This is a genomic window from Brevibacterium sp. UCMA 11752 (genome assembly GCF_021532235.1).
GTDB classification, from domain to species: domain Bacteria; phylum Actinomycetota; class Actinomycetes; order Actinomycetales; family Brevibacteriaceae; genus Brevibacterium; species Brevibacterium antiquum.
Window position 1 is genome coordinate 3278723 of sequence record NZ_JACBOS010000003.1, and the last position, 461373, is coordinate 3740095.

415 protein-coding genes, 3 tRNA genes, 3 rRNA genes and 5 pseudogenes (2 of these 426 only partly in view) are annotated in these 461373 nt (G+C 62.2%); 166 read left to right on the plus strand and 260 right to left on the minus strand.

The window, feature by feature from the left end; all coding sequences use genetic code 11:
• Window positions 1–287, minus strand: the beginning of a protein-coding gene (locus tag HU144_RS14730; RefSeq protein WP_235351951.1) for a 4-hydroxy-3-methylbut-2-enyl diphosphate reductase. Its footprint begins 772 nt before the window's first position; only the first 287 of its 1059 coding nucleotides appear in the window; its start codon is at window positions 285–287; the stop codon falls past the left edge of the window.
• Between the two features lie 189 nt (window positions 288–476).
• Between HU144_RS14730 and xseA the strand changes: the two genes are divergently transcribed.
• Both xseA and HU144_RS14740 read left to right on the plus strand, forming a co-directional pair.
• Entirely contained in the window at window positions 477–1784 is a 1308-nt protein-coding gene (xseA, locus tag HU144_RS14735; RefSeq protein ID WP_235351952.1) for an exodeoxyribonuclease VII large subunit, read from the plus strand.
• A 67-nt stretch (window positions 1785–1851) separates the two neighbouring features.
• On the plus strand, window positions 1852–2091 hold the full coding sequence (locus tag HU144_RS14740; RefSeq protein WP_198395354.1) for an exodeoxyribonuclease VII small subunit: 240 nt from the start codon (window positions 1852–1854) through the stop codon (window positions 2089–2091).
• Between the two features lie 3 nt (window positions 2092–2094).
• Here HU144_RS14740 and HU144_RS14745 read toward each other — a convergent pair whose 3' ends face one another.
• Window positions 2095–2664, minus strand: a complete 570-nt coding sequence (locus HU144_RS14745) for a DUF4245 domain-containing protein (protein ID WP_235351953.1) — start codon at window positions 2662–2664, stop codon at window positions 2095–2097.
• A 209-nt stretch (window positions 2665–2873) separates the two neighbouring features.
• On the opposite strand from HU144_RS14745, the gene glpX reads away from it, so the two are divergent.
• The 3 genes from glpX (at window position 2874) to HU144_RS14760 (ending at window position 6188) form a co-directional block, all read left to right on the plus strand.
• The gene (gene glpX, locus HU144_RS14750; protein WP_235351954.1) at window positions 2874–3998 is read left to right on the plus strand and encodes a class II fructose-bisphosphatase; all 1125 of its coding nucleotides are present in this window, start codon (window positions 2874–2876) and stop codon (window positions 3996–3998) included.
• Window positions 3999–4090: 92 nt separating this feature from the next.
• Window positions 4091–4717, plus strand: a complete 627-nt coding sequence (locus HU144_RS14755) for a carbonic anhydrase (RefSeq protein WP_198395353.1) — start codon at window positions 4091–4093, stop codon at window positions 4715–4717.
• A gap of 67 nt (window positions 4718–4784) precedes the next feature.
• Window positions 4785–6188, plus strand: a complete 1404-nt coding sequence (locus HU144_RS14760) for a class II fumarate hydratase (RefSeq protein ID WP_198395352.1) — start codon at window positions 4785–4787, stop codon at window positions 6186–6188.
• A gap of 261 nt (window positions 6189–6449) precedes the next feature.
• Here the strand turns inward: HU144_RS14760 and HU144_RS14765 are convergent, their stop codons facing one another.
• Together HU144_RS14765 and HU144_RS14770 are read right to left on the minus strand one after the other, a co-directional pair.
• Entirely contained in the window at window positions 6450–7757 is a 1308-nt protein-coding gene (locus HU144_RS14765; RefSeq protein WP_198395351.1) for a PhoH family protein, read from the minus strand.
• A gap of 178 nt (window positions 7758–7935) precedes the next feature.
• On the minus strand, window positions 7936–8697 hold the full coding sequence (locus HU144_RS14770; protein WP_198395350.1) for an isoprenyl transferase: 762 nt from the start codon (window positions 8695–8697) through the stop codon (window positions 7936–7938).
• 137 nt (window positions 8698–8834) lie between these two features.
• On the opposite strand from HU144_RS14770, the gene trhA reads away from it, so the two are divergent.
• Window positions 8835–9620 carry a PAQR family membrane homeostasis protein TrhA gene (gene trhA, locus HU144_RS14775; protein ID WP_235351955.1) on the plus strand — a complete coding sequence of 262 codons (786 nt, stop codon included), beginning with the start codon at window positions 8835–8837 and terminating at the stop codon, window positions 9618–9620.
• Window positions 9621–9635: 15 nt separating this feature from the next.
• Here the strand turns inward: trhA and HU144_RS14780 are convergent, their stop codons facing one another.
• Both HU144_RS14780 and mca read right to left on the minus strand, forming a co-directional pair.
• Window positions 9636–9983 carry a hypothetical protein gene (locus HU144_RS14780; RefSeq protein WP_235351956.1) on the minus strand — a complete coding sequence of 116 codons (348 nt, stop codon included), beginning with the start codon at window positions 9981–9983 and terminating at the stop codon, window positions 9636–9638.
• Entirely contained in the window at window positions 9980–10972 is a 993-nt protein-coding gene (gene mca / locus HU144_RS14785; protein ID WP_198395347.1) for a mycothiol conjugate amidase Mca, read from the minus strand. The genes HU144_RS14780 and mca overlap by 4 nt, the downstream gene beginning before the upstream one ends.
• 124 nt (window positions 10973–11096) lie before the next feature.
• On the opposite strand from mca, the gene HU144_RS14790 reads away from it, so the two are divergent.
• Both HU144_RS14790 and greA read left to right on the plus strand, forming a co-directional pair.
• Window positions 11097–11522 carry a DUF4307 domain-containing protein gene (locus tag HU144_RS14790; RefSeq protein WP_235351957.1) on the plus strand — a complete coding sequence of 142 codons (426 nt, stop codon included), beginning with the start codon at window positions 11097–11099 and terminating at the stop codon, window positions 11520–11522.
• A gap of 213 nt (window positions 11523–11735) precedes the next feature.
• Window positions 11736–12230 (plus strand): transcription elongation factor GreA, encoded by a 495-nt coding sequence (gene greA / locus HU144_RS14795; protein ID WP_198395346.1) that lies wholly within the window; start codon window positions 11736–11738, stop codon window positions 12228–12230.
• A 130-nt stretch (window positions 12231–12360) separates the two neighbouring features.
• Here the strand turns inward: greA and HU144_RS14800 are convergent, their stop codons facing one another.
• On the minus strand, window positions 12361–13719 hold the full coding sequence (locus HU144_RS14800; RefSeq protein WP_235351958.1) for an AI-2E family transporter: 1359 nt from the start codon (window positions 13717–13719) through the stop codon (window positions 12361–12363).
• Window positions 13720–13784: 65 nt separating this feature from the next.
• Between HU144_RS14800 and HU144_RS14805 the strand changes: the two genes are divergently transcribed.
• The 3 genes from HU144_RS14805 (at window position 13785) to HU144_RS14815 (ending at window position 17347) form a co-directional block, all read left to right on the plus strand.
• Window positions 13785–14735, plus strand: a complete 951-nt coding sequence (locus tag HU144_RS14805; RefSeq protein WP_235351959.1) for an SGNH/GDSL hydrolase family protein — start codon at window positions 13785–13787, stop codon at window positions 14733–14735.
• Entirely contained in the window at window positions 14732–15415 is a 684-nt protein-coding gene (locus HU144_RS14810; RefSeq protein ID WP_235351960.1) for a Maf family protein, read from the plus strand. Before HU144_RS14805 ends, HU144_RS14810 begins: the two co-directional genes overlap by 4 nt.
• Window positions 15416–15538: 123 nt before the next feature.
• On the plus strand, window positions 15539–17347 hold the full coding sequence (locus HU144_RS14815) for an acetyl/propionyl/methylcrotonyl-CoA carboxylase subunit alpha (RefSeq protein WP_235351961.1): 1809 nt from the start codon (window positions 15539–15541) through the stop codon (window positions 17345–17347).
• Window positions 17348–17394: 47 nt separating this feature from the next.
• Here HU144_RS14815 and HU144_RS14820 read toward each other — a convergent pair whose 3' ends face one another.
• The 4 genes from HU144_RS14820 to HU144_RS14835 form a co-directional block, all read right to left on the minus strand.
• Window positions 17395–18684, minus strand: a complete 1290-nt coding sequence (locus HU144_RS14820) for an RNA polymerase sigma factor (protein ID WP_235351962.1) — start codon at window positions 18682–18684, stop codon at window positions 17395–17397.
• Entirely contained in the window at window positions 18684–19025 is a 342-nt protein-coding gene (locus tag HU144_RS14825) for a YciI family protein (RefSeq protein WP_235351963.1), read from the minus strand. The genes HU144_RS14820 and HU144_RS14825 overlap by 1 nt, the downstream gene beginning before the upstream one ends.
• 118 nt (window positions 19026–19143) lie before the next feature.
• Window positions 19144–20562: an NAD(P)H-quinone dehydrogenase gene (locus tag HU144_RS14830; protein ID WP_235351964.1), complete on the minus strand. Its 1419-nt coding sequence runs from the start codon at window positions 20560–20562 to the stop codon at window positions 19144–19146.
• A 129-nt stretch (window positions 20563–20691) separates the two neighbouring features.
• Complete coding sequence (locus HU144_RS14835) at window positions 20692–21246, minus strand: gamma carbonic anhydrase family protein (protein WP_235351965.1); 555 nt, start codon at window positions 21244–21246, stop codon at window positions 20692–20694.
• A gap of 359 nt (window positions 21247–21605) precedes the next feature.
• Here HU144_RS14835 and HU144_RS14840 point away from each other — a divergent pair, with 359 nt between their 5' ends.
• Window positions 21606–21854 carry a WhiB family transcriptional regulator gene (locus HU144_RS14840; RefSeq protein WP_009884680.1) on the plus strand — a complete coding sequence of 83 codons (249 nt, stop codon included), beginning with the start codon at window positions 21606–21608 and terminating at the stop codon, window positions 21852–21854.
• A 243-nt stretch (window positions 21855–22097) separates the two neighbouring features.
• Here HU144_RS14840 and HU144_RS14845 read toward each other — a convergent pair whose 3' ends face one another.
• Both HU144_RS14845 and HU144_RS14850 read right to left on the minus strand, forming a co-directional pair.
• Window positions 22098–23612 carry a sensor histidine kinase gene (locus HU144_RS14845; RefSeq protein WP_235352715.1) on the minus strand — a complete coding sequence of 505 codons (1515 nt, stop codon included), beginning with the start codon at window positions 23610–23612 and terminating at the stop codon, window positions 22098–22100.
• Window positions 23613–23752: 140 nt separating this feature from the next.
• Window positions 23753–28642 carry an NAD-glutamate dehydrogenase gene (locus HU144_RS14850; RefSeq protein ID WP_235351966.1) on the minus strand — a complete coding sequence of 1630 codons (4890 nt, stop codon included), beginning with the start codon at window positions 28640–28642 and terminating at the stop codon, window positions 23753–23755.
• 139 nt (window positions 28643–28781) lie between these two features.
• On the opposite strand from HU144_RS14850, the gene HU144_RS14855 reads away from it, so the two are divergent.
• The gene (locus HU144_RS14855) at window positions 28782–29246 is read left to right on the plus strand and encodes a DUF2505 domain-containing protein (RefSeq protein WP_235351967.1); all 465 of its coding nucleotides are present in this window, start codon (window positions 28782–28784) and stop codon (window positions 29244–29246) included.
• Window positions 29247–29280: 34 nt separating this feature from the next.
• Here the strand turns inward: HU144_RS14855 and HU144_RS14860 are convergent, their stop codons facing one another.
• The 3 genes from HU144_RS14860 to HU144_RS14870 are packed head-to-tail and all read right to left on the minus strand — an operon-like array spanning window position 29281 to window position 31667.
• A complete protein-coding gene (locus tag HU144_RS14860) occupies window positions 29281–29787 on the minus strand; it encodes a DUF6912 family protein (RefSeq protein WP_235351968.1) in 507 nt (168 codons plus the stop codon).
• A 9-nt stretch (window positions 29788–29796) separates the two neighbouring features.
• The gene (locus HU144_RS14865; RefSeq protein WP_235351969.1) at window positions 29797–31017 is read right to left on the minus strand and encodes an AAA family ATPase; all 1221 of its coding nucleotides are present in this window, start codon (window positions 31015–31017) and stop codon (window positions 29797–29799) included.
• Window positions 31014–31667, minus strand: coding sequence for a hypothetical protein (locus HU144_RS14870; protein ID WP_235351970.1), 654 nt, complete (start codon window positions 31665–31667; stop codon window positions 31014–31016). The genes HU144_RS14865 and HU144_RS14870 overlap by 4 nt, the downstream gene beginning before the upstream one ends.
• Window positions 31668–31807: 140 nt before the next feature.
• Between HU144_RS14870 and HU144_RS14875 the strand changes: the two genes are divergently transcribed.
• Window positions 31808–32029: a helix-turn-helix domain-containing protein gene (locus tag HU144_RS14875; RefSeq protein ID WP_143921250.1), complete on the plus strand. Its 222-nt coding sequence runs from the start codon at window positions 31808–31810 to the stop codon at window positions 32027–32029.
• A 74-nt stretch (window positions 32030–32103) separates the two neighbouring features.
• Here the strand turns inward: HU144_RS14875 and HU144_RS14880 are convergent, their stop codons facing one another.
• The gene (locus HU144_RS14880) at window positions 32104–32619 is read right to left on the minus strand and encodes a hypothetical protein (RefSeq protein WP_235351971.1); all 516 of its coding nucleotides are present in this window, start codon (window positions 32617–32619) and stop codon (window positions 32104–32106) included.
• A 148-nt stretch (window positions 32620–32767) separates the two neighbouring features.
• Here HU144_RS14880 and HU144_RS14885 point away from each other — a divergent pair, with 148 nt between their 5' ends.
• Both HU144_RS14885 and HU144_RS14890 read left to right on the plus strand, forming a co-directional pair.
• On the plus strand, window positions 32768–33604 hold the full coding sequence (locus tag HU144_RS14885; protein ID WP_235351972.1) for a LysM peptidoglycan-binding domain-containing protein: 837 nt from the start codon (window positions 32768–32770) through the stop codon (window positions 33602–33604).
• Window positions 33601–34068 carry an Rv3235 family protein gene (locus HU144_RS14890; protein WP_235351973.1) on the plus strand — a complete coding sequence of 156 codons (468 nt, stop codon included), beginning with the start codon at window positions 33601–33603 and terminating at the stop codon, window positions 34066–34068. Before HU144_RS14885 ends, HU144_RS14890 begins: the two co-directional genes overlap by 4 nt.
• Window positions 34069–34087: 19 nt before the next feature.
• On the opposite strand, the gene secA is transcribed toward HU144_RS14890, so the two are convergent.
• Window positions 34088–36790, minus strand: coding sequence for a preprotein translocase subunit SecA (secA, locus tag HU144_RS14895; RefSeq protein ID WP_235351974.1), 2703 nt, complete (start codon window positions 36788–36790; stop codon window positions 34088–34090).
• Between the two features lie 54 nt (window positions 36791–36844).
• Window positions 36845–38086 carry a winged helix-turn-helix domain-containing protein gene (locus HU144_RS14900; RefSeq protein ID WP_235351975.1) on the minus strand — a complete coding sequence of 414 codons (1242 nt, stop codon included), beginning with the start codon at window positions 38084–38086 and terminating at the stop codon, window positions 36845–36847.
• A gap of 152 nt (window positions 38087–38238) precedes the next feature.
• On the opposite strand from HU144_RS14900, the gene HU144_RS14905 reads away from it, so the two are divergent.
• The 4 genes from HU144_RS14905 (at window position 38239) to HU144_RS14920 (ending at window position 41859) form a co-directional block, all read left to right on the plus strand.
• Window positions 38239–38805: a hypothetical protein gene (locus HU144_RS14905; RefSeq protein WP_235351976.1), complete on the plus strand. Its 567-nt coding sequence runs from the start codon at window positions 38239–38241 to the stop codon at window positions 38803–38805.
• Between the two features lie 40 nt (window positions 38806–38845).
• Window positions 38846–40015: a sensor histidine kinase gene (locus HU144_RS14910; protein ID WP_235351977.1), complete on the plus strand. Its 1170-nt coding sequence runs from the start codon at window positions 38846–38848 to the stop codon at window positions 40013–40015.
• A gap of 28 nt (window positions 40016–40043) precedes the next feature.
• Complete coding sequence (locus HU144_RS14915; RefSeq protein ID WP_328284301.1) at window positions 40044–40685, plus strand: response regulator transcription factor; 642 nt, start codon at window positions 40044–40046, stop codon at window positions 40683–40685.
• A gap of 67 nt (window positions 40686–40752) precedes the next feature.
• The gene (locus tag HU144_RS14920) at window positions 40753–41859 is read left to right on the plus strand and encodes a DUF418 domain-containing protein (protein ID WP_235351978.1); all 1107 of its coding nucleotides are present in this window, start codon (window positions 40753–40755) and stop codon (window positions 41857–41859) included.
• A 77-nt stretch (window positions 41860–41936) separates the two neighbouring features.
• Here HU144_RS14920 and hpf read toward each other — a convergent pair whose 3' ends face one another.
• The 5 genes from hpf to mtrA form a co-directional block, all read right to left on the minus strand.
• Window positions 41937–42596 (minus strand): ribosome hibernation-promoting factor, HPF/YfiA family, encoded by a 660-nt coding sequence (hpf, locus tag HU144_RS14925; protein WP_198395324.1) that lies wholly within the window; start codon window positions 42594–42596, stop codon window positions 41937–41939.
• Window positions 42597–42662: 66 nt separating this feature from the next.
• The gene (locus HU144_RS14930) at window positions 42663–43385 is read right to left on the minus strand and encodes a ComF family protein (RefSeq protein ID WP_235351979.1); all 723 of its coding nucleotides are present in this window, start codon (window positions 43383–43385) and stop codon (window positions 42663–42665) included.
• Window positions 43386–43445: 60 nt separating this feature from the next.
• Window positions 43446–45167: an LpqB family beta-propeller domain-containing protein gene (locus tag HU144_RS14935; RefSeq protein ID WP_235351980.1), complete on the minus strand. Its 1722-nt coding sequence runs from the start codon at window positions 45165–45167 to the stop codon at window positions 43446–43448.
• A complete protein-coding gene (gene mtrB / locus HU144_RS14940) occupies window positions 45164–47227 on the minus strand; it encodes an MtrAB system histidine kinase MtrB (RefSeq protein WP_235351981.1) in 2064 nt (687 codons plus the stop codon). Before mtrB ends, HU144_RS14935 begins: the two co-directional genes overlap by 4 nt.
• Window positions 47224–47904, minus strand: coding sequence for an MtrAB system response regulator MtrA (gene mtrA / locus HU144_RS14945; RefSeq protein WP_143921237.1), 681 nt, complete (start codon window positions 47902–47904; stop codon window positions 47224–47226). Before mtrA ends, mtrB begins: the two co-directional genes overlap by 4 nt.
• A 136-nt stretch (window positions 47905–48040) precedes the next feature.
• Between mtrA and HU144_RS14950 the strand changes: the two genes are divergently transcribed.
• Genes HU144_RS14950 through HU144_RS14970 form a run of 5 tightly spaced genes read left to right on the plus strand, consistent with a single transcriptional unit; the run spans window position 48041 to window position 53338 of the window.
• Entirely contained in the window at window positions 48041–49093 is a 1053-nt protein-coding gene (locus tag HU144_RS14950; protein ID WP_235351982.1) for a hypothetical protein, read from the plus strand.
• Window positions 49090–49746 carry a hypothetical protein gene (locus HU144_RS14955; protein ID WP_235351983.1) on the plus strand — a complete coding sequence of 219 codons (657 nt, stop codon included), beginning with the start codon at window positions 49090–49092 and terminating at the stop codon, window positions 49744–49746. Before HU144_RS14950 ends, HU144_RS14955 begins: the two co-directional genes overlap by 4 nt.
• On the plus strand, window positions 49743–51008 hold the full coding sequence (locus tag HU144_RS14960) for a DUF4350 domain-containing protein (RefSeq protein WP_235351984.1): 1266 nt from the start codon (window positions 49743–49745) through the stop codon (window positions 51006–51008). The genes HU144_RS14955 and HU144_RS14960 overlap by 4 nt, the downstream gene beginning before the upstream one ends.
• Window positions 51005–52051, plus strand: a complete 1047-nt coding sequence (locus HU144_RS14965) for an AAA family ATPase (RefSeq protein WP_235351985.1) — start codon at window positions 51005–51007, stop codon at window positions 52049–52051. Before HU144_RS14960 ends, HU144_RS14965 begins: the two co-directional genes overlap by 4 nt.
• Window positions 52052–53338 (plus strand): DUF58 domain-containing protein, encoded by a 1287-nt coding sequence (locus HU144_RS14970; RefSeq protein ID WP_235351986.1) that lies wholly within the window; start codon window positions 52052–52054, stop codon window positions 53336–53338.
• A gap of 71 nt (window positions 53339–53409) precedes the next feature.
• Here the strand turns inward: HU144_RS14970 and HU144_RS14975 are convergent, their stop codons facing one another.
• Window positions 53410–54408 carry a stage II sporulation protein M gene (locus tag HU144_RS14975; RefSeq protein WP_198395315.1) on the minus strand — a complete coding sequence of 333 codons (999 nt, stop codon included), beginning with the start codon at window positions 54406–54408 and terminating at the stop codon, window positions 53410–53412.
• A 93-nt stretch (window positions 54409–54501) separates the two neighbouring features.
• Between HU144_RS14975 and HU144_RS14980 the strand changes: the two genes are divergently transcribed.
• Window positions 54502–55326 carry an RDD family protein gene (locus HU144_RS14980; protein WP_235351987.1) on the plus strand — a complete coding sequence of 275 codons (825 nt, stop codon included), beginning with the start codon at window positions 54502–54504 and terminating at the stop codon, window positions 55324–55326.
• Between the two features lie 57 nt (window positions 55327–55383).
• Here HU144_RS14980 and ahcY read toward each other — a convergent pair whose 3' ends face one another.
• Genes ahcY through HU144_RS14995 form a run of 3 tightly spaced genes read right to left on the minus strand, consistent with a single transcriptional unit; the run spans window position 55384 to window position 58714 of the window.
• Window positions 55384–56844: an adenosylhomocysteinase gene (gene ahcY / locus HU144_RS14985; protein ID WP_235351988.1), complete on the minus strand. Its 1461-nt coding sequence runs from the start codon at window positions 56842–56844 to the stop codon at window positions 55384–55386.
• Between the two features lie 44 nt (window positions 56845–56888).
• Window positions 56889–58367 carry a phosphomannomutase/phosphoglucomutase gene (gene manB / locus HU144_RS14990; RefSeq protein ID WP_235351989.1) on the minus strand — a complete coding sequence of 493 codons (1479 nt, stop codon included), beginning with the start codon at window positions 58365–58367 and terminating at the stop codon, window positions 56889–56891.
• Window positions 58364–58714 carry a DUF3499 family protein gene (locus HU144_RS14995; RefSeq protein WP_235351990.1) on the minus strand — a complete coding sequence of 117 codons (351 nt, stop codon included), beginning with the start codon at window positions 58712–58714 and terminating at the stop codon, window positions 58364–58366. The genes manB and HU144_RS14995 overlap by 4 nt, the downstream gene beginning before the upstream one ends.
• 130 nt (window positions 58715–58844) lie before the next feature.
• On the opposite strand from HU144_RS14995, the gene HU144_RS15000 reads away from it, so the two are divergent.
• Window positions 58845–59204, plus strand: coding sequence for a metallopeptidase family protein (locus HU144_RS15000; RefSeq protein WP_198395311.1), 360 nt, complete (start codon window positions 58845–58847; stop codon window positions 59202–59204).
• Here HU144_RS15000 and HU144_RS15005 read toward each other — a convergent pair.
• The 3 genes from HU144_RS15005 to HU144_RS19480 are packed head-to-tail and all read right to left on the minus strand — an operon-like array spanning window position 59201 to window position 64220.
• Window positions 59201–60658 carry a DUF5719 family protein gene (locus tag HU144_RS15005; RefSeq protein ID WP_235351991.1) on the minus strand — a complete coding sequence of 486 codons (1458 nt, stop codon included), beginning with the start codon at window positions 60656–60658 and terminating at the stop codon, window positions 59201–59203. The genes HU144_RS15000 and HU144_RS15005 overlap by 4 nt on opposite strands.
• Window positions 60655–63780, minus strand: coding sequence for a glycosyl transferase (locus HU144_RS15010; RefSeq protein ID WP_235351992.1), 3126 nt, complete (start codon window positions 63778–63780; stop codon window positions 60655–60657). The genes HU144_RS15005 and HU144_RS15010 overlap by 4 nt, the downstream gene beginning before the upstream one ends.
• Complete coding sequence (locus tag HU144_RS19480; RefSeq protein ID WP_269465931.1) at window positions 63777–64220, minus strand: WhiB family transcriptional regulator; 444 nt, start codon at window positions 64218–64220, stop codon at window positions 63777–63779. Before HU144_RS19480 ends, HU144_RS15010 begins: the two co-directional genes overlap by 4 nt.
• 497 nt (window positions 64221–64717) lie before the next feature.
• On the opposite strand from HU144_RS19480, the gene HU144_RS15020 reads away from it, so the two are divergent.
• The 4 genes from HU144_RS15020 to HU144_RS15035 all read left to right on the plus strand — a co-directional run bounded on the left by HU144_RS15020 (window position 64718) and on the right by HU144_RS15035 (window position 68053).
• Window positions 64718–65845: a coenzyme F420-0:L-glutamate ligase gene (locus HU144_RS15020; RefSeq protein WP_235351993.1), complete on the plus strand. Its 1128-nt coding sequence runs from the start codon at window positions 64718–64720 to the stop codon at window positions 65843–65845.
• A gap of 82 nt (window positions 65846–65927) precedes the next feature.
• Window positions 65928–66620, plus strand: a complete 693-nt coding sequence (locus tag HU144_RS15025; protein WP_235351994.1) for a hypothetical protein — start codon at window positions 65928–65930, stop codon at window positions 66618–66620.
• Window positions 66608–67378, plus strand: coding sequence for a CoA transferase subunit A (locus HU144_RS15030; protein WP_198395306.1), 771 nt, complete (start codon window positions 66608–66610; stop codon window positions 67376–67378). Before HU144_RS15025 ends, HU144_RS15030 begins: the two co-directional genes overlap by 13 nt.
• 9 nt (window positions 67379–67387) lie before the next feature.
• Window positions 67388–68053, plus strand: coding sequence for a CoA transferase subunit B (locus tag HU144_RS15035; protein ID WP_235351995.1), 666 nt, complete (start codon window positions 67388–67390; stop codon window positions 68051–68053).
• Window positions 68054–68467: 414 nt separating this feature from the next.
• Here the strand turns inward: HU144_RS15035 and manA are convergent, their stop codons facing one another.
• The 9 genes from manA to HU144_RS15080 form a co-directional block, all read right to left on the minus strand.
• On the minus strand, window positions 68468–69568 hold the full coding sequence (gene manA, locus HU144_RS15040) for a mannose-6-phosphate isomerase, class I (RefSeq protein WP_328284303.1): 1101 nt from the start codon (window positions 69566–69568) through the stop codon (window positions 68468–68470).
• 569 nt (window positions 69569–70137) lie between these two features.
• Complete coding sequence (locus tag HU144_RS15045) at window positions 70138–73059, minus strand: NlpC/P60 family protein (protein ID WP_235351997.1); 2922 nt, start codon at window positions 73057–73059, stop codon at window positions 70138–70140.
• 263 nt (window positions 73060–73322) lie between these two features.
• A complete protein-coding gene (locus HU144_RS15050; protein WP_235351998.1) occupies window positions 73323–74843 on the minus strand; it encodes an LCP family protein in 1521 nt (506 codons plus the stop codon).
• Between the two features lie 306 nt (window positions 74844–75149).
• The gene (locus tag HU144_RS15055; protein WP_328284320.1) at window positions 75150–76298 is read right to left on the minus strand and encodes an acyl-CoA dehydrogenase family protein; all 1149 of its coding nucleotides are present in this window, start codon (window positions 76296–76298) and stop codon (window positions 75150–75152) included.
• A gap of 37 nt (window positions 76299–76335) precedes the next feature.
• A complete protein-coding gene (purE, locus tag HU144_RS15060) occupies window positions 76336–76872 on the minus strand; it encodes a 5-(carboxyamino)imidazole ribonucleotide mutase (protein ID WP_235352000.1) in 537 nt (178 codons plus the stop codon).
• Between the two features lies 1 nt (window position 76873).
• Complete coding sequence (locus HU144_RS15065; protein WP_442862660.1) at window positions 76874–78118, minus strand: 5-(carboxyamino)imidazole ribonucleotide synthase; 1245 nt, start codon at window positions 78116–78118, stop codon at window positions 76874–76876.
• 66 nt (window positions 78119–78184) lie between these two features.
• The gene (locus HU144_RS19485; RefSeq protein ID WP_235352002.1) at window positions 78185–79465 is read right to left on the minus strand and encodes a methyltransferase; all 1281 of its coding nucleotides are present in this window, start codon (window positions 79463–79465) and stop codon (window positions 78185–78187) included.
• 69 nt (window positions 79466–79534) lie between these two features.
• Complete coding sequence (locus HU144_RS15075; protein ID WP_235352003.1) at window positions 79535–80698, minus strand: alkaline phosphatase family protein; 1164 nt, start codon at window positions 80696–80698, stop codon at window positions 79535–79537.
• Window positions 80698–81285 carry a DUF5998 family protein gene (locus tag HU144_RS15080; RefSeq protein ID WP_143921215.1) on the minus strand — a complete coding sequence of 196 codons (588 nt, stop codon included), beginning with the start codon at window positions 81283–81285 and terminating at the stop codon, window positions 80698–80700. Before HU144_RS15080 ends, HU144_RS15075 begins: the two co-directional genes overlap by 1 nt.
• Before the next feature lie 145 nt (window positions 81286–81430).
• Here HU144_RS15080 and HU144_RS15085 point away from each other — a divergent pair, with 145 nt between their 5' ends.
• The 3 genes from HU144_RS15085 (at window position 81431) to HU144_RS15095 (ending at window position 87954) form a co-directional block, all read left to right on the plus strand.
• Window positions 81431–84103, plus strand: a complete 2673-nt coding sequence (locus tag HU144_RS15085) for a bifunctional acetate--CoA ligase family protein/GNAT family N-acetyltransferase (RefSeq protein WP_235352004.1) — start codon at window positions 81431–81433, stop codon at window positions 84101–84103.
• Between the two features lie 239 nt (window positions 84104–84342).
• Window positions 84343–84897 carry a TetR/AcrR family transcriptional regulator gene (locus HU144_RS15090; protein ID WP_235352005.1) on the plus strand — a complete coding sequence of 185 codons (555 nt, stop codon included), beginning with the start codon at window positions 84343–84345 and terminating at the stop codon, window positions 84895–84897.
• A gap of 303 nt (window positions 84898–85200) precedes the next feature.
• Window positions 85201–87954 (plus strand): DNA gyrase/topoisomerase IV subunit A, encoded by a 2754-nt coding sequence (locus HU144_RS15095; RefSeq protein WP_235352006.1) that lies wholly within the window; start codon window positions 85201–85203, stop codon window positions 87952–87954.
• Window positions 87955–88136: 182 nt separating this feature from the next.
• Here HU144_RS15095 and HU144_RS15100 read toward each other — a convergent pair whose 3' ends face one another.
• Together HU144_RS15100 and HU144_RS15105 are read right to left on the minus strand one after the other, a co-directional pair.
• Complete coding sequence (locus HU144_RS15100; RefSeq protein WP_235352007.1) at window positions 88137–89756, minus strand: adenylate/guanylate cyclase domain-containing protein; 1620 nt, start codon at window positions 89754–89756, stop codon at window positions 88137–88139.
• Complete coding sequence (locus HU144_RS15105; protein WP_235352008.1) at window positions 89753–90700, minus strand: biotin--[acetyl-CoA-carboxylase] ligase; 948 nt, start codon at window positions 90698–90700, stop codon at window positions 89753–89755. The genes HU144_RS15100 and HU144_RS15105 overlap by 4 nt, the downstream gene beginning before the upstream one ends.
• Before the next feature lie 67 nt (window positions 90701–90767).
• On the opposite strand from HU144_RS15105, the gene HU144_RS15110 reads away from it, so the two are divergent.
• Window positions 90768–92348 (plus strand): acyl-CoA carboxylase subunit beta, encoded by a 1581-nt coding sequence (locus HU144_RS15110; RefSeq protein ID WP_198395293.1) that lies wholly within the window; start codon window positions 90768–90770, stop codon window positions 92346–92348.
• Complete coding sequence (locus HU144_RS15115) at window positions 92345–92626, plus strand: hypothetical protein (RefSeq protein ID WP_235352009.1); 282 nt, start codon at window positions 92345–92347, stop codon at window positions 92624–92626. Before HU144_RS15110 ends, HU144_RS15115 begins: the two co-directional genes overlap by 4 nt.
• A 227-nt stretch (window positions 92627–92853) precedes the next feature.
• Here the strand turns inward: HU144_RS15115 and HU144_RS15120 are convergent, their stop codons facing one another.
• The 4 genes from HU144_RS15120 to HU144_RS15135 form a co-directional block, all read right to left on the minus strand.
• Window positions 92854–94701, minus strand: a complete 1848-nt coding sequence (locus HU144_RS15120; RefSeq protein ID WP_235352010.1) for an MDR family MFS transporter — start codon at window positions 94699–94701, stop codon at window positions 92854–92856.
• Complete coding sequence (locus tag HU144_RS15125; RefSeq protein ID WP_235352011.1) at window positions 94698–95570, minus strand: TetR family transcriptional regulator; 873 nt, start codon at window positions 95568–95570, stop codon at window positions 94698–94700. The genes HU144_RS15120 and HU144_RS15125 overlap by 4 nt, the downstream gene beginning before the upstream one ends.
• Window positions 95571–95691: 121 nt before the next feature.
• Window positions 95692–96489, minus strand: coding sequence for a carbon-nitrogen hydrolase family protein (locus HU144_RS15130; RefSeq protein WP_235352012.1), 798 nt, complete (start codon window positions 96487–96489; stop codon window positions 95692–95694).
• 180 nt (window positions 96490–96669) lie between these two features.
• On the minus strand, window positions 96670–97866 hold the full coding sequence (locus tag HU144_RS15135) for an MFS transporter (protein ID WP_235352013.1): 1197 nt from the start codon (window positions 97864–97866) through the stop codon (window positions 96670–96672).
• A 261-nt stretch (window positions 97867–98127) separates the two neighbouring features.
• Here HU144_RS15135 and HU144_RS15140 point away from each other — a divergent pair, with 261 nt between their 5' ends.
• Window positions 98128–99798, plus strand: a complete 1671-nt coding sequence (locus tag HU144_RS15140) for a DUF885 domain-containing protein (protein ID WP_235352014.1) — start codon at window positions 98128–98130, stop codon at window positions 99796–99798.
• Between the two features lie 33 nt (window positions 99799–99831).
• Window positions 99832–100521, plus strand: a complete 690-nt coding sequence (locus HU144_RS15145; protein ID WP_235352015.1) for a GntR family transcriptional regulator — start codon at window positions 99832–99834, stop codon at window positions 100519–100521.
• Between the two features lie 2 nt (window positions 100522–100523).
• Here the strand turns inward: HU144_RS15145 and HU144_RS15150 are convergent, their stop codons facing one another.
• The 3 genes from HU144_RS15150 to HU144_RS15160 all read right to left on the minus strand — a co-directional run bounded on the left by HU144_RS15150 (window position 100524) and on the right by HU144_RS15160 (window position 104632).
• Window positions 100524–101249 (minus strand): aspartate/glutamate racemase family protein, encoded by a 726-nt coding sequence (locus HU144_RS15150; RefSeq protein ID WP_198395285.1) that lies wholly within the window; start codon window positions 101247–101249, stop codon window positions 100524–100526.
• Window positions 101250–101262: 13 nt separating this feature from the next.
• A complete protein-coding gene (locus tag HU144_RS15155; RefSeq protein ID WP_442862661.1) occupies window positions 101263–102780 on the minus strand; it encodes an NCS1 family nucleobase:cation symporter-1 in 1518 nt (505 codons plus the stop codon).
• 211 nt (window positions 102781–102991) lie between these two features.
• Entirely contained in the window at window positions 102992–104632 is a 1641-nt protein-coding gene (locus tag HU144_RS15160) for an MFS transporter (protein ID WP_235352016.1), read from the minus strand.
• A 360-nt stretch (window positions 104633–104992) separates the two neighbouring features.
• Here HU144_RS15160 and HU144_RS15165 point away from each other — a divergent pair, with 360 nt between their 5' ends.
• Entirely contained in the window at window positions 104993–105973 is a 981-nt protein-coding gene (locus tag HU144_RS15165; protein ID WP_235352017.1) for a hypothetical protein, read from the plus strand.
• A 160-nt stretch (window positions 105974–106133) separates the two neighbouring features.
• On the opposite strand, the gene HU144_RS15170 is transcribed toward HU144_RS15165, so the two are convergent.
• From HU144_RS15170 to HU144_RS15180, 3 genes are all read right to left on the minus strand, one after another.
• Window positions 106134–107417 carry an MFS transporter gene (locus tag HU144_RS15170; RefSeq protein WP_235352018.1) on the minus strand — a complete coding sequence of 428 codons (1284 nt, stop codon included), beginning with the start codon at window positions 107415–107417 and terminating at the stop codon, window positions 106134–106136.
• 211 nt (window positions 107418–107628) lie between these two features.
• Window positions 107629–109008, minus strand: coding sequence for an LLM class flavin-dependent oxidoreductase (locus tag HU144_RS15175; RefSeq protein WP_235352019.1), 1380 nt, complete (start codon window positions 109006–109008; stop codon window positions 107629–107631).
• An 86-nt stretch (window positions 109009–109094) separates the two neighbouring features.
• Window positions 109095–110435, minus strand: coding sequence for an MFS transporter (locus tag HU144_RS15180; protein WP_235352020.1), 1341 nt, complete (start codon window positions 110433–110435; stop codon window positions 109095–109097).
• Window positions 110436–110707: 272 nt separating this feature from the next.
• On the opposite strand from HU144_RS15180, the gene HU144_RS15185 reads away from it, so the two are divergent.
• From HU144_RS15185 to HU144_RS15200, 4 genes are all read left to right on the plus strand, one after another.
• Entirely contained in the window at window positions 110708–111226 is a 519-nt protein-coding gene (locus HU144_RS15185; protein WP_235352021.1) for a flavin reductase family protein, read from the plus strand.
• Between the two features lie 84 nt (window positions 111227–111310).
• On the plus strand, window positions 111311–112438 hold the full coding sequence (locus tag HU144_RS15190) for an Rv2578c family radical SAM protein (protein WP_235352022.1): 1128 nt from the start codon (window positions 111311–111313) through the stop codon (window positions 112436–112438).
• 89 nt (window positions 112439–112527) lie between these two features.
• On the plus strand, window positions 112528–113004 hold the full coding sequence (locus HU144_RS15195; protein WP_235352023.1) for a hypothetical protein: 477 nt from the start codon (window positions 112528–112530) through the stop codon (window positions 113002–113004).
• A 40-nt stretch (window positions 113005–113044) separates the two neighbouring features.
• A complete protein-coding gene (locus HU144_RS15200; RefSeq protein WP_235352024.1) occupies window positions 113045–113755 on the plus strand; it encodes a DsbA family oxidoreductase in 711 nt (236 codons plus the stop codon).
• Window positions 113756–113796: 41 nt separating this feature from the next.
• Here the strand turns inward: HU144_RS15200 and HU144_RS15205 are convergent, their stop codons facing one another.
• Complete coding sequence (locus HU144_RS15205) at window positions 113797–114453, minus strand: TetR/AcrR family transcriptional regulator (protein WP_235352025.1); 657 nt, start codon at window positions 114451–114453, stop codon at window positions 113797–113799.
• A gap of 202 nt (window positions 114454–114655) precedes the next feature.
• On the opposite strand from HU144_RS15205, the gene HU144_RS19490 reads away from it, so the two are divergent.
• Together HU144_RS19490 and HU144_RS15215 are read left to right on the plus strand one after the other, a co-directional pair.
• On the plus strand, window positions 114656–117142 hold the full coding sequence (locus tag HU144_RS19490) for an ABC transporter permease (RefSeq protein WP_235352026.1): 2487 nt from the start codon (window positions 114656–114658) through the stop codon (window positions 117140–117142).
• Between the two features lie 157 nt (window positions 117143–117299).
• Window positions 117300–118037, plus strand: coding sequence for an MgtC/SapB family protein (locus HU144_RS15215; RefSeq protein WP_235352027.1), 738 nt, complete (start codon window positions 117300–117302; stop codon window positions 118035–118037).
• 31 nt (window positions 118038–118068) lie between these two features.
• Here HU144_RS15215 and HU144_RS15220 read toward each other — a convergent pair whose 3' ends face one another.
• The 3 genes from HU144_RS15220 to HU144_RS15230 form a co-directional block, all read right to left on the minus strand.
• Window positions 118069–119259: a M20 metallopeptidase family protein gene (locus HU144_RS15220; protein ID WP_235352028.1), complete on the minus strand. Its 1191-nt coding sequence runs from the start codon at window positions 119257–119259 to the stop codon at window positions 118069–118071.
• Between the two features lie 120 nt (window positions 119260–119379).
• Window positions 119380–120702 carry a metal-dependent hydrolase family protein gene (locus tag HU144_RS15225; RefSeq protein WP_235352029.1) on the minus strand — a complete coding sequence of 441 codons (1323 nt, stop codon included), beginning with the start codon at window positions 120700–120702 and terminating at the stop codon, window positions 119380–119382.
• 201 nt (window positions 120703–120903) lie between these two features.
• Window positions 120904–121506 carry a TetR/AcrR family transcriptional regulator gene (locus HU144_RS15230; RefSeq protein ID WP_235352030.1) on the minus strand — a complete coding sequence of 201 codons (603 nt, stop codon included), beginning with the start codon at window positions 121504–121506 and terminating at the stop codon, window positions 120904–120906.
• An 89-nt stretch (window positions 121507–121595) separates the two neighbouring features.
• On the opposite strand from HU144_RS15230, the gene HU144_RS15235 reads away from it, so the two are divergent.
• Both HU144_RS15235 and HU144_RS15240 read left to right on the plus strand, forming a co-directional pair.
• Window positions 121596–122783 carry an ABC transporter permease gene (locus tag HU144_RS15235; protein ID WP_235352031.1) on the plus strand — a complete coding sequence of 396 codons (1188 nt, stop codon included), beginning with the start codon at window positions 121596–121598 and terminating at the stop codon, window positions 122781–122783.
• 119 nt (window positions 122784–122902) lie between these two features.
• Window positions 122903–123730, plus strand: a complete 828-nt coding sequence (locus HU144_RS15240; protein WP_235352032.1) for a hydrolase — start codon at window positions 122903–122905, stop codon at window positions 123728–123730.
• Window positions 123731–123861: 131 nt separating this feature from the next.
• On the opposite strand, the gene HU144_RS15245 is transcribed toward HU144_RS15240, so the two are convergent.
• From HU144_RS15245 to HU144_RS15260, 4 genes are all read right to left on the minus strand, one after another.
• Entirely contained in the window at window positions 123862–125013 is a 1152-nt protein-coding gene (locus tag HU144_RS15245) for a fatty acid desaturase family protein (protein ID WP_235352033.1), read from the minus strand.
• Between the two features lie 87 nt (window positions 125014–125100).
• Entirely contained in the window at window positions 125101–125871 is a 771-nt protein-coding gene (locus HU144_RS15250) for a response regulator transcription factor (protein WP_235352034.1), read from the minus strand.
• Window positions 125868–127331, minus strand: a complete 1464-nt coding sequence (locus HU144_RS15255; RefSeq protein WP_235352035.1) for a sensor histidine kinase — start codon at window positions 127329–127331, stop codon at window positions 125868–125870. Before HU144_RS15255 ends, HU144_RS15250 begins: the two co-directional genes overlap by 4 nt.
• Before the next feature lie 290 nt (window positions 127332–127621).
• Complete coding sequence (locus HU144_RS15260) at window positions 127622–128575, minus strand: DUF4352 domain-containing protein (RefSeq protein WP_235352036.1); 954 nt, start codon at window positions 128573–128575, stop codon at window positions 127622–127624.
• Between the two features lie 375 nt (window positions 128576–128950).
• Here HU144_RS15260 and HU144_RS15265 point away from each other — a divergent pair, with 375 nt between their 5' ends.
• Together HU144_RS15265 and HU144_RS15270 are read left to right on the plus strand one after the other, a co-directional pair.
• Window positions 128951–130228, plus strand: coding sequence for a sensor histidine kinase (locus tag HU144_RS15265; protein ID WP_235352037.1), 1278 nt, complete (start codon window positions 128951–128953; stop codon window positions 130226–130228).
• A 195-nt stretch (window positions 130229–130423) separates the two neighbouring features.
• Entirely contained in the window at window positions 130424–131110 is a 687-nt protein-coding gene (locus HU144_RS15270; protein ID WP_235352038.1) for a response regulator transcription factor, read from the plus strand.
• A 24-nt stretch (window positions 131111–131134) separates the two neighbouring features.
• Here HU144_RS15270 and HU144_RS15275 read toward each other — a convergent pair whose 3' ends face one another.
• The 3 genes from HU144_RS15275 to HU144_RS15285 all read right to left on the minus strand — a co-directional run bounded on the left by HU144_RS15275 (window position 131135) and on the right by HU144_RS15285 (window position 135551).
• Entirely contained in the window at window positions 131135–133486 is a 2352-nt protein-coding gene (locus tag HU144_RS15275; RefSeq protein ID WP_235352039.1) for an HNH endonuclease signature motif containing protein, read from the minus strand.
• Window positions 133487–133716: 230 nt separating this feature from the next.
• Complete coding sequence (locus tag HU144_RS15280; RefSeq protein ID WP_235352040.1) at window positions 133717–135087, minus strand: purine-cytosine permease family protein; 1371 nt, start codon at window positions 135085–135087, stop codon at window positions 133717–133719.
• A complete protein-coding gene (locus HU144_RS15285) occupies window positions 135084–135551 on the minus strand; it encodes a YybH family protein (protein WP_235352041.1) in 468 nt (155 codons plus the stop codon). Before HU144_RS15285 ends, HU144_RS15280 begins: the two co-directional genes overlap by 4 nt.
• A gap of 368 nt (window positions 135552–135919) precedes the next feature.
• Between HU144_RS15285 and HU144_RS15290 the strand changes: the two genes are divergently transcribed.
• From HU144_RS15290 to HU144_RS15300, 3 genes are all read left to right on the plus strand, one after another.
• Window positions 135920–137173: an SLC13 family permease gene (locus HU144_RS15290; RefSeq protein ID WP_235352042.1), complete on the plus strand. Its 1254-nt coding sequence runs from the start codon at window positions 135920–135922 to the stop codon at window positions 137171–137173.
• 112 nt (window positions 137174–137285) lie between these two features.
• Window positions 137286–138413 carry a helix-turn-helix domain-containing protein gene (locus HU144_RS15295; RefSeq protein ID WP_235352043.1) on the plus strand — a complete coding sequence of 376 codons (1128 nt, stop codon included), beginning with the start codon at window positions 137286–137288 and terminating at the stop codon, window positions 138411–138413.
• A 159-nt stretch (window positions 138414–138572) separates the two neighbouring features.
• Window positions 138573–139868, plus strand: coding sequence for an ArgE/DapE family deacylase (locus HU144_RS15300; RefSeq protein WP_235352044.1), 1296 nt, complete (start codon window positions 138573–138575; stop codon window positions 139866–139868).
• Window positions 139869–139949: 81 nt separating this feature from the next.
• On the opposite strand, the gene HU144_RS15305 is transcribed toward HU144_RS15300, so the two are convergent.
• From HU144_RS15305 to HU144_RS15315, 3 genes are all read right to left on the minus strand, one after another.
• Window positions 139950–141455 carry an acetyl-CoA hydrolase/transferase family protein gene (locus HU144_RS15305; RefSeq protein WP_235352045.1) on the minus strand — a complete coding sequence of 502 codons (1506 nt, stop codon included), beginning with the start codon at window positions 141453–141455 and terminating at the stop codon, window positions 139950–139952.
• A 115-nt stretch (window positions 141456–141570) separates the two neighbouring features.
• Window positions 141571–142881, minus strand: a complete 1311-nt coding sequence (locus HU144_RS15310; RefSeq protein WP_235352046.1) for an amidohydrolase — start codon at window positions 142879–142881, stop codon at window positions 141571–141573.
• 43 nt (window positions 142882–142924) lie between these two features.
• Window positions 142925–144280: an MFS transporter gene (locus tag HU144_RS15315; protein ID WP_235352047.1), complete on the minus strand. Its 1356-nt coding sequence runs from the start codon at window positions 144278–144280 to the stop codon at window positions 142925–142927.
• Between the two features lie 226 nt (window positions 144281–144506).
• Between HU144_RS15315 and HU144_RS15320 the strand changes: the two genes are divergently transcribed.
• Complete coding sequence (locus HU144_RS15320) at window positions 144507–145445, plus strand: LysR family transcriptional regulator (protein WP_268825933.1); 939 nt, start codon at window positions 144507–144509, stop codon at window positions 145443–145445.
• Between the two features lie 48 nt (window positions 145446–145493).
• Here HU144_RS15320 and HU144_RS15325 read toward each other — a convergent pair whose 3' ends face one another.
• Window positions 145494–145961, minus strand: a complete 468-nt coding sequence (locus HU144_RS15325; RefSeq protein ID WP_235352049.1) for a hypothetical protein — start codon at window positions 145959–145961, stop codon at window positions 145494–145496.
• A 205-nt stretch (window positions 145962–146166) separates the two neighbouring features.
• Between HU144_RS15325 and HU144_RS15330 the strand changes: the two genes are divergently transcribed.
• Complete coding sequence (locus HU144_RS15330; protein ID WP_235352050.1) at window positions 146167–146865, plus strand: RNA polymerase sigma factor; 699 nt, start codon at window positions 146167–146169, stop codon at window positions 146863–146865.
• Window positions 146862–147083, plus strand: coding sequence for a hypothetical protein (locus HU144_RS15335; RefSeq protein WP_235352051.1), 222 nt, complete (start codon window positions 146862–146864; stop codon window positions 147081–147083). The genes HU144_RS15330 and HU144_RS15335 overlap by 4 nt, the downstream gene beginning before the upstream one ends.
• A gap of 70 nt (window positions 147084–147153) precedes the next feature.
• On the opposite strand, the gene HU144_RS15340 is transcribed toward HU144_RS15335, so the two are convergent.
• The gene (locus tag HU144_RS15340) at window positions 147154–148296 is read right to left on the minus strand and encodes a phospholipase D-like domain-containing protein (protein ID WP_235352052.1); all 1143 of its coding nucleotides are present in this window, start codon (window positions 148294–148296) and stop codon (window positions 147154–147156) included.
• Between the two features lie 236 nt (window positions 148297–148532).
• Between HU144_RS15340 and HU144_RS15345 the strand changes: the two genes are divergently transcribed.
• Window positions 148533–149060 (plus strand): Dps family protein, encoded by a 528-nt coding sequence (locus tag HU144_RS15345; RefSeq protein WP_143921168.1) that lies wholly within the window; start codon window positions 148533–148535, stop codon window positions 149058–149060.
• A gap of 145 nt (window positions 149061–149205) precedes the next feature.
• Here HU144_RS15345 and HU144_RS15350 read toward each other — a convergent pair whose 3' ends face one another.
• Window positions 149206–149667: a nuclear transport factor 2 family protein gene (locus HU144_RS15350; RefSeq protein WP_235352053.1), complete on the minus strand. Its 462-nt coding sequence runs from the start codon at window positions 149665–149667 to the stop codon at window positions 149206–149208.
• 199 nt (window positions 149668–149866) lie between these two features.
• Between HU144_RS15350 and HU144_RS15355 the strand changes: the two genes are divergently transcribed.
• Window positions 149867–150763: an Ltp family lipoprotein gene (locus HU144_RS15355; RefSeq protein WP_235352054.1), complete on the plus strand. Its 897-nt coding sequence runs from the start codon at window positions 149867–149869 to the stop codon at window positions 150761–150763.
• Between the two features lie 91 nt (window positions 150764–150854).
• Here HU144_RS15355 and HU144_RS15360 read toward each other — a convergent pair whose 3' ends face one another.
• Both HU144_RS15360 and HU144_RS15365 read right to left on the minus strand, forming a co-directional pair.
• On the minus strand, window positions 150855–150998 hold the full coding sequence (locus HU144_RS15360) for a GPGG-motif small membrane protein (RefSeq protein WP_198395240.1): 144 nt from the start codon (window positions 150996–150998) through the stop codon (window positions 150855–150857).
• An 80-nt stretch (window positions 150999–151078) separates the two neighbouring features.
• Entirely contained in the window at window positions 151079–152335 is a 1257-nt protein-coding gene (locus tag HU144_RS15365; RefSeq protein ID WP_235352055.1) for a hypothetical protein, read from the minus strand.
• Between the two features lie 187 nt (window positions 152336–152522).
• On the opposite strand from HU144_RS15365, the gene HU144_RS15370 reads away from it, so the two are divergent.
• From HU144_RS15370 to HU144_RS15380, 3 genes are read left to right on the plus strand one after another with little or no spacing between them, the layout of a single operon-like run.
• Entirely contained in the window at window positions 152523–153254 is a 732-nt protein-coding gene (locus tag HU144_RS15370) for a DUF998 domain-containing protein (protein ID WP_235352056.1), read from the plus strand.
• A 44-nt stretch (window positions 153255–153298) separates the two neighbouring features.
• Window positions 153299–154198, plus strand: a complete 900-nt coding sequence (locus HU144_RS15375) for a macrolide 2'-phosphotransferase (protein WP_235352057.1) — start codon at window positions 153299–153301, stop codon at window positions 154196–154198.
• 18 nt (window positions 154199–154216) lie between these two features.
• Window positions 154217–155662 carry a dihydrolipoyl dehydrogenase family protein gene (locus HU144_RS15380; protein WP_235352058.1) on the plus strand — a complete coding sequence of 482 codons (1446 nt, stop codon included), beginning with the start codon at window positions 154217–154219 and terminating at the stop codon, window positions 155660–155662.
• An 83-nt stretch (window positions 155663–155745) separates the two neighbouring features.
• On the opposite strand, the gene HU144_RS15385 is transcribed toward HU144_RS15380, so the two are convergent.
• The 7 genes from HU144_RS15385 to HU144_RS15410 form a co-directional block, all read right to left on the minus strand.
• Complete coding sequence (locus HU144_RS15385; RefSeq protein ID WP_235352059.1) at window positions 155746–156447, minus strand: hypothetical protein; 702 nt, start codon at window positions 156445–156447, stop codon at window positions 155746–155748.
• Between the two features lie 8 nt (window positions 156448–156455).
• Entirely contained in the window at window positions 156456–157877 is a 1422-nt protein-coding gene (locus HU144_RS15390; RefSeq protein ID WP_235352060.1) for a TRAP transporter large permease subunit, read from the minus strand.
• A complete protein-coding gene (locus HU144_RS15395; RefSeq protein WP_235352061.1) occupies window positions 157874–159064 on the minus strand; it encodes an NAD(P)/FAD-dependent oxidoreductase in 1191 nt (396 codons plus the stop codon). The genes HU144_RS15390 and HU144_RS15395 overlap by 4 nt, the downstream gene beginning before the upstream one ends.
• Window positions 159061–160272: an NAD(P)/FAD-dependent oxidoreductase gene (locus HU144_RS15400; protein WP_235352062.1), complete on the minus strand. Its 1212-nt coding sequence runs from the start codon at window positions 160270–160272 to the stop codon at window positions 159061–159063. Before HU144_RS15400 ends, HU144_RS15395 begins: the two co-directional genes overlap by 4 nt.
• Window positions 160269–160574 carry a (2Fe-2S)-binding protein gene (locus tag HU144_RS15405; protein WP_235352063.1) on the minus strand — a complete coding sequence of 102 codons (306 nt, stop codon included), beginning with the start codon at window positions 160572–160574 and terminating at the stop codon, window positions 160269–160271. The genes HU144_RS15400 and HU144_RS15405 overlap by 4 nt, the downstream gene beginning before the upstream one ends.
• On the minus strand, window positions 160571–160834 hold the full coding sequence (locus HU144_RS19570) for a (2Fe-2S)-binding protein (protein ID WP_442862662.1): 264 nt from the start codon (window positions 160832–160834) through the stop codon (window positions 160571–160573). The genes HU144_RS15405 and HU144_RS19570 overlap by 4 nt, the downstream gene beginning before the upstream one ends.
• Window positions 160835–160952: 118 nt before the next feature.
• Window positions 160953–161954 carry a LysR family transcriptional regulator gene (locus HU144_RS15410; protein WP_235352064.1) on the minus strand — a complete coding sequence of 334 codons (1002 nt, stop codon included), beginning with the start codon at window positions 161952–161954 and terminating at the stop codon, window positions 160953–160955.
• 165 nt (window positions 161955–162119) lie between these two features.
• Between HU144_RS15410 and HU144_RS15415 the strand changes: the two genes are divergently transcribed.
• Both HU144_RS15415 and HU144_RS15420 read left to right on the plus strand, forming a co-directional pair.
• Window positions 162120–163562: a YfcC family protein gene (locus tag HU144_RS15415; RefSeq protein WP_235352065.1), complete on the plus strand. Its 1443-nt coding sequence runs from the start codon at window positions 162120–162122 to the stop codon at window positions 163560–163562.
• A 55-nt stretch (window positions 163563–163617) separates the two neighbouring features.
• The gene (locus HU144_RS15420; RefSeq protein WP_235352066.1) at window positions 163618–164412 is read left to right on the plus strand and encodes a fructosamine kinase family protein; all 795 of its coding nucleotides are present in this window, start codon (window positions 163618–163620) and stop codon (window positions 164410–164412) included.
• 31 nt (window positions 164413–164443) lie between these two features.
• Here HU144_RS15420 and HU144_RS15425 read toward each other — a convergent pair whose 3' ends face one another.
• The 5 genes from HU144_RS15425 to HU144_RS15440 form a co-directional block, all read right to left on the minus strand.
• The gene (locus HU144_RS15425) at window positions 164444–165178 is read right to left on the minus strand and encodes a DUF429 domain-containing protein (protein WP_235352067.1); all 735 of its coding nucleotides are present in this window, start codon (window positions 165176–165178) and stop codon (window positions 164444–164446) included.
• Between the two features lie 269 nt (window positions 165179–165447).
• Window positions 165448–166593 (minus strand): FAD-dependent oxidoreductase, encoded by a 1146-nt coding sequence (locus tag HU144_RS15430; RefSeq protein WP_235352068.1) that lies wholly within the window; start codon window positions 166591–166593, stop codon window positions 165448–165450.
• Window positions 166594–166598: 5 nt separating this feature from the next.
• On the minus strand, window positions 166599–168059 hold the full coding sequence (locus HU144_RS15435) for a peptide MFS transporter (protein WP_235352069.1): 1461 nt from the start codon (window positions 168057–168059) through the stop codon (window positions 166599–166601).
• Between the two features lie 58 nt (window positions 168060–168117).
• On the minus strand, window positions 168118–168687 hold the full coding sequence (locus HU144_RS19575; protein ID WP_204234021.1) for a helix-turn-helix domain-containing protein: 570 nt from the start codon (window positions 168685–168687) through the stop codon (window positions 168118–168120).
• A gap of 353 nt (window positions 168688–169040) precedes the next feature.
• Entirely contained in the window at window positions 169041–172175 is a 3135-nt protein-coding gene (locus HU144_RS15440) for a cytochrome P450 (RefSeq protein WP_235352070.1), read from the minus strand.
• A gap of 137 nt (window positions 172176–172312) precedes the next feature.
• On the opposite strand from HU144_RS15440, the gene HU144_RS15445 reads away from it, so the two are divergent.
• Window positions 172313–173227 carry a LysR substrate-binding domain-containing protein gene (locus HU144_RS15445; protein WP_204234023.1) on the plus strand — a complete coding sequence of 305 codons (915 nt, stop codon included), beginning with the start codon at window positions 172313–172315 and terminating at the stop codon, window positions 173225–173227.
• 80 nt (window positions 173228–173307) lie between these two features.
• Here HU144_RS15445 and HU144_RS15450 read toward each other — a convergent pair whose 3' ends face one another.
• Entirely contained in the window at window positions 173308–174252 is a 945-nt protein-coding gene (locus tag HU144_RS15450) for a helix-turn-helix domain-containing protein (RefSeq protein WP_204234024.1), read from the minus strand.
• A 299-nt stretch (window positions 174253–174551) separates the two neighbouring features.
• Between HU144_RS15450 and HU144_RS15455 the strand changes: the two genes are divergently transcribed.
• Genes HU144_RS15455 through HU144_RS15465 form a run of 3 tightly spaced genes read left to right on the plus strand, consistent with a single transcriptional unit; the run spans window position 174552 to window position 177216 of the window.
• Window positions 174552–174947: a carboxymuconolactone decarboxylase family protein gene (locus HU144_RS15455; protein ID WP_235352071.1), complete on the plus strand. Its 396-nt coding sequence runs from the start codon at window positions 174552–174554 to the stop codon at window positions 174945–174947.
• A complete protein-coding gene (locus HU144_RS15460; protein WP_235352072.1) occupies window positions 174940–175839 on the plus strand; it encodes an NAD(P)-dependent oxidoreductase in 900 nt (299 codons plus the stop codon). Before HU144_RS15455 ends, HU144_RS15460 begins: the two co-directional genes overlap by 8 nt.
• A 57-nt stretch (window positions 175840–175896) precedes the next feature.
• On the plus strand, window positions 175897–177216 hold the full coding sequence (locus HU144_RS15465; protein WP_204234026.1) for an MFS transporter: 1320 nt from the start codon (window positions 175897–175899) through the stop codon (window positions 177214–177216).
• Between the two features lie 112 nt (window positions 177217–177328).
• On the opposite strand, the gene HU144_RS15470 is transcribed toward HU144_RS15465, so the two are convergent.
• A complete protein-coding gene (locus tag HU144_RS15470; RefSeq protein ID WP_235352073.1) occupies window positions 177329–178123 on the minus strand; it encodes a PaaX family transcriptional regulator in 795 nt (264 codons plus the stop codon).
• A 168-nt stretch (window positions 178124–178291) separates the two neighbouring features.
• On the opposite strand from HU144_RS15470, the gene HU144_RS15475 reads away from it, so the two are divergent.
• From HU144_RS15475 to HU144_RS15505, 7 genes are read left to right on the plus strand one after another with little or no spacing between them, the layout of a single operon-like run.
• Window positions 178292–179677 (plus strand): MFS transporter, encoded by a 1386-nt coding sequence (locus tag HU144_RS15475; protein WP_235352074.1) that lies wholly within the window; start codon window positions 178292–178294, stop codon window positions 179675–179677.
• Window positions 179674–181251 carry an acyl-CoA synthetase gene (locus HU144_RS15480; protein ID WP_235352075.1) on the plus strand — a complete coding sequence of 526 codons (1578 nt, stop codon included), beginning with the start codon at window positions 179674–179676 and terminating at the stop codon, window positions 181249–181251. The genes HU144_RS15475 and HU144_RS15480 overlap by 4 nt, the downstream gene beginning before the upstream one ends.
• Complete coding sequence (locus HU144_RS15485; RefSeq protein WP_235352076.1) at window positions 181248–182072, plus strand: crotonase/enoyl-CoA hydratase family protein; 825 nt, start codon at window positions 181248–181250, stop codon at window positions 182070–182072. Before HU144_RS15480 ends, HU144_RS15485 begins: the two co-directional genes overlap by 4 nt.
• Before the next feature lie 11 nt (window positions 182073–182083).
• Entirely contained in the window at window positions 182084–184126 is a 2043-nt protein-coding gene (locus HU144_RS15490) for an acetoacetate--CoA ligase (protein ID WP_235352077.1), read from the plus strand.
• The gene (locus HU144_RS15495; RefSeq protein ID WP_235352078.1) at window positions 184123–185073 is read left to right on the plus strand and encodes a 3-hydroxyacyl-CoA dehydrogenase NAD-binding domain-containing protein; all 951 of its coding nucleotides are present in this window, start codon (window positions 184123–184125) and stop codon (window positions 185071–185073) included. The genes HU144_RS15490 and HU144_RS15495 overlap by 4 nt, the downstream gene beginning before the upstream one ends.
• 55 nt (window positions 185074–185128) lie before the next feature.
• Window positions 185129–186013: an amidohydrolase family protein gene (locus HU144_RS15500; protein WP_235352079.1), complete on the plus strand. Its 885-nt coding sequence runs from the start codon at window positions 185129–185131 to the stop codon at window positions 186011–186013.
• A 52-nt stretch (window positions 186014–186065) separates the two neighbouring features.
• The gene (locus HU144_RS15505; RefSeq protein WP_235352080.1) at window positions 186066–186272 is read left to right on the plus strand and encodes a hypothetical protein; all 207 of its coding nucleotides are present in this window, start codon (window positions 186066–186068) and stop codon (window positions 186270–186272) included.
• 24 nt (window positions 186273–186296) lie between these two features.
• Here HU144_RS15505 and HU144_RS15510 read toward each other — a convergent pair whose 3' ends face one another.
• Both HU144_RS15510 and HU144_RS15515 read right to left on the minus strand, forming a co-directional pair.
• On the minus strand, window positions 186297–187055 hold the full coding sequence (locus tag HU144_RS15510; RefSeq protein ID WP_235352081.1) for an SDR family NAD(P)-dependent oxidoreductase: 759 nt from the start codon (window positions 187053–187055) through the stop codon (window positions 186297–186299).
• Window positions 187056–187088: 33 nt separating this feature from the next.
• The gene (locus HU144_RS15515; protein WP_235352082.1) at window positions 187089–188090 is read right to left on the minus strand and encodes an acetamidase/formamidase family protein; all 1002 of its coding nucleotides are present in this window, start codon (window positions 188088–188090) and stop codon (window positions 187089–187091) included.
• A gap of 125 nt (window positions 188091–188215) precedes the next feature.
• On the opposite strand from HU144_RS15515, the gene HU144_RS15520 reads away from it, so the two are divergent.
• Window positions 188216–188986 carry a phosphatase PAP2 family protein gene (locus HU144_RS15520; protein WP_235352083.1) on the plus strand — a complete coding sequence of 257 codons (771 nt, stop codon included), beginning with the start codon at window positions 188216–188218 and terminating at the stop codon, window positions 188984–188986.
• Between the two features lie 138 nt (window positions 188987–189124).
• Here the strand turns inward: HU144_RS15520 and HU144_RS15525 are convergent, their stop codons facing one another.
• The 10 genes from HU144_RS15525 to HU144_RS15570 form a co-directional block, all read right to left on the minus strand.
• Window positions 189125–190105, minus strand: a complete 981-nt coding sequence (locus HU144_RS15525) for a D-2-hydroxyacid dehydrogenase (RefSeq protein WP_235352084.1) — start codon at window positions 190103–190105, stop codon at window positions 189125–189127.
• Between the two features lie 15 nt (window positions 190106–190120).
• Window positions 190121–191500, minus strand: a complete 1380-nt coding sequence (locus HU144_RS15530; RefSeq protein WP_235352085.1) for an NAD(P)/FAD-dependent oxidoreductase — start codon at window positions 191498–191500, stop codon at window positions 190121–190123.
• Window positions 191497–192600 carry an ABC transporter ATP-binding protein gene (locus tag HU144_RS15535; RefSeq protein WP_235352086.1) on the minus strand — a complete coding sequence of 368 codons (1104 nt, stop codon included), beginning with the start codon at window positions 192598–192600 and terminating at the stop codon, window positions 191497–191499. Before HU144_RS15535 ends, HU144_RS15530 begins: the two co-directional genes overlap by 4 nt.
• Window positions 192597–193298, minus strand: coding sequence for an ABC transporter permease (locus tag HU144_RS15540; RefSeq protein ID WP_096161640.1), 702 nt, complete (start codon window positions 193296–193298; stop codon window positions 192597–192599). The genes HU144_RS15535 and HU144_RS15540 overlap by 4 nt, the downstream gene beginning before the upstream one ends.
• A gap of 80 nt (window positions 193299–193378) precedes the next feature.
• The gene (locus HU144_RS15545; RefSeq protein WP_235352087.1) at window positions 193379–194221 is read right to left on the minus strand and encodes an ABC transporter permease; all 843 of its coding nucleotides are present in this window, start codon (window positions 194219–194221) and stop codon (window positions 193379–193381) included.
• A gap of 24 nt (window positions 194222–194245) precedes the next feature.
• Window positions 194246–195358 carry an ABC transporter substrate-binding protein gene (locus HU144_RS15550; RefSeq protein WP_235352088.1) on the minus strand — a complete coding sequence of 371 codons (1113 nt, stop codon included), beginning with the start codon at window positions 195356–195358 and terminating at the stop codon, window positions 194246–194248.
• A gap of 7 nt (window positions 195359–195365) precedes the next feature.
• Complete coding sequence (locus HU144_RS15555) at window positions 195366–195923, minus strand: helix-turn-helix domain-containing protein (RefSeq protein ID WP_235352089.1); 558 nt, start codon at window positions 195921–195923, stop codon at window positions 195366–195368.
• A 314-nt stretch (window positions 195924–196237) separates the two neighbouring features.
• A complete protein-coding gene (locus HU144_RS15560) occupies window positions 196238–196840 on the minus strand; it encodes a PadR family transcriptional regulator (protein WP_235352090.1) in 603 nt (200 codons plus the stop codon).
• Window positions 196841–196910: 70 nt separating this feature from the next.
• Window positions 196911–198314, minus strand: a complete 1404-nt coding sequence (gene ligM, locus HU144_RS15565; protein ID WP_235352091.1) for a vanillate/3-O-methylgallate O-demethylase — start codon at window positions 198312–198314, stop codon at window positions 196911–196913.
• A 44-nt stretch (window positions 198315–198358) separates the two neighbouring features.
• Complete coding sequence (locus HU144_RS15570; RefSeq protein ID WP_235352092.1) at window positions 198359–199210, minus strand: methylenetetrahydrofolate reductase; 852 nt, start codon at window positions 199208–199210, stop codon at window positions 198359–198361.
• A 296-nt stretch (window positions 199211–199506) separates the two neighbouring features.
• Between HU144_RS15570 and HU144_RS15575 the strand changes: the two genes are divergently transcribed.
• Window positions 199507–200853: an MFS transporter gene (locus tag HU144_RS15575; RefSeq protein WP_235352093.1), complete on the plus strand. Its 1347-nt coding sequence runs from the start codon at window positions 199507–199509 to the stop codon at window positions 200851–200853.
• Between the two features lie 60 nt (window positions 200854–200913).
• Here HU144_RS15575 and HU144_RS15580 read toward each other — a convergent pair whose 3' ends face one another.
• The 4 genes from HU144_RS15580 to HU144_RS19495 all read right to left on the minus strand — a co-directional run bounded on the left by HU144_RS15580 (window position 200914) and on the right by HU144_RS19495 (window position 203573).
• A complete protein-coding gene (locus tag HU144_RS15580; protein ID WP_235352094.1) occupies window positions 200914–201420 on the minus strand; it encodes a DUF3237 domain-containing protein in 507 nt (168 codons plus the stop codon).
• 68 nt (window positions 201421–201488) lie between these two features.
• Window positions 201489–201992 (minus strand): DUF805 domain-containing protein, encoded by a 504-nt coding sequence (locus HU144_RS15585; RefSeq protein WP_235352095.1) that lies wholly within the window; start codon window positions 201990–201992, stop codon window positions 201489–201491.
• 231 nt (window positions 201993–202223) lie between these two features.
• Window positions 202224–202406 carry a hypothetical protein gene (locus HU144_RS15590; protein ID WP_235352096.1) on the minus strand — a complete coding sequence of 61 codons (183 nt, stop codon included), beginning with the start codon at window positions 202404–202406 and terminating at the stop codon, window positions 202224–202226.
• 90 nt (window positions 202407–202496) lie between these two features.
• Window positions 202497–203573: a DUF418 domain-containing protein gene (locus HU144_RS19495; protein ID WP_235352097.1), complete on the minus strand. Its 1077-nt coding sequence runs from the start codon at window positions 203571–203573 to the stop codon at window positions 202497–202499.
• Window positions 203574–203725: 152 nt separating this feature from the next.
• Here HU144_RS19495 and HU144_RS15600 point away from each other — a divergent pair, with 152 nt between their 5' ends.
• Complete coding sequence (locus tag HU144_RS15600) at window positions 203726–203983, plus strand: hypothetical protein (RefSeq protein ID WP_235352098.1); 258 nt, start codon at window positions 203726–203728, stop codon at window positions 203981–203983.
• A gap of 61 nt (window positions 203984–204044) precedes the next feature.
• Here the strand turns inward: HU144_RS15600 and thpD are convergent, their stop codons facing one another.
• On the minus strand, window positions 204045–204950 hold the full coding sequence (gene thpD / locus HU144_RS15605) for an ectoine hydroxylase (protein ID WP_235352099.1): 906 nt from the start codon (window positions 204948–204950) through the stop codon (window positions 204045–204047).
• Between the two features lie 277 nt (window positions 204951–205227).
• Here thpD and HU144_RS15610 point away from each other — a divergent pair, with 277 nt between their 5' ends.
• From HU144_RS15610 to HU144_RS15635, 6 genes are all read left to right on the plus strand, one after another.
• Window positions 205228–206559 carry a dicarboxylate/amino acid:cation symporter gene (locus tag HU144_RS15610; protein WP_235352100.1) on the plus strand — a complete coding sequence of 444 codons (1332 nt, stop codon included), beginning with the start codon at window positions 205228–205230 and terminating at the stop codon, window positions 206557–206559.
• Window positions 206560–206835: 276 nt separating this feature from the next.
• Window positions 206836–207312: a hypothetical protein gene (locus HU144_RS15615; RefSeq protein WP_235352101.1), complete on the plus strand. Its 477-nt coding sequence runs from the start codon at window positions 206836–206838 to the stop codon at window positions 207310–207312.
• Window positions 207313–207349: 37 nt separating this feature from the next.
• Complete coding sequence (locus tag HU144_RS15620; protein ID WP_235352102.1) at window positions 207350–208375, plus strand: D-cysteine desulfhydrase; 1026 nt, start codon at window positions 207350–207352, stop codon at window positions 208373–208375.
• A gap of 70 nt (window positions 208376–208445) precedes the next feature.
• Window positions 208446–208913, plus strand: coding sequence for a ribonuclease E activity regulator RraA (gene rraA / locus HU144_RS15625; protein ID WP_235352103.1), 468 nt, complete (start codon window positions 208446–208448; stop codon window positions 208911–208913).
• A gap of 187 nt (window positions 208914–209100) precedes the next feature.
• Window positions 209101–210162: a 2,3-butanediol dehydrogenase gene (locus tag HU144_RS15630; protein WP_235352104.1), complete on the plus strand. Its 1062-nt coding sequence runs from the start codon at window positions 209101–209103 to the stop codon at window positions 210160–210162.
• A gap of 93 nt (window positions 210163–210255) precedes the next feature.
• The gene (locus HU144_RS15635) at window positions 210256–210627 is read left to right on the plus strand and encodes a PH domain-containing protein (protein WP_235352105.1); all 372 of its coding nucleotides are present in this window, start codon (window positions 210256–210258) and stop codon (window positions 210625–210627) included.
• Between the two features lie 65 nt (window positions 210628–210692).
• Here the strand turns inward: HU144_RS15635 and HU144_RS15640 are convergent, their stop codons facing one another.
• Window positions 210693–211190 (minus strand): hypothetical protein, encoded by a 498-nt coding sequence (locus HU144_RS15640; RefSeq protein WP_235352106.1) that lies wholly within the window; start codon window positions 211188–211190, stop codon window positions 210693–210695.
• A 157-nt stretch (window positions 211191–211347) separates the two neighbouring features.
• Between HU144_RS15640 and HU144_RS15645 the strand changes: the two genes are divergently transcribed.
• Entirely contained in the window at window positions 211348–211578 is a 231-nt protein-coding gene (locus HU144_RS15645) for a hypothetical protein (RefSeq protein WP_235352107.1), read from the plus strand.
• A 16-nt stretch (window positions 211579–211594) separates the two neighbouring features.
• Here HU144_RS15645 and HU144_RS15650 read toward each other — a convergent pair whose 3' ends face one another.
• Window positions 211595–213184, minus strand: a complete 1590-nt coding sequence (locus tag HU144_RS15650) for an acetolactate synthase large subunit (protein ID WP_235352108.1) — start codon at window positions 213182–213184, stop codon at window positions 211595–211597.
• 211 nt (window positions 213185–213395) lie between these two features.
• Between HU144_RS15650 and HU144_RS15655 the strand changes: the two genes are divergently transcribed.
• Window positions 213396–214349: a VOC family protein gene (locus HU144_RS15655; protein WP_235352109.1), complete on the plus strand. Its 954-nt coding sequence runs from the start codon at window positions 213396–213398 to the stop codon at window positions 214347–214349.
• 37 nt (window positions 214350–214386) lie between these two features.
• On the opposite strand, the gene HU144_RS15660 is transcribed toward HU144_RS15655, so the two are convergent.
• The gene (locus HU144_RS15660; RefSeq protein WP_442862663.1) at window positions 214387–216633 is read right to left on the minus strand and encodes a heavy metal translocating P-type ATPase; all 2247 of its coding nucleotides are present in this window, start codon (window positions 216631–216633) and stop codon (window positions 214387–214389) included.
• Window positions 216634–217556: 923 nt separating this feature from the next.
• Here HU144_RS15660 and HU144_RS15670 point away from each other — a divergent pair.
• The 5 genes from HU144_RS15670 to HU144_RS15690 all read left to right on the plus strand — a co-directional run bounded on the left by HU144_RS15670 (window position 217557) and on the right by HU144_RS15690 (window position 223071).
• Complete coding sequence (locus tag HU144_RS15670; protein ID WP_235352112.1) at window positions 217557–218099, plus strand: hypothetical protein; 543 nt, start codon at window positions 217557–217559, stop codon at window positions 218097–218099.
• A gap of 278 nt (window positions 218100–218377) precedes the next feature.
• A complete protein-coding gene (locus HU144_RS15675) occupies window positions 218378–219853 on the plus strand; it encodes a GntP family permease (protein ID WP_235352113.1) in 1476 nt (491 codons plus the stop codon).
• Window positions 219850–221232: a four-carbon acid sugar kinase family protein gene (locus tag HU144_RS15680; RefSeq protein WP_235352114.1), complete on the plus strand. Its 1383-nt coding sequence runs from the start codon at window positions 219850–219852 to the stop codon at window positions 221230–221232. Before HU144_RS15675 ends, HU144_RS15680 begins: the two co-directional genes overlap by 4 nt.
• Before the next feature lie 34 nt (window positions 221233–221266).
• Complete coding sequence (gene pdxA / locus HU144_RS15685; protein WP_235352115.1) at window positions 221267–222310, plus strand: 4-hydroxythreonine-4-phosphate dehydrogenase PdxA; 1044 nt, start codon at window positions 221267–221269, stop codon at window positions 222308–222310.
• A gap of 29 nt (window positions 222311–222339) precedes the next feature.
• A complete protein-coding gene (locus tag HU144_RS15690; RefSeq protein WP_235352116.1) occupies window positions 222340–223071 on the plus strand; it encodes a DeoR/GlpR family DNA-binding transcription regulator in 732 nt (243 codons plus the stop codon).
• A gap of 44 nt (window positions 223072–223115) precedes the next feature.
• Here HU144_RS15690 and HU144_RS15695 read toward each other — a convergent pair whose 3' ends face one another.
• The 3 genes and pseudogenes from HU144_RS15695 to HU144_RS15705 form a co-directional block, all read right to left on the minus strand.
• A complete protein-coding gene (locus tag HU144_RS15695; protein WP_235352117.1) occupies window positions 223116–224090 on the minus strand; it encodes an NADP-dependent oxidoreductase in 975 nt (324 codons plus the stop codon).
• Window positions 224091–224139: 49 nt separating this feature from the next.
• A pseudogene (locus HU144_RS15700) lies at window positions 224140–224412 on the minus strand (dioxygenase family protein); the annotation flags it as partial.
• Window positions 224413–224567: 155 nt separating this feature from the next.
• Window positions 224568–225374 (minus strand): annotated as a pseudogene (locus HU144_RS15705) (maleylacetate reductase); the annotation flags it as partial.
• A 481-nt stretch (window positions 225375–225855) separates the two neighbouring features.
• On the opposite strand from HU144_RS15705, the gene HU144_RS15710 reads away from it, so the two are divergent.
• The gene (locus HU144_RS15710; RefSeq protein ID WP_235352118.1) at window positions 225856–227241 is read left to right on the plus strand and encodes an MFS transporter; all 1386 of its coding nucleotides are present in this window, start codon (window positions 225856–225858) and stop codon (window positions 227239–227241) included.
• Between the two features lie 47 nt (window positions 227242–227288).
• On the opposite strand, the gene HU144_RS15715 is transcribed toward HU144_RS15710, so the two are convergent.
• Together HU144_RS15715 and HU144_RS15720 are read right to left on the minus strand one after the other, a co-directional pair.
• Window positions 227289–228197, minus strand: a complete 909-nt coding sequence (locus HU144_RS15715) for a LysR family transcriptional regulator (RefSeq protein ID WP_235352119.1) — start codon at window positions 228195–228197, stop codon at window positions 227289–227291.
• Window positions 228198–228322: 125 nt separating this feature from the next.
• Entirely contained in the window at window positions 228323–229438 is a 1116-nt protein-coding gene (locus tag HU144_RS15720; protein ID WP_235352120.1) for a TAXI family TRAP transporter solute-binding subunit, read from the minus strand.
• Window positions 229439–229709: 271 nt separating this feature from the next.
• On the opposite strand from HU144_RS15720, the gene HU144_RS15725 reads away from it, so the two are divergent.
• Window positions 229710–231659, plus strand: a complete 1950-nt coding sequence (locus HU144_RS15725; RefSeq protein WP_235352121.1) for a TRAP transporter permease — start codon at window positions 229710–229712, stop codon at window positions 231657–231659.
• A gap of 25 nt (window positions 231660–231684) precedes the next feature.
• Window positions 231685–233301: an NERD domain-containing protein gene (locus tag HU144_RS15730; RefSeq protein ID WP_235352122.1), complete on the plus strand. Its 1617-nt coding sequence runs from the start codon at window positions 231685–231687 to the stop codon at window positions 233299–233301.
• 70 nt (window positions 233302–233371) lie between these two features.
• On the opposite strand, the gene HU144_RS15735 is transcribed toward HU144_RS15730, so the two are convergent.
• From HU144_RS15735 to HU144_RS15745, 3 genes are read right to left on the minus strand one after another with little or no spacing between them, the layout of a single operon-like run.
• Complete coding sequence (locus tag HU144_RS15735; protein ID WP_235352123.1) at window positions 233372–234952, minus strand: AMP-binding protein; 1581 nt, start codon at window positions 234950–234952, stop codon at window positions 233372–233374.
• 44 nt (window positions 234953–234996) lie between these two features.
• On the minus strand, window positions 234997–235695 hold the full coding sequence (locus HU144_RS15740; protein ID WP_235352124.1) for a TetR family transcriptional regulator: 699 nt from the start codon (window positions 235693–235695) through the stop codon (window positions 234997–234999).
• The gene (locus HU144_RS15745; RefSeq protein WP_235352125.1) at window positions 235692–236453 is read right to left on the minus strand and encodes an SDR family NAD(P)-dependent oxidoreductase; all 762 of its coding nucleotides are present in this window, start codon (window positions 236451–236453) and stop codon (window positions 235692–235694) included. The genes HU144_RS15740 and HU144_RS15745 overlap by 4 nt, the downstream gene beginning before the upstream one ends.
• Before the next feature lie 222 nt (window positions 236454–236675).
• Here HU144_RS15745 and HU144_RS15750 point away from each other — a divergent pair, with 222 nt between their 5' ends.
• Together HU144_RS15750 and HU144_RS15755 are read left to right on the plus strand one after the other, a co-directional pair.
• A complete protein-coding gene (locus HU144_RS15750) occupies window positions 236676–237818 on the plus strand; it encodes a thiolase family protein (protein ID WP_235352126.1) in 1143 nt (380 codons plus the stop codon).
• A 37-nt stretch (window positions 237819–237855) separates the two neighbouring features.
• Entirely contained in the window at window positions 237856–239022 is a 1167-nt protein-coding gene (locus tag HU144_RS15755) for an acyl-CoA dehydrogenase family protein (protein ID WP_235352127.1), read from the plus strand.
• Here the strand turns inward: HU144_RS15755 and HU144_RS15760 are convergent, their stop codons facing one another.
• Window positions 239023–239994 carry an NADPH:quinone oxidoreductase family protein gene (locus tag HU144_RS15760; RefSeq protein WP_235352128.1) on the minus strand — a complete coding sequence of 324 codons (972 nt, stop codon included), beginning with the start codon at window positions 239992–239994 and terminating at the stop codon, window positions 239023–239025.
• A 153-nt stretch (window positions 239995–240147) separates the two neighbouring features.
• Between HU144_RS15760 and HU144_RS15765 the strand changes: the two genes are divergently transcribed.
• From HU144_RS15765 to HU144_RS15780, 4 genes are read left to right on the plus strand one after another with little or no spacing between them, the layout of a single operon-like run.
• Complete coding sequence (locus HU144_RS15765) at window positions 240148–241182, plus strand: phosphotransferase family protein (protein ID WP_235352129.1); 1035 nt, start codon at window positions 240148–240150, stop codon at window positions 241180–241182.
• The gene (locus HU144_RS15770; protein ID WP_235352130.1) at window positions 241179–242072 is read left to right on the plus strand and encodes an SDR family oxidoreductase; all 894 of its coding nucleotides are present in this window, start codon (window positions 241179–241181) and stop codon (window positions 242070–242072) included. The genes HU144_RS15765 and HU144_RS15770 overlap by 4 nt, the downstream gene beginning before the upstream one ends.
• Entirely contained in the window at window positions 242056–243261 is a 1206-nt protein-coding gene (locus tag HU144_RS15775) for an acyl-CoA dehydrogenase family protein (RefSeq protein ID WP_235352131.1), read from the plus strand. Before HU144_RS15770 ends, HU144_RS15775 begins: the two co-directional genes overlap by 17 nt.
• A gap of 56 nt (window positions 243262–243317) precedes the next feature.
• Window positions 243318–245054: a class I adenylate-forming enzyme family protein gene (locus HU144_RS15780; RefSeq protein WP_235352132.1), complete on the plus strand. Its 1737-nt coding sequence runs from the start codon at window positions 243318–243320 to the stop codon at window positions 245052–245054.
• 127 nt (window positions 245055–245181) lie between these two features.
• On the opposite strand, the gene HU144_RS15785 is transcribed toward HU144_RS15780, so the two are convergent.
• The gene (locus HU144_RS15785) at window positions 245182–245877 is read right to left on the minus strand and encodes a GntR family transcriptional regulator (RefSeq protein WP_328284304.1); all 696 of its coding nucleotides are present in this window, start codon (window positions 245875–245877) and stop codon (window positions 245182–245184) included.
• A 152-nt stretch (window positions 245878–246029) separates the two neighbouring features.
• Here HU144_RS15785 and HU144_RS15790 point away from each other — a divergent pair, with 152 nt between their 5' ends.
• From HU144_RS15790 to ligK, 5 genes are all read left to right on the plus strand, one after another.
• Window positions 246030–246932, plus strand: coding sequence for an amidohydrolase family protein (locus HU144_RS15790; RefSeq protein WP_235352134.1), 903 nt, complete (start codon window positions 246030–246032; stop codon window positions 246930–246932).
• 27 nt (window positions 246933–246959) lie between these two features.
• Window positions 246960–248339 (plus strand): MFS transporter, encoded by a 1380-nt coding sequence (locus HU144_RS15795; RefSeq protein WP_235352135.1) that lies wholly within the window; start codon window positions 246960–246962, stop codon window positions 248337–248339.
• Window positions 248340–248398: 59 nt separating this feature from the next.
• Window positions 248399–249529: a 4-oxalomesaconate tautomerase gene (locus tag HU144_RS15800; RefSeq protein WP_268826341.1), complete on the plus strand. Its 1131-nt coding sequence runs from the start codon at window positions 248399–248401 to the stop codon at window positions 249527–249529.
• Window positions 249526–250548, plus strand: coding sequence for an amidohydrolase family protein (locus HU144_RS15805; RefSeq protein ID WP_235352136.1), 1023 nt, complete (start codon window positions 249526–249528; stop codon window positions 250546–250548). The genes HU144_RS15800 and HU144_RS15805 overlap by 4 nt, the downstream gene beginning before the upstream one ends.
• An 82-nt stretch (window positions 250549–250630) precedes the next feature.
• Window positions 250631–251314: a 4-carboxy-4-hydroxy-2-oxoadipate aldolase/oxaloacetate decarboxylase gene (ligK, locus tag HU144_RS15810; RefSeq protein ID WP_235352137.1), complete on the plus strand. Its 684-nt coding sequence runs from the start codon at window positions 250631–250633 to the stop codon at window positions 251312–251314.
• A 25-nt stretch (window positions 251315–251339) separates the two neighbouring features.
• Here the strand turns inward: ligK and HU144_RS15815 are convergent, their stop codons facing one another.
• The gene (locus tag HU144_RS15815) at window positions 251340–253988 is read right to left on the minus strand and encodes an AAA family ATPase (protein ID WP_235352138.1); all 2649 of its coding nucleotides are present in this window, start codon (window positions 253986–253988) and stop codon (window positions 251340–251342) included.
• A complete protein-coding gene (locus tag HU144_RS15820) occupies window positions 253985–255118 on the minus strand; it encodes a metallophosphoesterase family protein (RefSeq protein ID WP_235352139.1) in 1134 nt (377 codons plus the stop codon). Before HU144_RS15820 ends, HU144_RS15815 begins: the two co-directional genes overlap by 4 nt.
• 192 nt (window positions 255119–255310) lie before the next feature.
• Between HU144_RS15820 and HU144_RS15825 the strand changes: the two genes are divergently transcribed.
• The 3 genes from HU144_RS15825 to HU144_RS15835 are packed head-to-tail and all read left to right on the plus strand — an operon-like array spanning window position 255311 to window position 259408.
• On the plus strand, window positions 255311–256153 hold the full coding sequence (locus HU144_RS15825; RefSeq protein WP_235352140.1) for an ABC transporter ATP-binding protein: 843 nt from the start codon (window positions 255311–255313) through the stop codon (window positions 256151–256153).
• 51 nt (window positions 256154–256204) lie between these two features.
• A complete protein-coding gene (locus HU144_RS15830; RefSeq protein ID WP_235352141.1) occupies window positions 256205–257260 on the plus strand; it encodes an ABC transporter substrate-binding protein in 1056 nt (351 codons plus the stop codon).
• 3 nt (window positions 257261–257263) lie between these two features.
• The gene (locus HU144_RS15835; protein ID WP_235352142.1) at window positions 257264–259408 is read left to right on the plus strand and encodes an iron ABC transporter permease; all 2145 of its coding nucleotides are present in this window, start codon (window positions 257264–257266) and stop codon (window positions 259406–259408) included.
• A 149-nt stretch (window positions 259409–259557) separates the two neighbouring features.
• Here the strand turns inward: HU144_RS15835 and HU144_RS15840 are convergent, their stop codons facing one another.
• Window positions 259558–260457 carry a LysR family transcriptional regulator gene (locus HU144_RS15840; protein ID WP_235352143.1) on the minus strand — a complete coding sequence of 300 codons (900 nt, stop codon included), beginning with the start codon at window positions 260455–260457 and terminating at the stop codon, window positions 259558–259560.
• 64 nt (window positions 260458–260521) lie between these two features.
• On the opposite strand from HU144_RS15840, the gene HU144_RS15845 reads away from it, so the two are divergent.
• The 8 genes from HU144_RS15845 to nhaC all read left to right on the plus strand — a co-directional run bounded on the left by HU144_RS15845 (window position 260522) and on the right by nhaC (window position 270400).
• Window positions 260522–262096: a malate:quinone oxidoreductase gene (locus HU144_RS15845; protein ID WP_235352144.1), complete on the plus strand. Its 1575-nt coding sequence runs from the start codon at window positions 260522–260524 to the stop codon at window positions 262094–262096.
• Window positions 262097–262567: 471 nt separating this feature from the next.
• Window positions 262568–264133, plus strand: coding sequence for an ABC transporter substrate-binding protein (locus HU144_RS15850; protein WP_235352145.1), 1566 nt, complete (start codon window positions 262568–262570; stop codon window positions 264131–264133).
• Window positions 264134–264135: 2 nt separating this feature from the next.
• A complete protein-coding gene (locus HU144_RS15855) occupies window positions 264136–265236 on the plus strand; it encodes an ABC transporter permease (protein ID WP_235352146.1) in 1101 nt (366 codons plus the stop codon).
• Complete coding sequence (locus HU144_RS15860) at window positions 265233–266174, plus strand: ABC transporter permease (RefSeq protein ID WP_235352147.1); 942 nt, start codon at window positions 265233–265235, stop codon at window positions 266172–266174. Before HU144_RS15855 ends, HU144_RS15860 begins: the two co-directional genes overlap by 4 nt.
• On the plus strand, window positions 266171–266962 hold the full coding sequence (locus HU144_RS15865; RefSeq protein WP_235352148.1) for an ABC transporter ATP-binding protein: 792 nt from the start codon (window positions 266171–266173) through the stop codon (window positions 266960–266962). The genes HU144_RS15860 and HU144_RS15865 overlap by 4 nt, the downstream gene beginning before the upstream one ends.
• Window positions 266962–267780: an ABC transporter ATP-binding protein gene (locus HU144_RS15870; RefSeq protein WP_235352149.1), complete on the plus strand. Its 819-nt coding sequence runs from the start codon at window positions 266962–266964 to the stop codon at window positions 267778–267780. Before HU144_RS15865 ends, HU144_RS15870 begins: the two co-directional genes overlap by 1 nt.
• Window positions 267781–267815: 35 nt before the next feature.
• Window positions 267816–268958 carry a beta-aspartyl-peptidase gene (iadA, locus tag HU144_RS15875; protein WP_235352150.1) on the plus strand — a complete coding sequence of 381 codons (1143 nt, stop codon included), beginning with the start codon at window positions 267816–267818 and terminating at the stop codon, window positions 268956–268958.
• On the plus strand, window positions 268955–270400 hold the full coding sequence (nhaC, locus tag HU144_RS15880) for a Na+/H+ antiporter NhaC (protein WP_235352151.1): 1446 nt from the start codon (window positions 268955–268957) through the stop codon (window positions 270398–270400). Before iadA ends, nhaC begins: the two co-directional genes overlap by 4 nt.
• A gap of 64 nt (window positions 270401–270464) precedes the next feature.
• Here nhaC and HU144_RS15885 read toward each other — a convergent pair whose 3' ends face one another.
• Window positions 270465–271400: a helix-turn-helix transcriptional regulator gene (locus HU144_RS15885; RefSeq protein WP_235352152.1), complete on the minus strand. Its 936-nt coding sequence runs from the start codon at window positions 271398–271400 to the stop codon at window positions 270465–270467.
• An 18-nt stretch (window positions 271401–271418) separates the two neighbouring features.
• Here HU144_RS15885 and HU144_RS15890 point away from each other — a divergent pair, with 18 nt between their 5' ends.
• The 3 genes from HU144_RS15890 to HU144_RS15900 all read left to right on the plus strand — a co-directional run bounded on the left by HU144_RS15890 (window position 271419) and on the right by HU144_RS15900 (window position 273155).
• Window positions 271419–271586: a VOC family protein gene (locus HU144_RS15890; RefSeq protein ID WP_235352153.1), complete on the plus strand. Its 168-nt coding sequence runs from the start codon at window positions 271419–271421 to the stop codon at window positions 271584–271586.
• 84 nt (window positions 271587–271670) lie between these two features.
• Window positions 271671–272639 (plus strand): IS1249 family transposase, encoded by a 969-nt coding sequence (locus HU144_RS15895; protein ID WP_235352154.1) that lies wholly within the window; start codon window positions 271671–271673, stop codon window positions 272637–272639.
• 267 nt (window positions 272640–272906) lie between these two features.
• A complete protein-coding gene (locus HU144_RS15900) occupies window positions 272907–273155 on the plus strand; it encodes a VOC family protein (protein ID WP_235352155.1) in 249 nt (82 codons plus the stop codon).
• Window positions 273156–273199: 44 nt separating this feature from the next.
• On the opposite strand, the gene HU144_RS15905 is transcribed toward HU144_RS15900, so the two are convergent.
• The 9 genes from HU144_RS15905 to HU144_RS15945 all read right to left on the minus strand — a co-directional run bounded on the left by HU144_RS15905 (window position 273200) and on the right by HU144_RS15945 (window position 283621).
• Window positions 273200–273808 (minus strand): hypothetical protein, encoded by a 609-nt coding sequence (locus HU144_RS15905; protein ID WP_235352156.1) that lies wholly within the window; start codon window positions 273806–273808, stop codon window positions 273200–273202.
• The gene (locus HU144_RS15910) at window positions 273801–275339 is read right to left on the minus strand and encodes a sodium/proline symporter (protein ID WP_235352157.1); all 1539 of its coding nucleotides are present in this window, start codon (window positions 275337–275339) and stop codon (window positions 273801–273803) included. The genes HU144_RS15905 and HU144_RS15910 overlap by 8 nt, the downstream gene beginning before the upstream one ends.
• On the minus strand, window positions 275336–275671 hold the full coding sequence (locus HU144_RS15915; protein ID WP_235352158.1) for a hypothetical protein: 336 nt from the start codon (window positions 275669–275671) through the stop codon (window positions 275336–275338). The genes HU144_RS15910 and HU144_RS15915 overlap by 4 nt, the downstream gene beginning before the upstream one ends.
• 83 nt (window positions 275672–275754) lie before the next feature.
• Entirely contained in the window at window positions 275755–277329 is a 1575-nt protein-coding gene (locus HU144_RS15920) for a molybdopterin-dependent oxidoreductase (RefSeq protein WP_235352159.1), read from the minus strand.
• 128 nt (window positions 277330–277457) lie between these two features.
• Complete coding sequence (locus HU144_RS15925) at window positions 277458–277805, minus strand: hypothetical protein (RefSeq protein WP_235352160.1); 348 nt, start codon at window positions 277803–277805, stop codon at window positions 277458–277460.
• 63 nt (window positions 277806–277868) lie between these two features.
• Window positions 277869–278663 (minus strand): Bax inhibitor-1/YccA family protein, encoded by a 795-nt coding sequence (locus HU144_RS15930; protein WP_235352719.1) that lies wholly within the window; start codon window positions 278661–278663, stop codon window positions 277869–277871.
• A gap of 235 nt (window positions 278664–278898) precedes the next feature.
• Window positions 278899–280482: an AbgT family transporter gene (locus HU144_RS15935; RefSeq protein ID WP_235352161.1), complete on the minus strand. Its 1584-nt coding sequence runs from the start codon at window positions 280480–280482 to the stop codon at window positions 278899–278901.
• Between the two features lie 275 nt (window positions 280483–280757).
• Window positions 280758–281843, minus strand: coding sequence for an inositol-3-phosphate synthase (locus HU144_RS15940; protein WP_235352162.1), 1086 nt, complete (start codon window positions 281841–281843; stop codon window positions 280758–280760).
• 185 nt (window positions 281844–282028) lie between these two features.
• Window positions 282029–283621 (minus strand): peptide chain release factor 3, encoded by a 1593-nt coding sequence (locus tag HU144_RS15945; protein WP_235352163.1) that lies wholly within the window; start codon window positions 283619–283621, stop codon window positions 282029–282031.
• Window positions 283622–283847: 226 nt separating this feature from the next.
• Here HU144_RS15945 and HU144_RS15950 point away from each other — a divergent pair, with 226 nt between their 5' ends.
• The gene (locus tag HU144_RS15950) at window positions 283848–284222 is read left to right on the plus strand and encodes a hypothetical protein (protein WP_235352164.1); all 375 of its coding nucleotides are present in this window, start codon (window positions 283848–283850) and stop codon (window positions 284220–284222) included.
• Window positions 284223–284224: 2 nt separating this feature from the next.
• Here the strand turns inward: HU144_RS15950 and hrpA are convergent, their stop codons facing one another.
• The 3 genes from hrpA to HU144_RS15965 form a co-directional block, all read right to left on the minus strand.
• Window positions 284225–288514 carry an ATP-dependent RNA helicase HrpA gene (gene hrpA / locus HU144_RS15955; protein WP_235352165.1) on the minus strand — a complete coding sequence of 1430 codons (4290 nt, stop codon included), beginning with the start codon at window positions 288512–288514 and terminating at the stop codon, window positions 284225–284227.
• A 106-nt stretch (window positions 288515–288620) separates the two neighbouring features.
• Window positions 288621–289208, minus strand: a complete 588-nt coding sequence (locus HU144_RS15960) for a DinB family protein (RefSeq protein WP_235352166.1) — start codon at window positions 289206–289208, stop codon at window positions 288621–288623.
• Between the two features lie 66 nt (window positions 289209–289274).
• On the minus strand, window positions 289275–290615 hold the full coding sequence (locus tag HU144_RS15965; protein WP_235352167.1) for an Nramp family divalent metal transporter: 1341 nt from the start codon (window positions 290613–290615) through the stop codon (window positions 289275–289277).
• Between the two features lie 132 nt (window positions 290616–290747).
• On the opposite strand from HU144_RS15965, the gene HU144_RS15970 reads away from it, so the two are divergent.
• The 6 genes from HU144_RS15970 (at window position 290748) to HU144_RS15995 (ending at window position 294789) form a co-directional block, all read left to right on the plus strand.
• Window positions 290748–291161, plus strand: coding sequence for a YidH family protein (locus HU144_RS15970; RefSeq protein ID WP_235352168.1), 414 nt, complete (start codon window positions 290748–290750; stop codon window positions 291159–291161).
• On the plus strand, window positions 291158–291508 hold the full coding sequence (locus HU144_RS15975) for a DUF202 domain-containing protein (protein WP_235352169.1): 351 nt from the start codon (window positions 291158–291160) through the stop codon (window positions 291506–291508). The genes HU144_RS15970 and HU144_RS15975 overlap by 4 nt, the downstream gene beginning before the upstream one ends.
• Before the next feature lie 59 nt (window positions 291509–291567).
• The gene (locus HU144_RS15980; protein ID WP_235352170.1) at window positions 291568–291885 is read left to right on the plus strand and encodes a hypothetical protein; all 318 of its coding nucleotides are present in this window, start codon (window positions 291568–291570) and stop codon (window positions 291883–291885) included.
• A gap of 85 nt (window positions 291886–291970) precedes the next feature.
• Entirely contained in the window at window positions 291971–292897 is a 927-nt protein-coding gene (locus HU144_RS15985; RefSeq protein WP_235352171.1) for an AEC family transporter, read from the plus strand.
• A 217-nt stretch (window positions 292898–293114) separates the two neighbouring features.
• Window positions 293115–294164, plus strand: a complete 1050-nt coding sequence (locus tag HU144_RS15990) for a TIGR01906 family membrane protein (protein WP_235352172.1) — start codon at window positions 293115–293117, stop codon at window positions 294162–294164.
• Between the two features lie 214 nt (window positions 294165–294378).
• A complete protein-coding gene (locus HU144_RS15995; RefSeq protein ID WP_235352173.1) occupies window positions 294379–294789 on the plus strand; it encodes a hypothetical protein in 411 nt (136 codons plus the stop codon).
• Window positions 294790–294875: 86 nt separating this feature from the next.
• Here HU144_RS15995 and ppk2 read toward each other — a convergent pair whose 3' ends face one another.
• Together ppk2 and HU144_RS16005 are read right to left on the minus strand one after the other, a co-directional pair.
• On the minus strand, window positions 294876–295778 hold the full coding sequence (gene ppk2 / locus HU144_RS16000) for a polyphosphate kinase 2 (RefSeq protein ID WP_235352174.1): 903 nt from the start codon (window positions 295776–295778) through the stop codon (window positions 294876–294878).
• 104 nt (window positions 295779–295882) lie between these two features.
• A complete protein-coding gene (locus tag HU144_RS16005) occupies window positions 295883–297139 on the minus strand; it encodes an MFS transporter (protein ID WP_235352175.1) in 1257 nt (418 codons plus the stop codon).
• 163 nt (window positions 297140–297302) lie between these two features.
• Between HU144_RS16005 and HU144_RS16010 the strand changes: the two genes are divergently transcribed.
• From HU144_RS16010 to HU144_RS16020, 3 genes are all read left to right on the plus strand, one after another.
• Window positions 297303–297376, plus strand: a tRNA-Leu gene (locus HU144_RS16010).
• A 108-nt stretch (window positions 297377–297484) separates the two neighbouring features.
• Window positions 297485–298054 carry a dienelactone hydrolase family protein gene (locus tag HU144_RS16015; RefSeq protein WP_235352176.1) on the plus strand — a complete coding sequence of 190 codons (570 nt, stop codon included), beginning with the start codon at window positions 297485–297487 and terminating at the stop codon, window positions 298052–298054.
• Window positions 298055–298112: 58 nt separating this feature from the next.
• Window positions 298113–298574, plus strand: coding sequence for a hypothetical protein (locus HU144_RS16020; protein ID WP_235352177.1), 462 nt, complete (start codon window positions 298113–298115; stop codon window positions 298572–298574).
• Between the two features lie 132 nt (window positions 298575–298706).
• Here HU144_RS16020 and HU144_RS16025 read toward each other — a convergent pair whose 3' ends face one another.
• A complete protein-coding gene (locus HU144_RS16025; protein WP_235352178.1) occupies window positions 298707–299108 on the minus strand; it encodes a winged helix-turn-helix transcriptional regulator in 402 nt (133 codons plus the stop codon).
• A gap of 79 nt (window positions 299109–299187) precedes the next feature.
• Here HU144_RS16025 and HU144_RS16030 point away from each other — a divergent pair, with 79 nt between their 5' ends.
• Window positions 299188–299793, plus strand: a complete 606-nt coding sequence (locus HU144_RS16030; protein WP_235352179.1) for an NAD(P)-dependent oxidoreductase — start codon at window positions 299188–299190, stop codon at window positions 299791–299793.
• A gap of 172 nt (window positions 299794–299965) precedes the next feature.
• Here HU144_RS16030 and HU144_RS16035 read toward each other — a convergent pair whose 3' ends face one another.
• The 5 genes from HU144_RS16035 to HU144_RS16055 form a co-directional block, all read right to left on the minus strand.
• Window positions 299966–301339: an NAD(P)/FAD-dependent oxidoreductase gene (locus tag HU144_RS16035; protein ID WP_235352180.1), complete on the minus strand. Its 1374-nt coding sequence runs from the start codon at window positions 301337–301339 to the stop codon at window positions 299966–299968.
• An 80-nt stretch (window positions 301340–301419) separates the two neighbouring features.
• A complete protein-coding gene (locus tag HU144_RS16040; RefSeq protein WP_235352181.1) occupies window positions 301420–302715 on the minus strand; it encodes a S8 family peptidase in 1296 nt (431 codons plus the stop codon).
• Complete coding sequence (locus HU144_RS16045; protein ID WP_235352182.1) at window positions 302712–303659, minus strand: Ppx/GppA phosphatase family protein; 948 nt, start codon at window positions 303657–303659, stop codon at window positions 302712–302714. Before HU144_RS16045 ends, HU144_RS16040 begins: the two co-directional genes overlap by 4 nt.
• A 9-nt stretch (window positions 303660–303668) precedes the next feature.
• A complete protein-coding gene (locus HU144_RS16050) occupies window positions 303669–304199 on the minus strand; it encodes a DUF501 domain-containing protein (RefSeq protein ID WP_235352183.1) in 531 nt (176 codons plus the stop codon).
• Window positions 304199–304690: an FtsB family cell division protein gene (locus HU144_RS16055; protein ID WP_235352184.1), complete on the minus strand. Its 492-nt coding sequence runs from the start codon at window positions 304688–304690 to the stop codon at window positions 304199–304201. The genes HU144_RS16050 and HU144_RS16055 overlap by 1 nt, the downstream gene beginning before the upstream one ends.
• Window positions 304691–305269: 579 nt before the next feature.
• On the opposite strand from HU144_RS16055, the gene HU144_RS16060 reads away from it, so the two are divergent.
• Window positions 305270–306322, plus strand: a complete 1053-nt coding sequence (locus tag HU144_RS16060; RefSeq protein WP_235352185.1) for a DUF559 domain-containing protein — start codon at window positions 305270–305272, stop codon at window positions 306320–306322.
• Between the two features lie 194 nt (window positions 306323–306516).
• Here the strand turns inward: HU144_RS16060 and eno are convergent, their stop codons facing one another.
• The 5 genes from eno to mfd all read right to left on the minus strand — a co-directional run bounded on the left by eno (window position 306517) and on the right by mfd (window position 313206).
• A complete protein-coding gene (eno, locus tag HU144_RS16065) occupies window positions 306517–307797 on the minus strand; it encodes a phosphopyruvate hydratase (RefSeq protein WP_235352186.1) in 1281 nt (426 codons plus the stop codon).
• Window positions 307798–307879: 82 nt separating this feature from the next.
• A complete protein-coding gene (locus tag HU144_RS16070) occupies window positions 307880–308695 on the minus strand; it encodes a tyrosine-protein phosphatase (protein ID WP_235352187.1) in 816 nt (271 codons plus the stop codon).
• Entirely contained in the window at window positions 308692–309150 is a 459-nt protein-coding gene (locus HU144_RS16075) for a MazG nucleotide pyrophosphohydrolase domain-containing protein (protein ID WP_235352188.1), read from the minus strand. The genes HU144_RS16070 and HU144_RS16075 overlap by 4 nt, the downstream gene beginning before the upstream one ends.
• 109 nt (window positions 309151–309259) lie before the next feature.
• Window positions 309260–309454: a CsbD family protein gene (locus HU144_RS16080; RefSeq protein WP_235352189.1), complete on the minus strand. Its 195-nt coding sequence runs from the start codon at window positions 309452–309454 to the stop codon at window positions 309260–309262.
• A gap of 158 nt (window positions 309455–309612) precedes the next feature.
• Window positions 309613–313206 carry a transcription-repair coupling factor gene (gene mfd / locus HU144_RS16085; protein ID WP_235352190.1) on the minus strand — a complete coding sequence of 1198 codons (3594 nt, stop codon included), beginning with the start codon at window positions 313204–313206 and terminating at the stop codon, window positions 309613–309615.
• 85 nt (window positions 313207–313291) lie between these two features.
• Between mfd and HU144_RS16090 the strand changes: the two genes are divergently transcribed.
• Window positions 313292–314752, plus strand: a complete 1461-nt coding sequence (locus HU144_RS16090) for an arylsulfotransferase family protein (protein WP_235352191.1) — start codon at window positions 313292–313294, stop codon at window positions 314750–314752.
• Window positions 314753–314858: 106 nt separating this feature from the next.
• On the plus strand, window positions 314859–315611 hold the full coding sequence (locus HU144_RS16095) for a rhomboid family intramembrane serine protease (RefSeq protein WP_235352192.1): 753 nt from the start codon (window positions 314859–314861) through the stop codon (window positions 315609–315611).
• A gap of 27 nt (window positions 315612–315638) precedes the next feature.
• On the opposite strand, the gene pth is transcribed toward HU144_RS16095, so the two are convergent.
• From pth to HU144_RS16125, 6 genes are all read right to left on the minus strand, one after another.
• Window positions 315639–316238, minus strand: a complete 600-nt coding sequence (gene pth, locus HU144_RS16100) for an aminoacyl-tRNA hydrolase (RefSeq protein WP_235352193.1) — start codon at window positions 316236–316238, stop codon at window positions 315639–315641.
• A 173-nt stretch (window positions 316239–316411) separates the two neighbouring features.
• Window positions 316412–317047, minus strand: a complete 636-nt coding sequence (locus HU144_RS16105; protein ID WP_235352194.1) for a 50S ribosomal protein L25/general stress protein Ctc — start codon at window positions 317045–317047, stop codon at window positions 316412–316414.
• Window positions 317048–317205: 158 nt separating this feature from the next.
• Window positions 317206–318246 carry an alpha/beta fold hydrolase gene (locus tag HU144_RS16110; RefSeq protein WP_235352195.1) on the minus strand — a complete coding sequence of 347 codons (1041 nt, stop codon included), beginning with the start codon at window positions 318244–318246 and terminating at the stop codon, window positions 317206–317208.
• 127 nt (window positions 318247–318373) lie between these two features.
• Window positions 318374–319345, minus strand: coding sequence for a ribose-phosphate diphosphokinase (locus HU144_RS16115; protein ID WP_198395108.1), 972 nt, complete (start codon window positions 319343–319345; stop codon window positions 318374–318376).
• A complete protein-coding gene (glmU, locus tag HU144_RS16120; RefSeq protein ID WP_235352196.1) occupies window positions 319338–320795 on the minus strand; it encodes a bifunctional UDP-N-acetylglucosamine diphosphorylase/glucosamine-1-phosphate N-acetyltransferase GlmU in 1458 nt (485 codons plus the stop codon). The genes HU144_RS16115 and glmU overlap by 8 nt, the downstream gene beginning before the upstream one ends.
• Before the next feature lie 33 nt (window positions 320796–320828).
• A tRNA-Gln gene (locus HU144_RS16125) sits at window positions 320829–320900 on the minus strand.
• Between the two features lie 63 nt (window positions 320901–320963).
• Between HU144_RS16125 and HU144_RS16130 the strand changes: the two genes are divergently transcribed.
• Window positions 320964–321383 (plus strand): hypothetical protein, encoded by a 420-nt coding sequence (locus tag HU144_RS16130; protein WP_235352197.1) that lies wholly within the window; start codon window positions 320964–320966, stop codon window positions 321381–321383.
• A 134-nt stretch (window positions 321384–321517) separates the two neighbouring features.
• The gene (locus HU144_RS16135; protein ID WP_235352198.1) at window positions 321518–324004 is read left to right on the plus strand and encodes a UvrD-helicase domain-containing protein; all 2487 of its coding nucleotides are present in this window, start codon (window positions 321518–321520) and stop codon (window positions 324002–324004) included.
• A 183-nt stretch (window positions 324005–324187) separates the two neighbouring features.
• Here HU144_RS16135 and HU144_RS16140 read toward each other — a convergent pair whose 3' ends face one another.
• From HU144_RS16140 to purN, 4 genes are all read right to left on the minus strand, one after another.
• On the minus strand, window positions 324188–324370 hold the full coding sequence (locus HU144_RS16140; protein ID WP_198395104.1) for an antitoxin: 183 nt from the start codon (window positions 324368–324370) through the stop codon (window positions 324188–324190).
• Between the two features lie 139 nt (window positions 324371–324509).
• Window positions 324510–324719 carry a hypothetical protein gene (locus HU144_RS16145; protein WP_235344224.1) on the minus strand — a complete coding sequence of 70 codons (210 nt, stop codon included), beginning with the start codon at window positions 324717–324719 and terminating at the stop codon, window positions 324510–324512.
• 136 nt (window positions 324720–324855) lie between these two features.
• Entirely contained in the window at window positions 324856–326439 is a 1584-nt protein-coding gene (gene purH, locus HU144_RS16150; RefSeq protein WP_235352199.1) for a bifunctional phosphoribosylaminoimidazolecarboxamide formyltransferase/IMP cyclohydrolase, read from the minus strand.
• Window positions 326440–326488: 49 nt separating this feature from the next.
• Window positions 326489–327109, minus strand: a complete 621-nt coding sequence (purN, locus tag HU144_RS16155) for a phosphoribosylglycinamide formyltransferase (RefSeq protein WP_235352200.1) — start codon at window positions 327107–327109, stop codon at window positions 326489–326491.
• A gap of 107 nt (window positions 327110–327216) precedes the next feature.
• On the opposite strand from purN, the gene HU144_RS16160 reads away from it, so the two are divergent.
• Window positions 327217–327663 carry a hypothetical protein gene (locus HU144_RS16160; protein WP_143921029.1) on the plus strand — a complete coding sequence of 149 codons (447 nt, stop codon included), beginning with the start codon at window positions 327217–327219 and terminating at the stop codon, window positions 327661–327663.
• Window positions 327664–327696: 33 nt separating this feature from the next.
• Here the strand turns inward: HU144_RS16160 and HU144_RS16165 are convergent, their stop codons facing one another.
• Complete coding sequence (locus tag HU144_RS16165; RefSeq protein WP_235352201.1) at window positions 327697–328971, minus strand: cell division protein PerM; 1275 nt, start codon at window positions 328969–328971, stop codon at window positions 327697–327699.
• A 116-nt stretch (window positions 328972–329087) separates the two neighbouring features.
• Between HU144_RS16165 and HU144_RS16170 the strand changes: the two genes are divergently transcribed.
• Complete coding sequence (locus HU144_RS16170; RefSeq protein WP_235352202.1) at window positions 329088–330752, plus strand: hypothetical protein; 1665 nt, start codon at window positions 329088–329090, stop codon at window positions 330750–330752.
• Window positions 330753–330868: 116 nt separating this feature from the next.
• Here the strand turns inward: HU144_RS16170 and HU144_RS16175 are convergent, their stop codons facing one another.
• The 10 genes from HU144_RS16175 to clpS form a co-directional block, all read right to left on the minus strand.
• Entirely contained in the window at window positions 330869–332269 is a 1401-nt protein-coding gene (locus HU144_RS16175) for an amidase (protein ID WP_235352203.1), read from the minus strand.
• 52 nt (window positions 332270–332321) lie between these two features.
• Window positions 332322–334136, minus strand: a complete 1815-nt coding sequence (locus tag HU144_RS16180) for a dipeptide ABC transporter ATP-binding protein (RefSeq protein WP_235352204.1) — start codon at window positions 334134–334136, stop codon at window positions 332322–332324.
• The gene (locus HU144_RS16185; protein ID WP_235352205.1) at window positions 334129–335031 is read right to left on the minus strand and encodes an ABC transporter permease; all 903 of its coding nucleotides are present in this window, start codon (window positions 335029–335031) and stop codon (window positions 334129–334131) included. The genes HU144_RS16180 and HU144_RS16185 overlap by 8 nt, the downstream gene beginning before the upstream one ends.
• A complete protein-coding gene (locus HU144_RS16190; protein ID WP_235352206.1) occupies window positions 335028–335975 on the minus strand; it encodes an ABC transporter permease in 948 nt (315 codons plus the stop codon). Before HU144_RS16190 ends, HU144_RS16185 begins: the two co-directional genes overlap by 4 nt.
• A gap of 13 nt (window positions 335976–335988) precedes the next feature.
• Window positions 335989–337491, minus strand: a complete 1503-nt coding sequence (locus HU144_RS16195) for an ABC transporter substrate-binding protein (RefSeq protein WP_235352207.1) — start codon at window positions 337489–337491, stop codon at window positions 335989–335991.
• Between the two features lie 181 nt (window positions 337492–337672).
• Entirely contained in the window at window positions 337673–338278 is a 606-nt protein-coding gene (rdgB, locus tag HU144_RS16200; protein WP_235352208.1) for an RdgB/HAM1 family non-canonical purine NTP pyrophosphatase, read from the minus strand.
• On the minus strand, window positions 338275–338997 hold the full coding sequence (gene rph / locus HU144_RS16205; RefSeq protein WP_198395092.1) for a ribonuclease PH: 723 nt from the start codon (window positions 338995–338997) through the stop codon (window positions 338275–338277). Before rph ends, rdgB begins: the two co-directional genes overlap by 4 nt.
• 108 nt (window positions 338998–339105) lie before the next feature.
• A complete protein-coding gene (locus HU144_RS16210; protein ID WP_235352209.1) occupies window positions 339106–339927 on the minus strand; it encodes an MBL fold metallo-hydrolase in 822 nt (273 codons plus the stop codon).
• Window positions 339924–340499 carry a DUF2017 family protein gene (locus tag HU144_RS16215; protein ID WP_235352210.1) on the minus strand — a complete coding sequence of 192 codons (576 nt, stop codon included), beginning with the start codon at window positions 340497–340499 and terminating at the stop codon, window positions 339924–339926. Before HU144_RS16215 ends, HU144_RS16210 begins: the two co-directional genes overlap by 4 nt.
• A gap of 3 nt (window positions 340500–340502) precedes the next feature.
• Window positions 340503–340808 (minus strand): ATP-dependent Clp protease adapter ClpS, encoded by a 306-nt coding sequence (clpS, locus tag HU144_RS16220; protein ID WP_143921017.1) that lies wholly within the window; start codon window positions 340806–340808, stop codon window positions 340503–340505.
• Window positions 340809–340860: 52 nt separating this feature from the next.
• Here clpS and HU144_RS16225 point away from each other — a divergent pair, with 52 nt between their 5' ends.
• Complete coding sequence (locus HU144_RS16225; protein WP_235352211.1) at window positions 340861–342180, plus strand: nicotinate phosphoribosyltransferase; 1320 nt, start codon at window positions 340861–340863, stop codon at window positions 342178–342180.
• 51 nt (window positions 342181–342231) lie between these two features.
• Here HU144_RS16225 and HU144_RS16230 read toward each other — a convergent pair whose 3' ends face one another.
• Both HU144_RS16230 and HU144_RS16235 read right to left on the minus strand, forming a co-directional pair.
• A complete protein-coding gene (locus HU144_RS16230; RefSeq protein ID WP_198395088.1) occupies window positions 342232–344013 on the minus strand; it encodes a DEAD/DEAH box helicase in 1782 nt (593 codons plus the stop codon).
• Window positions 344014–344268 (minus strand): DUF3039 domain-containing protein, encoded by a 255-nt coding sequence (locus tag HU144_RS16235; protein WP_096160529.1) that lies wholly within the window; start codon window positions 344266–344268, stop codon window positions 344014–344016.
• 31 nt (window positions 344269–344299) lie between these two features.
• Between HU144_RS16235 and HU144_RS16240 the strand changes: the two genes are divergently transcribed.
• The gene (locus HU144_RS16240) at window positions 344300–344815 is read left to right on the plus strand and encodes a flavin reductase family protein (protein ID WP_235352212.1); all 516 of its coding nucleotides are present in this window, start codon (window positions 344300–344302) and stop codon (window positions 344813–344815) included.
• Between the two features lie 127 nt (window positions 344816–344942).
• Here HU144_RS16240 and gdhA read toward each other — a convergent pair whose 3' ends face one another.
• Window positions 344943–346289 (minus strand): NADP-specific glutamate dehydrogenase, encoded by a 1347-nt coding sequence (gdhA, locus tag HU144_RS16245; RefSeq protein WP_198395086.1) that lies wholly within the window; start codon window positions 346287–346289, stop codon window positions 344943–344945.
• 194 nt (window positions 346290–346483) lie between these two features.
• Here gdhA and HU144_RS16250 point away from each other — a divergent pair, with 194 nt between their 5' ends.
• Complete coding sequence (locus HU144_RS16250) at window positions 346484–347083, plus strand: GNAT family N-acetyltransferase (protein WP_235352213.1); 600 nt, start codon at window positions 346484–346486, stop codon at window positions 347081–347083.
• A gap of 150 nt (window positions 347084–347233) precedes the next feature.
• Here the strand turns inward: HU144_RS16250 and rrf are convergent.
• The 4 genes from rrf to HU144_RS16270 all read right to left on the minus strand — a co-directional run bounded on the left by rrf (window position 347234) and on the right by HU144_RS16270 (window position 353876).
• Window positions 347234–347352 (minus strand): 5S ribosomal RNA (gene rrf / locus HU144_RS16255).
• Window positions 347353–347510: 158 nt separating this feature from the next.
• Window positions 347511–350623 (minus strand): 23S ribosomal RNA (locus HU144_RS16260).
• 436 nt (window positions 350624–351059) lie between these two features.
• Window positions 351060–352591: ribosomal RNA gene (locus tag HU144_RS16265) — 16S ribosomal RNA — on the minus strand.
• The 16S, 23S and 5S rRNA genes sit together here, the layout of an rRNA operon.
• 610 nt (window positions 352592–353201) lie before the next feature.
• On the minus strand, window positions 353202–353876 hold the full coding sequence (locus HU144_RS16270; RefSeq protein ID WP_232488775.1) for an SOS response-associated peptidase: 675 nt from the start codon (window positions 353874–353876) through the stop codon (window positions 353202–353204).
• 52 nt (window positions 353877–353928) lie between these two features.
• Between HU144_RS16270 and HU144_RS16275 the strand changes: the two genes are divergently transcribed.
• The 5 genes from HU144_RS16275 to HU144_RS16295 all read left to right on the plus strand — a co-directional run bounded on the left by HU144_RS16275 (window position 353929) and on the right by HU144_RS16295 (window position 358730).
• The gene (locus tag HU144_RS16275; protein ID WP_235352214.1) at window positions 353929–354444 is read left to right on the plus strand and encodes a MarR family winged helix-turn-helix transcriptional regulator; all 516 of its coding nucleotides are present in this window, start codon (window positions 353929–353931) and stop codon (window positions 354442–354444) included.
• Between the two features lie 146 nt (window positions 354445–354590).
• A complete protein-coding gene (locus tag HU144_RS16280) occupies window positions 354591–355757 on the plus strand; it encodes an acyl-CoA dehydrogenase family protein (protein ID WP_235352215.1) in 1167 nt (388 codons plus the stop codon).
• A 1-nt stretch (window position 355758) separates the two neighbouring features.
• Window positions 355759–356817, plus strand: coding sequence for an enoyl-CoA hydratase/isomerase family protein (locus tag HU144_RS16285; RefSeq protein WP_235352216.1), 1059 nt, complete (start codon window positions 355759–355761; stop codon window positions 356815–356817).
• The gene (locus tag HU144_RS16290) at window positions 356814–357590 is read left to right on the plus strand and encodes an enoyl-CoA hydratase (protein WP_235352217.1); all 777 of its coding nucleotides are present in this window, start codon (window positions 356814–356816) and stop codon (window positions 357588–357590) included. The genes HU144_RS16285 and HU144_RS16290 overlap by 4 nt, the downstream gene beginning before the upstream one ends.
• A 150-nt stretch (window positions 357591–357740) precedes the next feature.
• The gene (locus HU144_RS16295) at window positions 357741–358730 is read left to right on the plus strand and encodes an NAD(P)H-dependent flavin oxidoreductase (RefSeq protein WP_235352218.1); all 990 of its coding nucleotides are present in this window, start codon (window positions 357741–357743) and stop codon (window positions 358728–358730) included.
• A 14-nt stretch (window positions 358731–358744) separates the two neighbouring features.
• Here HU144_RS16295 and HU144_RS16300 read toward each other — a convergent pair whose 3' ends face one another.
• Both HU144_RS16300 and trpS read right to left on the minus strand, forming a co-directional pair.
• The gene (locus HU144_RS16300; protein WP_235352219.1) at window positions 358745–359794 is read right to left on the minus strand and encodes an App1 family protein; all 1050 of its coding nucleotides are present in this window, start codon (window positions 359792–359794) and stop codon (window positions 358745–358747) included.
• A gap of 52 nt (window positions 359795–359846) precedes the next feature.
• A complete protein-coding gene (gene trpS, locus HU144_RS16305; protein WP_235352220.1) occupies window positions 359847–360845 on the minus strand; it encodes a tryptophan--tRNA ligase in 999 nt (332 codons plus the stop codon).
• 236 nt (window positions 360846–361081) lie between these two features.
• On the opposite strand from trpS, the gene HU144_RS16310 reads away from it, so the two are divergent.
• The 4 genes from HU144_RS16310 (at window position 361082) to HU144_RS16325 (ending at window position 364448) form a co-directional block, all read left to right on the plus strand.
• Window positions 361082–363301: a carbon starvation CstA family protein gene (locus HU144_RS16310; protein ID WP_235352221.1), complete on the plus strand. Its 2220-nt coding sequence runs from the start codon at window positions 361082–361084 to the stop codon at window positions 363299–363301.
• Window positions 363302–363346: 45 nt separating this feature from the next.
• Complete coding sequence (locus HU144_RS16315; RefSeq protein ID WP_198398417.1) at window positions 363347–363589, plus strand: CstA-like transporter-associated (seleno)protein; 243 nt, start codon at window positions 363347–363349, stop codon at window positions 363587–363589.
• Between the two features lie 131 nt (window positions 363590–363720).
• Window positions 363721–364119, plus strand: coding sequence for a DMT family transporter (locus HU144_RS16320; protein WP_235352222.1), 399 nt, complete (start codon window positions 363721–363723; stop codon window positions 364117–364119).
• The gene (locus HU144_RS16325; protein WP_268825949.1) at window positions 364116–364448 is read left to right on the plus strand and encodes a DMT family transporter; all 333 of its coding nucleotides are present in this window, start codon (window positions 364116–364118) and stop codon (window positions 364446–364448) included. Before HU144_RS16320 ends, HU144_RS16325 begins: the two co-directional genes overlap by 4 nt.
• 37 nt (window positions 364449–364485) lie before the next feature.
• Here HU144_RS16325 and HU144_RS16330 read toward each other — a convergent pair whose 3' ends face one another.
• Window positions 364486–365298, minus strand: a complete 813-nt coding sequence (locus HU144_RS16330) for an exodeoxyribonuclease III (protein WP_198398419.1) — start codon at window positions 365296–365298, stop codon at window positions 364486–364488.
• A gap of 84 nt (window positions 365299–365382) precedes the next feature.
• Between HU144_RS16330 and HU144_RS16335 the strand changes: the two genes are divergently transcribed.
• Complete coding sequence (locus tag HU144_RS16335; protein WP_198398420.1) at window positions 365383–365871, plus strand: GNAT family N-acetyltransferase; 489 nt, start codon at window positions 365383–365385, stop codon at window positions 365869–365871.
• A gap of 107 nt (window positions 365872–365978) precedes the next feature.
• On the opposite strand, the gene HU144_RS16340 is transcribed toward HU144_RS16335, so the two are convergent.
• Both HU144_RS16340 and glyA read right to left on the minus strand, forming a co-directional pair.
• Window positions 365979–366866 carry a bifunctional methylenetetrahydrofolate dehydrogenase/methenyltetrahydrofolate cyclohydrolase gene (locus HU144_RS16340; RefSeq protein WP_235352223.1) on the minus strand — a complete coding sequence of 296 codons (888 nt, stop codon included), beginning with the start codon at window positions 366864–366866 and terminating at the stop codon, window positions 365979–365981.
• Complete coding sequence (glyA, locus tag HU144_RS16345) at window positions 366866–368140, minus strand: serine hydroxymethyltransferase (RefSeq protein ID WP_328284305.1); 1275 nt, start codon at window positions 368138–368140, stop codon at window positions 366866–366868. The genes HU144_RS16340 and glyA overlap by 1 nt, the downstream gene beginning before the upstream one ends.
• A gap of 168 nt (window positions 368141–368308) precedes the next feature.
• Between glyA and purU the strand changes: the two genes are divergently transcribed.
• Window positions 368309–369160 (plus strand): formyltetrahydrofolate deformylase, encoded by an 852-nt coding sequence (purU, locus tag HU144_RS16350; RefSeq protein WP_235352224.1) that lies wholly within the window; start codon window positions 368309–368311, stop codon window positions 369158–369160.
• 113 nt (window positions 369161–369273) lie between these two features.
• Entirely contained in the window at window positions 369274–370794 is a 1521-nt protein-coding gene (gene putP / locus HU144_RS16355; protein WP_235352225.1) for a sodium/proline symporter PutP, read from the plus strand.
• A gap of 267 nt (window positions 370795–371061) precedes the next feature.
• Here the strand turns inward: putP and rplQ are convergent, their stop codons facing one another.
• The 7 genes from rplQ to HU144_RS16390 form a co-directional block, all read right to left on the minus strand.
• Window positions 371062–371604 carry a 50S ribosomal protein L17 gene (gene rplQ, locus HU144_RS16360; protein WP_235352226.1) on the minus strand — a complete coding sequence of 181 codons (543 nt, stop codon included), beginning with the start codon at window positions 371602–371604 and terminating at the stop codon, window positions 371062–371064.
• A 23-nt stretch (window positions 371605–371627) separates the two neighbouring features.
• Complete coding sequence (locus tag HU144_RS16365; RefSeq protein WP_143921942.1) at window positions 371628–372626, minus strand: DNA-directed RNA polymerase subunit alpha; 999 nt, start codon at window positions 372624–372626, stop codon at window positions 371628–371630.
• Between the two features lie 151 nt (window positions 372627–372777).
• Window positions 372778–373182, minus strand: coding sequence for a 30S ribosomal protein S11 (rpsK, locus tag HU144_RS16370; protein WP_009884958.1), 405 nt, complete (start codon window positions 373180–373182; stop codon window positions 372778–372780).
• A 51-nt stretch (window positions 373183–373233) separates the two neighbouring features.
• Window positions 373234–373602, minus strand: a complete 369-nt coding sequence (rpsM, locus tag HU144_RS16375; protein ID WP_092102951.1) for a 30S ribosomal protein S13 — start codon at window positions 373600–373602, stop codon at window positions 373234–373236.
• Window positions 373603–373790: 188 nt separating this feature from the next.
• On the minus strand, window positions 373791–373904 hold the full coding sequence (gene rpmJ, locus HU144_RS16380) for a 50S ribosomal protein L36 (protein ID WP_009884960.1): 114 nt from the start codon (window positions 373902–373904) through the stop codon (window positions 373791–373793).
• Between the two features lie 61 nt (window positions 373905–373965).
• Window positions 373966–374187, minus strand: coding sequence for a translation initiation factor IF-1 (infA, locus tag HU144_RS16385; RefSeq protein WP_101574514.1), 222 nt, complete (start codon window positions 374185–374187; stop codon window positions 373966–373968).
• Window positions 374188–374461: 274 nt separating this feature from the next.
• A complete protein-coding gene (locus HU144_RS16390) occupies window positions 374462–375685 on the minus strand; it encodes an MFS transporter (protein ID WP_235352227.1) in 1224 nt (407 codons plus the stop codon).
• A 162-nt stretch (window positions 375686–375847) separates the two neighbouring features.
• Between HU144_RS16390 and HU144_RS16395 the strand changes: the two genes are divergently transcribed.
• Entirely contained in the window at window positions 375848–376993 is a 1146-nt protein-coding gene (locus HU144_RS16395; RefSeq protein WP_235352228.1) for a MalY/PatB family protein, read from the plus strand.
• A gap of 69 nt (window positions 376994–377062) precedes the next feature.
• Here the strand turns inward: HU144_RS16395 and HU144_RS16400 are convergent, their stop codons facing one another.
• Window positions 377063–377947 carry a PaaX family transcriptional regulator gene (locus HU144_RS16400; RefSeq protein ID WP_235352229.1) on the minus strand — a complete coding sequence of 295 codons (885 nt, stop codon included), beginning with the start codon at window positions 377945–377947 and terminating at the stop codon, window positions 377063–377065.
• 78 nt (window positions 377948–378025) lie between these two features.
• Between HU144_RS16400 and HU144_RS16405 the strand changes: the two genes are divergently transcribed.
• Window positions 378026–378271: a hypothetical protein gene (locus HU144_RS16405; RefSeq protein ID WP_235352230.1), complete on the plus strand. Its 246-nt coding sequence runs from the start codon at window positions 378026–378028 to the stop codon at window positions 378269–378271.
• Window positions 378272–378285: 14 nt separating this feature from the next.
• Here the strand turns inward: HU144_RS16405 and map are convergent, their stop codons facing one another.
• The 27 genes from map to rpsL all read right to left on the minus strand — a co-directional run bounded on the left by map (window position 378286) and on the right by rpsL (window position 395676).
• On the minus strand, window positions 378286–379122 hold the full coding sequence (map, locus tag HU144_RS16410) for a type I methionyl aminopeptidase (RefSeq protein WP_235352231.1): 837 nt from the start codon (window positions 379120–379122) through the stop codon (window positions 378286–378288).
• Window positions 379119–379685 carry an adenylate kinase gene (locus tag HU144_RS16415; RefSeq protein ID WP_198398430.1) on the minus strand — a complete coding sequence of 189 codons (567 nt, stop codon included), beginning with the start codon at window positions 379683–379685 and terminating at the stop codon, window positions 379119–379121. The genes map and HU144_RS16415 overlap by 4 nt, the downstream gene beginning before the upstream one ends.
• 40 nt (window positions 379686–379725) lie before the next feature.
• The gene (gene secY / locus HU144_RS16420; RefSeq protein WP_235344183.1) at window positions 379726–381027 is read right to left on the minus strand and encodes a preprotein translocase subunit SecY; all 1302 of its coding nucleotides are present in this window, start codon (window positions 381025–381027) and stop codon (window positions 379726–379728) included.
• A gap of 286 nt (window positions 381028–381313) precedes the next feature.
• Window positions 381314–381766, minus strand: a complete 453-nt coding sequence (gene rplO / locus HU144_RS16425) for a 50S ribosomal protein L15 (protein ID WP_198398432.1) — start codon at window positions 381764–381766, stop codon at window positions 381314–381316.
• A 1-nt stretch (window position 381767) separates the two neighbouring features.
• Window positions 381768–381950 (minus strand): 50S ribosomal protein L30, encoded by a 183-nt coding sequence (rpmD, locus tag HU144_RS16430; RefSeq protein ID WP_143921951.1) that lies wholly within the window; start codon window positions 381948–381950, stop codon window positions 381768–381770.
• Window positions 381950–382642, minus strand: a complete 693-nt coding sequence (gene rpsE, locus HU144_RS16435; RefSeq protein WP_069599776.1) for a 30S ribosomal protein S5 — start codon at window positions 382640–382642, stop codon at window positions 381950–381952. The genes rpmD and rpsE overlap by 1 nt, the downstream gene beginning before the upstream one ends.
• Window positions 382639–383019 (minus strand): 50S ribosomal protein L18, encoded by a 381-nt coding sequence (rplR, locus tag HU144_RS16440; RefSeq protein ID WP_198398433.1) that lies wholly within the window; start codon window positions 383017–383019, stop codon window positions 382639–382641. Before rplR ends, rpsE begins: the two co-directional genes overlap by 4 nt.
• Before the next feature lie 2 nt (window positions 383020–383021).
• Entirely contained in the window at window positions 383022–383558 is a 537-nt protein-coding gene (rplF, locus tag HU144_RS16445) for a 50S ribosomal protein L6 (protein ID WP_143921952.1), read from the minus strand.
• Between the two features lie 16 nt (window positions 383559–383574).
• Window positions 383575–383973, minus strand: a complete 399-nt coding sequence (gene rpsH, locus HU144_RS16450; protein ID WP_009883556.1) for a 30S ribosomal protein S8 — start codon at window positions 383971–383973, stop codon at window positions 383575–383577.
• Between the two features lie 69 nt (window positions 383974–384042).
• Entirely contained in the window at window positions 384043–384612 is a 570-nt protein-coding gene (rplE, locus tag HU144_RS16455; protein WP_235352232.1) for a 50S ribosomal protein L5, read from the minus strand.
• The gene (gene rplX, locus HU144_RS16460; RefSeq protein ID WP_101621025.1) at window positions 384612–384980 is read right to left on the minus strand and encodes a 50S ribosomal protein L24; all 369 of its coding nucleotides are present in this window, start codon (window positions 384978–384980) and stop codon (window positions 384612–384614) included. The genes rplE and rplX overlap by 1 nt, the downstream gene beginning before the upstream one ends.
• Before the next feature lie 2 nt (window positions 384981–384982).
• Entirely contained in the window at window positions 384983–385351 is a 369-nt protein-coding gene (gene rplN, locus HU144_RS16465) for a 50S ribosomal protein L14 (RefSeq protein ID WP_009883559.1), read from the minus strand.
• A 144-nt stretch (window positions 385352–385495) separates the two neighbouring features.
• Entirely contained in the window at window positions 385496–385783 is a 288-nt protein-coding gene (gene rpsQ / locus HU144_RS16470; RefSeq protein ID WP_101574502.1) for a 30S ribosomal protein S17, read from the minus strand.
• On the minus strand, window positions 385783–386034 hold the full coding sequence (gene rpmC / locus HU144_RS16475) for a 50S ribosomal protein L29 (protein WP_009883561.1): 252 nt from the start codon (window positions 386032–386034) through the stop codon (window positions 385783–385785). The genes rpsQ and rpmC overlap by 1 nt, the downstream gene beginning before the upstream one ends.
• A gap of 2 nt (window positions 386035–386036) precedes the next feature.
• Window positions 386037–386453, minus strand: a complete 417-nt coding sequence (gene rplP / locus HU144_RS16480; protein ID WP_009883562.1) for a 50S ribosomal protein L16 — start codon at window positions 386451–386453, stop codon at window positions 386037–386039.
• A 3-nt stretch (window positions 386454–386456) separates the two neighbouring features.
• The gene (gene rpsC, locus HU144_RS16485) at window positions 386457–387278 is read right to left on the minus strand and encodes a 30S ribosomal protein S3 (protein WP_009883563.1); all 822 of its coding nucleotides are present in this window, start codon (window positions 387276–387278) and stop codon (window positions 386457–386459) included.
• Window positions 387278–387664 carry a 50S ribosomal protein L22 gene (rplV, locus tag HU144_RS16490; RefSeq protein ID WP_009883564.1) on the minus strand — a complete coding sequence of 129 codons (387 nt, stop codon included), beginning with the start codon at window positions 387662–387664 and terminating at the stop codon, window positions 387278–387280. Before rplV ends, rpsC begins: the two co-directional genes overlap by 1 nt.
• Window positions 387665–387706: 42 nt before the next feature.
• Window positions 387707–387988 carry a 30S ribosomal protein S19 gene (gene rpsS, locus HU144_RS16495; protein WP_009883565.1) on the minus strand — a complete coding sequence of 94 codons (282 nt, stop codon included), beginning with the start codon at window positions 387986–387988 and terminating at the stop codon, window positions 387707–387709.
• 15 nt (window positions 387989–388003) lie between these two features.
• Window positions 388004–388840 carry a 50S ribosomal protein L2 gene (rplB, locus tag HU144_RS16500; RefSeq protein ID WP_198398434.1) on the minus strand — a complete coding sequence of 279 codons (837 nt, stop codon included), beginning with the start codon at window positions 388838–388840 and terminating at the stop codon, window positions 388004–388006.
• Window positions 388841–388870: 30 nt separating this feature from the next.
• Complete coding sequence (gene rplW / locus HU144_RS16505; protein ID WP_101621022.1) at window positions 388871–389170, minus strand: 50S ribosomal protein L23; 300 nt, start codon at window positions 389168–389170, stop codon at window positions 388871–388873.
• A complete protein-coding gene (gene rplD / locus HU144_RS16510; RefSeq protein ID WP_198398435.1) occupies window positions 389167–389820 on the minus strand; it encodes a 50S ribosomal protein L4 in 654 nt (217 codons plus the stop codon). Before rplD ends, rplW begins: the two co-directional genes overlap by 4 nt.
• A gap of 5 nt (window positions 389821–389825) precedes the next feature.
• Complete coding sequence (gene rplC, locus HU144_RS16515; RefSeq protein WP_198398436.1) at window positions 389826–390500, minus strand: 50S ribosomal protein L3; 675 nt, start codon at window positions 390498–390500, stop codon at window positions 389826–389828.
• 11 nt (window positions 390501–390511) lie between these two features.
• Window positions 390512–390820 (minus strand): 30S ribosomal protein S10, encoded by a 309-nt coding sequence (gene rpsJ, locus HU144_RS16520; RefSeq protein ID WP_009379191.1) that lies wholly within the window; start codon window positions 390818–390820, stop codon window positions 390512–390514.
• A gap of 498 nt (window positions 390821–391318) precedes the next feature.
• Window positions 391319–392512, minus strand: a complete 1194-nt coding sequence (tuf, locus tag HU144_RS16525) for an elongation factor Tu (protein ID WP_198398437.1) — start codon at window positions 392510–392512, stop codon at window positions 391319–391321.
• Between the two features lie 115 nt (window positions 392513–392627).
• Complete coding sequence (gene fusA, locus HU144_RS16530; protein WP_235352233.1) at window positions 392628–394733, minus strand: elongation factor G; 2106 nt, start codon at window positions 394731–394733, stop codon at window positions 392628–392630.
• A 98-nt stretch (window positions 394734–394831) separates the two neighbouring features.
• The gene (gene rpsG / locus HU144_RS16535) at window positions 394832–395302 is read right to left on the minus strand and encodes a 30S ribosomal protein S7 (RefSeq protein WP_009883572.1); all 471 of its coding nucleotides are present in this window, start codon (window positions 395300–395302) and stop codon (window positions 394832–394834) included.
• Complete coding sequence (rpsL, locus tag HU144_RS16540; RefSeq protein ID WP_101621017.1) at window positions 395302–395676, minus strand: 30S ribosomal protein S12; 375 nt, start codon at window positions 395674–395676, stop codon at window positions 395302–395304. Before rpsL ends, rpsG begins: the two co-directional genes overlap by 1 nt.
• Window positions 395677–396209: 533 nt before the next feature.
• On the opposite strand from rpsL, the gene HU144_RS16545 reads away from it, so the two are divergent.
• Both HU144_RS16545 and katG read left to right on the plus strand, forming a co-directional pair.
• Window positions 396210–396686 (plus strand): Fur family transcriptional regulator, encoded by a 477-nt coding sequence (locus HU144_RS16545; RefSeq protein WP_198398439.1) that lies wholly within the window; start codon window positions 396210–396212, stop codon window positions 396684–396686.
• 77 nt (window positions 396687–396763) lie between these two features.
• Window positions 396764–398974, plus strand: coding sequence for a catalase/peroxidase HPI (gene katG, locus HU144_RS16550; RefSeq protein WP_235352234.1), 2211 nt, complete (start codon window positions 396764–396766; stop codon window positions 398972–398974).
• Between the two features lie 96 nt (window positions 398975–399070).
• Here katG and HU144_RS16555 read toward each other — a convergent pair whose 3' ends face one another.
• The 5 genes from HU144_RS16555 to HU144_RS16575 all read right to left on the minus strand — a co-directional run bounded on the left by HU144_RS16555 (window position 399071) and on the right by HU144_RS16575 (window position 405331).
• Complete coding sequence (locus HU144_RS16555; protein WP_235352235.1) at window positions 399071–399643, minus strand: hypothetical protein; 573 nt, start codon at window positions 399641–399643, stop codon at window positions 399071–399073.
• Window positions 399644–399753: 110 nt separating this feature from the next.
• Complete coding sequence (locus tag HU144_RS16560; protein WP_235352236.1) at window positions 399754–401181, minus strand: sensor histidine kinase; 1428 nt, start codon at window positions 401179–401181, stop codon at window positions 399754–399756.
• 125 nt (window positions 401182–401306) lie between these two features.
• Complete coding sequence (locus tag HU144_RS16565) at window positions 401307–402035, minus strand: response regulator transcription factor (protein ID WP_235352237.1); 729 nt, start codon at window positions 402033–402035, stop codon at window positions 401307–401309.
• A 16-nt stretch (window positions 402036–402051) separates the two neighbouring features.
• The gene (locus HU144_RS16570) at window positions 402052–404094 is read right to left on the minus strand and encodes an ArnT family glycosyltransferase (RefSeq protein ID WP_235352238.1); all 2043 of its coding nucleotides are present in this window, start codon (window positions 404092–404094) and stop codon (window positions 402052–402054) included.
• On the minus strand, window positions 404087–405331 hold the full coding sequence (locus HU144_RS16575) for a glycosyltransferase (protein ID WP_235352239.1): 1245 nt from the start codon (window positions 405329–405331) through the stop codon (window positions 404087–404089). The genes HU144_RS16570 and HU144_RS16575 overlap by 8 nt, the downstream gene beginning before the upstream one ends.
• 119 nt (window positions 405332–405450) lie before the next feature.
• On the opposite strand from HU144_RS16575, the gene HU144_RS16580 reads away from it, so the two are divergent.
• Complete coding sequence (locus tag HU144_RS16580) at window positions 405451–406134, plus strand: DUF1707 SHOCT-like domain-containing protein (RefSeq protein ID WP_235352240.1); 684 nt, start codon at window positions 405451–405453, stop codon at window positions 406132–406134.
• Window positions 406131–407156, plus strand: coding sequence for a 6-phosphofructokinase (locus HU144_RS16585; RefSeq protein ID WP_235352241.1), 1026 nt, complete (start codon window positions 406131–406133; stop codon window positions 407154–407156). Before HU144_RS16580 ends, HU144_RS16585 begins: the two co-directional genes overlap by 4 nt.
• 354 nt (window positions 407157–407510) lie before the next feature.
• On the opposite strand, the gene HU144_RS16590 is transcribed toward HU144_RS16585, so the two are convergent.
• From HU144_RS16590 to HU144_RS16600, 3 genes are all read right to left on the minus strand, one after another.
• Window positions 407511–411383 (minus strand): DNA-directed RNA polymerase subunit beta', encoded by a 3873-nt coding sequence (locus tag HU144_RS16590; protein ID WP_328284306.1) that lies wholly within the window; start codon window positions 411381–411383, stop codon window positions 407511–407513.
• Window positions 411384–411451: 68 nt separating this feature from the next.
• Window positions 411452–414931, minus strand: a complete 3480-nt coding sequence (gene rpoB / locus HU144_RS16595; protein ID WP_198398444.1) for a DNA-directed RNA polymerase subunit beta — start codon at window positions 414929–414931, stop codon at window positions 411452–411454.
• Between the two features lie 196 nt (window positions 414932–415127).
• Window positions 415128–416186 (minus strand): GNAT family N-acetyltransferase, encoded by a 1059-nt coding sequence (locus tag HU144_RS16600; RefSeq protein ID WP_235352242.1) that lies wholly within the window; start codon window positions 416184–416186, stop codon window positions 415128–415130.
• A gap of 24 nt (window positions 416187–416210) precedes the next feature.
• On the opposite strand from HU144_RS16600, the gene HU144_RS16605 reads away from it, so the two are divergent.
• A complete protein-coding gene (locus tag HU144_RS16605; protein ID WP_235352243.1) occupies window positions 416211–417023 on the plus strand; it encodes an MBL fold metallo-hydrolase in 813 nt (270 codons plus the stop codon).
• On the opposite strand, the gene HU144_RS16610 is transcribed toward HU144_RS16605, so the two are convergent.
• The 17 genes from HU144_RS16610 to HU144_RS16690 form a co-directional block, all read right to left on the minus strand.
• A complete protein-coding gene (locus tag HU144_RS16610; protein WP_235352244.1) occupies window positions 416995–418152 on the minus strand; it encodes a hypothetical protein in 1158 nt (385 codons plus the stop codon). The genes HU144_RS16605 and HU144_RS16610 overlap by 29 nt on opposite strands.
• Window positions 418149–418937, minus strand: coding sequence for a hypothetical protein (locus HU144_RS16615; RefSeq protein ID WP_235352245.1), 789 nt, complete (start codon window positions 418935–418937; stop codon window positions 418149–418151). Before HU144_RS16615 ends, HU144_RS16610 begins: the two co-directional genes overlap by 4 nt.
• The gene (locus HU144_RS16620; RefSeq protein WP_235352246.1) at window positions 418934–420169 is read right to left on the minus strand and encodes a hypothetical protein; all 1236 of its coding nucleotides are present in this window, start codon (window positions 420167–420169) and stop codon (window positions 418934–418936) included. The genes HU144_RS16615 and HU144_RS16620 overlap by 4 nt, the downstream gene beginning before the upstream one ends.
• A gap of 152 nt (window positions 420170–420321) precedes the next feature.
• Window positions 420322–420702, minus strand: a complete 381-nt coding sequence (gene rplL, locus HU144_RS16625; RefSeq protein WP_198398449.1) for a 50S ribosomal protein L7/L12 — start codon at window positions 420700–420702, stop codon at window positions 420322–420324.
• Between the two features lie 57 nt (window positions 420703–420759).
• The gene (gene rplJ / locus HU144_RS16630) at window positions 420760–421293 is read right to left on the minus strand and encodes a 50S ribosomal protein L10 (RefSeq protein WP_143921969.1); all 534 of its coding nucleotides are present in this window, start codon (window positions 421291–421293) and stop codon (window positions 420760–420762) included.
• A 393-nt stretch (window positions 421294–421686) separates the two neighbouring features.
• Entirely contained in the window at window positions 421687–422706 is a 1020-nt protein-coding gene (gene adhP, locus HU144_RS16635) for an alcohol dehydrogenase AdhP (protein ID WP_198398450.1), read from the minus strand.
• Between the two features lie 71 nt (window positions 422707–422777).
• On the minus strand, window positions 422778–424301 hold the full coding sequence (exaC, locus tag HU144_RS16640; protein ID WP_198398451.1) for an acetaldehyde dehydrogenase ExaC: 1524 nt from the start codon (window positions 424299–424301) through the stop codon (window positions 422778–422780).
• 126 nt (window positions 424302–424427) lie between these two features.
• Window positions 424428–425696 (minus strand): GAF domain-containing protein, encoded by a 1269-nt coding sequence (locus HU144_RS16645; protein WP_235352247.1) that lies wholly within the window; start codon window positions 425694–425696, stop codon window positions 424428–424430.
• A 179-nt stretch (window positions 425697–425875) separates the two neighbouring features.
• Window positions 425876–426574 (minus strand): 50S ribosomal protein L1, encoded by a 699-nt coding sequence (rplA, locus tag HU144_RS16650; RefSeq protein WP_204234753.1) that lies wholly within the window; start codon window positions 426572–426574, stop codon window positions 425876–425878.
• 64 nt (window positions 426575–426638) lie between these two features.
• On the minus strand, window positions 426639–427076 hold the full coding sequence (gene rplK, locus HU144_RS16655) for a 50S ribosomal protein L11 (RefSeq protein WP_069599770.1): 438 nt from the start codon (window positions 427074–427076) through the stop codon (window positions 426639–426641).
• Window positions 427077–427281: 205 nt separating this feature from the next.
• The gene (nusG, locus tag HU144_RS16660) at window positions 427282–428232 is read right to left on the minus strand and encodes a transcription termination/antitermination protein NusG (RefSeq protein WP_235352248.1); all 951 of its coding nucleotides are present in this window, start codon (window positions 428230–428232) and stop codon (window positions 427282–427284) included.
• A gap of 94 nt (window positions 428233–428326) precedes the next feature.
• Window positions 428327–428602 carry a preprotein translocase subunit SecE gene (gene secE, locus HU144_RS16665; RefSeq protein WP_235352249.1) on the minus strand — a complete coding sequence of 92 codons (276 nt, stop codon included), beginning with the start codon at window positions 428600–428602 and terminating at the stop codon, window positions 428327–428329.
• Window positions 428603–428700: 98 nt separating this feature from the next.
• Window positions 428701–428773: transfer RNA gene (locus tag HU144_RS16670), tRNA-Trp, on the minus strand.
• A 126-nt stretch (window positions 428774–428899) separates the two neighbouring features.
• Window positions 428900–430582 (minus strand): metallophosphoesterase family protein, encoded by a 1683-nt coding sequence (locus HU144_RS16675; protein WP_235352250.1) that lies wholly within the window; start codon window positions 430580–430582, stop codon window positions 428900–428902.
• 23 nt (window positions 430583–430605) lie between these two features.
• Window positions 430606–431685: a UDP-N-acetylmuramate dehydrogenase gene (locus HU144_RS16680; protein WP_235352251.1), complete on the minus strand. Its 1080-nt coding sequence runs from the start codon at window positions 431683–431685 to the stop codon at window positions 430606–430608.
• Window positions 431682–432125 (minus strand): MaoC/PaaZ C-terminal domain-containing protein, encoded by a 444-nt coding sequence (locus HU144_RS16685; RefSeq protein WP_235352252.1) that lies wholly within the window; start codon window positions 432123–432125, stop codon window positions 431682–431684. The genes HU144_RS16680 and HU144_RS16685 overlap by 4 nt, the downstream gene beginning before the upstream one ends.
• Window positions 432122–432571, minus strand: coding sequence for an FAS1-like dehydratase domain-containing protein (locus HU144_RS16690; protein WP_235352253.1), 450 nt, complete (start codon window positions 432569–432571; stop codon window positions 432122–432124). The genes HU144_RS16685 and HU144_RS16690 overlap by 4 nt, the downstream gene beginning before the upstream one ends.
• A 281-nt stretch (window positions 432572–432852) precedes the next feature.
• On the opposite strand from HU144_RS16690, the gene HU144_RS16695 reads away from it, so the two are divergent.
• Window positions 432853–434643, plus strand: a complete 1791-nt coding sequence (locus tag HU144_RS16695; RefSeq protein WP_235352254.1) for a biotin carboxylase — start codon at window positions 432853–432855, stop codon at window positions 434641–434643.
• A 76-nt stretch (window positions 434644–434719) separates the two neighbouring features.
• Entirely contained in the window at window positions 434720–435931 is a 1212-nt protein-coding gene (locus HU144_RS16700; protein WP_235352255.1) for a serine hydrolase domain-containing protein, read from the plus strand.
• Window positions 435932–436011: 80 nt separating this feature from the next.
• On the opposite strand, the gene HU144_RS16705 is transcribed toward HU144_RS16700, so the two are convergent.
• The 11 genes from HU144_RS16705 to HU144_RS16755 all read right to left on the minus strand — a co-directional run bounded on the left by HU144_RS16705 (window position 436012) and on the right by HU144_RS16755 (window position 447555).
• Window positions 436012–437238, minus strand: a complete 1227-nt coding sequence (locus HU144_RS16705; protein ID WP_235352256.1) for an MFS transporter — start codon at window positions 437236–437238, stop codon at window positions 436012–436014.
• A gap of 33 nt (window positions 437239–437271) precedes the next feature.
• Window positions 437272–438393 (minus strand): NAD(P)/FAD-dependent oxidoreductase, encoded by a 1122-nt coding sequence (locus tag HU144_RS16710; RefSeq protein WP_235352257.1) that lies wholly within the window; start codon window positions 438391–438393, stop codon window positions 437272–437274.
• Between the two features lie 86 nt (window positions 438394–438479).
• The gene (locus HU144_RS16715; RefSeq protein ID WP_235352258.1) at window positions 438480–439889 is read right to left on the minus strand and encodes an FAD-dependent oxidoreductase; all 1410 of its coding nucleotides are present in this window, start codon (window positions 439887–439889) and stop codon (window positions 438480–438482) included.
• 17 nt (window positions 439890–439906) lie between these two features.
• Window positions 439907–440233 carry a ferredoxin gene (gene fdxA, locus HU144_RS16720; protein WP_235344086.1) on the minus strand — a complete coding sequence of 109 codons (327 nt, stop codon included), beginning with the start codon at window positions 440231–440233 and terminating at the stop codon, window positions 439907–439909.
• Entirely contained in the window at window positions 440230–441030 is an 801-nt protein-coding gene (cobA, locus tag HU144_RS16725; protein WP_235352259.1) for a uroporphyrinogen-III C-methyltransferase, read from the minus strand. Before cobA ends, fdxA begins: the two co-directional genes overlap by 4 nt.
• Window positions 441027–442355 (minus strand): sulfate adenylyltransferase subunit 1, encoded by a 1329-nt coding sequence (locus HU144_RS16730; protein ID WP_235352260.1) that lies wholly within the window; start codon window positions 442353–442355, stop codon window positions 441027–441029. Before HU144_RS16730 ends, cobA begins: the two co-directional genes overlap by 4 nt.
• Window positions 442355–443263: a sulfate adenylyltransferase subunit CysD gene (gene cysD, locus HU144_RS16735; RefSeq protein ID WP_235352261.1), complete on the minus strand. Its 909-nt coding sequence runs from the start codon at window positions 443261–443263 to the stop codon at window positions 442355–442357. Before cysD ends, HU144_RS16730 begins: the two co-directional genes overlap by 1 nt.
• Window positions 443260–444033 (minus strand): phosphoadenylyl-sulfate reductase, encoded by a 774-nt coding sequence (locus HU144_RS16740; protein ID WP_235352262.1) that lies wholly within the window; start codon window positions 444031–444033, stop codon window positions 443260–443262. Before HU144_RS16740 ends, cysD begins: the two co-directional genes overlap by 4 nt.
• The gene (locus HU144_RS16745) at window positions 444030–445754 is read right to left on the minus strand and encodes a nitrite/sulfite reductase (protein ID WP_442862664.1); all 1725 of its coding nucleotides are present in this window, start codon (window positions 445752–445754) and stop codon (window positions 444030–444032) included. Before HU144_RS16745 ends, HU144_RS16740 begins: the two co-directional genes overlap by 4 nt.
• Window positions 445755–445908: 154 nt before the next feature.
• Window positions 445909–446679, minus strand: a complete 771-nt coding sequence (locus tag HU144_RS16750) for a sirohydrochlorin chelatase (protein ID WP_235352263.1) — start codon at window positions 446677–446679, stop codon at window positions 445909–445911.
• Window positions 446680–447555 (minus strand): aldo/keto reductase, encoded by an 876-nt coding sequence (locus HU144_RS16755; protein WP_328284307.1) that lies wholly within the window; start codon window positions 447553–447555, stop codon window positions 446680–446682.
• Window positions 447556–447706: 151 nt separating this feature from the next.
• Between HU144_RS16755 and HU144_RS16760 the strand changes: the two genes are divergently transcribed.
• Complete coding sequence (locus HU144_RS16760; protein ID WP_235352264.1) at window positions 447707–448276, plus strand: hypothetical protein; 570 nt, start codon at window positions 447707–447709, stop codon at window positions 448274–448276.
• Here HU144_RS16760 and HU144_RS16765 read toward each other — a convergent pair.
• On the minus strand, window positions 448273–449229 hold the full coding sequence (locus tag HU144_RS16765; RefSeq protein WP_235352265.1) for a squalene cyclase: 957 nt from the start codon (window positions 449227–449229) through the stop codon (window positions 448273–448275). The genes HU144_RS16760 and HU144_RS16765 overlap by 4 nt on opposite strands.
• A gap of 96 nt (window positions 449230–449325) precedes the next feature.
• Here HU144_RS16765 and HU144_RS16770 point away from each other — a divergent pair, with 96 nt between their 5' ends.
• On the plus strand, window positions 449326–449886 hold the full coding sequence (locus HU144_RS16770) for a PadR family transcriptional regulator (protein WP_235352266.1): 561 nt from the start codon (window positions 449326–449328) through the stop codon (window positions 449884–449886).
• A 2-nt stretch (window positions 449887–449888) separates the two neighbouring features.
• On the opposite strand, the gene HU144_RS16775 is transcribed toward HU144_RS16770, so the two are convergent.
• Window positions 449889–450674 (minus strand): SGNH/GDSL hydrolase family protein, encoded by a 786-nt coding sequence (locus tag HU144_RS16775; RefSeq protein WP_235352267.1) that lies wholly within the window; start codon window positions 450672–450674, stop codon window positions 449889–449891.
• Between the two features lie 201 nt (window positions 450675–450875).
• Here HU144_RS16775 and HU144_RS16780 point away from each other — a divergent pair, with 201 nt between their 5' ends.
• Entirely contained in the window at window positions 450876–451118 is a 243-nt protein-coding gene (locus tag HU144_RS16780) for a hypothetical protein (protein ID WP_235352268.1), read from the plus strand.
• Between the two features lie 189 nt (window positions 451119–451307).
• On the opposite strand, the pseudogene HU144_RS16785 reads toward HU144_RS16780, so the two are convergent.
• From HU144_RS16785 to HU144_RS16820, 8 genes and pseudogenes are all read right to left on the minus strand, one after another.
• Window positions 451308–452174 (minus strand): annotated as a pseudogene (locus tag HU144_RS16785) (IS110 family transposase); the annotation flags it as partial.
• 5 nt (window positions 452175–452179) lie between these two features.
• Window positions 452180–453220 (minus strand): annotated as a pseudogene (locus tag HU144_RS16790) (IS1634 family transposase); the annotation flags it as partial.
• Window positions 453221–453303: 83 nt separating this feature from the next.
• Window positions 453304–454293, minus strand: coding sequence for a tyrosine-type recombinase/integrase (locus HU144_RS16795; RefSeq protein WP_235349691.1), 990 nt, complete (start codon window positions 454291–454293; stop codon window positions 453304–453306).
• On the minus strand, window positions 454290–455225 hold the full coding sequence (locus HU144_RS16800; protein ID WP_235349690.1) for a tyrosine-type recombinase/integrase: 936 nt from the start codon (window positions 455223–455225) through the stop codon (window positions 454290–454292). Before HU144_RS16800 ends, HU144_RS16795 begins: the two co-directional genes overlap by 4 nt.
• On the minus strand, window positions 455222–456469 hold the full coding sequence (locus HU144_RS16805; protein WP_235349689.1) for a tyrosine-type recombinase/integrase: 1248 nt from the start codon (window positions 456467–456469) through the stop codon (window positions 455222–455224). The genes HU144_RS16800 and HU144_RS16805 overlap by 4 nt, the downstream gene beginning before the upstream one ends.
• A gap of 152 nt (window positions 456470–456621) precedes the next feature.
• Window positions 456622–457164: pseudogene (locus HU144_RS16810) on the minus strand (IS1634 family transposase); the annotation flags it as partial.
• 316 nt (window positions 457165–457480) lie between these two features.
• Entirely contained in the window at window positions 457481–457738 is a 258-nt protein-coding gene (locus HU144_RS16815; RefSeq protein WP_235352270.1) for a hypothetical protein, read from the minus strand.
• 52 nt (window positions 457739–457790) lie between these two features.
• The gene (locus HU144_RS16820) at window positions 457791–458471 is read right to left on the minus strand and encodes a hypothetical protein (RefSeq protein ID WP_235352271.1); all 681 of its coding nucleotides are present in this window, start codon (window positions 458469–458471) and stop codon (window positions 457791–457793) included.
• Between the two features lie 103 nt (window positions 458472–458574).
• Here HU144_RS16820 and HU144_RS16825 point away from each other — a divergent pair, with 103 nt between their 5' ends.
• Entirely contained in the window at window positions 458575–458784 is a 210-nt protein-coding gene (locus tag HU144_RS16825; RefSeq protein WP_235352272.1) for a DUF3263 domain-containing protein, read from the plus strand.
• 107 nt (window positions 458785–458891) lie between these two features.
• Window positions 458892–459575 (plus strand): hypothetical protein, encoded by a 684-nt coding sequence (locus HU144_RS16830; RefSeq protein ID WP_235352273.1) that lies wholly within the window; start codon window positions 458892–458894, stop codon window positions 459573–459575.
• A 170-nt stretch (window positions 459576–459745) separates the two neighbouring features.
• Here HU144_RS16830 and HU144_RS16835 read toward each other — a convergent pair whose 3' ends face one another.
• Window positions 459746–460015 (minus strand): hypothetical protein, encoded by a 270-nt coding sequence (locus HU144_RS16835; protein ID WP_235352274.1) that lies wholly within the window; start codon window positions 460013–460015, stop codon window positions 459746–459748.
• A 42-nt stretch (window positions 460016–460057) separates the two neighbouring features.
• On the opposite strand from HU144_RS16835, the gene HU144_RS16840 reads away from it, so the two are divergent.
• Together HU144_RS16840 and HU144_RS16845 are read left to right on the plus strand one after the other, a co-directional pair.
• Window positions 460058–460477, plus strand: a complete 420-nt coding sequence (locus tag HU144_RS16840) for a hypothetical protein (protein ID WP_235352275.1) — start codon at window positions 460058–460060, stop codon at window positions 460475–460477.
• Between the two features lie 83 nt (window positions 460478–460560).
• Window positions 460561–461157, plus strand: coding sequence for an HIRAN domain-containing protein (locus HU144_RS16845; RefSeq protein ID WP_235352276.1), 597 nt, complete (start codon window positions 460561–460563; stop codon window positions 461155–461157).
• Between the two features lie 67 nt (window positions 461158–461224).
• Here HU144_RS16845 and HU144_RS16850 read toward each other — a convergent pair whose 3' ends face one another.
• Window positions 461225–461373, minus strand: the 3' end of a protein-coding gene (locus tag HU144_RS16850) for a hypothetical protein (protein ID WP_235352277.1). The gene runs 199 nt beyond the window's last position; 149 of the gene's 348 nt are visible here — the last part of the coding sequence; the start codon falls outside the window, past its right edge; it ends in the stop codon at window positions 461225–461227.

Below are 461373 nucleotides of genomic sequence, written 5' to 3' on the forward strand. Positions count from 1 at the left end.
CCGTGCGCGGAGAACACAAGTCGAGCGCCCTCGGGAACTTCATCAGTCTCGTTGACGAAGACGGCGCCGCGTTCGGAGAGGGTGTCGACCACATGACGGTTGTGCACAATCTCCTTGCGCACGTAGACGGGAGCACCATAGTGCTCGAGTGCGCGCTCGACGGCGATCACTGCGCGGTCAACACCGGCACAGTATCCGCGCGGGGCGGCCAGAAGCACCTTCTGGTCAGTGCCTTCGGGCGTCCGGATGTCCTCCGGAGCAAGACGCTTGCGCGGGATGGTAGGCATAGGTACAGATATCGCAGTCACAAGCTCAGTTTAGGCCGGGGACCTGAACAACGGCTACAAACGTGAAGCAATCCACATCACACGCGCCCACCATCCGGAATCCATCCCCGACCGCCTGAGTTCCTGCGCGGCGATGATTCGCCATGTCACCACCGTTCGTTAGGGTGGTGGATTGGAAGGGGAGACAACATGGCGCAACGAATTTCCGGCACTCCCGGGACCCTCGGCGAAACAGTCGACGCTCAGGAACTGGCTGCGACAGCGGGCGAGACGACAGCGGAGAACCCGTGGCCCCTGAGTCTGCTCTCAAGCAAGATGAAGTCGTATATCGATCGCATGTCGAGTGTGTGGATCGAGGGACAGGTTGTCGAGCTCAATCACCGCGGCAAGGCCAGCTACCTGACTCTGCGTGATACCGATGTCGAAATGTCGTTGCCGGTCCAGATCTGGAAGAACGTCCTTGAGCGCACCGGCGCACCGCTGTCGGAAGGCAGCCATGTCGTTGCCAACCTCAAGGCAGATTTCTGGACGAAGACCGGTCGTCTGACCATGCGGGCCAATGACATCCGGGCCGTCGGCCTCGGTGAGCTTCTTGCCCGGCTCGAACGGTTGAAGAAGCAACTCGGAGCAGAGGGCCTGTTCGACCCCAGCAGAAAGATGCGTCTGCCGTTCCTGCCCAATCGGATCGGCCTGATCACCGGCAGGGACTCCGATGCTCAGAAAGACGTCGTTCGCAATGTCCACCTGCGCTGGCCTGCCGCCGCGTTCGAAATCCGCAACTGCGCCGTCCAAGGCCCCGACGCCGTACCAGGAGTGATGAAGAACCTGGCCGAACTCGATGCCGACCCACAGATCGACATCATCGTCATCGCTCGCGGCGGTGGGAGCATGGAAGACCTGTTGCCGTTCTCCAACGAGGCCCTGGTCCGGGCCGTGTCTGAGGCGAACACTCCCGTCGTGTCGGCGATCGGCCACGAGGCCGACCGCCCGATCCTCGATGAAGTTGCCGATATGAGAGCATCGACTCCCACCGACGCAGCAAAACGCATCGTGCCGGATGTGGCCGAGGAGGCAATGAACCTGCTGCGCGCGCGGGCGGAACTCGATGCCGCCGTCAACCGGATCATCGACCGGGAGCAGGAGATGCTCACCGCGGTCCGATCACGTCCGGTGCTGGCCGAGCCGCAGACTATGGTGACCGCCCACGAAGAGCAGCTGCGGCTGGTCCGTCGACGCAGCTTTCAGGCGACGACGACGCGCATCATGCAGGGGCAGACCGAAATCAACCACCTGCGTTCACAAGCACGCTCGCTCTCCCCGTTACGGACGCTCGAACGCGGCTACGCCGTCGTTCAAAGCGATGACGGCCAAGCCATCAGAGACTCGGCCGAGGTCACAGCCGGCGACGGCGTCCACGTGCGTGTTGCGCACGGCCGCTTCGATGCCGAGGTGACGGCCGTACAGGAGAGCACAGATGGCAGCCAGGCAACCGAGTGATGATAGTGCCCGGCCCCACCACATTCGATCAGATATCGGCACAGACAATCCCGCAAAGGACGCAATCATGACAGAACCAACAGCCCAGCAGAACCAGGCTGACATCAGCACCCTCAGCTACGAACAGGCACGAGAAGAACTGGTCGGAATCGTCAAACGGCTGGAGGCAGGAAACCTACCGCTGGAGGACTCACTGAGTCTGTGGGAACGCGGCGAAGCCCTAGCCGACCGTTGCCAGGGATGGCTCGATGGGGCACGTGAGCGCCTCGACAAGGCGCGCGAAGAATCCTCGGACGACGAGGACTGAGCCTCACTTCAGCTGTGAGGCAACCTGCTTCGCGAAGGCGTCGATGGTGTCGGGCGTCGCGATTGCGGTGATGACGACGAAAGTGTCGCCCTTGCCTGTGACCCAATATTCCTTGGCGTCCTCAGTCCGATAGATTTGGAAGTCAGAGCCGCCGACGGTCACCGTCTCAGCAGCAATCGCATCATCGACCTGGTTCTCGGCCCAGTTCTCGGTGGCCTTGGCCTGCTCAATGCTCACCCATTGCCGCTCAGTTCCGACGAAGGACATGTACCAGGAAGTGTGGTCGGATTCGCCCACACGGTCCAAGTTCGCCTCGTTCGAGGTCCACCCGCTCGGGATTTCAGGCACGATGAGATCGAAGTCGGCGCTGTCCTGGGACTGCTCCGCAATCGTCTGGTAGTCGACCACACGCTGGGAGTCGACCTCTGGCTGAGGGGCGATCAGCAGAACCACTGCGACGACGGCCAGGCAGGCGAAGATCGCAATGATCATATTGACCCAGTTCGAGTTCTTCCGAAGGAAGCGCATCTCTTCCCTGGACCCCGGGAGCATCACTCCGGACTCGTCAGCCATTGGCACTCCCTCGGGACCGGCATCCATGCGCGTCACGGGTGCCTGCGTTCCCACAGTGTTGGTATCAGATTGGGCGTTCACATCGCCATTGTCCTCGGGGAAGGCTCCAAGGGCCAATCCTGGGCGGGCTTTCATGATGGCGGCCACAGTCACGGTGCGAAATCGTCCCGATGTCGGCGCCGAACGTGTGGGGTGGCACAATTGGACTTATGAGTGACTCCAATGAATCTGCTGACGTGAAATCTCATCATGAACGAGGCCGAGTGGATGCCGAGGCTCCTCCCGTCGCTGTGACGGATGCCTGGTCCCAGAAAGCACAGGTCGGAGCCGACGCTCCCGACCGCAACCTCGCCCTCGAACTCGTCAGAGTCACCGAGGCCGCCGCTATCGCAGCTGCCCCCTGGGTGGGCCGCGGCGACAAGATCGCTGCCGACGGTGCCGCTGTCGCCGCAATGCGCAACGTCATCTCGACCGTCCGCATGGCCGGTCGAGTCGTCATCGGCGAAGGCGAGAAGGACGAAGCGCCGATGCTCTTCAACGGTGAGCAGGTCGGCGACGGCGGAGGCCCCCACTGCGATGTGGCCGTCGATCCGATCGACGGCACCCGCCTGACCGCACTGGGGATGCCCAACGCCATTTCGGTCATGGCTGTCACCGAAGACGGTGCCATGTACGACCCGTCGGCTGTCTTCTACATGGAGAAGCTCGTCACCGGCCCTGCTGCCGCCGATGCCGTCGACCTGCGTCTGCCTGTTGCAGAGAACATCCGCCGCGTCGCCAAGGGCAAAGGCACGAATGATCCAGCTTCTGTGACCGTGATGATCCTCGATCGTCCGCGCCACCAGACAATGATCGACGAGATCCGCGCCGCTGGGGCCCGCATCCAGCTCATCACCGATGGTGATGTCGCCGGTGCCATCGCCGCCTGCCGTCCCGGTACCGGTGTCGACATGCTGATGGGAATCGGCGGCACCCCCGAGGGCATCATCACCGCCTGCGCGATCAAGGCACTGGGCGGAGTCATCCAGGGCCGTCTGTGGCCACAGGACGATTCCGAGCGTGAGGCTGCGGCTGCAGCCGGGCTCGACGTCGATAAGGTGCTCAACACCGATGACCTCGTCACCGGTGACAACAGCTACTTCGTGGCCACAGGCATCACCAACGGCGACCTGCTCGACGGTGTGAAGTTCGACGGCGGACACGTCACCACTCACTCGCTGGTCATGCGCTCGAAGTCAGGAACCGTGCGTTCGGTCTTCGCCGAGCATCAGGCAGCGAAGACCCACTCGTATGTCGAGGCCGCCGAGGAGGCAGCCCGCCGAGGACTCATCTGAGCCCACCCTCTGATATCCACCCCGGTCACTGTCGAATTCGGACACCACCGATTCGATCCCTGGCCTGACAACCGGAAGTTAGGATCTCTCTGATGCCGAACGAGGCATGGAACCGTCTGCTCGAAGGCAACCGTCGCTTCGTCGATGATGTCCCGCAGCACCCCAATCAGGACACCGCTCGGCGTGAGGCACTGTCGAACAACCAGATGCCGTTCGTCACCCTCTTCGGCTGTTCGGATTCTCGAGTCGCAGCGGAGATGATCTTCGACGTCGGCCTCGGCGACATGTTCGTCGTGCGCAATGCCGGACAGGTCGTCGATCCCGTGACCCTCGGCTCCCTCGAGTATGGGGTCGAAATTCTCGGCACTCCCCTTCTTGTCGTGCTCGGTCACGACAATTGCGGCGCGGTGACGGCGGCGTACAACTCCTACGACTCCGGAGAGACTCCCCCCGGGTTCATCTCCGACGTCGTAGCCCGGATCCTGCCTACTGTGGCCAGGGCACGCAAACACAACCGCACAACCGTCAATGAGACGGTCGCGCAGAACACCATGGACACCGTCGAGAAGATCATGCAGCTCTCTGCCATCATCTCCCGCGCAGTCGAAGAAGGTCGCCTTATCATCGTCGGCCTGACCTACCAGCTGCATGACGGTCGCACAACGGTCGTCGCGCAGCACGGCGGTGACGAAGACGCGGTCTCGACCCACTTCGCTTGACCACGGCCGCATCTGCGGCCGACAAACTAAGACGAATAGCCCAGACACCATGTCGGAAAGGACAACTATGAGCGAAGAATTTCGCATCGAACACGACACCATGGGAGAAGTGAAAGTTCCCAAAGATGCCCTGTACAGCGCACAGACACAGCGCGCCGTGCAGAACTTCCCGATCTCCGGCAAAACCCTGGAATCGGCGCACATCGCCGCTTTGGCTCAGGTGAAGAAGGCAGCCGCGAAGGCCAACCTGGAACTCGGAGTCCTCGATGCTGACCGGGCCGGAGCCATCCAGAAGGCCGCCGAGGCGGTCATCGCCGGCGAATACGACGCCCACTTCCCCATCGACGTGTTCCAGACCGGTTCGGGAACATCGTCGAATATGAACACCAACGAGGTTCTTGCCTCCCTAGCGACGAAGGCTCTGGAATCCCAGGACATCGACGTTCACCCCAATGACCACGTCAACGCTTCGCAGTCCTCGAACGACGTGTTCCCCACCTCGGTGCACGTCGCCGTGACCCAGGCACTGGTCAACTCGCTGATCCCGGCTATGGAGACCTTGGCGACCTCGCTGGAGAAGAAGGCGAAGGAATTCGCCCAGGTCGTCAAGTCAGGCCGCACCCACCTCATGGATGCCACCCCGGTGACGCTGGGGCAGGAATTCGGCGGCTATGCCGCCCAGGTCCGCTACGGAATCGAGCGCATCGAGGCATCACTGCCACGTGTGGCCGAGGTTCCTCAGGGCGGAACTGCTGTCGGCACCGGCATCAACACCCCTGCCGGATTCTCCGCACGCGTCGTCGAGATCCTCGCCGAAGAGACCGGACTTCCCATCACGGAAGCACGCAACCACTTCGAGGCCCAGGCCAACCGCGACGGACTCATCGAAGCCTCGGGCCAGCTGCGCACGATCGCCTACGGCTACATGAAGATCTGCAACGATCTGCGGTGGATGGGATCGGGACCGAACACCGGCCTCGGCGAGATCGCCATCCCCGACCTGCAGCCCGGTTCCTCGATCATGCCCGGCAAGGTCAACCCTGTCATCTGCGAAGCCACGATCCAGGTCGCAGCCCAGGTCATCGGCAACGACACCACCGTTGCGCTGTCGTCGACAAATGGCGCCTTCGAGCTCAACGTCGGCATTCCTGTCATGGCGTCAAACCTGCTCGAATCCATTCGGCTGCTCGCGAACTCCTCGACCGTGATGGCCGAGAAGATGATCGACGGGCTCCAGGCCAATGAGGAACGCGCCCGCTTCCTCGCCGAGGCGAGCCCCTCCATCGTGACTCCGCTGAATAAGGTCATCGGCTACGAATCGGCGGCGAAGATCGCCAAGCACGCCGTGGCCAACAAGATGACGGTCAAAGAAGCCACCATGGATCTCGGCTTCGTCTCCGACGGCTCCATCACCGAGGCTGACCTCGACAAGGCACTCGACGTCACCACGATGATCGGCGACTACAAGTAAGTCACACAGACTGCGAGTAGGCCACACAGATTGCGAGTGGTCCACACAGCAGACGTCGCTCAGCACAGGGGGCCGGTTGCCAGGACATCACATCCTGGCAGCCGGCCCCTTGCGTTCACCTCATCGAGCGCACACCGCAGCGTCGAGAGCGGACTCCCTGAACTCGCCCCTCAAGGCCACGGTCGCCCATCGACGCTGAAGTCGGCTATCGACTGCGCCGTCGCCTCTCGAGTCGCCGGTGCGCGCGGCGCGCTGCGCAGGCTAGGAGCGGAAGGGATCGAACTCCTCGAGCACATCGGTGACCAGGGCTGCGATCTCGGAGCGCTCCGACCTGGTCAGGGTGACGTGGGCGAAGAGGTCATGGCCCTTGAGCTTCTCGATCACAGCGGCGACGCCGTCATGTCGACCCACTCGAAGATTGTCTCGCTGAGCCACATCGTGGGTCAGCACCACCTTCGAATTCATACCGATGCGTGAGAGCACCGTCAGCAGCACATTGCGTTCCAGCGACTGTGCCTCGTCGACGATGACGAACGCATCATGCAAGGACCGGCCGCGAATGTGGGTGAGCGGCAGAACCTCGAGCAAGTCACGGTTCATCACCTCTTCAATGACGTTCTTACTGACCAGAGCCCCAAGTGTGTCGAAGACCGCTTCTGCCCACGGGTTCATCTTCTCGCCCTCGCTGCCGGGGAGGAACCCGAGGCTCTGTCCGCCTACGGCATAGATCGGGCGGAAGACCATGATCTTCGAATGCTTGCCTTCCTCGAGGACCTTCTGCAGGCCGGCCATGAGGGCGAGTGCGGACTTCCCCGTTCCGGCTCGCCCTCCCAAGGACACGATTCCCAGCGCATCGTCGAGGAGCATGTCGATGGCTACTCGCTGCTCGGCGGAGCGGCCATGGACACCGAAGATGTCACGATCGCCGCGCACCAGCGACACCCGCTTGCCCGAGCGGACACGACCGAGTGCGGAACCACGTGGTGAGGTGATGACGACGCCGGTGTTGACGACCTCATCGGAGACCGCCTGGGTGGTGGCCCACCCTTCTTCGTAGAACTGCGACATCTCGGCCTCGTCAAGTGACAGTTCGCTCATCCCCGTGAATCCGGAATCGGTGGCCAGCTCCGCCAGATACTCCTCGGCGTGCAGCCCGAGGGCCGAAGCCTTCACGCGCATCGGCACGTCCTTCGTGACCACGATGACGTCCTGGCCTTCAGCCGCCAGATTCCGGGCCACGGCGAGGATGCGAGTGTCGTTCTCCGAACGATCGAAGCCGATCGGCATCGTCGATGCATCGACGTGATTGAGTTCGACTCGCAATGTGCCGCCGGCATCACCGACAGGGATCGGCTCATCGAGCCGGTCGAATTCGGAACGGAAGTCATCGAGGATGTGCAGTGCCTTGCGGGCGGTGAAACCGAGTTCCGGATGGTTGCGTTTGGCTTCCAGCTCGGAGACGACGACAAGCGGAATGACGAGATGGTGTTCTGCGAATCTCAACAGTGCCCCCGGATCGGAGAGCAGCACCGAGGTGTCGAGAACGTAAGTGTGGGTATGTGCGGTCATGAGGACCCCTGTGGCGTGAGTACCGCCGAGATCCGAGTCTTGACATCCCCCTGATCTCGGGTTGGTGTCGACCAACTACTGCCAACCTATCCCCGAATCGATGCCGACTGAGTGACGGCACGCGTGTTCGGGAGAGTCGTGGGCGTGAACTTCGTATGAACCGAGGTGAGCCCGAGACCTATTTTCCGAAGCGGCGCTGGCGCAGTCCGTAGTCGCGGACCGCACGCAGGAAGTCGGTGCGACGGAAGTCGGGCCAGTACGCTTCGCAGAAATAGAACTCCGAGTAGGCGCTCTGCCACATGAGGAACCCGGACAGGCGCTGCTCACCGGAGGAACGAATAATGAGGTCAGGGTCCGGCTGCCCCTTGGTGTAGAGATGTTCGCTGATCTGCTGCGGGGAGAGTTCGGAGATGATCGTCTCCAGATCTGTACCCTCATCAGTGCGCAGGCGCAGCAGGGACTTCACCGCGTTGACGATCTCCTGCCGTCCTCCATAGCCGACGGCGACGTTGACGCGCATCTGGCAGTCCCCCGCCGAGGTGACCGCCTCCAAACGTGCCCGCAGGCCCGGTGGCAGGATCTCCAGGTCCCCGACCAACTGCACCCGCACGCCTTTGAGGGCTGCGATCTTCTCGACCAGATCAGAGATGATCTCGATGAGGACCTCGACCTCCTCGGCGGATCTGGCGAGGTTCTCCTTGGACAGGACGTAGAGCGTGACGATATCGACGTCGATCTCGTCGCACCAGCCGAGGAACTCGACGATCTTCTCTGCCCCAGCCCGGTGCCCGTCGGCGGTGGTGGCACCGAATTCCTTCGCCCAGCGCCTATTGCCGTCGGTGATGACACCGACGTGCCTGGGCACGGGTACAGATTTGTCCAGCTCGCGCAGGAGCCGCCGCTCATAGAGACGGTAGAGCAGGCTCACCGGTCGCGCCACACTGTCCTCTTTCACACTCGATGTCCGGTCGGTTCGACCACCTTACACAGTACTATCCCGGACGGCCTCGCGCCGTCGGCGACTCCGCCGAGGATGCCGTTGCACGATCCCTCAGCTGAGGTCGATATCCTGGAACCATGAACGCTCCAGTCACTGAACCATCGTCACCGGGCTCCGAAGGTCAGAGGTCAGTCGACTCCACACCCTCAGCGGAGTCGCAGTCCGGCTACCCTGTGCGCATCGCCCGCCGGCGGTCCGCTCTCCGGCGTGAGTTGGACAAATTGGCCGGTCAGGTCAAACCCAAGCTGCGTGGCTGGTTCCACGCAGCGGCCTTTCCTTTGGCGATGGTCGGCGGCCTGGCTCTGGTCATCATCTCCCCTACCATCGAGTCACGGATCGCCGCCGCGATCTTCGCCATCACCGGGATGCTGCTCTTCGGAACCTCCGCCGTCTACCACCGGGGACGGTGGCGCACGCGAGCTCGACTGATCCTGCGCCGACTCGACCATGCGAACATCTTCCTCATCACCGCGGGCACCTATACGCCCCTGGCGGTGCTGACCCTGCGCACAGACCAGACGATCCTGCTCCTGTCCGTCCTCTGGGGCGCAGCCATTCTGGGGGCGGCCTTCAGGACCATCTTCACAACGGCGCCGAGGTGGCTCTTCGTTCCCATCTACGTGGGCTTCGGCGTCGCCGGAGTCGGCTACATTCCCCAGATCTGGGCGAGCAATCCTGCGGTGGGAATCCTCGTCGTGGCAGGCGGAGTCTGCTATGTCGTCGGAGCCGTGATCTACGGAATCAAAAAGCCCAATCCCTCACCGAAATGGCTCGGCTTCCACGAGATCTTCCACATTCTCACGGTCGCCGGCTACGGCTGCCATCTTGCCGCACTCCTTGTCGCCGCGGTGGCCGCCTACTAGGCGTGAGCTGCGGGCTCAGCTGAAGGGCTTGTGCTGCTCTGGTTCGCCCTGCCCGGCGTCGCCGTGCTCAGTCTCCGAATTCTCGGCCTCGGCCGTCGATGACTTCTCATCCGCGACCGGCGCAGACTCGCCGGAGAGCTTTGACTGGTTGGGCACGGCGTGCTTGCGCATCGGGATCGGATACGCATCGTCGGCATGTGCGCGAGCACGTACACGACGAACTCGTTTGAGCGCGTCGCGAATGAGGAAGATCACGACGATGACGATCACCAAAGTCGACACGAAGCCGATCGTGCCGGGAGTCACCAGGTCGGGATCGGGACCTCCGCTGGGGGTCGCGTCCTGTGCTGCAGCCAGAATCATGCACTCTCACCTGTCGTTTCGTCGTAGTCATCTTCGTCTGGTGATGCCGGCAGCATGCCCTCTGCGGGCACCTTGCGACCGTCATCCATGGTCACCGAGGCGAAGAGATCAGTCTCTTGGAAATCGACGCCGGGAGTCAGAGCCGTGCGACCGGTGTTGTCGATGGCGAGCTCGAACTCCTCCGTGGGCCAGTACGTCCGCGCGGCTTTGCGCGAGGCGGAGAAGAACCCACCCTCCGGATCGATCTGTGTGGCGTGGGAGAGAAGTGCACGATCTCGTGAGGGGAAGAACTCTGCGCAGTCGATCGTCGTGCTCAGCCAGTTGACCCGCTGGGCATCGCGCTTCTTGAAGTCCTCGATGTGGTCGGCGAAGGGCGACTCGAGACCAGCCTCGGTCATCTTCTCGTGGATGGTCACCCACTTCTTCGCGGACAGGTCCTGATTGAAGTAGACCTTCTCAACCTGCCAGGGTTCGCCGAGTTCCGGGTTCTTGTCCGGGTCGGCTGCGGCCGCCACGGCCGCCATCGTCACGGCGTGGTTCTTGATGTGATCGGGGTGAGGGTACCCGCCCAGCTCGTCGTAGGTCGTCACAACCTGAGGGCGGAAGCTGCGGATGATGTGCACCAGGGGCAGCATGGCCACCTCGTCGGGGACTCGGTAGAAGCAGCCGGGAGGCGTCTGGTTGTCGAAGTCACCATCGGGCAGTCCCGAGTCGACGTGTCCGACCCACACATGCTCGGCGCCCAGAGCCGCTGCGGCCGTGGCCATCTCCTCGCGACGCAGGCCTGCGATATCGCGGCTGGCCTTCGGGCTCTGCAGCAGTGCAGGGTTGAGGATGTCGCCGGCTTCACCACCGGTCATGCTGGCGATGAGGACTCGAGCTCCGAGTGCCGCGTACTTCGCACTCGTGGCCGCACCTTTCGAGGATTCGTCGTCAGGATGAGCATGAACCGTCAGCAGACGCAGTCCATGGTACGGAAGCGAAGTCATGTTTGGTGTGTCCCTTTCGATTCAGCCTGGTGACGTTCCGTTTCCTGCGCAATGGCTGAAATGATCGCGGGAGACGGATCGACTACTCTAGATTAGTGCGCAACGTTCGTAGATGAGGAATTCAATGACTGAGGTAACAGTGGGAAAGCCACTGCATGATGATCGATACGGCCGAGTCCGCGAGCCCAAACGGCATCTCGGAAAAACAGCCAGAATCATCGCCGTCGTCATCGTCTCTGCCCTGATCATCGCGATTGCGTTTGTGGCATTTCGTCCACAGACCAATCCGACGACCCCCAAGACACTCGACTATTCAGTTGTCGACTCTTCCTTAACACAGGTCACAGTGGCAATATTTCCTGATCAGGATCGGGATGTTCACTGTATCGTGCAGGCGACGAACGAAAATGAGGCCATCGTCGGCTTCACCGAGATCACTCTCCCGGCCGATCCCGCCGCCGACCCCAACTCGCCCAGACAGATGGACGTCGATCTGGCCACGACACAGTTCGCGTCGTCCGGACACGCCGACGCCTGCTGGTTCGAATAGCAGCTTCTGCACGCTTGCCGTGGGGCACGGTACGCCTCGCATTCGTCACGCCCACAAGGCCCACAACAGATGTAAGCGCGCGTGACGGAGATCATCGTTTTCGCGTGCAGATGCGTTAGACTGTAGTTTCATTCAACATCCGGGCGTACCCAACGCCCGGTTTTTCGTTGCCTGACGCGCCTGTCAGTGCACCGAACCGAAGAAGGAGAAGTCATGACCGAGGATGTCACCCAGGAAGAAACATGGTTGACTCAGGAAGCCTTCGACCGCCTGTCGCAGGAACTTGAACACCTCTCCGGACCGGGACGTGCAGAGATTGCTGAGAAGATCGAAGCCGCCCGCGACGAGGGTGACTTGAAGGAGAACGGCGGCTACCACGCGGCGCGCGAGGAGCAGGGCAAGCAGGAGGCACGCATTCGCCAGCTCGAGCTGCTCCTGCAGTCTGCGAAGGTCGGATCCAGCGATAGCGATGGCAAAACCGTCTCCCCCGGTTCCGTCGTCACCGCGAAGGTGGCCGGAAACGACATGCGGTTCCTGCTGGGCAGCCGTGAGATCGCCGGCGATTCGGATATCGACGTGTTTTCGGAGAAGTCCCCACTGGGCGCCGCGGTGCTCGGTGTCGCCGTCGGAGGAAAGACCACCTACGAAGCTCCCAACGGCAAGGAGATCAAGGTCGAGGTCAAGGGCATCGAGCCTTTCTCCGGCTGATCGAAGGCCGCGAACGGGGTGCAGCCACCAAGCAGAATGAAGCAGTGGGCGGGTGATGATCACCCGCCCACTGCTTCATTCATTGTGCTGCAGCTTCATTCATTGTCCTGATCAACTGGCTCGGACCCACTCAGTCGGTTCGGCTGTCGCCCTTCGTCGAGTCACCGTCAGATTCCTCGACTGCAGCCTCGTGAACAGCGGTATCGAGCTTGCCCTTTGCCCGCTCGAGGACGGCTGCGGCCTCATCGCCTTCACCATCGGAGGCACTGTTCGGGTTCTTGGCACGGACGATGTAGGTCACCACCGTATTGAGGACGGCGACCAGTGGAACAGCGAACAGCGCGCCGACGATGCCGAACAGGAAACCACCGGCTGTCACGGCGAGGATGACTGCCAACGGGTGGACGGACACGGCTTTGCCCATGAGGAACGGCTGCAGGATCTGGCTTTCGATCTGCTGCACGGCGAGGACCACGGCCAGCATGATCAGGGCACTGACAGGCCCGCTTGAGACCAGAGCGACCAGGACAGCCACAACACCGGAGGCGATCGCACCGACGACGGGGACGAACGAGGCCAGGAACACGAGTACCGTCATCGGAATGACCAGCGGTATCCCGAGGAACGCCGCACCGATGCCGATGCCGATGGCGTCGACGCCGGCCACGAGGACCTGGACACGCACGTACTGGACGAGGGTGGTCCAGCCACGCTCCGAAGCTCCGGTGGCAATGGGCTGAGCTGGCAGAGGCAGCAGACGCATCGCCCAGCGGAAGATCTTCTCTCCGTCGTAGAGGAAGAAGAAGGTCGCGAACAGGCACACCGCGGCACCCGTGAGGAAGGTGCCGACCGATGACGTCGCCTGCCACGCTCCGCCGAGGAGCTGGGAACTGTTGTTCTGGAAGAAGTTCGTGGCCGCATCGAGTGAATCGTCGATATAGCCGGAGACCGTGGAAGCATCAAGACCGAAGGGCCTGCTGGCCAACCAGTCGCTGATGCCGGCGAATCCTGTGATCACCTGATCGACGAGGTCTGGCATACCCGAGTAGATCTGCTGCCCAACGAGGGTGAAGAGTCCCGAGACGACCACGATGAATCCGAGGAAGGCGGTCAAAGCGGCGGCGACCCGGGGCAGCCCCTTCTTCACCATCCAGTTGGTGAACGGTGCCAGGAGCGCTGTGAGCAGGAGGGCGATGAGCACAGGCAGAACGACGCTCGAGATCTTCGCCAGCAGCCAGAACGCGACGCCGATGGCAACGAGCACGACAAGCGAACGCCAGGACCATGCGGCCGCGAGTTTGAGACCGGGTGCCACATAGGGGACGGCTTCGGCTTCGATGCGGCTGTGCGCGATCTCCTCAGCGCTGACGTCCTGCACACGAGAGGCGGGCTCAGAAGGTTTGGATCGGCCATCATCTCGGCCTTTGCGGAACGCGTCCCAGGCCCCACGAAACCGATTCGGGGATTGCTTCTTCTCATTGTCAGACATAACTCAACAATAGTTGTTGGGAGCCTCTGGGAAGTGCAATGATGACGGTTAAAGGAGGGAAATTCGTGGGAAAACGCATGTTGTACACCTTGGCCACCATGACGGGGACCGCTGTAGGTGTCGGCGCGTCGGCCGTCGGTCTCCTCCGCCACCAGGCAGGCGCGCTTCGCAAAGCGTTCGACGATGACGCCCAGCGCGCGTATTCCACCTTCGCCGAGGCGGTCGCTCCCCCACGCAACTACGACGATGAGGATTCCGCCGCGCTGGCGATCATCGGCGACTCATGGCTGTGTGGAATCGATGTCGACGACCCGACGCTGGCTCCTCCCAACCTCATCGCCCGGGGACTCGGCCGTATCCTGGGCACCACAGTTCGCGTCCAATCAACCGCGCGCCCCTCAGCTCTGTCCGAAGATCTGCCGAGGCAAGTCGATGAGATCCTGCGCTCCGCTTGGCTCTCGCGCCAGCTCTCCGATTCGTGGACCGAACAGCGTCGATTCGCGATCATCTCCATCGGGACCGGCGACATCATCCACCCGATTCACGGCACCATCGGAATTCCCGTGCTCAACCAGGCGATCAACCGGCTTCAGAGAGAGGGCAGGTACACGGTCTTCGTGCTGGTCTGCCCCAACCTCGGCGGACTTCCGGGCCTGCGGGATCCGCTCAAGACGTCCTTGCGAAGGACCTCACGTGTGCTCGCCGGCTCACAGTGGCTGGCGGCTCTGGCTGCCCGCGCCACTCCGCTTCGGGCCACCGGTTCGCTGAGTGGGACCACACGCAGATCACTGCTCAACGAGTCCGGGCGCTTCCCCAGCACTTTGGGCTATGCCCAGTTGTCCTCGACCGTTCTCGCAGCGATCGCCGATCGCATCGAGGCCCCCATCGAGGTCGACCGCAGCCTCGACATCCCGGAGAAGGGCGAGGGCGCACGCAGGCCGGCCCCTGCACCGCTGTCGGAGACGGAACCTGAGACTGACGCCGATCCTGTCCCCGAAGCTGAGGCAGCCTCGTGATCCCTGTCGTCCTGGCCTCACAGTCCCCGTCCCGACGAGAGATCCTCACCGCTTCGGGAATCGATCCGATCATCATCGTCTCCGAAGTCGACGAGTCCGCCATCGAGTCACGTTTTGCGGGTTCCGTCGCGGATCTCACCACGGCCTTGTCCGAGGCGAAGGCGCGTGCCGTCATCGATCGTGTGCTCGCCTCCCCTCCCGCGCAGCTGGCCGCAGCGGATACCGCAGTGATCATTGCCGGGGACTCGCTGCTCGAACACGACGGCGACGCGATCGGCAAGCCCGGAACAGCCGAACGCACACGTGAGGTGTGGGCGGACATAGCGGGGGCGTGGACCGAGCTGCACTCGGGACACACGCTCGCCGTGCTCAGACGGGCAAACTCGTCGAAGGCGAACTCGTCGACGGCGAACTTCGAGCTCGTCGACATTCGCTCGAAGCGATCGACGACCTCGGTGCTCATCGGCGAGCCGACTCCTGAGGAGCTCGAGGCATACATCGCGACCGAGGAGCCCTTTCACGTTGCCGGTGCGCTGACCATCGACGGGTACGGAGGAGCGTTCGTCCAACGCCTTGCCGGCGACCATCTCACCGTCCTCGGTCTCAGCCTCCCTGTGATCCGTGATCTGGTCCGCGACTCGGGCCTGTTCTGGCCCGATCTGTGGTCACCACGCGAGTAGAATCACTGAGGTCAGACGGACACGCCCGAAGCCTTTGAAGTTTTCGGCCGAAGTTTTTATCTCTGACCTACAAACGCTTGGTGTCGATCTCTAAATTGTTCTGTGATCATACAAAGGAGCGCCATGACCACAGTTCTCCCCGAACAGTCGACTGCAGCATTGCACAACCTCGTCCCCACAGCTGCTGTGCGCCGCGTCCTCATCGCCAATCGCGGTGAGATCGCGCTGCGCATCATTCGGGCGGCCCACGACCTCGGTGTCAAAGCCATCGCCGTCTACACCCGCGCGGACTCGGACGCCGATTTCGTGCATCTGGCCGACGACGCCTGGCTCCTCGACGGAGCCGGCCCCGGGGAGACCTACCTCGACATCGACAAGATCCTCGCCCTGGCCAAACGCTCCGGTGCCGATGCGATCCACCCCGGCTACGGATATCTGGCTGAGAACGCCCTGTTCGCTCAGGCCGTGATCGATGCCGGTCTGACCTGGATCGGTCCTCCCCCGTCGGCGATCGAGCTCCTGGGTGACAAGTCCGGTGCTCGTGAGGTCGCCGAGGCTGTCTCTGCTCCTGTCGCTCCCGGCTCCGACGGAGCCGTCGCAGATCTGACAGACGCCGCCGAGGTGGCCAACAGGATCGGCTATCCGGTCGTCATCAAGGCTGTCCACGGCGGCGGCGGACGCGGATTTCGCGCCTGCGCCGCGGCCGAGGACCTCGAGACCGCCTACACCGCCGCCACCCGTGAAGCGCTCAGCGCCTTCGGACGCGGCGAATGCCTCATTGAGAAGCAGATCGTGCGCCCGCGCCACATCGAGACCCAGTGTCTGGCCGATGCCCACGGCAATGTGCAGGTCCTCTCCACCCGCGACTGCACCCTGCAGCGCCGAAATCAGAAGATCGTCGAGGAGGCCCCAGCGCCGTTCCTCACCCCCGATCAGGAGCGACTCGTCACCGAGGCCTCAATCCGCGTTCTCGCCCATGTCGGCTACGTCGGGGCGGCCACCTGCGAATACCTCCTGGGCACCGACGGCACAATCATCTTCATGGAGGCCAATGCGCGGATCCAGGTCGAGCACACGGTGACAGAAGAGGTCACGGGCGTCGACCTCGTCGCCTGGCAGCTGCGCATCGCCTCTGGGGAACACCTTCCTGACGCGTTCCCGCAGGTTCGCGGTCACTCGATCCAGTTCCGGATCAATGCCGAAGACCCCACGACGTATTTCCCCGCAACGGGTACGGTGAAGAACCACCGAGCTCCGGCCGGGCCGGGCGTGCGCCTGGACTCGGGCATCGGCGAAGGCAGCGTCGTCGGCACGGACTTCGATCCGATGCTGGCCAAGCTCATCATCACCGGAGCCGACAGGAACCAGGCTCTGGCACGAGCACGACGAGCCTTGGATGAGTACCGCATCGAGGGCGTATCGACTCTGCTTCCCCTCCATCGCGTACTCGTCGCGCAGAAGGCCTTCGCCCAGGACTTCGAGGTCTGGACCAATTGGCTCGAAACCACTTTCGTCAATCCACTTGCCGACCCGCAACCAGGAGATCAGATGAGCACATCAACCGATAGTTTCAGTGTTGTGGTCGAGGTCGATGGCCGCCGGATGACCGTCTCGGTGCCCAAGGACGTCATCTCCGACCTCGGGCACGTCCCGAGTCCGAGTGTGCCGCGCCGCAAGCGCAGCCTCAGCCGCAAGGGGGCTCAGCTGGCCGACGACTCGAACTCGCTCAACGCACCCATGCAGGGCACGATCGTGTCAGTCTCCGTAGCAGCCGGTGACACTGTCGAAGCCGGTGACACCCTGGCCGTGATCGAGGCGATGAAGATGGAGCAGCCGCTCAAGGCCGGTCATTCAGGCACTGTCTCCGAGGTGCTCGTCGATGCCGGCGTCTCGGTGAGGTCGGGCGAGCCGATCATCCGCTTCGCCGCCTGAGACCGTTCAGCGGTGCCTGAGACCGTTCAACGCCGCCTGAAACGGTCTCAGGAGAGCAGATCCCTGATCTGTGTCTCGATGTAATCGGACTCGGCATCATTGCCCGGGCAGTCAAGTGCCCTCCTGAAAGCCGCTTCTGCATGCTCGGGCATCCCCAGCTCACCAAATGTCAGGGCCCGTGCGATGTGGAAGGGGCGATACCCCTCCAATCCTGGTTCCGCGGCCAGGTCCTCGAGCGCGGTGAGCCCGTCCTCAGGACCCTTCGCCTTTCCCTTGGCCACAGCCCGATTGAGCTCCACGACGGGGCCTGGCTCGAGTCGTGCGAGAAGGCCGTAGAGGACGAGGATCTGCGCCCAGTCGGTTTCCGAATAGGTGACGGCCTCAGCGTGCAATGCCGCAATCGCGGCCTGGACTGTGTACGAGCCGGCCCCTGGTTCACCCGCGGCAGTGAGCGCCAGCCCCAGTCCTTCGGCGATGAGCTTCGGATCCCACAGCCTGCGGTCCTGCTCGGCCAAGGGCACTGGCACCCCGGCGGAGTCAGTTCGTGCCGGGGCTCGCGCACCCGTGAGCAGCAGAAGCGACAGCAGGCCTCTGGCCTCGGTCAGCTGCGGCAAAAGCGTCACGAGCAGCCGCGCCAATGCTATTGCCTCCCGCTGCAGATCGGTTCGGCTGTGGTCGACACCTGTCGTGGGTGTGAACCCCTGAGTGAAGATGAGATAGACAACCCTCAGGACCCCGGGAAGGCGCCCGTGCAGCTGCCCCGCTGTGGGTGTGCCGAAAGGAATGCCCGTTGTGGTGATCCGTTTCTTGGTTCTGACGATGCGCTGCTGCATGGTCGTCGTATCCACGAGGAACACTGCTGCAACCTCGGCGGTGCTCAGACCAGCCAGGAAGCGCAGGATGAGGGCGATCCTCTCCCGTTCCCTCAGGGTCGGGTGTGAGCAGGTGAAGAACAGGCCAAGTCGCTCATCGGGAATGCCCACTGAGCTCAGCTCTTCGCCGAGGCGGACTGCGTGGTCGACATGATCACCGTTGTCGGCCTCGGATTCGATGCGAAGTCCGGCAAGTCGCCGCGCCCTCACCGCATCGGAGCGAATGATGTCGAGTGCCCGATTCTTCGCAGCAGTCATCAGCCATGCCTGCGGATTCTGCGGCACACCACGGTGAGTCCAGGTTTCCAGGGCCCGCACCATGGCCTCTTGGAGGACATCCTCGGCAAGGTCGAGATCATGGAATTTCGCTGCCAGAGCTGCAAGCAGTCGCCCACGGTCCTCAACATCGATTGTGTGGAGAATCGCAGCGACTGCCGGCTGCTCGGCCCTGCCTGCAGAGGCCATCAGTAGTCGGCGAGGGGTCGTATCTCGATGTGGCCCAGAGCGGACCCCGGGCTCTTCTCCGCCCACGCGATCGCCTCGTCGATATTCGCGACCTCGATGACGTAGCTTCCGCCGACGAATTCACCGCTTTCTGCGAACGGTCCCGAGGTTACGACGGTTTCAGCAGCCGCAGTACTGACACGCACACCGGTCTCAGGTCCTTCGAGGGCGAATCCTCCGACGACGATGCCTGCCGCGTTGATCTCCTCATCGAAGGCCATGAACTCGCTGGGATCAGGTCCCTCGTCCGCACCGCATTCGGCATCGGCGACATTTCCCATGAGCAGAAGTGCGTACTTCATATCTCTCTCCTTACCTCAGTTGTGCGCCAGCATCTGCTGAGCACGTCAAGCGAAGGTGCCTGACACCATACTGACGGGTGGCTGGTCCCGATATCGACAGTTCGGAGAGAGAAATCTTCTACAGGTGGCGGTGCAGCTGCCGTGATGCCTCTGTCAGGGATCCGCTCACCGACGGATAGACGACGAACGAAGCGGAGAGCTGATCGACTGTCAGGCGGTTCTCCACAGCCATGGTGATCGGCAGGATGAGCTCACTGGCACGAGGACCGACGACGACTCCGCCCAGTATCGAACCCGAACCTCGGCGGGCGAAGAGCTTGACGAATCCGTCCTTGATGCCAAGCATCTTGGCGCGAGGGTTCGTGTCCAGGGGCAACATCACCGTATCGATGTCGGTCGAGTTCTCCCGGTAGTCGGATTGGGTGAAGCCGACGGTCGCGATCTCAGGGGCGGTGAACACATTGGATGCCACGTGACGAATCTTCAGCGGCTGCACGGCATCACCGAGCGCATGGAACATCGCAATCCGCCCCTGCATCGCCGCTACGGAGGCCAGGGGAAGCACACCGGTGCAGTCACCTGCCGCGTACACGCCGGAGCGGGAGGTGCGCGAAACGCCGTCAACCTTGATATGACCGGACTCGGCGACCTTGACCTTCGCGGCGCTCAGGCCGAGGCCTTCGGTGTTCGGGATGGAACCGACGGCCATCAGGCAGTGTGAGCCTTCGACACGACGGCCGTCCGACAGAATCACCTCGACACCGTTCTCGGTCCGCTTCACCGAGTCGGCGCGCGACCGAGAAAGGACGTTCATGCCCTTATTGCGGAACACGAACTCCAGCACGTCGGCAGCATCCTCGTCCTGACCAGGCAGGACCTTCTCACGGGAGGAGACCAGTGTGACCTTCGTTCCCAGCGCACGGTAGGCGGATGCGAATTCCGCACCGGTGACGCCTGAGCCGACGACGATGAGGTGTTCGGGGATCTCATCGAGGTCGTAGAGCTGCGTCCAGGAGAGGATGCGCTCTCCGTCCGGCTTCGCCGAGTCGAGTTCACGGGGATGAGAGCCCACAGACAGGAGGATCGTCGACGCCTCGAGCGTGTACTCTGTGCCGCCTTCTTCGACGACGTTGACATGATCTCGGTCAGCCAGGGTCGCGGTTCCCTGGATCACCTTGACACCTGCTCGAACCAGGGCTTCGTAGATGTCATTGGCCTGGGCGTCGGCCAGCGACAGGATGCGCTTATTGACGGCCTTGAGGTCCGCGACGACCGTATCGCCGTCATCGCCCTCGCTGTCGTAGATGCGGATGCCCAAGCTCTCAGAGCGGCCGATCTCTTCCATCATCTCGGCCGTGGCGATGAGTGATTTCGACGGAACGACATCGGTGAGGACAGCGGCCCCACCGCAGCGGTTGCGCTCGATCAGCATCACGTCCGCACCCAATTGGGCGGCAACCAGTGCGGCTTCGTATCCGCCCGGGCCACCACCGATGATGACGACTCGATCTGCAGTGGATTCAAATTCAGTGTTCACAGAGCAATCCTCTCAAATAGCGGACGACAGAGCGAATGGACGCCTCGGTTCTGACAACGCTCAATGACCAGGGCCTCAAGCACCACTCGAAGAGTCTGAGACTCAGGACCTCCCAGAGTCCGAGGTGGCTCAGACTCCGTCGATGACTTCGGCAGTATCTCGGTGCAGTGCTGACAGACGCAGGTATGACTGAGCGTTCTGGCGTACCTTCTCAATGCCGTCGTCGGTCATCTCCCTACGCACCTTGGCCGGGACTCCTGCCACCAGCGACCTGGGTGGGATCTCGGTGCCTTCCAGGACGATCGCGCCTGCGGCGACAAGTGATTCGGAGCCCACGTGGGCGTCGTTGAGGACGGTGGCGTGCATGCCGATGAGGACGTCGTCGTCGACCACTGCCCCATGGACAAGAGCCTGATGGCCGATGGAGACCCGTGAGCCGATGACGACCGGCTTGCCCTCATCTGTGTGCATGACGGTGTTGTCCTGCACATTCGAGTCCTCGCCGATGGTGATCGGGGCGGCTTCAGCTCGGAGCACGCAGCCGTAGAAGACGCTCGCGCCCTTCTTCACCCTCACGTCCCCGACCAGGGTGGCACCGGCCGCGATGAACGCACCAGGATCGACCTGAGGGGTGTGCCCGCCGACAGAGATGATGCGTGCCTGGGAAAGATTGTCCGTTGTCATGAGTCCTCCATTGGTTCACGTTGAGTTCAGATTCTCGTGTTCGACTGAGTCAGCGGTGATTGGAGCCGCCACCGAGGTGACCAGTCGTTTCATCGCCAGTCTAGCCGTGAACTTGGCACACCTCAGAGGAAGGACGCATCATGATGTCATCGTTGCCTGCTGCCTCGAAAAAGACGGATAGTGGACGAATTTGCGTCAAGGGCCCCATAGCAGGACAATGAACAAAATATTTGTCAGAAATTTCACACTGCATTACCCTTGTGTGCCCAAAACGGTTATGTGAACCTTGGGTAAGAGAGTTGCGCGCCTGGAATTTGGGTGTGGTCAACCGCGTTCACTTAATTCGTCGAAAGGTCACCATGGATTGGCGACATCGTGCAGCATGCCTCAATGAGGATCCGGAACTGTTCTTCCCGATCGGAAACACCGGTCCTGCCCTGCTTCAGATCGAAGAGGCTAAGACTGTATGCCGCCGCTGTGAAGTAGTGGAGACCTGCCTGCAGTGGGCTCTGGAGTCCGGTCAGGATGCTGGTGTCTGGGGCGGTCTCAGCGAAGATGAGCGTCGTGCGCTCAAACGTCGCGCCGCACGTGCCCGCCGCGCTGGCTGATTCCTTCAGCGGCTAGAGACAGGCGGTCGCAGATATTCGCCAATTGAGTCCCTTGCTCGGAATACGAGATCTTCGCATTCTGAGCAAGGGACTCAATCGTGTCCGCACCCGACCCACAGCACCCGACCCACAGCCTTGAACCCCGCACTGTCAGTGCCGAATCACCCCTTTGCCAAGGGGTGATTCACTGGTCGCAGGGTGTTTTGTCGTGAAGTTGCTGATTTAGGCCGGTTTCTGCCGATTTCAGTCGTAGGAGTCGGGGCGCAGAGGCACGTCGAGAATCGCCACGGTCCCGCCGCCCTCACGTTCCTGCCATTGGATCGAACCCGCCAGGTCGGCAGAGACCAGGGTCTTCACGATCTGCGTGCCCAGCCCGTTGCCGGGACTGTGGTCCTCCCCCAGTCCCACACCGTCGTCGGCGATCGTGACATGCAGGTGATCGCCCTCGCGTTCCGGAGTCACCCACACATGTCCGGTGAGCGTTTCGCCCGGAGCGAGGTTCTCCTGCTCAGCGACCGGGAACCCGTGCTCGATCGCATTGGTGATGAGCTCAGTGATCGCCAGGGCCAATGAGGTGGCGTCCGCTGAGGAGATGGTGCCGAAGCTGCCGCAGCGCTTGAGGCTGATCTGGACCAGTGGACTCGTCAGCTCGGGCGTCAGGCGCAGCCCCTTGTCGACGACCTCGTCGAAGTCCACCTCCGATTCGACTCCCTGGCTGAGCACGTCATGGACGACGGCGATGATCGAGACTCGGCGCATCGCCTCCGTCAGAGCACCCTTCGCCTCGGGGCTGTCGATCCGACGAGTCTGCAGACGCAGCAGTGCCGAAACGGTCTGCAGGTTGTTCTTGACCCGGTGGTGCATCTCTTTGATCATCGCATCCCGTGAGAGCAGTTCGCGCTTGCGTCGTCTGATCTCCGAGACATCCCGAGCCAGGACGATCGCGCCGGTGCGAGTGCCGTCATCGGTCAGCGGGATCGCCCGCAGCGACACACTCGTCCGACCGACCTCGAGCTCGGTCCGCCAGGGGGCACGACCGGTGAGCACGAGCGGAAGCGTCTCATCGACCTGACGCAGCTCCGTGCTCAGACTCGAGACCACCTCGGCGAGGTAGTCCCCTTCGATCTCACCGCGGTGGCCCAGACGGTGCATGAGAGAGACCGCGTTCGGGGAGGCGTATTGGACGTGGGAGTCACGATCAAGGATGAAGATGCCGTCTCCGACGCGCGGTTCGCCGTGCCGGGCTCCGCTGGGTGCCTCCCGGTCGGGAAAGGCACCCTGCGCGATCATGGTCAGCAACGACATCGCGGACTGTGTGTAGAACTTCTCCAGGCGCGAGGAACCGCGACGACGGAGCTCCTCGGAGTACCGGACCAAGATGGCGATCGTCACTCCCCCACGGACGAGGGGCACCGCCTCGGCGGAGACTTCCGTGTCATCGGTTCCGGCGTTGACGCCGAGGGATTTCGCGTGCGCCACCTTCGTCACCAGTTCATGTGAGCTCGCCGCCGTGTCCAGGAGCTCCCGTTCGAGTCCGGTGGCTCGGGCCCCGATGAGGTCGCGATTGAACAGGGTCGCACCCGTGGTCGGACGCGAATGCGCCACCACTGTGTAGGCCCCGCTGGCCGAGGGCACCCACAGGACGAGGTCGGCAAAGGACAGGTCGGAGATGAGCTGCCAGTCCCCCACCAACAGGTGGATGTGTTCGACATCGGTTTCGTCAGTGATGCCTTCGGCGGCCAGGAGTTCGTTGAGCACTGTGTTCTTCTTCCGGATGGGCAACGGCACAGGCCGATGATGGCGGCACAGAAGCCGACAGACCCGCAGGCTCCAAGCCCGCGAAGTCTGTCGACGTCAGCAATGATCTGACGCTATCACTGATCAGTTGGGGTCACTGCTCAGACGGCCTGCTCCGATTCCCATGCCGAGGAGCGGACAACACCGCGCATCATGCGCAGCAGCACCGACAGCGGGGCTTGGGTGACGGTCTCGAGTCCGAGGATCGTCTCGGTCGTGTCCAGCACCCGTGCAGCCACGGTCTCATTGCGTTCGAGCCATTCGGTCAGACGCTGACCGGCTCGCTCGTCTGGAGTCCCGGAGATCGGCGAGTCAGTCGCGGCGAGGACCGTGCCGGCCACCGACAGGATGGACGAGTAGAAGTCATCGCGCAGCGAGCCCCGAGCCAAGGCCGACCACCGGTCGCTGCGGTCGAGATCGCCGATGAGAGTGAGCACCTGCGAACCGGAGAACTTGTCGTTGACAGCGTAGTAGAGTTCAGCGACGTCCTCTGCGGATTCACCCGCCCGGGCAGACAGCTGGGCAATGTCGAGAAGCACGAACTCATCGAGCAGGGCTGCGGCGCGCCATGCGAGTTCGCTCGGCACGCCTTCGTCGATGTAGCCCTGTGCCGTTGCCCTCATGCTCTCGGCGTCGAAGCCGTCGACGAGGTCGGGCACGCGGTCTCGCAGAGCTGCGACGACGTTGCCGTAGCGCTCGATGCCGGAATCGACGTCGAGGGTGTCAGGTGCCTGCTGCACCAACCAGCGCGAAGACCGATCGAGCAGACGCACATAGGCGTGCTGCAGCTGGACCTGGACTGCGGTCGGCACCTTGTTGTCGAGTGCGCACACCGCTTCGAAGAAGTCATCGAGTCCGAAGATCTCGGAGACGACGACGAAGACACGGGCGATCTGCGGCACCGATGCGGGAGTCTCTTCCAGCATCCGGTAGACGTAGGTGAGTCCGCCGCGGTCGATCATCCGGTTGACGAGCTTGGCTGTCGCGATCTCCCGGTGCAGGGGGTGTTCCGGGATGAGCTCTCCGTACTTCTCGACAAGGGAGTCGGGGAAGTAGGAGGTCAGTTCCCGCTTCATCCACTCCTCATCGGGAACCACGCTGTCCAGGATCTCATCGGCGGCATGCATCTTGGCGTAGGCGAGGAGAACCGCCAGCTCCGGGGAGACATAGGCGCTGAACTCACGTTTGGTCAGTTCCTGCGCATCGGGCAGGAACTCGACCTGACGATCGAGGTCGCCGTTCTCCTCCAGGTATCTCAACATCCGGCCATAGGTGCCCGACATGGACTCTGTCTGGGCCCGAGCCTCACCGAGGACGACGTTCTGTGCGTAGTTGTTGGCCAGGACCCGGTCGGCGACGTCGTCGGTGAAGGACAGCAGCACACGTTCGCGATCTTCTGCGGCGAAGGCGCCCTTGTGGAGCAGGGTGCGCAGAAGCAGCTTGATGTTGACCTCATGGTCGGAGCTGTCCACACCTGCCGAGTTGTCGACGGCGTCGGTGTTGATCGCCACGCCGTTCAGCGCCGCTTCGACGCGGCCCAGCTGGGTCACACCGAGGTTGCCGCCTTCTCCGACGACCCGGCTGCGCACGTCACGACCATCGATGCGGATGGCGTCGTTGGCTTTGTCTCCGACGTCTGCATGGCTCTCGTCCGAGGACTTGATGTAGGTGCCGATGCCGCCGTTGTAGACGAGGTCGACGGGGGCCTTGAGGATCTGTGACATCAGCTCGGCGGGGCTGCGCTTACCGGGCTCGAGTCCCAGTACGGCCGCGGCTTCGGAGCTGAGATCGATGGACTTCGCCGATCGGGGGAAGACTCCGCCTCCGGTGGAGATGAGCTCCCGGTCGTAGTCCTGCCAGCTTGAGCGCGGCAGGTCGAAGAGACGCTTGCGTTCCACGAAGCTGCGTGCTGCGTCCGGATTCGGGTCGAGGAAGATGTCTCTGTGGTCGAAGGCTGCCACGAGGCGGATGTGTTCGCTGCGCAGCATGCCGTTGCCGAAGACGTCACCGCTCATGTCTCCGATGCCCACGACTGTGAAGTCATCGGCGGCGGTATTGACTCCGAGTTCCCGGAAGTGTCGTTCCACGGACTTCCAGGCACCACGAGAGGTGATGGCCATCTTCTTATGGTCATAGCCGACGGATCCGCCGGAGGCGAAGGCGTCGCCGAGCCAGAAGTCGCGGCGTTCGGCGATCGCGTTGGCCACATCCGAGAAGCGAGCGGTGCCCTTATCGGCAGCGACGACCAGATAGTAGTCATCTCCGTCGTGTCTCACGACGCGGTCCGGGTGGACGACCTCCTGGGCGCCGTTCGCGCCGTAGACCAGGTTGTCAGCGACTTCGAGGAGGCTTTCGATGAAGACCTCGTAGGCGGCTTGGCCGGCGGCCATCCACGCGTCCCGGTCGCTCATCGGGGGCAGCTGCTTGGGGAAGAATCCGCCCTTGGCACCGGTCGGCACGATGAGTGCGTTCTTGACCATCTGTGCCTTGACCAGGCCGAGGACCTCGGTGCGGAAGTCGTCGCGACGATCGGACCACCGCAGGCCGCCACGGGCCACTGTGCCGAAGCGCAGGTGCACGCCTTCGACCTGAGGCGAGTACACCCACATCTCCAGTGCTGGTTTGGGCTTGGGCACGAAGCTGAGTTCGTTGGCGCGGATCTTGAGCACGAGTGCCGTCGGCAGCTCGCCGGTCTCGTCGAGGAAGTAGTTCGTCCTCACTGTGGCGCGCAGCAGTTCGAGAGAAGACCGCAGGACACGGTCCGCGTCGAGGCTGGCAACATCACTGAGTGCCGATTCGATCGATTCGTTGAGTTCGGCCATCCTGTCTTCGCGTGCGGCTCCGTCAGCGGTGGGATCGAACTTCGCGAAGAAGTAGTCGACCAGGAGCCGTGAGATCTCCGGGTTGTCGCTGTAGACCTCGCCGACGTAGGCGTCGGAGTAGGTGAAGCCGGCTTGGCGCAGGTATTTGCCCAGCGCGCGGATGATCGTCACGTGTTTCCAATGCATTCCGCAGACGACGAGGCGGTCGAAGACTCCTGCCTCCTTCTTGCCCTCCCAGCCGGCCATGAACGCCTCGGAGATCCGTTCGCAGTCACCGTCGTCGAGGGTTTCGGGGAAGGTGAGTCCGAAGTCGTAGATGTAGCGGTGCGACCCGTCGGCGAGGTCCAGCTCATGGGGGCGTTCGTCGATTACGGTCGCTCCGAAGGCGGTGAGGAACGGCAGCACTTCCGACAACCCGACACGTTCGTTGCGGTAGAGGGCCAGGCGCACTGGAGCGTCCGTGGATTCTTCGGGACTGTAGAGGCGCACGGCGGGGCCGTCGCCGGACTCCAGCGCTTCGAACCGGGCGACGTCGGCGATGGCGTCGGCCGGAGAGTGGTGTTCTTCGTAGCTGGGTGGGAAGGCCTTCGACCACCGGTTTGCGCGTGCAACGGAGCTGTCGCTGTCACCTCGCTCCGTGGGAGCGAGGAAGGCGTGGACGTCTTCGGACCAGGAGCGCACGGCGCCGACGATCCGCTTCTCCACGGTCTCTGGTTCGATCTGCGGCAGTTCCACGTCACGGGCGACACGGGCCACGAAGTGAATGCGGGCCAGTGCGGATTCGGTCAGCAGCACATCGAAGTCGACGCTCTCAGCGTGATAGAACTTCCGCAGCACCTCTTGGACTCGCATGCGCGCCGCCGTGTCGTAGAGGTCGCGGGGCAGGTAGAGGATGACGGAGACGAACCGCTGGTAGGGGTCACGGCGGACGAAGACCCGTGATTGGCGACGTTCCTGCATGTCCACGATCTGCATGACGACATCGAAGATCGTCGTGGTCTCGTCGTGCAGGAGGTCATCGCGCGGGTAGGTCTCGAGGACGCCCAGGAGTTCATTCGCCGAATGTGATCCTGCAGGGAATCCACTGGCGGAGAGGATCTTGCGCACCTTGCGGTTGATGACCGGGATGTTGAGAACGCTGTCGTTGTAGAACTCAGGCTTGAAGACGCCGACGAAGCGGCGCTCACCGACGATCTCACCGGCCGAGTCGAAGGTCTTGACCCCGATGTAGTCCATGAATGATCCGCGGATCACGCGTGAACGTGAGTTCGCTTTCGTCAGCACCAGCACATGCGGTTCATTGGCCTTATCGGCCACAGCCCGACTCAGCGGCGACTTCACCAGCGGCCGCAGAGTGGAGATGCCCAGCGACGTGTGCTCAATCGGTTCGAGGCTGCTCTGGCTCTCATCGTGAGAGTAGTCGTATTCGCGGTATCCGAGGAAGGTGAAGTGGCCGTCAAGCCAGTTGAGCAGCTCGGCGGCTGCCTCGGCCTCGGAGGCGAGTTCTGAACGTGGCGGCTGCGCCTGCAGTTCCTTCGCAATGTCCTTGGCCCGGATCGCCATGGCGCTGGCGTCGGTGGCCGCGGCCGAAACGTAGTCGAGGACGCTGCGCAGCTGGTCTTCGAGCCCGGCGAGATCCTCTTCGGGGAGTCGATCGATCTCGAGGCGAATCCAAGACTGCTGCTGCGGAAGGAGGGATCCGCTAGCCTCGGCGGGTTCGGATACGAGAGGGATGCCAGCGGTATCGGCAGAGACCGCTGGGGCCTCGGCCCGAGACAGCACGGACAGGTCCGAGCCCTGTCCCTCGACGGCGATGATGGGGTGGTGGACCTGACGGATGGCACGACCGCTGGTGGCCAGATCGCTGACGATCGAGGACACGAGGTGGGGCATGTCGGTCAGGACCATGGCGATGACAGTGTGGTTATCGCGGAACTCGGGAGAGTCGACGTCGGGGTTGTAGATGGAGATCACCGGTGATCTGCCGTCGTACTCAAGTCCTAGAGCGTAGTGTGAGGCGGCCGCTGCGGCCAGCGCCTCTGTTCCTGCTTCGGAAGTGCCAGGTTCGAAACGCGGATAGTACGCTTCGATGAAGTTCTCCGGGGCACCTTGCCCCCTCTGCTTCCTCCACTCTTCTGCAATGTCCGAATATGAGACCTGAGACACCATGTCACCTCTATGATCAGCGCGCAAAATTGACAGCGGCTCGACATCGAACCGCCACCACCCACACTATGCTCAAATGCGGAGAAAGGCACGCCGACAGCCATGCCGCGCCACGACGCTGATCTCCTGGCAAACTGGAGCCATGCGAACTCTGACACTCAACCATGAATACTCGGAGGCTCTGTCGGATTTTCTCCTCCGACTTGCCGATGTCTCGACCTGGCAGTCCCTGGGATCCGAGGCCCATGCCGAGCGGATCGACCCCGACACCGAGGTGACGGTGAAGACGCCGATGCCCAAGAGTGAAATGCCCTCCGCCCTGGCTTCTCGCCTTCCGGCGGATGCCGAACTCGTCGAGGTCTATATGATTCCCGGCGATGTCATCGGCGACAGCGCAGAGATCCGAATGACCGCTCATGCGGCCGGAGTGCCCGTTGAGATCGATGCGCTCATTGCGCTGGTTCGCAATGGTTCGGGAACCTCTCTGTCGGTGCGCGCCGAGATCAGTTCCTCGATTCCCCTCTTCGGGTCGATGATCGAACAGGCAGTTGTGCCCATTCTAGAGAAGCGACTTGCCGACCGTCTGGCCAAGCTCGAACACTCCTGAGGCGCTGGCTTGAGCGGTCCGGGCTGATCGGGACTCAGCCGCGTTCGCGCAGCAGCTCGGCCAACTCGCTCGCGTCGTACCAGAGAAGATCGGAGTCGCCGAGGTGGTCCTCCGCTGCCTCGTGTCCCCTGTCAGCGGCGATAGCGGCGGCTTCTTCCCAGATCTCGACCTCGTCGAGGTGGATGCTGGCAACTGATGTCATGTCGACCGAGGGCAGGGTGAGCACGTCGAATCCTTCGGCCAGGTCTTCGCCAGCGCTCGAATCAGGTGCGTCGTAGGCGATGACGGCTCGCGGTGAGGCAGCTCCCGGCCCGTCTGCGGGCCCCGGATCCGATGCAGACTCTTGGCCGCTTGCAGCAGCATCGTCGAAGGACTGAGTGGCGGCCAGTGCGGCTGCGATGCACAGGGCATCGAATTCTCGTGCCTCGAGTTCATCCCCGCCCAATTCACGACCGTGGACATCGGGGGCGACCGCGTGCACGGAGCCGAGCCCTCGGCGAATTGCGGTCAGTGTGGTCGGGATATAGCAGCGAATGGACATGCTCCAATCCTAAAGGGACTTCGCCCGTCGCCCCGCACCCGACTTCCGTGAGCGCTTCCGGGGCGGCAGCAGCTCGGCCACCGCGGCAGCGATCTCCTGGCTGAGCACAGATTTCGGATTCTCCTCATGGAGGGTGTGCCCGGACAGCATGGCGGCATCGGCTGTTGCCCGGTCGTCGCTGAAGATGAAGTCGGGGTCTCGGCGAACGAATCTGGCGAGCACTTCCCGAATCCGCACCTCGGCAGGGTGGCCGACAGCCCCTGAGCGCACCTTCGTGATGCCGATGCGCATCTTGGACCCCATCGACTCCACTCTTTCGGTGCCCAGCAGTTTGACGAGCCTCTGCAGACCGATCGGATCGCCTGCGGCCAGGACGAGCACGGTGTCCGCGGCCTCCAGCGCGGCGCGCGTCGCGCAGTGCCGGTCGTAGAACGGATCGGCGAAGTCATCGTCGGGATCCACCCGGTCGGAGACATCGACGACAACGAGGTCGAACATCTTGGCCAGACGGGACAGCACCGCTGTCAGAACCGAAGCGCGAACTTCTGGCCACCTGTCTGGCCTGGTCAGTCCGGTGACAGCATGGAAGTCATCGCGCACGACGGCATGCGGAACGGCAGAGATGTCCACAGGCGGGGTCTTCTCCACCTCGAGTCGGCACAAGCTGGCCAGATGCGCCGACTCCTCCGTCAGCCCCAGAGTCGTGGCCACCATCGCAGCCACGGTATCGGCGTCGACGACGACGCTGCGGTGGCCTTGCCTGGCAGCATGATCGCCGAGGTTGACCGCCGTCAGCGTCCGACCGGGAGATGAGCCTGTACCCCATACCGTGACGATGCGTCCCTGCCCTTTCAGCGATCCGGGCGGAGTGAGGGGTCGGGGCGGGACGACGGTGGAATCGCGGGTATCGTCGATCGCCTGCGCCACAGACTCGGCATCTGCGGAGGACGGAACGCTGCTGACGATGCCGAGGGACTCCAGTGCCACCGTGTCGTTGCCGAATCCCAGCACTGCGGTTCCTGCTGCGAGGATCGCGGAGATGACCTGCGCATCCAATCCTGGGAAATACTGACCGACGATGACGACGTCGGCGCTGCCCGTCCTGCACAGCGCCAGAAGTTCGACGTCATCTGCTGGTCGGGCGACGATGGTGACGTCGTCGACCTCGCTGAGGAGCTCGAACAGGATCAGATCGAACTCGAAGTCCACGGCCAGGAGCACCTGTGTCATGACTGACCGCCCTCGGCCCTGACTTCAGCGGGGGCACCGACGACCGAGAGGACGCTGTTGCCGTCGAGTGCGCCGAGGACATCGCCGAGCTCCGCACTGGCGACGAAGACTTCGATCCTGGCACCATCTCCGACGCCGAAGCTGCCAACCTCACGGGTGATGTTCGAGACCGGAGCCGAGGTCACGATCTGCTGCGGGTCAACTCCTTCATCATCGAGTCCCTTCGATTCCGGTTGGGCCCAGACGTCGACCAGGCTGCCGGTGTCGACGACTGTGGGGACGGAGCCGGCGACATCGATCGCCACGACCCTGCCCTCGAGCTCGGCGATGGGGGCCAGGGCCGAGGCCGGCAGAAGCTCACCGGCAGCGATGACGGCCCGCACACTCGAATGTTCCGGGAAGCCGGCATCCGCAGAAAGGTACTTGTCTCCGATATCAGCCAGATTCACCTCAGCGACAGTCAGATCATCAGCGCTGACCACCTGACCTGGGACAAGAGGAACCGCGCTGGTCCTCCACACACGGGTGGTTGCGTTCGCCGCGCTGATGAGCAGATAGGTCGCGACGATGGCCACAACAACTAAGACTGCCCCGACCAGCAGCCTGGCATCGGTCCACTTCGGCCGACGAATTCGTTTCGAGAGCTCCATTGCATCTCCACCTTTGGAAAATTTCCCATGACAGGAACTGTTTCTGAGTGATAGTATTGAACACCAAACGAGGTCAAAGCAATGGTTTTGACAAAATTAGTCACCAAGCAATCAGTCACCTGGAATGAGAAGGGGCCCTCATGGTCGTCGAAAATCGCTTCCTGCCGCTCACCGATGTGGCCGATCTGCTCAATGTCTCGATCGCTCAAGCCCGCGCCCTGGTCCGCACCGGAGATCTTCGCGCCATCAAGGTAGGCGGGCGCGGACAGTGGCGCGTGGAGAAGACCGAGATCGAGGCGTACATCCAGCGGATGTACGAACGCGCCGAGCACGAGATCAAGACCGGTTCGCTCGAAGACTGAAGAGAAGACAGGTCACTCCACACTCCGCTCCCCGATCAACGAGCGGCTCGTCAACCGCCTCCGATCAGCCACGCCTAAGCGAAGGGGTTGACTCGGGCCCGGACCAGAGCGATTGAACGGTGCGGGATGATCCGCCCGGAGATCTCGACGTAGTCCGAGGCGACCATGTTGCTGCGCCCCCGAACAGTTCCACCCTCGCCCGCCAATTCCAGGGAGATCTCCTCATGGTCGGCGGCCAGTCGCCTCAGAGCCGACGCCATGCCCAACCGCTCCAGGGGACCGGATTCGCAGCTGTGCCGTCGGGATCGAGTGCGCATCTCTCGTATCCAGTCGATCGCCACAATGTTTGCCTCTGCGCCGGCGATCACGAAGATCCCATGGCCGAGAAAGACACCTGTCCCTGATATTTCACGAGCGGCGACACCGACCTGCACCGGCTGACCGATTGCACCCCGCAGTCGCTCGCGCAGAGTGTGCTGCGCGGCATGAGCGGCAATTTCGTCACCGAGTTCCCCTCTCCTGGCGTGGACTTCCCGGGACGTGTGCATTGCTTCGACATCCGCGAGAAGAGCGTCGATCCGATCGTCCATGATGTGAAGCCTGCCGCAGCGAAGAGCGACACGCAAGAGCTTCTGCACCGATCAGCAGAACTACAGCCTCGTAGTTATATTTATCTATTGACATCAAATGATGTCTAACGGCAGTATTGAGATACGTTTCCAATGAAGGACGTCTCTCATGTATCTGTTGATAGCTTGCAGCGTCTCGTGGCTGTGTCTGATCGGTGCGTTCATCACCACCTGGCTTCACCTGCCGACGCCTCGCAGCACCACTGATCTCGTTGTCATCATCGTCGTCGGCACTGCTGCCGTGCTCTTTTCTCGCCTCGGAGTGGTCTCGCTTCTGACGCTGCTGATCAGGCTGCTGCCCAACGGGCGCATGAGAGCGATCGTCACCCAGTCTGTACTGCGCATCGTGCCGACGATACTGCGCTCAAGCGTTCTCGCCGCAGCCTCAGCAAGCCTGGCTGTCAACGCCGCCCAGGCCTCTCCCCCGCCGACGGATACGCTCATGAACGAAGTTCACGCTGCGTCCGCTGGATCGGCGAGTGTCACGCTCGATCCCGGCTGGCCGACTGCGCTGCCCGACGTTCCCCCGCCTGACCCTGGTTGGCCGACCGCCCCACCGAAAGCTCACCCGACATCTCCTGCTGCTGAACCTGAACTCCCAGATGCCGAACCTTCACCTTCCCCACCGCAGAAGCGACCGCCCGGGGAAGCCGGTTCATCCAAGGACGCCGATTCATCCAAAAACGCCGGTTCGGCCGACGGTGACAAAGGTCGGGACGAGGACATCGACGATCCCCTCAGCGACACCCCTGACAATCATGACGAGGACCCTGATACCTATATCGTCGGCGCCGGCGAAAGCCTGTGGTCGATCGCAGCCGATCAACCCTCGTCCGCTGGCACTACGCAAGACATCGTCGACGACATCTACTCAGCCAACCGAGACGTGATCGGTGCGAACCCGAACCTCATCATGCCCGGCCAACGATTGGAGATTCAGCCATGACTGCCCCACTGGTGCTTTCACGTCCTCGGGTGGCATCGACGCCGTTGAGCAGCGGCGTACCGAGCCCCATTGCAACCGCTCAGACTGCGAAGCAGGACAAGACCGCAGAAGACAGTGATGACAGTCGCATTGCCGCCACTGCGACATCGTTGGCGGTGGCGTGCCTGGAGATCTTCGCCGGCATACGACGCAGCGATTCCATCTCACGCTGGGTCGACCGGACCCTGCTGGAGAAGATCGACCAGCGCGCCCAGCTGCGTGCAGAGGTGGCACCGACCAGACCGTTCGGAGACCTGGGCGCGACACGCACCCTGCAGGCAGGCAACGCCAGAGTCTGCAGGGTCACCAGCGCGATCGCTGAAGTCACCGTCGTGGTTCGCACCCAGAATCGATTCCGGGCGGTGGCAATTCGTTTGGAACTGCTCACCACCCGGTGGACGATGACGGCACTGCAGACGATGTGAGGCCGCCGTCACAGACTGGTCAGCTCTTCGCCTTCTTCATCGCGCGACGTTCTGCACGGTTGGCCGGCTGATCGGCTGCGTTCCCGGCATCTTCGTCCTCAGACTCGGACAACGAGGTCGAACCGGCCTCTGATGGGGCTGACAGCTGCATCTTGGGTGTGGTGTGACGCAGTTCAGCCGCGTCGACCTCGACCTCGGAATCGTCGTCAGAATCATCCTCGACACGGTTCACGGTCACTTCAAGGGTATTGGTGAGGCGGACGACGTCCTCCCTGATCCCATCCTGCATGGTTTTGAACATGTCGAAGCCTTCACGCTGATATTCCACCAGCGGGTCCTTCTGCGCCATGGCACGCAGACCGATGCCGTTCTTCAGGTAGTCCATCTCGTAGAGGTGTTCGCGCCACCGCTTGTCGATGACCGAGAGCACGACCCGTCGTTCGAGTTCACGGGTGGCTTCTTCGCCCAGAGCTTCTTCCCGCTGTTCGTAGAACACCCCGATGTCCGACTGGATCTCCCGGTTGAGCCGGTTCTTCGTCAGGTTGCCGATTCCCCCGACCTCTTCGGCTAGGTCCTCTTCGGTGATGGACGGCTCATAGATCTTGCCCAGCGCCTCGAAGAGTTCGCCCACTTTCCAGTCCTCGACCGGTCCGGTGGTTGCCTCTGCCACATAGGCGTCGATGACTTCCTCACGGAACTTCGCGACGTGTTCTTCCAGATCTGCGCCGTCGAGGACCCGACGCCGCTCGTCGTAGATCACCGTGCGCTGACGGTTGAGCACGTCATCGTATTTGAGGACGTTCTTACGCTGTTCGGCATTGCGCTGTTCGATCTGTGACTGTGCCGAGAGAATCGCTCTTGACACCATCTTGGATTCCAGCGGAACATCGTCGGGAACATTGGCGGTGGCCATGATCCGCTCAGCGGCACCGGAGCCGAAGAGCCGCATCAGGTCATCGGTCAGAGACAGGTAGAAGCGGCTCTCACCGGGGTCGCCCTGGCGTCCGGAACGTCCACGCAGCTGGTTGTCGATGCGCCTGGATTCGTGACGTTCGGTGCCGAGGACGTACAGGCCACCGGATTCGACGACCTCCTTGGCTTCGGTCTTGACTCGCTTCTCCGCTGCCTTGAGCACGTCCTGCCATTCGGCCTCGTACTGCTCTTCGTTCTCCTGGGGGTCCAGGCCCCGCTCCTCCATCTCGGTCACAGCGAGGAACTCGGCGTTGCCACCGAGCATGATGTCGGTACCGCGACCGGCCATGTTCGTTGCCACGGTCACGGCATTCTTCCGACCCGCCAAGGCGATGATGGAGGCTTCACCTGCGTGGTTCTTCGCGTTGAGGACCTCGTGGCGGATGCCGCGCTTCTTCAGATGCTTGGAGAGGTATTCGCTCTTCTCCACGCTGGTGGTGCCGACGAGGACCGGCTGTCCGGTCTCGTGGCGCTCAGCGATGTCATCGACGACGGCGTCGAACTTCGCAACCTCGTTCTTGTACACGAGATCCGACTGGTCGACGCGCTGCATCGGCTTGTTCGTCGGAATCGGGACCACGCCGAGTTTGTAGGTCGACATGAATTCCGCGGCCTCGGTCTCTGCCGTACCGGTCATGCCGGAGAGCTTTTCGTAGAGACGGAAGAAGTTCTGCAGGGTGATCGTCGCCAGGGTCTGGTTCTCGGCCTGGACCTTGACGTTCTCTTTGGCCTCGATGGCCTGGTGCAGACCCTCGTTGTATCGACGGCCCTTGAGCACACGACCGGTATGTTCGTCGACGATGAGGACTTCACCGTCGAGGATCACATAGTCTTTGTCCTTCTTGAAGAGCTCCTTTGCGCGGATCGCATTGTTGAGGAAGCTGATCAGCGGGGTGTTCTCTGCGTCGTAGAGATTGCCGATGCCCAGGTAGTCCTCGACTCGTTCGATGCCGGGTTCGAGCACACCGACGGTGCGCTTCTTCTCATCGACTTCGTAGTCACGGTCGGTCTTGAGCCGTTTGACGACCTTGGCGAACTCTTCGTACCAGCGGTTGCCATCGCCTTCGGCCGGACCGGAGATGATGAGCGGGGTGCGAGCCTCATCGATGAGGATCGAGTCGACCTCGTCGACGATCGCGAATGCGTGTCCACGCTGCACAAGTTCATCGGCAGACCAGGCCATGTTGTCGCGCAGGTAGTCGAAGCCGAATTCGTTGTTCGTACCGTAGGTGATGTCCGCGGCATACTGCTTGCGACGGTTGTCCGAGGACATGTTGGCCTGAATGCAGCCGGTCTCCATCCCCAGGAACCGGAACACGCGGCCCATCAGCTCGGACTGATAGGTGGCCAGGTAGTCGTTGACCGTGATGATGTGCACGGAACCGCCGGTGAGTGCATTGAGGTAGGCTGGCGCCGTCGCGACCAGCGTCTTGCCTTCACCTGTCTTCATCTCAGCGATGTTGCCCAGGTGCAGTGCCGCCCCGCCCATCAGCTGGACGTCGAAGTGGCGCATGCCCAGGGTTCGGCCCGATGCCTCACGGACGGCGGCGAAGGCTTCGGGAAGCAGCGAATCGAGGGTCTCCCCATCCTGATAGCGCTTCTTGAAACGATCGGTTTCCTCCCGCAGCTCAGCATCTGACATCTCGCTGAACTCCTCGGACAGCGCGTTGATCGCATCCGTGTACTGGCGGAGCTTCTTCAGCGTGCGTCCCTCACCGGTGCGCAGAAGCTTCTCGAGGAAATTAGCCACTTTTCTCCTAATCGGCATGAATGCCTGACAACAACTCGAACGACTCTATATTCCCTAGCTTAATGGCAGGTGAGTACCGCTCATATCCACAGCCCCCAATCCGAGCCACTTCGCCATTTCACGCAGCTCCAGCGCCAGTTCCTCCTCGTGTTCTTCGCCCCGTTCCCATGTCACCTTCAGCGCCCGAAGTGTGTTGGCTGCCTGGTCCCGGTGCAGGTCGACTCGACCGACGAGACGTTCGCCGAGGAGGAACGGCAGCACGAAGTACCCGTGCACCCGGTCTTTGGCCGGAGTGTAGATCTCGATCCGGTAGTGGAAGCCGAAGAGCCATTCGATTCGCGGCCGGTAGAAGACGAGTGGGTCGAATGGAGCCAGGAGGGCTCTGGCCGAGACGGAGCGAGGAGTTCTCGCCGAATGCCACTTCAGTGCCCGAGTCCCCTCAACGTCGACTTCGACGAGTTCGCCGGAGGCCACCAGCGACCTGATCGCCTCATCGGTGGTGGCGCGTGCCTGCCGGAAGTAGTCTGCCAGGCAGTCCGGGCGGGCGATGCCCAGTGCCTGGCCCGCAATCCGGGTCAGCTCGAGCACATTGTTGGCCGTGCCTGAGATTCCGCGAGCTCGTGCGGCTTCGGGATCGAGACCGACCTCAGGGCCGCCAGCGGGACCGTAGGCGAGTTCAGGCGCCGGCAGCGTCTGAATGACATCGTGTGGCAGGGCGTAAACGCGTTCGAAGTGATCGTTGCGGCCCGCGGCGCTGATGACGCCGCCGGCGAACAGTGCCTCGAGTGCCATCTTGACCTGGCTGGGGTTCCAACCCCAATGATCGCGGTTGCGTTCGGGGATCTCATGGTCGACGAGGTCTGCGACCCCGCGTGCTGTCTTCGGTCCCGACTCCAGCACGTCGAGGACCGATCGCTGCAGAGCCCGGAACTCCGGGCCGCTGTCGGGGTGCCGTTGACCGTAGTCGTTGCGCCACCACTCGGCTCTGGTGCGTTCGAAATGACGGTAGGTCTCCGGCGGGACGAAGGCCGCTGCGTGGGCCCAGTATTCGACGCCCATGCGGGGTGCTGAGTAGAAGAGTCGATCGAGGGTCTCACGCGGATACGGTCCGAGACGCGAATAGTAGGGCAGGTAGTGCGAACGCACAACGCGGGAGACCGAGTCGATCTGGGTCAGCCCCATTCTCGCGAACGTCGACTTCAAGTGCCGAGCAGTCACCTGAGCCGGGCGCTGCCTGTCGAGGCCGGTCGCAGCGATCGCCGTCCTGCGCGCTGCCGACAGTGTCATCTTCTGCATGGACCCACAGTAGAACACCGCACTGACACGGCCTCGGAATCCGTCCATCCGGCCGAGCAGGATCAGCCGTTCGGCCGAAGCCGGACCCACCCCCAGACCGGAAGGATCGTCACTGTCACCGCAACTGCTCACAGAAGGAACGAACACCCACCATGAAGAAAGCCGTCATCGCCCTTGCCTCTGCACTCTGCCTCATCGCCGCCGCCATCGGCGCTCTCTTCGTCTGGGAACACCAGTCGAAGCTCTCCCTCGAAGCACAGGTTGAGGACTTCCTCGACGCCTGCGGGACCGATGCCACAGCGGTCGATGTCCATGGCAGGCCCTACATCCTCTACGCCATGGCCGATTCCGCAGACCTCACCTATGTCGATCTCAGGCTGCAGGCCGGAACGAACAAGGACCAGCTGCTCGTCCACCGACTCAGTCAGGGTCATGCGGACCGCCTGTCACGGTTCGTCACCTTCGACCACCCGGACGGTGATGTCGATCCGATCGAACGGGCTGACGGGTCGTTCACAGAGGCCGCGATGATCAACGGTTCCACAGTCACCTTCTCCGCCGACACCGCCGGCGACCGACTGCAGCTGTTCGCCGATGGCCACCGCGCCGGTCAGATCGAGTTGGATCAGGACGTCACGGTCAAGGGTGCTGCTGTCACGGACTCCGGCGTCGTCGTCGAACTCGAGTACGCCTCCCCCGGCTGCGACGCTGCAGGATGATCCGCAGGGTGAGCAGCAGGCCCGACTAGACTGGGAAGCGATGAAGACTGTGATCACGTGGCTGTGGCTTCTTCCACTGCCCCTGACGTTCCTGCTCGAACTGCTCACCGGTTCGGGCTGGCTGCTCGTCATCGCCAACCTGTTCGCGTTGGCCACGGTCCTGCCGATCCTGGTACTCACCCAATCCCGCTCCACCGGGGGCAGGACCCCGCGCCTCGGTCTGCTGTCGCTGGCCGCCCTCCTCCTTCTCCTCGCCCTCATCCCCGTCGTCTTCGCCTCGACTCTGAGCCTGACCGTGATGTGGCTGAGTCTGGTGACGGTGGTGATGCTCGCGCGATGGTTCGCCACCCGCACGCAGCTGCTGCTTCTCATCCTGCTGTCCGTGGGCAATATCGTCGAACCCGGCCTGATGGGCTGGGCCGACGGTCTCACCTTCGCCTTCGGTGCTTCCACCGCGATCGTGGTCAGCCTGGCCCTGGGCCTGCTGTTGCGCATGATCGACCGTTCCCTCATCGAACGCCATGCCACCGCCGCCGAGGCGGAACGACGGCGGATGGCCACCGAACTCCACGATCTGGTCGCCCACGAGGTGACCGGCATCGTCGTCCTCTCCCAGGCTGCGGTGCGCAGCAAGGACCCCCGAGTCCTCAAGACCGCTCTGGGCAAGATCGAGGAGTCGGGGACCCGAGCGCTGGACGAGATCCGGTCATTGGTCTCAAACACCGCGACCGACTCACGCGAGTCCGGGGCCCGAGCCCCCGTCGCCTCCAGCATCCAGGCCCTCCTCGACCGGGCCAACGGCTTCACCGGTGCCCAGGACCTGAGAATCGACATCGATGGCACCGACACCGAGGCGGTTCCCTCCACCATCTGGCCCGTGCTCGACCGTGTGCTGGCCGAAGCGCTGACGAACATCCGTCGGCATGCGGGAGCCGGGGTGCCGATCATGGTCCGCGTCTTCACCACAGCCTCGGCGAGGCCCGGATCGACCACCTCGGCGGGGCCCGGGGACCGCTCCGGTCATGACATCGTCCTCACTGTAGGCAACGGTCCCGGTTCCGGTGGGATCGGTTCCGGCAGCGGAACGGGCCTGCGCGGTCTGCGAACGCGGGTCGACCACCTCGGCGGGGATCTGTTCGCCGGGCCCAGCCGGGACGGGGGTTGGGTGCTCGAGACTCGGATACCCTTGACCTCGAGAGTTCAGGGTTGAGTCCGACACGAGGCGACGGAGGACGAACGTGATTTCAGTGGCACTGGTCGACGATCAGGAAATGGTGCGGATGGGATTCTCACTCATCCTCGACGCCGATGACTCGATCACGGTGGTCGGGCAGGCCGCTGACGGGGTCGATGCCATCGAGCTGGCCAAGCGCGAACGTCCCGACGTCATCCTCCTCGACATCCGCATGCCCAAACTCGACGGTCTCGCGGCACTGCCCCGCCTGACGCCGATCTCCAAGGTCATCATGGTCACGACCTTCGACGATGACGACTACGTCGACGCAGCCCTGGCCGGCGGTGCCAGCGGATTCCTCCTCAAGGACGCCGGGCCCGACCTGCTGCTGGCCGCAGTCAGAGCCGCCGCGAACGGTGACGCCCTGATCTCACCGTCACTGACCTTGGATCTGCTCAGCCGCCGCTCCCAGGACAGCAGAACCGGTGAGGACCGTGTTGCCGACCTCAGCGAGCGGGAGAACGATGTCGCTCGCCTTGTGGCGCGAGGACGGACCAATCAAGAGATCTGTGCCGAGCTCTACATCTCGCTGGGCACCGTGAAGTCTCACCTGGGCAATATCCAGGCACGTCTCGCCGCCCGCAATCGAGTCGAGATCGCCGCTCGGATGTGGGAGTCGGGCGTGATGAATCGGCCGAACGGCTGACCCCTGCTCACACTTTCGGCCATTGTGCCGATGCGGGCAACATCGGGCCTCGACCAGGATGGAAGTCATGAGTTCAGACACCAACGACCAACCATCGTCCGCACCCACAGCCGCCGCCAACACCTACTCCGGTATCGACATCGACACCGGCAACGCCATCGACATCGGCGCCCCTGCCACCGCCACGCGCCGTCCTGCAGGCAGGGCCCGGATTGCGACTCTCGACGTGCTGCGTGGGATCGCCCTGTGCGGGATCATGATCGTCAATCTCCCGCCGATCTTCGGCCTCGGCGTTCTCGACGAATCCGGCGCCGTCGAGAGCCTCCGCGCTTTCGAGCAGGACATCGTGCAGAACCGGTTCTTCCCGATCTTCTCCATCCTCTTCGGCATCGGCTTCGGCATCATGTGGAACTCCGCCACGGCTCGCAGCCCCCGCCCCAGACTGGCGCTGCTGCGCCGATTCCTGTTCCTCGGACTCCTCGGTGCCGGCCACATGGTCCTACAGCCCGGTGAAGCTCTGCTGCCGTACGCAATCGCGGCGATCGTCATCCTGCTTCCCTCGACCTGGATACCGGCCCGGGCCCTGGCCGTGTCGTCCGCACTCGGCGGAGCGCTGCTCCTGGCCGCAGGTGTGTGGTCCGGTGGAGGACTCGTCATCATCCCGGGCCTGTTCTTGCTGGGATTTGCTCTTGGGTACACCGACATGGTTCGCCGTGCTCTGCGTCATCCGGACCGGCTGGCCCTGATCGGTGCGCTGAGCGCGACCATCTCCGTCCTCGGCTTCCTCCTCACCGACTTCCACACCCGCCAACTGCACCAGTGGATTACGGCCGGACTGGGCATCACCATGGCCCTGAGCCTCGTCGTCATCGTCATGCTGCTCATGCTCACCCCCGCCGAGGCGCTTCTGCGGCCGGTCTTCGCACCGCTGGGTCGCATGGCGCTGAGCAACTACATCGGAGCCACACTGCTCATGCTCGCCGTCAAGGCCGTTGAACCCGACCTGGCGCAGTTCGATGACCATGGCGGATATCTGGCAGGCGTGATCGTCTGCGTCGGCATCATGGTCATCCAGATCGTCGTCTCGGCGCTGTGGCTGCGCTTCGTCGGACAGGGACCGCTGGAGACACTCTGGCGCCTCGTCACCTGGGGTCGCGAGGGTGCTCGAGCCTGAGACCGGATACGACCGCAGACGCAGATCGCCGAGGTGGGGGTTCCCACCTCGGCGATCGTGCTTCTCGAGTGTTCAGGTCAGTCCGCGACGCCCTGAAGTTCGTGATCAAGAGTGATCACACCGTAGCTCCAGCCCTTGCGACGGTAGACGACAGAGGGTTTGCTCGACTCCTCGTCGATGAACAGATAGAAGTCGTGTCCGACGAGCTCCATACGGTTGAGCGCTTCTTCGATGCCGATGGGAGCGCCGTCGAATGTCTTCTCACGCAGAACCACGGGTGAGTCCCCTTCGGCCTTGATGCGGCCGTTCGTCTGATCGTTGTTCGCGGATTCGTTCGCGTCGATCGCTTGGCCCTCATCGGGAACCAGAGACTCGGCGACGGGCATCTTCGCCAGGGCCTCGGCTGTGGATTCCTTCCGGTGGTGACCGGCTCGAGGAACCTTGTTGCGGTCTCTGGCGCGCCGTAATCGCTCGACGAGCTTCGCCCAGGCCAGATCCAATGCTGCATATTTGTCGCTCGCCATGGCCTCCGCACGGATGGCCGGGCCCTTCGCAACGACCGTGAGCTCTACTCGCTCGCTCGTCTCCGGCTGACGGGAGTTCTTCTCATGAGCGACGTGTACCTCGACTCGTTGGGCTCGGGGTGCAAGCTGCTCGACCTTCGCGATCTTGTCCTCAATGTGGGCGCGAAAGCTGTCGGAGATGGTCAGTTGACGTCCGTTGACAACAATGTCCATGATGCGTCCTTAGCGACTCGTTCTTCGGATTCATCCGATCCCATTCCCTTGGATGGGTACCCCCCGTTATACAGTAAAGGGAGAGACAAATCGAGTGCCCCCGCGGCCGAGACCGAGAACGGCTCCTGCAACGGGTCTGATCTGCACCGATGCTAATACCCTTGCGCTTTCTGCCAGAGTCGCTCCGGTCGTCGCGAAGTCATCGACGAGAAGATCGACACCGGATTCCAGCGCGGTTTCACCGCCCTCCCCAGACAACATCGAAGGCAGCATCGCTGGGTTGAGATACTGCGATTTCGCCACGTTGCGCTCCCTGGCATGGGCTCCCAGACCGACCTGATCGTGATGGCGTCTGGTGAGGAGGACGTCGACCACCTCCAAAGACAGTTCGGGGACGAGTTCTCCCGCACGGCGAGCCAGGGCTGCGGTGTGGGAGCCGCCTCGGCGTCTCAGCGCCCGCGGGGAGCTCGGCGCGGGAAAGAGTCTGACCCGACCTCCCGGATGATGAGCCAACTCCAAGGCTGCTGTGACAGAACGAGCCAGCGCCAGGGCAAGAGGGTCGAGAATGTCCCGGCGGCCGTTGTCTTTGAAGCTGACCACCATATGAGAAATCTGCGAGCTGTATTCTGAGACTCCGACGACGGGAATCTGACCGTATCTCGGTTCCATGGCTCGCGGGATGCCCCCGAGAAGGTTCAGGCACGCCGTGCACAGGGAGACGTCCTCCCGCCCGCAGCCGGCACACCGGCGGGGCAGGAAGAGTTCGCCGAATTCGGTCAGCAGTCCCATGGGAGAAATCTACTATGCCGCGTCTGCGGGCGGGGCCGCTGTCTCCGGCTCTCCGGAGCCTCAGCCTGGGTAGGAGGGGTATTTCGCCGAGATGTCGATGAGCTTCTGCCAAGCATTGGAATTGTAGGAGTAGATCTCTCCGGATGAGCTCGTCACCAGGATCGAACGACCGTCCTCACCGGAGGCGATCCGACTGCCGTCGGGGACCTCTCCCAGCTGTGCAGGAGGCCCTGTGACCCCGATGCGGAACGGCTGGACTTGTTCGCCCTCCGATGCGGCCAACGCCACCAGCGAGGTCGATCCGGCCCAGGAGATGTCCTTGATCTCGTCGAAGTTCGACCCGACCTCGATCGGCGCGTCGGACACGGCGCTGGACGGATTTCCCGCCTTGTCTCGCGGGATGCCGACGACGTCGATGCGTGAGGGCTCTCCCTTGTGCCTGCTCAACAGCGCGATCCGAGTGCCGTCGCGGGAGACTTCCACATCGATGAGGTCTCGACCGGAGAGGAAGTCCGCGGCGATCGTGTACTCCTTGCTGTCTTCGCCGATGGCCGTGAGCTTTCCCTTATTGTCGCGTTCCCCGGTCCAGACCGTGTTGAACCGATCGATGCTGGGGCGTACGAGCCTCTTGCCCTTGAGGATCGGAGTCGCGTCAACGGTGTCGGCCTTGAGGCGCATCAGCTCCTTCCCGGAGTTCTGCAGGTAGACGTAGAGCGAATCGTCGAACGAGACCGCCGGGTCGCTGGCCTTGGCCTTCGACAGGTCCGGACTGTTCTCGACTTTCGCCACGGTTGTGCCCGAGATGCGTGAGAGCCGGTCTTTGGCCAGCACCACCGGGGGCCCGTCGACCTGGACCGAGGAGTCGGTCTTCGGCTGCAGACTCTCCGACACGGCCTGTCCCCCGATGGTCAGTTCGATGCTCGAAATTGACGGGATGACCTTCAGCGTCGATGCGATCTGCTGTCGGATCATTCCCTTCTCCTGGTCCGTCGGCGCGTCACCCTGGTTGCTCAAGGCGATGTGCGCCACGCCGTTCTCGATGGTCACCACGTTCGTATCGCTGAGTTTCACTCCGTCGGGTATCGACGTCACGACCGCGCCCGAGAGATAGGAGGCCGGGCCGCTGAGGAGTTCGTTGATGAGTGCTGTGGGCGTCGACGAGGAGCGGAGGAACCAGCGGGAATCGGGAACCAGGTAGGAGTAGTCGGAGGTGAAGAACTGCAGCGAGTAGTTGAGGAAGATCGTCTGGAACTCTGTCTGGGATATCAGCAGACCGTCGGGCGCCGAGGCGATGCGCCACTCACCATTCTCCTGCCGCAGGGAGAACTCCAGATTCGACTGGGTACCCGATTTGGCGGAGTTGAAGATTCCCGACGAGTTGACGAGTCCGACGACCGGCACAGACATCGTCAGCGTCTTCTGGTCGGAGGTGATATTTTGGTTGACCGAATCCAGATCGGTGTCATTGGGCAGCAGCGACACCGATTCCTGCGGGTTCCACTCCTGTGCCTCGGCCTCGGTGAGGAAGGACTTGGCGACAGAGAAGTTGTTTCCGGTTCCCGCGCCGGCGGAGAGGAAGCCGCGGACGATGTCACCGACGCTGTCGCCGGGTTCGGGTCCGTCTGGGATCCGAGCGCTGCTGGCACCCGGGTCACCGGATCCTGCTTCGATGTGTCCCACGGGCGAACTGCTCGGGATCGAGGAGCAGGCCCCCAGCGCCAGGCTGGCCAAGACTGCGAGGATGAGCATCTGCAGACCCTTCTTACTTCGGGACGTCGTCATGACTGCGATCCTCCTTTGGGTGCTGCATCCGGGGGCCAAACGGTGTCCATGTCGATGTCAAGGTCAGTGTCGTCGCCGACTGGAGGCTCGGTGTCTGCATCAGAATCGGTCTCTGCGTCGCCGGCGTGCTCGGTGGATTCAGCGGTATCGGTGGCTTCGTCGGTATCGGTGGCTGCGTCGGTATCGCTGGCTGCGTCGGCAGCAGTGTCTGCGTCGGCGTGGTCGAGTACGTCGACTGCGGGTTCGGAGTTCTTGGAGCTGTCCTCGGCATCCGAACTCTCAGCGTCGTCATCGATGATGTCAGCGTGACTGCGGACAACCTCGGGCACATCAACATACCCTTCGTCGGTGGGAGGAGTCTGACCGGTCTCAACCACGATGGGAATGGATCCGGTCTGGATCCGCACGGAACCGTCCGAGGACAGCGGACCGGCCACAAGGGCTGCACCCTGGATCTGGGCATCCCGAGGCGGCAGAGGCAGAGGCGAAGAGGTGATCTCCTGATCGGGACGGCGCGGGATCGTCAGACGGAAGCATGAGCCTTCTTCAGGTTTGCCCCAGACCTGCAGCCAACCATTGTGCAGGTGGGCATCCTCGAGCGAGATCGCCAGTCCCAGACCAGATCCGCCCAGGGTGCGTTTGCGGGCGGGATCCGCACGCCAGAAGCGGTCGAAGACGTGCTCGACCTGTTCGTCGTTCATTCCCACACCGTGGTCGCGCACACTCACGGCCACCGCCTCGGCGTTGGAGGCGACATAGATGTCGATCGGGTTCGACTCCCCGTGCTCGATCGCGTTGACGACGAGGTTGCGCACGATCCGGGTGATGCGCACGCGATCAACTTCGGCCATCACAGGCGAAGACGGGGCATGGACGACGATGTTCGTGTGCATCTGATCGGCCACCATCGACACTGTCTCGATGATCGAGGTGACGATGGCTCCAATGTCGACGGGCTTGGCCACCAAGGCAGCGGCACCGGCATCATAACGGGAGATCTCAAGCAGGTCCGAGAGGAGGTTGTCGAATCTCTCGGCCTGCGAATTCAGCAGCTCGGCGCTGCGGGCCGTGACGGGATCGAGGTCATCACGGGAGTCGTAGATGAGGTCCGCAGCAGCCCGAATGGTGGTCAGAGGTGTGCGCAGCTCGTGAGAGACGTCGGAGACGAACTGGCGCTGGAGGACTGACAGTCGCTCCATCTGCTGGATCTGGTGCTGAAGGGTATCGGCCATGTCATTGAAAGACTCCCCCAGCACCGCGATTTCGTCATTGCCGTGGACGGGCATGCGTTCGTCCAGGTCACCATCGGCGATCAGACGTGCCACCTCGGCGCCGGTGCGCACAGGTGTGACGACGAGTCGGGTGACGATCCACGCCACAGCACCCACGAGAACGACGAGAACGAGGGCAGCGACGAGCATCGACCTCTGGACGAAGTCGAGGGTGTCCTGCTGCTCGGACAAGTCGCCCAGATAGTAGAGCTGGAACTGACCGGCGTTGGGGATCTGGAGCTCCTGGGAGATCAGGAGCCCGGGGCCGGACCCATCGGGAAGCGCCACCGACTGGTAGAGCATATCGTCGGTCGGGGCCTTGCCGATGGCGTCCTTGAGCTCATCGGTGATGGGAACGTCGGTCGCCGCACCGTCGGAGTCTGTCGACCCGGCACTGACCGTCGAAAACGAGGAGTTCGGATCGCTGGGTTCCAAGGTCAGCGAATACACGGATCCGGTCGACCGGTTGTAGATCGACGACAGCTGAGAGCTCAGATTCTCCTGTGTGACGGCCTGCCCGTCGACGGGGGCGAGGCTGCGCAGCTCGGAGACGATGGTCCCGGCCTGGGATGACAGGGACTGGAGCCGAGTGTCGAAGAGGCCACGCGAAATCTGCTGTGACATGTACGTCCCCACCCCGAAGATGGCCACGGAGGTGAGGACGATGGTGAGGACGACGATCCGCAGCTGCAGGGAATGACTGAACGAGCGGAGGAGGAACTTCCAGAACGTCCGGATCGCCGAGGCTGCGGTGCGGATCGCTCCACCCACAGCCGGGGAGCGACTCACGCCGCTCTGCCTGCCTTATATCCGACGCCGCGAACGGTGACGATGATGTCTGGCTTCTCCGGGTCGCGTTCGATCTTCGAACGCAGACGCTGCACGTGCACATTCACGAGGCGCGTGTCCGCAGCGTGCCGGTATCCCCACACTTCTTCGAGCAGGGTCTCGCGGGAGAAGACCTGCCATGGCTTGCGGGCCAGGGCCACCAGCAGATCGAACTCGAGCGGAGTCAGTGAGATCGGGGAACCGCCCTTGGTCACGGTGTGACCGGCAACGTCGACGACGACATCGCCGACGGTGAGCAGCTCCGGCGCCTGAGGTTCGGAGATCCGCAGGCGGGCTCGCACCCTGGCAATGAGCTCCTTGGGCTTGAAGGGTTTGGGAACGTAGTCGTCGGCACCGGATTCGAGCCCGAGGACGACGTCGACGGTGTCAGATTTCGCCGTGAGCATGATGATCGGCACCGAGGAGATCTCGCGGATCTCTCGGCAGACCTCGAGTCCGTCCTTTCCGGGCAGCATGAGGTCGAGGAGGACGAGGTCCGGGTTCACCTTCTCGAATTCTCCGAAGGCCTGATCACCGGTAGCGCAGAAAAAGGGCTCGAAGCCTTCACTTTTGAGCACAATTCCGATCATTTCGGCCAAAGCCGTGTCATCATCAACTACGAGGATACGAGCGTTCATCTGTCCATTGTCGCTTATGAGAGTCCAATCTTTCGACCTCGACACCCCCACCCGTGAACGCAGACGTTGTGAACTCGACTTCAGGGGGCGATTCGACTCGGCGGCGGACTGCGAAACATGGCAGGATTGCTTGGTGATGGGACGATCGAATGCGTGGACCTCCGAGGTCGATTGGCAGACCGGTCAGTGGCAACGACGAGGTCAGGGCCCGACGCATCACGAATGGCACCCGCCTTCCCCGCGTGGAGTCCTGGCCAAACGACCGCTGACCTTCTTCGAGGTGCTCGATTCCGGTTTCCGGCTTCTGCGCTTCATCCCCGGCCTCACCATCGGTGCGGCACTCATCGTGTTCACGCTCTGGACTCTCCTCCTCACTGCCGTCGGAACCTTCGTCGTCCTTGAGTTCCTGCCCTTCCTCAACGAACTCGTCAGCAATGACGATGCGATGTCCGGGTTCTTCCTGCTCGCACAGATGGGATCGTTCGCGATCAGCCTGCTCAGCCTCGGCGTCGCCCATTTCCTTGCCGGGCTGGCCGCGGCTGGTGCCGAGAGCTCGTTCGGGGCACGCAAGACCACGCTGACGCAGTCGTGGATGTCTCTGCGCGGGCGCCGGTGGTCACTGATTCTCGCCGCAGCGCTCCTGGGCACGATCAATCTGGGTCTGCTCATTCTGCTCGGACTGCCTTCTCTTCTCTTCGCACTGTTCGACAACACGGTCCTCGCGATCGTCACCGCTTTCATCGCTTTGGGTCTCTGGCTCTGCGCCCTGATCTGGCTCAACCTGCGATTCGCCTTCACCGGGACCGCGATCTCCGTCGAAAGGCTGGGTGTACGTGCCGGGCTGAAGCGCTCCTGGAGCCTGACCGGCACAGGTTTCTGGCGCACCCTCGGACAGCTGGGCCTCGGCTACCTCCTGTCCAACCAACTGGTTCAGCTCGTCATCACGCCCCTCGTCACGGTCATCACCGTGATCGCCACGATCGCCATCGGCACCGCTGACGCCAGCTCCATGTCGATGACGATCATCCTCGTCATCGCGGGAGCGATTCTCCTGCTCCTGACGACCGTGTCCTCGGCGATTCTCTTCGCCTACTTCTCGTGCCTCGTCTGTGTCTGCTACTTCGACCAGCGCATGCGCTCCGAAGGCTTCGACCTGGTCCTCATCCGTCGCGAGGAGGGCACCGCATGAGCCTGCTGAGCAGTTCGGTCATCGACCGTGACACCGGCCGTGAGTGGGTCGAGCACGAACTGTCGAAGACGGAGTACTCCGACACCGACCTGACCCCTCTGGAACAGCTCGGACAATGGTTGAGCGACATCTGGAACGCGATCGTCTCCGGGGCGCTGCAGGGCAACTCTCCGTGGCTGATCCTCATCGTCGTCGTGGCCCTGGCCGCCATCGTCGGTCTCATCATCTGGCGGGTCCGACGGGTCGGGCTGCGGAAGACGACTCTCCCGCTGGCGGCCTTCGATCCTGTCGTCGCCTCACCTGAGCCCGGTCCCTGGAGGGACAGCGCGCGGGCCGCCGCGCAGCGCGGCGATATGAGGTCCGCGGTCATCGACTCCGCACGCGCCATCTTCGCCGTGCTGTCCCAGAAGCACATCGTCACACTCGATTCGGCGTCGACGGCCAGCGAGCTCAGCCGTACGGCCGGAGGCGCACTGCCCGAGCACCGGCTGGAGCTGGCCCGGGTTGCGGAGGTCTTCAACGACCTCCTCTTCGGCGAGGACTCGGCCCGGACCTCAACCGCTTCGCTGCCTGCGACCTATACCGAGTTCCTTGCACTCGATGAGGCCTTGAGCGCCCTGAGCCCCCGGCACCGATCGGCGGTGGCATCATGAGTGCCCTCATCGACGTCGCCACCAGAGGCACACGGTCGCGTGCGGCTGTGCCCCTGACGGCTCGACTGAGATCGGCTGGAGTGTGGATCGTCGCGGCCGTCGCCATCCTCATCACCGTGATCGCGACGATGCTGATGACGTCCGATCGTGACTCCGAGGCACCGCTGCACTATGACTCCACGGCTCGCGAGGGCACGAAGGCCATGGTCGAGACGCTGCGCGACCATGGGGTCGATGTCACCACCACCGAGGATTTCGACACCGCCCATGAAGCCTCGGGCCAGCCCGGGACGACACTCCTGATCCCGACGAAGGCTGATCTGCTCTCGCAGGGCGACATCGACGGCTTCCGGTCCCAACTCGCCGCCAATGACAACCGGCTGACCCTCATCGATCCCGGCTACTCGGTCCAGGACTTCACCGACCGCATCACGGTCGATGACAGCCTCAGCCCCCTGGCGACACCGGATGAGATCTCACAGCCTGACTGCGAGGTCCCGGCCGCCCGGGCTGCAGGTGCGGTGGAGACCGGTGATGCGCAGTACGCCGAGGCACGGAAGGGTATTCAGGGGCTGAGCACCTGCTATCCGTTCGCCGGCCCCGGCGTCACTCAGATCGCCGGCGGCGAGGTCACCCCCGGGTCGGCTCACGGACAGCTCATCGTCGATGAGGGCGGCGGAGGCAAGGGCGATTTCCCTGTCACCGTGCTCGGCAATTCTGACTGGGTGACCAATGCCGGCATCGATGAGGAGGGCCATGCCTCGCTGGTGCTCTCCCAGTTGTCACAGACCGACCATCTTGTCGTCTACTACCCCACCGAATCCGGTGAGTCCGAGTCGGCTCCGTCGACTCTGGACTATGTGCCCAGCTGGTTCATCGCCGGTGCCCTGTGGCTGGCTCCGTGCGTGCTGATCCTGCTGCTCATCCTCGGCCGCAGGTTCGGCCCTCTGGCCGTCGAACGCCTCCCGGCCATCGTTCCCGCGGTGGAGACGGTGCACGGGCGGGCTGCTCTGGCCGCTCGCAGCCATGACCGGACCGGGGCTCTGCACACTCTGCGCACGGGCGCCCTGCTGCGCATCGCGAAACGGTTGGCCTTGGGTCCTGAGGCCGGCCGCCACGACATCATCGCCGGAATCGTCAACGCGACTGGCCGCGACCCGGCCCAGGTCGAATCGGTCTTCTCCTCCGCGGTGCCCCGCACCGACTCAGATCTGGCGAACATCGTCCATCTGCTCACTCTCATCGAAAGCGAGATCTCATGACACAGGCTCCAGGCGAGAACTCCGCCCAGCAGCAGAACCCCGCACAGCCGCAGCAGACCCAGCCGGCGGCGCAGCCCCAACCGGCTCAGGAGCGCGATCCTCTGCGGGATTCGTTCATCGATGTGCGCGCGCAGATCGCCAAGGCCGTCGTGGGCCAGGACGAAGCGGTCACCGGTATGCTCATCGCCCTGCTGTGCCAGGGCCACGTGCTGCTCGAAGGTGTGCCCGGTGTCGCCAAGACATTGCTGGTGCGCAGCTTCGCCACCTCGGTCAGCCTCGACAACGCCCGCATCCAGTTCACGCCCGACCTCATGCCCAGCGATGTCACCGGTTCCCTGGTCTACGACGCATCCGTGTCGAACTTCGAGTTCCGACCCGGCCCGGTGTTCACGAACATCCTCATCGCCGATGAGATCAACCGCACGCCGCCCAAGACGCAGTCGGCTCTGCTCGAGGCCATGGAGGAACACCAGGTCTCGGTCGGCGGCGGGTCCCGTGCCCTGCCCGAACCCTTCATGGTCGCAGCTACCCAGAACCCCCTCGAGTACGAGGGCACCTATCCCCTGCCCGAGGCGCAGCTCGACCGGTTCCTGTTCAAACTCGTGCTCGGACTGCCCGAACGTGAACTGGAATTCGAGATCCTCGACCGTCACGCGCGCGGCTTTGACGCCTCCCACCTCGCCGAGGCGGGGCTGACCCCGGTCGTCGATTCGGCCATGATCGCCCAGGCTCGGGAGCGAATCGCCGAGATCTACATCGCGCCGCAGGTCATCACCTATATCGTCGATCTGGCCCGAGCGACTCGACAGGCACCATCATTGGCCCTGGGCGTCTCTCCCCGCGGTGCCACGCGGATGCTCGGTGCCGCACGCGCCTATGCCTGGCTGTCGGGTCGCGGCTACGTCACCCCCGATGACGTCAAGGCCCTGGCGCACATGACCCTGGGTCACCGTGTGATCCTGCGTCCCGAGGCGCAGATGGACGGACTCAACGTCGATCAGGTCCTCAACTCGATCATCGCGACCACCGAAGTCCCGCGCTGAATGACCACACGACTGCTCCTGCTGGCCCTGCTCGGGCTCATCCCCGTCATGCTCGTGCCGGGATGGACGAGTGCCTTGATCGTGTCCGGCATCATCGTCATCGTCGCGCTGCTCGACTTCTTCCTCGTACCCCCGCCGAGGCTGGTCGCCCTCCAGCGCACGCCCGGGCCCATGGTCCGACTGGGTGACGCCACCGACTGCACCCTCACCGTGGTCAACGACTCCCCCAGACGTCTGCGCATCGCGGTCCGTGATGCGTGGTCACCCAGTGCCGGGGCGAAGAGCACCCGCTCACGATTCGACCTCCCCCCAGGCGAGAGCACGCAGGTGGTGACACAGCTTCTGCCTGTGCGCCGCGGGGCACTGCACGCAGACAAGGTCACCATCCGCTCGCGCAGCGTCCTCGGTTTCATCGCCCGGCAGAAGAGCTTCGATGTTCCGGCGATCGTGCGGGTCCTGCCTCCGTTCATCTCTCGCCGCGAACTTCCCTCGAAGACGCAGAAGCTGCGAGAACTCGACGGGCGGTCCGCCGTGATGATCCGCGGTATGGGCACGGAGTTCGATTCGCTGCGCGACTACGTCGACGGTGATGATGTGCGCTCAATCGATTGGCGCGCCAGTGCCCGCTCCCAGGACCTGGTCGTCAAGACCTGGCGTCCCGAGCGTGACCGCAGGGTCGTCATCGTCGTCGATTCCTCACGGCTGGCTGCGCGACGGTGCGCAGACGGCACGATCTTCGATGCCGCGTTGGAGTCTGCTCTGCTGCTGACGGCCCTGGCCTCTGGAGCAGGTGACCGCGTCGATGTCGTCGTCGCCGATGCACGCATCCGCGCAATCGCCTCGAGCCATCGGTCGAAGGACCCGGTCCATGACCTGTCGGTGGCGCTGACGACGGTCCACCCGGAACTCTACGATGCCGACTGGGAGCAGATTTCGACGACTGTTCTGGCCACGTCACGCCAGCATGCCCTCGTCGTCCTCGTCACCGCTTTGGATGAGGGCAGCGTCTCCGATGAGATCCTGCCGGTTCTGCCGACATTGTTGGCCCGTCACCGGGTGGTGCTGGCCTCGGTGGAGGATCCTGGCTTGGGTGAGCTGGCGGCCAAGCGCGAGAGCACCGATGAGATCTTCACGGCCGCCGCTGCGGAATCGGAGCTGCTGACGTCGAAGTCACTGCAGACCCGTCTGCGCGGAGCAGGTGTCCAGTCCGTCGAAGCCGGTCCCGATGACCTGCCCGGTGCGCTGGCTGACCTCTACATCAATCTCAAGGCCACCGGGAAGCTGTAGGCGCTTCACAGGCCAGTGGAGGCCTTGACCGGTCGGTGGTCAGGATCTCTACCGGTCGGTGGCGAGGATCTCTACCGGTCGGTGGCGATGATCGAGTAGCCAGCCTGGTGCTCGTCGAGGTCGGCGCTGAGCCCGGCCCTGGCGGCACGTTTGCCGAAGTACCAGGCGTAGGCGATGACCAGCGCGGTATAGGCCACGCCGATGGCGATCTTCAGGGCCGGTGGAATCGGGTTCGGGGTGACGAATCCTTCGATGAGTCCCGAGATGAACAGCATGATGACCAGACCACCGGCGACGGTCAGCAGCGACCTGGCCTCCGAAGCGAGCTTATTGCGCCGCAGCTGCGGCCCCGGCACCACCCAGGCGAAGAACAGTCTCAGTCCCGCCGCAGCGGCGAGGATGATGCAGCTGATCTCGGGGATTCCGTGCGGGAGGATGTACAGGAAGAAGTCGGAGCCGCGGTCGAACTCGAACATCATCGCACCGGAGAAGCCGACGTTGACTGCGTTGGAGAACAGGCCAGAGACGACGAAGACTCCGGTGATGCCCAAGAGCACGAACTGCACGGCGATCCACGCATTGTTCGTCCACACCCCTACGGCGAAGAAACCGTTCGGGTTCTCTTTGTAGTAGTCGACGAAATCATGTTCGGCGAACTGTTTGCGGAAGGCGTGGTCGCCGAAGGTCTCGAGGACCTCCGGGTGCATGCCAGCCCAGATCCCGGCCAAGCTCGCCACCGCCAGGAAGCACACGGCGACGATGAGGAAGTCCCACCGCAGTCGGTAGATCGACAGCGGCAGACTGATGACGAAGAAGCGAGAGAGACCGCTCAGCCCGCCGGCGGGAACCGCCGAGAGATGGTTGCGTGAGCGGTGGACGATCGCCGACAGCCGCGCAGCCTCCAATGAGTCAGGGGCCACCGTCATGATCCGCGACAGGTCCTTCGATGCGTCTCGATAGAGGTCGAGGAATCTGTGGGTCTGGGCCGGACTGAGAGTGTTCTTCTTCGCCAGCATGGACAGTTCTCGCCACTCGTCGCCGTGCAGTTCGGCCAGCAGATTCGGGTCCATGGTTCAACCCTATCGGAGACTCCTCCCGTCCAGAATCGGTGTCCGAGGCGATCGGCCATGAAGTGGCGATGCGAATTATGACAGGATGGATTCGTGAGTACTTTGGTGACGGGTGAAGCCGTCGAGCTGAGCATCCAGCCCGCGGCCCTGGCGGCGCGCGCGTTGAGCTGCCTCATCGACTTCATCGTCTACTCGATCGTCAACATCGGTCTCATCATCGCCATGTTCTGGTTCCTGCTGCAGATCCTCGACGTCAACGAACTCCTGCTGACATCGGTCACGACCATCATGAGCATCTCGGTGTTCGTGCTCCTTCCGATGATCATCGAAGTCCTCACCCATGGCCGCTCAATCGGCAAACTCGCCCTCGGCCTGCGCGTCGTCCGCGACGACGGTGGAGCCGTGCGAGCCAGGCATTCCTTCATCCGCGCCATTCTCTGGCCCTTCGAAATCCTCTCCACCGGTGGCGGCCTGGCGGCCCTTTCCGGGCTGGTCTCGCCGCAGTCCAAGCGCCTCGGCGACTATATGGCAGGGACGATGGCCGTCAGCGAACGCACCGCCCCGCCCCAACCGGTCCGCACGCATGTCTCACCGCACCTGCAGAATTGGCTGGCGGAGACCGACATCGCCACTCTGCCTGCCGGACTGCACCGACGGGTGGTGCAGTTCCTGTCGATGTCGGAGAACCTGGGCCGCGAATCGCGCTGGGAGCGGGCGAAGGAACTCGCCACCGAACTCAATCCCTATGTCGCACCGGCACCGCCGGAGGGCACGATGCCCGAACAGTTCCTGTCAGCGGTCATCCACCGGCAACGCTCCGCCGAGTTCGCCAAACAGCAGCGCCGCAGCGAACAGTCCCAAGCCTTCCGCGCAGGAGTCAACACCCTCCCACATGGACTGAGCCTGCAGAACCGCTAGGGTTCCACAGGCTCAGATTCGACTCAGCACCATCTCGGCAGCCACCTCATCAGCGGCTCAGTACCGGTAGTGCTCGGGCTTGTACGGTCCGGCGACGTCGACTCCGATGTATTCGGCCTGTTCCTTCGACAGTTCGGACAGATTCGCTCCGAGAGCAGGCAGGTGGAGGCGAGCAACCTTCTCGTCGAGTTCCTTCGCCAGCCTGTGCACATCGTTGTCGTAGCGATCGGGGCTGACCCAGAGTTCGATCTGGGCGAGCACCTGGTTGGCGAACGAAGCACTCATCACGAACGATGGGTGACCTGTCGCGTTGCCCAGGTTGAGCAGGCGGCCCTCGGACAGGACGAGGAAGTCCGTCAGCTCACGGTCCAGACCCAGTTCGGCAGGGACGGGCACGCGCCACTCGTGGACCTGCGGTTTGATCTCGACCTTGGAGACTCCGGAGATCTTGGCCAGCCCGGCCAGATCGATCTCATCGTCGAAGTGTCCGACGTTGCCGACGATCGCTCCGGGCTTGAGGCTTTGGAGCACCTCGACTCCGACCACACGAGTGTTGCCGGTGGTTGTGATGATGATGTCAGCGGTCGGTGCCACCGTGGCGAGGTGTTCGACCTGGTAGCCGTCCATTGTCGCCTGCAGGGCGCAGATCGGGTCGATCTCCGTCACGATGACCCTGGCACCCTGACCACGCAGCGCCTCGGCGGCTCCCTTGCCGACGTCACCATAGCCGACGACGACGGCGATCTTGCCGCCGATGAGGACATCGGTGGCGCGGTTGAGACCATCGGGCAGGGAATGGCGAATGCCGTAGCGGTTGTCGAACTTCGACTTCGTCACCGAGTCGTTGACATTGATGGCGGGGAATGGAAGGTTCCCTTCCTCTGCCAGGCGATAGAGACGGTTGACTCCCGTCGTGGTCTCCTCGCTGACGCCCTTGATGCCGGCAGCCATGCGAGCGAAGCGGCCGGGTGAGGCCTCGAGTGATTTCCGCACCTGTGCCAGTAGGACCTTGAACTCCTCAGGGTCGTCCTCGCCCGCGGTGGGCACTCCCCCGTCGACTTCAGCCTGTGCACCCTTAAGGACGTACATGGTGGCGTCACCGCCGTCGTCGAGGATGAGGTTCGCGCCCTCATCGAAGTCGAAGATCTTGTCTGCGGCCCACCAGTACTCTTCGAGGGTCTCGCCCTTCCAGGCGAAGACCGGCACACCGGCCGGTGCGTCGACGCTGCCGGTGCCGACGACGACAGCGGCAGCTGCTTCGTCCTGAGTGGAGAAGATGTTGCAGCTGGCCCAACGCACCTGAGCCCCGAGTGCGACGAGGGTTTCGATGAGCACGGCTGTCTGCACCGTCATGTGCAGGCTGCCGGCGATGCGGGCTCCTGTCAGCGGCTTGCTCTGGCCGAATTCTTCGCGCAGTGCCATGAGTCCTGGCATCTCTCGTTCGGCGAGTCGGATCTGGTGTCGGCCGGCCTCGGCCAGACTCAGATCGGCAACCTTGAAGTCGGTGGAATCGAGCACGGTACCTCCATCGGGAACGGAAACTGTTGTCGTCTGTCTCGAGTCTATTGCCTGCGAGCCTCGACGAACTCACTGACCCGAGCGGTCAGTTCGCGCAGGCTCTCCGGATCGCTGGCTTCGACATTGAGTCGCACCAGGGGCTCCGTGTTCGACTTGCGCAGGTTGATCCACCAGTCGTCTCCCTGTAGCCCGATGCCGTCGAGATCGTCGACCGTGTTGGTCGGAAAGTGACCGGACTCGGACGAGAAGGCGCTGAGGACCGAATCGGGATCGGCCACGGTGAAGTTGATCTCTCCCGACTGGACGTAGAGGTCGTAGTCGGCGACGAGTCGTGACGCCGGTGCCACTGTCTTCGCCAGGGCGGCAATCAGGTGGCAGGCTGCGAGCATGCCGGAGTCCGCACCGTAGAACTCGTCGAAGTAGAAGTGAGCGGAGTGCTCGCAGGCAAAGACGGCATGTTCGGTGCGCATGAGCGTTTTGATGCCCGAATGCCCGACCTTCGAACGCACGGCCCGCCCGCCGGCGGCTGCGATTGTGGCCGGAACGCTGCGGGAGGTGATGAGATTGTGGATGACCACAGGTTCAGCAATGCCTGCGGCCTTGGCGCGAACGATCTCTCGTTCGGCGACGAGCGCGCCCACGGCCGAGGGCGACATGGTCGCTCCGGTTTCGTCGATGAAGAAGCAGCGATCGGCATCCCCGTCGAAGGCAAGTCCCAAGTCCGCACCCTGGTCGAGCACTGCACGGGAGACGTCGAGGAGGTTCTCCGGCTTCAGCGGGTTCGCCTCATGGTTGGGGAACGTGCCGTCGAGTTCGGTGAACAGCCCGATGACGTCGAAGGGCACACTCGCGTAACCGGAATCGGTGCCGAAGACCTCTCCGAGAAGTTTGCCCGCCATGCCGTTGCCGCAGTCGACGACGACCTTCAGGCCTGTGACCTCGCCGACGCGGGTCAGAGTCCGGATGCGTTCGACGTAGCGTTTGCGCATATCCACGGCGGCATCGGCGTCGACCTCGGGTGCGGAGCTGTGGAAGGTGTCAGTGACGACATGTGCCGGCGCCTGCGGTGCCAATTCCTTGATCCGTCCCAGCCCCGAAGCGAGGCTGACTCCTGCGGCACGTGGCCCGCAGATCTTGATCCCGTTGTAGTCGGCCGGATTGTGACTTGCGGTGATCATCGCACCCGGCAGGTCGAAGATCCCGGAGGCGAAGTACAGTTGGTCGGTCGAGCACAGACCCAACAGCACCGCTCGATATCCGGCTGCCTCGATGCCAGCGGCGAAGGCCTGGGCGAAACCGGGTGAACTGGGTCGCATATCGTGTCCCACGACCACCTCGGCGCTCGAATGGAGCTCCGACATGGCTGTGGCGGTGGCCCAGCCGAGGGCAAAGAGCACATCGGCATCGAGCTGGTCGGGGATGCGGCCGCGGATGTCGTAGGCACCGACTGCGGGTTCGAGCGCAGCGGTGCGGGCGCCGACGAGTTCGGGACTGGGTTCGGCGCCGGACATGGACTCGGTCATGAGTCGCCGATGATGCGCAGGTGGCCGTGTTTGCGACCCGGCATCGATCCGTCGCTTCGACCTCCGGAGGTCGAGGGCGACCTGGACGACGATGCCGATGCGGCCTCACCTGCTCTGACGCCCTCTCCGGGACGTCCCGCAGCTTCCCGGACGGCGTCGGCGATGGCCAACAGATCGTCATGGGTGCGCTCGGGCGGGGCCTGCTCACCTTCGATGCGGATGAGCTGCCAACCCACAGGCGGGGTCAGTTTCTCGGCATGGTCGGCGCACAGGTCATGGGCACCGGGCTCGGCGCGACGCGACAGCGGACCGATGACGACACAGGCATCAGCGTGCACGTACGTCATGGTGGCTGCGGCACTGCGCGAGCAGCTGACTTTTGAACACAATCTCACGGCTGACACAGTCAACCACTTTACACGCGAGTACCGCCTGTCCTGGTCAGCCAGGGCCGTATGGTCAGTACAATATTGACTCATGAGTACCAGGCGTCATCGTGATCGGCATGGCCGCGGACTGCGGTCCCCGCTGTTCCTGGCCGACGTCCCCGCGCGTCTGCGTCGGGCGGAGAGCTTCGCACGTGTCGCGGCCGAGGAGTTCGCCCGTTTCCGGGCGCAGGAACCGGCATTGCTCGCCGAGGTGGTGCTGGCCATTGATGCGGTTCCACCGGCGAGTTCCACCGAGCCCGCCTTCGGCCGGGTCTTTCCGGCTACCGCGAACAGGCTCACGCACATCGTCCTCTACCGGCGGGTCATCGAATATCACAGCAGCGGGCAGCGGGACTCGCTCATCGCCGAAGTCGTCGCCGACCAGGTCGAGATCCTCAGGAATTCCTAGCCGAGACGGATGTCGCGGTAGGCCACACCGGCAGGTGCCGGGGCCGGCTGCACCGCGGAGATCCCTGAGTCCGTGGTGACCACATAGCTGGCGTGGACACCGTCGGACTGGGAACCTGAGGCGTTCTCACCGCTGATGACGATGGCGCGGACTGCGTCTGGGGAGACCTCGGCCGGGCTGAATTCGGTGGTGGCGGTGGGATTGAGGTCAATCGACTGGGCCTCCGTGAGCGAACCGTCGTCGAGCATGCCTCTCACCTGCACCTGTCCCTGCCCTGGTGAGAGGTACAGTTTCCCGGTGCCTGTGCGCGGCAGGGCCATGACCTGGGAGTCGGCGAGGGTGTCGGTGGCGTTGATGCTGCCGAAGTCTGTGCTGCCCTTCTTCCCGTCCTGACCGATGAATGCGCTGGCCTCAATGGCTTGGTCCGAATCGAGGACGACGCTTGTGGCGTCAAGATCGCCGAGGTCGGCCTCGGCGACTCCGTGTGCGACAACGGTCATCGATGAGCGCGGAATGTCGATCTCCCCATCGGGCCCATAGGCCTTGAGCGATACCTCTGCCAGGTCATCGCTCGGGTTGGCCACGCGCAGGCGTGCGTCCTTCCCGTCGAGTCCGGTGACGACCTGCTGCGTATCGGCGTCTGCTCCGCTCGTGGCCAGGTCGATGCCCTGAGGGGTGAGACCGTCGAGCACGGTCTCTTGGAGGGAGCCGGCCACGACTCCCCCGTCGACGTTGACATCGACGGCCAGCGATTCCGCTCCGGCGGCGAGTCCACCCAATCGGATGGCTCGCTGCTTCCCAGCCTTGATGCTGACCTCTGTCGGCTCCCCACGCTCTCCCGACGGTGTCATGAGTGTGACTTCGGCCTGCACGGGAACGTCGCCGGGGTTGCTCAGCAGCAGTTGGGAGTTCGATCCTGCGGCTCCGGAGCCAGCCAGGATCCGGAAGTTGCTCGCCGCCGAACCACAGGTCAGTGTCGCGAGCCCGGTGAGGTCTCCGGAGGTGCCTTCGACGGTTTCGACGCCGGTTGTCAGCGCCGGTGCCCCGGGCCGGGCGAACCCGGTGATGAGTTTGGTCTTGTCGATCGGATCGTCACCGGAGACGAAGCCGTCGGAGCTGGGGTTGTCGAAGTTCGCCGACCCACCCAGATCCGCTACCTGGAGACGGGCTGCGGAGACCGAGCCGTCTGCGGCACTGATCGGCGCGGAGGCGGAGACGGCACGTGTGGACACGTTCGAGTCGTCGACGAACTCCGCGTCGGTGCCCTCTGCCTCATCATCGGTCAGGAGCGGACCGGGGCAGATCACACGGGTGTCGGCGGTGGGCATTCTGACCTGCTCGGGACTGCGGTCGAGTGTGCCTGGGGTCAGCGGAGTCAGGAAGGAGGTCGTGGCGACGAGGACTCCCGGTACGGCGATCGCCGCGAAGGTCACGATGCTGCGCATGTGTTTCATGACTTCGCCTCCACAGAATGCTCGGGTGCGGGTTCAGACTGTCGCTGGGACTTTCCCCGAGTCGCTGGCTCGGATTTCCCCCGAGTCGTTCGTGACCAGGCCCGTGTCTGGCGCTGAGACCCGAAGGGGATCGCGACGATGATGGTCAGGAGGCCGAGAATCCAGCCGATGATGACCCCCGGGGCATAGAGCGACGAACCGTAGGTGAGTTCGACCTCGCCGCCGGAAGCTGGCAAGGAGTACTCGGAGGCCCAGCTGATCGTCGACTTCCCTGGCTTCGGCAGGTCCTTGCCATCGAGGCTGGTGGTGATGTTGTCGGAACTATCGGACACGATCAGGGTGCGCCCGTCCTCACCTGGAGCCACCTCGGCGGTGGTGCCGTGCATCGGTGCGGTGCTCATCGTGCCGTCGGGTTCGCGGACGAGGAACCGGCCGCTGTAGGGGGTGTCGACCTGCCACAGGCCACCCGATTCGGTCGGACCGACCTGGACGACTCCGTCGGCGGCGGCCACTGAGTTCGTCAGATTCTTCGCGTCCGAGTCGACGAGGACGAAGTCCACGCCCAGCTGACCGAGGATGGTGCGGACGTCTCCGGCGTCATCGGCCGAGAGTGCCGCGGCGGCCTGAGCGATGAGTGTCTGGTCCTCGGTGATGGGCAGGGGTCGGCGCTCCCACGGCCAGCCGCCGACTGCCTCGGCGGACCGGATGGTCGAGGTCCCGATGACGGTCCCATCGGCGGACGAGAGAAGGCGGGCCCGGACTTCGCCGTCGACGACATCGAGGCGCAACGTGCGTGCCTGAGCATCACCGGCAGCCCGGTCAGCGGCCAACGCCGGGACGGTGCCGTGTTCCTGGGTGGTGACTTTGTCCGCCGAGGTGGTGCTGGGTCCGGCGCTGACGATGATGAGTCCGACTGCGGCGATGGCCACGAGTCCGGACAGACCGCGCATGGGCAGTCGCCGGGAGTTCGACGATTTCGTCGTCGTGGTCTGAGCCCCGAGTGTGAGCAGCATGATCGCGCCGAGGCTGAGCAGGGTCAGTCCCGCGGCAGGATAGGAGCCGATGAGGTGGAAGGGACCGGTTTGGGCCGGGATGAGGACCTGGACGGTGGCCAGCAGAAGCCCAGCAAGGTAGAGTCCCACGGCCCACATCAGGCGTGAGAGTTTGAGGTGAGCTTCGATGAGGGTGAGGAACGCGAGGATGAGCATCGGCAGCACCAGAACCGGTGCCCACAGCTGAAGCATCCCAGGGTTGACGCCGTTGAGGCCGACAGCGGACAGGAGACCGGCCAGCCAGCTCATGTCGATCGTCGAGGGAAAGCCGACCGCGAGGAGGTAGCTGGGCGGTGCCGGTGGAGCCAGGGTCTGTCCGGGCATGACGAAGAGCGCGCCCGGGGCGCTCACGAGGCCGATCAGCCAGGGCCAGGCCAGGAACAGGGTCGGGGCCAGCAGCCACAGGTGGCGCAGACCACGTCCGGTGCACACCAGCACCACGGTGAGGATGATGCCCAGAGGAAGCATCAGCGGCATGCCCGCGATCATCAGGAACAGCAGGAGTCCGGCACCCGCGGCAGCGGCGATCGACCCTGTGCGCAGGCTGCGCCGCAGGGCGATGACGAAGAGCGGTGCCGCAATCCAGACGAGGATCACGCCGAGGCGGCCGTCGGAGAGCGCGGTGACGAAGAGTGGGGCCGCAATCCACAGCAGACCGGCGAATCCGCGCACCCACCGTCGCTTCACGATTGCGCCCGCGGCCCGGTAGGCGGCGATGACGGCAAGGACCGGGGCGAGGACGATCAGGGTCCGGGCCATGATGTCGACGTGGCCCAGGAACGGAACGCTGAGGGCCGCGAGGACCAGCTGGTAGGGGTCGGCGGGAACGGCGGCACCGGTGGAGACGTCAAGGTGAGGGCTGAGCAGTCGGGCGACGATATCACCCACCGTCACGTCGGTGGATCCCAGTGCACCGCCGACGAGGTGGCCGGGGCCGAAGAGACGGAAGGAGACGAAGCCGCTCAGTGCTGCGGCCGCGAGGAGGAGGTAGGTCAGGGGGCTGCGGAAGAGTCCCGAACCGCCGGTGACTTCGAGGCGTGAGAACGAGTCGATGGCCTCTTCCGTGTCACCGACCGGGTTGAGCTCGGTTTCGTCGATGTCGCCGGGGCCGCTGCCAGTGGCCGAATCGGCCTGAGCCAGACGGGCTTCCTCGGCGGAGTTCATGCTCCTGCGCTGGACGGCGAGTTCGTCCGGGTCCGCGTAGAGCGGAGCCACATGGGAGTCGGTGGTGCGTTTGGCCAAGCGATTGCGGCGAGCGTTGGACCGCCTCAGCCGTGAGGTGGTTCCGGCGTCGGAGACGAGCCCGAGCAGTGCGGAGAAGTACCAGGAGGCGGCGCGGACGTTGTTCGACAGGAGTCCCGCCAGGGTGTTCTTCAGCTGGGTGAGAATGAGGAGACAGAAGATGCCGGCGAATCCGGGGGTGGCGAGGCTGAGCCGGTAGCGCTGTTCTGTACGGATCTGAGACTTCGACAGTGGCGGCAGAGGCGAGGAGCCCAACTGGGCGGCCGAGTCTGCGGACACGGTGAGTCCGGCGCGTGGCGCGACGACGACTCGGCGGCCGAGGTCGCGCAGTCGACGCGAGTATTCAAGACCGCGATAGGCCACGCCGAGGACGCGTGACGGAGCTCCGATTCTTTCGAGCTCGGTGGTGGAGATGAGCATGCCGGGCAAGTCGAGGCCCAGTGTCTCCGATTGGCCGTCGCGCTGGCCCTGGTCGACCTCTCCGTCGGCAACCGGGTTGACCCTGGCTCCCGCCGAGGTGGTGGTGACTCCGGCGGAGACGATGTGGTCTCCGTGCATGATCTTGGGACCGACGGCGGCGATCGATTCGGTTGCGCCGATGGCGTCGAGCAGCTCCTCGAGGCAATCGGGTTCCGGGCGTGAGTCTGCGGTGAGGAACCACAGATGGGTGCTCTCGGCAACCTCGGGGAGTGCAAGTGCCTCTGTGACGGCAAGACCCCCGAGATCCACGATCGGGATCTCGGGGTAGGTCTTGCTCAGAGCTGTTTCGAGCTCAACCCTGCTGCTGTCATCGCCTGAGGCGATGACAACGGTGACGGCAGGTTTCACACGACCTGTTTCTTGAGTCGGCGGCGTTCACGTTCAGACATACCGCCCCAGATTCCGAAGCGCTCGTCATTCGCCAGCGCGTATTCGAGGCAGTCTGACCGGACATCGCACGAGGCACAGACACGTTTGGCCTCGCGAGTCGATCCGCCCTTTTCAGGGAAGAACGCCTCGGGGTCGGTCTGAGCGCACAGCGCTTGGTCCTGCCAGGACAGCTCGCCGTCCTCGGCTGCCCCGAAGAGCAGTGAGAGCGGCGATACTGCGGAGTTGTCCGTGGGAAGCGGTGTCAGATCGTTCGGATCGATCGCCAATGGATCAGGCAGAGTATCCGGTGTTCGGGCCCCTGGTTCGACGAACCAGTCTTCGGCACTTCGAGAAGTGACTCCAGGCACGACTGTGGAGAAGTCTTCCCTCTCCTGCCTTTTGCTCTGTGCGCTTTGCACGGTTTTCCCCTTTCTCACTCTCAGCTCACCTACCACTGCGAGCTCCGATTCCGGTACCGTTCGAAGAGCCGAATGGTCTGGGTGCGACCGGCTCCCCGGATGATTCCGGAGGTGAAGCTCGTGCTGACCGTGTCAGCGTGGTGGATGCTCGAATCCGAGGATTCGTGCTAAGTGCGTTCCCCTGTTAAGTATAAATTACACGCGTGTCATTACCGCCCCGTCAAGCCCTTGTGGAGTATTGCAGTGGGCATCTGAGGTTTAATCGAACACACCTTCACATACACACGCTCCGGTAACACCACATGTAGCGACCACTATCTGATACTGACACAACCTGTAGTGAGCAGCTGAGCAAATCTGGAGAATTTCGAAATCATTCGCCGTCAGTGGGAATATGGAGACATGAGAGTCGAATCACTCGCAATCGTCGCCCGCTCCCCGCATCCGCCCACTGAATCCGGGCGCCGAGGCGGCCCGACGACGACAGGGACGCGGCGATGAATGACCGACTGCTCACCGTGTATGCGCCTCCCGTCGAGGAGCACATCGCGGCCGGTTCCGATCTGGCAGCGATCCTTGTCAACGCTCTGCGCCGGAATCGGATCGACCTCAAGGACGGCGACATCCTCGTCATCGCCTCGAAGGTGGTGTCCAAAGCTGATGGACGCCTGCGCAGCGTGAAGGACCGGGCGGAGTTCGAGGACCTCGTCAAGGATTCGTCGAATCACCTCGTTGCCGAGCGGACCTATGCCTCCGGGTCCACCGTCCAGATCGTGCGCACCCAGTCAGGAACCGTGCAGGCGGCCGCCGGACTCGACCAGTCGAATTCCAGCGGCGCCGTCGTCCTCCACCCTCACGACAGCGATGCTTCGGCGCAGAAGCTGCGGCTGCGGGTCGAAGAGTCCTTCTCCGTGCGGATCGGGGTCGTCATCTCCGACACCATCTCGCGGCCGTGGAGGATCGGCGTCGGCGACTTCGCGCTCGGTCTCTCCGGATTCTCAGGCCTCGACGATCAGCGTGGCCGACCAGATGACGATGGCAGGGTGCAATCGGTGACCGTGCGCGCGGTGGCCGATGAGATCGCCGCCGCAGCCGATCTCGTCAAGGGATCATCGCGCGGACTGCCGATGGCACTCGTACGCGGCGCCGGGGGATATCTCGACAACGGCCGAGCCGGGGCGAAGGCCCTGAGCCGTGACCTCGGGGAGGACTGGTTCCGCTACGGCCACGTCGAAGCAATCCACAGAGGTCTCGGCGTCACCGAGCTGCCCGGCCGTGCCGCGGCCGGTGACAACAGCGACGACATCCTCGAACGCGTCTCACGCGCCATCCGCGTCGTCCGCGCCGGAGCGTCACGCACCCCCGGTCAGGCTGCCTGGCGGATGCGCATCGAAGGGTCCGGCTCCCGGATCACCATGGCCCCCTCCGACTCTCCGGCGACACCGCAGGCCGGTGGTCCTCCCCTGCTGGAGGCGATGGTCGGCCTCGGATCTCTCGTCGAGCGCATGCACACTGCGCTCTTCGCCGAGGACCTCAGCGCGACCACGAAGTGGGAGTGGGCCGACGGAGAGCTCGGAGCGTTCCCCCGTGGGGTCCGCATCAATATCGGCCTCCTGACCCCCTGACCATCGGGCTCCTGACTCCCTGACCATCGGGCTCCCGTCCCACTGAACGCCCCATCATCATCGAGAAAGCAGGTCATCCCTCGTGGATCTATCCATCATCAGCCGCACCGGCGGACCCGTCCTCTTCTGGCGCGGCCCCGACTTCGACCGGCTCGACCTCACCGGTCCAGTCGTGGCGAACTGGGTGAACAAGGGCGTCGGCCTCTTCGGCGACTACGACCTCGGCCCTGATTTCACGCTCTTCGTTCCGCTGCCTGCCGGGCTGCACTGGCGAGAGCTCGTCGCCATTCTCAGCGTCCTCCTCGCCGACGGTCGCGTCGTGCTCGGCACGGACAGGTCACCGGCCCCGGATGGTGATTTCCACGCCTTCGTACCGCTGGGCCACCAGGACGATGAGCAACTGGCCGATGCCGAGGAGGTCTTCGTCTACAACCCACCGGCACTGGCGCTGAGCACACCGGTCGATGCGGACTTCATCGACGTCAACTCAGCAATCCGCGCCTACCCAGACGTGACACCTCGGCGGCTCCAGTCCACCGGGACTCTCATCGTCGGTGGCCAGGAGCTCCAGTGGTCCGACTCCCCGAACGATTCCAGATCCGGAATCCTCGTCTCGAACTCAACTCCGGGCCCAGACGAATGGGCGACGTTCCTGGGCCACCTCCTTCGCGGGGGTGAGTCTGTGCTGGCCAACGGGATGGACGAGGCTCGCATTGCGGACCTGGCGAGCAGCCTCGGCGAGGTACGTGGCAGACTGGGCGTATGGACAAAGTAGTTGATACTCCCGCCGAGGCGGTAGCCGATATTGCAGATGGATCATCGATCGCCGTGGGCGGTTTCGGTGTCGTGGGCGTGCCTGAGTTCCTGATCCGAGCGCTCAAGGACCAGGGCGCCAAGGACCTCGAGGTGATCTCGAACAACGCCGGAGTCGACGGACGGGGCTTGGGCCTGCTGCTCGCCGACCACCGCCTCCGCCGGATCATCGCCTCCTATGTCGGTGAGAACAAGGAATTCGCCCGCCAGTACCTCTCCGGGGAACTCGAGGTCGAGCTGACCCCGCAGGGCACCTTGGCAGAGAAGATGCGCGCCGGCGGTGCCGGAATCCCGGCGTTCTACACGATCACCGGTGCCGGCACTCAGGTCGCCGACGGCGGCATGCCGTGGAAGTACGACGCCGAGGGCAACGTCGTCAAGGAGTCACCGGCCAAGGACACCCGCGTCTTCGACACCTTCGGCGAAGAGAAGGAATACGTCCTCGAGGAGTCCCTGGCTCCCGACTACGCGCTCGTCCGCGCCGCCATCGGAGACCGCCACGGCAATCTCGTCTTCAACTCTTCGGCCAGGAACTTCAATCCCCCGGCCGCACAGTCGGCCCGGATCACCATCGCCGAGGTCGAGAAGCTCGTCGAGCCAGGCGAGATCGATCCCGATGACGTCCACGTTCCCGGCATCTTCGTCCACCGCGTCGTCGAGCTGACCCCGGAACAGGTGGCCGACAAGCCCATCGAAAAACGTACCGTTCGCGAAGCCTGAGGAGCCGAAATGTCATTGACAAGAAATCAGATGGCCGCCCGCGCAGCCCAGGAACTCGAAGACGGCAGCTACGTCAACCTGGGCATCGGAATGCCGACTCTCGTGCCCAACTACCTGCCCGAGGGAGTCGACCTCGTCCTCCAGTCGGAGAACGGTCTCCTCGGCGTCGGCCCGTACCCCACCGAGGACGAGGTCAATCCTGATCTCATCAACGCCGGCAAGGAGATCGTCACGATGCTCCCCGGTGCCTCCTACTTCGACTCCGCCGCCAGCTTCGGCATGATCCGCGGCGGCAAGGTCAATGCCGCGATCCTCGGCGCGATGCAGGTCGCCACGAACGGCGACATCGCAAACTGGATGATCCCCGGCAAGATGGTCAAGGGAATGGGCGGGGCCATGGACCTCGTCCACGGTGCCCAGCGCGTCATCGTCATCATGGACCATGTGGCCAAGGACGGCTCACACAAGCTGCTGTCGTCCTGTGAGCTGCCGCTGACGGGCAAGGGCGTCGTCAGCCGCGTCATCACCGACATCGCCGTGCTCGACGTCTCCGGAGACTCATTCACCCTCGTCGAACTGGCTCCGGGAGTCACCGTCGAAGAGGTCAAGGAGAAGACCGGCGCCGAGGTGAACGTCCCCGACGACGTCCCCACCATCAGCGTCGACGCCGCTTGAGGCACTGCTGCTCCGGCGCTTTGTCGCCTGCGGCCATTTGTAGCCTGCGGCGCGGAGCCGCCTGAGGCCGTTCCGAGCCGAGACACGACAGAGGCCATTCCGGGTCGATTCCGAACAGGGAATTCGACTTGGAATGGCCTCTGTCGCATGTGTGCGCTCATTTGCGCCTCGTGCCCGCGCGCATACCCCACCGCTGCTCTCAAACCATCCCGTTGCTCATACGAACCACGTATAGCTCAGCTACTCCTACCGTCAGTGCCTAAAACAACACCCGCAAAGAGGTGAATAGCTGCTGATTGTGCGTGGTGCTCAACCCGCCGACACACGCACAGCCAACTCACTTCGAACCCGCCCGGGCCAACAAGCAACGACGGACGTCAGTCGCCTTCCAGCCCTGCCCCGGCCCCGGACGCTTCAGGCGAAGGGCAGCGAGGTGTCGAGTCCGGTGGTGGCCACGAACAGGTCTCCGTGGCCGTCTGCGGTCACTGTGGGCTCATTTGCCGCGATGAAGACGCTCTGGCCACGTGTGAGTGTCACTGTGGACCCGAGGGAGGTCAGAGTGATGCTTCCCGAGGTGCACAGGGCGATGCTCGCACCTCGGCGCTCGACCTGAGTCAGTCGTGGGCACCGCAGTGATTGCAGTGCGAAATCCTCGGTCGCGCCGAGGAGGATTCCGTCGCGGTCAGGTGCAACCATTCGAGGCTTGGCGGAGGCGAACTTCGCAACCTTTCCCAGCTCCGGAATATCGATGTGCTTGTTCGTCAGTCCCCCGCGCAGAACATTGTCGCTCGAGGCCATGACCTCGATTCCGGTTCCGCCGAGGTAGGCGTGCAGCACACCTGATTCCATCGCCAGGGCTTCCCCGGGCTGCAGGTGGACGCGATTGAGCATGAGTGCCACAAGCACTCCAGGATCGGAAGGATAGTCAGCCACAAGCTCGTGGAAGGTCTCAGCAGGATCGACGGCTGTGCCCGAACGACTGATGTGTCCTTCTGGCAGTTCTGCCAGATCCTGACCGGCGACCTCGTCCACAAAGCCGGCGGACCGGGCGTCTCCGAGGACGAGCTCGACTGCCTTGGCGAAGGCCTTAGCCTCGGTCACGGACTTCAGCGCCGAGATCACGTCACCGAGAAAGTCCAGGGAAGCTGGTGACAGTGACAGCGACAGCAGACGTTCGAAGGTTGCACGCACGGCTTTGCGCGAACGGAATCCGGTCAGCGCGTGGAATTCGGTGAGAGCGTAGATGAGTTCCGGTTTGGCCGACGGGTCCTTGTAGTTGCGGGTCGAAGCGTCGAGATCGGGGCCCTCGGCTTCTTCCCGGGCGAATCCGATGGCCGCCTGCTCTGGATTCGGGTGAACCTGAATAGAAAGTGCCTTCTGCGCGGAGAGGACCTTGAGCAGGAACGGCAGACGTGGCCCGAATACCTGCAGCGAGTCGTGGCCCAACAGACCCTCTGGGTCACCGGCAAGGTATTCGATGAGGTTGGGTCCGACAGTGCTGCTGTCCGTCTTCACGTCCAACGATGACGATGACCCCTTCTGCGCGGAAAGGTAGGCCGTGCGCTGCTGGTCAGACGCTCCGATGTCCAGACGGGAGGGGCTGAGAGGATGCGCTCCAAGCCAAAGCTCAGCGCAAGGAGTGCCGTCTGGCGCAGTTCCCAGGATCGCCGGGATCGCGTCCGTGCTGCCCCAAGCAAAATTCTTGACCGTGTTGTGCAATCGACGCACTGTCTTGGTCCCCTTCGGCTGGACTGTTCAGATGAACACACATGCATTTGCCGTGCGTGTTTCTCCACGTTAGCGCGTCCCTCTTGACTAATCATGGTTTTCCGAAGTGGCTTCACTGACTGTTCAGGCCAGGACATCTGTTGTTCACCGCGTGGTTAAGGGCCCGTGGAGCGGCACGTGAGGTTGACCGCACGAGACAGGCGGGCCAGCCGCAAGGAGAGTCTATGGACATCCGGGCCCAAGTCGCAGGTGAACAGGAACAGAAAAATGCCTCGCGACCGGTTCTTTTCAGAACCGACCGCGAGGCATTGGAACCACCTGCCGAGTTCTACTCGACCGATGCCACCGTGCTGCCGTCAGCCGACCACGCGAATGACCTTCGCTCCACGATCGAGCATCCAGCTGTAGCTGCGCTTCGTCGTGTTCGTCCGGGTCGAGCCAGCATCGTACATCTGCCCCTTGGTCTCAGAGATGATGCCGATGTGGCCTGGGATCCAGATCAGGTCGCCTGCTTTGGCTTCACTGGCAGGGATGACAGTGCCGGCGTTGCGCTGCTGGCTTGTTGTGCGCGGCAGTTTGATGCCGTGCTTGCCGTAGACGTACTGGGTGTAGCCCGAGCAGTCCCAGCCCTTCGTCGGTGAGGTTCCGCCCCAGACATACTTCACACCGAGGTGGGCTTTCGCCTCACCGACGATGGAGTCACGCTGAGCCTGGATCTTCTCAGCCTTGGACGGCTTGTCGTCGTCCTTGGACTTGTCGTCCTTCTTGTCATCCTTGGACTTGTCATTGTCCTTCTTGTCATCCTTAGGCGCGTCCGACTTATCGTCGTCCTTGGATTTGTCCTCGTCCTTCTTGTCATCCTTGGGCGCGTCCGACTTATCGTCGTCTTTGGACTTGTCCTCGTCCTTCGACTTGTCGTCGTCCTTCGAATCCTTGTCGTCACCCTTGGCGTCTTTGTCGTCTGTAGAACCTTCCCCGGAGTCTGCAGCCGAACCGCCATCGGTGGCGCTGTCCCCCGGTGGTGCCGACTCATCGGCACCACCGGAAGCGTTGGCATCATCGGTGTCACCCGGACCATTGTTGTCGACTACGCCGCCTTCAATGGTTCCGGTGGGCGAGAACTCTGTAGTTCCATAGCCCTCGGCCCAGACGAGTCGGGCACCTTCGAACAGCTGCTCTCCTCGTCCGTCCTTGTACACCGGGTTCGACGTGGGGTAACCAAGGTGGCCCTTGACGGTACCTTTGTCACCCCAATAGTTCAGGAGCGTGCCGGTGGTGTAGTGGGCACCGGTGTCCTTCGACCAGTAGATCTTGCCCTTCTGGAACGACTGCGCCGATCCCCCGTCCTTCAGGCCGCCCTTCTCTTGCGAGGTGGGCAGGCCCAGCTGGGTGACAGCGTCACCCTTGTACGAGTTCTTGATCGCTCCGGTCAGGTGGTACGCACCGGTCTTCTTGGACCAGTAGACGTTGCCCTTCTCGTAAGCGCGAGCACGTGCTCCGTCAACGCCTTTGACATCGTGTTCCTTGCCAGTGGCCTTGCCGAGTTCCTTCGTGTGGTCAGCAGCGTACTTCTCGATAGCAGTCTTGGGCTTCGGCGTTGCCTTCTTGTCATCGTCCTTCTTGTCATCCTTCTTCTTGTCGTCCTTCTTGTCGTCGTCCTTCTTCTCATCGGACGGCAGATCGCCGGACTTCATGATGTCGGTGACAGTTGAACGGATTTCGCCCATCTTGGAATAGAAGGCGTCACCAGGGCAGCTGGTGTTCGCGAGGTCGCGGTGCGCGACGACGGTCGACTTGCTCGGCTTGACGCCATCGAGCGAAAGCTTCCAGGCAATCGCCGAGGCGACAGCATCCCTGGTCTTCTTCGGCGGAGCCGACTTGTCATAGGAGCCGATCACCGAGATGCCGAATGTACCGGAGTTGTGGCCGGCCACGTGAGCACCGATGACGGCCTTCTTGATGTCGCCGCCGCGTGCATGCCAGAGACGGCCGTACTTATCGGCGATGACGTTGTATCCGATGTCGTCCCAGCCTCGACCCGACTGGTGGTAGGACTGGATACCGCGCAGAACCGAGGGAACGTCTTCAGCCGAGTAGCTGTTCGAACCGGCGGTGTGGTGAACGACAGCCTGCTTGACGCTGCTGGCGTAGTCGGGGCTGCCGTTGTATGCCTTGGCACCCCACGAATCGCGCGAGCCGATCTTCGGCTTCGGCACCTTGGCGGCTTTGGCCACGTTGTTCGTGGACGAGGAGCCGGGGACGTAGTTCTGATTGGTGACCTCGGCCTGACCTGATGCAGCCACTGTCTCGGTGCTCGCGGCAGCCTCGGCCGAGCCGGCAGTGGAGCCGGGAGTCGTCTCTGAGGTATCTGCTGCGTCTTCGGACGGATCGGAGCTCTGCGGCTTGATCTCCACCGGATCGTTCTCGGCCACGGCCGCAGCATCATTGGGATTATGCTTCGGATCGACGAGAACGAGCTCGGCATCGCTGGGTGCCTTGTCGCCCAGAATGCGCATCTGCACACCGGAGGCCCGGTTGACGGTGAACGGCTCGGAACCTTCGTTCTTCGCCTGCTCCTGCTTCTCCTCGTCGAGCGACTGCCAGTTGCCCCAATCAGATCCGCTCTTGACGCGGACTTGGATGCGGATGTTGGCCGTCGACTCGGAGAAGGTGAAGCCGATCAGGCTGGGGTTCTTGGACGGAACGTCGAGGACGTCGGAGATCAGCGCGATGTTGACGCCGTCTTCGGTCTTCTGACGCACCGAGCCCGAGATGTCGTCGCTGTCCTTCGATTCCTCAGATGATTCAGAGCCCTCGGACTTCTCGTCCTCGGACGCGTCATCCTTCTTCTCGGAATCTTCAGCGGGTGCCGATGGGTCAGCCTTCGGGGTCGTGGCGTCCGATTCAGCAGATTCGCTTTCACCTTCAGGTGCGGACAGTCCTGCAGAGACGGGATTGACCGACCCTGTGGAACCGGCAGCAGCAGAGGCACCCGAACTCGCGTTGACGACTGCTGGCACCTGAGTCGAGGCGGCAGCGGTCGGCGACTTGAAGATGTTCGGCAGGTTGCTGGTTGCGCTCTGGTTGGTGGCGTTGGCAGAGGAGTCACTGGAATCACGGGCGCCGGGGACGTTGAGTCCGTCTTCGCTCACGCTCAGCGCCTCTTGAGTCACTTCCGGCTCAGTCGACGCCGCGAAGGCAGTCGGTGCCGTGACCGCTAAGGTGCCGACGAGTGCGACTGAAGCGCAGCCCGCGACTGTGGGCAATAAGTATTTCATCGTTACAGCCTTTTCGAGGAAGTCAGGGAAGTTCAGGCCCTGGAATCATCTCACCGTTGGCAGGACGGTGGGTAATCCCAACATCTCAAAATTGTTACACATATACGGCGTGTCAGACTAGCCAAATAACAAAATAACCAAATTACACCGGTGTGGTTCCCAGTGTTTGCAAGGGACACACCGAGGGAAAGTTTTTCCCGGAATCCTGTGCAATTCCCTGCTTCTCACGGCCAACGCACAAGGTCGGCCAGGTGATCGACATCTCAGGGCACGTAGCAGATGGCTCTCTCTGCGCTCTCTTCGCCCTCGTCAGAGCCGCCTTCACTACCGCTTTGCGCACTGACCTGGGTGTTGCTTCCAGCCGTGAGCCCCCGGCTCGCATTCACCCCTGCAACGGCTCCGGACGTATCGCCAGGCGCGCTCTGGGCGCCTTTGTCCTGCTCAGCATCCTTGGATGATTTTTCGATCGTGTCCGCAATCAAGGACCTGGCTGCGTCGAAGTCAGGCTGTGATGGTGTCACGTTGGGTGGAGTGAGGTCAAGGGACTCGATCTTCTGCGACTTGACCTTCAGAGCCAGGTCCACGAAGTCGTCCACCTCTGAGGAGGGAATGTCCGTCGCCAGCGCTCCTGGGGTGGCTTTGGCGATCTCCTGATACCGAGTCAGAACGGTGGCGGGATCGAGCTGTTTGACCATCGCTGTCTGCACGCAGCGCTGCCGGACCATCCGCTCGTAGTCGCTGGAGAATTCACGAGAGCGGGCGAACCACAGAGCATGGAAACCGTCGAGCTTCTGCTTGCCCGGCTCGATCCAACCCTTGACCGGGCCATGCTCGCCTGTGTTCGGATCGACCTTCGAAGAGATCGGCACCCGCTTACCCGAGACGAGTGTGATCCCGCCCAGGGAATCGATGAGGCTCTCGAACCCCTTGAGGTTGACCATGGCGAAGTACTGAACTTCGAGGCCGGTGATCGCCGAGGTGGCATCCATCGTGGCCTGCTCCCCTGCTCGCTTCGGGTTCTCGAACTCGTCCTTGTGTCGCTCACCTTGCTGGAAGACCGCGTTGAGCAGGCACTCGTCGCCGCAGTTGTACCCCTGCGGGTAGTACTGGTGCAACGGCGAGTCCTTGGGGAACGGCACGTTCTCCATATTGCGCGGAAGGCCGACGATGACCGTCTTGCCGGTCTTCGCATCGATCGAGACCAGGGACAACGAATCCGGGCGGATGCCGGTGCGCCCCTTGCCGGCGTCTGAGCCGAGGAGAAGGATGTTGTAGCGACCATCGACGGGCTTCGCGGCCTTCCCGGAGGCGAAGAGGTCAGACATCAGTCCGCGCTGGGAGTCCAGCAGGGTCGTGCCCCAGGCCAGCGGGCCGACAACGACGAGGACCAGCGCGCAGAACGCGGCCAGGAAGCGCTTGCGCGCCCTCGCAGACAGTGTGACCAGCTTGATCCGGCGCAAGGTGTCGAAGAGGCACACGATCCAGTTGATGGCGATCACCGGCAGCCAGATCGTGAGGAACGTCAGCAGGAAGGGATTCGTGCCGATCGTGAAGAGGAACTTCTTGTCGATGAGAATCACGATCAGCGCAATGATCGCGAGGACCCAGGTGATTGCGGTGATCGACAGCGAGATCTTGGCCCAGCGACGAGACCGGAACAGCAGCTGCACTCCCCCGGGAATGAGGACTGTCACGAGGAGAAGAATCCACGCCCGTACATCCCTCGTCGGCTGTGAGGCGTACGACGGGTGATGAATGGGGTCGACGTATCTCGTTTCGGCCACTGACCTACCTTTACCTCGCGCTCGTTGCTGTTATGGCCACCGCGCGGACCTGAAGCCCGCGGCGACACAGACTACTGTGCCAAACCTTCTGGAGAGTCCACTGTGTTCATCCATTGTGGCGCGTGCGAACCTGGGATTCCGGCACATTTGCCCTGCGCATGTCGCGTCGTCGCAGGTGTACTTGATCACAGTCACGCGATCTGTGGGCCTCAGTATGGGAGCACAGGGTCGAAGACGGCCATCGCCCGTCAGCGATGGCCGTCTTCCTTGAAGCCTGGTCTCTCCCCCGCCGAGGCGGGTCTGGCCTCAGCCGATGAGCTTGCGCCCCATCACCATGCGCTGGATCTGGTTGGTGCCTTCGTAGATCTGTGTGATCTTCGCATCACGCATCATCCGCTCGACGGGATGATCGACGACATAACCGGCACCGCCGAGCAGCTGCACGGCATCGGTCGTGATCTCCATGGCCGCGTCTGAGGCGAAGGCCTTGGCCGCAGCGCCGAAGTAGGTGAGGTCGTCGTCGAAGCGCTGGGACTTGGCCGCAGCGGTGTAGGTCAGCGAACGAGCGGCCTCGAGCTTCATGCCCATATCGGCGAGCATGAACTGGACTCCCTGGTTCGAGGCGATGCTCTTGCCGAACTGTTCGCGTTCCTTCACATAGCCGATCGCGTAGTCGAGCGCGCCCTGGGCGATGCCGATGGCCTGGGCGGCGATGGTCACACGAGTGTGGTCGAGGGTCCGCAGGGCGATCTTCAATCCTTCACCGGGGTCACCGATGATGCGGTCGCCGGGCAGTCGGACATTGTCGAAGAGGAGCTCACGCGTCGGTGAGCCCTTGATTCCGAGCTTGCGCTCCTTCTCACCGAAGGTGAAGCCCTCATCGGACTTCTCGACGACGAAGGCGGAGATATTGCGGCCGCGCGCACCGTCGGGATCGGTCACGGCCATGACCGTGTAGTACTCGGACTCGCCGGCGTTCGTGATCCAGGTCTTGACACCGTTGAGGATCCAGTCGTCGCCATCGGCCACGGCGCGTGTCTTCATCGAGGCCGTGTCGGACCCGGCTTCGCGTTCTGAGAGTCCGTAGGAGAATCCGGCCTCACCGCGAGCAACCTGCGGGAAGTACTTCGCCTTGATCTCTTCGCTGCCGCCGAGCTGGACAGGCATGCTGCCGAGCTTGTTCACGGCCGGGATCAGTGATGACGAAGCACATCCGCGTGCGACCTCTTCGATGATGATGGCCACTGCCAGCGCGTCAGCGCCCATCCCGCCGTGCTCCTCGGGGATGTGAGCGGCGAAGAAGTCGGTCTCGACCAGAGCGTCGTGGGCTTCCTGCGGGTAGCGGGAATCGGCGTCAACCTCGGCGGCGAAGGGAGTGATCTTCTTCTCGACGACGTTGCGCACTGCGGCGCGGATCTCTTCGTGTTCTTCGCTGGGCTGGTAGAGGTCGAACATCATTCTCCTATTACTGATCGATCGTTAAGTACTCCTATTATCGCTGGAGAGCCTGCCCTTTGTCGAGAGCGGCCTGCCGCAGCTGCTGGCGATGTTCGTCGAGTCGACCGCGGATTCCCGCCGCTGCATCGGTGTCACCGGCGCCGAGGATTCGGGCGGCGAGGAGTCCTGCGTTCTTGGCTCCGCCGATCGAGACGGTGGCCACAGGGACGCCTCCGGGCATCTGCACGATCGAGAGCAGTGAGTCCATGCCGTCGAGGTATTTCAGCGGGACGGGAACGCCGATGACCGGCAGCGGGGTCATCGAGGCGATCATTCCGGGCAGGTGGGCCGCTCCCCCGGCGCCGGCGATGATGACGCGCAGGCCGCGGTCTGCTGCGGTCTTGGCCCATTCGATCATGTCCTCAGGCATGCGGTGGGCAGAGACGACTTCAGCGGTCGAGCCGATGCCCAGTTCGTCGAGGGCCTCGGCCGCGGCCTTCATCGTCGGCCAATCCGAGTCCGATCCCATGACGATTCCGACGGCTGCGCAGTTCTCGTTGCTCGTGGAGTCATCGTCATTCGCTGGAGGCATATCAGGCCCTTTCGTCGCTGGAGGTGGCGGCAGTGCCGGCCGAGTCATCGGCAGATGGCGTCGTGTTTGCGTCGAGATCTGCCGGGGCAGGCATCTGCGGATGCGGGTTGACGTCGATGCCGGCGATGAAGTCCGCAGCATGACGGGCGCGAGCCAGCACGAGATCCGCGTCCTGTCCGTAGGCGTTGACATGGCCGACTTTACGGCCTGGGCGCACGCCCTTGCCGTAGAGGTGGACCTTGACCGCAGGGTCGTGGGCCATCACATGCAGATAGGGGTGGTAGAGGTCTTCGTGGTCGGCGCCGAGGATGTTGACCATCACAGAGACGTCCTCACGGGCCGCAGGGCTGCCCAGGGGCAGGTCGAGGACCGCGCGGAGATGCTGTTCGAACTGGCTGGTCACGGCCCCGTCCTGAGTCCAGTGACCGGTGTTGTGGGGACGCATCGCAAATTCGTTGATGAGGAAGCCGTCGGCGGTCTCAAACAGCTCCATCGCCATCACACCGGTGACGTCGAGGGCACCGGCGACCTTGAGGATCGCCTCGGTGATCTCTCTCGATTTGCCTGCCGCCAGTCCCGGCGCGGGAGCAATGGCTTCCTTGCACACTCCGTTCTGCTGCCAGGTCTCAACGACGGGCCACACCGCAGTCTGGCCCATCGGGGAGCGTCCGACCATGACGGCGAGCTCGCGGGTGAAGTCCACCTTCTCCTCGGCGAGCAGCTGCCCGACCTCGTCGAGCCAGGTCACGGCCTCATCGATGGTGTCGATGACACGCACGCCCTTGCCGTCATAGCCGCCGCGAGGCGTCTTGAGGATGAAGGGGAATCCGACTCGCTGTGCGAATGATTCGACATCGGTGCGCGAGGTGATCTCTGCCCAGGCCGGGCTCGGCAGGCCGAGTTCGTCCATTCTCCTGCGCATGAGGATTTTGTCCTGAGCGAAGATGAGGGCCTGTGGTCCCGGGCGGACGGCGTGGCCCGCCTCGGCGAGGGCCTGCAGATGTTCTGGCGGAACATGCTCATGGTCGAAGGTCACCACGTCGACCGTCTCGGCGAAGGCTTTGAGGGTCGCGAAGTCCGTATAGTCTCCGACGCTCACCTCATTGATGACCTGGGTGGCCGGGGCATCAGCGGTCTCGGCGAGGACCGAGAAGCGGATGCCGAGGGCTTCTGCGGCAGGGGCAAGCATACGTGCCAATTGGCCGCCGCCAATGACACCAACACGAGGAAAAGTCACGTACACCATCCTATCGTCCGCCGCGGACATGAGATGCGCAGGTTCAGCATTTGAGCTCGGATGAGGAGATCAGCCTCAGGTGGAACGACGCAGTCTCCACAGCGAAGTGACTTCGGCCCCGCGAGCCCTGTGGAGTTCGTCCTCGGCATCCGCGGCACGGGGGTGGCGCGGGGTCGTGTCGTGTCGATCGTGGACGCGCAGGCCAGCAGCGGTGATGCGTTCGAGCAGTTCCTCCCGGGCCCGCAGGCCCAAGTGCTCGGCGAGGTCGGACAGAATCAGCCATCCCTCGCCCGCCGGGCTCAGGTGCGCGGCCAGCCCGTCGATGAAGCGGTGGAGCACATCGGATCCCGGGTCGTAGATGCCGGCCTCGAGGGCAGACGTCGGCCGAGCGGGCAGCCACGGCGGGTTGCACACGATGAGGTCAGCGCGTCCTTGCGGGAAGAGATCAGCCTCGACCACCTCGGCGGATGAGGCGAGACCGAGGCGGCCCAGATTCTCTTGCGCACACGCCACAGCACGCGGATTGATGTCCGTGGCCACGACCCGGTCGACACCGCGGCGCAACAGCACAGCGGCGAGGACGCCGGTGCCCGTGCCGAGGTCGAAGGCCGTCTTCGGTGCGCATGTCTGCGGTGCGGAAGAGTTCGATGTGGATGTGGGTGAGTTCGGTGTGGAGAAGATGCCGGTGCCGGAGTCGGGAAACGGTGTCTGTGCGACGAGGTCGACGTATTCGCCGCGGATCGGGGAGAACACGCCGTATCGCGGGTGGATGTCCTCGCCAAGGGCGGGAATGGCCACGCCCCTGAGCTGCCACTGGTAAGCACTGAGCACCCCGTTCAGCTCGGTCAGCGAGACGCACATCGGTCCTGTCGATGGGCCGTAGGCGGCCTCGCAGGCCAAGCTCACATCGGGAGCACGGCGCAGGTTCAGCAGGTAGTCGCCGTCGAGTTCGACGATCAGTGCACCAAGCAGACGGGCTCGTTCAGCAATGTAGCGACGCTGTGCTTCGAAGGCACCTGCACCGCTGAGGCCTCCCGCATCGCCGCCGGGGTTGTCCAGCTTGCGGCGAGAGCGCTTGCCGGCTCCATGTTTGCCGCCGCCGCGGCGGGCACTGTTGCGTTTGAAGCGGCGGTCCATCGCCTGCAGCAGCTGACGTCCGTTGTGATAGTCCCCGCGCCACAGCAGCGCTGTCCCCGATCGGGCCAGCCGGTAGGCGGCATCGGCGGTGATGTCGTCGCTGATGACCGTCACCTGTGCCGGGGCGGCCGACTGGTTCTCCGAATGCCAGGTCGCCGATCGTTCGGCTCCGTCCTCGGTCCAGCGAAGTGCAGTCGCCGCCGGTTCGGGTTCTGTCACTGTGGGTTCCTGGATGCTCTGTTCATCGAAAGGCTCTGTTCATCACACTACTGTGTTCACGGACTCGACTCACACCACGAGCAGGGGAATGTGGAGTTCGCGTTCCGTCGTCGACCCGTGGTGGCCGATGAGCGCGATAGCGGAGGCGGATTCGTTGTCCGAGTCGACGATGGCGAATTCGTCCTGGCAGATGACCATGAAGTCGCCGATGCGCTGACGGAAGCGGGGGTCGACGGGACCAAAGTAGCCGCGCCGGATGGCCTCATCGCGGCTGAGGATGAGCGCCCTGTCCCTCACTGTCTCGGTCCACGCCGAGTAGATGTCGGCTTCGGCGCCCTCCTCGGCATAGAGGTGGACGGCGCGCGGTTCGCCGCCGACATGCCTGACGCCCTGCCGCAGTTCGGGGGCATCGGCAAGGTCGAGACGCAAGTTGTGGTCGATGTCGACCATGCCGTGATCGGCGGTGACGATCATCGACGAATCGGCAGGCAGACCGTTGGCCAGCTGCGACAGTGCCAGGTCGACGTGTTCGAGCTCCTCGGTCCACTGCGAGGAGTTCGATCCGTGGACGTGGCCCGTCTTGTCGAGGTTGCCCCAGTAGAGGTAGACCAGCCGACGGCCGGGAGCCTTCGCCTCTTCGATGGCCTGAGCGCAGCGCTGTTCGAGCGTTTTCGAAGCCCGGAACCGGCCCCCACGCAGGGAAGCCCGATTCAGGCCGCGACCGGCGAACTTCGCCTCGCCGAGGCTGACCACGTCGACCTCGGCCGCGGTGAGCCGCTCGAACAGGGTCGCATCGGGCACCCAGGCAACCGGGTCGACGTCGAGGTCCCAGGTCAGCTGGTTGAACACAGCGTCTTTGGCTGGGTCGAGGACGCGGTATCCGACGACGCCGTGTCCACCGGGCAGACGCCCTGTGGCCAAGGAGGACAAGGAGTTCGCGGTCGTCGAGGGGAACCCTGTGGACAGGGTCCGTCGTGAGGCCGCCAGGGACCGGAAGAATGGAGTGTAGCCGCTGTACTGCTTGAGCTGGCTCTCTCCCATACCGTCGATGAGGACGACGATCGTCGTCCTCGAATCCCGGTCAAGGCCCAGCGACTGTGCCCGAGCACGCGCCGAATCATCGAAGATGTCCCCCGCGCCGAGGCTGAGGGCCGCGGCGGGAACCACGTCGGAGAGGATGGGCCCGGAGTAGTCGGGTGGCCCCGTCAGGGGTGAAGTGCTCGCATCTGCCATCAGCGGCGAGACCGCAGCCTGGCTTGGAACACCGCGGCACGCAGCTTTCCGGCGAATTCTCCGATGCGATCAACTGCCGCCTGACCTTCGGCTTCGGCGGACACGCGCAGCATGACGTCTTCAGAGAAGATGGATCCGCCGTAGCCGTGATCGGCCGCGCAGTCCGGGTCACCACAGGTCTCCGGGAAGGCTTCGATCCGTCGAGAGGCGCCCCATGACATGGTCAGAGACACCTCGACGGGCTTGTCGCCGGGAATGAATGCAGCAGGGTCGGCAAACGTCCGGCCGACCATGACGGTGCCGAGACGCTCGAGTTCGATGTCCTCGCTGCTCGTCACGGCCCGCGGTTTGGAACCGGGTGCAGCGTTCGGGTCATCGTCGACGTGCGCAAGCAGCAGACGTGTCTCGGTGAGCACGAAGGCGGTGACGTGACGGTGGATGGATTCGATGTCGACATGCGTATCGATGTGAACGAAATGAGCAAGCACCGGTTCGTCGAACAGAGAATCAGCCAGAATCCCCTGTGTGAGCTGTGGGTAGTATCCGGCCGACTGCAGATCGTGAACGAGAACTTCGGGTAAAGCCATGACTCCCATTGTGCCGTACTCGCCCGACTCTTCCCACTTCGCCCCATTCCTTCGGCTCCCGCTCTGCGACTCCTTCGGCTCCCGCTCTGCGACCTTGCAGGTCATGTTCGGCCCGGGACCTTCGCCATCCGCTTATGCTGGGAGCATGGAAAACTATCCTTCCGAGTGGGAAGCCGATGTCGTCCTGCGCGATGGTGGCACCGCCCATCTGCGTCCCATCGTCCCTGGCGATGCCGATGCACTCTCGAAGATGCATGAGGCCCAGTCGCCCGAGTCCATCTACCTGCGTTTCTTCGCCCCGCTGCCCCGGTTGCCCAAGCGCGATCTGGACCGGTTCGTCACCGTTGACCATCGCGACCGAGTGGCCATGATCATGCTGGTCGGATCCGATATCATCGGCGTCGGCCGCTTCGACAAGATCTCAACCACCTCCGCCGAGGTGGCCTTCAATATCGCCGATGCCCACCAGGGACGCGGCATCGGCTCGATCCTCCTAGAGCATCTCGCCGCCGCAGCCCGGGATCTGGGGATCCGCAGATTCACCGCCGAGGTGCTGCCTCAGAACCGATCGATGCTGCAGGTCTTCCAGGCCGCCGGCTACGAGGTCTCCCGCGGTTTCGACGACGGCGTCGTGGCCGTGAACTTCGACATCGACCCGACGGCACGGTCGATCGAGGTCCAAGCCTCTCGGGAGCACCGTGCCGAGGCACTGAGCGTGCGCACGGTCCTCCACCCCACCTCGGTGGTGGTCATCGGAGCCAGCCGCAAACGCAACTCCACCGGCCATCTCCTGATCCGCAACATCACCTCGGCGAAGTTCACCGGCGACCTCTGGGTCGTCCACCCGGAAGTGGACCAGATCGCCGGAGTCCAGGCGTATCCGAGCCTGGATGATCTGCCCGGCAAGGCAGACCTCGCCGTCATCGCTGTGCCTGCGGAGTCCGCCACCGAGGTGGTCCAGGAGTGCGCGGCCCACGGGGTCAAAGCGGTCCTCGTCATCTCCTCGGGATTCGCCGAGACCGGTGAGGCCGGGGCCGAGCTGCAGCGCCAGATGGTCTCCACCGCCCGCGCCTACGGGATGCGCGTGGTCGGCCCGAACTCGTTCGGCCTCGTCAACGAGTCCGAGAACATCTCGCTGAACACATCGCTGGCTCCGTTCCTGCCGGCATCGGGCACGCTCGGCCTGTTCAGCCAGTCGGGCGCGTTGGGCACCGCTCTGCTGGCGGCGGCGAAGAAGCGCGGACTCGGCATCTCCACATTCGTCTCCGCAGGCAACCGCGCCGACCTCTCCGGCAACGACGTCCTCCAATACTGGGAGGAGGATCCGGCGACGAAGACCGTCGGCCTCTACCTCGAATCGATCGGCAACCCGCGCAAGTTCGCCCGCATCGCCCGCCGGGTCTCACGCGTCAAACCGGTTGTCGTCATCAAATCCGACCTCACCGGCCGCGAGCTGCCGCCCGGGCACATCGTGCGCACCTCATCCCTGGCACCGAACACCCTCGACCAGGTGCTCGGTCAGGCCGGCGTGATCAGAGCCGATACGATCCACCAGCTCTTCGACTTAGCCCAGGTGTTCTCGACCCAGTCCCTGCCCGCGGGCAGGCGCCTGGGAGTCGTCGGCAACTCGGCGGCGATGGCCACCCTCGTCATCCAGCGAGCTCGCTCCGAGGGTCTGCACGTCGAAGCCGACCCGGTGTCTCTGCACCCGGAGGTCGAGGCAGAGACGTTCCGGGACGAGCTCGAGGCGATGTATGCCCGCGCGGACATCGACTCCGTGATCGTCACCTTCACCCCCTCGGCCGGAGCTGAGGAATCCGAGATCGCGGCCCACCTCGCCGAGGCGGCGGCCCGTTCGCAGAAGACGACCGTGGCCTGCTTCCTCGGCATCCAAGGCGTCCAGGACGAGCTGACCACTCACCTCAGCGACAGCGAAGGCAACCGCAACTCGCACACCGTACCCAGCTACGTCGGCCCCGAAGACGCCGTATGGTCCCTGGCCAGAGCCACCGACTACGCCCGCTGGCGAGGCGCTGACCACGGCCGTTTCCTTGAGGTCGAAGACCTCGACGACAAGGGCGTGCGCACTATCATCGAATCCGCACTCTCCGAGGCCCAGACGGGCCGACCCGTTCGGCTCGAGCGGGATCAGGCGAGGGCTCTGCTGTCCTGCTACGGGATCGAGGTGCTGCCCCACATCACCGCCGCCTCGGTGGACGAAGCCCTGTCCGCTGCCGACGACATCGGCTATCCGGTCGCGCTCAAGGCCGTATCGACCACGCTGCGCCATCGGATGGAGCTGGGTGGTGTGCGACTGAACATCGACTCACCGGAGGAGTTGCGCGAGGACTTCCAAGCGATCCAGGAGACCATCAGCTCCCTACTCGTCGACGAGGACCCTCTGGTCGACGTGCAGGCCATGGCTCCCCCGGGAGTGCCCTGCGTCATCCGCGCCGGCGAGGACCGGCTGCTGGGGCCGTTGCTGTCGTTTTCCCTGGCCGGGGATACGACGGAGCTGCTCGGCGATGTCGAACATCGCGTGGCCCCGTTGACGGACAAAGATGCTGAGGACATGATCCGATCGGTCAAGTCCTCGCCGAGGCTGTTCGGCTATCGGGGTCTGCCACCGGTGAATATCGATCCACTGAAGGATGTGCTCGAACGCCTGTCGGTGCTCGTCGAGAGGCACCCGCAGATCCTCGAACTCGAAATCCACCCCATGGTCGCCACCGTGACCGGCGGACATCTTCTGAGCGTGAGGATTGATCTGCTCACTGATTCCACACGGATCGATTCGACGCGGAGACTGCTGAGCTGACACGCCCGGGAAATTCAGATACGGCCCATTTAGTGAGAACCGACTGCCAGTTTGGCGAGTCTTATACCAATTCTTCTCTATTGCAGGTAGTGTCTGTATCCGTTCGGCACGAAACGTTATGAATTCGTGTTTTAGTGTGTGGCCATACATTGGCCATAGTCTGTGGCCAGCCACTGGCCATCCACCATCCAAAAGGCACCTGCACTGCGGGTGCCTCACGAGAGTGAGGCCTGAAAGAAATGATTTCACGAAGAGACGTCGTCACCGACTCCGCGATTGCTGTAGTCGCCGAACAGGGAGTTCGTGGACTCACCCACAGGGCAGTCGATGCCCTCGCCGAGCTGCCCGTCGGCTCGACATCGAATGTCTACCGTACCCGTGATGCCCTGATCACTGGAATCATGGAGCGCATCGGAGACCTCAACTCGCAGCAGCTCGACCGTCTGCCGGACATGTTCCGGGACAGCGGAAAGTCCGCGCTGGAGATCTCCGTCGATTTCTGCATGAACTGGCTGACCACCGACCGCAACCGCTTCTACACGATGATCATGCTCAGCCTCGACCCGGCCCTGCCCGACGAAGCCTTGGCCGCGAAGCAGAAGAACACCGCGAAGATCGACGAGTTCGTCATGCGACTGGCCAAAGTCGATGCTGAGATGGCTCGCACGATGAACAGCTCCGTGATGGGAATGATGATCACCGAACTGATCGCAGGAACGGCCGATCGCCCCCACGTAGAATCGTTCATGGGGCAGTTCCTCACGTGGGTGGACAGCAACACGACGCAGGCCTGAACTCTCCGAACAGGCCTGACCTCTCCGAACAGATCTGAACTCTTCGGACCTGAACTCTTCGCTGGCACAGTTCTGAAGCCGCTGCGGCGCACAGACGCTCACACACTTCGACAACACACGCGCGCCCCGATCTTCACGCCGCGGACGCTTTCAGACAACGACACGGACGCCCCGGAAATGCGGGCTTGAGCCGTAGAACTCAAATCGAACGCTAGAATCGACGGGTGCTCTCCGTTGTCGATGCCGAACCTCGGCGTGTGAGAGAGCACCCGGAGCGGAAAATTCGTGCGTCAAAGGAGTTCCATGACCGAAGGCAGAGTCATCGATGTCGACGTCTCGTCAGAGATGGAGAGTTCGTTCCTCGAATATGCGGTCTCGGTCATCCACTCCCGCGCCCTGCCCGATGCCAGGGATGGGCTGAAGCCCGTCCAGCGTCGCATCGTCTACCAGATGGGCGACATGGGTCTGCGCCCCGAGCGTGGACATGTGAAGTCCTCCCGCATCGTCGGCGATGTGATGGGCAAGCTCCACCCCCACGGTGACACTGCGATCTACGATGCGCTGGTGCGCCTGAGCCAAAGCTTCATCATGCGCGTACCGCTCGTCGACGGCCATGGAAACTTCGGTTCCCTCGACGACGGTCCTGCCGCCCCGCGTTACACGGAGGCCCGGCTGACCTCGGCCTCCATGCAGATGATCGCAGGCCTCGAAGAGGACGTCGTCGACTTCGTCGGGAACTACGACAACACACTCACCCAGCCCGAGGTTCTGCCCAGTGCGTTCCCGAATCTGCTCATCAACGGCACGTCCGGAATCGCCGTGGGCATGGCCACCAATATGGCTCCGCACAATCCGGGTGAGGTCATCGCCGCCTGCTGCCACCTGATCCGCAATCCTGAGGCCGGCCTGGCCGAGCTGATGCGCTTCATCCCCGGCCCCGATCTGCCCACCGGCGGACGGATCATCGGCCTCGATGGGGTCCGTGAGGCCTACGAAACCGGTCGCGGTACGTTCCGCACCAGAGCCACGGTCTCGATCGAGAACATCAACGCCCGCCGCAAAGGCATCGTCGTCACCGAGCTGCCCTACCTCGTGGGACCGGAGAAGGTCGTGTCCAAGGTCAAGGACGCAGTCGGGGCGAAGAAGCTCACCGGCATCGCTTCGATCGATGACTACTCGGACCGCAAGAACGGAATGCGTCTGGTCATCGGCATCAAGAACGGGTTCAATCCGGAGGCAGTCCTCGCTGAGCTCTACCGGCAGACCCCGCTCGAGGAATCGTTCAGCATGAACAACGTCTGCCTCGTCGACGGCCAGCCGCGGACACTGGGTCTGCGCGAGCTGCTGACCGTCTACCTCGCCCACCGCATCGACGTCATCCGCCGCCGCACCGTGTTCCAGCTGCGCAAGGCCAAGGACCGCCTCCACCTCGTCGAGGGTCTGCTCATTGCGATCCTCGACATCGACGAGGTCATCCAGCTCATCCGCTCCTCCGACGATGCGGCCACGGCGCGCACACGTCTGATGGACGTCTTCGAGCTCTCGGAGCTCCAAGCCACCTACATCCTCGATCTGCAGCTGCGCAGGCTGACCAAGTTCTCGCGCATCGAGCTCGAAGCCGAGCGTGACGAACTGCGTAAGAAGATCGACTACCTCGAGGACCTGCTCGCCGATGAGGCCAAGCTGCGCGAACTCGTCGCCACGGAGCTCGAGGCGACGGCGGAGGCCATCGGATCGCCTCGGCGCACGGTTCTCATCGAAGGATCGATGAAGGAGCTCTCAGCCAAGGGCAAGAAGGCCCAGTCTGACCTCAAGATCGCCGACGCTCCCTGCCGGGTCCTCCTCTCGACCTCCGGGCGCATCGCCCGAACCGCTGATGCCTCGGCGCTGCAGAGGATCGGGAAGCGCTCGAGCCATGACGCGCTGCGATCGGAGATCGTGTCGACGACTCAGGGCAAGGTCGGTGCGGTGACCTCGACAGGTCGTCTGCACATGGTCGATGTCGTCGACCTGCCGGCTCTGCCGCCGGCTGCAACACGTCCGAACGTCGCCGGCGGCGTCAAGATCGCCGACTACGTGACGCTGGAGAAGAATGAGACTGTCCTCGGTCTCATCGACCTCGACCGTGAGTTCGTCGTCGGCACCGCAGGCGGAGTCGTCAAACGCGTGTCCGTGGCTGCCAGGCCGAACAAGAGCGAGTGGGAAGCGATCACACTCAAGGGCAAGGACTCCGTCATCGGCGTTGCTCAGCCGAAGGACATCGATGAGTCCCTGGCGGTGTTCGTGACCTCGAATGCGCAGCTGCTGGCCTTCGATGCCTCCGGGCTGCGGGCACAGGGCTGGAACGCCTCTGGTGTGGCCGGGATGAAGGTCGCCGCCGAGGCGCGTGCGCTGTTCTTCGGCATGACTCCCAAGGAGGCCAAGACCGACGAGGACGGCGACGCCGACACCAGCGTCGGCACGTTCGCCGTGGTCACAGTCGCCAGTGGTGAGAACTTCTACGGCGCACCATCGTCATCGATCAAGGTCAGCGACTTCTCCGAATATCCGACCAAGGGCCGTGCGACCTCGGGTGTGCGTGCCCACAAGTTCCTCAAGGGCGAAACCGAGCTGTCCCTGGCCTGGGTCGGCGACACCCCGCAGGCGGCTGCCCAGGCGGGAGGGGCCAGGACCCTTCCAGCCGAGATGTCCAAGCGCGATGCCACAGGCTCGCCCCTCGAGTCCAAGATCGACGTCATCGGAACGGTCCCTCGCCTCGGCGGCGCCGAAGATCCTGTCGGCGACGGTGCTGCAGGCGGCTCCGCGGGTGATGGCGGTGCTGCTGGTGGCGGCTCCGCTGCGGGCGCTGCGGGTGGCGAGCCCGGCGGAGGTTCGACGTCCCCGGCTGCGACCCGCACGCAGGGATTGGCGACGAATTTCGACGAGCTCGATCTCGACCTTGATGACGGGCGTGATCTCGATGAGGCGAAAGAAGAGATCGCCCGTTCGAAGATCGATTCCGACGACGCCGTCATCGTCTCCCATGACGACGATGACGACGACACAGCGCTGTTCTGAGGAATTGGCGAGGAAAAGCTGCCCTGCCGTCAGAAGTGATCTCGATCAAAGACCACTTCACCAGTGATACCCGTACTCGCATAGACAACCACTGCAGCTGTATGACTTCCAGCTAACGGTGCGAAGTGCGTCCACCGGTGCGGCGTGGACCTAACGGTGCGGGATATGCCGTGGCGTCTGGCTCAGTTTTCGTCGTCGTCGAGGTCCAGCTGCATTCGGGCAGCCGTTCCACGCTTCATCTCGCCGATGCCGGTCTCCCCCAGCCCCTGGAGCGACAGAGATTCGCGCCGCTCGAACACATAGGCATCCGAGGCGGAGAGCACCCGAGCCGTGTCCTCATCGGTGAAGATCGTTCCCGGATCGGCAACCGCGGTCAGCCGGGCAGCCAGATTGACGCTCGACCCGAAGATGTCGCCCAGGCGAGACAGGACCCTGCCCCAGACGAATCCGACGCGGGCCTGCGGCAGATCCTCGGCCGCTGTCACACGCTCCATCAAGGTCATCGCGATCTCTGCTCCGGCCAACGGCGTCTCGGCGGCGAAGAACACCTCATCGCCGACGGTCTTGATGACTCGACCGCCTCCGGTGGCCACGATGTTGTAGGCCATGCCCTGGAACTCCTGCACCAGATTCGCCAGCTGTCTGGGCTCCATCTTCTGTGAAAGACGCGTGTAGGAGACGAGGTCGATGAAGCCGACCGCGCGTGCCAGCGGCATCGAGGAGTCGTACCAGCCCTGCCTGTTGTCGATGGCCAGACCATCGGAGACGTTGACGTTGAGCCGTCCCATCACCTCGGCGAGGTTGCGCCGCCAGGAATACGTCAGCATCTTCTGCAGAGGATCGACCATGTCCTCGACGAGCTGCAGCGCGTCGCGTCTGGCCTCGGGATCGGTCAGGCCCTCCTCCTCAGTGAGGAAGTCGACGAGAGTCTCCATCTGCCATACGACGAGACGGTCCGTGGTCTGACCGATCGCGCGGGCCAGCGACAAGGCAGTGCTCTGATCGATGAGGCCGTCGGCGACAGGCTTGGCCCACATGCGCAGCGCATGGGCGTCGCTGACGGTGTAGGCCTTCTCTGTGCCGTCCGTCTGGGACATGCCCAATGCTCGCCACATCTTGCGCGCAGAGACCGTGGAGATGCCCCCGAGTTTCGCCGCTTCACGCCGGTCGAGCACGCGTTTGCCGTCGAGCAGGATCTCTTCGAGCCGTTCGGCCGCGGTGCGGGTTTCGTAGATGGTTTCGTCTTCGTCTGCCTCGTCGAGGATCTGCAGGGCCGCGGTGCGCGGATCTTCGTGCAGTCCTCCGAAGAAATCGCCGCCCGCCTGATCGCCTGAGGAGTTCTCGTCAGTTGATTCCTCATCTTCTGCCCAGGGGACCGTCGACATCGCCGAGGTGGCCGGCAGTGTGGCGGGCAGGTCCTCGTCGCCGTGCTCGATCCCCTGGATGGAGGGTGGCGCCGAGGCGGCTGGGGGCTCAGTGGCATTCGGCGACGAGTCGATCTGGTCGTCCGTGATCACCGGAATCGAATTGGGTCCCTGGGAGGAGGTGGGTCCCTGGCTCGATTCCCCAGCTTCAGACGACCTTTGAGCGTCACTGCTGTCCTGCTGGGCGGAGTCCTGCCCCCGGGTGGACCGGGTGGACTCCTGCTCCTCTGTCCCGTTCGACGTTGAGTCGTCCGAAGCTGCCCTGTCAGAAGCAGTGTCGTTCGAGTCGACGCCGTTCGACGCGGTGTCGTCGGTGCCGCCCGCAGCCTCGTCGGGCACGATGTTGAATTCGGCGGTGAAGTCCGAGACGCCTGTCATCTGCGGCCCCCAGATTCTGTCCCTGTGATTTCGGGCCCCATAATGTCACCGGCTGGTCGCAGGTGATGGACATCGCCTGCACTGACGCTGATGTCATCGTCGATGATGAGGTCGCCACCGGCGTCGAGCCCCGTGGCACGGCCGTAGAGGTTGCTTCCGTCTGGCCGTTCGACCCTGACTTGTGTCCCGAGTGTCACCATATTCGCACGCACCTCTTCGCCGACCGTGCTCCGGCTGAAATCGTCATCGTCATACTCGACAAGCTCCCTGTAGGCAGGAATCAGTGTGCTCAGAATTGAGATTAACAAGTCTTCATGAGCAACTTCTGAGCCGTCCGTATCCTTTTCGATCGCAATGGAGCTGGCGCTCTCACGAGGCAGATCATCACGTTGCAGGCGGGTATTGATTCCCATGCCCAGAACGATTCGCGGCCCTGTCGGCAGCGGTTCGACCCGAGCGAGGATCCCGCACAGCTTCTTCCCGTCCTGCGTCAGCACATCATTGGGCCACTTGAGGACGGCAGGCACACCCACCTCGGCGATGGCGGCTCGCACGGCCTCACCGGCGATCAGAGGAATCCACCCCCACGAGTCGAAGACGGAACCCGGTGCCAGCAGAATCGAAAACGTCAGGGACCGGCGCGGGGGCACTGTCCAGGTCCGACCCAAACGGCCGTGGCCGGCGCTCTGATGATCGGTGCCGTAGACGGAGAACTCGGCGGGCACCTCGGCGAGGTCGCTGCTCTCTGAGCACGCGATCCGGCGCATGCGATCGGTGGGGACGTCGGTGAGGGTGGATTGTCCGCGCACCAGTGCAGCCAGCTCGTCGTTCGTCGACGAACACACGTCGTCCCAGATGACAGCGGGTAGATCGAAACCACGGTCCGCAGCCTTGCGGCGCAGTGATTCGACATCGACGAGGAAGGAATTGTGTTGGCTGTTCACCAGTCCACTTTAGATTCTTTTGGCGAGAGTGCACAATGATCGCACCGTGCGTCGTTATTGTGGAGGCATGACGGATACCCCACGTACAACAGCCGAGCGCATCGACGCTTTCGTCCAGCGCCGGGACGCGGCCCACACCGGCAATGTGAAGTCGGTGGAGAACCAGCACAAACGCGGCAAGCAGACCGCTCGCGAACGCATCGAAGCGCTCCTCGACGAGGATTCGTTCCAGGAGATCGACGAGTTTGCGCGCCACCACAACCACCAGTTCGGGATGGAGAACAACCGCCCCGATGGTGACGGTGTCGTGTGCGGTCTGGGCACGATCGAGGGCAAGACCGTGGCCGTGTTCGCTCACGACTTCACCGTCCTCGGCGGCTCCCTCGCCGAGGCGAATGGTCGGAAGATCGTCAAGGTCCAGAAGCTTGCCATCAAGCTGGGCTGCCCCATCATCGGCATCAACGACTCCGGCGGCGCCAGAATCCAGGAGGGTGTGGGCTCGATCGCCCTGTTCGCAGAGATCTTCCGCCTCAATGTGGCTTCCTCCGGCGTGATCCCGCAGATCTCGCTCATCATGGGCCCATCGGCCGGCGGTGCCGTGTACTCCCCCGCGCTGACCGACGTCACGATCATGGTCGATCAGACCAGTCACATGTACATCACCGGCCCCGACGTCATCAAGACCGTCACCGGCGAAGAGGTCGGCCATGAGGAGCTGGGAGGTGGCCGCACGAACAACACCGTGTCCGGCAATGCCCACTACCTGGCCAGCGACGAGGACGATGCACTGAACTATGTGCGCGACCTGCTCTCATTCCTGCCGCAGAACAACCTCGACCCCGCCGATGCCGACGAATTCGAATCGGACCTGAGCGTCGCACCTGAGGATGAGGCCCTGGATTCGCTCATGCCGGATTCGCCGTCACAGCCCTATGACATCCTCGATGTCGTCACCACCGTGCTCGACGATGCAGAATTCCTGCAGGTCTCCGAACTCTTCGCCCCGAACGTCGTCACCGGATTCGGACGCGTCGAGGGAGTCAGCGTCGGGGTCATCGCGAACCAGCCGATGCAGCTGGCGGGAACGTTGGACATCGATGCCTCGGAGAAGGCCGCCCGTTTCGTGCGCCTCTGCGATGCCTTCAACATTCCGATCCTCACCTTCGTCGACGTGCCCGGATTCCTGCCCGGCACAGATCAGGAGTTCAGCGGCATCATCCGCCGCGGGGCCAAGCTCATCTACGCCTACGGTGAGGCGACGGTCCCCCTGATCACTCTCATCACCCGCAAGGCCTACGGCGGAGCGTACTGCGTCATGGGATCCAAACAGCTCGGCGCAGACATCAACCTCGCCTGGCCCAGCGCGCAGATCGCGGTCATGGGCGCTCAGGGTGCGGCGAACATCGTCTACCGGCGCAAGCTCAAGGCCGCCGGTGAAGCGGGCGAGGACGTCGATGCGCTGCGTGACGAGCTGATCCAGGACTACGAGGATGCCCTCCTCAACCCGTATCTGGCGGCCGAAGAGGGCTACATCGACGCGGTCATCAAGCCGAGCGAGACCCGAAACCGGATCGTGCGCGGGCTGCGGGCGCTGAAGAACAAGCATGTTGACGCTCCAGCGCGCAAGCACGGTAACATCCCACTATGAGCCAGGATGCACAAGAGGCCACAGCCACCTCGGCGGTCGAGGATCGGACGCAGGTGCGAGCACACGACGGCGAGCCCGTCAGCGACGACTTGGCCAAGGCTGCAGCGGTGGCGGCCGTCGTTGCGATCCGCCAGGTGGCCCTTGCCTATGCTGCCAATCAGGCGGCGGCATTGGACCAGATGGAGACGGCGAAGCACGATCGCGCAGGGTTCAATGCCCCACGCCGCAACGTGCGCCGACGTCTCCCCCAAGCCTGGACGCAGACGCTGGGACGCTGACAGTAGGTCGCTGACAGCCAGCACTGAACACTCGGACGACACACTTCGGGCGCCGACAGTTGAACTGCCGGCGCCCGAAGCATGTCACCCTGTGCCCGTTCGCCAAGGGGACCACTTACCGTCGAGCGGGCAGATTACAGCTGGCTCCCTCGACGGTAAGCAGTCCCCTCGACGGTAAGCAGTCCCCTCGATGCCACCGGCGGGTCGGTGGCATTGGGGGTGTCAGCTCACCTCAGCCGGTATTGGTCCTTCGCCGGGTCGGCTCCAGGCTCCACCTGGTGATTGGCACCCACCTCATGGTTGGCCCCCACCTGATGGATGGTTCCTGTATCGACTCCAGGATGAGGTGCGTATCCGTCATCGACGGTGACCGTGCTCAGACGCTGAGTACTACGCCCGTCGGCCGTCGACGAACCGGCTGCCGAGTCACCCGAACCCGTCACCGAGTCCCCCGAAGCGCTCGTCACGCCTCGTGTCGGACCGCCCATATCGTCACCGTAGACAGCTTCACCGCGGGCCACCATTCCGGCGACGTCGGAGAGCTTGAGCTGCGGCAGGAACCAGGCGAGGACGAAGGCCACGAGGAACACCGGCACCATGTACCAGAACGAGGGTGCCAAGGCATCCGCGTAGGCGTTGACGACGAGGTCGTGGATGGGTCCGGGCAGCGAGGCCACAGACTCCGGTGTCAGCGAGTCGGTGGTCGGAGCGCCAGCCCCGGCACCACCCGCACCTGCACCACCGCCGGGTGCCTGCGACATCGCTTCGCCGACCTTGTCTGCCAGCCGGGAGGTGAATATCGACCCGAACAGTGCCGTGCCCACCGAGGCACCGATCTCGCGGAAGTAGTTGTTCGTCGAGGTTGCGGTGCCCACCAGTTCCGGGGCCACGGAGTTCTGAATGACGAGGACGATGATCTGCATGACCAGGCCCAGGCCGAAGCCCATGGTGAAGATCATGCATCCGATGAGCACCATCGAGGTATCGGCCGTCAGCGTGGTCATCCAGGCCAGAGCAATGCCGGCGATGAGGGTGCCGAAGAGCGGGTAGATCTTGTACTTGCCGGTCTTCGACACGATGAAGCCGGAGACGATGGAGGTCAGCATGACACCGGCCATCATCGGCAGCATGAGCAGGCCGGATCCTGTCACATCTGTCCCGGATGCCATCTGCATGAACGTGGGCAGGAACGCCATTGCGGAGAACATGCCCAGGCCCAGCAGCAGGCCGATGACTGTCGATAGGACGAAGGTCTTGTTCTTGAACAGGAAGATCGGGATGATCGGGTTGCTGACCTTGGATTCGACATAGACGAAGATGGCAGCGGAGACCACAGTGCCGATGATCAGGGAGATGATGGTCGGCGAGTTCCAGTCATAGTCGTGACCGCCCCAGCTGGTGACGAGGATCAGCTGCGAGGTCGCTGCCACCATGAAGATGATGCCCAGGACGTCGACCTTCTTATCCGACTTGTGGCTGGGCAGCTTGAGGGCGAAGAGCGCGATGAAGAATGCGATGATGCCGATCGGGACGTTGATCCAGAAGCACCAGCGCCAGTCCATGTGCTGGGTGAAGAATCCACCCAGGACCGGACCGAGCACGCTTGAGATCGCAAACAGGCCGCCGAGCGGGCCCATGTACTTGCCGCGTTCGCTGGCGGGAATGATGTCGGCGATGATGGCCTGCGACAGGATCATCAGACCGCCGCCGCCCAGTCCCTGGAAGCCGCGCCAGGCGATGAGTTCCCAGAAGGACTGGGCCATGCCGGACCCGAATGAGCCGACGACGAAGATCGCGATCGCGACGAGGAAGATGACCTTCCTACCCCACATGTCGCCGAACTTTCCATACAGCGGCATGACGATGGTCATCGCCAGCAGGTAGATGGTCACCAGCCAGGCCTGATGCTCGACACCGTCGAGTTCACCCACGATTGTCGGCATTGCCGTCGACACGATCGTCTGGTCCAGGGTCGCCAGGAACATGGCGGCCATGAGCGCGGAGAAGATCAGGACGATCGTCTTCTTGGTCAAGACGATCGGGGCTTTCTCCGCAGTTTCGATTGCTGAACTCATGCCGATTCCTCCTCAAAGATGTCTCGTAGTTCGTCGAACAGTTCTTCGATGACCGGGGCCGGGTCGCCCTCGACCTTGCGCAGACGCATGAACGTCGCCTTGATCGACATCATCGCCAATGCAGCCAGGGCCTCGGCGCGGATGGACACCGACACCCCGTCGCCGTCGTCATGGCAGTGACCTGAGCCGGAATCATCGGACGAGGCCTTGGTCGCCGAGGTGGCCGCCGGGTTCTCGTCGGTCGCAGGGGTTCTCGAGGTCGTCGTCCCCCCATCGAGGCGACGTTGGATCATCTCGCGGAACAGGCGCTCATTGCTGCCCATGCGAGACATCTGAACCTGCATGAGCGAGGGATCCTGCTTCAGCAGCTGGTGATACTGGTGCATCTCTTCACGTTTGTTCATCCGTGTCCGTACGACCGAGGCCAGCAGGTGCTGGAGGTCGGCCAGGAGTCGACCGTTCGGACCGCCGGCTTCGAAAGTTTCGATGGCGGGCTGGTCCTCATCGTCGAAGACGGTGTCGGCGCGGCCCAGCAGGGCCTCTTCTTTGCTGGAGAAGTAGTTGAAGAAGGTGCGCCGTGAGACCCCGCAGCGTTCGCAGATGTCTTCGACGGTGACGTTGGCGTACCCGTTCTCAAGTGCCAGTTCGAGGGCTGCCTGACGCAGAGCCTGGCCACGCTCGCGCTTCTTCCGCTCGCGCAGTCCCTCGGGCTGGTCGGTGGCAGTGACGTTCGAGTCGGCATTGGCGTTCGGGTCGGCGGCGCCGTTCGCGACGCTAGCGGCGTTCGGGTCGGCGGCGCCATCGGCGCGTCCAGGCTCGTCCGCAGCCGAGTTGGCGCGCGTGGGCTCGCCAGAAGATGTGGAATGCATAGTCACATTATTGCACGCTGTGCATTTTTGCCTCAAGTGCAACTATTGTGTTCTGTGGCACACTCCCGGTCCGCTTCCCGGACCCCATCGGTTCGCCGGCACCCGGACTCCGCGCGGCGGCTCAGTACCCGAGCTTGGCGTTCGTCAGCACCGGAATGGCTTCGGCAGCCTTGCCCGCAGCGGCGAGGTCCACCTCGACGACGTCAAGAGCCTCTTCGCCCCCGAGTGAGGAGATGACGTGACCGAAGGGATCGGAGACGAGGCTGTGGCCGACGCCGGTCGGTCCCTTCTTCGGCACCTCCACACCGCTGACTTCGGGGTCGGCCTGGCCGATGGCGGCAACGAACATGTTGGAGTCCAGTGCCCGGGCACGAGCCAGAGTCTCCCATTGTTCGACCTTGCCCTTCCCCGCACCCCAGGACGCGGAGACGATGGCGAGTTTGGCACCACGACGGCTGATCTCTGCATACAGCTTCGGGAAGCGGATGTCATAGCACAGGGTCAGTCCGACGTTCTCACCGTCGAGGTCGATGACGACCGGGTCCGCACCGGGGACGACTGTATCGGATTCCTTGAAGCCGAAGGCATCGTAGAGGTGGATCTTCGCATAGTCGCGGCGCTCACCCCGGGGCGGGTAAACGGCAAGCAGGTTGATCACCTTCTCGCCTGAGGTGGCGAACTCGCCGACGATCACGGTGATTCCGGCCTCGGTCGCCAATTCGGCCATCGCCGTCCGCCAGGACTCGGTATTCGCCTCGGCAAAATCGCGTAGGCCCGGGCCGAAGGCGGACATCGTGGCCTCGGGGAAGACGACGAACGCGGCGCCCGCCTCGGCGGCCCTGTTCGTGTAGTCCCGGACCTTGTCGAGGTTGTCCGCAACTGTGGTGGTGGAGTTGATCTGCGCGAGCGCGAATTTCATGGCCAGTCCTTGCGATCCGGGAGTGTCAGCGGTGCGTTCAGACTATCGCGATCCCACGCGCGGAGAAACCTCCGTCCAGCAGGCAGTGACCTTCGTCCACCCGGCTGTGACCTCCGTCCGGCCAACGGCGATCTCCGTCCAGCAGGCAGGGCAGCGTCCTCCGTCTGGCCAACGGCGTCCTCAGTGCAGGTATTCGCGACCTGGACGACCACCTCGGCGACGGCCGTGGACGAAGTAGTAGAGGATCATGGCCAGCACCACGAGACCGCCGCAGAGCATGAACATGCCGTTACCGCCGGTGAGCGGCATGATGGCGCCGAGGATGATCGGCCCGATACCCGATCCGGCGTCAAGGAGTAAGAAGAAAGAAGAGGTTGCGACGGCCACTCGCGACATCGGCACCGATTTCACGGCGATCGCCTGCATGCACGGCATGAGGGATCCGAATCCCAGCCCGACGAAGACGCCGGCGAGGATGATCCCCGTCATGGTCGGCCACATGGCCAGCAGGATGTTGCCCACGAGATTGAAGACGAAGACGGGGTAGATGACGAAGTTGTCGCCCAGGGTGTCCTGCAGGCGACCGACGAACAGTCGTGCGATCAGTGAGGCCACGGCGAAGGCGACGAAGAACAGGGAGGCAGCACTCGCGACACCGTTGTCCTCGGCATAGCCGGCGAGGAACACGAGCGCCGCGGCATATGCGGTGCCGACGACGAGCATGATCGAACCGATCCGCAGACCTGCCGGGTCGACGAGTGTGGAGAGTTTGAGATGCCATTTGCTGCGTCGCTGATAGTCACTGAGTTCCTGCTTCGGCAGTTTGATGATGAAGCAGAGGATGAAGGCGACGAGCGACATGAACGCCGAGGCGCCGAAGAGCATCGGGAAGTCGTAGGCGCGCGGGAGGACGACACCAAGATAGGGCCCCAGAGCCGTCGACAGCGTGGTGGCGGTGCCGAAGTATCCGGTGCCCTCACCTCGGCGAGAGGAAGGGATCACGCTTTGGATCGCGGTCATGATGGCCGTGTTGCCGGCCCCGAATGCGATGCCGTGGATGATGCGGATGGCGAGGAGCCAGACCAAGGTGTCGGCGAAGATATAGGCCACGGAGGCGAGGATCGAGATTGCCATCGTGATGATGAGCAGTTTCCGTCGACCGATGAAGTCCAGGTACTTTCCGGTCAGCACACGCGCGACGACGGCACCCACGACGAAGGAGGAGGACGCGAAGCCGGCAGCTGCCTCACCTGCGGAGAATCTGGCGACGGCGTAGCCTGCCATGGACGTCATGAGGAGGTAGAACACCATCGACATCGACAGGTTGAGACCGATGCCGACGACGAAGTCCTTGGTCCATAGCTGTGCCCGTGCCACTGAAGATCAGTCTCTCTTCCTGTCGAATGATGCGCTCCGTCCCCAGGCTGCCCGTTGAGATCGGCGCTTCGCGGTCAGTGCTGATCGGCTGTGATCGGCTGATCGCTGAGATCGGTCAATCTCTGAGATCGGTGATTCGCTGAGATCGGGCTGGGAACCAATCCATGCTATCCGGTGGCTCCCGTTGCCGGCGGACCATCCCAGGGTGATCTTGCTCTAGTCGCCTGATTGCTGTGTTCTCAGTCATATAGGGTGAGAATCATGACCCAGAAGAGAACCCCGTCGGCCGTTGACGCCGTCGCTGAAGAATTTGTCGACAGATCACTTGCGCTCTCCCCCTCCCTCGCCCTCTATCTCGGCATCGAGGGTGCCAAAGGCTTCGATGACTTCTCCCCCGCTGGCCTGGCTGCCGCCAACGATCTCACTGTCGAGACATTGGCCAAGCTCGCCGAGGTTGAGCAGACCGCCGAACTCGACGACGTCGACCTCGTGACCATCGATGCGATGCGTGACCGTCTGAGTGTTGATCGCGACTACTTCGAGGCCGGGCTCAAGCATTCTAGCCTCAACGTCATCGAGTCTCCCCTGCAGTCCATCCGCGACGCCTTCGACCTCATGCCCACCGACACCGCCGAGGGCTGGAAGACCATCGCCACAACGATGGAAGCCGTCCCGACCTCCGTGGCCGGCTATCAGGAGTCCTTGGCTCTGGCCAAGAGCCGCGGTCAGGTCGCGGCCCGGATCCAGATCGAGAAGGTCATCGAACAGGCCCGCACACTGGCCGAACCGGGCAGCAACTTCGACCAGCTCATTGCCGGCGCCACCGACGTCCCGTCGTCGCTGCGCGAACAGCTGAGCACCCACGCCGAGGCGGCCCGTGAGTCCTTTGGCCATCTCGCCGATTTCCTGGCTGCCGAACTCCTCCCGGCAGCCCCGGAGAATGAGGCCTGCGGTCGCGAGGCCTACGCCCTGCACTCCCGTGACTTCCTCGGCGCCGAGGTCGACTTCGATGAGACCTATGCGTGGGGTCTTGAGGAATTGGCCCGCATCGATGCCGAGCAGCGTGAGGTCGCGGCGAGAATCCAGCCCGGTGCCGACCTGTTCGAGGTCATGGAGACGCTGAACAACGATCCCGAACGGACCCTGCACGGAGCCGAGGGGCTGCGTGAGTGGATGCAGAAGGTCGCCGACGAGGCGATCTCGGAACTCGGGAAGTCCCACTTCGACATTCCCGAACCCGTGCGCACGATCGAATGCATGATCGCGCCCTCGGCCACCGGCGGCATCTACTACACCGGACCCACAGACGACTTCTCCCGCCCGGGCCGCATGTGGTGGTCGGTGCCCGAAGGCGTCACCGAGTTCGCCACCTGGCAGGAGAAGACCACCGTCTATCACGAGGGCGTGCCCGGCCATCATCTGCAGGTCGGCCAGGCCACCTATGTCTCTGACACCCTCAACCGCTGGCGCCGACTCATGTGCTGGGTTTCCGGCCACGGTGAGGGCTGGGCCCTCTACGCAGAGAAGCTCATGGCTGACCTCGGCTTCCTCGACGATCCCTCAGACTACCTGGGCATGCTCGACTCACAGCGTCTGCGCGCGGCCCGCGTGGTCCTCGACATCGGCTTCCACCTGGGACTCGAGGCGCCTAAGAGCCTCGGCGGAGGGACCTGGGACCGGGAGAAGGCCTGGCAGTTCCTCACCGACAACGTGGCGATGGACCGGTCGTTCCTCGCCTTCGAACTCGACCGCTACCTCGGCTGGCCGGGACAGGCACCGAGCTACAAGATCGGACAGCGACTGTGGGAGCAGTTCCGTGATGAGGCCAAGGCCGAAGCCGGAGCGGACTTCGACCTCAAGGCCTTCCACACCAAGGCGCTGAACTTGGGTTCGGTCGGCCTCGATGCCCTCGGGCGAGCCATGAAGCGCTGACGCTGGGCAGAACACTGGTGGGAGAATGACCTGGTGAAGAACAATGACAGTCCGCGCAGCGATGGCCCGCGCTCTGAGACCGTGCGGGTCACCGAAGTGCTGCGCAACGAGATCATCGACGGCGTCAGGCTGCCCGGCAGCAGACTGGTCGAGCGGAACCTGGCCACCGAGCTCGGGGTCAGCCGTGTGCCGATCCGTGAGGCTCTCAAACAGCTCGCCGCCGAGGGATTGGTGGCGAATCGGCCCAACACCTGGTCGACGGTGCGCGAGTTCTCCCCCAGTGACATCGCCGACCTCAACGAAGTGCGGACCGTCTTCGACATTCTGTCCTTCGAACTCGCCGCGCAGCGACACAATCGTGAGGGCCTGGCCAAGCTCGAGGCCACCATGGCCAAGGGCAAGGAATTGTCGAAGGCCGGTGACGTCGTCGGCGCCCACCGCTCTGCGGCGGACTTCCATGCCATCGTCACCGAACTCTCCGGCAACCGGCTCCTGGCCGAGATCGGCGAGCTCCTCGACTCGCGTATGCGCTGGCAGCTCAGTCAGCACGACGACCTCGATTTCGTCGCCACGGAGCACGCTCAGCTCTACGACGCGATCGCCCATCGCGATCAGGCGAAAGTCAGAGATCTGGCCGCCCGGCACCTCGGAACGAGCCAGGACCAGCATGACAAGCACAAGGAACGCCTCGCCCGGGCCGTCGACGAGGGCGACGAGGAGTGACCTCACGCAGCGCTGAAGGGCCACCCGCTCAGCTGCTTAGGACGGGCCGGCGCGTAGGTACGGACCTTCGAGGTCTTCAGTCCCAGCCCCACCAGTGACTCGGCCAGCTTCACTGCGGCGGTGACTCCGTCGACGACGGGGACATCGCAGCGTTCGACGATGACCCGCTTGAGGTCTGCCATTCCCCCGCACCCGAGGACGATGGCCTCTGCACGATCACGTTCAACCGCCTCGGCGGCTTGATCAGCGATCGCCTCCACGGCCCGCTCGGGTTGATTCTCCAGTTCCAGCACGGCCATCCCGGAGGCCCTCACCGAAGTGCAGTGCGTGTTGAGTCCCGCCAAAAGGAGCCGGTCCTCGATGAGGGGAACCGTGCGATCAAGCGTCGTGACGACCGCATACCTGTGGCCGAGGAACATAGCCAGGGCGGCACCTGCCTCGGTGATGTCGATGACGGGAACGTCGAGGAGCTCCTGGAGTCCTTCGCGCCCGTGTTCGCCGTATCCGGCCTGGATGACGGCGTCGAAGTCCCCCGGGTATCTCATCACCGCATCCATGACCCCCAACGCCGCGAGATAGCTCTCGACATTGCCTTCGCAGGACTCGGCTCCGAAGTCGGGGGTCAGCGCAATGATCTCGGTGTCTGCCGAGGCGACCTCCCGTGCCGCACGGGCGATGGACTCAGTCATCGACTCGGTTGTATTCACGTTGACGACGAGGATTTTCACGATGTGCTCTCAATCAGTGTGTGGTGGGGACGGCGATCTCCTCGCCGTCGACCTCGCGGAAGGTGAAGTTCCGGCGGGCGATGATGAAGTAGATGATGGCCGCGATGCCTGCCCCGCTGAACCACGAGAATTCGGAGAGTCCTGCGAACGCGGGAACCAGGGCGAAGACGAGGGAGATGAGGGAAGCCGGAATGAAGGCGCCGATGGCGCGCCAGTTGACTCCACGGTGGTAGAAGTACTCGCCGTCTCCCGCCTCGGTGTAGAGCTCGGGAACGTTGACCTTCGTCTTCCGGATCACCCAGTAGTCGACCATGATGACGCCGAACAGGGGTCCCAGCAGCGCGCCGAGTCCGCCCAGGAAGTACACGATGACGACCGGTGAGTCGTAGAGATTCCACGGCAGGATGACGAAGCCGATGACCGCGCTGATGATTGCCGCACTGCGGAAGTTGAGATGACGCGGGAACATATTCGTCAGCGCGTAGGTCGGGGCGACGAAGTTCGCCATGAGGTTGACGGCGACCGTGAGGATCAGCAGCGCCAGGGAGGCCAGCGCCAACAGGATCGGATTGCCGATGGTCTGCACGATGTCGGCCGGTGAGGTGATGACCGTGCCGTCGATCTTGTACTGAGCGCCGGCCAGCGAGATCACAACGAGGCCGAAGACGAGCATGTTGATAGGGATGCCCCAGAAGTTGCCGACGACGATCGAGCCCTTCTTCTTCGCTGCGCGGGTGAAGTCGGAGAAGTTGAGGACGAAGGTGCCGTAGATCGCGACCCACAGGGACCCACCGCCGAGGATGTGCATCCACATCGGCCAGCCGGACAGGGCGTCCTCTCTGGCCCAGGAGATGGAGAAGTCGACGCGGGAGAGCATCCAGATTGCCAATGAGACGAAGGTGACGAGGATGATCGGTCCGGCGATCGCCTCGTATTTTCGGATCATCTCCATGCCGTAGCTGACGATGATGACCTGGACGATCCAGAGCAGTGTGAACGAGAACCAGCCCAGTCCGGAGAGTCCGAGGAACTCGGTGTCGGCCCACGACTGGAGGCCGGGGACGAGGGTGATCAGAAGGACGTTGAGGACGCTGGAGGCCAGATAGGTCTGGATGCCGAACCAGGCGATGGCGACGATGCCGCGGACTGAGGCCGCCAGCTGCGCACCGTGGATGCCGAAGGCGATGCGACTCATCACCGGGTAGGGCACTCCCGTCTTATGGCCCATGAAGCCGGAGAGTGTGAGCAGGAAGAAGAGCAGTGCTGCGCCGACGAGCAGCGCGACGAGGATCTGCCAGGCCCCCAGGCCGAGGGCGAAGAGTCCGAGCGCGAACCCGTAGTTGCCCAGTGAGTGCACATCGTTGGCCCAGAGGGTGAAGACACTGTAGGCGGTCCAACTGCGGCCTTCTTTGCGGCTGGGCGCAAGATCCGAGTTGTAGAACCGCGGGCTGATGCGATGAGCCGCCAACTGCTCGGGGCTCGGCCCCATCCACTTCGGTGCGGAGTCCTGCGTGGCCTCGGTCTTTGACATGGGTGTCACTCAAATCTGAAGGGCACAGAGCTGGGATACCAAATGGGAGACCACAGCACTGTGACGGCGAGTTCTATCCGACTCAGCGTAACCCCAGTCACAGACGGTGCGCAACGACACATTCGCAATCGAGCCGCCTACACGCTCAACTACAGCGATCGTGCGGGCGGCTCAACGGCTGGTCACAGGCTCAATCGCAACAATCCAGCTATCATATATTTGGCATACCATTTTCTTCTTCCACGTCCTTGGCCGTCGGATCCCATTTGACGATGCCGACGGCGATGGCTCCGGCCAACGGTGCGCAGGCGACGATCCAGAAGACCCCTGTGCCCATGGAACCGGCCAGGATCGGGAACATGATGAGGGAGACGATCGAGAACGCCCGCAGCACGGACTGGTTGAAGCCGATGCCGATGCCGCGCAGCCTCGTCGGATACGACAGAGTCGCGTAGTTCATCAGGTTGGCCCCTGGCCCACCTGCCTGCGCGAAGACGAAGGCCGCGAGCATCGCTACTGAGACGAGGACGAGGGCGCCGGTCGGGATGCCGACGATGGCCAGCAGGGCCAGTGCCACCGCCTGGATCACGAAGCCGACGAGGGTGATGCGGCGCGTGCCGAAGCGGTTGATGATGCTCATGCCCAGCAGCCCGCCGATGGCACCGAAGCCGAGGTTGATGACGAGTGAGGCGATGATGGTGACCAGCGGCGTCTGGTGGAACAGCGTCGTGATGATCAGCGGGGTGCCGTAGGCGACGGCGTTGTAGCCGAAGGTGGAGAACACGGACACGCAGAGAGCGACGATCGTGCGCACGCGGTACTGCGGGGCGAAGAGTTCTGCGAACCCGCTCCACTTGCCGCCGCGCTTGGGAGTCTGGAGGGACCCAGCACTCGGCCCGGTAGCTGCCGAATCTCCGGTCTGCCCGGCAAGGTTCCTCGATTCCTGACCGGCAAGGTTCGTCGATTCCTGCATGGCGCCACCGGCGTCAGCTGCTGCCGTCGTCCTCGTGCCGCCCACTTCGTCTGCGAGCCTGACGTCGAGGTTGTGGTGTGAGCGCATGACGTCGACGGCCGCGCGCAGATCGCCCTGGTTGGCCAGCCACTCGGGTGATTCGGCAAGGTAGCGGCGACGGACGAGGAGCACCACGAGCGCGGGAACGGCACCGAAGCCGACGACGAGTCGCCACAGAATGGCATGCTGGTCATAGGGCAGGCTGACGAAGATGATGAGGACGACAAGGTAGCCGATCCCTGTTGCGATATACCAGGCAGGTGACCAGGCGTTGACGCGCTGGGAACGGTTGCCCTTGCCCTTGAGCTTGGAGAACTCGGCCAGGAAGGCCATCGCCACGGGCAGGTCGAGTCCGACGCCGATGCCCATGACGAAGCGGAAGAAGATGAGAACCCATTCGTTGGGAGCCACGGCACAGCCGATGGCGGCGATGACGAAGAAGACCATATCTGCCATGAACAGTTTGTACCGGCCGAAGCGGTCGACGAGGTATCCGCCGAAGAGCGCCCCGATGACCGCGCCGACCATGATCGAGGCATTGACGAGCCCGGTCATGAAGCCGGAGAGCCCGAACTGCTCCTTGATCGCGGTGATGCCGAAGGCCAAAGATGAGAAGTCGTAGGCGTCCATGAAGATCCCGCCGAGGGCGAGGATGATGACCGCTTTGGTCTTTGTGCCCTGGGATCCGAATTCGGCGAGAACCGAGTGGATGTCGGAGGCGCTGCGGATGATCCGCGGAGACTTCGTCCCGCTGGCTGTGCCCTCCGCCGCCGAGGTGGGGCCTGAGTCGGTCGTGTCTGGTGCGTGCGCCGAAGTGCCGGCTGGTTCTGGACTATTCACAATCGTTCAGTATGGTCTGGCCACGCCCCCGCCCGCTCCCCCAGTCGTCACAATATGTCACGGTCGCCGACTGCACCCCGCTGGCCGAGTCGGCAATCTCCGTCATAGTGGAGTCGCGTGCGAAAACTGGGGATATTTCGAACGCCAGCCCTCATTGAAGAGCTTGCCTCCCGAGGAGCGGGGAGCTTCCAGTGGGTTCAGCCCGAGGTGACGGGGCCGAATACACTCTCGACTCGTGTGCACAGACCTTCGGCGAGAACCAGCACTCATGTGCGAACGGCCTGTGGACGGCGCAAGGCCATCCACAGGCCTTTTCGTCTCTGTTTCGTCGTCGGCCGAAGAGCGCCACTGTAGTTGATCATGAAGACCAAACGTGTTCCAGGAAAGCAGTCGAGCACTGCGAGCTGGGAGCAGCTCCGCTTAGCGGGGAACCGTCCGGTACAGTTCCTGACTGCACCCGTGCCGTTCACCCGCCACCAGGCTCCAGACCTCGGAATCAGCCTCTATCGGTTGAGAACCGATTCCCGGTACCTCCAGCTCTATCGGGGCGTGTGGATCGACACTCGCCCCGAAACCTCTGTCCCCGCCCCGCTATGGGCCGATCACGAGTGGCTGCTGAGACAGACGCATCTGCAGGCCCTGCTCCAGCTCGACCCCGAAATCGCCGCCAGCAATGTCACCGCCGCTCGCCTCTACGGACTTCCACTTCCGTCCCGCATCGACGAACACAGTCTGCATGTGGTCACATCGCCTAATACAGCGAAGGTTCGACAAGGCGTCGTGTCCCATCGCTACCAAGAGCTGAAAACCTCGAATTTCTTCGAACTGCCACTCATCTCCGTGCCGCAGCTGTTCCTCGAACTCGCCCCACTCCTGACGATCGAGGAACTCACCACGCTCGGAGACGCAGCCATCGGTCGGTGGCACGCAGGCCCCCTCACCTCGATCTCCGCGCTGAGACGAGAGGTCGCTGCCCGCGATCGCATTTATGGCAGACACACCGCAGAGAAGGCTCTCGAGCTGATGCGCGGAAACGTCGACTCCCCACGTGAGACTTGGCTGAGGCTTTGGCTGATCAGTCAAGGCTTCCCCGAGCCCGCTGTCCATCCTGCCATCGCCTGCCCACTCGTGAATGCTGTTCTCCACCCGGACCTCGGTTATCCGAACAAGAAGGTGGCTATTGAGTATGAAGGCGATCATCACCGAAGCTCCGACGAACAGTTCGCCACAGACAACAGTCGGCTCGCGGCAATTACGGCCGAAGGCTGGACGGTTCTGAGAGTGTCCAAGAGGACCAACATGGAGCAATTCGCCAGGCTGCTCGAACACCACCTCGCATAACCAGCTCTCCAGTGAGCGTCCTTGTGGACTGGCGTGCGATATACAGCGAAATGTCGAACGCGCGGCCACAATGACGCGGGGTTGGGAACACGGCACCGACTGCATCTTGTCGGACAGGCCCTCCCTCACCGTCCTTCACCGTCTCTGCCGGGGCTGCCATCTACTCCAATTCGATGCCGCGCTTCTCCGGCAGCAGGAACATGGCGAGGAACTGGATGATGTAGATGGTCGGCAGCAGCGCAAGTGCGAACGCGAATCCGAAGGAGTCGGCAAGAAGGGCGATGACCACGGGGGCGAGTCCGCCCAGGGCACGGCCGATGTTGAAGATGACGTTCTGTGCCGTGGCCCGCACCTGCGTCGGGTACATTTCTGCCAGCAGAGCCCCGTGCCCGCCGAGCATGCCGTTGGCGAAGGCCCCCATGAAGAAGCCGCCGATGAGCAGTGCGGTCGGGTCGGTCATCTGGCTGTAGACGAGGATCGAGACGATCGCCCCGGCTTGGAAGATCCAGAACGCCGGTCGCCTGCCCAGCCTGTCGGCAACCTGACCGAAGATGAGGATGCCAGCAAGCATTCCGATCACCGTCACCGCCGTCCACAGCGATCCCTTCGTCACGCCGAGGTCCATCCTCTCGGACAGATAGTTGGGCAGCCAGGCGATGATGCCGAAGTATCCGAAGTTCTGCACCGTCGAGAGGACGATCAGGGCAAAGGAGATCTTCACAGTCGCCTTGTCCTTGACCAGCGCACGGATCTTTGCACCGAAGGTCGGAAGGTCCGGTGAGCCTGCCGACTCGCTTGAGTCTCCCGACTCCCCCGCCGTATGACCTCGCTGGGACTGCACGAACTTGTCGGGCTCCTCGATACCTCGGCGAATGACGAAGGCGAAGATGGCGGGGAAGAGACCGATGATGAACAGTGCCCGCCAACCCCACAGAGCGATGACCGGAGCGGCGACGATCGCGGCGGCGAAGACGCCGATCTGGAATCCCACGCCCACCCAAGAGGTGGCGCGGGCCCGCTGGTTGGCCGGCACCGCCTCGGCGGCCAATGCCATGCCGATGCCGAACTCGCCGCCGATGCCGATGCCGGCGATGAACCGGTAGGCGGCCATGTCCCAGTATCCCTGGGCAATTGAGCTCAGCCCGGTGAACACGGCGAAGATGAGAACGGTCCAGGTGAGAACCCGGACACGGCCGTAGCGGTCGGCCAGTGATCCGAAGATGATGCCGCCGAGGACCGCACCGAAGAGGGTGATCGTCGACAGCGATCCTGCCTCGACGTCGCTGAGTCCGAAGGTGGCGATGATCCCGCCGAGGGCAAAGCTGAGAATGAGCAGGTCGAAGCCGTCGAGCCCGTATCCGACAGCTGCGGCGAAGAGCGCCTTGCGTTTGTAGGCGGGTGCCGAGGTGGACTCGGCAGAAGTCTGTGGCGTCGCTGCGCTCATGCGGGATCCTCAGGCGATCGGCGGATCGGAAAATGGCCGCAGACCATTATCCACCAGAAGTGGCCGGCAGATGAACTCGCAGGTCAATCACGAGACGTTCATCCACCGGCCACGAGGTCGAGCTCCCACACAGGCCAACTCCATGCAGGGCGAACCCCTGCACAGGCGAGCTCTCCCCTACGAGCCAGCTCACAGGGTCACATGTACCGGCTCATACGAGCGCGTCGGCTCCCAACCGGTACCCTGCACCTTTGTGGTCATCGGCCAGGCGGGGGCCCTGCCCGGTGAGCTGTTCGCGGACCGTGGCACCCTCGATCGGTTCTGGCAGGAGACCACGGCGACGCAGTTCGGGCGATACGTACTTCGTGAATCGCTCGGCGTCGGCGGGGCGGACGGCAGCGGCGATGTTGAAGCCATCGATGTCGGCCTCGGACATCCAGCGTTCGAACTCGTCGGCAATAGTCGCGGGCGAGCCGGTGATGACGGGTCCGCGTCCGCCGATGGCGACGAATTCCGCCAGGTCGCGGATGGTCCAGGTCTTGTCGCCGGCCATGGTGGTGAAGGAGGCGAGCGCGGACTGGTTCGCGTCCGTGGCGACGTATTCCAGCGGGTCGTCCGGCTTGGCGCCGGAGAGGTCGACGCCGGTCCAGCCGCCGAAGAGCGAGAGCGCGGATTCGGTGTCGACGTAGCGTGTGTAGTCGGCGAGCCTGGCTTCGGCTGCTTCGTCGGTATCGTCGACGATGACGGTGGCGAGCGCGAAGATCTTCACGCTGTCGCGGGCGCGTCCGCGTTCTTCGAGTCCGTCGCGGACCTTGTCGACCCAGGCGCGCAGGATCTGCGGCGTGGGTCCGGAGAAGAAGATCGCCTCGGCGTGGTCGAGGGCGAACTCCTGTCCGCGCTTGGAGGCACCAGCCTGGAACAGCAGCGGTGTTCCCTGCGGTCCAGGCACGGCGAGCGCCTGCCCGGGCACGGTGAAGAACTTGCCCTCGTGGTTGATGTCGTGGACCTGTTCGGGGTCGACGAAGACATTGGCCTCGGCGTCGGCGCGCAGTGCCTCGGGGGTGATCGAGCCTTCGAAGAGCTTGTACATGACGTCCATGTACTCATCGGCCCGGTCGTAGCGCTCGTCGTGCGGGATCTGGCCTTCGAGCCCGAGGTTGCGTGCCGCGGAGTCGACGTAACTGGTGACGATGTTCCAGGCCACGCGCCCGTTGGTGAAGTGATCAAGAGTCGTCAGGGTCCGGGCCAGCAGGTAGGGCTGTTCGTAGGTCACCGAGGCGGTGATGCCGAATCCCAGCGTCTTCGTCGCTGCGGCCATAGCGGGAACTGCGACGAGTGGGTCGAGGAGGGGGAACTGGACTCCCCCGCGGTTCGTCACGTCGGCATTGCCTCCGTAGACGTCATAGACGCCGAGGATGTCGGCGAGGAACAGGGAGGAGAATCCTCCTTCTTCGAGGGTCTTTGCCAGATCCGTCCAGAAGGACAGCTGCGTGAATTCGTCGACCCTGGAGTCAGGGTGGCGCCACAGTCCGGGTGACTGGTGGACCGGGGTCATCATGTCGAAGGCGTTGAGAATAATGGGTTTCGTCATCGTGTGTCTCTTTCCTTGTCGGTGTCAGGTGGCAGATGTCAGGTGGCAGATGTCAGGTCATGCACTTCAGTGTCAGGTCATGGATCTCAGTCGTGGGCGGGGTCGCTGATCGCCAGCTCGCGGGCAGGGTCCTTTGCCGCCAGGGCCGCGATGAGTGAGAGCAGGCACAGCAGTGTGAGGTAGCCGCAGATCAGCCAGGGCGAGTGGCCGCCGACGACGTAGAGCAGGGCCGCGACCATCGGCATGATGCCACCGCCGATGACAGTGCCCAGCTGGTAGCCCATGTTCACCCCTGAGTAGCGGATCTCGATGGGGAACTGTTCGGCGAACCAGGCTGCCTGGGGACCGTAGACGGCGTCGTGGGCGAGGTTCATGCCGAGGATCACGACGATGGGCAGGAAGGCCAGTGGGCCGGCGTCGAGGAAGGCGAAGAAGATCCATCCGAATACGGCCACGCCGATGATGCCGCCGATGGTCACGCGCCTGCGACCGACCTTGTCAGAGACCCACCCCCACAGAGGCCCGGTGAACAGACCGATGGCCGAGGCGATCATGACGGCAGTGACGCCGGCGGTCGAGTCGTTGCGGTTCTCGGCCAGGTAGCTGAGCATGTAGACGGTGATGAGGTAGAAGACGCTGTTCTGCGCCAGACGGAGTCCGATTGTCACCAGGAGGACGCGCGGATGCTTGGTCAGCACGTCGCGCAGGGGCGCCTTGGCGACGTTTCCGGAGGCCTTGAGCTCTTGGAATTCCGGTGCATCGGAGACGCCGAGGCGGATCCACAGTCCCAGTGCCACGAGCAGTGCCGAAGCCAGGAAGGGGATGCGCCACCCGAAGGCTTCGAACTGTTCGGGTGTGAGCAGCTTCTGCACGATGAAGAAGGCGCTGGTGGCCAGCAGCATTCCGGCCGCCGAGCCGATCTGGGTGAAGGATCCGAACAATCCGCGTTTCCGGGGCGGGGCGTGTTCGACCGAGAGCAGTGCGGATCCGCCCCATTCGGCACCGGCGGACAGTCCCTGCACGATCCGGAGGACGACAAGTGCGCCAGCGGCCCACCAGCCGATGGAGTCGAAGTTCGGCACCAGCCCGATGAGCGTTGAGGCGGTGCCCATGGACAGCAGGGAGACGACCAGGAGTGCCTTGCGTCCGACTCGGTCTCCGAGGTGCCCGGCGATGATGCCGCCCAGTGGTCGCGCGAAGAATCCGACCGCGAGGCTGGCGAATGCGGCCAGGCTGCTGCCGAGCTCGCTGCCGCTGGGGAAGAACTGAACGTTGAAGATCAGTGCCGCCGCTGTGCCGTAGAGGTAGAAGTCGTACCACTCGATGGTGGTGCCGGCGAAGGCTGAGGCGAGGACTCTCTTCTTCCCGTCCAAGAGCCGCCGAGGTGGGGTCTGGGTGATCGTCTCCGCTACGGAGGGCTGTGCCATGGGATTCTCCCTCATCTACGTGCTCAGAATGCCTATTCAAGTCCAGAGTTTCGTTGAGCAATCTAGGGACTGTGTGGCGGTTCATGTCGCCGCCGCGTCACTGTTGGACTTTGATCGTCATATGGGGACACACGAAGACTCACTGGTGTCACATCGGGATGCACTTGGTGGCAATATCTGTGATGATCATTTGAGATCACTAAGGCATTGTTGAGCGGAACTTCTCAGCATCCTCACCCCCTCAGCAAATACATTCCACCGGAGGCAAGTTCATGACGTCGATCGCACGAGCCGCAGCCGTGTCACCGGATGCTCTGCGCGAGACCTTTTCGCACTTCCCACAGGGCGTTGCGCTCATCGGCGCGGAGGTCGACGGGACTCCCCTCGGACTCGTCGCCTCGACTGTCACCGCAGGAGTCTCACTCGACCCTCCTCTGATCAGCGTCGCCGTCCAGACCAGCTCGAGCACGTGGCCATTCCTGCGGACTGCACCCGCGTTGGGAGTCTCCCTCTTCGGCACCCATCAGTCACCCCTAGCCAGGCAGCTGGCCTCGAAGGACCGCGCTTCGCGCTTCGCTGGGATCGACCCCGAGGTCACGGCAGATGGCGCTCTGACTATCCCGGGCAGCCCTGCCCACTTGTGGACGCGTCTCTACAACGAGATCGAGGCCGGCGATCACACCGTCGCACTGCTCGAGATCCTCGATGCCGACAGCGCCGAGGACACCGACTCAGGCACCGAGGCTCTGGTCTTCCATCGCAGCGAGTTCAAGGGCACAACAGTCTCCTGATCGCGACTTCTTCGCCCGACAAGTCACCCCGAAACCGCGCCGACCAGCCTTGACGCCGACTAGAACACGTGTTCGAATAGGGTGATGAGGTGGAACCAGCAGAGCACACTTACCCCGACCCCCGGGACAGAGTCGGCGCCAGGGTCAGCGCCAGGCACGACAGCTGCAGGCACGACAGTTGCAGGCAACGATGCCCCTCCTGCAGAGCTCTTCGGCCTCAAGGGTCTGGTGCGCAGTGTTCGAACACCGGAGTTCGCCGGTGTGACCTTCCATGAAGTGCTGGCGAAGTCGGCCCTGAATAAGGTGCCGGCGGCCAGCTCGATGCCATTCACCTGGACGATCAATCCCTACCGCGGGTGTTCTCATGCCTGCGTGTACTGCTTCGCCCGCAGCACCCACCGATACCTCGATCTTGATTCCGGTGAGGACTTCGACCGGCAGGTCATCGTCAAGGTCAACACCCCCGAAGTTCTCGCCGCCGAGGTGGCCAAACCGAAGTGGTCACGTGAGCTGGTCGCCCTGGGCACGAATACGGACCCCTACCAGCGCGCCGAGGGTCGCTACGCACTCATGCCGGGCATCATCACCGCCCTGGCCGAGCATGGGACTCCGATGTCTGTGCTGACCAAGGGCACCCTGCTGCGGCGCGACCTGCCGCTGCTCGCCCGTGCCAAAGAGGACGTCGACGTGGAGATCAGCATGTCGATCGCCGTCTATGATGACGCGCTCCAACAGACGATCGAGCCAGGCACACCGACGACAACCGCACGCCTGGCCACAGTCAAGGCGGCTGCGAACCTCGGATTCAAGGTCACGGTCTTCCTCATGCCGGTGATGCCGAAGCTCACCGACTCGATGGAGCATCTCGATACCGCATTCCGCGCAATCAAAGAGGCGGGCGCGAGCAGGGTCGTCTACGGTGCCCTGCATCTTCGGCCGGGTGCCCGCGAATGGTTCTTCACCTGGCTGGAACGCGAACATCCGGACCTGCTCCCCCGCTACCGTCGCATGTACGCGAAGTCCTCGTACGCGTCGAAAGAGTACCGAGCCTGGCTGAGTCGGCGCATCAACCCTCTCATCGACGCATACGACCTGCGCGGCTCCTCCGATGACGACTACCCGAAGACCAAGCGCGGAGACCGAACGAACAGCCCCTCACTCAACCAGACTCAGGCCGCGAGCCTCACACCACCCCAGGAAGCCCTGTTCTGATCAGATTCGAGCACGTCACCTAAGCACCTCACCTCATTGAACCTCGGCGAACACATCATCAAGGCTCTTTGCCGGATATGATTTCGACCATGGGCGCAGACGAAGGTCGAGAGACGACAACAAGACTGGCCAGAATTCCTAGCTTCATAGGCGGGGCCTGGCTGAATCGCAAATACACTCGACTGACCTCAAGTCTCATTCTTGCGGTGATTCCGATAGTGGTCTTCTACTCAATCGTGGACTTCGAAGATTGGTCTGCCGGATTCGACCCTGCTGCAGGCTTCAACCGCCTCGTGGACGATCTCACTCTCGTCGGAATCCTCGTTGGCATCGCACTCTTCGTCTTCTATCCACTCGCAAGAGAAATCTACTTCAGAACGACTCAGCCGATGGCCGAGGCGCTCGCTGGACTCCGAGTGATTGGGTGGCCCCTTGTCATCCTCGTGTTCTGTGTAAAGATATGGCTGTATCTGATCGTCTGGCTCGTCTCCATCCCCTTGGGAATTCTCGGCTTCCTCTATCTCGCCATCACTGAGGCCAGTGGCAACGGCTACAGGATGGCGTAACGACGGGAATAACCCGAGCCGCACCCAGGTTTGACCTGTCATGAGGATAGAGATCTGGTCAGACATCGCCTGCCCCTGGTGCTTCATCGGAAAACGTCGCTTCGAGACCGCCTTGGACGGCTTCGCGCACAAGGACGATATTGAGGTCGAATGGCGCAGCTACCAGCTCGACCCGAGTCTGCCCGACCACTACACGGGAACAGAGACCGAGTACCTCAACCAGGCCAAGGGAATGCCTGCTGACCAGGTCCGGCAGATGTTCGATCACGTCACCGCGCAGGCCGCCGGTGAGGGGCTGAACTACGATTTCGATTCCATCGTTGTGGCCAACAGCTTCACCGCCCACCGCTTCCTCCACCTGGCCAAGACCCACGGGGTCATGAACCAGGCCAAAGAAGAGCTCTTGTCCGGCCATTTTGAGAAGGGCCGCGATATCGGTGACGTCGAGTACCTCGCCGAGGTGGCCAGAACTGTCGGCATCGACGCCGACGAAACCCGTCGAGTCCTCTCCACCGACGAATTCACCGCCGAGGTGAAGTCCGACATTGCAGAGGCACGAGCCCTCGGCGCAAATGGAGTCCCGTTCTTCGTCGTCGATCGCAAATACGGAATCTCCGGCGCTCAACCGCCCGAAGCATTCGCACAGGCGCTCGAAACGGCGTGGGGCGAGAGCCAGAAGCTCACGGTACTCGCCGGCGGAGACGAAACCATTCGCGACGGCGCGGTGTGCGGCCCCGACGGCTGCAGCTGATTCGACAGGCCGCGACCTATTCAGTCGCGCAGAGACACCCGTCAGAGAAGCGGCATCGACGGATAGCGGATCGCACCGTCCGGTGATGTCACGGGGCCTGCGAGCATGCCTGCGGCAGCATCGATGAGGAACCGCCCTACCTGCTCCCAATCGCCTTTATGGGTCCCCTCATTCATCTTCGCCTCCTGGTCCGAACACGCGCTGGTGACCATATGGGCCAGCAGATAGGCCCTGCCACGCAGGACCGCCTCGGGAATGCCCTCCATCTCGCCGTGGATGAATCTCAGCCCGTCAGGCAGGGAGGACTCAGCCATCACGGACTTCATGATCTCGACAGCCGAGGGCACGATCCCCACCTGAGCGAGAAACTGTGCACGCCAGCTGGGCCGCGGCAGATCCGCGAGAACGTCGAACAGCGGGCCCATTCTGCTGCGGACGAAATCATGAATGCTCGGGGTCTCACCCAGGCCTGCGACATACTCGTCCCTACGGAGGGACATCTCGGCGACATGACGCTCCACGAGTGCGCGCAGCAGACTGTCTCGCCCCCCGAAGTGGTATGAGATCGCGGAATGATTCGCCGCCCCGGCATAGTCGACGATGCGGCGATTCGACACAGCATCGATGCCGTGGATGGCGAAGAGCTCCTCGGCGGAGTTGAGCAGCACGACGCGCGCTCTGTCACTCTGGCTTCCCATAGTCCCTATTCTTCCATTTTCAAGCCGTTCACGATGCGGAATCCCTGTCGCGATATCAGCGACCTGACCACCTCGGCGAGCATCGCCCTCACCTTGGCAAATCCATGTTGATTTCACAATACTAAGTCACGTGTCTTAAAGTGGTCGAGTTCAAGGTGGTCAACGTTGATCACTCGACTTCCGATCCATCAGGAGGACGACTGTGGGCACACCACCACCGCTCACCCGCCGCGAGGCCCGTGAGCACGACTCACACGACAACAGTCAAAACGACGGCTATGACTCGGACCATGACCACGACCATGACTCGGACCATTACCTGCCTCCGGAATCGACGGACGAGCAGCACACCACCGAGACTGAGGCAGAGGCTGCAGCCGCGAAGCGGGCCAAGGCAGAACTGATCGGCCGGACGGCAGCGATCTTCATCATGCCGCTCATCATGGTGGGCATGATGATCACGGGATACCTCGGCACCATGCACTCTCCCTCAGCCAATGACATGCCCGTCGTCGTGGCCGGTTCGGACTCGAAGGCCGCGGACATGAAGTTTGCGCTCAACGGTGCCGAACCGGATGCCCTCGACGTCGATACCGTCGAAGACGCTCACACCGCGCGCGAGAAGGTCCACGATCGCGAAGCCTCGGCGGCGGTCGTCATCAAGGGCGACAAGGCCACCCTCTACACCGCGGGTGGTGCAGGAGTCCAACAGCAGACGACGGTCACCGGCCTCGTCATGCCCGCCCTGCAGGAGGAAGGACTCGACGTCGACACCGAGGACATTGCATCCCTGCCGGACGACGATCCTTCCGGACTCGGCGCGATGTTCCTCATGACAGCCATCGTCATGGCCGGATACCTGCCCTTCAGCGTGCTGCGCTCGAACTCCCCCGAACTGCTGAAGTTCAAACGCATCGTCCCCATTCTCGGAGCCTGGGCCGCGGTGATCGCCGGCCTGGTCTGGACGGTCGCCTGCCCGATCCTCGACATCGTCGATGTCAAGGACACTCTCCCCGTCCTCGGCATCGCCTGGCTGGGAGTCTTTGCGATCTCCTGCGTGCAGCTGTTCATCACCCGAATCGTCGGTGCCTTGGGAGTGATCGTCGGCATCTTCTTCCTCATGGTCCTCGGCATGCCGTCGTCGAATCTGTCCTACCCCGTGTACACGATGCCGGCGTTCTACCGCTTCACGCACGAAATTCTGCCGATGCCCGCGATCGGTGAAGCACTGCGCTCCGTGCTGTACTTCGATGGCGCGGGCGTCACCGGGCACCTCCTCGTGCTGGCCATCGGCGCCGTCGTCGGTCTGCTGCTGACGAAGGCCTACGACTTCATCTCCCACCGACGCAATCCCGATCCGAAGCCACTCGATGTCAACATCCCGTCGCTGCACGGCGGCCGACGCCCGGACTCGAAGGTGTGGCGCTACATCTCACTCATCGTCTTCCCCTTGGCGATGGTCACGATGATGCTCACCTTCATGCTCGGTGCGATGGGCTCTCCCACGCCCAAGGACATGCCCGTGACCGTCGTCGGTTCCTCGACCGAGCAGGCCAAGGACACGATCGCCGACCTCGAGAAGTCAATGGGCAAGGACATGTTCGACTTCACTGCCACGACGGACAAAGAAGAGGCACGTGCCCAGGTCGAGGATCGGGACGAGGTCGCAGCACTCGTGCTGCCGACTCAGAAGAATGCCGAGTTCGGACTGATTGCGAACGAAGCCGGCAACAACAGTGCCTACCAGGTCGTCAACCGGATCTTCGATCAGGTCGCCTCCCAGCAGGACATGGAGCTCAAGGTCGACAACGTCGCACCGCTGCCCGACCGGGACAAGAACGGCGTAGTCGTCATGTACGTGGCCATGGGCTGGGTCCTCGCCGGATTCATGGTGGTCATCGTCGGAGCCAACGCGAACCCGTGGAGCCGACCGCTGAAGCGGATGATCCCGCTGACCGCTGTGTACGCACCGTTCATGTCACTGGTCGTCACCCTCATCGCCGGCCCGATCACCGGAGCCGTCGACGGTCATTTCGCTCAGCTGTGGGGAGCCGGAATCATCGCGATCTTCTGCATCGCCATGTTCGCCATGGTCTTCGAGAGACTCATCGGCATGCTCGCGATCATTCCGGTCATCGGCACTCTGATGTTCGCCGGGATGCCGGCCTCGAACGGGGCGATCTCCGAGTACATGATCCCGTCGTTCTTCACCACGCTGCACGACTTCCTGCCGATGGCGGCAGCGGTGGAGACTATCCGTTCGATCATCTACTTCGACAGCGATGTCGTCACCGAGCATATGCAGGTCCTCGGGCTCTGGGGGCTCGTCTCCCTTGCTTTGGTGTTCCTCATCGACAGCATCAAACCTCCTCGCACCGAACATGACTTCGGCAATCTCCACCTCGAACAGGAGAGGGAGCGGAACAAGCAGGCCCGGAAGCAGGCGAAGGCCTTCGAGGGCTCAAGCTCCACTGCGACCGTGCGCTCGACGATCGTCGACGACCGGTTCGAGCCTGCGAGCCAAGCAGAGTCGACGGCCCCGGGGGCTTACACAGCCGCACCCACCGCCGGCGACGGGCTGAAGCATCGGACCGCCGAGGTGGGGGTTGAGTATCCCGATGATGACAGTCGGTGCCCCACGGATCCCGAGCCCGCGGATCAGAGGGAGTGGATCCCCTCCACCGTGTGATCAGCTGGCCGCATCTGACGCGGGTGTGCCGGCCGAAAACCCGTGTCCCGCTCACTGCTGTCGGCGACCAGCACACTGATGCTCCGGCCGGTCAGATGTGTCTCTGATGTGACGCGATCTTCAGCCTGGAATGCTTTGGGTCTACAGTCGGATACCTATGGGTTCACATATCGATTTCTTCGGTCCGACCGGCCTCATCGAGGCCGAGCTGCTCCTGGCCAGCTTCATCCTGTGCTCGCTGATCGGCTTCGAACGGCAGTTCCGGCAGAAGAGCGCCGGTTATCGCACCCATGTGCTGGTGGGCATCGGCACGTGCGCATTCACCTTGGTCTCTGCGTACGGGTTCGCCGGTGTGCTCGGCGACGAGGCCCGTCTGGATCCGTCGAGGATTGCCGCGCAGATCGTCTCGGGTGTCGGCTTCCTAGGTGCTGGTGTGATCTTCAAGGGACGAAACATGGTGCGTGGACTCACGACTGCCGCCACCGTGTGGGTGACGGCGGCCGTGGGTATGGCCTGCGGGGCGGGAATGTTGACGTTGGCCGTGATGCTCACCGCACTGCATCTGCTGACGCTGTTCGTCATCGCTCCCCTGATCCGACGGATCCCCGACAGCGATCACCGCAAAATGCTGCGCATCGCCTACCGGGACGGCTCCGGGATTCTTCGTGACATCCTCGCCGTGGCCGGGGACATGGGGTATTCCAACACGATCCTCGATTCCAAACGCTTCGAGGACGAGGACGGAGTGCGGATGGTCCAGATCGATGTGAAGTTCGAAGGCAGACCGCCGCTGCATCTCCTGGTCCCTGCACTGCTGGACCTCCCCGGTGTGGAAAAGGTGAGCATGCGCGAGGACCGTGTCCATTCGGTCGATGACGATGGTGACTCCGTGTGATTCACCGCTCTCCCCGCACCACACACGCCTCTCAGTCTCGAAGCAAGCGCTTCCACGCCAGGGTGGCGAGGGCTGCGGCCTGGTCCGGCAGATGGGCGTCATCGAAGAGGACCTGTGGCGAATGGTTCCAGGCCGCAGTCTCCAGGTCGATATCCTGCGGAGACACGAGGAAGAACAGAAACGCGCCCGGAACTTCGTTGAGCACGTAGGAGAAGTCCTCGGACCCCATGAGCGGGGTGGGTGCCTCGACGTACCTGTCCTCACCGAAAGCCTCTGTAATCGTACCTGCGACGAACGCGGCCTCGCCGTCATCGTTGACCGTGACGGGGTACTGTTCGGTCCACACCACCTCGGCGGTGCACCCGTGAGCGGCAGCGATCGACTCGGCCAGGCGAGGGGCCACCTCGGCGAACTTCTTCGTCGAAGCTGCTGACAGCGTCCGCACGGAAGCGCCGATCTTCGCCGAGGGCGGGATGACGTTGACGGCATCGCCGGCCTGCAGCTGCGTGACTTCGGCGACAACCGGATCAAAGACGCTGAACGTGCCGGTGACCATCGAGTAGAGCGCCTGGCCGAATTCGAGAGTGGGCCGGACGGGATCGATGCTGGCATGCGGCTGTGAGCTGTGGCCGCCGCGTCCGTGGAAGGTGACGTGGAGGGTGTTCGCTCCGGCCATCAGGGTGCCGGGTCTCGTGGTGAAGATTCCGTGTGCCCCGGGAGCGACATGGATGGCGTACGCAGCATCGGGGACTGCGCCGATGGTGTCGAACATGCCCTCATCTATCATCTCTTCGGCACCACCCGGACCCTCTTCACCGGGTTGGAACATGAAGGCCACGGTACCGGCGAGTTCCTCCTGGTGTGCGCTGAGCAGCTTCGCGGCCCCGACCAGACCTGCCACGTGCAGATCGTGGCCGCAGGCGTGCATATTGCCGTTGGTCGAGGCGAAGTCCAGATCGTTCTCCTCCGCAACGGGCAGGGCATCCATATCACCGCGCAGAAGCACTGTCGGCCCAGGTCTGCCGCCTCGGAGCACGGCAACGATGGAGCTCAGCCCCTTGCCGGTTGTGATCTCCAAGGGCAGTCCCTCGAGGGCGTCAAGAATCATCCGCTGAGTCACCGGGAGCTCGAGACCCAGCTCGGGGTTGCGGTGCAGGTTGCGGCGAAGGTCAATGAGTTCGGGCGCCAGAGACTGTGCCTCGGCAGCGAAATCGTGGGTCATAGTGGTTCCTCTCTGATCGTGGATGAAGCAATGTACGGTGGAGCGGCGGATGGATGAAGCGGTAGGTGGATGGAGCGCTGTGCGGTTGAAGTTCGGACTGTTTCAGCGGTCGACGCAATTTCACCCGAGCAGCGAACGGACCGGCGCGTCTGGGAACCATCTCGCGGAGTCCTTCATCAGCGCCCCGCCCTGCATGACGACCCTGACTTTCGCCGGGTCGGCCAACTGGGTGATATCGGCCAACGGGTCGAAGTCGACGATGACGAGGTCGGCCAGTTTGCCTTCCTCGAGGGTGCCCACGTCAGCCGACAGGCGCAGCAGTTCCGCCGCGTTCTTCGTCCCCGCCACGATCGCCTGCATCGGTGAGAGGCCGAGTTCGACCGCGTGCATCTCCTCGCGCAGGTTGAGTCCGTGTGGGCACACGCCGGCGTCGGTTCCCAGCGCAACCTTCACGCCGGCGTCCATCGCTACGGCCACGCGTTCGCGCGCGATCGCGGACCATCTGACCTTCTTCTCGTAAAGGTAGTCGGGCACGTTCTTCGGGTCCGGGATCCGCAATGCGCTGCTGAGCGTCGGGACGAGGAACGTTCCGTGTTCGAGCATGAGTTCAATGCCTTCGTCGTCGATTCCGTACCCGTGTTCGATGGAGCGGACGCCGCCGCGGATGGCTGCCTTGATGCCTTCGGCTCCTTGAGCGTGGGCCGCGACGGGCTGGCCTGCCCGTTTGGCTGTCTCTTCGACGATGAGTCGCACATGTTCCTCGGGAACGCCGATGTCATCGGGAGTATCCGAGGGGCTCGAGACGCCGCCGGTGGTGCAGACCTTGATCACGTCCGCGCCCGAGCGCACGAGGGTGCGAATGGTCCGGCGGACGTCGTCATCGGTGTCGATGATCGGGTCGACAGGCATGGCAGGCATGGTGGACAAGCCGTTGGGCATCGTGAAATCGGTGTGTCCGCCGGTCGGTGACAGCGGTGTGATGGCCAGGTGGATCCGTGGCCCGAGGATCAGCCCCTGCTGGATGCTGTCGCGCACGCCGCGGTCGGTTCCGCCGAGGTCGCGAGCAGTGGTGACTCCTGCCATGAGGGTGGCCCGGGCGTTGACAGCGCTGCGCACGATCCTCTCCGAGGCGAAGCGGGCGAGGTTCGCCTCTTGGTTCTCGATCGAGAGTCCGAGGTGCACGTGGGAGTCAATGAAGCCGGGCATGATCGTCTTGCCCTGCAACTCGATGACACAGGGGGCTCTGCCACCCGTGTCGTCGCCCTCCCCCGCCGAGGTGGCCCCTTCGGTGCGCTGGACGCCGACGTAGACGATGCGTCCGTCCCTGATCTCGATCTCAGCATTGGAGAGAGGGTTACCGCCGTTGCCGTCGATGAGGGTGGCTCCGCGTAGAACAGTGTGCTCGGAATCATTGATCGTGGTGGGCAGGTAGGCGGTCGACATCAGTGGTGACGATCCTTTCATCGGGAGATCGTGCGCTTCAGATGCCATTGTTGATCATTCCTCACACAGCGGCGCACAGTGATCACATCATGACCAGGAAGAGCGTGCAGGCTCCGGTGGCAATCGGCAGGCTCCGGTGGCGATCGGCAGATCGGCCCAGTCCCGACAGAACCTCGGTCCACGCGCCCTACCGGCGCAACCTCAGTCCACGAGCTGAGCAAACATCGCTTCGACGGCATCCGTGATCCGCGCATGCGAAGCGTCACCGAAGATCGCGGTCTGAACGATGGCACCCTGCATGAGCGCGAGGACGGCCGGCGCGATCTGATGCGCCCTGGCCTGTGCGACGCCTTCGGCAAGCCCCGCACTCCGACGGAAGTACACATTCAGATAGGCCTCGAATCGTGCGATGAGTTCGTGGTAGATCTCAGCGGCGATTGTGGCGAAATCGGGGGAATGCGACGCCTCTCCCCAGACCTGCAGCAGCAGCGGAGCGAAAGGGGCGTCATGGAGGATCGTATCCAGAAGCTTCGGGAAGACCTCGTGTGGAGGTGGAACCTCGTCTGCTGTTCCGAAATCCTGCAGTTCAGCCGCGCGCTGTTCCATGATTCGCCTAGCGGCGTCGAGCGTGAGCTCCGCCTTGGACGAGTAGTAGACATAGACGGCTCCGGCGGACAAGTCCGCCTCCTTGATGATGTCGGCCATCGAAGCGCCGACGAAGCCCTTGCGAAAGAAGCACGCAAGCGCGGCATCCTGAATCCGCGTGCGCATGGCTTCCCTGTGCTCATCCGTGACCTTCGGCACCAAACCTCCAAAAAAGAATGATCATTCTTGATATATCGTACTCGACAGAGTAAAAAGAACGAGTATTCGTTTTCAATGATTGGACAGGCATGCAGACGAGAATCCTCAGCAGCTCGGACGGCACCGACGATAGTCGCGGCAGAACGAGCACGGCCGAGACGAGCGCGCGCAAGCCCAGCCTCAAACAGGCGCTGCTCGCCGCTGTCTTCGCCGCGGCAATCGTCACAGTCATCCTGCTCGCATTCAGCTGGCCGACTGTCACATCTGATCCCAAAGACCTTCCGATTGCGGCTGTCGGCGATCAGGAACAGATCGATCAGATCACGGCCGATGCTCCCGATGGGATGCTCGATCTGAAGAAGGTCGACACCCGCGCCGAGGCGCAGCAGCTCATCCGTGAACGTGAGGTCTACGGGGCATTCGTGCTGAGCGACGACCCAGAGATCCTCACCTCGACTGCCGCTTCCCCTCCTGTTGCCCAGCAGTTGAGTGGGATTGCCGCTCAGATGCAGCAGAAGATCGACAAGCAGGCGATCTCGGGCATGCAGGACGGAATGAAGGAGATGCAGGATGCACTCGCAGCGTCCTCTCAGCCAGCCGGGTCTCAGCCCGATCCTGGTGCCCCACAGCAAAACCCAGGCAACCAGACACAGGCCCCAGACGCCCCGGCGATGGAGGTCCCTGAGGTCACGGTCACGGATGTCGTGCCGCTCAACGACGACGATTCCACCGGTGCCGGCCTTGCGATCGCCGGTCTGCCCCTGACCATCGGTGGCATCGTCGGCGGCGTGCTCACCAGCATGCTCGTCCACTCTCGCCGCATGCGCGCGGTTGCGGTCGTGGCCTACGGCGCAATCGGCGGACTCGCGCTCACCCTCGTTCTGCAGACGTGGTTCGGAATTCTGCAAGGCAACTTCGGGCTCAACGTTCTGGCTGCCGGCCTTGCTGTAGCAGCGACTGCGGCACTTATCAACGGCTTCGTCTCACTGATAGGTCCGGGTGGTATCGCAATCGGTGCTGTACTCACGATGTTCATCGGCAACCCGATCGCCTCACTCCAGGCGCCCAGGGAATTCCTCGCCGGAGCCTGGGGAGACATCGGCCAGTTCTTCGTCCCCGGCGCTTCGGGGACTCTGTTGCGCGACCTGTCCTACTTCCCGGATGCGCCCATGGCGATGCAATGGTGGGCGCTCATCGGCTGGTTCGCCTTAGGTATCGTCCTCATCCTCGTCGGTCACCTCAAGGCTCATTCGAAGCAGAGGGTTGCCGTGAGCTGACTTGTTCCTTCGCCCCACGGCTGTGGAACAGATGACGATATGGCACGCCACACCTGACACCGGTCACCTGGCCCCACCTGCACTCGACGACTATCCTCGGGTGCAGGGGGTACACACCGATGACAGCACTGACGAACGTGACGATCTGCCGCACTTGCGGTGTCGAGACGAGCACGCCTCCACCGGATGTGTGTCCGATCTGTTCGGATGATCGCCAGTGGCTGCCGACGTCCGGGCAGGACTGGACGACGCGTGGACAACTTGAGTTCGAACACCACAGCATCTCCATCGTCGAACGCGAACCAGGTCTCTACGCGTTGCGTGTGGAGCCGAAGCTGGGCATCGGTCAGACGTGCTATCTGGCTCAGACCGAGCATGGCAATCTGCTCTTCGATATCCCGCCCTACATCGACGAGGACGTCATCGCCGCAGTCTCGGACCTCGGCGGGGTTCAGGCCATCGCTGCCAGTCATCCTCACATGTTCGGCCTGCAGCTCGAATGGAGCGCGGCCTTCGACGATGCCCCGATCTTCGTCTGCCGTGCAGATGCCCATTGGGTCCAGCGCGAAGGAATGAACATCTGGCGCTACTATCAGTTTGCTGAACCTGTTCCCGGGGTCCGATTGATGCGCATAGGCGGTCACTTCCCTGGAAGCGCGGTGGCCATGTGGACCGGCCAGGACGGTCGCGGCGTCATGCTCAGTGGAGACACGATCGCGCCGGTCGCCCGCTCAGGGTGGGTGACGTTCATGCGCAGCTTCCCCAATTATCTGCCGCTGTCGGCAGGTGTTGTCAGACGCATCGCAGCTTCGGTGGCTGACCTCGATTTCGATCGGATGTACGGCAACTTCGGGCAGACCATCTCGAGCGGAGCCAGGGAGGCTGTGGCGACCTCGGCCGAACGCTACGCCGAATGGGTCTCAGGGGCCCACGACAAGCTCACCTGAGAAGACGGCTCGAGTTCCTGCCCAGAAAGCCCCTGTCCGGAATGCTCCTGTTAGGCATGAACCTCAACACGAAAAACCGGCCAGGTCCGCGTTGACGGACCTGGCCGGAGAATCCAGCGATGCTGTGAAGATCAGCGTGAGCGGAACTGCGCGGTGACCGGGCAGTCGAAGGGATCAGCCTGACCGAGTCCGGCCCGGTTGAGGTAGCGGACGATGATGCCGAATGATTCGAAGAGCGTCGTCTCCGTGTATTTGATGTCCTTCTGAGCACAGTATTCGCGGACCATCGGCTGAACCTTGTGCAGGTTGACGCTGGGCATGCTGGGGAACAGGTGGTGTTCGATCTGGTAGTTGAGTCCGCCCATGAGGAAGCCCATCGGACGTCCGCCCGAGATGTTGCGTGACATCAGTGTCTGGCGGCGCAGGAAGTCAATCTTCACGTCCTTGGGAACGATCGGCTGTCCCTTGTGGTTGGGAGCGAACGAACCGCCCATGTGCAGTCCGAAGACCATGACCTGGACGATGAAGAAGACGCTGCCGATGAGGGGGCCGGCGGCCCAGATGGCGATGAGCGGGAAGCCGATGATGCGGATTCCGATGAAGATGCCTTCGATCCAGCGGCGCTTGATCGAGGACTGTCCCACGAGGATTGCCTTGACTGAGTTCACATGCAGCTGCAGGCCCGCCAAAGTCAGCAGCGGGAAGAAGAACCATCCCTGGTGTGAGGCGAACCATTTCCTCACTCCGGTGAGCCCCTGAGCATCATCGGGGTCGAAGATCAGGGCGCCCGGTGCGATATCGCCGTCGACTCCGGCTTTGTTCGGGTTGGCGTGGTGAAGAGCGTTGTGTTTCTTCAGCCACCATCCATAGCTGAGACCGATGAACAGGTTGCCCACAATGGTGGAGACCCACTCACCGACCTTGCCGTTGGTGAAGATCTGACGGTGAGCTGCGTCGTGGGCGACATATGCCGTCTGGGTGAAGAGGATTCCGAAGACGACTGCTGTGGCCATCTGCCACCAGCTCTCGCCGATGAGGAAGAGCATCGCGAAGGCGACGACGTAGGAGAGTCCGAGGAGGACGAAGCGCAGCGTGTTCCAGCCGGGGCGTCGTGCCAGCAGACCGGCTTCTTTGACCTGAGCCATCAGCGCGCTGAAGTCGCTGGTGAACTCCTGCTTATCGGTACCGCGATTGGCTCGCCTCTGCTCCAGCACCTCGGCCCTTGACTCTTTTCCAAGAGTGGGCGTCGACAGCGACCTATTCACGACATCTACTGGTTCCATATTACTTACGGTACGAGGTGGATCATCGTCTTGGCATCACCCCAGAGCACCGTATTTCACCCCCTACCCAGGTAGGGGGTTGCGTCATCAGACCTGGGCGCCGGGCACGACGAGCCCGGATTCGTAGGCGGCGATGACTGCCTGAGCGCGGTCTCGGGCGTCGAGTTTGTAGAGAATTCGCGAAACATGGGTCTTGACGGTCTGGACTGCTATGAACAGTGAGGCAGCGATCTCCGTGTTGGTCTCACCTCGTGCCACCAGTACCAGGATCTCGCGTTCGCGGTCGGTGAGGTCGGGCAGGGCGGCCGCGTTCGATGTCTGCGGTCCTGCGGCGAAGTGCTCGATGACTCGGCGGGTGACACTCGGGGCAAGCAGCCCCTCACCCGATGCCACCACCCGCACTGCCTCGGCGAGTTCGTTGGGTGGGGCGTCCTTGAGGAGGAAGCCGCTGGCACCGGCACGAATCGCATCGAAGACATAGTCGTCGATGTCGAAGGTCGTGAGCATGATGATGCGCGGAACGTCATCGTCGATTGCGCTGGTGTCCTGAGTGCTCAATGCCGACTTCGACGCCTGCCGGTTCGTGGTCTGCGGGCTCATGGTCTGCGGGTTCGTCGTCTGCCGGGCCGCCTGCCGCGATCTGGACGAGAGGATCTCACGGGTGGCTTCGATGCCGTCGAGCTCCGGCATGCGCACATCCATGAGCACGATGTCAGGCTTCAGCTCGGTGACGAGGCCGACGCATTCGACGCCGTCCTGCGCCTGACCCACCACCTCGATGTCGGGGTGCGCGTCCAACAACGCGGCGAAGCCTGCTCGAACCATTGCCTGATCATCAGCAATCACGATGCGAATCACGCGTTGCTCCTCTCATCACCCTGCGATTGATCTGACGTGTCGTCTGCGCTTATGTCTGAGTCATTTGCGTTTATGTCTGAGTCGTCTGCGCTTAGGTCTGCGCCGTTTGAGTCTGATTCTGAATTTGTGGCTATGTCTGAATCTGGGTCCGAGTCAGCCTCGCCCAGATCGCGCTCGCTCGAATCACGCTTACCCGAATCACGCTTACTGGAACCGCCCTTAGGCGAATCGGCCACGGCCAGCGGCAGCACGGCCTCGACTTCGAAACCGCCGCTGCTGGTCCAGCCGGTTCGAAGCTCGCCTCCGACCGAGGCCGCGCGTTCTCGCATCCCGATGAGGCCCTGATGACGATGGACCTCGTTCTTCGCCGCCTCCGACGGGCCCTTCCCGCCAGTGTTGACGACGTTGATCCACAGGGCGGTGCCGCCGCTGTCGATCTTGATGTGAATCTGGGATTCGGTGGCGTGGCGGATGGCGTTGCTCAGCGCTTCCTGGACGATGCGGTAACCCGCCAGCCCGGTGCTGTCGCGCAGGCTGCGATCCAGCGGTCCCCCGCTGCGTTCCATGGTGACGTTGACTCCAGCCTGCTGTGCCTTCTTCACCAGACCTTCGACCTCGGAGAATTTCGGCTGAGGTGCAAGCTGCTGGCCCGAATCGTCATTGCGCAGAACTCCCAGCAGTCCTCGCATCTCGGTGAGGGCGTGGCGGGCGGAGATGGATATGTCTTCGAACTCCTTCTCCACGTCTGCGTCGATGTTGGGGTGGCGAAAAGGTGCGCTCGAGGCCTGGATGTTGATGATCGACATGCTGTGGGCGACGATGTCGTGCAGTTCGCGGGCAATCCGCGTCTTCTCCTCGACCACGACGCGCTTCGAATGCTCCTCGGCGGTATTCTCCTGTTCCTGCAGCAGCTGCGATCGGATCAGATGCCACTGTTGGACGATGACTGCGGCCACATAGAAGCCACCTGCGATGCAGGAGAAGATGACGATGTTGACGATCGAGGATTCCGACCTGCTCTCGGGGTACTGAATATGCCCGAAGACGGCAGCCGCTGCTGAGATTGCGATGCTCGCCAGCAGCGCGGCCAAGGCCACACCCCAGTGAGCCCGGAGCCCCACAATGAGGATGATGAGGATCTGGGTGATCATCATCGGCACCATCCATGGCCAGGGAGCACCTGAGAGGTACGGGCCGAGCAGCGGAAGGACACCGCAGGCGACGACGGAGACGATCGCGCCGAAGAGCGGGCGCAGCATCGACAGCGGCATCGACCCCGCGTGGATCACGGTGACGATGAATGCCAGGGCCACAGGGGCTTCATGGACTCCCACCGCGATCGAGGACTCGACGGCGAGCATCACGATGGAAGTGAAGATCACCGCCACCCAAGCCAGCGCCTCAGGGTTGAATCTGCGGTCCGGTGGCAGGAATCTGTCGAACAGCTTGCTGAACAGCACGAATTCCGGTTCTCCTTCTGCGGCCCTGCGCCGATTATTCGGCCTTGCGCCGACCCGAAAGGTCGACTCACCTGGCACACTTCGTCAGTGTGACAGTAGCAAACACGGATAGGCGTCCCGTGAGAATTCGGATCCATCACCGCCTTGAACCGGAGAACACCGCCTTGGACCTGAGAACACCGCTTTGAACCTGAGAACGCTGCGATGAACCGGAAAATGGGAAAACAGAAGCCAGAGACCGCCGAGGCGGTCCCTGGCTTCTGCCAGTCGGCCCGGTCTGACCATGTCGCTCAGCCCAGTGAGATCTCGATCGGATCAGCGAAGAGTCCACCTTCGAAGGTGAGCTTGTCCGGTGAGACATCGGCGGGGACGTCGAAGACGAGAACGCCCTTAGCCGTGTTGCCCGGGTTGATCTCCTCGGCGAAGAGAATGGAATCAGCGTCGGCATAGAGTCCGGCTTCCGAGTCCGCGGAATAGGTGTTCCCAGCTTCGTCGCCGAGCTTGATGTTGTCCTCCCAGAAGAAGTCCGGCGCCGAAGCAGTGTTCTTCACGGACAGGTTGACGGTGACGAACTGGCCTTGGGCCTCTGCGCCCAGGTACTCGTCGCCGACTGAGGAGACGCCGTCCTTGACCGAGTTGACGGTGACTTCCCAGTCATCGGCGGCCACAACATCGCCGATGCCGTAGCTGGCAGCAGCGTCTTCTTCGGCCGCCTTGTCCGCGGCAGGCTCTTCCTTCGCCTTGTCACCGCTTGCCGCCTCGTCCTCGGCGACGGCAGCAGAGGATTCGGTATTCTCTGCCGAATCGTCTCCCCCGCCGGAGATGGCACTTCCGATGATGACGACGACAAGGATGAGAACAATCCAGAACCACCAGCGTTTGAGCAGCGGCTTCTTCCGCTTCGGCGGTTTCTGTCCTGAGCTGCCTGGACCATAGGCACCGGGACCGTAACCACCAGGTCCATAGGCGCCCTGGCCAAACGCACCAGAATCGTACCCACCGGGGCCACCGTAGCCACTGGCTCCTGCGGGGCCCGCGCTCGGATGTCGAGCACCCGGGTAACCGGACGCCTGCGGGTCAGCCATCGGCGAGCCGGCCATCTGCGGACCAGGCACGCGGTAGGTGGAACCTTGCGCATTGACACCGGGCTGAGGCTGGGCTCCAGGGTGCGGCTGAGGCTGAGCACCAGGCTGTGCTTGCGGCTGAGTACCGGGCTGCGTGTGTGGGTCGTTGTGAGTGGACATCATGCTCCTTTGATGATGAGCGCCGCGCCCCGCTGGAAGGCGGTTCGAAGCAGCTGGCGCAAATGAAATAGCGAGGTTCGCGTTGATACTCCTTCAGCATTCCGCCTCGGCGAAGATTGGACATCAACCGTTCGGCTCGACCTCGATCATCGATCGGCCAGGCGGCGCCAGCCTGAAGGTTGACGTCCGGTGTCAGCTCGTGCGGTTACGATTCCTGTTGTGACAATTCATCCGTTCCCGCCGCCGCATCATGGCTCCTCCGTCCCACCGAGGCCGGCCCAGCCACCGATGCCTGCCGCCTCTGCGACGCCACATCCGGGTGCTGCCTCGCACTCGGAACACAAACGGCGTCTCCGGCACGGAGCCCAACTGGCGGTGAGCATCCTTGTGGGCGTCATCGCCTATGTGACGGGCTTAGTCATTTCGGCAATGGCGCTGCAGGCGAACCCGTGGGCCTTCGGCAGCAACGGTGAACTCACGAACACGGGAATCGTCGTGGTCCTGCTGCTGAGTCTCGTTTGGCTCAGCGTCTTCGTCCGTCGTCGTTGGCCCCTCGTGCCGTTCATCGCCGGGGCTCTCCTCGCCGCGGGTTGGGGCGATGGGCTCCTGCTCCTCATCGGCCTGTTCCATATCGTCATCCGCGGACCTCGGGTGCGGATGGTCGTCACCGCCGTCATCGGGTCGGTGCTCGTCATCGCCGGAGTGATCCGTCACTGTCTCCTGCCTCCTGCTCTCAACCCATTCGGCCTCATGATCGTGGGTGATCCTGCGGTGATCACCGACGTCGAAGCTTCTGCCCCACCAGCGGACTCTCTGCTGGCGATGAATCTGATGACGATCATCGCCGGCGTCGTCGGACTTGGGGTGAGCATCGGGTTCGGACTGCTGCTGCGTCGGACTCGCAGAATGAAGACCGTCGAGACGATCGCCCAGCGTGAAACCGAACGCAGCGAATCGCTGTCTACGGAACTAGCTCGCCAGTCCGAGCGCAATCTCCTGGCCCGCGAGCTCCACGACACCCTCTCCCACCGGTTGTCCGTCATCTCCCTGCACTCCGGGGCGCTGGAAGTCGGAACTCAGGATGACGCCGAGGTGGCGACCGTCGCCTCTGCCCTGCGCCGAGAGGCACGTGCATCATTAGACGATCTGCGCCACCTCGTCGGCGGTGTGCGTGAAGGAAACTTCGGCGAACAGAGCCGACTGGGACCGACGTCGACTCCGCCGAGCCTGCCCTCCATGGACTCCATCCCGCAGCTCATCGCCTCGGTTCAGGCGACCGGCACGCAGATTCGTCCGTCAATCATCATGCAAGACGTTGAGAGTGCGCCCACGGTGCTTGACCGAGCGGTTTATCGCATCGTGCAGGAGTCGCTGACGAACGCGTTGAAGCACTCCCCCGGTGCACCTGTGGATCTGAGCCTGAGCGTTTCGGCAAACCGGGGAGCGCGCATCGTCGTATCGAACGCGCTGCCGACGACCAGGACGAACGAAGATCCGGAATCGGACTTATCGACGAGCGGTTCGGGAGCCGGGCTCGAGGGAATTCGTGAAAGAACGCACCTGCTCTCGGGCATGGTCAGCATCGGACCGCGTGAGGGGCTGTTCGTCGTCGACGTATCCTTCCCGCCGTTCGAACGCCGGTCTCAACACTGACCAGGCTCAGCGCTGACCGACCTGAGGGCTGACCAGTCTCAGCGCTGACCAACCTCAGGGCTGACCAACCTCTGGGACGCTCATCACCTGCGTCACGGCGCTCTTCTGTGGCGCCGTTCCCCTGCCGATGCTGCCGATGCTGTGCCCACGCGGCTTCGCCGCTGTCGTGTCCTAGGCCTCCTGTAGTCTGTTTTCATGGCTCAGACTTCTCCCAGTATCCGCGTCCTCCTCGTCGACGATGACTCGATGGTGCTGACTGGGCTCAAGGCCATACTTCAGGTCGCCGAGGGCATTGACACGGTCGGAACTGCTCTCAATGGCGAAGGTGCACTGGAGCAGGCGGCACTTCATTTCCCTGACATCGTGCTCATGGATGTGCGGATGCCGGGAATCGGTGGCATCGAAGCAACTGCGCGGTTGACCAACAGTGTGCGGCCGCCCAAAGTCATTGCTCTCACCAGCTTCGATTCCGATGATTATCTCTTCGGTGCTCTCGAAGCAGGTGCCAGTGGCTTCCTCCTCAAGGACATCGGTCCTGCGGAGCTTGCCGAGGCCATCAGGAAGGTCCACGTCGGTGAGTCGATTCTGGCACCGCAGGCGACGATGCGGATCATCAGAGCCATCACAGCCAAACAGGATCATCGGACCAAACGCGATGCCGCCGCGCTCGTCTCCACCCTGACAGCGAAGGAACGTGAGATCGCTGTCCTCGTGGCACGAGGGCTGTCGAATCGTGAGATCGCCGAGGCGACTTACTCCAGCGAGGCCACCGTGAAGACTCATCTCAACCGGGTGAACGTCAAACTCGATGCCAGCAACCGGGTCCGTATCGCTGTCCTCGTCGAGCGGTCCGGTTTGACCACGGGTTCCGGCATCATCTGAACGGTCTCGTCGTTTCCAGTCTGCTCAGAATGGCGGCGGATCTTTCGCGAGATCATGTTCCCATTGCACGCGTGCCTCTTGCCAGGCCCTTTTGATCCGGACATACTCGATCTTCGACGTACGGTAGTCGCCTGACTTCTTCGGTCGGTGGTACGGCTGATTCCTGCGGCGACCTCGCGGCAGCCGTTTCATAGTCACCGGGTTCGGTCCCGGTGGCAGGCGGCGTTGGAATACCGCGTTCTGCCAGTCCGACATCCGATCGACCATCAATTGTCGACGCTTGGCTTTCGCCAGGTCATAGCTCTCCTGCAGTTGTCGCTGATGGTCGGCGATTGCTTGCTCGCGTTTCCTCGCTTCGTCGCGTTCTCGAATCGTCGTCTCACCGGGCATGAGTTCAAGGACGTACGGCGGTGGAGGAACCTTGTCTTTGGGAAATCGCCACTTTCTGGGACTGATACCAGTCAGTGCGTAGAACTCGATGGCTTGAGCTGCGTCGACGGGCTGGTCGGGAGCCGCGACCGTGGTTGTCACACCATGGGAGAACTCGTATTCGACCAGTCCAGATTCCGGCATCCGCACCGAGTAGTTTCGGGCAGTCTTCACCGCGTGGTGCTTTTTACAGAGACAATGCAGATTGCTGAAGCGAGTGAGCCCACCCTGGTCAGGATGGTCATGGTCGAATGGAATGACGTGGTCGATCTCCGACTTCTCCGCCCTTCGACTGCACCCCGGTACTGTGCAGATCGCCCATTTTGCGATGAGTGTTCTCCGAACATCGTTCGGAATTCTGTAGGTGGTGGCCTTCGCGTCGATGGGTGTGCCTGTCGCCGGATCCGTCAGTATTCTCGTCAGCGCCTTCGAACGGGCACCGATGCGTCGCGCTGTCTCTGCTGGCACCGGCGAACCGTCAGCGAGTGTGCCCGGAAGCTCTGATTCGCCGGTCAACGTCAGGTACGGGACCGTGACCACGACGGCGGCTTGGTTCGCCATCCACCACTGGTCGGTGGGCATGCCAACCGTTACTTCATACTCTGCGATATCTTCTTGCGGTGGCGGAGCGGGGGAAAAGGCTGTGCCCTTCGGAGACGGCCCTGCGGCATCTTTCGCACAATCGGTCAGCCCACTGACTCCCTGGTCATCGAAATCAAACAGAGGGTTTCCCTTGTCATCAAGAAGCGAGGATTCTGTGGTGCCTTGGATTCCCGTCACTGGGTCGATGCGTTTGACCCTGATGCTCAGCTTCGGCTGGGGCCGAGTCGCAATGTCAAACATGAGATTGCTGATGGTGCGCTCGTCGATAACCTCAACTCCGGGCGCCAGGTTGAACGTGTTGGCCTGTCCCGCATGAATCGCTCGCGCCATGGCTTGGATGCGCTGAAAGCTGGCATGGACCTCAGCAGCCGGCCCTGTCAGAGTCATGCATGCCGTTCCATCCTTGAATGTGTCGACATCGACTCTCCGTCGACGGGCGGCTGTTTCTGCCCGGTCTTCTGCAGGTTCGAGGAGCTGGATCTTCTTGCGCAGTGCGGTTCGGAAGTACTCGCTCGTCACATCTGCTCTTCTGACAGAGAGATGTTCGTCCAGTCGGGGCAGGAATCGCATGGCAACCGTTTGGCATAGGTCGGCAGCGGCATCAACATGAGCCTGCGTGAACTCGCCGTCTCGTACTCGGTCGGCGAATCGTGGAAGACCGTGTATCACCGTCATCGCCGCAGTCAGGCGGCGGTAGGTGCGCGGCGTCGAGGTTCCGAAGATTGCCGAAATCTCCACGAGGTCCTCGGTGAACACATTGTCGTGGATCCACCGCGAGAAATCGGTGTCGGGCTCGAAACCAGGGAAGTCCGGAGGTTCAGGAGCTTCCGGCTCGGGTTCAACCGTGGGCGTTCGAACGCTCTGCGCAAATTCGGCATCGTAGGCCATCATCGTCGTCGGGGTGTCGACAACGAGTACGAGCTCGGCGCAGGGCTCGTCGAGGTCGAATTCTTCCGGCGGTCCCGAGTTCCAAGCCAAATCGCTGACGGTCATACGTAGGTTGGCTTCTCTGACTCGTTCCTCTTCTGAGGGTTTTGGGCATCGATCGACCGAGCCGGCAATCGTGGCGAACGTGTACGGGTCGTCCTCTTCAGGAACGTCGGCTCCGTCGTGCTGGATGACCTGCTCGAGGATGACTCCCGCACTGAGTTCGAATACATTCAGCTGCGCCCGGTCGTATTCAGCAGATGCACTGCCGAGATTGGTGACACTCGATTCGTAGCGAACGCTGTAACGTGGCGACGCACTTTCATCTGCACTCGCGCTGGCGCCCTTGCCAGCAGAGTCGGGCTTCTTGCTTCGTTCGCTACGTTGCCCGTCATGCGTTTCGGATGTGCTTTTCATCGTGTATCACCTGCCTCGTACATCTATGTCGGGAAGAGTGAGTCGAGCACTGAAGAAGTTAACTGATAGTCATATTCTATACTATTCGAATGTTAATTGTATATAGCAAACCCGTGATTATTTCTGATTCTCCTTCGAAGCATTGGAACCGTCCGAATCGTTTTGTTGGTCAATACTCTCAGACGGCACTGACACGAGAACTCTGGTGCGGCATTGTCAGCCCAACCCACTCACTCACTGGACGTGGACAGATGGCTGCCGGCAACCTCGGCGAACTGCTGTCGTGAACGCCAGGAGAGGCCCAGATACAGAACGAACGAGGCGACGAACGACGGGATCGTCGCGCCCATCGGGCTCGGGAATGCGTAGGTGAGCAGGTAGGAGACAAGGGCGCCGACTATCCACACGGCGACTGCGGCCCAATTGACGCCGCGCGTGTACGAGTAGATGCCTCCGGCGTCACTCACGATGTCCTTCGTATAGGTCCGACGCTTGATGATGTAGTAATCGACGATGAGGATCGCGAACACGGGAACGAAGAAGGCCCCGATCATTGTGAGGAAGTCGGTGTACTGATCGAGCAGGGCCAACCAAGTCGATCCGAGAATCGAGACGATTCCGAGCACCAATGCCACCGGCAGGAACTTCAGCTTCATCCGCCTCTGCGCGCCGACGACCGAGTTGACCATCCCATAGACAACCATCGTGTTCGTCGCCATCACGGACAGGAAGATGACGATCGCCAACGCCCATCCGAATTCCGCGGCCAGCGCGGTCGGGTCGAAGGGAGCCGCGTCTGCGCCGTCGAGGAGGAGGTAGCTGAAGGCGGTGAGACCGAGGACCATAGCAAGCACCGTGGAGGCGATATAGCCGAGGCCCGAGCCGATGATCCCTGACTTCTGACTCTTGGCCAGGCGGTTGAGGTCACCGGAGAGCACAGTCCACGAGATCGCAGTCGAGATGACGATGTCGAGCGCGAGCACCGGGGTGAATTCCAGACTGGGATCGGCCTGAATCGCAGTGTATTCGCTCGGTGAGTGCCCGTTGAAGGCGATGACGAAGACATATGCCATGACCAACAGAATGAGGAGCGCGAACCAAGGTTCGGCCTTCTCAATGCCCTCATGCCCGAGGATGGCAAGCCCGACGACCAAGGCCTGGCACAGAACGGAGAAGAGGATCGGGTTGGAGAATCCGGTCGTCTGCGCGACAACGAAGTTGACGCTGATGCCCGCGAGCATGGCTTGGACCCAGCTCCAGCCCATGAGGATGACGACGTTGGCTGCGACAGGCAGATAACTGCCTTTGGGGCCGAATGCTCCCCGGGTGATCGCCATGGTGGCCAGGCCGGTGCGGGTGCCGATGTTCCCGATCAGAGTGAGCACGATTGTGCCGATGATCGTGCCTGCGATGATGACCACGACGGCGGTGACGTAGTCGATGCCCGGGACGAAGAGTGTGCCGGTGAGCATGGTTGTCACGACGAGGTTGGCGGCCAACCAGATCATGAACATTCGTCTTGTGCCCAAGCGCCCGCGGATGACTCCGGAATCGTCGCTTCCGGATTCCAATCGCGATTCGAGGCTGCGGTACCAGTTCACTGGGCGACCACCTCGGCGACGTTGGGCTCTGCATCAGCGGACGCATCCGCAGGTACAGTGTCGGGGACAGTCGACAGGTGTTCGTGGATCGCCAGGAGATTTCCGTCGCCGAGGTGGCGGAAGATGATGCTCTCACGTTCCCGATAAGATTCCGCGCCCTCCCTCGTCGTCACCGTCGTATCGACGGTGTGAGAGAAGATCGCTCCGCCCGGGAAAGTCTGCACGAGCCTGGCTGAGGAGACGCAGTCGGCGACTGACCATCCCTCGGCTATCCATGAGTCCCACGTCTCCTCGTACTCCGCACGTGAGTCCAAGCGGTTGCTCTCAGGGTGGAAGATGAATGTGGCGTCGGGGGCAAAGGTTGCGAAGTAGGCCTTCGCATCGGTCGTCGCAAAGGCGGCGACGATGGCGTCGGCGGCGCGAAGCACCTCGGCGTGGCTGGGTTCATTCACATCGTTGGGCATGACGATCGTCAACTTTCTTTGTCGCAGGTTCTCTCGGGCGGTCGCAGGTTCTCGTAGCCGGTCGCAGGTTCTCGTAGCCGGTCGCAGGCAGAGCTGATGGGCCGAGTGAAACTCTAGTGATTTGGTGACTCAGCACACTGTACGCAGTGGAGTGATTGGCGAGTTGATTGTCCACTGCGGACTGCACCACCGGCCATCCGCAGCGGCGCACTCCACGCCCGCGCCGCTGCCTGCATTGCGAGATAGCGCTGTCGGCAATTGAGATTTCGCTTAGGTTGAACAGCGTGTGACATGCGGCTCCATCCGCAGACCCCGCCGAAACGTGGGTCGATGATCGTCATAGTGAAGATGAAGGAGACACTGCTTCCATGAGTGCGGAACTGATCTGCGTGATCGTCCTCGGCCTGATGTTCGTCATCGGCACATGGCGTGACATCAACATGGGCCTGCTGGGCTTCGTCGCAGCGGCAGGAGTCGGCGGACTCGTCCTCCACCAGGCCCCAGAGGAGTTCCTCGCCGGCTTCCCCGTCGACCTGTTCCTCACCCTTGTGGGACTGACCTTTCTGTTCGGCTTCGCCCAGAACAACGGCGTCATCGAAGTCATCGTCAATTGGTGCGTCAAGCTCGTCGGCGGTCGGACAGCGCTCATGCCGTGGATCTTCTTCGCCCTCACCGCGATCCTCATCTCCTTGGGTGCGCTCTTCGCCGTGGCCATCATCGCGCCGCTGGCATTGTCGTTCGCACGTAGACATCGGATCAACCAGTTCATGGTCGGCCTCCTCGTCGTCCACGGTGCACTGGCCGGGGCCTTCTCCCCCATCAGCGTCTACGGCATCTTCATCAACGACTACCTGGCCAAGAACGGCCTGACTCCGACACCGTTGTCGTTGTTCTTGGCGCCGCTGATCTTCAACGTGGTCTTCGCTCTCGTCGTCTACTTCGTCCTTCATCGACGACCTGGATTGCGCGCCGAGGCGGACGATGCCCTGTCCGCCGAAGCTGAGACAAGCACCACCAGATTGACTCGGAGCCAGGTGCCGACCCTGATCGGACTCATCGCGATGGCGCTGTCCGTGCTGATATTCAGCTGGGACGTCGGGATCGTGACGATCACAATCGCCATCGTTCTCACCTTCATCCACCCGGCAGCGGGTAAGGCCGCGATGACCAAGGTGTCATGGTCGGTCGTCATTCTCATCACCGGAGTCCTCACCTACATCGCCGTGCTCCAGGCCGCGGGTACCGTCGAATGGGTCTCGGCCGGGATCTCGGCCATCGGCATCCCGCTGCTGGCTGCCCTGCTGCTCTTCTACATGTCGGGCCTCATCTCTGCACTGGCGTCATCGTTGGCGATCATCGGCGTCGTCATCGCCCTGGCCGTGCCGTTTCTCGAATCAGGCGACGTGCATGTGGGCGGCTTCGTCGCCGCGCTGGCGATCGCGGCAACCATCGTCGACATCAGTCCGTTCTCGACCAATGGTGCGATGCTGCTGGCCAATGTGCACTCAACGATCCGCGATCGCTACTACAAGCAGATGATCGGCTATGCCGGCCTCATGTGCCTCATAGGCCCCGGACTGGCCTGGGTAGTCGCAGCGGTGCCGACGATTCTCACGAGGTAAGTGCTGACCTGTCGAGGTTGCTGACCATGTGAAAGCCCTGGCCCGGCGTCCGTTCGTCTCGCCCAGGTCCCTCAACTCACCAGGCTTGAGTCCCTCGGTGCAACAATGCAGTATGAACGATCCGCTTTGGCACAAACTCCTTGAGCGAGTGCGACAGGACACCCCACAGCTTCTCAACGACTTCATCGCCGAACTTGCTCAGCATGAGGGCTACGCCCACGGCCGCGTTCCTGCCTCCGATCTCACCGGAACCGCTGAGCAGGTCTTCGACCTCTTCCTCCGGCGGCTGTCTACCGCTGAACAGATGGCCGGCGAATCGTCCCTTCCAGATGCTTTGGGACGACGACGTGCCAGACAGGGCCTGCGAGTCGATCAGTTCACTGAGGCTGTGCGCATCAACTTTCGGGTGCTGTGGCGAGCACTTCATCGGGCTGCGCAGCCAGATCTCACCGGCGTGCTCATGGACAACGGAGAACGCGTCCTCGACGTTGTGGAACGTTATGCGACAGAAGTGCAGCGGTCCTTTCTCAACGAGACGGGGGAAATGGCGCGTTCGCGCAGAACCGCCCGCGAACGCGCCCTGACAAAACTGTTCTCCGGTCACGCCGACGATGACGACATCAGTGCCATCGCCACGGTTCTCGGCATGAGAGACGACGGTGAATTCGAACTCATCGCACTTCCCACCAATGTCATCACCGATGGTCTGGAGCAGAGCTTCTCGACCCTCGAAGCACATTCCTACGAAGACGAACAGATGACCTATCTGTTCCGTCATCGGCGCACGCTGATCAGCCTGGTCGACGAACTGCCCGAGCTCGCAGGCGGATACATCTCGAAGGTCGACGGATTGGGGCAGGTGTCACGGGCAGCGGCACTGGCCAAACACCTCGGCGAGCTTCATCCGGGTCGCTCTGCAGTCACGGTGAAGGAAGGATTCGCCGCCATCGCCCGCACCGCGGTGGAGCCCCTCATCAGCGGCTTCGAGCATGAACTGCTCGGTGACTTTGTCAGCTCGGTGGGCGAAGAGCCTGAAGAGAGAATGAAGCGTCTGGTCACAACCATCGCCGCCTACCTGAAGAACGGTTCGGTTCAGGAGGCGGCGGACTCGCTCTATGTCCACAGGAACACCGTGTTCAAACGTCTGCAGTCCTTCCACGACGTCACCGGTTTGGACGTGACCATTCCCCGTGATGCGGCGATCGCGCTGATCCTGACGCAGGACACGCAACGGTACTGACCGACGATTGCCGGCCCAGAGGTTCATATGCACACCGCGGTGCTCAAAGGCGAGACATTCATCCAATGACCCGTGATCTGCGGTCCCCTAGTCTCGAATCAGCACCGCATACCTCGACGACACCCCACACCTCAACGAGCTGCACTCGAAGGAGAGCCAATGATCACCAACGACGCAAAACAACGGATCCTTGCGGCGGTCGATGCCCGATTCGACCAACAGTTGGCGGCGACCGCCGAGCTGGTGAATTCGCCGTCCAGACGTGAGTATGAGGAGCCCGCACAGGATCTCATCGAGTCCCGTCTGCAGAACCTCGGCCTCGACATCGACCGATGGATCATCGACTCCCCCGAGTTGGAGGCCCACCCCGGCTTCGGTCCCTCCACCGTCGACTACACGGGGATGACCAATATCGTCGGCACGTACCAGCCTGCCCAGGACAGCGGGAAGTCCCTGATCCTCAACGGCCACATCGATGTCGTGCCGCAGGGTCCGGAGGACAGATGGTCGCGCTCACCTTGGGACGCCGAGGTGGTCGACGGGTGGATGTACGGCCGCGGTGCCGGTGACATGAAGGCAGGGCTGATCGCCAATCTGTTCGCATTCGGCGCCATTCGTCAGGCCGGTTTCGACCTCACCGGCCGTGTGCACCTACAGTCCGTCGTCGAGGAGGAATGCACCGGAAACGGTTCCTTGGCGGCACTGCTGCGCGGATACACCGCAGACGCGGTCATCATCTCAGAGCCCGAGGAAGATGCCCTGGTCAGAGCCAATGTGGGAGTTCTGTGGTTCACGGTCCGAGTCAGCGGCAACCCCACACATCCACGCGAGATGGCTAATGGCTTCAACGCCATCGATGCCGCGTTCGACGTGATGCAGGCTCTGCGCGGTCTCGAACAGACATGGAATGACAGGAAGGGTGAGCACCCGTATTTCGAGGACCTCGATCACCCGATCAACTTCAACTTCGGTGAGATCCGCGGCGGCGACTGGCCTTCGAGCGTGCCGGCCTGGTGCGAACTCCAGGTCCGCGTCGCCACCTACCCCGGAACCAACGCCGATGAGGCCTGGGCCGAAGTCGAGAAATGCGTGAGGGATGCCGGCGCCGGACGGTCAGCGGACGGCGGCTCCTCAGCTCGCCCGACCTTTGAAACGGTACTGACTCCGAACGGCTTCTACGCCGACGGCTACGTCCTCGAGCCCGGCAGTGATGCCGAAGAGCTCCTCGAACGCACCCACCGTGAGACCTTCGACGCCGAGCTCACGAGCTTCACCACTCCCGGCTATCTCGACGGTCGAGTCTTCGTCAACTACGGACAGATGCCGACTCTGGTCTATGGTCCGGTCTCGGAGAACATCCACGGATTCGACGAGCGTGTGAGCATCGAATCCGTGCGCAAGTGCACGAAATCCATGGCGCTCTTCATCGCCGAGTGGTGCGGCATCGACGAATAGGTGACGCGGGATCGACGAATGGTCCGGCTCCTTGCTTCAGGAAACCGCACTGGTTGACTCAGCAAACCGCACTGGCGGGCTTCACATGCTCCCGTTGGCCTGGAAGTTCCCGTGCCAGGACAGCGCCTCACCCAGCAGGTGCGGAGTGTGGCGTCCGTTCGGGTTCTCTGCGATCGCCCGATCCAGATAATCGCCGAGGCGGTCCCGATAGCTCGGGTGCGCGCAGTTGGCGATGATTGTCCGTGCTCGTGCCACCGGGGAGAGTCCACGCAGATCGGCCAGTCCCTGCTCAGTGACGAGAATCTGGGTGTCGTGTTCCGTGTGGTCGATGTGGCTGGCGAAGGGCACTACCGAGGAGATCATTCCGTCTTTTGCCAAGGAGTTCGACACGAAGAAGTTGAGGTAGGCATTGCGAGCGAAGTCGCCGGACCCGCCGATGCCGTTGATGATGGACGAACCCATCACGTGGGTGGAGTTCACGTTGCCGTAGATGTCGGCTTCGACCATCCCGTTGATCGCAATGACGCCGAGGCGGCGGATGGCTTCCGGATGGTTCGACATCTCCTGTGTGCGCAGGAGGATGCGCCCCTTGTAGGACTCGATGTTCTCGTTGAAGTCGGCGGCACGCTCGGCCGACAGTGAGAAGGCCGTAGCCGAGACGGAGGCGAGCTTGCCGTTGTCGATGAGGTCGAGCATCCCGTCTTGGATGACCTCGGTGTAGGCGCTCAGTCCTTCGAATTCGCTGTCAGCCAGGTTGCCCATGACGGCGTTGGCCACATTGCCGACGCCCGACTGCAGCGGCAGCAGTTCAGGAGGCAGCCTGTCGGCCCGGATCTCGTGGCGCAGGAAGTCCACGAGGTGGGAGGCAATGGCCTTCGAATCCTCGTCAGCGGGCTTGAACGGCAGGTTTCGGTCGGGTGCGTTCGTCTCAATGACGGCGACGACCTTGGAGGGATCGACGCGCAGGTAGGGGTCGCCGATGCGCTGCATGGGCTCGAGAAGCTGGATGGGCAGGCGCTCGGGTGGGCGGCGGGTGCCGTAGTAGACGTCGTGGAAACCTTCGTAGGCGCGCGGGTGCCAGGAGTTGACCTCGAGGATGACCTTGTCGGCCAGGTCGAGCCATGTCTTCGAGTTGCCGACCGAGCTGCCGGGTACCAGCAGGCCGTTGGGCAGGATCGCAGCGACTTCGACAATGGCGACGTCGAGGTCTCCGTAGAAGCCGAACCACGCCTGCTGGGCCGAGTGGCTGAGGTGTGTGTCGACGTATTCCGTATCGCCGGCGTTGATCGACTTCCTCATTGCCGGGTCGGACTGGAAGGGCAGTCGTTTGCTCACGGCTCCCGCCTCGGCGAGGACTCCGTCAAGTTCGGGTGCGGTCGAGGCGCCGGTCCACAGCTCGATGCCGAAGTCACGACCGGCATCGTGCTCAGTGCGAGCCTGCGCTGCAATGGCACCGGGCACCGACTTCGGATATCCCGAACCGGTGAATCCACTCATGGCGACGCGGTCGCCGTGACCGATGAGAACAGCCGCTGCCTCTGCAGTGACGACCTTCGAACTCAGGTCAGGGCACGTAATTCTCGACATTCACATGAGTTTATCGGACGCTGTTTCCGTGATTGACTCCGCCTGCTTCGGGACGAAGACCCGCTTACGCGCCGAGGCGCCGAGCAGAGACACCGCTGCCATCACCGTCAGTCGACTAGCGCGCCAGCCTTGTCAGGAACTCCCCCGCCCCGAGCGCGATCGCCGTCTCAGCCTCCACACCGAGGGCCAGCATGTCCTCGTCGACGTCGAAGCGCTCGGTGTGGTGGCCGGCCGTGGTGTCCATGCCGATCTGAACATAGGTGGCCAGACCGCCGCGTTCCTTGACCCGCTTCATCATCGCGGTGGCGTCCTCGGAGCCGCCGACTCCGCTGGAGTCCCTGATCTCAGCGACCCCGTCGACATCTGCGAAGCAGGTCCGGATGTAGGGAAGCAGCTCGGGGCTCGGATCCTCCCGATCGGCCTTGCCCACCACCGTCAGCTCGTGGTCGACGTCGTACATGCGCGCGGCACCGGCGATGACGTCCTGTGCACGGGCGAACATGAATGCGTCGATGTCGCTGTCCTGGCCGCGAGTCTCGACTCTGAGCATCGCCGCCCGCGGGACGACATTGCGGCCCTCACCAGCGTGGAAGGTGCCGACGTTGATCCGGCTCGCACCTGCGGAGTGCCGTGGGATCGCGTGCAGGTTGAGGCTCGCCGAGGCAGCGGCCAGCAGCGCGTTCTTCCCGTTCTCCGGGTCTCCCCCGGCATGTGATCCGATGCCGGTGAATGTGACGTCGAACTTCGTACTCGCCAGATATCCGTCGGAACCGGTGACGATATTGCCCTTGGCGTCGTCTGACTTCAGGTGGGTGGCGACGAACAGGTCGACGTTGTCGAACCAGCCGGCGGCCACGATCGAATGAGCCCCACGAACACCCTCCTCGGCGGGTTGGAAGATGATCTTCACCGTCCCGTTCAGCTCATGTTGCACCTGCACCTGCGCCAGGGCCGTGGCCAGTCCGAGGCCGATGGCGGCGTGTCCGTCGTGTCCGCAGCCGTGCATGGCACCCACATTGACCGAGGCGAATCCCTCGGCAAACGGGCGATGACTCTCGTCGGCCAGCTCGACCAGGTCGTTCGAATCGATGTCGAAGCGGAAGCAGACGACCGGCCCAGGTCGTCCTGTCTCCAACACGCCAAGCACACCGGTGAACCCGTCCCCCATCGCCTCGACGAGATCAGGGTCGGCCCCCTGATCCACCGCACGGTCACGTTCGCTCGCCAGCACCTCGGCGCTGGGCACGCCCAATCTGGCCCCGGCGTCGTGAAGCTCGGGACCGTACACCGTGTCCCACCCGAGGTCACGAAGGACCGTGATGATCGCCGAGGTGGTCCGGAACTCCGTCCATCCCGGCTCGGCGAATCTGTGGAAATCCCGTCGCCAGGCGCTCAGCTGGGTTCTCAGTTCCGGTGTCAGTGTCATCGTGGAATCCTCGGATCGGTGGTGAATCGTCTCTGTCCGAATGCTATTCCCTCTCCGCTGCGAACGGGGTCAACGGTTCCCCACTGGGATGAGTCCTGGGCTGAGTCGTCGGCGCGGCCCTCTGCGGTGGAGTCCACGCGGTATGACCAGCGCTTCTGCGCGCCTCCGAGTCCGTGTTCGCCTCGGCGCGGGACCGGCGCACCGTCGTCAGCGCGAGGCTGGGAATCGGGATGAAGACGATGACGGCCAGAAGCAGAACCAAGGTGAAGATCATGATGGCGTCAATGAGTGAAGTGCCGATGGCGATCGTGCCGACGATGATCGCCGGCAGTCCCGCACCGGCGTAGAACGCGAGATAGAGAGCAGCGGTGATGCCGGCACGCTGACGAGACGGGGTGAGCACGTCGATCTCCCGATTCGCACCCCAATAGCTGAGGCCGTGTCCGGCTCCTGTGGCGAGGGCAGCGATGGCCATGAGTACGAGCGCTGTCGACGCGCTCAGGCTCGGCAGGTTGGAACTGAGCAGCAGTGCGGCGCCGATCCCCATCAGTGTCAGGCCGATGGTCTGTGCGGCCCGCGGCTGGAGCTTCGGTGCAAGAAGCTGAACGGCAGCGGAGACGACGAGCACCGAACCCACGATGAGCCCTGAGGCCAGAGTGCTCGACTGGGGAATCGCAGACTCGGTCATCGAGGGCAGCAGTGCGAGGAAGAGTCCGAGCGCCGCCCAACCGAGCAGCCCGGTGACCGCGGCGATGTTGAAGCTCGAGCGCATCGGGCCCGGCACCGACGGCCAGGTCGGTCTCCAGCGCTGACGTGTGATGGGTTTGTGGATGCGCAGAACCAGCACCAGCGCAGCGGTGCAGAGGAGGAGTCCGAGCATGGCGAAGAACGGAACCGTGAGACTCTCAGTCGCCTCTGTCAGTCCTCCGGCGAGGATCGGACCGGCCCCGGTTCCGAGGACGAAGGACATCGTTGCCACCGTCGACCCGAGCCATGATCGACGCGCCGGTGAGGCCTCGACCATGAGGGCGATGCCGGCACCAGTTCCCAGTCCTAACCCGATGCCGGTGAGGACGCGTCCGGCGAAAAGTCCACTCACTCCGACCGTGTCGAAGGCGAACATTGCGGTACCCACGCTGACCAGTCCGATCGCGGCCGACAGCACCGGTTTGCGACCGAAGGCATCTGCAGCCGATCCGAACAGCAGCAACGAGGGCAGACAACTGATGACATAACTTGCGTAGAGTGCCGTCATCGTCGAGTCGGCCATCGAGTAGGTCTGCTGGTAGAGCGGATACAGGGGGCTGGCGAGGTTGGCTGCGGCCGACAGCGTGAAGAGCACGGCGGCACCGATCCACAACTGGCGCCTCGATCCTCTGATGCGTGCGTATTCGGGCAAGCAGAAACCTCCTTCGGAACTCGGCACCTTCCGGGCAGCAGCGATCGATGCAGCCCTCGAGGTTTGGTGGAATGTGAATATCGTCATCGTCCGGAAGCGCACGGACCATCGACAGCTGACATGCAGGTGCCGACGGAGTGCCCGCGGCGCTCTGATTCCATGATGCGACCCATGGAGTAGTGTTGTCTATCGTAAGAACATAAAGGCTACCGTTCGATGGAGCCGCATGATCGACAATCGGCTCACAATGCTGAGTATGATCGCCAGACACGGCACGGTCACTGCCGCGGCCGAGGCTCTGCACTATTCGCCCTCGACCGTCTCCCATCAGGTCAAAGCGCTGGCAACGGAACTGGGTGTCGCGCTGCTCGAGCAGCGAGGTCGCAATATTCGACTGACCCCTGCCGCGCACTCACTGCTCGGTCACTTCGATGTCATGACCGCCGAGTGGGAGCGGGCCCTGTCTGATCTCGACGACTATGCCAACACCGTCACCGGATCGATCACGCTCTGCGCGTTCTCCACTGCTGCGAGCATTCTGCTGCCGAAGACCATGCGCGCCCTCAACGCTCGATTTCCGAACCTGGCTACGCAGACGATCGAAGCCGAACCCAGTGAATGCTACGACCTCCTGCTGGCCGGGGACGTCGATCTGGGCATCGTCGCCGTGACCACGGACACACCGGCCGGGGCCGATGATCGCTTCACCCAGCAGTTCCTCATCGACGACCCACTCGATCTGATGGTCCCCCTCGACCATCACCTGGCCGATCGCGCCTCGGTGACGATCGCCGACGCCCGGGAGGAGACATGGATCCTGGGACGACCAGGTACGACCTACCACCAACTTGTCGTGGCCAACTGCGCCAGTGCCGGATTCACCCCACAAATCGGGCACTACGCCAACGATTGGAACACCGGCACCGCTCTCGTCCACGATGGGTTCGGCGTCTGCGTCGCATCTCGTCTCTCACGTTCCCAGGACCTGCATCCGGTCCGTCGCATTCCCCTCACCGGCGAACACGCACCTACCCGCCACATCGCCGCCGTCACGCGCGCCGGCGCTCAGGACCGGTCGACGATCCGCTTCGCTCTCGATCTCCTCACGCAGGAAACCCAGAACGTCATGGCCCAGCTCGGTAAGGGGCTCGGCGAGACGCCGTAGACCGACGTCACCGATGTGCCCCTGCCGCCGGTCAGGGCGCCTGTGTCTTCACCGGCCCGTCGCTGGCGTCTTCGCCGGCCTGTCGAAGGCAAGCGCGGCCAGTGCCAAGGCGCCGACCAGCAGCCCGAAGTCACGCAGGGCTATATCGAAGTGCTGGCCCATCGAGACGAGGTCGAGGATGATTCCGGCCAGCCAGACCACGACCAGCAGCGACCCGAACTTCGGAGCAACCGCGACGACGATTCCGGCGATGATCTCGATGATGCCGACGGCGAACATGGCCTGGTGTGCCGTCCCGGGCAGGATCCCGTCGATCCAAGGTGCCAGGTAGCTGTCCCAGTTGGTGAGCAGCCCGAAGAACTTGTCGAGTCCGAACAGGATCGGTGCAACAGTGAAGACGGTGCGCAGCAGGAAGAAGGCCCGGTCGGAACCCAGGTGGGACCTGAAATCAACTGCTTCGGTTCCTGTACCGGCGCCTGCTCCGGCACCAGCAGGGGTGGCGAGTTTGTGTGACATGAGAGTGACCTTTCACGAATGAGCGGAGAATGCCTGATGGCGTCCTGTACTCAGTAGGTGTCCTCGACCTCTGCCGGTCTTACCTGGGCGAAGGATATTATTTCTCGGAAATTTTTTCCCGATCGCGGTAAGGTCCGGTCCCCCGCCCGACACTGAGAAACTATGACCCTTCTGAGCTTCGCCTGGCGGTGGCACAATGACGATCGTGAGTGATGTACCCATCTCCACCCCTGACTGTGTGCACGATGACAACTGGCACCTGCACCTTGGCGAGTCCGAAACAGCTGGGTCTGCGGGCCCCGGCGCCTCGGCAACTGCCCAGCGACCTGCGAGCCCCGAAGCCCTCGAAGCGCAGCGCAGACTGCACGAGCTGCTGCTCAGGGCGACTCGCGCACAGGTGTGGCGGCTGCGACATCAGCTGCCGGGGGCGGGCACGACCGACCTTGAAGATCTGGCTCAGCAGGCTGCCGATGATGCCCATCTGGCAGTGCTGCGCAGGCTTCAGGAGTTCGAGGGACGCAGCAGATTCAGCACCTGGGTGTACAAATTCGGCATCTTGCAGGCGGGAGTCGCCGTGCGTCGGCAGGCGTGGCGCCACCGTGAGGTCACGCTCTCGGAGACTCTGCCGCAAGTCGATCCCGGTTATGGCCCGGCCAGCCTCGCCGAGGGCAGCGACCTGGCCCGCGCCGTGCGCTCTGCCCTGGTCTCGGCGCTGACTGCCCGGCAACGACAGATCATGATCGCTCTGCTCATCGACGATGTTCCCATCGATGTCCTGGCCCAGAGGCTGGGCACGACTCGCAATGCGCTGTACAAGAATGTCCACGGTGCCCGGAAACGACTGCGCGAGGCGCTTATCGCCTCCGGTCATCTCGAGGCACTCGCCGGTAGGAGGACGCCATGACCGATCCGCACCAGCCGCTGACCCCGGACTCGATCACCAAACTGCTCGTCGACACGGACCCGTACCTGTCATGTGATGAGTGTTTCGCTCGCATCGACGAATACGTCGAACACACGCTTGCCGATTCGAGCTACCGCGATGTGCCCATGGACGTGCACTTGGCAGGGTGCGCCGTATGCGCCGAGGAAGCAGAGACGCTGACCGAGCTCCTGTCCTGAACTCTGCCGCTTCCGCTCTGTCCTGAATCCTGCCGCGGCTTTCCTCAGGACCCGGGCTTTACTCAGACACTCATAGGAAGGGTCGCATTGGCCGCAGCGCGGCTTCGACGACGTGGGCCACCGGGTGACGGTCCAACCAGTCGCGGCCCAGGACGCTGCTGTGCTCGGCGTCGCTGAGGAAGGTCTTCTCCACCTCGGCGGCAAAGTCGGGATCGATGACTTCGACATTGGTCTCATAGTTGAATGACAGTGAGAGGCGGTCGATGTTCGCGGTGCCGATCGTCGACCATTTCCCGTCGACCGTGGCGATCTTCGAGTGGATCATGGCCGCCTCGTAGAGCAGAACTGTGACCTCGGAGCGCAGCATCTCTTCGAAGAATCCTCGTGAGAGATAGTCGCCGAGGACGTGGTTGGATTCCTGGGGCACCATGACCCGCACATCGACTCCGCGGGCGGCCGCGTCAATCAGTGCCTTGAGGAGCTGCTGATCGGGGATGAAGTAGGGTGTCGTCAGCCAGATCCGGTCCTGCGCGCGTTCGAAGGCGTTGATGTACATCGCGCGGATCGGGTAGACGAGCTGTATCGGCAGGTTGGCTGAGACCCGAAGCTTCGACTCCCATGCGGTCGGTTTGACCCATTCGATCTGCTCATCGGAGTCATGGAATTCGTTCCACACCTGCGCGATGGACTGGCGCAGCCCCCAGGTGCCGGGTCCGGCCGCTTTGAGGTGGGTGTCCCTCCAGTGACGAGAGTAGAGCGAACCGATGTTGAAGCCGCCGACGAAGGCGACGTCATTGTCGATGACGAGGATCTTGGAGTGGTTGAACCCGGTTTGACGCACCGGCCCCTTCCAGAGCTTCCTGGCCGCCGGCAGCCGCAGAACCTTGATCGACTCGTCGAGCTGGTCGTAGAAGGAGCGGGGAATGGTCAAGTTGGCGAAGCCGTCGTAGATCAGGTGGATGTCGACGCCGCGCTCGGCTGCTGCGTTGAAGGCGTCGATGAACTTCTGGCCCACCTCGTCGTTCTTCCAGATGAAGGTCTCCATCTGAATCGTCTCCGTCGCGGACCCGATCTCGTCGAGCATGTCATCGTAGAGCGTCGATCCGTCGGTATAGATGCTCAGGTCGGAGTCCTCGACGCGGGCGTGGAAGGTCCCCGGCCGTGGCGCCTTGCGCTGTTTCCGGCCGCGCTTCTGCACGAGGTCGATGGCCATCGATGCACCAATGGTGAGGGGAACGGCGCAGGCGAGCCCGGCAACAGCCCAGGGTGCGATGGTGCGGAGACATTGTATTCTCTGACGAAGATTTCGTGGAGTAGATTCCATATCGATTCAGTGTATCCGCTCCCAATTCTGGGCAACGTTAACCTCATACCCAAGAATGAGGGCTATCGTCGGCACCAGGTGCCCGGATACGGCACGTCGTTGCACTGTTCTAGGAGGAACGAATCATGGCTCAATCAGTCAAGGTACCCCAGCCAGCCGGAACGAAGACCACAAAGGCCGAGAACGCGGAGCACGGCTTCACTGCCTCCCCCGCTCTGGCCAAGAATATGCAGTCCGTCCTCGTCGACTTCATCGCCCTGCAGCTGGTCGCCAAGCAGGCTCATTGGAATATCGTGGGCCCCAACTTCCGCGACCTCCACCTCAACCTCGATGAGGTTGTGGACATCGCCCGCACGGGTTCGGACAGCATTGCCGAGCGGATGAGAGCCCTCCATGCCACCGCCGACGGTCGCCCCAGCGTTGTTGCCGAGCAGTCGTCGCTGCCGGAATTCCCGGCCGGAGAGATCACGACTCATGACGCCATCGACCTCAGCGTGCGCGCCGTCGAAGCCACGGTCGCGACCATGCGCAAGGTCCACGACGAAGTCGATGAGGCCGACCCGACCACGGCCGACATCTTCCACGAGTTCATCTCACAGCTGGAGCAGCAGGCGTGGTTCCTCAGCGCGGAGACTCGCTCCCCGTCGAACTGACATGACTGTCCCTCACCTGTGAGGGTCCGCGAACAGACAGCCACCGGTGATCACGTTGCAGACGTGATCACCGGTGGTCTTTCTGTGACCTCAGCACTGCGCACGGTCCGCACGGATCCAGCACCGTCGCCGAGGTGGCACTCCGTCAGCGGAGGTCGATGTCCTGACCGTGCTCCTCGGGTGGACGGGGACCGAATATCCGCCGATCCACCTCGGCGATGGTGACATCATTGATGCTCGCCTCGCGGCGGGACATGAGACCATCACCGGTGAATTCCCACAGTTCGTTGCCGTAGCTGCGCCACCACTGTCCAGTCGTGTCATGCCATTCGTACTGAAAGCGCACGGCAATCCGGTCATCGCTGAACGACCACAGACTCTTGCGCAGGGCGTAGTCGAGTTCGCGTTCCCACTTTTCGGTCAGGAAGTCGACGATCTCCGCGCGGCCTGAGAGGAACTGATCGCGATTGCGCCACACCGAATCCGGTGTGTACGCCAGCGAGACCTTCTGCGGGTCGCGGGTATTCCACGCATCTTCGGCGCCCTGCACCTTCTGTGCGGCGGTGTCGGCGGTGAAAGGCGGGAAGGGCGGACGAGCTTCTGACATGACGGTTCCTCTCTGAGCCAATGACGTCGGGAGTCACCAGCTACTGTAGCCCCGCACAGGCGTTGACAGAACAGCTGCGTGACCCTTTCATCCGGTGAGCAGAATCACTTCAAATTTATAGTTTATCGTTCAACCACAGGGTAGACTATTTCTGTACTTGTTTCGTATCGAAAAACTGGAAGTGATAATGACACAGCAGATGCCCCCAACCACCTTCGTAGGCGCGTGGGTTCCGCCACAGCAGCAGGCCGGACAGAAATCTTTCATTGCAACATGGCTTTTCTCTCTGCTGTTAGGCGGACTTGGAGTCGATCGTTTCTATCTGGGAAAGATCGGCACAGGAATTCTCAAGCTGATCACATTGGGTGGTTTCGGCATCTGGGTCCTGGTCGACCTCATTCTCACTCTCACCGGCGCACAGAAGGACAAGCGGGGCCTGCCGCTCAACGGATACCAGAAGCATAAGAAGGTCGCCTGGATCGTCACCGGCGGCCTCGTTACCCTGGGGATCCTCATCGGCGCACTGTCGCCGAAGTCGACGGCCTCAACGCAGATCGCTGACCCGGCTCCCAGCGCCGAGGCCGAACCTGCAGCCATCGAGGAGCCTAGTGAAGAGGCCCTTGCCGACGAAGCTCCGGAGGAGAAAGCCGCGGCAGAGGAAGCCCCTGTCGCCGAGGAACCTGCCGAAGAGCCCGCCGCGGCCCCAGCAGAGGACACCGCAGTTGAGGAGCCAGTTGAAGAAGAACCGGTCGTTGAAGAGGAACCAGCCGTTGAAGAAGAGGCAAGCGTTCCAGCTGAGTACACCTCGGCTCTGACCTCGGCCGAGACCTATTCTGACATGATGCACATGAGCAAACAGGGAATCTTCGATCAGCTGACCAGCGAATACGGCGGTCAGTTCACCGATGATGCTGCCCAGTACGCCGTCGACAATATCGACGCCGATTGGAACAGCAATGCGCTCGAGTCAGCCAAGACCTACCAGAATGAAATGGCGATGTCTCCGGCCGCCATCCACGACCAGCTGACCAGTGAATATGGCGGTCAGTTCACCACCTCGCAAGCCGACTACGCGATCGAGCACCTCAACGGCTGATCCTGACAGTCCGTCAGGCGCATTTGCTGACAACGTACTGCGGCGCCCCAACCCTGAAGTGGTTGGGGCGCCGCAGTGGTGCCTCAGCAGGTCAAGTGAAGATGCTCACTCCACCCGGACCGACGAGGCAACCGACCACGATGAGGATGACTCCCCAGAGGATCTGTTTGCGGAAGATCGCGAAGATGCCCGAAATGACGAGCAGTGCTGCGATGATCCAGAGAATGGTAGCCATAGTCTTGTCCCTTCCCTAACTGTTGAACACTTGGTGTTGCACCCACAGGCGTATGAACCTAGTGGGAGTCTGAGACTCTCTCAGTGCCGCGGGGTGTCCGGGTCCTCGAAGGTCCTCTGCTCGGTGGGCCGAGGATCGTAGCTGCGGTCGTTGAGACGAGGATCGTTCTCAGCGGCACGCGGATCACCCTCGGGCGCCCGAGGAGCACGACCATCCGCAGCTGGACGGTTGCCACCCATACGGTAATCGTCCTCGACCGGCTGGTTGGTGTCCGCGACGGGACGGCCATCGTCGACAGGTCGATCGCCGAGGCGCTCACCTGGTGCACGACCTGCACCGTTGTCTGCGAAGCGCGGATCCTGGCCGTCAGGCGCCTGACGCTGGTCAGCGACCCGGGGGTCGTGGGCAACCGGAGGCTGCTGTGCCTGCTGCTGGCCCTGCGGAGCCTGACCATGGTCAGCGACCCGGGGGTCGTGGGCAACCGGAGGCTGCTGTCCCTGTGGTGGCTGCCCCTGATCGGCGAAGCGAGGATCGTTGGCGACCGATGGCTGCTGACCCTGCGGAGCCTGACGCTGGTCAGCGACGCGGGGGTCGTTGGCCACTGGCGGCTGCTGGCCTGCAGGTGCCTGGCCCTGGTCAGCGACACGAGGATCGCCTGCAACCGGCGGCTGCTGAGCCTGTGGTGCCTGAGGCTGGTCGGCGACACGAGGATCATGACTCGCGTGATGCTCATCGGCAACGGGACGACCGTCACCAACAGGGCGACCGTCATCGACGGGACGCTGTTCAGCAGCACGAGGATCGTGGCCCGCATGACGCTCGTCCGCAACCGGACGACCATCGGCGACCAGGCGGTCGTCATGGTGACGGTCGTGACCGTCACTGTCATGACCGGCCACTGCACCGGCACCCGCACCAGCGGCTGCACCGGGAGCGGCGTTCTTGTTGCCATGCGTGTCGACGTCGGGATCGAGCTCATCGGCACGCTTGAGCTGGCGTTCCTGCTCGAGACGCTTCTCCTGGGCAAGACGATCGCGTTCAGCGGCGTCAGCGTCCAGCTTCTCGGCTTCAGCCTGCTTGCGCTTAGCCTCTGCGGCCTGAACCTCAGCGTCGGCATCGGCCTTCTTGGCCTCAGCCTTGCGGTGATCGGCGTCCGCTTCCCGAGCATGGACTTCATGCTCGGACTCAGCTGTTTCCTGACGGATCCTGGCGGCCTCCTTGCGCTGGTGTTCGCGCTTCTTAGCTGCGGCCTTACGGCTGACCGCGATGATGATGCCGACGACAATCAAAATAACGACGATCGCAACGACTATCCAGATAATGGTAGTTGTACTCATGCGCTCTCTCCTTGCTGCCTATTCGGTTCTCATTGATCATGTGGATCCGATCAAAAGGATGATTTCATATTTGCACGGCAATTCACCCCTGACAAGCGCTTGAACAGTAACGACTTGGGCGTGTCGAGTGCCACAGAGCCCAAATGGACCCTTTTATTGCACCTTTGGGCCATCTAGTGTTAGCAGAATGCGAGACATCCGATCTGATGCGGCTGCGACACCCGACTCGGGGGCCATGGCAGCGATCTGCTGGATTCTCGCCGGCCTCGTCTATCTCCTCGCCGAGGCTCTTGCCGCATCTGCATTCCCTGACTATTCATATGCGATGAATTACATCAGCGATCTCGGCGTGCCCGATGTCGAAATGTTAGGTGATCGGGCCATTGATTCGCCGCTGCACATGGTCATGAACATCGCCTTCATCGTCCACGGCGTCTTGTTCGCGACTGCGACCATATATATGGTGCGCGGATCGCGACTTCCCCTGCGTTTGCCGATCAGCGCCTTCGCCATTGCCCATGCCCTCGGTATGGTCCTCATTGCCGTGGTCAACGGAGGAGCGCACAACAACAGCCTCGGACTGGGAGGGATCCACCTCCTCGGCGCGTTCCTCGCCTTCATCGGTGGGCACCTGACAGCGATCTGCTTCGGGACTGCCCTCTTAAGGCGCCGCAATCACCTCGTGCGCGGCGGAAGCCTGCTCGGTGCCTTCAGCGTTGTGATCGGCCTCGTCGGCATCCTCGGCATCGTCATGCTCCAGGTCGACGTCCGAGTCATTCCCGGAACCATCCTGGCCGACGGCACCTGGGAACGCATCGGCATGTACGCGATCGTAGTGTGGGAGATGATCGTCGGCATCGTCATCCTGCGTGACCAGAAAATTCACCGTGCGCAGCCGAAGGTCCCCGCCCTAGACTGACCGCAGATCCCAACGGAACGAGTCCGTTCTCGAAAGGCGACCAGATGCCAACCGACAGTTCACAGACGACGACCATCCGAGAGCTCGCAAGTACGCATGGTCTCGAGATAGATCCCGAGACCATCAACGTCAATGAGCTGGGCCTCGACTTCCAAGTCGCCATCGCCGAGGCGGTCGACGGCCAGTCCTGGGTGCTGAGGATCCCTCGTCGCCCCGACGTCACCGACCGAGCCGCCGTCGAGGGCCGTTTCCTCCGTGCCATCGCTCCCCACCTGAGTGTCGCGGTTCCCGATTGGCAGATCCACACCGAAGACCTCATCGCCTATCCGCTGCTGCCAGGTGCTCCCGGACTCACGATCGATGACCAGGGCCAACCGCAGTGGCATTTCGACCTCGAGTCGGCCGAATACCTCCAGTCCCTCGCAGATTTCCTCGCCGAGCTCCATTCCGTCGATCCCGCGCTCGTGCGTCCCTCGGGCATTGATGAGTTCTCTCCCGCCGAGGTGAGACAGCGTAAACGCGATGACATCGCTCGCGTTGTGGCCGAGTTCGATGTGGCCCAGAGTCTGCGTGAGCGGTGGTCTGCGTGGCTCGACGATGACGCCTATTGGCCCACCTTCACCACGGTCACCCACGGAGAGGTGTATCCGGCACACCAGCTCATGGACGGGGCGAGAAACCTCAGCATCCTCGACTGGACCACTGCTGCCATCGGCGACCCGGCCAGGGACTTCATGTTCCACCATGCCAGCGTCTCGGCGCAGGCATTCGATGCGACGATCCAGCGTTACGTGGACAAGGGCGGTCAAGTGTGGCCGAAATTCGCCGAACACTGCGGCGAACTGTTCTCCACCTCGCCGGTCGAGCTCGGGCTCTACGCACTGCAGACGGGCGATGCTGACCATATAGAGGCAGCGAAAACACAGCTGAATCCCACAGAATGAAGGAAGCGCAGGTTCGATATGAGTACCGAAGACGCCAACACCAAGGTTGAAACACTGACCACGGATATCATCATCATCGGCGGAGGCCCTGTCGGTGAGAACGCCGCCCAGTACGCAACCGAAGACTCCGATCTTGAAGCGATCATCATTGAAGAGGAGCTGCTGGGCGGAGAGTGCTCCTACTATGCATGCATCCCCTCGAAGACGATGCTGCGTCCCATTGAACTTGCCCACGAGACCCAGCACCTGAAGGGTCTCACCGGTACTCGTATCGAGGCTGATGCACTTCTGCAGCGACGCGATGAGTGGGTCTCTCATTACGATGACAAGGGCCAGATCGACTGGGCGCAGGGTGCTGGCCTGCGGATAGAACGCGGTCACGCACAGCTGATCGGCGAACGGCGAGTCCTGATCAACGAACCGAAGCCGGTGGTCGTGCATGCGCGATATGCGGTTGTCATTGCCACCGGTTCTCAGCCGACCGTGCCTCCGACGTTCGTCGATGTCGCACCCTGGCTCTCCCGTGACGCGACCGGCGTCAGGGAGGTGCCGGATTCGTTGATCATCGTCGGTGGCGGAGTCGTTGCAGTGGAAGCCGCGACGTGGATGGCAGCACTTGGCACTCGCGTGCGCATGCTCGTGCGTGGTCAGGGCCTTCTGTCCAATCAGGAACCGTTCGCAGGAGAACACGTCACCAAGGCACTCGAGAGTGCAGGAGTCATCGTCGACCGAGAGACCAAGGTTGAGGCCTGCTACCGTCCTGGCGCCGAAGACACCGGGCTGGGCCAGATCCACGGTGGACAGGTCACAGTCCAGACCTTCGGCCCCAACGGAGAGTCCACCGTCACAGCGGATGAGATCCTCGTGGCAACGGGCCGAGAGCCTCGGCTCAACGAGCTCGGACTTGAGAGCGTGGGACTTGCTGACGAGGACATCTCAGCGGGACGCCTGCCCGATTGGCTGTATGCCCTCGGAGATGCCAGCAGTGAGGCACCGCTGACTCATTGGGGCAAATATCGTGCACGCGTCATCGGCGCACAGATCCGTGCTCGTGCCACGGGCGAAAAATCCGAATCCGTCCCCGAAAATCCTCCCGTCCCTCAAGTCGTCTACAGTGATCCGCAGGTTGCCTCGGTGGGAATGACAGAGGCAGAGGCCCGGAAGGATGGGCACGAGATTGAAGTCTCCCGGCTGCCGTTCACCAGCAGCGCGGGCACCTCGCTTCTGCGCGATGATGCCGAGGGAACGGCACAGATTGTCGTCGACGCTCGTACCGGCCTGCTCCTCGGAGCCACGTTCGTCGGCCCGGAGGCCGCCGAAATGATTCACCCAGCGACGGTGGCGATCGTCGGGCAGGTACCCGTTCATGTTCTGCGCCACGCGGTTCCGAGCTTCCCCTCAGCCTCTGAACTGTGGCTGCCGTTGCTGGAGGGACTGCCTCGACGGCTCCGTTTCAGCAGTTGAAAACGCGTACTTGGGGCCGACAAAGTCGATCAGGCGACGGTCGCCATGATCAGATGTGACTGGTTGTCGTCAACCTGCGCCCCTCACAGATCGCGATCAGCCGCATGTCCATGGTCTGTGGTGGTCTCCCCCATAAGATCATGAGCCAGAGTCACAGAGTCGTAGATCGGAATCTTCAGGACATCTGCGATGGCAGCCCGGTAGGGCGGAAGATTTGTGCATTCGAGGACGACTGCGTCCAGCCAAGGATGCTCACGAGCGAGCTGACGTGCCACGTCGGCGACTTCTCGCGCGACGGCTGCTGGGTCGAGCCGAGCAGTCTCCTCGATGATGGCGGATCTGAAGGCTGGGCAGTTCTCCAACCCGACGATCGCGGTTGGAACCAGAACCGTCGGGCCCAGGACACTCGGATTGAGTGCGCCGGAATCCGCCGTGATCACTGCCACCGCAGAGTGAACCCCCACAAGCCTATTCAGATAGTCGATGGACGAGGCTGTGAATGGAACGGATATCCGGGCAGAGAGCTCGCTTTGGAATCTCGCAAGGAACCCACAGCTCGTCGTCATCGCAACAGCACCGTCATCGACGAGTTCGATTGCCGCCTCGGCGAAGAGATCGATCAGACCAGAGTCCTGTCGGTGCACGACCCGCTTCGACGTCGCGCCTGTCACGGTGCGGTAGATGACGGGAAAGTCGAAGGTATCCGGATTGCCGATATCGCCGGGGATCCGATCGAATCCGTTCTCCAGCATAAGCACACCGAGCGGTCGAGTATTCTGCGTCATCGTTGTTCTCACCCGAGGAGGAGGAAGAGCAACCCGAGGATGATGAAATACATCGAGTTCGGCAGAGCCAGGACCATGACCTTCACCGGATCAACCTTGGTCTTCAAAGTCGCGCCCACCAAACCACACACGACGAATGCGGTGAGACCGACTGGCGGCAGATTCTGAGCGGAAGCAGCGATGTGGCTCATTCCCACTGCGATGTTCGTCGGGTCGACGCCGGCATTCTCCAGTATCGGTGAGGCGAATGGCACCACGACGGTCTGCGCCGCCGTCTGCGAGCCGATGAGCATACCTAGGATCATCAAGGCAATGGTGCTGATGACCGCGACTCCGGAGCCGGCAACGTGCTCGGCCATGGCAGAGACTGTATCGACCGCACCGCTCTCGTAGAAACAACCGATGAGAAAGGCTGCGCACAGCTGAATAGCGACAGTCTGCCTGACATTCTTCAGACCTTTGCTCACCGTTGCCATGGGTTCTCGACGCACCTTCTTGAAGAAGAAGGAAACGACTGTGGCCACGATGATCGCCATGACGACAGGAAATGCCAGACCGGCAAGAATCGGTACGGTGTTCATCCACGCCGTCAACTGTTTGATCCCAGGGATCTCCGCAAAGATGTCATATCCGAGTCCGGTCTTGAGTAGAACTATGATGACCAGGACGGCCAGTGGGATCATGCTGGCCCATCGTTCCCGGCCCAACGTGCGCAGCTGACTGAAGCGTGTCTCTTGAGCTTCGTGGACTGCAGCCGCCGTTGTGAAGTTGCCGCCCAGGTCGAATTCTGCAGAGGAATCAGTTCCTGGGATCCGGGGCCGACGTACGAATCGGAAGGATTCGAGTATCGCCAGGATCACTCCGATCGTCACTGTGAGATACGACCAGAGGGTCACGGGGTCAGGGTCGGTATTGACCAGCGAAGCTGCCAGATACACGGCTTGGCTGATAGGAGGCATGATCGAGCCGAGGGAAGCACCGAGAAGGATGATCATGCCGATCTGCACAGGTTTGATCTTCATCTCCGCCAGAGAATGGATTACAAGGAAGCCGATGACAGTGGCTGCGGCAATGGCATCGCCGAGGAGGGAGCCGGCAAGCGTCAGTGTCACGAACGTCGCGGCGATGAGTCCCCGAGGTGATTTGCCGAAGAGGATACGCAGAAACGACATCGTCGTGTCCATCGCACCGATTCTCACCTGGGTCTCGGCGTAGATGCTGCCGAAGATGCTCAACGCGATGACCCAGGCGAGTGTGTCGATCCCGTCGATAGTCGCCTGGATGTATTTCAGCGGCGCCATTCCGGACAACAGAGCAGCAGCGAGACCACCACCGAGCAGCGCGACTTGGATATTGCCGCCGATATAGGGAATCTTCTTGATCAGCGCGATGGCGAAGAGCACCACCAAGGATCCGATGACGACGATCATGATGCCTGCTTTCGTGGGTTCAATGTCGACCGTGCTCTGCCTAGGTGCGGAAGGTAGTCTCCTGCTGTGCTCTCCCCCGTCACAAGGTCTTTCACGAGGACACCGGTGATCGGAGTCAAGGCGATGCCGTCGCCTTCGTGGCCGGCGGCAGTGATCCACCCGTCGAGTTCGTCATGACGTTCGATGATCGGAAGACCGTCACCGGTGTAGGGGCGGAAACCGGTCATCGCGCGGATGATGCGCACGTTCTTCAGAGCCGGAACGATCCGTGCCGCGTGGGAAGCTATCGCGGTCAATACGTCGCGGGGCGGACGCTTGTCGAATCCGGCGAATTCGCGGCTTCCACCCACCAGCAGGGTCCCCGATGCGGTCTGGCCCAGTGAGAGCCCGATGCCGTATGGCGGCGGCTCTTCGGCACCGGGCATATCTGCTAAGTGCTTGGCTGCGACGTACTGAGCGCACAGCAGATTGCCTCGGACCATCCGCGGCTGTGAGTCGGAGATGAGGATGGTCCCCCGCCGCGGGATGATCGGCGTGCTGATGCCAGCGCGCTCCCCGACCTGGGCGGCGAATGGTCCCGCAGCGTTGATGACCATCCGCGTCAGAATCACACCGGTCGAAGTCCTCACACCTTCGATTCGTCCACACTTGGCTATGGCCCCGAGGAACTCTCGATGCCGATGTATGCGAGCACCGGCGCGAACAGCTGCGTCGGCGAGCGCAGCATTGAGAGCAAGCGGATTCACCTCGGCGTCGTCGGGACTGTAACTGGCCCCCAGAACATGCTCGGCAAGAGCCGGCTGCTGATCTCTGGCACGGTCACCGTCGAGAAGTTCAACCCGTATCCCGGCCTTCTTCTGTTCGACGATGAACCGTTTCATGAAGTCCAGTTGGGATTCGGTTTCGATCACCACCATTCCCCCATCAGGCGCGAACTCGATGTCGGCGTCGAGTTCCTCGGACAGGGTCGAATACATCGCACGTGATTCCAGTGCCATGCGCATCGGCAGCCCGGGCCGCTTCGACTGGAGGTAGATCGCTTTGTCGCAGGATCCGGAGGCGCCAGCTCCCGGGGCTCCGGAATCGATGACGACAACCCGCAGACCTGACTGGGCCAGTCGCCAGGCCGCCGATGTGCCGATGACTCCGGCGCCGATGATCACGACGTCGGCAGCGGGATCGTTCATGCGCGCACATCCTGACTGAGGTAATCGCACCAGAGTTCGTGCATTCGACGCCGACCTGCATGGATCTCGGGCATGAACGTCAGCGGTGCAGAGGCACGGGCCTCTTCGACGTCAGCACGTGCAGTGATCACAGCTTCCGACTGGTCTTCGTGGCCCGCAATTTTCTCGGCGATGACGGTCCCAACGAGTTCACCCTGGGCGCGAGCCACCTCGGCGGATTCGATTCCCGTGATGTTGCCGGCGACGAACATGCCAGCGGTGCCTGTCTCCAGGTTGGGCCCATGGAGGGGGACTTGCCCGCCGAGTTCCGGTACGTCGACGAGCAGACAGTCACGAGTGAGATCCTGCAGGGGATACAGACCGCCGCTGAGGCAGACGGCGTCCACGGGAACCACACGTTCCCTGCCGACAGGCTCACCGTTCGTGTTCACTCGCTTCGTGCGGATGGATCGCACATCGTCGTCACCGTCGATACCCACGACACATTCACGCAGATGCAGCGGCATTCCGGCCATGCGGATACCAGTGCTGGGCCAGATTCGTGCAACAACCTCGGCCATACCGGGGATCGTCAATGCCTTCATAGCCAGGCCAAGCAACCGGTTCGGGGCAAGGCGATGCAGACCGCCGAGTCGTGTGAACACGGCGCTCGGCTGCTCCGGCGCACTGAACTTGCCTGGCGGGGGCGGGAGGAATACACCGGCAACATCGATGTCAGCGGCGGCGAGCTCATCGACGATTGACAGGGACAGCGGGTCGATTCCGACGACAGCGAGTCGCTCCCCCGGCAGAACACGATTGACATTGAGCATCGTCTGAACGGCACCGACGGCAAGGACACCCGGAATCGTCCACCCCGGCAGCCCAAGCGTCTTCTCTGCCGCACCCGTGGCGATGACGATGTAGTCGGCGCTGATCGACTCACCGCCGCTGAGCCCGAGGACGAACCCCGGGTCGAGTGACCAGACCTGCCGACCGGATTCGATGATGACGCCGGCTCGGCGTGCCCGCTGTGTCAGGGATGCGGCGCGTTCGGCACCGATATACCAGTCGCTTCCGCGACGATAGAGCTGGGATCGCAGTCGTCCGCCCGGGATCGGTCCTTCATCGACGACGAGCACCTGGGTGGGCCCGGCCTCGGCGATGCTGGAGGCTGCCGACAGGCCCGCAGGTCCCGCACCGATGACAACCACGTCAACGGTTCTCATTCTCCGGACTCCGTGGTGATGCGCATGTCCTGCTGCACAGGTGTGAGGCACGAACGAACGCTGACTTTCGTACCGTCTTCGCCGGTCACGAGGAGGCGGCATTCGAAGCAATGGCCGATCCCGCAGTACATTCCGCGCGGCTGCCCCGTCTTACTGCGTCGCAGCACCTTCTGCCCATCGACCCACAGCGCGACAGCGATGGAGTCCCCCGCCTTTGCGGACATCTCTCGGCCGTCGACGGTGATCCCGACCTCTTCGGAACTATCGGGGCCCAGGACAGGGTGGTTCTCGATACGACTCATTCTTTGCCCGCAGACATTTCGGAGGCGATGTCGGCGAGGAGCACGGGCCTGAGCACTGAGTTGCGCTCGAGCGTACCGATCGCGTGACCTGCAAAGCACCTTTCGAGCAGCGGCCCGCACACACGGCCCTGGCAGGTGCCCATTCCGACTCTCAGTCGGAGTTTCGCCTCATGAATATCGATAGTGTCAGAATCGTCGACACAGTGCCGGATGTCGTCGAAAGAGACGTCTTCGCATCGGCAGACGATGTAGTCGTCCATACTCGGCCCTCTCCCCCGTTCGCGACTGCTGTGTCACGAGTATGTATGGATACTCATTCAAGCGCATGCCGCCGCACATCGAGTGGATTTTCAGGTTCACGGTTACTGAAGGACAGGTTCAGTTTCCCTGAAGCTCGGTGTCCAAGGTGAGCATGGGAGCGTCGAAGGTCACTCCGAATGCGGTCAGAGTCCAGGTGAGATAGTCGCCAGCAGCCTTCACGAAAGCGTGAATGGCCGAGGCGATGAGCGGGTTGTGATCCGTTGCGCGATAGAGGATCTGGACTCGACGGTGCACCGGTCGATCCGTCAGTCGATACAGATGGATGCTGCGGTCGATGCCGAGCGACAGGACAGGGACCAATGCGATTCCCAGGCCCTGGTTGACCAATCCTCGAATGACGTCAGGGTCGTCGCTGCGGTGGGCAATCCTCGGTACGAAACCCTCACGTTCGCCGAGGTGCTGCAGAATCTGGTCCTGGGTACTCCCCTTGCTCCCGCAGACCCAATTCTCCTCTGCGAAGTCTCTGATCGAGCTGCGTTCACCGGAAGGACCTTGATCGCGGCCGATGACCACCATCTCTTCGTGCAGGAGAGGAGTACTGGTCAATCCTTCAAGGACCTGTTTGGACGTCGGTGAGTACTCGTAGATGATTCCGATATCGGCAAATCCGGCCTTGATCGACTCGACAACGCTGTCGGAGGTTCCCGGGGTGACCAAGGAGATCTCGGCTGCCGGATGTTTCGAGGTAATGCCGGCGACTGCGCGGGGAAGCAGCTGCGCGGCACCGCTTCCCGCAGCAGTGAGTCGGAGCATGCCCTGTTCTGCGCTTGCATATCCGCGCATAATGTCTGCGATCCCAGCGATGCTCTCCAGCAGATCCGCGCTCAGCTCGTACATCCGTTCTCCGGCGGCTGTGACCCGGACGCTTCGTGGTCCACGTTCGAAGAGAGAGACGCCCAGGCTTCGCTCAAGTGCAGATATCTGCTGTGAGATCGCCGAGGTGGTGTACCCGAGATCTTTCGCCGCTGAGCTCAGTGACCCGTGTTCGACGACTGCTCTGAGTGCACGCACATGGGTGAAGCTCACAGTCGAAAGCGCGGACTGGAACCGTGCGTCCACTCATTGCTCCTTTGCCGTACGAGATACCCCATCAGAGTACATCTGGTCTCGTTCAAACCAGCAGTACTGGTCCGATGCTGAATGCGGCCTCACCGAATTGCACCCAGGGTAGGGTGATTCAACGGAAATATACTTGTCGTGCCTATGCAATGAAGCAGGAGAATCATGGCTGATTCCGAAATGTCATCACAGGACACCGATGTTCGTGAAACCGTTGCCCCACCTCGACGAAAACGCGAGATGCCGCACGTCTTCGTCATTCTTATGGCCGTCACCGCGATCGCCGCTATTCTCACTCATTTCGTGCCTGCCGGCGTCTTCGATCGTCAAACGGTCGATGGCCGCGACGTCATCATCGATGGAACATTCCATGCAGTCGATCCGACACCGGCATCATTCTGGGACGTCCTGACCGCGGTGTTCAACGGGATGATCGGCGCCGCCGACATCATCTTCTATGTCTTCATCGTCGGTGCATCCTTCGGGGTGCTGAGGGCAACAGGTGCCATCGACTCTGCGGTGGCTGCTATGACGAGCAAGCTGCAGGGCAAGGAGATCCTCTTCATCCCTGTCCTCATGACGTTCTTCTCACTGACCGGCGCCATGCTCGGGCTAGCCGAGGAGACCATCCCCTACATCACGATCCTCGTGCCGATAGCAGTCGCCCTCGGCTACGACTCGATGGTCGGCGCAGCGGTCGTGCTCCTTGGCACCGGTTCAGGTTTCATGGCCGCCTTCATGAACCCCTTCACCGTCGGCGTAGCCCAGGGAATCGCTGGACTCCCTCTGTTCTCCGGCATGTGGCTGCGACTCGTCCTCTGGGTCCTCCTCCTCGGTGTCGCGATCATCTTCGTCATGCGTTACGCACAGCGGATGAAGAAGGATCCGACAAAGGGCATGCTCTACGGTCAGGACTCCCTCGCCGATGAGATCAGGCAGAATGGCGACTCGGAGACCCTGACGTTCACTCTGCGCCACAAGCTGGTCTTCGTTGTCCTCATCGCCACGCTGGTGACACTCGCCATCTGTGTCTCCACCTTGGGCTGGTACCTCACGGAGATCGCAGGGCTCTTCCTTCTCATGGGAATCGTCATGGGCGTTGTCGGTGGTCTCGGAATGAATGGAACCGCCGAGTCCTTCATCGACGGCGCCAGAGACCTCGTCACCGGTGCACTCGTCATCGGGGTCGCCTACGGAATCCTCGTGATCTTCCAAGACGGTCAGATCCTGGACACCATTCTGGTCAACCTCGCCGCGGCCATCAGTCACCTGCCGCCGTGGCTGTCAGCCGTCGGCATGTTCTTCTTCCAGGGCCTGGTCAGCTTCATCGTTCCCTCCGGCAGCGGCCAGGCGGCACTGACGATGCCGATTCTCTCGCCCTTGGCAGAAATGGTCGGTGTGACTCAGCAGACCGCGGTCCTGGCATTCCAACTCGCCGACGGCATCGGCAATCTCTGTTTCCCCACCAGCGGCTTCTTCATGGCTGCTTTGGCGCTGGCCAAAGTTCCCTGGATCAGATGGGTTCGCTGGATGCTGCCGCTGATCGCTGTTCAGATCACCATCGCCATCGTTGCCGTCGTGTTTGCCCACCTCATCGGGTACAGCTGAGCGGTGGCTATTCAAACAGCCTGTCAGCCAGAACACGCACCGCTACCCTGGAGCCATGGATACTTTCGTCAAGGAACGGGCCGGTGCCCCGCGGGGCTTCTTCGCCGCCGAGGCTGCCGGCCTGAAATGGCTGGCCGAACCTGACGTCGTTCCCGTGGTCGGTGTTGTCGATCAGGATAAGAACGGTCTGCGCCTGGACCGTCTCCAAGCGTCCGCACCAGATGCCCGCTCGGCGTTCAGCTTCGGTCGCCAGCTCGCGCTGCTGCACGACTCCGGTGCGCCAGGTTTCGGTTGGGCGCCAGCGGAACCCGCGTGGTTCGGCCCGCTCGACTCCCCTTTCGAAGTGGAGGTCGTCTCGTGTGCCACGTTCACCGAATTCTGGGTGGAGTGCCGACTGAATCCGATTGCCGCAGACATCAGCGCGAGTTTGTCGCAGAATCACCAGGCAACAATCACCTCGGCGATCGAAGCGATCTCCACTGGTGTCTTCGACGGAATATCCGGGACCGGGCAGGAGAAGCCTGCTCGAGTCCATGGCGATCTCTGGTCTGGGAACCTCATGTGGACGCCCGAGGGCTGCACCCTCATCGATCCTGCCGCCCACGGTGGTCATCGGCTCGAGGACCTCGCATTGCTGGCGCTCTTCGGCACACCCCACCTTGAGGAGATCTTCGCCGGCTACGAGGCGGTCCATCCGATGGCCGAGGGTTGGCGAGACGACCTTCCAGTGCACAACTTCTTCGCACTCCTTGCCCATGTGAAGCTGTTCGGGACGGGATTCCTGGGGCAGGCACTTGACGCAGCCCACATGGTCGTTGAGCGCAGCTCCGAGATCAGGACTGTGCAGTAGTCGCGGATCTGCTCCGGTTCGTCGTCAGCCATCAGCCCAAGAACGGATCAGTCTCCGGTAGCCAGATCCATCCTTCACGCAAGACGACGTCACTCGCTTCGGGTGGTGGTGGAACGGCGAGATCTTGATGAACGAGATAGGCCATGAGCGCCGCGAGCACCGCGTCGAAAGCATTGTCGTCACTCGCACAGATTTCCTGGTGACCGTTCCAATTGAGCGAGGGAAACACCCGTGTCAGTTGAGTGATGAGATCAACTCGCAGAGCCTTATTCTGCTTTCCTTTGTATCCGCGGCTCGGCAGCAACCAACACTTCAGTGTGGCCGCCGGATACACCTCGCATATTCTTCCCGAGCCGTCTCGAGCAACATCGGTGCCTTGGACTCTCAACCGCGCTTCGACTCCAGCCCAACGAAGCGCGGGATAGGCGATCTTATCGGCGGATACGCTCAGCGGCACGATTCCTGTGCGGTCACGCACCACCAGGTCAGTCGTCCTCATGGCCATTGCCCGCCGCCAGGTTAAGTCGGTAGATATTGGAGGCAACATCTCGCCAGCAGCGTGCTCAACTACATGACGGACAAAGGAATCTGGCCATCCCAAGGGGACATCCAGACCAGTCTTCACGGATGCAAGGACGAGGTCGGCGAGCTGTTCATCATCTGCGCCAACGTGAACGTTCTTCACGGCAAGCTCTCCGTCATCGCTGACTTCAGCGATACCTGTCCGTCTGGCCTCTGCAGCCAGATCAACTCCCCCGAAGATCATGTAGTCAGCGTAGCAATCCACGCACCCTACTACCCTCAGTTGACGATGTGCCCGACGGCAGGGCCCCACTGCCTTAAGACGACAAGGAGGAGCGCTTTGACCCCAGAACTGCGTCGAACCGTTTCTCCTATCACAACGTCCCTCCGCGCATCTCCCTTAAGATCGCGATCGTCTCAGTCGTGTTCGCACACCTCGTCGGGTACAGCTGATCGTCAGAAGTTATGAACCTGAGTCGGCGTTTCCTGCCGTAGTCACACAGCCCGACGTAGTCACACAGGGAGTTGGGCAACATGGTCGAAATCGAGAATGAACTGTGCCTCGGGGATTGACGGCTTGCGCCCCAGAATCGTGTCGGCTGCCAGTTCACCGAAGAACGGTGAGTTCTTGAACCCTTTGCCTGAGAATCCCGCACACACGAATACATTCGACATAGTCGGATGAAAGTTCATATATTCTCGCCGGGAGTGAGTATAAGCTTCAAAATAGGCTTGCGCCCGCATCGGGTAGTCGTCCAAGTCCGGAAATAGGTCCTTGGCGACTGCTCTCACCGGTTCGAGATCGGCATCAGTGATTCGCATCGGAGCTGTGTCTGGGGTGGCGACAGGCAAATGGTGTGGGAACCCGACACCCAACTTCATTGCGAGCCCATCCGCAGTCGGCAGGCCATACGAATAGTTTGGATCAAGGCGCATAAATGGCAGCATTCCATCGATTCCCTTGCCAGCGGCGGGTAGGAACCATCCTGACAACAGCCGCCGAGTAGCAAGGAACTGTGCCATGTCGGGAAGCAATATTGAAGTCCAAGCTCCGGCGGCAACGATGACGCGATCGTAAAGCTCTGTCTCGTCGCCGGTCGAAATTGAGACTCTGTCGCTCTCTTGCTGAATGTCGTCGACTCGGCACTCTCGCACGATTCGCGCTCCCCGTTTCGCTGCGGCGTCTGCCGCTGCTCTCACGGTACGTTCGGGATAGATCGTACCCGCAGCCTTATCCAGAATCGCAATCTCATCGTCATTCAGTGAATACTGCGGGAAGCGTTTCTGCGAATCGCTTCGAGTGAAGACCTCAGCTCCAGAGCCGAGACGGTCTGCTGCACCCAATGCGTTGGCAGTTGACGGCGACGATTCGGAGCCGATCATCAACGCGCCGTTAAGGTTGCGCAGTCGTGAGCCGGACTCCATCTCCAACTCATTCCAAATTTCGTCAGCTCTGCTGGTGACTGGAAGGTACTCAACATACTCGGGTTCCAGATGACGAAACAGTCGAGTCTCGCCACCGGCTGCGCCACGTGAGTGTCCTGGGCTATAGAGTTCGTAGCCAGTGACGTCTACATTCTTCTTGGCCAACTGCCAGAGGACCTGAGCTCCGATCGTGCCCGTTCCAACGACCGCAATTTTCTGACCGGTCAATTTCATCACCCCTAAATCCCTGAATAGAGTCCGTGGTGGACAGGCTTGCGTACTCCGAATAGCACTAGCCCTGCGATGACAGCGCCGAGCGCGATGGTGAGGAAATATATGTCGTTCGAAACAACTGTGAAGTATTGCCCCAACAAACCTGAGATGGAAGAGCCCAGGGCCAGGGTGAGAAAGTTGATTGCCACCATTTGAGCGGTGAATGCCTTCGGCGCAATCTGGGTGGCCAGCGAAAGCCCAATTGGGCCGACGAAGATCTCCGAACTGCCCATGACGAACATGAAGACAACGATGTATACGAACGGAATAGAGCTCCCGTGGAAGGCCATCGAGATCAACAGAATGTATGCGAATCCCAAACCGATGTGCACGAGTCCTATGGCAAACTTCGTTCCGGCTTTGGGCTGTCGTGGTCCCATCCGCTTCCAAATCGCTGCTGCCACAGGCAACATGGCCACCCCAGAAGCCGACGAGATCATGGTGATCCAGCCGACGGGGAAAGTCCAGCTTCCAACAGTCAGGTCAACTCGGTCATTGACCAGCAGCGAGATAGCCGTGAACTTCGCGAAGAGAAGTCCGAAGTACAGGCTCGAGGCCAGAAACAACGGGATGTAGGACCTGATCCTTTGACGCTCGCAAGCGTTGACCTTGGTTGATCTCAGAATCGTGGTGAAGTATGCGGCCGCTGCAATCAGGCAAGCTATTGTGACAATCGTCGACAGCTTCTCTGCTTTGAGCAGGCCAAAGGCTGAAGCTGCGGTAACGACGATGACTGCGCCGAGGGCAATTACAGCGACTCTGCGTTTAGAGCTGGCAGGAAGTGGCCGAGTGACTTCGCTCGCTCGAGTAGGCAAGAACTTTGACGAATAGACATACTGGATCAGAGCGATGATCATGCCGACTGCAGCGAGTCCGAAACCGAAGTGGAATCCCCATTGATTCTGTGCGAATCCGGTGGTCAATGGGCCGAGAACCGCCCCGGAGTTGATGGCCATATAGAAGTAGGAAAACCCTGCGTCCTTTTTTGCCGCAGGTTCGCCGTCAAGAATGAAGCCCACAATTGATGTGATGTTGGTCTTCAGAGCACCGGTCCCAAAAATGATCATGACGAGACCAATGCTCAGCCCTAGGAATCCAGGGGCGATGGCCAAGGTGATATGTCCAAGCGCAATGACGATGCCGCCGCCGAGAACCATTGAACGAGGGCTGACCAGCCGTTCGCCCGTCCACGCTCCCAACAGTTGAGCAAGATAGACAGCGCCACCGTAGGCGCCGGTGATACCGGCCGCCGCGGCAGCCGGAAGCGCTAGCCCTCCTTCCGACAGTTCATAGAGAAGGTAGAAGGCGAGAATGCTCTGCAGACCATAGAATGAGAATCGTTCCCACAGTTCAGTAAACGCCATTCCACCGACACCACGAATCTCGTTCTTCCTATTTGGAACGCGATCGTCCAGGGTAGTTGCCAAGATTGCTCCTCTTTGAGTTCAGATTTCGTTAGAATGCAAGGTCGCACTCACGAGTTCATCAGTATGTAGGTGGCGCCATCGTCCACGTGACGGTGGCTGGAGAGGTGCCCGTACTTTCTGAAACTTTGTGAGGTTGACTGCTGTTGTATGTCATGGAGTCCAGCGGGCCGAGTCGATGCTCCTCGCCATCGACCTCAACTTCCACATTGCCGTCCAGAACGAGAAGGAGCTCTTCAGAGGCACCGTGAGTATAGGCCGCACTGCCAGTGTTTCCGCCCGGCTCGAAGACACCTAAAAGCACTTCTAAATGGTCGAAATGAGCGGGTGTGAGCTTGAACTTTGACGCACCTTGGCCAAACGTACGACTACCTGCGTCAGCGAAACGTAAGACCGGGCGCGAGGTGTCTGAATTGGACTCGAAGAGGTCACCCACAGTGAGTTTCAGAACTCCACAGATCTTCTGCAATGTGCTGACGCTCCCAGACGACCGCCCGCGTTCGAGCTGGGACAAATAGCCAGTGGTGATTCCTGCTGCCTTGGCAACCTGTTCGAGTGTTAGGTGGAGGGCCTTCCTACGGCGCCGAAGGCGGTCTCCGATCGATGCGTCAGGGTCTGAATCGTTACTCACCTCACAGACAGTACAACCAATTCAAATTGAGTACAATATTTTTTACTCTCAGTCTTACTATTTGAGTTGTCGCCCCATGTAGTCTTGACAAATAATCACGAGAGCGCGCCCGCGACGGCAGGAGCTGTGATGCCTCCAGCATCAGCATGACCAGCAGTTGACTGCCCGACACCCTGTTACCCAACAGGGACGGCACAGTCGGGCTTCTACGCCAATGGACGACCAGTTGCAACCGCAGCGAAGCCGTCGCGAGTCCATTCGATAGAGTCGCCGGAGCCCTCGGATACTCCATCTGGGCTTCGGTGATGAGTCATTGGCCGTCAATCAGTGGTGATGCAACACAGTAGCCCGGCTCAGGCCCGCACGAGTTCCGTGGTCAAGTTCGTCAGGACTCCTTGAGCCCATTCGCTGGCGGCCTCCGCTGCGGGCACGGGTCCCCCGGCATCGTGGCGACCGTACTCGCCTACTCTGGTTGCGCCGCGCGCCTCGAGTGCTTCGGTGAGAAGCTCGCTTCCACGCGAGTATGTCTTCGTGTAGCTTGCATCGCCCATCCCGAACACAGCGAAGCGCACTCCTGCGAGATCGACGTCCAACCCTTTCAACTCGTCATAGAACCGTGTGGCCGAGCTCGGGACGTCACCGTCTCCATACGTCGAGCTCACAAGCAGGTAGAACCGCTTCGGGTCCAGGTCCCCTGGAGATACCGTTGCCAGGTCGGAGATCTCCAGATCTGACCGCTCCCCCAGGAACGTGCCGAGTTCCTCTGCGACGAGTTCTGCGTTGCCTGATTCCGTACCGAAGAGGATGGACACCGGCACGTCCGGTGCCAGGTCCTTCGCAGCACTCGCGGAAGCGACCGTGAGCTGCTCGTCGAGACTGTCGTCCCGTGCAGCCTCAAGCAGTTCCGCACGAGTCCTGAGCTTCGAGCGGCATCGACCGACACCAGCGCCGAGGCGCTCCTTGAGATCGATCCGGCGCCAGCCATTGAAGTCGGTGGCGTTCTCATTCGGTTCGATGCCTGCCGCACTGGTCGAGATCGACCCGGCGGTCACCTCGGCGGCAATCGTCGCAGCCAAAGCGCGAGCGTCGGTGCGCTGGTCGGGGATGGTGCCGCGTCCGTTGCCCTTGAGCCAGCCGATGGCGAAGAGTCCGTCGTTGATCTTCCCGTCGGTGGGGATGGGCGAGGCCGGGCAGATGCCCTGCTTCGCGACCGCCATCGAGTCGCGAACGAAGCCGATGGCGGTGATGACCGAGTCCACATCGAGGTGGACCGCCTCACCAGCATGGATGAAGTCGATTCCGGCGACAGCATCAGCCGAATCCGACGGCGAAGACTCGCCGACAGATGACCCGGTGATGTGGTCCGGGGTGCTCGCGAACCACCAGTGCAGATCAATTTCCTTCGCCGAGGCATACCCCTGCTCCGAGTCACCACCCACCCGACTCTCCGAGTCGAGCAGATCACGCAAGGCATCGAGCTTGGCATCCTTGCCGACGGGAACCGCGTCGAGATCGACCCCGTGGAGCACATGGGTCAGCCCCGGCACGCGAGCGAGCTCGCGGATCATGACAGGGTCGAACTTCGCAGCACGCGGTTCGGAGCGGCCGATGACATCGATGCGAGCGATGTCGCTGTGCAGAGATCCGTGAATGAGGTCATCGATGTCGCTGCCCTCCAATGTCGCCGACTGACAGGTCAGCAAACGCAGGATGTCGACGGCGACATTGCCCTGGCCGACGATGGCTACCCGCGATCCGAGCACCATCGACTCGGCTTCGGAGGAATCCGTCTCCGCCTCATCAGGGTGGCCGTTGAGCAGGCGGGTAATGGTGCCAGCTCGGTAGACGTGTTTGAGTTCGGTGCCGGGTATGCCGAGGGGACGGTCGTGGGTGAGACCGCTGGCGAGGACTACGGCGTCGTAGTTGGCTTTGAGCTCGTCCATGGTCACGTCGGTACCGAGGTCGGTGTTGCCGATGAACGTCGCCCGGGGATCGGTGAAGAGGCGGTCGAACTGTGTGGACACGGATTTGGTGCCCTGGTGGTCGGCGGCGACACCGTAGCGCAGCAGCCCGTAGGGCACAGGAAGTCGGTCGTAGACGTCAGCGGTGGATCCGGGCACCTGACGCAGGATCTCCTTCGCGCTGAAGCAACCGGCCGGCCCGGCACCGATGACCGCAACCTTCGGTCCCTTCCCCTCGGCGGAAGCGGAATCCCCCGCCGAGGTGGCTCCCCCGCTGGCCGTGACCCCGTAGTTGGGCCCGGCACTGGCTTGGGACCAAGTGACGGGGAGGTTGAGCATTCCGCGGAAGACCCAGCCGCCCACACAGGTTTCCTGGGTCTCGTCGATGGCGAGACCGTCGAGGCTGTTGAAGAGGAGGGGCAGGGCCACCTCGGCGATCTCGGCTCGTGCCGCCCAGTTGCCCAGGCACACGTGGACACCCTTGCTGAAGGCCAGGTGTGGTTTGGCCTCGCGGTGGATGTCGAACTGATCAGCCCGGTCCCAGATGGCTTCGTCACGGTTGGCCGAGAGCACGCAGATGCCCAGCTTCGCACCGGCGGGCAGGCGCGTGCCGGCAAGCACGGTGTCCTGGGTGGTCTGGCGGGAGTACATACCGATGGGGGCGATCCAGCGGATGGTCTCTTCGAACACGGTCGGCCACAGCGCGGGGTTGGCGATGGCGGCGCTGCGCTGCTCGGGGTGGTCGAACATGGCCAGGGCTGCCACGCCGAGGGCGTCGCGGGGTTCGTTGAGTCCACCGCCGATGGTCATCTTGATGTTCGCGCGGATCTTCTCGATCGGCATGATGTCGCCTGACATAGACAGCAATCCGGAGATGAGCGAGTCGTCGCGGTGGGTGAGGTGGTATTCGAGCATCTCGTCGAGGGCCGTGTCGACTTCGTTGAAGGACTTCTCGCCTTTGGCCCAGACGTCGGGGTCATCTGCGTAGTTGCCGGTGGCGTCGATGAGTGTCTGGGACCAGCGCTGGAGGTCCGATTGGTCGGCGTTGTAAAGGCCGAGCATGCGCCGCAGAGTCTCCGCGGCGTACGGCGCGGAGAAATCCCAGATCAGGTCGGCACCGGGGCCTTTGTCGATGAGTTCGGCCAGCAGGTCTTCGGCGACTTCGCGGTACATCGTGGTCCAGACACGCTTAACGTATCCGGGCTTGAGGACGGTCTGCCAGGCGCGGCGCTGTACGTAGTGTTCGGGGTCGTCGCGGCGGAGCATGGAGTGGCCCATGGCTCGGATCTGCAGGGAACCCTCTTCGTCTGCGGAGAAGATCTTCTGGTCGTGTTCGGTGGCGCTGACGGCCTCGTAGCTGGTGATGAGGAAGCGGTTGACCGCGGGCACCCAGTGGACACCGCCTTCGGCGCGGAGCCGTTCGTAGATCGGGAACGGATCCTCGTAGAGATCCGGAATCCTCACCCAGTCGGCTACCGGGGCCGAAGTGATCGCTTGGTCCGTGTTCGTGCGGAGCCCAGAAGTCATCGTCGTCTCCCTCATCGTTGAGTTCGTCAAGCACTTGTTGGATGCAGTCGGTGTGACCGCGTTCACTGTCCAGTCTGGGACTGATGCTATAAAAGGAAAAGCGGAATAAATCTAACAACTAGTCCGGAAAAGCAAATATGTACATTGACCAGGTCCCGAACTTCTCACTGCGCCAGCTCTCGTATCTCATTACGGCGGCACGGCTGGGCACGATCTCTGCCGCGGCGTCCGAACTGCACGTTTCGTCGTCTGCGATCTCTGATTCGATCACTGCCCTCGAGCATGAGATGGGTGCACAGTTGTGTATCCGTAAGAAGGCACACGGTTTGGTGCTCACCACAGCCGGAAAGCAGGTGGCAGCGCGAGCAGCAAGTCTCATCAATGAGGCGAACGAGCTGGAACGCGACCTCAAAACCAGTGATGGCGAGCTTGCGGGGCCGATCACCATCGGCTGCTACCCCACACTGGCGCCGATGATCCTGCCGGTGCTACTCGCCGAGTTCGGGGAACGGCATCCACGCGTGAGTTTAGAGATCGTAGAAACGACGCAGGATCTCATGGCGGGCAAACTGGAGTCAGGCGAGATCGACGTTGCCTTCGTCTACGAGACGCTCGTCCCTGGTGCTCCGAACCATGCGCAGCTCTTCTCTCAGCCGGCACACGTCGTTCTGGCGGCGGATGACCTGTTCGCCTCACGGGAGACCGTTCGGCTGGAAGACCTGGTTGAACGCGACATGATCCTCCTCGACTCTCCCCCATCAAGCCAGCACACGCTGTCAATGTTCACCGACCGCGGCCTGCAACCGAAGATCCGTCACCGAACGACCAGCTATGAAGTGGTTCGGACACTCGTCGGGCGTGGCCTTGGCTACGGAGTGCTGGTTCAGCGGCTGAACAATATTTCGAGTTATGAGGGGTATCCGCTGGTGGTGAAGGAGATTGAGCCAGCGGTTGAACCGGTCGGGGTTGAGGTGATTTGGCCTTCGGGCGCGGCATTGACCAGGCGGGCGAAGAATCTGATCAAATTTGCCATCTCTCGAAAATGGAAATGATCCTGCATCGAACACTCAAACTCATGGTCAGATTTCGACTTCCACAGGAATGACCCACGTAATCCAGTCTGTCAACAATCTCAGGAGCTCCGCTCCCGGTCACCGTTCTGCTCCGCCGTCCGTCGGTATTCACTAGGAGCTTCGCCAAACGCGGATTTGAACGAGCGACTGAAATGTGGAGCGTCTGCCAAACCCCAGCGACTTGATATTTGAATCAACGAAAGATCGGCAAGCGACGGATCAAGCAGATCCCGCCGCGCATGTTCTAACCTTCGTTGACGAATCCAACTGGACACGGTGGTTCCCGCCTCTTCAAACAGATATTGCAAACGTCGCGTCGACATGAAGTGAGCAGCGGCAACCGTACTGGGGCTCAGACTCGGATCAGCAAGTTGGTGTTCAATATAGTCCTTAATTGCCGCGACTGCTGATGCGCGCGGTGACGCAATTGAGTCGAGACCAAGCTCCGCATATAACACAGTGTTCATTACGTCGAGCGCGTTATGCGCCAGAAGTATTCCGGTATGTCCCGAAACTGTTCCGAGAGCAGTTCCGACTTGCTCCAGAAAGCTCGAAGCCACACGTATTAAACCTGGCTGGGAAGGCCGAAGAGCATGAGCCAAAAGATTGTCGACATCATCTCGCGGAACGCTCATTGCTTCTCGCGGAAAGACCATCACGATTGAATCCGTGTGGTCAGCAAAGGTCGCACTGTATGGCTGTCCCGTGTCGTATAGCGCCATATCGCCTGACCCCAAAGTCGCCTGCTGACCATTTTGAACAATCAACCCCGACCCCGAGAGTATCAAGCTCAGTTTGTAATACCGGTTTTCATCCGACCTGATGTCTTTAGGCAACCGATCAACTTGATGCACCGATGCTGAGATTCGAGAGAGGTTGACATCATCAAAACGGCGGCCCTGAATTCGCCCGTGAAAGTCATCGGGGCGAGTCGTGCTCACATGAAGCCGGACAAACCGATTCGACATCCTTTCCCGCCATGCTTCAAAAGAGTCGACCTCCACTGGAGAAGTAGGTGCGCTACTCGTCAAGACCGGCATCAAGTTCCACCTCGCTTCTACGTTGAACCATAGGAATCTGCGATCTGACATCCACTCCGGCTCAGAGCAGTGTGTGTTCTCGAGTGTAGGACAAAGACAAGCCAGGTCAACGCAAAAGTACAAGTAACTGGCTCATGTCGGTTACAACGTGAGTTACGTGCGCCTTGCTACAAGACATATGCGGCAATGGACAAGAAGACTAGAGCAGCAGGTCACTAGATTGAGACCCAGAACCACAATTCCAATTGAAAGGATGTCATCACATGATCCATGACGAGCTGTATGAAAAGGGACTTGACCTGCGGCGCTCAATGTTCGGGCCAGCGGGTGCCGAAGAGCAGGTTGAAACGACAACTGATTTCAACGACAAGATCCAAGATGTCGTCACTCGCTACTGTTTTGGCGACATATGGCAACGCGAAGGTTTGGATCTTCGCACACGCAGTTTCGTCACCCTTGCGATGCTGGTCGCGCTGGGGCGCCCGCACGAGATTCGCATTCATCTCCGCGGAGCGATTGCAAACGGGATTACCACGGACCAAATTCGCGAAGTGATGATTCATTCGTTCCTGTACTGCGGGTTGCCCGCAGCCATTGACGGGCTCCGCGCGTTCGAGGAAGTCCTTTCAGAGTCCACGACGGAGCCCAACGATGAGTGAGTCAACGAAAGTGGGATTTATAGGGCTGGGCAATATGGGAGCGCCAATGGCGGCTAACGTCGCTCACTCTGGATTCGACCTCATTGTCCGAGACACAGACCAGAACCTTGCAAGTAAGATCGCTTATGCATCTGGCGCTGTGGCCGCATCCTCACCAAGCGATTTCGCCGAGGTCGAGATAGTTGTCACGATGCTCCCGACCAGCACAATTGTCTCCCAAGCTCTGTTCGATTGGGGAGATGGAGTAGTCCACCATTTGGCGCCTGATGCCGTAATCGTCGATATGTCCTCGTCCGATCCCACGCAGACTAAAGAACTTGGAAAAATACTGAAGGGCCACGGAATAGCTCTCATCGATGCACCTGTATCGGGCGGAGTCTCCAAAGCAACGACCGGTGAGCTCTCGATCATGCTCGGCTGTGACAACGCTGAGGCGATAGCCAAAGCTCTTCCAATTGTGGAATCAATGAGCAGTGTTATCTTCCGCACCGGCGATCTCGGCTCAGGACACGCGATGAAGGCTCTCAACAATTTCGTCGCTGCTGCGGCAACTACGGCTGCCTGCGAAGCACTGGTAATTGGAGATCGATTCGGTTTGGACCAACACACGATACTTAATGTTCTCAATTCCTCCACAGGCCGCAGCTGGGTCACTGAAAATGTTCTCGGACCCCATGTCGTTGATCGGGAGTACGGCTCTGGATTCTCGCTCGCGCTCTATTCGAAAGATGTTGGCATTGCCAAGAATCTTGCTGCTGCTGTCGATGATCCAGCCCCGGTTTGCACTGCGGTAGCCGGCACTATGACGAATGCCCTTTCCACATTGGGCAACGTGGACCACACCGAAGCCATTACATTCTGGGAACAGGAACGGATAACCAGGGGAACCTGACCTTTCCTCGCCCCGACGCCGACCAATTGACCTTTCCACTGACGAATAGGAAGACTGATGACCACTGAATCGACAAGCGCCACGATTCCCATCGACCCAAAGCAAAAGAAGAGGGTCGCACTTGCAAGTGCAGTTGGGACTAGCGTGGAATGGTACGACTATCACGTCTATTCCATTGCATCTGCGCTGGTTATCGGTAGATTATTCTTCCCGGAAGCCTCCCCACTCGCAGGAACTATGGCAGCGTTCGCTACGTTCGCGATCGGATTCATAGCACGGCCGCTCGGAGGAATTCTTGCTGGTCACCTCGGCGATCGGATTGGCCGTAAAAAGGTCATGGTCATAACACTGACCATGATGGGTGTCGCCACGACGCTAATCGGATTGTTGCCGACCTATGCGCAGATAGGGGCTGTGGCTCCTGTGCTACTCGTTGTTCTGCGACTGCTCCAAGGTTTGAGTGCAGGCGGCGAATGGGGCAGCGCCGCATTGATGGCAGTCGAACATGCGCCTGACGGACAACGGGGACGGTTCGGCAACTACGTCCAGCTCGGGACTCCTGCAGGTATGTTTCTCGCAAACGTTGTCATACTAGGTGCCACGTTCACCCTGTCGGAATCTCAGTTCGAATCATGGGGTTGGCGCGTTCCATTCATGTTAAGTGCGCTGATGGTAGTACTCGGCTTCATTATTCGAAGTAAAGTCGACGAGAGCCCAGTCTTCAAATCTCTTGCCCACCATTCCACACTTGAACAAGTTCCCCTCTGGGAGCTCCTGAAGACCAGCAAGAAGCGAATCCTCCTCGCCGTACTTTCGTTTCTCGGTAATAACGCGTGCGGATATATCTTCCTTGCCTTCCTTACTTCCTACGGAACAGCCACCGTCGGCATGAGCAGAAACTTCATGCTCGACGTATTGCTAGTTGGGTGCTTGACGTGGTTCGGCTCAATGATAATATTCTCCCGCCTCAGTGACCGCGTGGGACGCCTCCGGGTCTACTTAGGGGGTTATGTCGGCCTCATCGTATGGGCCATACCTTTCTTTGCTCTTTTCAGCACCGGAAACAAGTTCCTCATGATTCTTTCGGTCGTTGTTCTGACATTCGGGCTTGCTGCTACTTACGGCCCTCAGGCGGCACTATTTGCAGAACTGTTTCCTGCCAGGTTCAGAGCAAGTGGCGTGTCACTTTCCTACGCCATTGGTGCATGCTTGGGCGGCGGATTCGCACCACTGATTGCGACTGCAGTGTTCGGAGCCTCCGGAACAATCTACGCGGTATCCGCATTTATGATTACGTTCTGTCTGATCAGCATCGTCGGACTGGTGGCGATGAAGGGAACGCCCAACTCGTTTTCCAATGATTCTTTCAAACTGTAAATAGATGGGGATGAGTTGTCATATGCAGGGGTGGTCGTAGTTCGCCACCCCCACATGGCAACTTCGTTCAAGTCACACAAATGAATCACCCCATGTTCAGATGTACGACGCTTCAAAGCTCGCCGGAGAACAGCTTGTGCAGAACAAATTTTTCAGCTTCATCCAAGCCTTCGTTGAGCCTTCGGAACAAATCTCCTTGCACAGCACCTGGCCATTTTTGAGGTAGCAAAACCACTGGCAGCTGCGGATCCGTCCGCGTCAGCGTCAGCCAGTCGAAATGGAGCTCCACGCGCTTGACCAGCGCGTCAGCCGGAGACAGCGAAGCGGGGGCGACGGCTCGCCACTTCCCTCCGAACCCCTCATAGTCGGCAGCCAATGCCTCCAAGTCGAACGAACTGACAAGCACCTCATCAGTCGTCGGCGGCTGCGGCATGCCATAGACGACGATCGGTGAGATCTCGGAATGCTCCGGCCCCAGAATCGCAACCACATCATGTTGCCCAGGAGCAACCCACGGCCCACCATCAACCTGGGCAAACCCAGCCCACGACAGCCGTGATGCCATCTGATGCCGCAGAGTCCTCTTCGACTCAGGCACCTGGATTCGGACAAAGGTCCAACGGCCATCCCAATCCTGGGGCTGCCAGCCGGCGAACATCTTCTCTTGACCTTCGCGCAGAATCACACGACCCCGGTCAGACAGGGTGTAGAAGGTCTTGCGGCCCTCCTTGTGACGGACGACGAACTTCTTTGCCGCCATCCGCTGCAGTACGGACCGGGCGGCTGATTCCCCCACACCCAGCTTGCCCATGACGAACACGATCGACGCGCCACTCAACGGCCTGGGGTCATCGAGCATGTGCAGGCCGGCGAGCGCAAAGAAGAGTGACTGAGGGTGGACCGTCATGGAACTACTTTACGGTCTCCTCTGCACTCAACCACGACAATATATCGCATTTCGTTGACGCGACCGCGCTATGATGCATAGTATCGATGCGAGCCCGGTCAGTGAGGATCGGGCTTCCTCCTCACCGCACCCGACAACCATTCAAGCCACTTAATCAGCGAGGATCACATGGCTTCCGCGAACTCCACGCCAACGAAATCGACACCGATGCTCAAACGAGCAGCCGCCTCGGCGTATCTGGGCAGCGTCATCGAGTACTACGACTTCTTCGTCTACTCCGTCTGCGCCGCCCTTGTCTTCCAGGACGTCTTCTTCTCCAACCTCACCCCAGCCATCGGCACACTGGCCAGCTTGGCCACATTCGCCACCGGCTATCTGGCTCGTCCCCTGGGTGGCATCATCTTCGGCCACTTCGGCGACAAGCTGGGTCGCAAACGCATGCTCGTGCTCAGCATGTTCACCATCGGCATCGCCTCGACCGCAATCGGCCTGCTGCCCACCTACGACCAGGCCGGGCTCATCGCCCCAGTCCTCCTCATCCTCATCCGCGTCATCCAGGGTGTCGCCATCGGCGGCGAATGGGGCGGCGCCATGCTCATGTCCGCCGAGCACGCCACCAAGAACCGCGGTTTCTGGGCCAGCTTCACCAGCGCCGGAGCGCCCACCGGCCAGCTCGTCTCCGCGCTCGTCATCGCCGGCACGCTGGCAGCCATGGGCCCGGATGCCTTCATCGCCTGGGGCTGGCGCCTGCCGTTCCTCGCCTCGGTGCTCCTCCTGATCATCGGCGTCATCGTCCGCTCCGCCGTCGACGAATCCCCCGAATTCCTCGCAGCGAAGAAGCGCACGCCAAAGCGTGGCATCCCGATCATCGCGACCCTGCGCAAGCAGCCGCTGACGCTTGTGCTCGCCGTCGGCGTAGGCCTCTCTGCCTTCATGTTCCAGGGTCTGCTCACCACCTACTCCATCGCCTACGGCGTCCAGATCGGCATCGAACGACAGACGATCCTCAACGCCCTGTCCTTCTCCTCCTTCTTCGCAATCTTCGGCATCATCGGCTGGTCCCGCCTCTCCGACACCATCGGGCGCAGGCCCCTCGTCATCGCCGGAGCCGTGCTCATCGCCGTCTGGGGCTTCGCCCTCTTCCCCATGCTGGAGACGAAGAATGGTCTGATCATCACCATCGGCATGGTCATCGGCCAAGGCATCATCCACCCGATGATCTACGGCCCACTAGCCGGACTCTACTCGGAGCTCTTCGACACCGAGCACCGCTACACGGGTGCTTCCTTGGGCTATCAGATCGCCGGCATCGGTGCGGGCATCTCCCCCGTGCTCTTCGCCGCAATCATGAGCTCGACCGGGTCACCGTCGACCATTCCGCTGTCCATCGTTCTCCTGGCGGTGGCCGCCATCAGCATCCTCTGCATCTGGCGCCTGGGAGAAACGAAGTCACGGACCCTGTCCGAACAGCACTTCGCCGAGACTCCAGGAGTCACTCACACACCATCGACGAACACCACGCCACCGGCAGCCATGGAAGGACCAACTCTGTGACCTTCGCCCACCCCAGCCTGGCCAGGCTCTCCGAAAGCCAGGCCACCGACTACGGCGAGAAGACCGCCATCACCTTCGCCGGCAACGCATACTCCTATACTCAGATGCACGAACGCACCCTGGCCTGCGCCGCTGACCTGCACAGTCAGGGTGTTCGCCGAGGTGACCGGGTCGCCTACCTGGGTCCCAACCATCCAGCGACGATCGTCGTTCTGCTGGCTTGCCTGCGCCTGGGGGCAATCTTCATCCCGCTCAACTGGCGCCTGGCCCCGGCCGAGCTCGACTATCAGCTCGCCCTCGCCGAGGTGGCTCACCTGTACGTCGCCCCCGACATGTCCGAGACCGCAGAGAGACTCAGCGCGGACGTCGCCCAGGAAACGGTACGTTGGGAGGACCCTGCCACCTCGGCGAACGTCCCCGATGTGCCTGCCGCCGACGTCACCGGTGACGAACTGGCGTTCCTGCTGTTCACCTCCGGGACGACCGGGCGGCCCAAAGGTGCGGTGCTGACACATGCGAACCTGCTGTGGAACTCCTTCAACCTCCTCCTCAACACGGACCTCACCGCCGATGACGTCACCCTGGTCACTGCTCCGCTCTTCCATGTCATCGGCCTCGACCAACAGGTGATGACCAGTTATCTGCGCGGGGCGCACATGCTCATCGAATCCACGTGGGACGTTGACCGTGCCTTCGACGCCGTCGAACACGAGGGACTGACTTGGATGGCCGGGGTGACGACCATGTTCTCCGACATGCTCCAATCACCGAGGTGGAACACCGCGGACCTCACATCGCTGCGCTTCGTCAATTCCGGTGGCGCCCCGATCCCCGTCTCCCTGATCCAGGCCTACCAGGCGAAGGACATCATGTTCTGCCAGGGGTACGGGCTCACCGAAACCTCCCCCGGATGTACCTTCCTGCCCGCCGCATTCGCCCTGGACAAGGCTGGCTCGGCAGGACGGGCCGTGCCCTTCACCGAGGTAGAGGTCCGCGATGCTTCCGGCAACGCCTGTTCGGCGGGAGTCAACGGTGAGATCGTCGTCCGCGGACCCAATGTCACCGGCGGCTACTGGAACAACCAGGCCGCCACCGATGCGGCGTTCTCGCCCGGCGGCTGGTTCCACACCGGTGACATCGGGTACCTCGACGCCGACGGTTTCCTCTTCATCGTCGACCGGCTCAAGGACATGTTCATCTCCGGAGGCGAGAACGTCTACCCCGCCGAGGTGGAATCCGCCCTCTTCGACCACCCAGGCGTGGCTGAGGCAGCCGTCGTCGCTGCAGCCGATGACCGGTGGGGCGAGGTGGGACACGCGTTCATCGTCGCCACCTCAGAATCTCAGGCGAAGCAGCCGAGCGCCTCCGAGCTGCGCGAGTTCCTCCTGGCCCGCTTGGCCAAATACAAGGTGCCGAAGTACTTCGACTTCGTCGATTCCCTGCCACGCACCGGCTCCGGCAAAGTCCACAAGGTCTCCCTGCGCAGCACCGGCGGACTCGGCGCCCACGCAACCACCAGCCTCTCAGACCCCAGCACTGACAAATCAGCACCAGCACCGAAGGACAATGCATGACCGATCTCCCCACCTCCCACCTCACCGACGTCTCGGCACAGCCGACCACGGTCGACATCTCCGACACGCTGCACTTCAGCGCCGAGGGCAACATCGGCATCCTCACCCTCGACCGTCCGGCCAAACGCAACGCACTCGATGACGCGACGGTGGCCAGCCTCGGCGAGTTCTTCCGCACCCCACCCGAGGTCTCCGCGATCGTCCTCAACTCCACCGGCGATCACTTCTGCGCCGGCCTCGACCTGTCTGAGATGGCCGAACGCGACGCCGTGGCCGGCCTCCACCACTCACGCGGCTGGCACACGACGATGAACCGGATCACCGAATCCCAGATCCCCGTCGTCGCCGTCCTCCAGGGCGGAGTCATCGGCGGCGGACTCGAACTCGCCTCTGCTGCACACCTGCGGGTGGCCGAAGAATCCGCGTACTTCGCTCTGCCCGAAGGCAAGCGCGGACTCTTCGTCGGTGGCGGCGCCTCTGTCCGCGTCCCCCGCCTCATCGGACTGAGCCGCGTCCAGGACATGATGCTCACCGGACGCCGATTCAACGCGGTCGAAGCCGAGGCCATCGGACTCGTCAACTACCGCGTCGGCGCCGGTGAAGGACTGGCCAAGGCACGCGAACTCGCCACTTCGATCGCCTCGAACTCCCCGGTGACGAACTACGCGATCACCCAGGCGCTGCCCCGCATCGTCGAATCCGGACGCGACGAGGGCTACATGATGGAGTCCCTCATGGCCACCGTCGCCCAATCGAGCACCGAGGCCAAGGACCTCATGCGCGCCTTCCTCGACGGCTCCGGCCCCAAAGTCACGAAGTGAGAGGACCCGATATGTCGACAATCATCCGCGAGATTCCCACTGATGCCCTCGAGACCAGCCGCATCGGCGACTTCCTCGGCTGGGTCAACCAGAAGTTCGGCTCTGCGCTCACCGGCTGGAACGAGCTTTATCAGTGGTCGGTCACCGACATCGAGGACTTCTGGGAAACCGTCTGGGAGTACTTCGGAGTCCAGTCCCACACTCCCTACACCTCGGTGCTCGAGGAACGAGTCATGCCGCACGCTCGGTGGTTCACTGGAGCAACACTCAACTACGCAGAGCACTCCTTCGGCACTCCCGAACAGGCCGACGATGTGGCCGTGACCGCGGTGTCTCAGACCCGCGATGACTCCACACTGACGTTCGCGCAGCTGCGCGCCGAAGTGGCACGAGTCCGCGCCGGCCTCGTGGACTTGGGCCTGAAGAAGGGCGACCGGGTGGTCGGCTATCTGCCCAACCAGCCCGAGGCACTCGTCGCCTTCCTCGCCTCGGCCAGTCTCGGCGCGATCTGGGCCAGCTGCGCCCCCGAGTTCGGCACGCAGTCAGTCATCGACCGCTTCAGCCAGGTCGAACCCACCGTGCTCTTCGCCATCCCCGGATACATGTACGGCAACAAGACCGTCGACCGCAGCGCCGAACTCACCGAGGTCCTCGCAGCGCTCCCCTCGCTGACCCACCTCGTCTCCGTCGACTACGGGAACTTCACCCTCGATGCCGAATCGCGCGAACAGTTCACCAGCGGTTCGGGACTCGAGCACGCGATCGACGTCGTCGACTATGCGGGGCTCCGGCCAACCTCGGCGAGCACGGACGGTGGAGCCGCCACAGCGGAGTTGCAATTCGAACCGGTCCCCTTCGACCATCCGCTGTTCATCCTCTTCTCCTCCGGCACGACGGGCAAGCCGAAGGCCATCGTGCACAGCCATGGCGGCATCCTGCTCGAGACACTGAAGAACCACGGGCTGCACTTCGATCTGGGCCCAGGCAGCCAGTTCTGCTGGTTCTCCACGACAGCGTGGATGATGTGGAATGCCCTGGTCGGCGGGTTGGTCGTGGGATCCGCAATCGTCATGATCGACGGCAATCCGAACTATCCGGATCCGAAGGAACTCTGGCGCATCGCCGCAAACACGAAGGCGACGCTGATGGGTGTGGCGCCCGGGGCGATCATGTCCGCACGCAAGGCCGGGTTCAACCCCACTGAGGAATTCGACTTGTCCACGGTCTCACAGTTCGGAGCCGCCGGCGCACCACTGCCCGCCGAGGGCTACGAATGGGTCATGGACCAGTTCGGCCAGGACGTGCTGCTCAACGTAGGCTGCGGCGGCACCGACGTGTGCACAGGAATCCTCCAGGCCTCCCCGCTGACACCTGTGTACTCGGGTGAGATGTCGGGAGTCACCCTCGGGTTCGCGGCCACGGCCTTCGACGCTTCCGGCAACGAGGTCAGTGATGAGCTGGGTGAACTCGTCATCACCCAACCGACACCCTCCATGCCGGTGACCTTCTGGGGTGAAGGCGGTGATGCCCGCTATGAGGCCGCGTACTTCGACAACTACCCCGGCATCTGGCGCCACGGCGACTGGGCGAAGTTCACCACCGGCGGTGGGGTCGTGGTCACCGGACGCTCGGACGCCACGCTCAACCGGGGCGGGGTGCGGCTGGGCACCGCGGACTTCTACTCGGTCCTCGACACCTTCGCCGAGGTATCAGATGCCCTGGTCATCCACCTCGAGGACCCCGATGGTGGGATGGGCGAACTCGTGCTCTTCGTCCAATGTGAGCCCGGTGTGTCGTTCACTTCTGAGCTCTCGGGCCGGATTTCGCGTGAGCTGAAGACGCGCCTGTCACCACGTCACACCCCTGACGAGGTGGTCCCGGTGTCCCGGATTCCGCTGGGTCGGACAGGCAAGAAGCTCGAGGTTCCGGTCAAGCGCATCGTTCAGGGCGCGACCGCCGATTCGGTGGCGAGCGCCGGTGCCTTGCAGGACCCACGCTCCCTCGATGAGTATGTGGAGTATGCGCAATCGCGGAAGGCGAAGGTGAACGCATGAGCACTCAATTCTCGTCGAGCTCTGCTCTCAACGTGGCAATCATCGGCACCGGAGTCATCGGCGCCGCCTGGGCGACCGGGTTCCTGGCCGCCGGGCACTCGGTCACTGCGTTCGATCCTGCTGACGGTGCCGAGCACCGGCTGCGCGAGCAGGTGGAGAAAATCGACGCTGAAGCACATCGGGACTGCACCTCGGTGCTCGACAATCTCACCTTCGCACCCAGCCTCGCCGAGGCGGTCGCCGATGCCGACTTCGTACAGGAGAACGGACCCGAACGCCTCGAGGTCAAGCAGTCCATGCTCGCCGAAATCGACGCAGCAGCACCTGAGGTTGCGGTCATCGCCTCGTCGACTTCCGGGTTCTCGCCCAGCCAGCTCAGCGCACAGGCGACGAAGGCGCCAGGGCGCATCGTCGTCGGCCACCCTTTCAATCCCGCGCACCTGGTCCCTCTAGTTGAGGTCGTCCCCTCATCGGCCACATCGGCGGAGGTCATCGAGCGTGCGATGGAGACTTATCGGGCGGTCGGGAAGAAGCCGATCCTTGTCCGCGCCGAGCTCCCTGGACATGTAGCCAACCGCCTCCAGGCCGCCATGTGGCAGGAGGCGTACTCGCTCGTCGATCGGGGAGTCGTGTCCGTATCCGATATCGACACCGCGATCTCCTACGGGCCGGGCCTGCGCTGGGCCATCCTCGGGCCGCTCGCGCAGCAGTCCCTGTCGGGTGGGTCCGGCGGCATGCGGCACGTGCTCGACCATCTGGGGCCACCTCAGGAAGTGTGGATGCACGACCTCAAAAAGGTCCACCTCGGCGAAGATCTCAAGGAGAAGCTCATCGCCGGCGTTGATGAGGAACTTCAGGACCGTGACCCGGCGGTGCTCGCGAAGCAACGCGACGACATGCTCCTCGAGCTCATCGCCCTCAAACGTAAGTACGGCGAGTTGCCGTAGATCCCGCCACCCACACAAACACGATGCCGACCACCCCGCTTCCGGAAGGACACTCATGATCTACCAGCCCAATATCGATCTCTCGAAGATCACCGCAATCGACGTGCACACCCATGTCGAAGCCGATGACCACCAGCACACGTCACTCGATCGGGAACTCCTCGACGCCTCGGCGGGGTATTTCAAGGCACCGGTCCCCCGCACGCCCACGGTCGATGACCTCGCAGCGTACTACCGGGAGCGGGACATGGCGGCCGTGATCTTCACTGTTGATGCCAGGACGGCACTCGGCGGGCACCCCGCGGTGTCGTCGGAGATGATCGCCGAGAAGGCTGCTGAACACAACGACGTGCTCATCCCCTTCGGCTCCGTCGACCCTCTCAACACCGCCGAGGCGATTGCCCGGGTCCACGATCTCGCGACGAACTACGGGGTCAGGGGCATGAAGTTCCACCCCAGCCTGCAGGGATTCGATCCCAGCGATCGCACGTACTACCCGATCTACGAAGCTTGCGCCGAGCACGGTCTGGTTACGCTCTTCCACACCGGGCAGACCGGAATCGGTGCCGGCCTCCCCGGCGGACGCGGCATCAAGCTGCGGTACTCAGACCCGATGCTCCTCGATGACGTGGCCGCTGACTTCCCCACGCTGACGATGATCTTCGCCCACCCATCCGTGCCGTGGGCCGACGCCTCAATCTCGATCGCCACGCACAAGTCCAATGTGTTCATCGACCTCTCCGGTTGGTCACCGAAGTACTTCCCACCGCAGCTGACCCGCGCGATCGGGTCGATGCTCAAAACGAAGACACTCTTCGGCTCCGACTTCCCGCTCATCACCCCAGAGCGCTGGATCAACGACTTCGAAACCCTGGGCATCAAAGAAGAAGCCGTGCCGATGATCATGAAGGAGAATGCGGTGCGGGTGTTGGGGTTGTGAGGAGCGCGTAGACTGGGCGCCACCTCACACTCGAATGCGAAAGGTGATCTACATGTCCACCGAAGACGGAATTCGCAAAGCTGCCGAGAACCTTGACCAAGCTGCTGATGCGGCACCGTCACAGAAACGCGTCGACCAAATCGAATTCGACACGAAGGACTTTGAAGCAGAGGAACGTCGACAGGGCTTCGACGGAGATGGGCTGGGCTCGAAGGCCGCGAACAGGGAACATGACGAGCCCGACGAATCCAACGGCTGAGCAGTCTCCTCAGGCTCTCTGACCTCAGAACTGGATTCCGCGAGTCAACGCTCCGTCGATCAGCAGGTTCGCCCCAGTCGTCCGGCTCGACAGCGGACTCGACAAGAACACGACACTCGCAGCGGTCTCCTGCGGTGTTCCCATACGTCCTGTGGGATTCAGGCTCATCGCCTGTGCGAACAGCTCGGGGTCGGATGACTCGATTCCCGGCCACACTCCATCCTCGTGATACGTGTTGCCCGGCGACACAGTGTTCACCCTGATTCCCTTGTCAGCAAGGCTGAGCGCCAGTCCGGCCATGTAGCCGATGATCGCGGTCTTCATCGTGCCATAGGGCCCGGAGGCGAAGTCAGCTTCTCGGCCGGAGACACTCGAAATGGAGATCAGCGATGCCATATCGCTCTTCTCCAAATATGGAATCACGAGCTTGGACAGGTTGACCGTGCCCATCATGTCGACGTTGAACGACTCATACCAGTTCTCTTCGGTATCCGGTATCGCCAGGGCGCTGACGCTGTTGACGACCATGTCGATTCCGCCGAACTCTGTGGCCGTGGCTTCGACCCATTCGGACAGAGACGTGGAGTCTTGGACATCAAGGACAGTGCCGATGGCTCTGCCCTTCGAAGCCAAGGATTCTTCCGCCTCGGCGACCTCTGAGGCGTTTCGTGCACAGAAGGCCACGTTGGCACCCTCGGCGATGAACGCCTCGACGATGGCACGCCCGATACCCCGTGTACCCCCGGTGACCATTGCTGTCTTCCCACTGATCTTCAAGTCCATGACGGAACTCTTTCTCCTCGATGCTCTCTGGAACTAGGACAAGGAACGTGCACGATCACGCAGGTCCGCGTGGTTCCCGTCGAAGGCACTGCGCGTGGGCAGGAGGGACTTCGCGATCTTCGTCACGACGCTGTAGTTGGTGTCGACCACATTGGCGACGGGGACGAGGGAGATCTGGGTGAGCAGCTGATAGGCGTCCATGGTCTCCAGTCCGTAGAGCTCGCCGAGCCAGCGGATCATTTCGACTTGGGAGATCCTCCACGAGTCCTCCATCGGTCTCGAGGACCCGACGACCATCCAATGGCCGTCGTTCTCCAGCCGCGGCCACGTCGGAGCGCCACCCTTGATGAGGTCGACGATGATCGTCGAGTTCATTGCGCCCTCGACCGCTGTGCCGCACGCTTCCCCCTCACCCTGGCGGTAGTGACCGTCGCCGACGGAGAACATGGCGCCGTCGACGTTGACTCCGAAATAGGCTGTCGTGCCGATCTTCATCTCGGGGGTGTCCATGTTTCCGCCGTATCGTTCGGGTGTCAGCGAGGAATGCACCTCACCGCCCACCGGCGCTACGCCGACGGTGCCGAGCATGGGCTCGAGAGGCAGCGCCAGTTCGAAATCGCCCCTGCGGGTCTGGAATCCCACCGTCTGCGCGGCGGAATCGATCTCGTAGATCCACACTCCTTCCGGCAGAGGATCGTGCAAGAGGCTGGTTCTGTCCGTTGCCGTCAGTCCGCCGAAGAACGGGATCATCGCCGAAGCTCCCCAACTGCGTGCAGGAGTGAGTTCGACGATGTGGATGGCAAGGGTGTCCCCCGGTTGGGCTCCTTCGACGTAGAACGGTCCCGTCTGCGGGTTAAGGTATCGTGAGTCGAGCTTCTCGCTGGGAATGTCAGCGGCCGAGGTGATCGCATTGTTGAAGGCGTCCTCGGACCACAGTCGTAGAACTGTGCCGGGTGCGATCGTGGCTACCGGTTGGGATCCGCCAAAAGTGTAGACGAATTGATTGGGCTCTGGAACAAAGTCAACGACGTCCATACTTGATGCTACGTGAGCCACGTCATAACGCCAATAGTGCTGATGGACGTATAGCGCCAATGGTTCAGCTCCCATTATCCAGCCGTTTCCACGTGGACACCGAGAACCGACTAAACTCGCCCTTGATGGTTGTCGATTCTCGCATGGCGCCTGATGGTCAGACCGGCCTTCCCACCGATCTGGACCGAGTACAGGCGAAGAGTAGGGGATGGCTTACTCGGGCAACCTCAATTTGGGCGCTGGCACTCGGACTTGCCGTGTTGACCGTCGTCGCCATGGGGCCCTTACGAGTCTGGGACTACCAGCTCAATCGTCGCTGGCTCTACCTCTTCAACCCTGATCTGGTGTGGTTCGCACAGAATATTCTCGACAGGATCGCCGGGCAGGCAGTCTGTATGCCCGTGCTGGCGATTGTTGCGATTGTGCTCGCCCGCAGAAGGCAGTCCTGGCGTCCTATCGGATTCGCTCTGGCAGCCGAGGGCGCCTTCTTCATCGGCATCGGGGGGCTGAAGGTTCTGTTGGCCCGCCCATCGACGACCTTGCATGATCCGAGATTCTTCCAAGGCGGTCTGCTCGAGTTCGGCGATCGTGGGATCAGTTTTCCCTCCGGACACGCCGCCGAGGCAGTGCTCATCTACGGCGCCGCCGTCTACCTCATCGCCCACTACAGTGGCGCATCCCGACGGCTCGTCCATATTCTGTGCTGGGTCGTCGTCGCCATCAGCGTGAACTCCGTGGTGGTCTCATTCCTCCTCGGGTGGCACTGGGCCACAGATCTCCTCGGTGGCCTCATTGCCGGCGGCCTGTTCCTGCGAATCCTGGTGCAGTGTGACAGACGGACGCGCTACCGGTGGACTCGTATACAGGGCTTCGAACGAGCCGGCATAAGCTCCTGACGATAAGCACCCATGCTTTCGCCCTGCAAACCAAGTCGTAGTTCGCTGTCACCAGTTGCGGGCGTAGGAGTCTGAAGTCCCGGACTATCGGGCGAAGTGATTACGCGGCATGGTCCGTCAACAGATGCTGGTAAGCGTTTACGCTGACTCAGGCGGTTGTCCAACGCGATTGAGCAGTTCGTCCCCAGAACAATAGCGCCGCAGATTCTCCACGAACAGAGCTGCGAAGGCGTCGTGCCTGCCGACGGTATCTCCTGACATGTGTGGGCTGATCACGACGTTGGAACAATCCCAAAGCGGATGATCCATCGGAAGTGGCTCGGGTTCGGTGACGTCCAGGACGGCAACAGTTCCAGCGCGAGCATTCATCTCTTCTGCCAGCGCCATGTGATCGACGGTTGATCCTCGCCCGACGTTGATGAAGACGGATTCTTTGCGCAGCTGCCTGAGCACGGCGGAGCCGATCAGCCCATCGGTCGCGCTGGTGGCCGGCAGGCAGGACACAACTACATCATGTTGACTGATTTGAATCGGCAGCACCTCCACACTGGCCACATCGTCGAAGTCAGGAAGCGGAACAGGTGTTCGGCGAATGCCGACGATGCGTCCGAAACCCGCCTGCCGAAACACTCGCGCACACTCCGAACCGATGTTTCCCGTTCCGATGATCAGAGCGTTCAGTTCGGAATTCGCTTTCGGCTCTCGGTAATCTGTTCGGCGCTCTCGTGTATCGAGGGCTGAACGGAGCAGCCCCTTGGACCATAGGAGCACACTGCCGAGGACGAATTCAGCAATTGCAAGGTCGAGGACTCCGCGACAAGTCGTGAGAATGACTCCGGCTGATTCCATGCGATCCACGGGCAAATGGTCGACACCGGTCATGTTCACATGCACCCATGACACTGCCGGTGCCAGTTCGAGAAGACCCTCGACGTCATTCCAATATCCCGCACGCACGAACACCACCGATGTGTCGGGATGGACCTGTCGAAGATCCGCGGGCAGCAACCGCTGAACCTTGAACTCGGCACCCGGGACGTTCACTGCCGAGCCCAGGTCGCCCAGACGGGAGGAATCCGCGCCATCAGATCGGTCGACGATGACAATTCTCAAGATCATCCGGCCGCCTCCGTCCTATCGTCCCGAGATCTTAGTGGCCAGGCGACCGAACACAGATGTGTCCGCACCTCCCCTTCGATGCTCGATCGTGTCTGCCGCCTTGTACATCATCTGCACAGATCGCGAGCCGATCCAGCGCAATGGTTCAGCCTCCCATTTTCGCGGCATGTTCCGGACCCACGCCGACCCTGTCAGCGAAGAATCCTGCTCGGAGATGAGTCCGGCCACCGTGCGTCCGGCTACGTAGGAGGCCGTCACCCCCTGCCCGGCGTAGCCTCCGACACGAACCAGTCGATTCGCCTTGGAATAGTCGATGAAGGGCGACCAGTCACGAGGAACTCCCAAAACCCCTCGCCACGAGTGGGCAAGTTTGATGGGCACAGTCGGGAACAGTCCTTGCAGGATCTCTCCCAATTGAGATGTGGTCCCTGGGTCGAGCTCCCCGCTCGTATCGAATCGCGATCCCCAGAAATATGGCACTCCGCGCCCGCCGATAGCGATCCTATTGTCGGCAGTTCGCTGGGCATAGAAGTAGATGTGCTGTGCGCCGCTCAAACATTCGTAGCCCGACCAGCCGATGGATTCCCATTGCGACTCAGGAATCCGCTCAGTGACAACCATCGACGACACCATCGGCAACTGGTCCCGTTTCCTGCCGGGCAGCGCCGAGGTGTATCCCTCGGTCGCCAGAACGACCACTGACCCACGCACGTGTCCACGAGTGGTCTGACAATCGCCATCGGAGAACTCCTCTACTGGAGAATTCTCATAGATTTTGACACCGAGATCTTCACATAGTTCCGCGAGTGCGTACACCAATTTCGCCGGATTGCATTTGACCGAATAGGGGCTGTAGACGGCACCCTGCACTCCCGGCACATGGATTCTGTCGTAGGTCTCTTCCGCACTCAGCAGAGCGATTTCATCTTCGGTCAACCCCCAGCTCCGGTCTTCTTCGACATGGCTCCGCAACCGGGAAAATTCGCTGTCACTGCGAGCGATCTGCATCCAACCGCCTCTGTGCGCGTCGATGTCTTTGCCTGCGGCGGCCATCAGATCGTCGATCTCAAAGACGGCGTGGTGGCACGTGCGCTCGATCTCTAAGACCTGTTCTGCACTGACCGATTCAGACATGAGATTTCGGCGCAGGCCGACAGTCTTTCCGCTGATCCAACCGCCGTTTCGTCCGGAGGCTCCGTATCCCACGAATTCCTTCTCCAACACAACGATATCGAGCGACGGATCCTGCTTCTTGGTCCAATAGGCGGTCCATAGTCCTGTATATCCGCCGCCGATGATGACCACGTCCGCTTGAGTGGATCCTTCGATCCGCTGCCGAGTTCGACTGAGGTCCCTGGTGGAGTCGAGCCAGTGGGACAGATGTCCGTTCTTCATGATTCTTCCCCGTTCTTCGCCGAGGTGGCCAGTGGTAGGATGCGAGATCGATCAGCTTCCCAGGTCAAGAGCACTTCCTGACCGATGGCGAAGTCATCGACGTCGGTCGCCCGCGATCGGACAACGCCTCCCCCACCTCGGCAGGAGACCATGTATTTCACCGAATGTCCGACGTAGACCCTGTCAAGGATCTCTGCTTCCACGGTCGGACCTGACTGTTCAGCGCTCGAAGCGCTGATGAGCTCGACGCTTTCGGGTCGGATCATCAACTGCGCCGGACCACGATGATCGACCTCGGTGGCCAAGTGGAAGTCATCTCTGACGAACTCGTGGCCGCTTCCCTGCTCTTCGATCAATCCGTCGAGATGGATTGATTCGCCGAGGAACTGCGAAACGAATTCATTGCTCGGGTTCTTGTACAGCTCGTTGGGTGTTCCGATCTGTTGAATCCGCCCCTCATTGAACACCACGATACGGTCAGACAGTGCCATCGCTTCATCTTGATCGTGAGTGACATAGACGACCGTGGTGCCCAGATCTCGGTGAATGCGACGAATCTCTGTCTGCAGTCCTTCACGCAACGCCTTGTCCAGTGCGCTCAACGGCTCATCCATCAGCAGGAGTGGCGGCCTATAAGCGATCGCACGCGCAAGTGCCACTCGCTGCTGCTGACCTCCGGACAGCTGTGCCGGCATCCGAGCCCGGTACTTCTCGAGGGAGACCTTTGACAGAGCCTCGTCGGTGGCTCGCCTCCTCTCGGCCTTGTCGAACCCATGCTGTTTGAGCGGGTATTCGACGTTCTTCTCCACTGTCATATGCGGGAACAGGGCATATCCCTGGAACACCATGCCGATGTTGCGGCGATGGATGGGGATATCGGTGATGTCTTTCTCGTTGATCATGATTCGACCGCCGCTGGGCTCTTCGAACCCTGCGATCATGTTGAGCGTCGTTGTCTTACCGGAACCGCTGGGCCCCAGCAGGGAGATGAACTCTCCCGGCTCGACGTCGAGGTTGACGTCCGCAGCAGCAGTGACGGATCCGAATCGTTTGCTGATGTCGCGAAGACTCAGTGCTGCACCGATGACTTGTGTGCTCATGTGCGTTTCCTCTTGAGATGTTGAGACAGGATTCCGCCGATAGCGGCAGCGGTCGTAGTGATCATGATGAGAGTCGCCGCGGCGGCAATCGTCGGATCGACCTCACGCTGCATCCCGGCGAACATCGTGACGGGCAGTGTCTGCAGATACGGGCTTGAGATGAACATCGACACCACCACTTCATCGAAGGAAGTGATGAATGCGAAGAATGCTCCGGAGAGAATGCCCGGCATCAGCATGGGAACGGTGACGCCGATGAATGCGCGGAACTTATTGGCTCCGCAGACCCAAGCTGCTCTTTCGAGAGACACGTTATATGCAGCCAGCGTCGACCCCACCGTCACGACAACGTAGGGGACGGCCAGTGCGGTATGGGCGATGAGGAATCCAGGCAGCGTTCCGACCAGACCGAGTCTGAGGAACAGGCTGTAGAGTCCGACGCCGAAGATGACGGACGGAATGATCATCGGAATGACGAGGAAGTTACGGCCGATTGATTCCCTGATGCCCTTGACCTTGGACAAGCCGTAGGCAGCCAGTGTTCCCAGCACTGTTGCCAAGACAGCTGTCAGTAGCGCAATCTGCACAGAGTTGAGGAAACCTCCGAGCCACTGTGCGTCGCTGAAGAAGTTCTCGAACCATCGCAAGGAGAAGCCCTTGGGAGGAAACGCCAACGATCGCTGTTCATTGAAGCTCATCGGGATGACGATGAGCGTTGGAGCAACAAGCCACAACCCGATGAAGACGCATGCGGCCCATAGCGTTACGCGTGATTTATTCACAGCCCGCCCCCGATCTTTCCGATCTTGATGCCCATCACCTTGGCTAAAAGGAAGAGAAGCAGGAAGACTGCTCCGACCATGACCAGAGTGGCAACTGCCAATGCGCCTCCCCTGCCCCACGAGAGCAGCTCAAGCACCTGTGTGAACAGAGCATTGGGAATGAGCTGCTGCCTCGGTGAACCCAGAAGTGCCGGTGTGACATAGAAGCCCAACGACAGGATGAAAACGATCAACGACCCAGCGAAAACCCCGGGCAGGGACAGCGGAAAATAGACCTGAAGGAATGCTTTCCACTTCGGAGCCCCCATGATGCGTGCTGCCAAGGGCAATCGGGAGTCGATCCCGACCATGACAGACACCATCGGCAGGACCATAAACGGCATGAGTATCTGGCACATGCCGATGAGCACAGCAGTATTCGTGCCCAGAATGGTCAGAGGATCGATGCCGAAAGCGCCGACGACCGTATTGAGCAGTCCGTTCTTCTGGAGGATGATGATCCACGCAAATGCCCGGACCATCATCGAGGTCCAGAATGGCAGCAGGACCACCACCATGAGAATCGAGCGGACCAAGGTCGAACTGGTTGCCATCAGATAAGCGAACGGGTAGGCCAACACTGCGGTGATCAGGGTTGCCAACACCGCAATGTAGATCGTTCGCCACAGGATATCGTGAGCGGTCGAGTTCGTGGCCAACCACTCGAAGTTCTGGGTGCCCGGCTCCGGGTCCGTCACACTCATCACCAAGATGATTGCGACAGGGACGATGAAGCCGAGCGCCACCAACAGCAGTGCTGGCCATGCCAGCACTGCTGTTCGCGATTGCTTAGTACTCATGAGAGAACACCTTCACGAAACCACTCATTTGTTGAGCCAATCTCCCCACGCGGCGTAAAGCTCCTCCTGGTTCTCTCCCCAGTAATCGGCATTCTGTGGGAGCGTCACGTCGAGCACTTCGGGCCGCGTTACATTGAATTCTTTGGCTTCGCCTTCAAATTTCGGTTTGGAATCCACGTTGACAGGCGAATAGCTGGTCGCCTCCGCCATTTCTGCCTGCTGCTTCGCTCCCAACGCGTAGTTGATGTAGGCATGTGCAGCGATCTTGTTCGGCGAGTCTTTGGCAATCGAGAAGGTATCGCTGGCAAGGAATCCCTGATCCCAGACTGGTTTGAAGTTGGAACCGTTTTGATTGGCCTCATAGATCCGGCCACTCCAGCCGAAGATCATATCGGCTTCGCCGGCCTGGGCCATCTGAGTCTGCTCAGCACCTGTCTGCCAGTATTTGACGTCCTTCTTAATCGTGTCCCATTTCTTCAATGACCGTTTGGTGTCGAGGGGAAACAGATCGTCCGGCTTCACTCCATCAGCCAACAGTGCTGCTTCGAATGTTCCAGCGGTAGCTGACGGACGGCCTTCAACGGCACGAGTGCCGGGGAACTTGTCCGTATCGAAGAAGTCTTTCCACCCGGTGGGGGGATTGTCGCCGTATTTGTCCGCGTCATAGAACATTCCATAGACGTAGACCAGGGATGGGAGGTAGCAGTCGCCCTGCGGCGTACCTTCGGGGATCTTGCTGGTATCGATGAGCGAGAGATCCAGCTTCTCGAACAAAGTGCCGCAATTCGCAGCGTTCTGCGTGGGGCTTGCATTGATTGCGTCCCAGGAGACGTTGCCGGAATCGACTTGAGCTTTGAGTTTAGCGGCGTCTGTAGGTCCGTCCGAAAGCACCTCTGCCCCGGATTGTTTAGCAAATGGTTCAGAGAATGCCTTCGTTTGACCATCTTGGAATCCTCCGCCCCAGGAGACAAACGTCATCGTCGTACCGTCCAACGACCCTTCGGCGATTTCACCGGCAACCGGGTCCTTGAAATCCTCTGCGTTGAGTTCGCTGGTGCTCGCTCCCCCTTGCATGCATGCTGTGAGGGCAAATGGCAATATCAGTGCCGCAGCAATTGCAGAATATCGTTTCGTCATGATTCCTCTATTTCTTATGATTCTTGATCACTAAGAGAGCCCTGCTTGAATTTGGGCCTGGGTTATAGACCGTGTTTGTTCGATCGGAGGCGAAGTCAAAACTGTCACCGGCTTTGAGGAAGTGAACATCTGAGCCGATGTCGATGCCGAGGTACTCTGTCAGGCAGATCCACAGTTCGGTGCGATCGACCCCTGGCGGGACTCGAGTGCCGGTGCTTGACCCTGGTGGAAAGTCGAACAGGCAGACATCGACGTCTGCCATCTCTTCACGGGTGAGGACGTACTTGTCGACTCCGTTGTAGTCCAAGTGCCTGTATTCGTCGAACCGTACTATTCGGCCACTCGGCTGGTCTGCCGGAAACAGATGGCCGATTGTCGTGCCGAGAGCCGCACATAATCGTGTCAGTGTGCTGAAGGTGACATCTGTGTTTCCTCGCTCGAGCTGGCTGATGAACGAGGTGCTCAGTTGCGCTTTTGAAGCAAGCCCGCTCTGAGTCATCTTCTGCGATGTGCGCAGCTTCTTGATGGATTCTGCGAGGGCCTGAGACGTGTCATTACCTGACATGTATGGCTCACTCTTTTTGACGGATTCTGGTGACAGTGAAGCACTCTGAGCCATTTGTCCTCTTCTCCTTCGAAGTATGACAATAGTATGAAACAGATCACATTTTTACAAGAGTGACACTGTATTTTTGCACCTAGCTCACAATCACACTTAACCCGCCCGGCGTCTGCTCGAAAGGTCGCAGTAGTAATAAGACGCAGCGAACGAGACCACACCGATGACCGCCACTGTGATCTGGATTCTGGTCCGCGGATGCAGTGTCGACCGTCCGTGTGAAGTACGTGGGGACCGTCTCGCAGGAGAGCCCCGGCGCCCTATGGTGCGGTCTGCGCGTGCTTTCGTTCGAGCCTCTTGCTGAGTTTCAGGCCTCGCTGGGCCCATTCGATCTCGCTGCGGGCTCGGGCGGCCAGACCTTCGTAGGCGAACTTCTTGTACGCGATGGTGACTTCACGATCCTCATCGGCCGTGACTGCCAGACGACGATTGAGCATCGGAGATTCGAGAGCTTCGATGGTAACGATCTCGTCCTCCCAGACTTTGAGCTCGCTCGTCCAATGGGCTATGTGCTCGTTGAGGAACGTAGAAACGGCGTCCTGGTCAGCCGACTCGAGGTATGCGGCCCTCAAATGAGCGGCATCGCGCGTGCGCTGGTACTTCAACGGACTGTGCATCCAGTCGATGAAGGCCTGCTCCCCCGCCTCGGTGACATGATAGACACGGCGCATTCCAGCAGATCCGCGAGTCTGCTCCTCAGCGATGATGAGTTCTTCTTTCGCCATCTTCCGCAACTCGGGATAGATCTGCGAATCCGGGGCATGCCACACGTGGCCAACGGATTGGGAGAATTGCTTCTGCAACTCGTAGCCGGACATCGGGCCGATGCGCAGCAACGCCAGGAGAGCGCTTCGGAGACTCATCGTGGTTCCTATTCTGTGAATCAGCGAGGGGGCCCGGGCCTGTTGCCCGAACCCCCTCAGACTACAACTCTCAGGCGTCTTGGCCGGTGCGCCACCCGCCCCGGTAGGTCTGACGTGCAACCGTCGAATACGGGACGGGGCTGACAACGACGCCGACCTCGGTCTGCTCATGGGATTCGACCGATGCCTTCGATGTACCGCCATCGGGCTCGCCCCAGACGACCTTGAGCTCAGCTCCTTCGGGGACGTCGGGATTGACCGTGGCCAAGGACAGACCTCGGCGCTCATTGGCCGAGTACCCGGTGAACATCGAGAAGCCGACGACATTGCCATCGGCATCGACGACCGAGTCATAGTTCGCCGAACCGTAGTTGGCCAAGGGCAGGTCGAAGTACTTGTAATTCGGTCCATCGACATTGAGTGGGGAGGCCAGCACTTCACCCAGATCATCGGCATCCCAGGCCAGAGTCACCTTCTTACGCTGGGCTGCCGGATCCATGGCTTCCAAGGCACTGCGGCCGATGAAGTCGTGGTCGAACTTCACGAACGACCCGTAGCCGAGCTCCCATGGAGTCAGGTAATAGTCCTCGATGTTGTCGGAGACGAACGATCCGGCCAGGGTCCCGGTGGCTTCGTAGCTGTCGGCGCCGAGCCATTCGCGGTAGCCGCGCTCGGCCTCTCCGGAGTAGATGGCCGGCAGCGGCGAGGGGATCCAACCCGACTCCAGTGTGTTCGACGGGTAGGCCCGCGCACCGACGGGCAGCAGACCGAACTCGGCACCCGCCTCGACGATGGCATCTCGGATCACGTCGTGGTCCTCGTACGGCCCCCAGATCTCGAGGCCGGGGGCACCGGCCATGCCGTGGCGCAGGGTGCGAACCTGCTTGCCGGCGATGGTCATGGTCGACATGTTGAAGAATTTCAGCTTCTCCAGCTCGCCGCCGTTGAGCTTTTCGATGATCGCCCAGGCGTTGGGGCCCTGGATCTGGAAGCGGTAGTAGCGGCGGCTGACAGCGTGACCGTATGGCCGTGATGGGGACCTGCGGTCGACCTCGATGTCGAGGTTCGAGTAGCCGCCGGTCTCACCGTGGTAGAGCAGCCAGTTCGACGCGGGTGAGCGTCCCACGTACACATACTCGTCTTCGGCCTCGTGGAAGAGGATGCCGTCGCCGATGACGTGGCCGGATTCGGTGGTCGGCACGTACTGCTTGGCCTTGTTCACTGCGAACTTGGCAACCGAGTTGATCGCGGTGTCGGAGATCAGCTTGATGGCATCTGGGCCTTTGAGGAACACGTTGTCCATGTGGTGCGACTGATCGTAGAGGACAGCGGTCTCACGCCATGCTCTCTGTTCCTTGATCCAGTTGGTGAAGTCAGCGGGGACGACCGGATAGATGTACGAACCGATCTGCGAATTGCGCAGATGGTCGACGGCATTGGTCGAATCGAGGATCTTCTGGAGATTGTCGGTCATGGTCGATGAACCTCTCTGTTCTTATCTCTGTGTGAGCCTGGTGTTCAGGCCTGTGCGGTGAAGTCTTGAACCCATTCGGCTGTGGCCGCGAGTCCGCCAAAGGTGTAGAAGTGGGTCTTGACCCCTGAGGACGCCGAAATGATGGATTCATACGAGGTCAGATCCTTGAGGAATCGCTCCGGTCCGGCAGTGCCGATCAGATTCGTCAGCGAGAACCCGTACTTCTTCGCGATACCCGCGCTGGTGCCCACACCGAATCGGCGGGCATAGCCCAGGAGTCGCTTGATGCCTGCGGGACCGGGCGTGCCGATGCGAAGGTCAGACTCGATGCCGCGGCTGCGCACTTCATGGACCCACGCCACGACCGCCTCGGCGTCGAAGGCGAACTGAGTGAGGACGACTTGACCCAGCCCCTGCTCTGCCAGGGACGCGCTCTTGGCCTCCATGTGCTCCCAAAGGCTCGCCGTGCTGATGTCCGGATGGCCCTCTGGGTAACCCGCGATTCCCACCTCAGTCACCCCGTATTCCTGCAGGATGCCGGTACGAATGACCGAGAGCGAATCGGCATAGGGGCCCTCGGGAGCTGCCGGGTCTCCCCCGACGACGAAGACATGCTCGCTGGCTCCGGCTTGCTGCAGAGCCTGAAGAAACTCACGCAGCTCGGTCTCTGACTTCAGCCTGCGGGCCGAGATATGAGGAACGGGAACGAACCCGAGCTCGAGGACTTCCTTGGCGGCCTCGACACGCATCTGCAGATTCTCGTTGCCGAGGAACGTGACGTTGACGCGCGTTCCCTGAGGAATCGCATGAGCGGCCTGCTGCAGGCTGGGGACGTCTTTGCCGGTCATCTCCAAGGAGAAGTCATCCAGCACCTTGGTAGCGGTCGTTGCCTCCACGTGGTGATTCCTTTCGTGAACACTGCGGTGGGTTCTTGAAATCACTATACGCATAGGTATTTACCTATGTCCATAGGTAAATAGTCTTCCGTCGGTAAACCATCACCCGCCAGTGGAACCTCGACTGCTGGAACCTCGACTGGTCGCACCTGGACGCAATAGGCACATTCGGAAATGCACAAGCATTGCCCGAGCCTGAAGCCACTGATAATGTGCTGAGCGTCACGCTTTCCCTATTATCATAGGTATCTCGCAATGATGCGGGTGCTTATCTCACCTCAGAATCGGAGTATGCGGTGGACCTGCGCGAACGACTCAACACCTCTCGGATGTCGGCCTATCAATGGCTGATCGTCGGTATCTGCACCTTTCTCAACGCCCTGGACGGCTATGACGTCCTTGCCATCTCCTTCTCCTCGAACCAGGTCAGCGAGGAGTTCTCCCTCTCAGGGACGGTGCTCGGATTGGTGATGAGTGCGGCGCTGCTCGGCATGGCGATCGGCGCCCTGGTCCTGGGCCCGGTTGCGGACCGGATCGGGCGACGGAACATGACGATTGTGGCTCTCATCGTCAATATCTGCGGTCTCTTCCTCTCCGCCACCGCCACCTCGGCGGCTCAGCTGGGTATCTGGCGCGTCGTCACAGGACTGGGTGTCGGCGGCATCCTGGTGGGCACTAATGTCATCTGCGCGGAGTACGCCTCCCGCAAGCGCCGCGGCCTGGTCATCAGCATCTACACCGCCGGCTACGGGATCGGTGCAGCTCTCGGCGGATCGGTGATGGTCTCGCTCATCGCCACCTCAGGGTGGCGCTCGGTCTTCGTCCTCGGCGGATGCCTCGCCACGGTGTCCCTCATTCTCGTCCTGCTGCTGGTGCCGGAATCACCGTCCTATCTCTACAACCGGCAACCGGCGAACACACAGAAGAAGCTCGACGTCATTGCCCGGAAACTGGGCTTCACCGACACGGTTGATCTCTCCGCCACGACCATCGCAGAGGAGAGCGCGACGAGCGACTCAGGTGTCCGGGCTCTGTTCAACCGTCGCAACCGCCGGGTCACATTCGTCGTCTGGGCAACGTTCTTCATCGTCATGTTCGGCTTCTACTTCGTCAATTCCTGGACCCCGCGCCTCATGCACGAAACCGGGCTCACCGATACCTTGTCGATGATCGTCACTGTCGGACTGACCTTGGGCGGGGCCATCGGCTCTGTCGTCTTCGGGCTCTTCACCTCCCGCTGGTCGACCCGGTCGGTGCTGATGTGCTTCTCGGTGCTGGCCGCGATCCTGATGGCGGTGTTCATTTTCACCGCGCAGTGGATCGTTCTGGTCGTCATCGTCGGTGTCCTGGTCGGCATGTTCAGCAACGGCTGCATTGCCGGCCTCTACGTCCTGACCCCGCAGTCCTACTCGTCTTCACTGCGTTCGACCGGTGTGGGTTGGGGAATCGGGATCGGTCGCTTCGGCGCGATCATCGCCCCGACCGCCACTGGTGCGATGCTCGACGGTGGATGGAGTCCGCAGGCGATCTACGTCTTCGTCGGCGTGGTGCTTCTGCTGGCGGCAGTCGTGCTCCTGGGCATGCGCGGAGTCGATGTTGAGGCCAACCGTCGCCCGGACGTCAGAGAAGCTGCAGGAGTGTGACGATCAGGTCCTGGGCCCGATGTCTGTGGCACTGGATGGTGCGAGCGGAGTTGGCAGGGGTCAGTGGACCTGGAAGATGTCGATCCGCACGCCATTGGGGCTGCGGACACCGGAGCCGATGAACAGGACGTCGCTGAGCCAGGCATACGGGCCGGACTGATCGGCGCTCAGTCGCGGTACGCAGCGGAAATAGATTCGCACAGGATCGACCTGTTCGCCGTTCATCAGCTTGTTCAGGTCGTTGCTGCTGCCGGTGCGCAGTGCCCGATTCTCGACGAGGATGTGGTGCCCGTCGTCGGTCTTCAGTACATAATCGGCGGCAAGGTAGGCCACGGTTTCGCTGGGGTATTGCTGGAAGTCGGCACCGGCGTCAAGCACCTCTCCGCGCAGTCCCGGGCCTGCGACTCTTCCGCCGCGGATCGGGACGACCTTGCGCAACCCGTCGACCGTGGTGCCGATGGTGATCGGTGCGTCGACATCAACGTCGATGGTGGCTAAGTAGGACAAGTCCGGTGGGGTGACCCCGCTTGCGATTCCGGCGTTTTGAGGACCTGGTGCTTGTGACATTGTCCTGCTTCCTTTCTGTGATCACCGCCGAGGTTGCCCCTCGGTGATCGGGGTCGTGTCGTCCGCGCTCACCGTCGATCGAATCGCTGTCCGGAAGGGTTGCTCGACAGCAAGGAGAGGACGAAGAGAATGAGCGAACCGAAGAAGGGCACGATGCCGATGAGTATGACCCACCCGCTCAGGCTCACGTCGTGGAGTCTGCGCACACCGAGACCGATGTTGGGAAGGATAGTGGCGAGGAAATACAGGAACAGCAGTGAGCTGATCAGTCCCGCACCGAATGTGGTTTCGTCGCTGACGTCGCCGTAGGCGTTCGTTCCAGCGGTTGCCACTTGGAACACACCGGCGAGGGCACCGCCGACACCGTAGATGACAAGACTGAGCAGCGCTATCCACCAGTACTCACTGCGACTGGCTCGTCCTGAGACGACAGCGTACTTGCGGAAATAGCGACCCACTGCGGCACTCGGCGTTGCGCCCAGCATTGGCGCGTCGGTGTTGCGTGTGGTCGTCCCGGCAGTGCTCTCATCCTGCGTGCTCGGATTATTCGTGAGCATGGGGTCGTGGGTCATACATTCAGAATACTCAAACACGACTGTGGCAGTGACGATGGCCGAGGAGCGGATGTCGAAGAAGGTGACCACCACGCTGGACGTGCTCAGCCATGTCAACCAGTAAGTCCCCACTGCACAACACGGCGCACTGCCCCGACGAACCGATGTCTCGATCTGTCGGGGCAGTGCGCTGATCATTTCGCGCGGGTCCCGGTCGGCCTCGTGCACCGGACCACACTCGTGGCCCGGTCAGTAATGCCCCGGCGGGTCACTGGCGGGGAATGATTCGTCTTCCCATTCGTCGACCATCTCGTCCTCGTGGTCATAACGAATCTGCTCTGACTCTGACCTTCCTTCGGAACTGTCGCTCGCCTCGGCGGGGGTGGTTGAAGATTCGTCCCTGCCCTTCTCCGGCTGAGGATTCTCAGACATGGCTATACCTCCCCTCGGCTGTCGGTGCGCAAACCTGATAACTCCATCATGCACCTCCGAGCGCCTCTGGCGATACTGTTTCGGACTACCTCACGGGGTCCGGTTCGATCCTCTCACCAGCAACGGCGTGATCTCCAAATAGGTGCCGCAGCGCCAGACCCACTCCAGGGGCCCGAAACGGAACCAACGCAGCCACAGCATGGAGAACACGCATTGGACCACTATGACGCCGAGACAGAAACTCAATGCGGAGAGGGCAGACAGCTGACCAGCATCAACGAACAGCGGAAGCACCGTCACACAGATGATGGTCTGACCAAGATAGTTGCTGAACGCCATCCGGCCGTAGAAGCGCAGGAACGACAGCCAACTCCGCGCGCTCGGCAGACGAAGGAGCAGGATCAGCCCGGCGATGTACATGAGGCCGGGGATCATCGCCGTGCGGAACGCGATGTCATGAGCCGCCTCCGTCCCTGTCCCGGCAGCGATGGTCCAGATCCAGACAGGCACCGACACCACCAGGGCGATCACAAAGATCCGGGTAACCGGAACCCGAGTTCCTGCGGCGAACAGCCCGCGTTCGGCCAGCCAGAACCCGAGGGCCATATGACCCAGTGTGCGACCGAACTCCAAGATCAGCAGCAGTGTTCCCGGAACCTCAGGACCCGCGGCAGAAAGAGTTGAGACCAGGTGCAGAGAGTCGGGGATGATCGCCGCGGCGATGGCGACGATGAACAGAATCGATCTCGGCAGGAGAGTGAGCAGCAGAAGCACCAAACCGAGGCATCCGTACGAGGTCAGCACATCGATGCCTCCCAGTGCGGAGTTCACCACACCGGCGAGTATGAGGATGAGCATACGTCGGATGTAAACCCAGGTGGAGCGGCCCTTCGCCCGCAGTCGGGAGAGGAAGATGAAGACCCCAGTGCCGAAGAGGAAGGCGAAGACGAAGTGGAACTTCCCCAATGCAAGGATGTCGACGACCTGCCACATCACGGCATCGGCGCCTCGTGGTTTCCCGGTTTGACCGGCGCTGTTGAGGAAATAGGTGATGTTGACGAGCAGGATGCCGGCGATCGCGATGCCGCGGATGACATCGATCGAGACGATGCGATCGTTCGGACGGGAGGCAGCGGGACGAGCGGTGGAGGCCGATGCATCTTTCACGGTCAGCGACGGTACCAGGAACGCAGCCCTAATCGACAAACCATCTTGTGATCTGACTGTCGGTGCCAAGGGGCCCGCTCCTGCTCCCCTCCGACCTGCCTCGGAGTAGAATGGACATTCAGACCGATCTGGACGAAGTGGGGTGTTGAGACATGACTGACGATCAGGATCAGCGGAAGAAGATCGAGAAGATCAACGACAAACTCGACGAGGTGGCTTCGAAGGCGAGCGGACCGGACGTCTCGTACGGATCAACTCCCGGATACGTTCAGGAACACGTCGAAGAGGAAGCCCAAACCGCTGCCGACGGCGAGGGCGTGAAGCTCTACCGCAACCCGGATGGCTCACATGAGGCCATCGACGAGTCGAAGATCGATCCGGAAGCGGACTCCCACGACTCGAACGACTGACACTCGCACGCCCCAAGCACGAAGCCCGACACCTGTTCATCCAGGTGCCGGGCTTCATCTCCTAGGAACCAGCCGGAGTGAAATCCGTGCTGCCGGCGAACTCGGGCCGCGGCTTCGGTGCGGCGAAAGGTTCGACGCATGTGTTCTCCACCGAGTTGTAGACGATGAAGATGTTCGACCTCGAATACGGGGTGACGTTGCCGTTCGAGGCGTGCATGCAGTTGGAGTCGAACATGACCGCACCACCGGCAGATCCCTCGAGAACATCGATGCCGTAGGCATCGGCGAAGTCACTCAGCGTCTGCGGATCGGGAGTGCCCGCACCCTGCATGACCAGTGACTTCTTGTAATTGTCCTCCGGGGTGCCGCCGACACAGCTGATGTAGCGCTGATGCGAACCGGGCATGATCATCAGCGGCCCGTTGAACGAGTAGTTGTCAGTCAGCGACAATGACAGGCTCACTGCACGTGGCTCGGGCATGCCGTCCTCGGCGTGCCAGGTTTCGAAGTCGGAGTGCCAGGAGAACTCCTTGCCAACGAACCCGGGCTTGTAGTTGATGCGGCTCTGGTGGATGTAGACCTCGGACCCCAGCAGCTGCTCCGCGCGGGCGATGACCCGGGGATCATTGGCGATCTTACGAAAGATCTCATTGCTGCGGTGGATGTCGAAGATCGACCTGACTTCGTTGGACTTCGCCTCGACGATGGTGGCGTCATCGTCCTTGACCGTCGGGTCATTGGCCAGGCGGTGCAGTTCGGCCCGGAACGTCTCGAGTTCCTCCGGGGTGATGAGCTCGTCGATGGTGAGATAGCCCTTGTCATCGTAATGCTGCAGCGACTTCGCATCGAGGGGGCCCTGTTCGGCCGAGCCGAAGGCGATCGGACCCCTGCGGTCGAGCACTTCAGTCGTCTCGCCGGTGCGAGTGGGGTAGAGATCCGTGGTTGTCGACGGTGAGAGTACTGTCATCGTTTTCCTTTCCTCGGATGGTGCGAAAGCCTGGTCGCTCCAAAAACCGAATCTGTGGGGAACGACGAGGACATTCCGCTTGTGCCGCCACCGTAACAGGGGGATCCATTCGGTGAAACCCCTCAGCAGATTCGTTTGTCCTGGTGGTCGTGTCGCCGTTGAGTCAAGCTGCGCCATTGAAACAAGCGCACCTCCTTCCCATAGTTGAATTAGTATCTGCGTAGCCACGGCCGCGTCGTGGCCCTTGCCGTGTCCCTCGTGCTGAAAGGCAGGACAGATGTCGTCTCCCGCTGACTCCGAGCTTCAGTCCCCCGCCCGTCCCTGGTCGTCGTCGAAGTTCGCGCAGGTCCTGCGCAACTATCGGTTCCCGCTGTTCATCCTCAGTGGCGTCGTCATCGGAGCGATCATCGGGCTGATCTTCGGTGAGAAGGCCGCGGTCATCAAACCCTTCGGCACCCTGTTCATCAACATGATGTTCACCCTCGTCGTGCCGCTGGTCTTCTTCTCCATCTCCTCGGCGGTGGCAGGCATGTCCTCGGCCACGCGCTTGGGCAAGATCCTGGGAAGCATGCTCGGCATCTTCGCCATCACCGGCATCATCGCCTCGATCGTGATGATCGCGGCCCTGTGGATCACCAAGGCCACCGAGGGAGTCAAGGTCGAGATGACCCAGCCCAAAGATGTGGAAGAGGTCGGGTCGATCGGCGATCAGCTGGTGTCGACCTTCGTCGTTGATGACTTCTCGAAGATCCTCTCCGCCGAACACATGCTCGCCCTCATCGTCTTCGCCGTCATCGTCGGCATCGCCACGTCGAAGATCGGCCCGGCGGGCAAACCGTTCGCTGCGTTCCTCCATTCCGGCTCCGAGGTCTTCCTCAAATTCACCTCGATCATCATGTACTACGCCCCGATCGGCCTGGGCGCCTACTTCGCGGCCCTCATCGGTGAGCTCGGGGCGCAGTTGGTCGGCGATTACGTCCGCGCCTTCCTCGTCTACTACCCGGTGGCGATCGCCTACTTCATTCTCGCCTTCACGCTCTACTCCTTCCTCGCCGGCGGCCGACGCGGGATCACCGCGTTCTGGTCGAACATCATCGAACCGACGGCGATCTCCTTGGGCACCTCCTCCTCGGTGGCCGCGATCCCAGCCAATCTGCGAGCCGGCAAGCGGATCGGCGTGCCCCGCGATATTCGGGAGACGATCGTTCCGATCGGGGCGACGATCCACATGGAGGGCTCGAGCCTGTCCGCAATCCTCAAGATCGCCTTCCTCTTCGCCGTCTTCGGCCGCGACTTCTTCACCCCCGGCAACATCCTCATCGGCATCGCCGTGGCACTGCTGGCCGGGATGGTCATGGCAGGCATCCCCTCGGGCGGGTTCATCGGCGAGCTGATGATCATCACCCTCTACGGCTTCCCGGCCGCAGCCCTGCCCATCATCCAGATCATCGGCACCGTCATCGATCCCCCGGCCACCACCGTCAACGCGGTCGGCGACCAGGCCAGTTCTATGATGGTCGCGCGCGTGCTCGACGGGAAGGACTGGATGGACAAGGCCGATGATTCGGAGATCTCCCCCGCCGAGGTGGATTCCCCCGAGAATTCTTGATCACGCGAGAATTCTTGATCACGATCCTATTTCGACATTTTCCTTGAAAGTGTCCTTGTCAGGGCCATTGATGCGACTTTTCCACAAGGTTCCATGCGAATATCTCAAAGTTGCGACCTCATCGCAATGTGAAATTCGCAGAACTGCAACAGTCACTGAGCGTTTTCTCAGGGACCGTTGTTCGTCGCTCACCTGCAATGACGATAATCAGCGGGATCGATGACATATCACTGACGGTCACTCGCACTGACCGTCACAGCAGGAGGCAACGACGCTATGAACACCACCTTTCGCAAACGAGCAGCAGCACTGTCACTCGCCGCGATCGCCGGCCTTGCGGGAGTCGCGCTCACCGGCGGATCCGCGCTGGCTGCAACGAACTCCACAGCAGATTCCGGGTCCGGCGCCGAAGTCAACGTTGTCAGCGATGCGCACAGCGATGGCCATCCGAGGAATGCGTCCGGCTACGCGGATGCGCTCGTGAAGGCGTGGGGTGTCGGCTCCGACGAGGAGGTCAACGAATACGCCACACCCGGCGTCGTCGAAGCCCTGTCCGAGCATGGTGACGAGCATGCGACTCAGTGGGATCGCATCGCGGCTGACGGGGCCGACGAGTCGTCCTCCGTGGTCTACAAGAACAAGGTCACCGGAGAACTGCTGACCTTCGGTGTCAACAACGAAGCCGCGACTCATGGCCTGCACCCCGCGGTTCACCACGTCTATTTCAAGGACCGCACCCAGCCGTCTCACTGAACCTGCCGACAGCGGGTGACAAGTAGACTCGGGAACCATGGTTGACCTGAACACATTGCCCCGCCGCCGGTACACCAACGGACCCACCGCGCTTGAGCATCTCGAGCACCTGAGCACGCAGTTGGGCGGGCCGCAGATCTGGATCAAACGTGATGACCAGTTGGGTCTGACTCAAGGTGGGAACAAGACTCGTAAGCTCGAGTTCCTCATTGCCGATGCCCTGGCACAAGGGGCTGACACCCTCGTCACCGCGGGCGGGGTGCAGTCCAACCACTGTCGACTCACGCTCTCGGCAGCCCGGCGTGAGGGGCTCGAATGCCACCTGGTCCTCGAGGAGGATCTCGGATCCGAGGGCGCGCCGATCCCAGCGGATGCCGGCGGCAATCCACCGGAGCACACGGGCAATTTTCTGCTCTTCGACCTCCTCGGCGCGGATTCGGTTGAGGTTCATCCCAACGGCAGTGACCTCATTGCTCGTGCCACCGCATTGGCCGGCGAGCTCAAGGCTCAGGGCCGCAATCCCTATGTCATCCCGGTCGGCGGCTCGAACGTCACCGGCGCCCTGGGCTATGTCGACTGCGCACAGGAGCTGCTTGCCCAGTTCGCTGAGGTGGGTCTGGACGTATCGTCGATCGTGGCCCCGAGTGGGTCTGCTGGAATGCAGGCCGGACTCGTCGCCGGCCTCCACGCCGCCGGCAGTCTGATTCCCGTGGTCGGCATCAATGTCAGTCGCACGCAGGAGGACCAGGAGCCGAAGATCGTCAACCTCGTCGACGAGGTGGCCTCGTTCCTTCACCTGCCGGCAGTCCCCCGCGAACGCAGTCTCGGCCTGGGCGACTACTTCGGCACCGGTTATGCGCTGCCGACCCCGGAGGTGGTCGAAGCCGTGCGACTCTTCGCTCAGACCGAAGGCATCCTGCTTGATCCGGTCTACACCGGGAAGGCCGCGGCCGGCCTCGTCGATCTGGTCCGTCAGGGGCAGTTCGGACCCGACGACAGCGTGGTCTTCATCCATTCGGGTGGAGTGCCCGGACTCTATGCTCGCGCCGGAGCATTCGCATAGTCTGGAACCAACGACGAACGTCTTCTCAACTGCCCTAGTTGCGTGACTCACCTACCTGGAGGAAAACACCATGACAGTCGCGACCGCTGATCTCTGGGACGAGCGAGGACCAGAACTGGATTCGATTGCCCTGAACTTCGGTGACTTCGGCGCCAAGGACTCGTTCTCCGGTCCAGCTCGAACCGTGCGCTGCTACCAGGACAATGCGTTGGCGAAGTCGACTCTCTCCCAGCCCGGTGACGGGGCCGTGCTCATCATCGACGGCGGCGGTTCGATCGCGACCGCACTCATGGGTGACATGATCGCCGAGCTCGCCGTGAGCAACGGCTGGGCAGGCGTCGTCATCAACGGAGCCGTCCGCGATCGAGTGGCGCTGGCCTCCATGGGCCTGGGAATCAAAGCCCTGGCCAGCAACCCGCGTAAGAGTTCCAAGACCGGTGACGGTGAGCTCGATGTGACCCTCGAAGTCGGTGGAGCCACCATTCTCCCCGGCGCAATGGTGTTCGCTGATCCTGACGGGGTCGTCGTCGAGAAATAGCGATGCGGGCATCCCGGCCAGGCATCCTGCTGAGCGCGAAGATTCTCACAAGACGATAAGGCTGCGATGCAGTGCGGGTCGTCGCGAAGTAGAGTTTCGGCCAGGAGCCACGGCCTTCACGAGTCATCGATGATCTCCGCCGTTGGTCAGACCGGCTTCGTTCTCAATGACGAAAGGGCCGACTCTTATGAAGGCAGCACGATTCTATGATCGCAACGACATCCGAATCGAAGACATTCCCGAGCCCGCACTGAAGCCCGGAACCGTCGCAATCGACGTAGCGTGGTGCGGAATCTGCGGGACCGACCTGCACGAGTACCTCGAAGGCCCGATCTTCGTCCCGCCAGAGGGACACCCGCATCCGATTTCGGGTGAATCCGCACCGGTGACCATGGGCCACGAATTCTCGGGAACCATCACCAGCCTCGGCGAGGGCGTCTCCGATCTTGAGGTGGGACAGAACGTCGTCGTCGAGCCCTACATCATCGGCGAAGATGTCGATACGAGCATCGGGGAGAGCTATCAGCTTTCGCAGGATATGAACTTCATCGGGCTCGGTGGTGGCGGCGGTGGACTGTCGGAGAAGATCGTCGTACAGCGGCGGTGGGTCCATCCGATCGGTGAGATCCCCCTCGATCAGGCCGCGCTCATCGAGCCGCTCTCCGTCGCCCATCATGCGGTCGTCCGCTCCGGCGCGAAGTCCGATCAGGTCGCCATCGTCGGTGGAGCCGGCCCAATCGGCCTGCTCACCGCCGCCGTGCTCAAGGCGGAGGGCCTCACGGTCTTCATCTCCGAGCTATCCGAGGCGAGGAAGAAGATGGCGCTCTCAACCGGAGTTGCCGACGAAGTTCTGGATCCACGAGAAGGCGACGTGGCCGAAAGGGTCCGTGAACGCACGAACGGCCAGGGCGCAGACGTCGGGTTCGAATGCTCATCGGTTCCAGTGGTACTTGACATGCTGCTCGACGCGGTTCGTCCGGGAGCAGTGATCGTCAACGTCTCCATCTGGGGCCACAAGCCTGAGGTCGATATGCCGAAGCTTGTGCTCAAGGAGATCGATCTGCGAGGAACCATCGGATACTCGGGAGACCATCCCTCCACGATCGAACTCGTCCGCAGCGGGAAGATCGACCTCTCCCCCTTCATCACCGGGCGCATTGGGCTCGATGAGTTGGTCTCGGGCGGCTTCGACGAGCTCATTAACAACAATGAGCAGCACGTGAAGATCATCGTCGATCCTCGAGCCTGATCTGCCAGACGATGTCCTGCTTGGGCTCCGCCTCAACTGGGGTGGAGCCCAAGCGGTTTCAACGCTCGACTACTTTCATAGTATGATTCGGTCATGGCTAACGAACTTCAGGCATTGGCAGGGTGGACCTTCACCTCCGAGTGCCCTATTCCAGATGACCTAAGTCCGATTCTGGTGGCAGGAGAGACTCCGGTCGCTGCATATAGAACGATCCGCGACTCGGCGATCTTCACGAACAAGAGACTCATCATTCGCGACGCTCAGGGCCTGACAGGTAAGAAGATCGAGATGTATTCGATCCCCTATTCGTCCATCAACATGTGGTCGAGTGAGAACAGCGGAAAGCTGGACTTCAACGCCGAGCTCGAGCTGTGGACCCGGGCCGGTCACCTCAAGATCAGGATCGGCAAGGGCCTCGATGTCCGCAGGCTCGACAACCTCATCGCTCAGGCCGTCATCGGGTGATCCGGCCCGGAACCAGATGAGATCGGTCGAGCGCTTGCGCTTGCGCTTCCGCGCGTGCTTGCGATTCAGCGATGCACTGAATCGAAGTCCTGGTCAGCCGAGTCCCACACCGTGTCCGCTTCGACGGCCTCGCCGCTTTTGGTCAGGTCCTTCACGGTGTCGGGGCTGAACATGTATGACCAGGTGCCTTCATCGGTGGTGCCGGTGATCATAAGCATGTCATAGTCGAACTCGGCGTTTCCTGCGCCTTGAACCGCGTCGGCGGTGGCCTTCTTATCGGTGTTCGGCTGTCCGGATGAGGGGAACTCGACGTGCAGGCGGTCGACGTCTCTTTCATGGTCGAAGTCCGGGTTGCTCTCGGACTCGCGGTGCACATGAGCCTCATCGATGCTGCTGCGAAGATGGTCACCGAGTGCATCGGTGCTGTTGAAGTCGCTGGTGGGCACCTCGGCGCTCTGTCCGGGTTCGATGTCACTCGTGTCGGACTCTTTGGCGCTGCAGCCGCCGAGCGCAAGGGCACAAGTCACGGTCAATGCCGAGACGAGATGAGGAACAGACTTCATGGTTCCACCCTATCGACATTCGGCCGGCTCCCTGCACTCCGGGTGGCCCTCAAACCCTGTCTCCGATAGCTTATTCCGAGCAGAATCCCAGGAGCTTTCACAGCCGCCAGAACTATAATGGGTCTACGAAATCTGCGTTGAATCGGGGCGAAACATCATGACCGCAGAAGTGAAGAAATCACACAGATCCATCAATCCGATCAGCCATCTGGCAAAACGATTCACGAGTGTGAATATCGGCCAAGGTCAGAAGGTCGGCTACACCGAGGACCATTCGGAGGCCCGTCTCCAGTCCATTGCCATGCATGAGGGAGTGAAGCTCTATCTCAATCCCGATGGCTCACATGCCGCTGTTGACGAGTCGAAGGCAGGCGACACCTTCGGCTGACATCGCTCGGGTGAGATCAGACGAGGACCTCGATGAGTCGCGGGCCCGAATCGGTCAGGCCCGCGCGGAACTCGCGATCAAGGTCCTCGATCGTCTCGACTCGCGTCGCCGGCACACCCATGCCGTGAGAGAGGGAGACCCAGTCGATGGCGGGGTTGCCGATGTCGAGCAGAGATTCGGCCTTGGGTCCGAAATCAGGGACGCCGACATTGGACATCTCATTGCGCAGAATCTGATATTTCCGATTGGCGAAGATGAGGACGACGATGTCGAGCTGCTCCCGCGCGTAGGTCCACAGAGACTGCGGGTTGTACATTCCCGAACCGTCGGATTCGAGAACGACGACCTTCCGGTCGGGACTCGAGATCGCAGCCCCAGCACCGACGGGAAGCGCCCAGCCGATGGATCCGCCGGTGCCGCCGAGGTAGTCGTGGGGTTGCGACCCAGCCGTCCGTGCGTAGAAGTCCCGGCCCGTGGTGATGGATTCGTCGAGGACGATCGCATTCTCGGGGATGGCACCCGAGAGCCATGCGGCGAGCTTCGCCGCAGTGATGGTGCCGCTGGGAACAGGCGCCGGAGCCAACTCCGCGCGCAGAGAAGACCGTTCGAATGAACCGTCCGCGGCCCCGGCGAGGTGATTGTCCGCCGATCCAGCCCCGACTGCCTCGTGAAGGTCTTCAAGTGCCTGCAGCGAGTCGGCGCCGATGGGACTGAGCGTGAAGAAGGCGGTGCCCGGTACGGTGAGCACGCTCGGCTTGTCGGGGTAGGCGAAGAAGGCGACGGGCGGTTTCGCATCGACGAAGATGAGCGAGTCGAAGTTCTTCAGGAGCTCGACAGACGGCTCGACCGGGTACGGAATCTTCGTCACCATCGGCCGACCGGCACCTCGTTCGGTCCGTGCGGCAAAGGTCTCTGCCAGCAAAGTCGCACCAGTCGCCTCGGCGATCTGGACTGCCACCTCCAACTGCGACGAGCGCAGGGCACGCCCGCCGAGGAGGATGGCTGTGCATGGGCCGTAAGCTCGCAGGCGGACTGCTGCGGCTTCGATCTCGGCCGGATCGGCTGAGGCCGGGGTGGGCGCGATCGCGTTCGGTGGCTGCGTGTACTCATCGGCACTATTCCACGCAGTGTCGGCGGGGAGGATGAGCGAGCTGATCTGGCCCGAGAGACTGTAGCCGATGGCATCCGCGGCATCCTTGGCGATCGAGTTCGCCGACGGTGATGTGCGCACCCAGTTGCTGAAGGGCCGCAGTGCGCTTTCGATGTCAGAGGTCAGCGGTGCGTCGAGGCTCCGATGGTAGCCGGCATGATCGCCGATGATGTTGACCATCGAGGCCCGGGCCCGCAGAGCGTTGTGGAGGCTGGAGAGACCATTGGCGGCACCCGGCCCCAAATGCAGCAGGGTGGCCGCAGGCTTGTCGAGCATCCGCGAGTAGCCGTCGGCGGCCCCGGTGACGACCCCTTCGAAGAGTCCGAGCACACCACGGACGTGGGGCTGTCGATCCAGAGCAGCCACGAAGTGCATCTCCGAGGTGCCAGGGTTGGCGAAGCAGACTTCGATTCCGTTGTGGCCCAGTGTCTCCAGCAAGCTCTCGGCGCCGTTCATGCCATCATCTCCTTTGAAATCGGCCACGGAAGCCTTCGGCGTCCATGGTCAGCAGTTCGTTCTGTCTTATCACGCCCTACCGATGTGTCGCTCGAGCGTCTGAATCGATGGCCGGGAATATTCGCCTTGTACCCTCGGTTACACCACTATAGAATGATAGTTGACGATTCAACTATTAGATTGCAACCATTCGCTGAGCCAGGAGGGCGACATGAACGTCACCGAGAACACCACAGCATCCGACACCGTATCGCCTGTCGTCAACGACACCCTACTCAGCGCTGCCACCGGAATGGACGCCGTCACCCTGCGCGTCGGCGATCTCGAGAAGATGTCGACCTATTACTCCAATGCCCTCGCGATGGAGCCCCTCGAAGAGGTGTCGCGCGGCAGTGAGATCCACCGTGTGCTCGGCCGCGGGGCCACTCCCCTGGTCAAGCTCGTCGCCACACCCAATCTGCCCGGGGCCGACCGCACCCAGGCTGGTCTCTTCCACACCGCTTTCCTGTTCGAGAACCAGGCTTCGCTGGCTGCGACCGTTGCCCACGCCGCGCAGAATACGAACAGCCAGTTCGTGGGTTCGAGCGACCACCTCGTCAGCGAGGCCTTCTACTTCACCGACCCGGAGGGCAACGGCATCGAGCTCTACGTCGACCGCGACCGCTCGGAGTGGAAGCGCTCTGCCGATGGTGAAGTCCGCATGGACACGATCTACCTCGATCCGAACGCCTTCCTTGCCGAACACCTCGACGAGCAGACACTGGCACAGGCCAACACCCTGCCGGGAATCATCGGTCACGTCCACCTGCAGGTCGGCGACGTGCCGACCGCTCGCAAGTTCTACGTCGACGCCCTCGGCTTCGAGCCGACGCTCGCCTCAATGCCCGGCGTCCTCTTCGCCTCGGCTGGCGGATACCACCACCACGTCGCGATGAACACCTGGAACAGCCGCGGTGTCGGTCCGCGCGCAGCCAGCCTCGGCCTCGGCGATGTCGCCATCACCGTGCCTGGCCGCGAGGACCTCGACGCACTGGTCGCTCGCCTCAGCGCACGCAAGATGGACTTTGCCGACGACGGCCGTTCGGTCCGCGTCTCCGACCCATGGGGCACGCAGGTGACTCTGGGCATCGGCGGCAGCTCGATCGATCAGACTCTGACACGGTGATCTCAGCTTTCAGCCACGGGCCGGCCTGACAACTCGCTCACTGTGCGGCCGAGGCTGAAGCATCCGGGCGAAGGTCCAGCCGACGCAGCAGCTGGGCATTGAGTGCGACGACGATAGTGGAGATCGACATGAGGATCGCACCCACACTCATCGGCAGCACGAAGCCGATGGGGGCCAGGACACCGGCAGCGAGTGGAACCGAGATGAGGTTGTAGCCAGCGGCCCACCACAGGTTCTGCTTCATCTTCCTCAACGTCGCCCGTGAGAGTTCGATGATCGACAGCACGGACCGGGGGTCATCGGAGGCCAGGATCACTCCGGCCGAGCCGATGGCCACGTCGGTTCCGGCTCCGATGGCGATGCCGACATCTGCGGCAGCCAAGGCCGGTGCATCGTTGACTCCGTCGCCGACCATCGCGACCCTACGGCCCTCTCCGTGCAGCTCGGCGACCTTGGCCGCCTTGTCCGCAGGGTGGACCCCGGCGAAGACGCGGTCGATGCCGAGTTCGGCAGCCACAGTCTGGGCAACCGCCACGGCGTCGCCGGTGATCATGACCACCTGCACACCACGCCGGTGCAGCGCATCGACGGCTTCGCGGGATTCAGGTCGGATCTCATCGGCAAGCTTGAGTGCGCCGATGACGCTTCCATCAACAATGACGTGGAGGATGATGGCACCCTCCCTGCTCCACTGCGCGGCGATCGGAGCTTCGCCCACACCGTGCTCACTGAGCAGATTCGGCCCGCCCACGGCCACCTCGGCGCCATCGACCTGAGCCTTGACGCCGACCGCTGGGGAGGATGAGAAATTCGTCGCCACCGGGACATCGAGCCCACGGTTCCGAGCGGCGCGAACGATGGCATGCGCCAGGGGGTGCTCGCTGTCCGCCTCTGCAGCTGCGGCGAGCGCAAGGATCTCATCCTCGGTGCGGTCCTCGGTCGTGACCTCAACCGCGGTGACTGTCGGTTCGCCCTTGGTCAGGGTGCCGGTCTTGTCGAAGAGCACCGAATCGACTGAGCGCATCGTCTCCAGCGCCAGCCGGTCCTTGATGAGGACGCCGCCGCGGGCTGCCCGCTCGGTGGCGATGGACACGACGAGCGGGATGGCCAGGCCCAAGGCGTGGGGACAGGCGATGACGAGGACGGTGATTGTGCGCACGACCGCCGAGTCCGGCATACCTACCAGGGACCAGACGATCGCGGTGATCACGGCGGCGCCGAGGGCGAACCAGAACAACCAGGCCGAGGCTTTGTCGGCGATGCGCTGTGCCCGAGAGGTCGAGTTCTGTGCCTCGGAGACCAGCTTCTGGATGCCGGCGAGCGCAGTGTCATCACCGGTGGCCGTGATCTCCAAGCGCAGTCCGGAGTCGGTGGCGACTGTGCCCGCAACGACGGTATCGCCTTCCGCACGGCGAACGGTCGTCGATTCTCCCGTGACCATGGACTCGTCCATGCTGGCCGAGCCGTCGATGACCCGGCCGTCGGCAGGGACCGCTGCACCAGGGCGGACAACGACAGTGTCGCCGCGTCTGAGGTCGGCTGGATCGACCATCACTGTTTCACCGTCGACGATCGTCTCTGCTTCATCGGGCAGCAGCGCCGCCAGACTGTCCAGCGCCGAGGTGGTCTGTGCCAGGGAGCGCATCTCCAGCCAGTGCCCTGCCAGCATGATGACGACAAGCAGCGCCAGCTCCCACCAGAAGTCGAGCTCGGCATCGAGGAGACCAAGTGAGGAGCCCCAGGAGGAGAGGAATGCCACGGTGATGGCCAGTGCGATGAGGAGCATCATCCCCGGATTGCGGTCCCTCAGCTCGCTGAGACCGCCGGTCAGGAACGGCTTGCCGCCCCAGACATACATGACGGTGCCTAGAATCGGTGAGAGCCAACGCAGCCAGCCGAGGATACCGGCCTCGGGAACCTCATAGCCTACGAGGTGGCCGAACATGGGGCTGAAGGCGACGACCGGGATCGCGATGACGAGCATGATCCATAACAGCCGCCGGAATTGCGCGACATGGTCGCCATGACCTGCATGACCACTGTGGCCACTGTGGTCGCCATGACCCGCATGGTCAGTGTGGCCACTATGGTCGCCATGACCGGCGTGGTCTGCGTGGCCACTGTGACCCGCATGGTCAGTGTGGTCGCCGTGGCTGGCGTCCCCTTCATGCCCCGCGGGCATACGCGCTTCGCGGTCAACGTGACCGCTATCGGCATCGTGGCTCAGGTTCTCACCGACTCCCGAGTGACCGGAATGGTTCTCATGTTCGTACTGTGCTCCCATACCCTCAATCTATACCCCTGAGGGGTATAAACCCAAGGCTACAGTGGTGAGTTCACGCACCCGAGCCCCGCCGAGGGACAGGCTTCACTGCGGCCATCGACTATCCACCCGCATGTGCGACCGCAGGCAGTCGACACCAAACGATCGGTATTTGGTGGTCGACTGGGTGCAGAAAATCGACCGCCGATTACCGACCGTTGGCGGATGAGGGAACACCGACCGTTGGCGGATCAGGGAACGACGAGCACCGAATGACCGTTGGCCTGCAGGCACAATCAGCCACTTGCGCTCACTTCGGTGTGGATAACATCGATCGCCTTGGGCTCAAACACCTTCGGTTAATACGGACGTCGAGTCCTGCGCGAGCCGACCACACACAGCATTCGGCGGTGACCAGCACTCATACCCATACAAGCGGTCGTTCGGTTCCCAAGTGCACTTCGACGCATTTCAGCTGTGCATGACGGCAGACTGTCCACAAGGCTCCGCTGGCGCCTGGACGAGTCCGACGCTCAAGTTCATTGTGGTCGGGTATGACACATTGGCATTCTCAACCCACTATTTTCCAGAGCGCGCCGAGACCATTCACCAGGAACGACCTTGCAGCCAGGCGCATCACTGCCCACTCGCTCAAGACGAACTCCCGATACGTGCGGATCTTTCGCAACGTCTGGATCGACAGAGACGATGAGGCATCGACGCCCACTCCTCTGTGGGCAGGAGCAACCTGGCTACGGGAGGCGACCAGGCTGCGTGGATTTCGACTGTTGCGCCCGGACGTTGTCGGCACCGTGTGGACGGCTGCCCGCCTCTACGGTCTCCCAATTCCGAATCGCATTCGGGACCAGGCACTGCACATTGCTGGAGACGCTTCATGCATCAGAGTCAACCGACCTGGGATCGTCTTGCATCGCCATCAGCGCTTGAACCACAACGACTTCTTCGATCTTCCGCTTCTCTCTGTTCCGCATCTGCTGATCGAAGTCGCGCCGTTCCTCGACATTTCGGAACTTGTCCAGATGGGAGATGCTGTGGTTTCCACGCGCTTCAGCGGTCCGAAAACTTCGATCGAACACTTCCGGGCCGAGCTGGCCTCCCGAAAGCAGGTGCGGAGCCGGAAGTTGCTCGAGGAGGCGATTTCACTCCTTCGAAACACTGTCGACTCACCGCGCGAGACGTGGCTGCGACTGTGGATCATCAGACATGGTTTCCCAGAGCCTCACGTCCACCCGGAGATCCATTCGCACATCAAGAACATCACACTCCGCCCGGATCTCGGCTACCCCGGCATCAAGTTGGCGATCGAGTACGAAGGCGACCACCATCGCACCTCACCAGAACAATTTGCCGGTGACATCGAACGGCGACAACTCATTGAGGCAGAAGGGTGGACGATCCTGAGGGTCTCGAAACGCACCGACATGTCCGCTTTCGGCAAGCTCCTCGCCCAGCACCTCAGCATGTAGCGCGGAAGAGCCAAACGGTCGGTAACTGGTGGTCGGCTGGGAGTCGAAAATCGACCACCATTCACCGACCGTTGAGGCACAGCCGATTCGAGGGGTCGCAGACCGGCACGGCGAGACCGTTTCGGGAGCAAAGGCGCACACACATTGCATAGTTGCGCATGTATCGGCAATACTTGCTCATGCTGTTTAACTTCGTGTCTGACTCATCGGCTTCGCTGAGAGTCGGCTCGGATCAATCCCGGCTCGATGACTGAGTCGGCCTCACTGCGGAGGATCTCATGGATCTGCAACTCATCTTGGCGCTCATCGCCGGGATCGCGACGATCGTCGTCATCGTCTTGGCGACCCGCCTCGACGCCTTCATCGCGCTTCTCACAGCATCGGTCGTCACCGGCATCGTCGCCGGTCAGGACCTGCTCTCGCTTGTCGACGCGATCACCACCGGCTTCGGCAACACACTGGCCAGCATCGGCATCGTCATCGGCCTGGGCGTCGGGATCGGCAAGATCCTCGAGGTCTCCGGTGCCGCGGACTCACTGGCCCGTGCCTTCCTGAGCGCCTTCGGCAAGGGTCGCGAGCCCTGGGCAATGGGCACCGTGGGCTCACTCGTGTCGATCCCGGTCTTCTGCGACTCCGGCTACGTCATCATGAACCCGCTGGCCCGCTCGATCGCCCGCGTCAAGCGCGGCGGCTACGTCACCCTCGCTCTCGCTCTGGGCTGCGGCATGACGCTGACCCACCACATGGTCCCACCGACCCCAGGACCTCTTGCCGCGACAGGCATCCTCGGCGCCGACATCGGTGCCGTCATCCTCACCGGCGTCATCTTCACCGTCATTCTCCTGCCGGTCGTCGTCATCTACGCCCGCTGGATCGGCCCGAAGCTCGAACCCGTGCTCAACGCAACGGTCAAGCACGAAGTATACGGCTCGGTCACGACCAACTCGACGGAAGGACATGCCGCCGGCGGGACCAGTGGAGGCGGCAGCACGGATGCTGGTCACGGCGGAGTTGCCACCGCGACCGGTGACAACGCGGACACCGCGACCGGTGCGACGAAGAATCCGGGAGCCTTCCTCGGATTCCTGCCGCTCATCGTTCCCCTGCTGCTCATCGTCGCCAACACCGTGTCGACGGCCATCGACAAGAGCAATCAGGGTGAACTCTCCGGCGACGCCTACGAGCCTTCGTCCTGGGTCGCCCCGCTGGCGTTCCTCGGCAACCCCGTCATCGCGCTGATGATCGGCCTCATCCTCGCCGTCTACACCCTGCTGCCCCGCGTGACTCCGCGCAACAAAGTGCAGAACTGGTTGGCCGATGGAGCCGCCTCGGCGGGTCTCATTCTGCTCATCACCGGTGCTGGTGGAGCCTTCGGCAAAGTCCTCACCGAATCAGGTGTCGGCGATGCCCTTGCCGAGGCGATCGCGTCGATCAGCCTGCCGGCCTTCCTTGTGCCGTTCCTCATCGCCACCTTGGTCCGGATCGCACAGGGCTCGGGCACAGTCGCGATGATCACCGCAGCCTCGGTCACCGCCCCGCTCATCGCTCCCCTGGGTCTGAGCCCACTGGTAGCGGTCATGGCCTGCACCGCGGGCTCGATGGTCTTCTCCTACTTCAACGACTCCTATTTCTGGGTCGTCACTCGCTTCACCGGCCTCGACGGCATCAATGCCATCAAGGGCTGGTCGGGTATCACCACCGCCGTGTGGGCAGGTTCGATTCCGCTGCTGTTCGTGCTCGACTTGATCGTATGAGCCAGCACAGTCCACGAATCCTCATCGTCGCCGACGACCTCACCGGCGGCAATGCCTGCGGTGCCCTGTTCGCCGAGGCTGGCCTGCGGACCATCACCGTGACCGGGACGAACCGGAGCGAGAAGGTCAACCTCGATGACCTCCTCGACGACTACGACGCAGTCGTGCTCAATGCCGACTCCCGGCACCTGCCGCCGAAGGAAGCTGCCGAGCTCACCGATTCGCTCATCAGCGTCACAAACGACATCGACCTCGTTGCCTGTCGCATCGACACCACGCTGCGAGGCAATGTCGGTCCCTCCGCCGAGGCTGCACTCAATGCTCGCAGAAGGGCAGCCGCATCGGCCGAAGGAGGCGGCGGACAGAAGAAACATGTCATGGGTCTCTGCATTCCTGCGTTTCCCACTGCAGGTCGAACCACCGTCCAAGGCCAGCAGCTCCTTGAGGGACGACTCCTCGAACACACTGAACTCAAACACGATGTCCGCTCCCCCATGCACACTTCCGATGTCGAAGCGATCCTGCGGGCCGGCACCGATCTCGACTGCCACCTCATCGAGATCTCGACAGTGCTCTCGGGCCACAATGCGATTCGATCCGAAGTACTCGGCGCAATCTCAAGTGGGACTGACATCATCATCGCCGATGCCCTGACCGCCGACCACATCAGACTGGTTGGATCCGTGGTCGCATCAGTGACGAAGGAAATCGCAGAAGACTCCACCGGGGCGGACGGCTTCGGCCCCCGAGCGATAGCCGGCTTACCCAACGGCGAGATCCTCGACTGGGTGACCATCGACCCCGGTCCCGGCAGCCTCGCCCTCGCACTGTCCCTGCTGCCGTCTCGTCCCGGCGGTGCCATCCTCGGAATCTCAGGGTCGGCCACTGAGGTGACACGAGCCCAGCTGGCCAAACTCGCCGAGGATTCGACGATCACCCTGATCCGCACCATCCTCGATGAGGAGAACCTCCCCGATGTCGAGGCGACACTCGAGCGAGTCGAGGAGGTCACCTCGGCGCGGGCGATCATCATCGCCACCGTGCTCGAGTCCGGTGACCTGCTCGATCTCAGCAATGAGCAATCGGAGATGACGACGAAGCGACTGGCCATGATTGCGGCCGCCGTCATGAGCTCCCCCGTCATCACAGGCCTCTATACGACTGGAGGCGATGTCACGGCCATGGTGATGAGAGCCGTGGGCGCAGTCGGGATGGAGATCGAGAAGGAGATCGTCCCACTGGCCGTGGGCGGTCACCTCGTCGGAGGAAGCGCAGACGGCCTGCCGATCGTGACGAAGGGCGGACTCATCGGGGACTCGGGTACGGCTGTCAAGTGCCTCGACTACCTGGTGGCGACCTCTCGCGTCGGACAGGGATGACATTTCACAGATGAAACCACATAAGGAGACTGACATGACCGCACCCGTACTCGCCATGACCGTGGGCGACCCGGTGGGCATCGGCCCCGAGATCACAGCGACCGTGCTCGCCGAATTCTCCGGCCGTGAGGACCAGCACGGTGTCGCGGTAGCCGACCTGGCCGTGATGAAACGTGCCGTCGACGTCTTGGGACTCGACGTGGAACTGAGAACCATCACCGATTGGTCAACACCTACCGCCGGGCAGGGCGTCATCGACGTCTTCGACATCGGCGTGCTCGGCGATGATCTGCCGGAGTGGGGCGTCGTCGATGCTCGCGCAGGTCAGGCCGCCGTGACCGCGATCGAGGTCGCCACAAAGGCCGCGATGAATCGTGAGATCGCCGGCATCGTCACCGGCCCCATCAACAAGGAAGCCGTATGGAAGTCCGGGTCGAAGCACCTGGGCCACACGGAGATGCTCGGCGAGCTCACCGGCGTGACCAAGCAGGACACGATGTTCGTCGTCGAAAACACGAAGGCTCCCGAGCACAAGCTCCAGATCTTCTTCGCCACCCGCCACATGTCGTTGCGCAAAGCCATCGACGCACTGACGATCGACACACAGGTCGATTCCATCGAACGCGCCCACCGGGCCCTGCAGCTCTACGGTGTGGCCTCGCCGAGGTTGGCCGTCGCCGCGCTCAATCCGCACGGTGGCGAGAACGGCGCATTCGGTGACGAGGAGATCGAGATCCTGCGACCCGCCGTTGAGCGCGTCGTCGACTCCGGTCTCGAGGTGACCGGTCCGATTCCAGCTGACTCGGTCTTCCACCAGGGTTTGTCCGGCCGCTTCGACGGAATCCTCTCTCAATATCACGACCAGGGCCACATCGCCTCGAAGACCTTCGACTTCGACGGCACGATCTCCGTGACCGTGGGCCTGCCGATCCTGCGCACCTCGGTCGATCACGGCACGGCCTTCGACATCGCCGGTCAGGGCATCGCCGATGCCGGCACCATGCGCTCGGCCTACACCGCCGCGATCGGTTACGCACCGTTCGTCGACGGCATCCGCGCCGAATACCTGCCCAAGTAACCAGTACCTGCCGAAGTAGGATTCTCACCATGGCGATTCGCACGGGCACACAGAAGCGCCGCGAGGACATCCTGTCTCTGCTCAAGACCGGTTCGTGGACAATCTCCCGGCTGGCCGACGAGCTGGAGACTTCAGAGTCGACGATCCGTCGCGACCTGCGCGAGATGTCGGAGACCGGCGAGGTCATCCGGACCATCGGCGGGGCCACTGCCGCCGGTTATGTCGAACCTCCGCTGGGACAGCGGATGGAGGCCAACGCCGAGGCCAAGGATGTCATTGCCGCGGCCGCGATGGACCACCTCGGCGAGGGGACCGTACGCACGGTCTTCCTCGACGCCGGGTCGACGACGGTGCGTTTGGCAGAGCGCATCCGCGATCGTCGTGATCTCACCATCATCACGCGCGGGCTCGAGATTGCGCTGGCGCTTGCCCACCCCATGGGACCGAAGGTCATCATGGTCGGCGGTGAGGTCTCGACGATGTCCCATGGGACGACGGGTGCGCTGAGCGACCATGCGCTCAGCCGACTCCACGTCGATGTCGCCTTCCTCGGTGCTGACGCGGTAGATCCTGCCAAGGGACTCGGCGAACCGACTCTCGACGAAGCACGGACGAAGGAGCTCATCGCCGAACGCGCCAGGCACGTCGTTGTCCTCGCGGACAGTTCGAAGGCCAGACGTGATGTGGCTGCGTGGGCGCCCCTGCCTGAGGAGTGGATCTGGATCAACGAGCTTGGGGTGCATGGCCAAGAGGAAGGGTGAGCATCCTCGCGCGGCCCTCCCCCTCTTTCACTCCCTGGTCATCCCTACTCCATGGTCAGCACCAGCTTGCCTGTCGTCGCGTTCGTCTCACCTGCTTCATGTGCCTTCGCAGCAGCCGTCAACGGGAACGTGGCTGCGATCGTTGCCCGCAGCTGTCTGCTTGCAACGAGCGCAGCGATCTCGAGCATGCCTGCCTGGTCGGCTTCGACGAGGATGGTCTCACCCCTGACTCCCAGGGCTTCGGCCTCCTCGAAGAGCCCTGCGGCCGGGACAGGTACCGTGGACACCATGATCCCACCTGGCCTGAGAGCCCGGAGAGAGCGCAGCTGGTAGTCACCGCCGATGGTGTCAAAGGCGATGTCGATGTCGCGCGCCGCCTCGACGAAGTCCTCCTCGCGGTAGTCGATCATCTCGTCAGCACCCAGGCCGCGGACGAAATCATGCTTCGGTGCACTCGCCGTTCCGATCACGTAGGCTCCTCGCGCCTTCGCGATCTGCACCGCCACGTGCCCCACTCCGCCGGCAGCGGCATGGACGAGAACCCGGTCACCGGGGGCGATCTTCGCAGTGTCAACCAGGGACTGCCACGCGGTCAGCGCCACGAGTGGGATGGCCCCCGCCTGCACGTGGTCGACGGTGCCCGGCTTCGGCACGAAGGCTCGTGCCGGTCCCACAGCGTATTCGGCGTGCGCGCCGACGCCGAAGGGATAGGGCAACATCCCGAAGACCTCATCGCCCGGCTTGAAGAGTGTCACTCCGACACCCACTTGTTCGACCACCCCTGATACGTCCCAGCCGAGGACGAATGGTGGATCGGGGAGGAAGCGGGGGCCGCTGCGGTGCTTCCAATCCGTGGGGTTCACGCCTGAAGCTTTGACCTTGATGAGGATCTGGCTGGGTCCCGGCTTCGGCTTTGGCAGCTCCACCTCGTGGAGAACCTCAGGGCCACCGAATTCGGTCTGACTCATGGCCTTCATCGTCGCTGCGTCTGTGTGGGCACTGTTGTTTGCATCAGTCATATCCTCATCATGTCCGATGCCGAAGATCGACACCAGTGCACCGGGATACTCAGGCCCATTCAGGTGCTGGCCCAATGTCGAAACGCGCCCGCGAGCAGGTCTGGCCCTCCGGGTCACGACCGTCTGGAGTGGGGGTGTCCGCGGTCAGCAGCTCATCGCCCTCGACGAAGATGAGGGTGACAAGGGTGCGCATCTGAGGTTCGGTGACTATGAGGTGCAGGTGGCCGGCCCGCACCGGCGAGCGCCCTGTGTCGGCATGCAGCTGGCCGACCGGTCCGTCATCTGGAATCGAGTACGGCGTCGGGGTCAGGCCCCAGAAGCGAAACGAACCGTCACAGCGCCAATGAGTCTCGCCTCCACTTCAGCTGGGGCGAGACCTGGTCTCCGTTGGCTGCTGTGGTGTCATTGCTGATCGTCAAGGTGCGTCCTCCCTGGCGCCTCAGATCTGGGGCCGGTGCTCGGCTCAGCGGTTGGTGTTCAGCCCAGGGTGGCGGGGTCGCTGCCGTTGAGTGCCGCGGTCAGCAGGTCACTCAGCCCTTCGGCGGTGACTGCACGCGGGTTGTTCGCGGGAATGGCCTGCAGTGACAGTTCGGCTGCGTGGGGGACATCGGCGGCGGAGAAGCCGAATTCCGATAGCGCCGTCGGTGCGCCGACAGCGCCGCGAAGTCTCTGGAGCCCGTCGAGTGCAGTCGCTGCGCCGAAGGCTGCGGCCATGCGCTGCTCTGCGTCTCCGGCGGCCGGAGCGTTGAAGGCTAGGACGTAGGGCAGGATTATGGCGTGCGTCTGCGCGTGCGGCAGGTTGAAGGTTCCGCCGAGCACATGGGCAATCTTGTGATGCATCCCCGACCCCGCCGAGGCGAACGCCACCGCAGCGAGATAGGCGCCGTAGAGGGTGCGTTCGAGTCCGTCGAAGTCCGTCGAGTCTGCCCGCACCGACGGCAGCCCCTCGTTCAGCGCCTGAATCCCTTCGACGGCAAGTGCCTGGTTGATCGGGTCGACTCGGGGGCCCCAGAGCGAGTCGATGCAGTGTGCCAGTGCGTTGAGCCCGGAGGCAACGGCGAGGTCGCCGGGCAGGTCACGGATGAGTTCGGCGTCGTAGACGACTGTCGCCGGCAGAACCGTATCGTCGATGCCGGTCCTTTTGCGGGCGTTCTCGGTCCGGCCCCACACGTTCGTCGCTTCCGAACCGGAGAACGTGGTCGGCACGGCGATGATCTGGACCTTCGTCTCCAGTGCCACCGCTTTGCCCAGTCCTGTCGCTGAACCGCCTCCGACGGTGACGACGAAGGGCGTACGAGCATGGCACCATCCTCGGTGATGCCGCGCACTCGATCCCAATCGAAGTAGAGGTCGTTGGTTTCCCGGTCGTGCCGGTGAACACGGTGAAGCGTGCGTAGTCAGTGAGGTCGTGGGTCGAGTCCCAGGGCTTCAAAGAGCTGTCTGGATTCGCGGACGCCGACGGAGTGCGTACACTACTCTCAACTCACCCCCCAACCGAAGTCCGTCACCAAAGCGATTTTCTGTCAACCGTCGGGAGGTAACGATATCTTTCGAATTCCATGTGAACCTCAACGTGCAATCAGATTTCACTTATTTTTTACATACCCGCTGGTCAGGGCGTCATAACTTTTGAGAGTGCCTGCAGACACGCCGTTGGCTTGACAGCATTTTCGCTTTGATTCGCTCAGCAGATGCTCGTAGCGTACATAGTCGCTTCTCTCATGAGGGCCATCACAATGTTGGCTCCACACGATCGGAGGAACACGTGAGTAACTCCAACACGCATCCCGAGGCCACCATCCCCGCGACCCCACACGAGCCGGACCTCAAGACGGTCCGCAAAGCCGTCGCCGCCTCGGCGGTCGGCAATGCCACCGAGTGGTTCGACTACGGCTTGTATGCGGTCTCGATCACCTACATCACTCAGCACTTCTTCCCCGGCAGCCACGGCCAACTCCTGGCGCTGCTGACCTTCGCTGTCTCCTTCATCTTCCGCCCGCTCGGCGGCATCGTCTGGGGACCGATGGGTGATCGCCTCGGACGCAAGGCAGTGCTTGCGCTGACGATTCTGCTCATGGCCGGATCGACATTCCTCATCGCCTTCCTGCCGAGCTATGCCACCATCGGTGTCGCCGCACCGATCATCCTCGTCCTCCTCCGCGTCGTTCAGGGCTTCTCCTCGGGCGGAGAGTACGGCGGTGCCGCGACGTTCATGGCCGAATACGCCCCAGACAAGCGCCGCGGATTCTTCGGCAGCTTCCTCGAATTCGGCACCCTGGCCGGCATGGCCGCCGGTTCGCTCTTCGTTCTGCTGCTGCAGCTGGGTCTCGGTGAAGAGACCATGATGGATTGGGGCTGGAGGATTCCATTCGTCTTCGCCGGCGTCCTCGGCGTGGTCGGTCTCTACATGAGGACCAAGCTCGACGAATCCCCTGTCTATGAGGAACTCGACGACAACGACCAGGGCAAGTCGGTCAAGGAGGTCTTCCGCATTCTCTTCACCGACTACTGGAAGCAGCTGCTCATCCTCGGCGGCATGGTCGTCGCGGTCAACGTCGTCAACTACACACTGCTGTCCTATATGCCCGCCTACCTGCAGGATCCGGTCGGCATGGACTCGAACTCCGCGCTGACGGTGATGTTCCTGGCCCAGGCGTTCATGATGGTCCTCATTCCGTTCGGCGGAATACTCTCGGACAAGGTCGGACGCAAACCGGTCTGGTACTTCTCTCTCATCGGACTGTTCGTTGCAGCCATTCCGATGTTCATGCTCATGGCCAACGGCTTCGTCTGGGCACTCATCGGCCTGGCCGTTCTCGGCATCCTCTACATTCCGCAGATCTCGACGATCTCGGCGACATTCCCTGCGATGTTCCCCGGCCCGGTGCGTTTCGCCGGCTTCGCGATCTCCTACAACGTCTCGACCGCGATCTTCGGCGGCACCGCGCCCTCAGCCAATGAAGCGATCATCGGGGCCACAGGGAACACGATCGTGCCTGCCTACTTTGTGATGGGTGCGTGTGTCATCGGCTTCATCGCAACCATCTTCATGAAGGAGACGAAGGGCGCGTCGCTGCGCGGCTCTGGTCTTCCCGAAGAGGGCGCCGATGTCGTCTTCGAAGAACAGGAACTCGTCGAAGAATCGAAGTGAGAGTCGAGTTCTGTCCTTGGCCACGTCAGCAGACTACTCAGCCAAAATCATTCACTGGTGCTGCCCACCGTCGGCAGGACGGTCTCTGCAATTGCCAACACGGCAGACAACGATGCGCTTCCATGAGTCCGCAGGTGTGCAAGATAGACCACCGACGACTCGTCCGTAACGTCGAGTGGAACCGTCACCGTGCCGGGCTCACGCATGGTTGCCGCGACCGAGTCAAAGGTGATGGTGATTCCCATGCCCGCTGCGATCAGGGCAGAGATCGTCTGAGCGTCGGGAAGCTCGAGAATCACCCGAGGCGAGAAGCCTGCGTTATAGCACAGTCGGATTGTCGTCTCGCGAAGAGTCGAGTTCGGGTTCGCTGGGAGAGAGAGCAGGTCTTCATCTGCCAGTTCATCGACGCGAATGAGTTTCCTCCGGGCGAGACGGTGCGAGTCAGGCAGGGTGACGACGGGGCGTTCGATCAGCACGGGCCGCCCGGTGATGGTCGGCGGTTGCCGGGTCCACCTCACAAGCGCAAGATCGAGGCTCCCATCAGCCAACCGGGTCAGTCCTTCGTCGGCGAAGACATTGGACTCAATGGCGAACGTGATGCCGGGATGGTCTTCGTATGCCGCCGCCACCAATGAGGCCGCCATGCCACGCGAGGACGCGCGTGCAAATCCGAAACTCAATTGCCCGACCTCTCCAGCCGCCGCGCGCTTCACCGAATCGACCGCCACTCGCTGCAGACCGATCATCTGTCGGGCTGGTTCGAAAAGTGCCGACCCTGCCGGAGCCAGGCGCACGTTTCGAGTAGTCCGCTGGAACAGGGTGGCGCCGAGCTCTTCCTCGAGTTGCCGAATCGTCCGACTCAACAACGACTGCCCCATCCCCAGTCGTTCCGCAGCCCGGCCGAAATGCAGCTCCTCTGCGAGAGCCATGAACACACGCGCCTGTTGAACTTCCACTTTTCACCTTCCACGCCGTTCGTACTCGCTGTCTCGGACGAAAGCGTTTCCCCACAATGACGCATGTTGCGGTGCGCCTGGCCGACTGGTGACCTCAAATTCTAGACCTTGTTGAGCCTCGCCTCTTACAGGTCAGCCGAGACCTTCCACTCGCCCCACTTCTTGGGAATGTCGTCCTTATTCGGTTTGGTGTCCATGAACTTCTTCCATTCCGCGCGAAGCTTCTCGCCTCGCTCGATCAGTTCGTCATTGCGCTTCTGCGCTTCGTCCGTCCACTGACCGTTCTCCTTGAGCCACGCGATAGTGCCCGGGTGGAAAGGAATGACTCGAGGCATGGTCTCAACATCATCGGGCTTCCACCTCGGCGTATTGAGCGTTGACGCTTTGTACTTCGGGAATGTCGATGCCATCGAGCTCACCAGCTTCTTCACCTCGTCCTCCGAAGCATCCGCATAGGTGGAAATCGGCAAGGTGTAGACGAATCCGTGTGTGCTGGTACCCTCCTCTTGACCTGGCGCATCTTCGAACGGCAGGATGTTGAGCTGCGGTGCCAGCTCGTGCACCCGTGCGATTCCCTTTTTGTCTTTGGGATCGAGTTCAATCCAACTGACGTCGAACTTCGACTCGAGCTCGAAGAGCGAAGAACCATAGACCTGCTGATAGAGAGCATCGATCTGGCCTGATTCTAGCGCCGCCGGCTGCTCCGAATAGGCGACGTCGACCAGCTCCACATCGTCCAGGGTCAGCCCCGCATAGGCAAGGTAGGCTTCGATCTTTCCGTTCACTGATGGGTTTGCGGTCACGTTGGGGATCTTCTTGCCCTTGAGATCGGCGGGGGTCTTGATCCCGTCGGCCTTGCGCGTGAGCAGCGAGTGCGGCGACAGCGGCGCCCAGACGACCCGCAGGTCCTGTGGCCCCCAGTTCTCGCTGGCGAACTCGTTCTGCCCCTCGAACCCGAAGATGTACTCATCACCGAGCCTGCCCATCTGGGCGATCCCGGCCTTCATCGGGGCCAGTCGGCCGATCGCTGTGTCGGAGGTGATGATTCGCAGTCGCGCGTCGGTATCTGTCGACACCGCATCCGTCACTGCGGCCAAGTCCGCATAGGTCGACGTTCCGGTGCCATAGGTGGCGAATACCAACGGGTCGCGGATCCCGTTCACCTTCTTTGTCGGCGGGGTGCAGGCGCTCAGTGCCAGCGTAAGAGCTAAGAGAATTGCGAGTAATGCGCGAAACTTCATTGTTCGGCCTTCCACATCGGCATGGATCACGGTGTCGTTCTCAGTGGCACGAGCGAAGTCTCAGAAATCAGACACGGACGTCCCGCTGACATATTGCAGAATATATGAACCTAGATTATTGTCATTCAAGTAATATATGCAACACACCACACTATTCGTCCGGGCACGTCCGCAGCTTTCAAGGAAGAAGTGCAGACGTTCGCGCCGACGGATCAGACGCAGCACCACGACACCGCCAGTGCCCAGGCCGCGAATCAGTTGAGGAACGACAATGAACGTCCGAATCACCCCTTTCTGGAAAGCCACCGTCATCACGCTCACCGTGATCGGCGTGCTCATTGCGATGAATCAGGCGTTCTTCTGGAACCCGGGCGGAATCTCCCTGCTGAAGAACGCGTACATGTACGCCGTCCTCGCCGCGTTCCTTCCCATCGTCTTCATCGTCTTCCCTGCGAAGAAGTCCCAGAATGACAGGCCGGTCCCCATCTACGACATCGCGTTGGCCCTCATCACCTTGGCCACGTGCGCCTACTTCTGCGTCAACGCAGAAAATATCGTGACCTTGGGATGGGACTACGCACCGGTGCCCACTGCCTCAGCGCTGTCATTCGTGTTCTGGATCGTGGTGCTCGAAGCACTGCGCCGCACGGCGGGCCTCGTCGTCACGATCATCGCCCTGGTCTTCTCCCTGTATCCGATATTCACTGCCTACATTCCGATCCCATTCCTGCAGGGAATCCCCTTCGACATCAAAACTGCAGCACAGATCCATGCCATGGGTGTGGACTCCATCCTGGGACTGCCTCTCCAGACCGGTGCGACTATTCTCGTCGGCTTCCTGCTCTTCGGAGTCGCACTTCAGCACTCCGGCGGGGCAACGTTCTTCTACGATCTGGCGATGGGTCTGTTCGGCCGTTTCCGCGGGGGCTCCGCCAAAGTCTCAGTCATCTCTTCAGCATTCATGGGGATGATGAGTGGGTCCGCCGTCTCCAACGTGCTCACCACTGGTCCGATGACTATTCCAGCGATGAAGAAGGCGGGCTTCACCGGACGCTACGCGGCGGGCATCGAAGCGACGGCTGCCACCGGCGGTACGATCATGCCGCCGATCATGGGCACCGCCGCCTTCCTGATGGTGTCCTTCGTCGGCGTCCCATACGGACAGATTGCGCTGGCCGCTGTCATCCCGGCTCTTCTGTACTACATCGGAATCTTCGTTCAGGCTGACGCCTATTCTGCCAAGTCGGGCTTGAAAGGCGTTGCGAAGAATCTTCTGCCCAACGTCGGCAAGGTCGTTGTATTCGGTTGGGCTTATCTCGCGGCTCTCTTCGGCCTGGTCCTCCTCCTTGTGATCCAGAAGAATGAGAGCCAGGCTCCCTACTGGATCGTTGGATTCCTTCTCGTCGTGGCAGTCCTGTCCAAGAAGTACCGCATGGGCCTCAAAGGATTCGGAGAGTTCCTCTACAGCTCGGGCAAGACGATTGCCGAGATCCTCGGCATCATCGCCGGTGTCGGATTGATCGTCGGGGGCCTGTCGATGACCGGAGTGAGCTTGTCGCTGGCTCGCGAACTCGTCAATGCATTCTCCGGCAACCTCATTCTTGTCCTCATCGCCGCAGCCATCACGTCGTTTGTCCTGGGCATGGGCATGACGGTCTCCGCGGTCTATGTCTTCCTGGCCATCGTCATGGCTCCGGCTCTCGTGGAGCTGGGAGTCAATCCGATCGCCGGTCATCTCTTCGTCATCTACTGGGCAACGGTTTCCTACATCACTCCCCCTGTTGCCCTCGCGTCCTTTGCTGCGGCGAACATCGCGAGAACTCCACCGATGCAGACTTCCCTGGTCGCGATGCGCTTGGGCGCCGTGAAATATGTGGTCCCGTTCGCCTTCGCGCTCAATCCTGCCCTCGTCGCACAAGCACCGGTGCCCGAAGTCCTCATCACCTTCGTCTTCGCCATCGTCGGGGTATTCTTCCTCGGATGTGCCTTCGAAGGTTGGCTGGTCATCGTCGGACGCAGGCCCAACTGGATGATGCGAGCCCTCCTCATTGTGGCCGGATTGCTGACCTTTGCACCCGAGCTGGCATTCTCGGTCATCGGCGTTGCCCTCGGAGTCGTCTGCTTCTTCGTCACCCGGTTCTGGAACCTCGGGGGCGAGCATACTCCGGTCAGAATCGACGAAGACGTTCCTTCGGAAGAGTCCGTGCTTGCTGAGAAATAGTCCTATCCTCGGCTAGTCTCGGGCTATGGTCACGTTGATCCCGCAGCAGCCTGATTTCAATGGCTCCACCGCCGAGGCGGCAGTGTGGAATGCTCTGTGCGAGCAGCTTCCCGACGACACGACGATGGTTCACGGCCAGCGCCTGACCGGGGACGACAAGGACGTCGAGATCGACATCCTGGTGCTCTGGCCTGGTTTCGGCATCACCGTCATCGAGGTCAAGGGTGGTCGGGTCGGCGTCGATGACGGGCGTTGGATCACGCAGGATTCTCAGGGTCATCGCAATCGACTCAAGGTCTCCCCGCTCGAGCAGGCGATGGTCGCCAAGCACACCCTCGTCGACTATCTGCGGACCCGGGTCTCAACGTTGCCCGGGCCCATCAGCCATCTTGCGGTGCTGCCCTACACGCAGCTGCCCGAGGACTGGGACCAACCGGACGCACCTCGGCGCCAGATCGTCGACTCCACGCAGCTCGGGTCGATCGCCGATGTCATCTCCATCCAGCTGAGATACGACTTCAACCCTGAGCGCGACAATATCTCCACTCCGCACGAATTCGTCCTCAAGAACCTACGTCGGACGAATCAAGCGGTGGAGAACGTCAGTCTCAGGGCCACGGAGATCTCCGACCGCGCCGATGAGCTCAGCCGGGAACAGGCGAAGCTCATCAGCATTCTGCGCCATCAGAACCGGGCCGAGATCAGCGGCGGTGCGGGCTCGGGCAAGACCTACCTGGCGCTGCTCAAGGCCCAGTCGCTCACTCGCGAAGGCAAACGGGTCGCCCTCATGTGCTATTCCCGCGGCCTGGGCCGGTTCCTCCAGCTCTTCACCGCCCAATGGCCCGAAGAGGATCGCCCCGCCTACGTGGGCCTGTTCCATGATCTGCCGATCTCGTGGGGAGCGGCGCCCGGCAGCGATGACGATTCCGACTACTGGGAGCGCCGCCTGCCGCTGCAGCTCAAAGATCTCGCAGACGAGCGTCCGCGGAAGAAGCTCTTCGACGCGATCGTCATCGACGAGGGCCAGGACTTCAGCCTCCTGTGGTGGGAGGCAGTCCAATCGTGCCTGCGCAATCAAGTCGACGGGACACTCTACGTCTTCACCGATGAACGGCAGCGGATCTTCGGCCGTGAGGGCGAATCACCGATCACGATGAACCCGATCCAACTCGATGAGAATCTGCGCAACTCCGAACAGATCGTCGCCGGCTTCGCCGATCTCGCCCTCGAACAGCCCATTCCCCGCAATGGGCCCGGTGAGGAGATCGAGTGGAGTGAGGTCGACATCGACGATGCTCTCGCCGAGGCGGACTCCCAGGTCGAATCCCTCATGGACGCCGGCTGGAATCCCGGCGACATCGCACTGCTGACAACCGGCAGCAGACACCCGGTCCAACGAGAGATCGTCGAGACCGAAGGCACCTCTGCCTATTGGGATCAGTTCTTCGCCGCCGATGACATCTTCTACGGACACGTCCTCGGCTTCAAAGGTCTCGAACGCCCCGTCGTGGTGCTGTGCATCAACGGCTTCCGCGACCCCGACCGGACATTGGACATGCTCTACGTCGGAATGTCACGGGCGACGACGAAACTCGTCATTGTCGGTGATATGAGCGCCTTCGACCAGGTCTACGGCGACTGAAAACGACCGTCTGCTCGCATCGCCGACTGCTCTCCCATCCGAGTGCGGTTCGCCCTGGCATCGGCACCGGCTACCCTGCCATCGTCGCAGAGTCCGCCAGTGTCGCAGGATCCGGCAGCTTGCGCTTGACCAGCTTCCCGGTCGGAGTTCGCGGCAGTTCCGGGACGAAGTAGAACTCGCGGGGAATCTTGAACCGGGCCAGCCGATCGACGAGCCAGCTGCGGATCTCTTCGGCCTGCCCCGCCTCGGCGACGCCATCGGCCAACTGTACAAATGCGACGGGAGCCTGGCCCAGTTCGTCATCGGCCCTACCCACCACAGCCACATCGGCGATCTGGGGCCGCAGGGCGAGCGCATTCTCGATCTCCTGCGGGTAGATGTTGACTCCTCCGACGATGATGAGACCCGTGGCACGTTCAGCGATGTAGAGGAACCTGTCCTCGTCGAGGTAGCCCATGTCCCCTGTCGTCGCCCACGTGTCCGGATGATCCGGGTGCCTGGAGGCTGCGGTCTTCGCCGGGTCCTTGTAGTACTCGAACAGTGCCGCCGTGGCTTCGAAGTAGATGACTCCGATCTCCCCGGGCGGCAGTTCCTCACCGTCGGGTCCGCAGATGTGGACGATGCCCTTGACTCCGTCACGGCCGACCGAGCCCGGTCTCTCCAGCGCCTGCTGGCTGTCTATGATGGTCAAGCCGTTGCTCTCGGTCGCGGCATAGTACTCATAGATCACTGGGCCCCACCACTCGATCATGGCCCGTTTGACCTCGGGCGGGCAGGGTGCGGCGGCGTGGATGGCGACCTGGAGACTGGAGACGTCGAAGGAGCGTCGCACCTCGCCGGGCAGTTTGAGCATCCGGATGAACATCGTGGGTACCCACTGCGAGTGCGTGGCACGGTGCTTCTCAATCAGGCCCAGAGCCTCCTCGGCGTCGAAGCGGGGCATGACGACGACGGTGCCGCCCTGTGAGTGCGTCGTCATCACGAATCGCAGAGGTGCCGCGTGGTAGAGAGGCGCGGGCGAGAGGTAGACCGTCTCATCGTCGAATCCATAGAGGGTGCGGAACAAACTGATGAGCGGAACGTCTTCATCCTCGATGAGCAGATCGGTGGCTCCGGGCAGGATGCCCTTCGGTCGTCCGGTCGTGCCAGAGGAGTAGAGCATGTCGTCACCGCGAGGCTCGACCTCGGGCCTGAGCGCCGAGGCGGCCGCGAGCACCGCTTCATACTCATCCCAGCCGGAGAAGACCTCCCCCGCCTCACCGTCGGACACGGCATCGATGCGGATCCGGTTCTCGACCTGCCGGCACCCGGCGGCGACCTCGCTCGATTTCTCCAGCTGAGTTGACAGGAGGAGAACTCGAGCATCGCAGTCATCGACGATGTAGGCCGATTCCGCTGCAGTCAGGTGAGAATTGACGACCGTGATGATCGCGCCTGTGCGCAGTGCCGCCCACAGGGCCTCGATGATCTCGAACCGGTTCTCTGCCATGACCGCAATGTGATCGCCCTTCTCCAAACCTATCGAGCGCAGGTGGTTGGCCAGTCGCAGAGACCGGTCCTCGAGTTCGCCGAAGGTGAGCACCGCCTCCGTGTCAGCCATGATGAGCGCGGGTTTGTCGGGGTTCTTCGCGGCCCATTTTCCTGGATACATGTCACTCCCTTGTCATCGTCGACGTCGGTGGTCATCGGGTCGGTTCAGGCTCGGCCCTCGGCAGGTGCATCGGTCAGGAGGGACCGTGCGATCTGCTGCCAGGTTGCGATCATCGGTTCGGTTTGGGGGTCGAGGTGGGAGAACGTGTAGGTCACGGCCATCCCTCGCATGCTCGAGAAGAGCACGGAGAACATGTGGTCGTACGTTGTGTGAGTTGCGATGACCGGGCCGAACAGCTCGCGGGCGTTCTCCCGCACTCTCTCGAACACGCTCTTCTCGTGTGCTCTGACCTTGTCAGCGAGCGCATCGTCGGTCCGCGAGGCGATCCACAGCTCGAGTGCGGTGAAGAAGCTCGAGTGCATCAGCCCCGCCCACAGGGTCGTCACGGCCCAGTCGGAGCGCGGCCCCACCTCGCCGGCGGGCGGACGCTGTCTGGCCAGGGACCGACTGAAGTCGTCGGTGCGGCTTTCGAGATTCCGGTTCAGACGCTGCTGCCCGAGGCGGGTGACCGCAGCCGTGAGCAACTCTCGCTTCGACGGAAAATGGTGCAGAAGCCTGCCCCGGGTCACTCCGGCCTTGGCCTGGACCTTCATCGTTGTCGTCGCCGAATAGCCTTCGGCGAGAAGGCATTCGATCGTCGCGTCGAGGATGAGTTCCTTCGACCGCGCGGTCCGATCCGCCTGACCCACACGGTCGGACTGTCCGCCTCCGGCGCCAGCTGCTTCAGGCTGGTTCACAGTCACTTCGGGGCCATCCGGATCGCACCGTCGAGCCTGATGACCTCCCCATTGAGCATCGGGTTGGACACGATGTGCTCAGCCAGTGAGGCGTACTCATCGGGCTCGCCGAGGCGGGAAGGATGGGGCACCTGCTCCCCCAGGCTCGCCAGCGTCTCCTCGGAGGCCCCTTGCATGAGCGGTGTCTTGAACGTGCCGGGAGCGATGGTCATCACCCGGATCTTGCTGCTGGCCAGATCGCGGGCGACCGGCAGAGTCATTCCGACGATGCCGCCCTTAGACGCCGAATAGGCGGCCTGACCGATCTGTCCGTCGTATGCCGCCGCCGAAGCGGTGTTGATGATGACGCCGCGCTCCTCACCGATCGCGTCGATCGCCTGCATAGCCGCCGCACCGAGGCGCAGAACGTTGAAGGTGCCGATGAGGTTGACGCTGACGACCTTGGCGAACATGTCGAGTGGGAACGGCCCCTTGCGGCCGGAGACACGAGCCGCACCGCCGATGCCCGCACAGTTGACGACAACGCGCAGCGGACCCATCGCAGCAGCGGCATCGACGGCGGCCTGTACCTGCTCCTCGCTGGTGACGTCGGCCGCGAAGAAGCTGGCGTTCTCGCCGAGCTCGGCGGCCGCATCGTCCCCGCGTGAGCTCGGCAGGTCGACGATTAGCACTTTGCCCCCGGCCGCCAGCAGTCGCTTCGCCGTGGCCAGGCCGAGCCCCGAGGCTCCGCCGGTGATGAGAGCAACCTGGTCGCGAATCTCCATCTGATGACTCCTCTGCATTCGCCGAAACCACTACCTGGCGAACTTACGGTCCGTCTTGACTGTTTCTCGTCTTCGTGAAAATCTTAACGCACAATCAGTTATCTGGGTCACATTCTTCACGCCGGATTTCTTCGCCACTCGGCGCAGAAGCCGGCGCAGATTCCGGCATAGGAACCGGCACGGAAGTCGGCACCGCACAGTCACCGTCACAGAGGAGCACAGATGAACGACGCAGTCATCGTCGCCGCACGGCGCACACCGACAGGAAAGCGCAAGGGCATGCTCGCGGGCATCCACCCGGCCGACCTGGGCGCCACCGCCGTGGCCGACGTCGTTGCCCAGACCGGAATCGATCCGGCAGCCATCGACGACGTCATCTTCGGATGCGTATCCCAGTCCGGCGAACAGACCGGTGACATCGCACGCACCGTCGCCCTATCCGCCGGGCTCCCCGAGTCGGTGCCCGGCGTCACCGTCGACCGGCAATGCGGCTCCTCGCAGCAGGCCGTGCACTTCGCTGCGGCCGGGCTCATCGCCGGTCACTACGATGTCGTCGTCGCAGGCGGCGTCGAGTCCATGTCCCGCGTACCCATGGGCTCATCTGCCGCCGGCGCGTCCCCATACGGTGAGAAGTTCAACGCCCGCTTTGACAACGTCAAGCCGAACCAGGGCATCGGCGCTGAGATGATCGCCGAACAGTGGAAGCTCAGCCGCACCCAGCTCGACGAACTCGCCGTGCGCTCCCACGAACTCGCAGCCGCAGCCACCGATGCCGGTCACTTCGACTCACAGATCATCCCCGTCCCCACGCACGCCGGAGAGGTCAGAACCGACGAGGGCATCCGCCGCGGCACCAGTGTGGACACGCTGGCCGGTCTCGATACCGTGTTCAAACAGGACGGCGTCGTCACTGCCGGCAACGCCTCTCAGATCTCTGATGGTTCGGCAGCCCTGCTGATGATGACCTCGGCCAAGGCCAAGGAACTTGGCCTGACTCCGATTGCGAAGGTGCACACAGCCGTCCTCGCCGGCGCCGATCCCGTCATCATGCTCACCGGCCCCATTCCCGCGACCGCGAAGGCGCTGAAGAGATCCGGGCTCTCCGTCGACGACATCGGAGTCTTCGAGATCAACGAAGCCTTCGCTTCGGTGCCCCTGGCCTGGCTGCAGGAGACCGGCGCCGACATCAACCGCCTCAACCCCAACGGCGGGGCCATCGCACTGGGCCATCCCCTCGGCGGCTCGGGTGCAAGGCTGATGACGACGATGATCCACCACATGCAGCAGCAGGGAATCCGCTACGGCCTGCAGTCGATGTGCGAGGGCGGCGGACAGGCCAACGCCACCATCCTCGAACTGCTCTGAAACTGCCTGAACCCGATCGACGAAGAGGACACCACCTGTGAAGAGAAACCTGTACAACGAGGACCACGAAGCCTTCCGCGGCACCGTCGCAACCTTCCTCGACCGTGAGGTAGTACCCCATGTCGAGGCCTGGGAGGAAGACCATCTCGTCGACAGATCGATGTGGAAGAAGGCCGCCGAGGCGGGCGTCATCGGCCTGACCATCCCCGAGGAATTCGGCGGGGCCGGGGTCGATGACTTCCGGTTCGAGATGGTCCGCAGCGAAGAGATCGCCCGCCGAGGTGTCGGCGGGACCACGAGCGGATGGGGCGTGTCCGACGGCATCGTTCCCGGCTATCTTCTGGCCTTCGGCACTCAGGCTCAGAAGGAGAAGTACCTGCCGGGCCTGGCCTCGGGCGATTCGATCAGTGCGATCGCCATGACCGAACCGAATGCCGGCTCAGACCTCCAGGGCATCACGACCAAGGCCGTACGCGACGGCGACGACTGGGTGATCAACGGTGCGAAGACCTTCATCACCAACGGCTATCACTGCGATTTCGTCATCGTCGTCGCACGCACAAATCCCGATGCTAAACCGTCCCAGGGCACGTCCCTGTTCATCGTCGATGACGGCACACCGGGCTTCGAACGAGGACGCAAGCTCAAGAAGCTGGGCATGGATGCCCAGGACACCTCGGAGCTGTCGTTCTCCGATGTGCGCGTGCCCGCCGATGCCCTCCTCGGCGAGCTCGACCAGGGGTTCATCCACCTCATGGTCAATCTGCCGACCGAACGCATGCTCATCGGATCCGGGACGTTGGCGGGTGCCAGGGCAGCACTTGCATGGACAGGCGAGTACGTCTTCACCAGACCGGCCTTCGGGCAGACGATCGGTGACTTCCAGAACACGCGCTTCGAGCTCGCCGAGCTCGAGACCCGCGTCGATGCCCTCGAAGCATTCGTCGACCGCTGCGCCCTGGCCCTCAACGCCGGAGAACTGTCTCCCGTCGATGCGGCCAAGGCGAAGTACCTCGGGTCTGATCTCGAGATCGAGGTCATCAACCGGTGTCTGCAGCTCTTCGGCGGCTATGGCTACATGCTCGAATACCCGATCACCCGAGCGTTCAAGGACAGCCGCGTCCAGGCGATATTCGGCGGATCGAACGAGGTGATGAAGGAACTCGTCGGCCGCGATATCGCCAAGCGCTACCGCAGGAAGTAGTCATTCGCCTTTGACTTCGAGGAGGACCTTTCCCTGGACGCTGCGTGAGTCGAGTTCGCCGATCGCGGTCGCAGCGTCGCTGAGCGGGTAGGTGCCGTGGATCGCGGGATTGAGCTTACCCGCAGCCACATAGTCAGCGATCGCGTCCCACTGTTCGGCGATGTAGCCGGGCCGCTCGCGGGTCGCGGCACCCCAGGCCACACCGTCGACGGAGATGTTCTTCAGCAGCAGACGGTTGACCTTGACCGAGGGGATCTCACCGGCGGTGAACCCGAGGACGAGAAGTCGGCCGTAGGGCGCGAGGACTCGGGTCGAGTCCGTGAAGCGGTCCCCGCCGACCGGGTCGAAGACATAGTCGACTCCGTTCGGGCAGATCTCCTTGGTCGCGTCCTTGAAGCCCTCTGCCATGACCACATGTGTAGCGCCGAGCTCGCGCACCGTCTGGGCCTTGGCCTCGGTCGAGACCACGCCGATGACCTCGAGGCCGATGGCCAGCGCCATCTGCACCGCCGCCGATCCGAGTCCCCCGGCTGCGCCATGGACGAGGATGGACTGTCCGGCCTTCGCCTGCGCCCTCAAGCGCAGCGCGAAGTCCGCGGTGAGCACGTTCATCGGCATTCCGGCAGCGTGGGCCAGGCTGATGCCATCAGGCACGGGCACTGTCTGCTCGTCGGAGACGACCATGAACTCCGCGAACGAGCCTTTGCCTGGAATCGCAGCCACACGGTCACCTACGGAGAACCGGGACCCAGGGCCCGCCTCGGCGACGATGCCGGCTGCTTCCGACCCGAGGACGAAGGGCAGGTCATGCTTAACCTGGTACATGCCCCTGGTCTGGAGCAGTTCGGGGAACGTCACGCCGGCATAGGCGACCTCGACGAGGACCTCGCCGTGCCCCGGAGTCGGCCGGTCGACTTCCGCAAGCTCAACATCGTCTGGTCCGGTCAGGGTGGCAACGCGAATGGCTCTCATGATTTCCTCACTGTGGATGAAAGAAGCGTGGGATGACCCACTCATCACTATCACATTCACTGGTGACCGGCATCACGATTTCAGCTTGACTCCCACGCCTGGGTTGAATACTGTGATTGAAACTGAACGATTGTTCACTCGGGAGGGTCGACGTTGACCACAGCACCTGCAGGATTCGATCCCTCAACCATCGGGCGATGGATTGAGGACCGGTTCGGAGTCACGGACTTCGGCGTCGAAGTCATGTCCATCGGACGCTCAAATCTCACTTTCACGATCACCGTGGACGGACTCCCGCGCTGGGTGCTCCGACGGCCACCGCTCGGTCACTCCGGTGGAAGTGCCCACAATGTCTCCCGTGAGGGTCGGATCATGGCAGCGCTGTCTGACAGCCCTGTGCCCGTCCCCCACGTCATCGACATCGTCGACGACCCTGAGGTCCTCGACGTGCCCTTCGTCTTCATGGAGCACTGCCCCGGGTTCGCCATCAATGAACCCTCCGATTGGGCGCGGATACCTGCTGGACCGGGAACCGACGACAAGCGGGCGTGCGCGTTCGGCATGGTCGATACGCTGGCGGCGATCCATCGCGTCGACATCGACGAGGTCGGCCTCGGGGATCTGCGCCGAAACGGCGGTCTCATCGAACGGCAGCTGCGACGCTGGCTCGGGCAGGTAGAAGAGATCTCCATGCGCGACATCCCCATCATCCATGAGGTCCACGACGCTCTGGCGCAGAGAATGCCCGATCCGGCCGGCAGCCCCGTTGGCCTGGCCCACGGCGACTTCAAGCCCAACAACATGATCTTCGCCCCCGACGGCGGTGTCAACGCGGTCGTCGACTGGGAGCTCACGGCAGTCGGCGAGGTGCTCACCGATCTGGGATACTTCGTCGCGATGCTCACGGTACCTACGGACTACACGAGCATCTGGGTGCCGACCCCCGACCTCGGTTTCCCTGAAGCCGAGGAGATCATCGACCGCTACAAGGAGGTCAGCGGACACGAGGTCCACGACGTCGGCTACTACGAGGCCTTCGCGATGTGGAAGCTCGCGTGCATCCGCGAAGGTGTCTACACGCGCCTGGTGACCGGCAAGATGGGAGACCTCGATCTCGATCCGGAAGCCGCCGGCGCCGGGGTCGAAGACCTCGCTCGCCAGGCTCTGACCCTTCTGGAGAAGTCATGAACGCACCTGAGAACAACACGACGGCTTCCTTCGGCAATACGACGGTCTCCGGCGGCGGTGTGAAGAACCCCCTTGCCGACAAGCGCGTCATCGTCACCGGCGGCGCCGGCGGGATCGGTGCGGCGCTGGCGACCGAATTGATCGCGCGCGGTGCTCGAGTCGTCCTCGCCGATCTCTCCCCCGCGGTCACCGACACCGCTGCAGTGCTCGGGTCCGGTGCGCAAGCGTGGGTGGGCGATGTATCCTCGGTCGACGGAATCGACGATCTCATCGCCTTCACCGACGACCGCCTCGGCGGGGTCGACATGTACTTCGCGAACGCCGGCATCATCGGTCCCGCGGGACTCGGTGATTCCGACGGCGATTGGGACGCGATCATCGACGTCAACCTGCGCGCCCACATCCGCGCAGCCCAAGCCCTCATCCCCCGCTGGCAGGAGGCCGGGGCAGGATATTTCGTCGCGACCGCCTCGGCGGCGGGCCTGCTCACACAGATCGGATCGGCCGCGTATTCGGTGACCAAGCACGCCTCGGTCGGGTTCGCCGAATGGGTGTCCCTGACCTACCGCGATGATGGAATCCGGGCCTCGGTCATCGCGCCGATGGGCGTCGACACCGATCTGCTGCGCGCCAGTGGTGCCGATGGGCCGGCACAGGCAGCAGTCACCGAAGCCGGCACGGTGCTCACACCCGCCGCCGTCGCGAACGTCGCCCTCGATGCCGTCGAAGCAGAGCAGTTCCTCATCCTCCCCCACCCCGAGGTGCTCGACATGTACCGCATGAAGGGCAGCGACTACGACCGCTGGCTCAAAGGCATGAGCCGCTATCAGAACCGACTCAACGAAGCCAACCGACTCAAAGAGGAGACCACACATGCTGGAAACGACTGAACGCGGCCGCGACTACCAGGAGCGCCTGTCGAAGTTCATGGACGACTACGTCTACCCCGCGGAGTCCGTCTATGCCCAGCAGATGGCGGCGGCAGACAGCCCGCACACGCAGCCGCAGATCCTCGAGGACCTCAAGGCCGAGGCCAAGAGCCAGGAACTGTGGAACCTCTTCCACCCCGATCCCCAGTGGGGGCCGGGACTGACGAACCTCGAGTACGCGCCCCTGGCCGAGATCACCGGCCACAGCATCGAGATCGCGCCGGAGTCCATCAACTGCAACGCCCCCGACACGGGCAACATGGAAGTCTTCACTCGCTTCGGCACCGCTGAGCACAAGGAGAAGTACCTGGGGCCGCTGCTCAACGGTGAGATCGCCTCGGCATTCGCCATGACCGAACCCGCGGTTGCCAGCTCCGATGCCACGAACGTCGAGATGCGCATGGAACCCACGGAGGACGGCTTCGTCCTCAACGGCCGCAAATGGTTCGCCTCGAATGGCATGCACCCCAATTGCCGTGTGCTCATCGTCATGGGCAAAACCTCGCCCGACGCCGAGGTGCATCGTCAGCAGTCGATGCTCGTCGTCCCGATCGATGCCCCCGGTGTCACCGTGGTGCGCAACCTCCCAGTCTTCGGTTACCACGATCGGGAGGGCCACGCCGAGATCACCTTCGAAGATGTCCGTGTCCCCGCCAGCGACATTCTCAAGGGCGAAGGTGAGGGCTTCGCGATCAGTCAGGCCCGTCTGGGCCCGGGCCGAATCCACCATTGCATGCGTGCGATCGGTGCGGCCGAACGAGCACTGGAGCTCATGGTCAAGCGCGCCGAGGAGCGGGTGACCTTCGGTGAGAAGCTGTCGTCTCGTGCGAACATCCAGGACTGGATCGCCGAGGCCCGGATCGAGATCGATCAGGCCAGGCTGCTGACGCTGCATGCGGCGGACATGATGGACAAGCACGGCAACAAGGTCGCGAAGAACGAGATCGCTGAGATTAAGGTCGTCGCCCCGGTCATGGCGCTGAAGATCATCGATCGTGCGATCCAGGTCCACGGCGGCGCCGGTGTCACCGAGGACTTCCCGCTGGCCAGCATGTGGGCGCACATGCGCACCCTGCGCCTGGCCGACGGCCCCGATGAGGTGCACAAACGCTCAATCGCTCGGAACGAGATGAAGAAGTACCGCAAATAGCTGGTCAACTGGACAAGCTGTGCGCCACCCCATTCAACGATGAAGGAAGTGAAGAGATGAGCACGTGGACAGACACCCGTCCCTGGCTGAAGACCTGGGGAGATCTTGCGAACGAGCCGCACACCTTGGAGAAGTCCACAACGCTGCGCGACCTGGCCGCGACGGTCGCAACGTACGGTGATGAAGAGGCCATCAGCTACTACGGGCTCACGCTGACTTGGTCGGAATTCGACCGGTACTCCACCGCATTCGCTGCTTATCTGTCGGAGCAGGGCATCGGGTTCGGCGACCGGGTCGCCATCTATGATCAGAACACTCCCGCCTTCATGATCGCCACCTACGGAATCTGGAAGGTCGGTGGTGTGGTTGTGCCGCTCAATCCCATGTATCGAGGCGAGCTCGAGCACATCTTCGCCGATGCCGAGGTCAAGGGGCTCATGGTCTCAAAGGCTGCATTCCTCAATCGCGTCGCTCCTTATGCGGCATCTCTTCCTGTGGTTGTGCTCAACGATGATCGCGGCTTCCAGACCGATGGCCCCGAGGCGATCTTCTCCATGTTCGATGAGCTGCCCGGAACTCCTGGTGAGAATCCCGGCGCGGATCAGGTGCCGAATCTCCCCGATTTCCAGGCCGTCGTCCAGTCCAGGCTGGATACCGATTTCACACCGGTTGCTCCGAAGCCCGAAGACAGAGCGATTGTCGTCTACACCTCGGGGACTTCGGGCCGGTCGAAGGGAGCATCGGGGACTCACGCCTCCGTGTCGAGCAACTCCCGCTACTGTGTGCGGACACCGTCGTTCGAGCCAGGCGATGGCTTCCTCACTTTGGCGCCGATCTTCCACATCACTGGCTTCGTCTGCCAGTTCATCGCGGGTGTCGCCGGGGGCGCACGTCTGGTCCTCAACTATCGTTTCGACCCGGGATCGCTTCTCGAACTCTTCCTGCGCGAGCGGCCGACTTATATGGCCGGACCGGCGACGGTCTACACCGCGATGTTGGCTCATCCGTCTGCGACACCCGATCACTTTTCATCGTTCAAACGCATCATGTCCGGCGGTGCGCCGCTGCCCGAGGGATTGGTGAACAAGTTCGAGCAGAGGACCGGCGTCTACATCGGCCAGGGATACGGCCTGACAGAGACCTGCGCTCAGGTCGCCACCGTCCCCCCTGGACTGCGAGCACCGGTTGACCCTGACAGCGGCAATCTCTCCTGCGGTCTGCCCCAGCCGGACACCATGATCCGCATCCTCGATGACTTCGGCGAACCACTGGGCCCCAACGAGATCGGCGAAGTCGCCATCTCGGGACCTGAGGTCGTTTCCGAATACATCAACAATGAGAAGGCCACCGCCGAACAGATCCCGAATGGGGAGCTGCGCACCGGCGACGTCGGATACATGAACGAGGACGGATGGCTCTTCATCGTCGATCGCAAGAAGGACATGATCAACGCCTCCGGGTTCAAGGTCTGGCCGCGGGAGGTTGAGGACGTCCTCTACACACACCCTGCAATCCAAGAGGCAGCAGTTGTCGGCATTCCCGACGAGTACCGCGGCGAGAGTGTCGCCGCGTTCGTGACTCTGCAGTCGGGCCCTGAAGCCGACGAGGTCACCGAGGCTGCGATCGTCGAGTTCTGTCGCGAGAAGTTGGCCTCGTACAAAGCGCCACGTCAGGTGACCATCATCGACGAGCTGCCCAAAACCAGCTCAGGCAAGATTCTGCGCCGCACCATTCGCGCCGATGCCGTTGCTGCGGCCCAGGAGGCGAAAGCAGGGGCAGCCGGTACCGACTGATCCGCCAATCGACTGCACGCTGCCAATGACGTCAGCCTGCCACGGCCGCCGCGTCTGCTTGACGCGGCGGCCGTGTTAGTTTGTTTGGGCATTCCGGACGGGCGGCTGCGGTGGCGGTTCTGCTGCCTCAGGCAGAAGTTTCCGTTGCCTTGATCTCGACTGCCACACTGTTGAGATGTGCCTGCATTGCGTTCGCGGCCGCATTCGCATCTCGGCTGCATATGCCTTCGATGATGGCCAGATGCTGGGGCAGCGACTCTGCAGGTCGGCCCGGCTTCTGAGCCAGTCTGTACTGGTAGCGAACCGCTTGGCCTCGCAGGCGCTTGATCGTTTCGGCTGCAACCTGCTGTCCGCTGATTTGGATGATCAGCGCGTGCAGCTCCTTGTTCCCCGCAGAGTAGGCTTCCCTGTCATTGTGTTCGACGGCTTTGCTCATCCGACGGCCGATCTCGCGCAATTGTTCGATTTCCGTGGCGGAAACTCGTTCGGCCGCTTTGCTGGCGCAGAGTGACTCGAGTGCGCCCCTGACTTCCGTGATCTCAACGGCTTCATCTGCAGACACGGCTCTTACACGTGCGCCGCGGTTCTGCACGCGTTCGATGAGTCCTTCTGAGCTGAGCTCGGTCAGGGCTATCCGCACGTTTCCACGCGACGCTCCATACTCCTCGGCCAGATCAGCTTCGATGAGCCGCTGGTTCGGCACCAATTGTCCGGACACGATTGCGTCGCGGAGTCGACGACCGAGCTCAGCAGCGGTGACACGTAACGCGCCGCTCGATTGCCTATCCGGTCTGCCTCTCGATGCCTCTGTGGAGACGCCCATTCCTATTCACTCCGAAACTTGATGTGCTCGTCTTACACAGACTATCTGGTGATGTCATCGAAAGTTGACCTGAATTTGATTGTCAACATTATTGTTAACAATGTAGAGTCAGTTGCATCAGCGACGATTAATAAGCCAGAAAGGCGACAATGATGTCCTTTGCACCTACGCCAGGTTGGTTGGATTGGGAACGCAATCGATCAGTGCCGGACCTCCAATTACCGGTAGGAACGGTTGACGCTCATTGCCATGTGTTCGGCCCTGGCGATGTCTACCCGTTCTCTCCAACCAGAAAATACACTCCGTGTGACGCTTCGAAAGCGGATCTGTTCCAGCTGCATGAGGATCTCGGCATCAGTCGTCGAGTGATCGTCCAAGCGACTTGCCATGGCACTGACAATTCTGCCCTTCTCGAGGTGCTCCGAACGGCTCCGTCGTCTTCACGCGGCGTCGTCTCCGTATCGCCTGAGATCACCGAGAAGGAACTGAGCTTGCTGCACGAGCAGGGTGTGCGCGGGGTCCGGTTCAATTTCGTCAAGCGTCTGGTCAGTCGTTCTCCGTTTGCCGAACTTAAGCTGATTGCCGACAGGATCAAAGCTTTCGGATGGCATATCGTCATCTACTTCGAAAGCGCAGACCTGCCTGAGCTCACCGATTTTCTCGCCGGGCTCCCCGTCCCCCTCGTTGTCGACCATATGGGCCGGCCGGATGTTTCAGAGTCAGCCGCTGGACCCGAATTCACCAGTTTCATCTCATTCGTCGACAGAACTTCGGCATGGGTCAAGGTCAGCTGTCCTGAGAGAATCTCGCGCTCGGGGCCATACGCACAATCAGGTGAAAAACACGTCTACGAAGATGTTGCCCCCTTTGCTCGGCGGGTCATCAGAGAATTTCCCGACACTGTGCTCTGGGGCACCGACTGGCCACACCCGAATCTCAAATCACACATGCCCGATGACGCCGTCCTGCTGAACTATCTGGCTCAGATCACTGAATCGGACGCTCAGTTACGGCGAGTGCTGGTTGACAATCCCACCACACTCTATTGGGCCTGAGCCTTCCGGAAGCGAGCACGCAAAACCATGGAAACCACCAACTCTGCCAATCGAATCAACCGACTGCCGATCACTCGATTCCACAAAATCATCATCGTCGTCGTGGCCGTGGCCTACTTCTTCGAATTCGCCGACATCAATACGTTTTCGACCACGGCACCCAAGATATCCCAAGTCTGGGGCCTCGACGTCAACCACATCGCCTACATCACGTCGATTTCATTCGTGGGAATGTTCTTCGGCTCCCTGATCGGTGGATGGTTGGCTGATCGAGCAGGCCGCAAGACAGCTTTCCTCTACACCACCGTTTGGTTCTCTGTCTTCTCTGCTGCGACGGTGTTCGCATGGAACATCTATGCGATGGGAATCCTGAGATTCCTCACCTGCGCCGGACTCTCAGCGATGACTGTCGTCGCCGTCATCTACGTCAATGAGATCTTCCCTGCGAAGGTTCGTGGAAAATACCTCGCGTATGCGATGGTGATCGGGATCTGCGGCACCCCGGTGACTAACCTGATCGCAAGCGCGATTGTTCCGATCAACGACTGGTCATGGCGACTGGTATTCCTGTGGGGCACCCTCGGCGTTGTCATTCTCTTCATGATTCGGCACCTGCCCGAATCGCCCCTTTGGCTCGAAAGCAAGAGGCGATTCTCTCAAGGTGAGGGCGTTCTCCAGGACATGGAGACCAAGGTAGCCGCCTTCGCCGGGGAGCTTCCCACACCACTGGCGCCCGTGGCAGAAGTCCGCGAACAGAAGACCTCCGGGCTGCGGACGATTCTGCAGCGGCGCTACTTGGTTCCTCTGCTCGTCCTCACCGTCCTGTGGGTAACTCAGACCGTCGGCTTCTTCGGGTACTCCAGCTGGGCACCGACGTTGCTGTCCAAACAGGGGATCAGCATTGAGGATTCCATCCTCTATGTCGCTCTGGCCACAATTGGCGCACCGCTCGGTTCCCTGCTCGCCGCATTCGTCACAGACAAGTTCGAACGCAAATGGCTGCTCGTCATCTTCGGCACGACGATCGGCATCTCAGGACTGCTCTACGGCCTCACTTTCAACCCAATCATGGTCGTCGTGTTCGGTTTCCTGGTCAACATGTTTGAGCGTGGCTACACGTCGCTTGCTTACGCTTACTCGCCAGAGCTTTTCGATACTCGAACCAGATCGTTGGGAACAGGCATCGCCTATGGAATCGGTCGTCTGTCCAATGCCATCGGGCCCCTGGTGATCGCGTCACTGTATACCTCGACCGGTTACGCCTCCGTATTCGTCTTCATCGCGAGCATATGGGTAGTCGGTGCGATCGTCCTGGCTCTGTTCGGGAGGAACACGAAAATCCCTGTGGTCCAACGAGCCGATAGCGCGTTAACAAAGACTGCCTCGGCGATCGGAGACGAAAAGTGAAGATGGCAGATCGTGCTCACCGCGGTTTCGCTCCGACCAACGACCAGAGCGCCATCAGGATGTGTCTGATGCGCGGCGGCACATCTCGTGGCCCGTTCTTTCTGGCATCGGATCTACCCGCGAACATTGAGACCCGCAATCAGGTTCTTCTCGCGGCTATGGGAAGTCCGCATCCATTGCAGGTGGATGGCCTCGGCGGTGGGCATCCCCTCACCAGCAAAGTCGGAATCGTCTCACCCTCACCACTAGATGAGGTCGATGTCGACTTCGAGTTCGCTCAGCTCCAGCCGAATGAAACATCGGTCCAAACGACGGCCAACTGCGGGAACATGCTTTCTGCTGTCGTGCCGTTTGCCGTGGAGTCTGGATTGATCATCCCAGACTCCGATTCCACCGAGGTCACGGTGAGAACTACCAACACTGGTCTCATCGCGACCATCACAATTCAGACACCGCGGGTGCCTGGGCGGAACGACCGAGCTGTCAGGTACGAGGGGGCAACGGCGATCGACGGCGTGGCGGGAACATCGAGTCCGGTGTCGATCATGTTCGTCAATACTGCTGGTTCAATTGCGCCGAGCCTTCTGCCCACCGGCAACCGACTCGACTCGCTTCCACTTCCTGACGGTTCCCAGATCGAGGCCACCATGATCGACAACGGCCAGCCTTTGGTGCTGCTGCGAGCAGAGGATCTCCGTCTCAGCGGTTCGGAAGAGACGACCGATCTGGCATCCGACTCCACACTGGTGAACACACTCGAACATCTGCGCCTTGTGGCCGGTCACAGGATGGGAATGGGCGATGTAACAGACAAGAGCTATCCGAAGATGACCATTATCGCGCCCCCAACCGATGGCGGTGCGATAAAGACCCGAAGCTTCATCCCACACACGGTTCACCCCTCGATCGGAGTGCTGGCGGCGCTGACCGTTGCGACCGCAGCAAGCACAGACGGCACTATCGCCTTTCCCCTGTCTGATTCGGGAGAGGGAGAACTGCGCACCCTGGACATCGAACACCCCAGTGGCGCGTTTCCAGTGGACCTGCAGGTCCGAGACAACGAGGTCATTCGATCGGGGCTCACCAGAACGGCTCGACTTCTCATGGCAGGTCAGGTATTCGTCCCCCGGTCCATTTGGAATTCTCCGCCCACCAAAAATCCGACTCACTCAGAAGGAACCCAACGTTGATCATCGATTGCCACGGACACTACACAACAGCGCCGGCCCCACTTGGTCTTTGGCGAGACGCTCAGATCGCTGCACTTGGAAATGGACCAGCACCGGATGTGGGCGGACCGAGGATCAGCGACGACGAGATTCGAGAATCACTCGAAGGCAATCAGCTGCGGTTGATGGACGAACGCGGAATCGATGTCACGATCTTTTCTCCACGAGCCTCATTCATGGCCCACCACCTTGGTGATTTCTCAACTTCCAGCGCCTGGGCAAGCATCTGCAATGACCTCTGTGCTCGAGTCGCCCGCCTGTATCCGGACCGGTTCTCCCCCGCGATCATGTTGCCACAAGCTCCCGGAGTTGATCCGGCAAGCTGCGTGGATGAGATCGATCGCTGTGTCAACGAGCACGATGTGGTGGCGCTCAACATCAATCCTGACCCTTCCGGCGGTCACTGGACGTCACCACCGCTCACCGACGAGTCATGGTTTCCGATCTACGAGAAGATGGTCGAATACGGACTGCCCGGAATGGTCCACGTATCAACATCAGTCAATCCAGCATTTCACACAACTGGAGCCCACTATCTCAACGCGGACACCACAGCAGTCATGCAGCTCATCGAGGGCGACCTCTTTGACAGATTCCCTGAGCTGAAACTCGTCATCCCCCATGGTGGCGGCGCTGCCCCTTATCATTGGGGGCGCTTTCGTGGTCTCGCACAGGCCCTCGGAAAACCAGACCTCGAGCAGCACCTCCTCGGCAACGTCTACTTCGACACATGCGTCTATCACCAGGCTGGGATCGACGAGTTGCTCTCGGTCATTCCTGTGGACAATGTTCTCTTCGCCTCGGAGATGATCGGCGCAGTGCGCACCGTTGATCCTACAACTGGATTCAATTTCGATGACACAGTCCGCTATATCCGCAATGCTGAACTGACTGAGCAAGAGCGCCAAGCCATCCTCGAACGCAATGTGCGACGAGTCTATCCCCGCCTCGACGCCCAACTGCCTTCGCCGGCGATTTGATCCCTGTCTTCAGTCTGTGAGGTCGTCGTCGATCTCTCAAGTGCCATCAGCATTCGAACCACCAACGGAAAAGGAAGATACTATGTTCGACCTCGGTGTAGTACACACGAAGACGCAACGTCCCGACCCTGAACACGTTGAGAGACTGAGCGCGTTCGGAGTTGCAACCATTCACGAGGCTCTGGGGCGTGTGGGCCTGATGCGCCCTTATATCCGGCCAGTCTACTCATCGGCCAAACTATGCGGGCCAGTCATCACCGTCCTCCTGCAACCCGGCGACAACTGGATGTTGCATGTCGCGGCCGAACAGGTGCAGGAAGGCGATGTCATCGTCGCCGGATGCACTACCGAAAGCGACGACGGCTTCTTCGGAGAACTTCTCGCCACTTCGATTCGAGCTCGCGGCGGACGTGGGCTCGTGATCGATGGTGGCTGCCGAGACACCGCTGAACTAGAGGACCTTGATTTTCCGGTCTTCTCCCGCGCCATCAATGCAAAAGGAACGGTCAAGGCAACTCTGGGGTCGGTGAACGTCCCTGTTGTCTGTGCCAATGCGCTTGTTCACCCGGGCGACGTGGTCGTAGCCGACCATGACGGCGTCGTCGTTGTGCCTCGGGATCGAGTTGCCGACGTTGTCCACGCTGCTCAGCGGCGTGAAGACAATGAAGAGGCTAAGCGCCAACAGTTCAGGCAGGGTCAGTTAGGACTCGATATCTACTCCATGCGTGACTCTCTGCAGAACACTGGTTTGAAATACCTCGACTGAGCTGCTGGCGAAGACGCGGCAGAAGTTACGTCAGGCTCACGGTCTTCGCTCCGCCGAGGCGGGCGAAGCGATCCGGCTGGCAGGTGAGCAGGATGACCTGAGCACTCTTCCCAACCGTGCTCAGGATGACGTTGAGCGCGTTGAGCCGCTGCGCATCGGCAAAGCCGAAGGCGTCGTCGAGGACCACAGGTGCCCCAGAATCACTGTCGACGAGTGTTGCCACTGCGAGTCTGCCGATGAGCGCAAGCTGCTCCTTCGTTCCGCCTGACAGCGATTCGAAGGGCACGGTTCGTTCGTTCAAGGTGCGTGAGACGATCTCAAGGTCCTCGGAGACCTCAACCGACAGTCCCTGCCCGAAGACCAGCCTGCCCAGACGCTCGATCTGCTCCTTGAACGGAGCCACGTACTTCCGCTGGGACTCTTCCTTGTGTTTGAGGACTGTGGTGCGCAGCAGGTTGATTGCCGTCGCCTGACGGGCCAGCCGTGCCTGCTTCCTCAGAGCCGATTCCAGCGCCTCTTCGGCAGCCGCAAGCTTTTCGTAGATGCCTTCACTGGCACGATCGTCGATGAGGGCAGATAGACGATCGACCTCCTGTCGCACTTCCTCTCGCTGGGCTTCCTTGCTGCCGACGAGTTGCCGCACGTTCTGCAGCTGCATCTCCAAGGACTCTGGGTCGGCTGCCTCGTAGGCGACTCGTGCTTCGTTGACCTGTGAGTCGACATTCGACGCTTGAGCCTTCGCAGACTTCACCGCTTCTTCCAGATCGGCGTCAGAGTTCGTCGTCCTTGCCGCAGCCAGACTGCTCGTCAGTCGCTCGTGCTGAGTTTCGGCTTCTTTCAGGCTGGTCTGTGCCCGGACCGTCTCCACGCGCGCGTCATCTCTGTTCGTGCGAGTTCGTTCGAGTTCGACGCGGGCGGCATCCACCGCGGACTGAGCGTCGTCGACAGTCTTCTCGGACTCTGTGACTGCCTTTTCGAGCTCGTTGAGGGTTCTCTCATCATGAGGACTGTCTGCCTCGGCGCCGTCCTCGGGATTGCCCTCGGTGCTTGGGCCGATTCCATCGGTTCCGAGGATCTGCTGTGCGCGAGCGAGCGCGGCTTCAAGCTTGTCGCGCCTGTCCTGGCCCAGGAGTACCTTGAGCGTCGAATCGGCCTCTGCCTTGACTGCTTCTGCATCAGCACGAACATCGGCTCTTTCCCGGGCTTGGGCCACGGAGTCGACATCGAGGCGCTGCAGCTCTGCGTCGAAGGCTTGTTTGGCCGAGGCCAGTGCCTTGTCCAGCTCGACCGGCGATGCTCCCGGACGCACGGTGATGTCAGCGATGCCCTCGATCGTGATTCGCACGTCCTTGATCGCGGCGAATTCTCCAGTTGCACCATCACCCAGCGCGGTTCCATCGACATCTATGGCCTGTGAGCCGAGGCGCTTCGCAACGATCTGTGCCGCGGCAGAGGTCTTCGCATTCTCCGCGATCCTCACCTCCGTCTCCAGCGAGATCAGCGCCTCGACGTCCTTGGTGGTGACCGCAATCGACCCGATCGTCGCCTGTGCCCGGCTCTTCTTCTCATCATGGTCACGGATAGTGTCGAGTCGACGGGTGAGTTCGGTGAGGTCAGTGCGGGCACGCGCCTCGGTCACGTCTTTGGCTGCAGCCTTCGCCAATGCACGTGCCTCGTCGAGCGCGCGCTGCTTGTCCTCGAGGGTCTTCTGCGTGCGAGCGAAGTCCGAGTCGATGTCACTTTGCGTCGCTTCAAGGTCAGTGACCGAAGTCCGGGTCGCAGTCACGGTCTCCTCGGCCGCAGCGACATCGTCGATGAGCTGTGTGCGTCGGTCCAGAGCGTCCCGGGCGATCTGCTCATCACGCTGTGCCGACTTCGCCTGTTCCATCGTCTGTTCGAGCACTGCTTTGAGTTCAGCCACGGCCTTCGCCGCCTGTTCGGCTTCGTGACGGTCATTCAGGGCCTGTGACAGCTGCCCCCGGACGGATTCCAGACGGGCAGCCGCCCTGGCGTGGTTGTCGACGAGCTCGTCCATTCCGCGGCTGCGTTCACGCAGCTCTTCGAAAGCGGCTTCGGCACTGGGGACTTCAGCATTTGCCGCTTTGTAGTCTCCGGTCTCTTTGCCGGATTTGGTGAAGTACTTCGAATATTCGACTTCGATCCGGTCGAGGAAGTCGTCGTGATCGGCGACCTCGATGCCCGATTCGTTGAGCGCGGAGTGCAGTGCCTTGATCTGAGCCAGCGGCGCCTGGGCCAGGCTTTCTCCCTGCGCCACGTCAAGGGCGACGAGGAGATCGACATCGACGGTGTCGGCGAGGATCGAGAGGAACCGGTCGTGGGCGTCATCGCTGCTCAGCTGTTCCGGTCTGGGTCTGATCACGCTGAGTTCGGTGAAGGGCTGTTTGATCCACCGCTTCCGGTACTTGATTTCGTAGTCCCCCGTGCTCAGGTGCAGGTCCACCTCGGGTCCGGCATCGACACCGACGGGTTGGGTCTCTTTGACACTGGCCTTGCGCGAGCTCGATTTGTCTTCGCGCAGATGGGTGATGGCTTCATGGATTGAGGACTTGCCGACCTCGTTGGGTCCCTCGACGACGGTGACGCCATCGCCGAATTCGACTCGGGAGTCCGCAATGCCTCGGTAATTGCGCAGGTGGATGGAATGGAATCTCATGATCCGCTCCTCGCAAATCGATACAGCAGCCCCAGTGCGTCCTGTGCCGCTGCAGCAGTTGGGTCGTCTCCTGCCGCGGCTTCCGCCAATTCGTCGAGGGTCTCCTGCAGGTATCCGCTCAGACCGAGGTCGGCGAAGTCTTCGTCGGCGGCGACCACCGCAATGTCCGTGTGCCGTTCCCACAGCGAGACGAGAGCGAAGAGGTCTGCGGCGTGGTCGAGGACTTCATCGAGGCGCGACTTCGCTGCTGTGGACAGTGTGCCTCTGAGAACGAGCCAGACTGCGGTGCTGTCCTTATTCGGGATGTCGGTCAGTCGCTGTTCGAGGCGGGTGACGTCCTCGTCCGAGTTCACGTCCTCCTCGACGACGAGGTAGGACCAGCGGCCGATGTGCACCTTCTCCACCGCGCTTGTATGCGTCTGGGGGTCGACATCGACGAGGAGGACATTGCCGGGATCGTCCTCGCGTCGAGAGGTCACCTCCGGGGCACCTGGGTACCAGATCGTCTCGTCGACGGAATAGGTGGCGTGCCTGTCACCCAGTGCGACGAACTGGGCACGGCCCTCCTTCACCACAGCCTTGAGACTGTCGGTGTCGATCGTGGCCAGAGATTCCCGATCGGGATCCAAGGTGCTCACGGCACCGTGGCCGGCGATGATGCGCACGTACCCTGGAGCCACCTCGGCGAGGTTCTGGGTTGCTTGGGCGACCAGGTCGCCTTGGGGACGTTTCGAGAACCACGGGGCACCGACGATTTCGACGCCCGGGATGACTTCGAACGGTTCGCTGTCGCGCAGGACGTGGACGTGGTCAGGCTGCCGGGACATGAAGGCGGGGGAATCGTAGATGGAGGCGGCGTCGAGGGGATCGTGATTGCCCGGCAGCAGGACGACGGGCACAGTGAAGGCGGCCAGAACCTCGAAGGTGCGGGAGATGATGGCTCGGTCGAGTTGGTTGGACTCGAACACGTCACCGCAGACGAGGACGAATTCGCATGACTGCTCGGCAGCGATCTCACCGATGCGCTTGACGGCATCGAGGCGGGCACGGTGAAACCGCGGGCGGGCTTCGGCACTGAGATAGTGCGCCGTCATGCCCAACTGCCAGTCTCCGGTGGCGACGAATCTCATGGGTTCCTCCTAGGTTCTCCCCCATCCTATGTATGCACATCCACCCTACGGACAGGCACTGACATGGAATGTGAAACAGGTCATACTCGCGGGGCGCGAAGGCAGCGATTCAGCCGGTCCCGCAAATCCTGCGGACCCGTGCCGCCGAAGTTTGTAACCCAGCCCACCCTTACTTAGGTTAGGCTATGCATCATGAACACGACCGGGACGATGAACATCACTGCGCTGCACGCCTCGGGCCTGCATTTGGGCTACGACCGCACACCGGTCGTCCATGACGTGTCCGTCTCAATCACTCCCGGTCGGGTCACGGCACTCATCGGACCCAACGGCAGCGGGAAGTCGACCGTGCTGCGGTCCCTGGCTCGTCTGCATCCGATCAGCTCCGGCGAGGTCACCATCGCCTCGGCGGGGTCGACCACTCCGACGCCCGCGCTGTCGGCACGCGAATTCGCCCGTACGGTCACTCTGCTCTCCCAGTCCCGACCGCATCCTTCCGGGCTGAGTGTGCGTGAGATCGTCGCCTTCGGTCGCCACCCGCACCGGCGCCGCTTCGCTTCCCTCACCGATGCTGACAGGGCCGCGATCGATCAGGCTCTGGAACTGACCGGCACCGACTCGATGGCCGAGCGTGCCGTCGATCAGCTCTCCGGCGGCGAGCTGCAGCGCGTCTGGCTGGCCACCTGCCTGGCACAGGAGACCGGGGTCCTGCTGCTCGACGAACCGACGAACCACCTCGACCTGCGCTATCAGGCCGAGATCCTCGACCTCATGCGCGACCTCGCCGACGATCACGGAACGGCCGTCGGCGTCGTTCTCCACGATCTCAACCATGCAGCCGCGGTCGCCGATGACATCGTCCTGCTCAGCCAGGGCCGAGTCAGATCCACGGGCACCTGCGAAGAGGTATTCACCGCCGACGTGCTCACCGAGGTCTACGGGCTGCCGATCCGCACGCTCGTCGATGAGGACACCGGGATGGTGCGCATCGAGGCGCTGCCCCGCCGTCGCCGTGCACTCGCAGCAGCTTCCTGAATCCATCACTGACAACACCGTTGCTTCACCTCTGAAGAAGGAGACACCTCTGTGAATACCCTGTCCCCAACACGTCCGCGCAAGCGCGTCATCGCCTTCGCTTCCCTCTCCGCCGCCTGTGCCCTCGCGCTGTCCGCCTGCGGCACGACGGGCACCGAGGCTTCGGCCGAAGACGGAAACTCCGAGTCGACCTCCGAAGCATGCGCGGACGACTCGAGCACCACCTCGGCGGACCCAGTCTCCGTCAAGGACGACACCGGCCACCAGATCAAACTCGACAAGCCCGCATCTACGGTCGTCTCACTCGAATGGCAGTACACCGAAGACCTGCTCTCCCTGTGCGTCGATCCTGCTGCCGTCGCCGATGCGAAGGGCTTCACCACCTGGGATACGGCAGAGAAGCTGCCCGAGAACACGACCGACGTCGGCACCCGGCAGGAGCCGAATGTGGAGTCGATCCTCTCGGCCAACCCTGATCTCGTCATCATCGAGACAACCTCCCGTGACGACAAGATCGTCGGCCAGCTCGAGGACCAGGGCATCCCTGTCATGGCGATGACCGGAGCCGACGGCAAGGACCCGGTCGCCTATATGAAGGACACCTTCTCCACCGTCGCCGAGGTCACCGGCCGCGGCGAGCGCGCCGATACCGTGCTGGCCGAATTCGATGCGAAGGTCGAGGAGTCGAAGAAGGCGCTCGAATCCGCCGATCTCGACACCAAGGAATTCGTCTACTTCGACGGGTGGGTGAACGGCTCGAATGTGGCGCTGCGTCCCTTCGGTCAGGGATCGCTCTTCGGTGAACTCGGCGAGGAACTGGGCCTGAAGAATGCATGGAACGGCGAGGTCGATCCCGCCTACGGACTGGGCCAGACCGATATCGAGGGCATCTCGAAGGTCGGCGACGCGAACTTCTTCTACACCGGCACCGATGATCCCGAGTCCGAGGACTATGTCGAGCTCCTGGAGAAGAACGACATCTGGTCCAACATTCCCGCCGTCAAGGATGATCGCACCTTTGCGTTCCCCTCCGGGATCTGGACCTTCGGCGGACCGAAATCGTCCGAGCAGGCTCTCGACGCCTACGTCGAGGCGCTGACCAAGTAGTCCATGACTCCTCCCGCACCCACGACCATGCCCACGACCACCTCGGCAAGCGATGGCTCGAAGCCGAAGCCTGCCTCACCCGAGCGAAAGGCCGGAGTCTTCAGTGCGCTCTCGGCCACCGGGGTCCTGCTCGGCCTGGTCATCGTCCTTGCTCTGCTCTCGGCATGGCACATCACGCAGGGCACCTCAGGGATCGGATTCCGTGACCTGTTCGCGACCCTGACCGGATCCATGTCTTCCTCCGCCGAGGCTGGTCCGAGTGCCCGTGACATCCTCATCGGGTCCCGGCTTCCGCGCGTGGGTGCGGGAATACTCGTCGGTGTCGCCCTCGGCGTCGCCGGTGCGCTGTTCCAGTCGCTGGCCCGCAATCCGCTGGCCTCACCAGACACCCTTGCCGTGACCGGTGGTTCGTACTTCGCAGTCACCGTGGTCACCGCCTTCGGCATCGCGATCCCGGTGTGGGCCTCCGGAGGCGTCGCCTTCATCGGCGGGCTGCTCGCCGCAGCTCTGGTGCTCGGGCTTGCCGGTGGTGCGGCATCGTCGACGACCCGCCTCGTGCTCGCCGGCACTGCGACCGCCTTGGCGCTGCAAGCCGGCACCTCGACCCTGCTCATCCTGTTCCAAGAGGAGACGACGAGTCTCTACTCTTGGGGTTCAGGCACCTTGAATCAGCTCGATGGGACCGCCGCGATCCGCAGCATTCCCGTCATCACCATCATCGTCGCTGCCGCAGTCCTGCTGTCGCGACGCCTGGATCTGCTCAGCCTCGGCGATGATGCCGCCTCCGTCCTCGGTGTGCCGATCCGGTCGACTCGCGCGATCGGGATTCTGCTCGCAGTCATCCTCACCGCAACGGCTGTGACTTTGGCCGGGCCGATCGGATTCGTCGGTCTGTGCGCACCGGTCATCGCCCGGCTGCTCGCTCGGCTGGTGCCGGTGCTGGGCCGACATGCAGTGATGATTCCGGCCACGGCGCTCATCGGCGCAATCATCGTCATCCTCGCCGACGCCGTGCTGCGCGCCATCGTCGGAGCCACGGAGGCGATCACCCTGCCCTCGGGTGTGACGACCACGGTGCTCGGTGCGATCGTCCTCGTGCTGCTGGCGAGATCCATGCGCGCTTCGGGGCCTGCCCAGGCGACCTCGGCGGCGCAGTCCCGGATGCACGGTCCGCGTCGGGCTGGGCTCGTCATCGCGTTCGGCGCAGTTCTCCTTGTCGTGGTGACTGTCCTCAGCCTGCTCTCGGGCGAACGGTTCTACCTCCTCGGCGATGTCCTGCTGTGGATCCGTGACCAGGCGGCACCCGTCATCTCCTTCACCTTCGACTCCCGCGCACCACGTGTGGCTGCGGCGCTGGCAGCCGGCGCCGCCTTGGGACTGTCGGGAACATTCGTCCAGGCCAGTGCCCGAAATCCGCTGGCCGAGCCGGGGCTGCTCGGCATCACCGGTGGTGCGGGACTGGGCGCCGTCATCGTCATCACTCTCGTACCTGGCGCCACGGTCGTGCTCATCTCCACCGCGGGCATCGCCGGTGCACTCATCGCATTCGCCATCGTCTACGGGCTCTCCTGGCGCGGCGGGATGAACACCGACCGGCTCGTTCTCATCGGCATCGGCATGTGGTTCGGATTCACCGCTCTGACCACTCTGTTCCTCGTTCGAGCGAATCCGTGGGACACACCTGCGCTCTTCACGTGGCTCTCCGGCTCCACCTACGGTCGGGCCTGGGCCGACGTCGCACCCGTCGCACTCGTACTCCTCATAGCGATTCCCTTGGCCTTCGTCTGGACCCGTGAGCTGGATCTGCTGGCCCTCGACGACGATACGCCGAGGTTGGTCGGAGTTCCGCGTGAACCCGTTCGCCTGGGCGTGCTCATCACGGCAGCAGTCCTTGCCGCCGTCAGCGTCTCGGCTGTCGGCGTGGTCGGGTTCATCGGCCTCGTCGCCCCGCACGCCGCCAGGGCTCTGGTCGGCGCTCAGCACGCCCGGGTGGTCCCGACGGCCATGCTCCTCGGCGCACTCGGCCTTGTCGTCGCCGACGCATTGGGCCGCACGGTCATCGCTCCTGCACAGATTCCTGCCGGTCTCATCATCGCCCTCATCGGCGCCCCCTACTTCGTGTACCTGCTGGCACGTTCGAAGGCGTAAGAGAACGCAACTGGCCGGTGGGCGCTCGCAGCACTCACCGACGACGGACTCTTCACAACCGCTTGCCAAAGGTATGGAGGTAAAGCACAAGTGACGCACCTGCGCACCTTTGCCAAGCGGTTGTCACGGTGCGACTGCCGGTACCGCGGCTACGGAGCCGCCCACTCCTGGGCACGTTCGTGGATGAAGTCGCGCAGACGAGCGACGACGCGACTGGGTCGGCGCACCGCGGAGCACAGTGAGACCTCACGGACATAGTCACCGCCACGCAGCTCAACCTCGGCGATGCCCTCCATGAAGCGAACATTGCGCGGGATCAGCGCCACTCCCATCCCCCGGCTGACGAATTCGCGGATCGTTGAGAATTCGGTGACCTCGGTCTTGACCCGCGGGACGAACCCGGCGTCTGCACACCACAGATCGGTGAGGCTGCGCAGATTGTAGGTCGCGGGGTTGGCGATGAACTCCTCGCTCGCCAACTGAGCAACGGTGATGCTGCGCCTGCCCGCAAGCCGATGGTCAGCAGGGAGTGCGGCCACGATTTCCTGTGAGGCGAGAACCTCATGTTGCAGCTCAACCGGGGGCGGAATGATGATTGCCAGATCCAGTCCTCCCTTCTGCAGGTCGCGGGCGAGCTCAGCGCCGTGCGCCTGCTTGAGGTCGAGTCTGATGCCCGGATGCCGGGAGCTGAAAGCGGCCAGCAGATCGGGGATCTGACCCGCTCCCATTGTGAGCGGAAAACCGAACCGGATGGCACCATGATCAGGGTCGGCCGCCTCGGCGATGTCGGTGATCGCGATCTCAACCTCTCGCAGCGGCCCCCTGATCGAATCCGCGAGTTCGCGGGCAGCGGCAGTCAGGCTGATCGCCCGACCGTCGGGAACGATGAGGGGCACGCCGAGGTGGTTCTCCAGGCCGTGGATACGTCGGCTCATCGTCGACTGCGGGATACCGAGGATAGCTGCCGCATCGGTCATATGCCCGTCCTGTTCGACGAGCTCGAGCAGAGCCGCCAACTGTGGGGCCTGGCCGGAGAGCAATTCATCCATGTACGGATTGTATCGATGTTCTTATTCATTGGACGGATGATTCTTCAGAGCTCATGGTGAATATATGAAGCGAAGCCCCGTCACACCACAGGACCTGCCCGACGCCGATGTCGTTCTCATCGGTGCGGGCATCATGTCGGCGACATTGGGATCAATGCTCGCCGATCTCGACCCCGACATGCGCATCGTCGTCCTTGAGAGGGCCAGCGACATCGCCGGTGAAAGCAGCCGAGCCTGGAATAATGCAGGCACCGGACATTCCGGATTCTGCGAACTCAACTACATGCCCGAACCCGGTGATGGGACGAAGGCCGCCTCGATCGCCGGCCAGTTTCACCTCAGCCGGCAGTGGTGGGCTCACCTGGCCCAGACCGGGCGCTTGGACCCCACCGAATTCGTGCACACCACAACTCACATGAACCTCGTCTTCGGTGACCGCGACGTGGACTACCTGCGACAGCGCGTGGAGACGCTGCGTGCTGACCCCCTGTTCGCAGACATGGACTTCACCACCGATCGCGGTGAGATCGCACAGTGGGCGCCGTTGACGATGGAGGGCCGACCCGATGACGGTGAGCCGATTGCCGCGGCCAGGAATCCGCGCGGCACGGATGTCGACTTCGGCGCCCTGACGCGAGGCCTGCTGGACATCGTCTCAGACCAAGCCCGTAACGAGGTCCACACCAACCATGAGGTCACCGAACTGCGCAGCACAGCAGCAGGCTGGACTGTCAGAGGCAAGACCGCTGGACCGGCGACGGCCTCGGGCACAGCGTCGAGGCCGGCCCGACCTTTCTCGATCAATGCGAAGCACGTCTTCGTCGGCGCCGGCGGGTTTGCCCTCAAACTCCTGCAGAAGAGCGGAATCCCCGAAGTCAGAGGCTATGCCGTACTGCCCGTCGGAGCTTCGTTCTACCGCAGCGCCACTCCTGCCGTCGTCAGCCGCCACGATGCCAAGGTCTACGGACAAGCCGATGTCGGCGCTCCCCCGATGTCGGTGCCTCACCTCGACAAACGCATCATCGACGATGAGGAGCACCTGATGTTCGGCCCCTATGCGACGTTCAGCACCAAGCTGCTCAAGCACGGTCACCTCAGGGACTTCTTCACGACCCTGCGACGCGACAATCTCCATGTGATCGCGGCGGCCGGCCTGCAGAACCTCGACCTCGTGAAGTTCCTCGTCACCGAGCTGGCGGCCGGGCCCAAGAAGAAGTTCGCCCAACTGCGCCGCTTCTACCCGAAGGCCAGGTTCAACGAATGGACGCTGGTACCGGCCGGGCAGCGTGCGCAATTGGTGAAACCTGACCCGAAGCGGGTCGGTGCCCTGCAGCAGGGCACCGAGCTCGTCGTCGGCGCGGACGGGTCGATCGCCGGACTGCTCGGAGCCTCGCCCGGCGCGTCCACGGCCGTGCCGATCATGCTCGACCTGCTGCGTTCGGCCTTCCCCGCCCAGTGGCATCGCGGTTGGAAGAACATCATGAGCCAAGCGATCCCCGACATCGACAGGACCGACTGGGACGCCGAGGCGGTCGGGGCCAGCTCGGCGGCCACCGACGTCGCACTCGGACTTGGCGCGCCCCACCTGCGCGCATCCGACCTGGGCGCATCTGACTTGGGTACATCCATGCAAAGCTGAGCAACTCTATGCAACGCTGCGCAGCCCCATGCAGCACCGCCCAACCCCATGCAACACTGCGCAGCACGCACGGCATGCGGGCCCGCCTCGGCGAGATCGAGCCCTCCTCCCGGGCCCGCAGGCTGCGACCGCTAGCCAAACGTGTGAATGTCGAGCACAAGTGACGCACTTACACACGTCTGCCTAGCGGTTACTGCAGGAGCCGCCCCCGCGGTTGCCGCAGGAGCCGCCTAGCGGTTGTCAAACGAGCCGCCCTCTAGCGGTTGCTGCAGGCACCGCCCCAGGGGTTGCTGCAGGAGCCGCCCCAGCGCCGCGACGGCTGCCCGAAGAGCGATCGGGCCGAGGCTCCCACCTGGTGAGACATTGGCAGAATGCCACAGCAGAAAACACTCAGCGTTGTGGCATGGCTGATTGAACGGGGGCCGGTTCGGATTTAGTGTGAGCTACAACACCTACCGTAAGGAATCTCACATGAAGGTCCGCCTCCCCCGCCGAGCGCTCGCAATCGGTTCAGCTCTCGCTCTCACCTTCGGTCTGGCTGCTTGCAGCGGAGGAGACCAGGGAGGAGGCGAGGCCGGCGACACGATCGTGGCTGAGACCGCGTTCAACCTCAAGACGATCGATCCCCACCGACAGTTCGAGTTCACCGGCTCGACGATCGACACTGCGATCTATCAGACCGCCTTGGAATTCAAGGACGGCGACCTGACCAAGCCAACCGACGGCCTCTGCTCCTTCGAGATGTCCGATGACGACAAGAAGATGACGCTGAAGCTCAAGCAGAAAGACGCGAAGTTCTCCAACGGCGATCCTGTCACCATGGACGACGTCGTCTTCTCCTTTGAACGGCTCAAGGGCATCAAGGGCAATCCCTCGTTCTTCCTCGACGGCGTCTCCATCAAGAAGGTCGACGACGAGACCGTCGAGCTGACCAGCAAGAAGCCCAATCCTGCGCTCCCCTACATTCTCCCCAACGCCTCGATCGGAATCGTGAACTCGAAGGTCGTGAAGGAGAATGAAGGCACCACCGACGAGAAGGACGGCGCCGAAGCCTTCCTCAACGAGAACTCGCAGGGCTCGGGTCCGTACAAGGTCGAGAAGTACGATGCCGACAGTCAGGTGGTGCTGACGGCAAACGAGCACTACAACGGACCCGCACCGAAGTACAAGCGCGTCGTACTGCGCAACGTCTCCGCAGAGACCCAGCTGACCGACATCCAGTCCGGCCAGACGCAGGTCGCCTACGACCTCAACTCCGAGCAGGCGAAGCAGATCGATGACTCCATGGGTGAGATCGCGAGCCTGCCCTCGACGCGCAGCCTCTACATCTTCAACAACACCGACGAGAAGCTCGGCGGACCTGCCGCCGATCCGAACTTCCGCAAGGCCGTCATGTCTGCCATCGACTACGACAAGCTCATCGACCTCGCCGGAGAAGGATCGCAGCGCATGGCCAGCCTCGTCCCCAACGAGTTCGTCGGTGCTGTGCCGAAGGATCAGGCACCGGAGAAGGACCTGGCCAAGACGAAGAAGCTGCTGAAGAAGGCCGGCTACGACGGTGAGAAGATTCCCTTCCACTACTCGAGCGACCAGTCAGTCAACGGAGTCGACCTGGCTCAGCTGGCGGAGACCCTGCAGGCTCAGCTGAAGGAAGCCGGCATCAACCTCGCACTGAAACCGGCACCGAGTTCGACACAGCTCGACGGATTCCGCTCGGCCAAGCAGCCCATGGGCATCGGCACCTGGGGTGCGGACTACCCGGATCCCACGAACTACAACGTCTTCATCCCCGGCGGCAGCGTCGCCGACCGCGTCAACTGGAAGTCCGATCCGAAGCTGAAGAAGCTCGCAGCCGAAGCGGAGAAGGCCAAGGACGGCGACCGTGACGCCGCCTACGCCAAGCTGTACAAGGCGACCACTGACACCGGAGTCTGGATTCCTCTCGTCCAGCCCGTCAACACCGTGGCAGTGGGATCGAGCATCAACAAGTACGTCTCCAATGCCGACATCACATTCGACTTCGCGAAAGCTGAGTGAGGATGTCGGTCTCAACCACCGATAGCTCTACCGTCCACCCGCCGAGCAGCGACGAAGCACAGCGCATCAAGCCACCGCTGCTGCCCCCGCTGCTGCGCTACATCCTCATCCGGATCGGGATCAGCCTCATCCTCATCTGGGGTGTCACGATCGTGACGTTCCTGATGACAAACCTGGTCCCCACCGACCCGGTCGCCGCCATCCTCGGCGACCGGGCGGCGGCGGACCCGGAGATCGTCGCCGCGACCCGCGAGCGCCTCGGTCTCGACCAGCCGCTCATCGTCCAGTACTTCACTTATCTGAGCAACCTGCTCCAAGGCGATATGGGTGTCTCGAACCAGACCCGGACACCAGTCCTCCAGTCGATCGGCCAGGTCTTCCCTGCCTCGATCGAGCTGGGTATCGGAGCCATCCTGATCTCGGTCATCATCGGCCTGCTGCTTGGACTGGCCAGCGCGCTCAAGCAGAACACGATCCTCGATCACGCCATCCGCGCCTTGAGCCTCATCGGCATCTCGGCGCCCACATTCTGGATCGCCGCGGTCGGCTACTACGTCTTCTTCTTCAAACTCCGCGTCGTTCCCGGTGCCGGGCGCCTTGACCCGTGGATCACTCCACCGCCGAGGGTCACCGGCCTCTACACCGTCGACTCTCTCCTGGCCGGTCAGATGTCGACGTTCATCAACGCATTCGGGCATCTGATTCTGCCCTCGTGTGTGCTGGCACTGTTCACGATCGGCCTGCTCACCCGGTTCAGCCGCTCAAGCGTTCTCGACATCATCCGACTCGACTACGTCACCGCTGCCCGAGCAAAGGGGCTGCCGGCGCGCACGGTCGTCTTCAAGTACATCTTCCGCGGTGCTCTCGTCCCGATCATCACGGTCGTCGGCCTGGCTTTCGGCTCGCTCCTGTCCGGAGCAGTCCTGACAGAGACCGTGTTCGCGTGGAACGGCCTGGGACAGTACGCCTTCCGCGGTGCGACGACACTCGACCTGCCCGTCATCATGGGAGTCGGACTCGTCATCGGCATCGTCTACATCATCGTCAATTTCATCGTCGACCTGATCTACGGCTTCGTGGATCCGAGAGTGAGGGTGCGATGAGCATCGGGACCCCCAAACAGCCGCCGACGAACACCACATCCGCCAGCGCCGAGGCGGCAGATCGCAATCCTGTCGACCGCGGTGTCAAACGGTGGCAGTTGCGCTTTCCAAAGGCACTGCGCACTCCGCTGGGTTTCATCGGAGCCATCATCCTGACCATCTGGCTGATCGTGGCGCTCTTCGCACCACTTCTGGCACCGTTCAATCCGCTGGCACAGGATTTCCCCCGGCTCAGTGCTCCTGGAGGCGAAAACCTCCTGGGCACCGACACCTTGGGCCGTGATGTTCTGTCGCGACTCATCGTGGCCGCACGCACCACACTGCCGGCAGCCGTCTTCGTCGTCATCTGCTCGGCCGTGCTCGGTTCCGTCCTCGGTGCGATCGCCGGCTACTTCGGACGAGCCGTCGACGAGATCATCATGCGCATCGCCGACCTCGTCTTCGCCTTCCCCACGATCATCCTCGCCATGGTCATCGCCGCAGCACTGGGACCCGGCCTGAAGAACGCGATCATCGCCATCCTCCTCGTCTCCTGGCCTTCATACGCCCGCGTCACCAGATCTCTGGTCATGTCAGCACGCAACAGCGAATACGTTGTCGCCGGACGCCTCCTCGGCTTCAGCGCCGGAAAGTCCCTCATCCGGGAGATCTCACCAAATGTGCTCTCTCCTGTCGTGGTTCTTGCCACCCTCGATGTGGGCTCGGCGATTCTCACGATGGCCGGTCTCTCGTTCCTGTCCCTGGGCGTCGTCCCACCGACACCGGACTGGGGCGCCATGATCAGCGAGGGAGTCTCGCAGTTCGCCGCCTGGTGGATCGCGTTCTTCCCCGGCCTGTGCATCCTCACGATCGTCATGGCCTTCAACTTCATCGGAGACAGCCTGCGCGACTCCCTTGACCCGCATACCGCACAGGAAGTGGGAGAAACCACCTCATGAGCATGATCAGCATCCAAGACCTCAACCTATCGGTGAGGACGGGCAGGGTGGAGAAGCACATCCTGCGCAATGTCTCGTTCGATCTGGAGGCGGGAAAGATCACCGGTGTCGCAGGTGCCTCCGGTTCGGGCAAGACGCAGACAGGACTGGCGATCATGGGCCTCTCCCCCGCCGGTGCCCAGCTCAGCGGCAGCATCGACTTCGACGGCACCGAGCTGGTGGGGATACCCGCCAAGGTCCACAACCGCCTGCGCGGCGTGCAGCTGTCGATGGTCTTCCAGGATCCAGCTTCGGCGTTCCATCCCATGCTCACCATCGGCGATCAGATGACCGATCACTACCGGCATCACAAGAAGGCCTCGAAGAAGGACGCCCTCGAGCGCGTCGTCCACATCCTCGAACGCACTCACGTCCCCCACCCTGATGAAGCGATCGGGAAGTACCCGCACCAGTTCTCCGGTGGTCAGCTGCAGCGCATCGCCTTCGCCTCGGCGATCATCTGCGATCCGAACGTGCTCATCGCCGATGAACCGACCACTGCCCTCGATGTGACTGTGCAGGCCGGAATCCTGCGCCTGCTGCGCGAACTCTGTGATGACCTCAACTTGGCCGTCCTCCTCGTGACTCACGACTTCGGTGTGCTGTCCTCGGTGGCCGACACCATCGTCGTGATGAAGAACGGGTTGGTGGTCGAGACCGGAGATCGTGAACCTGTCATCACCGCACCGAAGCATGAGTACACCAGATCGCTCATCGAATCACTGCCCGGAGCGGAGGTCTCACGCTGATGACAACCACGACGACGACCGAGGACCCTCCTCGTGCCTCCCAGGCTCCACTGCTCGAACTTGAGAACGTCTCCTGCGAATACAAGCTCAATGGCGGCGGCCGATTCCGTGCCGTCAGCAACGTCTCACTGCAGCTGGGGCATTCGGAAGTCCTTGGCCTCGTGGGCGAATCTGGTTGCGGGAAGTCCACACTGGCCAAGCTCATCTGCGGACTCGAGAAGACCGCAGGCGGCACCATCACCTTCGAATCCCACCCGGTGAAGCCCTTGGGCCTGGCTCGCCGGCCCAAGCATCTCCTGGGAGTCCAGATGGTCTTTCAGAACCCCTACGCGTCGTTGAATCCGCGCAGACGCATCAGGGATCAGCTCACTGACGCACTTGCCCTCGACCCGGAACACAACTGGACGGTGGAGTCCCTCCTCGAAGCGGTCGATCTGCCTGTCGATGCTGCGCAGAGGTTCTCGCATTCGTTCTCGGGCGGACAGCGGCAGCGCATCGCCATTGCGCGTGCACTGGCTGCCGGTCCCAAGGTGCTCGTCGGTGATGAGCCGATCGCCTCCCTGGATGCGTTTCTCCAAGCCAGGATCGCGCGGATGATGAGGGACCTGGCCATCGACTCCGGTGCGTCCATGATCTTCATCAGCCACGATCTCTCGGTCGTCCGTGACATCGCGGACCGTGTGGCCGTGATGGAGGCAGGTAACATTGTCGAGGTCGGTTCGACAGAACAGATCTGGAATGACCCGCAGCATCCCTATACGAAGAAGCTGCTCGCGGCCATCCCAAAGGTCGACGGCAAGGGGATCATCCCCGGATAACGGCAGCAAGAAGCGTCGCAAGGAGAAGATGAATCATGGTGACATTGCTGCGCGGAGCAGACATCTGCGCCCCGGAACGGCTCGGGAAGCAGGACATCCTCATCGAGGGGCAGCAGATCACCTTCATCGGCGATCTGCCCGCCGAGGCGCTCCAGGGTCTTCCCAACGCCACAGTCATTGATGCCCAGGGGCTCACGGCCACTCCCGGTTTCATCGACCCGCATGTTCATATCGCCGGCGGCGGGGGCGAAGGCGGGTACGCAAACCGCACTCCCGAGATCCGCATCAGCGACATCGTGAGCGCCGGAGTCACCACCGTCATCGGCTGCCTGGGAACCGACGGGGTGACCCGCAGCCACTCCGATCTCCTCGCCAAGGCCCGAGCTCTCGAGACCGAGGGCATCACCACCTATATCTATACGGGCAGCTACCAAGTTCCGGCCCGGACGCTGACCGGTGCTGTCATCGACGATGTCGTCCTCATCGACAAGGTCATCGGCGTCGGAGAGGTCGCGATCTCGGATCGGCGGTCGTTCCAACCCACCGTCGAGGCTCTGGCCGAGCTCGTCAGCCAGTCACATGTGGGTGGACTGCTGTCCGGCAAGGCCGGCATCACTCACTTCCACGTCGGTCCCTACTCGACCCGACTTGCCCCGCTGCACCGGCTCCTCGACGAATATCCGATCGCGCCCCAGGCCGTCTACGCCACCCACATCACCCGGTCCCCCGAACTGCTGGCCGACGCGGTCGATCTGGCCGCCAAGGGCGCCATGGTCGATATGACGGCCTCGTCGACGACGACGCAGTCGCTGCAACGCTACATCGACCTCGGCGGGGATCTCAGCCGTCTCACTCTCTCCTCCGATGCCAACGGCAGCCTGCCGGAGTTCGACTCCGACGGACGTCTCATCGGCATGGATGTTGCCAAGCAGACGACTCTGTACGAGCAGGTGTGGGCGTGTGCCGACCTGCCTGGTGTCGACCTGACTCAGGCAATCTCACTCGTTACCTCCAATACCGCAGATGTCCTCGGCCTCGAGCACAAGGGACGCCTCCGCCCCGGTGCGGATGCCGACATCCTCCTCACCGATGACAGCCACACCATTCAGCTCGCCTTTGCCCGAGGACGAGAGTGCGTCCGCAGCGGCGCCCCGCAGATCCAAGGAACCTTCGAATGAGCCACGAGCAGAACACGGCGACTCCCACCTCCACCGATGTGGAGGAGAAGCGTCCGCCCCTGGGGTGGTCACTGGTCCCCCTGGCCGCGATGCTCATCCTGTTGGCGGTGGGCTACGGCGTTCTCGGGCTCGCACCCGAACCGCTGCTGATCCTCTCCGCGATCATCGCCGGCCTGGTGGCTCTGCGGATGGGGCTGAGCTGGGAGGAGATGCTCCTCGGGATCAGGGAGAAGCTCGACACCGCGATGCCGGCTCTGCTCGTGCTCATCTCGATCGGCATCCTCATCGGCACGTGGATGATCGCGGGAACCATTCCGATGATGATCTACTACGGCCTGGGGCTCATCAGCGCACAGTTCATCGTTCTCATCGCCTTCGTCATCTCCGCGATCGTCTCGGTCATCACCGGAACATCGTGGGGTTCGGCCGGAACTGTGGGCGTCGCACTGATGGGAATTGCCGCGGGCTTGGACGCACCGCTGGCGGCCACTGCGGGTGCCATCGTCGCCGGTGCCTACTTCGGCGACAAACTATCACCGCTGTCGGATACGACGAACCTGGCTCCGATCGCTGCCGGCACCACCTTGTGGGAACACATTCGGCACATGCTCTACACCACGATCCCGGCCACCATCGTGGCGCTGGCGCTCTACCTGTTCGTCGGCATCAACCAGCAGTCCGGCGGGACCGATTCGGAGCAGATCACGGCCGTCACGGGAACCTTGGACAGTCTCTTCTCCTTCAACGTCCTCCTGCTCCTGCCGATGCTCATCGTCCTCGGCGGAGCGATTCTCAAACTGCCCACACTTCCGACGATCATCGGCTCGTCTTTGGTGGCCGGTATCCTCGCTGCGATCTTCCAGAAGGTCAGCCTCGAATCGATCTTCGCGTCCACCGTCGACGGGTTCACCCCGGACATGCTCGAGGTCGGGTCCTCGACCCTGAAGAATCTGGACCCGCAGGTCGTCGAGTTGGTCTCACAGGGTGGCATGGCATCGATGACCGGTGTCATCCTCATCGCGTTCAGTGCCTTCGCCTTCGCCGGCATCATGTCCAGATCCGGTGCTCTCGAGACCATCATTCGGTCTCTGCTGAAGTTCGTGAAGCGTACGGGAGATCTTGTCCTCTCAACCGTGGTTTCCTGCCTCACGATGGCTGTGGTGACCGGAAATTCCTACCTGTCGATCATCGTCCCTGGCGAACTGTTCAAGAAGGCCTACGCCGACCGGGACCTGTACGCGAAGAACCTCTCACGCACGCTCGAAGACTCAGGCACGGTCATTGTTCCGCTGATTCCCTGGTCCTCGGCTGGCGTCTACATGGCCGGTGTCCTCGGAGTTTCCGTTCTCGACTACGCCCCGTGGGCCGTGTTCTGCTATGTCGGCTTCGCCTTCGCGATCATCCTCGGATACACCGGCTTCGGCATCGCCAAACGACGCTGACCTGCGATGGTCTCGGCTCCGCCCGGCCCTTTCCGCACCAATCTGATTCACTGCTGTGGCTGGTTCACTGCTGTGGATGGCCGCTCCTCTTGTGAGCACTGAGATATTCGGTCGGCGTGTATCCGGTGACGCGGTGGAAATCCGCAGTGAAGTGCGATTGGTCGAACCACCCGAGCTCCGCAGCCAGTTCACCGAATGCTCCGTCCCATCCCCGGTCGAATGCGGCAATGGCGTCCCTGATCCGTGCCCGGACCAGGATCTGTTTGACCCCGACACCGCAGTGATCCTGAAACAGTCGCTGCAGCGAACGCTCGCTTGTCCCGCTGTGCAGCGCCAGATCGCCGAGGCTGATGATCGTCGGGTCATCGAGCAGGACGAGGATCTGGCGGAACCTGGCATAGCCCTCGGTCATCTGCGGACGAAAAGACAGCAACCAACTCTCGATCGCGCTCACGACAGCGGCCAGGCCGTCCTCGGTTTTCAGGCGATCACCGACAGCCAAGCAATCGTGGACAGGCAGATCACCGTGGACAGGCAGGTCGGCGTCGATGCCCGGGAACCAGGCCCGAGCAGGCACCGTCGTATCCCGAATCGTCGCGGGTGATTCGTTCGCGAAGGCCACAGTGCCGCCGAGGTGGAAATTGACTCCGATGACACCGCCGCGGCCGAAGAGCCCGACATCGAATCGACGTCCCGTCACCGGACCGGTCAGCCAGATTCCTGCACCGCTTGTGTTCGCTCGGCCGATGTCACCGTATTCGAGAGTGAGATTGATCGTAGGCTCCGAAACCGTCGCCGTCTGATAGCGCTCGTCAGCGGCCAGATCCCAGTTCACCGACCAATAGCGCTTCACCCACGGCCGCAGCTCTTCGGCAACGTCCGTGACGGCTGAGTAGTGAGCGTGCTCGAGCATCTCTGCCGGTTTGAGCACCCGTCCGTAGAAGTGGTCGGGCGGTGTTTCGCCACGTGGCGGGTTTTTCCTATCGACGACCTCGTCCATGGAACAAGAATGGCAGACATGACTGACACAGAGATGAAAGTTTCCGATTCCACCACCTCGAGGACCCCTGTCGCGAAGCTCGCGATGGTCACGCTCGACGCCCCGGACGCTTCGGCGCTCGGCGACTTCTATTCCGCGGTGCTGGGTTGGCCGGTGGCGTACTCAGACGAGAACTACGGGTTATAGGCCAGATTGTGTGTACAGGATAGGGCCTTTGCCCAGTAGGCAGTAGGCCAAGACGGGGTTGAACATGGTCTGGAAGCATGTTCAGTGTCCATTCCCAGGAATCATCCCCGCTGTGGTGTATGTGCGAACAAGCTCGTTAGGAACGGCAAGACCACTGCTGGACGGACCAGGTGGCGGTGCAAGCACTGCGGCGCCTCGACGTCTCAAACCCGGGCTGATGTCACTAGAAGAGCCGAGTTCGCCAGCTTCATGGCCTGGCTGACGAGTACCCGTGACAGGGGCGACTTCGCCACCAGCACACGCACCTTCGCCAGGCGCACACAGTGGTGTTGGAACGTGGCCCCCACCCTGTCGCGTACAGGCGAGATCCGTGACCAGATCATGCTCGATGGCACCTACTTCAACGGATGGTGCGTCCTCATCGCGACCACCGGCACACACGTCATCGATTGGCAGTGGTGTGACCAGGAAAAGACCGCATCATGGACGGCGCTCATCGAACGGATCCCGGCCCCCGTCGTCGCGGTCGTTGACGGTAACGGGCCCCTGATAACGACGATCAGGAGGCTGTGGCCATCGACGCGTATCCAGCGCTGCTACTTCCATATCCGCCAGGGCGGAAACAAACACCTCACACGGCGACCGAATCTGCCTGCGAACAAGGAACTTCTCGCGATCTACACGATGCTCACTCAGGTCAAGACTCACGATCAGGCTGCCGCGTGGATGGGTGAGTTCGCTGCATGGGAAGCGCGGTGGCAGACCTTCCTCAAACACCGCACCCGAGCCCACGCCGGCACTCCTCGACCCTCGCACGTCAGACCGGGCCAGACCTGGTGGTACACACACCTACGGACCAGGCGGGCGTGGAGACTCCTGGCCGGACTGGTCCGTGACGAGCAACTCTTCGTTTGGCTGGACCTGGTGGAAGAAGGAATCACGGTCGCGACGACGACCAACCCTTTAGAGGGCGGGCCGAACAGAGCTATCAAGGAATTCCTGCGACTCCACAGGGGCCTCCCGGCCGATCATGCCAGGCGGGGAGTCGACTGACTGTTGTATCTGCAGACAGAAGCTGCGAGGGATCCGTGGGACTTCGTCACGTCGGCTGCGTGGACCAGGAAACCTACTCGAATAGTCACGAGGCCAGATGCCGGCCGCCCGGAGACAACGTCTTTGTACGGGACCTCGTTCAGTCTCGAGGACGGTAACGGTATCCAGAAAGGTTGGGGTGGACGATCACGGTGAAACCATCAGGATTAGCCTGCCGGACACGCCCTACCCATACACACATTTTGGCCTATAACCCAGAACTACGCAATGCTCACCGGCCCCAGCAACGCTCTGGGCATCGGGACGATCCCGGACTACAAACGCCCGGATTGGCCCGACGACGGGCACAAGCAGTTCCACCTCGATCTCGCCGCCGATGACATCGAAGCTGCGGCCGCTCGCTGCATCGAACTCGGAGCGACCCGCGCCGATCCACAGCCAGGCGAAACCTGGGTGGTGCTCATCGATCCCGCAGGGCACCCATTCTGCCTCTCTGATGCGAAGAACTGGGGCTGACGCATCTGTGCTGTCCCGCCGAGGCGTCCCCGCGGGGACGCGTCTCAGTCCTGTACCAGCTTCTCGACCCGAACGATGTAGTGGGAGGAGTCGAGGCCGTCGACGAGGATCGTCGCCGAATACCTCTCGTTGGCTCCGGTCACGATCCAGTTCGGTTTGAGGACCCCGCTGGGTGCAGCGGCTTCGTCAATACTGATGACCATACCCAGCTTCACCGTCTTCACAACCTTCGTACGCACCAGTGAACGCGCTGTTCGCCTCACCTGGTCCACGCCCGGGTGGGGACCAGCCTGATCCGAGGAATCGAAGGCATCAACCCATTCAGCGACGGCGACAGCTTCACCACGGGGTTCGAAGTCTGCGATGAAGCCCTTGCCCGAATAGGCGTTGACCAGAACGTTCATCCGTTGGCCCGGCGACACCGCAGACCCTGGTTTCGCGGATCGGGCGAATAGGCCGCGGGTCCGTGCGCGCAGCGCCGTCCACCAGAACGGGTGGAGCACCTCTCGAACCTCAGCCTCCGCCTCGGGGAGCTTGCGCCGGAATACGGATAGCGCCTCGGCTGCGGTGATGTTCGGTGCCAGTTTCAGCACCGCATCGGGAGCGATCAGGCTGGATTGGCCAGTAGAACCGGAATCAGAATGCTCACGCATCTTTGGGCACCTGTGCTGCCAGCGCATCGTTCTGCCCGGTGAGCATGTGAGCAGGGATGGCACCGATCTTGTCCGTCTCCTTCAGTGCGGCGACGACGTGCGCCGGCACCGGGTGAGACTTCTGGGTGGCCAGAGACACGAGGATGAGTGCCAGGGTTGAGCAGACGATGCCGATTCCCATCGGGTCGACGCCGGTGACATCGACGAGTCCGGTCAGCTGCCACACGACCGAGGACACGGTGCCAAGAACCATGGGGGAGATCGCACCAGGAACATTGGCCTTCTTCCACCAGGCTGCGGCCACGTAGACGGGAACGAATGCGGCACCGAGCACGGTCGTGGAGAAGATGACCACCTCGGCGACGGCCGGCGGATCGTTGACGGCGACGATGTAGCCGATGATGGCGAGGATGAGGACGGTGAAGCGCGAGACCCACACGGACTGGCTGTCGGACATGTCCTTTTTGATGAAGCGCTGGAACAGATCTTGGCTGGCGATCGTGCCCGACTGCAGCAGCAGCGCGTCCGCGGTCGACATGATGGCCGCCATGATGCCGGCCATGACGATGCCGACGGCGAAGTTCGGCAGCACCGTGTCCGCGACTTGGAAGACCGCGAGTTCGGGGTTGTCGAGGTTGGGCAGGATGATGAGCGCCATGATGCCCACGATGTAGGGCGCAGGGATGAACAGGAGGTTGAAGCCGGTGGCGTACATGCTCGCCGTGCGCGCGACCGAGGGCCGCTTCATGGCCATGTGGCTGACGTTGACGTGCGGCCAGCCCATGTAGCCGATGGAGAATACGAGGACCGCGCCGATGATGACGCCCCACTGTACGGAGCCGATGCCGTCGGGGCCCCACATGGTCAGCAGATTCGGGTTGATCTCACCGACGGCGTTGTTGCCGGCCGTCCAACCGCCCACTGCCTGCAGCGTGCCGATGAGAATCCAGACCATGCCGATGAGCATGATGATGGCCTGGACGAAGTCGGTGTAGGCCACGGCGAGGTAGCCGCCGAGGAAGGTGTAGAAGACGATGACGCCGACGGCGACGAGCAGGGCCCAGGCGTAGGGAATGCCGGTGACCATCTCGAGGCCGCGGCCGCCGGCGATGAACTGGCTCATCACGTAGAAGAAGATGCAGAACACGGCGACCGGGGCCGCGATCGCCCGGATCCACTTCGACGGGTACCGGTGTTCGAGGTATTCGATCGAGGTCAGTGACCCTAAGATCTGCGAGAGTTTGCGCATCCGCCTGCCGAGGATCGACAGGTTGAGCACTCCGCCGCCGATGTCGCCCATCGCGTACCAGAGTGAGAAGTAGCCCTTGGTGTAGGCCAGGGAGCCGGCGCCGAGGAACATGTAGCCCGACATCGATGAGGACTGCAGACGCAGCGCGGTCACGGCCGGTCCGAGGCTGCGCCCACCCAGGAGATAGCCTTCGCTGCCCTTGTTGCCGGTCTTGAGCGTCCACACGCCGATTCCGGCCATGGCGATGAAGTAGATGATGAGGAACCAGGTTTCGAGGTTCATGCCAGTCCCCCGTTCTCGGTCCCGGACCTGCGGTCATGGTTCGCCGAGGTGGCCGGGCCGTTTGGCCCGTTCCCTCCGCTGGCATTGCGTGAGGTGAGTTCCTGGTCTTCGGCGACGTCTTCGGCCTTCCAACCGCGCGAGAGGTAGACGAAGACCAACGTGTAGATCACCCAAATCGCGGGGATGCCGAAGATGACGACGACAGTTGCCGTCGGGAGACCGAACATTGAGACCACCTCATTGTGACGCTGAACAGGATGCGGCGGTGACTGAACCGTGCCGAACCACAGACTGCGCGGGGCGACCTGTGCTTCCACGGGGCTCACCACCATGTTGAGGTGAGGATACAACGTTTTGTCAGACTTGGCTCGGGCGTCCGGCCCGCTCGCTTGGTCAGTCCCGGCAATCCGGGTGCTCAGTCGACGATGAAGTCCCGTTCATGGAGGCCGGTGGCGCTGCCGGGGATCGCGGGGTGGCGTTCGGAGATCTGAACGTTGCCGTCTTCGTCGACCGCTCTGACCGTCACGGTGTGGGAGCCCGGTTCCACGTCGTCGAAGGAGCATCGCCATTGTCGCCAGGTGTCGGTGGTCAGTTCCTCACTCAGTTCCGCTGTGTGCCAGTCGCCGTTGTCGATGCGCACTCGCACCTCGGCGATGCCGACGTGCTGAGCCCAGGCCATTCCGGCGGTGATGATCTGCCCCTCCTTGTTCGGGTTGACATGGACACCGGCGCGGGGAACATCAACCCGGGAGGCCACGAGCACGGGCCCATGAGTGGACCAGCCGCGCTTCGTCCAATAGGCCTCCTTGTCGGCGAATCGAGTGACTTCGAGTTCAGTCACCCATTTCGTCGCCGACACGAAGCCGTAGAGTCCGGGTACGACGAGTCTGGCGGGGAATCCGTGGTCGCGGGGCAGCGGTTCGCCGTTCATGCCGACCGCCAAGAGAGACGCTCGGTCGTCGGTGAGCACCTCGAGAGGTGTCGAGGCGGTGAAGCCGTCGTCGGATGTCGAGAGCACCATGTCAGCCCCGTCCTTCGGCTGCGCACGTTTGAGCAGGTCTCGGACCGGGTAGCCCAACCAGGTGGCGTTGCCCACGAGGTCACCGCCCACTTCGTTCGAGACGCAGGTCAGGCTCACGCGGTGCTCCTCCAATGGCAGCTCGAGCAGTTCTGCCATGGTGATCGTCACTTCCTCGTCGACCATGCCGTGGATTCGCAGGGACCAGGAGGAAGCGTCGACGGACGGTGGGATGAGCGCGGTGTCGATGCGGTAGAAGTCGTCAGTGGCTGTCATGATCGGTGCTAGTCCGTCGATGTCCAGCTCGGCTCCGGCTGGGATCTTAGGCGCCGAGGTGGCCGGCTGTGGCAGCACGAGCTTCGTCACCGCTCCTGCCGCATTCCGGGCGAGAATCGATGCCGACTGGCCTGCCGCGATCGCGGCGATGCCGACCGCGCTCAGTCCTGCGGCGAGACCGAAGAAGGCGCGGCGGTCGCTGCCCGGCTGGCCGTCGATGTCGGCACTCCGATCTGTGTGCTGAGAGTCCTCGGCTCGCAGCTCTCGGCCATCACCGAGGCGGATCAGCCCCATGTACGCCGCGCATCCCAATGCCACTCCCCCGAGAGCCGGGACCGCGTCAATGAGCGATCCGCCGGTGCTCAGCAGCAGGAACACGGGGAGGATCCCAAGGCCGATGAGGAGGACGAAGGACAGGGCACGCCGGTGCAGGCCGATCCGTCCGATCACTCCTCCGAGGATCGCTCCGACGATGACCAGAGTGATGACGAGGGCGAGTTTGTCGTTTGTGCCGAAGATGCTGATGGCGGCCTTGATCATGGCCGTCGGCACGAGCGGGATGATCGTCTGACCCAGGATCAGCAGAGGCGCCGAGGTGGCGGAGAAGGCACCGGCGATGAACTCGGCGGCGCCGAAGTACACGAGAGTCGCGACGATTCCGGCGAGGGTGAAGAGCAGCGGGCGGCGATCTGTCATCGTCAGTGTGGCACCTTCTCAGAGCAGCGGATGGTGCTGTTGATTATCCTCGTCTGCGCCTCCCGGAGGGGGCGAGAATTCTTACAGAATGATGACGTCGACTCACGGGGCCTCGGTGGGAAAGAGAACTAGGCGAGTTCGCGACGGAGTCGAATCGCTGCGTCGAGCAGCGCCTCCAGTCGTTCCTGCCGCGATTCTTCCGGGACTTCTCTGGCCGAGGCGATCCCCTCTTCGATAAGGACGACGACCTGGTCGGCCAGACTCTGATCACCCAGATCCGGAACCCTACGACCACCGGAGCCGATGGACGAGAACTGTGCGAGCGCCTCGGCGATGGTGTTCCGACGAGAGTGCGCCCCCGTTGCAGTGACACGGGAATTCGGGCCCGCCTCGGCGAGCTGACGCGGGTTGAGACCGATGATGCGGATACGCAGACGGCGGACCTCTGTGTCGAGGTCCGCCGTCACGTTGTTCATGGCTCAATCATAGACACCGCTACCGGGACCACGCAGCTGGGGTGGTCCCGGGATCTGGGGTGTCTAGTTCCTGAAGTAGGAGATGAGGCGCAGGATTTCAATGTAGAGCCACACGAGGGTGACCATGAGGGAGAATGCGCACATCCAGGAGTACTTCTCCGGGATCCGCTGCTTCACACCCTGCTCGATCATCTGGAAGTCCATGATGAGTGTCATGGCTGCGAGCACGGTGGCGACGATGCCGATGATGACACCGAGCGGCATTTCAAATCCCATGATGTTGATTTCGATGCTGCGCGCACCACCGGTGCCGGTGAACATCGCAATGCCGAAGTTGATGAGCGAGAAGATCGCATAACCGCCGATGGCGATCATCATGAACTTCTTCATCTTCGAGCCGTACCGCACACCCTTGAACTTGAACAGGGCAAGCATGACGCCGAAGACGCAGAGTGTGGCCAGCACAGCCTGGACGACGATTCCGGAGAACTGGGCTTCGAAGATCGCGGAGATGCCACCGAGGAAGACTCCCTCGAAGACCGCGTAGCCGATGATCAGGGCCTTGCTGGGTTCCTTCTTGAAGGCGTTGACCAAGCCGAGGACCAGGGCGATGAGCATCGCGGGAAAAGCGAGGGGCGGAACGAACCAACCGACGACGGCACCGGCGAGAAGAATGGCGAAGAGAACACCCGTCTTCATCATGACGTCGTCGTAGGTCATTGCGCGTTCGGCGGTCTGCGGACCAGCGTTGCGGTTCTGCGCGGCAGGCTGGTCGAACAGGTTGTTGAGCTCCTGGTCGGACATGACCGGTTCGTTGCGTCCGGCCTGAACTCCCTGGTTGAGAGCCCGGTTCATCATGGGGTTACTCACGGTCGAGATCCTTTCGATCTGAGCAGGTTGCTCGCACAGACGAAATGCCGCACGAGAGTTGAATCATGGTCCCAGTCTAGTCACCTGAGCTGGACAGTCACTGAAGAACCAGTGCTCGAGCCAACGAGCGTTGCACGATCGTAACGCTCGTCGGCGGCCAGGTTATTCCCACATCCACGGCAGGCGTTGTATCCGCCCCACCTCGCGAGCCGAACCAGAGACCTCAGCCCATGTGGTAGCTCGTGGCGGCTCCGGGGCCCCATGGAATTCCGGTGGCCCACCAGATGAAGAAGAGCAGTCCCCAGAGAACGAACATCGCGAATGAAAGCGGAATGGTGAACGACAGCACGGTGCCGATTCCCGCATCCCTCTTATACCGCTGGATGAAGCCGAGGACCACAACGAAGTACGGGCTCATCGGGGAGATGATGTTCGTCGTCGAGTCGCCGATGCGGTAGAGGGCCTGCGTGGTCTCCGGGGCGATGGACAGGAGCATGAACATCGGCACGAGGACCGGCGCCATGAGCGTCCACAGGCCCGATCCCGACGTCAGGAACAGGGCGCCGAGTGCCACAAGCAGCCATCCGCCGAGGAGGATGACGAACGTTCCGGTGTCGAGTGAACCGAAGAACTCAGCTCCCTTGATCGCGAGGATCTCGCCGAGACTGGACATCTTGAACAGTGCGAGGAACTGGCTGGCGGCGAAGAACAGGACGATGACGGGGACGAAGGGCAGGAGCCCCTTGCCCATCATGTCGGGAATGTCGGAGGTCTTCTTGATCGATCCGGTGGCGTAGCCGTAGACGATGCCGATGATGAAGAAGCCGAAGCCGATGATGGCAGCGATTCCTGCCATCAGGCCCGATTCGGGACCGAAGCTGCCGGCTTCATCGCGTAAGAAGGAGCCTTCGGGCAGTGCGAGGAAGAACAGGATCGCAGCGCAGGCGACGATGCTGAGCACAGCGAAGACCATTCCGCGCTTCTCGTTGGCATCCAGTGCCATTTTGACGTCGAAGTTGTCAGGGTCGTTCTCATCCGGTTCGTCGAGTTCGATCTGGTCGGCGCGCTTGGTCAGCAGGAGTTCGGTGACCAGGGTGACGGCGACCGCGACGACGAACATCGAGACGAAGTTGAAGTAGAAGTTCGCGACGGGGCTGACCACATATTCCGGGTCGATGATCTGGGCCGCCGACGTGGAGAGCCCGCCGAGGATCGTATCCAAGGAGTTGACCATGGGTGCTGCGGAGTATCCGCCCGAGGTGGCGGCGTAGGCAACGAGGCAGCCGAGCAGCGGGTTGCGTCCCACAGCTTTGAACGCGAGCCCGCCGAGGGGAATCATGATCATGTAGGAGGCGTCGGAGGCGATCGACGAGGCGGTGCCGGCGAGTGCCACGATGAACGTGATCCACTTCGGTGAGGCACCGGCGATGGTTCCGCGCAGCATTGCCGGGATCAGCCCGGACTGCTCGGCCACGGCCACGCCGATGAGCACGATGAGGACCAGGCCCAATGGTGGGAACGTGACGAAGTTGTTCGTGGCTCCGGCAACGATCTCACGCAGGGATTCCGTGCTGAAGAGATTGGTCACAGTCACCGTCTTATCGGTGGCCGGATTGACGGCCTGCAGGCCGGAGGCGGAGAAGATCGCCGAGAGGATCATGACCACGACGGCCAGTGACAGGAACAGCCAGAAAGGGTGCGGAAGCTTGTTTCCGGCCTTCTCGATGATGACCAGCAGGCGCATCAGCCAGCTGAGCTCGGCCGGCTTCTTCAGTGTGGTGTCGGTGACAGCGGCGTTGCGCGACATCGATGCTCCTCGGTGGTTCGTCAATGGGGTGTGCAGATGAGCCGAACGAAGCTGTTCACCTCGTCGGCCGGTCACGACCTATGTGTGGCAGGGACCACTGTGTGCAAGTTCTCAGTGTTATGGACAACACCGATTGCGGCGAGCCGATCTCATATCCTGGATCGCCTGCCGGCATCCGCCGAGGTGGCGGGCGAGCATGCGCACGCCCGCGGGCAGAGAGAATGCCGACCACACGTTGGTGCGATCGGCATTCTCAGGTTGCTGTGGCGTTCAGCTCAGCGGTCGAGGTTTCCTTGGATGAAGGCTTCGACTGCGTCGTGAGCAGCGTCGTCACCCTTCTGCTCCGGGGGCGACTTCATGAAGTACGAGGATGCGGAGATGAGGGCCCCGCCTACACCTCGGTCGAGGCCGATCTTCGCTGCACGGACGGCATCGATGATGACGCCGGCCGAGTTCGGTGAGTCCCAGACCTCGAGCTTGTACTCCAGCGACACCGGAGCATCACCGAAGTTGCGTCCCTCGAGGCGGACGAAGGCCCACTTGCGGTCATCGAGCCACTCGATGTAGTCGCTGGGTCCGATGTGGACGTTGCGGGGCTCAAGCTGCGCCGTCGTGTTCGAGGTCACGGCCTGGGTCTTCGAGATCTTCTTCGATTCGAGGCGCTTGCGTTCGAGCATGTTCTTGAAGTCCATGTTGCCGCCGACGTTGAGCTGGTACGTGCGGTCGAGGACGACGCCGCGGTCTTCGAACAGTTTGGCCATCACACGGTGGGTGATGGTCGCACCGATCTGGCTCTTGATGTCGTCGCCGACGATCGGCACACCGGCGGCACGGAACTTCTCGTCCCATTCCTTGGTGCCGGCGATGAAGACGGGCAGGGCGTTGACGAAGGCGACCTTCGCATCGATTGCGGCCTGCGCGTAGTACTCCACGGCCTCCTGCGAACCCACGGGCAGGTAGCAGACGAGAACATCGGCCTTCGCGTTGCGCAGCGCCTGCGCGACGTCAACCGGTTCGATGTCGGATTCGACGATGGTCTCGCGGTAGTACTCGCCGAGTCCGTCCAGGGTCGGTCCGCGCTGAACCTCGACGCCGGTCGATGGCACGTCTGCGATCTTGATCGTGTTGTTCTCGCTGGCCGTGATCGCCTCAGCAATATCCGCGCCGACCTTCTTGCCGTCGACATCGAATGCGGCGACGAATTCGATGTCACCGACGTGATAGTCCCCGAATTCAACGTGCATGAGTCCCGGTACTTTACTGCCCGGGGCTGTATCCCGGTAATACTCAACACCTTGGATCAGGGAAGAGGCGCAGTTGCCCAATCCGGCAATCGCGACTCGAATCGATTTCGTTCCCACGTCTGTGATATCTCCTTTGTCATTCCGGGTCTCCCCGAGCGTCGGGTCTCCCCGACTGGGGCCACCTTGGAATGACCCCGACTATTCATCTTAATGTCCTCGTCAAAACGGCGAGACGTCTTCGCCGAAACGGTGAGACGTGTGATCGGCTGGCGGTTGGCCTCCGCCGATCGCGGTATGTGCGCTCAGCTGACGACGAGCGGCTCCAGAACCAGGTCCGGGTGATTCTTCTGCACGCCCTGGAGCCGCCATCGATCCGAGAACAGGGCCAGCAGCTCACCGTCAGACCGGTGCAGAACCTCAACTGATCGTTCCCTTGCCAGAGTCGGCACGCATTCCGGTGTGGTGCGCCTGGCCAACGAGAAGTTGAGGCGCTCCAACGCACAGGGTGCGTGGAATTCGTTGTTCATCCGGTCCTCGGCGACCTCGAACTGCATCGGCCCGACAGCTCCGAGAACTGGGGCCTGGTCGCCGCGCAGATCAGAGCGCAGCACCTGGATGACGCCTTCGTGGTCGAGCTGTTCGATGCCGCGGCGGAACTGCTTGTACTTCGAGGAGTCCTTGGCTCGGATGACCATGAAGTGTTCGGGAGAGAACGTCGGAATCCCGGGGAATTCGACCTTCTTGTCCAAGTAGAGCGAATCGCCGACGCGCAGAGCACTGGCGTTGACCAGACCGACGACGTCACCTGGGAATGCTTCGTCGACGACATCCCGGTCACGTCCGAAGACCTGCTGCGCATACTTCGTGGCGAAGGGTTTTCCGGTCGCGGCGTGGGTGAGCACGGAGCCGCGTTCGAAGACGCCGGAGCAGACGCGAATGTAGGCCAGCCGGTCACGGTGGTTGGAGTCCATTCCAGCCTGGACCTTGAAGACGAATCCGGAGAACGGGTCGGCCACGTCACGGGGTTCATCGTCCTTGTCCAGCCGGGCCTCTGCAGCAGGTGCCAGGTCGACGAGCATGTCGAGGAGTTTGTGTATCCCGAAGTTGAGCACTGCCGAGGCGAACATCACCGGGGTCGATTTACCGGCCAGGAAGGTCTCCTGATCGTGGTTCTGATCTTCCATGTCGAGGAGATCGGATTCGTCGACCGCGGTCTGCCAGGCATCACCTTCGAGCTCGATGGCTTTGTTCGCGGTATAGGTCTCTTCCCCGGCGATGGCGGCACCGGCATTGGTGCGGTCGTACTTCGTATAGTCACCGGTGAGACGGTCAAGGACTCCCCTGAAGTCACCGGATTGTCCGACAGGCCAGGTCAGCGGGGTGGGCAGAAGGCCGGTGCGCTCCTGGACCTCATCCATGAGCTCCAGAGCGTCGAGACCGGCACGGTCCCATTTGTTGACCACGGTGATGATCGGAATGTTGCGGTGGGCACAGACTTCGAAGAGCTTCATAGTCTGCGCCTCGAGGCCCTTGGCCGCATCGATGAGCATCACGGCACAGTCGACGGCCGAGAGCACACGGTAGGTGTCCTCGGAGAAGTCCGCGTGGCCCGGGGTGTCAACGAGGTTGAAGACCGCATCCCGGTACTCGAACTGCAGCGCGGCCGAGGAGATCGAGATGCCGCGGTCCTGCTCCATCTTCATCCAGTCGGAGACAGTGGCTCGGCGACCGGCCTTGCCGTGGGTGGCGCCTGCCTTGCCGATGGCTCGCGCGTGCAGCGCGAGCGCCTCGGTGGTCGTCGATTTACCCGCGTCGGGGTGCGAAATGACAGCGAACGTCCGGCGGCGAGCCGCCTGGGTTCGAATGTCCTTGTCAGAATACTGGCCAGAAGTCACCAAAATATCTTATCTCTCTTCTGTCTCTGACCGGGTGTCCGGTCAGTCACAGTTGTGGTCGGCGTGCGTCTGCAGCTGTATTGGGTGCGCGCCTGCGGCTGTATTCGGTGCGCGTCTGCGCCTGCGGCTGTATTCGGTGCGCGCCTGCGGCTGTGTTCAGTCTGCAGGAGCGGTACCGCAGGGGCGTCCAGCGTCCTGTCGGATTCTGCGTTTAAGCTGGGTGGCGATGAATGAGGAATTTGTTGAATACGCCGGACGCTCTGAACCGAAGGAACGCCTACTCAAGGCTCTACCGCTGATTCTCGCAGCGATCCTCGGCATCCCCTTCCTCGTGTATGCGATCAAGTTCTCACTCGAGATCGGTCAGGTCACCAGCTACCTCTTCGACCTCGGAACCTCCGGTTTGGAGGCCTTCAGCATGGTGATGCTCAGTCTCTCCGGTGCGTTCTGCCTCGTCTTCTACCTCGTGTTCCTGTTCATCGGCACCCGCAGGCGTACCTGGAAATGGCGCATCTGGTGGTCTGTCGCTGCTTTCCTGGCTGCGGCCATCCTCCCCATATGGTGGCTGTTCGCCGGCTACTTCACCTCTGCTCCCGCCTAGCTTCACAGTTGCGCGAGGGCCTTTGCGATCCTCTTCTCCGACACCGGGTGGGCCGTTCCCAGCGAGTTCGCGTAGAGGCTGACGCGCAGCTCCTCGAGCATGATGATCACGTCCCGCCACTCACTGGGCACCGAGACGACAACCTTCGACCAGTCTGCCTTGGACAGTTCGGGGAATCTGTTGCCGACCTTCTTCATCACGGAGTCGTGACTGCCGCTGACCCGGTCCATGAGCTGCTTGTCACGCATCGGCGAATTCTGCATTCCGTCGATGCGGACCACCTCTGCCTGCACCCACCTCGGCAGCTCGCGAACCATCTGCCCGGACATCGCAGCAACCGACGCACCCGTGACTCGCGATCCGCGCCATGCCTGTACATCGGCGAGGTTGGACAGGATCGCCAGGGACGAGGCCTTCGACACACGCCGGTCGAGTTCGGTCGTGGACCGCAGCGCCTTCATCAGGTGAGGCAGCAGGTTCGAGCACATGTCGGTCAGCGTGGCCTGCATGGTGGTTTCGAGCCGTCCGAACTCCTGCGAATCTGCCACCCAGGCAGTTTCTGCTGGTCCCAATTCGGTCTCGACGACAGTGCGGATGCCGGCTCGAATAAGTGCGTGGAGCATTTCGTCCGAGGACTTCTGGTGACCGGCGAGGACGAGTTTCTCATCGATCGTCATTCCGTCTCGCAGGTATTTCAGTGCCTCGTTCGTGCGCAGGCTCAGCAAGGTGATCAGTCCCTCACGCGAGGCCAGGCGCGCCTGGGCAGCTGTATCGAAGGCAATGAGGTCGACGCTGCTGCCACGGTCGGCCAGGCCCGGTACGGCACCGACGTCTGCCTCGTCTGGGCCAGTCAGTGTGCCGAACGACCACGAGGTCAGCCCGGTCTTGGCATTGAACGAGACCTGCTTCGCCCGAGCCTTGCGCACCTGGGGCTTGGCCGTCGCCGTCAGTTTGTTCAGATCCTCGCCGATACCAACTGTGGTGGTCCCGTCGATGACACGGAAGCGGATCCTCAGGTGCGGTGGAATTCGGTCGCGGTCGAAGTCCTCGGCGGTCACGGTGATGGGCACCAGGTCGTTCAGACCTCCCCCGCCTGCGCGTTCGCTCAGCTGAGCAGCGAGCACCTCGGGCAGAGCCCCGCGATAGGGGGTGAGGACAGGCAGGATGTCGCGGGCGACGTCCGGTGCGGGCACGAAGTAGCGGCGCTTGTTCTTCGGCAGCGACCGAATGTAGGCCGCGACGAGTTCCTCCCGCAGTCCCGGGACCTGCCAAGAGAATTCGTCGGAATCCACGAGGGGCACGGCGGCTGCAGGCAGCTCGACGGTCACCCCGTCCTCGGTGCTGCCTGGTTCGAAGGAGTATCGCAGCTTCGCCAACGAACCGTCGACCAGTTCCCATTCCATCGGGAAGTCGTCGGCCACCGAGGCGGTCAGTTCTTCGCTGTCGTCGCTGAGCAGGATCGACGTGGTCAGATCCAGCAGATGCGAGTCGCGACGCTTCTGCTGCTTCCACCAGGACCGGAAGTCCGCCGCCGAGGTGGTCGTGGCCGGAATCCGCTCATCGTAGAACTCGAAGAGGGCATCGTCCTGATCCAGGACCCTGCGGTTGCGTGTGCGTGAGGCCAGGGCCTCTGCCTCATCGATGATCGTCGCATTGTGGTCGAGGAATCCGAAGCGTTCGTGCCAGTCACCTTCGATGAGGCCCTTGCGGATGAACATGTCACGCGCGGCCTCCCGGTCGAAGTTGCCGTATCCGACGCGGCGGTCGGAGACGAGGGTGACTCCGTAGAGTGAGATCTTCTCGTAGACCATCGAGCCGCCGGCCTTCTTCGACCAGTGCGGGTCCGAATACTGTCTGGTCACCAGGTCACCGGCCGCTTCGACGACCCAATCGGGTTCGATCGCTGAGACGGTGCGTGCCCATAATCTGGAGGTTTCGACCAGTTCGGCGGCCATGACGAAGTCGGGCTTCTTCTTGAACAGACCCGAACCGGGGAAGATCGCGAAGCGGGTGCCGCGGGCCCCCTGATAGTCCTTGTTGCGCTCGGACCTGGAGCCGATCATCGACAGCAGCCCGGTCAGCAGCGCACGGTGAATGGCCGCGGCATGCGGGTCGAGCCGCGCGCTGGCAGCACTCTGTCCGGAGTCTTTCGCGTCATCGTGTCCGCCGTTCTTCTGCGCACTGAGTTCGGCGAATCCGACCTTTCCGTTGGCGCTCTTCGCTCCTGTCGCCGCTGCGGCAGCCTTCGACGCGGACCCAGGACCCGCCTCGGCGAGGGCATTCGACCCAGAAGACGAGCCGGACGACGGCGCATTCTCGGCACCAGACGCGTCGACAGGGCGCCATACGGATTTGTTGACGCGGATACCGGCGGATCCGAGCAGAGAGCGCAGCTGACCGACGAGGTCCTGCCATTCGCGGATGCGCACGAAGTTGAGGAATTCGGCCTTGCACTGGCGACGGAACTTCGAACTCGTCAGCGCCGATTGCTGGTCGTCCAGGTAGTTCCACAGGTTGAGGTAGGAGAGGAAGTCACTGCCCGGGTGGGTGAAGCGGGCGTGCTTCTCGTCGGCGGCAGCTCGCACCTCGGTGGGACGTTCGCGGGGGTCCTGAATGGACAGCGCGGCCACGATGATGGTGACTTCTCCCCCACATCCCGCCTCGGCGCCGGCAATGACCATGCGCGCCAGTCTCGGGTCGATCGGGAGCAGCGACAGCTGCCGGCCGGTGGGGGTGACCGTGATCGTTCCGGCCTTATCGCTGGTCAGGGCGCCCAGTTCGGAGAGCATGGTGCGTCCGTCACGAACTGTCTTAGCTTCCGGCGGGGTGAGGAACGGAAACTCGAGGATCTCCTTGTCACTCGACGCGAACCCGAGATCGGCCATCTGCAGGATGACGCTGGCCAGGTTCGTGCGCAGGATCTCCGGGTCGGTGAACTCGGGTCGCGAGTCGAAGTCTGTTTCCGAATACAGGCGAATGCAGATGCCGTCGCTGGTACGGCCTGAGCGGCCCTTGCGCTGGTTCGCGCTCGCCTGGGAGATGCGTTCGATCGGCAGACGCTGGACGCGGGTGCGGTTGGAGTACCGGGAGATGCGGGCGGTGCCGACGTCGATGACGTATTTGATGCCGGGCACGGTCAGGGATGTTTCGGCGACGTTCGTGGCCAGCACGAGTCGTGGCCTGGAGTGCGGTTTGAAGACCTTCTGCTGTTCACCGGCGGAGAGTCGGGCGAAGAGCGGCACGACCTCCCAGTTGCTCAGGCGTGGCCGTTTGCGCAGGTGAGCCTCGAGAGCATCGGCGGTGTCGCGGATCTCGCGCTCGCCGGAGAGGAAGACGAGGATGTCGCCGGGATCTTCGGCGCTGAGTTCGTCGAAGGCTGCGATGATGCCTTCGGTCTGTTCCTCGGGCCCTGTTTCGTAGCTGCCTGACTCCCCCGGTCCATCGACCTCGTCATCTTCCTCGTCGTCGACCAGCGGACGGTAGCGCACCTCGACCGGATAGGTTCGGCCCGCGACCTCGATGATCGGTGCGTCGTCGAAGTGCGCGGCGAAGGACTGCGGATCAATCGTCGCCGAGGTGATGATGACCTTGAGTTCGGGCCGTTTCCCCATCACTTCTTTGAGGTAGCCGAGGAGGAAATCGATGTTGAGGCTGCGTTCGTGAGCCTCGTCGATGATGATGACTTCGTAGTCGCGCAGCAGTTTGTCCCGAGAGAGCTCTGAGAGCAGGATGCCGTCGGTCATGACCTTGACTCGGGTCGAATCCGCGACCTGCGCGGTGAAGCGAACTTGGTAGCCGATGGTCCCGCCGAGGTCCTCGCCGAGCTCGTCGGCGATGCGCTCGGCCACTGTCCTGGCAGCGATTCGCCGAGGCTGCGTGTGCCCGATCAGTCCGTTGACTCCCAGCCCCAACTCTAGGCAGATCTTGGGCAGCTGGGTGGTCTTGCCCGATCCCGTCTCACCCGCGACGATGACGACCTGGTTATCGCGGATGGCCGCGGCGATCTCGTCCTTCGCCGCGGAGACCGGCAGGTTGGCCGGGTAAGTGACATCGACCGACTGTGACCGGCGGGCAGCGCTCAGCCGTGCCCGGCGCTCCCGGTGACCGGCACCGGCGTTCTTGCGCCGCTGATTATTCCGCCGAGGTTGCCGTTTCGGCGACGGCGAGTCCTTGCGCGATGAATGTGTGCCGGCGCGAGGTGACGACGGTTCCGTACGCGGGGTTGAGTCCCCCTTGCCCGGAGTCGAGTCGCCCGGGCCTGGGGTCGAGGATGCTGAGTTCTCATGTGCCATTTCAGTCCCAGCTTATCGTCTGCCCCGCCGAGGTAGGCACCTCCCGTGCGTGTACGCATCCAGTCCCACGTGCGAGGACCCGCCCGGCAGCGGTGCGTGAAGGTGCTCAGGTGTTATCAGCCAACGACTGCAGCTTGGCGAGGTAGGCCTCCCAGTCCTGGCCCTCCGGCATGTTCGGACTGCGCGGGTTGAGTCCGACCTGCCCGTCGATGCTCTCGCGAACGATGTCGACTTGTCCTACATGCCGCGCGAGGTCCACGAGGACGTGGACCATGATCTGCTGCAGAGACACCGCAGCCTTCTGAGCCGACCAATGTGGAACTGTGCCCTGCGCCGCGAGTGCGTGGGTGTCGATCGTCTCGTCTGCAAAGACCCACACTCGTCTGTAGAACTCGAGGACGGAGTCCGCCGTTTCGCTCTCCGTGGCATACCAGTCGCCCTGCGGGTCGGCGTCGAACTGCTCATCGGTGATGATCTCTTCGGGATTCGGCCAGGGCCTGCCGAAGGTGTCGCCGAAGTACCCGATCTCCACGTTGGCCATATGTTTGACGACGCCTGCGAGGTTGAAGCCCGTGACGGTGTGCGGCATCCGCAGTTCCCGCTCGCCGAGTCCGTCCAGCTTCCACATCAGATCGTTGCGGCATGCCTGCAGGTGGTTCTTCAGGATCGTCTTCATCGCATCGTCGCGGGCCATGGATCAAGTCTGCCGCACCGGCGGGAAGAAGAACAGAGTCTTCCCGCCGGTGCGGCAGGCGACTTCTCATCCGCCCCAGAGCGGAGCCAGGCTCGAGTAGAGCTGCTGAACGCCGAGGATGATGAAGAGCAGCGCTGTGATGGCCAGAGCGATATTGGTGTGCAGCTTGTTGGCCCACTTCTTCGGGATCTTCTTTCCATTGAGGAGACCGAGCAGTGTGATCGCCAAGAACGGCATGAACAGCGATCCGAGCACACCGTAGGCCAGGATCAGACCGATCGGCTTGCCCAGCAGGAAGAGCAGCATGGGCGGGAAGGTCAGCCACAACACGTAGAACTTGAAGTACTTTCCGCCGGTCAGCGTGTCGGGGTGACCAGCGGGCTTCTTGCGCATGTGTCCCCAGAAGTCGGCGAACATGAGCGAGACACCGTTCCACACTCCGATGATCGAGGAGAAGGATGCGGCCCAGAAGCCGACGAGGAAGCCGGTTCCGACCACATCGCCGTATTTGGATTTGAGGACATCTGCGAGTTCGATCAGACCCTTGTCATCGGCAGAGATGGAGACTCCGGCTGCGCGTACGACCTCGGCTCCGACGATGAGCATGGCGATGACGAAGATCCCTGTCAGCACGTAGGCCATGGAGTTGTCGATGCGCATCACACGCATCCATTTGGGTGTGTGCCAACCCTTCTCACGCAGCCAGTAGCCGTAGGCAGCCAGGGTGATTGTGCCGCCGACACCGCCGGCCAGTGCCAAGGTGTAGATGACGCCGCCTTCCGGAATCAGCGGGATGAGGCCGGTGAGCATTTCCGGAATGTTGGGAACGGCGATGATTGCCAGGCCCACAACGGTGACGAACATGATTCCGACGAGGGCCGCGGTGATCTTCTCGAAGACGGAGTACCGCCCGAACCAGACCATGGCGAAACCGGCCAGGCCCATGACGATCGCCCACACGGTGAGGTTGACTCCCGGAAACAGTGCGGCCAGAGGGAGAGCGGCAGAACTCATCGCGGTGGCTCCGTAGACGAATCCCCAGATGATGATGTAAGGCCCGAAGTACCAGGTCGTCCACCGCCCCAGAGACGTCCAACCTTCGAAGATCGTCTTCCCCGTGGCCAGAGTGAATCGACCTGCGCCCTCGACGAGGACGATCTTGAGGATCACACCGACGATCACCGCCCACATCAGTCCGTAGCCGAACTGGCTGCCGGCCACCAGGGTCGCCACCATGTCGGCGGCACCGACACCGGTCGCGGCCACGACCAGGCCGGGACCGATCACCTTCCATTTGGCTGGCCCCTCGGCCTCGGGCACACCCGTGCCTGCACCGGGGTCTGCCGCACCGGGGTCTGCCGGATCGCCGGGACCGGATGGCTGCGGCCTGTTTTCACTGTCAGTCATGTAGCGTCTTCACCTTCGTCATCGGCTGCACCGCCCGCACCACTGACATCGAACTCACCGTCGCGCCCACATCGCACTACCGGCGACTCCGCGTCTGGAAGCGAACTTCAGCGGAAATCGTCGTACCTTGACATGGTATTCGACCGCAGCAGTTATCCTCGATACGTGACCCACGACGACTCACGCAGCAGGATCGCCCGACAGATATTTCCCGACGGCGACGATCCCGATCCGCGTTTCACCCTCGCCAACGAACGCACATTCCTGTCATGGATCCGCACGGCGCTGGCATTCATCGGCGGTGGCATTGCCGTCGAGGCTTTCACCTCGGAGATCTTCACCTCCGGCTTGCGTGCGACTCTGTCGATCGTGCTCATGGTCATCGGATTCATCCTCGCCGCAGGTGCGGCATTCAGATGGCACCGCATCGAATCGGCCATGCGCCACAAGACGTCGTTGCCGCTGCCTCTCATCATTCCCATCGTCAGCCTGGCCACCGCATTGGGTGCCGGCCTCCTCGTTCTGGTCTTCGCCGGAGTCCTGTGACCACGCCGCGACCCAGACGGCCCCAGCCACATGCCGATCCGGGACTGCAACCCGAGCGGACGACCCAGTCCTGGCTGCGCACCAGCCTGACGATGACCGTTGTCAGCCTCCTGTTCATCCGCTGGATCAACGTGTTCGAAGGACTGTCGGTCGTGATCTTCGTCGTCTGCATCGCATTGGCGATCGCCGCGATCGCCCTGCAGGTCAGGCGCTACCGCCTCGGAGCGGGGTCCATTCGAGCCGAACGGGGGCGTCCGACCCCCTGGGCGATTCTCTTCCTCACGAGCTCGGTCTGCCTCATCGCCGTTCTCGGAATCGCCTCGGTCATCAAGATCTCCCTCGATTGACGTTCCTCGTTGTGAGACCGCCGTCCGGTTCCCGTCCGGCGTTGCCTAAACTGGACGATATGAAGGACGCACGTGAAGTTTCGACCGCCCCACTTGTCGCCGCAGGTCTCGTCGGCGGGTTCCTGACCGCCCGCGAGACCGGGATCCGTCCCCTCGGCGGAGTCGTACTCGCAGCCGCCGGTGCCTACGCGGCCCGCACCTGGTTCACCAAGGCGGGCTGGCCCGTCGGCACGGCACTGACCTTGGGCTACCTCGGCGGGTTCGGAGCCTCTCATCCCCTGGCGAAGAAGATCGGTGCCTGGCCCGCTGTGTTCAGCGTCGCCGCCGTGACCGCGACCGCTGCCTATGTAGCCGTCGACTCTGCCACCACCGACTGACCCCACCACCACAGCCTGACCCGACCACCACCGTCTGCCTCGGCCGAAGCCGACTGATCCGGAAAGCGAGGACCACAGGTAGCCCATGCTGGCTGTTTTCGAAGGCTTCGCCGTCATCGCAGGTGTCATCCTGGTCGGATTCGTGCTGGGACGATCCGACGTCCTCGGGCCCAACGGTCAGCAGGTCATCGCGAAGCTTGTCTTCTATGCCGGCACCCCCGCCCTGCTCTACGTCACCGTTGCCGACACCGATCTGGGCCTGATCTTCAACACAGCGCTCCTGGCCACGGGCGGGTCCGCCGTGATCGTGGGCGCGCTGCTGTTCGTGCTCACCCGATACATCCGCAAACGCAGCACCGGCGAGGCGATGTTCTCCGCCTGGGCCGTCAGCTACGTCAACATCGGCAATCTCGGAATCCCGATCGCGGCCTACGTCCTCCACGACATCGGATATGTCGCGCCCGTGCTGTTGTTCCAGCTGCTCATCCTCGCACCCATCGGCATGGCCGTTCTCGACGCCGCGGGGAAGAAGAAGCACGATCAGCGCTGGTACTCCGGCGTGCTCCAGATCCTCCGGAACCCCATTGTCCTTGGTGCTGCCGCCGGTGTGGCCGCCTCGGCGACGGGTTTCGAACTTCCTCGCTTCATCTTCGAGCCCATCGACATGATCGGTGCCACTGCGGTCCCGGGAGCACTGCTGGCCTTCGGCATCTCGCTCAAGGACGGTTGGGGGCTGCCTGCTCCCGGATCCAGGAAGCAGCTGACGTACATCACGATCGCCAAGCAGGTCATCCAGCCAGCCCTGGCCTGGGTCATCGGCGGTCCCCTGCTGGGATACTCCGGCATCGCTCTGTTCGCCATCGTCGTCACTTCGGCTCTGCCGACGGCGCAGAACGTCTACATCTACTCCATGCAGTACCGACAGTCCGAGGCGCTCATGCGTGATGCGGTCTTCATCACCACCGTGCTGGCAGTGCCGACACTCGTCATCATCGCTGCTCTGCTGGGCTGACTGCCCAGCCCCACTGAGTTGACCGACCGACTCTAGCGGGTTGACCGCCAGGCCCTACTGAGTTGGCCGACCGGCCCACTGGGCTGCCCATCCGGGCGGGCTGCGGGGCAGAATTCGGGACCGCGGGCCACCTCGGCGATCGCGTTCGCCTCGGTGATCTGGGGGTCTGTGGCGTGTCGGAGCCTGCTTGCCCACCCGGGTCACTGACAATGGGAACGTGGCTGGAGACGAGAAGAACGAGACCGAAGACCTCCTGAGCAGGCGGATGAGTTCAGGATCCAGTAGTGCTGCCGAAAAGCAGACGGAGCCCCCGCTGGAGGCCGCGAACGATCCTTCGACCGACACCGAGGCGTTCGACCCCATCCGGGAGCCGATCGCCAAGGACGAACCCAGGCCCTCAACCGGACCCGTCCGCGTTGCCCCCGCTCACTCCTCGCATCCCCCCGAAACTGCCCGGACCCGCGAAGTTCCTGCAAACGCTCGCACTGCTGTGATGAGCGAAGCGGACTGGGCCGCCGTGACTCAAGCCGCGACGTCCACCGAGACCCATGACCCTGAGGTGCCCGAACGCCGTCGCAGCGTCCTCGATGTCATCGGCACCATCTGGATCACACTGGCCATACCGTTCATCCTCCTGGCCCTGGCCGTGCGCTTCGTCGCCTCCGGACTGTTCATCAAGTTCGAGTACTTCCGGCCCGGATTCCCGGCCGACCAGTTCGGCTTCGGCAGCGCCGACCGCGAACACTACGCCACCTACGTCATCGACTACCTGGCGAACCTCGACTCTCGGCGTTACCTCGCCGATGTGATCATGCCCAATGGCGAGCCCATCTTCATCTCCGAAGAGCTCAATCACATGGCCGACGTCAAGGACCTCATCTCACTGCTGTACCTGATTGCGATGATCGGCCTCATCGGCGCGGTTCTCTTCGGCCTCTACATGTCACGCAGGCACGGCATGGGAATCCACGTCGGGCTGCGTCTGGGCGCCATCATCAGCATCATCGCCATGGCCGCCGCGGCAGTGCTGGCATTCCTCGGGTGGGATACCTTCTTCCGCGGATTCCACAAGATCTTCTTCTCCGACGGGACCTGGGAGTTCTACAGCGACGATTCCCTCATCCGACTCTTCCCGCCCCAGTTCTGGGTCGACGCGGGAATTGCCGGAGGCGGACTCTTCGTCCTCCTGGCCATCGTCCTCTTCTGGCTCAGCTTTGCCGGCCACAAGAAACGCCGTGCACTGAGGAAGGCCCGGCGAGAAGCCTGAGCACAGCGGGATCAGACCCGCTCCACAATTCCGGCCGGGTGGTCTTTCCCCTTCCACCCGGCCGAATTCTCCGTCCTGCGTCTGTTGGTCCTTCCTGCGTCTGTCCGTACGCTCTGGGACGTCATATCGAGAATAGACGCGGATGGATGCCGCCTTGGCGGCGCATGCCAGTTCCCACCGATCGCAGGTCACGGCCTTGATGGAACGCTGCAGCATGACTAGCGTCGAAGATACGGCTCGTGATGTCCCTCCCGTGGACACCCGGTCGATGATCGAACGACTAGATCGCTTCGAACAACGAGAGGAGCAGAGGACCATGAGTGACGAGAAGAAGAACCTGCCAGACGGCGCCCCCAGCATGGATGAGCCCACCGAGCAGGAGGTGCCTGACTTCGATGTCGGAGTCGACTCCGACGCTGAAGCGGAGGGCAGCTCGGAGACACCCGAGGAGAAGCTCGAGCGCATTGCCACCGAGCACGACGTATCGATCGACACGGATCCGGAGGACGTCCAGGCTGAAGCAGAGCGCTCGGTGGATAAGGACTCAACAGAAGACGAAGACCGCGATGTCCGCGGCGGGGACACGAAGGAGGAAGAGGACACGGCTTGGGAACCACCGGACTGAGAAAGCCCTTCCCGAACAGCCGGTTTCAGGTCGGACGGCAGTAATTGGCGCGCCGGCGATCGGGTGTCACTCGACGGTGGTTATGCTCAGTCGTCGACGGCGTCGCGTCCGCGGCGGACGATGATCGGGTCGGGTTCAAAGACGATCGAGGTGTCCTTGTCCTCGTAGTCGAACTGATTGAGGAAGTAGCGCAGCGCGTTGAGTCGTGCCCGCTTCTTGTCATTGCTCTTGATCGTGATCCACGGAGCATGATCGGTGTCTGTGCGACGGAACATCTCTTCCTTCGCCACGGTGTAGTCGTCCCAGCGATCCAAGGACTCGAGGTCCATGGGAGACAGCTTCCACTGTCTCACCGGGTCGATCTGGCGAATAGCGAAACGGGTCCGCTGCTCCCGCTGGGTCACGGAGAACCAGAACTTGGTGACGTGAATGCCGGAGTCGATGAGCATCTTCTCGAACACCGGGGCCTGTTCCATGAACGTTTCGTACTCGTAGTCCGTGCAGAAGTCCATGACCCGCTCGACGTTGGCTCGGTTGTACCAGGACCGGTCGAACATGACGATCTCACCATTGGTGGGCAGGTGGCTGATGTAGCGCTGGAAATACCACTGCCCCGTTTCCCTGTCCGAGGGCTTGTTCAGGGCCACGACGCGCGCCGCGCGCGGATTGAGATGCTCGGTGAAGCGCTTGATCGTCCCGCCCTTGCCGGCAGCGTCACGGCCTTCGAAGACGATGACGTGCTTACGATCGGTGTCTTGCCCCCAGTACTGGAATTTCAGCAGCTCCACCTGCAGCTGATACTTCTCGAGCTCGTATTCCTCTCGGTCCATGAGCTCCGGGTACGGATAGCCCTCACGCCAGGTCTCGACCGCACGCCCCATCGGATCGATGAGATGCGGATCCGCTGTGTGTGAATCCTCGACCTGATAGCCCTCGATTCGAAGTTTGTCGATGTATTCGCGCAGATTCTCATTGAGCAGGTTGTTCACGGGCGCTCCTTCACATCGACAGCTATAGTCTTCGTCAGCGGCTTGGCCTCGTCATCTCGCGGTCGTCACCAATCTTCAGGCACAGTACTGAGCAAAGATGAACATCAGGTTATCCGATCGATGTCCTGTTTTGGAATGATCCCGAGGCTGAGGAGAGGCGCTGCCGCGACGATGGCGAAAGACAGCGGATAGCCGAACACAGTGATCAGCGCTCCGAATCCCGGACCCAAGATCGCGGACACGACGAACTGTCCGGTGTTCTGCGTGCCCATGGCCTTGCCCGACCATTGCGGGCCGGCAGCCTCGGCGACGGAGGCGAAGGCCAGCCCGTTGTCTGCCACCGAGACCGTGGACGCCAGAATGAACACCACTGTCGCTACCGCGGGCATCGGTGTGAGTGAGATCAACGCGATCGCTGCCACGAGGACGACGGCCGCAATGGCCACGATCCGCATCAGTCCGACCCTGGAGCCGAGCCGATCGGAGAGGCCGCCGACGATCATGCGCCCGATCGCTCCGACGATCTGAGACGCCGCGACGATGCCGCCGGCGATGCCGGGGCTGATGTGCTGGTTCGCGATGAGCCAGATGAGGCCATAGGTGGAGAACGCGAACTGTGGGATCACCAGCAGCGCGGAGACGGCGTGGATTCGCCACAGGAACGAATCCATCCGGTAGGGGTTGCTCGTCGAGGTGGGCGTTTCCGCCTCTCCCTTCGCCGAGGTGGGTCCTTGCCGGGCATCATCGGTGGACGTGGGTACGGGGGTGGGTGCCACCTCGGCGCGGGGAGGATCCCGGACGAATCCGAAGCAGATCACAGCCATGACACCGGTGACGATGACGATGAACCACAGGTACCCGGGGAACCCGCTGGATGAGGCGATGGGCGGGACACTCAGGGCGGCCACGCTGGTACCCAGCGGCTGCGACATCTGCCTGATGCCCATGGCCAATCCGCGTCGGTGGCGGGGGAACCACCCCATGACCACACGTCCGCTGGCAGAGTTCACGGACGCGGCGGCCGCTCCGGAGGCTGCGATGATGACGACCATCCACACCGGTGAGCCGACCACCGCCACGGCCAGGCCCGAGGCCAGAGCAGTCAGGGCGATGCCCAGCGTCATGGCCAGTCGTTCGCCGAACCTGTCGGCGAAGGCACCCCAGGCGATGAGGGTGAGGATGAGGCCGAAGCTCGGCGCCGCAGCCACGGTGCCGGCCTGGGTCAGCGTGTAGCCGAGGTCAGTGTGCATGTAGGGAATCAGGAAGGCCGGGCCGGTGATCGCGACAGTGGCCGCCATCTGGGACAGCACTCCGATGACGAGGATCACCCAGGCCTGTCTGTTGGGCGGATTCTCTGTCATGAGTTTGAGACTAGCCATCTCACATTCTATTCGTCGTTGTGTCTCAGATCGCGGCGGATGCCACGCTGCCGTGTCTCGGATCGCGGCAGTTCCCGGTACCCTATAAAGTGAGTGCTGGCATTGCACTTGCAGTGTCAGCGCAACGGGCCGAAAGCCCGCATATCCCCCTATAGCCCAATCGGCAGAGGCAGTCGACTTAAAATCGATCAAGTGTGGGTTCGAGTCCCACTGGGGGGACTCTTTTCGCCCCGCCGTTCTCTGCCGGTCATTCTCAGCCCGCCACGCGCTTCTCTCCTGCGTACAATCGGATCATTCGCCAAAGGCAGTCAAAGGAGATTCATCGCCATGGCCGAGATCGTGCTCTACCATCACATACAGGGACTCACCGACGGGGTCGCAGCATTCGCCGAGGAGCTGAGAGGCTCGGGACATACGGTGCACGTGCCCGACATGTTCGAAGGCCGTACGTTCGGATCCATCGAGGAGGGTTTCGCCTATGCCGGCGAGGCCGGGTTCGACACGATCCGTGAGCGCGGCCTCGTTGCAACACCGGCGCCAGGAACAGGGCTCGTCTTCGCGGGCCTGTCCTTCGGCGTGACCATCGCCCAGATGCTCGCCCAGACCCGCGGCGATGCCCGCGGTGCGCTCCTCATCGACGCCTGCCTGCCGGTCTCCGAATTCGGGCCCGCATGGCCTGAGAGTGTGCCGGTGCAGATCCATGGCAAGGAAGACGATGAATTCTTCGAAGAGGACCTGCCCGCTGCCCGCGATCTAGCCGACTCCGCACCCTCGGCAAAACTCTTCGTCTACCCTGGCGATCAGCATCTCTTCGCCGATTCGTCCTTGGGCTCCTTCGACGCAGGCGCGGCTGAGCTGTTGCTCGAACGGGTCCGTGAGTTCCTCGCCGCCATCTGAACGTCAAGCGCGAGCCTGAAGGTTCGCATCCGGGCGTTCGCCCGGGCAAGATGGTGATATGACGAATGTGCTGCTCACCCCGCAGGGACCACCTCTGTCCGTCGACGATACGAGAGATCCCCGCGTCGCCGCCGCGCCGGGACCTGCCGTGCTCTTCGCGAATTCGGCCGCCTCGGGCGAGATCGGCCAAGGTTCAGCACCTGAGACATCCCAGGCAAGGAGCGCTCTGGCCACGGGGTCGAACCGCCCGCTCGCCTACCGTGAAGCTGGCGCCGATTGGCACGAGCTCGGATACGAGGCAGCCGACCACTGGAAGGGCCTCTCCCCCGAGCTGCGCCAGCGGCTGATCGCCGACCGAACGGCGCAGCTCAACCGTGAGGAGTACTCCGTCACCACCAGCGGTGCGAGCGCGTCGATGATCACGAGCAATTGGACGTACACCGGGTCTCCTCGCAAGTACCGCGTCGCGGGTGAGCTTCGCGAACTCGCCGAGGTGCTCGCGGAGATCACCGGTGACTGACTACTACCAGCGTGACTAGTATCGATCGACGGCTAGCTCAGTGGCATCACTGACGGCACTGCGGAGTTCAACGTCTCCCTTGGACAGGCCGATTCCGTAGTGGTATTCGGAGAAGGGGCTGACCGACGATGGTCAGCTCGTTCCCGCTCTGCGCGGCAGCGTGCCCGCGTCCGCCTGCCGGTCTCGGGAATCCGAAATGGCTGCCACATTGAACTCCGCCCACCGGCGCAGGGCGGCGACGGGTTCCTGAAGGGACCGTCCTAGTTCGGTCAGCGCATATTCCACTCGTGGAGGTACCTCGCCGAAGACTTCTCTGGTCACCAGCCCATCTGCCACCAGCGACCGCAGGGTCGATGTGAGGACTTTCGGTGTGATCCCACCGATCGCCACCCGAATTTCGCTGAAGCGCTTCGGGCCCTCATCGAGGACCTCGATGATGAGGACCGTCCATTTGTCACCGACGCGGTCGAGGACGACTCGGGTCGGACATTCGGGATCGAAAGCATCGCCTTCCCAGGAACTGCTCATACTCATAGCCCAATAGTATCTTTGAGGTACTCAATATCCAAAGGGTATCTTTGAGGCAACAGCCGCTTCAACGAAAGGACACACCATGAAGATCGCACTGTTCGGAGCTTCCGGAATGATCGGATCCCGCGTCACCAAGGAAGCCGCCGAGCGCGGCCTCGAGGTCACGGCCATCACTCGAACCGGCGCCGAGGTACCCGGAGCCGCAACGAATCTCAAGGGCGACATGGGCGACGCCGAGTTCGACCGACAGGTCGTCGCCGATCACGACGTCATCGTCTCGACAACCGGCCCCAGCCGCACCGGCGGGCCCCACGAAGAGTGGTTGAAAGCTCTGGAGACACTGGCTCAGTCAAGCGGAGACAAGCGCGTCTTCGTCGTCGGCGGTGCCGGATCACTCGTCGTCGGCGACACCATGCTCAAAGACACCGAAGGATTTCCAGAAGCCTATAAGGCTGAATCGGAGACCGGCACGAGGGCACTTGAGCTGATGCGTGCAGGCAGCTACTCCCCCTGGACTCTGATCTCCCCCGCCCCTGAGATCGGCCCCGGTGAACGTACGGGAACCTACAAGACCGAGCTCGAGACGCCCGCCGGCGATTCGATCTCAGCCGAAGACTTCGCGGTGGCCATGGTCGACGAGATCGTCGATGCAAAGCACATCGACTCTCGATTCACCGTCGCGAACTAAGATACTCGGAGCCCAGCGGCGCACCATCTCGGGATTCGGGCCTCGGGCGCTCTGATTCCGCCCCTCGTCAATGGCAAGAACGCCGGGAGTGCAATTGCACTCCCGGCATTCTTCAGACCTCATCAGGCTTCACATCACGGTGATGACCGGACGCGAATCCTGCACTCAGGCATCAGGCCTTGGCGGTTTCCTTCTTAGGAGCCGGCTTTGAGTTGGCTGCCTCGACGAAGTTCTTGCGAGGAACATCGAGATCGGCCAATGGCATGGCGTCGCGGCCGACGATGGCGTTGAGGATCCAGTTGCCGAAGACCTTGACCTTGCGGTCCACTGACGGGATCGCGTAGCCGTGGTAGGCGCGGTGCATCAGCCAGGCGAGGAAGCCGCGGGCTTCGAAGTCGCCCATCTGCGAAACGCCCTTGTACAGGCCGAGGCCTGCCACGGTGCCGATGGTCTTGTGGAAGTACTGCTTGAACTCGGTCTCTCCGCGCAGTGCGGCGAGAACGTTGGCAGCCAGCACTGGTGCCTGGCGCACGGCGTGCTGAGCGTTGGGCACGCAGTAGCCACCCACGCCGCCACCGGAGAGATCAGGCACGGCAGCGTTATCGCCGGCGGCCCAAGCGCCTTCGACAACACCGTTGTCGCCCTCGACGCGCAGATCGGCGCGCACGGTGACACGGCCGCGCTCATCGAGAGGCAGGTCTGAGTCGACGAGGATCGGGTTGGCCTTGACGCCAGCCGACCACACGATGGTGTCGGCGTCGAATTCTTCGCCGCTGGAGAGCTTGATGTGCTTGTCGGTGCAGTCCTGGAGAAAGGTCTCGAGGTACACATCGATGCCGCGTTCGCGCATGTGCTCCACAACCCAGCGGGCCTGAGCTTCGCCGACCTCGGGCATAACGCGATCGAGAGCTTCGACGAGGACGAAGCGAACATCGGCTTCGGTCAGCGTCTCGTACTGAGCCACTGCAGAGCGGACGACATCTTCGAGTTCGGCGAGGAGTTCGATGCCGGCGAATCCGCCGCCGACGAAGACGAAGGTCAGCGCCTTGCGACGCTCGTCGTCATCTTCCATCAGCGAGGCATCGGACAGGCGGCTGAGGAGGTGATCGCGCAGTGCGACAGCTTCCTCGATGCGCTTGAGCGCGATGGCGTTCTCTTTGAGGCCGGGGATCGGCAGAGCACGCGCCACCGAACCGGCGGCCATGATGATGTGGTCGTAGTCGAGCTCGAACGCTTCGTCGTTCTCGGGCTCGACGGTGACGAACTTGTCGCCGTGGTTGATCGAGGTGACCTTCGCGGTGATGACTTCAGCACCGGAGAGGTTGCGACGCAACGGCACAACGGCGTGACGCGGTTCGATGGACCCAGCTGCCACCTCGGGGAGGAACGGCAGGTAGGTCATATAAGGGTTGGGATCGACCACGGTCACTGTGGCTTCGCCACGGCCGAGGTTCTTCAACAGATTCTGAGCGGTAACGAGACCAAGGTAGCCGCCACCAACGACGAGGATTCGAGGACGCAATTTTGAGTTTCTGATGAGTGCCATATTCCCATCTTAGGCCCTTGTGAAAACTTTCACTAATTGCATCTCGACGGTCCAGATCAGAGGTTCAGCACGGTGTTTCCTCAACGTCTGCGACGAATGAAAACCACTGCCGAGAGCACGAAGAGGATGACCGCGATGAGGCCTCCGGCGCCCAGAATCGAGAAGCCCAGCTGGGGCGTCGACTGTGATGAGACAACGTCCTTGGGCGCGACCGCTTTCGGGTTGTTGTCCTCTGCTGGTGCCGCATTCTCCGTCTCAGCCGGGTCGGACTTCGCACGCCGGTGCATCGTCACCCAGTCGGCGAGTGCGTCGGCTGAGCTGGGAACTGTCTTCGGGACGTCGGACTTCATCGCGGCCTTCGGATCGAGGCGACCCCAGCCGACGATGGGATCCGGCTTACCCTTTTTACTCTGCCCCTTATGCCCGGGCACGGGTTTGGCCGTCGAGGCCAACTTGGCGGTGACCTCGTCGGCACTGAGGTCTGGGTCTTCGGCCCGGATCAGCGCTGCCACTCCCGAGACGATCGGTGAGGCGAAGGAACATCCCTGTCCCTCTGCGTAGCCGCCCGAGTAGTACGGAATCGGAATGTCTTCCGCCGGCCCCATGAGGTCCACAGCTGTTCCAGGAGCAGTTGACTCGGAGAGAACTCGGTTGTTCTTGCCCAGTCCGCCGACGCCGATGACGCCGGGCACCGTCGACGGCGACCACGCCTGCGTCGCGCCTTGGGAGGCATTGCCGACACAGGCGACGATGACGACGTCCTTCTCATAGGCATAGGCGAAGGATTCGTCCCAGCTGGAGGGCCAGGCAGGATCGTCCCAGCCCAGCGACATGTTGATGACCTTGGCGCCGGAGTCGACGGCCCAGCGGATGGCTTTGTCGGCCTGCTCACGAGTGGAGCCTGATTCCTTCGGGCGGTCGGGGCCCAACCACATCGAGGCAGACAGGATGTCGACGTCGGGTGCGACACCGGTGGGTCCGGCGCCCTGTCCCTGGCCGGCGATGACTCCAGAGACGGCGGTGCCGTGGTGGATCGTCGTCTTGCCGCCGATCGGGGTCTTGCCGTCCTTGTCGAGTCCGCTGAAGTCCTTTGACTTGCCGACCACGCCCTTGAGGTCCTCATGTTTGGCGTTGACGCCGGAATCGATGACGGCGACCTTCACGCCTTTGCCCGTGGACTTCTTCCACATGTCATCGATGCCGTACTTCTTGATGTACCACTGTCCAGGTCCCGGCTCGGGCGCAGCGAGTGCTGGCTGAGTCGTGCCCATGACCAGGCCCAGCACCAGAGAACCGACGATGGCGAGTTTTGCGGTGCGCCTTCCAGCGCGTGGGCGCTGGGAAGCTGTCGGTGTCCGCGGTGCGCCGAGCCTCACGACTGCGGTCGCGCCAGGTCGAGCGCGGTGCCGTCGAGAATGTCCGTCTCCGAGACCATGATGTCAAGGTCGGCTCCCGCGCTCCTGACTGCGGAGTCAATGCGGGCCGCGATTCGGGCGAACAGCAGTCCCCCCGCCGCGATGACGTCGACGCGTCCGGGGTGCATGTACGGGAGTGCCGCACGAGCCTCACGCCCCATCCGCAGCAGTTCGTTGGCTTCGCCGTCGATGTCGGCCACGCTCAGATGGGTGCCGTGGATGCGTTCGCGCTGGTAGCTGTCGAGATCGAGGATTCCAGCGGCCAGTGTCGTGACAGTGCCCGCGACTCCGATCATCGTCCGCGGGGCGGTGAGATCGACGATCTCTGCGGCCTTGTCGAGGTTGGCATCGATGTCGTCAACGGCCGCCTGGATCTGTGCTTGGTCGGGAACGTCGACGGACATGTGGCGTTCGGTCAGGCGCACGGATCCGATATCCATGCTGACCGCCGAGGTGACGCTTTCCGTGCCGAGGACCAGCTCGGTAGAGCCCCCGCCGAGGTCCATGACGAGGAACGGTCCGCTGTCGGCACCGAGTCCGACGGTGGCGCCGAGGAATGACAGATGAGCCTCTTCGTCGCCGGTGATGACGTCGGGCACGACGCCCAGGATGCCGAAGATGCCTGCGAAGAAATCGTCTCGGTTCTTCACGTCGCGGCTGGCGGAGGTGGCGACGAATCTCAGCTTCTCCGGTGAGTACTCGGCAGCCACCTCGGCGAATTCCCGGGCTGCGGCGAACGTGCGCTCCAAGGCTTCGGGGGCGAACTCACCCGTCGCGTCCACTCCCTGGCCGAGGCGCACGATCCGGGTCTCACGACGCAGCTCGGTCATCTGTCCGTGCGCGTCGACGTCGGCGATGAGCAGACGCAGGGAATTGGTCCCACAGTCGAAGGCGGCAACTCGCATGAGTCTCTCCTATTCGCTTGCCTCGGCCGAGGCGTTCTCTGCGCCCGCCGGAGTGGGCACGTCGGTCATGAACGAGATTGCGCGATCACCGATCGGGTTGACCCCGGGGCCGGCGGCCAGTGAGTGGCCGACCAAGGCGTGCAGGCATTTCACTCGGGTGGGCATGCCGCCGGCGGAGTAGTCCTTGATCTCCTCCACCTCGGCGAGGCCGGCCGTCTTACCGATCTCGGATCGCGTCGCGAGGTAAGCGGTATGAGCCTTGGCATAGGAGGCTGCGAGCTCTTCGTCCTCGGCAAGCTCAGCGGACCACTCGGCCATGATTCCCGAAGCCTCGAGACGCGAGCATTCGGTGACGAAAGCGGGATGGGTGAGGTAGAAGGCGGTGGGGAACGGGGTGCCGTCCTCGAGCCTTGGAGCGGTGGCGACGACCAGAGGCTCACCCGATGTGCTGCGGGCGGCAATCCCGACGACGCCGCGCGGAATCCGCCCGAGCTGGTCCTTCAGGATGGCGAAGTCCGCCTCGGTGCACTCTGTGATCATCAGCCCTTCTCCACGGTATTGCCGACCTCTTGAATCGACTCCAGCAACTCAAGGTACCAGGCTTGTTTGCGCTGCGGGCGGTCCGTATCCGAATCGTCACCGTTGATCGCCTCCTGGTTGGTGACGATGACCGCGTTCTTGCCCTCTTCGACGTAGTACTGGTCCTTGCGTGCCTTACGTTTGATATATGCGGGGTCCTTGAGGTTCTCGTTCTTCTCCTCCAGTCCCTGGACTTCGGACTTCGTCGATTCGATCTCGCTGTTGAGTGCCGCGATCTGCTGTGCCTGCTTGAGGGCCGAGTTGATCGAGGGCAGGAAGGTGACGAGCACGATGGCGATGACGAGGAGGAATACTCCCGTCTGCCAGGACAGCTTCCGCTTGCGAGTGTCTTCGGTGGGCTGAGCCTCGACGACCGGTGCAGGGCGTCGACGGGGAGCGGCTCTGCCCGGAGCCGATTTGGGGGCGCTTTTTCTAGGCTTGCTCGGAACCATGTCTCTTTCCTCTGCGACCGGGGATGGGGAAGGCTGTCGCAACACATCCAAGTCTGCCGTGTCAGCATCCGGACTTCGAGGATTTGGGTGTCGTGGCGTGTTCTATTTTTCGAAAGCCCGCATCCGCCGCGCTCCTTCGCTGCCGTCGTGCACCCGTCACGCGTCTTTCACCCGCCAGTCCCGGCCGCCCCGGGCACTCGCCCCGGCCGCCCCAAGGCGCCCACTCCATCCGCCTGGCAGCTCGGCGGGCAGCTCCGCCGATCGCCGCACGCATCGTCAACTGGTCCGTCGTCCGGGGGTGCACGTCCCACCTTTGCCTCTACGTCCTACAACTAGTTCAGCTCCCGGCACCGTTGGCTCTAAAACCTCCCGTTGCTATTGGGTGATTTGGCGCTCACAGTGCAGGGCGCAGGGTGCAGATGCGGGTTCCAAAGCTCCGGAAGTCAACGCTCCGCAGCTCACCACTCCCCTCCCAGCTTCCACCTCAAACAGGACTTATCCACAGGGTTATACACATCTCTAACGCCATTCATTGCTATGTTGTCTGTTTTGATGCATTTTAATGTCATGTACAAAATTATGACCACACAACAGATCGTCCGGCTCGGATTCACTCACGCAGACATTCGGCGGGCCCGAAGCTGCTGCGTTCGTCGGTTGTCTCGCGGCGTCTATTCGGTCAGACACGTCTGCACCGTGGAAGACCACCGGAGGCTGTGGGCGAGCATCGATGAGGGAACGCATTCGGAGTTCACGGAGCACGGAGACATCCGCGATCAGATTGAAGAACTCGACGCCGCAGTCATGGCACGATGCGAAGTCAGATTTCAGAAGCAGGCACAGCAGAAGCAGGGACAGCAGGAGCGTCAGGGGGAAACTGGCACCTCCTCTGAGTCAACCGCAGACACTCGAACGTCGTCGGCAACGCCTCCGGCCGAGGTGTTCTCACATATCTCCGCTGCTCTCATCCATGGCCTGCCGATTGCATACCCCGTCACCCATCAGGTGGAGGTGGTGCGCCCCGGAGTCAACCGCAGATTCAAGAGCATCCATGTCAGGGGCGTAACGATCCCGAAGCAGCACCGGCAGGGAGTTCGCGGGACCGAGGTGACGACGCTCGAACGCACGCTCATTGATGTGGCTCGCACATACAATCCTGATATTTCGGTTTCCATGTTCGACAACGCTCTGCACCGAGGCCTGACGACGAGGGAGAAGATCCTCGCGACGCTGGCTCAATGCTTGGAGACCAGGAACACCAAGAAGGTTCAACTCGCTCTCGACTTGGCCGATGCCCGTCGCGAGTCCCCCGCCGAGTCGATCGCCGCGGTGAGATTCTTTCAACACGGATTCGTCGGATTCGTCCCTCAAATCGTGTTCGACGCGACCTCGCTGCGACGTCGGATTCGCGTCGACTTCTGCCACAAGGCAGCCCGGTTGATCGTTGAAATCGATGGACTCGGAAAGCTGTATCTCGGCTCGGGGGTGCCCCGTGACGAACTCGAACGCGAAAGGCGCAGAGAACAATGGCTGCGCGATCAAGGGTGGCGAGTCATCAGAATCAGTTGGAAAGAGCTATTCACGGAGGCGAAGTTCGAAGAGATCAGACGAATCCTCATGAGCACGAGGTGATTATCCGAGGATGCGCTCGGCAGACGCGGCAGGACCCCTCACCCGCAACCGCATGAACAACCTCTGCAGCTGTATGAACTGCGCGGGGCAGGTGGTTTTGTCATCGACAGGAGGTCTTGTCGATGAATGCCGCCGAGGCGGGTGCCGGGTGACCATTGATGATCACCTGACACCCGCCTCGGGTGCGAAGCCATTCAGCCGTCGAAGCGCGGGAAGGCTCCTCGTCCGGCATAGCGGGCTGCGTCGCCGAGCTGCTCTTCGATGCGCAGCAGCTGGTTGTACTTGGCAACGCGCTCGGACCGTGCCGGAGCACCGGCCTTGATCTGACCGGCGTTCGTTGCCACGGCCAGGTCGGCGATCGTCGTGTCCTCGGTTTCGCCTGAACGGTGCGAGATCATCGTCGTGTAACCGTTGGTCTGTGCCAGCGACACCGCATCGAGGGTCTCTGTCAAGGTGCCGATCTGGTTGACCTTGACGAGCAGCGAGTTGGCGGTGCTCGTGTCGATGCCGCGCTGGAGCCGCTCGGGATTCGTCACGAACAGATCGTCGCCGACGAGCTGAACCTTTGAGCCGATGGACTCGGTCAGGGTGGCCCAACCTTCCCAATCGTTCTCGTCGAGTGGATCTTCGATGGACACCAGCGGGTACTTGGCGAGCAGACCCTCGTAGTAGGCGGCCATGTCCTGCGCCGACTTCTTCTCGCCTTCGAACTCGTAGGCACCATCGGAGTAGAACTCGGACGAGGCCACATCGAGTGCCACCGCGATATCGCGGCCCGGACGGTGCCCGGCTAGTTCGATGGCCTCGAGGATGAGGTCGAGTGCCGCGGCGTTGGAGTCGAGGTTCGGTGCGAACCCGCCCTCATCGCCGAGCCCGGTCGACAGGCCGCGCTCCTTGAGCACGCCCTTGAGCGCGTGATAGACCTCGACGCTCCACTGCAGACCTTCGTGGAAGCTGGCAGCGCCGATCGGGGCGATCATGAATTCCTGAATGTCGACGTTGGAATCGGCATGTGATCCACCGTTGAGGATGTTCATCATGGGAACGGGCATGACGTGGGCATTCGGCCCGCCCAGGTAGCGGTAGAGCGGCAGATCCGCCGACACCGCGGCCGCGCGAGCCACTGCCAGCGAGGTGCCCAGGAGGGCATTGGCGCCCAGGCGGGACTTGTTCTCGGTTCCGTCGAGTTCGATCAGGGCCTGGTCGACCAGACGCTGATCATCGCTTTCGAGGCCGACGATGACTTCGTGGATCTCGTCGACGACTGCGTCAACAGCACTGGTGACGCCTTTGCCCAGGTAACGTTCCGGGTCTCCGTCGCGCAGCTCAACAGCTTCGAACTCACCGGTGGAGGCACCGGACGGGACACCGGCACGACCGACGGATTCGTCGGCCAACAGCACTTCCACCTCGACGGTGGGATTTCCCCGGGAATCCAGGATTTCACGGGCGTTTGCGGCAACAATCTCAGCCACTGATTACTCCTTCGCAATTGGTTTCACATGGGGAACATGTGCCTGCAGGACAGCTTAATGCACCGGCGGACCGAGCTCATTCTCAGTCCCGGACGGCCTCTTCCCTGTCAGCAGTCGTCAACAGCTGTTCGCGCAGCTTATCCGGGCTCGCCGGATCCATTCCATGCTCGAGCAGATAGGCTTCGACACCGTTCTCGCCATATTCTGCGTCGATGGAGTCAAGGATCTTCGCCATGAGTTCCGGCGGGGCTGCTGTTGCCGTCTCCGCGAGGTTGCCGGAGATGCCGGCGTCGGCGAAATTCCGGGTGATGTTCTCGAGGAATCCTCCCGACAGATGCTCGGAGGTGATCGCGTAGTCCTCGAGGATCTCATGACGCCCGACGCCGAGGAGTGCGAGGATGAAGGCGGCGACCATGCCGGTCCGGTCCTTGCCGGCAGAGCAGTGGAAGACGACTCCGCCTTCGCAGCTTCGCGCAACGACATCAACGGCCTTGGCCAGTCGCGTTCCGAAATGACTGATCATCAGCTCGTAGATCTTACTCAGCGAGCGATCGGAGAGATCCATTCCGGTCGCCTCGGCGGCCTCTCGCATCTCCTCGCGGCTGAGCTGCTTCTCAGGGAAGAAGTGATCGTCGAAGATGGGCAGCTCGATGTGCTCCACGTCGAGGCCCTCGAGTGCGTCGGGCAGCTTGGATCGTTCCCCGATGTCACGCAGATCGACGACGGTTCTGATGCCGAGTGCTCTGATGTCGGCCCGCGACCTGTCTGTCAGTTGGGCGATACCGTCGGACCGGAAGACTTTCCCCTTTTCGACGCTCGACTCCCCCGCCGAGGTGGGCGATCCTCCGATGTCACGGAAGTTGAATGTACCTTCGATATCGATGCGATCCAAGCTCACTGATTCGTGTCTTTCTGCTGTTTCTCTTCTGTCTTGATCCGGCGGTATTCGGCCTCGACGTCTTCGAGGGAGGCCATGTGCTCATCACTGGCGCCCTCACCGAAGGCCAGGGGATGACGCCGGATGAGTTTTGCCTCCAGCCCTTCGATGATCAGCCCCAGCGTGTGCCCGTAGGGGGCGGAAGCACTCTCGTCCAGCAGCGCGGAGTGGAAGAGCACCTGGTAGAAGACATCGCCGAGTTCTTCGACGACGGCGGCTCGGTGGCCCGGATTCGAATCAGCTCGGTAGTCTTCGAGTGCTTCGATGAGCTCCTCGGTCTCCTCGCGCGCATATTTCTCGAGGCTTCCGTGATCTTGCCTGCTCGACCACGGGCACCGGCGCCGCAGTGTCGCCATCGCCTCGATCGCGCCCTCAGTTCGAGCGCCGATGACGCCGGTTGTCTCTGCCTGCTCCACTGTCGTGACACCTTCCGATTCCTGCACCGCTGTGACGGCTCGACACACTACGAGGGCCGAACAATAAGAATGACCCCCACCGCGGGCGCGATGGGGGTCGAATTCTGCATTACTTGCTGAACTTGTCCTTGACGTCCTTGCCGAGGTCCCTGACCTTCTCGCCGACCTGCTTGGTCTTGCCCTTGAGCTGGTCCGCGGAGCCCTCAGCCTTGAGCTCGTCATCGCCGGTCATGTCTCCGACTGTCTCCTTGGCCTTACCGGAGAATTCTTCAGTCTTGTTGTCGAACTTGTCGTCAAAACCCATGGTGTCTCTCCTTAAGTCTCACGGTACGTCTGTACTCGTATTCGCACTCTACGCCAGGAACGGCGGAAGAATGTGAACTCTCAGAATACGTGCAGATTCGTTCTGCGTCGATCAGATCGGTTCACTCATTGCGGCCTCTTCGCATTCCGACCCCGGCCTCAGACGCCGGCTTCGACGACCTCTGAGACGACGACTGGGACGATCGCGTCGAGGAACTGGTGGGCCCAACGCAGGATGTCGGAATCCGTCATCTCCTTCGCATCGAAGCCGTTTCCGGTCATCGGCTTGGGCACGAGCACCGACCGGATCGCGGGCTTGAGCAGAGACTTCGGGTACAGGCGTTTGAGGCGCACGAGCTGCGAATCCTCAAGCTCGAGCGGACCGAAGCGCACGAAGTTGCCTTGGACGACGATGTCGTTGATGCCCGAGGCTTTGGCCCGGATCCGCAGTCTGGCGACATCGGCGAGCACACCCACGGCCTCCGGGTAGGGCCCGTACCGGTCGACGAGTTCGTCGAGGACTTCCTGCAGTTCGCTCTCGTTCGCCGCGGCAGCCAGTTTCCGATAGGCCTCGAGCCGCAGCCGTTCGTGGTCGACGTACTCTGCCGGCAGGTGTGCGTCGACGGGCAACTCGATGCGCATATCTGCTTCGGGCTCAGTGTCCTCGCCGCGGAAGTTCGCAACGGCTTCCCCCACAAGCCGCACGTAGAGGTCGAATCCGACCCCTTCGATCTGTCCGGACTGCTGTCCGCCGAGGAGGTTGCCGGCACCGCGGATCTCGAGGTCCTTCATGGCCACCTGCATGCCGGCGCCGAGCTCTGTGTGGGCGGCCAGCGTCGTCAGACGGTCGTGGGCTGTCTCCGTGAGCGTCGTGTCTGCCGGGTAGAGGAAATAGGCGTAGGCCCGTTCCCTGCCTCGACCAACCCGGCCGCGCAGCTGGTGCAGCTGGGACAGACCGAAGCGATCAGCGTGATCGATGATGAGCGTGTTGGCGTTGGAGATGTCGATGCCGGTCTCGACGATCGTCGTGCACACGAGCACGTCGAACTTCTTCTCCCAGAAGTCGACGATGACCTGCTCCAGGCGCTGTTCGTTCATCTTTCCGTGGGCAATCGCAATCCTGGCCTCGGGAACGAGTTCGGCGATGTGGCCGGCCACGGATTCGATGTCCTTGACTCTGTTGTGGATGTAGAAGACCTGACCCTCGCGCATGAGTTCACGACGGATCGCGGCCTTGATCTGCTTATCCTCCTTCTTACCCACGTAGGTCAGCACCGGATGGCGCTCCTCGGGCGGGGTGGCCAAGGTCGACATCTCACGGATGCCGGTCACGGCCATCTCCAGGGTCCTCGGGATAGGCGTTGCCGACATCGCGAGCACGTCGACGTTCGTGCGCATCGCCTTGAGCGTCTCCTTGTGTTCGACGCCGAAGCGCTGCTCCTCGTCGATGATGACCAGGCCCAGGCTCTTGAACCTCACCTCGCCGCTGAGCAGGCGGTGCGTGCCGATGACGAGGTCGAGCTTGCCAGCAGCCAGATCTTCGACGACCTTGTCCGATTCCTTCTTCGTCTGGAACCGAGAGAGCGCACCGACGGTGACGGGGAAGCCCGAGTAGCGTTCGGCGAAGGTTTCGAAGTGCTGCTGGACGAGCAGAGTCGTGGGCACCAGCACAGCGACCTGCTTGCCGTCCTGGATCGCCTTGAATGCTGCTCGGACTGCGATCTCGGTCTTTCCGTAGCCGACGTCGCCGCAGATCAGACGGTCCATTGGGACTGCCTTCTCCATATCGCCCTTGACCTCGTCGATGGTCGTGAGCTGGTCGGCGGTCTCCACGTAGTGGAAGGCGTCTTCGAGTTCGCGCTGCCATGGTGTGTCCGGGCCATAGGTGTGGCCGACGGTGGCCTGTCGGGCCGAATAGAGGCGGACGAGTTCTCCGGCGATCTCCTTGACCGCCTTCCTGGCCTTGGCTTTCGTCGTCGACCAGTCGGAGCCGCCCATCTTGTTCAGGGTCGGGCTCTCCCCACCGACGTAGCGGCTGACCTGGTCGAGGGCATCGCTGGGCACGTACAGTCGGTCGCCGGGCTGACCGCGTTTGGCCGGGGCGTATTCGACGATGAGGTATTCGCGGGTGTGCTTGTTCGCACCCTTGCCGGTGGTGCGCTGGGTCATCTCGATGAACTTGCCGACGCCGTGCTGGTCGTGGACGACGAAGTCCCCGGGCGCCAGGTTGAGCGGGTCCACCTGGTTGCGTTTGCGCCGGGTGGGCAGGCGCCGCATGTCCCTCGTCGAGGTGGCTGCCGCGCGACCGAGCACATCGGCTTCGGTGAGCACGGCCAGTTTGAGGTCGTCGAAGACGAATCCTCCGAAGGGCGCGGCCGTGGTGACGGTCACCAGAGCATCGGCGATGTCCGTCGGGTCGTCGACGAAGGTCGCGGGCACCCCAGCCTCCGAGAAGACCTCGACCATCCGCTGGCCCGGTCCCTGCCCTTCGGTGAGCACGAGGATGCGCCACCTGTCGTGGATGAGCCCCTTGACATCGGTGAGGATCGCCTCGACGTCACCGGCATATCCCCGAGGTGCGCGAGCCGGAACGGAGAACAGATTCTCCGCGGGTGAGACGAGCTCTTCGTCGGTGGCGAATCCGCCGAGCTCCCACCAGGCCAAGCCGATGAGGCGAGCGCCTTCTTCCATCTCTTCCATGGTCCGGAAGGTCGCGGCGGAGAGGTCGATCGGGGATTCGCCGCCGGCTGCGGCTCCTGACCATGCAGCTTCGAGGAATTCGTTCGTCGTCACGACGAGGTCGGCGGCCCTGGCGTGCACACGTTCGGGTTCGGTGATGATGATCTTCGTGGATTCGGGCAGCAGCGCGATAATCGGCTCCATGCCGTCTGCCAGCACCGCCGAGAGTGATTCCATGCCTTCGACGGCGATTCCACCAGCGATCTTGTCGAGCATGTCCGTTGCTGCCGGCAGCGTCGGCGACAGCGTGGCCGCTCGCTCCCGGATTGAGTCGGTGAGCAGGAGCTCCCGGCAGGGTGGAGCCGAGAGCTTCAGCGGTTGCGCCTCCGCCTCGGCGGGAATGGATCTCTGGTCGCTGACGGAGAACTCGCGGATCTCATCGATCTCGTCACCGAAGAATTCGATGCGCAGCGCATGATCCTCCGTCGGAGGGAAGATATCGACGATGCCACCGCGGACGGCGAATTCGCCTCGGCGGGAGACCATGTCCACGCGTGAGTACGCAAGTTCGGTCAGGCGGTGGGACAGTTGGTCGATCTCGTACTCGTCGCCGACGGCCAACTCCACCGGCTCGATGTCGCCGAGGCCCTTGACCAGCGGCTGCAGGAATGCGCGGACAGGGGCGATGATGAAGGCCAGGTGCCGGTCCGGGCTCGGGTGGGCCAGGCGGTGCAGAATCTGCAGACGCTGCCCGACGGTGTCAGACCGAGGTGAGAGCTTTTCGTGTGGGAGGGTCTCCCAGCTGGGGAAGATCGCGATCGATTCCTCCGGAACCCAGTCCGCCAGCGCCCGCGCCAGGTCTTCTGCCTCACGCGTGGTGGCCGTGACGATGAGCTGCGGCGCCGAGGTGGACGGATCGTTGTCGCCGGCCACCAAAGTTCGGCGCAGGATCGATGGCCACAGACCCCTGATCGCATCGATCGTCCCGCCTGCTGTCTCCGGGTCGTTGAACGCTCCGACGAGGTCAGTGATGGTGGAGTTCTGGCGTGTGAGATCGAGTCCGTTGAGCACCATGCAATTCTAAGCCACAGACCTGACACGAGAAACGGCGGCGACCGAGCTCTGACCACTCTTCGTGGAAACGTGTGAAGATGAGGTCATGTCCTATCGCACTCTGTTCGCGACTGCGGCGGCCGCGACGCTGTTCCTGTCAGGATGCACCGCTGAAGAGGAAGTCCCCCAACCCGAACGCTGGGATTTCCATACCCGGCCCGACTTGAACCCGCCGAAGATCGACATCGCCGTCAGCTCACAGCAGCCCGAGGAAGACAAAGACCTCGAGACGTTCCTCGCCCCCAAGGGACAGACCGCCGATGACGGGGAATCCTGGGTCGGCGGACTCATCCTCGACTCAGACGGAGAACCGGTCTGGATCCGACAGGGATCGGGCCAGATGTGGGACCTGCGGGTGCAGGAGTACAGGAACGAACCTGTCCTCACCTGGTGGGAGGGAATGGCAGAGACGCCCGAAACAGCTGGCGAGGTCGTCATGCTCGACGACAGCTACAACGAGATCGCACGTGTCGGCATGGGCGGGGACCTCGCCCACAAAACCGCCGATCTGCACGAGACGACGATCACAGACGACGGAACGATGCTCCTCCTGTCCTATATCAAGACGCAGACAGACCTCAGCTCCGTCGGCGGCGCGAAGGACGGCTGGGCCTGGGAAGGAGTGGCCCAGGAGGTCGACATCGCCTCCGGTGATCCCGTTGTCGAATGGCGATCACTCGACGACGTTCCCGTCGACCAGACGCAGTCGACGCTCAAGGACGGCGAAGGCACCGAAGAGGAGCCCTTCGACTACATCCATCTGAACTCGGTGTCCGTCGACGACGGTGGTGATTCGCTGCTCGTCTCCGCCCGCAACACACATGCGATCTATCAGCTCGATCGCAAGAGCGCCGACGTGAACTGGGTGCTGGGTGGGTCTGCCAGCGACTTCGAGATGGGCGAGGGAGCTGCCTTCGCCTGGCAGCATGACGCCGTCCGCCGCGACGACGGCATGATCACCCTCTTCGACAACCATGCTGCACCCCGCCTCGGCGATACCAGAGGCCTGCGCCTCGACGTCGATGAGGAAGCGCACAAGGCCAGCGTCGACACCGAGTACCCGGCCCCCGATGATCGCTCATCGGGAAGCCAGGGCAATCTGCAGGAACTCGACAACGGCAATGTAGTCATCGGCTGGGGCTCCGAACCGTACTTCTCGGAGTTCACCAACGATGGCAAGCTGCTCTACGATGCCACTTTCACGGGCGGATCGAACTACAGGGCCTATCGCTTCGACTGGCAGGCGACTCCGTCAGCACCGCCCACCGCGACGAAATCCGAGCCCGGTGAGGGCATCACACGAGTGCACATGAGCTGGAACGGAGCCAGCGATGTCAAGGCCTGGCGCATCCTCAGCGGCGACAGCGAGGAGCAGCTCGAGGAGACCGCAGTCGTCGATCGCACGGGGTTTGAAACCGCGGCCGACATCACCCCTGCCGGTTCCCGGATCGTCGTCGAAGCCGTGAACGAGGACAAGGAACGCATCGGCAGCACAACCGTGGACTGAGGCACCGGAGATCTCAAGACTGTAACGGGACTAACGGATCGGACACGATTGCCCGCAGGCCCCGATTCTTCGGGGTTCTCCAAGCTTCATCACCGACAATTGGGACATGAGTTCCAACCAGTCCCCTCGCTTCACCCCCGAAGAATCCCAGTTCATCTTCGGCAACGGTTCAACAACCCCCGATTCGCCCAGGTCAGGCGGCCGCCCACCCGCAGGCCAGCCCAAAGTCGCCAATCTGCGGACCACTGTCAGCCGCGATCACCGGCTCTCACGCTTCGTCCCTGTGCTCGTCCTGCTGGCGATCATGTGGGCCATTGAGATCGTCGACACCATCCTGCCGGTCGATCTCGACATGTTCAGTCTGGCCTCCTGGACCCCGCTGTCCCTCTACGGAGTGGTGACGTCTCCCCTCCTGCACTCGGGATTCGGGCACCTCATGGCCAACACGTTCCCCTTCCTCATCCTCGGGCTGTGCATCGCCGTCGAGGGGGCACGCCGCTTCTGGCTCGTCACCGTCATCACTGCCGTCGTCTCCGGGCTCGGTGCCTGGCTGACGACGCTGCCGGTGGGCCAGCACGTCGTCGGCGCCTCGGGCATCGTGTTCGGCTTCTTCGCCTACCTGGCTGTGCGCACCTGGTTCACCGAGGATGTGCTCCGCAAGATCGTCTACTTCGCCATCGGGTTCTTCGTCTTCATCACCTACGGCGCATCCATGATCTTCGGACTGCTGCCGCAGGACAACGGGATCTCATGGCAGGGGCATCTGTTCGGCTTCGCGGGAGGCATCCTCGCCGCCTGGCTCATCCACCGCAAGCGTCCGGGCTCCGCGACTGAGAAGCGACCTGCCGCCGAGCGGTGACCTATCCCTCAGCGGTGACCGCCATCCTCATTTTGAGTGGTATTTGAGCTGCACCTTCTCGAGGCCGTCGACGATGTACATCTCGACGGCGTCTGCGATATCCGAGATGAAGATCGGCAGCGTGGCGCGTTCGTCCTTCGAGAAGGGCTTGAGCACGTAGTCCGCGGTGTCCTGACGTCCCATGGGCCGGCCGACGCCGGCGCGGATGCGGGGATAGTTCTTCGTCCCCAGCGCAGAGGTCATCGAGCGAAGTCCGTTGTGTCCGCCCTCTCCCCCACCGACCTTGGCCTTGATCGTGTCGAAGGCGATGTCCACATCGTCGTGGACGGCGATGATCCGATCGGTGTCGATCGAGTAGAAATCGGCGAGCTGCCTGACCGGCCCACCGGATTCGTTCATAAACCCCGTCGATGTCGCGAGCACCACTCGCGGCCCGGGAACTCCGGGGACTGAACCTGTGGGCAGTCGAGATGTGCCGACGTTGGAGCGCAGTTTGGTCCGTGTCAGATTGACGCCGATGCGATGTGCGAGTTCGGCAATGACCATCTGCCCGATGTTGTGTCTCGTCGATTCGTATTTGGGGCCGGGATTGCCCAAGCCGAAGACCAGCCATGCTTCGTTCGTCATCGTCGTCCTTCGCTCATTCTCTCTCGCTGCTCATCGAGACCACCCGATCAGCCAGGAACTCTTGCACTCTATGTGCTCACAGAACGAATTCGGTGGGCCGTCTCTTCAACGACCCACCGAATTCACATCTCAGGCTGTGCCCAGAAGCTGGGCGCAGACGGAAGAAGTCGAGGTCACTCGTCCTCGGACTTCTCCTCTGCCGCTTCCTCGGTCGACTCGTCGGTCGACTCTTCGTCGGTCTCATCTGCATCCGACTCGGTGTCCATCTCGGCCTCTTCCGAGACGTTGACGACGAGAAGTTCGGTATCGGCAGCGAGCTCGACGCCCGAGGCCAATTCGATCTGTCCGGCCAGAACGTGCTCGCCGGCGGCGCGCCCGTCAACGGTGACCTCGATGTACTCAGGCAGCTTGGTGGCGTCTGCCTTGATGAGGAGCGTCGACTCTTCCTGCTGCACCATGGTGCCGGGAGCGGCTTCGCCGATGATGTGGACAGGAACGTCGACCTCGACCTTTTCGCCGCGCTTGACGATGATCAGGTCAAGGTGCTCGATCTGACGGGTGACCGGGTCGGTCTGCACGTCGCGAGCGATTGCGAGAACGTTCTTGGCACCGTCGGTGCTTTCGATCTCGAAGAGGGCGTTGGCGTGCTTGAGGGCCATCATGGTGGCGTGGCCGTCAATCGAGATGTGCACAGGATCTCCGCCGTGTCCGTAGACGACTGCAGGGATGCGTCCTGCGCGGCGGGTCCGACGGGCAGCGCCCTTGCCGAATTCGTTGCGGGGTTCGGCGATGAGTTTGAAGTCAGCCATTTTCTCTCCTTCGTGGTGAACTTATCTTGCAAGCACCACGGCGAAACAGCCTTCAACCGCACTGTCGCTGTCTCAATTCGGCTCCGAAGGGCCGGTCAGCGCTGTGGGTCAGGACCGCGTCGATAACGGAAACATGTGTTTCCCTCGCCGAGGCAACCCTACGATTCTATGCCACCGTCGTCGGTGGCGCCAAGTCGGGCGGTCACGGCCTCGGCGCAGGCGTCGATGCCTGACTCCGTGAGCAGGATGTCGTAATGGTTCGTACCGGGCACCTCGACGACGGTCAGATCCTCCCACCGCTGCTGGTAGGAGGCGACGAGTTCCGGTGGGTAGAGACCGGGCTCGGATGCGATGAGGTCACGCTCGGCGAAGAGGAACGTCACCTCGGCCTGGCGCCGCTGGCTGCTCATGATCTGGGCGAGCGCGTTACGGAAGGCACCGCCGGTGTACATGTCCGCCGAGTCGGCCTGCATCGCCTCGATCGACGTCGAGGGTTGGAAGCTGTGATCGTCTTTGGCCGCGAGATCGTAGACGAAGCTCTCCGAGGCCACGGTGTCGAGGCCGTCGACGAAGGCAGGATGAGCGGCGAAGAATGCAAGGTACTCTTCGACCGACCCGAATGACATCGACAGCCGTTCAGACGCGGGTCCGAGCACCGCGGCGATGAGGTCGTCGGTGTCGAGATCATGGTCGTTGAGATCATCGAGTGCCCCGGGGACCTCGTCTTCTCCGACCCGCGGCACCGGCAGGGGAAGTCCTCCGTCGATGAGGACGGGGCCACGGAAACGATCGGCCACCTCGGCGTCGGAATCGACACCTGCGCCCATACCGGCCAAGGTCATGGCGACGAACCCGCCCATGGAATGTCCGACCAGAGTGACAGGCCCAGGCTCGGCGAAGGTGTTGATGGCGACGAGGACGTCTTCGGCATGGGCCCTCATCCCGAACGGTGGGCCCAGCAGACGGGAGTCAGCACGTCCGCGCAGGTCGGGCCCGATGATGCGCACCCCGGGAAGTCCTGCGACCAGACCGGCGAAGAACAGATGATTCGAGGTGATGCCGTGGATGACGCATATGGTGGGAACCCGGCCCGGCCCGTAGGCCACAGGCTCCCAGACGCCGACGGACAGTTCCCCGCCGGAGACGCTGACCCGGTACCGGTTGTAATCATGGGACGACATCGTCACGGTTCCCTTCACTCGGTTGTCTCCAGTGTAGAGCGTCGGTCGAGCCCCGGCAGGCGATGCTTCCGATGAGACAGATCGAACCCCGAGCCTGAAGATCGGCTCGGGGTTCGATTCGGATGAAGCTATCGCGGAAGGTGGCTCAGACCTCGAAGAGACTGGTGACCGATCCGTCCTCGAAGACCTCGTGCACGGCGCGGGCGATCAGCGGGGCGATCGAGAGCACGGTGAGCTTGTCGAACATCTTGTCCTCGGTCAGCGGCAGCGTGTTCGTCACGATGACCTCCTGCGCCACGGAGTTCGACAGGCGCTCGACGGCCGGTCCGGAGAACACTGCGTGTGTCGAGACGACGATGACTCCGGTGGCTCCGGCGGCCATGCAGGCGTCGGCGGCCTGAACGATGGTCCCGCCCGTGTCGATCATGTCATCGACGAGGACACAGGTTCGGCCCTCGACCTCACCGACGACGCGGTTGGCCTTGGTCTCATTCGGTCGTGTGATGTCGCGAGTCTTGTGGATGAATGCCAGCGGCACTCCGCCCAGGGAGTTCGACCAGTTCTCGGCGACCTTGATGCGGCCGGCGTCGGGTGAGACCACTGCCAGCTCGGTCGGGTACTTGTCCTTGACGTAGCCGGCGAGGATCGGCATCGCGATGAGGTGGTCGACCGGTCCGTCGAAGTAGCCCTGGATCTGCGCGGTGTGCAGGTCCACGGTGATGATGCGGTCGGCACCGGCCGTCTTGTACAGGTCGGCCACGAGGCGAGCCGAGATAGGCTCACGTCCGCGATGCTTCTTGTCCTGCCTCGCGTAGGGGAAGAACGGTGCGATGACCGTGATCCGCTTGGCCGAAGCACGTTTGAGTGCGTCGACCATGATGAGCTGTTCCATCAGCCATTCGTTGATCGGTGCACAGTGCGACTGGAGGACGAAGACGTCACAGCCGCGGACCGATTCGGAGAACCGGACGTAGATCTCTCCATTGGCAAAGTTGTAAATGTCAGTGGGGAGAAGTTCCGTCCCCAGGTTCTCAGCGACTTGTTCAGCGAGCTCATTGTTCGCGCGCCCGCTGACCAGGACGAGCTTCTTTTCGCCCGCCGTCGTAATTTCATTCACTTGCCGGTTCCCCTTCAGATGCGGCCTCGGCTGCCTGCGCTGCAGGTGTGCCGGGGCGGTTGCTGACGACCCAGCCCTCCAGGTTACGCTGTGGCGCCACGGTTATGGCAAGCGCTCCCGCAGGGACATCTTTGCGCACCGTTGTGCTCGCACCGGAGTAGGCGCCGTCGCCTACCGTGACAGGGGCAACGTACATGTTGTCCGAGCCCATGCGTGCGTGCTTTCCGACGACGGTGCGGTGCTTTTCGACACCGTCGTAGTTGACGAAGACCGATGCGGCACCGATGTTGGAACCCTCGCCGATCTCAGCATCGCCGACGTAGGACAGGTGCGGCACCTTCGCGGCCCGTCCGATGTCAGCGTTCTTCGTCTCCACGAAGGTGCCGATCTTTCCATCCTCGCCGAGGTTGGTCCCAGGTCGCAGGTATGCGAACGGTCCGACTGTGGCGCAGGCTCCCACAATGGCCAGTTCCGAATGGGTGCGCACGACCTGTGCCCCGGCACCCACCTCGGTGTCCTTGAGAGTTGAGTCGGGGCCGACGACGGCACCGGTGCCGATGTCGGTGGCACCCAGGAGCTGGACTCCGGGAAGGATCGTGACGTCCTCACCCAGGGACACGTCCATGTCGATCCACGTGGTGTCTGGGTCGATGATGCTCACGCCGGCACGCATCCACTTCTCGCAGACGCGGCGGTTGAGCTCCTTGCCGAGATTGGCCAGCTGCACGCGGTCGTTGGCGCCCTCGACCTGCCAGAGATCCTGGGTGGCGGTGGCGGCGACGGACTGACCTGCCTCGCGAGAGAATCCGATGACGTCGGTGAGGTACTTCTCACCCTGCGCATTGTCCGTAGTCAGTGAGGCGAGACCGTCCCTCAGCGCCGAGGCGTCGAAGGCGTAGATGCCGGAGTTGATCTCCCGGATGCTGCGCTGGTCGTCGCTGGCGTCCTTCTGCTCGACGATGCGCAGCAGGGCTCCGGAGGCGTCGCGGACGATGCGTCCGTAGCCAGTGGGATCGTCCACCTCGGCGGACAGGACCGTGACGGCATTGTGTGAGGACTCGTGGACCTCGACGAGGCTGTTGATCGTGTCAGCAGTCAGCAGGGGCACGTCGCCATAGGTCACGACCACGGTGCCGGAGAGATCGTCGGGCAACTGGGTCAGCGCACATTCGGTGGCGCGGCCGGTGCCGGGAATCTCATCCTGATCGGCGATGAGCACAGTCTGCGTCGAACTGATCGGCAGTGAGTCCAGATGGGAGACGAGCTGATCGCGTTCGTGCCTGACGACGACGACTAAGTGTTCGGGAGTGGCTCCTGCCGCTGCCGCGATCGAGTGGTGGAGCAGGGAACGACCGCCGATCGGGTGCAGCACCTTCGGCAGGGTCGACTTCATACGGGTGCCCTGGCCAGCGGCCAGAACGATGACGGCGATGGGTCTGGTCTGCGACATGTGTTGAATCCTTCGCAAGTCGGATTGGGCCAGCTCCGCCCATAGGATTCGAACCTATACCACACGGCTCCAAAGGCCGGCGTGCTGCCATTACACCAGGGCGGAACAGCGTGCACCAGTTGAGGGCCCGCGCTCACGAGACACCATCATGCCACTACGATGAACCGTATGGAAATTCTTCGCGAGATTCTAGTGGCCCTGCATCTGATCGGAATGGCGATCATCGTGGGCGGATATTTCACCCTCATCCGCTCTCCCAAAGTTGCTCCCGGCATGCTGCACGGCGCCTATCTTCAGCTGATCACCGGGCTTCTGCTGATGGGTCTGGCAGAGATGGGCGATGGCGAAGTCAACCACATGAAGCTCGGCATCAAGCTCCTCATTGCGATTCTCGTCACCGTCTTCGCATTCATCGGCAATAAGAAGCAGAAGGCCTTCGCCTCCGCACCGGCTGCGGGTGCTGCCCCGGCCGGAGGCGACGCCGACACAGCCGTGGCGAGCGCGGTGAAGAATCCCTCGGCGACGATGGCTCACCTGGTCTTCGCCGGAGCGATCATCAACGTGCTGGTGGCCGTCTTCGTCCACTGAGGTTCTCGTCCCAGACGATTCCGGCTCCGCCGGCGACCCGTGCATTTGGTCCGGGCCGCTGGCGGAGCTTTTTCTCTGCCTATCTGACTGCCCTTTTCTCTGCGTCAGTCGCTGACGGTATCGTTGATCCGGACATGACTGCTGCAGCTGAAAACATCGAAGAAGCCACTCCGGGAGCCGACTCACGTGCGGCCGAACTCCTCACCGGACTCAACCCGCGACAGCGCGAGGCCGTTGCCCATACGGGTTCACCGCTCCTCATCGTGGCGGGTGCCGGTTCGGGTAAGACGACCGTGCTGACCAGGCGCATCGCCTATGCCCTGGCCACCGGTCGGGCACACCCCGGCGAGGTCCTGGCGATCACGTTCACCAACAAGGCGGCCAAGGAGATGGCTGAGCGCGTGCGCTCCATCGTCGGACCGGCTTCGCGAGCGATGTGGGTCTCGACCTTCCACTCCTCATGTGTGCGCATCCTCCGCCGTGAGGCCAAAGTGCTGGGCATGAAGACCAACTTCACGATCTACGATGCCCAGGATGCTCAGCGGCTCGTGTCCCAGATCCTCAAGGAACTCGGCATCGACACGAAGAAGTACACGCCTCGGTCGATGCTGCACCGGATCTCCAATCTCAAGAACGACCTGCAGACGCCGGATGACTTCACTCCCCGGCCGAATAACCCCGCCGATGAGGTCCTCGCCGATGTGTTCAGGCGCTACACCTCTCGTCTGCGTCTGGCCAATGCCTTCGACTTCGATGACCTCATTGCCGAGACCGTTCATCTCTTCGGCGCCTTCCCCGAAGTGGCCGATTTCTACCGCAGACGGTTCCGGCACATCCTCGTCGACGAGTACCAGGACACGAACCCGGCTCAATACGCTCTCATCAAGTCCCTGGCCGGCGACGGCGCCGGTGGCGCCACCGGCGCCGAGCTGACCGTCGTCGGTGACGCAGACCAGTCGATCTACGCCTTCCGTGGGGCGACCGTGCGCAACATCGTGGAGTTCGAGAAGGACTTCCCCGATGCGGAGACGATTCTGCTGGAGCAGAACTATCGCTCCACGCAGAACATCCTCGATGCTGCGAACGCTGTGATTTCGAATAATCAGGACCGCAAGGACAAGAAGCTGTGGACCTCGGAAGGCACGGGCGAATCCATCGTCGGCTGGGTAGCGGAGAACGAACAGTCGGAGGCCCGTTTCATCGTCGACCGGGTCGATGAGCTCATCGACGACGAGAAGTACACCTATGGTGACCTCGCCGTCTTCTACCGCACCAATGCTCAGTCCCGCGCCATTGAGGATGCTCTGGTGCGCTCGGGCATCCCGTACAAGGTCGTCGGCGGCACACGATTCTACGAGCGCAAGGAGATCAAGGATGCCCTCGCGTATCTGCGCGTGGTCGCCAATCCAGATGACGATGTGAACCTGCGCCGCATCCTCAACGTCCCCAAACGCTCCATCGGTGACCGTACCGAGGGCATCGTCGCGGACTTCGCCGATCGTGAGGGCATCAGCTTCTACACGGCGCTGGGGCGTCTTGATGAGATCGTCCATCTGTCTGCCCGGGCGAAGACCTCCGTGTCGAAGTTCTACGACCTCATGCGAGATCTGGCAGCCACCGCCGAGGCTGCCCCGCTGTCGCGCGTCATCGAGGCGATTCTCGAGCAGAGCGGTTACCTCGAGTCACTGCAGAAGAGCACGGACCCACAGGACGAGTCGCGTGTCGACAACCTCGCTGAGCTCGTGGCCGTGGCCGAAGACTTCGTCGCCACGCAGGCCCTCGCTGCAACGGGTGATGACGCTGATGAAGCCGACACTGAGGGCGAAGCCCAAGCTGACGGTGGGAGCACCGAGGACGATGCGGATGTGCAGAGTCCAGCGAGTGCTGCGGCCGGCAATTCGTCGATCGAGGCTTTCCTCGAGCAAGTAGCACTGGCCTCCGACACGGATCAGATCCCCGATGCCGAACTGGGACAGGTCACGCTCATGACCCTGCACACAGCGAAGGGTCTGGAGTTCCCGGTCGTCTTCCTCACCGGCCTCGAGGACGGAGGCTTCCCGCATGCTCGTTCCTTCGAGAATCCCAATGAGCTCTCAGAAGAACGTCGTCTTGCCTATGTGGGTCTGACCCGAGCCCGGCAGCGTCTGATCGTCACTCGCGCGGAGACGCGCAGCATGTGGGGTCAGCCGCAGTACAACCCGCCGAGCCGGTTCCTCGCCGAGATTCCCGAGAACCTCATCGAATGGGAGAACACCGGCAGCTTCTCATCCAGCCTCGGCGGCGGCTTCTCGTCCGGCGGCTACGGCGGTGGCGGCCATGGCTACAGCGGCTCGAGCGGCGGCGGATTCGGTTCCTCACGGGCAACGGGCGGTTCGTCTCGCTCACGCTCAGGGTCCGCGAACTCCTCGTCTCCTGTGGCTGGTTTCCCGAATCGGATCCGACCCAACCGAGAGGTCATCACCGTGTCGGTGGGCGAGAAGGTCTCACACGAGTCCTTCGGCCTCGGCACCGTGACAGAGGTCAACGGCGTCGGAGACAAGACAGTAGCGGTCGTCGACTTCGGCTCCCTGGGAACGAAGCGCCTCCTGCTGCGCTATGCCCCCATCGAAAAGCTCGGCTGAGACTGCCACGACGCGGAGAGACCCACTCGCGCACTTTCGTCCGACTGTCGGGCTGCCGGACTTCCGGGCTGCCGGGCTGCCAACCATCCGGTTCGCCGGCCCGCAGACATAGATGAAGCGCCGAGGTGAAAATACATTCACCTCGGCGCTTCTCCATGCCAGACGCGGCGATGGATTTAAAAGTCAGTCGTTGCCAAGTTTTCCGTCGACTCCGTCGCGACCCTGGTTGATCTGGTCTTCGAACTTGCCGCCGGTCTTGTCATTGGCGAAGTCAGTAGCCTTATCAAGACCCTGATCGCTGAACTCTTCACCCTTGTCGCTATTCACGGCGTCCTTGGCTTTGTTTGTAAGATCGTCGAGTCCCATACTGTCTCCCTTCAATGGAAAAGGTCCTTTCGAACCTTCTTACACCACTCACCCTGCCACTTATTCTGCTTTGGTGTAACCGAACCTTCGGGTTTCTCAGGGAATGCACAAAGTAACCGTATTTCGACTGCCAGCAGCTTCAGCGTGACTCCGGAACAACGAACGCCAACGCCACGAGAACCAGGGCGAAGAACAAGCCCGTTCCGATGTCAACGCTCTTCGATCGGTTGGTCCAGACCTCGTCCCAGGGCGGGGGCATCGCACGCATCGTCGCCAGCCCCGCCGGCACGACGGCCATGACGATCGCGCCGAGACGGAAGTCGATGATGGTGCATGCGGCCGCAATCAAGATGCCCAGCAGACAGCCCAGGAGAGCCCAATCGCGAAGTACGGGGTTCGAGTAGCGCCGCTTCCAATAGATCCAGCGCTTGGCGATCGGGCCTCGCCCACGCCTGGCATGGCGTGGTGGGTGGGCCCTCGTCTTCTCAGTGGAAGAAATGGCGACTCCCGGTCAGGTACATGGTGATCCCCGCCTTGTCAGCCGCTTCGACGACCTCATCATCGCGGATCGAGCCACCCGGCTGCACAATCGCGCCGATACCGGCATCGATGAGGATCTGCAGTCCGTCGGCGAAGGGGAAGAAGGCATCAGAGGCTGCCACTGCACCGGTGGCCCTCTCCTCCCCTGCACGTTCGACGGCCAGCTTCGCCGAGTCGACTCGATTGACCTGGCCCATGCCTACGCCCACGGACGCGCCGTCCTTGGCCACGAGAATGGCGTTGGACTTCACTGCACGGCAGGCCTTCCACGCGAATTCCAGATCGGCCAGAACCTCGGGCGTCGCGGCTGCGCCTGCGGCCAGGGTCCAGTTCTCCGGGGCATCACCGTCGGCCTGGAACGCATCCCGGTCCTGGACGAGGAATCCGCCGGTGATCGGTTTGATCTCCGCGGGTGCGAAGTCGATGTCGCCGAGTTCGAGCAGGCGCAGGTTCTTCTTGCTCGACAGCAGCTCCAGTGCTTCGGCAGAGAACGAGGGTGCGGCAAGGCACTCGGTGAAGATCGGCTTGATCGAGGCAGCCAGCTCGGCGTCGACCTCGCGGTTGGTCGCGATGACTCCGCCATAGGCGGACAGGGAGTCGCATTCGTGGGCTGCCTTGTGTGCGGCTGCCGCAGTATCAGCCACGGCGATCCCGCAGGGGTTGGCGTGCTTGATGATCGCCACTGCCGGACGGTCGAAGTCGAAGGCCGCGCGGATCGCAGCATCTGTGTCCGTGTAGTTGTTGTAGGACATCGCCTTGCCGCCCAACAGCTTCGCACCGGCGATTCCACGGGTGCCATCGGAATACACTGCCGCTGCCTGATGAGGGTTCTCGCCGTAGCGCAGGTCCCTCAGCTTCTCCCCAGTCACACCGGCGAAAGCGGACTTGCCCGCGGTCGAGGCTGCATCCTCGGCCTCTGCCTCCTGTACACCGGAAGTGAGTTCGGAGGCGAACCAGGAAGCAACGGCCGTGTCATAGGCAGCGGTGTGGGCGAATGCGCGGGCGGCGAAGCCTCGCCTGGCGTCGAGATCGAAGCCCTGTCCCTGTGCCGCTTCGATGACAGCGGGGTAATCGCTGGGATCAGTGATGACGGAGACGCTCGGGTGATTCTTCGCCGCCGCCCGCACCATGGAGGGTCCACCGATGTCGATCTGCTCGACACAGTCGTCGAATCCGGCTCCGCTGGCCACGGTTTCGGCGAAGGGGTAGAGGTTGACGATGACGAGGTCGAAGGGCTCGATCTCGAGCTCGTCGAGCTGGCTCATGTGATCCGGCTTGCGCGAATCTGCGAGGATGCCGGCGTGGACTCGCGGGTGCAGTGTCTTCACACGGCCTTCCAGGCATTCGGGGAATCCTGTCAGCTCTTCGACCTTCGTGACCGCAGCGCCCGCCTCGGCGATCTTCGCTGCTGTCGAACCGGTGGACACGATCTGCACACCGGCGGCTTGCAGTCCGCGGGCCAGGTCCTCCAATCCCGATTTGTCATAGACGCTGACGAGCGCTCTCTTGATCGCGCGGGTTCCTGTCACAAGTCCTCCTTGAAGGCTCGATTGCCGTTTCGTGCGGTTGGTAAGTGGGTCAGGCTGGGGACGCCGAGGTGGCATATCCGCTGACATGCCGTCCATCGATGATGAGGTCGTTATGGGCGAGGTGGGTCAGGAGGCGGACGAGCTCGGCTCTTTCCTGGGTTTTGATGCGTTCGTGCACCGTGTCTTCCGTGTCCGCGTCGCTGACGGGAACCGCGAACTGGGTGATGATCGGGCCCGTATCGACCCCGGAGTCGACGAGGTGGATGGTGCCTCCGGTGATACGCACACCGTGGGCCAGCGCATCACGGACTCCGTGGGCACCGGGGAACGCCGGCAGCAGAGCCGGGTGTGTGTTGATGATCCGGTTGTGAAAGGCGGCGATGAAATCCGGGCCGAGGATCCGCATGAATCCTGCAGAGATCACCCAATCCGGCGATAGGTCTGCGACGGCATCGCGCAGGTGGAGGTTCCAGTCCTCGCGACTCGCGCAGTCCTTGGGTCGCACGACGAAAGTGGGGATCGAGTGGGCTTTCGCCCGGTCGAGTACACCCGCCGTCTGCGAGTCAGAACCGACCCCGACGATCTCGACTCCACGCTCCGATTCGGCGAATGCGTCGATGACTGCCTGCGTGAGGGTACCCGAGCCGGATGCCAGAAGAACGATGCGCACGGTCCCATTCTAACGTTTGAATCATCTGCTGTCGGTCGCGGGCCGAAACAACGCGGACGCTGACCTCCGTCAAGGCTTTTGTCAGTGGACTGTGACAAACTATTGCTGTGACGTCACCAAACAATACTGAAGAGAAAAGCGCGCCCACTCCCGAAGAGGAGAAGCAGGCCGCGCCCGCTCGACACGGCTTAGTCCTGATCCTGCTGATCCTCGCCTCGGTCCTGACGTTCACGTATCCGCTTCCGTTCAAAGTCGCGGCGATCGCATTCGCCATTGCCGCCATCGTGTGGTCGATTCGCTACATCATCGCCGTGGTCAGGACGAAGCAGAAGCGCAACATGTCCCTGGGCATTCTGGGCGGCCTGCTCAGCCTCTACCTCATCTTCTCGACGCTGTCGTCCGTTGTCCTCTGGCCGGTCCAGTCGAAGTATGAGGAGTGCGTGCGCGATGCCATCACGCAGCAGGCCCAGCTCTCCTGCACCACGGAATATCAGACCGGCCTCGGTGATTGGTTCAAGCAGCTGACCGGCCAGGAACTGCCAGGAACGAACTGAGGCCTCCGCTGACCGAATCCTCTGTCAGCCTGCTCAGTCTTCGTCTGAATAGTCGGCGCTTCGTTCATCGGCGATGTGGCCGAAGGGCTCGTCGGCGAAACCGTCTTCCTCATCGGCGGCCCTGGTTCCGGCCTGCATATCCGAGAGCCTGGTCAGGAGCAGCCCTCCGGCCATCCCCAGCGCCACCCATGCGGTGATGACGAGCGCAGAGGTCAGTGGCGAGGGTCCGAACGTCGCAAGGCCCACGGGGCCCATGGCGCCTTGAGCGAAGATCGCAAGGACCTGGAGCACGACGAAGAGCTTGACTGCTGCAGTGGCCAGCCCGGGCCATGAAGCCAGCATCACCAGACGGGCATGATCTCGCCCGAGGATGACGCTGAGGATTCCGAGCAATACAAGCAGCACCGGCGCTGCGTTCGTCCACTCTGGGTAGTTGCCGACGAGCAGCTGGAGCACCGGAACGTGCGGGACTGGTCCTGGCGCAGCATGGAACACCGAGCTCAGGGCCCCGTCTCCCACGCTCACGCCTGTGCCTGCGATCCAGGACAATGAGGCGAAGAGGATTCCCGGGGCGAAGAGAATCTGAATGACCAGCAGACCCACACCGGCAGACAGCGGGGAGCTGTAACCCTGCAGCGATTGGGCCAATTCGTCCCACCTCAGCACGATGCCGACGGCGATGACGAGGACCGAGAGGAACGCGGCTCCCCAGAGCAGTCTCTTGACCAGATGGGCCCCGGCGTCCCACACCTCGCTGTCGAGATCCTGCAATCGTGGAATGTCGTCGACGCCGCGGACCCACAGGAAGCCGGCAGCCGAGGCGGACAGCAGCATGAGGGCAAGTCGGAGAAAGCCCCATGGTGCCAGCGTCCCCTCCCCCACCACAAGGGCCAATACGCTCAGCGGCACGGCATAGGCGAGGATGTAGGTCGCCAACGCGACGAGGATCTGCTTCCACCAGGATGTGTCCAGGCCATCGGCGTCATCGGGATCTGCTTCTGTGAAGCGCACGACCAACCGTTTGGCACCGGCGGCGAAGAAGAACCACACGCCCAACGTGACCAGGCTCGGTGCCAGAGAGAAGTCGAAGCCCATCGTCGACACGCTCAGTCCGTGGACGACGCCCCACAGGGCGAACGCCCACTCCGGGATGATCGAGTACGGCAGCTGTGAGCCGAGTCCGATGATCCAGAAGACGGTGGCGATGACGAAGGCCGCGGGAACGGCGATGAGGTCGATTCGCAGTGCCTCCAGCAGTCCCAGCAGAACTGGGTGGCGATGGGTCCGAGGGTGAGGAGAAGTGTGCATCCCTACCATTTTCGCTGACTCGGCGCCCTCTTCCTGGTATTGACCGCGCGATTCTCTGCAGTGGGAAGTACAATTGCGCCAGGACACGCTTGTAGACAAGAAGGATGCATCCAACGATGAGCAACGGGAACGACGAACCGAATTTCCCGCCACCTCCCAAGAACCCACCCGAGAACAATAGAACGGGATCGGGTTCGGAGACGTCGGCGGACAACAGCACTGGTGATTCGGTGGACACAGGCAGCTCCGGCTCGCAGGCGCCTGCCCGCGGTCCCGAACAGGCTCCATCCTACCGGGATGATCAGGCTCCTCCATTCGCTGCAAACGATCAGCCCAACAGCAAACAGCCCTCCCCGCCCGAGCAGTCACAGCCGCCGCGTCCAGAAGTGCAGCAGGCCAGCTCGAATCAGGCTCCGAACTACAACGGCGGCCAGCAGCAGCCCGGTGGTCAGCAGCAGCCCGGCCAGTACCAGGGCGGCGCACCCTACCCAGGCGGACCGTACCAGTCGGGCTCGGCACAGAATTCGCCCTATCAGTCCGGTCAGCCAGGTCAGCCAGGCCAGCCAAGTCCATCCGGCCAGTACCAGACCGGCTCGGGTCCCAACGGACAACGGACGGGATCGGGCCCCGGCCAGTCCCAGGCGATCCCACAGCCGGCGCCGGCTCCTGGATTCGCCGGCTCCGCAGCCACCGCTACGCGTGCCGACGCCAACCCTGAGAAGAAGAAGAGCAGGATGCCTCTCTTCATCGCTCTGGGTGCGGTGGCTCTCGTCATCATTCTCGTCCTCGTCGGGTTCCTCGTCGTCAACACGGTGAATAAGAACAACTATGGCCCCGACAAGGTTGCCGAGGACTACGTATCGGCTCTGAGCAAGGGCGACTTCGCTGCGGCTGAGAAGATCGCGCCCTCTCCTCGTCCGGAGGGAACGAATCTGGACCTCCTGTCCAAGGATTTCACCGACGCGTCCTCGGCGAAGGTCGAGAATGCAAAGGTCGAGTCCTCGAAGGTCGATGGTGACAAGGGCACAGTCGTCGTCTCCTACGATCTCGACGGCACCAAATACAACGTCGAGCTGAAGGCGAAGAAGGATGGCAAACAGGATCTCTTCTTCGACAAGTGGTCGCTGACCGGGCCTGCGCTCAACGTCATCGCACTCGACATCCCTGCGTCCGATGGCCTCAGCGTCAATGGTAACGACTACAAGGCAAAGGCGGGCACCACCTCATTCGCGGTTTATCCGGGCAACTACGAATTCTCGATCCCCAAAAGCAAATGGGTCAGTGAAGCCAAAGACACTGCAGCGGTGAATTTCCCGCAGGCCTTCGCCCCGGGTGATAAGCCGAACAACGAAGAGGCCGCTCCGACGACGCTCAATCTTGATCTCGCACCGACTGGTGCCTTCCAGAAGGAAGTTCAGAAGCAGGTCGAGAAGGAGCTCAAGAAGTGCTTCGACAATAAGGACATCAAGCCCAAGTGCAAGTTCATCAAGTTCGATCCGACTGAGATCCCTGTCGGCGGCTCCGATAAGAAGCTGGCTGATCTGGCGAAGAAGAACACCGCGAAGTGGGACATGAAGGACATGCCGGAGGTTGAGGCGAGCTTCGGTTCAGGTGACACGAACACCGGTTCGTTCTTCACCAAGAAGCCGGGCAAGTTCGACTTCACTGTGCAGGGCCAGAAGGCCGGTTCCTCGTACTTCTCCAACGGCAACACGCTGTCGGTCTCCGGCAGCGTCAAGATCGACGGGGACAAGCTCTCGGTTGAGTTCTTCGACTTCTGATTCGATTCGTCGATGACGTTCGTCGACGCTCTCGCCGAGGTGGTCCCACCACAGTGAGTACGCGCAGCAAGGAGGGCCTGAGTTCTGCAGAACTCAGGCCCTCCTTTGTGTCGTCGTCAGCTCATCGAAGCCCGGCCAGGCGCCGGCACTCCTGCCGTCTGTTCGAACCAGGAGCCGGCCGCCATCACGAGCTCATCGGCGAAGCGACGTCCCGAGATCTGGGCGCCGATGGTGCGCCCGTCCTTCGTGTAACCGGCCAGGACGGTGCCTGCTGGCTGTTCCGACATGTTGTAGGGCATGGTGAAGCCGATGTGTCCCATCGGTTCGTGAACCTTCGGGTAGGGCATGGGCTGTTCTGCTGGAAATGCTGCGTCGGGTGAGACGGGCGAGATGACCAGGTCGTAGGCTGCTGTGGCTGCCACGCTGCGACGTCTGATCTCCTGCACGCTGTGGTAGCACTCCATGAGGCGCAGTCCCGTGACGTCGGCCCCTCCCTGGGCCCATTGCTGGATGTAGGGCAGGATGAGAGCCTGTTCCTCCACCGGCAGGGCATGGAGGTCACTCCATGAGCGCACACGCCAGAACAGGTCCATGTCTCTGAGCAGCTCATCATCGATGAACGGGGTGACGGTGTCGACGACGGCTCCGGCTTGTGCGAAGCGGTCAGCAGCCTCGGCGATGGTGGACGCGATCTCCGGGTTGACGGGTTCTCCGCATCCCGCATCGAGCTGGAGTCCGATCTTCAGCCCCTTCGGGTCGAAGTCGGGACGGTCGGAAGCCTCGTCGGCGGAGACCGGCAGGCTGGAGTAGTCACGGTCGTCGGGGGCGGAGATGATATCCATCGCGGCCTTGACGTCGGCCATCGTCCTGGCCAGCGGCCCGGCGCACCTGCCCATATACGGGGCATCGAGCGGAACCCGCCCGAAGCTGGGTTTGAGGCCAGCCAGTCCCAACCAGGTGCAGGGCAGGCGGATCGATCCTCCGATGTCGGAGCCGATGTGGATGGGACCGTAGCCGGCAGCGGCAGCGGCGCCTGCCCCTGCGCTGGATCCTCCGGTGGTCAGGCTCGGGTCAAGGGGTGATCGGGTGATGCCGTGCAGCGAGGAGACGCCGGAGGAGAGCATGCCCCAGTCGGGCATCGTCGTCGATCCGACGATGACCGCGCCGGCCTCTTCGAGGCGCTGCGTGATCGGGGCGTCGTGCGTCGACACCGGCACTTCGACCCAAGCATGCCCGCTGGGCATCGGCACTCCCCTGCGTGCGACGTTCTCCTTGATCGTGACCGGGACCCCATCGAGGGGGCCCAGAGATCGGCCCTCGCGCCAACGGGTGGCACTGGCTTCTGCCGCAGCTTGTGAGCGCTCATCGTCGCGGTGGTGGAGGGCGTTGATGACGGGTTCGCATTCGTCCATCCGGTCCACGACTGCGGAGAGGACCTCGAGTGGATCGAAGTCTCCCGAGGTGTAGCCTCTGGTCATGGCTTCTGCTGTGTGGTCGGCAAGCGTGGTGTGGCTCATCTGCCGTCCTTTCTTCTGTGGCATCGTGAGGTCAGTGGCGCAGGGGGCGGGCTCAGGTGGTTGAGGCGAGCGCTCCGGCCAGGCTGGGGGTGGCCGCGATGAGGCTGCGTGTGTATTCCTCACGCGGGTGGGCGTAGATGTCCTCGGTCGACCCTGATTCGACGATGTGCCCGTCCTTCATGACGATGACGTCGGAGCACAGGTGTCTGACGACGCCGAGGTCGTGGGAGACGAAGAGCAGGGTCAGCGCGTAGTCATCGACGAGGTCGGTGAGCAGGTTGAGGACCTGGGAGCGCACGGAGACGTCGAGGGCGGAGACGGGTTCATCGGCGACCAGGATCTGCGGCCGGGTCACCAGCGCCCGGGCGATCGAGATCCTCTGTCGCTGTCCGCCGGAGAATTGGTGCGGATAGCGGCGCATCGCCTTCGTGTCCAGATCCACGGCCAGCAGCATCTCCTCGACCCTGGCGAGTCGCTCCTCTCGTGCGATACCGCGGGCGATGAGGGGTTCGGAGACGATGTCTTCGACCCGCATGCGGGGGTCGAGGGAGGCGAAGGGGTCTTGGAAGACGATCTGCAGATCCTCGCGCAGCGACCTCAGCGCCGATGAGCTCGCCGATTCCACACGGATGTCGCCGACCCGAACATGCCCTGAGGTCGGACGATCCAATCCGGAGAGGAGGTTGAGCAAGGTCGATTTGCCCGACCCCGATTCCCCCACGATTCCCAGGCGCTGCCCGGAAGCGACGCTGAAGCTGATGTCATCGAGTGCGCGAACCGGGGAGCGTCGCCGCAGCAGCAGGCCTCGCGAGCGGAAGTGCTTCGAGACTCCGCTGACGTCGATGAGCGGTGCGGATCCCTCGCCTGTGGATGCTTCCCCCGCCGAGGCGGGTGCCGGCTCTCGCACATCGGCCGGCCGATCAGCCGCGGAGGACTGCTCGTCCTCGTCGTCCGCCGCAACCTCCTCACCCGCCCCTGTTTCGTCGATCGGTCTGGCCCCATCGATCTGTCTCGCCTCGTCATTCGGTCCCGCGTATGACAGTGCAGTCTTGAGAGTGAAGAGCTTACCGTGCGCGTCGGTGGCCTCAAGGTCAGAGGAGGCCAGCAGTCCGCGCGTGTATTCGTGCGCTGGGTTGGTGAAGATCTGGGCCACGCTGCCAGTCTCGACGATGCGACCGGCGTACATGACGATGACTCTGTCACAGACTCCGGCGACGACGGCCAGGTCGTGGGTGATGAAGAGCAGTCCTGCCTGCACGGCGGCGACGCGTTCGGAGATGAGATCGAGCATGTGCTTCTGCACCGTGACGTCGAGTGCGGTGGTCGGCTCATCGCAGATGAGCAGCCGCGGCGAGTTCGCCAGGGCGATCGCCAACATCACACGCTGTCGCTGACCGCCCGACATCTGGTGCGGGTAGGCGTAGCGGGCACTGTTCGGATCGGGCATGTGCACGCTTGTCAGCAGGTCGAGGACTCGACCGAGAATGTCACCGCGGGCCACTTCACCATGGATGCGAAGCACCTCGGCGATCTGGTCGCCGATGCGCATCAGCGGGTTGAGTGCGCTCATCGGCTCCTGGAACACCATGGACACGAGGTCCGAACGCATCGTGGCGAGGGTCCTCTCCTTCGCATCGAGGATGTTTCCGGCAAAGCCCTGGAGCGACACGGTGCCCTGGGCCCGCAGCTCTTCGGGCAGCAGTCCCATCACGGACTGTGCCGTCAGTGACTTCCCCGACCCCGATTCGCCGATGAGTCCGACCCTCTCACCGGGGGCCAGGCTCAGAGACACGTCGTGGAGAACAGAGGCCTCGGCGCCTGCTGGGGTGATGGTGAGGTTACGGACCTCGAGCAGGTTCTCAGCCATTGCCGCGGGCCTCCATCTTCGGGTCGAATCGGTCGCGGAGTCCGTCGCCGAGGAGGTTGAACCCGAGCACGGCGAGGGCGATGAACAGTCCGGGCCACAGCGCCAACAGCGGCTGGGTGGACAGGAACTGCTGGGACTCCTGCAGCATCCGTCCCCAGGACGGCACGGGAGCCTGCGTGCCCAGTCCCAGGAAGGACAGGCCCGCCTCGGCGAGGACGGAGATCGCGAATGCCACAGAGGCCTGCACGATGACCATGCCGGCGATATTGGGCAGGACGTGGACGACGGCGATCGCTGGGGCGCTCCGGTTCGAGGCCTTGGCCGCTCGCACATATTCGGAGGCGAGCACCTGCATCGTGCCGGAGCGGGCGACGCGGGCGAACCCGGGGATCGCAGCGATTCCCACGGCCACCATGGCCGGCCCCGTGCCCGGCTGGTAGACGGCGGCGAAGACGATCGCCAGCAGCAGTGCAGGGAAGGCGAGCAGGATATCGTTGGCGCGCATGATCACGGCGCTCAGCCACGCACCCCACGGGTACTGTGCGAAGACCGCGGCGATGATGCCGATGGGTGTGCCGATGAGTACGGCGATGCCGACGGCCACGATTCCGACCATGAGGGTGATTCGGGCACCGTACATGATCCACGTCAGGGTGTCGCGACCGAATTTGTCGGTGCCGAAGGGGTGCTCGGGGCTCGATGACTGCAACCGTGCGGCCGGATCGACTGCGCTGGGATCGTAGGGGGTCCACACGAAGGACAGGAATGCGAGCGCGACGATGAGAAGGATGAGGACGGCACCGATGATCATCGAGGCGTTGAGCCGAAGCTTCGCGCGTCTGCCCCGATCCACAGAGGCATCCCCCGCCGAGGTGGTGCTCGGGTTCCCGCTCATGACGCGTTCCTGATCCGAGGGTCGACGACGGGCACGAGCACGTCGACGATGAGGTTGATGATGAGCACGAGGAAGACGAGGACCATGACGATTCCCTGGACTGTGACGAGGTCGCGGTTGGCCACGGCTCGGACGAGTTCGGAGCCGATGCCGGGGATGACGAAGATCTGTTCGATGATGACGGCACCGACGAGGAGCGTCGCGAGCTGAACTCCGGCCACGGTGATGACGGGGATGGCGGCGTTGCGCAGTCCGTGGACGAACAGGGCCTTGGTTCGGGTCAGGCCCTTGGCCCGGGCGGTGCGGATGTAGTCCTCACGCATGACGTCGAGGACCGCCGATCTCACGTACCGGGTGAGGATCGCGGCCTGGACGAGTGCCAGAGATACGACGGGCAGCACCAGACGGATGAGGAACCCGCCGAATCCTTCGACCGGGGCCATCCATCCCTGGGAAGGGAACCAGCCGAGCGTCAGTGAGAAGATGATGACGAGGATGATGGCGGCCAGGAAGTTCGGCACGGCGATGCCGATCTGGCTCAGCGCGGAGATCGTGACTCCGATCCAGTTGCGCTGTTCAAGAGCGGCGAAGGTGCCCAAGGGAACGGCGATGACGATCGCGAGAATGATCGCAGCGATCACGAGGATCGCGGTGACCTGGACGCTGCCGACGATGACCGGGGTGATCGCGGCCCCAGTCACATATGAGGTTCCGAAGTCGCCGCTGAGCATGCCCACGACCCAATTGAAGTAGCGGATGAGCGGCGGCTGATCGAGACCGTACTGAGCTTCGAGAGCCGCCACCGCATCAGGTGTGGCGTTCGTTCCCAGGGCGACCTGCGCGGCGTTGCCGGGCAGGATGCTCATGAGTGCGAACACCACCACCGAGGCGACGATCAGCGCCAGAACGAACTGGATCGCACGGTTGGCCACATAGGTGATCATGGGTGAGGGTACTTCAGTTCCAGCTCAGATCCGCGATCCGGAACGAGTCGGAGACCCTGTTTGCGGGGATTCCGGCGACGTCGGATTTGGCGATGACGAGGTTCGGGAACAGGAACAGGAAGTCCGAGGCAGCGTCTTCGGTGATCGTCTTCGCAATCTCCTTCATCCCTGAGACATATTCCTCTTCTGTGCCGGTGTCGGCCTTCTCCGCGATCTTCTTCGTCTTCGAATCGTCGTAGCCGATGTAGTAGTCGTTGGAGAAGACGGTGAGGATGTCACGGGGTTCGGCATGGTTGATCACCGACATGTCGAACTTGTGCTCGGTGAAGGTCTTGTCCAGCCAGACCGCGGGGAATTCCTGCGTCTCGATGTCGGCCTTGAGTCCGACCTCGGCGAGCTGCGCGGACACGATCTCGGAGATCGCCTTCGCATACGGCAGGTTCGGCACGGTGAAGGCGAACGTCTCCCCCTCGATGCCGGCTGCCCTGACGAGATCTTTGGCCTTCGCCGGGTCGTAGTCCCAGACCTTTGTCAGATCCTCGTAGTACGGGTCGGTCGGCGGGACCATCGAGCCGATGAGCTCGCCGTAGCCGGCCCATGCTGTGTCGAGGACTGCCTTGCGGTCGATGGCATGCATGACCGCCTCGCGAGCCTTCTTGTCTTTGAAGATGCCCTTCGCGTTGTTCATCGAGAGCACGACTTCACCATTCGTGGTGCCGGAGATGATCTGGTAGTCGCTGCTCTGGAATTCGCCGGCCAGTTCGGGGGCCTGGAGATTGGAGACGACATCGATCTCTCCGGATTTCAAGGCGTTCGAGGCCGAAACGGCGTCTTTGAAGTATTTGAATTGAACCTTGCTGACTGCCGGCTTCTCACCCCAGTAGTCGTCGCGTGCTGCGAAGTCGATCGACTGACCGCGGCTGAATTTCTCGATGGCGAAGGGTCCTGTGCCGATGGCTTCGTTGGCCAGGTCGTCGGTGCCTTTGGTGTCGAAGACGGCTCCGACGAGGCTGGTCATATTGAACAGCCACGTGTTCGAGGGCTTCTTGAGTGAGATCTTGACCGTGAGGTCATCGGGGGTCTCGATCGAGTCGACGACGTCCATCTTGGACTTCAGGGCGTTCTTCCAATCGTTCTGCACTCGTTCATAGGAGAACTTCACGTCCTCGCTTGTGAGGTCGGCGCCGTTGGAGAACTTCACACCCTTCTGCAGATTGAAGGTGTAGGTCTTGCGGTCTTCGGACACGTCCCAGTCCTCGGCCAGGCCCGGTTGGATCTCTCCCTCACCGTCGACGCGGACGAGAGATTCGTAGACGTTCTCCATCAGTGCCTCAGGGATGGCGATCCCCGAGGTGGAGGTGAAATCGAGGTTGACGGGTTCAGCGGTGAAGGCGATAGTCATCGAGTCCTTCTTCGCCTGCTCGCCGGAGTCCGAAGCTCCTGCCGAACAGCCTGCCAGGAACAGGCTCGAGGCAACCACGGCTGCCATCCACGAACTGACACGCGGAGTCTTCATCGCTCTCCCAAATTCACGAACCCACACTGGCTCATACGTCTTCTCTGGCCGGACGTTGCACAGATGTGCACCGGCCTCGTCAGTTTAGCGGAAGTTCTCACCAGCTGAAGCGCCGGAGTTCATATCGTGGAAAAGCGAACGAGCAGACTCCGGCACCTGTCCGGAGCTCGACGATCCCGTCTCAGAGCCCTGCCTGTGCGGCAAGGACTGCTGCGAGCTTGTCGAAGGCGACCCTCCGGTGTGACCGGGAGTTCTTCTCCTCGGGTGTCATCTGCGCCGCGCTGATGTCGCCCCCGTCGGGAATGAAGATCGGATCATAGCCGAACCCGTGCTCCCCTGATGGGCTCGTGGCCAGACGTCCTGGCATGACTCCTTCGGCTGAGAATTCGTGGCCGTCCGGGGTGACTGCTGCGGCAGCGCAGCGGAACTGCGCCCCGCGATGTTCGCTGGAGATGTCGGACAGCTGGGCGAGCAGAAGCTCGAGGTTGGCCCGATCGTCTCCGTGTCGGCCCGCCCATCTGGCGGAGAAGATTCCCGGTGCCCCGCCCAGAACGTCCACGGCAATCCCCGAATCATCGGCGATGGAGGTGCGGCCGGTGGCCTGCGCTGCGGCCCGGGCCTTGATCAGGGCGTTCTCTGCGAAGGTGACTCCGGTTTCCGGGATGTCGCCCAGACCCGCCTCGGCGGCGGTCATAACGTGGGTGTCCTCCCCTAACGCGGGGAGGAGGATCGCGAGAAGTTCGCGCCTCTTCCCATCGTTGTGGGTGGCCAGCACGAAGGTGCTCATCTGCCCAGAACCTCGGTCTGGATGCGAGTAAGGTCGGTGCAGCCCTTGGCCGCGAGATCGAGCAGGCGACCCAGTTCCTCACGGTCGAAGGGGGCACCTTCGGCGGTGCCCTGGACCTCGACGAACGCTCCGCTGCCGGTCATGACGACGTTCATATCGGTATCGGCACGCGAATCTTCGACGTAGGGCAGGTCGAGGACGGGCTCACCGTCGATGATGCCGACGCTGATCGCGGCGATCGAATCCTTGATCGGGTTGTTCGCGGCGGGGATGATTCCCGTTGAACGACCCTTGTCGATCGCGTCGGCCAGTGCCACGTAGGCACCCGTGATCGAAGCGGTTCGAGTGCCGCCGTCGGCCTGGAGGACGTCGCAGTCGAGGACGAGGGTGTTCTCGCCGAGCTTCTCGAGGTCGATGACAGCACGCAGGCTGCGGCCGATGAGCCGCGAGATCTCATGTGTGCGTCCACCCAGCTTGCCCTTGACGGACTCACGGGTGTTGCGCGAATCCGTGGCGCGCGGCAACATCGCGTATTCGGCGGTGACCCAGCCTCGGCCCTGGCCCTTGAGCCAACGCGGCACGCCCGCGGTCAGCGAAGCCGCAACCAGAACGCGGGTGTTGCCGAATTCCACCAGGGCGGATCCTTCGGCGGTGTTGATCCAATTGCGGGTGATGGTCACTTCGCGGAGTTCATCGGCGGTTCGTCCGTCTGCGCGCACTGTGTGCCTCTTTCGGTAGTCGGTGCTGATCTTTGCTGATCTGATCTGGTCTCAGGGAATTCAGGCTGGTCTTTCAGAGGGCCCGTCGGCGTCGATCGCTGCGGTGGTTCACACGGTCCAACTGTTGCCCGGTTTGGCCAGTTCGATGGGCCCACGGTATTCGCGGGCGGCTTCGCCACGGACGATGGAGCAGTCCGTCCAGGAGGGAATGTGAGTCAGGACGAGGGATCTGGCATCTGCGGCCTGAGCAACTCGGCCAGCACGTTTGCCGGTGAGGTGGATGCCGCGAGCGCTGTCGCGGTCTTCCTGGAAGGCAGCTTCGCAGAGGAACAGGTCTGCTCCGCGGGCCGCTTCGACGAGGTTGTCGCATTCGTCGCTGTCACCGGAATAGGTGATCACCGCGCCCTTGGCGTCTGTGATTCGCAGGGCGTAGGCCTCAACCGGGTGGTCGACGAGGAAGGATTCGATCTGCAGGCTTCCCACCTGATGGCTGGTCCCGTGGTCGAGGTCGGCGAAGTCGAAGGCATGGCTGAGGTCAGTGTCATGTGCGCTGGCGGCGACTGGGGACTTCCCGGGGTCCGTGTAGTAGGCCCGGGTCAGTCGTTCTTGTGCGCCGGCCGGGGCGAGGACGTTCGTCCTCGTGCGGATCGATCCGGTGTCGGAGATATTGCCGTTGAAGAACTTCGGATCGTAGCAGTGCTTGACGTACAGCCCGGTCATGTCCATGCAGTGGTCGGGGTGCAGGTGGCTGAGTACGACCGCGGTCAGCCCATCCGTGTCGACGGCACGCTGCAAGGGACTCAGCGCCCCGGAACCGAGGTCGAGCACGATGCGCGTCGGGGATTCCTCGTCGGTTTCGATGAGGTAGCAGCTGGCAGCCGAATTGGGCCCGGGGAAGGAGCCGGCTGTGCCGATGGCAGTGAGTTTCATTCGTCGTCGTCCCCCGGCAGATCGCTGAGCAAGGTGGTCGTGAGTCGGTCCTGAATCCAGGTCACGAAGTCGTACAGGGTCAGTGTCAGATCTTCGGACTCGTCAAGGTCGTCCCGATGAGCATATTTCTCCTCTTGAGCTTCCTCCGTGTCGATGCCTATGCGCACGGCCAGGACCAGGCGCAGGTCGTTGAGGCCCTTCATCCAGGCCAGAACCTCATCGTGGCTCAAAGCGATCGAAGGGCCCTTGGCCAGACCGTTGAGAACGATGCGCACGTTATGGGCCTTCGCCTGCTGCAGGTCGAACTCAGTGAGGCGCCGGAACTCCTTCGAACGTTCCTCATCGAGCGGGTCGACGTCAGGGAAGAGGCGCAGCAGCGCCGGGTCCTGTGGCCGTGGCCGGTCGACCAGTCCCAGGCGTGCCTCCCAGTTCTCCGAATCTGGACGTCCGTCTTCGTTGTCGTCTTCTGCCAGGAGCGCTGCCAGGTCGGTGAATACGGTGAGCATGAGGGATCGTTCGTTGTCCTCGAGTTTGAGGACTACATCGTCCCCACGAGCGTCAATTGCTGCCATATGTCAGTCGGATCCTGTTTCAGGTTGGCACGCGGCCCACAAACCGTACTCGTGCATGGCTTGGGTGTCCCTCTCCATGGCTTCACGTCCGCCTGTGGCAACGACGGAGCGACCGTTCTCATGGACTTCAAGCATCAGCGAATGCGCCTTTTCGGTCGAATATCCGAAGTAGGCTTGGAACACGTAGCTGACGTAGCTCATGAGGTTGACGGGGTCGTTGAAGACGACGGTCTTCCATGGCTTTGCCTGTTCTGTCGCCGGTCGAATGTCGACGTCCGGCTCCAGAACTGGAGTCGTTGGATTGCTCACGTTTCCACCTTACGGCAGAACACTGACGCTGTCGTGACGTAGTATCGCGCCTATGAGTGATCTCACACGGTCCGGTTCGACGGCTTTCTACACCGATCAGTACGAATTGACGATGGTCCAGGCAGCCCTGGAATCAGGCGCCGCTCACCGCAGAAGCCTGTTCGAAGTCTTCGGCCGCAGCCTGCCTGCCGGTCGGCGCTACGGAGTCGTTGCCGGAACTGGCCGCATCCTCGAGATGCTCCGGGACTTCCGCTTCGGCGACGAGGAGCTCTCGTTCCTCAGCCGTGAGCAGATCGTCGATTCGAGGACCATCGACTGGTTGGCCGACTACTCCTTCTCAGGCAGCATCCGCGGGTACGCGGAGGGCGAGATCTACTTCCCGGGTTCGCCGCTGATGACGATCGAATCCACCTTCGCAGAGGGGGTCATCCTCGAGACGCTCATCCTCTCAGCGATGAACTATGACTGTGCGGTCGCCTCGGCGGCCTCGCGAATGGCCCAGGCGGCAGGAGATCGGCCCTGCGCGGAGATGGGTGGTCGCCGCACCAACGAACATGCCGCGGTCGCCGCTGCGCGCGCGGCCGTCATCGGCGGTTTCGCGTCGACGTCGAATCTCGCCGCCGGACTCAGGTACGGCCTGCGCACGATCGGCACGTCCGCTCATTCCTTCACTCTGCTCCACGATTCGGAGCAGGAGGCCTTCGCCGCTCAGCTCAAATCCTTAGGTACCGACACGACGCTGCTCCTGGACACCTATGACGTCGAGGAGGCGCTGGCCACGGCTGTGCGCCTGGCTGGCGAGAACCTGGGCGGGGTGCGCATCGACTCGGGCGACCTCGTCGAGCAGGCCAGCGAAGTCCGTGCCGGCCTCGACCGCCTCGGCGCTCACGATACGACGATCACGGTCACCAGCGATCTCGACGAATATGCGATCGCTGCTCTCGCTGCCTCCCCCGTCGATTCCTACGGCGTCGGAACTCGAGTGGTCACCGGCTCGGGTGCTCCGGCGGCCGGACTCGTGTACAAGCTCGTGGCTCGTGCCGACGAGTCGGGGGCATGGACCTCGGTGGCAAAGAATTCCACCGGCAAACCCTCACGCGGAGGACACAAGGACGCTCTGCGCCTCATCGATGGTGCGATCGCGGTCGAAGAGGCCGTCGGCATCCCGACCCTGCCGGACGACCTCGGCGATGGCCGATCGTTGACCGTTGACCTCGTCGTCGACGGTGAGATCGACGAGTCCTATATCGGTGCCGCGGGAGTCACGAAGGCCTGCGCTCGGCATGATGAGTCCTTGGCCGAGCTGCCACGTTCGGCCCGTCGCATGCAGGACGGCGAACCGGCGATCCCGACTGTGTTCTACCCCAAATGACCGGGCCCTGACCCAGTCGAGCTGAGGTCTCCCCATAAAGTCGGTGAGGCGTCATTTCTTGCCGACGAACCAGCCCTGCAGCTTCTTGATCCGAGCTTGGATCTGCTCCTGGGTCGCCTGTGCCACTGCGGGACCTCCGCACGCTTTGCGCAGCTCGACATGGACTGTCGCATGTGGCGTTCCCGTGCGGCGCGACCAGGCACCGACGAGGCTCTGGAGCTGGTTGCGCTCCTCTTTCATCGCCCTGTGGTCGAGTTCGCTCAGCTCGGGTTCTGGTGCTGGCGGTGCAGCATCCGTCTTCCGTTTCGCCTGACGCGCCTGTTGGGTCCGCAGCAGTTCGTGGACTTGGTCGGGTTCCAGAAGTCCGGGTATGCCGATGAAGTCGAGTTCATCCTCGGAACCGATCGCTCCGCCTGTGCCGAACTCGCCGCCGTCGAAGAGCACCCGGTCGAAGAGCGCCTCGGCGCCCAGTGCCTCAAACGAGCCCAGCTGGTCCGAGGCCCCCTCTTCGCGATTTGCCTGCTCCATGGCCTGGTCGTCGAAGACGACGACATCGTTCTCGTCCTCATTCTTCGGCCGGTCGAGGGCGTGGTCACGTTCAACTTCCATCGTGTTGGCCAAGGCAAGGAGGATCGGGACGGAGGGCAGAAACACAGACGCCGTCTCACCGCGTTTGCGTGCACGCACGAAACGTCCGATGGCCTGAGCGAAGAAGAGCGGAGTCGCCGAAGAGGTCGCATAGACCCCCACGCACAGTCGCGGCACGTCAACGCCTTCGGAGACCATGCGCACGGCGACCATCCAACGGTCGGTGGAGTTCTGGAACTTCTCGATCCGTGCCGAAGCTCCTGCTTCGTCGGAGAGGACGACTGTGGGTGCTTCGCCGGTCAGTTCACGCAGCACCTTGGCGTAGGCTCGAGCGTTGTCCTGGTCGGTGGCGATGACGAGGCCTCCGGCGTCGTGCACGGTCCGCCTGACCTCTGTCAGGCGTCGGTCTGCTGCCTTGAGCACGGCTGGGATCCAGTCGCCGCCGGGGTCGAGAGCAGTTCGCCACGCCTGAGAGTTGATGTCCTTCGTCGTCTCTTCACCGAGGACGTGCGACATCTCGTCGCCGGCCTTGGTCCGCCAGGACATGGTGCCGGCGTAGGTGAGGAACAGGACGGGTCGGACGACGGAGTCCTTGAGTGCCCGCCCATAGCCGTAGGAATAGTCGGCCACCGAGGTGCGGATTCCGTTCTCGTCGGGAGCATAGGTGACGAATGGGATCGGTGAGGTATCCGACCGGAAGGGGGTACCGGTCAGGGAGAGTCTGCGCACGGCGGGACCGAAGGCCTCTCGCACGGCATCGCCCCATGACAGTGCGTCACCTCCGTGGTGGACCTCGTCGAGGATGACGAGGGTGCGGCCTGCCGCAGTGCGGTTGTGGTGCAGCACCGGTTTTGCGGCCACCTGCGCGTAGGTGATGGCCACACCGTGATAACCGGGGGCGTGCTTGCCTTGGGCGTTCTTGAAGTGCGGGTCGAGTTTGATGCCGACGCGGGAGGCGGAATCAGCCCACTGCACCTTGAGGTGTTCTGTGGGTGCGACGACGGTGACTCGGTTGACGACGCGCTGCGCCAATAGCTCGGCAGCGACTCGCAGAGCGAATGTCGTCTTGCCTGCGCCCGGTGTCGCAACCGCGAGAAAATCCTTCGGCTGCTCCCGAAAATACTGCTCCAGGGCTTCAGCCTGCCAGGCGCGCAACTTTCCGGCCGTTCCCCAAGCAGCACGCTCGGGAAAGGCCGGTGGCAGTTGTTCGGCGGCGGATGTCCCTGGGAGACGTTCCGCGGCCATTTACTCCTTAGGTCCTTCAGACATCGTGGAGTAGATCTCTTTGCAACGCGGGCATACGGGGAACCGCTCGGGGTCTCGGGTAGGCACCCACACCTTTCCGCACAGGGCGATCAGCGGTGTGCCCGTGACCATGGATTCCATGATCTTGTCTTTGGGTGCGTAGTGGCTGAAACGTTCGTGGTCTCCGGGTTCAACAAGTTGCTCGGACTGCTCACGCTCGATTGTTGCTGAACCACCTGATGCTGGATAGGTCATGGCTCCATTGTAGTTCCCTAGAATGAGTGCCATGGACAGAACTCACGAGGACTCCCTCACAGAACGCTATCGCGAACTCAGCGACGATATTGCTGCTGCTGTGGCTGTGATCTCCGCCAAGCGCGGCAATGCCCTGCACGCGATCACCGTCGACTCGTTCCTCGACGTGTCCTATGATCCGCCGACGATGGCAGTCAGCATCTATGGCGGGTCGCGCATGATGGAGACGCTGGAGACGAGTGAGCATTACGCCATCTCCGTGCTCAACTCATCACAGCGGGACATCTCCGAACGCCTGGGCGCTTCCGGACAGCCCCTCTACGGATCACTCAAAGGCATCGATACTTTTCCTGCACCCCATTCGGGTCAGCCTGTGCTCACGAATGCGATCGCCTGGTTCGAGCTGCGGACCACGGAGATCCTCGAAGTGGCCACACACAGCCTCGTCGTCGGGGAGGTCGTATCTTTGGGAGCCGGCGAGAAAAGCAGCAAGGACAAACCGCTGCTGAGGTGGCGCAAGGCCTACGGATCTATCGGACCCCGCTGACCCGAGGCAGCCAGACCAACGACAGCGGCCCTCCGATTCTCAGACAGCTTCGTGCGAAGCTGTCTGAGAATCGGAGGGCCGCTGTGCGCTGCTCGGTCCCGAGGCTGTCTGCGCCTGGTCGCTTGGGTCAGACGACGCCCTGTGCCAGCATCGCTTCCGAGACCCGGATGAAGCCGGCGATGTTGGCCCCGGCAACGTAGTCACCGGGTGAACCGAACTCTGCGGCCGCAGCGGCGCAGCTGTCGTGCACGTCTCCCATGATCTCGGCCAGACGAGCTTCAGTGAAGTCGAAGTCCCAGGTGTCGCGGCTGGCGTTCTGCTGCATTTCCAAGGCGCTGGTGGCCACGCCACCGGCGTTGGCTGCCTTGCCGGGTGCGAAAAGCACACCGGCCTCGGAGAAGGTCCTCACCGCCTCTGGCGTGCAGGGCATGTTCGCGCCTTCTGCGAGGGCGATGACGCCATTGCGGACGAGAGTCTTCGCGGACTCCTCATCGAGTTCGTTCTGGGTAGCGCAGGGAAGCGCGACGTCGACCTCGATGTCCCAGACGTTGCCGCCTGCGTAGTACTTGGCACGGCCGCCGCGTTCGTCGACGTATTCGGAGATCCGACCGCGTTCTTCGAACTTGATGCGCTTGACGATCTCCGTATCGATTCCATCAGGATCATGGATGAACCCGGCAGAATCCGACATGGTGATCACGGTGCCGCCGAAGGCCTCGACCTTCTCTGCTGCGAACACAGCGACGTTGCCAGACCCTGAGATCGAAACAGTCCGTCCGTCAATGTTCTTCTTAGCTGCGGCGAGCATGTCCTTGAGGAAGTACACGACGCCGAAGCCGGTTGCTTCGGTGCGGACCATGGAGCCCCCGTAGGACAGACCTTTGCCGGTGAGAACTCCGGCTTCGTACTCGTTTTTCATCCGTTTGTACTGCCCGAACAGGTAGCCGATCTCCCTGCCGCCGACCCCGATATCGCCAGCCGGGACGTCACGGTATTCGCCGATGTGCCGGGAGAGTTCAGTCATGAATGACTGGCAGAAGCGCATGACCTCGAGGTCGCTGCGCCCCTTCGGGTCGAAGTCCGAGCCGCCTTTGCCGCCGCCGATGGGCAGACCTGTGATGGCGTTCTTGAAGATCTGTTCGAAGCCGAGGAACTTCACGATTCCCAGGTTCACCGATGGGTGGAAACGCAGACCGCCCTTGTAGGGGCCAAGAGCAGAGTTGAACTGAACTCGGAATGCACGGTTGATCTGCACGACTCCCTGGTCGTCGATCCACGGCACCCGGAAGATGATCTGCCGTTCCGGTTCGCAGAGGCGTTCGAAAGCTGAGAGTTCGAGGTATTCAGGGTGTTTGTCAACGACAGGGCCCAGGGAATGGAGAACTTCCTGTACCGCCTGATGAAACTCCGACTCTCCGGGATTGCGATGGAGCACAGTGTCGAAGATTGGCTGCAGTGATGGATGTAAGCTCATGGGATCAACTTACCGTGATCCGCATAACATGAGCTGATACGCCCGAATAATGGACACTACGGTGTCGGGGCGCACATTTGATATAATGCGAGTTTCGGAAATTGCCGTTCCCGCAACCATGACGAGTTTAGACTCGACATATGGAATTAGAAGAAGTCTGGCCGCCTTTTGCCTTGAGAATTACGTGCGGCGATATGGAATTGTCACCCGTGCGCGAGTCCGACTATCCGGAATTGGCCGTTATCGCCGCTGGTGGTGTTCGCAGGCACGGCAAACCGGCCTTTCTCATCAATTGGGATTCGGGCACCAGTGAGGAAATTGCACGGTCAATCGCTCAGTATCAATGGAGCACACGGGCGAACTTCCGAGTCGATGAGTGGACAATCGAGTTCACCGTCAGGGTCGACGGTCGAGTTGTCGGCGTGCAGGGGGTCAGCGCGAAAGACTTCGTCCGCACCCGGTCAGTCTCAACAGGTTCGTGGCTGGCCCTGCAAGAGCAGGGCAAGGGCTACGGCACTCAGATGCGAAGGGCTGCCGTGACGGCGTTTGCCGATCATTTCGATGCCTCCGTCTTTCATTCCGGATATTTCGAGGGCAATGATGCGAGCCGCAGAGTCTCAGAGAAGCTCGGGTACTCCCCCAACGGGGTCAAGACCATCATCGCACAGGACGGGCTTGCTCACCCCGAACACCAACTGCTTCTGGCAGCTTCGGACATCGTCCGGGGTCCGGATCCAGTGGAGGTCGCCGGCACCGAGGAGGTTCGCCGTTTCCTGGGACTCGCCCCTGCATGAGCGCACACCCGTACGCCTGACCGTCAGTGCCTGTGAATTGCAAAAGGGGGCCTGCTCTCACCGACCATCACAGCCAACCAGAAACACTCCCCCATGAATGCAGGAAGGCCACCCTGTCAACGACAGGATGGCCTCCCCATATAAAGAATATTGCGGCAGTCACTTACTCTCCCACAACCACCAAGTTGCAGTACCATCAGCGCGAATGGGCTTAGCTACCGGGATCGGAACGGTTAACCGGGCGTTTCCCCACCACTATCACCACCGCAAAACCAACAAACCACCACCACCCGAACAACCAAATGCTCAAAAGGGTGGGTAGCGGTCCAAGAACCGTACAGCGAACGCGAACACCATCATGCAACATGACCCGTTAAGTCTTATAAAACCCGTAAACGTTACTCGCACACACCAACCAACAAAATGGTTGTATGAGTGATCGGCGTATTAGTACCAGTCAACTCCACACCTCACAGTGCTTCCATACCCGGCCTATCAAACCCATAATCTATAGGACACCTCACCCCCACAATGGGGTTGGAAATCTCATCTCGAAGCAGGCTTCCCGCTTAGATGCTTTCAGCGGTTATCCTTCCCGAACGTAGCCAACCAGCCATGCACCTGGCGGTACAACTGGCACACCAGAGGTTCGTCCGTCCCGGTCCTCTCGTACTAAGGACAGGCCTCCACAAATTTCCTACGCACGCAGCGGATAGGGACCGAACTGTCTCACGACGTTCTAAACCCAGCTCGCGTACCGCTTTAATGGGCGAACAGCCCAACCCTTGGGACCGACTACAGCCCCAGGATGCGACGAGCCGACATCGAGGTGCCAAACCATGCCGTCGATATGGACTCTTGGGCAAGATCAGCCTGTTATCCCCGAGGTACCTTTTATCCGTTGAGCGACCACGCTTCCACAAGCCATGGCCGGGTCACTAGTCCCAGCTTTCGCTCCTGCTCGACACGTCCGTCTCACAGTCAAGCTCCCTTGTGCACTTACACTCGACACCTGATTGCCAACCAGGCTGAGGGAACCTTTGGGCGCCTCCGTTACTCTTTAGGAGGCAACCGCCCCAGTTAAACTACCCATCAGGCACTGTCCCTGAACCCGATCAGGGTCCGAAGTTAAGAAATCCAGTATAGTCAGAGTGGTATTTCACTTGACGACTCCACCACCACTAGCGTGATAGTCTCACAGTCTCCCACCTATCCTACACAAACCACACCGAATCCCAATACCAAACTATAGTGAAGGTCTCGGGGTCTTTCCGTCCTGCTGCGCGTAACGAGCATCTTTACTCGTAATGCAATTTCGCCGAGTTCGTGGTTGAGACAGCAGAGAAGTCGTTACGCCATTCGTGCAGGTCGGAACTTACCCGACAAGGAATTTCGCTACCTTAGGATGGTTATAGTTACCACCGCCGTTTACTGGGGCTTAAATTCTCCGCTTCACCCCCAAAAGGGTTAACGAGTCCTCTTAACCTTCCAGCACCGGGCAGGCGTCAGTCCGTATACATCGACTTACATCTTCGCACGGACCTGTGTTTTTAATAAACAGTCGCTTCTCTCTGGCCTCTGCGACCACCACCAGCACATCCAGGAGCAAGTCCTGTTCACCGGGATGGTCCCCCTTCTCCCGAAGTTACGGGGGCATTTTGCCGAGTTCCTTAACCACGATTCTCTCGATCACCTTAGTATTCTCTACCTGACCACCTGTGTCGGTTATAGGGTACGGGCAACACACAACCTCACGCCGATGCTTTTCTCGGCAGCATAGGATCACCAGATCACCCCACCAAAATGGGGCGCCCATCAGCTCTCACACTCAAAGTGGGGACGGATTTACCTACCCCCACGTGCTACGACCTTAGACCACGACTACCATCGCGTGGCCTGGCTACCTTCCTGCGTCACACCTCGCGCTTACCGACTCCACACTCAGGTCCTTGCCAACTCGCCAACATCACATCCGAAGACGCAAAGGACGAGCCAGAAAGTTAGTATCATGTGTTTTGGTATTGACGGTTGAATGTCGGTACCAGAATATCAACTGGTTGTCCATCGACTACGCCTGTCGGCCTCGCCTTAGGTCCCGACTTACCCAGGGCGGATTAGCCTAGCCCTGGAACCCTTGGTCATCCGGTGGACGGGTTTCTCACCCGTCTTTCGCTACTCATGCCTGCATTCTCACTCGTACCGGCTCCACCACTCGTTCACACGGCGACTTCACTGCCAGCACGACGCTCCCCTACCCAACACCCCACCATTACGGCTTCAGGGGTGCTGCCACAACTTCGGCGGTGTACTTAGCCCCGCTACATTATCGGCGCTCAATCACTTGACCAGTGAGCTATTACGCACTCTTTCAAGGATGGCTGCTTCTAAGCCAACCTCCTGGTTGTCTTCGCAACTGAACATCCTTTCCCACTTAGCACACGCTTAGGGGCCTTAGTTGATGGTCTGGGCTGTTTCCCTCTCGACAATGAAGCTTATCCCCCACTGTCTCACTGCCACGCTGAACCTTACCGGCATTCGGAGTTTAGTTGACGTCAGTAACCCGGTGGGGCCCATCAGCCATCCAGTAGCTCTACCTCCGGCAAGAACCACGCAACGCTGCACCTAAATGCATTTCGGGGAGAACCAGCTATCACAGAGTTTGATTGGCCTTTCACCCCTAACCACAGGTCATCCCCTCCATTTTCAACTGAAGTGGGTGCGGGCCTCCACGCGCTCTTACACACGCTTCACCCTGCCCATGGCTAGATCACTCCGCTTCGGGTCTAGGACACGCGACTCATTCGCCCTATTCGGACTCGCTTTCGCTACGACTACCCCTCTCGGGTTAACCTCGCCACGCACCGCTAACTCGCAGGCTCATTCTTCAAAAGGCACGCCATCACCCCAACAAGGAGGCTCTGACGGATTGTAAGCACATGGTTTCAGGTACTATTTCACTCCCCTCCCGGGGTACTTTTCACCATTCCCTCACGGTACTATCCGCTATCGGTCATCAGGAAGTATTTAGCCTTACCAGGTGGTCCTGGCAGATTCACACGACATTCCACGAGTACCGTGCTACTCGGGGACATGCACAACGTCGGGGTCACATGTTTCGTCTACGGGACTCTCACCCACTGCGGTACTGTTTCCCACCAGCTTCGACTACACGCAACACACATCAACGTCCCCACCATGCTGGGTGAGACACGCATACCCCACAACACCCTGTCAGCAACACCAGCACGCTTGACACTGACACGGTTTAGGCTCTTCCAGTTTCGCTCGCCACTACTCCCGGAATCATATTTTATTTTCTCTTCCTACGGGTACTGAGATGTTTCACTTCCCCGCGTTCCCTCCACACATCCTATATATTCAGATGCGGGTCACCACACTCTCATGTGGCGGGGTTTCCCCATTCGGAGACCCTCGGATCACAGCCCGTTTATCGGCTCCCCGAGGCTTATCGCAGATTTCCACGTCCTTCATCGGCTCCTGATGCCAAGGCATCCACCATGCGCTCTTACACACTCATACCAACCACTTTCATGGTCGATGATTGTGTGCGCGAAAAAAACACTTTCGGATTTCACAAGAAAAATCACATTACATAACAACACACCACTGGTGTGTTGTTGATGCTCGCGTCCACTATACGATTCTCAAACCACTACCAAACACCACCCACACCCACAACGACGAAGCGCTGTGACTATGGTCTGGGTCGGTCCGTTAGATGAAACCACCACACCACACACACTCGCAGCCACAAAGAAGGACTGTGTTGTGTGGGGCCTGTGATTCCAGGACCCAATAACGTATTCATTCATATCCACCCACCAACACGCTCACACGAGGCACATACCTCGAAGACCGCTGTGTGGACGAGCCAGATAGGGATGTTCCACCCTTGAGCTGCCCAACCAGCATCACGAATGGATGCTGCCTTGGGGTTCTGATGTGTGCTCCTTAGAAAGGAGGTGATCCAGCCGCACCTTCCGGTACGGCTACCTTGTTACGACTTAGTCCCAATTGCCAGTCCCACCTTAGACGGCCCCCTCCACAAGGGTTGGGCCACCGGCTTCGGGTGTTACCGACTTTCGTGACTTGACGGGCGGTGTGTACAAGGCCCGGGAACGTATTCACCGCAGCGTTGCTGATCTGCGATTACTAGCGACTCCGACTTCACGTAGTCGAATTGCAGACTACGATCCGAACTGAGACTGGCTTTAAGGGATTCGCTAAAACCTCGCGGTCTCGCATCTCTCTGTACCAGCCATTGTAGCATGCGTGAAGCCCAAGACATAAAGGGCATGATGATTTGACGTCATCCCCACCTTCCTCCGAGTTGACCCCGGCAGTCTCCTATGAGTTCCCACCATCACGTGCTGGCAACATAGAACGAGGGTTGCGCTCGTTGCGGGACTTAACCCAACATCTCACGACACGAGCTGACGACAACCATGCACCACCTGTACACCAACCTCAAAGAGGAGGACCTGTTTCCAGGACGGTCTGGTGTATGTCAAGCCTTGGTAAGGTTCTTCGCGTTGCATCGAATTAATCCGCATGCTCCGCCGCTTGTGCGGGCCCCCGTCAATTCCTTTGAGTTTTAGCCTTGCGACCGTACTCCCCAGGCGGGGCACTTAATGCGTTAGCTACGGCGCGGAGAACGTGGAATGTCCCCCACACCTAGTGCCCAACGTTTACGGCATGGACTACCAGGGTATCTAATCCTGTTCGCTCCCCATGCTTTCGCTCCTCAGTGTCAGTTACAGCCCAGAGTCCCGCCTTCGCCACCGGTGTTCCTCCTGATATCTGCGCATTTCACCGCTACACCAGGAATTCCAGACTCCCCTACTGCACTCTAGTCAGCCCGTACCCACTGCACGCGCAACGTTAAGCGTTGCGTTTCCACAGCAGACGTGACCAACCACCTACGAGCTCTTTACGCCCAATAATTCCGGACAACGCTTGTACCCTACGTATTACCGCGGCTGCTGGCACGTAGTTAGCCGGTACTTCTTCTGCAGGTACCGTCACCCCAAGGGGCTTCTTCCCTGCTGAAAGCGGTTTACAACCCGAAGGCCGTCATCCCGCACGCTGCGTCGCTGCATCAGGGTTTCCCCCATTGTGCAATATTCCCCACTGCTGCCTCCCGTAGGAGTCTGGGCCGTGTCTCAGTCCCAGTGTGGCCGGTCGCCCTCTCAGGCCGGCTACCCGTCGTCGTCTTGGTGAGCCATTACCTCACCAACAAACTGATAGGCCGCGAGCCCATCCCCAACCGAAAAAACTTTCCACCAACACTCATGCGAGCGTTGGTCATATCCGGTATTAGACCCAGTTTCCCGGGCTTATCCCGAAGTCGGGGGCAGGTTACTCACGTGTTACTCACCCGTTCGCCACTCATCCACCCACAGCAAGCTGCGGGCTTCAGCGTTCGACTTGCATGTGTTAAGCACGCAGCCAGCGTTCGTCCTGAGCCAGGATCAAACTCTCCATAAAAAAATTATGTTACGAATGAATCCCAGCAAGACAGCCAACACTACGGTCACGGGGTGACCGCGGTCAGCTTAAAAAAATCATGTTCACACACGCTGGCGTCACCACCCCGGCGAGGGGGCCGTGACTTGTGTGTGAACATGTGATTGTCTTACCAGAAATAATGTTTCTGGCATCACTATCTGTTCAAACAAATACGCTATTGGATTCTCAAACCACACACACTCACCCGTCACCACACACCATCAAACATGGCGGCGTACACCGGGGGTGTCAGTTTCAATTGTGTACTTTCTGCCTTGCGGCCCGCCGTACCAGCGGATATCCACTCTACAGTGTTGTTTGGACCTTCGCAACTTGAAGTTCATCTTCAATTTGCCGGGATCAAACCTGGTCAGAGTGACCGTTGCCGTTCCTTGCGGGCTGGCAACTCGGTACACACTACACACATCTGGCGGGGTGTGCAAAACGAGTGGATTCTGCCGCATACACCTCATGATGCTGACCCGTTCGACTCTCCCGCAGCGGCGGGTCAAGTCTTCGCGGCGACCGCTGTGCCGCAGGAGCCGAACCGTAGATCTTCCGCGGTTTCGCGCGACCCTGCAGTTGCCGGTCAACCGACTGGAGTGATGAGTTCTGGGCCGTCGTTGCGAACGTTGCCCACGCTCTTGCCCACCTGATGTCGCGTCACGCTCGCGGGGTCGACTTGCGAGAGTGTCGTTTCCAAGAGTGGGGGGACCTCGGCACTCGGCACCGCTGGATCGATCCATTCATCGACACCCCCACGGTTGAGGAAGACCGGCATCCGATGGTGAACATCACGCAGATGTCCCGCCGCTTCCATCGTCAGGATCGTCGTCGACACCAACCAGGATTGATCAGGCTGCTTCCAGAACTCGAACAGGCCGGCCATGAACAGCGGGTCATCACCAGCTGCTGACATCATCCACGGCTGCTTTCCGTCCTCTGTTGTCTCCCACTCGTAATAGCCGGGAATCGGAAGAGCGCAACGACGCCTCTTGATGGACTGTCTGAACATCGGCTTTTCGAGGACGGTCTCCGAACGGGCATTGAAAGCCTTGAAGCCGATCTTCGTGTCCTTCGCCCATCCCGGGACCAGCCCCCACGAAGCGGTCTCCAGTCGACGTGTCAGCTGTCCTTCATCATCGAGTCGTTCGACGACGATCGGCACGAATGACCCCGGCGGCACGTTGTATCTGGGCGTGTAGTCGTAGGAGATGACGTCAAGACGGAGCTCATCGGCGAGATCTGCCGGATCGAGGGACATATTGAGTCGACCACACATGCGCTTATCTTCTCACTTCACTACACTGTCGACAATGGCGGCGGAAAAGACAGCAACGAGCAGACTCGACCCGATCGAGGAGTCCAGGAAACAGTGGCTCGCGCACGGTTGGAAAGATTCCACCGATGGCATGACGACTGTGATCTCTGTGATGAGAGTCCATCAGCTGTTCCTCGCCAAGGTCGATGCGGCCCTCAAACCATTTGCGCTGACGTTCTCACGGTATGAAGTCCTCACCCTTCTGTCCTTCACCAAGTCGGGGACACTGCCGATGTCGAAGATCTCTGCGCGTCTTCAGGTCCACGCCACATCGACGACGAATTCGGTCGATCGACTCGAGAAGGCCGGTCTCGTGAAGAGACGCAGCCACCCCGATGACCGTCGCACAACGCTCGTCGATCTCACCGAGACCGGTCGGGAACTCTCTTCACGCGCCACCGCCGCCCTCAATGACGAGGTCTTCAGCTCACCTGCGCTGGCCGGGACCGATCTCGGCGGGCTCCTCCCCCATCTCGAATCGCTTCGGTCCGAGCTCGAGGACCACGCCTGAGCCTGTCGCCCTTCTGCTGACCGACTCGTCGACGAACCGGCTGCGCGAAATTAGTTGGACGTCCAAGTAATTTCTCCGTATCGTGGTGAACGTCATCACGTATGCGACAAGCCTCAATCGTGAATAGCCCAAACCGTGGAGGAACCATGTCCCGCAGCACAGCAGCTGCCCTGCCGTTCGGTCTCACCGAAGAACAACAGACTATCTCCGGCATGGTGCGCGAATTCGCCGATTCCGAGATCGCACCGCATGCTCTGGAATGGGACGCCGACCACCACTTCCCCGTCGACGTCATCAAGAGGTCGGCCGACCTGGGCATGGGCGGAATCTACGTCAGCGAAGAAGCCGGGGGCACGGGGATGGGGCGCATGGATGCAGCCCTCATCTTCGAGGCCATGTCGACCGCCTGTCCCTCGGTCGCCGCATACATCTCCATCCACAACATGGTGGCGTGGATGATCGACAAGTACGGAGACGCCCCGCAGAAGGAGAAGTACCTCTCGAAGCTCGTCTCGATGGAACACCTCGGCAGCTACTGCCTCACCGAACCCAACGCCGGTTCCGACGCGGCCGCTCTGCGCACCTCGGCGAGGGAGGACGGTGACTCCTATGTCCTCAACGGCGTCAAGCAGTTTATCTCTGGCGCTGGCACCAGCGAAACGTACCTGGTGATGGCGCGTACCGGCCAGGACGGATCGCGCGGAATCTCCGCATTCATCCTCGAAAAGGGTATGGAGGGTCTCTCCTTCGGCCCCAACGAACAGAAGATGGGATGGCGAGCTCAGCCGACCCGACAGGTCATCATGGAAAACGTCCGCGTGCCGAAGGAGAATCTCCTTGGCAACCCCGGGCAGGGCTTCAAGATCGCCATGTCCGGCCTCGACGGCGGCCGGCTCAACATCGGCGCCTGCTCTCTGGGCGGCGGACAGGCCGCCCTGGAGAAGACCATCGCCTACATGGGCGAACGGCAGGCCTTCGGCGAGCAGCTCTCCGCTTTCCAAGCCCTGCGCTTCGACGTCGCAGAGATGCAGACGAAGCTCGAGGCAGCTCGTTCCCTCCTGTGGCGCGCCGCCAGCGCCTACGACGCGGGCGACCCGAACACCTCACTGCTCTCAGCAATGGCCAAGCTCACCGCGACCGACTCCGGCTTCGAGGTGGCCAACAAGGCACTCCAGTTGCACGGCGGCTACGGTTATCTGACAGAGTATGGAATTGAGAAGCTGGTGCGTGATCTGCGCGTCCACCAGATTCTGGAAGGCACCAACGAAATCATGCGCGTGATCATTTCGCGCAAGAGCACAGGAGTGGGCTGATATGACGACAGAGACCGCGGCACCGCCGACGGAAGCATCGGTGATCACCTCGATCACCAACGGAGTGGGCCGGATAGAGCTCAACAGGCCGAAGCTGATCAACGCGCTGAGCCAGGAAATGGTGGGTGCCATCGATGACGCTCTGAAGAGCTGGCGCGATGACGACACGATCAAGACCGTGCTGGTCACCGGACGCGGCGAACGCGGCCTGTGCGCCGGCGGCGACATCAAGGCCGTCTACAACGACATTGTGGCCGGCACCGATGAGAACGCCCGGTTCTGGAATCGCGAATACAAGATGAACCACGAGATCTCCGAATTCCCCAAGCCCTATGTCGTCATCATGAACGGCATCACCATGGGCGGCGGCGTCGGAATCTCCGGCCACGGCTCCCACCGCATCGTCACCGACTCCACCAAGATCGGGATGCCGGAGACCGGCATCGGACTGTTCCCCGACGTCGGCGGCACACATCTGCTGGCCAATGCGCCGGGCGAGCTCGGCACCCATCTGGCGCTGACAGGACTGCCGGTCGGAGCAGGAGCCGCGCTGGCCATGGGACTGGCCGACTACTACGTGCCCGACGCTGATGTGCCAGGACTCATCGCCGACCTCGAAGCAGGCGGCGACGTGGAAACGGTGATCAACCGCTACGCCGCCGATGCACCGGAGAACGAACTCGCCGAGGCAGCAGGCTGGATCGACGAATGCTATACCGGGGACCGGGCAGAGGACATCGTCGCGGCGCTGACCGCACATGAGAACCCTGATGCCAATGCCGCCGGGAAGCTGATCGGGACCAAGGCACCCACCTCGGTGAAGGTGACCCTGGCCGCCGTGCGCAAGGCCGGAGACATGTCCCTGGCCGAGGTCCTCGAACAGGACTACCGCGCAGCCGTTGCGCTGACGCGCCGCCCCGACCTCAAGGAGGGCATCCGGGCGCAGGTCATCGACAAGGACCGCAACCCGCAATGGTCCCCGTCCGCATTCGACGAGGTCAGCGACGAAAGCGTCAACGACATCCTCACCACCGATCACGAAGAGAAGGTGTTCGCATGAGCAACTACGAAACAATCCTCACATCCGTCGACCAGGGTGTTGCCACCATCACGCTCGATCGCCCGAAGGCTCTCAACGCGTTGAACATGCAGGTGCTCACCGACGTCACCGACGCGGCCGCCGCATTCGATGCCGACGATGAGGTCAAGGCCATCATCATCACCGGCAGCGGCAAGGCCTTCGCCGCGGGCGCCGACATCAAGGAGATGTCCGATCTCGACTTCGCCACCGCGTTCAAGGCCGACTGGTTCGCCGGCTGGACCCGCCTGACTGACGTGCGCAAACCGGTCATCACCGCGGTCAACGGCTTCGCGCTCGGCGGCGGCTGTGAGCTGGCGATGATGGGCGACATCCTCATCGCGTCGACGAAAGCGAAGTTCGGCCAGCCCGAGATCAACCTCGGCGTCCTCCCCGGTATGGGCGGATCCCAGCGTCTGACTCGCGCAATCGGCAAGGCCAAGTCCATGGACATGTGCCTGACCGGACGCATGATGGACGCAGAGGAGGCCGAGCGCTCGGGCCTCGTCGCACGTATCGTCGAACCCGAGGAACTGCTTGCAACGGCCAACGAGATCGCACAGACGATCGCGTCGAAGTCCCGCATCGCCTCGGCGATGGTGAAAGAGGCGGTCAATACTGCATTCGAAACGACGCTCGAGCAGGGACTGCGCTACGAACGTCGTCTCTTCCACTCCTCCCTGGCCACGAACGACCAGTCCGAGGGAATGGCCGCATTCGTCGAGAAGCGGGACGCGAACTTCACGGATTCCTGATCCACCGCACGACGCAGCAGTCCGCACACGGCTGCACCGATGGCGCAGGCGAGGTGAACTCGTCTGCGCCATCGGCGTATTCGGTCACATGATCCCTTTTAACAATCGTTCAGTTAGAGTGGAAACGTTCATCCACCCAAAGGAGGCACAATGAATTCTTTCGCCAATATTCTCCCCCAGCTGCGGCTTCCGGTGCTCGGCTCCCCCATGTTCATCGCATCGGGCCCCGACCTGGTCAAGGCCCAGTGCCAAGCCGGCATCATCGGTTCCTTCCCCACCCTCAATGCCCGTCCGGCCTCGATGCTCACCGACTGGCTCGACGAGATCCGAGAGAGCAACGACGCGTTCACCGCAGCGAATCCCGATCGTCCGGCGGCACCGTTTGCCGTGAACCTCATCGTTCACCGCTCGAACAACCGTTTGGAAGCCGACCTCGCCGAGGTGGTCCGCCACCAGGTGCCCATCGTGATCACGTCGTTGGGCGCACGTGAAGAGGTCAACGAGGCCGTGCACTCCTACGGCGGAATCGTCCTCCATGACGTCATCAACAACAAGTTCGCGAACAAAGCCGTGGAGAAGGGCGCCGACGGCGTCATCGCCGTGGCCGCCGGTGCCGGTGGACATGCCGGAGCGCTCTCCCCATTCGCGCTGGTCCAGGAGATCCGATCCTGGTTCGACGGTCCGCTGCTGCTCTCAGGCGCAATTGCACACGGCCGCTCGGTCCTCGCAGCACTGGCCGCCGGCGCCGACTGCGCCTATGTGGGCTCGGCCTTCCTGTCGACGGCAGAGGCCAACGTCACCGACGACTACAAGCAGATGATCGTCGACTCCGCTGCCGAGGACGTCGTCTACTCCAGCTACTTCACCGGAGTCAAGGGCAACTACCTGCGCGGTTCGATCACTGCCTCGGGACTCGACCCCGACGATCTTCCCGAGGCCGACCCGACGAAGATGGACTTCGGCACGAAGGAAGGGTCGGACTCGAAGGCGTGGAAGGACATCTGGGGCTCGGGTCAGGGCATCGGCGTGCTCCACGAGAAAAGCACCGCTGCCGAACTCGTCGACAGTCTTGCCGCGCAGTTCGAGGCCGCGAAGACAGAGCTCGACGCTCGCCTGAATACGGCTGTCGGCGTCGGCTGAGCCGCACCGAACTCTCAGATCGTGGAGATGATGCCCCGTTCGGTCAGGCGCGAAGACAGACCTGCACCGTCCGGGGCATAGATCCACGGCACGCCCTGGCCGCGACCGTGGCGCTTCGAACGACCACCTGCCCAGACCGCTTCCCCGACGGTGAGCTGCCGGATCGCGACTGCGGCGACATTGTCGGGGTGGTTGTCGACGAACTCTCCGTAGACCTCTTCGTCCTTCTGACCGTCGTCGCCGATCAGCAGCCATTTCATCCACGGGAACTCACGCGACAGGCGCTCCAGAGAGTTGCGTTTGTGCTCCTTACCCGAACGGAAGACGCGAGTCGTCGTCGGCCCCCAATCGGTGAGCAGCAGAGGCCCCATCGGGTAGAGGTTGCGAGAGAGGAACCTCTTGATCGTCAGGGCCGAATTCCACGCTCCCGTCGACAGATAGACCATCGGAGAATTCGGGCGCATATAGGTGATCCGGTCATAGAGCACAGCCATTCCCGCCACAGGCGACCTGGCATGCTCGCTGAGGACGAAGGTGTTCCACGCGGCAAGAAATGGTCGCGGCAGTGAGGTGACCATGACCGTGTCATCGATATCGGAGATGATGCCGAACGTCGTGTCCTCGCCGATGATCCGCACGGCAGCGGAATCGACGAGCGAGCCATCGGTCCACAGTTCGATCTCCGTCTCACCGGGCTGAAAGTCACCAGGAATGACAGTGTCGATGATGCCGCCCCTATCAGCGGTGACCATGTGCTCTTCGTCATTGACGCGGACCCAGGCCGTGTCGTTGGGCAGAGGCACACTGACGAAGGACTTCCATCCCCGAATGCTCGCCTGCACGTCCGCCGCAGGCTGACCGGTCGGGGTCAGGACCAAACGTCCGAGCACTCTCACCCACCCGGTGCCGCCATAGGTGTCATAGGCGATGACTGTGCGCTGATAGGTGTGATCGGTGGCGCGGTTCTGCAGCCAGCTGTTGAGCCGGTCTTCCATCCGTGCCGCGGTGTGCAGCATGTCCGGGGTGAGGTTCAGCGGTCCCTCTTCGGGCTTCTTCTTCGCCACGGTTCTTCCTTCACACTCATCGCACGTCAGGTCGGATCGGGTTGCAGTCGGCTCAGACGAAGCCGACCTTGTCATAGACCTCTCGCAGGGTCACCTCGGCGATCTCATTGGCCTTCGCCGCACCCGAATCGAGGATGGCCTGGAGCTGCGCCCGGTCCTGCAGGAGCTCATTGGTGCGCTCTCGCACAGGGGTGAGGGCTTCGACGGCGATCTCTGCCAGATCGACCTTGAGGTGACCGTACATCTTGCCCTCGTACTCTGCGACGATGTCATCGACCGACCGCGAGGTCAGGGAGGAGTAGATCGTGAGCAGGTTCGAGACTCCGGGCTTGGACTCCGGGTCGTAGGCGATCTCCTTGCCATCGTCGGTGACGGCGGACTTGATCTTCTTCGTCAGTGACTTTGCGTCGTCGAGGAGGTCGATGCGGCCCAGCGGGCTGGGCAGGGACTTCGACATCTTCGACGAGGGGTTCTGCAGGTCGTAGATCTTCGCGGTGGCCTTGAGGATCTGCGCCTCAGGAACGACGAAGGTCTCTCCGAACCGATAGTTGAAGCGTTCGGCCAAGTTTCTGGTCAGCTCGAGATGCTGGCGCTGATCCTCGCCGACGGGCACCATCTGCGGGTTGTAGAGGAGGATGTCGGCGGCCATCAGCGCTGGGTAGGTGAGCAGACCCAGGGACACATGATCCTGCTTGGCCGACTTGTCCTTGAACTGCGTCATCCGGCTCGCCTCGCCCATCGACGTGGTGCATTCGAGGACCCATGACAGCTGCGGGTGTGCCGGGACCTGCGACTGGACGAAGATCGTCGACTTCTCCGGATCGATACCCGCCGCAATGAACTGCGCAGCAGTGCGCAGGGTGCGCTCACGCAGGTCGCTGGGGTCCTGTTCGACGGTGATCGCGTGCATGTTCGCGATGAAGTAGAAGGCATCGTGTGACTCCTGATGCACCACGAACTGCTGCAGAGCTCCGATGTAGTTACCCAGGTGCAGTGAATCAGAGGTGGCCTGGATGCCGGAAACGGTGCGTGGCAGAGAAGAAGTCATCATAGGACCATAATGCCACTTCAACCCCGCGTCATCGCAGACCACCCCGTGCGAGCCGAGGACTCGGGTGACCTCAGCCACCTCCGCACCCCCGGCAAACGGTATAGTGACGATGCAGATCACATGATTCATCGAGGTATCTCACATGGTTCGGTCAACAGTCTTGTTCGGCCGGTGACCGTTGGTCATGGGCAATGAAGATTCGGTGCGAAGTCATCGAGCTCAACGAGGAGGAAATCTTGTCGGTCGAATACGTCAGAACCGAAGAAGGGCTGCCACCGGTGGCTGTGGTCGAGAAACCACGGTGGACTCCGGTGAAGATCGTCATCTGGGTGGTCATCGCGTTGGTCGCGGCCGCCGGATGGGCCATGGTTGCGTTCGTGCGCGGAGAGGAGATGTCGGCCAGCTGGTTCGTCGCCGCTGCCGTGGGCAGCTACCTCATCGCGTTCCGCTTCTATGCCAAGTTCATCGAATGGAAGATCTGCCGCCCTGACCCGAAACGGGCCACGCCTGCAGAGCTCAATGACAATGGACGCGACTTCGCACCCACCGACCGCCGAGTGCTCTTCGGCCACCACTTCGCCGCCATCTCTGGTGCCGGGCCACTGGTCGGACCGATCCTGGCCGCGCAGATGGGCTACCTGCCCGGAACTCTGTGGATCGTTCTCGGCGTCATCGTCGCCGGCGGCGTCCAGGACTATCTGGTGCTGTTCTTCTCGATGCGCCGCAACGGCCGCTCGCTGGGTCAGATGACTCGCGATGAGCTTGGTCGCACAGGCGGAATCATCGCCTCGCTGGGCATCATCCTCATCATGGTGATCCTCATCGCCGTCCTCGGCGTCGTCATCATCAACGCACTGGCCGAGAGCCCCTGGGGTGTCTTCTCGATCGCCATGACGATTCCCATCGCCGTGTTCATGGGCATCTACATGCGCTACCTGCGTCCGGGCAAGGTCGTCGAGGTCTCCGTCATCGGCATCGTCCTCCTGATCCTGGCCATCGTGGCAGGCGGCTGGGTTCACAACTCGCCCGTGTGGTCGGAGTTCTTCCACCTCGACAAGGTGACACTGGCCTGGTGCCTGATGATCTATGGCTTCCTCGCCGCTGTGCTGCCGGTCTGGGTCCTGCTGGCACCGCGTGACTACCTGTCGACCTTCATGAAGATCGGCACCATCATCCTCTTGGCTGTCGGCATCCTCATCGTCAACCCGAGTGTGCAGATGCCGGCTGTGACCGAGTTCGCCTTCAACTCCGAGGGCCCTGCCTTCGCCGGAGCTCTGTTCCCGTTCCTCTTCATCACCATCGCCTGCGGGGCCCTATCGGGATTCCACGCGCTCATCTCCTCGGGCACCACGCCCAAGCTGATCGAGAAGGAATCCCAGGCCCGCCTCATCGGCTACGGCGGAATGCTCATGGAGTCCTTCGTCGCCATCATGGCTCTGGTGGCCGCAATCTGCCTCGACAAGGGTCTGTACTTCGCGATGAACGCCGCCGAACCGCTCACGGGTGGAACAGCGCAGGGCGCCTCGGACTTCATCAACAACTCACTGGGCATGTCCGGCGTTGCGACGAGTCCCGAGGTGCTCGAACAGGCAGCCAAGGACGTCGGCGAAGAGAGCATCGTCTCCCGCACCGGTGGCGCCCCGACCTTGGCGATGGGCATGGCGCACATCCTCCACAACATCTTCGGCGGTCCCGCGTGGATGTCGTTCTGGTACCACTTCGCGGTCATGTTCGAGGCTCTGTTCATCCTCACCACGATCGATGCCGGCACCCGCGTCGCCCGCTTCATGCTCAGTGACGCCCTCGGCAACTTCTCGAAGAAGTTCCGGGATCCTTCGTGGACCCCGGGCGCATGGCTGACGACGGCGATCATGGTCGCGGCTTGGGGGTCGATCCTGCTGATGGGAGTCACCGACCCTCTCGGCGGCATCAACACGCTGTTCCCGCTCTTCGGCATCTCCAACCAGCTGTTGGCCGCCATTGCGCTGGCGGTGATATTCGCCATCGTGTGCAAGATGGGTCTGGCCCGCTGGGCATGGATCCCCGGCATACCGCTCGTGTGGGACCTCGTGGTCACCATGGCCGCGTCCTGGCAGAAGATCTTCTCATCCGATCCCGTCCTCGGCTACTGGGCTCAGCACTTCGCCTACAAGGACGCCTTGGCCGCCGGGGAGACCTCCTTGGGCAACACCGAAGGCGTGGCGGCGATGAATGCCGTCGTCCGCAACACCTTCGTCCAGGGCACTCTCTCCATCGTCTTCGCACTGCTCGTTGCCATGGTCGTCATCATGGCCGTGTGGAAGTCCATCGAAGCCATCAGGAAGGGATCGCTGCCCACCTCCCAGGAGCCCTACACGGAGACCAAGATATTTGCGCCGGCAGGTCTCATCGCACGGAAGGCCGAACGCGAGGTCCAGGCCCAGTGGGACGAGCGTTCCCCGCACAGACGACCGTGACCGTGTTCCATGTGCCGTGACAGCGGCACGGAAAGGAGAGACACCATGACCAGTGCAAGCACACATCCGCTCGAGCGTCTCGTGAAGGACCCATGGGGATCGCTTCGCCGAGGCGCGGCAGGACTCCTGTGGTACCTCAAGGAGGTCATGGGCGAGAACGCCTACATCCATTACATGGAGTCCTACGAGCGCCGCCACGGCACTCGCGAGGGCGCCATGGGAGAGAAGGAGTTCTGGCGTGACCTCACCGATGAGCAGGACCGCAATCCGAAGGTTCGATGCTGCTGAGGTTCAGCGCCGATGAGCCCTGAATGAGGCCCGGGTCTGTGTGGAGACTCCTCCGCACAGACCCGGGCCTCTTCGCGTGACAGGAAGCTGCCCGATTTCCCTGCCGGAAGACCATGGTCGACAATTGTCATGTGCGCAAATGGCTGTTTCTGATGGGTGCCATCTTCGCCGAGGTGACCGGCACCCTGGCGCTGAAGGGAGCTCTTGACTCCCCCGCCCTCTATATCCTCGTCGGCCTCGGCTATGCCGCAGCGTTCGTCTTCCTCAGCCTCACCCTCCGCGTCGGTATGCCGCTGGGCATCGCCTACGGAATCTGGGGCGCAGCGGGAGTCGCACTCACCGCGATCCTCTCCCTCGTCCTCTTCGCTGAACCGCTCACACCCGTCATGATCACAGGAATCGTCTTCATCATGGCCGGCGTCATCCTCGTCGAGGTCGGCAACCGCGAAGACGACGCGCATCAGACTGTCCCGAACGCGCCGCAGACCGAGACAGACCCACCGCAGACCGGGCCGGGAGGCGAGTCATGATCATCGGATGGATTCTGCTCGCCATCGCAATCGTCCTCGAGGTCGCGGCCACGATCTGTCTGCGGATGGCATCGGTCGGCGGCAGCAGATGGTGGTACACGGGAGTCGCCGCTGGATACCTCGTCTCATTCAGCCTGCTCAGCCTGACGCTGCGCACAGGCATCCCCTTGGGCGTGGCCTACGGAATGTGGGCCGCCACCGGGGTGGCTCTGACGGCATTGGCCGGCCGCGCGCTGTTCAAGGAGAAGCTGACGCGGAAGATGCTCTTCGGCATCGGTCTCATCCTCATCGGCGTGCTGCTCATCGAACTCGGCTCCTCGCACACCTAGACGACCAGCTCGCACACCTTGACGACCAGTCTGCGGCCTACTTCGGTGCGGGGAGATCGTAGTCGATGACGAGCGGTGCGTGATCGGACCAGCGTTCGGCCCAGCTGTCAGCCTTGTCGACCGTGGCCTTGACTGCCGCCTGGGCAAGTTCCGGTGTCGCCATCTGATAGTCGATGCGCCACCCGGCGTTGTTGTCGAACGCCTGTCCGCGCATGGACCACCAGGTGTAGGGGCCGTCGACATCGCCGCTGAGCTTCCGGTGTACGTCGACGAAGCCGACATCGCCGAAGAAGCCGTCGAAGTACGCGCGCTCCTCGGGCAGGAATCCCGCCTTCTTGCGGTTGGCCTTCCAGTTCTTCAGGTCGCGTTCGGTGTGGCAGACGTTGAGGTCACCGGTGACCAGCACGTGGTCGGCGTGCTCTGCGAGTTCGGGCAGGCGCACGGTCATTCGGTCGAGGAAGCGGTACTTGTCCTCCTGTTTGGGGGTGTCCACCTCACCGGAATGGACGTAGGCCGATACGAGAGTCAGCAGCGACCCGTCACCGAGACGGTAGTCCGTTTCCACCCACCGGCCGGCGCGGTCGAAGTACCCGTCCGCACCGAGTCCTTCGCGTACCTCGGCCGGCTCCGTGCGTGCCATGACGGCGACTCCGGCGCGTCCCTTCGCCTCGGCGTCGTGGCTGATCGTGGTGTACTCGGTGTCCTCGAGCACTTTGAGGGCGATGTCGTTGGCGGCCCGGACTTCCTGCAGTGTGATGAAGTCGGGTTTCGCACTGTCCACCCAGGTGGGCATCCCCTTTCTCCATGCTGCTCGAACTCCGTTGACGTTGACTGATGCAATCCGAATCATGTGTTCTATCATGGCATGAGCGCACTACTCATACGGGCTTGGGCGTTATAGAGTGATGGAAAGAAACATATTTCAGGAGGCGTAATGGCTGTTGACGAGACTTTCGATTCTGAGCAGCTGAGCATCAGCCCGCTTGACGAAGTAGACGCCCGTGAGATGCGCGAGTTCCTGCTCGGTGCGCAGGAGAACTTCTGGGGAGACCGGGACCTGAGCGGCGATCACGATGCCTACTGGTTCCGCCAGTTCGTGACATCGGGACTGGTGGCCAGATACCGTTCGGAGATCGTCGGCTATCTGCTCGGCGTCATCCCCCATGATGGCCCTTCCTACATCCACCTGGTTGCCGCCCGATCGGATTTCCGACATAAGGGAATCGGTCGTCACCTGTACCAGCACTTCATCGAACACTCGCGAACCGTGGGAGTCTCATCGGTGCAGGCCACAACCATGCCGGATTCTTCCGCAGCGATCTCGTTCCATTCCTCACTCGGGTTCACCGGTGAACTCATCGAAGACTATGCGGGTGCCGGAGATCCGCGCGTGTTCTTCGAGCTCAAACTCCTCGAGGAGTGACGAACGCACTGGCCTGACCAGCGAACAGAGACCGGAACAGCAGAACTCAGACCGACGGCCTCCCACACACAGGTGTGGGAGGCCGTCGGTCTGAGAACGTGAACCGTTCAGGCGGCTGCGGCCGCCCGCTGAGCGACGTCGACGACGTTCTTCAGAAGCAGTGCCCGAGTCATGGGCCCGACTCCGCCGGGGTTCGGTGACACCCAAGCCGCCACCTCGGCGACTGCAGGGTCCACATCTCCCACGATCTTCGACTTCCCGGTCTCCGGGTCCTCTTCACGGGAGACTCCGACGTCGAGGACGATCGCTCCGGGCTTGACTGCCTCGGCGGTCACGATCCGAGCCGAGCCCGCAGCCGCGACGATGATGTCGGCCTGAGCCAACAGCTCGGGCAGATTCGTCGTTCCGGTGTGCGTCAGCGTCACCGTGGCGTTGTACTCGCGACGGGTCAGCAGCGCACCGATCGACCGACCGACGGTGACTCCGCGGCCGACGACCACCACGTGCTTGCCGGCGAGTTCGATCCCATTGCGCGCCATCAGCTCGATGACACCGCGTGGGGTGCACGGCAGCGGAGTGGTGATCTCCCTGTTGACGTTGAGCATGAGCCGACCGAGGTTGGTCGGATGCAGTCCGTCCGCGTCCTTGGCCGGGTCGATGCGTTCGAGGACCGTGTCCGTGTCGATGTGCTTCGGCAGCGGCAGCTGCACGATGTATCCGGTGCATTCGTCGTCGGCGTTGAGCTCGTCGATGACCGACAGGAGCTCGTCCTGGCTCACCGTCTCCGGAAGATCACGTCGGATGGAATGGATGCCCACCTCGGCGCAGTCACGGTGCTTTCCCGCCACATACCACTTCGATCCCGGATCCTCACCGACGAGGACCGTGGCCAAGCCGGGAACGATGCCCCGTTCGGCCAGGTCCGCGACGGCCGTCTTCAGCTCTTCCTTGATCTCCTTCGCACAGGCCTTGCCGTCAAGTATCTGTGCTGCCATCAGTACTGCTCCAGATCTTCGTAGAGGGGGAAGTTGTCGCTGAGTTTCTTGACCCGAGCGCTGAGTGCGTCGACGTTCGCACCGGGCTTCAGCGCCTCGGCGATGACGTCGGCGACCTCAGTGAATTCGGCATCGCCGAACCCGCGGGTGGCCAGAGCAGGGGTGCCGATACGCAGACCGGAGGTCACCATCGGCGGCCTGGGATCGAACGGAACGGCGTTGCGGTTCACGGTGATTCCGACTTCGTGCAGGACGTCTTCTGCCTGCTGTCCGTCCAGGGCCGAGTTGCGCAGGTCGACGAGGACCAGGTGGACGTCGGTTCCGCCGGTCAGGACCGTTGCACCGGCCTTGGCAACATCGTCGGCCAAGAGACGCTCAGCCAAGATCTGGGCTCCGCGTACGGTCCGTTCCTGGCGGGCTTTGAACTCTTCGGACGCGGCGAGCTTGAACGCCACTGCCTTAGCCGCGATCACATGCATCAACGGACCGCCCTGCTGTCCCGGGAAGACGGCGGAGTTCAGCTTCTTCGCGTACTCCTCCTTGCCGAGGATGAAGCCTGAGCGTGGACCGCCGATGGTCTTGTGCACCGTCGATGACACGACATCGGCGAAGGGCACCGGGTTGGGGTGCAGGCCGGCGGCGACAAGTCCGGCGAAGTGAGCCATGTCGACCCAGAGCTTCGCTCCGACTTCGTCGGCGATGTCGCGGAAGGCCTGGAAGTCGAGCTGGCGCGGGTAGGCGGACCAACCTGCGACGATGACCTCGGGGCGATGCTCGAGTGCTCGCTCACGCACCTTGTCCATATCGATGCGGTAGGTGTCGGGATCGACTTCATAGGAGGCGACGTCGTAGAGGCGTCCCGAGAAGTTGATCTTCATGCCATGGGTGAGGTGACCGCCGTGGGCCAGCGACAGGCCGAGCATCTTGTCACCGTGGCGGGCGAGGGCGTGCATCACGGCGGCGTTGGCCGAAGCACCTGAGTGTGACTGCACGTTCGCGTATTCGGCACCGAAGAGGCTCTTGGCCCGGTCGATGGCGAGAGTCTCAGCGACATCGACGTACTCGCAGCCACCGTAGTAGCGCTTCCCGGGGTAGCCCTCGGCGTACTTGTTCGTCAGCACGGATCCCTGTGCCTGCAGCACTGCGCGCGGCACGAAGTTCTCCGAGGCGATCATCTCGAGAGTCGAACGCTGACGGCCCAATTCCTGGTCGAGGACTTCCGCGATCTGTGGATCGATGTCTGCAAGCGAAGCCTGCATCGTGTTATCAGTCATGTATACACTCCTGTGGCATCCAAAGTGATGAGTGGGACACCGCGATCGGCTCCGCGAGCACCCGGAAACAATGCTAACAGCGAACCAGATCACACCGATGAGCCGTTCGTCATCCGGATGATGGGCCGGTTTCGGAGCACACCGGGTACGACCATTAGAATCGAGCGCATGAGTCGAGAATGGATCCTGCGAGTCACCTGCCCGGACGCAACCGGAATCGTGCATGCCGTGACCGGGGTCCTGGCCTCACTCGGTGCCAACATCACCGAGTCCCAGCAGTTCTCCTCCCCCGATTCCCTCCAGTTCTTCCTGCGTGTCCAGTTCGTCACGAACCACGATTCCGATGCCGGGGCCCTGGAGTCCTCCCTCGCCGAGGCGGCTCACCGTTTTGATATGACGATCAGCCTCCAGCCGGTGGAGAAGAAGACGAGAACTCTGGTCCTCGTGTCGAAGGCCGCGCACTGCCTCAATACTCTGCTGTTCCAGCAGAGCTCGAATCAGCTGCCCATCGATATCGTCGGTGTGGCCGGCAACCATGACTCCCTGCGGTCACTGGCCGAATTTCACGGCCACGACTTCCACCACATTCCGATCACTCGTGAGACCAAGGACGCTGCCGAGGCGCGTCTGAGCGGACTCGTCGATGAGCTCGACGTCGAGCTCATTGTCCTCGCGCGCTATATGCAGATCCTCTCCCCCGATCTCTGCGCCCGGTTGGAGGGCCGCGTCATCAACATCCATCACTCGTTCCTGCCCAGCTTCAAGGGCGCAAAGCCGTATCACCAGGCGCACGCCCGCGGAGTGAAGATCATCGGTGCCACGGCCCACTACGTCACCCCTGATCTCGACGAGGGGCCGATCATAGAGCAGGATGTCGCTCGCGTCGATCACAACCGCGACATCGCCGACTTCGTCCAGCGCGGTCAGGATGTCGAAGCAGCGGTACTGGCACGAGCAGTGGCCTGGCATGCGGAAGGACGGGTCCTCATGGACGGTCACCGCACGGTCGTCTTCAACTGATCTGAGCACCTCGGCGATCCTGAATAAGCCTTGACCATTCTCTTAGGCAATTCACACCCGTTGCGCAATCCGTTGTAGAGTCGCCCCGGTTTACAAAAGGAGACGACTTAATAATGACGGAAACCACTTTCCGCACAATTGCAATCGTCCTGTACTTTGCAGGAATGCTGGCCATCGGCTGGTTCGCGTACCGCAAAACCAAGAACAGCTTCGACGACTACATGCTGGCTGGCCGCGGGCTGCGCCCCAGCGTTGCGGCACTGAGCGCCGGAGCATCTGACATGTCGGGCTGGCTGCTCTTGGGACTGCCCGGAGCCATCTATGTGGGTGGGCTGGTCGAAGCCTGGATGGCTGTGGGCCTGACCGTCGGGGCCTGGGTGAACTGGAAGTTCGTGGCCCCTCGTCTGCGTGCATTCACGGAGAAGGCCGGCGATTCGATTACCATTCCCAGCTTCTTCGAACAGCGGCTGAAGGACAACACACGCCTGCTGCGCATCGTCTGCGGTGTCATCATTCTCGTATTCTTCACCTTCTACGTGTCCTCGGGCATGGTCGCTGCCGGGAAGTTCTTCGAATCGAGCTTCGGGCTGAACTATATGGCCGGAATGCTCCTCGTCGCGGCCATCACCATGATCTACACGCTCTTCGGCGGATTCCTCGGCGCCACACTCACCGACGTCGCCCAAGGTCTGCTGATGTTCGTGGCGCTCATCGCGGTGCCGGTCGTCGCCGTGTTCAATGCCGGCGGACCGGCAACCGTCATCTCCAACGTCAAGGAGATCAACCCCAGCCTACTCAATGTCCTCGGCAGCGGGCCGTTCTGGGCCGGCGGCACTTACCTGGCTGTGATCTCCGCTCTCGCGTGGGGCCTGGGCTACTTCGGCCAGCCGCACATCATCGTGAGGTTCATGGCCCTGCGGACCCCGGCCGATGCCAAGGTTGCTCGCCGGATCGGTGTGAGCTGGATGGGAATCTCGGCTCTCGGTGCCGTTGCCACCGCGATCGTCGGGATCTCATACTTCTCCGATCACGCCAACATGGAGCCGGCCGACCCGGAGACGGTTTTCCTGGATCTCGCACAGATCCTGTTCCACCCGTTCATCGCAGGTCTCGTTCTGGCGGCTGTGCTCGCGGCGATCATGTCGACGATCTCATCGCAGCTCGTCGTCACGTCTTCAGCACTCATCGAGGATCTCTACAAGATCGTGGCGCTGCGTACTGGTTCCAAGCGCACTCTGCAGGACAAGACCTATGTTCTGCTCGGACGCCTCGGCATCCTCGTCATCGCTGTCATCGCCGTTCTGTTGGCGATCAAGCCGTCGAACAGCATCCTCGACCTGGTGGCGTTCGCCTGGGCCGGCTTCGGCGCTTCGTTCGGGCCGATCGTGTTGCTGACCCTGTTCTGGAAGAAGCTCAGCAACTGGGGCGCACTCTTCGGCCTCATCTCCGGTGCGGCTGTCGCGTTCATCTGGGGGCAGCTCGGCACCCCGCTGACCGAGCAGATCTACGAGATCATCCCAGGCTTCGCCATCAACCTCATTGTGGCGGTCGTGGTCAGCAAGTTCACGTACAAGCCCGATGCGGATACAGACCGCGAATTCGACGAGTCTGTCGAGCTCTCGCGCGTGCAGTGAGGGCCAGCGGCTCGCCTGACGGCCACACGGTCGTCGGGCGAGCTGAGCCCGCCGGCTTCATAGCGCCCTACACTCAGCGGCTGTTCCTCCACCACTACCGGGAGGAACAGCCGCTGAGTCGTTCCTGACCGACTTACGAGTACGACATGCTGCTGACGGGGCGTGGCTGAGGATCCTCTTGTGCGACGTACGCGACCACTCTCCTGTGAATGCACTTCAGGCGGGCACCCATCGGGTGCCCGCCTGAGATGTTGCGACTGAAGAGCCTTACTTGGTCTCTTCGGCGCTTTCGTCGGTTGCCTCTTCAGCGACCTCTTCGGTTGCGGCCGAGTCGGCTGCTTCCTCGGTGGTCTCTGCAGGAGCCTCTTCGACGACCTCTTCGGTCTCGTTCTCGGCGGCTGCGGTCCCGGTAGCCTGCTCGGCTTCCTTCACAGTTGCCTGCTTCGGCGAGTAGGGCTCGAGAACCAGTTCGATGACGGCCATGGGCGCATTGTCACCGGCACGGGGACCGATCTTGGTGATACGTGTGTATCCACCGGGACGATCGGCCATCGTTTCGGCGATCGAGGTGAACAGCTCGTGCACGATCGACTTGTCGCCGATCTTACCGAGCACGCGACGACGGGCGGCGAGGTCGCCCTTCTTGGCGTGAGTGATCATGCGCTCCGCCACCGGACGCAGGCGCTTGGCCTTGGTCACGGTCGTGGTGATCTTCTTGTGCTCGAACAGGGCCGCAGCCATGTTGTTGAGCATCATGCGCTCGTGTGTTGGGGAGCCTCCGAGACGAGGACCCTTGGTTGGGGTTGGCATAGTGTCTTACTCCTAGGTCTTAATCAGTACTGTTCGTCTTCGACGTAGGACTGGTCCTCATCAACGAGACCGGGCTCGAACCCGGCGGGACTGTCCTTGAGGCTCAGACCCAGCTCGTTGAGCTTGGCCTTCACTTCGTCGATCGACTTCGAACCAAAGTTGCGGATATCCATCAGATCGGCTTCGCTGCGAGCAACGAGTTCGCCGACGGTGTGGATTCCTTCGCGCTTGAGGCAGTTGTAGGAGCGCACGGTCAGATCGAGATCCTCGATGGCCAGTGCCAGATCGGCAGCCAGAGCTGCGTCAACAGGCGAGGGTCCGATCTCGATGCCTTCGGCTTCGACGTTGAGTTCCCGAGCCAGGCCGAAGAGTTCGACCAGTGTCTTACCCGCAGATGCAATCGCATCGCGTGGGGTCATCGACGGCTTGGTCTCAATGTCGAGGACCAGGCGATCAAAGTCGGTGCGCTGCTCAACACGAGTAGCCTCGACCTTGTAGGTGACCTTGAGAACCGGCGAGTAGATCGAGTCAACGGGGACCCGACCGATCTCTGCATCCGCGTTCTTGTTCTGAGCGCTCGAAACGTAACCGCGTCCACGTTCGATGGTCAGCTCCATGTCCAGACGGCCTTCACCATTCAACGTGGCGATATGCAGATCTGGGTTATGGATCTCGACTCCGGCAGGAGCAGAGACATCGGCGGCAGTCACGGTGCCGGGGCCCTGCTTGCGCAGGTAGGCAACGACCGGTTCATCGAATTCCGAGGACACGACCAGGGACTTCAGGTTGAGGATGAACTCAGTGACATCCTCCTTGACTCCTGGAACGGTGCTGAACTCGTGGAGCACACCGTCGATCCGGATGGATGTGACGGCGGCACCTGGAATCGACGACAGCAGGGTACGACGAAGTGAGTTGCCGAGGGTGTAGCCGAATCCTGGCTCGAGTGGTTCGATGGCGAACCGTGAGCGATTCTCGGAGACGACTTCTTCCGTGAGCGTTGGGCGCTGTGCAATGAGCACGTGGGCTTCCTTTCAGCGAACATCCGCTATATGACGTTCGCACTGCACGTCATGGACTAAAGCCATGAAGAACGGTTCGGTTTATCGTGGAATCCGTTCTGCGACTGATGCCGGGGCTTGCCCCGTCATCGGTCGCAGATACACGGAAGGATCAGCCGCGGCGGCGCTTGGTGGGACGGCAGCCGTTGAACGGAACTGGAGTGACATCCTGAATGGTGCCCAGTTCCAGACCGGCGGCCTGCAGCGAACGGATCGCGGTTTCGCGTCCTGAACCTGGTCCTTTGACGAAGACGTCGACCTTCTTGAGGCCGTGCTCCTGTGCGCGACGGGCAGCGGATTCCGCGGCCATCTGTGCGGCGTAAGGGGTCGACTTACGCGAACCCTTGAAGCCGACCTCACCTGAGGAGGCCCAGGAGATGACAGCACCGGTCGGATCAGTGATCGACACGATGGTGTTGTTGAACGTTGACTTGATGTGTGCCTGGCCGGCAACGATATTCTTCTTGAGCTTGCGGCGAGGCTTGCGCACTGTAGCGGCGCGTGACTTGGGAGGCATGTGTTTTACTCCTGATCGAGGTGGCTGATGCTGGTCAACCGGGTGAGCATATTACTTCTTCTTACCGGCCACGGTGCGCTTCGGTCCCTTGCGGGTACGCGCATTCGTCTTGGTCCGCTGTCCGCGAACCGGCAGACCGCGGCGGTGACGCAGGCCTTCGTAGCTTCCGATCTCCACCTTGCGGCGAATGTCGGCAGCAACCTCACGTCGGAGGTCGCCCTCAACCTGGAATGTGCCCTCGATGAAGTCACGCAGCTGGACGAGCTCGGCATCGCTCAAGTCCTTCACACGGGTATCAGGGCTGATTCCCGTTTCCGTCAGGGTCTGGCGCGCACGGGTGCGGCCCACACCGTAGATATAAGTCAAGGCGACTTCCACGCGCTTTTCACGCGGGATGTCGACTCCGGCAAGTCGTGCCATAGGTACTATCTCCTGTTGTAGTTCCGGAGGTGCTGATGCAGACCTGTCCTTGGTGTCCCAAGGTCCTCGGCCCCCGACCGAAGGTATCGTCCTGACACCGCCCTATAGGCGGTGCAGATGGCGAGGTCTGCGCGGGTGTGGTGCTGCTGAAGCCCCTTACGGGTGCCTCTGTCTGCTCGAAGAGCTGCTCAACCCTGGCGCTGTTTGTGACGCGGGTTGGAGCAGATGACGATGACCCGGCCGTGACGGCGGGTAATCTGGCAATTCTCGCAGATCTTCTTGACGCTTGGCTTAACCTTCATGGTTTTTCCTTCTTCCGACCCTTACCCCTGCGCAGGGGCGGGTACGAATGATCGAAGATCCTTACTTGTAGCGGTAAACGATTCGCCCACGCGAAAGATCGTATGGAGACAGCTCCACGATGACCCGGTCCTCAGGGAGAATTCGAATGTAGTGCTGTCGCATTTTTCCTGAGATATGCGCAAGCACCCTATGCCCATTGCTCAGCTCAACCCGGAACGATGCGTTCGGGAGGGCTTCGACAACGGCGCCTTCGATCTCAATGACCCCTTCTTTTTTGGCCATATCGTTCGCTAACCTCGTATTCCCGCGAAAACTTCGCGTTCGACGTAATCGTGTATCGTCGATTTACCCCGACGACCCCATGGTCCGTGGCCCACCTCACCACATGAAAAGTTGCGGATGGCAAATGCCGCCCACAACTGAAAAAGGGTGAGTTGAGTGAGAACAGACCAATCAACAACCCTACACTATGGCCGAAGATTCTTCCACACGGTGCTGGCTTACGGGAGTGAAGTCCCTTACAATCATTCTCTCCCTCGCCGAGGCGGTCCCAGGCTCAGGTCGTGTGTCGAGTTCCGTACCCGGCTCGGATGCTCACGATGACGGCTATCGCGAGCACGAGGAAGCCCATCAGGGTGATCGATGCGAATCCGCCGAAGGCCAGCAGCGGTCCGGACAGTGCCGCCAACGCGGCGGCCCCGAAGTTCATTCCTGCGTCTGAGAGTCCCTGCACCGACATACGATGCGCGGGATCGATCTCTTTGGTCAGCAGGGTGGATCCGGCGATGAGGCATGCGCTCCACCCCAGGCCCAACACGAACAGGGCCACCGACAATCGGATGAACGACGACTCGCCGAGAGCATCGATGAATCCGAGGACCAAGGACACGGCGAACAGTACGTGGCCGAGGAGAATCACTCGACCGGCGGAATATCTGTCGGTCAGGTAGCCGAAGACCGGGGACAGTCCGTACATGCCGAGGATATGGCCGCCGATCGTAATGCCGATCAGTTCCAGGCCGAGCCCGTGGTGGTCCATGTGAAGCGGTGTCATCACCATTGTCGCCACCATGATCATGTGCCCGGTGACCACGGACAGCAGACCCATGAGCGCGCTCGGGGAACGCCTGATGGCCTGCCAGGTGCCACCTCGGCGAGGGGATGTCGAGGACTCATCTCGTGTGACGGGTGTGAGTCGGCGCAGAAAGAGGACGCTGATCAGGGCAAGAGCGAAGCCTGCGATCGCGATGACGAACGGACCCGACAATGGGTCGAGATTCAGGGCTCGGCCGAGCCCGGCACCGGGTCCTGAGAGGTTGGGTCCGATGACGGATCCGATCGTCGTGGCCCAGACGACCACGGACATCGCTGAGCCTTTGAGATGGTCGGGAGCCGTATCCGTGGCCGCATAGCGGCCCTGCAGCCCCGCGGCCGTCGCCGCTCCGAAGCAGCCCATGCCGATGAAGAAGGCGATGTCGATGCCGAACAGGATCGCGGCCACGATGAGAATGGCACCGCAGAGCGCGATCGCGTAGGCGCTGGCCAATGCCAGGCGCCGGCTTCTGCGTTCAGCCAGCTTCGCCAGCGGAACCGCAAGCAGTCCGGCGCCGAGGATGGACGCCGTCTGCGCGAATCCGGCGAGCTCCGTGCGTCCGGTCAGACGCTCCGCCAGGATCCCGCCGACGGCGAACCCTGTGGCGATGCCGACGCCGGAGAACAGCTGCGCCAGGCTCAGAGCCCATTGATTCCGGCGGAATACCGACTGCGGCTGTGCAGACATCGCGACCACCGCCTCTCAATTGTTTCAATGACCGGGTCCGGGTCCAGTCGCACGGTCCACTGTAGTCCGTGACCGTGCATGTCAGAGCGGACCGCGCACGCGGGGGTTCCCCTGCTAGCGTGAAACCGGACAGTCTCGCAACCGCCAACGAAGGAGCATCACGTGCAGGACCTGGATTCGATCTCGGAAGACTCACTCATCGCCAAAGGCGGACGCAAGTGGTCAAGCTTCCCGGGCAGCCTCGGCGCGTTCATCGCAGAGATGGACTTCGGTGTCGCACCAGGCGTGCGCCAGGCTCTGCGCGAGGTCGATGAGCGTGATCTCTTCGGCTATGCACCGCAGTCGATCGTCTCCGACCTCAAATCGGCCACCTCGGCGTTCTGCGCCGAACGCTACGGCTGGCAGTTCCCGGAGCAGCATGTCGAGCTCGCCAGCGATGTCATCGCAAGCTTCCTGGGCATCCTCACTCACCTGACCCCGGCCGGCACCCCGATCGTCCTTCCGACGCCCGCCTACATGCCCTTCTTCGATGTCGCCGCGGTGACAGGTCGAGAGCTCATCGAGGTGCCGATGATCCGGTCCGAGACAGGGTGGTCCGTCGACCTCGATGCAGTCGATGCCGCGCTGGTGCCCGGGGCCACCCTGGTTCTGTGCAATCCCCATAATCCGATCGGGAAGGTGTACACGGAGAGCGAGCTTCTGGAGCTCGCCGAGGTGGTCGAGCGCAACGATGCACGTGTGTTCTCCGACGAGATTCACGCGCCCCTCGTCTACGAACCGGCCCGTCACATTCCCTATGCCAGCCTCAATGAGACCACTGCGTCCCATACTGCGACGGCAACGGCCGCGTCCAAGGCGTTCAACATTCCCGGACTCAAATGCGCGCAACTCATCTTCACCAGTGCAGATGACCGCGCGATCTGGGCGAAGAAGGGCAACTTCGTCTCGGGGGCGGCTTCGAACCCCGGCATCCTGGCCACGACAGCGGCGTACACCCAGTCAGGTGACTGGCTGGCCGAGATCACCGCTTATCTCAAGGGCAATCGTGAGCTTCTGACCGACCTCCTGGCCACCCATCTGCCCAATGCCACATTCCTCCCGCCCGAGGGCACGTACCTGGCGTGGTTGGATCTGCGAGGATACGGACTCGACACCGGTCTATCCGAACATTTCAATTCCCAGGCCCACGTCGCGATCACCGAGGGGCGCCTGTGTGGTGAAATAGGCGCAGGTCATATCCGATTCAACTTCGCACTTCCGCGCCCTCTGCTCACCGAAGCGATCGAGCGCATCGCGGCCGCGCTCTGACCGAGCACAGTGGCCTGAACCGGCACAGTGCTCGGAGTCAGCACAGTGCTCCCATCGGACACAGTCGGCTCAGCTGTTCGGCAGCCACTCGATAAGGTCGAAGGATGAACTCGAACCAGCACACTCCAGGATCTGCTGGTCGAATCTCAGGTAGTACTCCAGGTTGCAGCGGTCCATGAGAGTGCGGAAGCGCAGGGCAGGCTGGTCGGATCCGACCAGCTCCGATGGAAGTATCGGATGCGTCATGACTGCTCGTGCGACCTGGAAATAGATGTCGAAGAACTTCACCAACGGCATCTCTGGGAGTCCACCACCCGGTTGGCTGCCATCCTGGCTCAGTGCAGCCAGCTCGCTCTCAAGCGGTGGAAGCTCAAGAGTCGCGGACTCTACGTCGAAGGCTCGCGCAGTCATTCGTTTCGCGGAAGCCATATCCGCAGGTTCGATCGTCGCGTATTCGCACCAGCCCGGTTCGACGACTGCCGGCAGCTGAGCCGACAGTGCGTCTGAGAGATCTGCAAAGGACAGAAGCAGTCCAGGGCGCAGCTGGCGGTACCCGAGCATTCTGCTCACGTACTGGAACCGGTCACGCTGCATCCGCGCTGACTCGGGAATCGAGTACATCACACAGTGGAACCGACCCTCAAAAGTCGGTTCCTCGCGGTCACCCGCGATGTCCATGAAGCCGGAGCGTATGCGCGGACTCAATCGATAGATGGAGACTCGTCCGAGTCTCTCGCTGGTCAGAATGTTGCGCTGAACCATCCGCACCAGCTGATTGTGCACGCTCGAGGACGAATAGCCGTGTTCGGCCAGGACACCGACGATCACGGGCCCGGGCAGACCCTGAGCGCGCAGACAGCCGAAGGCGGAGATGACGTCGAAGGCGATGCGGGTCAGACGATACCGATCGCCCACATCTTCCCGACGTTTCGTGTGATCGTGGACACCCGTCATGCCCAGATCCTAACGTGAAAGCGCAAGGATCCTGTCGAGCAGGCCGGAAAGACGGTCAGGAGTACGAGGAGCAGCATCATGGACGCCAGAGTGTACGAAAAGAATCAGCGGGTCTTCCAGACCGCACGCACCGCCGCGGTGCTGAGCGGAGCGATCACGGCCTTCATCACCTTCGCCGCGTTTATGATCGCTGGCTTCGGGATTCAGGAGACCGCGGCATGGATGTTCGCACTGAGTCTCATGTCAGCCTCGGCGCTGTTCGTCATCATGCACATCGTGACGACGAATGACCTCAAGCGAAAGCAGCCGACGCCGCAGACCTGAATCGACGATTTGCTTCAAGCACCGGCCGGAGGAACAGGAGTGATTCCGAACGGTGCCAGACCAGCCACTCCCCCATCCTCAGCGGTGAGTACCCAGACTCCCCCATCATGTCTGGCGACGCTGTGCTCCCAATGGCTGGCACGTGATCCGTCATCGGTCACGATGGTCCAGTCGTCGGCCAGGGTGATGGTCTCGCTGCTGCCGGCGGTGAGCATGGGTTCGATCGCGAGGCACATTCCTGATCTGATCTTAGGCCCGTTCGAACGCGCCCGATAGTTGAGAACCTCGGGCGGCATATGCATAGCTGTTCCGATGCCATGGCCAGTGAATTCCTCCACGAGTCCAAGATCGGGGGCTTCACGTGAGACGTGATCGTCGATGGCATCCCCGATGTCACTGACCTTGTTCCCTGCTGCGAACGCGGCAATGCCCACCCACATGGCCGTCTCCGTGGCCCGGGAGAGCGCGATGTCCGCCTTCGACCCAGCGGCGTCTCCGCCGATGATCATTGTGAAAGCAGAATCACCGTGGAACCCATCGACGATGGCTCCGCCGTCGATGGACACGAGATCGCCGGACTCGAGGACCCGCTCGCCCGGTATGCCGTGCACGATCTCCTCGTTCACGGAGATGCACACCACGGCGGGAAACCCCTGGTAGCCAAGGAAGTTGGACTGAGCCCCCGCCTCGGTGATCACGGATTCGGCGGCCGCATTCACCTCGGCGGTGGTTGCACCCGGGACTGCTGCCCCGCGAGCAGCTTTCAGCACCTCGTGGGTGAGCAGGCCTGCCCGGCGCATCTTGACCAGCTGTTCAGGGGACTTCAGCTCGATCCGGGGACCGAAGATCATCGAATGGAGTCGAGGATTCGGTCGGTGATCTCAGAGACTTCACCGAGTCCGTCGACCTGGCGCAGCAGGCCGCGTTCGCGGTAGATGTCGGTCAAGGGCTGAGTCTGCTCGGCGTAGACGTCCAGGCGGTGACGGATGACGTCCTCACTGTCATCGCTGCGACCCTCGGTCTGAGCACGCGCCAGGAGACGGGCGACGACCTCGTCGATATCAGCGGTGAGCTCGACGACCTGCTCGATCTCATGGCCCTGAGCGGCGAGGATCCGATCGAGCTCGTCGACCTGTGCGCTGGTGCGCGGGTAGCCGTCGAGGAGGAATCCCTCAGCAGCATCGTCCTGGCCCAGTCGATCGGCGACCATCGAATTGGTCACCTCGTCGGGGACGTACTCGCCGGCGTCCATATAGCGCTTGGCGAGATTGCCGAGCTCGGTCTCGCCCTTCACGTTCGCACGGAAGATGTCACCGGTCGAGATCGCGGGGATGTTCAGCGCCTCGGACAGTCGTGCGGCCTGGGTGCCTTTGCCGGCGCCAGGGGGGCCGATCAGAATGATGCGTGAGCTCATAAGGTATTTCCTTCCAATGGATTTCCGCGGTCGGGGTCGGTCAGCGCAGCAGACCTTCATAGTGGCGCTGCTGCATCTGTGCATCGATCTGCTTGACGGTCTCGAGACCGACTCCGACCACGATCAGAAGCGAGGTGCCGCCGAACGGGAAGTTCTGGTTCGCGTTGATGAGAACCAGCGCGATCAGCGGAATCAGTGCGATGAAGGCAAGGTAGAGCGAGCCCGGGAAGTTGATGCGGCTGAGCACGAAGCTCAGGTAGTCGGCTGTGGGCTTTCCTGCACGGATGCCGGGGACGAAGCCGCCGTACTTCTTCATATTGTCGGCGACTTCCTCCGGGTTGAAGGTGATCGCGACGTAGAAGTAGGCGAAGAAGATCGTCAGTACGGCGTAGGTGGCGATGTAGATGGGGTGGTCACCGCGTGTGAAGTAAGTGTTGATCCACTCCACCCATTTGCTCTCGGGATCGAAGAACTGCGAGATCAGGCTCGGCAGATAGAGAACCGAGGAAGCGAAGATCACCGGGATCACACCGGCCATGTTGACCTTGATCGGGATGTAGGTCGAGGTCCCGCCGAACATCCGTCGACCAACCATGCGCTTGGCGTACTGGACCGGGATGCGGCGCTGGGACTGCTCGACGAAGACGACGAGGGCCACGAGCACCAGACCGACGGCGATGACGATGAGGAAGATGTCGATGCCCTGTTCGCGGAAGATCGCTCCCAGCGACGACGGGAAGGCCGAAGCCACCGAGGTGAAGATGAGCAGCGACATTCCGTTGCCCACTCCGTGTTCGGTGATCTGCTCGCCGAGCCACATGATGAGGCCGGTGCCTGCCACCAGAGTGATGACGAGGACGGCGATGCCCCACCAGGTATCGTTGGTGATGAGGTCGGTGCAGCCTTCGATCTGGCCGAAGAGGGCTCCCGAGCGCACGGTGGACACGAGGGTCGTGGCATTGAGCACGGCCAGCCCGATGGTCAGGTAGCGCGTGTACTGGGTGAGCTTCGCCTGGCCTGAGGCGCCCTCTTTGTGGAGCGACTCGAAGCGCGGAATGACCACGCGCAGAAGCTGCACGATGATGCTGGCGGTGATGTAGGGCATGATGCCCAGAGCGAAGATCGACAGCTGCAGCAGTGCACCACCGCTGAACAGGTTGATCATCGCGAACCCGCCCTCATTCAGTTGCGGGGACGCCACGCACTCTTGGACCTGGGTGTAGTCGATTCCCGGCGAGGGAATGAACGAACCGAGCCGGAAGATGACGAGAATGCCCAGGGTGAAGAGGAGTTTGTTCCTCAGGTCGGGCGTTCTGAAGGCCCTCCGAATTGCGCCGATCAAGCGTCCTCCTCATTGGGGGATGAAAAAGTCAGGGTCGAAGATACAACCTGGCGAATGAGACAAATACCTGCAAAAGACTACCAGGCTATGACCGTCAGGCTGAAACCGAGAGGCCGCTTGGACGACTGCTCAGGCCCGATATCGTCGGGACTGTGTCGAAACCGACTCTGAGGCATCTTCGCCCAGGTCGCGGGCTCGAGAATTCGAGCACGAAGAAGGGGCGATCACAATGTGACCGCCCCTTCTGAGGAACCCTGAGAGTTCAGACCCGCTGTGCGAGTGCTGTTCAGGCTTCGCTGACGCTTCCGCCTGCAGCCAGGATCTTCTCGAGTGCTGAACCCGAGACCTTGTCCGCAGTGATGTTCAGAGCAACGGTGATCTCACCGGTGCCCAGAACCTTCACGGGCTGCTTTGGACGCACGGCGCCCTTGGCAACCAGATCGGCGACAGTGACGTCGCCGCCTTCTGGGTACAAGGCCGACAGCTTGTCAAGATTGACAACCTGGAACGTCACCTTTGCGGGGTTCTTGAACCCGCGCAGCTTAGGCAGACGCATGTGCATCGGAGTCTGTCCACCCTCGAAGCCGTGAGGAACCTGGTAGCGGGCACGTGTGCCCTTGGTTCCGCGTCCGGCTGTCTTGCCCTTCGAAGCTTCACCACGACCGACACGGGTCTTGGCGGTTTTTGCTCCAGGGGCAGGACGGAGATCGTGGACCTTCAGTGAGTCGTCATTCGACATATCAATCCACCTCTTCCACAGTCACGAGGTGACGCACGACGTTGATCATTCCCCGGATTTCCGGGCGATCTTCGCACACCACCACATCGTCGATCCGCTTCAGTCCAAGCGAACGCAGCGACGCGCGCTGGTTCGGCTTGCCACCGATATCGGACTTGCGCTGGGTTACCTTGAGCTTTGCCATCAGGACTTCCTCTCGCCTTCAGCAGCCGCCCGCAGCAATGCGTGAGGGGCGACCTCGTCCACAGGCAGACCACGGCGTGCCGCGACCTGCTCTGGGCGTTCGAGGCTCTGGAGGGCCTTGATCGCCGCGCGAACGATGTTGATTGCGTTGGCTGATCCCAGCGACTTGGACAGGATGTCCTGAACGCCGGCAGCATCGAGGACCGCACGCACCGGACCACCGGCGATGACGCCGGTACCGGGAGCGGCAGGCCGAAGCATGACGACACCGGCAGCGGTCTCACCCTGGATCGGGTGCGGAATGGTCTTCTGGATGCGGGGGACGCGGAAGAAGCTCTTCTTCGCCTCCTCAACACCCTTGGCAATGGCTGCAGGAACTTCCTTAGCCTTGCCGTAGCCCATGCCGACCATGCCGTCTCCGTCACCGACGACGACGAGGGCGGTGAAGGAGAACCGACGTCCACCCTTGACGACCTTCGACACACGGTTGATCGTCACGACGTGCTCGATGAACTGGCTCTTCTCTTCGCGGTCACCGCGACCGCCGCGTCCACGGCCCTCGCCGCGTCCACGACCCTGGCCGCCCTGACCACCCTGACCACCTTGACCGCGGCCACGTGAGGAGCGATCACTGTTGTTATCGGTGCGGGTCTCAGCAGCTGGCTGCTGTTCCTTGTTCTCTTCAGTGCTCATAGGGCCAATCCTCCTTCACGTGCACCTTCGGCGATTGCCTGTACACGTCCATGGTAGGCGTTGCCGCCACGGTCGAATACAACAGCTTCGATGCCGGCTTCCTTGGCGCGCTGGGCTACCAGTTCGCCGACCTTGTGAGCCTTGCCGGTTTTGTCACCGTCGAGTGTGCGCAGGTCGGCTTCCATGGTGGAGGCCGATGCCAAGGTCTTGCCGACGGTATCGTCGATGACCTGGACAAAGACGTGGCGCGTGGAGCGAGTCACTGACAGGCGTGGGCGTTCCGGCGTACCGCTGACATGCTTGCGCAGACGAGCGTGACGACGTTTGCGGGCCGCAGCCCTGCCCTTGCCGTAGCTTTCCTTTTTGCCAAAGGCCATCTCTACTTACCAGCCTTTCCGACCTTGCGACGGACATTTTCTCCGACGTAGCGAACACCCTTGCCCTTGTAAGGCTCAGGCTTGCGCAGCTTCCGGATGTTGGCAGCGGTCTCTCCGACCAGCTGCTTGTCGATGCCGTGAACGGCCAGCTTGGTCTGTCCGTCGACCGTGAAGGAGATTCCCTCAGCTGGTTCAACGGTGATCGAGTGGCTGTAGCCCAGAGCGAACTCGAGGTTCGATCCCTTGGCCTGCACGCGGTAACCGGTGCCGACGATTTCGAGAGCCTTCGAGTAGCCCTCGGTCACACCGACGATCATGTTGTTGATCATGGTGCGGGACAGTCCGTGCAGCGAACGCGATTCGCGCTCCTCGTTCGGACGGGCCACTGTGACGACGCCTTCGTCGAGCGATACGGTGATCGGCTCGGCGATGGTGACGGACAGCTCGCCCTTAGGTCCCTTGACGGCGACATCCTGGCCATCGATTTTGACCTCTACGCCATTCGGGACGGAGATCGGGTTCTTGCCAATACGTGACATATTCTTCTCTCCTTCCTTACCAGACGTAGGCGAGGACTTCCCCACCCACACCCTTCTTGGCGGCCTGACGATCAGTCAGGAGACCTGACGAGGTCGACAGGATGGCGATGCCGAGCCCACCGAGGACCTTAGGCAAGTTGGTCGACTTCGCGTAGACGCGCAGCCCGGGCTTCGACACACGGCGCAGGCCGGCGATCGAACGCTCGCGGTTAGGACCGAACTTGAGGTCCATGAGGAGAGTCTTACCGACCTGAGCGTCTTCGACGCTCCAACCGGTGATGTAGCCCTCGCTCTTGAGGATCTCAGCGATGTTGGATTTCAGCTTCGAGAACGGCATGCTGACGTCCTCGTGATAAGCCGAGTTGGCGTTGCGCAGACGTGTCAACATGTCTGCGACTGGATCAGTCATTGTCATTTGGGCTCTAGCCCTTCCTCGTTACGGTTTCCGCCCACGCAAAGCGTGCTTGGACCTGCAACGTAGCGATTATTTGGTCTTGAACGGGAACCCGAGGTGACGCAGAAGTGCACGTCCCTCGTCGTCGGTGTTCGCTGTAGTCACAACTGTGATATCCATACCCCGGACGCGGTCAATCCGGTCCTGATCGATCTCGTGGAACATCGACTGTTCCGTGAGACCGAAGGTGTAGTTACCGTTCCCGTCGAACTGACGATCCGAGAGGCCGCGGAAGTCGCGGATACGCGGAAGAGCCAGAGAGATGACACGGTCGACGAATTCCCACATACGGGCTCCACGCATGGTGACGTGGGCTCCAATGGGCTGACCTTCGCGCAACTTGAACTGGGCGATGGATTTCCTCGCCCGAGTCACGATCGGCTTCTGACCGGTGATCAGAGTGAGATCGTTGATTGCGCCTTCGATCAGCTTCGAATCGCGTGCTGCGTCACCCACACCCATGTTCACGACGATCTTGGTCAGACCGGGAACCTGCATGGGGTTTGCGTATTTGAACTCGTCCTGCAGCTTGGCCACGATGTCATCGCGGTAAACCTGCTTGAGGCGTGGCGCTGGACGGCTCGTTGTTGTTTCCGTCATCAGATCTCCTCCCCGGTTCGACGCGAGACGCGGACGCGGACGGTCTTATCGCGACCATCGCGTTCCACAGTTTCCTCGCGGTATCCGACGCGGGTGGGCTTGTTGTCCTTAGGATCAACGAGCGCCACGTTGGACACGTGGATTGGGGCTTCGTGAGTCTCACGGCCACCGGCAGTGCCGCCGGCCTGAGTCTGCGTTGCCTTCTTGTGCTTGATCACGCGGTTGATGCCCTCAACGAGGACGCGGTTGCGTTCCGGGTACACGGCAAGAACCTTGCCCTGCTTCCCACGATCGCCACCCCGTGACTGACGGGCGCCTGCAATCACCTGGACGAGGTCGCCCTTCTTGATCTTGAGCTTGTTCGCCATGCTCACAACACCTCCGGTGCCAGGGAGACGATCTTCATGAACTTCTTGTCGCGCAATTCGCGTCCCACGGGTCCGAAGATACGGGTTCCGCGTGGTTCGCCGTCAGTCTTGAGAATGACTGCTGCATTCTCGTCGAACTTGATGTACGAACCATCGGGACGACGGCGTTCCTTGGCGGTGCGAACGATGACAGCCTTGACGACGTCACCCTTCTTCACGTTTCCACCAGGAATTGCGTCTTTGACGGTTGCCACGATGGTGTCACCGATCGAGGCATAACGCCGACCGGAACCACCCAGAATCCTGATTGCCAGGATCTGCTTGGCACCAGTGTTGTCGGCGACCTTGAGTCGCGACTCTTGCTGAATCACTATTTTCTCCTGTCGTCGCGCCGGTTCTCACACGATTGGATGAGCCTTGCGGAACGGATTAATGACATTTCACCCCATTCCCGGTAGCCGCCCACGATCTGCTGGAGACCGTGGGCGGGACCGGGTGGGAGGGGTGGCGTCGGCTTACTTGGCGCGTTCGATGATCTCGACGAGCCGCCAACGCTTCGCGGACGAAACCGGCCGCGTCTCGGACACGAGGACGAGGTCGCCGACACCAGCGGCGTTCTCCTCATCGTGAACCTTGTACTTCACCGACTGGCGAAGAACCTTGCCGTACAGGCGGTGCGTCTTGCGCTCCTCCACCTCGACGACGATGGTCTTCTCCATTTTGTCGGAAACAACGTAACCACGCGCGGTCTTGCGGGAGTTACGGTCCGCAGGCGTTGCCTCGGGCTTGGTGGTCTCCGCCATCACTTGTCCTCTTCCTTAGCGTCAGCGGGGTTCGGACGGATGTCCAATTCCCGCTCATTGAGCACGGTGTAGATACGAGCGATGTCGCGACGCACGGCCTTGAGCCGACCGTGGCTCTCCAGCTGGCCGGTGGCCGACTGGAAGCGCAGGTTGAACAGCTCGGCCTTAGCCTTCTTGAGCTCCTCGAGCAGACGCTCGTTGTCATAACCGTCAAGTGCGTCCATGGAAAGGTTCTTCGAACCGATTGCCATACTCACTCACCACCTTCGCGGGCCACGATACGGGCCTTGAGCGGAAGCTTGTGGATCGCGAGACGCAGCGCCTCGCGTGCAACTTCCTCGGACACACCGGCGAGTTCAAACATGACCCGACCCGGCTTGACATTGGCGACCCACCACTCAGGCGAACCCTTACCGGAACCCATGCGGGTCTCGGCAGGCTTCTTCGTCAGCGGTCGATCTGGGTAGATGTTGATCCACACCTTGCCACCACGCTTGATGTAGCGCGTCATGGCAATACGTGCGGCCTCGATCTGCCGGTTGGTGATGTAGGCAGGCTCTGTGGCCTGGATGCCGTAGTCACCGAACGACACCTTGGTGCCGCCCTTGGCTGCGCCGCCCCGCTTGGGGTGGTGCTGCTTGCGGTATTTAACCCGACGAGGGATCAACATGTGTCAGCCCTCCGATCCGGCCTCAGCCGCAGGGGCCTCGGCATTGTTCTCGGTCTTCGGCGCTGCGTCATTCCGGCGCGGTGCTGCTGCGCCTTCCTGTCCACGACCACGGCCTCCACGGCCGCGCCCACGGCCCTTGGGGCCACGAGCTGCAGGAGCCTTGGCCTGCTCGGCAGCAAGCTCCTTGTCGGTCATATCGCCCTTGTAGATCCACACCTTGACGCCGATGCGACCAAATGTGGTGTGTGCTTCGTGGAAGCCGTAATCGATGTTCGCACGCAGGGTGTGCAGAGGCACACGACCTTCGCGGTAGAACTCGGAACGGCTCATCTCAGCACCGCCGAGGCGGCCGGAGCACTGCACGCGGATGCCCTTGGCACCTGCACGCTGAGCACTCTGGATCGACTTGCGCATCGCGCGGCGGAAGGCCACACGACTTGCGAGCTGCTCGGCAACTCCCTGAGCAACGAGCTGCGCGTCGATCTCAGCGTTCTTCACCTCAAGGATGTTGAGCTGAATCTGCTTGCCGGTGAGCTTTTCGAGCTGACCGCGAATGCGATCGGCTTCGGCTCCACGACGCCCGATGACGATGCCCGGGCGGGCAGTGTGGATGTCGACTCGGACACGATCACGTGTGCGCTCAATGTTCACCTTGGAGATGCCAGCGCGCTCAAGGCCCTTGGTCATCATCTGTCGGATCTTCACATCTTCGAGCACGTAGTCGCTGTAGCGCTGTCCCGGCTTAGTCGAGTCAGCAAACCACTTTGACTTGTGATCCGTGGTAATTCCGAGTCGGAATCCGTTCGGATTGATTTTCTGGCCCATTAACGGTTCCCCTTCCGGCTCTTGCGCTGAGGCAGGTCGTCACCGCTGGCCAGGACCACTGAAACGTGGCTTGTGCGCTTTTCAATGCGAAAAGCGCGACCCTGAGCTCGCGGGCGGAACCGCTTCATGGTTGGTCCCTCGTCCACGAATGCTTCGGAGATGACCAGTTCGTTCTCGTCGAACGCAATGCCCTCCTCGTCGGCCCGGGTACGCGCATTGGCGATTCCGGAGGCAACGAGCTTGTAAATCGGATCTGATGCCGACTGTTCTGCAAACTTCAACACTGCAAGTGCTTCGGTCGCCTGCTGACCACGAATGAGGTCGATGACGCGCCGAGCCTTGCGAGGCGTGACGCGCAGGTAACGCGCCTTAGCCTTGGCTTCCATCGCTTCCTTCTCTCTTGTCTAGGATCGTAAGAGTGCCCCGCGTCAGCGGCGGCGACCCTTGCGATCGTCCTTTTCGTGGCCACGGAACGTCCGTGTCTGTGCGAACTCGCCAAGCTTGTGTCCGACCATGGCTTCAGTGATGAAGACTGGAACATGCTTGCGTCCGTCATGTACTGCGATGGTGTGTCCCAGGAAATCCGGGATGATCATCGAGCGACGAGACCATGTCTTGATTACGTTTTTAGAGTTCTTCTCGTTCTGACGAGCCACCTTCTGGTACAGGTGTTCATCGACGAAAGGACCCTTTTTGAGGCTACGAGGCATAAGTCAGTACTCCAATCAGCGCTTCTTGCCGGTCCGGCGACGGCGCACGATGTACTTGTCGCTCTCTTTGTTCGGCCGGCGTGTGCGGCCTTCTGACTGACCCCACGGGCTGACTGGGTGACGACCACCCGAAGTACGGCCCTCGCCACCACCATGTGGGTGATCGATCGGGTTCATGACGACACCACGGACGGATGGGCGCTTGCCCTTCCAACGCATGCGGCCTGCTTTACCCCAGCTGATGTTCGACTGCTCGGCATTGCCGACCTCGCCGATCGTCGCACGGCAGCGAGCATCAACATTGCGGATTTCGCCCGAAGGCATCCGCAGCTGAGCGAACCGGCCGTACTTCGCAACGAGCTGCACGGAGGAACCGGCAGAGCGAGCGATCTTGGCACCGCCGCCTGGACGCATTTCAACTGCGTGCAGCACGGTACCGACTGGGATGTTGCGCAGGGCAAGGTTGTTGCCCGGCTTGATGTCTGCACCCAGACCGGCTTCCACCTGTGTGCCCTGCTTGAGGTTCTGCGGGGCGAGGATGTAGCGCTTCTCGCCATCTGCATAGTGCAGAAGAGCGATCCGCGCAGTGCGGTTCGGGTCATATTCGATGTGTGCGACCTTCGCCGGTACGCCATCTTTGTCATGGCGGCGGAAGTCGATGACACGGTACTGACGCTTGTGGCCGCCGCCCTGATGGCGAGTGGTCACGCGTCCCTGGCTGTTGCGGCCACCGCGCTTAGGCAGTGGGCGCAGAAGTGACTTCTCCGGTGTAGACCGGGTCACTTCGACGAAGTCGGCGACCGATGAGCCACGGCGGCCCGGGGTCGTCGGCTTGTGCTTACGGATTCCCATGAGTCTTGTCCTTCTTTTACGAAGGATCGCTTAGAGCGATCCACCGAAGATGTCGATCGATCCGTCCTTGAGGGCGACAATGGCACGCTTAGTGTCCTTGCGCTTTCCCCAACCGGTGCGAGTGCGGCGGCGCTTGCCCTGACGATTCAGGGTGTTGACCTTGGCAACCTGCACATTGAAGATCGATTCAATGGCGTTCTTGATCTCAGTCTTGTTCGACCCCTGATCGACGATGAAGGTGTACTTTCCCTCGTCCATCAGGCTGTAGGTCTTTTCCGAGACGACCGGAGCGACGATGACGTCGCGTGGGTCCTTGAAGTTCAGGCTCATGATGCGTCCTCCGATTTGCGGTATCCGCCCAGGAACGTCTCCAGCGCTGACTCGGTGAACACGATGTCATCGGCGATCAGCACATCGTATGTGTTGAGCTGATCGGAGGTGAGCACGTGAACATGAGGCAGGTTGCGAACGCTGCGCTCGGTGAGCTCGTCGTCACGGTTGAGCACCACGAGGGTGTTCTTGCGATCGGAGAGGCTGGCCAGAGCGAGCTTCGCCTGCTTGGTCGACGGTGCTTCGCCGGTGATCAGGTTCTTCACAACGAAGACCTGATCGAGACGTGCGCGATCCGAGAGAGCGCCGCGCAGAGCAGCGGTCTTCATCTTCTTGGGGGTCCGCTGCGAGTAATCGCGGGGAACCGGCCCGTGCACGACTCCACCACCGTTGTACTGAGGAGCACGGATCGAACCCTGACGGGCGTTACCGGTACCCTTCTGGCGGTAGGGCTTGCGACCGCCACCGCGTACTTCGGAGCGGGTCTTTGTCTTGTGTGTACCCTGACGGGCTGCTGCCAGCTGCGCGACAACAACCTGGTGGATCAACGGCACGTTGGTCTGCACGCCGAAGATCTCGGCTGGCAGGTCAACGGATCCGGTCTTCGCACCAGAAGCATCGACGACGTCGACTGTCTTGACATCAGTCATTACGTTCAGCCCTCCTTCGCGGCCGAGCGAACGAGAACGACTGCGCCCTTGGGGCCAGGTACGGCACCCTTGATGAGCAGGAAGTTGTTCTCGGTGTCCACGGCGTGGATCGTGAGGTTCTGGGTGGTGTGCTTGACTGCACCCATACGGCCGGCCATGCGCATACCCTTGAACACGCGACCAGGGGTCGCGGCTCCGCCGATTGAACCCGGCTTGCGGTGGTTGCGGTGCTGTCCGTGGGAGGCGCCGACGCCGTGGAAGCCATGACGCTTCATGACACCGGCGGTTCCCTTACCCTTGGTCTTTGCGGTCACATCGACCTTGATCCCGGCGTCGAACGTATCGACTCCGAGCTCCTGACCCAGTGCGTAGTCAGCAGCGTCTGCGGTGCGCAGCTCGACAAGGTGACGGCGTGGTGTCACGCCTGCCTTCTCGAAGTGGCCCGCAGTGGGCTTGTTGACCTTGCGAGGATCGATTTCGCCGAACGCGATCTGCAGTGCGGGGTAACCATCGGTTTCCTCGTTGCGGATCTGCGTCACGACGTTGCTGCCGGCGGCCACTACGGTCACCGGTACGAGATTGTTCTGCTCATCCCAAACCTGAGTCATGCCCAGCTTGGTTCCCAGAAGGCCTTTGACCTTGCGGGTGGTCGGGAGAGCTGATGAACGATTGTTCGCCATGTCTGCCTCCCTTAGAGCTTGATCTCGATATTGACGTCGTCGGCGAGGTCGAGACGCATGAGCGAGTCGACTGCCTTCGGCGTCGGATCGACGATGTCGATCAGACGCTTGTGCGTGCGCATTTCGAAATGCTCACGGCTGTCCTTGTACTTATGTGGCGAACGGATGACGCAGTAAACGTTCTTCTCCGTTGGCAACGGCACGGGGCCCACAACAGTCGCACCTGCGCGAGTGACGGTGTCCACGATCTTTCGTGCAGCACTGTCAATCACAGCGTGGTCGTACGACTTGAGCCGAATGCGGATCTTCTGTCCCGCCATGGCGTCGTCTCTTTCTTTAGTTACTTCCGGCCATCAACCAACAGTCGATCGAAATCTTCTGTGGTCTGTGCCGGCTGACCATGACCGACCCCCGAGGTCGGGCGTGTCGGCTAATCCTTGCGGAGAATCTTTCGATTCTCGTTGAGGGCCGACGGCGCTTCTACTCATTGGCTGCTCGGTCCGAACCCGCTCAAGGCAGATTCATCGATCCGATAGTGTTCCGGACTGTTCGCGGTATCTCTACCGCAGTGCAGGGGTCAACGTCCAAAACGCAACTTCACTATCTTGTCACATAGCACTTCTTCGGCGCAATTCCAGGCATCTGTCTTGTGAGGCATTTCATGTTCGCCTGCCGGTGCAAGTCAGGCAGGTCACGCGCCGAGGCTGGTCCCCGTTGTGAATGCACAGAACCCCGGCCCATTGGACCGGGGTTCCGAATCGATCTCTCAGGACCGAAGTCCCGAGCTCAAGGCCGAAGCCTGAGTGATCGAACGTATATCAGGCGGTGATCTTGGTAACTCGACCAGCGCCGACGGTACGTCCACCCTCGCGGATAGCGAAGCGGAGGCCCTCTTCCATAGCGATCGGCTGGATCAGCTCGACCGACATGTCGGTGTTGTCACCGGGCATGACCATCTCGGTGCCCTCAGGCAGCGTGATGACGCCGGTGACGTCCGTGGTGCGGAAGTAGAACTGAGGACGGTAGTTCGAGTAGAACGGGTTGTGCCGTCCGCCCTCGTCCTTGCTCAGGATGTAGACCTGGCCTTCGAAGTTCGTGTGAGGCGTGATCGAACCCGGCTTCACGATAACCTGTCCGCGCTCCACGTCTTCGCGCTTCGTTCCACGCAGGAGCAGTCCGACGTTCTCGCCTGCACGTGCGTCAGGCAGAGTCTTGCGGAACATCTCGATGGCGGTGACGGTCGTCTTGGACGACTTCTCCTTGATGCCGACGATTTCGATGTCATCGTTAGGCAGCAGGACGCCGCGCTCCACACGACCGGTGACGACGGTTCCACGACCGGTGATCGTGAAGACGTCTTCCACTGGCATGAGGAATGGCTTGTCGATGTCGCGCTCCGGCTCGGGAACGTTGTCATCGACGGCCTGCATGAGGTCTTCGACGCTCTTGACCCACTTCTCGTCGCCTTCCAGCGCCTTGAGAGCGGACACAGGAATGACGGGAGCGTTGTCGCCGTCGAAGTCCTGGCTCGAGAGCAGATCGCGGACCTCGAAGTCGACGAGCTCGATGAGCTCCTCGTCATCGACCATGTCGGACTTGTTCAGTGCGACAACGATGTAAGGCACACCAACCTGACGTGCGAGCAGAACGTGCTCACGAGTCTGCGGCATCGGACCGTCGGTAGCGGCAACCACGAGGATTGCACCGTCCATCTGAGCAGCACCGGTAATCATGTTCTTGATGTAGTCGGCGTGACCAGGGGCATCGACGTGAGCGTAGTGACGCTTCTCGGTCTGGTATTCAACGTGCGAGACGTTGATGGTGATGCCGCGCTCCTTCTCCTCAGGTGCGTTATCCACCTGGTCGAAGGCGCGAGCCTCATTGAGATCTGGGTACTTGTCCGCCAACACCTTGGTGATTGCGGCGGTCAAGGTGGTCTTTCCGTGGTCAACGTGGCCGATGGTGCCAATGTTGACGTGCGGCTTAGTCCTATCGAAACTAGCCTTTGCCACTGGGTTCCTCCTCGTGGTTGGCAAAAGATATGCGGTTCATATCTTAGACCTTTGTTGGTTATCTTTCATTTCGGTGAACATGTTCTTGCTCACCGTGGCGACCGGGGACCGGAGATTACTCTCCGCCACGCATCTTCTGGACGATCTCCTCGGCGACTGCCTTGGGGACCTCCGCATAGCTGGAGAAAGTCATCGAGTACACCGCACGGCCCTGGGTCTTCGACCGCAGATCACCGATGTAACCGAACATCTCCGACAACGGGACCACAGACTTGACGACCTTCACACCGGAAGCGTCGTCCATCGACTGGATCTGGCCACGTCGGGAATTGAGGTCGCCGATGACGTCTCCCATGTATTCCTCTGGGGTACGCACCTCGACGTCCATGACCGGTTCCAGCAGAACCGGCTTCGCCTTCTGAACGGCCTCCTTGAAGACCATCGAGCCGGCGATCTTGAATGCCATCTCCGAGGAGTCGACATCGTGGTAGGCGCCGTCGATGAGTGTGGCCTTGACGCCCACCATCGGGTAACCGGCGAGGACACCAAGCTGCATGGCGTCCTGGATACCGGCGTCGACGCTCGGAATGTACTCGCGCGGAATACGTCCGCCCGTGACGGCATTCTCGAACTCGTAGATCGTATCGCCTTCGACCTCGAGAGGTTCGAAGGTGACCTGGACCTTCGCGAACTGTCCCGATCCACCCGTCTGCTTCTTGTGGGTGTAGTCGTACTTCTCGACAGTGCGGCGAATGGTCTCACGGTAGGCGACCTGCGGCTTGCCGACGTTCGCCTCGACCTTGAACTCGCGACGCATACGGTCGACGAGGATGTCGAGGTGAAGTTCGCCCATTCCGCGGATGACGGTCTGGCCTGTCTCCACATCAAGCTCGACCCGGTATGTCGGGTCTTCCCTGACGAACTTCTGAATGGCAGCCGACAGCTTCTCCTGGTCGCTCTTGGTCTTGGGCTCAATGGCCACAGAGATGACCGGCTCAGGGAAGGTCATCGACTCGAGAGCGATCGGGGCGCTCGGATCGCACAGCGTGTCACCGGTGGTTGTCTCTTTGAGACCGATGAACGCGTAGATGTGGCCGGCGATGGCCTCTTCGACAGGGTTCTCCTTGTTGGAGTGCATCTGGAAGAGCTTGCCGACGCGCTCCTTCTTGCCGCTCGTCGAGTTGAGAACGGCCTCGCCCGACTTCACCTGTCCGGAGTACACGCGGACGTAGGTCAGCGTGCCGAAGAACGGGTGGGTGGCGACCTTGAACGCGAGAGCCGAGAAGGGCTCATCCTTGGAAGGCTTGCGAGTCAGCTTCTCGTCCTCGTCACGAGGGTTCTCACCGATCATGGGAGGAACCTCGAGAGGCGAAGGGAGGTAATCGATGACGGCATTGAGCATGGGCTGGACGCCCTTGTTCTTGTATGCCGAACCGCACATGACAGGGAACGCCGTGGAGTTGACGACGAGAGAGCGGATGCCCTCCTTGATCTCGGCAATCGAGATCTCTTCGCCCTCAAGGTACTTCTCCATGAGTTCGTCAGTGGCTTCAGCAACATCCTCGACGAGCTTGGCGCGGTACTCTACGGCCTTGTCCTGGAGATCCTCAGGGATCTCGATCTCGGTCATGTCCTGACCCTTCTTGGACTCATCAGGCCAGATGTAGGCCTTCATCTCAAGAAGGTCGACGACCCCGGCGAACTCCGACTCGGAACCGATAGGCAGCTGAATGACCAGCGGCTTGGCTCCGAGGCGTTCGCGGATGGTGTCGACGGTGAAGTAGAAGTCAGCACCGAGCTTGTCCATCTTGTTGACGAAGCACACGCGTGGCACGTCGTACTTGTCAGCCTGACGCCACACGGTCTCGGACTGCGGTTCAACGCCTTCCTTGCCATCGAAGACGGCGACGGCACCATCGAGGACGCGCAGTGAGCGCTCAACCTCGACGGTGAAGTCGACGTGGCCCGGGGTGTCGATGATGTTGATCTGGTTGTCGTGCCAGTAGCAGGTGGTGGCAGCCGACGTGATCGTGATGCCACGTTCCTGCTCCTGGTCCATCCAGTCCATCGTCGAGGCACCGTCGTGCGTCTCGCCGATCTTGTAGTTCACACCGGTGTAGTAAAGGATGCGTTCGGTTGTGGTGGTCTTACCGGCATCGATGTGGGCCATGATGCCGATGTTGCGGACCTTATTCAGGTCGGTGAGCACGTCAAGTGCCACGGTGTCTCTCTCTCACTCGATGATGTGATCGGCTCCCCCGCTGCCTGGCCGACAGGCGCCGCATGACGCCTGCCGGCCAGGGTTCCGAAGAGGAACGATTACCAGCGGTAGTGGGCGAAGGCCTTGTTGGACTCGGCCATCTTGTGGGTGTCTTCGCGACGCTTCACAGCGGCGCCGAGGCCGTTGCTCGCATCGAGAATCTCATTCATGAGGCGTTCGGTCATCGTCTTCTCACGACGCTGGCGGGAGTAAGCCACGAGCCAGCGCAGTGCCAAAGTCGTCGAACGAACCGGACGGACATCGACCGGAACCTGGTAAGTTGCGCCACCGACACGGCGAGAGCGAACCTCGAGGGAGGGGCGGATGTTGTCGAGAGCCTTCTTCAGGTTGACAACTGGGTCATTGCCGTTCTTCTCACGGGTACCTTCGAGAGCACCGTAGACGATGCGCTCAGCGGTCGAACGCTTTCCGTCGAGCAGGATCTTGTTGATCAGCTGCGTGACGATCGGCGAACTGAAGACCGGGTCAATGACGATCGGTCGCTTGGGTGCAGGACCTTTACGTGGCATTACTTCTTCTCCCTCTTCGCACCGTACTTGCTGCGTGCCTGCTGGCGGCCCTTGACACCCTGGGTGTCAAGCGAACCGCGAACGATTCGGTAGCGCACACCTGGCAGGTCCTTGACACGACCACCGCGCACGAGCACGATCGAGTGCTCCTGCAGGTTGTGTCCTTCGCCTGGAATGTAGGCAGTCACTTCGATCTGGCTCGAAAGCTTGACACGAGCGACCTTGCGAAGAGCCGAGTTCGGCTTCTTGGGTGTAGTGGTGTACACACGGGTGCACACTCCACGACGCTGCGGGCTGCTCTTCAGAGCAGGAGCGTCGGATCCTGCGGATTTGACATGTCGTCCCTTGCGGACGAGCTGCTGGATTGTCGGCACTAAGCGTTCTCCGTTTGCTTCTCGATAAACCTAATTCCCAACGTTGGCCATGGCATCAGCCATGTTTGTGAACCGTGGGACATATCCGACTGAACACCGGGTGAAGCTTCACGCCCGATGCCAGTATTCGCGCGACGGCCTGAACCCTGCACTCGGGTGTGTCGCAATGACACAGAACCTATGCAGAATGACACGTCGGCGGCCTGCCTCTGGCGAATTCTCACAATGGGTCCGGATCTCACAAAACATCCGGTATGGTCGTTCGCCGACGCAGATAACACAATCAGTCGCATCCTAGAATATCGCGGTTTCCCACATCTGGTCAAAACCAGCCGCTGTGCGCTGCACGACACAACCCCCGCCACCCGGGCGCAGAGAACCCTCTCCCCCGGCGCACCTACCTTTCGCGTACCGAAATCCGAGCTCTTCGCTGATCGAAGTCCGCGACAGCCGCGGTTCTTTCGCGCGCTCCTTCGCGCACCAGGGACAATCGTTTCCTTGACTCATTCAAGAAAAGGCGGCAAGCTGTTGCTGTGGCTGAGAACAAGGAAAGGCACGAATCGGAACCGACCGCAGCACTGCGGGAGAGTTCCCTTCGCGTGACGAAGCAGAGAGTCGCGGTTCTCGCGGCTGTGTGTGACCACCAGCATGCAGACACCGAGACTGTCATCCGCGCTGTTCGAGAGAATCTTCCCGAGGTATCACATCAGGCGGTGTACGACTCGCTGCACACGCTCACCGAGGTCGGACTCGTCCGGTGCATTCAGCCGTCCGGGTCCGTGGCCCGTTACGAGAGACGCATCGGGGACAATCATCATCACCTCGTGTGCCGCTCGTGCAATCTCATCGTCGATGTCGACTGTACGGTCGGGCAGGCTCCCTGCTTGACCCCTTCACACGACGCTGGATTCGTCATCGAACAGGCCGAAGTCACTTTCTGGGGCCTGTGTCCTGACTGCGCTGCGTCTGCAGCGCCTTCGGTCAGCCCCGAACCCGCCTCGGCGGTCTGAACCGATCCACCCATCGACAAAGCCACACCTTTGTCTTCAACCGGGTCCTGACGGGGCCCGAAAGTGAAAGGAATACTATGCCCGATACTTCCACCGCCGGCGGCTGTCCAGTCGCCCACTCCACTTCGGCAGCGGCGACGGCGCCCGAAGCCGACTCGCTGGTCAATCCCAGCCAGGGCGATGCCAACTCGCATTGGTGGCCGAATCGCCTCAATCTCAAGATCTTGGCCAAGAACCAGCCTGCCCGCGACCCGATGGACGAAGGCTTCGACTACGACGCCGAGTTCGCCAGTCTCGACTACTACGCGCTCAAGGCCGACATCGAAGAGCTCCAGAAGACGAACGCCGACTGGTGGTCCGCGGATTTCGGTCACTACGGCCCGTTCATGATCCGCATGGCCTGGCACTCCGCCGGCACCTACCGAGTCCAGGACGGACGCGGCGGCGGCGGCGAAGGGCAGCAGCGTTTCGCACCTCTGAATTCCTGGCCCGACAACGTGGGTCTCGACAAGGCCCGCCGACTGCTCTGGCCCGTCAAGAAGAAGTACGGCAAGAAGATCTCATGGGCTGACCTCTTCATCCTCGCCGGAAACGTGGGTCTCGAGTCCATGGGCTTCAAGACCTTCGGCTACGCCGGTGGCCGCAAGGACGTGTGGGAACCTGACAATGACGTCTACTGGGGCTCCGAGACCGAATGGCTGGGCACCGACAAGCGCTACGTGGGCAACCGCGAACTGCAGAAGCCGCTGGCGGCAACGACCATGGGCCTCATCTACGTCAACCCTGAGGGCCCAGAGGGCAAGCCGGATCCATTGGCCGCGGCCATCGACATCCGCGAGACCTTCGGTCGCATGGCCATGGACGACGAGGAGACAGTCGCCCTCATCGCAGGTGGACACACCTTCGGCAAGACCCACGGCGCAGCTCCCGAGTCGCACAAGGGCGGAGATCCGGAAGCCGCACCGATCGAGGAGCAGGGACTGGGCTGGAAGTCCGATTTCGGCACCGGCCAGGGCAATGACACCGTCGGCAGCGGCATCGAGGTCACGTGGACCTACCACCCGACCCGTTGGGACAACGAGTTCTTCCACATCCTCTTCGCCTACGAATGGGAGGTCTTCGAAAACGAAGGCGGACACCTGCAGTGGCGCCCAGTCGACGGCGGCGGCGATGACATGGTTCCGATGGCGCAGGGCGACGGACGCCGTGAGCCCCGCATGCTCACAACTGACCTTTCGCTGCGTTTCGATCCCATCTACGGTGAGATCTCACGCCGCTTCAAGGACGACCAGAAGGCCTTCGAGGATGCCTTCGCCCGCGCCTGGTTCAAGCTCACCCACCGTGACATGGGCCCGTCCACCCGCTACCTCGGACCCGAGGTCCCCAGCGAAGAGCTCATCTGGCAGGACCCGGTCCCGGCTGGCACACCGCTCGATTCGGATCAGCTCCAAGCGGTCAAGTCCGCCATCCGCGATTCGGGTCTGAGCGTCTCGCAGCTGGTCTCGACCACCTGGGCCGCAGCCTCATCCCACCGTGTCTCCGACTTCCGCGGCGGAGTCAACGGCGGACGCCTGCGACTCGAACCGCAGAAGAACTGGGAAGTCAACGAGCCCGCGAAGCTGGCCGAGGTCATCACCGTCCTCGAAGGCATCGCCGCGGACACCGGAGCAACGTTCGCCGATGTCCTGGCGATCGCCGGCGGCGTCGGCATCGAAACCGCGGCGAAGGCCGCCGGTCATGACGTCAGCGTTCCGGTTTCGACCGGCCGCGGTGACGCAACCCAGGAGCAGACCGACGTCGATTCGTTCTCGTACCTGGAGCCGACTCACGACGGGTTCCGCAACTATCTCACCGAGGATCTTCCGCTCTCGGCCGAGTTCCTCCTCCTGGACAGGGCCAGCCTGCTCGGTCTGACCCCGTCGGAGCTGACCGTGCTCATCGGTGGACTGCGCGTCCTCGGCGCGAACTACGAAGACTCCGAGCTCGGAGTGTTCACCGACCGTCCCGGCGAGCTGACGAATGACTTCTTCGTCAACCTCCTGGAACTGGGCAACGTCTGGAAGCCGATCGGTCCGTCCGAATCCGCCAACGTCTACGAGTGCTTCTCCCCCGAAGGCGAGAAGCTGTGGACCGGAAGCCGCATCGACCTGCTCTTCGGCGCCAACTCAGAACTGCGCGCCATCGCCGAGGTCTACGCCTCCGATGACGCCCAGGAGAAGTTCGTCAACGACTTCGTCAAGGCCTGGAGCAAGCTCGTCGAAGCAGACCGCTTCGATCTGCACCGCTGAGTGATCTGATAACGCACGACTGTGCCCCCACCACGACCGGTGGTGGGGGCACAGTCATATCCGGGATGGAACCGGGCGACTTCGTCGCGAGTGCGATCAGTCCTCTCGATTGAGGACTGCGGCATTGTGCAGCAGAGTACTCAAGTCGAAGAGCGCCACATTCTCCTCGCTGGCGTCTTCCGTCGCCGAGGTGGCATCGGCGGCCTGGTCGTCCGATCCTTGGGTTGACCGGTTGTCCGAATCCTGACTGGTCGAGTCCTGACTGGTCGAGTCCTGTCCGCTTCCGGCTTGACCGCCCGGTGCCGGGCCTCCGCCCGGTCCTGCACCGCCACCTTGTTTGCCACCACCCTGCTGGCCGCCACCCTGTTGGCCACCGGGTGCGCCCGGACCCTGGCTCGTCCCGCTCTCATTCGACATCACGACCGTTGAGGCTCCCACCGCTCCCCCGGCCAGGCCTCCGACGATGAATAGGGCAGCTCCTGCCAGGACGGCCGGAATCAACGGAACACGTCTCTTCCTTCGACCAGTTCCACCGTTCGCGCCAGTCAGACCGACATTGACCGGATGGTCGGGATCCCTCGGCACCGCCTCGGCCGGGATGGCCCTACTCTGATCGGGATTCTGATCGGAGTTGGGGTTGGGAAGGTTCGGATTCTGGTTGTCTGTCATGGAATCTCCTTGGTTGTCAGTGATTCCACTCTCGTGTGCTCGGCTGTCGCCAGTCCCAGCCGAGGCTGTGTCCAGGCTGTGCAATCGCGAGAGGGCTCGTCTCCTGATCGTCAGGCGGCCCAGAACCGCAGTTCGAACACGGTGCCGGCGTCGGAGGTCGTCATCGATACCGTGCCATGCATGAGTTCGACGAGCCCGGCGGCGATCGCCAGGCCCAGACCTGAGGAGCCTCCACGCACTCCCTCGGCCCTGGTTCGTGCCGCGTCGCCGCGGACGAAACGATCGAAGACGGTGTCGCGGATCTCTTCGGGGACTCCCGGTCCGTTGTCGCTGATGCGGACGATCACCGTCTCCTCGGCGTCGGACTCTTCACCGAGTTCGGCCTCGACATGGACTCGCGTACCTGCGGGCGTGTGCACACATGCATTTGTCAGTACGATGGCGACCGCCTGACGCGCCTGATCATCGGCGCCGCGGATCTCCAAGGCATCCGGGGGCAGATCCAGACGGATCTCATGTTCAGGGCTGAGCACGTGCGCGTCCTCGACGAGTTCCAGGAGCAGCGCAGAGACATCGACGGTGTTTTCCTTGGTCGGCTGTCGCCCGGCTTCCAACCTGGCAAGGAGGAGCAGGTCGTCGACGAGCGTGGACATCCGCATCGCCCCCGAGTCGATCTTGCCAAGGGATGTCTGCACCTGTGCGGGGAGCTCATCCCGATACGGTCGGGTGAGATCTGCCCACCCCCGTATCGTGGCGATCGGTGTCCGCAGTTCGTGTGAGGCATCGGCGACGAACTGTCTCATCTGTTCCGTCCCCCGATACCGTTCGTCCAGGGCGGAGCCGACGTGGTCGAGCATCCGGTTCACCGAGGCACCGACGTCGCCGACCTCGGTGCCGGGCATCGCGAGATCGGACGGCACCCGCAGCGCCAGTTCAGGTTCACCCTCCCCCAGCTCGAGGTCCGTCACTTCCCGGGCTGTGCGCGCAACATCTCTCAGATCGCGCAGCTGCCTGTGGATGATGACAGCCATGAGCAGTGCCGTGGCGAGCACGCCGATGAGCACCGCGAGCGCCGTGGTGTAGGCCGTTCGTTCAAGCGCGGAATCGACGCTGTTCTGCGGCACTCCGTAGACGGTCGTCGTGCCCTTGTCGTCGAAGGCTGCGACACGGTAGGTGCCGTAGCCGGGAACATCGACCGAGCGATGCCCCGAGGCGGTGCTTGCCGTCTTCGGACCGGGTTCCTCGCCACCGCTGACCGCGTCGACGTCGAGGAGGACATCCACCGCGCCGACGGGAAGGGTCTGCGGCTGCGTGCGCCCCGCCTCGGCGATCAGACCCTCACCGGAGTCATTCGTGCCGACGACCACCAGGGCACCGTCGCCCACCCCTGGCTGGAACAGGTAGCGAAGCGCCTTGTCCACCGACGTCGACGAATCGGTCTCGTTCGAGGTCGGACGGTCCCCCGGCTTCTGTCCAGGCCCGGGATCGACGCGGGCATGATGCGTCATCCCGGCCAGCTGACTGTCGAGATCGGACATCAGAGAAGTCCGCACGCTCCACCATGACGCGGCCCCGATCCCGGCTCCCACCAGGACCAGGACGAGACTGGCGAGAACGATCAGTCGTGTCTGCAGCCGCCATCGGCGCACAGGAGGAACAGCTTTCACTGATCGGCCCGAAGGATGTAACCAGCTCCGCGCTTGGTGTGGAAGAGGTTCGGAAGGCCCTCGAACGGGGCGTCGATCTTCTTCCGCAGGTACGACACATACAACTCCACGATGTTGCCGTTGCCACCGAAGTCGTAGTCCCAGACGCGGTCGAGGATCTGCGCCTTCGAGAGCACTGCGCGCGGGTTGCGCATGAACAGCAGCAGCACTTCGAACTCCCGCGCCGTGAGATCGATCGGGCGACCTGCCCGGCTCACCTCGTGCGATCGGGCATCGAGCTCGAGATCACCCACCCGCAGTAGCTCCTCATCACCGCTCGGGACGACAGGTGCGCTGCGCCGGAGCCTGGCTTCGACCCGGGCGACGACCTCGTCGAGGTTGAATGGCTTCGTCACATAGTCGTCGCCGCCCAGGCGCAGCCCTGTGAGCCGGTCATCGACCTCGTCGCGAGCGGAGAGGAACACCACTGGAGTCTCGATGCCCTCTCCGCGCACCTTCTCGATGACGGCGAATCCGTCGAGGTCCGGCAGCATGACATCGAGGACGATCGCATCGAAGTGCTCGTTCCTGGCCCGTGCCACTGCATCTCTGCCGGTGCCCACGCTCACGGCCTCCCAGCCTCTGACCTGGCAGGCCATGACCAGGAGCTCGGCCAGGTTGGCCTCGTCATCGACGATGAGCACGCGGGCCGGCGGTGCTTCGGTGCCTATGGCTGTTGGACTCATGATTCGATTATCCCCCTCATTCGGTGCTGAGATCGTAGAGCGAAACAGAATCGACGGTCGTGGCCTCGAAATTCGCCTCGACCCATTCGGAGATCTCCGCCGAGGTGGACGACGTGCTTCCGTCTCCCCCAGGTCCGCCTCCCCCAGGTCCGCCACCCTCACCGTCGGAGCCGATGTACCAATGGATCTGGCCCTCGGCGACGAGCCGTTTGAATTCCTCGAGAGTCGGAGAGGGATCAGTGCCGTTGAATCCGCCGATAGCCATGACCGGTTCCTCCAGTGCCAGCTGATAGCCGGCGGCCTGGTTGGCACCGGTCGCCGCAGCCACCCAAGTGTAGTCGGACGCATCCTCCCCGAGGAGCTCGGTGAGTTCGGCCGCTGGGATCGCTCCGTTGAGCAGACCGCCCATACCCCCGCCACCACCGCCGCCATCGCCACCGCCGCCATTGCCGCCACCGCGAGGACCGCCCATTCCCGAACTCGTTCCGGCGATCGTGACGATCGAGCCCTGAGTCGATCCGGCGATCGTGCGCGCACTCAGCTGTGCCGGGATCGCCGAGCTGGCGATGATGGCCGCCAAAGCGATCGCCACGATGAGAACTCGATGCGGACGCTGGCCGTCGTGGCCTGCTCGCAGCCTGTGACCTGCTCCGATCAGGAACAGCGCACCCAGGATGGAGACCGCGAGCACGCTCCAGCGCAGGAAACCTGGGATCCCGCTCATCGAGGCTGTGAGAATGAACTGCCACGCACCCGTCAGCGCCCAGGCCAGCGCCAACAGCAGGATGGCACCATAGCTTTTGCGTGTCAGCAGCAGCGCGACGCCGATGGCGACGATCACGGCGATGGCCGGCACCAGAGCCACTGTGTAGTACTCGTGGACGATGCCGTTCATGGTGCTGAGCACCAGCCAGGTCACCACAAGCCACGATCCCCACATCACTACGGCGGCTGCCAGGCTGCCAGATGTGGGCTCGACCGGGAGCTGCGTGCTGCGTGGGCGACGACGGCGGGCCACCTCGGCGCGGATGAGCATAACGACGACCACGGCGAGCAGGAGCAGCGCCGTCGGCAGAAGCCAGGCGATCTGGGCACCGAAGCTGCCGGTGAGCAGTCGGGCGATCCCGGTCTCTCCCCAGCCTCCACCGCCCTGGCCTCCCCCGCCGCCACCGACGGAGCCGGTTTCATCACCGGTCAGGCGCCCGAACCCGTTGTAGCCGAAGGTCAGTTCGAGGAAGGAGTCGCTCTGTGAGCCACCCACATACGGACGATTCGCTGCAGGAGTGAGCTCGACGAGGGCGATCCACCAACCGGCACTGAGCACCATCGACACGATCGGGACAAGCAGCAGGAGCCCCCGACGCAGCCATGAGCAGCGGGCGAAGAACATCCAGGCCGCTGCCAGTCCCGGCACGATGAGCAGCACCTGGAACTGTTTGGTGAGGAAGCCCAAGCCCAGACCGATGCCGGCGAGCGCAAGCCAAAGGATGGCGGCACGCCTCGCGGGATTTCGGGTGCCGCCCACGGCTCGCAGCGCATGCTGGGTCGCCACCACCGCACCCACCATGAGCGTGACCAGCAGCGCGTCCGGATTGTTGAACCGGAACATCAGAGCCACGATCGGTGAGAGCGCGAACACGAGGCCGGCGCCCAGCCCGGCGAGGCGCTCCACCGTGTCGCCGGTGTGTCCGTGCAGGGCCAACCTCGTCGAATGGGTCACGAGCAGCACCGTCGCTCCGGCCAGCAGCACCTGCGGCAGGAGCATCGAGAACGAGGAGAACCCGAAGATGCGAGCGCTGAGCGCCATCACCCACAGGGACGCAGGAGGCTTGTCGACGGTGATGGCGTTCGCGGAATCCAGAGAGCCGAAGAGGAAGGCCTCCCAGTTCTGGGATCCCGCCTGCACAGCCGCCGCATAGAAGGAGTTCGCCCAGCCGTTTGCGCTGAGGTTGGTGAGGAACGCCGCGATCGTCGCCAGCGTCAGCACCGTCAGAGCCGCCGGGTACCAGAACCGCCGCAGCTGCTTTCGCCCAAACGTCGCAGAAGAGTTCTCAAACATGGTGTGGCCTCCTCGAGTTGCGGTGAGCGGAGATCGCAAACACCCAGGTCCGCAGCAGAACGAAGCGCACGATCGTGGCCAGAAGGTTCGCCAGCGTCAGCACCGTCAGCGTCCCGATCGTCGCCAGCGGGCCCGTGAACCCAGAGGTGAGAGCCAGACCCGCCGAGGTGAACGCGAGACACAGGGCAAACGCCGCCAGGCCCTTGACCTGAGCGGCGAGGCCATGGTGAGGAGCACGGACGCCGAAGGTATGTCTCCGGTTGAGGCCCGTATTGGCCACCGTTGAGACGAGAAGCGCGCCGAGGTTGGCCACAGCGGGTGAGAGCATCTGCACCCCGCAGAGGAAGAGGACAGCGTACAGCAGGGTGCTGACGATGCCGACATCGATGAAGTGCAGAATCTGAGCACCGGTGTTCGGGGCCGGAACTTCGTTGATGCCCAGCGAAATCTCACTCGAATTTCGCGTCGATCTCCGCAGACGAACGATCCCGCGCACATCGGACCACGCTGTGGAGAGGACGTCGACGGAGGAGTTCGGGTCATCGACCCAGTCGGTGCCGAATTCGTGGATGCGCAGTCCCGCCCATTCGGCGCGAGTGAGCAGCTCCGTGTCGAAAAACCATTCTGTGTCCTCGACCATGGGCAGCAGCATCTTCGCGGACTTGGCCGACATCGCCTTGAACCCGCACTGTGCGTCGCTGTACCCCACTCCCAGGCTGACTCCCAGGAGACGGTTGTAGCAGCGCGAGATGACCTCTCGCTTCACCCCGCGGCTGATGGCGAGACCAGGCAGCAGCCTGCTGGCGATCGCGACATCGGCGATCCCGGATCGGATGACCTCGACCATCGGGGCCAGGGCTCGGACGTCGGTGGCCAGATCCACATCGGTGTATGCCACGACATCCGAGCTCGAGGCCGACCACACAGTGGACAGGGCACGGCCGCGCCCCTTTTGTTCAAGGCGCACATACCGCACGTTCGGATGCTTCGCCACGAGCGTCTCGGCGATGGTCGGGGTGGAGTCGGTGCTGGCATTGTCAGCGATGATGATCGTGACGTGGCTGTCCCCTTCGCTCGTGGCTCTGAGCAGCGTTTCGACTGAGGCCGCCAGGGCGGTTTCCTCGTTGTAGACGGGCACGACGAGGTCGACCGTCGTCGGTGTCCGGGTGTCTGCGGTCTGGGTCCGTTGGTGGGCGTGGGGGCCGGCCTGGCCCCAAGGGATGCTGTGCTGTCTCATGAGGACAACAGTTCCGCGCGGGCTTAGGCCCAGCATTGGTCGAAGCTGTGGCCAGCCTGTGGGACTCGACTGCGGCCGATCTCAACGGCAGATGTGTGGTCCCCGCTACACTGGGCGTCATGGCCAAAGAAGATTCCCCGCACTCGCCCGCGCCCCGCATCCGAGCCTCTGACAAGGACCGCGACGCCGTTCTCGGAGTCATCACCGACGCGGTCAGCAACGGTCGGCTCGACCCGGAAGAGACGGCTGAACGTCAGGATGAGGCGATTTCGGCGAAGTACCTCGACGAACTGATGCCGCTCATCGTCGATCTGCCCGAAGGGCACGAGCTCTACCACACCCTGCAGCGCCAGACCGGCGGAACGACCGCGAGGACATCACTGGACCGCAGTGCCGGACCCACCTCGCTGGCTCCGATGGCGGAACCGGGCACATCGGCGCCGATGAACTCGGTGGCCATCATGTCCGGCCGCGAACTCGATGTGCCAGCCGGCACGGCCGAGGTGACGACCTACTCGCTCATGGGCGGCGACAACATCGACCTGTGCGACGTCATGGGACCTGGAGTCACCGTGTCGCTGACCTCGTATTCTATGATGGCCGGCCACGACATTTACGTCCCTCCTGGCGTGCGGATCCGCGACGACACAATCAACATCATGGCCGGCAATGAGATCCGCGGCTCCGCCAAAGGAGACGGTTCGAACGGGACGCTCATCCTCAAGGGCGTCTCTTTCATGGCTGGTCACGACGTGCATTTGGCCAAAGGCTACCGAACAAAGGATCAGGGGCAATTGGAATGAAGATAGGTGTACTGACCTCCGGCGGAGACTGCCCAGGACTCAACGCGGTCGTCCGCGGAATCGTCCGCAAGGGCATCCGCTCCCACGAGGATACGTTCGTCGGAATCCGCGACGGTTGGCGCGGCCTGCTCGAAGACGATGTGTTCGACATGTCTATGCTCGACGTTCGTGGACTCTCCGGCCGAGGCGGCACCATCCTCGGCACCTCCCGCACCCACCCCTATGAGGGCGGCGGGCCGGAGCGGATGCGCGAGGTGATGACCGCACACGGCATCGACGCGATCGTTGCGATCGGCGGAGAGGGCACACTGGCTGGGGCCTCCCGACTCGTGAATGAGGAGGGGCTGAACATCATCGGTGTCCCGAAGACCATCGACAACGATCTCAGCGGCACCGACTACACCTTCGGCTTCGACTCGGCCCAAGCCATCGCGACCGAGTCCATCGACCGGCTCCGCACAACGGCGGAGTCCCATCATCGATGCATGGTCATCGAGGTCATGGGCCGCAACGTCGGATGGATCGCGCTGCATGCGGGAATGGCCGGCGGCGCTCACGCGATCCTCATGCCGGAGTTTCCCGTCTCCTTCGACCAGATCGAGGAATGGGTGACCTCGGCCAGGGACCGCGGCCGTGCTCCGATCGTCGTCGTGGCCGAGGGCTTCATTCCCGAGGGGCTCGACGAGCAGGTCGCGGACCGCGGTGTCGACAACAAGGGGCGGACCCGCCTCGGCGGCATTGCAGACTTCCTGGCTCCGAAGATCGAGGAGATCACGGGAATCGAGTCCCGTGCCACCATCCTCGGACACCTGCAGCGAGGCGGCTCCCCCACGGCCTACGACAGGGTCCTGTCCACGCGCCTGGGGATGGCTGCGGCAGATCTCGCGCACAACGGCGACTGGGGCAAGATGGCCAGTCTCAAGGGCACCGACATCGTCTCGGTCGATATGGCCACCGCCGTCGACCGGCTCAAGTCTGTTCCGCTCCAACGCTGGGAAGAGGCGCAAGTCCTCTTCGGCTAGCCGTCCTGCTCAACAAAGCCACCGCGCAACGCAGACACACAGTCAGAGGCCGCGGCAGGCCAACAGTCGGTAAGTTCTGGTCGAATTGTTCGAGATATTCGACCAGGACTTGCCAACCGTTGTATTTCTGACCGAGTTCGAGGCCATTGGCCGAGGATACTCTGCGGCAATGCTTCTGCTCGCGCGCCGCGGACACACCCACTTTCGCGCCCACATTCGCGGGGACCGCATATGACATAGCAAGAGGGGCACCCACCTCATGGTGGGTGCCCCTCTTGCTGTGCCTGTCGAGTCAGTCTGGTGATTCAGCGCCAGCCGCAGCTTCGCAGCTGCGAACGACTCAGACGATCAGCCTCAGCTGAAGGCGCCGTAGTCGTAGTCCTCCAGCGGGATGGCGGATCCGGAATCGGAACCGATGCCTGCATAGAAGTCACCGTAGCTGTTCGTGAACATCTCGGCCTTCGCCTCTTCGGTCGGCTCCACCACGATGTCGCGGTGTGTCTGCAGGCCGGTGCCCGCAGGGATGAGCTTACCGAGGATGACGTTCTCCTTGAGTCCGAGCAGGGTGTCCGACTTGCCTTCCATTGCGGCCTCGGTGAGGACGCGTGTCGTCTCCTGGAAGGATGCGGCGGACAGCCACGAATCGGTGGCCAGAGAGGCCTTCGTGATACCCATGAGCTCGTCACGAGCCGATGCCGGCTGGCCGCCTTCGGCGACCACACGACGGTTCTCGCCCTGGTAGCGGCCGCGGTCGACCAGCTCGCCGGGCAGCAGGTTCGTGTCGCCCGACTCGATCACGGTCACGCGACGCAGCATCTGGCGCACGATGACCTCGATGTGCTTGTCGTGGATGCCCACGCCCTGCGAGCGGTACACCTTCTGCACCTGCTCGACGAGGAAGCGCTCGGCCTCACGACGACCGCGGATGCGCAGCACCTGCTTCGGATCGACAGCGCCGATGACCAGCTGTTCGCCGGCCTTGACGTTCTGTCCGTCCTCGACGAGGAGACGGGCACGCTTGGAGACTGCGTGCTCGATCTCTTCGCCACCGTCATCGGGTGTGATGACGACGAAGCGGGTCTTGCGGCTGTCGTCGACCTTGGCACGTCCGGTCGCCTCGGCGATGGGAGCGAAGCCCTTCGGTGTGCGAGCTTCGAAGAGCTCGGTCACACGCGGCAGACCCTGGGTGATGTCACCCGTGGACGCCGCCGCACCACCCGTGTGGAAGGTACGCATGGTGAGCTGGGTTCCCGGCTCACCGATCGACTGGGCAGCGACGGTGCCGATTGCTTCGCCGATGTCGACGAGCTTTCCGGTCGCCATCGAACGACCGTAGTGCATGGCCGAGATCTGCGTATCGGAATCAGCAGTGAGCACGGAGTGAACCTTGAGCTCTTCGATCCCGGCGGCGACCAGCGTATCGATCGTCTCGGCGGTCACGTCGGTCTTCGCCGGCACTATGACATTGCCATCGGCGTCGGAGACGTCTGAGACCGTGAGACGGCCGTAGAGGCTCGTCTCTGCATACTCGTGCGGAACGAGTTTGCCCTCGTGGTCACGCTCGGCTGCAGGCAGGGTGATGCCCTTGTTCGTATCGGCTTCAGCGGTGCGGATGATGACGTCCTGCGACACGTCGACGAGGCGACGAGTCAGGTAACCGGAGTCAGCCGTACGCAGAGCCGTATCGGCCAGACCCTTACGAGCACCGTGCGAGGCGATGAAGTACTCGAGCACCGAGAGTCCCTCACGGTAGTTCGAGACGATCGGGCGAGGAATGATCTCACCCTTCGGGTTCGTCACCAGTCCACGCATACCCGCCAGCTGGCGGACCTGCATCCAGTTACCTGATGCACCGGACTCCACCAGACGCAGAACCGAGTTCTCCTCCGGGAAGTTCGTCCGCATGACGTTGTCGACCTTCTCGGTCGTCTCGGTCCACAGCTTGACCAGTTCGTTGCGGCGTTCGTCGTCGGTGAGCGCACCGAGTTCGTACTGCTGCTGAACCTTCGTGTCGAGGGCTTCCGCGTCATCGATGATCTCGGTCTTGGCCTCAGGTGAGACCACGTCGGACATCGAGATGGTGATTCCCGAACGAGTTGCCCAGTAGAAGCCGCCGGCCTTGAAATTGTCCAAGGTGTGTGCGACCTCGACCTTGGGGTATTCCTCGGCCAGGTAGTTCACGATGCGGCTGAGTGCCTTCTTGTCGATCGTGGAGTTCACGTACGAGTAATCGGCAGGCAGGTAGTCGTTGAACTGTGCGCGACCCAGAGTGGTCTGCACGTCCAGCGGATCGCCGGCCTCCCAACCTTCGGGAACCTCAAGATCGTCGCCGGGGACGACGTTCTCAAGACGGATCGTGATGACCGAACCGAGGTCCAGCTCGCCACGATCGAAGGCCATGATGGCTTCGCCGAGACCGGTGAAGGAGCGTCCTTCGCCGGCCAGACCCTTGCGCTCGGAGGTCAGGTGGTACAGACCGATGATCATGTCCTGCGAGGGCATGGTCACGGGCTTGCCGTCCGAAGGCTTGAGGATGTTGTTGGCCGAGAGCATGAGCACGCGTGCCTCTGCCTGAGCCTCAGGGCTCAGCGGCAGGTGGACTGCCATCTGGTCACCGTCGAAGTCAGCGTTGAACGCCGAGCAGACGAGGGGGTGCAGCTGGATGGCCTTACCCTCGATGAGCTGGGGTTCGAACGCCTGGATGCCCAGACGGTGGAGAGTAGGTGCACGGTTGAGCAGCACCGGATGTTCGGTGATGACCTCTTCGAGGACGTCCCACACCTGAGGGTGCTGACGCTCGACCATCCGCTTTGCCGACTTGATGTTCTGCGCATGGTTGAGATCGACCAGACGCTTCATCACGAAGGGCTTGAACAGTTCCAGAGCCATGGTCTTCGGCAGACCGCACTGGTGCAGGTGCAGCTGCGGACCGACCACGATGACCGAACGGCCCGAGTAGTCCACACGCTTACCCAGAAGGTTCTGACGGAAACGTCCCTGCTTGCCCTTGAGCATGTCCGAGAGTGACTTCAGCGGACGGTTGCCCGGTCCGGTCACCGGACGACCGCGACGGCCGTTGTCGAACAGCGAGTCGACTGCTTCCTGCAGCATCCGCTTCTCGTTGTTGACGATGATCTCGGGGGCACCGAGGTCCAACAGTCGCTTGAGGCGGTTGTTGCGGTTGATCACACGACGGTAGAGGTCGTTGAGGTCAGACGTGGCGAAACGTCCACCGTCGAGCTGCACCATCGGGCGCAGTTCCGGCGGCACCACGGGAACAACGTCGAGGACCATGCCCTCAGGGTTGTTGTCAGTGGTCAGGAACGCGTTGACGACCTTGAGACGCTTCAGGGCGCGGGTCTTGCGCTGACCCTTACCCGTGGCGATGAGTTCGCGCAGCTTCTCGGACTCGGCCTCGAGGTCGAAGTCGAGCAGACGCTTCTGGATCGCCTCGGCGCCCATGGCACCGGTGAAGTACAGACCGAAACGGTGGAACATCTCGCGGTACAGGCTCTCATCGCCTTCGAGGTCATTGACCTTGAGGCTCTTGAACCGGTCCCACACCTGCTCAAGACGGTCGACCTCACGGTCGGCGTTCTTGCGCAGCTTCTCCATTTCCTTCTCGGCGACATCGCGCAGCTTCTTCTTGGCCGGGGCGGAGCCGCCGTCGGCCTCGAGAGCTGCCAGGTCCTCTTCGAGCTTCTTGGCACGACGATCGATGTCGGCGTCACGGCGAGTGCCGATCTGCTGCTTCTCGATGTCGATCTTGTTCTGCAGGCTGGGCAGATCACGGTGGCGAGAGTCCTCGTCCACCGAGGTGATCATGTAGGCAGCGAAGTAGATGACCTTCTCCAGGTCCTTCGGTGCCAGGTCCAGCAGGTAGCCCAAGCGCGAAGGAACGCCCTTGAAGTACCAGATGTGAGTGACCGGTGCGGCCAGCTCGATGTGTCCCATGCGCTCACGGCGAACCTTGGCGCGGGTCACCTCGACCCCGCAGCGCTCACAGATGATGCCCTTGAAGCGGACACGCTTGTATTTGCCGCAGGCGCACTCCCAGTCGCGGGTCGGACCGAAGATCTTCTCGCAGAAGAGTCCGTCCTTCTCGGGCTTAAGTGTGCGGTAGTTGATGGTCTCAGGCTTTTTCACCTCACCGTGTGACCAGCCGCGGATGGATTCCGCAGTGGCAAGACCGATACGTAGCTCATCAAAGAAATTGACGTCAGGCACGTAAATCCTCTTTCCTGGCGATGAACATCCCGTTCATCGCGAAGTTGTGTCGGTTGAAGTGGAAGTCCTCAGACTTCTTCTACGGTCTGGGCTTCACGGCGTGACAGGTCGATGCCGAGCTCTTCAGCTGCCCGGTAGACCTCGTCCTCGCCGTCACGCATCTCAACCTCGGCTCCGTCCGAAGACAGAACTTCGACGTTGAGGCACAGGGACTGCATCTCCTTGATGAGGACCTTGAACGACTCCGGGATTCCCGGATCGGGCAGGTTCTCGCCCTTGACTATGGCCTCGTAGACCTTCACACGGCCTGGGATGTCATCGGACTTGATCGTCAGCAGTTCCTGCAGCGTGTACGCCGCACCGTAGGCCTCGAGGGCCCACACTTCCATCTCACCGAAGCGCTGACCGCCGAACTGTGCCTTACCACCGAGCGGCTGCTGGGTGATCATCGAGTACGGACCGGTCGAACGCGCGTGGATCTTGTCGTCGACGAGGTGGTGGAGCTTGAGCATGTACATGTAGCCGACAGCGATCGGGTACGGGAACGGCTCTCCGGAGCGACCGTCGAACAGCTGGGCCTTGCCCGAGGAATCGATGAGTCGATCCCCATCGCGGTTCGGAGTCGTCGAGTCCAGCAGTCCACGCAGCTCCTGCTCGTGTGCACCGTCGAAGACCGGAGTCGCCAGGTTCGTGCCGGCCTCGGCTTCGCGAGCGGCTTCCGGCAGTTCGGCAGCCCACTCGGGGTTGCCCTCGATCTTCCAACCCTGCTTCGAGATCCATCCGAGGTGGACTTCGAAGACCTGGCCGATGTTCATACGACGCGGAACACCGTGCGGGTTGAGGATGATGTCGACGGGGGTACCGTCTGCCAGGAACGGCATGTCCTCAACAGGCAGGATGGTCGAGATGACACCCTTGTTGCCGTGACGACCGGCCATCTTGTCACCGATGGTGATCTTACGGCGCTGAGCGACGTAGACGCGGACCATCTGGTTGACGCCCGGCGAGAGCTCGTCGTCTTCCTCGCGGTCGAAGACGCGGACACCGATGACGGTGCCGATCTCGCCGTGCGGCACGCGCAGCGAGGTGTCGCGGACTTCGCGGGACTTCTCACCGAAGATCGCGCGCAGCAGGCGCTCTTCCGGCGTCAGCTCGGTCTCACCCTTCGGGGTGACCTTGCCGACGAGGATGTCGCCGTCGGTGACCTCGGCGCCGATGCGGATGATTCCGCGATCGTCGAGGTCTGCCAGGGCGTCCGGCGAGATGTTCGGAATGTCGCGAGTGATCTCCTCGGCACCGAGCTTAGTGTCGCGAGCATCGACCTCGTGCTCCTCGATGTGGATCGAGGACAGAACGTCGTCCTGGACGAGACGCTGGGAGAGGATGATCGCATCCTCGAAGTTGTAGCCTTCCCATGACATGAATGCCACGAGGAGGTTCTTGCCCAGCGCCATCTCACCGTTCTGAGTCGACGGTCCGTCTGCCAGAACCGTGCCCGGCTCGACGCGATCGCCCTCGTCGACGATGATGCGCTGGTTGTACGAGGTTCCGTGGTTGGAACGCTTGAACTTCGAAGCGCGGTAGGTCTGCATCGTGCCATCGTCAGCCAGAACGGTGACGAAGTCGGCGGATACCTCTGTGACGACGCCTGGGCGATCGGCAGTGATGACATCGCCGGCGTCGACAGCGGCACGGTATTCCATGCCGGTGCCCACAACTGGGGACTCCGACATCACCAGCGGCACAGCCTGACGCTGCATGTTCGCGCCCATGAGGGCACGGTTGGCGTCATCGTGTTCGAGGAACGGAATCAGTGCGGACGCAACAGACACCATCTGACGCGCGGAGACGTCCATGAAGTCAATCGTGTCGTACTGGACCAACTCGGCTTCGCCGCCGCCGCCCTTAGGACGTGCGAGAACTTCGACTTCGGCGAAGCGCTGCTCTTCGGTCAGCGGCGCATTTGCCTGCGCGATGTTGAACTCGAGCTCATCGTCGGCAGTCAGGTACTCGGTGTCATCGGTGACGACACCATCGACGACCTTGCGGTAAGGCGTCTCGATGAAACCGAACGGGTTGATGCGGGCGTAGGAGGCCAGCGAGCCGATCAGACCGATGTTCGGGCCTTCGGGAGTCTCGATCGGGCACATACGTCCGTAGTGCGATGGGTGAACGTCACGGACTTCCATGGCGGCACGGTCACGCGAGAGGCCACCAGGTCCCAGAGCGGAGAGGCGGCGCTTGTGAGTCAGACCCGCGAGCGGGTTGTTCTGATCCATGAACTGCGAGAGCTGCGAGGTGCCGAAGAACTCCTTGATCGCAGCCACCACAGGGCGGATGTTGATCAGAGTCTGAGGCGTGATCGCTTCGACGTCCTGGGTCGTCATGCGCTCACGGACGACGCGCTCCATGCGAGAGAGTCCGGTGCGGACCTGGTTCTCGATGAGCTCGCCGACTGCACGGATGCGACGGTTGCCGAAGTGGTCGATGTCGTCGAGTTTGACGTTGAGCTCGATGTTCTCGCCGTCACGGACGCCCTTGGAGGTGTCAACGCCTGCGTGCAGGGACACGAGGTAGCGGATAGTCGCAACCACGTCGTCGGTCGACAGGACCGAGTCGCTCAGCGGTGCATCGACGCCCAGCTTGCGGTTGACCTTGTAGCGGCCGACCTTGGCCAGGTCGTAGCGCTTGGGGTTGAAGTACAGGTTGTTGAGCAGGTTGCGTGCCGCTTCAGCGGTCGCAGGCTCTGCCGGGCGCAGCTTCTTGTAGATGTCGAGCAGCGCTTCGTCCTGCGTGTTGACCGTGTCCTTGGCCATGGTCTCGCGGATGGACTCGAACTCGCCGAATTCCTCGAGGATCTTCGCTTCGGACCAGCCGAGGGCCTTGAGCAGAACGGTGACCGACTGCTTGCGCTTGCGGTCAAGGCGAACGCCGACCTGGTCGCGCTTGTCGACCTCGAACTCCAGCCATGCACCACGGGAAGGGATGATCTTCGCGGTGAAGATGTCCTTGTCAGTGGTCTTGTCGACGCTGGACTCGAAGTAGGCACCGGGCGAACGCACGAGCTGCGAGACGACGACACGCTCGGTGCCGTTGACGATGAACGTGCCCTTGTCGGTCATGAGGGGGAAGTCGCCCATGAAGACGGTCTGGCTCTTGATCTCGCCGGTGTTGTTGTTCATGAATTCGGCGGTCACATACAGTGGCGCCGAATAGGTCATGTCGCGTTCCTTGCACTCATCGATGGAGTACTTGGCGGCTTCGAACCGGTGCTCCCGGAACGACAGCGACATCGATCCACCGAAGTCCTCGATCGGTGAGATCTCCTCGAAGATATCTTCGAGTCCCGAGGTGGTTGCTACGGAATCGTCTCCGATTTCGATGGCCTCGGCGACGCGGTCCTGCCACGCTTCCGAGCCGATGAGCCAATCGAAGCTGTCTGTCTGCAGACCGAGCAGATCGGGAACCTCGAGCGGTTCGCGAATCTTCGCGAAGGAGATTCTCTTGGGGGCGTTAGCGGTCCTGGTGTTATCGTTGGCGGCGGCCAATGGGATCCTTCCGAGTGCTTCACCAATTGATAGGTTGACCCTCCACCCGAAGTCACGTCGACGACCCCAGGTGTGTCAGATTTCGACACCGGGCGACAACGTGGTTCACTTGAGTGGAAATGAGGTGCCCCCCGCTATATGAAGGCACGCCACAGGCAGATCAACGCAAATATCAAGCTTATAGCAATCGGTCAAGTCATGCAAGACGCTTCTTCCACAGACCGACCCAGGCCCAGGTTGCGAATCCGGCCCTGTCATTGATGAGAAGCATCCACGAGTTCTCCACCGCATTCCACGTGTAGATTCGCTCCACGCCGGTACGCTCCCCCAGCGCAACGTGATTGGCGATCTTCAGTGCCGCCCCGAGTCCGTGTCCGCGGTGTTCTCGCGTCACCAGAGTCGATCCCTGCCACCCGACCTCAGGGCGTTCGTCGAAGTGTGCGACCTCGGTGAAGCCGGCGGCCGCCTCGCCTTTGAGCGCCAGTGCCGTGCTCACCAGCTCCCGGCCTGTAGTCCGCTTCGCGTCGAGGGCACGGACCCGGGCGGCGTCCCACTGCTCCTCCTCACCGAATTCCTCGGCGCCTGGTGTGTCCGTCGACATCCTCTGGTGCAGAAGTGCGACCGCGTCGAGCCGGTGTTCAGGCGTCGGCCCAGTCCACGTCTCGATCGTATAGCCGGCATCGAGTTCAGCGTCGGGCAGCCGTGCCGCCGTGGCGGAATTCGCCACGGAGCACCGCTCGAGCTGCTTGAAGGCGAAGCCGTGTCGGATGAGGAAGGCGACGTCCGGCTGGTTCACTGGCAGGCTTCCCACGCCGGATTCGGCCGCGAGATGTGCACCCCGCAGATCGGCGTCACGAGCCGATGGTGGGATCTCGCAGAAGCTGGTCAGCTGTGTTCGGCCCTGAGCAGCCAGGTTCGCCTCCATCTCAGCCAGCAGCTCGGAACCCAGTCCCTGTCGGCGCAGCTCAGGGTGGACCGAGCACCACACCTCGGCGACATCGAGGTTGTCCTGCAATGCCAGGTAGGCGATTCCCTTGCCCACGATGGCCCCGCCGAGGCGAGCGATCCACGTCTGATTGGTCAGGTATTGCGTGGGTGAGAGCAACTCCCGCCGCACCTCGTCAGTGCGGGGGTCGAAATCGGTGCCGAGCCCCGATGCTCGGTTGATGAGCGTATCGAAGTCGAGCACCTCGGCGAGGATGTCCTCGATCTCTTCGCCGCTGCGAGATCCGGCTGGGATGTGAGTGATCTCCATGGGCTGACATTCTAGACTGCACCCATGGTCAATGTCAGTGTTCTCTCTCAGAATCCCGCCGAGGTCAACTGCGCAATCATCACCGGCTCCCGCGCCAGCCTCATCGTCGACTCGGGCCCGGGGCCCAGCACGGCGAAGCATCTGGCCGACACGGCACAGCGTCTGAGCCTCGAGGTCACTGGCCGCGTCAATCCCATTGCTGCCGTCATCACTCATGACCATTGGGATCATTTCTTCGGCAATGCCACCCTGGCCGCATCAGGAATCGAGACCTTCCACGCCTCCGAGTCCTTCGCCGGAGACCAGGAAGCGTCCGCATGGATCGCCCTCGACGCCGTCCGCAACGCCCCCGAGACCGCCGAGTTCGCAACCGAGCTGCCCGAGGACCCGAGCGGCCTCATCGTCGACGTCTCCCCCGTCGATGCTGCTGAGTCGGGGGTTGCGCTCGACCTCGGGGACTGTCGGGTCGAATTCCACGTGCTGGGCGGGCATTCCACAGCAGATCTCGTCGTTCGCCTGCCCGATCAGGGCATCGTGTTCACCGGTGATCTGGTGGAGGAGGGGGCTCCCCCGCAGGCAGGCAACGATGCTTCACTGAGCGAGTGGGTGACCAGTCTGCACACGCTGCTGTCCTTCCCCGAGACCACAGTGTTCGTGCCCGGGCATGGAGTCCCCGTCGACCGGGACTTCGTCGTACGTCAGCTTGAGGACATCGACGGTCTGAGATCGAATCAAGCCGACGCCGAGGTGGCTCTGCCCGCCCGTACGATGCCCGGTGACTATGACCGGAGCTTGCCCCGTGAGCAGGTCATCTGCCCTGCCGGTGCAGGGCGGTGACGAGGTCTGAGCCGATGGCGCCGAACAGCGTCTGCGCCCACACGCTGTCGCCTTCGACATAGGGCCGGTCACCGTCGAAGATCCACTGCAGCTGGTTGCCGCGCTGCCGGTCGTTCTGACAGCTTCCGCAGACGGGCACACGTACACCTGAGGCATCGGCGTCGAGGCGCGTCGTGGACTGCGCCTCCCCATGCAGCGGATTGATGGTGCACAGACTCTGCGGCAGTCCGCTTCCTGCACCGGGACTGCGCCTCCTCTTCCTGCTGTCACCCACCTCGGCGATTTCGCGTCCCGCCTGCCGGAGGAGGACCATCGCTCCGGCCAGATCGATGCGTTCGGATGTTTCGTCGTCGACGATCGTGCGTGCCATCTGATAGGCGTCGAGTCCGCGTTCGACTCTGGCGGTACTCGCGGTGTTCAGGTTCTGCGTCTGCAGCCGATCGATCTCCGCGGCCAACTGAGTCGTGTCGGCATTGATGGTCTCGCGCAGTGATCGCCGCTGCAGGCTGTCGACGCGGTTGAGCAGCCGATCAGGCAACTGGAATCGCTGCTGGGTCCGCGTCACCTCGCGACGCTGCCGTCGCGAGCGGGTGAACCAGATACCGGCGATGACGAGAGCGAGGATGAGTACCGCCCCGCCGAGGAACATCGGGACAAAGGATCCCGAGCCATCAACGGTCTGGACCTCGCTGCCGGGCGCTTCCTGCCCGGTCACGGCTTCTTCGTGCTTGTATTCCTGCGGTTGCGCATAGAGATCGAGGAGGATATTGAGCTTCGTCGTCGCCGGAGAGCTGTTGTTCCACTCGTCACGGGCGACCGACAGCTGGTCCATCACCTGCATATTGAGGTCATGGTCGTCCGCGAAGTTCACATCGACAGCGATCTCGGAGTCGCCGTTGATCATGATGAACGAACCTTCGCCTCCGTGGAACACCTTGACCTGCTCCAGCAGATCTCGGTTCAGAGAGTGTTCGTCGACAGCGATGACATAGACGTCATAGTCCAATCCCTTCGGCGTCTCCCGAGCCTGGTCGATGAGATCCGCGTTGAGAGACCCCTCGACCGACCCATCGATGTGGAACGGGTCATCTTTGAGTGCCTCGGCAATCTGCTGTGCATCAGTTGTCACGTGTTCTGCTTCCTCTTCTTGACCGCTCTCCACGCCAGGACTCCCCCGATGCCCAGACCACCGCCGACGATGAGGCCGAGCACCGCACCCCCGACGGCTGCTCCGCTCGGATAGGCCAGCGTGTTCGGGTCGGTGGAGGTGTCCTCATCAACGACGATCGGCTGCAGCTCATCGTCGAGACTTCGCGAGCTGCTGGACTGCGAGTTCTCGATTTCGGCCGCTTTGAGCGCTTCCACGTATTTGCGCGCCACGGCCGAATGATTGTCGTCGACGTCTGTGGCGACGTCGTAGGAAGCCACACGCCGGTCGGCTCCCTTGTCGGCAATACCTTCGGTCACTCCCCCGACCACGACCACTGTGGCGCGCGTGTCGGGCAGCTCCTCGGCGATCCGCCCAGCCAGCAGTTCGGTCTGTCCATCCGCATCATCGACCTGCGAGGCGGCCAGGAACGCGACGTAGATCGGCATGTCGAGCTCTTTGACTTCATCTCTGATCGTCGCCAGGTTCTCGTCATCGACTTCGAATGCCTGATAGGCGTCGATATAGACCGGGTCGGACTGCAGCGACTCTGCTATCTCCTGGTACCGGCTCCGATCGTAGTTCCGGTCGTATCGGCCCTCGATACGATCGAGATAGATCGAATCGACCGTGATCGTGTCGCCCTTTTCAGCGACGATGCGAGCGTCTCTGGCCTCGTCGAATTCGGAGTGGCTGTAGATCGATGAACCAGTTGCGACAGCACCGAAGATGATGATTGCCGCGCCCAATTTCGCTGCCGTGTTCATCCTCGTCCTCCTGTCGCGGACGTCGGCGGTGTTCCCAGTGACTCCAGGACTGCGTCCTCGAGGGGCTGAAAGCTGCCGAAACCGGACAGGGCGTAGACATCGGAGCGCTGATAGTAGGGAACGGGCTTCTTCGATCCGGGCCGTTTGGGCACCATGAGGCATTCCGGTTCGTGCCCGTCGTTGATCTCGCGGCGACAGCGGCCGCACATGTCGACTGTCAGGGTGGTCCCGTCCTGTTGGAGCGCGAACGTCTCGATCGTGCTTCGGTGGTGAGGGAAGAGGAAGCAGAACCGAGGCGCTTCGGAGCTGACCTTGGTCGAACCGCGCAGCCGAGCACGTACCCATTTGTGCGTGCTCAGCAGGTTCTCAACACCGAAGCGGTGCGAGAAGTCGACGCTCTGCGCCCAATCGAGATGAGCCTCGATGAGCGACCTGATCGCCTGTTGCACTCGCCGACCGCGGTCATACAACGACCACATCTCTTCGGTGGAATCCTGCGGCTCGGGAAGCGGTTCGAGCGCACTTTCTACGCGCTCGGGCAGCTGCTGCGTCCTGACGAGGTCCGGCTTCGTCGTCAGTGAGTTCCGCCAGGAGTACTTCTCCCGACGGCGCAGCACCCAGACGCTCAGCCCCAGGGCGGCAATAGCCGTCGCACCGAAGACGAGGGCGTCCGGGTTGCCGTTGTCCAGCCCGGTGGCTTCGATGTAGTCCTCATTGCGATCCCCCGCATCGCGAGTGTCGAAGTCCGGGGGCGACGGAGGTTCGGTCCCCTTCGCAGCCGCGACGAGAATCTGCAGCTGATAGGGCACTGCCAACTCGACAGGCAGAAAGTCATCACTGGACGAACGTGCAAGAAAGTCCGAGCCCGGGGGTATCGCCGGCCCGTTCGCATCGACGAGATAGGCGTAGGATCGCGCGGCATCGTCTGCCTGGCTGAAGAGGACGATGGTCTGCTCCCCGCCGTTGTCTTTGTGCATCGCATATGCCAGATCAGAGGTGAAGCGGGCCCATCTCGGCTCGTCTGACCTCGGCAGCACAGGTGTAATCGCGACGAAATGCGCAATGCCTGACTGCCCTGCCTGCTTCGATGCGTGCTCGACCGCCGCATTCTGACTGTCAGTGAGTCCCGGCGCAATGATCGGATCGATGTACAGAGGATCGCTCTGCCAGGCGTCACGGAGTGTGGAACTCAGCCTCTTGCGCAGTTTGGTGGCGGTGGCGCTGTCAGTCACCACTTAAGAATAGGTCAGGGCAGGCTGTCACCGAAGCCGCAGCAGGTTGCGGTCCTGCAACATCGCCGGCTCCCACTGTGAATGCGAAGAACCCCACAGCATCGGCTGTGGGGTTCTTCGAAGCGGCAGCAGTCAGACTGCTGCCGGAGAAATCACTTGAGGGTGACGGTTGCGCCCGCGCCCTCGAGGGTTTCCTTGGCCTTCTCGGCTGCGTCCTTGGACACGCCTTCGAGGACAGCCTTAGGAGCGCCGTCGACGAGGTCCTTGGCTTCCTTCAGTCCGAGGGAGGTGAGCCCACGAACTTCCTTGATGACGGGAACCTTCTTCTCGCCGGCCGATTCGAGGATGACGTCGAATTCGGTCTGCTCTTCGGCAACCTCAGCAGCGGCAGCAGGTGCAGCGGCAACAGCAGCGGCAGGTGCAGCAGCTTCAACTTCGAAGACCTCTTCGAACTTCTTGACGAAGTCGGAGAGTTCGATCAGTGTGAGCTCTTTGAAGCCTTCGATGAGCTCTTCGGGGGTGAGCTTAGCCATGGTGGCCAGTCCTTCCTTTGGTGGTCACTGTGAGCGACCGGGTTTATGGGGTGTTGCTCAGGCGTCTGAAGCAGGAGCGTCGTCCTGCTTCTCGCGCAGAGCGTCGACAGTGCGCACGGCCTTGACCATCGGAGCGGTGAACAGGTAAGCCGCCTGGTGGAGGCTTGCCTTCATTGCACCAGCTGCCTTTGCAAGCAGCACTTCGCGTGGTTCGAGGTCGGCGAGTTTGTTGACATTCTCAGCACTGAGGACGGCACCATCCCAGTAGCCGCCCTTCAATACGAGCTGAGAATTCGCCTTGGCAAAGTTACGCAATGCCTTTGCAGCCTCTGGTGGTTCACCGTTGACGAATGCGATCGCGGTGGGTCCGTTGAGGAACTCATCGAGATCGTTGATTCCGGCTTCTTTGGCTGCAATAGCAGTGAGCGTATTCTTTACCACGGCGTAGCTGACGTTCTCACCGAGTGAAACGCGCAGATCTTTCATCTGCGCAACGGTGAGACCGCGGTACTCGGTCAGCAACACAGCGTCGGAGTTCTCAAACTGCTGTTTGAGCTCCTCTACTGCGGCTGCCTTGTCTGGCCTCGCCATGGTAGTTCCTTTCGTAAGTCGTGCGATCGTGTCCCGACACCAAAAAAGCGCTCCACGCAGGTATGCGTGAAACGCTTCGAATGATGAGATCATAGGAACTCATCGGAAGAATCTCGTGCTCACCTGCGCAGGTCACTCCATTGGAGTCTTCGTTTCCGGGCAACAGGATCCGATTGCGGATTCTGCTGGTTCCGAAAAGACCGACGGTCTTGGGTAGTTGAAGTCTATCGAAGGACTTCGCACCAAGTCCAATCGATGACAGAGATGCTGGCCACACTCCTGCTGGCGCCTGCCCGGCTGACACCACCGGTGCCCGCTGGCAAGCATCCGGACGCTGCGCAACCTGCAGAGAGGCTGCGCAGCGCCCGGAGAGCTGCTGTGGCACCGAGCGGATCAGTATTCGATGACGACGCGACCGTCGATCTTGCCGTGGATCATCTCGTCGAAGATGGCATTGATGTCCTCGAGCGGCCGCTTGCTGAACGTGGGATGGATCTTACCCGCTGCGTAGAACTCCAAGGCTTCCACCATGTCCTGGCGGGTGCCGACGATCGATCCGCGGATCGTCAGCCCCTTGAGCACGATGTCGAAGATCGGGGCCGGGAAGTCACCCGGGGGCAGGCCGTTGAAGACGATGGTTCCGCCTCGGCGAGTCATTGAGATCGCCTGTCCGAATGCCTTCGGATGCACCGCCGTGACAAGCACACCGTGTGAGCCTCCGACCTTCTCCTGGATGATGTCGGCCGGCTCCTCAGCAAAGGCGTTGACCGTGATCTCCGCTCCGTGCTTCTTCGCCAAGGCCAGCTTGTCGTCGGCCACGTCGACGGCGATGACGCGCATCCCCATCGCCACCGCGTACTGCACGGCGATGTGGCCGAGCCCGCCGATGCCGGAGATGACGACCCATTGCCCGGGCTTCACCTCGGTGCGCTTGAGACCCTTGTAGACGGTGACTCCGGCACACAGGACGGGCGCAATCTCATAGGGGTCAGATCCTTCGGGGATGATCGCGGCGAACTTCGTGTCGACGAGCATGTACTCACCGAAGGATCCGTCGATGCCGTAGCCGCCGTTGACCTGCTGCTCGCACAGGGTCTCCCACCCCTGGCGGCAGTGCTCGCAGGTTCCGCAGGCGCCCCACAGCCAGGCGTTGCCGATCATCTGGCCGACCTTGACATCAGTGACGCCGGGGCCGACCTTCTCGACGGTTCCGACACCCTCGTGTCCGGGGATGAGCGGAACCTTCGGCTTGACCGGCCAGTCTCCGTGGGCCGCGTGCAGGTCCGTGTGGCAGACACCGGAGGCGATGAGCTTGACCAGTGCCTGTCCCGGTCCCGGTTCGGGGATCTCATTGTCCCCGACGGTCAGATCTTTGCCGAACTCTTCGACGACTGCTGCTTTCATTCCTGACATCATTGACTCCTTTGTGATGATGGTGAATTGCTATTCAGGTGCGGGTGGATCGGTGCTGTACTCCAGTCAGCTCAGAAGAAGCCCTGGGCGTTCTCCGAGTAGCTGACCAGCAGGTTCTTCGTCTGCTGGTAGTGGTCGAGCATCATCAGGTGGTTCTCACGTCCGATGCCTGAGGCCTTGTACCCGCCGAAGGCCGCGTGTGCCGGGTAGGCGTGGTAGTTGTTGACCCACACACGACCAGCCTGGATGTCCCGGCCTGCGCGGTAGGCGGTGTTGCCGTTGCGCGACCAGACGCCGGCGCCCAGTCCGTAGAGAGTGTCGTTCGCCGTGGCGATGGCGTCGTCGTAGTCACTGAAGGTGGCCACCGAAACGACCGGGCCGAAGATCTCCTCCTGGAAGATCCGCATCTTGTTGTTGCCCCGGAAGATGGTCGGCTGCACGTAGTAGCCGCCGGACAGGTCCCCGCCGAGGTCGGCCCGGGCTCCGCCGGTGAGCACCTCGGCGCCCTCCTGCCTTCCGATGTCGAGATAGGACATGATCTTCTCGAACTGGTCGTTGGAGGCCTGCGCGCCCATCATGGTGTCGGTGTCCAGCGGGTTGCCCTGCACGATCCTCTTCGTCCGTTCTGCAACCGCCTCGAGGAAGGGATCGGCGATCGATTCCTGGACCAGTGCGCGCGACGGGCAGGTGCAGACCTCGCCCTGGTTGAGGGCGAACATGGTGAAGCCCTCTTGGGCCTTGTCCCAGTAGGCGTCATCCGAGGCATTGACGTCGTCGAAGAAGATGTTCGGGGACTTGCCGCCGAGCTCGAGCGTGACCGGGATGATGTTCTGCGAGGCGTACTGCATGATCAGGCGGCCCGTCGTCGTCTCTCCGGTGAATGCGATCTTCGAGATCCGCTTGTTCGATGCCAGGGGCTTGCCTGCTTCGAGCCCGAAGCCGTTGACGATGTTGAGGACTCCCTCGGGAAGCAGGTCGGCAATGAGTTCCATCAGGACCAGGATCGAGGCCGGAGTCTGCTCGGCAGGCTTGAGGACGATGGCATTGCCTGCGGCCAGCGCCGGCGCGATCTTCCACACGCCCATGAGGATCGGGAAGTTCCAGGGAATGATCTGACCGACCACGCCGAGCGGCTCATGGAAATGATAGGCCACCGTATCGTCATCGATCTGTGAGAGTCCGCCTTCCTGTGCCCGGATTGCTCCGGCGAAGTAGCGGAAGTGATCGATGGCCAGGGGAATGTCGGCGTTGAGGCACTCACGGACGGCTTTTCCGTTGTCCCAGGTCTCGGCCACCGCAATCATCTCGAGGTTCTCCTCGATCCGGTCAGCGATCTTGTTCAAGATCACGGCGCGTTCCGCGGGTGAGGTCTTGCCCCAGGCCGGAGCCGCCTTGTGCGCGGCGTCGAGTGCGAGCTCGATGTCCTCCGAGGTGCTGGCGGGCACTTCGCAGAACGTCTTACCCGTGATGGGCGTCGGGTTCTCGAAATAGTTCCCATTGACGGGAGCGACCCACTGTCCGCCGATGAAGTTCTCGTACCGTGACTTGTAGGTGACGAGCGATCCGTCTTGACCAGGCTGAGCGTAAACAGTCATTGCAACTCCTTTGATGCGTATGCGGCGATCGGATGTCTGTCTCCGATTGCTCCACACGCTACGCAGGGCAACGTTGCATGTGGGTTGCATCACGCATGGAGGGGTGTCAGCTGCAGCCCCTCGAACTCAGTATCCGAGAGCTTCGAGTCGCACGACGGCCGCGTTGCGTTCGGGTGCTTCGGGTGGGGCCAAGCGCAGCACCGACATCAGCACCTCCGAATCCTCCCGAGCTTCGGCCAATCCCGCATAGCGCCACAGCTGCTGCCAAGTTCCGTTCTGCAGCAGACTCTCCCGAATCAGCGCTTGCAGTTCAGCACCGATCTCCCGAACGCCGGGCGCATCGGATTCGGGCAGCACCTGCCCCTGATAGAAGTTGAGCGCGGTCTCCACGTCCCCTTGGGCCAGGCCCCGGTGCGTGCGTTCGACGTCGCTGTCGATGTCTCCCCGCAGTCGGTAGGGGCGGGCATCAAGGCGCAGGTCGCCGAGGTGGTCAATCGTTCTGCGCAGACGCGCGATCTCCGCCCGGACAGTGACTTCACTTCCACCGAGCGCCCACAGCCGGTCGGCGAGCCCAGCGCTGCTGATGCCGCCGGGGTTGCGCGCCAGGAGCAGCAGGATCTCAGCATGTCGTCCCGACAGCGTGATTCGGGTGCCATCCGGGCCCGATAGCTGGGGACGAGCCCCGGTGACTTCGAGGTAGGCACCGTCACCGGTACCGACAGACAGCCCACCGGAGTCCGGGGTGTAGAGCTTCGACAATCCGACGCCGGCGGCCTGAGCCGTGGAGTTCAGCAACGGCAGGACGATGGACGATACCGCGTCATCGCCGCCGGTGACGTCGATGATGCCAAGGACGTGACCGGTCAGCGGATGGGTCACGGGCACTGCACTGCAGCTCCACGAGTGCACCTCTGCGGAGAAGTGCTCGGCCTGACTGATCTGCACGGCACTGCGCGAGCGCAAAGCGAGTCCGGGGGCGGAGGTTCCCATCACGTCCTCCGACCAGTCAGTGCCCGGCAGGAAGCCCATGGATTCGGCACGGCTGCGGACGGCGCGCTCACCCTCGACCCACAGGAGACGCCCCTGCTCATCACCGAGCGCCACAAGCAGCCCTGCCTCCTTGGCGGGTTCGATCAGATGCGACTGCAGCAGGCCCATGATGGAGTGGAACGGATGACGGCGCCTCACCTCGGCGAGCTGATCGGCCTCATAGGCCATGCGCACACGTACTCCACCCGGATCACGAAGACGGCCAAGGGATCGGTTCCAGGACTCGAGGACGGCGGGGCGGACTCCCGGGCCCGAACTCTCCGGAGCGGTCAGTGATGCCAGATTGTCATGGGCACGACGGACGATGCGCTGATAATCATCGCGAAGCAGCGGAGTCGAATGCATGGCGGAGCTGTCCACCCCCATCGGCGGTTGGCACACAGTGGTCTTCAGTGATCACAATCTATCCGCGATACCTCCTCCGGGCAAGGCCGAATGATGGTTGCCGGGGAACAGAAAGGGCGGGAAGTGATCGCTCACTTCCCGCCCAGAACTGCTGAACGCGGTTCAATCCCTCAAAGGGATCAGACTACGCGCATCGATGAACCGTCGATCGGAACGGCAGGACCGTTCGATGTCGTCACGGTTGCCTTCGAGATGTAGCGGCCCTTCGAGGAGCTCGGCTTCAGACGAAGGATCTCTTCGATCGCTGCATCGAAGTTCTCCTGCAGTGCTTCCTCGGAGAAGGAGACCTTTCCGATGATGAAGTGCAGGTTCGAATGCTTGTCGACGCGGAATTCGATCTTTCCGCCCTTGATCTCGGTCACTGCCTTGGCGACATCCATGGTCACGGTGCCGGTCTTGGGGTTCGGCATCAGGCCACGTGGACCCAGAACCTTACCCAGACGTCCGACCTTGCCCATCATGTCAGGGGTGGCAACAGCCGAGTCGAAGTCGGTGAAGCCATTGGCCACCTTCTCCAGCAGGTCATCGGAGCCGACGAAGTCAGCACCTGCTTCACGGGCAGCTTCTGCACGGTCGCCGGCAGCGAACACCAGGACCCGAGCGGTCTTACCGGTACCATGCGGAAGGTTGACGGTGCCGCGCACCATCTGGTCCGCCTTACGTGGGTCAACACCCAGGCGGAGGGCGACCTCGACGGTGGCATCGTACTTCGCCACTGTGGTCTCTTTGGCCAGTGCGATTGCCTGAGCCGGTTCGTATGTCACATCTGCGGCGATCTTCTCTGCCGCGGCCTGATAGGCCTTTGAACGCTTTGCCATCTGCTTCTCTCCTTGCAGTCGTGGTGCGGGCTGCGCGAGCCCTACCACAGTGAAATGTCTGGTCTCAGACCTCGATGTCGGTGGTCACGCCCATGGAGCGAGCGGTGCCGGCGATGATGCGGTCAGCCTGATCCAGGTCATTGGCGTTGAGGTCAGGCATCTTCGTGGTGGCGATCTCACGAACCTGGTCGGCGCTCAGGTGAGCAACCTTGTCGGTGTGAGGAGTAGCCGAGCCTGACTTCACGCCTGCAGCCTTCTTGATGAGTTCTGCAGCCGGTGGGGTCTTGAGAATGAAGGTGAACGAACGATCTTCGAACACCGTGATCTCGACGGGAACGATGTTCCCGCGCTGGGACTCTGTTGCGGCGTTATAGGCCTTGCAGAATTCCATGATGTTGACGCCGTGCTGGGCAAGCGCCGGACCAATCGGAGGCGCCGGGTTAGCGGCACCTGCCTGAATCTGGAGCTTGACGAGGCCGGCTACCTTTTTCTTGGGAGGCATATTCGGTCCTTAATCTTGAAGTTTCGATGCGCCAGAGAAATACGGCGCATCGTCCGAAATCGGCTTCCGATGGGAACCGAGATCAAACCACACCAGTATTCCATGCCTGCAGACCCTGGAGCAAATGTCGGTGACAGGCATCACTGGGCGTGAATGACGAAAGGGCCCGGAGATCACCGGGCCCTTTCCTACCGTGAAAATCTGCTCAGAGCTTGGAGACCTGGTCGAAGCTGAGCTCGACGGGAACGTCGCGTTCGAAGATCGACAGCAGCACGGTGAGCTTCTGTGATTCCGGACGGATCTCCTGGATCGTTGCGGGGTGACCCTCGAAGGAACCCTCCTTGACGAGCACGGACTCGCCGACCTCGTACTCCACCTCGGTGATGGGGGCGGACTTCGCGGCCTGCTCGGCCTGCACACCTTCGGCGGCAGCGGCTTCGGCCTGGCGCTCTTCGAAGATCGGAGCGAGCATCGTGAAGACCTCGTCGATGGACAGAGGAGTCGGGTCGTAGGCGTTGCCCACGAATCCGGTCACGCCCGGGGTGTGGCGAACCGCGCCCCATGACTCATCGGTGAGTTCCATGCGCACGAGCACGTAGCCCGGAATGCGCACGCGACGGACCTGCTTGCGCTGGCCGTTCTTGATCTCGACGACATCTTCCATCGGCACCTGGGACTCGAAGATGAACTCTTCGAGGTTGAGGCTGATGGAACGGTTCTCAAGGTTCTGCTTGACGCGGTTCTCGTAGCCTGCGTAGGAGTGGATGACGTACCAGTCACCCTCCTGCATGCGCAGCTCCGACTTGAACTCTTCGGCCGGGTCGACCTCGTCGGCGGCAGATGCCTCATCCGTCTCAGCTGATTCGGCTGCTGCGTCATCGCCTGAGGCAACCTCAGCAGAGTCGGCTGCGGCGCTGTCATCGTCAGAGACGACATCCTCGCCGGAGACGGCGGCTTCGTCAGAGACGGCATCGTCGGCAGGTGTCTCTTCGGAGACAGCCTCGTCAGCGGATGCGTCTTCGACCTGCGCGTCGTCCGCGCTCACAGCGGAGGTTTCGTTCTCGACGTCTTCCACCACTGGTGCAACGCTCGACTCCTCTGGAGTGGCGTTCTGTGTCTCAGGGGTTTCCTGCTCAGGTGAACTGGTATCCGACACCGATCAATTCCTCGCTTCGCGTGTAGTGATTCCCATATGGGAGTGAAGGGTCTGCAACGTGTTTGAAATCCAAGTGATCACCGCTGGGGGTGAGTCACCACAATGGCCACAGCGGTGTTCCGCCGAAGACGAATCCGACGAGCTTGCCGAACACGAGGTCGAGAACTACCACGAGAAGCATCATGAAGAGGATGAAGCCCAGCACAACCAGGGTGTAATTGACCAGTTGCTTACGTGTCGGGGTGACGACCTTCTTCAGCTCCGCGATGACCTCGCGGAAGAACTGCAGGATTCGTCCGAAGAACCCGAGCTGCTTGCGACTGGTGCCTTTGGGCTCATCTCCAGTCTTCTTTGCCGGTGTGTCTTCCACACATCCTCACTCGGTCGGTTTCCATTGGGACAGCACAATTGTTCAAGCCCGTCGAGGACGGCGTTTCGCCGATATGACTCAAGCAGATATCAACTGCGCAGGGGTGACAGGACTCGAACCTGCAACCTACGGTTTTGGAGACCGTTGCGCTACCAATTGCGCCACACCCCTTCGATTCGACACCCTCGATTCGTGTTCCCCGAGTTGTGTCCAACCACGAGAAACGAGCATACCGTCTGTGACCGCAGTTAGTCGAACCGGGCTCCGCCAGCTGCCTGAACTCGACTTCATCACCCCTCAGTCCTCCTCGTTCGCGGGCTGAGTCTGCGGCGGCTGAGCGACCAGCGGCACAGGCTCGGGGAAGGTCTTCCATGGCTCGATCGTGACCGTCTTGTCGGGGCTGACAGTGACGATCTGGACGTCGATGGGCCGTTTGGTCCGATTGTCCACGCGCACGATGCTCAGCTCCGCGTCCATCTTCAGCGGCCCCGGGGTCAGGGCGTTCGCCAGGGCGCCGCCTGTCGTCGAACTCACATAGCGGACTCCGCTGCCCAGGGGCTCCGGGCCGACTCGCCTGTGCCAGTGTCCGCTGAGGCTGTACTGCGCACATCCGGAGCGCAGTGACGGAGCCCCGATCCGCGCATCGTGGATGAGCATGATGTCGAAGTCGCTCGCGCAGGCCTCGTCGTTGAGCTTCTGCGCGTACTGATCGGCGGTGAGATCGGTCTCAAGCTGCGGCCCCGACCCGAACACGGTCCGACGGGGGTCCGGTCCGCCGAAGAACGTCACTCCGCTCATCGTCGCACTCGTGTCGTCGAGGACCTTCCACCCCTTGCCTCTCGCGTGATTGGTGGTTTCGGCGGAGTCGTGGTTGCCCTTGACGATCATCCGCGGCAGCTTGTCCGGCAGTTCGTCGTCGAGCACGTCAAAGCAGTAGTTCTCCGCCGAGGTGCCCGTCATCGTCACGTCTCCCCCATCGATGTAGGCATCGGCCTCGCTCATCCGAGTCACCACGCCGACAACCCGGGCCATGCCGATGTTGCAGTGCAGGTCCGAGCCGAAGACGAATGTCGATACGTCAGCGTTCAGCCCTTCTGCGTCCCCACCGGGCCGAGGCACCAATCCCTGATCCGACCAGTTGCCGGTCTGGGGGCGCGTGGTCCATTGAGTGCGCAGGTTCTCCAGCACTTGGTCGTAGAAGGCGTCGTTGTCGTCGGCGAAGTCCTTGACCGCTGTGAACGCGGCATCGATGACCCCGCCGAGGCGGCCCGTGACCTGGGCACCCTCCAGTGGGGTCCCGTCGAAGGCGGGATCGGCGTCGAGAGGCTTGGGGCGGGTGAGGACTGCTGTGCCGACACTTGTCAGGACGAGGATGGTGACCAGACCGATGCCGATGAGCTCCTTGCCCACGAAAGCCCTCCCGATCCCGGCGAGCCGAACGGGCCCGAGGATGAACGCCAGGGCGACGACCGCACCGCTGATGAGGCAGACGGCCAGGGCCCACCGGGCCAGGATCGCTGTGGTCAGGCCGTCGACGACCTCGTTGACCTGTGCCTGTGGGGCCGAGAACAGGGAGGCATAGGAGGCGATGTCGCCGCCCAGGGCATCGACCGCTCCTCCCCCGACTCCCTGCTCCGATCCGTCGGAGGCGCCGTCTGACCCGTCGGGGGAATTACTGTCAGAACGCCGTTCGGAGGCACCTGTGTGGGAGTCGTCCTCGTCTGCTCCGGAGACCGGGATCTGACCGATGTCGACAGTGAGTCCCAGCCCCAGCGGCAGATAATCGTCTGCGGGGACGAGCAGTTTGCCCAGCGGACCGAAGTCAACGGTCAGCCGGGAGTCTGCCGTGATCTGATAGCTGGCCTCATGCGGGCCGAAGCTGAGATCAGCGCGTGCGGACAGCAGTGCCCATGGCAGGGTCACAGCTGCGACCACAGCAATGAGGATCAGCAGGGCTGAGGTTCTCCGGCGGGGCGACACGGGCTGCATTCCAGGGCACGGTCTCAGAGCGAGCAGGCGATGAACGTGGGTTCAGGCTCGAGGACGATGCCGAACTTCTCATTCACCCCGTCGACCACGGTGCGGGCGAGTTCGAGGACGTCCTCCGTCGCCGCCTGGCCGCGATTCGTCAGCGCCAGGGTGTGTTTGGTCGACAGGCTTGCCCGCCCCTCTCCGACGCTGAAGCCTTTGGAGAATCCCGCATGTTCGATCAGCCAGGCGGCCGAGGTCTTCGTCCGTCCTTCGATCGTCGATCCGCTGAGTGGATCGGTGACCGGGTAGCGCGGTGCCTCGGCGGGCAGCTCGGCAGGGTCGTCGACGATCGGGTTCGTGAAGAAGGAACCCGCTGACCAGGTGTCGTGGTCGCTTGGGTCCACAACCATGCCTTTGGACCTGCGCAGGGAGATGACGCTGGTGCGCACCAGCGTGGCCGGCACCGACTCCCCGATCTCGACGTCCAGCGCCGAGGCCAGCTGTGCGTAGCGCACCGGCAGTGAGTCCGGGCTGCGGTTCAGGTCGAAGGTCACCGACAGCACCAGGTACTGGGCAGTGCCCGTTCTCTGCTGCGCACGCTTGAGTGCCGAGGTGCGGTAGCCGAACTCCAGTTCGACGGCGCTGAGGTGACGGACCTGACCGGCGAGGCGATCGAAGACCTCGACCGAGGTGATGAGTTCGGCGACCTCTGTCCCGTAGGCGCCGACGTTCTGGATCGGAGTCGCTCCGACGGAGCCGGGGATCCCGGACAGGGCCTCGAGACCCGAGAGACCGCAGCCGAGGGTGAAGGCGACGAATTCGTCCCAGTTCTCCCCCGCCTCGGCGGTGACACGGGTTTCGGTCTCCGAGGTATCGGTCATCGTCACTCCCTTGGTGGCGATCACGCACACGTCGGCGTCGAAGCCGGAATCGGAGACGAGGAGGTTCGATCCGCCGCCGATGAAGAGGACATCGGCCGCGGGCTGCGCCGACAGACTCAGGGGATGGTCACGAGAGAAGTCCACGAGTTCGTCCCTGGTCTCGCCGATGTGCAGCTTGGCTGCTGGGCCGCCGAGATGGAACGTCGTGAACTCTGCCAGATCCTTCGTCACCGCGAGACTCGGATCTGAGTGCGGCTGAGCACATCCTGGTCACCGGACTTCACCGTGACGTCGATGCGGGCGGTGCCCACAGCTCCGTCGACGGCCCCGACCACCGCGGCCATCGACAGGGTGGCGGTGGGTGTGGCCGGTGTGCCGGATTCGGCGTCGGGGACGAGCACCGGCGCGGAGAACCGTGTCCGGTAGTCGACGATCGCGCCCGGATCGCCGATCCATTCGACGACGGGGGCGATGACGACGGCCATCGAGAGCATGCCGTGGGCGATGACTCCCTCAAGACCCACCTCGGTGGCGAAGCGTTCGGACCAATGGATCGGGTTGTGATCGCCTGAAGCACCCGCGTAGTCGACGAGCGATGCTCGCGACAAGGGGATCTCGGCTTCGACGACGGTGTCTCCGATGGTCAGTTGGGAGAAGTCGGTGACGCTCATTCTCCGTCTCCTCTCACGACGATGGTCGAGCTCACTGTGACGACAGGCTGTTCGGCGGCGTCGGTGATCTCTGTGCGGGTGGTGATCATGGCGTTGGAGCCCGACGCGCGCACGCCGTCGACGTGGGTCGTGGCGTCCAGGCTGTCACCGGCGACGATGGGCCGGGTGATGCTGAACTGCTCCGAACCGTGAACGACCTTGGAGAAGTCGATGCCGGACTCGGGGTCACTGATGTAGGCCGCTTCGGACTTCTGCGCGATGATCACGGCGAAGGTGGTCGGTGCCACGACGTCGTGATAGCCCAGGGCGGTCGCTGCCTCGGGCTCGAAGTGGTAGTCGGCCTTCGCATTGGTGGCCAGCGCGAATTCCGCGACCGCCTCCCGCGACACCTCATAGGGGCGTGGCAGAGAATAGCTGGTTCCCTGCTTATCGGTATTCACCGGCATAGTGGCTCTCTTTCGAAAAGACGTGGTGATCCCAGCCTAGCGGCCCCTCACCACGCGAGGGGAATTCACCCGACTGGTGCGCTCGACCTCGGATTTGACCGCGAATTCGCATCGGGTTCATCCAATTGATGCACCATCGTCCTCAGCCCCGAAAACTGATATAGGTTGTTGTCCACATCACGTTTGACGTTCGACGTCCGAATCATCGCCGCGATGAAGCGGGCGGACGGCTCAGGTGACTGCGAGCAGTGAGGCCAGATGTATTGACAAGGAGTAGTGCCATGACGAAAAAACCTGCAGGCCCAACCCCGTCGAAGACGGCTGGGAACACGGACGGGCCGGGCACGCCGGCCAGCACGCCCGGCACGGGAGCAGGCTCGAACAGGCGTGTGGTCAAGGACGCTGTCGCGGTTCCCGGCACCGGTCGACCAGCCACCTCGACCGAGGCCCGCATCCCCGATGCCGCTGCCGCCCCGCCCCGGGCAGTGCCGGCAGCCGCGCCCGCCCCAGTTTCCACCTCGGCGCCGGATCCGGCAGATGTCGAAGTCCATGTCGGCACCGATGCCGCCTATGCGGGCAAGGAGGCCGAACGGGTCCAGATCCGACGGCCGCTGCGCAACATCTCCGAGGTCCGCCACTTCTTCCGCACCAACATCACACCGATCTATTTCATCGGTGCGACCCCATTCAACCTGCTCGGCCTCGACCGCTGGGTCCGGAACTTCTCCTACATCACGTACTACGACGGATGGGACGGCGGGCACCCCCGCGTGTTCTCCCCGCGCTACAAGCCGTTCGTCGAATTCGACAGTGGTGAGGCGATCAACAACTGGCTCCTCCTCAACGCCGAGGTGCGCGCCCATATGACGGCGAACATACCCCACGGTGAACGGCCCAAGGTGGCCATGGTCTTCTTCGACGAGGAGACCGAGCGAATCTGCCGCGAACTCGGCTACGACCTCATCCTGCCCTCGGCGACGCTGCGCAACCAGCTCGATTCGAAGATCGAGACGACGAAGCTCGGCAATGAGGCCGGGGCCTTCTCCGTGCCCAATGTGCTCACCACAGCCGACACATATGCGCAGCTCAACGCCGAGGCCGAGAAGGAGAACCTGGGCACCGACCTCGTTGTCCAGACCCCCTACGGGGATTCGGGGAAGACGACGTTCTTCATCGCCGCCGAGGAGGACTGGAACCGGCACAAGCACGACATCATCGGCGAGCAGCTGAAGATCATGAAGCGCATCAACAACACGCCCGTGGCGGTGGAAGCGGTGATCACCAGCAGCGGAGTCGTCGTCGGCCCGTTCCTCACCGAACTGGCCGGCTTCGCCGAGCTCACCCCGTACAAGGGCGGTTGGTGCGGCAATGAGATGACCCCCGATGTGCTCACCGCCGACCAGCGCACCCGGGCCAGGGAACTGGTGCGGCGCATGGGTGAGGGACTGCGCAAGCGAGGCTACCGCGGCTTCTTCGAGGTCGACGTGCTCGTCGATCTGGATTCCGATGACGTGTATCTGGGCGAGCTCAATCCGCGCATCTCAGGAGCCTCGGCGATCACCAACGTCACCGCCGGCGCCTATGCCGACGTACCGCTGTTCCTGTTCCATCTGCTCGAATACCTCGACGTCGAGTTCGATCTCGACGTCGATGAGATCAATGAGCGGTGGGAAGAGCTCTCCGGGGCTGATGAGTGGAGCCAGATGGTCATCAAGGAGACCGCTGACATCACCGAGTACATCACGCACTCACCGCTGACCGGTCAGTACTTCCTCGATCAGTACGGGACTCTGACCTACAAACGCGCCGCGCTCGACTGGCATCCCCTGCAGAACGGCAATGAGGTGTTCTTCCTGCGCATCTTCGGGGCCGGAGAATACCGGTGGAAGGGCGCCGACCTCGGTGTGCTCGTAACGAAGAACCCGCTGCAGACCAAGGCCGGGGGTCCGAACGCACTGAGCATCCGGGCCAAGCACTTCATCGATTCGATCCGTGCGATGTACGCCGGTGTGCCTGTTGCTGTGGAGGATCCCTCACCGGCTCTGGGCGGCCCAGGAGCAAAGGGCGATTGACATCCGTGGTGGTAATCTCTTCACGGACTGACGCAAATACTGCCGACTGCACGAGACGAATTCGAAGAGGTGGAGAGTGACCGAGACGTCGCCGGACAATACTGTGCCCGTCGCCCCCGTCATCGACAAGGACAACTGGCAGGACGCCGATAACGTCCGCTGGTCCTTCCAGCACGTCGATCAGGTGCTGCCCACCACGCCGATCTCTCGCGGGGCCGGACCTGTGGCAGAACTGCCCGTGGAGCTGCAGGACCTGGGCAGCATCGAGGTTCCGAAGACCGAGTTCTCCGAGGCTCGCAGCGTGCGCAGCGTCATCGAGGCCAGCGACACGGATGCGTGGATGGTCATGCACAACGGCACGGTGCTCACCGAGGAGTACTTCTCCACGATGCGCCCGGAGACCGAACACCTGCTGATGTCGGTGAGCAAATCACTCGTCGGCACGGTGGCCGGTGTGCTCGTGGGCGCCGGGGATCTCGATCCGAACCGTCTGGTCACCGATTACGTCCCCGAGCTCGCCTCCTCCGGATATGCCGGGGCCACGGTGCGTCACATCCTCGACATGCGCTCGGGAATCAAGTTCTCGGAGAACTACCTCGACCCGAAGTCCGAGGTCAGGCAGATCGAGGAGTCGATCGGCTGGTCTGAGACGAGCCCCGAGGGCCAGGCCAAGGGCATGTATGAGTTCCTGACCACGCTGGAGGCGAAGTCCGAGCACGGTGGGGTCTACGAATACCGTTCGTGTGAGACCGATGTGCTTGGTTGGGTGTGCGAGAAGATCGCCGGTGAGAGCATGCAGGCCCTCATGTCGCGCGTGCTGTGGTCGCGGATCGGAGCCGAACGCGATGCGCTCATCGCCACCGACCAGTACGGTGTGGGCATGTTCGACGGTGGCATCAACACCACTCTGCGCGACCTCGCTCGCTTCGGCTACCTGTATGCGAACCAGGGAGTCTCCCTCACCGGTGAACAGGTGGTACCGACCTCGTGGGTCGGGGACACGCTCACCGGCGATGCGGACACCAGGAAGGCCTTCGCCGACGGTCCCGATGACAATCGGATGCCCGGCGGGATGTATCACAACCAGTTCTGGTTCCCCTTCCCGGATTCGCACGCCTTCCTCGCCTTGGGCATCCACGGGCAGATGATCTACATGAACCCGGGAGCCAACTTCGTCGGCGTCAAGCTCTCCAGCTGGGGCCTGCCGCAGGATGCTACCAAACTGTTCCCCACGATCCGGGCCTTCGACGCCCTGGCGAAAGCAATCAGCGCACCGATCGTCGACTGACTTCTCCGGCGCGCTGTGCAGCACGCGGCAGCTCAGTGAAACACGCGGCGGCTCAGTGAAACTTGCGGCTGCTCAGTGCTTCAGGTGGCGATTCGCACTGTGCGGAACGGCGAGAACCACAGGCCGACAGCAGCCAGGGTGAAGATCCCAGCGGCGATGATCAGCGCGAGTTCAGAGCTCGTGGCGGCAGCGAGGGCTCCGGCCAGCGGCGACACGATGACCACGACTGCGCGATTCGTCGATCGCATCGTCGTGTTCGTCCGCGCCTGGAAACCGTCGGGAGTGATCGACTGTCGGTAGGCCATTTCGTGGGAGTTGCTCACCCCGATGCCGAATCCGTGGAGGAAGACTCCGATGAAGAGGACGGGCACCGCAACGGCGCTGACCGTTGCCGCCAAGAGGACGAGTACTCCGCAAGCCGAGCACACGTGCGCGAGGATCACCGCCCGACCATTGCCCAGCCGCTTCCCCGCCGCACGAGAGCTCAGCGCGCCGATCATTCCGCCTATGCCGCTGCCGGCCATGACGATGCCGAACCAGAAGGTGTCGACGCCGATGTCGTTGAGGAAGAAGTCTGCGGTGACAGCCGCAAGGATGGCCTGCGCGGCGAACCACACATGGGTCCATACGGCGAGATCTCTCAGGCTCGGAGTCGAATAGACCCACTTCAGCCCGGCTCCGATCTCCCGGCGCAGGTTCGGCTCGGCAGATTCTTCGGCCCGCGATCGGCTCGGCTCCTCAACGTGGATGAGAGAGACGACGACCGCCGAGAACAGGAAGGTGCCTACATTGACGAGCACAGCGAACGGTGCCGCGACGACCGCGAGCAGCGCACCGCCGATGGCCGGACCAGCCGTCTCGGCGACGGCGTTGGTCCCGTCGATCCTGGCATGGGCAGACTGCAGGCTCCGTGTCGGAATGAGACGGGGCACGAAGGCCTGTGAGGCACTGTCGTTGATGAGAGTCGCCGTTCCCAGAACCGCTGCAAGCAGAAGCAGCGCGCTCAGATTCAGCAGGTCCAGGTACCACAGCACCGGAATCGCACACAGCAGCAGCGCACGCACGAGGTCGCTGGCAATCATGACGGGCCTGCGGCGAACCCGATCGATGAGCGCACCCAGCACGAGGCCCAGGAGGAGATAGGGAAGCCACCTCGCTGCGTTCATCCAGCCCAGGCCGACGGTTCCCGCGTGCAGGTAGTCGACGACGATGACCTGCAGGGTCAGGATGGTGATCCAGCTGCCGAATCCCGATACGGTTTCGCCCGCCCAGAACCACCGAAAGGCTCGGGGCAGCTGCGCGCTCATGGCTTCAGGTTAGCAAGACACTGTCTTGCGAGGTCACAGGCCCAAGTGCGCGATCTCTGCTGCTTGCTGGCCGAGGATCGCTCTGGCGATTGCGTCGCCGATGAGCGGACCCATCGTCAGCCCGCCCGCACCGAAGCCGGAAGCCAGCCACAGGTCTTGCGCACCGGGGACAGCCCCGGCATAGGGCAGCCCGCTCGTGCGCGTGGACATGGGCCTGACTCCGACTCTCGTCTCCAACACCGTGGCCTCTGCGAGTCCGGGAGCGATCCTCAGTGCGTCGTCAAGGACCTGCTTCTGTCCTGCAGCTGTTGTGCGGACGTCGAATCCGACACCGTCCTCACGGGTAGCGCCGATGACGACTCTGCCTCCGTCGAAGGGAGTGATGTAGTGGTGGTCGAGCGGGTGCACAGTCGGCCATGGCGAGGTGTTGATCCCGTGCAGACCCAGGTGAACCAGCTGCCCTCGCTGCGCGGTGATCGCCACGCTATGACCAAGCCGCTGCAGCATCTCCGTGCTCCGGGCTCCACCGGCGACGACGATGGCGTCGAAGTCCTCCGTCGCCGAGGTGGTCCCCACCTTCCAGCTGCCGCCTCGGTGTCCGGTGGAGACAGTTCTCGCCGAATCGTGCACAAGCCGGGCGCCGTAGGCGTGTGCTCCGGTCAGAATGGCATCTCGCAGGGTGCGACCATTGACTCGACCGCCCCCGGTGATGAACAGGCCCGTCATCTCCGGGGCGATCGGCGGGAAGATCTCGCGCAGATTCGCAGAGTCCATGTCGTGGACCTCGCCGGCAACGGACCCGGCACCTGCGGCACGATCACGGATGAGTCGGGCCGCCTCGGCGAGCACGACAGGATCTGAGTTGACGACGAGTGCACCGGATCTGCGGTATCCCAGATCGGGGATCCCCAGAGCGCTGAGGCGGTTGAGGAAATCCGGGTAGAAGTTGCCTCCGGCGGCATAGGTCTCGTAGTAGGCGCCGGTGCTCGTCGAGACCCACGGAGCAATGATGCCAGCACTGGCGGCGGTCGCCTGACCGGCCATGGCATCGTCGAAGATGGTGACGCTGACCTCGCGTGAAGCCAGGCCGAATGCGACCGAGGCGCCTGCGATTCCGCCGCCGATGACGGCAACCCGAGCTGATGTGTCGATCACGGAAGTGCGTCTCCTCTAACGAGTGCGAACCTTGCTTGGGGGCTGTTGATCACCTCGAGCCTACGCCCACCAGCTTCTGATTCGGCTCAGGTGCCGGAGTGGGATTCGCTCCTGACCTGATCACGGGCCTCACGCAGCATGGCCTCTCGAGTTGCGATCTTCACTCGCTCACGACCTTCGGCTTCGCCGAGCGCCTTCTCTGCTGTCTCCAGCCGGTGGTAGCCCTCCCAATCCACGTAGTCGACGCCCTTGGACTCGAGGAGTTCGACGATCGAGTCCTCATCGGGGAACAGCGGTTCGGTGAGTACGCCGGCGGCGCGGTCATCGAGGATGTGCCCGATCGTCTCCAGGGCATCGCCCTTGGTATGACCGATGAGTCCGACAGGACCACGCTTGATCCAACCGGTCGCGTACACGCCCTGGACGACATCGGCCTCAGCCGCCGAAGCCTGCTCTCCTGTGTCCACGACTCGTCCCTCGTGATTCGGGATCACACGCTTGGCCTCGTCGAAGGGCAGCTGCGGCAGAGGCGTGCCGGCATAGCCGACGGCGCGATAGACGGCCTCGACGTCCCAGTCGATGAACTCTCCCGTGCCCGTGACTCCCCCGGTGCCGTCCAATTCCTGGCGTTCCGTGCGCAGGCCGGTCACAGCATCCTCGCCGAGGATGGCCACCGGCGCGTGGAGGAAGTGCAGGTGCAGACGGCGCTTGGCCCCCACCGGCTCACGCATAGTGAAGTCGGTCAGTGTCTTCGCAACCTGCTTGGTCTGGTTGTTCGACTCGATCGCGGCCAGCGACCCGTCGTCGAACTCATAGTCTTCGGGATAGACGATGATGTCGACGTCCTTGACATGCCCCAGTTCACGCAGCTCCAAGGGGGTGAACTTCGCCTGCGCAGGACCGCGCCGACCGAACACGTGCACGTCGGTGACCTTCGAGGACTTCAAACCCTCGTAGACATGATCAGGGATCTCGGTGGTGTGCATGTCATCGGCCTGCTTCGCCAGCACACGTGCCACATCCAAAGCGACGTTGCCGTTGCCGATGACCGCAACCTTCTCCGCATCCAACGGCCAGGTCTGGGCAACATCCGGATGCGAGTCGTACCAGTTGACGAAGTCAGCAGCACCGTAGGAGCCAGGCAGATCGACTCCGGGCAGGTTCAACGAGGCATCGATGAAGCAGCCGGTGGAGAAGATCACCGCGTCATAGCGATCGGTCAGCTCGCCCAAAGCGATGTCGGCACCGTACTCGACGTTTGAGAACAGGCGGATGTCACCGCGATCGAGGACCTTGATGAGGGCATTGATGATGCCTTTGATGCGTGGGTGATCGGGGGCCACTCCGTACCGGACCAGGCCGAACGGTGTCGGCAGCCGGTCGAAGAGATCGATGCTGATCTCGAAGTCACGCTCGGCTTTGGTCAGCAGGTCGGCCGCGTAGATGCCGGCAGGGCCGGCGCCCACGATGGCCACGCGGAAGGGATTCGTCGTCATGGTTCTCCTCAGGACAGTCAGTCGTCGGTGTTCTGGGGCGGCAGGGCCGCGATCAAGGGGTGGTCGCCGTCGATGACTCCGTGCGCGGCGGCTCCGCCCGGGGATCCGATGGTGTCGAAGAAGTCGACGTTCGCAGAGTAGTAGGCTTCCCATTCGTCGGGGACGTCGTCTTCGTAGAAGATCGCCTCGACGGGGCAGACGGGTTCGCAGGCGCCGCAGTCGACGCATTCCTCGGGATGGATGTAGAGCGAGCGGCTGCCCTCGTAGATGCAGTCGACGGGGCATTCGTCGATGCAGGCACGGTCCTTCAGGTCGACGCAGGGTTGGGCGATGATGTAGGTCATGGGTTCCTCATGAGTTCTGGCTCGGACACCTGCGCTGCGGCGAAGGCTCCGACGGCATACGGGCTCAAGGCCACGACGTCACCGGCGATGACAACGGCCGGTGAGCGGACACCTCGGCGTGCGGCCTGGAAGGCGATCGTATCGAGAGTGCCGACAGTGACCCGCTGGTTGTCTCCGAACCCGTCTTCGATGATCGCGACAGGGCAGTCTCCCCCGCGGGCGCCGCGGGCCAGAATCATCGCCGAATGCGCCAATGTGCCGATGCCCATGAGCACGACGACCGTGTGGTCGCGTCCTCCGCCGAGTTCGGTCAGCTGATCGTGGCCGGTGATGACCGTGTACGCAGTGGCCAGTCCCCTGTGAGTCAGCGGGATTCCGGCAACGGCAGGAACCGAGTTCGCACTCGTGACTCCCGGCACCACCTGCACCTCGACGCCGGCTTCGTGGCAGTGGGCGAGCTCTTCGCCGCCGCGGCCGAAGACGAACGGGTCTCCGCCCTTGAGCCGGACCACACGGCGCCCGGCGCGAGCCTGTTCGACGAGGATCTCATTGATCCGCTGCTGCGGAACCGGATGGTGCCCCGGGGTCTTGCCGACGTCGATGATCTCGGCGTCGAGTGACTCCCCGCGCTCGGTCTCGAGCTGGTCGATGACCGAACGCGCGCCGAGGCGGTCCGCAACGATAACCTCGGCCGCTTCCAACGCGCGCAGGCCTTTGACGGTCAGCAGGCCGAGATCACCGGGTCCCGCACCGATGAGCAGCACGCTGCCCGGTGCCTGAGGAGTGAAGAGACTCATGACACTTCGTCCTCGGGAGTGTGGATTCCTGCGGCCACGGTGGACCCGGTCTGCGGATCGATGATGAGGAAGCCGCCCGCGCGTCCGTGCTCGCGGAAGTCCGCGATCGGCAGGGCGGTGGCCAGCTTCACCTCGGCAGTGCCGATGTCGTTACCGGCGAGCACCTCGGCGGGTTCGGATCCTGAGGTCAGCAGGTTGTGCTTCGATTCGATCGTCACGATCGCCTTGACCGTCGAGGTGCCGGCCTTGACGAGCACCCGGTCACCGGAGCGCAGTCCCTCGGAGGTGAAGGGGAAGACCTCGGCCCGCAGTGCCTTGCGAGGTTCGGGCAGGCTTCCGGCAGCGGCGAGAACGCTGCCGCGCGCGGTGTCGATGTCGTCGGCCAGACGCAGCGCCACGGACAGCGGGGCGCCCGCGGTCTCCAGCGGGCCATTCGCCGTGTCGATGCCGACCACAGTGGTCCGCAGACCGGCCGGATGAACGTCGATCTCATCGCCGAGGCGGATCCGTCCTGACGTGACCTGGCCCGTCACCGCCCGGTAGTCGCGGAACTCATCAGGGTCGAGTCCCGGTGCCAGGCCGCCCTGCGGGCGCAGCACGGACTGCACGTCGAGGCGGAAGGGCTCGAGGTCGGCCGTGTCCTCTTCCTTGCTGGGCAGGTTCTCGAGCAGCTCCAGCAGCGCGGGACCCTGGTACCACGGCGTGTTCGCCGAAACCTCGGCCACATTGTCACCAGCCAGTGCAGAGACCGGGATCAGATGAGCCGAGTCGAGTCCGATCTCAGCCGTCAGCGCTTCGATCTCGGCCTTCACCTTCGCGTACGCCACCTGATCGTAGTCGAGGAGGTCGATCTTGTTGATCGCGAGGATGACGTGCCCGATGCCCAGACGGTGGACGACTGTGAGGTGGCGTCGGGTCTGTTCTGTGGCTCCGGTGCGCGCGTCGATGAGGACGACGACGGCGTCGGCGGTCGTCGCTCCGGTGACCATGTTCCGGGTGTACTGGACGTGTCCGGGGCAGTCGGCGAGGATGAACGACCGTTTGTCGGTGGCGAAGTAGCGGTAGGCGACGTCGATCGTGATGCCCTGTTCCCGTTCGGCCCGCAGGCCGTCGGTGAGCAGGGCGAAGTCGAATTCGCCTCCGACGAAGCCGCGTTCCTCACTGGTGCGTGTCACGGCTTCGAGCTGGTCGGCGAGGATTGCCTTCGCATCGTGGAGGAGTCGACCCACGAGCGTCGATTTGCCGTCGTCGACGGAGCCGGCCGTGGCGAAGCGCAGCAGCGTCTTCGTCTGCGTGGCAGCGGTGGTGTCTGGTGTCGTGGTCATCAGAAGTATCCGTCCTTCTTGCGGTCTTCCATCGCCGCGGCCGAGATCCGGTCGTCGGCGCGGGTCGCTCCGCGTTCTGTCACAGTGGTCACAGCCACCTCGGCGAGGACCGAGGAGATGTCGTCGGCGTCGGATTCCACGGCGCCCGTGCAGCTCATGTCGCCGACGGTGCGGTAGCGCACCGACTTGCGGATGACGGACTCGTCGGGCCGCGGGGCCGAGAACTCACCCGTTGACCACCACATGCCGTCGCGCTGGAAGACCTCGCGCTCGTGGGCGTAGTAGAGGTGGGGCAGGGCGATGTTCTCCCGGGCGATGTAGCTCCACACATCGAGTTCGGTGAAGTTCGAGATCGGGAACACGCGCACGTGCTCGCCATTGACATGGCGACCGTTGTAGAGGTTCCACAGCTCGGGGCGCTGATTGCTCGGATCCCACTGGCCGAATTCATCGCGCAGGGAGAAGATGCGCTCCTTGGCGCGGGCCTTGTCCTCATCACGGCGGGCTCCGCCGAAGACGGCGTCGTATCCGCCCTCGGCGATCGCGTCGATGAGCGGCTGGGTCTGCAGGGTGTTGCGGGTTCCGTCGGCGCGCTCGTGCAGGCGACCGTCGTCGATGTAGTCCTGGACCTTCGCCACGCTCAGGTCGATGCCGTAGCGCGCGGCGGTCTCATCGCGGAACTTCAGAATCTCCGGGAAGTTGTGGCCGGTATCGACGTGGAGAAGACCGAACGGGATCTTCGCAGGCCAGAAGGCCTTGGCCGCGAGGTGGAGGACGGTGACGGAATCCTTGCCGCCGGAGAACAGCAGCACTGGCTTCTCGAATTCGGCGGCGACCTCGCGGATGATGTGGATCGCTTCGGATTCGAGGACGTCGAGGGTGGACAGTGGTGTGTGATCGATGCTCATACGTGCAGCCCGCATTCTGTTTTCGAGGTTCCAGCCCAACGGCCGGCACGGGGGTCCTCCCCCTCGGCCACGGGGTTGGTGCAGGGCTGGCATCCGATGGACGGATATCCCTGCGACAGCAGTGGATTGACCGGCACGTCGAAGGCACCGGCGTAGTCGAGAAGATCGTCGAAGGACCAGGCAGCCAGAGGGTTGACCTTGACCAGCCCGTTCTTCTCATCGAAGGTCACCAGCGGCGTATTCGCGCGGGTCGGTGCTTCGTCCCGGCGGACTCCGGTGAACCAGAGTTCGTAGCCGGCCAAAGACTTCTTCAGGGGTGCGACCTTGCGCCGGGCGCAGCAGAGGCCGGGGTCGCGGTTGAACAGCTCGGCACCGAATTGGGCATCCTGCTGTGCCACGGTCTGTTCCGGGAGGACGTCGACGATGTTGACGTCGACCTTCGATGCCACCTCGTCGCGGGTCGAATAGGTCTCCGCGAAGTGGTAGCCGGTGTCGAGGAAGAGCACGTCGACGCCGGGCAGGTACTGGGCGACATAGTGCGGCAGGGCCGCGTCTGCCATCGAGCAGGCCACCGCGCAGGTGGAGGTCTCGAAGTTGCGTGAGACCCAGCGGATGACGTCGGCCGGGTTGGCCTCGGCCACCCCGTTGTCGGGATCGCCTGCCAGCTCCTTGGCCCCCGCCTCGGCGAGGGACTTGAGTTCCTCGATGTCGCGCCGGTGGCGGGTAGGCGTGGGCAGCGCTTCTGCGGTTCGGGTTTCCGTGGTGCTCATACCAACTCCTCATCGTCGACTCGGTGTGCCCATTCGGAGAACGTCTCCGTCTCGCCTCGCGCGTCGAGGAACCGGCGGACGAGCTTCTCGACGTAGTCGCTGAGGTTGTCGACCGTGACCTTGAGGCCGCGGACCGTGCGGCCGAGGCCGGCTTCGTCGCGGTCCTTCGAGGCCAACCCCCCGCCGACGTGGACCTGGAACCCGGGAACCTGCTCACCCTCGTCGGTCGTCACGATCTGACCCTTGAGCCCGATGTCGGCGGTCTGAATGCGTGCGCACGAATTCGGGCAGCCGTTGAGGTGGAGACTGATCGGGTGGGGCAGGTCGATACCCGCGAGGCGCTCTTCGAGCGTCGTCACCGCATCGGCGGCAGTCTGCTTAGTCTCGACGATCGCGAGCTTGCAGAATTCGATGCCGGTGCAGGCCATGGTCGAACGGCGGAACAGGTCCTTCCGGCTGGAGAGGCCGAGGGCATCGAGGCCTGCGACGACCTCGTCGATGTCTGCTTCGTCAATGTCGAGGAGCAGGACCTTCTGATGCGGAGTCGTGCGCAGTCGCGTGGATCCGAACTTCTGCGCCAGATCGGCGATCTGATTCAGCAGGGTGCCCGAGGCGCGACCTGCGATGAGGCTGACTCCGATGTAGTACTTTCCGTCGGCCTGCTTGTGCACGCCCACGTGATCGCCCGCTGTCATAGGCTTCTCCGGGGCAGGACCGTCGGCGAGCTTGTACCCGAGGTACTCGGTCTCGAGGACCTCACGGAACTTCTCCGGGCCCCATTCGGCGATGAGGAACTTCAGACGTGCCTTGTTGCGCAGACGGCGGAAACCGTAGTCGCGGAAGATCTCCGTCACGCCGAGCCAGGTCTCGACGACCTGGTCGGGCGCGACCCACACGCCGAGTCGCTCGGCGAATCGGGGAACCACCGACAGTGCTCCGCCGACCCACAGGTCGTAGCCGATGCCCTTCTCAGGATGTTCGACGGCGACGAACGAGCAGTCGTTGATCTCATGGACGACGTCCTGGCTGGGATGGCCGGTAATCGCCGTCTTGTACTTGCGGGGCAGGTTCGACAGACTCGGGTCGCCGATGTAGCGGCGCGAGATCTCTTCGATCGCCGGTGTCGGGTCGATGAGCTCATCGGCGGCGATGCCCGCCACGGGAGAACCGAGGATGACACGTGGGACGTCGCCGCAGGCCTCGGTCGTCTGCAGGCCCACGGATTCGAGGCGCTCCCAGATCTCGGGCACATTCTCGATTTCGATCCAGTGGAGCTGAATGTTCTGTCGATCGGTGAGGTCGGCACTGCCGCGGCCGAAGTCGTTCGAGATGCCCGCGATGGTGTGCAGCTGCTCGGTGGTGAGCTTGCCACCATCGATGCGGATCCGGAGCATGAAGTACTCATCCTCGAGCTCATGCGGCTCGAGCTTGGCCGTGCGGCCGCCATCGATGCCGGGCTTCCGCTGCGTATACAGTCCCCACCAGCGGAAACGAGCATGCAGATCATCGTCGGTGATCGAGGCGAAGCCGCCCTTCGAATACACCTCTTCGATCCGGGTGCGGACGTTGAGGCCGTTGTCCTCGGCCTTGTCGACTTCATTTTTGTTCAACGGTTCCTGACCGTCGATCTTCCACTGACCGTTTGACTTCTTCGGTCGGGCCGGCCGCGTGGAAGCCCCAGACCTCGGAGTCTGCTTGATCTCTTCTACATGTGCGGACACGATCGTCTCCAAACGCTGCTGTGAACCTTTGTTGAGTCACGCTACAAGAGATATCGATTGCTCAACAAATTAGGGTCCCCAATCGTGTCGTTTAGTGACACATGACGACATAAGTAGAACGATGACGATCCTGGTCGTAGAAATTGACCCCGGTTCAGAGTGCTGCGATTACCCGGTCACGAACGACGTCGACCAGCAATGGCGGGGTCTCCGCGCCGTCGTGGAGCAGCGGTCGAGCAAGGATCTCGCGAGAGCCGGAAATGAGCGTCGAAGTGAGATCCTGGAAGAATCCCGGCGCCAGAAGATAGCTCGAGAGCACTGTGCGTGCACCAGACCCACGTTTCTGCTCAACAATATCGCCCAGGCGGTCTCCCCCGCCGGCATGAAACCCTGCAACGACGGGCCTCGAGAGCTCATGAGCCAGAGATTCAGCCATGTCCAGGCAGGCATCGTTGGCTCTGTCGTCGCTTGATCCTGCGGCCGCGAGCACCACCTGGTCCTCGGCTTCGAGGTCCGGCAGACGCTCAGCCAGAATGCGGGCAAGACGAGGGTCCGGTCCCAGCGTCGGCGTCAATCGGATGTCACGACTCTCGGCTCGCACGCTCGCTTCGGGTCGGTCAGCGCCTGGCTTCGTTCGTCCATCGGCGCCTCCCGCGGCACGGACGGCTTCAGCGAGGTCGACATGCACGTGATAGCCCGGGGAGAGCAGCAGCGGTACGAGGATCACTGGGGCATCGGACGGCAGGGTCGAGAGCACCTCGGCGACATCAGGGTGCTGGACATCGACGTGGCCGAGCATCACCTCGGCGGCCAGTCCTCGGCAGTGCAGATCCTCGGTGACGGCGCAGGCGAGCGCTTCGATGACCCTGCGCCCCTCTGGCGACGAGGTGCCGTGGGAGATGAGACCGATCGATGGCAGGGTCATTCAGATCACTTCCAGTGGCAGCGGCGATGTCGGGGCGGGGAATGCACGATCGATGTCAGCGAGGTCATCACTCGTCAGATCGATGTCGACCGCTGCAGCGTTGGCCCGCACATGGTCTGGGCTTGAGGCCTTGGGTATCGCGATGACGTCACCGGACCGGATCGCCCAGGCCAGGAGTATCTGGGCGGTGGTCGCGTCGTGACGGCGGGCCACCTCGGCGAGGGTGGGATCTTTAAGCAGCTGCCCTTGTTCCACGGGCGAATACGCCATCGTCGTGATGTGCGGTCGGCTGTCGCGGTGGGCGGGCAGAAGGTCGAACTCCGGACCCCGGCGGGACGGGTTGAGCAGGACCTGGTTGATCAGCGGCACCGCGGGCAGGTCCGCGATCTCGGCCGGGTCGAAGTTGCTCACGCCCCAGGCTCCGATGAGTCCCCGTTCGCGGAGTCTCTCGAAGGCGGCGATCGTCTCCTCCACCGGGTATGAGCCTGGCCAGTGGAGGAGGTAGAGGTCGATGTGGTCGGTTCCGAGGACAGCCAGGGACCGCTCACAGGCCTCGATCGTACCGGATTCCGAGGCATTCGTCGGCAGCACCTTGTCGACGAGGAACACCTCCTCCCGCACGGGTGCGATCGCCTCTCCGACGAGGTTCTCGGATCGTCCGGAACCGTACATCTCCGCGGTGTCGACGAGGCTCAGGCCCAGCTCGATTCCTTCGCGCAGCGCCGCGATCTCGGTGATTCGCTGCCCAGGATCGTCGCCGATGTGCCAGGTGCCCTGTCCGAGGAGCGGAAGGGCAGTGCCTTCGGCCGTTGTCGTAGTGGGGATCATCCGGTCATCGTAGTCGAGACCAGGGCGGTGGCGGGGGTCAGACGTCATGTGCCTGGATGGACACATGTGTCTCCGGAACTGAACAGCGAAAGCCTTCGGTGTCGGTGCAGTGATGGCAGAATCGTCAATGAACGAACAACGCCCGTGGTGTCAGATGAGTCATCCCTGGCACTGATGAATTCCGATGAGGAGCAACACGATGAATCCGATGCAGAAGTCACTCTCGCGACCAGGAGCAGTCATCGCCGCGGCTGGTGTCGCATTGGCCCTGACGCTGAGCGGCTGCGGCGGAGGTGATGAGAAGAAGACCGACGAGACCGCGCAGAGTGAAGAGACCAAGGCCCCGGGTGCCATGCAGGGCGAGGCTGCTGAGACGGAAGAGTCCACAGAGGCTGGACAGTCGGATGCCGCGAAGCCGGAACCCAGCAAGACCCAGCATGAGGATCCCTTCAAAGATTCCCCGAAAGCCACCTCCTGGGCCAGCGACGACGGGATCAAGGTCAACAAGGAAGGCGACGGAACGGTGCCGAAGGCATCACTTGAAGCCGACATCGACGACCTGTTCAAGAACAAGTTCAAGATGAAGGTCAAGGCGGTCGAGTGCAGAGACGATATGAAGATCATGGACTGGTGGGGCCTGACGAGCTGCGAGGTTCAAACGAAGAAGAAGACGTACTTCGGCTCGGTCAAACTCGTCGACCACAAGAACGATATGGTCAAGTACGAGGTCAAGTTCCCCGGCCTCGACCCGAGCGAAGTCGACTTCTAGTCCGAATCCCACCAGTCCAGAACTCGGGTTGCCTGGAGGGTCACCCACTTCGACGGTTCACCTCTCGGCACGTCGATGTGGAACCAGACGTCGCCGTCGAGCCGGTGCCCCTGCAGCCAGGTCCCGTCGTCTTGACGCTGCGATCTGATGACCTCGATCGCCTCTGCCATGCGCGGATCGGGACCGGTGCCGTCTGCCGCCGCCCGGAAGCAGTCCGCCTCCCGGAAGTAGTCGGCCGCAGCGAGGACGTTGTAATAGGCTCGCCGAGGATGGGCGAGGCTGAATGCGCGATCGTAGAAGGGTTCCCCAGTCGAGAGCCTGCGGAAGAGCTCACGACGCAGCAGGTATTCCTCGCCTCGGGCCCTTGCGGCCGCCACCCGCTCAACATCGCCGGTTCGCACCTGATAGTCGAGGAGTCCGATCAGGGCATTGAGCGTGGAATGGTAAGAGGCCACCCTCGACCCTTCCACCCATTCGCAGTTCCAGCCTCCGTCGTCGAGTTGATGGTCGAGGAACCAGTCGACGATCCCATCGACATCGGCACCGAGCCACAGACCGTTCGACAGCGTCATCGCATTGATGCAGACGTCGACTTCCCCGCCCCAATAGGGCATGTCTTCGTATTCCCACTTCACCGGCGCCAGCTTCTCCGCTGTTCCCTCCAGCGCCGAGGCGGGAACTCCCCAGTCTCGAAGCTGATTGAGCGCCCAAGTCGTGGCCGTCCACGGCTGAGCCTCTTCGCCCCTGAAGTCCGACGGAAAGTACGCACCCCCGGCCCATTGCCCGTCAGCATCCTGATAGCTGAGAAGCTCACGGCCGAATCCTTCGGTCGGCACCTTCGCCCGCGTTTCCCTCCAACCGTCTTCATCGAGGCTCAACAGGTCGCGCTCGACCTGCCAGCGCAGGGCCGGGTCGGAGTCCAGGAGCCAGTTGCTGAGCCGAGTGTCGATCATCGTTGATTCCCTCCGGTGGGCAAGTGTGTGACCTGAGTCTACGTCCGGAACAATCAACTTTGGGATCGGTCGGGATGCCAGGCTATGGTGTCGGCTATGGCACTTCAGGATGCGATCTTGGCCGCGATCTCGAATGGCGAGGCCTCCGGATACGACGTGGCGAAGGCATTCGACGTGACCGTCTCGAACTTCTGGGCCGCCTCGCCGCAGCAGCTCTACCGCGAGCTCGACAAGATGGAGGCGGCCGGCCTCATCGAGGCCCGAGCTGTCCACCAGCAGAAACGACCGAACAAACGACTGTTCTCCCTCACCGACTCCGGCCGTGCCGCTTTGCACGACTTCACGATCCGCACCCCCAAACCGACCGCCATCCGCGACGAACTGCTCGTCCAGGTCGAGTCGATGGAGCTCGGTGACGCCGCATCGATCACGGCCAATGTGCACGACAAGCTCGAGGCTTCGAAGAGGAAGCTGAAGAACTACGAGCAGACTCGCAGCCACCTGCTCGATGGCCGGAGCGAACGGGACTACCTCGCCGAGGCGGATCATCTCGGCCCGTACCTCACCTTGGCGCGGGGGATCGCCTTCGAAGAGGAGAATATCCGCTGGTGCGAGTTCGTGCTGGCGACACTCGCAGACCGGACGGCAAACTCCTAACGTCAGTCGGCGACGATCGGCCCCAGGTCGGGACGTTTGGCCGCTCGACCGTCCCCTGACGACTTGCCGGTCAGTCGTCGATAGATCCAAGGCCGTACGTGTTTCCACCACCAGTTTGCTTCGGTGCTGACTGTGCGCGGTGACACTGGCCCGTCAGGGGCGCCCAGGAAGTCGAAGTCGATCGGCAGGCCGAAGCCGGCAGCTGCGGCACAGGCGAGCCGCTCGTGACCCAGTGCGGCCAAGTGAAGGCGATCTTCGTCCCAAGCCCGGGGATCTTCGAAAACCGAATTCGTGGTATCGGTCAACGGCAGGACTCCGTGGGTATCGACGAGGTGCTGGTAGATCGCATTGAGTCGCAGTCGTCGGGTGTTGATCAGTCGTCCGGCCGGCGAGACTCCGGCGATATTGGGGATGGGGACCACGAAGACCTCGGCGCCAGCAGAGATCAGTGGCTCGACGATCCCGGCGAGGGCACTCTTCAGGGCGCCGAAATCGACCCGGGGCCGCATGATGTCATTCATTCCGGCGGTCAGAGTCACGAAGCTGGGCCGCAGCGCAATGGCCGTCTGGACCTGCGTGTCGACGATCTGGGCTGTCTTGTAACCGCGCACGGCCAGATTCGCATAGTGAATTGGCCGATCCTGTCCGTAGTGCGCTGTCAGAAGTGCGGCCAGGCGATCGGTCCAGCCTCGCGGACTGCCATCGGGCCAGGGTTCGTCACCGACACCCTCGGAGAGGCTGTCCCCGATCGCAACGTATCGCAGCGGAAGCGTGGGATCACCGCTCACAGTGTCGCCGTCATCAGGGTCCGCCCGCACAAAGGCCGACAACGAAGATCCTGCGGTCCGTGCAGATGTGGAAAGAGGTCTTTCATCACAGGCTCCATTAGTCAACAAGTTGAGTAACGATCATCCTAGCTTCACGGCAATCGCGGGTCCACCGAAAACAATCACCCTGAAGATTCAATTATTCAGGTAACCTTGTTTTTTATGAAGGAGTCAACCTCCGAACGCCGCCGCAACCGGCGCGAAGCGATCACCCTGATGATCCTCGTCCTGTGCGTCCACTCCTGCTTCAAACTCCTCGGCTGGGGCTCACAGGATCTGTCATGGTGGCAGGTCCTCTTGGTTGCCCCGGTGTCCGCGGCCATCTACTGGGCCTTGTGCAGCACATTTCGGAAGTTCGCGGCGGAATTCGCACCAGAGGACGTCACTGCGCAGCCGCACGAGTGAGCGGTGAATCAGAAGAACCCCCACCCAGCAGGTGGAGGTTCTTCTGTCAGTGTAGCGGGAGGGTGCCCCTATGGTTTTCGTCAAGGGGTGACGGGGACTTCTTCGAATAGTCTTGCCGGCTGATGCTGGGCAGTACTGATTGGTCCGGGACCGGAGTCTCGGACTGGACGTGGGCGCTTGTGAGCCTGTCTACGCGGCGGTGGCCTCCATCGGTACGTGGAAATAGGCACCGTCACGCAGCATCGCGAACAACACGTTGCAGCGTCGACGAGCCAGCGCGATCAGGGCCTGGTTATGCTTCTTGCCCTGGGCACGTTTTCGGTCGTAATACGCCCTCGACAACGGGTCCTTCAACGCTGCGAATGCCGATAGGAATAGCGCCCGTTTGAGCACTTTGTTGCCCCGGCGGGACGAATGATCACCACGGATCGACGTCCCCGATCTCCACGTCACCGGTGCCAAACCGGCGTAAGAGGCCAAGTGCCCGGCGGTGGCGAAGTCCTTGCCCACGACCTCGGTCAGGATTCTCGCCGCTGTCCTGACGCCGACTGCCGGCATCGACGTCAGGAGCTCGAAAAGAGGATGCGATTCCACCAACTCCTCGATCCGTGCAAAGACCTCGTCCCGCGACGACCTCGTCTGAGCCAAAGCTGTGGCCAGTTGCGGTAGGACGATCCCTGCCGCATCGGTGCCCGCGACCACCACAGTCTGCTCTTCCAAGGCGGTGAAAATCGCTGTCGCCCAGCGTTTCCACGCTCTGGGTGCGTGTTTGGCCAGCAGTGTCTCAACCCGGCGTTTACCGGCCCGACGTAAAGCCTTCGGAGTCGGATACTTCACCAGCAGCGCCGTCATCGCAGGATGGTCCAAGTGAGCACCGATGACAGCCTCCAGTCCGGGATGGATCTGTGTCAGCAGACCACGAATCCTGTTCGATGTTGCCGTGGCCAGTTTCGCGAGATCGTCGTCGTAACCGCACAACATGGAAAGCTCTGCGACGTTTTCATCACTGACCCGAATCCCCCGCAAGGTATGCGGCATGGTCCGACCTGAGTTGCTTCACTTTAGTACCCCGGCCCGGGCCCGAAACTTTCGACGCTGCTAATTAGCTCGGCAACGTTTGGCGGGACTTCGGGTGGGAACACGAGCTCCTGCCCATCGATCTCACCCACGAACTCACGTAGTGGCCGCAACGTGGTGATGACCTTCTTCAACGACAACCCTGTGGCTTCTTGCATGAACCTCGCGACCGCCAACGCCGTGAACACGACCGTCAAGTGCGCCTCAATCGCGTCCCGTGTGCGATGAAAGATCGGACGGGCTCGAAGGTCGGTCTTCGACATCCGAAAAGACTGCTCGACATGCCATAGATCATGATAGGAACCCACGACTTCACGGGCGGTCATGACCTTGGCCTCGATGTTAGTGACGTACCCCTTCCACCCGGCCAGACCCATTGCTTTGTCATAGCTGGACTCGTCGAAGACCTTCGTCGACCCCTTCGTCTTCACGAACCATGCGGCTTTCGGCTTCGACTCCCCATCAATGATCCGCATCGCCCGATTACGCTGCAGATTCAGTGTTTCCCTGTCCCGCACAGCGCGTTTGCACCGGTATTGCCACACTGCCCGCCACGCCCTCGGATGCTCAACCGGTGACCACACGGGCTCAGCACGAGTCAGCGTCCGGTTCTTGTCCAAGCCGACTGTGGCCCTTGGGGTCAGCGTATCGACGAGCTGCCCATCATCAGTGTTGGTGCCGTTCCAGGTGAAGAACGTCGCCAGATCATTCGGTGCTTTCGTCTGCCGCGAACCGACGATGAACCGTAGCCCGGCATCATCGAGTTCCTTGAGGTTCGCGGCTGAGAGCATCCCGGCATCAGCAACGATGACCATGTCCGTGACGCCGTGGCGGTTTTGGAAGTCTTTGACGATCGGAATCATCGTGAACGTTTCTGCCTTGTTGCCTTCGAAGCACCCGATCTCTAACGGAAATCCGGTCCGATCGACGAGGAGGCCGACCACGATCTGTGGATCGACGCGGCGTTCCTTGGAGTACCCGACCTTGCGGAGCCTGTCTTCCTTCTCTGCTTCAAAATATAAGGTTTATGCCGATGTTTTGATTATGCCGATCAATGAGTCGTCGTCCCTGGTCAGATCGTGAACGTCTAGCGGAAACATCGGCATAATCAGAGTTCGTGTAGCCACGCGAGGATGTCAGGTTCTGGCTTGTAGACTCCTGGCCGTGTATCAAGCGGTCGTGTCCGATCAAGTGCAGTCTGCTTGATCGTCATATCGGCGTGGAGATACACGTCTGTCGATTGGGTTCGCTGGTGTCCCATCCACAAGGCGATGACTGAGATATCGACTCCTCCGGCGAGTAAGCTCATCGCGGCTGTGTGACGCAGGGTGTGCATGGTGATGTGTTTCCTGGCCAGACTCGGACAGTTCGCGGCTGCTGCCGCGACGTGAATGCGGAGCCTGTGTTCGATGGCGTCGCGGGAGAGCTCGTTGCCGTGTGGCCCGCAGAACAGCGCAGTTCCGGGCCGGTTCTTGCGGTCGTCGATGTAGGCTCTCATCACGGTTTCGGTTGGGGTTGTCATTGGTGTGACTCGCCGACGTCGGCCTTTCCCTAAGCATGTGACGCCGGCACCAGCACCGAAGTGGATGTTGGTGAGAGTGAGGCTGATGAGTTCGCTGATCCTCAGTCCTGTTTGGACCGCGAGGACGAGCAAGGCGTAGTCGCGTCGGCCCGTCCACCGGTTATGGTCGGGTGCATTGATCAGCGCTGTCGATTCTTCACCGGTGAGGAACTCGACATCCGAGCGTGGTCCGCGTTTGGGTGGAATCGCTAAGACCTGTGCCAGGGTGCCAGCGTGGTCGAGCTGGTTGGGCAATGCACGGGTGAGGACTGCGCGGATGGCGGTCAGGCGGGCGTTTCTCGTCGCGATGGTGTTGCCCCGGTCGTTTTCGAGGTGATCGAGGAACGCGGAGACGTTGGCCGCGTCGATGTGGCCGAAGTCGAGAAGATCGGGCCGAGTGTTGATTTCTGCTGCGAGGAAGGTCAGCAGCATCCGCCACGTATCCCGGTAGGCGGTGATGGTGTGTGGTGAGAGGCTACGTTGGTTGTGAGCGAATGTCGTGAAGTAGGCCTGCAAGTGCTGGGAGAGCATGGTCATGATTGTGGTCCTTCCACACGGGAGGGTTCGAGCCGATGCGCAGCGGCTGCGAGGAGTTCGGGAGCGGCACTGAGATACCAGTAAGTGTGTTCGGGGCTGGAATGGCCCAACCATGTCGAGAGCAGGCTCAGGGTTCTGGCGGGGTCGTGTCCATGCGTGTATGCCGCGATCATGTGCTTGGTGGCGAATGTGTGGCGCAGGTCGTGCATTCGGGGCCGTTTCTGGTCGGCAGGCACCAGCTGGAGGTCGTCGACGAGGGCGGCGAAGTGCTGTTCGATGGTTTCGAGGACGAAATCGGTGCCGCGAGCGTTGACAAAGATCGGGCCGGTCGGAGACGGACGGGTTGCTAAGCGTTCGGCACAGGAGAGGTACGTGGTGATGGCCGTCGTTGTGCTTGGGTGCAGAAGCACGTAACGGTCTCGTGGTGTCTTACGGCCGTGGACGAGGAGAACATGGGTGTCGACGTCGAGATCGGCAACCCTGAGGCGAAGGGCTTCACCCACCCGCATTCCAGTGGCGGCGAGCAACCCGATGATCGTGTGCATCGTCACCGCCACTCTGGGGTGGGCATAGAACGTCGGACAAGAGTTCAGGAGACGATCGAGGTCGGTTTGTGAGTAGATGTAGGGGATGCGTCGTGTTGTCGGAGTCGGCAGTAATCCTTTCGGGATCAAAGGGATGTCTTCGCCGCGGGCATTGAGCCACGCGGCGAAGGGGCGAATCGCTGTCAGCCGTTGCGACCACCACACAGGAGCCGTGTTCGGACGGTTCCTGGCCCAGTCGACGGCGTCGTCGACTGTGAACGTCTGAGTCTTCGTCTGATCGGTTACCCAGTTGCAGAAATTGCGGAGCAGGTACTCGGTGGTCTTGAGTTCGTATCCCAGGCTGCGTCGTTGCCCCAGATAGGAGTTGAGTTCGTCGAGGAGATTCATTCCGGTACTCTCCCAAACGGTATGGTCAGGTCGCGCAGGGAGTTGAGATCGACTCTTGCGTAGACACTGGTGATCGCTGCGTTCTGATGCCCGAGCAGTTCTTGTGCTTCGGTCAGGCTGCCGCCGGTGGCGATGACGTGCATCGCCGCTGTGTGGCGCAGCCGGTGAGCATGGACAAGACCGAGTCCAGCGTTGTCGGCCCGATGTTTGACGATGTCGGAGATTCCCGCGCCGGTCAACCCGTGGATGGGTGTTCGTGCGCGGACGAACACGGCCCGGTCCGTCGCGTCACTGGGGCGCACCCGCAGCCAGGCGATGAGGCTGTCGCCGACATCATGCGGGATCGGCAGAGTGAGCCGACGGTGTCCCTTACCCACGACGGTCAGTGATCCTGTTGCCCAGTTGAGACCATCCAGTTGCAGCCCGGCGCATTCCCCGGCACGTAGTCCCAGTCGCCATAGGAGGCAAATGACCGCGGCATCGCGAATCCCGATGACAGTGCGTTGGTTGCAGGCAGTCAGGAGGGTTTGGACCTGACCAGTCGAGAGTCCGCGAGGCATGGTGGCCCGTGAGGTTCGGGCTTGAAGGATCGCGGGTGCAAGGTCGCGGTCGATGCGTCCTGTGGCCAGCGCCCATCGCATGAGAGAACGGATTGAGTCGATGATCGCTGTACGCGAGGCCGGGGCGTATCCAGTACAGCGTTGTCCCACATAGGTGTTGAGCAGCGTCGGGGTGCAAGAACTCCAATCGATTTCGGTGCTCGTGTGTGTAAGAGAATCGACGAGCTCTGTCGCCCACATGCGTCGATATCGGATGCAGCCGTCGCTGATGTTGCGTGTGCGTCGTTGCCAATCAGCCCATGCGGCAAGTTGTCCTTCGGTCGCGTTGTGCAGAGGCGGAGACTGCTTCCCATCTGGAGGTCGGGGCCGTTTGCGAGGGGCGTCAGCATCGGTGAGGAGCCTTGATTCGATGAAGAAGCGGCGCAACACCGGAAGTCTTACGGTCACGATCGTGTGTCCTGGCGTTGTTGGACCATAGTGTGTTTGAAAATCGTTGAGAACGCTGGGGGTCAGATCAGTCGTTGTCAGGTTGTGGTCGTCCATCCAGGCGCTGAGGCCGCGAGCGACCCCCAATACTTGGGGCACCATGGTGCGGGCATATCCCTGGCTGGTCATCCACGAGCTGAGTTCATCGATCGTGGCTGTCAGTGGGCCCCGGGCAGTCAGGGGCATGATTCTTTTCATCGAGGGTTCCTCCAATTGGTTGGGTGGAGGTTCACCATGCCTGTTATGCCGATGTTTCCGCTAGACGTTCACGATCTGACCAGGGACGACGACTCATTGATCGGCATAATCAAAACATCGGCATAAACGCCATTATGCCGACGTCGGCATAATAAGGTGGTCACGTCATAAAGGATCAGCGAGATCCCGGTCGTCGCGACTGAGTAGTCGAAGCATTTGCCTGCAATGGTCTCTCGATAGGAGTCGGCATTGATCCGTTGCAGACACGGGGTGAAAGTGCTGCGGTGTTTGACATCGGCACCGAGTTCGTCGAGGACACGAATGCTGTCAGTCTTCGACGTGGGTTCGACGAGCCTTGCGAGCACGAGCTGGAAGATTGCTATGTCATCGACCACGTCGAATCCGAGTCTGTCGTAGGCGGTGCGGATCGTGTCGATGAGCAGCCGTGATGCTGATCCCTTCACTCGCCGGCGCGACGTTGTCGAGACGTTGCCGCCGGTGTCGAGGTCGAGGGCTCGTTGTCCGGTGGACTCGTTGATCTTTTCCCGGCCGGCTTCTTCGAGTGCTGCGAGTTGGGCTGGGGTGTGAACGGAGCCGAGGTGTTCGATGACGGTGAGTTTGCCGTGGCGTTTCGTCACGATCTGGACCGCGGTTGCCCCAGATGCGGTCGGGACTTTCCTCAGTCGCAGGCTCATGCCTTCATTCTACGGACCCGATTAGTGTCCCAAATTCCCTACATACAGTCCGGTCACCAGGAGATATGCCGTCGAATCATTCAAAATCGGCCAAAGTGAAGCAAGTCAGGTCAGTTGCGTCGAGGTGTCTTACGATCATGCCCGTAGCTAAACCTGGGGCACGGGAGATTTACCAGGGACGACACGCGAGAATCTGAGTGCAAGTTGACGAACGCGAACAGCCCCCGGCCATTCAGGCTCAGGGGCTGCTTGCTTCGACTACCAACAAATAGCGGATACGCGCCGAGGCTCGATCGAAGCCTGGTGCCTCACGATGTCATTCGACGATGAAGTTGCTCAGGCCAGCGATCCTCAGGATGAACGGTGCGATCGACATCAGAACCAGAACCGATGAGATCACCCAGAGCCACACCATCTTTGCCTTATGCGAGCGGACGCTCGTGCCTAAAGCAAACAAAGGGCTAAGTAAGGGCAGACCGTAGAAGATCGGTGTCAACACAAATGCGAGTGCGAGGAAGCCGATGAACTTCCATTCCGTCTTTGAGAGGAATCGTTCGCGCTGATCGGTCGCCATATCTTGCACCTGCATCTGTTTAGTCCTGACTGCGTTGATGATTGATTCAATATTAGCCGCCGACCTGCCAGGTTTTGACTGCCCCTGACTTGGACGTGCGGTAGTGAAGGCCCACGCCGAGAGTGATCGGACTTCCCTTCACGAAGAGCGAAGCGTCGAACCGGTAGTACGAATCCGCATAGGTGCCAGCCTTGGGTTTGGTGCACCGGGTTGGCTTGACAGACCAGCCAACCTGCCACGAACCTTCGGAGTGGCAAGTGTGATATCCGGTCTTACCCTTATACTTCTTGACCCAAGCTTTCGAACCATTCCAGTAGGTTCTACCTGCATGCTTCTCATAGTTGGAGCCGCCCCAATAGGCGTGCTTCCACTTCTTGCTCTTTATCTTCCCTGCTTTCGCAGCCTCAACGACCAGAGCAGTTTCCTGCTCGCCCATGTTCTCGGTGGCAGCGAACGCCTTGGCTTCTGCTGGGTCGACCGTTTCAGTAGCGCCTTCTTCGACGGTGACCTTGCCTTCGCAGAGCTCGAGGTCTTTGGCTTCCGCCGATTGGCCAACCTTCTCGTAGGCTTCCTCGACTTGTTTCACACAGGATTCGTCGACGAAGTTGGTGGTCGACACTTTGTGCAACGTAGCGGGTGTGCTTGCCTGCGCAGGGACTACGGTTCCCAGCAGTAGAGCTGCAGAGCTGAGTATCGAAGCGACTACTGTGACGCTTCTTGTGGTTGCGGTCATTCGCACATCCTTTCTTGATGTACCCGCAACTGTATGAGTCGGTGCAGCGTCTCCACATCGCACGTAAGTATGAAGTTCAGTCGACCGTGCCAAACTTGCCTATATGGTTCCTGGCACCGTGAACGAACTGTCCGCGCATGATCGGTTGATCCTCGTTTTGGAGAAGACCGCGTTGTCTGCCGCAGCCCGCGAAGAGTTGTGCCGGCGCATCAACCTGCCGGTCGAGAAGTACACTGTTGTGCTCGAGGGGCTGGTCGATACGGATGCTGCCTACAGCTACGCCCCGGATGTTGTGGACCGGGTCAGGAGGTAGCGGGCGGAACGGTTCGCGTTCGAACGCCGGCAAGGCCGATGGAAAGCGTTTCTGCAGTAGCTCGTCGCGGCCACGCAGGACGTAGTTCTCCGGGATAGGGTGTTGGGATGACTACGGCAAACTTTGGTGATTTCAATAGCGAGTTCAACAAGAAGCTCGCGGCCCAAATCGCAAAGATGATGAGCGCACAGTTCAAGAATTTTCAGTTTCTACATTCGCCTGCAGTTGAAGTCATGCGAAAGCAGATGTCCGAGATGGCTTCAATGAACCAACTCAACGACAGCATCCGCGAGATTACCGCGGCAAGCATGCCGCCCGTGCCGAAGATCAATATAAAGATGCCACAGCTGGGCTATTTGGACGACTTCTCTAAGCAGTACGGTCGGATGATCTTCGACAGGACGGAAGTGGGCCGTCGTTTCAACCTTGAAGCCGTGCAATCGATTGTAAAGGGAGTTGAAGACGGTTCAGTTGTCGTCGACGAGGCGACTGCCCTTGGCCAGAATCCCGACCTCGCTGCCGCTCTGGAAAAGGATTGGCAGGAGCTCACCGTCGAAGCTGACTCCGACCTGTCGGAGTTTCAGCGGCGCATTCTGAGACAATCCTTGATTGTTTTGAGTTTAGCCCTGATGACCTGCGTGATCTATATAGCTACTGGGAGCTTGGTGTCTGACTTGCCTGAGTTCCCGAAATGGTTCTCTGCGGCCCTTGGCGCGTATGGCCTAAAGGGTATCCCCGAGTCGGCTGTCAGGTGGGCAGGTTACGACGAACACGAAGATGGAAGGGACTGAGTTGCGTCCGAATTTTAGCGATCGGCAGGTGAGATTCACTTAAAACCTGTCCACAGGGTCGTTGCCCTTGATGTACTGGCCACTGCCGAGCAGCCAGGCCCGGTGCGCGATGCCCTACCAGTGGCGGTTGCGGTTCGACCCGTAGCGGCGGGTGATGTAGTCGCTCATGGTCACCACTTCTTCTGGTTCCGTGCGGCGATTACGGCGCGAGCGTCTTCCCGCCATAATTCCCGAATCTCTTCGAGCGTCGTTCCCCATATGACGGGCCTCTCCGCTGGTCCGTGGTTTCGTGCCCAGATCGCCTCGGCCGCCCTGTCCACTGATTCCGGCGTTTCCAGGGCTGATCGTTGCCATGCTGCGCCTTCCTCGAACCAGCTTCCCTGCTCCTCTCCAGCTGCGCGTTCGTAAGCTCTCGCTGCCGCTTTGCCGTCCCAGCTCATGCGTTCTCCTTAGGGCCCTCGATTTCATGCTTGGATGAGCTTATGGACACCTCAGACTTCATTGCCACAGCCTCTGCCGTCATCGCGCTCCTCGCACTGTTCGCCACGATCGTGACCACAATCGCTCAGGTTCAGAGCCGCAAGAGAGAACGTCGACTCGATGAGTGGCGAGCGGTGAACTTTCGGAAGCTGAAAAGTGAGCCCGGTGAGTTGCGCGTCGAACACATCGGATATGACCCTGCCGAAACAGCGGTCGTTGTGTGGTGGGCCGAAGGTATGCCTGAGGACGAACGAGACTGGCAGGGCCTCGGGACGGTGGTTCCTTGGCAGATCATCACTTTGACTCCTCCCGACCCGTCGTATTCGATTGCAACAGTGTCGTGGGAGAAGCCTCGAACTAGATCCAAAAACGACCATTCGCGTCAGTTCCCGATCGAGCACCTGGATACCGGTCCTCAATGATCCGCGCCGGGGCCAGTTCATTGCTTCTCCTCCCCGGACTCTTCGGTTAAAGTTCTTGAAACGGTTGACATGGAGGTCTCCTCATGTGGGTAGTAGTCGGCATCCTTCTGGCCATCGCACTCATATGTTGGTTGGTGGCGAAATTTCTCACGCCATCGAGTCCTCAGCAGCCTGTCGACACCATTGCACCGGATACCTCTGATCTGACTAATACCGGCGCTTCGGCCAGCGAAACGTGGCTCTCGAAAGAAGAAGCTGATTCCGAACTGGTTCGTGACTCCGCTGGAACACTCGCCTTCCGAGTTGAGCGCCGCGAAGGCGAGTACCGGTTCGTCAGCGAAGAGTCCGGTAAGCAGCCCTCCCCCGGCAACCTGGCCCTGGCACGGCTTGGGATCTTTTATCTGAATGTTCGAGGGTGGAAGAACTACCCTGCCGCACGGCTGAAAGTCGGCGATCATATCGACCTTCGCCGTGAACCTGAGAACAAGTACGATCCGAACGCGATTGCTGTCGCTCGTCCCGGTTCGAAGCACATTTACGGATACGTCAACCGGGGGTTTGCCCGTCGTCTCGCGAAGCCCTTCGACTCCGGCAAAGAGTTCGTAGGGGTGGTGATGGGTCGGGCGGGCATCACGATCGCGGTTATGCCGGCTGAGGTTGCTGCGGAATTGGACCTGTAGCTTCCGCCGATGCCTGCCGCGTGCGCCAGCCTGGACCAAGGTGGTCTCGATCTTATCCCGCAGTTCGTCACTCATTGATTGCTTCCTCAATCTCAGCCAATGCGACACTACGGATCAGTTCGGCGCCGTCCCCATCGCGCACACCCGCGTCCAATACTTCGAGCACGTTCTCTACCGCTGTCAGCAGGGCCGGGAGCGTGTTATGCGCATCCACGA

Excerpts from the sequence above, each read along its gene's own strand:
- rpsE (WP_069599776.1), bottom strand. The coding sequence starts at position 382,642 with ATGAGCACTGAAGAGAACAAGGAACAGCAGCCAGCTGCTGAGACCCGC.
- HU144_RS15115 (WP_235352009.1), top strand. The coding sequence starts at position 92,345 with ATGAGCCAGGATGCACAAGAGGCCACAGCCACCTCGGCGGTCGAGGAT.
- HU144_RS14930 (WP_235351979.1), bottom strand. The coding sequence starts at position 43,385 with ATGGGACTGCTGACCGAATTCGGCGAACTCTTCCTGCCCCGCCGGTGT.
- HU144_RS15065 (WP_442862660.1), bottom strand. The coding sequence starts at position 78,118 with ATGGTGTACGTGACTTTTCCTCGTGTTGGTGTCATTGGCGGCGGCCAA.
- HU144_RS16325 (WP_268825949.1), top strand. The coding sequence starts at position 364,116 with ATGATCATCGGATGGATTCTGCTCGCCATCGCAATCGTCCTCGAGGTC.
- HU144_RS16210 (WP_235352209.1), bottom strand. The coding sequence starts at position 339,927 with ATGAAACTCACTGCCATCGGCACAGCCGGCTCCTTCCCCGGGCCCAAT.
- HU144_RS15915 (WP_235352158.1), bottom strand. The coding sequence starts at position 275,671 with ATGGTGGTGAGCCCCGTGGAAGCACAGGTCGCCCCGCGCAGTCTGTGG.
- HU144_RS15175 (WP_235352019.1), bottom strand. The coding sequence starts at position 109,008 with ATGACGAAACCCATTATTCTCAACGCCTTCGACATGATGACCCCGGTC.
- rpmJ (WP_009884960.1), bottom strand. The coding sequence starts at position 373,904 with ATGAAGGTTAAGCCAAGCGTCAAGAAGATCTGCGAGAATTGCCAGATT.
- HU144_RS16165 (WP_235352201.1), bottom strand. The coding sequence starts at position 328,971 with ATGCACACTTCTCCTCACCCTCGGACCCATCGCCACCCAGTTCTGCTG.
- HU144_RS15360 (WP_198395240.1), bottom strand. The coding sequence starts at position 150,998 with ATGGCTACCATTCTCTGGATCATCGCAGCACTGCTCGTCATTTCGGGC.
- HU144_RS15395 (WP_235352061.1), bottom strand. The coding sequence starts at position 159,064 with ATGAACGATCCCGCTGCCGACGTCGTGATCATCGGCGCCGGAGTCATC.
- HU144_RS14855 (WP_235351967.1), top strand. The coding sequence starts at position 28,782 with ATGCGAACTCTGACACTCAACCATGAATACTCGGAGGCTCTGTCGGAT.
- rplA (WP_204234753.1), bottom strand. The coding sequence starts at position 426,574 with ATGGCAAAGCGTTCAAAGGCCTATCAGGCCGCGGCAGAGAAGATCGCC.
- HU144_RS15910 (WP_235352157.1), bottom strand. The coding sequence starts at position 275,339 with ATGAACCTCGAAACCTGGTTCCTCATCATCTACTTCATCGCCATGGCC.
- HU144_RS15900 (WP_235352155.1), top strand. The coding sequence starts at position 272,907 with ATGCTCACCGGCCCCAGCAACGCTCTGGGCATCGGGACGATCCCGGAC.
- HU144_RS15485 (WP_235352076.1), top strand. The coding sequence starts at position 181,248 with ATGACCGATCTCCCCACCTCCCACCTCACCGACGTCTCGGCACAGCCG.
- HU144_RS16090 (WP_235352191.1), top strand. The coding sequence starts at position 313,292 with ATGTCCTATCGCACTCTGTTCGCGACTGCGGCGGCCGCGACGCTGTTC.
- HU144_RS15870 (WP_235352149.1), top strand. The coding sequence starts at position 266,962 with ATGACAACCACGACGACGACCGAGGACCCTCCTCGTGCCTCCCAGGCT.
- ligM (WP_235352091.1), bottom strand. The coding sequence starts at position 198,314 with ATGACCGACAATCTCCAGAAGATCCTCGATTCGACCAATGCCGTCGAC.
- HU144_RS15445 (WP_204234023.1), top strand. The coding sequence starts at position 172,313 with ATGTACATTGACCAGGTCCCGAACTTCTCACTGCGCCAGCTCTCGTAT.
- rplO (WP_198398432.1), bottom strand. The coding sequence starts at position 381,766 with ATGTCGAATGACGACTCACTGAAGGTCCACGATCTCCGTCCTGCCCCT.
- HU144_RS15425 (WP_235352067.1), bottom strand. The coding sequence starts at position 165,178 with ATGATCTTCGGGGGAGTTGATCTGGCTGCAGAGGCCAGACGGACAGGT.
- HU144_RS15590 (WP_235352096.1), bottom strand. The coding sequence starts at position 202,406 with ATGTCTGAGAATCCTCAGCCGGAGAAGGGCAGGGACGAATCTTCAACC.
- HU144_RS14890 (WP_235351973.1), top strand. The coding sequence starts at position 33,601 with ATGACTGCCCCACTGGTGCTTTCACGTCCTCGGGTGGCATCGACGCCG.
- HU144_RS15865 (WP_235352148.1), top strand. The coding sequence starts at position 266,171 with ATGAGCATGATCAGCATCCAAGACCTCAACCTATCGGTGAGGACGGGC.
- HU144_RS15490 (WP_235352077.1), top strand. The coding sequence starts at position 182,084 with ATGTCGACAATCATCCGCGAGATTCCCACTGATGCCCTCGAGACCAGC.
- HU144_RS15860 (WP_235352147.1), top strand. The coding sequence starts at position 265,233 with ATGAGCATCGGGACCCCCAAACAGCCGCCGACGAACACCACATCCGCC.
- HU144_RS15675 (WP_235352113.1), top strand. The coding sequence starts at position 218,378 with ATGGATCTGCAACTCATCTTGGCGCTCATCGCCGGGATCGCGACGATC.
- HU144_RS15030 (WP_198395306.1), top strand. The coding sequence starts at position 66,608 with ATGGACAAAGTAGTTGATACTCCCGCCGAGGCGGTAGCCGATATTGCA.
- HU144_RS15295 (WP_235352043.1), top strand. The coding sequence starts at position 137,286 with ATGAACGATCCGCTTTGGCACAAACTCCTTGAGCGAGTGCGACAGGAC.
- HU144_RS15405 (WP_235352063.1), bottom strand. The coding sequence starts at position 160,574 with ATGAGTCGTATCGAGAACCACCCTGTCCTGGGCCCCGATAGTTCCGAA.
- pdxA (WP_235352115.1), top strand. The coding sequence starts at position 221,267 with ATGACCGCACCCGTACTCGCCATGACCGTGGGCGACCCGGTGGGCATC.
- HU144_RS15845 (WP_235352144.1), top strand. The coding sequence starts at position 260,522 with ATGAAGCGAAGCCCCGTCACACCACAGGACCTGCCCGACGCCGATGTC.
- rplP (WP_009883562.1), bottom strand. The coding sequence starts at position 386,453 with ATGTTGATCCCTCGTCGGGTTAAATACCGCAAGCAGCACCACCCCAAG.
- rplX (WP_101621025.1), bottom strand. The coding sequence starts at position 384,980 with ATGGCGAACAAGCTCAAGATCAAGAAGGGCGACCTCGTCCAGGTGATT.
- HU144_RS14760 (WP_198395352.1), top strand. The coding sequence starts at position 4,785 with ATGAGCGAAGAATTTCGCATCGAACACGACACCATGGGAGAAGTGAAA.
- HU144_RS15500 (WP_235352079.1), top strand. The coding sequence starts at position 185,129 with ATGATCTACCAGCCCAATATCGATCTCTCGAAGATCACCGCAATCGAC.
- HU144_RS16845 (WP_235352276.1), top strand. The coding sequence starts at position 460,561 with ATGTGGGTAGTAGTCGGCATCCTTCTGGCCATCGCACTCATATGTTGG.
- HU144_RS15535 (WP_235352086.1), bottom strand. The coding sequence starts at position 192,600 with ATGAGCACACAAGTCATCGGTGCAGCACTGAGTCTTCGCGACATCAGC.
- HU144_RS15240 (WP_235352032.1), top strand. The coding sequence starts at position 122,903 with ATGACAGCACTGACGAACGTGACGATCTGCCGCACTTGCGGTGTCGAG.
- HU144_RS15840 (WP_235352143.1), bottom strand. The coding sequence starts at position 260,457 with ATGGATGAATTGCTCTCCGGCCAGGCCCCACAGTTGGCGGCTCTGCTC.
- HU144_RS14905 (WP_235351976.1), top strand. The coding sequence starts at position 38,239 with ATGAAGAAAGCCGTCATCGCCCTTGCCTCTGCACTCTGCCTCATCGCC.
- HU144_RS15130 (WP_235352012.1), bottom strand. The coding sequence starts at position 96,489 with ATGAAATTCGCGCTCGCGCAGATCAACTCCACCACCACAGTTGCGGAC.
- HU144_RS14780 (WP_235351956.1), bottom strand. The coding sequence starts at position 9,983 with ATGATTCTGGCTGCAGCACAGGACGCGACCCCCAGCGGAGGTCCCGAT.
- mtrA (WP_143921237.1), bottom strand. The coding sequence starts at position 47,904 with ATGAACGCTCGTATCCTCGTAGTTGATGATGACACGGCTTTGGCCGAA.
- exaC (WP_198398451.1), bottom strand. The coding sequence starts at position 424,301 with ATGACTGTTTACGCTCAGCCTGGTCAAGACGGATCGCTCGTCACCTAC.
- HU144_RS15045 (WP_235351997.1), bottom strand. The coding sequence starts at position 73,059 with ATGAAATACTTATTGCCCACAGTCGCGGGCTGCGCTTCAGTCGCACTC.
- HU144_RS16780 (WP_235352268.1), top strand. The coding sequence starts at position 450,876 with ATGAAGGAGTCAACCTCCGAACGCCGCCGCAACCGGCGCGAAGCGATC.
- HU144_RS15375 (WP_235352057.1), top strand. The coding sequence starts at position 153,299 with ATGCCAACCGACAGTTCACAGACGACGACCATCCGAGAGCTCGCAAGT.
- iadA (WP_235352150.1), top strand. The coding sequence starts at position 267,816 with ATGGTGACATTGCTGCGCGGAGCAGACATCTGCGCCCCGGAACGGCTC.
- xseA (WP_235351952.1), top strand. The coding sequence starts at position 477 with ATGGCGCAACGAATTTCCGGCACTCCCGGGACCCTCGGCGAAACAGTC.
- HU144_RS15760 (WP_235352128.1), bottom strand. The coding sequence starts at position 239,994 with ATGAGAGCCATTCGCGTTGCCACCCTGACCGGACCAGACGATGTTGAG.
- HU144_RS16835 (WP_235352274.1), bottom strand. The coding sequence starts at position 460,015 with ATGAGCTGGGACGGCAAAGCGGCAGCGAGAGCTTACGAACGCGCAGCT.
- HU144_RS15735 (WP_235352123.1), bottom strand. The coding sequence starts at position 234,952 with ATGTATCCAGGAAAATGGGCCGCGAAGAACCCCGACAAACCCGCGCTC.
- HU144_RS15635 (WP_235352105.1), top strand. The coding sequence starts at position 210,256 with ATGGCTAACGAACTTCAGGCATTGGCAGGGTGGACCTTCACCTCCGAG.
- HU144_RS15155 (WP_442862661.1), bottom strand. The coding sequence starts at position 102,780 with ATGTCAAAGACCGAGGCCACGCAGGACTCCGCACCGAAGTGGATGGGG.
- HU144_RS15245 (WP_235352033.1), bottom strand. The coding sequence starts at position 125,013 with ATGGAACCAGTAGATGTCGTGAATAGGTCGCTGTCGACGCCCACTCTT.
- HU144_RS15460 (WP_235352072.1), top strand. The coding sequence starts at position 174,940 with ATGAGTGAGTCAACGAAAGTGGGATTTATAGGGCTGGGCAATATGGGA.
- HU144_RS15355 (WP_235352054.1), top strand. The coding sequence starts at position 149,867 with ATGCCCCCAACCACCTTCGTAGGCGCGTGGGTTCCGCCACAGCAGCAG.
- HU144_RS16105 (WP_235352194.1), bottom strand. The coding sequence starts at position 317,047 with ATGGCTGACTTCAAACTCATCGCCGAACCCCGCAACGAATTCGGCAAG.
- rpsJ (WP_009379191.1), bottom strand. The coding sequence starts at position 390,820 with ATGGCGGGACAGAAGATCCGCATTCGGCTCAAGTCGTACGACCACGCT.
- HU144_RS14970 (WP_235351986.1), top strand. The coding sequence starts at position 52,052 with ATGACCACACGACTGCTCCTGCTGGCCCTGCTCGGGCTCATCCCCGTC.
- HU144_RS15350 (WP_235352053.1), bottom strand. The coding sequence starts at position 149,667 with ATGTCAGAAGCTCGTCCGCCCTTCCCGCCTTTCACCGCCGACACCGCC.
- HU144_RS15205 (WP_235352025.1), bottom strand. The coding sequence starts at position 114,453 with ATGGGAAGCCAGAGTGACAGAGCGCGCGTCGTGCTGCTCAACTCCGCC.
- HU144_RS15300 (WP_235352044.1), top strand. The coding sequence starts at position 138,573 with ATGATCACCAACGACGCAAAACAACGGATCCTTGCGGCGGTCGATGCC.
- rplB (WP_198398434.1), bottom strand. The coding sequence starts at position 388,840 with ATGGGAATCCGTAAGCACAAGCCGACGACCCCGGGCCGCCGTGGCTCA.
- rpsC (WP_009883563.1), bottom strand. The coding sequence starts at position 387,278 with ATGGGCCAGAAAATCAATCCGAACGGATTCCGACTCGGAATTACCACG.
- HU144_RS15495 (WP_235352078.1), top strand. The coding sequence starts at position 184,123 with ATGAGCACTCAATTCTCGTCGAGCTCTGCTCTCAACGTGGCAATCATC.
- HU144_RS16580 (WP_235352240.1), top strand. The coding sequence starts at position 405,451 with ATGGCCAAAGAAGATTCCCCGCACTCGCCCGCGCCCCGCATCCGAGCC.
- HU144_RS16390 (WP_235352227.1), bottom strand. The coding sequence starts at position 375,685 with ATGTCTGCACAGCCGCAGTCGGTATTCCGCCGGAATCAATGGGCTCTG.
- HU144_RS16170 (WP_235352202.1), top strand. The coding sequence starts at position 329,088 with ATGAGCAACGGGAACGACGAACCGAATTTCCCGCCACCTCCCAAGAAC.
- HU144_RS15905 (WP_235352156.1), bottom strand. The coding sequence starts at position 273,808 with ATGCGTGAGCATTCTGATTCCGGTTCTACTGGCCAATCCAGCCTGATC.
- HU144_RS16045 (WP_235352182.1), bottom strand. The coding sequence starts at position 303,659 with ATGCGAGTTGCCGCCTTCGACTGTGGGACCAATTCCCTGCGTCTGCTC.
- HU144_RS14740 (WP_198395354.1), top strand. The coding sequence starts at position 1,852 with ATGACAGAACCAACAGCCCAGCAGAACCAGGCTGACATCAGCACCCTC.
- HU144_RS16690 (WP_235352253.1), bottom strand. The coding sequence starts at position 432,571 with ATGCCGGTGAATACCGATAAGCAGGGAACCAGCTATTCTCTGCCACGC.
- fdxA (WP_235344086.1), bottom strand. The coding sequence starts at position 440,233 with ATGACCTACATCATCGCCCAACCCTGCGTCGACCTGAAGGACCGTGCC.
- HU144_RS16600 (WP_235352242.1), bottom strand. The coding sequence starts at position 416,186 with ATGGAGATCACTCACATCCCAGCCGGATCTCGCAGCGGCGAAGAGATC.
- trpS (WP_235352220.1), bottom strand. The coding sequence starts at position 360,845 with ATGATGACTTCTTCTCTGCCACGCACCGTTTCCGGCATCCAGGCCACC.
- HU144_RS16400 (WP_235352229.1), bottom strand. The coding sequence starts at position 377,947 with ATGACGGGTGTCCACGATCACACGAAACGTCGGGAAGATGTGGGCGAT.
- HU144_RS15370 (WP_235352056.1), top strand. The coding sequence starts at position 152,523 with ATGCGAGACATCCGATCTGATGCGGCTGCGACACCCGACTCGGGGGCC.
- HU144_RS15075 (WP_235352003.1), bottom strand. The coding sequence starts at position 80,698 with ATGGCAGATGCGAGCACTTCACCCCTGACGGGGCCACCCGACTACTCC.
- HU144_RS16135 (WP_235352198.1), top strand. The coding sequence starts at position 321,518 with ATGACTGCTGCAGCTGAAAACATCGAAGAAGCCACTCCGGGAGCCGAC.
- HU144_RS16730 (WP_235352260.1), bottom strand. The coding sequence starts at position 442,355 with ATGACCACGACACCAGACACCACCGCTGCCACGCAGACGAAGACGCTG.
- HU144_RS15985 (WP_235352171.1), top strand. The coding sequence starts at position 291,971 with ATGCTGGCTGTTTTCGAAGGCTTCGCCGTCATCGCAGGTGTCATCCTG.
- HU144_RS15925 (WP_235352160.1), bottom strand. The coding sequence starts at position 277,805 with ATGAACAACGTGACGGCGGACCTCGACACAGAGGTCCGCCGTCTGCGT.
- hpf (WP_198395324.1), bottom strand. The coding sequence starts at position 42,596 with ATGGACATTGTTGTCAACGGACGTCAACTGACCATCTCCGACAGCTTT.
- HU144_RS16755 (WP_328284307.1), bottom strand. The coding sequence starts at position 447,555 with ATGACGTCTGACCCCCGCCACCGCCCTGGTCTCGACTACGATGACCGG.
- HU144_RS16815 (WP_235352270.1), bottom strand. The coding sequence starts at position 457,738 with ATGGCGACCGATCAGCGCGAACGATTCCTCTCAAAGACGGAATGGAAG.
- rpsM (WP_092102951.1), bottom strand. The coding sequence starts at position 373,602 with ATGGCACGACTTGCCGGAGTCGACATCCCGCGTGAAAAGCGCGTGGAA.
- HU144_RS15630 (WP_235352104.1), top strand. The coding sequence starts at position 209,101 with ATGAAGGCAGCACGATTCTATGATCGCAACGACATCCGAATCGAAGAC.
- HU144_RS14755 (WP_198395353.1), top strand. The coding sequence starts at position 4,091 with ATGCCGAACGAGGCATGGAACCGTCTGCTCGAAGGCAACCGTCGCTTC.
- HU144_RS14790 (WP_235351957.1), top strand. The coding sequence starts at position 11,097 with ATGACTGAGGTAACAGTGGGAAAGCCACTGCATGATGATCGATACGGC.
- HU144_RS15550 (WP_235352088.1), bottom strand. The coding sequence starts at position 195,358 with ATGACGAAACGATATTCTGCAATTGCTGCGGCACTGATATTGCCATTT.
- HU144_RS16685 (WP_235352252.1), bottom strand. The coding sequence starts at position 432,125 with ATGAGCGTCACCGACTTCTCCCAACTGACCATCGGAGACACCGTCGTC.
- HU144_RS15305 (WP_235352045.1), bottom strand. The coding sequence starts at position 141,455 with ATGTCGAGAATTACGTGCCCTGACCTGAGTTCGAAGGTCGTCACTGCA.
- HU144_RS15770 (WP_235352130.1), top strand. The coding sequence starts at position 241,179 with ATGAACGCACCTGAGAACAACACGACGGCTTCCTTCGGCAATACGACG.
- HU144_RS16130 (WP_235352197.1), top strand. The coding sequence starts at position 320,964 with ATGGAAATTCTTCGCGAGATTCTAGTGGCCCTGCATCTGATCGGAATG.
- HU144_RS15095 (WP_235352006.1), top strand. The coding sequence starts at position 85,201 with ATGACCGAAGGCAGAGTCATCGATGTCGACGTCTCGTCAGAGATGGAG.
- HU144_RS16230 (WP_198395088.1), bottom strand. The coding sequence starts at position 344,013 with ATGGCCGCGGAACGTCTCCCAGGGACATCCGCCGCCGAACAACTGCCA.
- HU144_RS16280 (WP_235352215.1), top strand. The coding sequence starts at position 354,591 with ATGTCCCGCAGCACAGCAGCTGCCCTGCCGTTCGGTCTCACCGAAGAA.
- HU144_RS16825 (WP_235352272.1), top strand. The coding sequence starts at position 458,575 with ATGGTTCCTGGCACCGTGAACGAACTGTCCGCGCATGATCGGTTGATC.
- HU144_RS15465 (WP_204234026.1), top strand. The coding sequence starts at position 175,897 with ATGACCACTGAATCGACAAGCGCCACGATTCCCATCGACCCAAAGCAA.
- HU144_RS15730 (WP_235352122.1), top strand. The coding sequence starts at position 231,685 with ATGGTCACGTTGATCCCGCAGCAGCCTGATTTCAATGGCTCCACCGCC.
- mfd (WP_235352190.1), bottom strand. The coding sequence starts at position 313,206 with ATGGTGCTCAACGGACTCGATCTCACACGCCAGAACTCCACCATCACT.
- HU144_RS15690 (WP_235352116.1), top strand. The coding sequence starts at position 222,340 with ATGGCGATTCGCACGGGCACACAGAAGCGCCGCGAGGACATCCTGTCT.
- HU144_RS16820 (WP_235352271.1), bottom strand. The coding sequence starts at position 458,471 with ATGACCGCAACCACAAGAAGCGTCACAGTAGTCGCTTCGATACTCAGC.
- HU144_RS15650 (WP_235352108.1), bottom strand. The coding sequence starts at position 213,184 with ATGAACGGCGCCGAGAGCTTGCTGGAGACACTGGGCCACAACGGAATC.
- HU144_RS14800 (WP_235351958.1), bottom strand. The coding sequence starts at position 13,719 with ATGTCTGACAATGAGAAGAAGCAATCCCCGAATCGGTTTCGTGGGGCC.
- HU144_RS15000 (WP_198395311.1), top strand. The coding sequence starts at position 58,845 with ATGAGTACCAGGCGTCATCGTGATCGGCATGGCCGCGGACTGCGGTCC.
- HU144_RS16195 (WP_235352207.1), bottom strand. The coding sequence starts at position 337,491 with ATGAAGACTCCGCGTGTCAGTTCGTGGATGGCAGCCGTGGTTGCCTCG.
- HU144_RS16795 (WP_235349691.1), bottom strand. The coding sequence starts at position 454,293 with ATGACCATGCTCTCCCAGCACTTGCAGGCCTACTTCACGACATTCGCT.
- HU144_RS16275 (WP_235352214.1), top strand. The coding sequence starts at position 353,929 with ATGGCGGCGGAAAAGACAGCAACGAGCAGACTCGACCCGATCGAGGAG.
- HU144_RS15515 (WP_235352082.1), bottom strand. The coding sequence starts at position 188,090 with ATGGACGTCGTTGACTTTGTTCCAGAGCCCAATCAATTCGTCTACACT.
- HU144_RS14960 (WP_235351984.1), top strand. The coding sequence starts at position 49,743 with ATGAGTGCCCTCATCGACGTCGCCACCAGAGGCACACGGTCGCGTGCG.
- HU144_RS15180 (WP_235352020.1), bottom strand. The coding sequence starts at position 110,435 with ATGGCACAGCCCTCCGTAGCGGAGACGATCACCCAGACCCCACCTCGG.
- HU144_RS15420 (WP_235352066.1), top strand. The coding sequence starts at position 163,618 with ATGGATACTTTCGTCAAGGAACGGGCCGGTGCCCCGCGGGGCTTCTTC.
- HU144_RS16190 (WP_235352206.1), bottom strand. The coding sequence starts at position 335,975 with ATGATCACCTATGTGGCCAACCGTGCGATCCAGTTCGTTCTGGCGCTG.
- HU144_RS16555 (WP_235352235.1), bottom strand. The coding sequence starts at position 399,643 with ATGACAGACAACCAGAATCCGAACCTTCCCAACCCCAACTCCGATCAG.
- purU (WP_235352224.1), top strand. The coding sequence starts at position 368,309 with ATGAGTCGAGAATGGATCCTGCGAGTCACCTGCCCGGACGCAACCGGA.
- HU144_RS14870 (WP_235351970.1), bottom strand. The coding sequence starts at position 31,667 with ATGGAGCTCTCGAAACGAATTCGTCGGCCGAAGTGGACCGATGCCAGG.
- HU144_RS15325 (WP_235352049.1), bottom strand. The coding sequence starts at position 145,961 with ATGTCACACAAACTCGCCACCCCTGCTGGTGCCGGAGCAGGCGCCGGT.
- greA (WP_198395346.1), top strand. The coding sequence starts at position 11,736 with ATGACCGAGGATGTCACCCAGGAAGAAACATGGTTGACTCAGGAAGCC.
- rpsS (WP_009883565.1), bottom strand. The coding sequence starts at position 387,988 with ATGCCTCGTAGCCTCAAAAAGGGTCCTTTCGTCGATGAACACCTGTAC.
- HU144_RS16765 (WP_235352265.1), bottom strand. The coding sequence starts at position 449,229 with ATGATCGACACTCGGCTCAGCAACTGGCTCCTGGACTCCGACCCGGCC.
- HU144_RS15120 (WP_235352010.1), bottom strand. The coding sequence starts at position 94,701 with ATGAGTTCAGCAATCGAAACTGCGGAGAAAGCCCCGATCGTCTTGACC.
- HU144_RS14825 (WP_235351963.1), bottom strand. The coding sequence starts at position 19,025 with ATGAAGTACGCACTTCTGCTCATGGGAAATGTCGCCGATGCCGAATGC.
- HU144_RS16050 (WP_235352183.1), bottom strand. The coding sequence starts at position 304,199 with ATGATCACAGAGTGCACCGAGGCGGACTTCGCCATCCTGAAGGACCAG.
- rpsK (WP_009884958.1), bottom strand. The coding sequence starts at position 373,182 with ATGCCTCCCAAGTCACGCGCCGCTACAGTGCGCAAGCCTCGCCGCAAG.
- HU144_RS16695 (WP_235352254.1), top strand. The coding sequence starts at position 432,853 with ATGACGAAAAAACCTGCAGGCCCAACCCCGTCGAAGACGGCTGGGAAC.
- HU144_RS16095 (WP_235352192.1), top strand. The coding sequence starts at position 314,859 with ATGAGTTCCAACCAGTCCCCTCGCTTCACCCCCGAAGAATCCCAGTTC.
- HU144_RS15385 (WP_235352059.1), bottom strand. The coding sequence starts at position 156,447 with ATGACGCAGAATACTCGACCGCTCGGTGTGCTTATGCTGGAGAACGGA.
- HU144_RS14885 (WP_235351972.1), top strand. The coding sequence starts at position 32,768 with ATGTATCTGTTGATAGCTTGCAGCGTCTCGTGGCTGTGTCTGATCGGT.
- HU144_RS15950 (WP_235352164.1), top strand. The coding sequence starts at position 283,848 with ATGAATGAGGAATTTGTTGAATACGCCGGACGCTCTGAACCGAAGGAA.
- HU144_RS15380 (WP_235352058.1), top strand. The coding sequence starts at position 154,217 with ATGAGTACCGAAGACGCCAACACCAAGGTTGAAACACTGACCACGGAT.
- HU144_RS14975 (WP_198395315.1), bottom strand. The coding sequence starts at position 54,408 with ATGGACCCGAATCTGCTGGCCGAACTGCACGGCGACGAGTGGCGAGAA.
- HU144_RS15190 (WP_235352022.1), top strand. The coding sequence starts at position 111,311 with ATGAGGTGGAACCAGCAGAGCACACTTACCCCGACCCCCGGGACAGAG.
- HU144_RS15110 (WP_198395293.1), top strand. The coding sequence starts at position 90,768 with ATGACGGATACCCCACGTACAACAGCCGAGCGCATCGACGCTTTCGTC.
- HU144_RS15510 (WP_235352081.1), bottom strand. The coding sequence starts at position 187,055 with ATGGACTTGAAGATCAGTGGGAAGACAGCAATGGTCACCGGGGGTACA.
- HU144_RS16315 (WP_198398417.1), top strand. The coding sequence starts at position 363,347 with ATGACCAGTGCAAGCACACATCCGCTCGAGCGTCTCGTGAAGGACCCA.
- HU144_RS15850 (WP_235352145.1), top strand. The coding sequence starts at position 262,568 with ATGAAGGTCCGCCTCCCCCGCCGAGCGCTCGCAATCGGTTCAGCTCTC.
- HU144_RS16715 (WP_235352258.1), bottom strand. The coding sequence starts at position 439,889 with ATGACGACGAATCCCTTCCGCGTGGCCATCGTGGGCGCCGGCCCTGCC.
- HU144_RS15090 (WP_235352005.1), top strand. The coding sequence starts at position 84,343 with ATGATTTCACGAAGAGACGTCGTCACCGACTCCGCGATTGCTGTAGTC.
- HU144_RS16140 (WP_198395104.1), bottom strand. The coding sequence starts at position 324,370 with ATGGGACTCGACGATCTTACAAACAAAGCCAAGGACGCCGTGAATAGC.
- HU144_RS16295 (WP_235352218.1), top strand. The coding sequence starts at position 357,741 with ATGAATTCTTTCGCCAATATTCTCCCCCAGCTGCGGCTTCCGGTGCTC.
- HU144_RS16585 (WP_235352241.1), top strand. The coding sequence starts at position 406,131 with ATGAAGATAGGTGTACTGACCTCCGGCGGAGACTGCCCAGGACTCAAC.
- HU144_RS15825 (WP_235352140.1), top strand. The coding sequence starts at position 255,311 with ATGAACACGACCGGGACGATGAACATCACTGCGCTGCACGCCTCGGGC.
- HU144_RS15835 (WP_235352142.1), top strand. The coding sequence starts at position 257,264 with ATGACTCCTCCCGCACCCACGACCATGCCCACGACCACCTCGGCAAGC.
- HU144_RS15530 (WP_235352085.1), bottom strand. The coding sequence starts at position 191,500 with ATGAAGAACGGACATCTGTCCCACTGGCTCGACTCCACCAGGGACCTC.
- HU144_RS15335 (WP_235352051.1), top strand. The coding sequence starts at position 146,862 with ATGACCGATCCGCACCAGCCGCTGACCCCGGACTCGATCACCAAACTG.
- adhP (WP_198398450.1), bottom strand. The coding sequence starts at position 422,706 with ATGTCAGGAATGAAAGCAGCAGTCGTCGAAGAGTTCGGCAAAGATCTG.
- HU144_RS16025 (WP_235352178.1), bottom strand. The coding sequence starts at position 299,108 with ATGAGTATGAGCAGTTCCTGGGAAGGCGATGCTTTCGATCCCGAATGT.
- HU144_RS16270 (WP_232488775.1), bottom strand. The coding sequence starts at position 353,876 with ATGTCCCTCGATCCGGCAGATCTCGCCGATGAGCTCCGTCTTGACGTC.
- HU144_RS15055 (WP_328284320.1), bottom strand. The coding sequence starts at position 76,298 with ATGTTCGACCTCTACCAGCCCAGCGAAGAACACGAAGAGATCCGCGCC.
- HU144_RS16055 (WP_235352184.1), bottom strand. The coding sequence starts at position 304,690 with ATGGTTCCGAGCAAGCCTAGAAAAAGCGCCCCCAAATCGGCTCCGGGC.
- HU144_RS14875 (WP_143921250.1), top strand. The coding sequence starts at position 31,808 with ATGGTCGTCGAAAATCGCTTCCTGCCGCTCACCGATGTGGCCGATCTG.
- HU144_RS15310 (WP_235352046.1), bottom strand. The coding sequence starts at position 142,881 with ATGACACTGACACCGGAACTGAGAACCCAGCTGAGCGCCTGGCGACGG.
- HU144_RS16005 (WP_235352175.1), bottom strand. The coding sequence starts at position 297,139 with ATGACAGAGAATCCGCCCAACAGACAGGCCTGGGTGATCCTCGTCATC.
- HU144_RS16740 (WP_235352262.1), bottom strand. The coding sequence starts at position 444,033 with ATGAGCACCACGGAAACCCGAACCGCAGAAGCGCTGCCCACGCCTACC.
- HU144_RS15820 (WP_235352139.1), bottom strand. The coding sequence starts at position 255,118 with ATGAGATTCGTCGCCACCGGAGACTGGCAGTTGGGCATGACGGCGCAC.
- HU144_RS15965 (WP_235352167.1), bottom strand. The coding sequence starts at position 290,615 with ATGACTGACAGTGAAAACAGGCCGCAGCCATCCGGTCCCGGCGATCCG.
- HU144_RS15855 (WP_235352146.1), top strand. The coding sequence starts at position 264,136 with ATGTCGGTCTCAACCACCGATAGCTCTACCGTCCACCCGCCGAGCAGC.
- gdhA (WP_198395086.1), bottom strand. The coding sequence starts at position 346,289 with ATGAGCTTACATCCATCACTGCAGCCAATCTTCGACACTGTGCTCCAT.
- HU144_RS14765 (WP_198395351.1), bottom strand. The coding sequence starts at position 7,757 with ATGACCGCACATACCCACACTTACGTTCTCGACACCTCGGTGCTGCTC.
- HU144_RS15800 (WP_268826341.1), top strand. The coding sequence starts at position 248,399 with ATGTGTCTGATGCGCGGCGGCACATCTCGTGGCCCGTTCTTTCTGGCA.
- HU144_RS16800 (WP_235349690.1), bottom strand. The coding sequence starts at position 455,225 with ATGAATCTCCTCGACGAACTCAACTCCTATCTGGGGCAACGACGCAGC.
- HU144_RS14950 (WP_235351982.1), top strand. The coding sequence starts at position 48,041 with ATGGGACGATCGAATGCGTGGACCTCCGAGGTCGATTGGCAGACCGGT.
- HU144_RS14910 (WP_235351977.1), top strand. The coding sequence starts at position 38,846 with ATGAAGACTGTGATCACGTGGCTGTGGCTTCTTCCACTGCCCCTGACG.
- rpsH (WP_009883556.1), bottom strand. The coding sequence starts at position 383,973 with ATGACAATGACTGATCCAGTCGCAGACATGTTGACACGTCTGCGCAAC.
- rdgB (WP_235352208.1), bottom strand. The coding sequence starts at position 338,278 with ATGAGCACCTTCGTGCTGGCCACCCACAACGATGGGAAGAGGCGCGAA.
- HU144_RS15275 (WP_235352039.1), bottom strand. The coding sequence starts at position 133,486 with ATGAAAAGCACATCCGAAACGCATGACGGGCAACGTAGCGAACGAAGC.
- HU144_RS15745 (WP_235352125.1), bottom strand. The coding sequence starts at position 236,453 with ATGGAGATTCGCGACCAGGTTGCTCTCATCACCGGCGGAGCCTCGGGG.
- cobA (WP_235352259.1), bottom strand. The coding sequence starts at position 441,030 with ATGAGTCTCTTCACTCCTCAGGCACCGGGCAGCGTGCTGCTCATCGGT.
- HU144_RS14880 (WP_235351971.1), bottom strand. The coding sequence starts at position 32,619 with ATGGACGATCGGATCGACGCTCTTCTCGCGGATGTCGAAGCAATGCAC.
- HU144_RS16605 (WP_235352243.1), top strand. The coding sequence starts at position 416,211 with ATGGTCAATGTCAGTGTTCTCTCTCAGAATCCCGCCGAGGTCAACTGC.
- HU144_RS15720 (WP_235352120.1), bottom strand. The coding sequence starts at position 229,438 with ATGAAGTTTCGCGCATTACTCGCAATTCTCTTAGCTCTTACGCTGGCA.
- HU144_RS14935 (WP_235351980.1), bottom strand. The coding sequence starts at position 45,167 with ATGACGACGTCCCGAAGTAAGAAGGGTCTGCAGATGCTCATCCTCGCA.
- HU144_RS15585 (WP_235352095.1), bottom strand. The coding sequence starts at position 201,992 with ATGACCCACGACCCCATGCTCACGAATAATCCGAGCACGCAGGATGAG.
- glyA (WP_328284305.1), bottom strand. The coding sequence starts at position 368,140 with ATGACTGATAACACGATGCAGGCTTCGCTTGCAGACATCGATCCACAG.
- HU144_RS16240 (WP_235352212.1), top strand. The coding sequence starts at position 344,300 with ATGGACAGAACTCACGAGGACTCCCTCACAGAACGCTATCGCGAACTC.
- HU144_RS16405 (WP_235352230.1), top strand. The coding sequence starts at position 378,026 with ATGGACGCCAGAGTGTACGAAAAGAATCAGCGGGTCTTCCAGACCGCA.
- rplK (WP_069599770.1), bottom strand. The coding sequence starts at position 427,076 with ATGCCTCCCAAGAAAAAGGTAGCCGGCCTCGTCAAGCTCCAGATTCAG.
- HU144_RS16830 (WP_235352273.1), top strand. The coding sequence starts at position 458,892 with ATGACTACGGCAAACTTTGGTGATTTCAATAGCGAGTTCAACAAGAAG.
- HU144_RS15220 (WP_235352028.1), bottom strand. The coding sequence starts at position 119,259 with ATGACCCACGATTTCGCTGCCGAGGCACAGTCTCTGGCGCCCGAACTC.
- HU144_RS15930 (WP_235352719.1), bottom strand. The coding sequence starts at position 278,663 with ATGATGAACCGGGCTCTCAACCAGGGAGTTCAGGCCGGACGCAACGAA.
- HU144_RS16335 (WP_198398420.1), top strand. The coding sequence starts at position 365,383 with ATGGCTGTTGACGAGACTTTCGATTCTGAGCAGCTGAGCATCAGCCCG.
- HU144_RS15695 (WP_235352117.1), bottom strand. The coding sequence starts at position 224,090 with ATGACTGATGCAAACAACAGTGCCCACACAGACGCAGCGACGATGAAG.
- HU144_RS16560 (WP_235352236.1), bottom strand. The coding sequence starts at position 401,181 with ATGTCCGATCTCGACAGTCAGCTGGCCGGGATGACGCATCATGCCCGC.
- HU144_RS15655 (WP_235352109.1), top strand. The coding sequence starts at position 213,396 with ATGAACGTCACCGAGAACACCACAGCATCCGACACCGTATCGCCTGTC.
- purE (WP_235352000.1), bottom strand. The coding sequence starts at position 76,872 with ATGCCTCCAGCGAATGACGATGACTCCACGAGCAACGAGAACTGCGCA.
- HU144_RS15615 (WP_235352101.1), top strand. The coding sequence starts at position 206,836 with ATGAACACCACCTTTCGCAAACGAGCAGCAGCACTGTCACTCGCCGCG.
- HU144_RS15195 (WP_235352023.1), top strand. The coding sequence starts at position 112,528 with ATGGGCGCAGACGAAGGTCGAGAGACGACAACAAGACTGGCCAGAATT.
- trhA (WP_235351955.1), top strand. The coding sequence starts at position 8,835 with ATGAACGCTCCAGTCACTGAACCATCGTCACCGGGCTCCGAAGGTCAG.
- HU144_RS15505 (WP_235352080.1), top strand. The coding sequence starts at position 186,066 with ATGTCCACCGAAGACGGAATTCGCAAAGCTGCCGAGAACCTTGACCAA.
- HU144_RS14995 (WP_235351990.1), bottom strand. The coding sequence starts at position 58,714 with ATGACGTACGTGCACGCTGATGCCTGTGTCGTCATCGGTCCGCTGTCG.
- rplL (WP_198398449.1), bottom strand. The coding sequence starts at position 420,702 with ATGGCTAAGCTCACCCCCGAAGAGCTCATCGAAGGCTTCAAAGAGCTC.
- HU144_RS15470 (WP_235352073.1), bottom strand. The coding sequence starts at position 178,123 with ATGACGGTCCACCCTCAGTCACTCTTCTTTGCGCTCGCCGGCCTGCAC.
- HU144_RS15140 (WP_235352014.1), top strand. The coding sequence starts at position 98,128 with ATGACCCAGAAGAGAACCCCGTCGGCCGTTGACGCCGTCGCTGAAGAA.
- HU144_RS16215 (WP_235352210.1), bottom strand. The coding sequence starts at position 340,499 with ATGGCAGCAATTGACGCTCGTGGGGACGATGTAGTCCTCAAACTCGAG.
- HU144_RS16340 (WP_235352223.1), bottom strand. The coding sequence starts at position 366,866 with ATGGCAGCACAGATACTTGACGGCAAGGCCTGTGCGAAGGAGATCAAG.
- HU144_RS15475 (WP_235352074.1), top strand. The coding sequence starts at position 178,292 with ATGGCTTCCGCGAACTCCACGCCAACGAAATCGACACCGATGCTCAAA.
- HU144_RS15215 (WP_235352027.1), top strand. The coding sequence starts at position 117,300 with ATGGGTTCACATATCGATTTCTTCGGTCCGACCGGCCTCATCGAGGCC.
- glmU (WP_235352196.1), bottom strand. The coding sequence starts at position 320,795 with ATGTCGCAGACCAGACCCATCGCCGTCATCGTTCTGGCCGCTGGCCAG.
- ligK (WP_235352137.1), top strand. The coding sequence starts at position 250,631 with ATGTTCGACCTCGGTGTAGTACACACGAAGACGCAACGTCCCGACCCT.
- HU144_RS15520 (WP_235352083.1), top strand. The coding sequence starts at position 188,216 with ATGGTTGTCGATTCTCGCATGGCGCCTGATGGTCAGACCGGCCTTCCC.
- HU144_RS15995 (WP_235352173.1), top strand. The coding sequence starts at position 294,379 with ATGACTAGCGTCGAAGATACGGCTCGTGATGTCCCTCCCGTGGACACC.
- HU144_RS15085 (WP_235352004.1), top strand. The coding sequence starts at position 81,431 with ATGGAAAACTATCCTTCCGAGTGGGAAGCCGATGTCGTCCTGCGCGAT.
- rpsG (WP_009883572.1), bottom strand. The coding sequence starts at position 395,302 with ATGCCACGTAAAGGTCCTGCACCCAAGCGACCGATCGTCATTGACCCG.
- HU144_RS15890 (WP_235352153.1), top strand. The coding sequence starts at position 271,419 with ATGACTGACACAGAGATGAAAGTTTCCGATTCCACCACCTCGAGGACC.
- HU144_RS15560 (WP_235352090.1), bottom strand. The coding sequence starts at position 196,840 with ATGAGTCTCCGAAGCGCTCTCCTGGCGTTGCTGCGCATCGGCCCGATG.
- HU144_RS15020 (WP_235351993.1), top strand. The coding sequence starts at position 64,718 with ATGAATGACCGACTGCTCACCGTGTATGCGCCTCCCGTCGAGGAGCAC.
- HU144_RS15035 (WP_235351995.1), top strand. The coding sequence starts at position 67,388 with ATGTCATTGACAAGAAATCAGATGGCCGCCCGCGCAGCCCAGGAACTC.
- HU144_RS15980 (WP_235352170.1), top strand. The coding sequence starts at position 291,568 with ATGAAGGACGCACGTGAAGTTTCGACCGCCCCACTTGTCGCCGCAGGT.
- rplF (WP_143921952.1), bottom strand. The coding sequence starts at position 383,558 with ATGTCACGTATTGGCAAGAACCCGATCTCCGTCCCGAATGGCGTAGAG.
- HU144_RS15100 (WP_235352007.1), bottom strand. The coding sequence starts at position 89,756 with ATGACAGGCGTCTCGGACTTCACCGCCGAATTCAACATCGTGCCCGAC.
- HU144_RS15185 (WP_235352021.1), top strand. The coding sequence starts at position 110,708 with ATGACGTCGATCGCACGAGCCGCAGCCGTGTCACCGGATGCTCTGCGC.
- HU144_RS16575 (WP_235352239.1), bottom strand. The coding sequence starts at position 405,331 with ATGAGACAGCACAGCATCCCTTGGGGCCAGGCCGGCCCCCACGCCCAC.
- HU144_RS16060 (WP_235352185.1), top strand. The coding sequence starts at position 305,270 with ATGACCACACAACAGATCGTCCGGCTCGGATTCACTCACGCAGACATT.
- HU144_RS16180 (WP_235352204.1), bottom strand. The coding sequence starts at position 334,136 with ATGGCTGAGAACCTGCTCGAGGTCCGTAACCTCACCATCACCCCAGCA.
- rplR (WP_198398433.1), bottom strand. The coding sequence starts at position 383,019 with ATGGCCTTTGGCAAAAAGGAAAGCTACGGCAAGGGCAGGGCTGCGGCC.
- pth (WP_235352193.1), bottom strand. The coding sequence starts at position 316,238 with ATGACGAACGAAGCATGGCTGGTCTTCGGCTTGGGCAATCCCGGCCCC.
- HU144_RS15390 (WP_235352060.1), bottom strand. The coding sequence starts at position 157,877 with ATGATCGTCGTCATCGGATCCTTGGTGGTGCTCTTCGCCATCGCGCTG.
- HU144_RS15725 (WP_235352121.1), top strand. The coding sequence starts at position 229,710 with ATGAACGTCCGAATCACCCCTTTCTGGAAAGCCACCGTCATCACGCTC.
- HU144_RS16415 (WP_198398430.1), bottom strand. The coding sequence starts at position 379,685 with ATGAGCTCACGCATCATTCTGATCGGCCCCCCTGGCGCCGGCAAAGGC.
- HU144_RS14840 (WP_009884680.1), top strand. The coding sequence starts at position 21,606 with ATGGATTGGCGACATCGTGCAGCATGCCTCAATGAGGATCCGGAACTG.
- rplW (WP_101621022.1), bottom strand. The coding sequence starts at position 389,170 with ATGAGCCTGAACTTCAAGGACCCACGCGACGTCATCGTCGCTCCGGTC.
- HU144_RS16225 (WP_235352211.1), top strand. The coding sequence starts at position 340,861 with ATGAGTGATCTCACACGGTCCGGTTCGACGGCTTTCTACACCGATCAG.
- HU144_RS16285 (WP_235352216.1), top strand. The coding sequence starts at position 355,759 with ATGACGACAGAGACCGCGGCACCGCCGACGGAAGCATCGGTGATCACC.
- rraA (WP_235352103.1), top strand. The coding sequence starts at position 208,446 with ATGACAGTCGCGACCGCTGATCTCTGGGACGAGCGAGGACCAGAACTG.
- katG (WP_235352234.1), top strand. The coding sequence starts at position 396,764 with ATGCCCGATACTTCCACCGCCGGCGGCTGTCCAGTCGCCCACTCCACT.
- hrpA (WP_235352165.1), bottom strand. The coding sequence starts at position 288,514 with ATGGCACATGAGAACTCAGCATCCTCGACCCCAGGCCCGGGCGACTCG.
- HU144_RS16570 (WP_235352238.1), bottom strand. The coding sequence starts at position 404,094 with ATGTTTGAGAACTCTTCTGCGACGTTTGGGCGAAAGCAGCTGCGGCGG.
- HU144_RS15415 (WP_235352065.1), top strand. The coding sequence starts at position 162,120 with ATGGCTGATTCCGAAATGTCATCACAGGACACCGATGTTCGTGAAACC.
- HU144_RS15235 (WP_235352031.1), top strand. The coding sequence starts at position 121,596 with ATGCAGACGAGAATCCTCAGCAGCTCGGACGGCACCGACGATAGTCGC.
- HU144_RS16330 (WP_198398419.1), bottom strand. The coding sequence starts at position 365,298 with ATGATTCGGATTGCATCAGTCAACGTCAACGGAGTTCGAGCAGCATGG.
- HU144_RS15935 (WP_235352161.1), bottom strand. The coding sequence starts at position 280,482 with ATGTCGCGCAACGCCGCTGTCACCGACACCACACTGAAGAAGCCGGCC.
- HU144_RS15960 (WP_235352166.1), bottom strand. The coding sequence starts at position 289,208 with ATGGCCCGCGACGATGCGATGAAGACGATCCTGAAGAACCACCTGCAG.
- HU144_RS15610 (WP_235352100.1), top strand. The coding sequence starts at position 205,228 with ATGTCGTCTCCCGCTGACTCCGAGCTTCAGTCCCCCGCCCGTCCCTGG.
- HU144_RS15555 (WP_235352089.1), bottom strand. The coding sequence starts at position 195,923 with ATGTCAGGTAATGACACGTCTCAGGCCCTCGCAGAATCCATCAAGAAG.
- HU144_RS15750 (WP_235352126.1), top strand. The coding sequence starts at position 236,676 with ATGAACGACGCAGTCATCGTCGCCGCACGGCGCACACCGACAGGAAAG.
- HU144_RS15455 (WP_235352071.1), top strand. The coding sequence starts at position 174,552 with ATGATCCATGACGAGCTGTATGAAAAGGGACTTGACCTGCGGCGCTCA.
- manB (WP_235351989.1), bottom strand. The coding sequence starts at position 58,367 with ATGACCGAGTCCATGTCCGGCGCCGAACCCAGTCCCGAACTCGTCGGC.
- HU144_RS14745 (WP_235351953.1), bottom strand. The coding sequence starts at position 2,664 with ATGGCTGACGAGTCCGGAGTGATGCTCCCGGGGTCCAGGGAAGAGATG.
- HU144_RS16175 (WP_235352203.1), bottom strand. The coding sequence starts at position 332,269 with ATGAGCCACACCACGCTTGCCGACCACACAGCAGAAGCCATGACCAGA.
- HU144_RS14850 (WP_235351966.1), bottom strand. The coding sequence starts at position 28,642 with ATGGTGTCTCAGGTCTCATATTCGGACATTGCAGAAGAGTGGAGGAAG.
- HU144_RS16840 (WP_235352275.1), top strand. The coding sequence starts at position 460,058 with ATGGACACCTCAGACTTCATTGCCACAGCCTCTGCCGTCATCGCGCTC.
- HU144_RS15600 (WP_235352098.1), top strand. The coding sequence starts at position 203,726 with ATGACTGACGATCAGGATCAGCGGAAGAAGATCGAGAAGATCAACGAC.
- HU144_RS15365 (WP_235352055.1), bottom strand. The coding sequence starts at position 152,335 with ATGAGTACAACTACCATTATCTGGATAGTCGTTGCGATCGTCGTTATT.
- HU144_RS15005 (WP_235351991.1), bottom strand. The coding sequence starts at position 60,658 with ATGAAACACATGCGCAGCATCGTGACCTTCGCGGCGATCGCCGTACCG.
- HU144_RS16250 (WP_235352213.1), top strand. The coding sequence starts at position 346,484 with ATGGAATTGTCACCCGTGCGCGAGTCCGACTATCCGGAATTGGCCGTT.
- HU144_RS16750 (WP_235352263.1), bottom strand. The coding sequence starts at position 446,679 with ATGACCCTGCCATCGATCGGTCTCATCTCCCACGGCACCTCGTCGCCA.
- cysD (WP_235352261.1), bottom strand. The coding sequence starts at position 443,263 with ATGAGCATCGATCACACACCACTGTCCACCCTCGACGTCCTCGAATCC.
- rplD (WP_198398435.1), bottom strand. The coding sequence starts at position 389,820 with ATGACTGATGTCAAGACAGTCGACGTCGTCGATGCTTCTGGTGCGAAG.
- HU144_RS15970 (WP_235352168.1), top strand. The coding sequence starts at position 290,748 with ATGGTATTCGACCGCAGCAGTTATCCTCGATACGTGACCCACGACGAC.
- HU144_RS15320 (WP_268825933.1), top strand. The coding sequence starts at position 144,507 with ATGATCGACAATCGGCTCACAATGCTGAGTATGATCGCCAGACACGGC.
- infA (WP_101574514.1), bottom strand. The coding sequence starts at position 374,187 with ATGGCCAAAAAAGAAGGGGTCATTGAGATCGAAGGCGCCGTTGTCGAA.
- rplE (WP_235352232.1), bottom strand. The coding sequence starts at position 384,612 with ATGACGGAAACAACAACGAGCCGTCCAGCGCCACGCCTCAAGCAGGTT.
- HU144_RS15200 (WP_235352024.1), top strand. The coding sequence starts at position 113,045 with ATGAGGATAGAGATCTGGTCAGACATCGCCTGCCCCTGGTGCTTCATC.
- rplC (WP_198398436.1), bottom strand. The coding sequence starts at position 390,500 with ATGGCGAACAATCGTTCATCAGCTCTCCCGACCACCCGCAAGGTCAAA.
- HU144_RS16705 (WP_235352256.1), bottom strand. The coding sequence starts at position 437,238 with ATGAGCGCGCAGCTGCCCCGAGCCTTTCGGTGGTTCTGGGCGGGCGAA.
- HU144_RS15345 (WP_143921168.1), top strand. The coding sequence starts at position 148,533 with ATGGCTCAATCAGTCAAGGTACCCCAGCCAGCCGGAACGAAGACCACA.
- HU144_RS16565 (WP_235352237.1), bottom strand. The coding sequence starts at position 402,035 with ATGAGTCCAACAGCCATAGGCACCGAAGCACCGCCGGCCCGCGTGCTC.
- rplJ (WP_143921969.1), bottom strand. The coding sequence starts at position 421,293 with ATGGCGAGGCCAGACAAGGCAGCCGCAGTAGAGGAGCTCAAACAGCAG.
- map (WP_235352231.1), bottom strand. The coding sequence starts at position 379,122 with ATGATCTTCGGTCCCCGGATCGAGCTGAAGTCCCCTGAACAGCTGGTC.
- HU144_RS16235 (WP_096160529.1), bottom strand. The coding sequence starts at position 344,268 with ATGACCTATCCAGCATCAGGTGGTTCAGCAACAATCGAGCGTGAGCAG.
- HU144_RS16770 (WP_235352266.1), top strand. The coding sequence starts at position 449,326 with ATGGCACTTCAGGATGCGATCTTGGCCGCGATCTCGAATGGCGAGGCC.
- HU144_RS14860 (WP_235351968.1), bottom strand. The coding sequence starts at position 29,787 with ATGTCCATTCGCTGCTATATCCCGACCACACTGACCGCAATTCGCCGA.
- rpmD (WP_143921951.1), bottom strand. The coding sequence starts at position 381,950 with ATGGCAAAGCTCAAGGTAACCCAGCGCAAGTCCGATATCGGTGGCAAG.
- HU144_RS14835 (WP_235351965.1), bottom strand. The coding sequence starts at position 21,246 with ATGACAACGGACAATCTTTCCCAGGCACGCATCATCTCTGTCGGCGGG.
- glpX (WP_235351954.1), top strand. The coding sequence starts at position 2,874 with ATGAGTGACTCCAATGAATCTGCTGACGTGAAATCTCATCATGAACGA.
- HU144_RS14955 (WP_235351983.1), top strand. The coding sequence starts at position 49,090 with ATGAGCCTGCTGAGCAGTTCGGTCATCGACCGTGACACCGGCCGTGAG.
- HU144_RS15540 (WP_096161640.1), bottom strand. The coding sequence starts at position 193,298 with ATGAGCTTCAATGAACAGCGATCGTTGGCGTTTCCTCCCAAGGGCTTC.
- HU144_RS15640 (WP_235352106.1), bottom strand. The coding sequence starts at position 211,190 with ATGAAGTCTGTTCCTCATCTCGTCTCGGCATTGACCGTGACTTGTGCC.
- thpD (WP_235352099.1), bottom strand. The coding sequence starts at position 204,950 with ATGACAGTACTCTCACCGTCGACAACCACGGATCTCTACCCCACTCGC.
- HU144_RS15525 (WP_235352084.1), bottom strand. The coding sequence starts at position 190,105 with ATGATCTTGAGAATTGTCATCGTCGACCGATCTGATGGCGCGGATTCC.
- HU144_RS16760 (WP_235352264.1), top strand. The coding sequence starts at position 447,707 with ATGAATCCGATGCAGAAGTCACTCTCGCGACCAGGAGCAGTCATCGCC.
- HU144_RS15885 (WP_235352152.1), bottom strand. The coding sequence starts at position 271,400 with ATGGACGAGGTCGTCGATAGGAAAAACCCGCCACGTGGCGAAACACCG.
- HU144_RS16080 (WP_235352189.1), bottom strand. The coding sequence starts at position 309,454 with ATGGGTTTTGACGACAAGTTCGACAACAAGACTGAAGAATTCTCCGGT.
- HU144_RS16645 (WP_235352247.1), bottom strand. The coding sequence starts at position 425,696 with ATGCATTCGACTCCGCTGCTTCGCGATGATTATCAGCGCATCGTCCGT.
- HU144_RS16805 (WP_235349689.1), bottom strand. The coding sequence starts at position 456,469 with ATGAAAAGAATCATGCCCCTGACTGCCCGGGGCCCACTGACAGCCACG.
- HU144_RS19570 (WP_442862662.1), bottom strand. The coding sequence starts at position 160,834 with ATGGACGACTACATCGTCTGCCGATGCGAAGACGTCTCTTTCGACGAC.
- HU144_RS16020 (WP_235352177.1), top strand. The coding sequence starts at position 298,113 with ATGACGAATGTGCTGCTCACCCCGCAGGGACCACCTCTGTCCGTCGAC.
- HU144_RS15545 (WP_235352087.1), bottom strand. The coding sequence starts at position 194,221 with ATGAGTACTAAGCAATCGCGAACAGCAGTGCTGGCATGGCCAGCACTG.
- HU144_RS16290 (WP_235352217.1), top strand. The coding sequence starts at position 356,814 with ATGAGCAACTACGAAACAATCCTCACATCCGTCGACCAGGGTGTTGCC.
- HU144_RS15170 (WP_235352018.1), bottom strand. The coding sequence starts at position 107,417 with ATGAGCGCAGCGACGCCACAGACTTCTGCCGAGTCCACCTCGGCACCC.
- HU144_RS15660 (WP_442862663.1), bottom strand. The coding sequence starts at position 216,633 with ATGGGAGCACAGTACGAACATGAGAACCATTCCGGTCACTCGGGAGTC.
- HU144_RS16035 (WP_235352180.1), bottom strand. The coding sequence starts at position 301,339 with ATGGCACTCATCAGAAACTCAAAATTGCGTCCTCGAATCCTCGTCGTT.
- HU144_RS14965 (WP_235351985.1), top strand. The coding sequence starts at position 51,005 with ATGACACAGGCTCCAGGCGAGAACTCCGCCCAGCAGCAGAACCCCGCA.
- putP (WP_235352225.1), top strand. The coding sequence starts at position 369,274 with ATGACGGAAACCACTTTCCGCACAATTGCAATCGTCCTGTACTTTGCA.
- HU144_RS16030 (WP_235352179.1), top strand. The coding sequence starts at position 299,188 with ATGAAGATCGCACTGTTCGGAGCTTCCGGAATGATCGGATCCCGCGTC.
- HU144_RS15165 (WP_235352017.1), top strand. The coding sequence starts at position 104,993 with ATGAAGACCAAACGTGTTCCAGGAAAGCAGTCGAGCACTGCGAGCTGG.
- HU144_RS15920 (WP_235352159.1), bottom strand. The coding sequence starts at position 277,329 with ATGACAGATCGCCGCCCGCTGCTCTTCACCCTCGCCGGAATCGTCGCG.
- HU144_RS14865 (WP_235351969.1), bottom strand. The coding sequence starts at position 31,017 with ATGACACAGGTGCTCCTGGCCGTGGACTTCGAGTTCGATCTGATCCTG.
- nhaC (WP_235352151.1), top strand. The coding sequence starts at position 268,955 with ATGAGCCACGAGCAGAACACGGCGACTCCCACCTCCACCGATGTGGAG.
- HU144_RS15620 (WP_235352102.1), top strand. The coding sequence starts at position 207,350 with ATGGTTGACCTGAACACATTGCCCCGCCGCCGGTACACCAACGGACCC.
- HU144_RS16015 (WP_235352176.1), top strand. The coding sequence starts at position 297,485 with ATGGCCGAGATCGTGCTCTACCATCACATACAGGGACTCACCGACGGG.
- rpmC (WP_009883561.1), bottom strand. The coding sequence starts at position 386,034 with ATGGCAATCGGTTCGAAGAACCTTTCCATGGACGCACTTGACGGTTAT.
- HU144_RS15260 (WP_235352036.1), bottom strand. The coding sequence starts at position 128,575 with ATGTCCACTCACAACGACCCACACACGCAGCCCGGTACTCAGCCGCAA.
- HU144_RS15775 (WP_235352131.1), top strand. The coding sequence starts at position 242,056 with ATGCTGGAAACGACTGAACGCGGCCGCGACTACCAGGAGCGCCTGTCG.
- HU144_RS15440 (WP_235352070.1), bottom strand. The coding sequence starts at position 172,175 with ATGACTTCTGGGCTCCGCACGAACACGGACCAAGCGATCACTTCGGCC.
- HU144_RS15080 (WP_143921215.1), bottom strand. The coding sequence starts at position 81,285 with ATGGCTTTACCCGAAGTTCTCGTTCACGATCTGCAGTCGGCCGGATAC.
- HU144_RS14820 (WP_235351962.1), bottom strand. The coding sequence starts at position 18,684 with ATGGCCTCTGCAGGCAGGGCCGAGCAGCCGGCAGTCGCTGCGATTCTC.
- rplV (WP_009883564.1), bottom strand. The coding sequence starts at position 387,664 with ATGGAAGCCAAGGCTAAGGCGCGTTACCTGCGCGTCACGCCTCGCAAG.
- HU144_RS15290 (WP_235352042.1), top strand. The coding sequence starts at position 135,920 with ATGAGTGCGGAACTGATCTGCGTGATCGTCCTCGGCCTGATGTTCGTC.
- HU144_RS15785 (WP_328284304.1), bottom strand. The coding sequence starts at position 245,877 with ATGGGCGTCTCCACAGAGGCATCGAGAGGCAGACCGGATAGGCAATCG.
- rplQ (WP_235352226.1), bottom strand. The coding sequence starts at position 371,604 with ATGCCAACCCCAACCAAGGGTCCTCGTCTCGGAGGCTCCCCAACACAC.
- HU144_RS16185 (WP_235352205.1), bottom strand. The coding sequence starts at position 335,031 with ATGAGCGGGAACCCGAGCACCACCTCGGCGGGGGATGCCTCTGTGGAT.
- HU144_RS15815 (WP_235352138.1), bottom strand. The coding sequence starts at position 253,988 with ATGAGATTCCATTCCATCCACCTGCGCAATTACCGAGGCATTGCGGAC.
- HU144_RS16615 (WP_235352245.1), bottom strand. The coding sequence starts at position 418,937 with ATGAACACGGCAGCGAAATTGGGCGCGGCAATCATCATCTTCGGTGCT.
- HU144_RS15270 (WP_235352038.1), top strand. The coding sequence starts at position 130,424 with ATGGCTCAGACTTCTCCCAGTATCCGCGTCCTCCTCGTCGACGATGAC.
- HU144_RS15225 (WP_235352029.1), bottom strand. The coding sequence starts at position 120,702 with ATGTCGACCGCCTACCTGCCCACCACGATCAATGATTCCGAGCACACT.
- HU144_RS14900 (WP_235351975.1), bottom strand. The coding sequence starts at position 38,086 with ATGCAGAAGATGACACTGTCGGCAGCGCGCAGGACGGCGATCGCTGCG.
- HU144_RS15400 (WP_235352062.1), bottom strand. The coding sequence starts at position 160,272 with ATGAGAACCGTTGACGTGGTTGTCATCGGTGCGGGACCTGCGGGCCTG.
- rpsQ (WP_101574502.1), bottom strand. The coding sequence starts at position 385,783 with ATGGCGGAGACCACCAAGCCCGAGGCAACGCCTGCGGACCGTAACTCC.
- HU144_RS15340 (WP_235352052.1), bottom strand. The coding sequence starts at position 148,296 with ATGGCCATCGACCTCGTGCAGAAGCGCGGCCGGAAACAGCGCAAGGCG.
- HU144_RS15430 (WP_235352068.1), bottom strand. The coding sequence starts at position 166,593 with ATGAAATTGACCGGTCAGAAAATTGCGGTCGTTGGAACGGGCACGATC.
- HU144_RS15125 (WP_235352011.1), bottom strand. The coding sequence starts at position 95,570 with ATGCATTCCACATCTTCTGGCGAGCCCACGCGCGCCAACTCGGCTGCG.
- HU144_RS15795 (WP_235352135.1), top strand. The coding sequence starts at position 246,960 with ATGGAAACCACCAACTCTGCCAATCGAATCAACCGACTGCCGATCACT.
- mca (WP_198395347.1), bottom strand. The coding sequence starts at position 10,972 with ATGACTTCGCTTCCGTACCATGGACTGCGTCTGCTGACGGTTCATGCT.
- HU144_RS15780 (WP_235352132.1), top strand. The coding sequence starts at position 243,318 with ATGAGCACGTGGACAGACACCCGTCCCTGGCTGAAGACCTGGGGAGAT.
- HU144_RS14920 (WP_235351978.1), top strand. The coding sequence starts at position 40,753 with ATGAGTTCAGACACCAACGACCAACCATCGTCCGCACCCACAGCCGCC.
- HU144_RS15680 (WP_235352114.1), top strand. The coding sequence starts at position 219,850 with ATGAGCCAGCACAGTCCACGAATCCTCATCGTCGCCGACGACCTCACC.
- HU144_RS14815 (WP_235351961.1), top strand. The coding sequence starts at position 15,539 with ATGACCACAGTTCTCCCCGAACAGTCGACTGCAGCATTGCACAACCTC.
- HU144_RS15645 (WP_235352107.1), top strand. The coding sequence starts at position 211,348 with ATGACCGCAGAAGTGAAGAAATCACACAGATCCATCAATCCGATCAGC.
- HU144_RS15580 (WP_235352094.1), bottom strand. The coding sequence starts at position 201,420 with ATGTCACAAGCACCAGGTCCTCAAAACGCCGGAATCGCAAGCGGGGTC.
- HU144_RS15285 (WP_235352041.1), bottom strand. The coding sequence starts at position 135,551 with ATGCCCAACGATGTGAATGAACCCAGCCACGCCGAGGTGCTTCGCGCC.
- HU144_RS15790 (WP_235352134.1), top strand. The coding sequence starts at position 246,030 with ATGTCCTTTGCACCTACGCCAGGTTGGTTGGATTGGGAACGCAATCGA.